The organism is Bradyrhizobium sp. SZCCT0153, assembly GCF_018129995.1.
Classification (GTDB): Bacteria; Pseudomonadota; Alphaproteobacteria; order Rhizobiales; family Xanthobacteraceae; genus Bradyrhizobium; species Bradyrhizobium japonicum_G.
On record NZ_JAFCKS010000006.1, the window covers coordinates 1 to 432,640 of the forward strand.

Annotated in this window: 431 protein-coding genes, 4 tRNA genes and 2 pseudogenes; 230 read left to right on the forward strand and 207 right to left on the reverse strand. The window is 64.8% G+C overall.

What is annotated here, in order from left to right; translation table 11 throughout:
* Positions 1-180: 180 nt before the first annotated feature.
* From JQ572_RS24455 to JQ572_RS24480, 6 genes are all read left to right on the forward strand, one after another.
* Positions 181-765: an NnrU family protein gene (locus JQ572_RS24455; protein WP_211385393.1), complete on the forward strand. Its 585-nt coding sequence runs from the start codon at positions 181-183 to the stop codon at positions 763-765.
* 74 nt (positions 766-839) lie between these two features.
* The gene (locus tag JQ572_RS24460; RefSeq protein WP_211385394.1) at positions 840-2,432 is read left to right on the forward strand and encodes a class I adenylate-forming enzyme family protein; all 1,593 of its coding nucleotides are present in this window, start codon (positions 840-842) and stop codon (positions 2,430-2,432) included.
* 169 nt (positions 2,433-2,601) lie between these two features.
* A complete protein-coding gene (locus JQ572_RS24465) occupies positions 2,602-3,255 on the forward strand; it encodes a tetratricopeptide repeat protein (RefSeq protein WP_211385395.1) in 654 nt (217 codons plus the stop codon).
* A 43-nt stretch (positions 3,256-3,298) separates the two neighbouring features.
* On the forward strand, positions 3,299-3,850 hold the full coding sequence (locus JQ572_RS24470; protein ID WP_211385396.1) for a hypothetical protein: 552 nt from the start codon (positions 3,299-3,301) through the stop codon (positions 3,848-3,850).
* Between the two features lie 149 nt (positions 3,851-3,999).
* Positions 4,000-5,385, forward strand: a complete 1,386-nt coding sequence (der, locus tag JQ572_RS24475; RefSeq protein WP_211385397.1) for a ribosome biogenesis GTPase Der — start codon at positions 4,000-4,002, stop codon at positions 5,383-5,385.
* The gene (locus tag JQ572_RS24480; protein ID WP_211385398.1) at positions 5,382-6,638 is read left to right on the forward strand and encodes a TCR/Tet family MFS transporter; all 1,257 of its coding nucleotides are present in this window, start codon (positions 5,382-5,384) and stop codon (positions 6,636-6,638) included. Before der ends, JQ572_RS24480 begins: the two co-directional genes overlap by 4 nt.
* 99 nt (positions 6,639-6,737) lie before the next feature.
* Here the strand turns inward: JQ572_RS24480 and JQ572_RS24485 are convergent, their stop codons facing one another.
* The 6 genes from JQ572_RS24485 to radA form a co-directional block, all read right to left on the reverse strand.
* On the reverse strand, positions 6,738-7,964 hold the full coding sequence (locus JQ572_RS24485) for an ABC transporter substrate-binding protein (RefSeq protein ID WP_211385399.1): 1,227 nt from the start codon (positions 7,962-7,964) through the stop codon (positions 6,738-6,740).
* A 167-nt stretch (positions 7,965-8,131) separates the two neighbouring features.
* Positions 8,132-9,280: an NHL repeat-containing protein gene (locus tag JQ572_RS24490; RefSeq protein ID WP_211385400.1), complete on the reverse strand. Its 1,149-nt coding sequence runs from the start codon at positions 9,278-9,280 to the stop codon at positions 8,132-8,134.
* 78 nt (positions 9,281-9,358) lie between these two features.
* Positions 9,359-10,099, reverse strand: a complete 741-nt coding sequence (locus JQ572_RS24495) for an SDR family NAD(P)-dependent oxidoreductase (RefSeq protein WP_211385401.1) — start codon at positions 10,097-10,099, stop codon at positions 9,359-9,361.
* Positions 10,100-10,336: 237 nt separating this feature from the next.
* The gene (purF, locus tag JQ572_RS24500) at positions 10,337-11,842 is read right to left on the reverse strand and encodes an amidophosphoribosyltransferase (protein ID WP_211385402.1); all 1,506 of its coding nucleotides are present in this window, start codon (positions 11,840-11,842) and stop codon (positions 10,337-10,339) included.
* 28 nt (positions 11,843-11,870) lie between these two features.
* Entirely contained in the window at positions 11,871-12,500 is a 630-nt protein-coding gene (locus tag JQ572_RS24505) for a CvpA family protein (protein ID WP_211385797.1), read from the reverse strand.
* Positions 12,501-12,666: 166 nt separating this feature from the next.
* Positions 12,667-14,112, reverse strand: coding sequence for a DNA repair protein RadA (gene radA, locus JQ572_RS24510; RefSeq protein ID WP_211385403.1), 1,446 nt, complete (start codon positions 14,110-14,112; stop codon positions 12,667-12,669).
* A 220-nt stretch (positions 14,113-14,332) separates the two neighbouring features.
* Here radA and JQ572_RS24515 point away from each other — a divergent pair, with 220 nt between their 5' ends.
* A complete protein-coding gene (locus tag JQ572_RS24515; RefSeq protein ID WP_249129304.1) occupies positions 14,333-15,490 on the forward strand; it encodes an ABC transporter substrate-binding protein in 1,158 nt (385 codons plus the stop codon).
* Positions 15,490-17,556, forward strand: a complete 2,067-nt coding sequence (locus JQ572_RS24520) for a putative bifunctional diguanylate cyclase/phosphodiesterase (protein WP_211385405.1) — start codon at positions 15,490-15,492, stop codon at positions 17,554-17,556. The genes JQ572_RS24515 and JQ572_RS24520 overlap by 1 nt, the downstream gene beginning before the upstream one ends.
* Before the next feature lie 11 nt (positions 17,557-17,567).
* On the opposite strand, the gene JQ572_RS24525 is transcribed toward JQ572_RS24520, so the two are convergent.
* The 9 genes from JQ572_RS24525 to JQ572_RS24565 all read right to left on the reverse strand — a co-directional run bounded on the left by JQ572_RS24525 (position 17,568) and on the right by JQ572_RS24565 (position 24,423).
* Positions 17,568-18,293, reverse strand: coding sequence for a sulfite exporter TauE/SafE family protein (locus JQ572_RS24525; protein WP_211385406.1), 726 nt, complete (start codon positions 18,291-18,293; stop codon positions 17,568-17,570).
* A gap of 39 nt (positions 18,294-18,332) precedes the next feature.
* Entirely contained in the window at positions 18,333-19,286 is a 954-nt protein-coding gene (locus JQ572_RS24530) for a ribokinase (protein WP_315986394.1), read from the reverse strand.
* Positions 19,265-19,729, reverse strand: coding sequence for a ribose 5-phosphate isomerase B (rpiB, locus tag JQ572_RS24535; protein ID WP_211385407.1), 465 nt, complete (start codon positions 19,727-19,729; stop codon positions 19,265-19,267). Before rpiB ends, JQ572_RS24530 begins: the two co-directional genes overlap by 22 nt.
* A gap of 66 nt (positions 19,730-19,795) precedes the next feature.
* Entirely contained in the window at positions 19,796-20,590 is a 795-nt protein-coding gene (locus tag JQ572_RS24540; RefSeq protein ID WP_211385408.1) for a transporter substrate-binding domain-containing protein, read from the reverse strand.
* Positions 20,591-20,609: 19 nt separating this feature from the next.
* Positions 20,610-21,368, reverse strand: coding sequence for an amino acid ABC transporter ATP-binding protein (locus tag JQ572_RS24545; RefSeq protein WP_211385409.1), 759 nt, complete (start codon positions 21,366-21,368; stop codon positions 20,610-20,612).
* Between the two features lies 1 nt (position 21,369).
* Positions 21,370-22,038 (reverse strand): amino acid ABC transporter permease, encoded by a 669-nt coding sequence (locus JQ572_RS24550; protein ID WP_211385410.1) that lies wholly within the window; start codon positions 22,036-22,038, stop codon positions 21,370-21,372.
* Positions 22,039-22,045: 7 nt separating this feature from the next.
* Positions 22,046-22,729: an amino acid ABC transporter permease gene (locus JQ572_RS24555; protein WP_211385411.1), complete on the reverse strand. Its 684-nt coding sequence runs from the start codon at positions 22,727-22,729 to the stop codon at positions 22,046-22,048.
* 10 nt (positions 22,730-22,739) lie between these two features.
* Positions 22,740-23,639 carry an NAD(P)-dependent oxidoreductase gene (locus JQ572_RS24560; protein ID WP_211385412.1) on the reverse strand — a complete coding sequence of 300 codons (900 nt, stop codon included), beginning with the start codon at positions 23,637-23,639 and terminating at the stop codon, positions 22,740-22,742.
* A gap of 31 nt (positions 23,640-23,670) precedes the next feature.
* On the reverse strand, positions 23,671-24,423 hold the full coding sequence (locus JQ572_RS24565) for a FadR/GntR family transcriptional regulator (protein WP_211385413.1): 753 nt from the start codon (positions 24,421-24,423) through the stop codon (positions 23,671-23,673).
* 179 nt (positions 24,424-24,602) lie between these two features.
* Here JQ572_RS24565 and JQ572_RS24570 point away from each other — a divergent pair, with 179 nt between their 5' ends.
* Together JQ572_RS24570 and JQ572_RS24575 are read left to right on the forward strand one after the other, a co-directional pair.
* Positions 24,603-24,920: a hypothetical protein gene (locus JQ572_RS24570; protein WP_211385414.1), complete on the forward strand. Its 318-nt coding sequence runs from the start codon at positions 24,603-24,605 to the stop codon at positions 24,918-24,920.
* A gap of 76 nt (positions 24,921-24,996) precedes the next feature.
* Positions 24,997-25,365: a GFA family protein gene (locus JQ572_RS24575; RefSeq protein WP_211385415.1), complete on the forward strand. Its 369-nt coding sequence runs from the start codon at positions 24,997-24,999 to the stop codon at positions 25,363-25,365.
* 20 nt (positions 25,366-25,385) lie between these two features.
* On the opposite strand, the gene JQ572_RS24580 is transcribed toward JQ572_RS24575, so the two are convergent.
* Complete coding sequence (locus JQ572_RS24580; protein ID WP_211385416.1) at positions 25,386-26,156, reverse strand: exodeoxyribonuclease III; 771 nt, start codon at positions 26,154-26,156, stop codon at positions 25,386-25,388.
* Positions 26,157-26,196: 40 nt separating this feature from the next.
* Between JQ572_RS24580 and JQ572_RS24585 the strand changes: the two genes are divergently transcribed.
* Entirely contained in the window at positions 26,197-26,415 is a 219-nt protein-coding gene (locus JQ572_RS24585; protein WP_211385417.1) for a hypothetical protein, read from the forward strand.
* Positions 26,416-26,427: 12 nt separating this feature from the next.
* On the opposite strand, the gene alr is transcribed toward JQ572_RS24585, so the two are convergent.
* Both alr and JQ572_RS24595 read right to left on the reverse strand, forming a co-directional pair.
* Entirely contained in the window at positions 26,428-27,702 is a 1,275-nt protein-coding gene (gene alr / locus JQ572_RS24590) for an alanine racemase (RefSeq protein ID WP_211385799.1), read from the reverse strand.
* A 46-nt stretch (positions 27,703-27,748) separates the two neighbouring features.
* Positions 27,749-29,254, reverse strand: a complete 1,506-nt coding sequence (locus JQ572_RS24595; RefSeq protein WP_211385418.1) for a replicative DNA helicase — start codon at positions 29,252-29,254, stop codon at positions 27,749-27,751.
* Positions 29,255-29,804: 550 nt separating this feature from the next.
* On the opposite strand from JQ572_RS24595, the gene JQ572_RS24600 reads away from it, so the two are divergent.
* The 4 genes from JQ572_RS24600 to JQ572_RS24615 all read left to right on the forward strand — a co-directional run bounded on the left by JQ572_RS24600 (position 29,805) and on the right by JQ572_RS24615 (position 32,494).
* The gene (locus tag JQ572_RS24600; RefSeq protein WP_211385419.1) at positions 29,805-30,011 is read left to right on the forward strand and encodes a transcriptional regulator; all 207 of its coding nucleotides are present in this window, start codon (positions 29,805-29,807) and stop codon (positions 30,009-30,011) included.
* A 270-nt stretch (positions 30,012-30,281) separates the two neighbouring features.
* Complete coding sequence (locus JQ572_RS24605) at positions 30,282-31,310, forward strand: hypothetical protein (protein WP_211385420.1); 1,029 nt, start codon at positions 30,282-30,284, stop codon at positions 31,308-31,310.
* Positions 31,311-31,419: 109 nt separating this feature from the next.
* The gene (locus tag JQ572_RS24610) at positions 31,420-32,016 is read left to right on the forward strand and encodes a TetR/AcrR family transcriptional regulator (protein WP_211385421.1); all 597 of its coding nucleotides are present in this window, start codon (positions 31,420-31,422) and stop codon (positions 32,014-32,016) included.
* 10 nt (positions 32,017-32,026) lie between these two features.
* Entirely contained in the window at positions 32,027-32,494 is a 468-nt protein-coding gene (locus JQ572_RS24615) for a PaaI family thioesterase (protein WP_211385422.1), read from the forward strand.
* A 113-nt stretch (positions 32,495-32,607) separates the two neighbouring features.
* On the opposite strand, the gene rplI is transcribed toward JQ572_RS24615, so the two are convergent.
* The 4 genes from rplI to rpsF all read right to left on the reverse strand — a co-directional run bounded on the left by rplI (position 32,608) and on the right by rpsF (position 35,204).
* Complete coding sequence (rplI, locus tag JQ572_RS24620) at positions 32,608-33,210, reverse strand: 50S ribosomal protein L9 (protein ID WP_211385423.1); 603 nt, start codon at positions 33,208-33,210, stop codon at positions 32,608-32,610.
* A 49-nt stretch (positions 33,211-33,259) separates the two neighbouring features.
* Positions 33,260-34,237: a DUF2232 domain-containing protein gene (locus JQ572_RS24625; protein WP_211385424.1), complete on the reverse strand. Its 978-nt coding sequence runs from the start codon at positions 34,235-34,237 to the stop codon at positions 33,260-33,262.
* Positions 34,238-34,452: 215 nt separating this feature from the next.
* Complete coding sequence (gene rpsR / locus JQ572_RS24630) at positions 34,453-34,692, reverse strand: 30S ribosomal protein S18 (protein ID WP_007592020.1); 240 nt, start codon at positions 34,690-34,692, stop codon at positions 34,453-34,455.
* A gap of 5 nt (positions 34,693-34,697) precedes the next feature.
* The gene (rpsF, locus tag JQ572_RS24635; RefSeq protein ID WP_211385425.1) at positions 34,698-35,204 is read right to left on the reverse strand and encodes a 30S ribosomal protein S6; all 507 of its coding nucleotides are present in this window, start codon (positions 35,202-35,204) and stop codon (positions 34,698-34,700) included.
* A 343-nt stretch (positions 35,205-35,547) separates the two neighbouring features.
* On the opposite strand from rpsF, the gene JQ572_RS24640 reads away from it, so the two are divergent.
* The 9 genes from JQ572_RS24640 to gmk all read left to right on the forward strand — a co-directional run bounded on the left by JQ572_RS24640 (position 35,548) and on the right by gmk (position 44,263).
* Positions 35,548-36,258, forward strand: a complete 711-nt coding sequence (locus JQ572_RS24640) for a TetR/AcrR family transcriptional regulator C-terminal domain-containing protein (protein WP_211385426.1) — start codon at positions 35,548-35,550, stop codon at positions 36,256-36,258.
* On the forward strand, positions 36,255-37,280 hold the full coding sequence (locus JQ572_RS24645) for a fatty acid desaturase family protein (RefSeq protein ID WP_211385427.1): 1,026 nt from the start codon (positions 36,255-36,257) through the stop codon (positions 37,278-37,280). The genes JQ572_RS24640 and JQ572_RS24645 overlap by 4 nt, the downstream gene beginning before the upstream one ends.
* Positions 37,281-37,453: 173 nt before the next feature.
* On the forward strand, positions 37,454-38,413 hold the full coding sequence (gene fabD / locus JQ572_RS24650; protein ID WP_211385428.1) for an ACP S-malonyltransferase: 960 nt from the start codon (positions 37,454-37,456) through the stop codon (positions 38,411-38,413).
* Between the two features lie 103 nt (positions 38,414-38,516).
* On the forward strand, positions 38,517-39,254 hold the full coding sequence (gene fabG, locus JQ572_RS24655; protein ID WP_211385429.1) for a 3-oxoacyl-[acyl-carrier-protein] reductase: 738 nt from the start codon (positions 38,517-38,519) through the stop codon (positions 39,252-39,254).
* Positions 39,255-39,577: 323 nt separating this feature from the next.
* The gene (locus tag JQ572_RS24660; protein ID WP_008130699.1) at positions 39,578-39,817 is read left to right on the forward strand and encodes an acyl carrier protein; all 240 of its coding nucleotides are present in this window, start codon (positions 39,578-39,580) and stop codon (positions 39,815-39,817) included.
* 108 nt (positions 39,818-39,925) lie between these two features.
* Positions 39,926-41,191, forward strand: a complete 1,266-nt coding sequence (gene fabF / locus JQ572_RS24665) for a beta-ketoacyl-ACP synthase II (protein ID WP_211385430.1) — start codon at positions 39,926-39,928, stop codon at positions 41,189-41,191.
* A gap of 125 nt (positions 41,192-41,316) precedes the next feature.
* Positions 41,317-42,582, forward strand: coding sequence for an endolytic transglycosylase MltG (gene mltG / locus JQ572_RS24670; protein WP_211385431.1), 1,266 nt, complete (start codon positions 41,317-41,319; stop codon positions 42,580-42,582).
* A gap of 130 nt (positions 42,583-42,712) precedes the next feature.
* The gene (locus JQ572_RS24675) at positions 42,713-43,600 is read left to right on the forward strand and encodes a YicC/YloC family endoribonuclease (protein ID WP_211385432.1); all 888 of its coding nucleotides are present in this window, start codon (positions 42,713-42,715) and stop codon (positions 43,598-43,600) included.
* Between the two features lie 3 nt (positions 43,601-43,603).
* A complete protein-coding gene (gmk, locus tag JQ572_RS24680; RefSeq protein WP_211385433.1) occupies positions 43,604-44,263 on the forward strand; it encodes a guanylate kinase in 660 nt (219 codons plus the stop codon).
* On the opposite strand, the gene JQ572_RS24685 is transcribed toward gmk, so the two are convergent.
* From JQ572_RS24685 to lptF, 13 genes are all read right to left on the reverse strand, one after another.
* A complete protein-coding gene (locus JQ572_RS24685; protein WP_249129307.1) occupies positions 44,196-45,461 on the reverse strand; it encodes a hypothetical protein in 1,266 nt (421 codons plus the stop codon). The two genes, gmk and JQ572_RS24685, sit on opposite strands and share 68 nt — an antisense overlap.
* Before the next feature lie 129 nt (positions 45,462-45,590).
* Positions 45,591-46,085 (reverse strand): hypothetical protein, encoded by a 495-nt coding sequence (locus JQ572_RS24690; RefSeq protein ID WP_211385434.1) that lies wholly within the window; start codon positions 46,083-46,085, stop codon positions 45,591-45,593.
* Between the two features lie 27 nt (positions 46,086-46,112).
* Positions 46,113-47,459: a caspase family protein gene (locus tag JQ572_RS24695; protein ID WP_211385435.1), complete on the reverse strand. Its 1,347-nt coding sequence runs from the start codon at positions 47,457-47,459 to the stop codon at positions 46,113-46,115.
* A gap of 477 nt (positions 47,460-47,936) precedes the next feature.
* The gene (locus JQ572_RS24700) at positions 47,937-48,689 is read right to left on the reverse strand and encodes a Crp/Fnr family transcriptional regulator (protein ID WP_211385436.1); all 753 of its coding nucleotides are present in this window, start codon (positions 48,687-48,689) and stop codon (positions 47,937-47,939) included.
* A 338-nt stretch (positions 48,690-49,027) separates the two neighbouring features.
* The gene (locus JQ572_RS24705; RefSeq protein ID WP_211385437.1) at positions 49,028-49,264 is read right to left on the reverse strand and encodes a hypothetical protein; all 237 of its coding nucleotides are present in this window, start codon (positions 49,262-49,264) and stop codon (positions 49,028-49,030) included.
* A 72-nt stretch (positions 49,265-49,336) separates the two neighbouring features.
* A complete protein-coding gene (locus JQ572_RS24710) occupies positions 49,337-49,510 on the reverse strand; it encodes a Flp family type IVb pilin (protein ID WP_249129309.1) in 174 nt (57 codons plus the stop codon).
* Between the two features lie 154 nt (positions 49,511-49,664).
* Positions 49,665-50,723 (reverse strand): alcohol dehydrogenase, encoded by a 1,059-nt coding sequence (locus JQ572_RS24715; RefSeq protein ID WP_211385438.1) that lies wholly within the window; start codon positions 50,721-50,723, stop codon positions 49,665-49,667.
* A 25-nt stretch (positions 50,724-50,748) separates the two neighbouring features.
* Entirely contained in the window at positions 50,749-51,603 is an 855-nt protein-coding gene (rsmA, locus tag JQ572_RS24720) for a 16S rRNA (adenine(1518)-N(6)/adenine(1519)-N(6))-dimethyltransferase RsmA (RefSeq protein ID WP_211385439.1), read from the reverse strand.
* Complete coding sequence (gene pdxA / locus JQ572_RS24725) at positions 51,600-52,616, reverse strand: 4-hydroxythreonine-4-phosphate dehydrogenase PdxA (protein ID WP_211385440.1); 1,017 nt, start codon at positions 52,614-52,616, stop codon at positions 51,600-51,602. Before pdxA ends, rsmA begins: the two co-directional genes overlap by 4 nt.
* The gene (locus JQ572_RS24730) at positions 52,616-53,542 is read right to left on the reverse strand and encodes a SurA N-terminal domain-containing protein (protein WP_211385441.1); all 927 of its coding nucleotides are present in this window, start codon (positions 53,540-53,542) and stop codon (positions 52,616-52,618) included. The genes pdxA and JQ572_RS24730 overlap by 1 nt, the downstream gene beginning before the upstream one ends.
* Before the next feature lie 70 nt (positions 53,543-53,612).
* Complete coding sequence (locus JQ572_RS24735) at positions 53,613-56,069, reverse strand: LPS-assembly protein LptD (RefSeq protein ID WP_249129344.1); 2,457 nt, start codon at positions 56,067-56,069, stop codon at positions 53,613-53,615.
* A 32-nt stretch (positions 56,070-56,101) separates the two neighbouring features.
* Positions 56,102-57,199 carry an LPS export ABC transporter permease LptG gene (lptG, locus tag JQ572_RS24740; protein ID WP_211385443.1) on the reverse strand — a complete coding sequence of 366 codons (1,098 nt, stop codon included), beginning with the start codon at positions 57,197-57,199 and terminating at the stop codon, positions 56,102-56,104.
* On the reverse strand, positions 57,196-58,365 hold the full coding sequence (gene lptF, locus JQ572_RS24745) for an LPS export ABC transporter permease LptF (RefSeq protein WP_211385444.1): 1,170 nt from the start codon (positions 58,363-58,365) through the stop codon (positions 57,196-57,198). Before lptF ends, lptG begins: the two co-directional genes overlap by 4 nt.
* A gap of 341 nt (positions 58,366-58,706) precedes the next feature.
* Between lptF and JQ572_RS24750 the strand changes: the two genes are divergently transcribed.
* The 3 genes from JQ572_RS24750 to JQ572_RS24760 all read left to right on the forward strand — a co-directional run bounded on the left by JQ572_RS24750 (position 58,707) and on the right by JQ572_RS24760 (position 61,326).
* Positions 58,707-60,206 carry a leucyl aminopeptidase gene (locus JQ572_RS24750; protein ID WP_211385445.1) on the forward strand — a complete coding sequence of 500 codons (1,500 nt, stop codon included), beginning with the start codon at positions 58,707-58,709 and terminating at the stop codon, positions 60,204-60,206.
* A gap of 6 nt (positions 60,207-60,212) precedes the next feature.
* Positions 60,213-60,665 carry a DNA polymerase III subunit chi gene (locus JQ572_RS24755; protein ID WP_211385446.1) on the forward strand — a complete coding sequence of 151 codons (453 nt, stop codon included), beginning with the start codon at positions 60,213-60,215 and terminating at the stop codon, positions 60,663-60,665.
* A gap of 127 nt (positions 60,666-60,792) precedes the next feature.
* Entirely contained in the window at positions 60,793-61,326 is a 534-nt protein-coding gene (locus JQ572_RS24760; protein WP_211385447.1) for a hypothetical protein, read from the forward strand.
* Between the two features lie 69 nt (positions 61,327-61,395).
* Here JQ572_RS24760 and JQ572_RS24765 read toward each other — a convergent pair whose 3' ends face one another.
* On the reverse strand, positions 61,396-62,184 hold the full coding sequence (locus JQ572_RS24765; RefSeq protein ID WP_211385448.1) for a class I SAM-dependent methyltransferase: 789 nt from the start codon (positions 62,182-62,184) through the stop codon (positions 61,396-61,398).
* Positions 62,185-62,628: 444 nt separating this feature from the next.
* On the opposite strand from JQ572_RS24765, the gene JQ572_RS24770 reads away from it, so the two are divergent.
* The 4 genes from JQ572_RS24770 to JQ572_RS24785 all read left to right on the forward strand — a co-directional run bounded on the left by JQ572_RS24770 (position 62,629) and on the right by JQ572_RS24785 (position 70,474).
* Positions 62,629-65,475 (forward strand): beta strand repeat-containing protein, encoded by a 2,847-nt coding sequence (locus JQ572_RS24770; protein ID WP_211385449.1) that lies wholly within the window; start codon positions 62,629-62,631, stop codon positions 65,473-65,475.
* A gap of 235 nt (positions 65,476-65,710) precedes the next feature.
* A complete protein-coding gene (locus JQ572_RS24775) occupies positions 65,711-67,843 on the forward strand; it encodes a type I secretion system permease/ATPase (protein ID WP_211385450.1) in 2,133 nt (710 codons plus the stop codon).
* The gene (locus JQ572_RS24780; protein ID WP_211385451.1) at positions 67,830-69,281 is read left to right on the forward strand and encodes an HlyD family type I secretion periplasmic adaptor subunit; all 1,452 of its coding nucleotides are present in this window, start codon (positions 67,830-67,832) and stop codon (positions 69,279-69,281) included. Before JQ572_RS24775 ends, JQ572_RS24780 begins: the two co-directional genes overlap by 14 nt.
* Before the next feature lie 227 nt (positions 69,282-69,508).
* Positions 69,509-70,474 (forward strand): tripartite tricarboxylate transporter substrate-binding protein, encoded by a 966-nt coding sequence (locus JQ572_RS24785; protein ID WP_211385452.1) that lies wholly within the window; start codon positions 69,509-69,511, stop codon positions 70,472-70,474.
* A 146-nt stretch (positions 70,475-70,620) separates the two neighbouring features.
* Here JQ572_RS24785 and JQ572_RS24790 read toward each other — a convergent pair whose 3' ends face one another.
* The 3 genes from JQ572_RS24790 to JQ572_RS24800 form a co-directional block, all read right to left on the reverse strand.
* On the reverse strand, positions 70,621-72,483 hold the full coding sequence (locus JQ572_RS24790) for an ABC-F family ATP-binding cassette domain-containing protein (RefSeq protein ID WP_211385453.1): 1,863 nt from the start codon (positions 72,481-72,483) through the stop codon (positions 70,621-70,623).
* A gap of 55 nt (positions 72,484-72,538) precedes the next feature.
* Positions 72,539-72,712, reverse strand: a complete 174-nt coding sequence (locus JQ572_RS24795; RefSeq protein WP_211385454.1) for a hypothetical protein — start codon at positions 72,710-72,712, stop codon at positions 72,539-72,541.
* 213 nt (positions 72,713-72,925) lie between these two features.
* On the reverse strand, positions 72,926-73,174 hold the full coding sequence (locus JQ572_RS24800; RefSeq protein WP_211385455.1) for a sulfur globule protein precursor: 249 nt from the start codon (positions 73,172-73,174) through the stop codon (positions 72,926-72,928).
* Positions 73,175-73,487: 313 nt separating this feature from the next.
* On the opposite strand from JQ572_RS24800, the gene ndk reads away from it, so the two are divergent.
* Together ndk and JQ572_RS24810 are read left to right on the forward strand one after the other, a co-directional pair.
* Positions 73,488-73,910 (forward strand): nucleoside-diphosphate kinase, encoded by a 423-nt coding sequence (ndk, locus tag JQ572_RS24805; protein WP_027535388.1) that lies wholly within the window; start codon positions 73,488-73,490, stop codon positions 73,908-73,910.
* Positions 73,911-73,951: 41 nt separating this feature from the next.
* Positions 73,952-74,812: a TerC family protein gene (locus tag JQ572_RS24810; RefSeq protein ID WP_211385456.1), complete on the forward strand. Its 861-nt coding sequence runs from the start codon at positions 73,952-73,954 to the stop codon at positions 74,810-74,812.
* Between the two features lie 3 nt (positions 74,813-74,815).
* Here JQ572_RS24810 and ppx read toward each other — a convergent pair whose 3' ends face one another.
* The 4 genes from ppx to JQ572_RS24830 all read right to left on the reverse strand — a co-directional run bounded on the left by ppx (position 74,816) and on the right by JQ572_RS24830 (position 80,026).
* Positions 74,816-76,318 (reverse strand): exopolyphosphatase, encoded by a 1,503-nt coding sequence (gene ppx, locus JQ572_RS24815; RefSeq protein WP_211385457.1) that lies wholly within the window; start codon positions 76,316-76,318, stop codon positions 74,816-74,818.
* 15 nt (positions 76,319-76,333) lie between these two features.
* Positions 76,334-78,526 (reverse strand): RNA degradosome polyphosphate kinase, encoded by a 2,193-nt coding sequence (locus JQ572_RS24820; RefSeq protein ID WP_211385802.1) that lies wholly within the window; start codon positions 78,524-78,526, stop codon positions 76,334-76,336.
* 167 nt (positions 78,527-78,693) lie between these two features.
* Positions 78,694-79,371 (reverse strand): P-loop NTPase family protein, encoded by a 678-nt coding sequence (locus tag JQ572_RS24825; RefSeq protein WP_211385458.1) that lies wholly within the window; start codon positions 79,369-79,371, stop codon positions 78,694-78,696.
* Between the two features lie 112 nt (positions 79,372-79,483).
* On the reverse strand, positions 79,484-80,026 hold the full coding sequence (locus tag JQ572_RS24830; RefSeq protein ID WP_211385459.1) for a CDP-alcohol phosphatidyltransferase family protein: 543 nt from the start codon (positions 80,024-80,026) through the stop codon (positions 79,484-79,486).
* A gap of 154 nt (positions 80,027-80,180) precedes the next feature.
* Here JQ572_RS24830 and purM point away from each other — a divergent pair, with 154 nt between their 5' ends.
* Positions 80,181-81,254, forward strand: a complete 1,074-nt coding sequence (gene purM / locus JQ572_RS24835) for a phosphoribosylformylglycinamidine cyclo-ligase (protein WP_211385460.1) — start codon at positions 80,181-80,183, stop codon at positions 81,252-81,254.
* Positions 81,254-81,910: a phosphoribosylglycinamide formyltransferase gene (purN, locus tag JQ572_RS24840; protein ID WP_211385461.1), complete on the forward strand. Its 657-nt coding sequence runs from the start codon at positions 81,254-81,256 to the stop codon at positions 81,908-81,910. The genes purM and purN overlap by 1 nt, the downstream gene beginning before the upstream one ends.
* A gap of 98 nt (positions 81,911-82,008) precedes the next feature.
* On the opposite strand, the gene JQ572_RS24845 is transcribed toward purN, so the two are convergent.
* The gene (locus JQ572_RS24845) at positions 82,009-82,215 is read right to left on the reverse strand and encodes a cold-shock protein (protein ID WP_007591938.1); all 207 of its coding nucleotides are present in this window, start codon (positions 82,213-82,215) and stop codon (positions 82,009-82,011) included.
* 378 nt (positions 82,216-82,593) lie between these two features.
* On the opposite strand from JQ572_RS24845, the gene JQ572_RS24850 reads away from it, so the two are divergent.
* Positions 82,594-83,718 carry an autotransporter outer membrane beta-barrel domain-containing protein gene (locus JQ572_RS24850; protein WP_211385462.1) on the forward strand — a complete coding sequence of 375 codons (1,125 nt, stop codon included), beginning with the start codon at positions 82,594-82,596 and terminating at the stop codon, positions 83,716-83,718.
* Positions 83,719-83,739: 21 nt separating this feature from the next.
* On the opposite strand, the gene JQ572_RS24855 is transcribed toward JQ572_RS24850, so the two are convergent.
* Complete coding sequence (locus JQ572_RS24855) at positions 83,740-84,780, reverse strand: LysR family transcriptional regulator (RefSeq protein ID WP_211385463.1); 1,041 nt, start codon at positions 84,778-84,780, stop codon at positions 83,740-83,742.
* Positions 84,781-84,854: 74 nt separating this feature from the next.
* Between JQ572_RS24855 and JQ572_RS24860 the strand changes: the two genes are divergently transcribed.
* From JQ572_RS24860 to JQ572_RS24880, 5 genes are all read left to right on the forward strand, one after another.
* Positions 84,855-85,466 (forward strand): hypothetical protein, encoded by a 612-nt coding sequence (locus JQ572_RS24860; protein ID WP_211385464.1) that lies wholly within the window; start codon positions 84,855-84,857, stop codon positions 85,464-85,466.
* Positions 85,453-86,073: a GNAT family N-acetyltransferase gene (locus tag JQ572_RS24865; RefSeq protein WP_211385465.1), complete on the forward strand. Its 621-nt coding sequence runs from the start codon at positions 85,453-85,455 to the stop codon at positions 86,071-86,073. The genes JQ572_RS24860 and JQ572_RS24865 overlap by 14 nt, the downstream gene beginning before the upstream one ends.
* Before the next feature lie 24 nt (positions 86,074-86,097).
* Positions 86,098-86,661: an isochorismatase family protein gene (locus JQ572_RS24870; RefSeq protein ID WP_211385466.1), complete on the forward strand. Its 564-nt coding sequence runs from the start codon at positions 86,098-86,100 to the stop codon at positions 86,659-86,661.
* 30 nt (positions 86,662-86,691) lie between these two features.
* A complete protein-coding gene (locus tag JQ572_RS24875) occupies positions 86,692-86,862 on the forward strand; it encodes a hypothetical protein (RefSeq protein WP_211385467.1) in 171 nt (56 codons plus the stop codon).
* Positions 86,863-87,020: 158 nt separating this feature from the next.
* Positions 87,021-88,403 (forward strand): aspartate aminotransferase family protein, encoded by a 1,383-nt coding sequence (locus JQ572_RS24880; RefSeq protein WP_211385468.1) that lies wholly within the window; start codon positions 87,021-87,023, stop codon positions 88,401-88,403.
* 184 nt (positions 88,404-88,587) lie between these two features.
* Here JQ572_RS24880 and rnd read toward each other — a convergent pair whose 3' ends face one another.
* The 6 genes from rnd to JQ572_RS24910 form a co-directional block, all read right to left on the reverse strand.
* Positions 88,588-89,739, reverse strand: a complete 1,152-nt coding sequence (rnd, locus tag JQ572_RS24885) for a ribonuclease D (protein WP_211385469.1) — start codon at positions 89,737-89,739, stop codon at positions 88,588-88,590.
* Positions 89,740-90,152: 413 nt separating this feature from the next.
* Entirely contained in the window at positions 90,153-91,487 is a 1,335-nt protein-coding gene (locus tag JQ572_RS24890; RefSeq protein ID WP_211385470.1) for an ABC transporter substrate-binding protein, read from the reverse strand.
* Positions 91,488-91,498: 11 nt separating this feature from the next.
* Entirely contained in the window at positions 91,499-92,368 is an 870-nt protein-coding gene (locus JQ572_RS24895; RefSeq protein WP_211385471.1) for a carbohydrate ABC transporter permease, read from the reverse strand.
* The gene (locus JQ572_RS24900; protein WP_211385472.1) at positions 92,365-93,315 is read right to left on the reverse strand and encodes a carbohydrate ABC transporter permease; all 951 of its coding nucleotides are present in this window, start codon (positions 93,313-93,315) and stop codon (positions 92,365-92,367) included. The genes JQ572_RS24895 and JQ572_RS24900 overlap by 4 nt, the downstream gene beginning before the upstream one ends.
* 1 nt (position 93,316) lies before the next feature.
* Positions 93,317-94,168, reverse strand: a complete 852-nt coding sequence (locus JQ572_RS24905; protein ID WP_211385473.1) for a phosphodiesterase — start codon at positions 94,166-94,168, stop codon at positions 93,317-93,319.
* 348 nt (positions 94,169-94,516) lie between these two features.
* Positions 94,517-95,992, reverse strand: a complete 1,476-nt coding sequence (locus JQ572_RS24910) for a protein adenylyltransferase SelO (protein WP_211385474.1) — start codon at positions 95,990-95,992, stop codon at positions 94,517-94,519.
* A gap of 193 nt (positions 95,993-96,185) precedes the next feature.
* Between JQ572_RS24910 and aspS the strand changes: the two genes are divergently transcribed.
* Positions 96,186-97,961, forward strand: coding sequence for an aspartate--tRNA ligase (gene aspS / locus JQ572_RS24915; RefSeq protein WP_211385475.1), 1,776 nt, complete (start codon positions 96,186-96,188; stop codon positions 97,959-97,961).
* A 116-nt stretch (positions 97,962-98,077) separates the two neighbouring features.
* Here aspS and JQ572_RS24920 read toward each other — a convergent pair whose 3' ends face one another.
* Positions 98,078-100,051: a hypothetical protein gene (locus JQ572_RS24920; RefSeq protein ID WP_211385476.1), complete on the reverse strand. Its 1,974-nt coding sequence runs from the start codon at positions 100,049-100,051 to the stop codon at positions 98,078-98,080.
* A 248-nt stretch (positions 100,052-100,299) separates the two neighbouring features.
* Here JQ572_RS24920 and JQ572_RS24925 point away from each other — a divergent pair, with 248 nt between their 5' ends.
* Together JQ572_RS24925 and JQ572_RS24930 are read left to right on the forward strand one after the other, a co-directional pair.
* Complete coding sequence (locus JQ572_RS24925) at positions 100,300-102,609, forward strand: NADP-dependent malic enzyme (RefSeq protein WP_211385477.1); 2,310 nt, start codon at positions 100,300-100,302, stop codon at positions 102,607-102,609.
* Positions 102,610-102,795: 186 nt separating this feature from the next.
* Positions 102,796-103,248, forward strand: coding sequence for a DoxX family membrane protein (locus tag JQ572_RS24930; protein WP_211385478.1), 453 nt, complete (start codon positions 102,796-102,798; stop codon positions 103,246-103,248).
* A 21-nt stretch (positions 103,249-103,269) separates the two neighbouring features.
* Here the strand turns inward: JQ572_RS24930 and JQ572_RS24935 are convergent, their stop codons facing one another.
* The 4 genes from JQ572_RS24935 to JQ572_RS24950 all read right to left on the reverse strand — a co-directional run bounded on the left by JQ572_RS24935 (position 103,270) and on the right by JQ572_RS24950 (position 107,346).
* Positions 103,270-103,830, reverse strand: coding sequence for a dihydrofolate reductase family protein (locus JQ572_RS24935; protein ID WP_211385479.1), 561 nt, complete (start codon positions 103,828-103,830; stop codon positions 103,270-103,272).
* A gap of 7 nt (positions 103,831-103,837) precedes the next feature.
* Positions 103,838-104,860, reverse strand: a complete 1,023-nt coding sequence (locus JQ572_RS24940; protein WP_211385480.1) for a polysaccharide deacetylase family protein — start codon at positions 104,858-104,860, stop codon at positions 103,838-103,840.
* A 167-nt stretch (positions 104,861-105,027) separates the two neighbouring features.
* The gene (locus tag JQ572_RS24945; protein ID WP_211385481.1) at positions 105,028-105,594 is read right to left on the reverse strand and encodes a glutathione peroxidase; all 567 of its coding nucleotides are present in this window, start codon (positions 105,592-105,594) and stop codon (positions 105,028-105,030) included.
* Positions 105,595-105,687: 93 nt separating this feature from the next.
* Complete coding sequence (locus JQ572_RS24950; protein ID WP_211385482.1) at positions 105,688-107,346, reverse strand: L,D-transpeptidase; 1,659 nt, start codon at positions 107,344-107,346, stop codon at positions 105,688-105,690.
* 208 nt (positions 107,347-107,554) lie between these two features.
* Here JQ572_RS24950 and JQ572_RS24955 point away from each other — a divergent pair, with 208 nt between their 5' ends.
* The 3 genes from JQ572_RS24955 (at position 107,555) to JQ572_RS24965 (ending at position 109,286) form a co-directional block, all read left to right on the forward strand.
* Positions 107,555-108,106: a CreA family protein gene (locus JQ572_RS24955; RefSeq protein ID WP_211385483.1), complete on the forward strand. Its 552-nt coding sequence runs from the start codon at positions 107,555-107,557 to the stop codon at positions 108,104-108,106.
* Positions 108,107-108,722: 616 nt separating this feature from the next.
* Positions 108,723-108,887, forward strand: a complete 165-nt coding sequence (locus tag JQ572_RS24960) for a hypothetical protein (protein WP_211385484.1) — start codon at positions 108,723-108,725, stop codon at positions 108,885-108,887.
* Between the two features lie 33 nt (positions 108,888-108,920).
* The gene (locus tag JQ572_RS24965) at positions 108,921-109,286 is read left to right on the forward strand and encodes a hypothetical protein (protein WP_211385485.1); all 366 of its coding nucleotides are present in this window, start codon (positions 108,921-108,923) and stop codon (positions 109,284-109,286) included.
* 3 nt (positions 109,287-109,289) lie between these two features.
* Here JQ572_RS24965 and JQ572_RS24970 read toward each other — a convergent pair whose 3' ends face one another.
* Positions 109,290-109,535 carry a DUF6719 family protein gene (locus JQ572_RS24970; RefSeq protein ID WP_211385486.1) on the reverse strand — a complete coding sequence of 82 codons (246 nt, stop codon included), beginning with the start codon at positions 109,533-109,535 and terminating at the stop codon, positions 109,290-109,292.
* Between the two features lie 66 nt (positions 109,536-109,601).
* Positions 109,602-111,074, reverse strand: a complete 1,473-nt coding sequence (gene pdxR / locus JQ572_RS24975; protein ID WP_211385487.1) for a MocR-like pyridoxine biosynthesis transcription factor PdxR — start codon at positions 111,072-111,074, stop codon at positions 109,602-109,604.
* Between the two features lie 75 nt (positions 111,075-111,149).
* Here pdxR and JQ572_RS24980 point away from each other — a divergent pair, with 75 nt between their 5' ends.
* The 5 genes from JQ572_RS24980 (at position 111,150) to kynU (ending at position 116,304) form a co-directional block, all read left to right on the forward strand.
* Complete coding sequence (locus tag JQ572_RS24980) at positions 111,150-111,875, forward strand: pyridoxamine 5'-phosphate oxidase family protein (protein WP_211385488.1); 726 nt, start codon at positions 111,150-111,152, stop codon at positions 111,873-111,875.
* 54 nt (positions 111,876-111,929) lie between these two features.
* The gene (locus tag JQ572_RS24985) at positions 111,930-113,207 is read left to right on the forward strand and encodes an ArgE/DapE family deacylase (protein WP_211385489.1); all 1,278 of its coding nucleotides are present in this window, start codon (positions 111,930-111,932) and stop codon (positions 113,205-113,207) included.
* 203 nt (positions 113,208-113,410) lie between these two features.
* Positions 113,411-114,220 carry an alpha/beta hydrolase gene (locus JQ572_RS24990; protein ID WP_211385490.1) on the forward strand — a complete coding sequence of 270 codons (810 nt, stop codon included), beginning with the start codon at positions 113,411-113,413 and terminating at the stop codon, positions 114,218-114,220.
* 33 nt (positions 114,221-114,253) lie between these two features.
* Positions 114,254-115,093, forward strand: a complete 840-nt coding sequence (kynA, locus tag JQ572_RS24995; RefSeq protein WP_211385491.1) for a tryptophan 2,3-dioxygenase — start codon at positions 114,254-114,256, stop codon at positions 115,091-115,093.
* A gap of 8 nt (positions 115,094-115,101) precedes the next feature.
* Positions 115,102-116,304, forward strand: coding sequence for a kynureninase (gene kynU / locus JQ572_RS25000; protein WP_211385492.1), 1,203 nt, complete (start codon positions 115,102-115,104; stop codon positions 116,302-116,304).
* A 110-nt stretch (positions 116,305-116,414) separates the two neighbouring features.
* On the opposite strand, the gene JQ572_RS25005 is transcribed toward kynU, so the two are convergent.
* Positions 116,415-117,203: a cobalamin-binding protein gene (locus JQ572_RS25005; protein ID WP_211385493.1), complete on the reverse strand. Its 789-nt coding sequence runs from the start codon at positions 117,201-117,203 to the stop codon at positions 116,415-116,417.
* A 119-nt stretch (positions 117,204-117,322) separates the two neighbouring features.
* Here JQ572_RS25005 and JQ572_RS25010 point away from each other — a divergent pair, with 119 nt between their 5' ends.
* Positions 117,323-117,724: a PaaI family thioesterase gene (locus JQ572_RS25010; protein WP_211385494.1), complete on the forward strand. Its 402-nt coding sequence runs from the start codon at positions 117,323-117,325 to the stop codon at positions 117,722-117,724.
* Positions 117,725-117,874: 150 nt separating this feature from the next.
* A complete protein-coding gene (locus JQ572_RS25015; RefSeq protein ID WP_433996204.1) occupies positions 117,875-118,504 on the forward strand; it encodes a GNAT family N-acetyltransferase in 630 nt (209 codons plus the stop codon).
* A gap of 72 nt (positions 118,505-118,576) precedes the next feature.
* Here the strand turns inward: JQ572_RS25015 and JQ572_RS25020 are convergent, their stop codons facing one another.
* The 4 genes from JQ572_RS25020 to JQ572_RS25035 all read right to left on the reverse strand — a co-directional run bounded on the left by JQ572_RS25020 (position 118,577) and on the right by JQ572_RS25035 (position 121,245).
* Positions 118,577-118,882, reverse strand: a complete 306-nt coding sequence (locus JQ572_RS25020) for a hypothetical protein (RefSeq protein WP_211385495.1) — start codon at positions 118,880-118,882, stop codon at positions 118,577-118,579.
* Positions 118,883-118,977: 95 nt separating this feature from the next.
* Complete coding sequence (locus JQ572_RS25025; RefSeq protein WP_211385496.1) at positions 118,978-119,664, reverse strand: DUF2161 domain-containing phosphodiesterase; 687 nt, start codon at positions 119,662-119,664, stop codon at positions 118,978-118,980.
* A gap of 133 nt (positions 119,665-119,797) precedes the next feature.
* Positions 119,798-120,478, reverse strand: a complete 681-nt coding sequence (locus tag JQ572_RS25030) for an SDR family oxidoreductase (protein WP_211385497.1) — start codon at positions 120,476-120,478, stop codon at positions 119,798-119,800.
* A 23-nt stretch (positions 120,479-120,501) separates the two neighbouring features.
* Positions 120,502-121,245, reverse strand: a complete 744-nt coding sequence (locus tag JQ572_RS25035; RefSeq protein ID WP_211385498.1) for a tyrosine-protein phosphatase — start codon at positions 121,243-121,245, stop codon at positions 120,502-120,504.
* Positions 121,246-121,317: 72 nt separating this feature from the next.
* On the opposite strand from JQ572_RS25035, the gene JQ572_RS25040 reads away from it, so the two are divergent.
* Positions 121,318-121,644, forward strand: coding sequence for an MliC family protein (locus tag JQ572_RS25040; RefSeq protein ID WP_211385499.1), 327 nt, complete (start codon positions 121,318-121,320; stop codon positions 121,642-121,644).
* A 111-nt stretch (positions 121,645-121,755) separates the two neighbouring features.
* Here JQ572_RS25040 and JQ572_RS25045 read toward each other — a convergent pair whose 3' ends face one another.
* Complete coding sequence (locus JQ572_RS25045; protein WP_211385500.1) at positions 121,756-121,959, reverse strand: DUF2735 domain-containing protein; 204 nt, start codon at positions 121,957-121,959, stop codon at positions 121,756-121,758.
* 538 nt (positions 121,960-122,497) lie between these two features.
* Here JQ572_RS25045 and JQ572_RS25050 point away from each other — a divergent pair.
* From JQ572_RS25050 to JQ572_RS25065, 4 genes are all read left to right on the forward strand, one after another.
* On the forward strand, positions 122,498-123,532 hold the full coding sequence (locus JQ572_RS25050) for a glutamine synthetase beta-grasp domain-containing protein (RefSeq protein WP_148740899.1): 1,035 nt from the start codon (positions 122,498-122,500) through the stop codon (positions 123,530-123,532).
* Between the two features lie 189 nt (positions 123,533-123,721).
* Positions 123,722-124,423 (forward strand): GrlR family regulatory protein, encoded by a 702-nt coding sequence (locus tag JQ572_RS25055; RefSeq protein WP_211385804.1) that lies wholly within the window; start codon positions 123,722-123,724, stop codon positions 124,421-124,423.
* Positions 124,424-124,441: 18 nt separating this feature from the next.
* On the forward strand, positions 124,442-125,125 hold the full coding sequence (locus JQ572_RS25060; RefSeq protein WP_211385501.1) for a substrate-binding domain-containing protein: 684 nt from the start codon (positions 124,442-124,444) through the stop codon (positions 125,123-125,125).
* 32 nt (positions 125,126-125,157) lie between these two features.
* Positions 125,158-125,976 carry a tetratricopeptide repeat protein gene (locus tag JQ572_RS25065; RefSeq protein WP_211385805.1) on the forward strand — a complete coding sequence of 273 codons (819 nt, stop codon included), beginning with the start codon at positions 125,158-125,160 and terminating at the stop codon, positions 125,974-125,976.
* A 48-nt stretch (positions 125,977-126,024) separates the two neighbouring features.
* Here the strand turns inward: JQ572_RS25065 and JQ572_RS25070 are convergent, their stop codons facing one another.
* The gene (locus tag JQ572_RS25070) at positions 126,025-126,483 is read right to left on the reverse strand and encodes a hypothetical protein (RefSeq protein WP_249129313.1); all 459 of its coding nucleotides are present in this window, start codon (positions 126,481-126,483) and stop codon (positions 126,025-126,027) included.
* 130 nt (positions 126,484-126,613) lie between these two features.
* Here JQ572_RS25070 and JQ572_RS25075 point away from each other — a divergent pair, with 130 nt between their 5' ends.
* The 3 genes from JQ572_RS25075 to JQ572_RS25085 all read left to right on the forward strand — a co-directional run bounded on the left by JQ572_RS25075 (position 126,614) and on the right by JQ572_RS25085 (position 128,253).
* Positions 126,614-127,081, forward strand: coding sequence for a hypothetical protein (locus tag JQ572_RS25075; RefSeq protein WP_211385503.1), 468 nt, complete (start codon positions 126,614-126,616; stop codon positions 127,079-127,081).
* A gap of 58 nt (positions 127,082-127,139) precedes the next feature.
* Positions 127,140-127,289 (forward strand): hypothetical protein, encoded by a 150-nt coding sequence (locus tag JQ572_RS25080; protein ID WP_007591825.1) that lies wholly within the window; start codon positions 127,140-127,142, stop codon positions 127,287-127,289.
* Between the two features lie 253 nt (positions 127,290-127,542).
* Complete coding sequence (locus JQ572_RS25085; RefSeq protein ID WP_211385504.1) at positions 127,543-128,253, forward strand: hypothetical protein; 711 nt, start codon at positions 127,543-127,545, stop codon at positions 128,251-128,253.
* A 53-nt stretch (positions 128,254-128,306) separates the two neighbouring features.
* On the opposite strand, the gene JQ572_RS25090 is transcribed toward JQ572_RS25085, so the two are convergent.
* Entirely contained in the window at positions 128,307-129,221 is a 915-nt protein-coding gene (locus JQ572_RS25090) for a LysR family transcriptional regulator (protein WP_349643111.1), read from the reverse strand.
* Positions 129,222-129,296: 75 nt separating this feature from the next.
* On the opposite strand from JQ572_RS25090, the gene JQ572_RS25095 reads away from it, so the two are divergent.
* The 3 genes from JQ572_RS25095 (at position 129,297) to JQ572_RS25105 (ending at position 132,492) form a co-directional block, all read left to right on the forward strand.
* Complete coding sequence (locus tag JQ572_RS25095) at positions 129,297-129,758, forward strand: GlcG/HbpS family heme-binding protein (protein WP_211385505.1); 462 nt, start codon at positions 129,297-129,299, stop codon at positions 129,756-129,758.
* A 166-nt stretch (positions 129,759-129,924) separates the two neighbouring features.
* Positions 129,925-131,547, forward strand: a complete 1,623-nt coding sequence (locus JQ572_RS25100; RefSeq protein ID WP_211385506.1) for an ABC-F family ATP-binding cassette domain-containing protein — start codon at positions 129,925-129,927, stop codon at positions 131,545-131,547.
* Between the two features lie 69 nt (positions 131,548-131,616).
* Complete coding sequence (locus JQ572_RS25105; RefSeq protein WP_211385507.1) at positions 131,617-132,492, forward strand: MBL fold metallo-hydrolase; 876 nt, start codon at positions 131,617-131,619, stop codon at positions 132,490-132,492.
* Between the two features lie 394 nt (positions 132,493-132,886).
* Here the strand turns inward: JQ572_RS25105 and JQ572_RS25110 are convergent, their stop codons facing one another.
* Complete coding sequence (locus JQ572_RS25110; RefSeq protein WP_106950964.1) at positions 132,887-133,135, reverse strand: hypothetical protein; 249 nt, start codon at positions 133,133-133,135, stop codon at positions 132,887-132,889.
* Positions 133,136-133,145: 10 nt separating this feature from the next.
* Positions 133,146-133,355 carry a hypothetical protein gene (locus JQ572_RS25115; RefSeq protein WP_211385508.1) on the reverse strand — a complete coding sequence of 70 codons (210 nt, stop codon included), beginning with the start codon at positions 133,353-133,355 and terminating at the stop codon, positions 133,146-133,148.
* Here JQ572_RS25115 and JQ572_RS25120 point away from each other — a divergent pair.
* Entirely contained in the window at positions 133,345-133,806 is a 462-nt protein-coding gene (locus JQ572_RS25120) for a cupin domain-containing protein (RefSeq protein ID WP_211385509.1), read from the forward strand. The two genes, JQ572_RS25115 and JQ572_RS25120, sit on opposite strands and share 11 nt — an antisense overlap.
* Positions 133,807-133,862: 56 nt before the next feature.
* On the opposite strand, the gene JQ572_RS25125 is transcribed toward JQ572_RS25120, so the two are convergent.
* The gene (locus JQ572_RS25125) at positions 133,863-134,822 is read right to left on the reverse strand and encodes an alpha/beta hydrolase (RefSeq protein WP_211385510.1); all 960 of its coding nucleotides are present in this window, start codon (positions 134,820-134,822) and stop codon (positions 133,863-133,865) included.
* Between the two features lie 117 nt (positions 134,823-134,939).
* On the opposite strand from JQ572_RS25125, the gene JQ572_RS25130 reads away from it, so the two are divergent.
* Both JQ572_RS25130 and JQ572_RS25135 read left to right on the forward strand, forming a co-directional pair.
* Complete coding sequence (locus JQ572_RS25130) at positions 134,940-135,617, forward strand: nitroreductase (protein ID WP_211385511.1); 678 nt, start codon at positions 134,940-134,942, stop codon at positions 135,615-135,617.
* 131 nt (positions 135,618-135,748) lie between these two features.
* Positions 135,749-135,952, forward strand: coding sequence for a hypothetical protein (locus JQ572_RS25135; protein WP_211385512.1), 204 nt, complete (start codon positions 135,749-135,751; stop codon positions 135,950-135,952).
* A 97-nt stretch (positions 135,953-136,049) separates the two neighbouring features.
* Here the strand turns inward: JQ572_RS25135 and JQ572_RS25140 are convergent, their stop codons facing one another.
* From JQ572_RS25140 to JQ572_RS25150, 3 genes are read right to left on the reverse strand one after another with little or no spacing between them, the layout of a single operon-like run.
* Complete coding sequence (locus tag JQ572_RS25140; protein ID WP_211385513.1) at positions 136,050-137,171, reverse strand: HD-GYP domain-containing protein; 1,122 nt, start codon at positions 137,169-137,171, stop codon at positions 136,050-136,052.
* A 51-nt stretch (positions 137,172-137,222) separates the two neighbouring features.
* A complete protein-coding gene (locus JQ572_RS25145; protein WP_211385514.1) occupies positions 137,223-137,555 on the reverse strand; it encodes a PilZ domain-containing protein in 333 nt (110 codons plus the stop codon).
* Positions 137,552-138,658 carry a DUF2336 domain-containing protein gene (locus JQ572_RS25150; RefSeq protein WP_211385515.1) on the reverse strand — a complete coding sequence of 369 codons (1,107 nt, stop codon included), beginning with the start codon at positions 138,656-138,658 and terminating at the stop codon, positions 137,552-137,554. Before JQ572_RS25150 ends, JQ572_RS25145 begins: the two co-directional genes overlap by 4 nt.
* A gap of 302 nt (positions 138,659-138,960) precedes the next feature.
* Between JQ572_RS25150 and JQ572_RS25155 the strand changes: the two genes are divergently transcribed.
* Together JQ572_RS25155 and JQ572_RS25160 are read left to right on the forward strand one after the other, a co-directional pair.
* A complete protein-coding gene (locus JQ572_RS25155; RefSeq protein WP_211385516.1) occupies positions 138,961-139,908 on the forward strand; it encodes an AraC family transcriptional regulator in 948 nt (315 codons plus the stop codon).
* A 49-nt stretch (positions 139,909-139,957) separates the two neighbouring features.
* Positions 139,958-140,548, forward strand: coding sequence for an NADPH-dependent FMN reductase (locus tag JQ572_RS25160; RefSeq protein ID WP_211385517.1), 591 nt, complete (start codon positions 139,958-139,960; stop codon positions 140,546-140,548).
* Positions 140,549-140,553: 5 nt separating this feature from the next.
* Here JQ572_RS25160 and JQ572_RS25165 read toward each other — a convergent pair whose 3' ends face one another.
* Positions 140,554-142,635: a methyl-accepting chemotaxis protein gene (locus JQ572_RS25165; protein ID WP_211385518.1), complete on the reverse strand. Its 2,082-nt coding sequence runs from the start codon at positions 142,633-142,635 to the stop codon at positions 140,554-140,556.
* Positions 142,636-142,734: 99 nt separating this feature from the next.
* Positions 142,735-143,175 (reverse strand): DUF1810 domain-containing protein, encoded by a 441-nt coding sequence (locus JQ572_RS25170; RefSeq protein WP_211385519.1) that lies wholly within the window; start codon positions 143,173-143,175, stop codon positions 142,735-142,737.
* Between the two features lie 241 nt (positions 143,176-143,416).
* Between JQ572_RS25170 and JQ572_RS25175 the strand changes: the two genes are divergently transcribed.
* A complete protein-coding gene (locus JQ572_RS25175; RefSeq protein WP_211385807.1) occupies positions 143,417-144,367 on the forward strand; it encodes a DUF2778 domain-containing protein in 951 nt (316 codons plus the stop codon).
* An 80-nt stretch (positions 144,368-144,447) separates the two neighbouring features.
* Entirely contained in the window at positions 144,448-144,705 is a 258-nt protein-coding gene (locus JQ572_RS25180; protein WP_211385520.1) for a hypothetical protein, read from the forward strand.
* A gap of 105 nt (positions 144,706-144,810) precedes the next feature.
* Here JQ572_RS25180 and JQ572_RS25185 read toward each other — a convergent pair whose 3' ends face one another.
* Positions 144,811-146,667: a tannase/feruloyl esterase family alpha/beta hydrolase gene (locus JQ572_RS25185; protein WP_211385521.1), complete on the reverse strand. Its 1,857-nt coding sequence runs from the start codon at positions 146,665-146,667 to the stop codon at positions 144,811-144,813.
* Positions 146,668-147,152: 485 nt separating this feature from the next.
* Between JQ572_RS25185 and JQ572_RS25190 the strand changes: the two genes are divergently transcribed.
* From JQ572_RS25190 to JQ572_RS25210, 5 genes are all read left to right on the forward strand, one after another.
* Entirely contained in the window at positions 147,153-147,707 is a 555-nt protein-coding gene (locus JQ572_RS25190) for a MarR family winged helix-turn-helix transcriptional regulator (protein ID WP_211385522.1), read from the forward strand.
* Between the two features lie 285 nt (positions 147,708-147,992).
* Entirely contained in the window at positions 147,993-148,691 is a 699-nt protein-coding gene (minC, locus tag JQ572_RS25195) for a septum site-determining protein MinC (RefSeq protein ID WP_211385523.1), read from the forward strand.
* 19 nt (positions 148,692-148,710) lie between these two features.
* Entirely contained in the window at positions 148,711-149,526 is an 816-nt protein-coding gene (gene minD / locus JQ572_RS25200; RefSeq protein ID WP_211385524.1) for a septum site-determining protein MinD, read from the forward strand.
* Positions 149,523-149,804 carry a cell division topological specificity factor MinE gene (gene minE / locus JQ572_RS25205; protein WP_211385525.1) on the forward strand — a complete coding sequence of 94 codons (282 nt, stop codon included), beginning with the start codon at positions 149,523-149,525 and terminating at the stop codon, positions 149,802-149,804. The genes minD and minE overlap by 4 nt, the downstream gene beginning before the upstream one ends.
* 210 nt (positions 149,805-150,014) lie before the next feature.
* Positions 150,015-150,200 carry a hypothetical protein gene (locus JQ572_RS25210; RefSeq protein WP_211385526.1) on the forward strand — a complete coding sequence of 62 codons (186 nt, stop codon included), beginning with the start codon at positions 150,015-150,017 and terminating at the stop codon, positions 150,198-150,200.
* A 6-nt stretch (positions 150,201-150,206) separates the two neighbouring features.
* On the opposite strand, the gene JQ572_RS25215 is transcribed toward JQ572_RS25210, so the two are convergent.
* The 5 genes from JQ572_RS25215 to JQ572_RS25235 all read right to left on the reverse strand — a co-directional run bounded on the left by JQ572_RS25215 (position 150,207) and on the right by JQ572_RS25235 (position 154,994).
* The gene (locus JQ572_RS25215) at positions 150,207-152,318 is read right to left on the reverse strand and encodes an ATP-binding protein (protein WP_211385527.1); all 2,112 of its coding nucleotides are present in this window, start codon (positions 152,316-152,318) and stop codon (positions 150,207-150,209) included.
* Positions 152,319-152,451: 133 nt separating this feature from the next.
* Complete coding sequence (locus JQ572_RS25220) at positions 152,452-152,703, reverse strand: hypothetical protein (RefSeq protein ID WP_211385528.1); 252 nt, start codon at positions 152,701-152,703, stop codon at positions 152,452-152,454.
* A gap of 105 nt (positions 152,704-152,808) precedes the next feature.
* The gene (locus JQ572_RS25225) at positions 152,809-153,198 is read right to left on the reverse strand and encodes a hypothetical protein (RefSeq protein WP_211385529.1); all 390 of its coding nucleotides are present in this window, start codon (positions 153,196-153,198) and stop codon (positions 152,809-152,811) included.
* 160 nt (positions 153,199-153,358) lie between these two features.
* On the reverse strand, positions 153,359-153,589 hold the full coding sequence (locus tag JQ572_RS25230) for a DUF6894 family protein (RefSeq protein WP_211385530.1): 231 nt from the start codon (positions 153,587-153,589) through the stop codon (positions 153,359-153,361).
* 379 nt (positions 153,590-153,968) lie between these two features.
* Entirely contained in the window at positions 153,969-154,994 is a 1,026-nt protein-coding gene (locus JQ572_RS25235) for a hypothetical protein (protein ID WP_211385531.1), read from the reverse strand.
* Between the two features lie 290 nt (positions 154,995-155,284).
* On the opposite strand from JQ572_RS25235, the gene JQ572_RS25240 reads away from it, so the two are divergent.
* Positions 155,285-155,938: a L,D-transpeptidase gene (locus JQ572_RS25240; RefSeq protein ID WP_211385532.1), complete on the forward strand. Its 654-nt coding sequence runs from the start codon at positions 155,285-155,287 to the stop codon at positions 155,936-155,938.
* An 18-nt stretch (positions 155,939-155,956) separates the two neighbouring features.
* Here JQ572_RS25240 and JQ572_RS25245 read toward each other — a convergent pair whose 3' ends face one another.
* A complete protein-coding gene (locus tag JQ572_RS25245) occupies positions 155,957-156,391 on the reverse strand; it encodes a COG4315 family predicted lipoprotein (protein ID WP_211385533.1) in 435 nt (144 codons plus the stop codon).
* Between the two features lie 136 nt (positions 156,392-156,527).
* Positions 156,528-156,992 carry a MarR family winged helix-turn-helix transcriptional regulator gene (locus tag JQ572_RS25250; RefSeq protein ID WP_211385534.1) on the reverse strand — a complete coding sequence of 155 codons (465 nt, stop codon included), beginning with the start codon at positions 156,990-156,992 and terminating at the stop codon, positions 156,528-156,530.
* Positions 156,993-157,095: 103 nt separating this feature from the next.
* On the opposite strand from JQ572_RS25250, the gene JQ572_RS25255 reads away from it, so the two are divergent.
* From JQ572_RS25255 to JQ572_RS25275, 5 genes are all read left to right on the forward strand, one after another.
* Positions 157,096-159,018, forward strand: coding sequence for an FAD-binding monooxygenase (locus tag JQ572_RS25255; RefSeq protein WP_211385535.1), 1,923 nt, complete (start codon positions 157,096-157,098; stop codon positions 159,016-159,018).
* A gap of 160 nt (positions 159,019-159,178) precedes the next feature.
* Entirely contained in the window at positions 159,179-160,207 is a 1,029-nt protein-coding gene (locus JQ572_RS25260; RefSeq protein ID WP_211385536.1) for an SH3 domain-containing protein, read from the forward strand.
* A gap of 181 nt (positions 160,208-160,388) precedes the next feature.
* A complete protein-coding gene (locus tag JQ572_RS25265) occupies positions 160,389-160,667 on the forward strand; it encodes a hypothetical protein (protein WP_211385537.1) in 279 nt (92 codons plus the stop codon).
* Between the two features lie 286 nt (positions 160,668-160,953).
* Positions 160,954-161,160 carry a hypothetical protein gene (locus JQ572_RS25270; RefSeq protein ID WP_211385538.1) on the forward strand — a complete coding sequence of 69 codons (207 nt, stop codon included), beginning with the start codon at positions 160,954-160,956 and terminating at the stop codon, positions 161,158-161,160.
* Positions 161,161-161,286: 126 nt separating this feature from the next.
* Positions 161,287-161,664 carry a hypothetical protein gene (locus tag JQ572_RS25275; RefSeq protein ID WP_211385539.1) on the forward strand — a complete coding sequence of 126 codons (378 nt, stop codon included), beginning with the start codon at positions 161,287-161,289 and terminating at the stop codon, positions 161,662-161,664.
* 47 nt (positions 161,665-161,711) lie between these two features.
* On the opposite strand, the gene JQ572_RS25280 is transcribed toward JQ572_RS25275, so the two are convergent.
* Together JQ572_RS25280 and JQ572_RS25285 are read right to left on the reverse strand one after the other, a co-directional pair.
* Positions 161,712-162,281, reverse strand: a complete 570-nt coding sequence (locus JQ572_RS25280; protein ID WP_211385808.1) for a TetR/AcrR family transcriptional regulator — start codon at positions 162,279-162,281, stop codon at positions 161,712-161,714.
* On the reverse strand, positions 162,281-162,625 hold the full coding sequence (locus JQ572_RS25285) for a DMT family transporter (protein WP_211385540.1): 345 nt from the start codon (positions 162,623-162,625) through the stop codon (positions 162,281-162,283). Before JQ572_RS25285 ends, JQ572_RS25280 begins: the two co-directional genes overlap by 1 nt.
* Positions 162,626-162,901: 276 nt before the next feature.
* Between JQ572_RS25285 and JQ572_RS25290 the strand changes: the two are divergent.
* From JQ572_RS25290 to pdxY, 3 genes and pseudogenes are all read left to right on the forward strand, one after another.
* Positions 162,902-163,024, forward strand: a pseudogene (locus tag JQ572_RS25290) (TetR/AcrR family transcriptional regulator); the annotation flags it as partial.
* A 91-nt stretch (positions 163,025-163,115) separates the two neighbouring features.
* Positions 163,116-163,757, forward strand: a complete 642-nt coding sequence (locus JQ572_RS25295) for an FMN-binding negative transcriptional regulator (RefSeq protein WP_211385541.1) — start codon at positions 163,116-163,118, stop codon at positions 163,755-163,757.
* A 47-nt stretch (positions 163,758-163,804) separates the two neighbouring features.
* Positions 163,805-164,617, forward strand: a complete 813-nt coding sequence (gene pdxY, locus JQ572_RS25300) for a pyridoxal kinase (RefSeq protein ID WP_211385542.1) — start codon at positions 163,805-163,807, stop codon at positions 164,615-164,617.
* A gap of 12 nt (positions 164,618-164,629) precedes the next feature.
* Here pdxY and JQ572_RS25305 read toward each other — a convergent pair whose 3' ends face one another.
* A complete protein-coding gene (locus tag JQ572_RS25305) occupies positions 164,630-165,940 on the reverse strand; it encodes a M15 family metallopeptidase domain-containing protein (protein WP_211385543.1) in 1,311 nt (436 codons plus the stop codon).
* 357 nt (positions 165,941-166,297) lie between these two features.
* Here JQ572_RS25305 and JQ572_RS25310 point away from each other — a divergent pair, with 357 nt between their 5' ends.
* Positions 166,298-166,462, forward strand: a complete 165-nt coding sequence (locus tag JQ572_RS25310; RefSeq protein WP_211385809.1) for a Flp family type IVb pilin — start codon at positions 166,298-166,300, stop codon at positions 166,460-166,462.
* Positions 166,463-166,901: 439 nt separating this feature from the next.
* The gene (locus JQ572_RS25315) at positions 166,902-167,156 is read left to right on the forward strand and encodes a hypothetical protein (RefSeq protein WP_211385544.1); all 255 of its coding nucleotides are present in this window, start codon (positions 166,902-166,904) and stop codon (positions 167,154-167,156) included.
* Between the two features lie 381 nt (positions 167,157-167,537).
* On the opposite strand, the gene JQ572_RS25320 is transcribed toward JQ572_RS25315, so the two are convergent.
* A complete protein-coding gene (locus JQ572_RS25320) occupies positions 167,538-167,864 on the reverse strand; it encodes a helix-turn-helix domain-containing protein (RefSeq protein ID WP_211385545.1) in 327 nt (108 codons plus the stop codon).
* Between the two features lie 15 nt (positions 167,865-167,879).
* Here JQ572_RS25320 and JQ572_RS25325 point away from each other — a divergent pair, with 15 nt between their 5' ends.
* Together JQ572_RS25325 and JQ572_RS25330 are read left to right on the forward strand one after the other, a co-directional pair.
* Positions 167,880-168,044 carry a nuclear transport factor 2 family protein gene (locus JQ572_RS25325; protein WP_249129319.1) on the forward strand — a complete coding sequence of 55 codons (165 nt, stop codon included), beginning with the start codon at positions 167,880-167,882 and terminating at the stop codon, positions 168,042-168,044.
* Positions 168,045-168,124: 80 nt separating this feature from the next.
* On the forward strand, positions 168,125-169,048 hold the full coding sequence (locus tag JQ572_RS25330) for a DMT family transporter (RefSeq protein ID WP_211385546.1): 924 nt from the start codon (positions 168,125-168,127) through the stop codon (positions 169,046-169,048).
* 16 nt (positions 169,049-169,064) lie between these two features.
* On the opposite strand, the gene JQ572_RS25335 is transcribed toward JQ572_RS25330, so the two are convergent.
* The 3 genes from JQ572_RS25335 to JQ572_RS25345 all read right to left on the reverse strand — a co-directional run bounded on the left by JQ572_RS25335 (position 169,065) and on the right by JQ572_RS25345 (position 170,034).
* Complete coding sequence (locus tag JQ572_RS25335) at positions 169,065-169,220, reverse strand: hypothetical protein (RefSeq protein WP_249129321.1); 156 nt, start codon at positions 169,218-169,220, stop codon at positions 169,065-169,067.
* 180 nt (positions 169,221-169,400) lie between these two features.
* Positions 169,401-169,751: a zinc ribbon domain-containing protein YjdM gene (locus JQ572_RS25340; protein WP_211385547.1), complete on the reverse strand. Its 351-nt coding sequence runs from the start codon at positions 169,749-169,751 to the stop codon at positions 169,401-169,403.
* Positions 169,752-169,860: 109 nt separating this feature from the next.
* Positions 169,861-170,034, reverse strand: coding sequence for a hypothetical protein (locus JQ572_RS25345; protein WP_211385548.1), 174 nt, complete (start codon positions 170,032-170,034; stop codon positions 169,861-169,863).
* 195 nt (positions 170,035-170,229) lie between these two features.
* Here JQ572_RS25345 and JQ572_RS25350 point away from each other — a divergent pair, with 195 nt between their 5' ends.
* From JQ572_RS25350 to JQ572_RS25365, 4 genes are all read left to right on the forward strand, one after another.
* On the forward strand, positions 170,230-170,589 hold the full coding sequence (locus JQ572_RS25350; protein ID WP_211385549.1) for a c-type cytochrome: 360 nt from the start codon (positions 170,230-170,232) through the stop codon (positions 170,587-170,589).
* A gap of 389 nt (positions 170,590-170,978) precedes the next feature.
* Positions 170,979-171,656: a cell envelope biogenesis protein TolA gene (locus JQ572_RS25355; RefSeq protein ID WP_211385550.1), complete on the forward strand. Its 678-nt coding sequence runs from the start codon at positions 170,979-170,981 to the stop codon at positions 171,654-171,656.
* A 217-nt stretch (positions 171,657-171,873) separates the two neighbouring features.
* Entirely contained in the window at positions 171,874-172,155 is a 282-nt protein-coding gene (locus JQ572_RS25360) for a hypothetical protein (RefSeq protein WP_211385551.1), read from the forward strand.
* Between the two features lie 465 nt (positions 172,156-172,620).
* The gene (locus JQ572_RS25365) at positions 172,621-173,625 is read left to right on the forward strand and encodes an acyl-CoA desaturase (RefSeq protein WP_211385552.1); all 1,005 of its coding nucleotides are present in this window, start codon (positions 172,621-172,623) and stop codon (positions 173,623-173,625) included.
* 68 nt (positions 173,626-173,693) lie between these two features.
* Here the strand turns inward: JQ572_RS25365 and JQ572_RS25370 are convergent, their stop codons facing one another.
* From JQ572_RS25370 to JQ572_RS25385, 4 genes are all read right to left on the reverse strand, one after another.
* Positions 173,694-174,428 (reverse strand): transglycosylase SLT domain-containing protein, encoded by a 735-nt coding sequence (locus JQ572_RS25370; RefSeq protein WP_372703277.1) that lies wholly within the window; start codon positions 174,426-174,428, stop codon positions 173,694-173,696.
* A 140-nt stretch (positions 174,429-174,568) separates the two neighbouring features.
* Entirely contained in the window at positions 174,569-175,084 is a 516-nt protein-coding gene (locus tag JQ572_RS25375; protein ID WP_211385554.1) for a ParB N-terminal domain-containing protein, read from the reverse strand.
* Between the two features lie 199 nt (positions 175,085-175,283).
* Complete coding sequence (locus tag JQ572_RS25380) at positions 175,284-176,372, reverse strand: hypothetical protein (protein WP_349643108.1); 1,089 nt, start codon at positions 176,370-176,372, stop codon at positions 175,284-175,286.
* A 1,171-nt stretch (positions 176,373-177,543) separates the two neighbouring features.
* Positions 177,544-181,305 carry a vitamin B12-dependent ribonucleotide reductase gene (locus tag JQ572_RS25385; protein ID WP_211385555.1) on the reverse strand — a complete coding sequence of 1,254 codons (3,762 nt, stop codon included), beginning with the start codon at positions 181,303-181,305 and terminating at the stop codon, positions 177,544-177,546.
* A gap of 763 nt (positions 181,306-182,068) precedes the next feature.
* Between JQ572_RS25385 and JQ572_RS25390 the strand changes: the two genes are divergently transcribed.
* Entirely contained in the window at positions 182,069-182,965 is an 897-nt protein-coding gene (locus JQ572_RS25390; RefSeq protein ID WP_211385556.1) for a DMT family transporter, read from the forward strand.
* Here the strand turns inward: JQ572_RS25390 and JQ572_RS25395 are convergent.
* The 3 genes from JQ572_RS25395 to JQ572_RS25405 all read right to left on the reverse strand — a co-directional run bounded on the left by JQ572_RS25395 (position 182,962) and on the right by JQ572_RS25405 (position 185,036).
* Positions 182,962-183,588, reverse strand: coding sequence for an invasion associated locus B family protein (locus tag JQ572_RS25395; protein ID WP_211385557.1), 627 nt, complete (start codon positions 183,586-183,588; stop codon positions 182,962-182,964). The two genes, JQ572_RS25390 and JQ572_RS25395, sit on opposite strands and share 4 nt — an antisense overlap.
* A 20-nt stretch (positions 183,589-183,608) precedes the next feature.
* Complete coding sequence (locus JQ572_RS25400) at positions 183,609-184,487, reverse strand: dienelactone hydrolase family protein (protein WP_211385558.1); 879 nt, start codon at positions 184,485-184,487, stop codon at positions 183,609-183,611.
* A 78-nt stretch (positions 184,488-184,565) separates the two neighbouring features.
* Positions 184,566-185,036 carry a hypothetical protein gene (locus tag JQ572_RS25405; protein WP_211385559.1) on the reverse strand — a complete coding sequence of 157 codons (471 nt, stop codon included), beginning with the start codon at positions 185,034-185,036 and terminating at the stop codon, positions 184,566-184,568.
* A gap of 434 nt (positions 185,037-185,470) precedes the next feature.
* Between JQ572_RS25405 and JQ572_RS25410 the strand changes: the two genes are divergently transcribed.
* Positions 185,471-187,387 carry a DUF3604 domain-containing protein gene (locus JQ572_RS25410; RefSeq protein ID WP_211385560.1) on the forward strand — a complete coding sequence of 639 codons (1,917 nt, stop codon included), beginning with the start codon at positions 185,471-185,473 and terminating at the stop codon, positions 187,385-187,387.
* A gap of 26 nt (positions 187,388-187,413) precedes the next feature.
* On the opposite strand, the gene JQ572_RS25415 is transcribed toward JQ572_RS25410, so the two are convergent.
* The 7 genes from JQ572_RS25415 to JQ572_RS25445 form a co-directional block, all read right to left on the reverse strand.
* Positions 187,414-187,839: a hypothetical protein gene (locus tag JQ572_RS25415; protein WP_211385561.1), complete on the reverse strand. Its 426-nt coding sequence runs from the start codon at positions 187,837-187,839 to the stop codon at positions 187,414-187,416.
* A gap of 16 nt (positions 187,840-187,855) precedes the next feature.
* The gene (locus tag JQ572_RS25420; RefSeq protein ID WP_211385562.1) at positions 187,856-188,995 is read right to left on the reverse strand and encodes an HlyD family secretion protein; all 1,140 of its coding nucleotides are present in this window, start codon (positions 188,993-188,995) and stop codon (positions 187,856-187,858) included.
* Positions 188,992-189,183 (reverse strand): hypothetical protein, encoded by a 192-nt coding sequence (locus JQ572_RS25425; RefSeq protein ID WP_211385563.1) that lies wholly within the window; start codon positions 189,181-189,183, stop codon positions 188,992-188,994. The genes JQ572_RS25420 and JQ572_RS25425 overlap by 4 nt, the downstream gene beginning before the upstream one ends.
* A 2-nt stretch (positions 189,184-189,185) precedes the next feature.
* Positions 189,186-189,554, reverse strand: coding sequence for a DUF3302 domain-containing protein (locus JQ572_RS25430; protein WP_211385564.1), 369 nt, complete (start codon positions 189,552-189,554; stop codon positions 189,186-189,188).
* Between the two features lie 386 nt (positions 189,555-189,940).
* Positions 189,941-190,936, reverse strand: coding sequence for a HupE/UreJ family protein (locus tag JQ572_RS25435; RefSeq protein ID WP_211385565.1), 996 nt, complete (start codon positions 190,934-190,936; stop codon positions 189,941-189,943).
* The gene (locus JQ572_RS25440) at positions 190,933-191,799 is read right to left on the reverse strand and encodes a peptidyl-prolyl cis-trans isomerase (protein WP_211385566.1); all 867 of its coding nucleotides are present in this window, start codon (positions 191,797-191,799) and stop codon (positions 190,933-190,935) included. The genes JQ572_RS25435 and JQ572_RS25440 overlap by 4 nt, the downstream gene beginning before the upstream one ends.
* 15 nt (positions 191,800-191,814) lie before the next feature.
* Entirely contained in the window at positions 191,815-193,827 is a 2,013-nt protein-coding gene (locus tag JQ572_RS25445; RefSeq protein WP_249129322.1) for a DUF3604 domain-containing protein, read from the reverse strand.
* A 254-nt stretch (positions 193,828-194,081) separates the two neighbouring features.
* Between JQ572_RS25445 and JQ572_RS25450 the strand changes: the two genes are divergently transcribed.
* On the forward strand, positions 194,082-194,777 hold the full coding sequence (locus JQ572_RS25450) for a Crp/Fnr family transcriptional regulator (protein WP_211385567.1): 696 nt from the start codon (positions 194,082-194,084) through the stop codon (positions 194,775-194,777).
* A 9-nt stretch (positions 194,778-194,786) separates the two neighbouring features.
* On the opposite strand, the gene JQ572_RS25455 is transcribed toward JQ572_RS25450, so the two are convergent.
* From JQ572_RS25455 to JQ572_RS25465, 3 genes are all read right to left on the reverse strand, one after another.
* Complete coding sequence (locus JQ572_RS25455) at positions 194,787-197,042, reverse strand: CHASE3 domain-containing protein (protein WP_211385568.1); 2,256 nt, start codon at positions 197,040-197,042, stop codon at positions 194,787-194,789.
* Positions 197,039-197,461 (reverse strand): response regulator, encoded by a 423-nt coding sequence (locus tag JQ572_RS25460; RefSeq protein WP_211385569.1) that lies wholly within the window; start codon positions 197,459-197,461, stop codon positions 197,039-197,041. Before JQ572_RS25460 ends, JQ572_RS25455 begins: the two co-directional genes overlap by 4 nt.
* A gap of 235 nt (positions 197,462-197,696) precedes the next feature.
* Entirely contained in the window at positions 197,697-198,320 is a 624-nt protein-coding gene (locus JQ572_RS25465) for a BA14K family protein (RefSeq protein WP_211385570.1), read from the reverse strand.
* Positions 198,321-198,568: 248 nt separating this feature from the next.
* Here JQ572_RS25465 and JQ572_RS25470 point away from each other — a divergent pair, with 248 nt between their 5' ends.
* On the forward strand, positions 198,569-198,976 hold the full coding sequence (locus JQ572_RS25470) for an NADH:ubiquinone oxidoreductase subunit NDUFA12 (RefSeq protein WP_211385571.1): 408 nt from the start codon (positions 198,569-198,571) through the stop codon (positions 198,974-198,976).
* 341 nt (positions 198,977-199,317) lie between these two features.
* Here the strand turns inward: JQ572_RS25470 and JQ572_RS25475 are convergent, their stop codons facing one another.
* Complete coding sequence (locus JQ572_RS25475) at positions 199,318-200,004, reverse strand: DJ-1/PfpI family protein (protein ID WP_211385572.1); 687 nt, start codon at positions 200,002-200,004, stop codon at positions 199,318-199,320.
* A gap of 91 nt (positions 200,005-200,095) precedes the next feature.
* On the opposite strand from JQ572_RS25475, the gene JQ572_RS25480 reads away from it, so the two are divergent.
* The gene (locus tag JQ572_RS25480) at positions 200,096-201,037 is read left to right on the forward strand and encodes a GlxA family transcriptional regulator (RefSeq protein ID WP_211385573.1); all 942 of its coding nucleotides are present in this window, start codon (positions 200,096-200,098) and stop codon (positions 201,035-201,037) included.
* Between the two features lie 12 nt (positions 201,038-201,049).
* Positions 201,050-201,232 (forward strand): hypothetical protein, encoded by a 183-nt coding sequence (locus JQ572_RS25485; protein ID WP_211385574.1) that lies wholly within the window; start codon positions 201,050-201,052, stop codon positions 201,230-201,232.
* Between the two features lie 6 nt (positions 201,233-201,238).
* Here JQ572_RS25485 and JQ572_RS25490 read toward each other — a convergent pair whose 3' ends face one another.
* On the reverse strand, positions 201,239-202,249 hold the full coding sequence (locus JQ572_RS25490) for a Na+-dependent transporter (RefSeq protein ID WP_211385813.1): 1,011 nt from the start codon (positions 202,247-202,249) through the stop codon (positions 201,239-201,241).
* Between the two features lie 14 nt (positions 202,250-202,263).
* Positions 202,264-203,211 carry an alpha/beta hydrolase gene (locus JQ572_RS25495; RefSeq protein WP_211385575.1) on the reverse strand — a complete coding sequence of 316 codons (948 nt, stop codon included), beginning with the start codon at positions 203,209-203,211 and terminating at the stop codon, positions 202,264-202,266.
* Between the two features lie 201 nt (positions 203,212-203,412).
* On the opposite strand from JQ572_RS25495, the gene JQ572_RS25500 reads away from it, so the two are divergent.
* Positions 203,413-204,453: a DUF2155 domain-containing protein gene (locus JQ572_RS25500; protein ID WP_211385576.1), complete on the forward strand. Its 1,041-nt coding sequence runs from the start codon at positions 203,413-203,415 to the stop codon at positions 204,451-204,453.
* Positions 204,454-204,591: 138 nt separating this feature from the next.
* Here the strand turns inward: JQ572_RS25500 and aat are convergent, their stop codons facing one another.
* From aat to JQ572_RS25550, 10 genes are all read right to left on the reverse strand, one after another.
* Positions 204,592-205,272 carry a leucyl/phenylalanyl-tRNA--protein transferase gene (aat, locus tag JQ572_RS25505; protein WP_211385577.1) on the reverse strand — a complete coding sequence of 227 codons (681 nt, stop codon included), beginning with the start codon at positions 205,270-205,272 and terminating at the stop codon, positions 204,592-204,594.
* Between the two features lie 50 nt (positions 205,273-205,322).
* Entirely contained in the window at positions 205,323-206,426 is a 1,104-nt protein-coding gene (locus JQ572_RS25510; RefSeq protein WP_211385578.1) for a sensor histidine kinase, read from the reverse strand.
* Positions 206,423-206,863: a response regulator gene (locus JQ572_RS25515; RefSeq protein ID WP_211385579.1), complete on the reverse strand. Its 441-nt coding sequence runs from the start codon at positions 206,861-206,863 to the stop codon at positions 206,423-206,425. The genes JQ572_RS25510 and JQ572_RS25515 overlap by 4 nt, the downstream gene beginning before the upstream one ends.
* Positions 206,860-208,377 carry a sensor histidine kinase gene (locus tag JQ572_RS25520; protein ID WP_211385580.1) on the reverse strand — a complete coding sequence of 506 codons (1,518 nt, stop codon included), beginning with the start codon at positions 208,375-208,377 and terminating at the stop codon, positions 206,860-206,862. The genes JQ572_RS25515 and JQ572_RS25520 overlap by 4 nt, the downstream gene beginning before the upstream one ends.
* Before the next feature lie 106 nt (positions 208,378-208,483).
* On the reverse strand, positions 208,484-209,842 hold the full coding sequence (accC, locus tag JQ572_RS25525; RefSeq protein WP_211385581.1) for an acetyl-CoA carboxylase biotin carboxylase subunit: 1,359 nt from the start codon (positions 209,840-209,842) through the stop codon (positions 208,484-208,486).
* Positions 209,843-209,914: 72 nt separating this feature from the next.
* Positions 209,915-210,406 carry an acetyl-CoA carboxylase biotin carboxyl carrier protein gene (gene accB / locus JQ572_RS25530; protein ID WP_211385582.1) on the reverse strand — a complete coding sequence of 164 codons (492 nt, stop codon included), beginning with the start codon at positions 210,404-210,406 and terminating at the stop codon, positions 209,915-209,917.
* 36 nt (positions 210,407-210,442) lie between these two features.
* Complete coding sequence (aroQ, locus tag JQ572_RS25535) at positions 210,443-210,910, reverse strand: type II 3-dehydroquinate dehydratase (protein WP_211385583.1); 468 nt, start codon at positions 210,908-210,910, stop codon at positions 210,443-210,445.
* A 262-nt stretch (positions 210,911-211,172) separates the two neighbouring features.
* A complete protein-coding gene (locus JQ572_RS25540) occupies positions 211,173-211,985 on the reverse strand; it encodes a DUF1236 domain-containing protein (protein WP_211385584.1) in 813 nt (270 codons plus the stop codon).
* A gap of 237 nt (positions 211,986-212,222) precedes the next feature.
* Positions 212,223-212,990, reverse strand: coding sequence for a DsbA family protein (locus JQ572_RS25545; RefSeq protein WP_211385585.1), 768 nt, complete (start codon positions 212,988-212,990; stop codon positions 212,223-212,225).
* Positions 212,991-213,104: 114 nt separating this feature from the next.
* Positions 213,105-214,499, reverse strand: a complete 1,395-nt coding sequence (locus JQ572_RS25550; RefSeq protein WP_211385586.1) for a M48 family metalloprotease — start codon at positions 214,497-214,499, stop codon at positions 213,105-213,107.
* 221 nt (positions 214,500-214,720) lie between these two features.
* On the opposite strand from JQ572_RS25550, the gene JQ572_RS25555 reads away from it, so the two are divergent.
* The 3 genes from JQ572_RS25555 (at position 214,721) to JQ572_RS25565 (ending at position 218,004) form a co-directional block, all read left to right on the forward strand.
* Positions 214,721-215,908 (forward strand): pyridoxal phosphate-dependent aminotransferase, encoded by a 1,188-nt coding sequence (locus JQ572_RS25555; RefSeq protein WP_211385587.1) that lies wholly within the window; start codon positions 214,721-214,723, stop codon positions 215,906-215,908.
* A gap of 122 nt (positions 215,909-216,030) precedes the next feature.
* The gene (locus JQ572_RS25560) at positions 216,031-216,585 is read left to right on the forward strand and encodes a biotin transporter BioY (protein ID WP_211385814.1); all 555 of its coding nucleotides are present in this window, start codon (positions 216,031-216,033) and stop codon (positions 216,583-216,585) included.
* Positions 216,586-216,669: 84 nt separating this feature from the next.
* Positions 216,670-218,004, forward strand: a complete 1,335-nt coding sequence (locus JQ572_RS25565; protein ID WP_211385588.1) for a dicarboxylate/amino acid:cation symporter — start codon at positions 216,670-216,672, stop codon at positions 218,002-218,004.
* 33 nt (positions 218,005-218,037) lie between these two features.
* Here JQ572_RS25565 and JQ572_RS25570 read toward each other — a convergent pair.
* Positions 218,038-218,472, reverse strand: a pseudogene (locus tag JQ572_RS25570) (Rossmann-fold NAD(P)-binding domain-containing protein); the annotation flags it as partial.
* Positions 218,473-218,646: 174 nt separating this feature from the next.
* Here JQ572_RS25570 and JQ572_RS25575 point away from each other — a divergent pair.
* A complete protein-coding gene (locus tag JQ572_RS25575; RefSeq protein WP_211385589.1) occupies positions 218,647-220,731 on the forward strand; it encodes a tetratricopeptide repeat protein in 2,085 nt (694 codons plus the stop codon).
* On the opposite strand, the gene JQ572_RS25580 is transcribed toward JQ572_RS25575, so the two are convergent.
* From JQ572_RS25580 to JQ572_RS25590, 3 genes are all read right to left on the reverse strand, one after another.
* A complete protein-coding gene (locus JQ572_RS25580; RefSeq protein WP_211385590.1) occupies positions 220,728-221,960 on the reverse strand; it encodes an NAD(P)/FAD-dependent oxidoreductase in 1,233 nt (410 codons plus the stop codon). The genes JQ572_RS25575 and JQ572_RS25580 overlap by 4 nt on opposite strands.
* 16 nt (positions 221,961-221,976) lie before the next feature.
* Positions 221,977-223,200, reverse strand: coding sequence for an MFS transporter (locus tag JQ572_RS25585; protein ID WP_211385591.1), 1,224 nt, complete (start codon positions 223,198-223,200; stop codon positions 221,977-221,979).
* 62 nt (positions 223,201-223,262) lie between these two features.
* Positions 223,263-224,759, reverse strand: coding sequence for an amidase (locus tag JQ572_RS25590; RefSeq protein WP_211385592.1), 1,497 nt, complete (start codon positions 224,757-224,759; stop codon positions 223,263-223,265).
* A gap of 209 nt (positions 224,760-224,968) precedes the next feature.
* Between JQ572_RS25590 and JQ572_RS25595 the strand changes: the two genes are divergently transcribed.
* On the forward strand, positions 224,969-225,643 hold the full coding sequence (locus JQ572_RS25595; RefSeq protein ID WP_211385593.1) for a helix-turn-helix domain-containing protein: 675 nt from the start codon (positions 224,969-224,971) through the stop codon (positions 225,641-225,643).
* A gap of 91 nt (positions 225,644-225,734) precedes the next feature.
* Here JQ572_RS25595 and JQ572_RS25600 read toward each other — a convergent pair whose 3' ends face one another.
* Positions 225,735-228,845, reverse strand: a complete 3,111-nt coding sequence (locus JQ572_RS25600) for an Rne/Rng family ribonuclease (protein WP_211385594.1) — start codon at positions 228,843-228,845, stop codon at positions 225,735-225,737.
* 703 nt (positions 228,846-229,548) lie between these two features.
* Between JQ572_RS25600 and JQ572_RS25605 the strand changes: the two genes are divergently transcribed.
* The 6 genes from JQ572_RS25605 (at position 229,549) to JQ572_RS25630 (ending at position 238,067) form a co-directional block, all read left to right on the forward strand.
* A complete protein-coding gene (locus tag JQ572_RS25605) occupies positions 229,549-230,859 on the forward strand; it encodes an N-acetylmuramoyl-L-alanine amidase (protein ID WP_211385595.1) in 1,311 nt (436 codons plus the stop codon).
* Between the two features lie 237 nt (positions 230,860-231,096).
* Positions 231,097-233,598, forward strand: coding sequence for a penicillin-binding protein 1A (locus JQ572_RS25610; protein WP_211385596.1), 2,502 nt, complete (start codon positions 231,097-231,099; stop codon positions 233,596-233,598).
* 112 nt (positions 233,599-233,710) lie between these two features.
* Positions 233,711-234,842 (forward strand): peptide chain release factor 2 gene (gene prfB / locus JQ572_RS25615; protein ID WP_211385597.1). Its coding sequence is split into 2 segments (ribosomal slippage): positions 233,711-233,779 and positions 233,781-234,842, totalling 1,131 coding nucleotides; the frame shifts between segments, so codons are not numbered across the junction.
* A 2-nt stretch (positions 234,843-234,844) separates the two neighbouring features.
* A complete protein-coding gene (locus JQ572_RS25620) occupies positions 234,845-235,726 on the forward strand; it encodes an NAD(P)-dependent oxidoreductase (RefSeq protein ID WP_211385598.1) in 882 nt (293 codons plus the stop codon).
* A gap of 85 nt (positions 235,727-235,811) precedes the next feature.
* Complete coding sequence (locus JQ572_RS25625) at positions 235,812-236,723, forward strand: DMT family transporter (protein WP_211385599.1); 912 nt, start codon at positions 235,812-235,814, stop codon at positions 236,721-236,723.
* A gap of 108 nt (positions 236,724-236,831) precedes the next feature.
* Positions 236,832-238,067 (forward strand): ABC transporter substrate-binding protein, encoded by a 1,236-nt coding sequence (locus tag JQ572_RS25630; protein WP_211385600.1) that lies wholly within the window; start codon positions 236,832-236,834, stop codon positions 238,065-238,067.
* Here the strand turns inward: JQ572_RS25630 and JQ572_RS25635 are convergent, their stop codons facing one another.
* From JQ572_RS25635 to JQ572_RS25655, 5 genes are read right to left on the reverse strand one after another with little or no spacing between them, the layout of a single operon-like run.
* The gene (locus JQ572_RS25635; protein ID WP_211385601.1) at positions 238,068-239,348 is read right to left on the reverse strand and encodes an O-antigen ligase family protein; all 1,281 of its coding nucleotides are present in this window, start codon (positions 239,346-239,348) and stop codon (positions 238,068-238,070) included.
* Positions 239,349-239,350: 2 nt separating this feature from the next.
* The gene (locus JQ572_RS25640; protein WP_211385602.1) at positions 239,351-240,739 is read right to left on the reverse strand and encodes a glycosyltransferase family 4 protein; all 1,389 of its coding nucleotides are present in this window, start codon (positions 240,737-240,739) and stop codon (positions 239,351-239,353) included.
* A complete protein-coding gene (locus JQ572_RS25645; protein ID WP_211385603.1) occupies positions 240,736-241,476 on the reverse strand; it encodes an ABC transporter ATP-binding protein in 741 nt (246 codons plus the stop codon). Before JQ572_RS25645 ends, JQ572_RS25640 begins: the two co-directional genes overlap by 4 nt.
* Positions 241,477-241,479: 3 nt before the next feature.
* Complete coding sequence (locus JQ572_RS25650) at positions 241,480-243,408, reverse strand: glycosyltransferase (RefSeq protein ID WP_211385604.1); 1,929 nt, start codon at positions 243,406-243,408, stop codon at positions 241,480-241,482.
* Positions 243,409-243,415: 7 nt separating this feature from the next.
* The gene (locus tag JQ572_RS25655) at positions 243,416-243,577 is read right to left on the reverse strand and encodes a hypothetical protein (protein ID WP_211385605.1); all 162 of its coding nucleotides are present in this window, start codon (positions 243,575-243,577) and stop codon (positions 243,416-243,418) included.
* A 127-nt stretch (positions 243,578-243,704) separates the two neighbouring features.
* Between JQ572_RS25655 and JQ572_RS25660 the strand changes: the two genes are divergently transcribed.
* The gene (locus tag JQ572_RS25660; RefSeq protein WP_211385606.1) at positions 243,705-244,595 is read left to right on the forward strand and encodes a DUF6502 family protein; all 891 of its coding nucleotides are present in this window, start codon (positions 243,705-243,707) and stop codon (positions 244,593-244,595) included.
* The gene (locus JQ572_RS25665; protein WP_211385607.1) at positions 244,592-245,773 is read left to right on the forward strand and encodes a DUF5666 domain-containing protein; all 1,182 of its coding nucleotides are present in this window, start codon (positions 244,592-244,594) and stop codon (positions 245,771-245,773) included. Before JQ572_RS25660 ends, JQ572_RS25665 begins: the two co-directional genes overlap by 4 nt.
* A gap of 38 nt (positions 245,774-245,811) precedes the next feature.
* Here JQ572_RS25665 and JQ572_RS25670 read toward each other — a convergent pair whose 3' ends face one another.
* Positions 245,812-247,176, reverse strand: coding sequence for a M23 family metallopeptidase (locus JQ572_RS25670; RefSeq protein ID WP_211385608.1), 1,365 nt, complete (start codon positions 247,174-247,176; stop codon positions 245,812-245,814).
* Between the two features lie 111 nt (positions 247,177-247,287).
* Entirely contained in the window at positions 247,288-247,980 is a 693-nt protein-coding gene (locus JQ572_RS25675) for a peroxiredoxin (protein WP_211385609.1), read from the reverse strand.
* 204 nt (positions 247,981-248,184) lie between these two features.
* Here JQ572_RS25675 and JQ572_RS25680 point away from each other — a divergent pair, with 204 nt between their 5' ends.
* Positions 248,185-252,009 carry a YhdP family protein gene (locus JQ572_RS25680; RefSeq protein ID WP_211385815.1) on the forward strand — a complete coding sequence of 1,275 codons (3,825 nt, stop codon included), beginning with the start codon at positions 248,185-248,187 and terminating at the stop codon, positions 252,007-252,009.
* A 118-nt stretch (positions 252,010-252,127) separates the two neighbouring features.
* Here the strand turns inward: JQ572_RS25680 and JQ572_RS25685 are convergent, their stop codons facing one another.
* Positions 252,128-253,819 (reverse strand): methyl-accepting chemotaxis protein, encoded by a 1,692-nt coding sequence (locus JQ572_RS25685; protein ID WP_211385610.1) that lies wholly within the window; start codon positions 253,817-253,819, stop codon positions 252,128-252,130.
* On the opposite strand from JQ572_RS25685, the gene JQ572_RS25690 reads away from it, so the two are divergent.
* Entirely contained in the window at positions 253,802-254,125 is a 324-nt protein-coding gene (locus tag JQ572_RS25690; RefSeq protein WP_211385611.1) for a hypothetical protein, read from the forward strand. The two genes, JQ572_RS25685 and JQ572_RS25690, sit on opposite strands and share 18 nt — an antisense overlap.
* Before the next feature lie 79 nt (positions 254,126-254,204).
* Here the strand turns inward: JQ572_RS25690 and JQ572_RS25695 are convergent, their stop codons facing one another.
* The 3 genes from JQ572_RS25695 to tyrS all read right to left on the reverse strand — a co-directional run bounded on the left by JQ572_RS25695 (position 254,205) and on the right by tyrS (position 257,412).
* Entirely contained in the window at positions 254,205-254,609 is a 405-nt protein-coding gene (locus JQ572_RS25695; protein ID WP_211385612.1) for a DoxX family protein, read from the reverse strand.
* A gap of 220 nt (positions 254,610-254,829) precedes the next feature.
* A complete protein-coding gene (locus JQ572_RS25700; RefSeq protein ID WP_211385613.1) occupies positions 254,830-256,101 on the reverse strand; it encodes an MFS transporter in 1,272 nt (423 codons plus the stop codon).
* A 57-nt stretch (positions 256,102-256,158) separates the two neighbouring features.
* Positions 256,159-257,412, reverse strand: a complete 1,254-nt coding sequence (gene tyrS, locus JQ572_RS25705; protein ID WP_211385614.1) for a tyrosine--tRNA ligase — start codon at positions 257,410-257,412, stop codon at positions 256,159-256,161.
* Positions 257,413-257,576: 164 nt separating this feature from the next.
* Between tyrS and JQ572_RS25710 the strand changes: the two genes are divergently transcribed.
* Positions 257,577-258,680, forward strand: coding sequence for an anhydro-N-acetylmuramic acid kinase (locus JQ572_RS25710; RefSeq protein WP_211385615.1), 1,104 nt, complete (start codon positions 257,577-257,579; stop codon positions 258,678-258,680).
* 94 nt (positions 258,681-258,774) lie between these two features.
* Positions 258,775-259,452, forward strand: coding sequence for a glutathione S-transferase family protein (locus JQ572_RS25715; RefSeq protein ID WP_211385616.1), 678 nt, complete (start codon positions 258,775-258,777; stop codon positions 259,450-259,452).
* 32 nt (positions 259,453-259,484) lie between these two features.
* Here the strand turns inward: JQ572_RS25715 and JQ572_RS25720 are convergent, their stop codons facing one another.
* The 3 genes from JQ572_RS25720 to JQ572_RS25730 form a co-directional block, all read right to left on the reverse strand.
* On the reverse strand, positions 259,485-259,775 hold the full coding sequence (locus JQ572_RS25720; RefSeq protein ID WP_211385617.1) for a DUF1330 domain-containing protein: 291 nt from the start codon (positions 259,773-259,775) through the stop codon (positions 259,485-259,487).
* A gap of 62 nt (positions 259,776-259,837) precedes the next feature.
* On the reverse strand, positions 259,838-260,485 hold the full coding sequence (locus JQ572_RS25725) for an alpha/beta hydrolase (protein WP_007591562.1): 648 nt from the start codon (positions 260,483-260,485) through the stop codon (positions 259,838-259,840).
* 377 nt (positions 260,486-260,862) lie between these two features.
* A complete protein-coding gene (locus JQ572_RS25730) occupies positions 260,863-261,810 on the reverse strand; it encodes a LytTR family DNA-binding domain-containing protein (protein ID WP_211385618.1) in 948 nt (315 codons plus the stop codon).
* A 44-nt stretch (positions 261,811-261,854) separates the two neighbouring features.
* Here JQ572_RS25730 and JQ572_RS25735 point away from each other — a divergent pair, with 44 nt between their 5' ends.
* The 9 genes from JQ572_RS25735 to JQ572_RS25775 all read left to right on the forward strand — a co-directional run bounded on the left by JQ572_RS25735 (position 261,855) and on the right by JQ572_RS25775 (position 270,668).
* On the forward strand, positions 261,855-263,051 hold the full coding sequence (locus tag JQ572_RS25735) for an acyltransferase family protein (RefSeq protein WP_211385619.1): 1,197 nt from the start codon (positions 261,855-261,857) through the stop codon (positions 263,049-263,051).
* Positions 263,052-263,099: 48 nt separating this feature from the next.
* A complete protein-coding gene (locus tag JQ572_RS25740) occupies positions 263,100-264,239 on the forward strand; it encodes a cysteine desulfurase family protein (RefSeq protein ID WP_211385620.1) in 1,140 nt (379 codons plus the stop codon).
* Between the two features lie 113 nt (positions 264,240-264,352).
* Positions 264,353-265,849 carry a Fe-S cluster assembly protein SufB gene (gene sufB / locus JQ572_RS25745; protein WP_211385621.1) on the forward strand — a complete coding sequence of 499 codons (1,497 nt, stop codon included), beginning with the start codon at positions 264,353-264,355 and terminating at the stop codon, positions 265,847-265,849.
* A gap of 62 nt (positions 265,850-265,911) precedes the next feature.
* Entirely contained in the window at positions 265,912-266,664 is a 753-nt protein-coding gene (sufC, locus tag JQ572_RS25750) for a Fe-S cluster assembly ATPase SufC (RefSeq protein WP_211385622.1), read from the forward strand.
* 11 nt (positions 266,665-266,675) lie between these two features.
* Positions 266,676-267,980, forward strand: coding sequence for a Fe-S cluster assembly protein SufD (gene sufD / locus JQ572_RS25755; RefSeq protein ID WP_211385623.1), 1,305 nt, complete (start codon positions 266,676-266,678; stop codon positions 267,978-267,980).
* Complete coding sequence (locus tag JQ572_RS25760) at positions 267,977-269,224, forward strand: cysteine desulfurase (RefSeq protein ID WP_211385624.1); 1,248 nt, start codon at positions 267,977-267,979, stop codon at positions 269,222-269,224. Before sufD ends, JQ572_RS25760 begins: the two co-directional genes overlap by 4 nt.
* Positions 269,221-269,592, forward strand: coding sequence for an SUF system Fe-S cluster assembly protein (locus JQ572_RS25765; protein WP_007609827.1), 372 nt, complete (start codon positions 269,221-269,223; stop codon positions 269,590-269,592). The genes JQ572_RS25760 and JQ572_RS25765 overlap by 4 nt, the downstream gene beginning before the upstream one ends.
* A 63-nt stretch (positions 269,593-269,655) precedes the next feature.
* Positions 269,656-270,066, forward strand: coding sequence for a HesB/IscA family protein (locus tag JQ572_RS25770; RefSeq protein ID WP_211385625.1), 411 nt, complete (start codon positions 269,656-269,658; stop codon positions 270,064-270,066).
* 167 nt (positions 270,067-270,233) lie between these two features.
* On the forward strand, positions 270,234-270,668 hold the full coding sequence (locus tag JQ572_RS25775) for a TfoX/Sxy family protein (RefSeq protein ID WP_211385626.1): 435 nt from the start codon (positions 270,234-270,236) through the stop codon (positions 270,666-270,668).
* Positions 270,669-270,776: 108 nt separating this feature from the next.
* Here JQ572_RS25775 and JQ572_RS25780 read toward each other — a convergent pair whose 3' ends face one another.
* The 3 genes from JQ572_RS25780 to JQ572_RS25790 form a co-directional block, all read right to left on the reverse strand.
* The gene (locus JQ572_RS25780) at positions 270,777-271,844 is read right to left on the reverse strand and encodes a GGDEF domain-containing protein (RefSeq protein WP_211385627.1); all 1,068 of its coding nucleotides are present in this window, start codon (positions 271,842-271,844) and stop codon (positions 270,777-270,779) included.
* Positions 271,845-272,009: 165 nt separating this feature from the next.
* Entirely contained in the window at positions 272,010-273,563 is a 1,554-nt protein-coding gene (locus JQ572_RS25785; protein ID WP_211385628.1) for a DEAD/DEAH box helicase, read from the reverse strand.
* A 299-nt stretch (positions 273,564-273,862) separates the two neighbouring features.
* On the reverse strand, positions 273,863-274,858 hold the full coding sequence (locus tag JQ572_RS25790) for a helix-turn-helix transcriptional regulator (RefSeq protein ID WP_211385816.1): 996 nt from the start codon (positions 274,856-274,858) through the stop codon (positions 273,863-273,865).
* 223 nt (positions 274,859-275,081) lie between these two features.
* Here JQ572_RS25790 and JQ572_RS25795 point away from each other — a divergent pair, with 223 nt between their 5' ends.
* Positions 275,082-276,602 carry a caspase family protein gene (locus JQ572_RS25795; protein ID WP_211385629.1) on the forward strand — a complete coding sequence of 507 codons (1,521 nt, stop codon included), beginning with the start codon at positions 275,082-275,084 and terminating at the stop codon, positions 276,600-276,602.
* 26 nt (positions 276,603-276,628) lie between these two features.
* On the opposite strand, the gene JQ572_RS25800 is transcribed toward JQ572_RS25795, so the two are convergent.
* Positions 276,629-276,907: a hypothetical protein gene (locus tag JQ572_RS25800; RefSeq protein WP_211385630.1), complete on the reverse strand. Its 279-nt coding sequence runs from the start codon at positions 276,905-276,907 to the stop codon at positions 276,629-276,631.
* Positions 276,908-277,027: 120 nt separating this feature from the next.
* On the opposite strand from JQ572_RS25800, the gene JQ572_RS25805 reads away from it, so the two are divergent.
* Positions 277,028-278,284 carry an FAD-dependent oxidoreductase gene (locus JQ572_RS25805; protein WP_211385631.1) on the forward strand — a complete coding sequence of 419 codons (1,257 nt, stop codon included), beginning with the start codon at positions 277,028-277,030 and terminating at the stop codon, positions 278,282-278,284.
* 179 nt (positions 278,285-278,463) lie between these two features.
* Positions 278,464-279,231: an outer membrane protein gene (locus JQ572_RS25810; protein WP_211385632.1), complete on the forward strand. Its 768-nt coding sequence runs from the start codon at positions 278,464-278,466 to the stop codon at positions 279,229-279,231.
* A gap of 202 nt (positions 279,232-279,433) precedes the next feature.
* Here the strand turns inward: JQ572_RS25810 and JQ572_RS25815 are convergent, their stop codons facing one another.
* The 4 genes from JQ572_RS25815 to parE form a co-directional block, all read right to left on the reverse strand.
* Complete coding sequence (locus JQ572_RS25815) at positions 279,434-280,204, reverse strand: SDR family NAD(P)-dependent oxidoreductase (RefSeq protein ID WP_211385633.1); 771 nt, start codon at positions 280,202-280,204, stop codon at positions 279,434-279,436.
* Between the two features lie 21 nt (positions 280,205-280,225).
* On the reverse strand, positions 280,226-280,411 hold the full coding sequence (locus JQ572_RS25820; RefSeq protein ID WP_007609848.1) for a hypothetical protein: 186 nt from the start codon (positions 280,409-280,411) through the stop codon (positions 280,226-280,228).
* Between the two features lie 227 nt (positions 280,412-280,638).
* Entirely contained in the window at positions 280,639-281,421 is a 783-nt protein-coding gene (locus JQ572_RS25825) for an outer membrane protein (protein ID WP_211385635.1), read from the reverse strand.
* 430 nt (positions 281,422-281,851) lie between these two features.
* The gene (gene parE, locus JQ572_RS25830; protein ID WP_211385636.1) at positions 281,852-283,897 is read right to left on the reverse strand and encodes a DNA topoisomerase IV subunit B; all 2,046 of its coding nucleotides are present in this window, start codon (positions 283,895-283,897) and stop codon (positions 281,852-281,854) included.
* Positions 283,898-284,171: 274 nt separating this feature from the next.
* On the opposite strand from parE, the gene JQ572_RS25835 reads away from it, so the two are divergent.
* On the forward strand, positions 284,172-284,702 hold the full coding sequence (locus tag JQ572_RS25835) for a DedA family protein (RefSeq protein ID WP_211385637.1): 531 nt from the start codon (positions 284,172-284,174) through the stop codon (positions 284,700-284,702).
* Between the two features lie 39 nt (positions 284,703-284,741).
* Here JQ572_RS25835 and JQ572_RS25840 read toward each other — a convergent pair whose 3' ends face one another.
* A complete protein-coding gene (locus JQ572_RS25840) occupies positions 284,742-285,737 on the reverse strand; it encodes an MBL fold metallo-hydrolase (RefSeq protein ID WP_211385639.1) in 996 nt (331 codons plus the stop codon).
* Here JQ572_RS25840 and JQ572_RS25845 point away from each other — a divergent pair.
* Genes JQ572_RS25845 through argC form a run of 3 tightly spaced genes read left to right on the forward strand, consistent with a single transcriptional unit; the run spans position 285,736 to position 287,767 of the window.
* Positions 285,736-286,080: a hypothetical protein gene (locus JQ572_RS25845; protein ID WP_211385640.1), complete on the forward strand. Its 345-nt coding sequence runs from the start codon at positions 285,736-285,738 to the stop codon at positions 286,078-286,080. The two genes, JQ572_RS25840 and JQ572_RS25845, sit on opposite strands and share 2 nt — an antisense overlap.
* 38 nt (positions 286,081-286,118) lie before the next feature.
* A complete protein-coding gene (locus tag JQ572_RS25850; RefSeq protein ID WP_211385641.1) occupies positions 286,119-286,787 on the forward strand; it encodes an FMN-binding negative transcriptional regulator in 669 nt (222 codons plus the stop codon).
* Positions 286,784-287,767 (forward strand): N-acetyl-gamma-glutamyl-phosphate reductase, encoded by a 984-nt coding sequence (gene argC, locus JQ572_RS25855; protein ID WP_211385643.1) that lies wholly within the window; start codon positions 286,784-286,786, stop codon positions 287,765-287,767. Before JQ572_RS25850 ends, argC begins: the two co-directional genes overlap by 4 nt.
* A 144-nt stretch (positions 287,768-287,911) precedes the next feature.
* Here argC and JQ572_RS25860 read toward each other — a convergent pair whose 3' ends face one another.
* Positions 287,912-288,679: an outer membrane protein gene (locus tag JQ572_RS25860; RefSeq protein ID WP_211385644.1), complete on the reverse strand. Its 768-nt coding sequence runs from the start codon at positions 288,677-288,679 to the stop codon at positions 287,912-287,914.
* Between JQ572_RS25860 and JQ572_RS25865 the strand changes: the two genes are divergently transcribed.
* The gene (locus JQ572_RS25865) at positions 288,678-288,875 is read left to right on the forward strand and encodes a hypothetical protein (protein ID WP_211385645.1); all 198 of its coding nucleotides are present in this window, start codon (positions 288,678-288,680) and stop codon (positions 288,873-288,875) included. The two genes, JQ572_RS25860 and JQ572_RS25865, sit on opposite strands and share 2 nt — an antisense overlap.
* Positions 288,876-288,991: 116 nt before the next feature.
* Here the strand turns inward: JQ572_RS25865 and JQ572_RS25870 are convergent, their stop codons facing one another.
* The gene (locus JQ572_RS25870; RefSeq protein WP_211385647.1) at positions 288,992-289,390 is read right to left on the reverse strand and encodes an MAPEG family protein; all 399 of its coding nucleotides are present in this window, start codon (positions 289,388-289,390) and stop codon (positions 288,992-288,994) included.
* 62 nt (positions 289,391-289,452) lie between these two features.
* Positions 289,453-291,261: a PHA/PHB synthase family protein gene (locus JQ572_RS25875; protein WP_211385649.1), complete on the reverse strand. Its 1,809-nt coding sequence runs from the start codon at positions 291,259-291,261 to the stop codon at positions 289,453-289,455.
* 253 nt (positions 291,262-291,514) lie between these two features.
* On the opposite strand from JQ572_RS25875, the gene JQ572_RS25880 reads away from it, so the two are divergent.
* The 6 genes from JQ572_RS25880 to JQ572_RS25905 all read left to right on the forward strand — a co-directional run bounded on the left by JQ572_RS25880 (position 291,515) and on the right by JQ572_RS25905 (position 297,134).
* Positions 291,515-291,790 carry a hypothetical protein gene (locus JQ572_RS25880; RefSeq protein ID WP_211385817.1) on the forward strand — a complete coding sequence of 92 codons (276 nt, stop codon included), beginning with the start codon at positions 291,515-291,517 and terminating at the stop codon, positions 291,788-291,790.
* 214 nt (positions 291,791-292,004) lie between these two features.
* Positions 292,005-293,225 (forward strand): LL-diaminopimelate aminotransferase, encoded by a 1,221-nt coding sequence (locus JQ572_RS25885; protein WP_211385650.1) that lies wholly within the window; start codon positions 292,005-292,007, stop codon positions 293,223-293,225.
* A gap of 29 nt (positions 293,226-293,254) precedes the next feature.
* Positions 293,255-294,571: a homoserine dehydrogenase gene (locus JQ572_RS25890; protein WP_211385652.1), complete on the forward strand. Its 1,317-nt coding sequence runs from the start codon at positions 293,255-293,257 to the stop codon at positions 294,569-294,571.
* A 137-nt stretch (positions 294,572-294,708) separates the two neighbouring features.
* Positions 294,709-295,710, forward strand: coding sequence for a class II fructose-bisphosphatase (glpX, locus tag JQ572_RS25895; RefSeq protein ID WP_211385654.1), 1,002 nt, complete (start codon positions 294,709-294,711; stop codon positions 295,708-295,710).
* 87 nt (positions 295,711-295,797) lie between these two features.
* The gene (locus tag JQ572_RS25900) at positions 295,798-296,517 is read left to right on the forward strand and encodes a haloacid dehalogenase type II (RefSeq protein ID WP_211385656.1); all 720 of its coding nucleotides are present in this window, start codon (positions 295,798-295,800) and stop codon (positions 296,515-296,517) included.
* A gap of 71 nt (positions 296,518-296,588) precedes the next feature.
* Positions 296,589-297,134 (forward strand): hypothetical protein, encoded by a 546-nt coding sequence (locus tag JQ572_RS25905; RefSeq protein WP_211385657.1) that lies wholly within the window; start codon positions 296,589-296,591, stop codon positions 297,132-297,134.
* A 110-nt stretch (positions 297,135-297,244) separates the two neighbouring features.
* Here JQ572_RS25905 and JQ572_RS25910 read toward each other — a convergent pair whose 3' ends face one another.
* The 3 genes from JQ572_RS25910 to JQ572_RS25920 are packed head-to-tail and all read right to left on the reverse strand — an operon-like array spanning position 297,245 to position 299,229.
* A complete protein-coding gene (locus JQ572_RS25910; RefSeq protein ID WP_211385659.1) occupies positions 297,245-298,216 on the reverse strand; it encodes an MBL fold metallo-hydrolase in 972 nt (323 codons plus the stop codon).
* On the reverse strand, positions 298,213-298,521 hold the full coding sequence (locus JQ572_RS25915; RefSeq protein WP_211385660.1) for a hypothetical protein: 309 nt from the start codon (positions 298,519-298,521) through the stop codon (positions 298,213-298,215). Before JQ572_RS25915 ends, JQ572_RS25910 begins: the two co-directional genes overlap by 4 nt.
* Before the next feature lie 42 nt (positions 298,522-298,563).
* Positions 298,564-299,229: a GntR family transcriptional regulator gene (locus JQ572_RS25920; protein WP_249129333.1), complete on the reverse strand. Its 666-nt coding sequence runs from the start codon at positions 299,227-299,229 to the stop codon at positions 298,564-298,566.
* A 117-nt stretch (positions 299,230-299,346) separates the two neighbouring features.
* On the opposite strand from JQ572_RS25920, the gene JQ572_RS25925 reads away from it, so the two are divergent.
* Genes JQ572_RS25925 through JQ572_RS25950 form a run of 6 tightly spaced genes read left to right on the forward strand, consistent with a single transcriptional unit; the run spans position 299,347 to position 305,558 of the window.
* Positions 299,347-300,141 carry an enoyl-CoA hydratase/isomerase family protein gene (locus JQ572_RS25925; RefSeq protein ID WP_211385663.1) on the forward strand — a complete coding sequence of 265 codons (795 nt, stop codon included), beginning with the start codon at positions 299,347-299,349 and terminating at the stop codon, positions 300,139-300,141.
* A 9-nt stretch (positions 300,142-300,150) separates the two neighbouring features.
* Positions 300,151-301,410 carry a CaiB/BaiF CoA transferase family protein gene (locus tag JQ572_RS25930; protein ID WP_211385665.1) on the forward strand — a complete coding sequence of 420 codons (1,260 nt, stop codon included), beginning with the start codon at positions 300,151-300,153 and terminating at the stop codon, positions 301,408-301,410.
* A gap of 54 nt (positions 301,411-301,464) precedes the next feature.
* Entirely contained in the window at positions 301,465-302,457 is a 993-nt protein-coding gene (locus JQ572_RS25935) for a tripartite tricarboxylate transporter substrate binding protein (RefSeq protein WP_211385667.1), read from the forward strand.
* Between the two features lie 55 nt (positions 302,458-302,512).
* Positions 302,513-302,995: a tripartite tricarboxylate transporter TctB family protein gene (locus JQ572_RS25940; RefSeq protein ID WP_211385669.1), complete on the forward strand. Its 483-nt coding sequence runs from the start codon at positions 302,513-302,515 to the stop codon at positions 302,993-302,995.
* Between the two features lie 11 nt (positions 302,996-303,006).
* A complete protein-coding gene (locus tag JQ572_RS25945; protein ID WP_211385671.1) occupies positions 303,007-304,557 on the forward strand; it encodes a tripartite tricarboxylate transporter permease in 1,551 nt (516 codons plus the stop codon).
* Positions 304,554-305,558 carry a 4-hydroxythreonine-4-phosphate dehydrogenase PdxA gene (locus JQ572_RS25950; protein WP_211385672.1) on the forward strand — a complete coding sequence of 335 codons (1,005 nt, stop codon included), beginning with the start codon at positions 304,554-304,556 and terminating at the stop codon, positions 305,556-305,558. The genes JQ572_RS25945 and JQ572_RS25950 overlap by 4 nt, the downstream gene beginning before the upstream one ends.
* A 7-nt stretch (positions 305,559-305,565) precedes the next feature.
* On the opposite strand, the gene JQ572_RS25955 is transcribed toward JQ572_RS25950, so the two are convergent.
* From JQ572_RS25955 to JQ572_RS25995, 9 genes are all read right to left on the reverse strand, one after another.
* A complete protein-coding gene (locus JQ572_RS25955; protein ID WP_211385673.1) occupies positions 305,566-305,982 on the reverse strand; it encodes a cupin domain-containing protein in 417 nt (138 codons plus the stop codon).
* Between the two features lie 13 nt (positions 305,983-305,995).
* On the reverse strand, positions 305,996-306,739 hold the full coding sequence (locus JQ572_RS25960) for an SDR family oxidoreductase (RefSeq protein WP_211385674.1): 744 nt from the start codon (positions 306,737-306,739) through the stop codon (positions 305,996-305,998).
* Positions 306,740-306,863: 124 nt separating this feature from the next.
* Positions 306,864-307,868, reverse strand: a complete 1,005-nt coding sequence (locus tag JQ572_RS25965; RefSeq protein ID WP_211385675.1) for an ABC transporter substrate-binding protein — start codon at positions 307,866-307,868, stop codon at positions 306,864-306,866.
* Positions 307,865-309,970 carry an adenylate/guanylate cyclase domain-containing protein gene (locus tag JQ572_RS25970; protein WP_211385676.1) on the reverse strand — a complete coding sequence of 702 codons (2,106 nt, stop codon included), beginning with the start codon at positions 309,968-309,970 and terminating at the stop codon, positions 307,865-307,867. Before JQ572_RS25970 ends, JQ572_RS25965 begins: the two co-directional genes overlap by 4 nt.
* A gap of 22 nt (positions 309,971-309,992) precedes the next feature.
* Positions 309,993-311,009, reverse strand: coding sequence for a SphA family protein (locus tag JQ572_RS25975; protein WP_211385677.1), 1,017 nt, complete (start codon positions 311,007-311,009; stop codon positions 309,993-309,995).
* A 27-nt stretch (positions 311,010-311,036) separates the two neighbouring features.
* Positions 311,037-311,546, reverse strand: coding sequence for a hypothetical protein (locus tag JQ572_RS25980; RefSeq protein ID WP_211385678.1), 510 nt, complete (start codon positions 311,544-311,546; stop codon positions 311,037-311,039).
* Between the two features lie 59 nt (positions 311,547-311,605).
* Positions 311,606-312,574: an HAD family hydrolase gene (locus tag JQ572_RS25985; protein WP_249129335.1), complete on the reverse strand. Its 969-nt coding sequence runs from the start codon at positions 312,572-312,574 to the stop codon at positions 311,606-311,608.
* Positions 312,575-312,739: 165 nt separating this feature from the next.
* Entirely contained in the window at positions 312,740-314,422 is a 1,683-nt protein-coding gene (locus JQ572_RS25990) for an arylsulfatase (RefSeq protein WP_211385680.1), read from the reverse strand.
* Positions 314,423-314,432: 10 nt separating this feature from the next.
* Positions 314,433-315,446 carry a formylglycine-generating enzyme family protein gene (locus JQ572_RS25995; protein ID WP_211385681.1) on the reverse strand — a complete coding sequence of 338 codons (1,014 nt, stop codon included), beginning with the start codon at positions 315,444-315,446 and terminating at the stop codon, positions 314,433-314,435.
* Positions 315,447-315,952: 506 nt separating this feature from the next.
* Between JQ572_RS25995 and JQ572_RS26000 the strand changes: the two genes are divergently transcribed.
* Complete coding sequence (locus JQ572_RS26000) at positions 315,953-316,939, forward strand: helix-turn-helix domain-containing protein (RefSeq protein WP_211385682.1); 987 nt, start codon at positions 315,953-315,955, stop codon at positions 316,937-316,939.
* Between the two features lie 157 nt (positions 316,940-317,096).
* Here JQ572_RS26000 and JQ572_RS26005 read toward each other — a convergent pair whose 3' ends face one another.
* Positions 317,097-318,173 carry a methyl-accepting chemotaxis protein gene (locus tag JQ572_RS26005; protein WP_211385683.1) on the reverse strand — a complete coding sequence of 359 codons (1,077 nt, stop codon included), beginning with the start codon at positions 318,171-318,173 and terminating at the stop codon, positions 317,097-317,099.
* A gap of 288 nt (positions 318,174-318,461) precedes the next feature.
* On the opposite strand from JQ572_RS26005, the gene recJ reads away from it, so the two are divergent.
* The 3 genes from recJ to JQ572_RS26020 all read left to right on the forward strand — a co-directional run bounded on the left by recJ (position 318,462) and on the right by JQ572_RS26020 (position 322,049).
* Positions 318,462-320,303 carry a single-stranded-DNA-specific exonuclease RecJ gene (gene recJ, locus JQ572_RS26010; protein ID WP_211385684.1) on the forward strand — a complete coding sequence of 614 codons (1,842 nt, stop codon included), beginning with the start codon at positions 318,462-318,464 and terminating at the stop codon, positions 320,301-320,303.
* A 30-nt stretch (positions 320,304-320,333) separates the two neighbouring features.
* Complete coding sequence (locus tag JQ572_RS26015) at positions 320,334-321,143, forward strand: SDR family NAD(P)-dependent oxidoreductase (RefSeq protein WP_211385685.1); 810 nt, start codon at positions 320,334-320,336, stop codon at positions 321,141-321,143.
* A 108-nt stretch (positions 321,144-321,251) separates the two neighbouring features.
* The gene (locus JQ572_RS26020) at positions 321,252-322,049 is read left to right on the forward strand and encodes an aldolase (RefSeq protein ID WP_211385686.1); all 798 of its coding nucleotides are present in this window, start codon (positions 321,252-321,254) and stop codon (positions 322,047-322,049) included.
* Between the two features lie 6 nt (positions 322,050-322,055).
* On the opposite strand, the gene JQ572_RS26025 is transcribed toward JQ572_RS26020, so the two are convergent.
* The gene (locus JQ572_RS26025) at positions 322,056-323,285 is read right to left on the reverse strand and encodes a lytic murein transglycosylase (protein WP_211385687.1); all 1,230 of its coding nucleotides are present in this window, start codon (positions 323,283-323,285) and stop codon (positions 322,056-322,058) included.
* A gap of 133 nt (positions 323,286-323,418) precedes the next feature.
* Between JQ572_RS26025 and JQ572_RS26030 the strand changes: the two genes are divergently transcribed.
* The 3 genes from JQ572_RS26030 (at position 323,419) to JQ572_RS26040 (ending at position 324,273) form a co-directional block, all read left to right on the forward strand.
* Positions 323,419-323,673 (forward strand): hypothetical protein, encoded by a 255-nt coding sequence (locus JQ572_RS26030; RefSeq protein ID WP_027557921.1) that lies wholly within the window; start codon positions 323,419-323,421, stop codon positions 323,671-323,673.
* A gap of 74 nt (positions 323,674-323,747) precedes the next feature.
* Positions 323,748-323,999: a hypothetical protein gene (locus tag JQ572_RS26035; RefSeq protein WP_211385688.1), complete on the forward strand. Its 252-nt coding sequence runs from the start codon at positions 323,748-323,750 to the stop codon at positions 323,997-323,999.
* 88 nt (positions 324,000-324,087) lie between these two features.
* Positions 324,088-324,273, forward strand: a complete 186-nt coding sequence (locus tag JQ572_RS26040; protein WP_211385689.1) for a hypothetical protein — start codon at positions 324,088-324,090, stop codon at positions 324,271-324,273.
* A 34-nt stretch (positions 324,274-324,307) separates the two neighbouring features.
* Here the strand turns inward: JQ572_RS26040 and JQ572_RS26045 are convergent, their stop codons facing one another.
* Positions 324,308-324,838 (reverse strand): MarR family winged helix-turn-helix transcriptional regulator, encoded by a 531-nt coding sequence (locus JQ572_RS26045; RefSeq protein ID WP_211385690.1) that lies wholly within the window; start codon positions 324,836-324,838, stop codon positions 324,308-324,310.
* A 54-nt stretch (positions 324,839-324,892) separates the two neighbouring features.
* Between JQ572_RS26045 and JQ572_RS26050 the strand changes: the two genes are divergently transcribed.
* Both JQ572_RS26050 and JQ572_RS26055 read left to right on the forward strand, forming a co-directional pair.
* Positions 324,893-325,372 carry a carboxymuconolactone decarboxylase family protein gene (locus JQ572_RS26050; protein ID WP_211385691.1) on the forward strand — a complete coding sequence of 160 codons (480 nt, stop codon included), beginning with the start codon at positions 324,893-324,895 and terminating at the stop codon, positions 325,370-325,372.
* Positions 325,373-325,393: 21 nt separating this feature from the next.
* Positions 325,394-325,897 carry a cupin domain-containing protein gene (locus JQ572_RS26055; protein ID WP_211385692.1) on the forward strand — a complete coding sequence of 168 codons (504 nt, stop codon included), beginning with the start codon at positions 325,394-325,396 and terminating at the stop codon, positions 325,895-325,897.
* Between the two features lie 30 nt (positions 325,898-325,927).
* On the opposite strand, the gene JQ572_RS26060 is transcribed toward JQ572_RS26055, so the two are convergent.
* The 3 genes from JQ572_RS26060 to efp form a co-directional block, all read right to left on the reverse strand.
* Entirely contained in the window at positions 325,928-326,914 is a 987-nt protein-coding gene (locus JQ572_RS26060) for a DUF808 domain-containing protein (RefSeq protein ID WP_211385693.1), read from the reverse strand.
* A gap of 83 nt (positions 326,915-326,997) precedes the next feature.
* Positions 326,998-328,599, reverse strand: coding sequence for a M23 family peptidase (locus tag JQ572_RS26065; RefSeq protein WP_211385694.1), 1,602 nt, complete (start codon positions 328,597-328,599; stop codon positions 326,998-327,000).
* Between the two features lie 46 nt (positions 328,600-328,645).
* Positions 328,646-329,212: an elongation factor P gene (gene efp / locus JQ572_RS26070; protein WP_028151018.1), complete on the reverse strand. Its 567-nt coding sequence runs from the start codon at positions 329,210-329,212 to the stop codon at positions 328,646-328,648.
* A gap of 162 nt (positions 329,213-329,374) precedes the next feature.
* Here efp and epmA point away from each other — a divergent pair, with 162 nt between their 5' ends.
* Genes epmA through JQ572_RS26085 form a run of 3 tightly spaced genes read left to right on the forward strand, consistent with a single transcriptional unit; the run spans position 329,375 to position 331,827 of the window.
* Positions 329,375-330,439 (forward strand): EF-P lysine aminoacylase EpmA, encoded by a 1,065-nt coding sequence (epmA, locus tag JQ572_RS26075; RefSeq protein WP_211385695.1) that lies wholly within the window; start codon positions 329,375-329,377, stop codon positions 330,437-330,439.
* A complete protein-coding gene (locus tag JQ572_RS26080) occupies positions 330,436-331,530 on the forward strand; it encodes a lysine-2,3-aminomutase-like protein (RefSeq protein ID WP_211385696.1) in 1,095 nt (364 codons plus the stop codon). The genes epmA and JQ572_RS26080 overlap by 4 nt, the downstream gene beginning before the upstream one ends.
* A gap of 45 nt (positions 331,531-331,575) precedes the next feature.
* The gene (locus JQ572_RS26085; protein WP_211385697.1) at positions 331,576-331,827 is read left to right on the forward strand and encodes a hypothetical protein; all 252 of its coding nucleotides are present in this window, start codon (positions 331,576-331,578) and stop codon (positions 331,825-331,827) included.
* A 49-nt stretch (positions 331,828-331,876) separates the two neighbouring features.
* Here the strand turns inward: JQ572_RS26085 and JQ572_RS26090 are convergent, their stop codons facing one another.
* The 6 genes from JQ572_RS26090 to JQ572_RS26115 all read right to left on the reverse strand — a co-directional run bounded on the left by JQ572_RS26090 (position 331,877) and on the right by JQ572_RS26115 (position 337,282).
* Positions 331,877-332,962 carry a 3-deoxy-7-phosphoheptulonate synthase gene (locus JQ572_RS26090; RefSeq protein WP_211385698.1) on the reverse strand — a complete coding sequence of 362 codons (1,086 nt, stop codon included), beginning with the start codon at positions 332,960-332,962 and terminating at the stop codon, positions 331,877-331,879.
* A 235-nt stretch (positions 332,963-333,197) separates the two neighbouring features.
* Positions 333,198-333,776: an HdeD family acid-resistance protein gene (locus tag JQ572_RS26095; RefSeq protein WP_211385699.1), complete on the reverse strand. Its 579-nt coding sequence runs from the start codon at positions 333,774-333,776 to the stop codon at positions 333,198-333,200.
* 69 nt (positions 333,777-333,845) lie between these two features.
* Positions 333,846-334,886, reverse strand: coding sequence for a PrsW family glutamic-type intramembrane protease (locus JQ572_RS26100; RefSeq protein ID WP_211385700.1), 1,041 nt, complete (start codon positions 334,884-334,886; stop codon positions 333,846-333,848).
* Positions 334,887-335,474: 588 nt separating this feature from the next.
* Positions 335,475-335,732, reverse strand: coding sequence for a hypothetical protein (locus tag JQ572_RS26105; protein WP_211385818.1), 258 nt, complete (start codon positions 335,730-335,732; stop codon positions 335,475-335,477).
* A 119-nt stretch (positions 335,733-335,851) separates the two neighbouring features.
* Positions 335,852-336,481 carry a PilZ domain-containing protein gene (locus JQ572_RS26110; protein WP_211385701.1) on the reverse strand — a complete coding sequence of 210 codons (630 nt, stop codon included), beginning with the start codon at positions 336,479-336,481 and terminating at the stop codon, positions 335,852-335,854.
* A 141-nt stretch (positions 336,482-336,622) separates the two neighbouring features.
* The gene (locus tag JQ572_RS26115) at positions 336,623-337,282 is read right to left on the reverse strand and encodes a hypothetical protein (RefSeq protein WP_211385702.1); all 660 of its coding nucleotides are present in this window, start codon (positions 337,280-337,282) and stop codon (positions 336,623-336,625) included.
* Positions 337,283-337,579: 297 nt separating this feature from the next.
* On the opposite strand from JQ572_RS26115, the gene JQ572_RS26120 reads away from it, so the two are divergent.
* The 13 genes from JQ572_RS26120 to JQ572_RS26180 all read left to right on the forward strand — a co-directional run bounded on the left by JQ572_RS26120 (position 337,580) and on the right by JQ572_RS26180 (position 346,389).
* The gene (locus JQ572_RS26120) at positions 337,580-338,848 is read left to right on the forward strand and encodes a tyrosine-type recombinase/integrase (RefSeq protein WP_211385703.1); all 1,269 of its coding nucleotides are present in this window, start codon (positions 337,580-337,582) and stop codon (positions 338,846-338,848) included.
* Between the two features lie 251 nt (positions 338,849-339,099).
* Positions 339,100-339,309 carry a DNA-binding protein gene (locus tag JQ572_RS26125; RefSeq protein WP_211385704.1) on the forward strand — a complete coding sequence of 70 codons (210 nt, stop codon included), beginning with the start codon at positions 339,100-339,102 and terminating at the stop codon, positions 339,307-339,309.
* Entirely contained in the window at positions 339,309-339,680 is a 372-nt protein-coding gene (locus JQ572_RS26130) for a transcriptional coactivator p15/PC4 family protein (protein WP_211385705.1), read from the forward strand. The genes JQ572_RS26125 and JQ572_RS26130 overlap by 1 nt, the downstream gene beginning before the upstream one ends.
* The gene (locus JQ572_RS26135) at positions 339,677-340,168 is read left to right on the forward strand and encodes a hypothetical protein (RefSeq protein ID WP_349643110.1); all 492 of its coding nucleotides are present in this window, start codon (positions 339,677-339,679) and stop codon (positions 340,166-340,168) included. The genes JQ572_RS26130 and JQ572_RS26135 overlap by 4 nt, the downstream gene beginning before the upstream one ends.
* The gene (locus tag JQ572_RS26140; RefSeq protein ID WP_211385706.1) at positions 340,155-341,441 is read left to right on the forward strand and encodes an AAA family ATPase; all 1,287 of its coding nucleotides are present in this window, start codon (positions 340,155-340,157) and stop codon (positions 341,439-341,441) included. The genes JQ572_RS26135 and JQ572_RS26140 overlap by 14 nt, the downstream gene beginning before the upstream one ends.
* 983 nt (positions 341,442-342,424) lie before the next feature.
* Entirely contained in the window at positions 342,425-342,646 is a 222-nt protein-coding gene (locus tag JQ572_RS26145; RefSeq protein ID WP_211385707.1) for a hypothetical protein, read from the forward strand.
* 59 nt (positions 342,647-342,705) lie between these two features.
* A complete protein-coding gene (locus tag JQ572_RS26150; protein WP_211385708.1) occupies positions 342,706-343,035 on the forward strand; it encodes a hypothetical protein in 330 nt (109 codons plus the stop codon).
* A 12-nt stretch (positions 343,036-343,047) separates the two neighbouring features.
* Positions 343,048-343,581 carry a hypothetical protein gene (locus JQ572_RS26155; RefSeq protein WP_211385709.1) on the forward strand — a complete coding sequence of 178 codons (534 nt, stop codon included), beginning with the start codon at positions 343,048-343,050 and terminating at the stop codon, positions 343,579-343,581.
* Positions 343,582-343,593: 12 nt separating this feature from the next.
* On the forward strand, positions 343,594-344,022 hold the full coding sequence (locus JQ572_RS26160) for a hypothetical protein (protein ID WP_211385710.1): 429 nt from the start codon (positions 343,594-343,596) through the stop codon (positions 344,020-344,022).
* Positions 344,015-344,434 (forward strand): hypothetical protein, encoded by a 420-nt coding sequence (locus tag JQ572_RS26165; RefSeq protein WP_211385711.1) that lies wholly within the window; start codon positions 344,015-344,017, stop codon positions 344,432-344,434. The genes JQ572_RS26160 and JQ572_RS26165 overlap by 8 nt, the downstream gene beginning before the upstream one ends.
* Entirely contained in the window at positions 344,427-344,852 is a 426-nt protein-coding gene (locus tag JQ572_RS26170; protein ID WP_211385712.1) for a hypothetical protein, read from the forward strand. Before JQ572_RS26165 ends, JQ572_RS26170 begins: the two co-directional genes overlap by 8 nt.
* A 257-nt stretch (positions 344,853-345,109) precedes the next feature.
* Complete coding sequence (locus JQ572_RS26175; protein ID WP_211385713.1) at positions 345,110-345,538, forward strand: hypothetical protein; 429 nt, start codon at positions 345,110-345,112, stop codon at positions 345,536-345,538.
* Positions 345,535-346,389, forward strand: coding sequence for an Ntn hydrolase family protein (locus JQ572_RS26180; RefSeq protein WP_211385714.1), 855 nt, complete (start codon positions 345,535-345,537; stop codon positions 346,387-346,389). Before JQ572_RS26175 ends, JQ572_RS26180 begins: the two co-directional genes overlap by 4 nt.
* On the opposite strand, the gene JQ572_RS26185 is transcribed toward JQ572_RS26180, so the two are convergent.
* Entirely contained in the window at positions 346,386-346,922 is a 537-nt protein-coding gene (locus JQ572_RS26185) for a hypothetical protein (RefSeq protein ID WP_211385715.1), read from the reverse strand. The genes JQ572_RS26180 and JQ572_RS26185 overlap by 4 nt on opposite strands.
* Before the next feature lie 381 nt (positions 346,923-347,303).
* A complete protein-coding gene (locus tag JQ572_RS26190) occupies positions 347,304-348,494 on the reverse strand; it encodes a PIN domain-containing protein (protein WP_211385716.1) in 1,191 nt (396 codons plus the stop codon).
* A gap of 199 nt (positions 348,495-348,693) precedes the next feature.
* Between JQ572_RS26190 and JQ572_RS26195 the strand changes: the two genes are divergently transcribed.
* Both JQ572_RS26195 and JQ572_RS26200 read left to right on the forward strand, forming a co-directional pair.
* Positions 348,694-349,209, forward strand: coding sequence for a hypothetical protein (locus JQ572_RS26195; protein ID WP_211385717.1), 516 nt, complete (start codon positions 348,694-348,696; stop codon positions 349,207-349,209).
* Complete coding sequence (locus JQ572_RS26200; RefSeq protein WP_211385718.1) at positions 349,206-349,808, forward strand: hypothetical protein; 603 nt, start codon at positions 349,206-349,208, stop codon at positions 349,806-349,808. Before JQ572_RS26195 ends, JQ572_RS26200 begins: the two co-directional genes overlap by 4 nt.
* 788 nt (positions 349,809-350,596) lie before the next feature.
* Here JQ572_RS26200 and JQ572_RS26205 read toward each other — a convergent pair.
* Both JQ572_RS26205 and JQ572_RS26210 read right to left on the reverse strand, forming a co-directional pair.
* Positions 350,597-350,887: a hypothetical protein gene (locus JQ572_RS26205; RefSeq protein ID WP_349643112.1), complete on the reverse strand. Its 291-nt coding sequence runs from the start codon at positions 350,885-350,887 to the stop codon at positions 350,597-350,599.
* Positions 350,887-351,066, reverse strand: coding sequence for a hypothetical protein (locus JQ572_RS26210; RefSeq protein WP_211385720.1), 180 nt, complete (start codon positions 351,064-351,066; stop codon positions 350,887-350,889). Before JQ572_RS26210 ends, JQ572_RS26205 begins: the two co-directional genes overlap by 1 nt.
* A gap of 887 nt (positions 351,067-351,953) precedes the next feature.
* Here JQ572_RS26210 and JQ572_RS26215 point away from each other — a divergent pair.
* Entirely contained in the window at positions 351,954-352,157 is a 204-nt protein-coding gene (locus tag JQ572_RS26215) for a hypothetical protein (RefSeq protein WP_211385721.1), read from the forward strand.
* A gap of 335 nt (positions 352,158-352,492) precedes the next feature.
* Here the strand turns inward: JQ572_RS26215 and JQ572_RS35550 are convergent, their stop codons facing one another.
* The 4 genes from JQ572_RS35550 to JQ572_RS26235 all read right to left on the reverse strand — a co-directional run bounded on the left by JQ572_RS35550 (position 352,493) and on the right by JQ572_RS26235 (position 353,572).
* Positions 352,493-352,849, reverse strand: a complete 357-nt coding sequence (locus JQ572_RS35550; RefSeq protein ID WP_433996205.1) for a Rap1a/Tai family immunity protein — start codon at positions 352,847-352,849, stop codon at positions 352,493-352,495.
* A 27-nt stretch (positions 352,850-352,876) separates the two neighbouring features.
* Entirely contained in the window at positions 352,877-353,122 is a 246-nt protein-coding gene (locus JQ572_RS26225) for a hypothetical protein (protein ID WP_211385723.1), read from the reverse strand.
* Between the two features lie 143 nt (positions 353,123-353,265).
* Positions 353,266-353,451, reverse strand: coding sequence for a hypothetical protein (locus JQ572_RS26230; protein WP_211385724.1), 186 nt, complete (start codon positions 353,449-353,451; stop codon positions 353,266-353,268).
* Between the two features lie 46 nt (positions 353,452-353,497).
* A tRNA-Glu gene (locus tag JQ572_RS26235) sits at positions 353,498-353,572 on the reverse strand.
* 224 nt (positions 353,573-353,796) lie between these two features.
* On the opposite strand from JQ572_RS26235, the gene JQ572_RS26240 reads away from it, so the two are divergent.
* From JQ572_RS26240 to JQ572_RS26250, 3 genes are read left to right on the forward strand one after another with little or no spacing between them, the layout of a single operon-like run.
* Positions 353,797-354,051, forward strand: a complete 255-nt coding sequence (locus JQ572_RS26240; RefSeq protein ID WP_211385725.1) for a PilZ domain-containing protein — start codon at positions 353,797-353,799, stop codon at positions 354,049-354,051.
* A 57-nt stretch (positions 354,052-354,108) separates the two neighbouring features.
* Positions 354,109-354,354 (forward strand): hypothetical protein, encoded by a 246-nt coding sequence (locus JQ572_RS26245; RefSeq protein ID WP_211385726.1) that lies wholly within the window; start codon positions 354,109-354,111, stop codon positions 354,352-354,354.
* A gap of 5 nt (positions 354,355-354,359) precedes the next feature.
* Entirely contained in the window at positions 354,360-354,527 is a 168-nt protein-coding gene (locus JQ572_RS26250; protein ID WP_211385727.1) for a hypothetical protein, read from the forward strand.
* Between the two features lie 118 nt (positions 354,528-354,645).
* On the opposite strand, the gene JQ572_RS26255 is transcribed toward JQ572_RS26250, so the two are convergent.
* The gene (locus JQ572_RS26255) at positions 354,646-355,284 is read right to left on the reverse strand and encodes a glutathione S-transferase family protein (RefSeq protein ID WP_211385728.1); all 639 of its coding nucleotides are present in this window, start codon (positions 355,282-355,284) and stop codon (positions 354,646-354,648) included.
* Positions 355,285-355,572: 288 nt separating this feature from the next.
* Positions 355,573-356,025: a VOC family protein gene (locus JQ572_RS26260; RefSeq protein ID WP_211385729.1), complete on the reverse strand. Its 453-nt coding sequence runs from the start codon at positions 356,023-356,025 to the stop codon at positions 355,573-355,575.
* Between the two features lie 1,070 nt (positions 356,026-357,095).
* Between JQ572_RS26260 and JQ572_RS26265 the strand changes: the two genes are divergently transcribed.
* Entirely contained in the window at positions 357,096-357,296 is a 201-nt protein-coding gene (locus JQ572_RS26265) for a hypothetical protein (RefSeq protein ID WP_211385730.1), read from the forward strand.
* Positions 357,296-357,574 (forward strand): hypothetical protein, encoded by a 279-nt coding sequence (locus tag JQ572_RS26270; RefSeq protein WP_211385731.1) that lies wholly within the window; start codon positions 357,296-357,298, stop codon positions 357,572-357,574. Before JQ572_RS26265 ends, JQ572_RS26270 begins: the two co-directional genes overlap by 1 nt.
* 214 nt (positions 357,575-357,788) lie before the next feature.
* On the opposite strand, the gene JQ572_RS26275 is transcribed toward JQ572_RS26270, so the two are convergent.
* The 3 genes from JQ572_RS26275 to JQ572_RS26285 all read right to left on the reverse strand — a co-directional run bounded on the left by JQ572_RS26275 (position 357,789) and on the right by JQ572_RS26285 (position 358,730).
* A complete protein-coding gene (locus JQ572_RS26275; RefSeq protein WP_211385732.1) occupies positions 357,789-357,965 on the reverse strand; it encodes a hypothetical protein in 177 nt (58 codons plus the stop codon).
* Positions 357,966-358,102: 137 nt separating this feature from the next.
* Positions 358,103-358,405 carry a hypothetical protein gene (locus JQ572_RS26280; RefSeq protein WP_211385733.1) on the reverse strand — a complete coding sequence of 101 codons (303 nt, stop codon included), beginning with the start codon at positions 358,403-358,405 and terminating at the stop codon, positions 358,103-358,105.
* 154 nt (positions 358,406-358,559) lie between these two features.
* Positions 358,560-358,730, reverse strand: a complete 171-nt coding sequence (locus JQ572_RS26285) for a hypothetical protein (protein ID WP_256808108.1) — start codon at positions 358,728-358,730, stop codon at positions 358,560-358,562.
* Positions 358,731-359,179: 449 nt separating this feature from the next.
* On the opposite strand from JQ572_RS26285, the gene JQ572_RS26290 reads away from it, so the two are divergent.
* Positions 359,180-359,476, forward strand: a complete 297-nt coding sequence (locus JQ572_RS26290) for an HU family DNA-binding protein (protein WP_007591377.1) — start codon at positions 359,180-359,182, stop codon at positions 359,474-359,476.
* Between the two features lie 128 nt (positions 359,477-359,604).
* The gene (locus JQ572_RS26295) at positions 359,605-359,793 is read left to right on the forward strand and encodes a DUF2934 domain-containing protein (protein ID WP_372703278.1); all 189 of its coding nucleotides are present in this window, start codon (positions 359,605-359,607) and stop codon (positions 359,791-359,793) included.
* 255 nt (positions 359,794-360,048) lie between these two features.
* Here JQ572_RS26295 and JQ572_RS26300 read toward each other — a convergent pair whose 3' ends face one another.
* A complete protein-coding gene (locus JQ572_RS26300) occupies positions 360,049-360,267 on the reverse strand; it encodes a hypothetical protein (RefSeq protein ID WP_211385735.1) in 219 nt (72 codons plus the stop codon).
* 383 nt (positions 360,268-360,650) lie between these two features.
* Here JQ572_RS26300 and JQ572_RS26305 point away from each other — a divergent pair, with 383 nt between their 5' ends.
* Positions 360,651-360,806 carry a hypothetical protein gene (locus JQ572_RS26305; protein WP_211385736.1) on the forward strand — a complete coding sequence of 52 codons (156 nt, stop codon included), beginning with the start codon at positions 360,651-360,653 and terminating at the stop codon, positions 360,804-360,806.
* A gap of 813 nt (positions 360,807-361,619) precedes the next feature.
* The gene (locus tag JQ572_RS26310; RefSeq protein WP_211385737.1) at positions 361,620-361,817 is read left to right on the forward strand and encodes a hypothetical protein; all 198 of its coding nucleotides are present in this window, start codon (positions 361,620-361,622) and stop codon (positions 361,815-361,817) included.
* 97 nt (positions 361,818-361,914) lie between these two features.
* Here JQ572_RS26310 and JQ572_RS26315 read toward each other — a convergent pair whose 3' ends face one another.
* Positions 361,915-362,052 carry a hypothetical protein gene (locus JQ572_RS26315; RefSeq protein WP_211385738.1) on the reverse strand — a complete coding sequence of 46 codons (138 nt, stop codon included), beginning with the start codon at positions 362,050-362,052 and terminating at the stop codon, positions 361,915-361,917.
* A gap of 86 nt (positions 362,053-362,138) precedes the next feature.
* Positions 362,139-362,369, reverse strand: coding sequence for a hypothetical protein (locus JQ572_RS26320; RefSeq protein WP_211385739.1), 231 nt, complete (start codon positions 362,367-362,369; stop codon positions 362,139-362,141).
* 285 nt (positions 362,370-362,654) lie between these two features.
* Here JQ572_RS26320 and JQ572_RS26325 point away from each other — a divergent pair, with 285 nt between their 5' ends.
* Positions 362,655-362,948 carry a hypothetical protein gene (locus tag JQ572_RS26325; RefSeq protein WP_211385820.1) on the forward strand — a complete coding sequence of 98 codons (294 nt, stop codon included), beginning with the start codon at positions 362,655-362,657 and terminating at the stop codon, positions 362,946-362,948.
* Between the two features lie 81 nt (positions 362,949-363,029).
* On the opposite strand, the gene JQ572_RS26330 is transcribed toward JQ572_RS26325, so the two are convergent.
* The gene (locus JQ572_RS26330; RefSeq protein WP_007610153.1) at positions 363,030-363,194 is read right to left on the reverse strand and encodes a hypothetical protein; all 165 of its coding nucleotides are present in this window, start codon (positions 363,192-363,194) and stop codon (positions 363,030-363,032) included.
* Between the two features lie 255 nt (positions 363,195-363,449).
* Here JQ572_RS26330 and JQ572_RS26335 point away from each other — a divergent pair, with 255 nt between their 5' ends.
* The 4 genes from JQ572_RS26335 to JQ572_RS26350 all read left to right on the forward strand — a co-directional run bounded on the left by JQ572_RS26335 (position 363,450) and on the right by JQ572_RS26350 (position 365,808).
* Positions 363,450-364,211, forward strand: coding sequence for a Sir2 family NAD-dependent protein deacetylase (locus JQ572_RS26335; RefSeq protein ID WP_211385740.1), 762 nt, complete (start codon positions 363,450-363,452; stop codon positions 364,209-364,211).
* 209 nt (positions 364,212-364,420) lie between these two features.
* Positions 364,421-365,050 (forward strand): cold-shock protein, encoded by a 630-nt coding sequence (locus JQ572_RS26340; RefSeq protein WP_211385741.1) that lies wholly within the window; start codon positions 364,421-364,423, stop codon positions 365,048-365,050.
* 113 nt (positions 365,051-365,163) lie between these two features.
* Positions 365,164-365,637: a DUF192 domain-containing protein gene (locus JQ572_RS26345; protein WP_211385742.1), complete on the forward strand. Its 474-nt coding sequence runs from the start codon at positions 365,164-365,166 to the stop codon at positions 365,635-365,637.
* Positions 365,638-365,731: 94 nt separating this feature from the next.
* A tRNA-Pro gene (locus JQ572_RS26350) sits at positions 365,732-365,808 on the forward strand.
* A gap of 34 nt (positions 365,809-365,842) precedes the next feature.
* On the opposite strand, the gene JQ572_RS26355 is transcribed toward JQ572_RS26350, so the two are convergent.
* Entirely contained in the window at positions 365,843-366,004 is a 162-nt protein-coding gene (locus JQ572_RS26355; RefSeq protein WP_249129338.1) for an RNA-binding protein, read from the reverse strand.
* A 326-nt stretch (positions 366,005-366,330) separates the two neighbouring features.
* Here JQ572_RS26355 and JQ572_RS26360 point away from each other — a divergent pair, with 326 nt between their 5' ends.
* On the forward strand, positions 366,331-366,699 hold the full coding sequence (locus JQ572_RS26360; protein WP_211385744.1) for a hypothetical protein: 369 nt from the start codon (positions 366,331-366,333) through the stop codon (positions 366,697-366,699).
* 380 nt (positions 366,700-367,079) lie between these two features.
* On the opposite strand, the gene JQ572_RS26365 is transcribed toward JQ572_RS26360, so the two are convergent.
* The gene (locus JQ572_RS26365) at positions 367,080-367,226 is read right to left on the reverse strand and encodes a hypothetical protein (RefSeq protein WP_211385745.1); all 147 of its coding nucleotides are present in this window, start codon (positions 367,224-367,226) and stop codon (positions 367,080-367,082) included.
* A 310-nt stretch (positions 367,227-367,536) separates the two neighbouring features.
* On the opposite strand from JQ572_RS26365, the gene JQ572_RS26370 reads away from it, so the two are divergent.
* Entirely contained in the window at positions 367,537-367,728 is a 192-nt protein-coding gene (locus JQ572_RS26370; RefSeq protein WP_211385746.1) for a hypothetical protein, read from the forward strand.
* Positions 367,729-367,750: 22 nt separating this feature from the next.
* Here JQ572_RS26370 and JQ572_RS26375 read toward each other — a convergent pair whose 3' ends face one another.
* Both JQ572_RS26375 and JQ572_RS26380 read right to left on the reverse strand, forming a co-directional pair.
* Positions 367,751-368,149 (reverse strand): translational machinery protein, encoded by a 399-nt coding sequence (locus JQ572_RS26375; RefSeq protein ID WP_211385747.1) that lies wholly within the window; start codon positions 368,147-368,149, stop codon positions 367,751-367,753.
* Between the two features lie 166 nt (positions 368,150-368,315).
* Positions 368,316-369,485, reverse strand: coding sequence for an OpgC domain-containing protein (locus tag JQ572_RS26380; protein WP_211385748.1), 1,170 nt, complete (start codon positions 369,483-369,485; stop codon positions 368,316-368,318).
* A gap of 254 nt (positions 369,486-369,739) precedes the next feature.
* Between JQ572_RS26380 and JQ572_RS26385 the strand changes: the two genes are divergently transcribed.
* Positions 369,740-370,045, forward strand: a complete 306-nt coding sequence (locus JQ572_RS26385) for an ETC complex I subunit (RefSeq protein ID WP_211385749.1) — start codon at positions 369,740-369,742, stop codon at positions 370,043-370,045.
* A 290-nt stretch (positions 370,046-370,335) separates the two neighbouring features.
* Positions 370,336-370,827 carry an Lrp/AsnC family transcriptional regulator gene (locus JQ572_RS26390; RefSeq protein WP_211385750.1) on the forward strand — a complete coding sequence of 164 codons (492 nt, stop codon included), beginning with the start codon at positions 370,336-370,338 and terminating at the stop codon, positions 370,825-370,827.
* A 17-nt stretch (positions 370,828-370,844) separates the two neighbouring features.
* Here the strand turns inward: JQ572_RS26390 and JQ572_RS26395 are convergent, their stop codons facing one another.
* Positions 370,845-371,873, reverse strand: a complete 1,029-nt coding sequence (locus JQ572_RS26395) for an AraC family transcriptional regulator (protein WP_211385751.1) — start codon at positions 371,871-371,873, stop codon at positions 370,845-370,847.
* Between the two features lie 157 nt (positions 371,874-372,030).
* Here JQ572_RS26395 and JQ572_RS26400 point away from each other — a divergent pair, with 157 nt between their 5' ends.
* From JQ572_RS26400 to JQ572_RS26415, 4 genes are all read left to right on the forward strand, one after another.
* Positions 372,031-373,158 carry an isovaleryl-CoA dehydrogenase gene (locus tag JQ572_RS26400; protein ID WP_249129382.1) on the forward strand — a complete coding sequence of 376 codons (1,128 nt, stop codon included), beginning with the start codon at positions 372,031-372,033 and terminating at the stop codon, positions 373,156-373,158.
* Positions 373,159-373,241: 83 nt separating this feature from the next.
* A complete protein-coding gene (locus JQ572_RS26405) occupies positions 373,242-374,846 on the forward strand; it encodes a carboxyl transferase domain-containing protein (RefSeq protein ID WP_211385753.1) in 1,605 nt (534 codons plus the stop codon).
* Between the two features lie 4 nt (positions 374,847-374,850).
* Positions 374,851-376,854 carry an acetyl/propionyl/methylcrotonyl-CoA carboxylase subunit alpha gene (locus JQ572_RS26410; protein WP_211385754.1) on the forward strand — a complete coding sequence of 668 codons (2,004 nt, stop codon included), beginning with the start codon at positions 374,851-374,853 and terminating at the stop codon, positions 376,852-376,854.
* A 1-nt stretch (position 376,855) separates the two neighbouring features.
* Positions 376,856-377,788, forward strand: a complete 933-nt coding sequence (locus tag JQ572_RS26415) for a hydroxymethylglutaryl-CoA lyase (protein WP_211385755.1) — start codon at positions 376,856-376,858, stop codon at positions 377,786-377,788.
* 76 nt (positions 377,789-377,864) lie between these two features.
* Here JQ572_RS26415 and JQ572_RS26420 read toward each other — a convergent pair whose 3' ends face one another.
* The 3 genes from JQ572_RS26420 to JQ572_RS26430 are packed head-to-tail and all read right to left on the reverse strand — an operon-like array spanning position 377,865 to position 380,793.
* Complete coding sequence (locus JQ572_RS26420) at positions 377,865-379,223, reverse strand: TRAP transporter large permease (protein ID WP_211385756.1); 1,359 nt, start codon at positions 379,221-379,223, stop codon at positions 377,865-377,867.
* Complete coding sequence (locus tag JQ572_RS26425; RefSeq protein ID WP_211385757.1) at positions 379,220-379,774, reverse strand: TRAP transporter small permease; 555 nt, start codon at positions 379,772-379,774, stop codon at positions 379,220-379,222. Before JQ572_RS26425 ends, JQ572_RS26420 begins: the two co-directional genes overlap by 4 nt.
* Positions 379,771-380,793 carry a TRAP transporter substrate-binding protein gene (locus JQ572_RS26430; protein ID WP_211385758.1) on the reverse strand — a complete coding sequence of 341 codons (1,023 nt, stop codon included), beginning with the start codon at positions 380,791-380,793 and terminating at the stop codon, positions 379,771-379,773. The genes JQ572_RS26425 and JQ572_RS26430 overlap by 4 nt, the downstream gene beginning before the upstream one ends.
* A gap of 321 nt (positions 380,794-381,114) precedes the next feature.
* On the opposite strand from JQ572_RS26430, the gene JQ572_RS26435 reads away from it, so the two are divergent.
* Complete coding sequence (locus tag JQ572_RS26435; RefSeq protein ID WP_211385759.1) at positions 381,115-381,357, forward strand: pentapeptide MXKDX repeat protein; 243 nt, start codon at positions 381,115-381,117, stop codon at positions 381,355-381,357.
* A gap of 127 nt (positions 381,358-381,484) precedes the next feature.
* On the opposite strand, the gene JQ572_RS26440 is transcribed toward JQ572_RS26435, so the two are convergent.
* Positions 381,485-381,832 (reverse strand): DUF6481 family protein, encoded by a 348-nt coding sequence (locus tag JQ572_RS26440; RefSeq protein ID WP_211385760.1) that lies wholly within the window; start codon positions 381,830-381,832, stop codon positions 381,485-381,487.
* Between the two features lie 266 nt (positions 381,833-382,098).
* Here JQ572_RS26440 and JQ572_RS26445 point away from each other — a divergent pair, with 266 nt between their 5' ends.
* The 3 genes from JQ572_RS26445 to JQ572_RS26455 all read left to right on the forward strand — a co-directional run bounded on the left by JQ572_RS26445 (position 382,099) and on the right by JQ572_RS26455 (position 383,636).
* Positions 382,099-382,335 (forward strand): hypothetical protein, encoded by a 237-nt coding sequence (locus JQ572_RS26445; RefSeq protein WP_211385761.1) that lies wholly within the window; start codon positions 382,099-382,101, stop codon positions 382,333-382,335.
* A gap of 76 nt (positions 382,336-382,411) precedes the next feature.
* A complete protein-coding gene (locus JQ572_RS26450) occupies positions 382,412-382,660 on the forward strand; it encodes a hypothetical protein (protein ID WP_211385762.1) in 249 nt (82 codons plus the stop codon).
* A gap of 184 nt (positions 382,661-382,844) precedes the next feature.
* Entirely contained in the window at positions 382,845-383,636 is a 792-nt protein-coding gene (locus tag JQ572_RS26455; protein WP_211385763.1) for a hypothetical protein, read from the forward strand.
* A gap of 113 nt (positions 383,637-383,749) precedes the next feature.
* Here JQ572_RS26455 and JQ572_RS26460 read toward each other — a convergent pair whose 3' ends face one another.
* On the reverse strand, positions 383,750-383,911 hold the full coding sequence (locus JQ572_RS26460) for a hypothetical protein (protein ID WP_211385764.1): 162 nt from the start codon (positions 383,909-383,911) through the stop codon (positions 383,750-383,752).
* Between the two features lie 353 nt (positions 383,912-384,264).
* Between JQ572_RS26460 and JQ572_RS26465 the strand changes: the two genes are divergently transcribed.
* Complete coding sequence (locus JQ572_RS26465) at positions 384,265-384,414, forward strand: hypothetical protein (protein ID WP_211385765.1); 150 nt, start codon at positions 384,265-384,267, stop codon at positions 384,412-384,414.
* Between the two features lie 242 nt (positions 384,415-384,656).
* Entirely contained in the window at positions 384,657-384,875 is a 219-nt protein-coding gene (locus JQ572_RS26470; protein WP_211385766.1) for a hypothetical protein, read from the forward strand.
* 342 nt (positions 384,876-385,217) lie between these two features.
* On the opposite strand, the gene JQ572_RS26475 is transcribed toward JQ572_RS26470, so the two are convergent.
* Positions 385,218-385,294, reverse strand: a tRNA-Arg gene (locus JQ572_RS26475).
* A 407-nt stretch (positions 385,295-385,701) separates the two neighbouring features.
* On the opposite strand from JQ572_RS26475, the gene JQ572_RS26480 reads away from it, so the two are divergent.
* The 6 genes from JQ572_RS26480 (at position 385,702) to JQ572_RS26505 (ending at position 396,814) form a co-directional block, all read left to right on the forward strand.
* The gene (locus JQ572_RS26480) at positions 385,702-390,906 is read left to right on the forward strand and encodes an alpha-2-macroglobulin family protein (protein ID WP_211385767.1); all 5,205 of its coding nucleotides are present in this window, start codon (positions 385,702-385,704) and stop codon (positions 390,904-390,906) included.
* An 11-nt stretch (positions 390,907-390,917) separates the two neighbouring features.
* A complete protein-coding gene (gene pbpC / locus JQ572_RS26485; RefSeq protein WP_211385768.1) occupies positions 390,918-393,023 on the forward strand; it encodes a penicillin-binding protein 1C in 2,106 nt (701 codons plus the stop codon).
* A 50-nt stretch (positions 393,024-393,073) separates the two neighbouring features.
* Entirely contained in the window at positions 393,074-394,816 is a 1,743-nt protein-coding gene (locus tag JQ572_RS26490) for an ArnT family glycosyltransferase (RefSeq protein ID WP_211385769.1), read from the forward strand.
* A gap of 1 nt (position 394,817) precedes the next feature.
* Positions 394,818-395,663, forward strand: a complete 846-nt coding sequence (locus JQ572_RS26495) for a phosphatase PAP2 family protein (protein ID WP_211385770.1) — start codon at positions 394,818-394,820, stop codon at positions 395,661-395,663.
* Between the two features lie 66 nt (positions 395,664-395,729).
* Positions 395,730-396,479 (forward strand): glycosyltransferase family 2 protein, encoded by a 750-nt coding sequence (locus JQ572_RS26500; RefSeq protein ID WP_211385771.1) that lies wholly within the window; start codon positions 395,730-395,732, stop codon positions 396,477-396,479.
* Entirely contained in the window at positions 396,476-396,814 is a 339-nt protein-coding gene (locus JQ572_RS26505; RefSeq protein ID WP_211385772.1) for a lipid-A-disaccharide synthase N-terminal domain-containing protein, read from the forward strand. Before JQ572_RS26500 ends, JQ572_RS26505 begins: the two co-directional genes overlap by 4 nt.
* A gap of 9 nt (positions 396,815-396,823) precedes the next feature.
* Here JQ572_RS26505 and JQ572_RS26510 read toward each other — a convergent pair whose 3' ends face one another.
* Positions 396,824-398,515 (reverse strand): Na/Pi cotransporter family protein, encoded by a 1,692-nt coding sequence (locus JQ572_RS26510; protein ID WP_211385773.1) that lies wholly within the window; start codon positions 398,513-398,515, stop codon positions 396,824-396,826.
* A gap of 154 nt (positions 398,516-398,669) precedes the next feature.
* Entirely contained in the window at positions 398,670-399,854 is a 1,185-nt protein-coding gene (metC, locus tag JQ572_RS26515) for a cystathionine beta-lyase (protein ID WP_211385774.1), read from the reverse strand.
* Positions 399,855-400,251: 397 nt separating this feature from the next.
* On the opposite strand from metC, the gene JQ572_RS26520 reads away from it, so the two are divergent.
* From JQ572_RS26520 to JQ572_RS26555, 8 genes are all read left to right on the forward strand, one after another.
* Positions 400,252-401,268: an amino acid ABC transporter substrate-binding protein gene (locus JQ572_RS26520; RefSeq protein WP_211385775.1), complete on the forward strand. Its 1,017-nt coding sequence runs from the start codon at positions 400,252-400,254 to the stop codon at positions 401,266-401,268.
* An 18-nt stretch (positions 401,269-401,286) separates the two neighbouring features.
* Entirely contained in the window at positions 401,287-402,492 is a 1,206-nt protein-coding gene (locus JQ572_RS26525; protein ID WP_211385776.1) for an amino acid ABC transporter permease, read from the forward strand.
* Positions 402,489-404,009: an amino acid ABC transporter permease gene (locus JQ572_RS26530; protein WP_211385777.1), complete on the forward strand. Its 1,521-nt coding sequence runs from the start codon at positions 402,489-402,491 to the stop codon at positions 404,007-404,009. The genes JQ572_RS26525 and JQ572_RS26530 overlap by 4 nt, the downstream gene beginning before the upstream one ends.
* 11 nt (positions 404,010-404,020) lie before the next feature.
* Positions 404,021-404,758 (forward strand): amino acid ABC transporter ATP-binding protein, encoded by a 738-nt coding sequence (locus tag JQ572_RS26535; protein WP_211385778.1) that lies wholly within the window; start codon positions 404,021-404,023, stop codon positions 404,756-404,758.
* Between the two features lie 100 nt (positions 404,759-404,858).
* The gene (locus JQ572_RS26540) at positions 404,859-407,099 is read left to right on the forward strand and encodes an O-linked N-acetylglucosamine transferase family protein (protein WP_211385779.1); all 2,241 of its coding nucleotides are present in this window, start codon (positions 404,859-404,861) and stop codon (positions 407,097-407,099) included.
* Between the two features lie 135 nt (positions 407,100-407,234).
* Complete coding sequence (locus tag JQ572_RS26545) at positions 407,235-409,475, forward strand: O-linked N-acetylglucosamine transferase, SPINDLY family protein (protein ID WP_211385780.1); 2,241 nt, start codon at positions 407,235-407,237, stop codon at positions 409,473-409,475.
* Positions 409,476-409,587: 112 nt separating this feature from the next.
* Positions 409,588-411,807: an O-linked N-acetylglucosamine transferase family protein gene (locus JQ572_RS26550; RefSeq protein WP_211385781.1), complete on the forward strand. Its 2,220-nt coding sequence runs from the start codon at positions 409,588-409,590 to the stop codon at positions 411,805-411,807.
* 25 nt (positions 411,808-411,832) lie between these two features.
* Positions 411,833-412,174, forward strand: coding sequence for a hypothetical protein (locus JQ572_RS26555; protein WP_249129339.1), 342 nt, complete (start codon positions 411,833-411,835; stop codon positions 412,172-412,174).
* Here the strand turns inward: JQ572_RS26555 and JQ572_RS26560 are convergent.
* Positions 412,171-413,205, reverse strand: coding sequence for a cysteine synthase A (locus JQ572_RS26560; RefSeq protein WP_211385782.1), 1,035 nt, complete (start codon positions 413,203-413,205; stop codon positions 412,171-412,173). The two genes, JQ572_RS26555 and JQ572_RS26560, sit on opposite strands and share 4 nt — an antisense overlap.
* Before the next feature lie 742 nt (positions 413,206-413,947).
* Between JQ572_RS26560 and JQ572_RS26565 the strand changes: the two genes are divergently transcribed.
* The 7 genes from JQ572_RS26565 (at position 413,948) to JQ572_RS26595 (ending at position 424,453) form a co-directional block, all read left to right on the forward strand.
* On the forward strand, positions 413,948-415,399 hold the full coding sequence (locus tag JQ572_RS26565; protein WP_211385783.1) for an efflux transporter outer membrane subunit: 1,452 nt from the start codon (positions 413,948-413,950) through the stop codon (positions 415,397-415,399).
* Positions 415,389-416,795, forward strand: coding sequence for an efflux RND transporter periplasmic adaptor subunit (locus JQ572_RS26570; protein ID WP_211385784.1), 1,407 nt, complete (start codon positions 415,389-415,391; stop codon positions 416,793-416,795). The genes JQ572_RS26565 and JQ572_RS26570 overlap by 11 nt, the downstream gene beginning before the upstream one ends.
* 36 nt (positions 416,796-416,831) lie before the next feature.
* The gene (locus JQ572_RS26575; protein WP_211385785.1) at positions 416,832-419,981 is read left to right on the forward strand and encodes an efflux RND transporter permease subunit; all 3,150 of its coding nucleotides are present in this window, start codon (positions 416,832-416,834) and stop codon (positions 419,979-419,981) included.
* A complete protein-coding gene (locus JQ572_RS26580) occupies positions 419,981-423,085 on the forward strand; it encodes an efflux RND transporter permease subunit (protein WP_211385786.1) in 3,105 nt (1,034 codons plus the stop codon). Before JQ572_RS26575 ends, JQ572_RS26580 begins: the two co-directional genes overlap by 1 nt.
* A gap of 41 nt (positions 423,086-423,126) precedes the next feature.
* Positions 423,127-423,861: a tRNA-uridine aminocarboxypropyltransferase gene (locus tag JQ572_RS26585; protein WP_211385787.1), complete on the forward strand. Its 735-nt coding sequence runs from the start codon at positions 423,127-423,129 to the stop codon at positions 423,859-423,861.
* Positions 423,862-424,031: 170 nt separating this feature from the next.
* Positions 424,032-424,105 (forward strand) — tRNA-Cys (locus JQ572_RS26590).
* Positions 424,106-424,306: 201 nt separating this feature from the next.
* Positions 424,307-424,453: a hypothetical protein gene (locus JQ572_RS26595; RefSeq protein WP_211385788.1), complete on the forward strand. Its 147-nt coding sequence runs from the start codon at positions 424,307-424,309 to the stop codon at positions 424,451-424,453.
* 80 nt (positions 424,454-424,533) lie between these two features.
* On the opposite strand, the gene JQ572_RS26600 is transcribed toward JQ572_RS26595, so the two are convergent.
* On the reverse strand, positions 424,534-424,728 hold the full coding sequence (locus JQ572_RS26600) for a hypothetical protein (RefSeq protein ID WP_211385789.1): 195 nt from the start codon (positions 424,726-424,728) through the stop codon (positions 424,534-424,536).
* 259 nt (positions 424,729-424,987) lie between these two features.
* Between JQ572_RS26600 and JQ572_RS26605 the strand changes: the two genes are divergently transcribed.
* The 6 genes from JQ572_RS26605 (at position 424,988) to JQ572_RS26630 (ending at position 432,435) form a co-directional block, all read left to right on the forward strand.
* Positions 424,988-425,251 (forward strand): hypothetical protein, encoded by a 264-nt coding sequence (locus JQ572_RS26605; protein ID WP_211385790.1) that lies wholly within the window; start codon positions 424,988-424,990, stop codon positions 425,249-425,251.
* 440 nt (positions 425,252-425,691) lie between these two features.
* Positions 425,692-426,612 (forward strand): ABC transporter substrate-binding protein, encoded by a 921-nt coding sequence (locus tag JQ572_RS26610; protein ID WP_211385791.1) that lies wholly within the window; start codon positions 425,692-425,694, stop codon positions 426,610-426,612.
* Positions 426,612-428,237 (forward strand): amino acid ABC transporter permease/ATP-binding protein, encoded by a 1,626-nt coding sequence (locus tag JQ572_RS26615; RefSeq protein ID WP_211385792.1) that lies wholly within the window; start codon positions 426,612-426,614, stop codon positions 428,235-428,237. The genes JQ572_RS26610 and JQ572_RS26615 overlap by 1 nt, the downstream gene beginning before the upstream one ends.
* Before the next feature lie 88 nt (positions 428,238-428,325).
* Complete coding sequence (locus JQ572_RS26620; protein ID WP_211385793.1) at positions 428,326-429,567, forward strand: acetamidase/formamidase family protein; 1,242 nt, start codon at positions 428,326-428,328, stop codon at positions 429,565-429,567.
* Between the two features lie 134 nt (positions 429,568-429,701).
* On the forward strand, positions 429,702-432,035 hold the full coding sequence (locus JQ572_RS26625; RefSeq protein WP_211385794.1) for an acetamidase/formamidase family protein: 2,334 nt from the start codon (positions 429,702-429,704) through the stop codon (positions 432,033-432,035).
* Between the two features lie 16 nt (positions 432,036-432,051).
* Positions 432,052-432,435, forward strand: coding sequence for a RidA family protein (locus JQ572_RS26630; RefSeq protein ID WP_211385795.1), 384 nt, complete (start codon positions 432,052-432,054; stop codon positions 432,433-432,435).
* Between the two features lie 8 nt (positions 432,436-432,443).
* On the opposite strand, the gene JQ572_RS26635 is transcribed toward JQ572_RS26630, so the two are convergent.
* Positions 432,444-432,640, reverse strand: a 197-nt coding sequence (locus JQ572_RS26635) for a hypothetical protein (protein ID WP_211385796.1), incomplete at its 5' end; no start/stop codon positions are given.

Below are 432,640 nucleotides of genomic sequence, written 5' to 3' on the forward strand. Positions count from 1 at the left end.
CTCGCCAGAAACTTCCTCGCTGCCGTTCTGCTGGCATCAACTAGACTTTGGCTCAGAGCTTATGAGTCCACGACCTAGGGCCGTCCTCTTGCCGGGATGGCGGCGCTCCGCGTGATGCATTGCGCTTCTCGGGGCGAAGATGCTACCTGAAGACGTGCGGCTTTGCGAAAGAGGGACGTCGTGGGTTTGCTGGTGATGATCCTGGGGTTAGCGCTGTTTTTCGCAGCCCATCTCTTCACGACGAAACGAGACGCGCGCGCGGAGGCGATCGCGAGGCTGGGCGAGGGTACCTACAAGATCGTCTATTCGCTCGCCTCGCTCGCGGGGCTCGCGTTGATCATCTGGGGTTTTGCGCATTACCGTGCGACCGGCTGGATCGACGTCTGGTACCCGCCGAAGGCGCTGAAGCACATCACGCTCGCGCTGATGCTGCCCGCGGTCATCCTGGTGGTCGCGTCCTATCTGCGTGGCCGCATCTACGCGACGCTGAAGCATCCGATGCTGGCCGGTATCAAGCTGTGGGCTGCGGCGCATCTTTTGGCCAATGGCGATCTCGGCTCCATCATCCTGTTCGGCTCGTTCCTGGCCTGGGCAGTGTATGATCGCATTACGCTGAAGCGTCGCACCGATGGCGGCGGGCCGCCGATCCCGGTGGGCGGCGTCAGCAACGATCTGATCGCGGTTGCGGTCGGAATCGTCGCTTATCTGGCGCTCGCCTTTGCATTCCATCCGGTCGTGATCGGCGTTCCCGTAGTGGGGGTCTAGCCGGTCAGCACAAGACGGAACCCTGATGCCCGTGCGCGGAAGGTAACAAGAGCAACAAGCTTTAAGGCGTTCCGATGAACTGGTCGCAATCTCAGATCCCGCCGATGCGGCTCGAAGCGCGCTTTGGCGATCGGGTGGTGCCCGCCTTTAGCGACCGGCCGGCGAGCTTGTGGGCGATGATTGCCGACGCGTGCGCCGGCAATGTCGACGGCGATGCCTTGATCTGCGGGGATGTCCGCCTGAGCTGGCGGCAGGCTGCGGAGCAGGCCGCGCGGATCGCGGCAGGCTTTCGCAAGCTAGGCCTGCGGCGTGGCGATCGCGTCGCGATCCTGCTCGGCAACCGGATCGAATTTCCGCTGCTGCTGTTTGCCGCCGCGCATGAGGGGCTGGTCACGGTGCTGCTCGGCACGCGCCAGCAGAAGCCGGAAATCGCCTATGTTCTGAGCGATTGCGGCGCCAAGATCCTGATCTATGAAGCGGGGCTGGCCGAGCGTTTGCCTGATGCGCGCGACATTCCAGACGTGATCCACCACATCGCGATCGATGCCGACCCGCAGCGGTCGCGTTTCGCGATGCTCGCAAACAACGCGCCGGCGCCGGCGCCGGTCGATGTCGGCGAGGAAGAAACCGCGATGATCCTCTACACCTCGGGCACGACGGGCAGACCGAAGGGCGCGATGCTGGCTCATTGCAACATCGTGCACTCCTCGATGGTCTTCGTGTCCTGCCTGCAATTGACGGCGGCGGACCGCTCGATCGCGGCTGTGCCGCTCGGCCATGTCACCGGCGTCGTCGCCAACATCACGACGATGATTCGCTGCGGCGGCGCGCTGATCATCATGCCGGAGTTCAAGGCCGCCGATTATCTCAAGCTCGCCGCCCGCGAGCGCGTCACCTACACGGTAATGGTGCCGGCGATGTACAATCTCTGCCTGCTCCAGCCCGATTTCGACGGCTACGATCTGTCGAGCTGGCGCATCGGCGGCTTCGGCGGCGCGCCGATGCCGGTCGCAACCATCGAGAAGCTCAAGGCGACAATTCCCGGCCTGCAGCTGATGAACTGCTACGGCGCGACCGAGACGACGTCGCCGTCGACGATCATGCCGGGCGAGTTGACGGCAAGCCATATCGACAGCGTCGGCCTGCCGTGTCCGGGTGCGCGTATAGTGGCGATGGGGGCGGACGGGCGCGAGCTGCCGCATGGCGAGATCGGCGAGCTCTGGATCCAGAGCGCATCCGTCATCAAGGGCTACTGGAACAATGCGACGGCGACGTCAGAGAGCTTCACCAGCGGATTCTGGCATTCCGGCGATCTCGGCTCGGTCGATGGGGAGGGGTTTGTCCGCGTCTTCGACCGGCAGAAGGACATGATCAATCGCGGCGGCCTGAAGATCTATTCGGCCGAGGTCGAATCCGTGCTGGCCGGCCACCCCGCGGTGGTGGAGAGCGCTATCATCGCCAAATCATGCCCCGTTCTCGGCGAGCGCGTCCACGCCGTGGTGGTGACGCGCGCGCCCGTGGCGGGCGAGGTCCTGCGCGCCTGGTGCGCCGAGCGGCTGTCGGACTACAAGGTCCCTGAAACCATGGTGATCACGGCCGAGCCGCTGCCGCGCAATGCCAATGGCAAGGTGCTGAAGCGGCAGTTGCGGGAACTCCTAGGAGCCTGAGCCGGGCCGGCGGGCATTCCTGGGCGTTCCCGGGTGGTTAACGCCTTGATCGGGCTCGCTTTGCCTTGCCACCGCCATATCGATAGGGTATCGCCGCCGCGACGCGGGGACGGGTTTTTGACGCGGACGATCTGGCGCGCATTCCTGACCGGGTATGGGGTTATCTTAAGTGTCTGAATTATTTGACGAAGTCGACGAGGAAGTACGTCGCGAACAGCTCAAGAAGCTGTGGGACAAGTATTCGATCTATTTCATCGCGCTGATGGTGCTGATCGTGGCCGCCGTCGGCGGTTGGCGCGGCTACCAGTATCTGGAGGCCAAGAAGGCCGCCGAGGCCGGCGCGGCGTTCGAGAAGGCTGTCGAGCTGTCCGAGCAGGACAAGCACGCGGAGGCCGAGGCGGCCTTCACCGAGCTCGCCACCAAGGCTCCGTCGGGCTATCGCACCCTGGCGCGACTGCGTGCGGCGGCCGAGGCGGCGGCCCGCGATCCCAAGGCGGCCGCCAAGCTGTATGACGACATTGCCGCCGACCGCGGCGTGGGCGGCGAGTGGCAGGATCTGGCGAAGATCCGAGCGGCCGGCCTCCTGCTCGACAGCGCCGGCTATGCCGACATGCAGCAGCGGCTGGAAGCTTCCGCCGCACCCAAATCGACCTTCCGTCACAGCGCCCGCGAGATGCTGGCGCTGTCGGCGTGGCGCAACAACGACATGACTGCGGCCCGCAAATGGCTCGACGCGATCGCCGAGGACGGCGAAACGCCGCCGGGCCTGCGCTCACGCGCCGAGGCGCTGCAAGCCCTGCTGCCGCCCGTCGCCAAAAGCTGACCACGCGCCGACGGCCCCGAGAGCTGAGACGAGATAAATCGATATGCGCCGCACGCCCCGCTTGATCGCAGCCGCCGTCCTGATCGCCTTCACGGGCGTCCTGGGCGGTTGCTCGAGCTTCGATCCGACCGACATGCTCGATTTCCTCGATACCAAGAAGAAGCTGCCCGGCGACCGCAAGCCGGTGTTTCCGGAGGGCGTACCGGGGCTCGAGCAGGGCGTCCCGAGGGATTTGTACAAGGGCGCGCAGCAACAGTCCGATCCGAACGTGCCCGCCGTTGCGGCCTTGCCCGCGGAGCCTGCGCCCGAGCCGGCCAAGCCGGCGAAGGGTGCCAAGGCGAAAAAGACCAGGCAGCCGGCCGCCGCCGCAGTCGCACCGGCCGAAGCGCCGGCTGGCGAAGTCGATGGCGAGGCTCAGCCGGAGGCCGCGCCGCCCGCGGCCGCTCCGCCGCCCAAGCAGAAGATCGTGCGCAAGCGCACCACCGCGCCGCCGCCCGATCAGCCCGTCCAGCAGGCGCAACCGAGCCAGACCACCCAGCAGCAATCGCAGGGCGCCTTCCCGGCGCCGCTGCCGAGCGGCAGCTTCTCGCGCTGAAGCATGATCCGGAAAAGTGCGAAGCGTTTTCCGAAAAGATCATGCTTAAACAACAACCTAAAGCGCGGTGAGGATGCATTCCAGCCTCATCGCGCTTTAATCGTTTCATTTCATTGACAGGCGCGGCCCCGGCAGCGCACGAATGACCAATGTCCTTCACAATCGCCATCATCGGCCGGCCCAATGTCGGCAAATCGACGCTGTTCAACCGCCTGGTTGGACAGAAGCTCGCGCTCGTCGATGACCTGCCGGGCGTCACCCGCGACCGTCGCGAGGGCGAGGCGAGGCTCGGCGATCTGGAATTCACGATCATCGATACCGCCGGCCTCGACGAGGGCGCCAAGGGCTCGCTGACCGCGCGCATGCAGGAGCAGACGGAGGCCGCGATCGCACAGGCCGACGCGCTGTTCTTCGTGATCGATGCCCGCATCGGCCTCACGCCGACGGATCGCGCCTTCGCCGATTTCGCCCGCAAGGCCAACAAGCCGGTGCTGCTGGTCGCCAACAAGAGCGAGGGCAAGCACGGCGATGCCGGTGCGATGGAGGCCTTCGCGCTCGGCCTCGGCGATCCCATCCAGATCTCGGCGGAGCACGGCGAGGGCATGGGCGAGCTTTACGATGCGCTAGCCAAGCTGATGCCGGAGCCCGTCGACGAAGAGGAAGACGACGAGGACGACGCGCCGCTCTCGGAGGAAGAGGCCGCGACGCGCCCGATCCGGGTCGCCATCGTCGGGCGGCCCAATGCCGGCAAGTCGACACTGATCAACCATCTGCTCGGCGAGGAGCGCCTGCTGACAAGCCCGGAGGCCGGCACCACGCGCGATTCCATCGCGGTCGAGATCAACTGGAAGGGCCGCGAGTTTCGCGTGTTCGATACCGCGGGCCTGCGCCGGCGCTCGCGCATCGAGGAGAAGCTGGAAAAGCTCTCGGTCGCCGATGCGCTCCGCGCGGTGCGCTTTGCCGAAGTCGTCGTGATGACGATGGATGCGCAGAACCGCTTCGAGGAGCAGGATTTGCGCATCGCCGACCTGATCGAGCGCGAAGGCCGCGCGATGGTGCTCGCCGTCAACAAATGGGATCTGATGGAGAGCAAGGGGGGCGGCGCCATCTCCGGCCTTCGTCGTGATGCCGACCATCTGCTGCCGCAGGTCAAGGGCGTGCCGATCATCGCCATCTCCGGCTTGATGGGCGAGGGCATCGATCGCCTGATGCAGGCGATCCAGGACGCCTACGCGCTCTGGAACAGGCGCGTATCGACCGCGGCCTTGAACCGCTGGTTCGAGGAGGCGGTCCAGGCCAATCCTCCGCCGGCGGTGTCCGGTCGGCGGCTCAAGCTCAACTACATCACCCAGACGAAGGCGCGTCCGCCGAGCTTCGTGCTGTTCTGCTCGCGCGCGGACGCGGTGCCGCAGTCATATTTGCGCTATCTCACCAATTCGCTGCGTGAGGCCTTCGAGCTGCCGGGCACGCCGGTGCGCATCACCTTGCGCGAGAAGGCCAATCCGTTCGCCCACAAGCGCAAGCGGCCGTCGTGAGCGGCGATGCCGGCGAGGCGATGGCGCAAAGCGCAGCGCCGGTCCGGCGCGGCGCGGTCGCTTTCATCTTCGTGACCATCCTGCTCGACATGCTCGCGCTCGGCGTGATCATGCCGATCCTGCCGAAGCTGATCGAGAGCTTCGTCGACAACGACACCGCGCACGCGGCCCGTATCTTCGGCCTGTTCGGCACCGCCTGGGCGCTGATGCAATTTGTGTTCTCGCCGGTGCTTGGCGCCCTGTCGGATCGCTTCGGACGGCGGCCGGTGGTGCTGCTGTCGAATTTCGGGCTCGCCGCCGACTATGTGTTGATGGCGCTGGCGCCTTCACTCGCGTGGCTGTTCATCGGCCGCGTGATCTCCGGCATCACCTCGGCCAGCATCTCGACCGCCTTTGCCTATATCGCCGATATCACGCCGCCGGAACGGCGTGCGGCAGTCTTCGGCAGGATTGGAGCTGCCTTCGGCGCCGGCTTCATTCTGGGCCCGGCGCTCGGCGGCCTGCTCGGCGATATCGATCCGCGCCTGCCGTTCTGGGCCTCGGCTGCCCTGAGCTTTGCCAATGCGCTGTACGGGCTCTTCGTCCTGCCGGAATCGCTGGCGCTTGAGAAGCGTGCGCCGTTCCGCTGGGCGAGCGCCAATCCGATCGGAGCGCTGCACCTGCTCCGTTCCAACGCGGCGCTGGCCGCGTTGTCGGTCGTCAATTTCATCGCCCAGGTCGCGCATGTCGTGCTGCCGTCGACTTTCGTGCTCTATGCGACCTATCGCTATGGCTGGGATTCCAAGACGGTCGGCCTGACGCTGGCCATGGTCGGCATCTGCGCCATGGTGGTGCAGGGGCTCGCAATCGGCCCGATCGTGCGCGTGCTCGGGGAGCGGAACGCGCTGGTGCTCGGCCTGTGTTGTGGCGCGATCGGCTTCGTTATCTTCGGCGCGGCGCCGACCGGACCGCTGTTCTGGATCGGCATTCCCGTGATGTCGCTGTGGGGCATCTCGGGCGCCGCCATGCAGTCGCTGATGACGCGGCTGGTCGCGCCCGATCAGCAGGGTCAATTGCAGGGGGCCACCGCGAGCGTGCAGAGCGTGTCGCAGCTCGTCGGCCCGTTCCTGTTCACGCTGACGTTTTCGTATTTCATCGGCACCAGCGCGCCGTGGCATCTGCCCGGCGCGCCGTTCCTGCTCGCGGCGCTGTTGATGGCGGCGTGCGTTGCGATTGCGATGCGAACGCTGGCGACCACGAAGACGGTTGCTTAGGGTGGGCAAAGGCGCTCTTGCGCCGTGCCCACCATCTCTCTACGACCTGAAGAAATGGTGGGCACGCTTCGCGTTGCCCACCCTACGGCAGCTATGCCCTTACTTCTTCACCAGCGGGCACTCGCTGTCCTTGAGCGGCTTGGCCGCATCTTCCGCCGGAATGGTCGCGAGCAGCTTGTAATAGTCCCACGGTCCCTTCGATTCTTCCGGCTTCTTCACCTCGAAAAGAAAGGCAGGAATGATACGGCGGCCGTCCTCGCGCAGCGGGCCCTTGCCGAACAGCGGATCGTCGGTCGGAAGCTCCTTCATCTTGGCGACGACCTTGGCACCGTCGTGCGGATTGCCGCCGAGGGCGTCCATCGCCTTCAGAAGATGCAGCACGGAGGCGTAATTGCCGGCCTGCGTCATCGAGGGCATCGCCTTGTTGGCGACCTTGGCCTGGAAGCGCTTCGAGAAGGCGCGCGTGCCCTCGTTGAGGTCCCAGTAGAAGGATTCGGTGAAGGTGAGGCCGTGCGCGGTCTTCAGGCCGAGCGAGTGGACGTCGTTGATGAACAGCAACAGCGCGGCGAGCTTCTGGCCGCCCTCGACGATGCCGAACTCGGCCGCCTGCTTGATCGAGTTGGTGGTGTCGCCGCCGGCATTGGCAAGACCGATGATCTTCGCCTTCGAGTTCTGCGCCTGGAGCAGGAAGGAGGAGAAGTCCGACGTGTTGAGCGGATGCTTGACGCCACCGAGCACCTTGCCGCCATTCGCTGTGACGACCGCACTGGTGTCACGCTCGAGCGCGGCGCCGAAGGCGTAGTCGGCGGTCAGGAAGAACCAGCTGTCGCCGCCGGCCTTGGTCAGCGCCTTGCCGGTGCCGTTGGCGAGCATGTAGGTGTCGTAGGTGTAGGAGATGGTGTTGGCGTTGCAGGCCTTGCCGGTGAGGTCGGCGCTGGCGCCGCCGTTGTTGAGCAGGACCGCGTTCTTCTCCTTGACGACGTTGCTGACGGCGAGCGCCACGCCGGAATTCGGCGTATCGGCGATCACGTCGACCTTCTGGGTGTCGATCCACTGCCGGGCGATGTTGACGCCGACGTCAGGCTTGTTCTGGTGGTCGCCGCTGATGACCTCGATCTTCCAGCCCTTGGCGCGGAGACCGGAGTCCTCCACCGCCATGTTGATGGCCGCCACGGCGCCGGGGCCGCCGATGTCGGCGTAGAGACTGGACATGTCGTTGAGCACGCCGATCGTGACGGTCTTGTCCTGGGCGTAGGCGGATGTGGCAAAACCGAAAGCGGCGCAGGCCAGAAAGGCCGCGGAGCGGCGTGAGAACGTCGTCGTCATGAAAGAATTCCTCCATTGTCAAATATGCGGACGGCTCTCTTGCGAAGCCCTGTTCCGGCTGATGGCTCTACCGTGTCCGACGGTCGTCGGCAATGCGCCTAAAGCCGGATGACGCTGCGTCCTGGCGTCATCCGTCGGTTAACTTTTGGGCAAAATGCGTTGAGACGCTATTTGAGCGCGTCGGATGTGAGCTTGAATTTCTGGATCCGCTTTCCGGTGTCGACCTCGGCGGTATAGACGTTACCCTTGGCGTCGATCGCCATGGCATGAACCCAGTGAAATTGCCCGGCATTGCGGCCGTTGTGGCCGAAGCTGCCGACCACGCTGCCGTCGTCGCGCCGGATGACCCTGATCTCGTTGTTCTCGCCATCTGCGCTGAGCAGCCAGGTCTGCTTCGGATCGGGCCAGATCGCGATGTCCCACACCGCGCCGTTGCCGAGCGTGTTCTTCTCGAAGAAGAACTCCTTCACGAAGGTGCCGTCCTTCCTGAACACCTGGATGCGGTTGTTGATGCGGTCGCAGACGTAGACGAGACCGTCATTGGCGAGCTTCACGCAGTGGACCGGATTGCCGAACTGCTGCGCAACCGGGGCCTTGGGATCGTAAGGCGCCTGCTTGGCGTCATCGGGCTTGTTGCCGTAGGCGCCCCAGTGCCGCTTGTAGGCGAGCGTGGTTGCGTCGAACACGATGACGCGGCGGTTGCCGTAGCCGTCGGCGACGTAGATTTCGTTGGCGTCCTTGTCGATCGCGGTTTCGGCGGGCTTGCCGAGCTGGGTCGTGTCGTTGCTGCCGAGGCTCGGCGCGATCTTGCCGATCTGGGCGACGAACTTGCCGTCGAGCGTGAACTTCAGGATGGCGTTGTCATTGTCGGCATTGCCGCCGACCCAGACGAAGCCGCGTTCGTCGACCTCGATGCCGTGCTCGCGGCCGACCCATTCATGGCCTTGGCCCGGACCGCCCCATGAGCGCAGCAGGTTCCCGTCGGCATCGAATTCGAGCACGGGCGGCGCCGACACGCAGCACTTCGAGCGCGGCGGGTTGAGGCTCGCGCCTTTCTCGTCGTCAGTGAGCGAGCGCGGGCGATGGATCACCCAGATATGGCCCTGCCAGTCGACGGTGATGCCGCCGACCTGGCCGAGGATCCAGTTGTTCGGCAGCTGTTTTGGCCAGGAGGCATCGACCGCGAATGTCGGCACGTCGCCGGCGGTCGCCACCTGCGGAAGCACAAGCGCGACGGCCGCGATCAGGATGGAGAAGGCGTGAGAGACATTTGCGAGCGCACGCGTAAAGCCTGCGCGATTCCGCCACGGCGCCATGGCGACCTCCCTTTTTTGGCTTGCGGCTTGCTGCCGCTTGAGCGCGGGCAGTCAATCGCGGGGAGGCCTTCAAGTCAATCAGGCCGGCGAGCGGAAGCTCATCAGGCTGCGCGTCTTGTAGTCGTAGAACTTGCCGGTCTCGGTCCAGCCGGGGGTGCACATCGGCACGATGAATTCGGCGACCTGCTCGGCTGTGTCGAGTGTCGCCGGATCCTCGCCCGGCATCAGGGTCGCGCGCATGCGGGTGCGGACCGGGCCCGGGTTGAACAGGTTGACGCGCAGCTTCGTGTTCGCGGTCTCCTGCGCCCAGGCGCGGGCCAGCGTTTCCAGCGCGGCCTTCGAGGCGGCGTACGGGCTGACATAGGCCGTCGCCTTGTTGGCGGCGCCGGAGGTGATGAACACGGCGCGGCCGGCGTCGGACTGCTTGAGCAGCGGCTCCATGCAGCGGATCAGCTGGAAGTTCGCGGAAACGTTGACCGCCATCACGTCGGTGAAGGCCTTCAGCTCGATATGGCCGATCGGCGAGGAGGGGCCGAGCACGCCGGCATTGCCGACGAGGATGTCGAGCTTGCCGTAGCGCTCGTGCAGGCCGGCGCCGAGCCGCGCGATGCCGTCGGAATCGGTGAGGTTGAGCGGCACCAGCGTGGTGCTGCCGCCGTCCTTCCGGATCTCGTCGTCGAGTTCCTCGAGCCCGCCCTGCGTGCGCGCGACCGCAACGATATGCGCGCCGGACTTTGCCAGGGCCTTGGCGGTGGCAAAACCGATGCCGCGCGAGGCGCCGGTGACGAGAGCGATGCGGTCAGCGAGGGGCTTTGTCATGGCGGGGTTTTACAGGCGTGGATGGCCGGGACAAGCCCGGCCACGACGGAATTTTGCCATGGGCTTCAGCTACCGCCGCCCTACTGAATGTTATTGCTGAATGTTATTGCTATTGGGTCCGTTTCCCGAGCTATCGGGCGTCACCTTCATGCCCGGCCTGTAAGCGAAGACGATGAAGCCGACCAACAGCCCTCCGCAGAGAATGGCGATGGTCAGCTGCATCGTCGCGGCCTTGCGTCAGCTCGCCTCCGCCAGCAGCGACAATTGCCGCGGCTGCTGCTCGGTCTGGGTCTGGTCGGTGAGGTGGGTCGGATACGCCCCGGTGAAGCAGTGATCCGAGAATTTCGGATTGGCGGGGTCGCGGCCGGGCTCGCCCATGGCGCGGTACATGCCGTCGATCGACAGGAAGGCCAGCGAGTCGGCGCCGATGATCTCGCGCATTTCCTCCAGCGAGTGCGTCGCTGCAAGAAGACCGCCGCGATCGGGCAGGTCGATGCCGTAATAGTCGGGATAGAGGATCGGAGGCGAGGCGAGGCGGAAATGCACTTCCTTGGCGCCGGCATCGCGCATCATGCGCACGATCTTCTTCGAGGTCGTGCCGCGCACCAGCGAATCGTCGATCAGGATGATGCGCTTGCCTTCGATCGCGGCGCGGTTGGCCGAGTGCTTCATGCGCACGCCCGATTCGCGGATCGCCTGCGTCGGCTGGATGAAGGTGCGGCCGACATAATGGTTGCGGATGATGCCGAGTTCGAACGGCACGCCGGAATGCTGGCTGTAGCCGACCGCGGCGGGCACGCCGGAATCCGGCACCGGGACCACGACGTCGACCGGCACATGGCTCTCGATGGCGAGCTGCGCGCCGAAGGCCTTGCGCACCTCGTAGACCGAGCGGCCGTGGACGATGGAATCTGGTCGGGAGAAGTAGATGTATTCGAAGATGCAGGGCCGCGGCGCGATCGGCGGGAATGGCTTGTGGATGTCCTGGCCGTTCTCGTCGAACACGATGACTTCGCCGGCCTCGATGTCGCGGATGAAGCGCGCGCCGATGATGTCGAGCGCGCAGGTCTCCGAGGTCAGGATCGGGCAGCCGTCGAGCTCGCCGAGCACCAGGGGGCGGATGCCGCGCGGATCGCGCGCGCCGACCAGCTTCTTGTTGGTCAGCGAGACCAGCGCATAGGCGCCCTCGATCTCGCGCAGCGCGTCGATATAGCGCTCGATGAAGCGGCTGCGCCTGGAGCGCGCGACCAGATGCAGGATCACCTCGGTGTCGGTGGTCGACTGCATCATCGCGCCGTTCCTCACCAGCTCGCGGCGCAGCGTCAGGCCGTTGGTGAGGTTCCCGTTGTGGGCGACTGCAAGGCCGCCAGCATTCAGCTCGGCGAACAGCGGCTGCACGTTGCGCAGGATGGTGGCGCCGGTGGTGGAGTAGCGGACATGGCCGACCGCCATGTTGCCGGGCAGGCGGTCGATCACCTCGCGGCGGGAGAAGGTGTCGCCGACGAGGCCGAGGCGGCGTTCGGAATGAAAGCGGCTGCCGTCATAGGAGACGATGCCGGCGGCTTCCTGACCGCGATGCTGAAGGGCATGGAGGCCAAGCGCCGTGATGGCGGCGGCGTCGGGGTGGCCGTAGATGCCGAATACGCCGCACTCTTCGCGCAGCGTATCCCCTTCCAGATCATCCTGCAGCTCTAGCGCGGCCGGGCCGTGGTCACGTTGGGCGTCCTGGTCAGGGTGTCGCATCTCGTCCACGCCTCTCTTTGGGCCTAAATCAACGCGCTGCAGGTTTCTCGATCAGCTTTTTCAGGCTGTCACGAGCCGGTTTGCTGTATCCGTCGCCACTGCCCGAAGGCTGCTGCTCGGTATCAGCTTGATCATCATCTGGTTTGTTTTTCTTGAATCTCTTCAAGATGGTGTTCTCGGGGTCGTCAGGCAAGAGGGCCATCAGCCAATCGCCGGTTCCCTGCAGCACCACGCGGGATTTCGCCCCGGTGACCCAGTCCGGGCGCTGCTTGTCCGGCACCAGCCAGGTGAAGAACAGAAAGGCGACCACGACGATCAAAAGCCCGCGAGCCAGCCCGAACAGGAAGCCGAGGGTGCGGTCGAGCGCGCCGATGCGCGAATCGAGGATCATGTCGGAGATCCGGACCGTGATCACGGAGACCACGACCAGGGTGCCAACGAACACGCCGGCGACGACGACGACGCTCGCGACGGTATCGTTGTTGAAATAGGTCTTTGCAGTCGGCAGCAGCTTCGAGAACGAATAAAGGGTTACGATTGCCGCCGTGCCCCAGGCCGCGATCGACAGGATTTCGCGCATGAAGCCGCGGACCATGGCGAGCAGGCCCGAAATCAGCATCACACCGAGCAGGATCAGGTCGAGGAGTGTTACAGGCATCGGCTGGTCTGGTCCGCTCGTACGTCGAAGGTGCTCAGCGAATCGGTGCTTGGCCGCCGCCCTAAGTGAGGGCCAGACGACGTTCCCGGCAAGGCCGCAACCACGCAATCCCATGCTGCTTTTGTGACGGCTGTATAGCTGTGGGGGCGGGGGACGTCACCTCCACCTAACCCTCTCCACGGCGGAATCTTGCCGGTGTGGCATTTTTCTCTGCCGGTGCGCTCTGCTCGCCCCGGCGGGAGCCGCGGGCGGCGATTTCGGCGACCAATGTCGTCAGGCTGTTGATCGCGTTCAGCGACAGTCCGGCATCGCCGCCGGCTTCGCCCCGGGCCGATTCGGGCAGCACGGCGCGCTGGAAGCCGAGTTTTGCCGCTTCCTTGAGCCGGGCAGGGGTCTGCGCCACCGGGCGCACCACGCCGGACAGCGAGATTTCGCCGAAATAGACCGCATCGCTGGGTAACTGCGCGTTAACCAGGGACGACACCAGCGCCGCCGCGGCGGCAAGGTCAGCCGCCGGCTCGTGGATGCGCAGGCCGCCCGCGACGTTCAGATAGACGTCGTGGCCGGACAGCTTGACCCCGCAATGGGCCTCCAGCACCGCCAGCACCATCGACAGCCGGCTCGGATCCCAGCCGACCACGGCCCGGCGCGGGGTGCCGAGCGAGGTGGGAGCCACCAGCGCCTGCAATTCGACCAGGACGGGCCTTGTGCCCTCGATGCCCGCGAAGACTGCGGTACCGGGCGTGCCGAGATCGCGCTCGGACAGGAACAGCTCCGAAGGGTTGGTGACCTCTCGAAGCCCGAGGCCCGTCATCTCGAACACGCCGATCTCGTCGGTCGGCCCGAAACGATTCTTCACGGCCCGCAGGATGCGGAATTGCTGCGAGCCTTCGCCCTCGAACGACAGCACGGCATCGACCATGTGCTCGACCACGCGAGGGCCAGCGATCTGGCCGTCCTTGGTGACATGGCCGACCAGGATGATGGCAGCACCCGTCTTCTTGGCGAAACGGATCAGCGCCTGCGCCGAGGCGCGCACCTGCGTCACCGTGCCGGGCGCCGATTCCACCGTGTCGGTCCACATCGTCTGGATCGAATCGATCACGATCAGCCGGGGCACCGCGCCTTCCGACAGCGTCGAGACGATGTCCTCGACCGACGTCTCCGCTGCGAGCTGCACCGGCGCATCCGACAACCCGAGCCGCTCGGCGCGCAGCCGAACCTGCGCGACCGCCTCTTCGCCGGAAATGTAGACGACGCGATGCCCGGCGCGCGCGAGCAGGCTGGTGGCCTGCGTCAGCAGCGTCGACTTGCCGATGCCGGGATCGCCGCCGACGAGCAGCACGGAGCCGCGGACGAAGCCGCCGCCGGTGACGCGGTCGAGCTCGGTCATGCCCGAGGACAGGCGAGGAGCGTCCTGGGTTTTTCCCGACAGGCTCTCCAGCGCGAATGTCCGTCCCTTGCGCTTGGAGCGGATCGAGACCGGGACGCTTCCGGTCGTGTCCTCCTCGGCCAGCGTATTCCACTCGCCGCAGGACTCGCACTTGCCCTGCCAGCGGTTATAGGCCGCGCCGCAGTTCTGGCAGACGAAGGAAAGCGTGTTCTTGGCCATGGGGACCGCGAGCCTTGGGGACAGCGAGTCGAGGGTTTCAGGTTTGCTGATAGCACGGAATGACGGGCCGAGAGAGCGAGCCGGGCCGCAGCCCGAATATCGCAATTCAGCTCGCCCGATACACCCTTTGTTAGCTCTAAGCCGCCGCAACCGGCCGGACTTTGCCAAATGTTAGCGGACGCGGGTCCAGTTTCGGAACCAATACGGGATGGCGAAGCGAATGACGGGACTCTTGCGGATATTGCTCGCTGTGGGCATGGCCTGCGGCATTCTTGTGCCGCCTGATGGCGCTGTTGCGGCCGATGCCAAGCGTCTCAACATCGTCTTCGTGAACCCGGGCAAGACCGGTGAAGTTTATTGGGACATGGTCGCGCAGACCATGCAGGCCGCCGGCCGCAAGCTCGACGCGCATGTCGAGGTGCTGAACAGCGAGCGCAATTACCGCACCATGCAGGAGCTCGGGCTCGGCGTGGTCGCACGTGGCGACAAGCCCGACTTTCTCATTCTCTCGAACGAGGAATCCGCCGCCGTCCCGATCCTGGAGGCGGCCGAGGCCGCCGGGGTCAGGACGCTGCTGCTCTCCAACACGCTGATCGGTGACGACGCGGCGCGTCTTGGACCGCCGCGCCAAAAGCTCAGGACCTGGCTCGGCGACATCACGACTGATCTCCAGACCGCGGGCGCGCGGATGGCCAATGCCCTGATCGGCGCGGCGCGCGCCGAGAAATGGCAGAGCCCGGACGGCAAGATCCACATTCTCGGCATCGGCGGGGACGAGATCACGCCGGCCTCGATCGCCCGCAATGCCGGTCTCCAGCTTGCGGTAGCGGCCGCACCCGACGTGGTGGTGGACCGGATGCTGTTCGCCAACTGGACGCAGTCGGAGGCCGAGCAGGTCACCACGAATTACCTGAGCTGGGCCGCGCGCAAGCAGATCCGGCCTGCCGGCATCTGGGCCGGAAACGATCCGATGGCGCTCGGCGCGCTCCGTGCGGTCACTGCTGCCGGCCTCACGCCCGGCGGGGACATCCAATTGGTCGGCCTCAACTGGTCGGAGGACGCGCTGCGCGAGATCAAGGCAGGCCGTCTGCTGCTGACCGATGGCGGGCACTTCCTGCTCGGCGGCTGGTCGATCGTCCTGCTGCGCGATTATGCCGACGGCTGCGATTTTGCGGCAACATCGCCTCGCGTCGAGGTCAAGACGTCTGCGATCACGCGCGACAACCTCGCGGCGGTCGGCGACCTGATCAAGACGCGCGCCTTCGACCGGATCGATTTCACGCGTTTCAGGGCAAGGGCAGGCCGCTGCGGTCAGTACGACTTCTCCATCGATGCGCTCATCTCGTCGCTGACGCCTCTGGAAGGCACGGCTGACTGATGCAAAACCGTGACGACATGACCGATCGGGATGGCAAGCAGGCGGCGCGGCCCCGCTTGCGCTCGGTCGTCCGCGCGATGATCTGGGCCACGGTACCCGTGCTGCTGCTGGTGCAATTGCTCGCCTCCGCCGGCGTCGAAGCTTCGAGCTTCTGGTCGCAGATCAGGCAGCTCGACGCCCGCATCGCCCGCGTCGCCGAGAGCCGGGCCGAACTGATCGCCGAACCGCTCTGGAAGATGCGTTACGACCAGGTCACGGGCGTGCTCAACGAGATCATGCACGACGAGACCATCGCCGCGGCGGCCGTCTACGACGATACCGGTACGGCGATTGCCCGCGTGGTGGCGCGTCCGGCAGGGCAGGCGGTCGCGGAGGTCTCGCGTCCGATCAACTACAGCAACGGCAATATGTCGGTTCAGGCCGGCCGCATCGCGATCGCCTATTCGTACGCGACGCTCTATTCGGACACGGGCAGCCGGCTGGCGCTGCTGCTGGTCGTCGGCCTGCTCGCAACATTCGCGACCCTGATCGCAATGCGGATCTCCGCCAACATCTTCATCGGCAAGCCGCTGGCGGCGATGATGTCGGCGATCCAGCGCAGCAAGCAGGACGGCCGCGCCTATCCGGCGGAGGTCAGATCCTCCAACGAGTTCGGTCAGCTCGCACATGCCTTCAACGCCATGCAGCACACGACGTCGGGCGCGCTCGACCGGCTCGGGCACATGGCCGCGCACGATCCGCTCACGGGGCTGCCCAATCGCCGCTCCCTGTCCGAGCACCTGATGACCCTGAGCAACGATGCCGGCTCGCCGGACTCCCTGATCGCGTTCTGCTTCATCGATCTGGACGACTTCAAGGGCATCAACGACACCTTCGGCCATGATGCCGGCGACAAGTTCCTGGTGCATATCTCCGAACGCCTTCGTGATGCGGTCGAGCCGCAAGACTGGGTGGCCCGGCTCGGCGGCGATGAATTCGTCGTCATCCGTCCCGAGGTCAGCAATGAAGCGACCGCACAGAGGTTTGCGCGCCAATTGCTGGATGCGATTTCCGAGCCGATCCGGCTCCACGACAAGCAGGTCGTGCCGCGCGCCAGCATCGGCCTTGCCGTGCGCCGTGCCGGCGATCCCGAGCTTTCGCACCTGCCGGCGCTCGCCGACATCGCGCTCTACCATGCCAAGAGCAAGGCGCCCGGCACGGTCGCCGTGCTCGACGAAACGCTCCAGCGCGACTATCGCCGCCGCCGGGATCTCGAACTCGCCATCCCGACGGGCTTCGCCGAGGGGCAGTTCGAGGTCTGGTATCAGAGCCAGGTCGATCTCGTAAGCCACGACGTCGTCGGCCTGGAAGCGCTGATCCGTTGGCGCCATCCGGAACATGGCGTGATCGGCCCCGGCGAATTCTTGCCGCTGATCGAGCGCAGTGGCAACAATGCGCAGCTGACACGCTACGTGCTGACCGATGCCTGCCGCGCGCTGAAGCGGCTGGCCGCCGCCGGCAGGCCGCAGATGCGGATCGCGATCAACCTGCCGCCGTCCGAGCTCGCCGACCATTCGCTTGCCGCCGAGCTGCGCGCGACCTGCGCGCGCTTCGATGTTGCGGCATCATTGCTGGAGCTCGAGATCACCGAGGGATCTCTGATCAACAACATCGCCAGCGCGTCCGAGACGCTGCACCGCCTGCGGCGCCTGGGGGCGACCATCGCGCTCGACGATTTCGGCACGGGCTACAGCTCGCTCGCCCATCTCAGGCGGTTTCCGCTCGACAAGGTCAAGATCGACAAGGCGTTCATCAGCGAGATACCTGACAGCGCCGAAGACAAGGCGATCGTTGGCGTCATCGCGTCGCTCGCCGGCACGCTGGGGCTCACCCTGGTGGCCGAAGGCATCGAGCGCGCCGAGCAGGCCGAGGCCATGCGCGAGATGGGTGTGATGCTCGGGCAGGGTTTTCTCTATCATCGGCCGCAGCCGCTGGAAGCCGTGCTGGAATGGCTCAAGGAACAGCCGGCACGCGAGAGCCGCGTCCTCGCGGATAGCCCGCCGATCGCGCCCGAATTTGCCGCCTGAGCGCAGCGCGGCTACGGCTGCGCCGCGTTCCAGAGCATGGAGAGACCAGCCGCGATCATGATCGCGTCCATCACCAGGCGGAAGATTTCGGGCTTGAGCTGCAGGACGAAACGCTTGGCAATGAAGGCGCCGGCCATCAATGAAGATCCCGCGACCAGGCCTTTGAGGAACACGTCGCCGGTCAGCGCGCCGAAGCGTTCGAAGGTCACGGATTTCGCGAAGTAGAGGCCGAGCGAAGAAGCCGCCTCGGTGGCGAGGAAGGCGCCCCTGGACAGGCCATAGAACAAGAACAGCGGGACGCTGAGCGGGCCGGTCGAGACGACGATGCCGGTGAGATAGCCGATGACGGCCCCGCCGATCGCCAGGTGCCAGAGGTTGGCCTTGAGATCGTGCCGGGCCAGCCAGTGCCGCACCGGCACCATCGCGATCAGGAAGACGCCGATGGCGAGATCGACGGCGTGTGCGGGCAGCGCCAGCAGCGTGCGCGCGCCGAGCACTGCAGCCGGAATTCCCGTGACCGAATAGGCCGCGCAGGCGCGCCAGTCGACTTCGCGCCACCAGGCCAAGATCCGCGAAAAATTCGCCATCACAGCGGCCACTGCCATGATCGGGACGGCCTCCTTCGGCCCATAGGCATAGACCAGCACCGGCATCAGCATGATCGACGATCCCGTGCCGACGATGCCGGAGATGGTACCGGCGATGAGGCCGACGCTGAGGACGAAGAGAAAGGCCAAGGCGGTCTCCACGAATCGGGAGAGTTTAGCCGCGGACCGTCACGGCGGCGATCCGTCCCAGGCCATGGAACCTATTGCACTCCGCATCGGCATGCCGGTCTGGGCGCCGGGCTTGAGACACTTCAATGCAGCGGCCTCGCAGCTTATCCCGAGTGCGCGTTGCAGCGAGGCGCCCTCATGCAGCATGGCTGCAAACGCGCCGGCAAAAGTGTCGCCGGCGCCGGTGGTGTCAACGGGTGTGATGCGCGGAGCAGGTGCTCTGATGCGGACACCGTCGGCGGTGACTGCCAGCGCGCCTTGCGCACCCGCAGTGACGATGCAGGTGAGGTCGCCGGTTCTCGCGAGATCCTCGGCTGCGGCCCCGTAGTCCGACGCGACGAGGCCGATTGCTGCCGCGGCGTCGAGCGCCTCGTGCTCGTTGACGAGAAGATAGTCGGTCACGGTGAGAAGCTCCGTGACCATCTGCCCCGTCATCTTCTCCGGGACGGGTGCGAGGTTCCAGACGACGGTGCCGGAGGCCGACGTCATCCGGCGCGCGGCCTCGAGCGCCTCCGCAAACGGCACTTCCATCTGAAGCACCAGCACGGTGTCCGGGCCAAAGAGCGAGCCGGGCAGGTCAAGGGCGCCCGCGGCCAAGTTGGCTCCGCTCGCCACCGTGATCGCATTCTCGCTGGCCTGATCGACCGTGATGAAGGCGCAGCCGGTCGGCTCATCCGATCTGATGACGAGACTGGTATCGACACAGTTTGCCGCGAGGTTGTCGATCGCGCGGTCGCCAAATCCGTCCTGGCCGACGCGGCCTGCCATCTGGACCTGTCCTGCTCCTGCGATCCGTGCCGCGGCCACGGCCTGGTTGGCGCCCTTGCCGCCGAAATGCGTCTGGTAGGACGGCGCCAGCACGGTGCGGCCGGGGCCGGGAATGACCGGAACCTGCGCGACCAAATCGATGTTGAGTGACCCGAACACCAGGATCATGGCAGGCGGGACCGCCAACCTTGCTCGTCCATGACACGAAGCTTTTCAACGCGGCGGCGGAAATCCTCGTCGGTGGAGAATTCGGCGGAGAGATAAGACGAGACGAGATCCACGGCGAGCCAGGCTCCGACGATCTGCGCGCCGATGCACATGACGTTGACGTCGTCGTGCTCGACGCTTTGATGGGCCGAATGAACGTCGTGGCAGACCGCGGCGCGAATGCCCCTCATCTTGTTGGCGGCGATTGAGGCGCCGACGCCGGTGCCGCATACCATGATGCCGCGTGCGGCTTCGCCCGAGGTCACCTTCTGCGCAACGGCGCGTGCGATGTCGGGGAAGTCCACCGGCTTGTCGTCATGGGAGCCGACGTCGATAACGTCGTGGCCGAGCTTGCGGATATGGTCGATGACGGTCTGCTTGAGCGGCCAGCCGGCGTGGTCGGATCCGATGACGAGACGCATGTGATGTCCTTTTCGATTGTCCTGTGGCCGTGACGACCGTGGATGGTCGTCACGGCCCGGTGCGGTTCAACCACGCATATCGGGCGGCAGCTCGACCCCGTGGAACTTCTTGTAGATGGCGTTCAGCTTGCCGTTCTTGACGTTCTGGTCGACCCAGGCATTCAATTTTTCCAGCAGCTTTGGTTCTCCCTTTTTCACGCCGATAGCTAGATCGAAGGTCGTGATCGGAATCTTGGCTTCGAAGATGCGCTCCGGATTTTTCTTGCCGATCTGGGCGATGATCGGCAGCGAGGTGCCGATGCAATCGATCTGACCGGAGACGGCCGCGGTCACGTCAGTGGCGTCGTCCTCATATCGCGCGATGTTGAATTCCTTGTCCTTCATGTTCGTCAGGGTAGTGTCCTGGGTCGTGCCACGCGTGACGCCGACCGTCTTGCCCTTCAGATCAGGCCAATCCTTCACATTCATCGACTTCAGGCAACCGACATCGGATTCGAGCGTCGCATAACGCTTAGAGAAATCGATCACCTTGGCGCGGTCGGGGGTGACGGACAGCGTCGAGATGATGACGTCTGCTTTTCCGGTCATGACGTTGGGGATGCGGGTCGCGCCAGTCGTCTGGATGAATTCGAGCTCCAGACCCCAATCCTTGGCGAGCAATTGTGCGACCTCGACGTCGGAGCCGGTCGGCTTCATGTTGGCGTCCATCATGCCATCAGGCGGAATCGCAAGATCCGTCGAGACCCGGATCTTCTTCGCCTTCATGATGTCGTCGAGCAGATCGGCCGACGCGGGCGTGGCCGCAATCATGATGAGGCCGCACAACGCGGCGGCGGTGCCCAGCAAGGTCTTGTTTGTCATCTTGGTCTTCCTCTCCCTGTTATGATTTTAGGTTTCCCGTCCCCACGAATTGCGTGAGTTCGGGCGTGGTCGGCGACGTCAGGATCGAGGCAGGTCCGGTCTCGTGGACCCTGCCGCGATGCATGAAGACAATCCGGTCGGCGATGCCCTTGGCAAAACCCATCTCGTGGGTGACCATCACCATGGTCATGCCGTCGGCCGCGAGCTGCTCGATCACCTTCAGCACCTCGCCTGTGAGCTCGGGATCGAGCGCCGAGGTGACCTCGTCGAACAGCATGACTTTCGGCTGCATCGCCAGCGAGCGGGCGATTGCGGCGCGCTGCTGCTGTCCGCCCGACAGCTGCTCGGGATAGGCGTGCAGCTTCTCTTCGAGCCCGACCTGCGCCAGCACCTTTCGCGCCAGGTCCTTGGCCTGCGACGTCGCCATGCCCTTCACCGTGCAGGGCGCGAGCGTGATGTTCTGCTCGATCGTGAGATGCGGAAACAGATTGTAGCTCTGGAAGACGATGCCGACGTCCTGGCGCAGCGCGCGCAAGTTCACGTCGGGACGGTCGACCCGATGTCCGCAGACGACGATCTCGCCGGCATCGACCTTCTCGAAGCGGTCGATGCAGCGCAGCGCCGTGCTCTTGCCGGAGCCGGAGCGGCCGATCAGGGCGATCACCTCGCCGCGTGCGACGGCAAAGGAGACGCCGTCGAGCACCCGGAGCGGGCCAAAGCTCTTCTGCACGTCGCGGAGCGACACGATCGGTTCGGCGGAGGGAGCGTTTTGCTGCATGTCAGGCTGGCGCGAGGTTGGACCGGCCACGCCCCATCCGCCGTTCCAGCTTCTGGCTGAACAGTGACAGGGGATAGCACATGGCGAAATAGACGACGGCGATGATGGCGTAGATGGCGAACGGCTCGAACAGCGAGTTGTTGACGATCTGGCCCGAGCGCATCAGCTCGACGAAGCCGACGACGGAGGCGAGCGAGGTGTTCTTGATGATCTGGACCATGAAGCCGACGGTCGGCGGCGTCGCGATGCGGATCGCCTGAGGCAGGATCACCTTCATCATGCGCTGGGTCCGGCTCAGCGCCAGGCCGTCGGCGGCCTCCCATTGCGGCTTCGGCACCGACTCGATGCAGCCGCGCCAGATCTCGCCGAGATAGGCGGCGACGTAGAGCGTCAGCGAAGCACCGGCGGCCGCAAGCGGCGAGACCTTGAGGCCGATCGCGGCAAGGCCGAAATAGCCGAGGAACAGGATGACGAGCAGCGGCGTGCCCTGGACGAGCTGGACATAGACGGCGCTGCCGATCCGCACCGATTTGAGTGGCGAGATCCGCGCGAGCGCGATCACGAAGCCGACGATGCCGCCGCCGATCAGCGCGATCACGGACAGCCCTATAGTCCACAGCGCGCCCTGGCCGAGGAACATCAGATGGTTGATGTTGAGATGTCCGCCCATGGTCATCTCACAGTGGCGTGCCGAGCCGGCGCCGGCGCGGAAACAGCACGAGGCCGAGGCCCCAGAAGCCCGCGCGCATCACCAGCGACAGGATGACGTAGAGCACGGCGACGATGATGTAGGTCTCGAACGCCCGATAGGTGTCCGACTGGATGTAGTTTGCGACCGCGGTGAGTTCCTCGGCCGAGATCTGCGAACAGACGGAGGAAGCCAGCATCAACAGCACGAACTGGCTGGTGAGCGCGGGATAGACCTTCTCGATCGCCGGCAGCAGGATGATGTGCCAGTAGATCTGCAGGCGCGACAGCGCCAGCCCTTCGGCGGCCTCGATCTGCCCGCGCGGGATCGCCTCGAAACCGGCACGCATGATCTCGGCGGTGTAGGCCCCGACATTGATCGTAAGCGCGGCCACCGCCACGGTGAAGGCCGAGAGTTTCAGCCCCAGACTGGCGAGGCCGAAATAGACCAGGAAGATCTGCACGAGCAGTGGCGTGTTGCGGATCGCCTCGACATAGATTTTGCAGGCTCCCGCGATCAGCGGGCTTCGCGAGCCGCGGCCGATGGCTGCGAGCGTGCCGATCAGGGCGCCGAGCACAGTCGCGAAGCACGCCAACTCCAGCGTCAGCACGGCGCCGCCGAGAAGGCTCGGCCAACGCTCCAGCACTGCGGGAAAGTCGAGTTGGATGCTCATCGTAACAGGGTCAGCCGGTCGTCTGGTTGGTCATGCGGTCGTAGACGCGGAACAGCGCCTGGTTGCCGTTGGCGCCTTCGCCATGTGCGCGGGCGTCGACATACTGGCTGGTGACGAGCGCGGTGCCGGGCAGGGGCACGCTCAGCGATTGCGCATGCTCCTGCACCAGGCGGAGGTCCTTCAGCATGAGGTCGATGCGGAAGCCGGCCGCCGCGTCGCCGGCGATCATGGCGGGGCCGAGCTTGTCCAGCATCCAGGAGGCGGCGGAACCGCCGAGCAGCATCCGGCGCAGCAGATCGAGATCCACGCCCGAGGCGCGCCCGAGCGCAAGTGCCTCGCAGATCGCCTGGATGTTGATGCCGCAGATGAGCTGATTGCAGAGTTTCACGGTCTGGCCAGCGCCGCTGGCGCCGGCATGGGTGATGGTCGTGCCCATCGCGCGGAAGAACGGCTCGGCCTTGGCGAAGGCGTCCGCCTCGCCGCCGGCCATGATCGACAGCGCGGCGTTCTTTGCGCCCAGTGGTCCGCCCGAGACCGGCGCGTCGATGAAGCTGACCCCGGCCTTTTGCAGGTCGGCATGGATGCGGCGGACGGCGACCGGCGAGATCGTGCTCATATCGACGATGAGCTTGCCGGGCGGGGGCGACTCCAGGAGGCCATGCTCGCCGTAAATGGTTGCTTCCACATGGGGCGTGTCCGGCAGCATGGTGATGACGATGTCGGCGCCTTGCGCGGCAACGGCAGGGCTGTTGGCGCGAGCCGCGCCTTCCTTGACGATCTCGGTCAGAGCCGCCTCGTTGAGGTCGAACGCGCGCACCGCGTGCCCGGCCTTGAGGAGGTTGCGCACCATCTCCAGGCCCATCGTGCCGATGCCGATGAAGCCGACGTTGCCCTTGTCGTTCCGTCCCATGTTGTCAGTCCGCTTCTTGGTTCGCCCGCGATCAGCGCGAGGCGCTGGTCTTGTCGCTGGTCTTGTCGATGTCGCCGACGACGGCCCGCCTGCGGTATTCGTCGCCGATGGCAAAATGCTTGCGCAGCGTTGCGTCCGCCCGCTCCGGATCGCGCGCGATGATGGTGTCGAAGATGCGCCGGTGGTCGTCGATCAGATAGGTCTTCATCGACGGGAAGGCCTGCACCAGCTCACGGCGACTACGATGCGAATGCGTCAGCAGGCCCGCCATCGAGCTATGCAGCACGGTAAGCGTCTCCGAATGCGATGCCACGACGATGGCGCGATGGAATTCGAAGTCGGCCATGCCGCCGGCATCAGCCTCGTCGATCGTCTCGCCGATCTTTGCGAGCGTCCGCTGGAGGCGCTCGAAATCGGCGATGTTGGCGCGTTCGCAGGCGAGGCGGATCGCCTGACATTCGATCGCGACGCGCGCCTGCATGACGTCGTCGAGCATGTCGGCCTGCTGGGCCAGCGCGAAGGTGAAGAAGTCGTTCAGGACCGACACATCCGGCCGGGTCACGACGGTGCCGATGCGGTCGCGGATCTCGACGATGCCGAGCACGGTCAGGGCGCGCAGCGCCTCGCGAACGATCGGCCGGCTGACGCCAAGCAGGGTCGCCAGCTCGCGCTCGGAAATCAGGCGGTCGCCGGGCTTGAGCGAGCCCGCAAGCAGGCGCTCCCGCAAGAAGGCGAACACCTTCTCGAACCCTTTTTCGCCCTCGGCGGCCCGCTTCAGCTCCATCCCGGTCTCTTTTGGTCTGATCTTGGTCAGACCAGTATGCTAACCAGAGTGCCCGCGTCAAGGGCTCTGGTTAATCGGCGGTGTCTCGGGCGCCGCCAATCCGCTCCACTTGCCGGCCTGATCCTTCAAATTTGACGCGTATTGATCGGAGCGTTCGCTCAAAGAACTTGAGGTGCGTGATGCCCGACCATGAGTCCTTCTCCGCGCTCGACCGCCATGCGGTACTCGGCGGATCCGACGACGGTTTTCCCTGGTATGCCGGCGCGATGCTCGCGGTCGAAGCGAGCGAGGTCGTGCGGCTGCGCTATGAGAAGCTCAGCCACGGTGATGAGGCCGCCGGGCAGGAGGCCGTGCTGATGGTCAGCGAGAAGATCGCCGCGGCCTTCGAGGCCGCCGCGAGCCTGCTTGCCGGCGTAACGCCGGGGACCATCGTCCGGCGCTATCGCGAGCATGTGGCTGCGAACGCCGAGCGGCTGTCGGCGAACGAGACGTCCTGACGGAATGGTGCTGCTGACAGCATGTTGGCAGCAGGGACCGGCTACGACCACCTCCTGACAAAACGGAGAGTGGGTCATGCCGATCGAGGCAAGCTGTCATTGCGGTGAAACGGTGTTCGAGGTGGCGGAGGCGCCCTCGGGCGTGACTCGCTGCACCTGTTCGCTTTGCGCCAAGCGCGGCGCGCTTTGGGCCTATTACACGCCGGCGCAGTTTCGGCTGCTGTCGCCGCCGGAGAACGTTGCGACCTATCTCTGGGGCAGCCGCACGGTCAAACATCATTTCTGCGCGAACTGCGGCTGCGGCACCTATTCGGAATCGCCGGACTGGTCGACCGGCAAGCCCGATTTCGACAATCCCAAGGTCGGCGTCAACGCGCGCCTGTTCGACGATTTCGATCTGGAGGCCGTGCCGGTCAACCTGATCGACGGCAAGAATTTGTGGTGAGCAGTATAGGTTCGTACAATCTATCTCAGCATGATCCACGCCGGCGCGTGATCGCTCGCGCCGTCCTCGCCGCGGACCTCCTTGTCGACGCCCGCTTTGGCCAGGCGTGAGACGAGGACGGGGCTAACCAGGAGGTGATCGAGCCGCAAGCCCGCATCGCGCGGCCAGCGGTTCCGCTTGTAGTCCCAGAAGGTGTAGATGCGCTTGTCCGGATGCAGCTCACGGATCGCGTCGCACCAGCCCTGTGAGACGAGCGAGGCAAAGGCCGCGCGGCTCTTCGGCTGGATCAGGGCATCCTTGTCCCACGATCGTGTCGGATAGATGTCGATCTTCGTCGGCGCGACGTTGTAATCGCCGGCGAGCACCACCGGCAGATCCTGCTTGATGAAGGTCCTGGCGTGGCGCTTGAGACGCGCGAACCAGTCGAGCTTGTAATCGAATTTCGGTCCCGGTTGCGGATTGCCGTTTGGCAGGTAGATGCTGGTGACGATGATTCCGCGCACCGCAGCTTCGATGTAACGGGCTTCGTGATCATCAGGCTTTCCCGGCAAGCGATCGCGCGTGAGAACCGGCTCGGCATTGCGGGCGAGAATGGCGACGCCGTTCCACGTCTTCTGTCCACACCACACTGCGCCGTAACCGGCCTTTTCGATGGCGGCCGCCGGAAATTCGCCATCACTTGCCTTCAACTCCTGAAGCGCGACGACGTCAGGCTTCGCCGTTCGCATCCACGCCAACAGATTGGGCAGGCGGCGATTGACGTTGTTGATGTTGAATGTCGCGATCTTCATGTAGAGCTACCGGCTCCTGCCTTCCGTCACCGGAGATACAATGTCCAGATTGAGCTTTGTCGCCATCGTCGTCACCGCTGCCTTCTCCGCAGCGGCTTCGGCACAATCGGCCGATCCGCGCGGCGCATGCAAGGCGGACTATGATAAATTCTGCGCCGGCCTCGCACCCGGAGGCGGGATCGTCGCCTGCCTCAATGGCAAACGCGACCAGCTCAGCGCGACCTGCAAGGCGGCCCTGGACAGCAGGAAAAAGAAGTAAGCGGCGAACAGCTCAGCTCAGCAGCGGCGGCGGCGGGCTCGCCGGCTGCTCGATCGGCGGCGTGGCGGGCGTCTGCTCGGCCACCGGCGCCGGACGTCCCAGCGGCTCGACCGCGTTGCCGCCCTTGTAGATACGGGCGTAGCGATGGCCGAGGCTGGTCAGCACCTCATAGCCGATCGTGCCGAAATGATGGGCGAGCTCGTCGACGGTGATGCCTTCGCCGAGCAGTGTCACCATGTGGCCGCGCCGCGCCGCGTTCGGGGGCAAATCGGTGATGTCGATCGCGATCAAGTCCATCGAGACGCGGCCCGCGACCGGGCAGCGCTTGCCGGCGACGATGACCTCGGCGCCGCGGGTGCCGTCATTGGAGCTGGCGGCGCGGAAATAGCCGTCGGCATAGCCGACCGCGATGATCGCGAGCTTGGTCGGCCGCCGCGCGGTCCAGGTGCCGCCATAGCCGACGCTCTCACCGCGCTCGACATTGCGGATCTGCACGATGCGCGCCTTCAGATCGACCACCGGCTGCATCGGATTGTCGGCCTCCGGCGTCGGATTGACGCCGTAGAGCGCTGCGCCCGGCCGCACCAGATCGAACTGGAAGGGCGCGCCGAGGAAGATTCCGGAGGAATTGGCGAGCGCCGCGGGCACGCCGGAGAATTCGCTGGCGATGCTGCGGAAGGCTGCGAGCTGCTTGGCATTGACGGGGCTGTTGAGCTGCTCGGCCGAGACCAGATGGCTCATCACCAGCGTGATGCCGTGATCGCCGGCATTGATGCGGGGGATGATGGCCTGCGCTTCCGCCAGCGTCAGCCCGAGCCGGTTCATGCCCGTATCGATGTGGATGGCGGCGCCGCCGGTCCAGCCGGTGCGGCGGCAGAACACGTCCCATTCGGCGAGCTCGTTGAGATCGCCGATCACGGGGCGGCAATTGATCTGGGCGTAGTGCTCGCCGGTGTTCTGGAAATGGCCGCCGAGCACGTAGATCGCCGGCTCGGGGACCGCGGCGCGCACCTTGCGCGCTTCCTCGATGGTCGCGACGAAAAAGGTCTTGCAGCCGGCCTTGTTCAGTGCGCGCGCGACCTGCTCGGCGCCGCAGCCATAGGCGTCGGCCTTGATCACCGCCGAGCATTCGGCCGGGACCGCCGTCTTCTCGAGCTTGCGCCAGTTGGCGATGATGGCGTCGAGATCGACGGTGAGCACGCCGCCGAAGCCAGCGAGTGCGGCTGCCTGATTGGCCTCCGCCGAGAGAAGGCCGGATTGAGGGATCATTTTCGGGTCGGACGCCATTGTCATGGCGCCGTTTTACGCAAGAGGCCGGTCCGGTTCAAGGAACTCAGTACTCGCTGCGATCCGGAATCTGGCCGTCATGCGCGAGGTCGCCGAAGCGCGTGACCGATGCGTCGAAGTGCAGCTCGACGGTGCCGGTCGGGCCATGGCGCTGCTTGCCGATGATGACTTCGGCGCGCCCCGCCGTGCGTTCCATGTCGGACTGCCATTTGGCGTGTTCCTCCGTGCCGGGGCGCGGCTCCTTCATGGCGAGGTAATATTCCTCGCGGAACACGAACAGCACGACGTCGGCGTCCTGCTCGATCGAGCCGGATTCGCGCAAGTCCGAGAGCTGTGGCCGTTTGTCCTCGCGCGATTCCACCTGACGCGAGAGCTGCGACAGCGCAATCACGGGGACGTTGAGCTCCTTCGCCAGCGCCTTCAGACTGGTCGTGATTTCCGTGATTTCCTGAACGCGGCTGTCGCTGGCGCGCTTGCCCGAGCCGGACAGAAGCTGGATGTAGTCGATCACGAGGAGATCGAGGCCCTTCTGGCGCTTCAGCCGGCGCGCACGCGCCATCAGCTGCGCGATCGACAGGCCGCCGGTTGCGTCCACATAGAACGGCAGCGACTGCAGCTCGATCGAGACCTGGCGGATCTTCTCGAAATCGGCCTCCGAGATGCCGCCGCGGCGGATGTGGGAGGAGGGGATGCCGGTGCGCTCGGCCACGATACGCGTGGCGAGCTGGTCGGCCGACATTTCGCAGGAGAAGAAGCCGATGACGCCGCCGTTGGCGGCCTTCATGGTGCCGTCGGCCTGTAGTTCCGGAACGTAGGCCTGCGCGACGTTGTAGGCGATGTTGGTCGCCAGCGACGTCTTGCCCATGCCGGGACGTCCCGCGACGATGATGAGGTCGGAGTGCTGCAAGCCGCCCATCTTGGTGTCGAGATCGCGCAGGCCCGTGGAGATGCCCGACAGCTTTCCGTCGCGCTGGAACGCCTTGGCAGCGAGATCGACCGCGACTGTCAGCGCCTGCGAGAATTTCTGGAAGCCGCCGTCGTAGCGGCCGGATTCCGCGAGCTCGTAGAGGCGGCGTTCGGCGTCCTCGATCTGCGCCCGCGGCGCAAAGTCGACCGGGGCGTCATAGGCGACATTGACCATGTCCTCGCCGATGCCGATCAGGTCGCGGCGCAATGCCAGATCGTAGATGGTGCGCCCATAATCCTGCGCATTGATGATGGTGGTCGCTTCGGCCGCGAGCCGCGCCAGATATTGCCCGATGGTCATGCCGCCGACATCGGTGTCGGCGGGCAGGAACGTCTTCAATGTCACCGGCGTGGCGATCTTGCCCATCCGGATCAGGCTGCCGGCGGTCTCGTAGATGGTCTGGTGCAAGGGCTCGAAATAATGCTTCGGCTCCAGGAAATCGGAGACGCGGTAGAAGGCGTCGTTGTTGACCAGGATCGCGCCCAGAAGGCTCTGTTCCGCCTCGATATTATGCGGCGCGCTCCGATAAGCGGGAGTTCCGGCTTCGGGCGCGAGTTTGAGAACGTTCGAATCAGTCAGGGCCATGGTCGAGCGATAGCAATTTTCTGGGGCGGATGCGGGGCCGGGATAAAGCGCCGCCTCGGCCCAAAGCGGAAGTGAAAGCTGGCTGCTATCAACCGATCATTAAAATGGTGGATGATTGGTCGCCGCAGCCCGCGCCGCGCTTGACGGGTTTTCGCGGAACTCGGGGCGCGGCCTGGAAGCGGCCGCAGCGGCGCCACGGAAAACTCCGGATGAAGTGAACCTAATGGATTGGCGGGCAGACGTATCGAGATGCGCGCGAAATGACGCACGCTGGGAGCTTTCGCCTCGCCTTCAGACCAGCAGGAGGTAGACCAGCGCAACCACGGCCGCCCCGACGCCGGTAACGATCAGGGCGTAATCGGTGCGGAGGTCGTCCTGCATGTCGAATGAGGTTTGGGTCTCTTTGCTCATGGCGACGGTCTAAGCCAGGCCCGACGAGACTTATGTGAAGCAGATCACATCTCCCCGGATTCTTTCGGGGGTAGTGCCGGAACAGGCAGGCGGGCAGGGAATTATCCCGTGATCCGCCAACGGCGAGACGAGGCAGGCGATGCGGCCAGAACGGCAGCCCCAGAATTGGCGGAGCGAGGCAGGCAGCCGGCTTTGGCTGTCGGGCCTGATCGCGGCCATGGAGCACGCCGAACGTCCCGAAATCCGGCGCCAGCCGGTCGCACCCGAGGTCATCGTGGAATTGCGCGCGCAACTGGCGTTAACAGCCTCTTTCCCCCTCTCCCAGATATCGACCCTGCGCCACTAGGCCATCATTCATCTGCGACCTTTCGTCTGAGCAGCCTCATGTGCGCCATGGCGTCGCGGGTGGAGCAGAAATCAGTTCACCATCGGGGCACTGGCGAGCCGTCATTGCGGTCTGCTATTGCGCTGTGATCACAGCCGATATTCCAAAAGCGCTTAATCACATCCTTGCGTGTGGAGCCTGCTTCCATTCGCGGCTCAATCCGCTAAAAGGTGACCCGCCGCCGCGCCTTCTGCCGGCCGGACCTCTCGGAATTCAATGGAGATGATGGGAATGTCGAGCCGAGCGCTCAGCCTCGCGACGGTGTTGCTTCTGATCGGCTTCGGTGCGACCGATGCCGCGCTTGCGCAGGCGACGAACCTCGAGGCCGGCAAAAGCCCGTCCCAGATTTTTGCGCAGACCTGCACTGCCTGCCACAAGAGCCCGCGCGGACTTCTGAAGTCCGTGGCGCCGGGTTCGCTGCCGGGATTCCTGCGCCAGCACTACACCACGAGCTCGGACATGGCGGGCGTCCTCGCCTCCTACCTCGTCTCCAACGGTGCCACCGACACCCGCTACCAGGCCAAGGACGGCGGCAAGGACGGCAAGGACAAGAAGGACGGCGCCAAGGAGAAGGAAGCGAGCACCAATCCTGCGCAGTCGCCTGAGCATCATGGCCGTCGCCAGCGCTCCCAGGAGGCCGCCAAGCCGGAAGGCGAGGCTGCTGTCGCCCCGGCGGCCGAGGGCGCGCGCCAGAAGCGTGCTGCGCGACCGAGCGAGGAGGGTGCCAAGGAAGCTGCAAAACCCGAGGGGCAAGCCACGCCGGAGGGCCGCAAGGCCAAGCGTCTCAGCAAGCGCGGCAAGCCCGAGACCGAAGAGGCGCCGAAGGCCGATGCCGCCACGCCGGCCACCGACGACAAGAAGGCCGACGACAAGAAGAACGAGTCCAAGCCCGAGACCGTCAAGCCCGAGACCGCCAAGGTCGAGCCAGGTCGCGATGAGGCCAAGCCCGACAGCGGCAAGGCATCGAAGCCGGAGAGCGCCAAGGTCGAGCCGCGTGGCACTGATACGCCGGCGCTGCGGCCCGATCCGGTGCCGCAGGTGACGCCGGCGCCGCCGGCAGCGGCCACTGCCGAACCCAAGCCTGCCGAACCCAAGCCCGCTGAGCTCAAGCCGGCGGAAGAGGCGGCTCCCAAGCCGGCCGCGCCCGCCGCCAGCTCCGAACCGGCAGCCAAGCCGCCGGAGCCGGCGCCGCCCGCGACTGCTGCGGCCCCGCCGCCGGCGGAATCTTCCGGACCGCCGGCGCCGCCGATCTCGCGGTAGGCCGCACCCCATTTTTATTCGACAAACGGAAGCCGCGCTCATCGCGGCCTCCGCATCATCTTGACCATGACTAGAGCACTGCTCTAGAGTAATGCTCCAGGAGGCGCCGATGACGGCGAGCGTGCGCGACGATCTGCTGGCGGCGGGGCTTTTCGTCTTCGACCGCGTCGGCTTCGAGGCTGCCACGGTGGCTGCGATCCGCGCCCGGGCGCGCGCCTCCAACGGCAGCTTCTTCCACGTCTTCGGCTCGAAGAAGGAGCTTGCCGGTGCGCTGTTCCTGGACGTGCTGCGGCAGTATCACGCCGCGATGCTGGCCGCGCTCGATCCTCTGCCTGACGCCGGGCAGGGCATCGATGGCCTGATCCGGGCGCATCTCGACTGGGTCGTCACCAGCCGGCGCCAGGCGCGCTATCTGTTCGATATCTCGCGCAGCGAATGGGGCGAGGACGTTCGCGACGCCCAGCGCGCGCAGAATGCGCGCCTTGCCGAAGGCATCGAGCGCTGGCGCGGGCCGCTGGTGGGGCGCGGAGAGCTTTTGCCGATGACGCCGGCGATGTTCGTCAGCCAGCTCATCGGTCCGGCGCAGATTTTTTGCCGCGCCTTCCTGTCGGGACGCGACCGCACCGATCCGCGCGCCGAGGCCGAGACGTTGATCGCCTGCGCCAGCCGTGCGCTGCGGCCACTCGATCGTATCAACACGCCGTGAGGAGAGGCCCATGCCAGCCGAAGCAGATCCCGAATTCGCGGCGGTAGCCGAGCGCATCCACGCCAATGTCGGCCGGCAGGGCTTTATGAACCTGGTCGGCGCCGAGCTGTCCGAATTGTCGCGCGGCACCTGCACGATCGCGGTCGAACGCCGGCCGGAGCTGCTGCAGCAGCACGGCTTCTTCCATGGCGGCGTCACCGCCTTCCTGGTCGACAACGCGACCACGATCGCGGCGGCCACTTCGCGCGGCCAGCCGGCACTGACGGCGGAATACAAGCTCAATCTGCTCTCGCCTGCGGTCGGCGAGAAGCTGATCTGCCGGGCAAGGGTGATCAAGCCGGGCCGTCAGGTCGCGGTGGTCGCCGCCGACGTGTACTGCGTCAGCGGCGGTGTCGAGAAGCACACGGCCACTGCGCTTGCCTCGATCGCGATGCTGAGCGAGGAGGCCGCCGCCAAAACGATCAGCCCGGCCGCCTGAGGCGGCCGGGCTGATCCATTTTCCGTCGTCATTGCCGGGCTTGACCCCAATCCATCTTCTTGAGCAAGGCTCTTTTGATGGATGCGCGGGTCAAGCCAGCGCATGAGGCGTATTTACTTCTCGGTCTCTGCCGCCGGAGCCGGCTCGACGTCGTCGTGCTCGGCTTCCGGATCGAAGAACTCGCCTGCGGCGGCGATCGCTTCGGCAGCCGCGTCGCGGTCTTCGTTGCGGGTCGAGATGTCCTCGCCGCGGTTGATGCGCTCGGCCTCGTCCTGGCTGCGCGCGACGGTGACACTGATCTCGACCTCGACCTCGGGGTGGACCGCAACCGTGATGGTGTGCTTGCCGATGGTCTTGATCGGCGCGTCGAGCTGAACCTGCGGGCGGGACAGCGAAACGCCGTCGGCTTCGAACGCCACGACGATGTCACGCACGTTGACCGAGCCGAACAGCTGGCCGGCTTCCGAGGCCTGCCGGATCACGATGATGTTCTTGCCCTGGATCTTCTCGGCGACCTTGGACGCCTCGCCCTTGGACTGGAGGTTGCGAGCCTCGAGCTCGGCCTTCATGCCGTCGTACCTGGCACGGTTGTCGGCGGTGGCGCGCAGGGCCTTGCCGCGCTTGAGCAGGAAATTGCGGGCATAACCGTCGCGAACCTTCACGACTTCGCCCATCTGACCGAGCTTGTTGACGCGTTCCAGCAAAATGACTTCCATATTCGTTCTCCTTTGAAGTGTTGAGTGAGTTGGATTTTCGGACTTGAACTCAGGGGGTCGGCAGCGGCGGTGGCTGGCGCATACGCAGGAAGCGCTCGCGGAAGCCGAACACGGCATCCGCAAGGCCGAGGATGACCATTGCAATGACGGGCCAGCCGAAAAAGACGACGACGGCGTAGGTCGAGCCGAGCCAGAAGGTGCGGCTTTTCAGTGCCAGCGTCAGCGTATGCAGCACGGCAAAGCCGGTCAGCGCATACCCCATCATCAGCGCCGCCGTGGTGATCTGCGCGACGATCGCGAGCAGTCCGCCGGTGAAGCAGAGGGCGATCGCGATGCAGAGCGCGACGAGCGTCATCGGCGGCAGCTCCGCCGTCATCAGGTCCGGCCAGGGACGTCGCAGCCGCCCCGACGTCGCGGTCACCTTGGCGCTGAGCCAGAGATTGAGTGTCAGCGTCATCATCGCGACGATGGTGGCCGCGGCCGGTGCGATATTTACCAGCGCGTCGACGAACTGGCCGGCTTCGCCGGAGGCCTGCGGGTCGGCGGTACGGAGGAGGCGCATCAGGCCACGTCGCAGCGCGCCGGTGATGGTCTCGGCGTCGGTACCGAGCGTGAGCAGGGCGGCGATCGTGGTCAGCGTGGCGAAGCCCGCAATCCAAAGCAGGATGCGGCCAACCGGATACCACTCGAGCTCGGGTTCGGCCGGCGGCGCGGCGTCGGCGGCGGGCGCTGCGCCCGGCACCAGCCGGCTGAGCAGGACGAGATGGCCGAGCCACCAGGCCGGCAGTGCGACGGTGACGGCGAAGGCGATGCAGTAGGGCAGTCCGAACAGGGCGCCGAGACCGAGCGCGGCAGCGATGCCGCCGAGCGTCGCGCAAAGCGGTCCCCAGCCGATCGAGGCGACCATCAGCGGCAGCGGTGCGAGATAGAACAGGACGAGCGAGACCAGCGCGCCCGAAATGATCGAGGCGAACATCAGGGCCGACGCAGCGCCGGCGATCAGGGCTATCAGTCCAAAGGCCATCATCAGCTGTCCCGCTCCCTTCGAGCGGTTAGAGGCGTCTTGCCCCAACCATCGGCGACCGGACGACCCGGAAGCCTTATGAAACTCAAGCATGATCCGGAAAAGTGTGCAGCGGTTTTCCGAAAAGATCATGCTCAAACGACAACCCAAAGCGCGATGATGATTCATCGCGTTTTGGAGTGCGGCCGGCGGCGATGTCGTCGCCGGCCGGGTTCGTCTTAGCGAATGACGTAGGGCAGCAGGCCCAGGAAGCGCGCGCGCTTGATCGCACGGGCGAGCTCACGCTGCTTCTTCGCGGACACCGCGGTGATGCGGCTCGGCACGATCTTGCCGCGCTCGGAGACGTAACGCATCAACAGCTTGGAGTCCTTGTAGTCGATCTTCGGAGCGTTCGCGCCCGTGAAAGGGCAGCTCTTGCGACGACGGAAAAACGGACGGCGTGCACCAGCTTCAGCCATTGATCTTACTCCGCATCCGGCGTTGAGGTTTCAGCTTCGTCGCGCGGACGGCGCGGACCGCGGTCACCGCGGAAGCCACCACCGTCGCGATCGCCGCCACGGAAACCGCCTTCGCGGTCGCCACGGAAGCCACCGCCTTCGCGATCACCCCGGAAGCCGCCGCCACGGTCGTCACGCTCGCGGTCGCGGTCGGCCTTGCGCATCATCGCGGACGGGCCTTCCTCGAGTTCTTCGACGCGGACGCTGAGATAGCGGATCACGTCCTCGCTGATGCGCTCCTGGCGCTCGATCTCGGCGATCGCGGCGGACGGCGCGTCGATGTTGAGCAGCACGAAGTGCGCCTTGCGGTTCTTGTTCATGCGGTAGGTGAGGGAGCGCACGCCCCAGTTCTCGGTCTTGGTGACCTTGCCGCCGAGACCCTCGACGATGCCGGTCATCTGCGCAGTCAGCTCTTCGACCTGCTGCGTGCTCGCGTCCTGACGCGCGAGAAAAACATGCTCATAGAGAGCCATGGTGGTCCTTTCCTCATGTTGGCGCATCGCCCGGCGTCAAGCCCTTAAGAGGCCTTCGGAAAGGACTCTGGGATTAAGCTCAGAAGGCGGAAACACGGGACGACGGGCCGACTGGCCCTGCCACACCAAAATCACGAATGATTTGCTGAGACCGTCCGTTCAGCTCCCGGCCGGGGTCTGCGGTTGCGCGCCTTATACGGATTTTGGCCGACTTGGCAAGGATGCAGGCGGCTATTCGCCCGGACGGTTCCCGTCCAACGGCATTGGGCCGGTCCTTTCATACCACAATCCAGCTTGATCTATTTGTTTGTATGTCATACAAATAAACGAGCAAGAGGGCTCCATGGCGGAAAAGTCGGTTCATGAGCCGTTTGAGGCGGCTGGCGACCCCAAGCATACCGCGCGCGCCACGCGCTCGGCAGGCCGCAAGATGCGGTCGCTGCTGCTGGATGCCGCGAGCCCGATGTTCCGGGAGCGGGGGCTGTCGGGCACCGCGATCACCGACATCGCGGCCGCTGCAGACGCCTTCCCGAGCCAGATCACCTATTACTTCCGCACCAAGGAGGCGCTGTTCGTCGAATGCGCCTGCCGCGAGCTGCTGTATCTGGCGCGAAAGACGGAGCAGGCGGCGCTGAAGGCGCGCACGCCACGGGAATACACCCATGCGCTGGCCGAGACCGTAACGGCGAGCGATTCTGTCGCTTTCTTCGCCGAAGCCCTGACATTGACACGGCGGCGCCAGGATCTCGCACCGCTGGTCGAGCGCACCATCGAGCGTCTGCACAGCGAGGGCGCGCGGGCCTATGCCAGTCAGGTGGAGCGGCACGGCTGGCGCTCCCTGCGTGCGCCCGACGAAAGCTCCCGGCGGTTCTGGGCCGTCGCCATCGGCATCATCCTCGAGGGTTACGCCATGGGCCGTTCGCCCGAGGAGCTCTGTGCCGAGATGCTCCGCGTGCTCGGCGAGCAGGCGAAATCCGTCGGCGACGCCGCGCGCCTGCGCCTCGTCGACGCGCACACTGCATCAAGCAATTCGAACGAGGAGGGTAGGCCATGACCGCGCTTCGCATGCGTGCCCGTGATTTCCTGACCGACGATCAGCTCGCCGACGTGCGCCGGCGCGTGACGTGGAAAGGTGTCGCACTGATCGCCCACGCATGGGCATTGATCATCGGTGCGATCGCACTGGTCGCGTGGTGGCCAAATCCGGTCACCTATGTTCTCGCCGTCGCCATCATCGGCTCGCGCCAGCTTGGGCTCGCGATCCTGATGCATGACGGTGCGCATGGTTGCCTGTCCGCCGACGAGAAGACCAATCTGGCCCTGAGCCAGTGGTTTTGCGCCTATCCACTCTTCGCGGAGACGCGAAGCTACCGGCGCTATCACCTTCAGCATCATGCGCGCACCCAGCAGGAGGACGATCCTGATCTCGTGCTGTCGGCGCCGTTTCCGATCACGAAGCTGAGCTACCGCCGCAAGTTCATTCGGGACATCACCGGGCAGACCGGCTACCAGCAGCGAAAGGCGCAACTGCTCAATGCGCTCGGTCCGAAGGACTGGTCGTGGCGGCAGCGCGCGGCGCATTTCCGGGAGCAGCTCGGGCCGCAATGCCTCGTCAATGCGGCGATGTTCGCAGCGCTTGCGGCGGCCGGTGTGTGGTGGGCCTATCCGCTGCTATGGCTGGTGCCGCTGCTCACATGGATGATGGTCATCACCCGCATCCGCAACATCGCCGAGCACGCCGTCGTCCCCGACAGCAGCGATCCCCTGCGCAACACCCGCACCACTTACGCCAATTTTCTCGAGCGCCTGTTCATCGCGCCGTATTGCGTGAACTATCACCTCGAGCATCATCTCTTGTTCTACGTGCCCTGCTACAATCTGCCGAAGGTGCATCGCCTGCTGAGCGCGAGCCGGCACGCCGGCCGCATGGAGGTGCAGCCGGGCTATGCGGCCGTGCTGCGGCTTGCGACGGCGAAGCCGAACCGCGACGACCGGCCGGGTCAACTGGTGAACAGCGCACGCCGCGCGCAGGCCGGGTCGGAGGTCGATGCCAACCAGACCGCCGGCGGATTTTAAGGGGTCGCGTTCCCGGTTGAATGCCGGTCGAAGTTCCCATCTTGGCTTGACAGTCCGACCCCGGACAGTGTCTACGGCCCCCTTTGGAGCATGATCCGGAACCATGGCCTAAGGCCGTGCGTAATCGGCTGCCGGTTCTCGCAGAGATCACGCCCGACAAGCAGGGAGCGCCGATGACGGCTGCATTCACATTTCCAGGGCAGGGTTCCCAGGCGGTTGGCATGGGCAAGGCTCTCGCCGACTCATTTCCGGTGGCGCGCGCCGTGTTCGACGAGGTCGATGCCGCGCTTGGGGAGAGGCTGACGGCGACCATCTGGGAAGGCCCGGCCGAAACCCTTCAGCTCACCGAAAACGCCCAGCCGGCCCTGATGGCGGTGTCTGTTGCCACATTGCGTGTGCTTGAGGCTGAAGCCGGTTTTTCCGTGGGGCGGGACGCGACCTTCGTCGCTGGCCACTCGCTCGGTGAATACTCGGCGCTGGCTGCGGCCGGCAGCCTGACGATTTCCGACACCGCGCGGCTGCTTCGCACTCGCGGTCTCGCAATGCAAAAAGCGGTGCCGGTCGGCGCCGGCGCGATGGCCGCTCTGCTCGGCCTCGACTACGAGGCCGCCATGGAGGTCGCGCACGAGGCGGCGCAGGGGCAGGTCTGCCAGGCCGCCAACGACAATGGCGGCGGGCAGGTGGTCGTCTCCGGCGACAAGGCCGCGGTCGATCGCGCCGTCGAGATCGCCAAGACCAAGGGTGCCAAGCGCGCGATGTTGCTGCCGGTGTCCGCGCCGTTCCATTGCAAGCTGATGCAGCCGGCTGCGGACGCGATGGCCGAGGCGCTGGCCAAGGTTACGATCAGGGCGCCGGCGGCGCCGCTGGTGTCGAACGTGCTGGCGCGCGCGATTACCGATCCCGACGAGATCCGCCGCCGTCTGGTCGAGCAGGTCACCGGCACTGTGCGCTGGCGCGAGTCGGTCGCCTACATGGCGGGGCAGGGCGTCACCCGTTTCTTCGAGATCGGCGCCGGCAAGGTGCTGACGGGACTCGTCAAGCGCATTGCGGACGGTGCCGTCGGGGTTGCGGTCGGCGGGCCGAACGACATTGCCGCCGCCAGGGATGCATTGGCCGCTGCGAAGCAGGGCTAACGCGCGATGGTTCGTCATCGCGCTTCAGTTCTTTAAGTTTGCGCACGATCTTTCCGGACAACTTCTGCACGCTTTTCCGGATCGTGCTTTGAAGGAGTTATCGATGTTCGATCTGACTGGCAAAAAGGCGCTCGTCACCGGCGCAACTGGCGGCATCGGCGGCGCGATCGCGCAGGCGCTGCACGCGCAGGGCGCCACCGTAGCGATTTCGGGCACGCGGAAGGAAGTGCTGGATGAGCTTGCCGGCAAGCTCGGCGAGCGTAGCCATGTGCTGCCCTGCAATCTCTCCAAGGCGGACGAGGTCGAGGCGCTGGTGCCCGCCGCGGAAGCTGCGATGGGACAGGTCGACATCCTCATCGCCAATGCCGGCATCACCCGCGACAACCTCTTCGTGCAGCTCCGTGACGAGGACTGGGATGAGGTCATCAACGTCAATCTGACTGCGACCTTCCGCCTCGCGCGCGCCGCGACCAAACTGATGATGCGCAAGCGCTTCGGCCGCATCATCGCCATCACCTCGGTGGTCGGCGTCACCGGCAATCCCGGGCAAGGTAATTATACGGCCTCGAAGGCGGGCCTGATCGGGATGATCAAGACGCTGGGTGCCGAGTACGCCAAGCGCGGCGTCACCGCGAACTGCATCGCGCCCGGCTTCATCAAGACGCCGATGACCGATGCGCTCAACGACAAGCAGCGCGAAATGATTCTGACCAAGGTTCCGGCTGCCCGCCTGGGGACGCCTGAGGACATTGCGGCGGCCGCCGTCTACCTGAGTTCGAACGAAGCTGCCTACGTCACCGGCCAAACCATCCATGTCAACGGCGGCATGGCCATGATCTGACCCATGATCTGACGCCTCGCTCCGCGCCGCCCCTCGGGGCGGGCCGGATGCGGCAAACGGCCGTTTCCGGAGCGAAATGAGGCTTGTAGTCAAGGCAATTGAAGTATGATAACCGGACCTTCAACGGATGGGCAAAGAACGCCATTGCAGGTTTTTGAAACCCTGTATATTGGCGATGCTGAGCCTTGGCCGTCGTTCGCCGGGCCCTGCATCGGTTAGGATGGGGCCAAATCAAAGTTCGTAAGCGAAGGCAGTCAAACGACCACGACGGCTCGTATCGTCCCGGGGGGTCGGGTCTACAGGGAACAACACGAGGTTAAGCAATGAGTGACATTGGCGAGCGGGTTAAGAAGATCGTGGTCGAACACCTTGGTGTTGAACCCGAGAAGGTTGTCGACGCTGCGAGCTTCATCGACGACCTCGGCGCCGACAGTCTGGACACCGTCGAACTGGTGATGGCGTTCGAAGAAGAATTCGGTTGCGAGATTCCGGACGACGCCGCGGAGACGATTCTCACCGTCGGCGACGCGACGAAGTTTCTCGAGAAGAACGCGAAGAGCTAAGGCTCTTCAATTTCGCGGGGACAACATTGAAACCGGACGGGCCGCTTCCCAGCGGTCAGCCGGTTTCTTGTTATTGGCCGCGAATCTTTCGATACGGAGTTTTCAGATATGAGGCGGGTTGTCGTCACGGGTCTCGGCATGGTGTCGCCACTCGGCTGTGGCGTCGAACCGACCTGGAAACGCATCCTCAACGGCGAAAGCGGTGCGCGCAGGATCGAGAGCTTCGACGTCTCCGATCTGCAGACCAAGATCGCCTGCACGGTCGTGCGTGGTGACGGAACGAACGACACCTTCAATCCCGACAAGTGGATGGAGCCGAAGGACCAGCGCAAGGTCGACGACTTCATCATCTTCGGCATGGCTGCGGCCGGCCAGGCGCTCGACGATGCCAACTGGCATCCCGAGACCGAAGAGGACAAGTGCGCCACCGGCACCATGATCGGGTCCGGCATCGGCGGCCTCAACGGCATTGCCGACACCGCGATCCTCCTGAAGGAGCGCGGACCGCGCCGGGTCTCACCGTTCTTCATCCCGGGCCGCCTGATCAATCTCGCTTCCGGCTACGTCTCGATCGCGCACGGGCTGAAGGGGCCGAACCATTCGGTGGTTACGGCCTGCTCGACCGGCGCACATGCCGTCGGCGATGCCGCCCGGCTGATCGCGCTCGGCGATGCCGACGTGATGGTCGCCGGCGGCGCTGAATCGCCGATCGGCCGCATCGGCATTGCCGGCTTCAACGCCGCGCGTGCGCTCTCCACCGGCTTCAACGACACGCCCGAGAAGGCCTCGCGTCCTTACGACAAGGACCGTGACGGCTTCGTGATGGGCGAGGGCGCCGGCGTCCTCGTCCTGGAAGAACTCGAGCACGCCCGGCGCCGCGGCGCGAAGATCTATGCGGAGGTGGTCGGCTACGGCCTCTCGGGCGATGCCTATCACATCACCTCGCCGGCACCCGATGGCGATGGCGGCTTCCGCAGCATGGCCGCCGCGCTCAAGCGCGCCGGCATCACGGCGTCCGATCTCGACTACATCAACGCCCACGGCACCTCGACACCGCTCGGTGACGAGATCGAACTCGGGGCTGTCGAACGTCTGCTCGGCAATGCAGCATCCAAGGTCGCGATGTCCTCGACCAAGTCGTCGACCGGACATCTGCTCGGTGCAGCCGGCGCGATCGAGGCGATCTTCGCCGTTCTGGCGATTCGCGATAATGTCGTGCCGCCGACCATCAACCTGGACAATCCGTCGGTCGAAACTGCGATCGATCTCGTGCCGCGCACGGCGAAGAAGCGTGAAGTCAACATCGCGTTGTCGAATTCTTTCGGTTTTGGCGGTACCAACGCGTCGGTGATCGTCCGGCGTCTGGACCATTAGTTTGTTGTTGCGACGAATCCACCGTTTTGCCGCATTCGGCGATAGTCATGGAAGTGGGCGCGTGCATCTGGCTCGGCAAGCGATCGTCGGGCCGCGATTGAACCGGCAGGATTCAGGTTGCATCGATGAGTGAAAGGCCGCCCATTTCGCCGCGGAGTCCGCGGGCAGCGCTCGAGCCCGAGCAGGTCCCGCCGCCGCCGAAGCGATCGGACCGCGCGCGCAATCCTTTCGTGATCGTCGGCAACGCCATCATCACCCTGCTGCTGATCGCGATGATCGGCGCCGGCGGCGTCTATTATTACGGCCGGCAGGTGCTCGAGGCGCCAGGGCCGCTGAAGGACGACAAGATCGTCAACATTCCGCAGCGTGCGGGCAAGCGCGACATCGCCGAGACGCTGAACCGGGAAGGCGTGACCGACGTCAACCCGTGGGTGTTCATCGCCAGCGTTGCTGCGTTGAAGGCGAGTTCGGATCTCAAGCCCGGCGAGTACTCGTTCCAGAAGAACGCATCCTTGCGCGACGTCATCGCCACCATCGTCGAGGGCAAGGTGGTGCAGCATGCCGTCACGATCCCGGAGGGCCTGACCTCCGAGCAGATCGTGGCGCGGCTGTCCGACAACGACATCTTCACCGGCAGCGTGCGTGAGCTGCCGCGCGAGGGCACGCTGTTGCCGGAAACCTACAAGTTCCCGCGCGGGACCCCGCGTGACCAGGTGGTCCAGCGCATGCAGCAGGCGCACAAGCGCGTGCTGTCCGAGATCTGGGAGCGCCGCAGCCAGGACATCCCGGTCAAAACTCCTGAGCAACTGGTGACGCTGGCCTCGATCGTCGAGAAGGAAACCGGCAAGCCGGACGAGCGCAGCCGCGTCGCCGCGGTGTTCGTCAACCGCCTGAAGCAGAGGATCAAGCTGCAGTCCGATCCCACGATCATCTATGGCCTCGTCGGCGGCAAGGGCACGCTCGGCCGTCCGATCAAGCGCAGCGAGATCACGCAGCCTTCGCCCTACAACACCTATGTGATCGAGGGACTGCCGCCGGGGCCGATCTCCAATCCCGGCCGCGCCTCGCTCGAGGCCGCCGCCAACCCGGCCCGCACCCGCGACCTCTATTTCGTCGCCGACGGCACCGGCGGGCATGCCTTCACCGAGACCTACGACGCGCACCAGAAGAACGTCGCCAAGCTCCGCGCGATGGAGAAGCAGATCCAGAACGACACGGTCGAGCCGGCCGAGGACGCGCCGCCGCCGGCCGCCGCCGCGCCCAGCGCCGCCGACACGCCGACCGCGACCACGCCGGCGCGGCCCAGCCAGCAGAAGAAGCCGCCTGCGGCGCGCCCCGCGCCCGCCCGGCAGGGCGCGGTGCAGACCTCGCCCCCGGTGGTCCAGCGCTAACCCGGCGCAGACCTGTCAACCGCAGACCTGCCTGCGGGACTTTGCGGATTCCACTTTCCTGCAAAATAGTCTTAAGATTCGCGTGCCTTGATGGGCCCGCGAATCCCGTGTTTCTGGAGAAATTGACCTGATGGCGTTGTCGTCCATGACGGGCTTTGCCCGAAGCCACGGCGCTAGCGGGCCGTATACGTTCGAATGGGAATTGAAGTCGGTCAACGCCAAGGGCTTTGACTTGCGCGTGCGGCTGCCGCAGGGGTTCGACGAGCTCGAGGCTCATGCCAAGAAGCGCGCCGCCGAGCTGTTGTCGCGCGGCACCGTCTACGCCAATCTGACCGTCAAGCGCGCCAATGCCGCGGCGTCCGTCCGTGTCAACGAGGATGTCCTCAACGCCGTCCTGAAGGCCGCAGCCGTGATCGCCGGCAAGGTCGACGCGGTCGCGCCGAGCGTCGACGGACTTTTGGCCATCAAGGGTGTCATTGAGGTCGCCGAGCCCGAGGGCGACGAGGAGGAGGACAAGGCCGCGCGCACTGCTGCAGCCGACGCCTTCGACCAGGCACTCGCCGATCTCGTCGAGATGCGCAAGCGCGAGGGCACCTCGCTCGGGCAGATCCTGACGCTGCGGGTGGACGAGGTCGAGCAGCTGGCGAAGAAGGCCGAGGCTGCGCCCGGCCGCAAGCCCGAGGCGATCAAGGCCAGGCTCGCCGAACAGATCGCCAGCCTCCTCGACACCTCCGACCGTTTCGATTCCGACCGCCTGATGCAGGAGGCGTTCCTGATCGCGACCAGGGCCGACATCCGCGAGGAGCTCGACCGCATCGCCTCGCATATCGCGCAGGCACGCGAGCTGATCGGCAAGGGCGGCCCGATCGGCCGCAAGCTCGACTTCCTGGCGCAGGAGTTTCACCGCGAGGTCAACACCTGCTGCTCGAAGTCTAACGACATCGAGCTGACCAATACGGGGCTCGCCATGAAGAACGTGGTCGAGCAATTCCGCGAGCAGGTCCAGAATCTGGAGTGATCGATGACGACGGGCGGTCACGGAACTGACGGTGTCGAGCGGCGCGGATTGATGTTCGTGCTGTCTTCGCCCTCGGGCGCGGGCAAGACGACGCTGTCGCGTCTGCTGATCGAGCGGATGCCCGGCCTGCGAATGTCGGTGTCTGCCACCACGCGGCCGATGCGGCCCGGCGAGGTCGACGGCCGCGACTATCTGTTCGTCGACAAGCCCCGCTTCGATGCGATGGTGAAGGGCGACGAGCTGCTGGAATGGGCGACCGTGTTCGACAACAGCTACGGCACGCCGCGCGCGCCGGTCGAGGCGGCGCTGTCGGCGGGGCAGGACGTGCTGTTCGACATCGACTGGCAGGGCACGCAGCAATTGCGCGAGAAGGCGCGCGCCGACGTCGTCAGCGTCTTCATCCTGCCGCCCTCGGCGGCCGATCTCGAGAAGCGGCTGCACTCGCGCGCGCAGGATTCCGACGAGGTGATCCGCAAGCGCATGAGCCGCGCCAGCCACGAGATGAGCCACTGGGCCGAGTACGACTACATCGTCATCAACCACAACGTCGATGACGCCTTTTCCGAGGTGCAATCCATCCTGAAGGCCGAGCGCCTCAAGCGCGAGCGGCGGACTGGCCTCGTGGGTTTCGTGCGCGGTCTGCAAGGCCAGCTTCAAGGCTAGGCTGCGACAGGCGCGGCCCGTCCTGCGCCAGCCGTTCCAGCATCGCCGTGATCACGTCGACGTCGACGGCGTCATCAATTGCCTCAGCCTCATCGCGATCGGCCGGCTCTTCGTCATGAGCCTCGTTGGCCGCGAGCCGGGGCGCAGACGCCTCGATCTCGAACTCTCCGCTGAACACATCGGCCTCGTCGAGTTCTGCGGCCGCGTTGCGGGCCGGCGGCTCACGCGCGTCGATCACTTCGATCTCACGATCAATCGCGGCCAGCTGCAAGGGTTTGGGCTCCAAGGGTTTGGGCTGCAAGGCTTCGGGCGCCAAGGCTTTGAGCTGCGAGAGTGGGGGGCGTACAGCATCGAAATCGATCGGGCGCGGCTGCTGCGCGCGCGGTGCGATGTCGGTTGCGTTGAGCCAGGGCGCACGGCCGTCGCCGTGATCGTGCGGTTCAAAATTGTCCCAGTTGACGCGGCGATGGTCGGCGGCCTGGACGCGGATGCGTCCGCGGGCGGCGAAGCGGTAGACGATGCTGGCGAGGATGCCGGCAAGCGCCAGGGCGCCGCCGATCACGAGCAGCAGCATCTGGAGCGAGCCGGCCGGCTTGTCGGCGGTGCTGTCTGCCGCGGCCAGAGCCATCGGAGCAGGGGATTTCGACGGCTTTGCACTCGGCTGTGCCGTCGTCGTGACAGGAGCGGGCGCCGGCTGCGGTGCGGGCGACGTGGACGCATCGGGCCAACGCGTCGCAACGGCAGGCTGCTGCGCGCTGTCGTCGGCGGCGGGGCTCGCAGCTTGTTGCGTCGGCGCCGCCGGTGCGGGCACCTTCGGCGCTGCGGGGCTCTGCGGCGTCAGATATTCGGCGCGGGCATCCTGCACCGAGTGCGGCTGCGGCGCTGCTGAATCGGCTGTCGGCGCGTCGGGCGCAGCCTGCGCGGTCTGTACGGTTTTTGCATTGTCCTTGCCGCCTTCGGCACGCAGATACCAGCATTGCCGCTTGGTGGCGCGCTCGAGGCGATAATGCCAGTGCTGGCCCTGCGGCGCAGCGCCCTTTGGCGAGGCAAGGCAGTCGCTCGCGGCATTTGCCGTGCTCGTTGCCGTGGGCGCAGTCTGCGACACGGCGGCCAGCGGCGCACCTGCAATGATGCTGCCCGCAAGCGCGGATATGAACTTTGCGGTGCGGTTGCCCATCCTGGTCTCCCGGTTACGCATGACGCAACTCTTAACCAGCCCTTTCTCGTCAAAGACTTGGGTGGCAATGAGCCGCAAATCCGGAGAGGATGTGGCCTGAATTGGGCCTGCGCGCCGTTCGTTCCGCCCCGCAGCCAGGCTTTTTTGCTGTTATTGCTTGGTCGAGGTCCAGGTTCCGCCGCAGCCGTCGGAGCGTCGGAAGGTGCCGGAACCGCTGCGCGCTCCGAGGCGGCCGGCGCCCGTGAATGTCACACCCTCGCCTTGGCCGAACGTGCTGACCGATCCGCTTGGGCTGACGGTGCCGGTGACGCCCTGGCCGATGACCTTGCCCGAGGAGACCACGACCGCGCCGGACGTGGTGCCGCCGCAGCCGACGCTGACGACCATCCAGGCGCCGTCAAAACCGCCACCGCCGCCACCCCCACCGCCGCTTCGCCGCGACGACGCGCGTGGCTCCTCGGCCGGCTTGCTGCGTCGCGCCGAAGGCGCCGGTTCGGCCGAACGGTCAGAGCGCGAGCCGGACAGCGACTTCTCGTCATTGCCGATCGAGCCGCCGGCGCTGCCGGACTGCGCGAGCGCGGACGATGAGGCGGAGGCGGTGAGCAGGAAGGCGAAAGCGAACGTCCGGGTGGCGGCATTGGGCATGAGCAAAAATCCAAAATGAAAATCGTATCAGCGGCCGGAGCCGTCGGCGCAGACGGATCCGATAATGCGGCAAGCTTTGCCAGCCTTTCCGCATTCGTCAAGCGCGGCGTCCCTGGCGCGCTGGACGCTGTCGCGCTGGACCAGCGACCAGGACTTGTCCGATATCGCGAAGGCGCCGCAGCTCTTGCCGTAAAAGGAAAGCTCGATCGGACATTTGGCGTCGGCGCAATTGCCGCGCGCGTCCGCCACCGCCGCGCGCCGCGAGGCGTGATTCCACGATATCCCCCATTTGCTGTCGTCGGGCCCGTAGACGATCGAGCCCCACGGCTTCAGATCCTCCATCTTGCGCATCCGCAGCAGCAGGCCTTCGGTCGGCTCACCCGTGGGCGCCATGGAAATCCGCTGCTGGAGTTTCGTGATCGCGCGGGTGAGTCCGTCGGCCGTGTCCGGGTCGAAATTGAGCTCGTAGAGCCGCTCGCTGAGCTCGCTCAGCAGGGCGGCATCACGCAAGGGGACGCGGTCGGGGTCGGCGCGCAGCCGCTCTGCCGGAAGCGGATCGGGCTGCATTGCGGCCACCTGCGGCGGTGCGGTTTGCGTCGGGGCCACGAAATAGAAGGTGCCGTCGATCGGCGAGGACGACACCCAGGGCTGCTGCGCGCCTGACGTGGCGCGCTTCACGGCGAGGCCGACCTGGTTGAAGGTCTGGAAGACGTCGAGACCCGCGGTCCGGACCGTCGCGGCCAGCGCCTTGGTGTAGGGGCTGTGGCCGTCGCTGCCGTCCTGCGCGACGTTGCCGGGCTGGGTCGCATAGGAGATCAGCGTGCCCTCGGGCGCGCGCATCTGCGCAAGGCCGCCATCTGACGACCGCAGGCCGCGTGAACCAAAGGGGTTGTTGCGGCAGGCGTCGAGGATCACGAGGTTGAGGCGCGTGCCCGATCCCTGCATCTGGCGCAGCACGAGGTTGACGTCGGTCATCTGGAAATCGACGTCGGCCTCGCGCGTCGGATTGGCACCGACCGGCACGAGATAGTTCGAGCCCGCGACCTGCACGCCGTGGCCGGCATAATAGAACAGCGCGACATCGGCACCTTGCACCTGCCGCCCGAAGCTCTGCACCGCGAGGTCCATCGCGCCCTTGTCGAGATCGAGCTGGGCGCGGCCACCGACCAGCGCGAAGCCGAGCAGTCCAAGCGTCTCCGCCATCAGGCTCGCGTCCCTGGACGGGTTGTCCAGCGGCGTGATGTTCTTGTAGGCGGAGTTGCCGACGACCAGCGCGACACGCTTCTCGGCCGATGCCGCTGCAACCGTGGCAACGAGCAGGGCCGCGGCCAGCATTGTCACCGTCAGGACGCGATTGAAAAAGCTCGCGCGCATCAAAATTCCCCAAAGCCAAATTCTTCAGAGTAATCGCGTCAATCTACCAGCTTGAGGCGCGGGCGAAAAGCGGTGCGACGTCCTGTACGGGGAGGGCCTGGGCGTATCAGCAGGGCTATGGCAGATGACAGCGGGAGGTTTCCGAAAGAGCTCGGCCTGCATGGTTCGAGACGCCCGCTTTGGCGGGCTCATCACCATGAGGGTCTGATGTCTCACCGCAAAACGCGACCTCATCCTGAGGGCCCGCCGTAGGCGGGCGTCTCGAAGGATGGGCCGCAGGCAAGCTGCCCGCCACGCTTTTCTTCATATGCGATAGCCCTGGGCCTATCAGGGTGTGAAGCGAGCATGACTTCGCCGTCCCCGCGACCTCAGGCGGAGCGGGACCATGGACCTGCGCGAGGGCGAGCTGATCGGCATGAAATGGCGCGAATTGCAGCGCGTCGCGGACTTCAGCCCGGCCCATCTGCGCCTGAAGCGTCAATCGCCGCCGCGAGCGCGAGGCGCCGAAATGCCGGGGCTCGACCGATGCCGCCGGCCCATCACTTCGTCAAAGTGCTTCTTCACCCAATCATTGCAACAGCAGGCTCTGGCTTCGAGCGCCGGCGCATCGAGGATCAAAATGGCGCCGCGGCGGGTCGCGAGGATCCGTCTTGCCTTGAACATCTGGATGACGCGGCTGGCGTAGCTGCGGGACACGCCGAGCAGGCCGGCGAGCTGCTCGTGGGTCAGAGGGATCTCGGGGCCGCCGATATGCTCGCGCGCGAGGATGATCCACTTGGCGGCGCGCTGCTCGATCGAATGCGCGGCGTTGCAGGCCGCGCTCTGGAGCAGTTGCGCGAACTGGCAGTCGGCATAGTGCAAGAAGACCTGCTGGAGCGTGGCCGACCGCTGCTGCGCCTGCTCGAGCGCGCGCAGCGGCAACCGGACCAGGGTGCCGCCCAGCTTCACGACGATGCGCGAATAAGCGGGCGAGGCGCTGCCGCCGAAGGCAATGCCCACGGCGCCCTCGCGCCCCACCAGCAGGCTTTCGACCTCGCGATCGTCCTCGACCGGCACGGCGAACGACACGAGCGTGGGGCCGCAGGGAAAATGAGCCGCCGCCACCTCGTCGCCGGCGTGATGCAGGATATCGCTCGCCTCCAGTTCGACAGGCTGGAGGTGAGGGCCGAGCAGTTCGAAATCCGCGTGGCTGAGCTGCTGGAGAAGATCGTTTTGGGGCCGGCCGGTCACGTGTCTTGCTCTGGCCGGGAATCGGCGCGAGCCGGAACCCTACGTTTCCGCGACGAAGGCGACGGTTCCAAAGTGCACACAAGGCGGCTTCGTGCGTTGAAAACTTGCAGGTCCGGCTTACGGAATTCCGGAAGTCACCGTGGTCAGGCCGCAGGGAACGCCGGACCCGCGGTATTTCGTGTCACGAACTCTGTGCAGCAGTGCACATATAAGGCGCGCGGGTCGGCATAGCATCGTCCTCGCCGGGCGCCGTACCCCGTGCGCTCTGCCCGACGGACCGCCGGCCTGTACCTCGAACGCCGCCGGGCCGGCGGGCCCGAGGGCGACGGGAAGGATCATCACCCGAAGCGCGCTTCGCAGTCATGCGCAGGCCGGCTTTTTTCCACGTGCGCGCGATAGGCGTCGATCGCCCTGTTGGCGAGCATCAACTGCCGGCGTTCGCCGGTCCTGAGCTGGGCTTCGATGGCATCGAGCAGGAGGTTCGCGGTCTCGTCCGGAGGGCCGAGCTCTCCGCTCAGCTCGAGACAGCTCCAGGCGATGAAGAATGCGCTTTCGACGGTGCAGCGAATGGACATGGCTGCCAACGCGGCGCGGCCGTTGCCGTTCCGAGCTTGGTGTCGCGTCACTGGGCGAAAGTGCGGGCGGCGCTACTTGAGCGAGGTGCTGATCGAGCTGAACTTCTTGTTCAGCGTCGAGCCGAGGTTGTTGACGACGGCGATGATTGCGAGCGCGATGCCGGCGGCGATCAGGCCGTACTCGATCGCGGTGGCGCCGGATTCGTCGGCAAGAAATCGGCGAATGGAGCAGCGGATGGTCTGCATGGTCTCACCAGAATTCCAGGAAGGAAGCTGGAGAGATATATAGTGTGCTGGTCGCCGGTTCCCCTATTCGGAACCGGGCCTTGCGTCAATTCCGAGTTAATTTTGCCGAGGAAAAGCGCGGCGGCGAATGAAGCTCCTCCGCCGCCACAGAAACTCAGTTCTTCAGCACGATGCGGCCGACGACCTTGCCGGCGCGCAAGCTGTCGATCCATTTCTGGACGTCGCCCATCGGTTCCTCGCGCATCGGCGTCGGCTTGATCTTGCCGGCACGGGCGAGCGCCATCAGTTCGCGGGCCTCCGCGAGCGTGCCGACCATGAAGCCCTCGATGGTCATGCGCTTGTAGACCCACTGCACCATCGGCAGCGTGAACTGGCCGCCCATCAGGCCGGAGACCACGATCTTGCCGCCGCGCGCGGCAACGGCGACGGCGAAGGCCATGGACTTCTCGTTGCCGGCGAAATCGACGATCTCGTCGAAACCGCCGTCGGTCTCCTTGAGAATGCGCTTGATCACGTCGGGCTCGGCCGGATCGTAGGCAACCGCCGCGCCGTTCTTCAGCGCGGTGTCGCGCGCAGCGGCGCTGAGGTCGGCGACCGCGATCGGCTGCTTGAACATGGCCTCTGCAAAGGAAAGGCCCATCATGCCGACGCCGCCGAGACCGATCAGCAGCAAATTGCGCTGGCGCGGACGATCGACGAGGCGCTTGAGCGCGCCGTAAGCGGTGACACCGGAGCACATCAGCGTCGCGGCCTGGTTGACGGGCAGGGGATCGTAATCGAGCAGGTATTTTGCGTCGGGCACCAGCACGTGGGTGGCGAAGCCGCCGTCGATCGAGACGCCGAGGAAGCGCTGCTTGGCGCAGAGATTCTCGTCGCCATTGGCGCAGTCGCGGCACTGGCCGCAGCCGATCCACGGAAACACCGCCTTCTTCGCGCCGACAAGGCCGGCGGCGACGTCGGGGCCGACTTCGTCGACCACGCCGGCGATCTCGTGGCCGAGCGTGAAGGGCAGCGTCATGCCGCGCGTGGTATCGAGCTTCTTGCCGCCGCCGAGATCGGCATAGCCGTCCTGGATGTGCAGATCGGAGTGGCAAAGGCCGCAGCGCTCGATACGCACCAGGACCTCGCGCCCTTGCGGCTTTGGCGTGTCGACGATGGTCTCGCACAACGGCGCATCGAACTTGACCAGGGACTGCCGACGCATCAACGCCATTTTCTTTCCTCCGGAATTTCCGTTATCAGCCTTCGCTGCGTATATCGGCCAATTCATGCGCCATGGCAACAAAGCCGGAGATCGGAATGGTCTCCGCGCGCCGCGTCGCATCGACGCCGGCGGCTTGCGCAAGGCGTGCGGGATCGACGCCCAGAGACTTCAGGCTCTGGCGCAGCATCTTGCGACGCTGGCCGAAGGCGGCAGCCGCGACCTGTTCGAGCAGTTTGCGATCGCAAGGCAGAGGCTTTTCGCGCGGCACCAGGCGCACGACCGAGGAGGTGACCTTCGGCGGCGGCACGAAGGCGGACGGCGAAATGTCGAACAGGATCTTGGTCTCGCAGCGCCAGTTGGCGAGCACGCCGAGCCGGCCATAGGCTTCATCGTCCTCGCGCGCGACGATGCGCTCGCCGACCTCGCGCTGGAACATCAGCACCATCGTCTCGTACCAGGGCGGCCATGGCTCGGTGGTGAGCCAGCCGATCAGGAGCTGGGTCGCGATGTTGTAGGGCAGGTTGGCGACGATTTTTGCTCTTTCGCCATCGAGCAGCGGACGCGGGTCGAAGGTCATGGCATCGCCATGCACGATCTCGAGCCGGCCGGGATAGCGCACGGAAATATCCTGCAACGCCGGGATCGCGCGCTCGTCATGCTCGATCGCGATGACGCGCCTGGCGCCGAGCGCAAGCAGTGCGCGGGTCAGTCCGCCCGGGCCGGGGCCGATCTCGACGATGGTGGAGTCGTCCAGCGGCGCCGCCGCGCGCGCGATGCGCGCGGTGAGATTGAGGTCGAGCAGGAAATTCTGACCGAGCGATTTGCGGGCCGAAAGCGCGTGCTGGCGGATGACCTCGCGAAGCGGCGGGAGGTCGTCGATCGCGCTCATCGGATTGTCGCAGCCGCCATGCGGCTCGCAAGCCTCAAGGCGGCGATCAGGCTCGCCGGGTTGGCCTTGCCTCTGCCGGCAATGTCGAAGGCGGTGCCGTGATCGGGCGAGGTGCGGATGAAGGGCAGGCCGAGCGTGACGTTGACCGCGTCGTCGAACGCCACCGTCTTGATCGGGATCAGCGCCTGGTCGTGGTACATGCAGACGGCGCAATCATAGCTGTTTCGCGCGGCTTCGTGAAACATGGTGTCGGCAGGAAGCGGTCCCTTCGCCTCGATGCCGTCGCTGCGCAGCGCCTTGAGGGCCGGCGCGATCACGGTCTGCTCCTCGTGGCCGAGCGAGCCGTCCTCGCCTGCATGCGGGTTGAGGCCGGAGACCGCGATGCGCGGCCTATCGATGCCGAAGCGGGATTTGAGCTCGGCTGCGACGATGCGCACGGTCGAGACGATCAGCTCGCTGGTCAGCTGGGCCAGCGCATCGCGCAAGGAGACGTGGATGGTCACGGGCACCACGGCGAGCCGAGGCGACCACAGCATCATCACCGGCTGGGGCACGCGGCCGTGCTCAGCGGCGAGCTCGGCGAGGAATTCGGTGTGGCCGGGATGGCGGAAGCCAGCGCGATAGAGCACGCTCTTGGCGATCGGATTGGTGACGACGGCGCCGGCGCGGCCCTCGCGGACGTCGGTGACCGCCTGCCGGATCGAGGCGAGCGCGGAAGGGGCGCTGGATGCGTCGGGCTTGCCGGGCTCGGCCGTCGCGCGCGTGCCGGTCGCAACCACGGGCAGGGCCTCGGCGAAGGCAGCTTCGGCCTCGCCGGGGCTCACTTCGGCGATCCCGATGTCGGCTCCGAGCGCTTTCGCGCGGCGGGCGATCAGCGCAGGGTCACCGAGGAGATAGAAGGCGGGCAGGCCCAGTTCGCGGCGCCCGAGCCAGGCTGCGATGGTGATGTCGGGACCGATGCCGGCGGGCTCTCCCAGGGTCAGGGCGAGGGGCTTGGCAGGGGGCTTGGCCATCAGCGGTTGCGATATTCGATCATCGCCGCCTTGCGGAGGTCTTCGAGATAGGCCTTCTGGGTCTTCTCGTATTTCTCCTGATACATCTTGTCGCGAACCTCGCGCTTTTTCGGCGTGTCGATCGTGGTCGGCTTGCGCGAGCACAGCACCACCATCTCGATGCCCGACTTGGTCACCTCGGGCGCGGTCAGGTGGCCGATCGCCGTGTCGTCGAGCACCTTGCGCAGCGCCTCGGGCAGGTCCGCGGTGGTCTTGGTGACGGCATCGCGGATGGTGGCGTTGGGCGTCGAGCGGAACAGCGAATTGGCTTCCTCGCAGCTTCCGACGCGCGAGCGATATTGCTCGGCTTCCTTCATCCGTGTCTCCTGGAAGGCCGCAGACGAGCCGCGCGGCACGATCAGCACGATCGGCTGCATCTTGTATTCGGTGCCCTCGATCTGGAGCTTGTCGCCGGTCTGGGCCTGCACGGCCTCCGCGACGTCGCGCTCGCCGACCATCAGCTTCTCCTTGAAGCGGCCGCGCACGAGGCTGGTCCAGACCATCTCGGCCTTCATGCGCGCCTTCAATGTTTCAGGGCGAACGCCTTTAACATCGAGCGATTTGGTGAGCATCTCCGGCGAGATGCGCATGCGCTGCGCCATGTTCTCGTAGGATTGGTTGATGTCGGAGACCCCGGGATCGACGCCGTATTTCTTGCCCTCCTTCAACTTCACCTTCTCGTCGATAAGCTCGTTGATGACCACCTGCCGGGCGGGGGTCTTCTGCGTGGTCAGCTGGATGAGCTTGGCGCGCTGCTCGATGTCGAAATCGGTGATCGGATCGCCGTTGACCATGACGACGATGTTCTGCGCCCGCACCGGCGCGCCGAGCAGGAACAGGGCGGCGAGGACGAGGAGGAGGCGGAGGACAGGCAATGGAGTCGTCATATTTTTTTCGCTCGCATGTCAGCCGCGGTGAGCCTGCGATGGTGCAAACGCGGCCGTCACTTCAAACCGTTCACTGGAAGCCGGAGGTCCCGGAACCGCTGGTCGCCGACGAGGTCGCCAGCGTGCGCAGGCCGATCTGGAACATGAACGCGTGGCTCAGCACGGGCGGCGTCGAGCCCGCGGAATAGCTATACGAAGTTACATAGTTCGCCGCCAGCACGAAGCAATCGTCGACATAGCCGGCGCCGAGCACATACTGGTTGATCTTGTTGGCTTCCAGGTCCCAACGCGCCGAGCCCGTCACCACCCAATTGGTCGCGACCTTGATCGAGCCCGAGGTCAGGATGCCCTCGCGGCGCGTCAGATAGCCGAGTTCCGGTTGCGGCGCGTAATTGCCGTAGATCATCGCGACCGACCAGCGATCGAAGTTGGCGCGGCCCTCCGCCTCGAAGCGCTGGACGTTCCAGGTCTGCTCGTCCATGCGAGAGCGAACGCTGAACGTATAGGTGCGGTTGGGCGAGTAGCTGGCGCTCGCGACGTAATCGGAACGCGGCTTGTCGAGGCCGGAATCCAGGCCGGTGTTGATGGAGTCCTGGACCGCGTAGGAGTTCATGCCGAACAGCTGGTAGGACTGTCCGAACAGCACCTTGACGGCGCCTCCCTTGTCGAACTGCGTGGTGGACTGCACGCCGACATTGGCGCGGCCGCCGCCCTCGACGCGGTCGTAGCCGGAGAACTTGTCGACGCTGAACAGGTTCGAGGCGTCGAACACCATGCTCTGGGCGTCCTCGTTGGGGAACTTGCCGGCATAGGTCTCGTTCGGCCGGATGATGACCTGCGCGATCGGCTCGATGGTGGTCGAGCCCCAGGGCTGAACGTTGATGAAGGGGTAGCGGTATTCGAGGCCCACGGTCGGCATCAGGCGGAACGCCTGGGTGTCGCCGACGGGAAGGTAGTTCGACACGCCCGGCTGGTTCGAGATCGACGAGTTGATCGCATCGGCGCGAAGGATGGCGAACGGCGTCCAGATTTCACCGAACGGATCGGTGTAGGACTTGCGCCACTGCGCTTCGGCCGTCAGGCGGGTGTAGGTGCCGGGAAAGCCGCGCAGCAGGCACTGCGAGGGCGTGCGCGCGAGCGGGTCGGCCGACGTCGTCGTGCACAGGCTGCTGGTGTTGGCGAGCGTCGTGATCGGATCGAACACCGCGTCATTGCGCGACAGGTTCACGAAATTGGTCTTGTAGCTGAACTCGCCGCCGAACACTGGATAGTTGAGCACGTTCGAGTAGTCGATCACGGGGTAGACGACCGGCACCTGGCCCTGGTTGCCCGAGAAGCTCAGCCAGTACATCGTGCGCGCGTCGAAGAAGCTGCGATTGCCGACGCCGGTCAGATAGAGCTGCGAGATCGCGTCCGTCGGCAGGTTCAGGAACGATCCGAGCGGATCGCGGTACGCCGCCAGGCGGTAATCGGACATGAAATAGTAGTCGGAGAGCAGGACGCCGTCCCAGCCCCAGACCCATTTGTCGTTGAGCGCGAACTGTCCCTTGGTCTCGACGCCGCCGCGGAACTGGCGGTCGCCGGGCTGCCCTGCGAACTGGTCGCGGTCGAGCTGGTCGATGCCGTAGACGCGGATCTGATAGGCGCCGTCCATCAGGCGCTGGCGGAACTCGGCCTGGAACAGCACGCCCTGCTTGGACGTGATGCGCGGGTTGAAGGTCGCGTCCATGTCGGGCGCGATCGCCCAGTAGAACGGGATTTCGACGCCGTAGCCGAACGGGGTGTACGACGTGAAGCCCGGCATCAGGAAGCCGGTCTTGCGCTTCACCGTCGGGTCGGGCGTCGAGAAATAGGGCATGTAGGCGAGCGGCACGCCGAAGAATTCGATCTGCGCCGTCTCGAAATACAGCATCTTCTCCTGCTGGTCGTGGATGATGCGCGCACCCTTGACCTGCCACAGCGGCGGCTTCTTCGGGTCGTCCTTGCACGGCGCGCAGGCCGTGTAGACGCCGTTCTCGAACACCGTGTAGTTGCCGCTGGAGCGGTCGGCGCGGCTCGCGGCCATGCGGGTCTGGTCGGCGGTGTCCACGCGCAGCGAATCGACGAAACCGTCGCGGTAGTCGTCGGACAGATCCATGATCTCGGCATAGGTGATCTTGCCGTCGGCATCCGTCATGCGGATGTTGCCCTCGGCATGGAGCCGCTTGGTCTTCTGGTCGTAGACGACCCGATCCGCCTCGACGCTGGTGCCGTTGTAGAACAGCTGGACGTTGCCGACCGCGGAGACGCGCGAATTGTTGTAGTCGTAGTCGACCTCGGTCGCCTGGACCAGCATCTGGTTGTCGTTGGCGACCTTTGGCGGCTTCGGACGCGGCGGCAGCGGATTATAGCTGAACTGGGCGGAGGCGGGCGCCACGGCGGCGACGTCGATCAGCCCGCCGAGCGAGGCGGCCGTGACGACGGCGAGCAGGAGCCTGCGGATGGACAAGCCGCGCCCGTTCGCGCGCACCACGATGCGCTGCGTCAAACGAGACACGAGCCTTCGGTGGACGGCCGTCACTATCCGTCCTCCTGATAGAGCAAGGCCAAAAAGCCGGTGAGGCCGCCCACCACCACGGGCAACCACGCCGCAGCGATCGGATGCATCAACTCAGCCTTGCTCAAATCTTCAGTCACTTTCGACAGAACGTAGAGCAGAAAGCCTGCGCCCACGCCACTCAAAACCATCTTCTGCACGCCGCCCATCCGGAAGAAGCGCAACGACACGGAGGCCGCGAGCATCACCATGGCCGCAAGCAAAAACGGCTGCGCCAGCAGCTTCTGATACTGGAGTCGGTATCCGGCTGTCGCGAAGCCCGAGCTTTCGGAGGAGCGGATGTAGCCCGGTAGTTGCCAAAAGGACACAGTCTCGGGGGTGGAAAAGCTGTTGCGGACCTGCGCCTCGGTCAGTGTCGTCGGAATCGCCAAAACGGCCTGCTCGGTCGGCGCCGCGTTGAGCGAGAAGCGACGGACGTCCCTGAATATCCATTGTCCGGTTTCGAGTTCCGCCTCGCGCGCCTCGACGCGTTCCTTGAAGTGCTGCTCTGTGTCGAACCGAAACAGCGTGAGCCCGGTGAGCCGGATACCCTGCTGCTCGCTGCGCGCCGCATTGATGATCGTCTGGCCGTCGCTGGTGACCTGATTGAGCCAGAAGCCGGAGGCATCCTGGATGCCGCCGCCGGGCGCCGAGCCGAACAGCTCGGCCTCCATGCGCTTGGAGAGCTCGCGCAGATTGGCCGACAACGGATTGTAGGCGACGGTGGCGATCACCCCGATCAGCAGCGCGCTGCCGAGCGCAGGCGAGATGAACTGCCAGGCCGAGATGCCGGCGGCGCGCGCCACCACCAGCTCGAGCCGGCGGGAGAGGGCGAGATAGCAGGTCATGGCGCCGATCAGCATGCAGAACGGCGTCAACTTCTCCAGAAGCTGCGGCACCCGGAACAGCGAGGTCTCGGCCACCATGATCGCCGAGGCGGAAACCAGCCCCGAGGTCTTGCGCACCATCTCGATGTAGTCGACCAGCACCAGCAGCAGGAAAATGCCGGCGAACACGCCCAGCGCCGCGACCACGAAGCGGCCGGCGAAATAGCGCCCGAGTGTGTTGGTGAGCATGCTCATGCGATGGCCGGCCGTCCGAACAGCCGCGCGATGCGCGCGTTCGACCTGTTGATGGCCTCCATGAGGCGGGGAGGCGGTTCGACCACGATGCCGCCGATGATCATCCACAGCCCGACGCCGATGGAGCCCAGCACCATCGCGTATTGAACCAGCACGGCGCCCGGCGACTTCACCGCCATTACCGAGCAGGCGAAGCCTGCCATGCGCAGGCCGAACACGGCGATCACTGAACCGCCGATCGAGAAGTTGCGGCTCTGGCGGGTGGTGCGCGGCGCGCCTAGGAAGGCGAAGGTCAGCACCGCGAAGGCGAAGGGATAGATCGGCGCCAGCAGGCTGTCATGCAGCGCCGAGCGGAACTGCCCCGGGATCTGCTTGTAGACCGGATCGTCCTCGGACGGCGAGAACAGCTCCCAGAGGTAACGCTCGCGGATGCCGAGCGTGACGTCGCGGCCCTGGCCCGAGAACTTCGACATGTCGAAGCCGTAGCGGTCGAACGCCACCAGCGCGGGATCGCGCTTGCCCGCTTCGAAGCGCTGCAGGTTGCCGGTCTCCAGCACCAGGAAAGATCCGGTCTCGTTCTTCACGACTTCGCCGTGCTCGGCGACGATCGAGACGCGCTCGTTCGGATCGCGGCGGTCGTCGATGAAGATGCCGGCGAGGATGCCGCCGGGCTGGCGTTCGCGAATCCGGATCGTCAGGTTCTTGTCGAGCTGGGCGAAGCGGCCGGGCTGGAGGATGTTGGTGAGCACGTCGGCGGTGATCTCGGCGTCCCACTGCTTGATCCGTCGCATGCCGTCGGGGGCGAGATAGGCCGCGATGAAGGCGACCAGCAGCGCCACAACGCAGGTGGCGTAGAAGAATGGATAGAACAGCCGGAACGGCGAGAAGCCGGCCGCATTCATCACGATGATCTCGGAATCGGTCGCGAGCTTGTTCAGCGTGTGCGAGACCGCGATCATCAGCGCGATCGGCGAGATGATCAGGACCAGGGCCGGCACGACGAGGCTGGTGATGCCGAGGAAGGTGAGGATGGTCTGCCCCTGGCTCGTCATCAGGTCGATGCCGCGCAACGCCTGCGTAATCCAGATCACGCCCGTGAGGCTGACCAGGACCAGCGCAAACGACGCGAGCGTCGTGCGGAATATATACCTATCGATCGACCCCATGCGCGACCGTACGATTCCCACCAAGTCCCCGATGCCGGCCGGCATTCCGGCTGTCCAACCAATCCCCGATCAGGAGATCCCCAAGGTCGGCCAGCCATCTCTTCCGACAGCTCACTCTCTCACTACCATCCCTTTGATCCGTCAACAAAATGGCTGCCCCGTGGCACCCTCAATATAAGGTTAATATTTCCCTCGTTGTGGCCGCTCGGCCACGCCGGGCGCTTGGCATCTGCCGCGCCGGTGGCCCATAGTGGGGAAAGTCCAGTGAATCGCCGTTCAGCTCCGGCCCGTGGCCGGGACCGCCGAACGACGGAAAGCCCGGTGTTTTGAAGGAGTTACACATGTCCGATGCCATCAAGGTCGGCTTTGTCCCGTTGTCCGCTGCCGCCCGTGGCATCCTCGTCGTGTTCTGCGACGACAGTCTGAAGCTCGGCCCGGCGACCGCCAAGGCGCTCGGCGGGGCCACCGACCTCGTGAAGCGGGCGGCCTCCGCGGCCGCCTTCAAAGGCAAAAGCGGGGCTGCGCTGGACATCCTGGCGCCGGAGGGGGTGAAGGCCACCCGGCTGATCGTGGTCGGCGCCGGCAAGGCGGCCGGCCTGAAGGCGAATGACTTCCTCAAGTTCGGCGGCGTGGCGGCAAGCAAGCTTTCCGCCGGCGCCACGGCCATGACCATCATGGCGGAACTGCCCGACGGCGCCATGACCAGCGAGCAGGCGGTCGCGATCGCCGCAGGCCTGCGGCTGCGCACCTACAAGTTCGATCGCTACAAGACCAGGAAGAAGGACGGCGAGGAGGGCGGCTTGCGCGCCGACGTCTCGCTTGCGGTCGGCGATGTCGCCGCGGCCAAGAAGGCGTTCGCCTCGGCCGGCCACGTCGTCGACGGCGTGATCATCGCGCGCGACCTCGTCAACGAGCCGCCGAACGTGCTTTTTCCTGAAGAATTCGCGCGCCGCGCCAGTCAGCTCCGCAAGCTCGGCGTCAAGGTCGAGGTGCTCGACGTCAAGGCGATGGACAAGCTCGGCATGGGCGCGCTGCTCGGCGTCGGTCAGGGCTCGGCGCGGCCGAGCCGCACCGTGATCATGCGCTGGGACGGCGGCAAGAAAGGCGAGGCGCCGGTCAGCTTCGTCGGCAAGGGCGTCTGCTTCGACACCGGCGGCATCTCGATCAAGCCGGCCGGCAGCATGGAGGACATGAAGGGCGACATGGGAGGCGCTGCCTGCGTCGTCGGCCTGATGCATGCGCTCGCGGCGCGCAAGGCCAAGGCCAACGTGGTCGGCGCCATCGGCCTCGTCGAGAACATGCCCGACGGCAATGCGCAGCGCCCGGGCGACATCGTCACCTCGATGTCGGGGCAGACCATCGAGATCATCAACACCGACGCGGAAGGCCGCCTCGTGCTGGCCGACGTGCTCTGGTACGTCGCCAAGAAGGTGAAGCCGAAATTCATGGTGGATCTGGCGACCCTGACCGGCGCGATCGTGGTCGCGCTCGGCACCGAGCATGCCGGCATGTTCTCCAACAATGACGAGCTCGCCGACCGGCTGCTGACGGCCGGCATCGAGAGCGGCGAGAAGGTCTGGCGCCTGCCGCTCGGCCCCGAATACGACAAGCTGATCGATTCTCAGTTCGCCGACATGAAGAACACCGGCGGCCGTCACGGCGGCTCGATCACCGCGGCGCAGTTCCTGCAGCGTTTCGTCGACGGCACGCCGTGGGCCCATCTCGACATCGCCGGCACCGCCATGGGCGCGCCGAAGACCGACATCAACCAGAGCTGGGGAAGCGGCTACGGCGTCCGCCTGCTGGACCGTCTGGTGGCAGATCATTACGAGCGCAAATGACCCAAGATGACTGAAGTGCTGTTCTACCATCTGCAAAACATGACGGTGGAGAACGTGTTGCCGCCGCTTCTCGAGAAATCGCTCGAGCGCGGCTGGCGCGTCGTGGTGCAGTCGACTTCGCCCGAGCGCGCCGATGCGCTCGACGCTCACTTGTGGACCTATCGCGACGATTCCTTCCTGCCGCACGCGACATGGCGCGTGAACGACGCCGCCGATCAGCCGATCGTGCTGGCGATCGAGGAGGACAATCCGAACGGCGCCAATGTCCGCTTCCTGATCGACAATGCCGCGCTGCCGCAGGACGGGCAGGGCTATGAGCGCATGGTTCTGCTGTTCAACGGCGACGATCCCGACGCGCTTGCGTTCGCCCGCAGCGCCTGGACGGATTGCAAGGCGAAGGGATTTGATGTCACCTATTGGCAGGCCGACGAGCGGGGCCGGTGGCAGCGTCGGAATTAGCGGCCGATCGCAATTAATGATAATTTGCACTTTTCGGGCGATGATGGTTTCGGTCACCTTCGTGCCGCAAAGTGATGTTGGGACAATCGCTTAAGGCTGGTCCTTCACGCGGGGAATTTGGTTTATCGTGCGACATCAAAAGCTTCCCAGCTCGCTCATAGTTGCGTTAGCCGCCATAGCACCGCTGGTCGCGGGCTGCTCTGGCGCGACCGATCTGCTGTCCAAGGACGCGCAATGGTTCAACACGCCGAGCCGCCTGTTCATCAAGAGCATCTCGATTGAATCGCCGCCGCTGACCCCCGACAAGCCGGTGACGGCCGAGGATCTGGTCAGTGCCGACGGCGCCTGTCCCGGCATGGCGCCGCCCCCCGGGCCGGCCGACGCCAACGCTTCGACCACGGCACCGGCGCCCATGGGCGGCACGGTCGCGCTCGGCCACACCGAATGCGACGTGGTGCGCGGCATCGGCGCGCCCTCGAACGTCAACCTCTCCGGCGATGCCGCCGGCCGCCGCGTCGCCGTGCTCACCTGGACCGCCGGTCCGCGCGCCGGCATTTACACCTTCACGTCCGGCCGCCTGTCCTCGATCGAGGGCACGCCGGAAGCGCCGGTGATGCCGAAGGCGACCAAGCCGAAGCCGAAGAAGAAGGCTGCGACGTAACACGGCCTTCTGCCCTGAAATTGGTTGCGGCTGTCAAATGCGATCAGCCGCGCATGCTCGTCCCGATCGTCAAGCGGCTTTGCATCCCTTGATCGCGGTGGCCGAGGCGTGAACCGTGATCTCCCCGTTCGCGCTCGCCGGCAATCTTGCCTGTAGCCGGCGTTTGAGTTCCGCGCTCTCCGTCTCCGACAGCCTTCCCAATACGCCGGCCGGGCTGCTGACGACCATCGACAGCCAGTAGTCGTCGAAATTCGCAAACGTTCGCTCGACAACCAGTTCGCGAGTTTCGACATCGCGGATGCCGAGCTTCGCCCAAAGCGCTTTCAGTGCCTCGAACCGCGATACATCCGCACTCGGTGGGCGTTGCGCAGGTTTGCCGAGAGCGTCCATCTCCTCCCACAAAGGCTGCGTAGGCGAGCCGCCCCGCGAGATGTCCCAGGTGTAGGATGCGACCATGCCGCCGGGCTTGGTGACGCGGACCATTTCCGATGCACCTTTCTGCGCGTCGGGGACGAAGAACAGCACCAGCGCCATCACCGCGGCGTCGAAGCGGTTGGCGTCGTAGGGAAGCGCCATCGCATCGCCAATCGAAAACTCGACCGGCTTTGCCGATAGCTTCTGGCGTGCGGTAGCAATCTGTGCGTCGGAGGGATCGATCGCGCAAACGGACGAAGGGGCGGACTTCGCAACAAGGAGCTCAGTGAACGCGCCGTTGCCGCAACCGATATCCACCCAGGCCAATCCGGTGCGTGACGCCAGCCAATCGAGGAACAGAGTGCCGGCCGATCGGCTCCAGGGCGACATGAAGCGTTCGTAAGCTGCACCGTCGGTGAATCTGATAGGTTCCGGTGACGACATGTGAGATCTCCCTCAAATATTCCTTGTCTGGATATCCATCGAACCGGAAATGCCGGTCGCTCAACTATTGAGCGGGATCGTTCGTTATCGCTGGCGCCAATTCCGTCGCCGAGCTTAGTACCAAATGCATCGAGCCCACAGGTGCAATTTTCGTTCGGCTCGGCGTGCGCGTCGTTAGCTGCCCCGCAGCCTCGTCAAGCTGCGCGCTTGTCTCGAGCCGCGGTTCTTCCACGCGTTTGAAAATCACGGGGTCGTTACGCGTGATCCGTGATCAGCGACTCGTGATGAGAGCGCCTCCGCATCCGCTGTCGAATACTGCCCCGAAGCAAAACTGGAGGAAATCTCCAGAATAATCACGCGCGTCTCAAGCAGCGGCTCAAGAATGTCATGTGTGCGGCTGCTACGCATCGAAGGGAGGGGCTAGATCGATCGAAGGATATTTGGATGTCTACTACCTCTGTCTTTTCCCCGGTTACGGGGCAGCTCACCATTTTCGGCGACAACGCGAATAACGGCCTCGTGATCAGCCGCGACGAGGCAGGCCGCATCCTGGTCAATAACGGACACGTGAAAACGATCGGTGGCGAACCGACCGTCGACAACACCACCGCGATCGACATTTTCGGTCAAGGCGGTGATGACACGATCACCGTCAACGAATGCCACGGACCGATGCCTGCGGTGCACATTTTCGGCGGTGACGGCAACGACAGGATCACGGGCGGCTCGGGTGCGGACCTGCTGTTCGGGCAGGCCGGTGACGACGTGATCAAGGGCGGCGGCGGCAACGATCTGCTGTTCGGCGGTGCGGATAACGACGTCCTGGATGGCGGCAGCGGCGACAACCAGCTGTTCGGCGAGGCGGGCGACGATCTCATGATCTGGAATCCGGGCGGCGGCACCAATCTGTTCGAGGGCGGCGACGGCAGCGACACCGCGCGGGTCAACGGCAGCAACGACGCCGAGACGTTCACGATCACGGCGAACGGCACGCGCGTGCGGCTCGACGGCATCGGCGCCGCGCCGTTTTCGCTCGACATCGGCACCACGGAAAATCTCGTGCTGCACGCCGGTGGCGGCGATGACGTCATCACCGCGGGCAACGGGCTCGGCAGCCTGATCTCGCTGACGCTCGACGGCGGCGCCGGCAACGACAGGATCATTGGCGGCGACGGTAACGACCTCGTCATCGGCGGCAGCGGCGACGACATCGTCAATGGCGGACGCGGCAACGACGTCGCCCAGCTCGGATCGGGCGACGACACCTTCATCTGGAATCCCGGTGACGGCAGCGACACGGTCGAGGGCGGCGCGGGCACCGACAAGCTTCTGTTCAACGGTGCCAACATCAACGAGACCATCAATATCTCGGCCAATGGCGGCCGGGTGCGCTTCACCCGCGACGTCGCCAACATCACGATGGACCTCAACAGCGTCGAGCAGATCGAATTCGATGCGCGCAGCGGCGCCGACAACATCGTTGTCGGCGATCTCACCGGGACCGGCGTCAAGCAGGTGCTGGTCGATCTCGGAGCCGTTCCCGGCGAGACGCAAGGCGACGGCGCGGCGGATATTGTGACCGTCAATGCTGCCGGCGGCAATCAGCACATCGAGGTCACGGCTGAGGGCACCACCGTGACGGTGACGGGTCTGCCGGAAGTCGTGACGATCGTAAATGCGGAGGCTGCCAACGACCGGCTGGTGATCCAGGCGCTCGGCGGCAACGACGTCATTGATGCATCCCTGCTCGCCGCGGCGATCGGGCTGACCATCGACGGCGGCGCGGGCAACGACACAATCATCGGGAGCCAGGGGGCTGACACCCTGATCGGCGACGACGGCAACGACAAGGTCGTCGGCGGCCGCGGCAACGACGTCGCTCTTCTCGGCGCGGGCGATGATCTCTTCACGTGGAATCCCGGCGACGGCAGTGACACCGTCGAGGGCGGCACGGGAATGGATACGCTGGTGTTCAACGGCTCCAATGTGGCCGAAAATATGTCGATCTCTGCGAACGGCGGTCGTGCACTTCTCACCCGCGACGTCGGCGCCATCACCATGGATCTCAATGGCATCGAGCGGGTGCAGATCGCCGCTGCCGGCGGGGCCGACAACATCTCCGTCAACGATCTCTCGGGGACCGGAGTCACGCAGGTCGCGATCGACCTCAGCGCCGGCCCCGGCAGCCAGAGCGGCGACGGTGCGGCCGACCGCGTGACGGTGAACGGCAGCGCCGGTGACGACAACATCGCGGTGACGACCGCCGGCGGATCGATCGTGGTCAACGGGCTTGCGGCGCAGGTGACCATCGCTCACGCCGACGCCGGTGACGTGCTGACCGTCAACGGCGGAGGCGGCAACGATGTCATCGATTCGTCCGCGATCAAGGCGGGACAGCTGTTCAGCCTCAACATCAATGGCGGCGACGGCAACGACACCATCACCGGCAGCGCCGGCAACGACATCGTGATCGGCGGACGCGGCAACGATTTCGCCAATCTCGGAGCCGGCGACGACACCTTCATCTGGAACCCCGGCGACGGCAGCGACACCGTCGAAGGCGGCAAGGGCACCGACACGCTGGCGTTCAACGGCGCCAATATCAACGAGACCATCAACATCTCGGCCAATGGCGGCCGGGTGCTGTTCACCCGCGACGTTGCCGCCATCGCGATGGACCTGAACGGCGTCGAGCATGTCGACTTCAACGCCCTCGGCGGTGCCGACAACATCACGGTCGGTGATCTCTCGGGCACCGGCGTGAACCAGGTCGACCTCGACCTCGGTGCCAATGACGGCGCCGCCGATACCGTGACCATCAACGCAACCGGCGGGAACGACGTCATCACGGTGACCGAGCACGACGGCATCATCACGGTGTCGGGGCTTGGCCAGGACATCAACATCAGCGATGCCGGTGCGGGCGACAGGATCGTCATCAACGGACTCGATGGCGATGACGTCATCACGGCTTCCGGCTTGCACGGCGGCATCCAGCTCGTCGCCAACGGCGGCAATGGCGACGATATCCTGATCGGCGGACCCGGCAACGACACACTGGCCGGTGGAGCAGGTGACGACGTGCTGATCGGCGGCGGCGGCCTCGATATCCTCGATGGCGGTACCGGCAACAACGTCGTCATCCAGGGCGCCGCCTTCGCCGCAGCGATGATGCTCAACCAGGCCATGGCAGGCAGCTTCGTTCCGGCAGGTGACGGCCACGGCGAGATGCCGCTGGCCGATCCGCACACGGCACAGACCCAGACGCTTGCTCCGCCGCAGCACGCCTGAGTTTGATGAAAGCTGCTGTTGCAACGACGGAGGTGCACTCCCTCTCCCGCTTGCGGGGGAGGGCTGGGGTGGGTGTGCCTCCGCAATCGAGAACCCCGAAGAGGAAGAAGCCCTCACCCCGCCGCCATAGCCGATGCGAAGCATCGGCGTCCAACAGAACGGTGGCCACGGGCCGCCTATGGCGACCTCTCCCGCAAGCGGGAGAGGTTGAACGAGCCCGGCCCGGAGAACGCCCATGACGACGAATACGGTCTCGACCGATACGGGTCTCGACGCGCTGCTCACCCTGCTGCATTTGCAGGGTGTTGCGGCCGATCGTGATCAGCTCAGGCACCGGCTGGGCGCGGCAAGATTCGGCGCAGCTGACATCGTCCGCTGCGCCAGGTCTCTCGGACTGAAGGCACGAACCTATCGAACGCAGTGGAGCCGTCTGTCGGGCAGCCCGCTGCCGGCGATCGCGATGCTGCGTGACGGCAGCTTCATGGTCATTGCAAAAGCCTCGGCCGACAAGGTGCTGGTGCAGTCGCCGCAGGCGCAGCGCCCGGTGCTGATGGAGCGCGACGAGCTGTGTGCGATCTGGGACGGCGGATTGATCCTGATGGCCCGGCGCGCCGGGCTCTCCAACCTCGGGCGGCAATTCGACATCACATGGTTCATCGCGGCGATCGGCAAGTACCGGCGGCTGTTCGGCGAGGTGCTGGCCGCCTCGTTCTTCCTCCAGCTGTTTGCATTGGTCTCGCCGCTGTTCTTCCAGGTCGTCATCGACAAGGTGCTGGTGCACCGCTCGCTGTCCACGCTCGACGTTCTCGTCATCGGCCTCGTCATCGTCTCGCTGTTCGACACCGTGCTGGGTATCCTGCGCAATTATCTGTTCGCGCACACGACCAACCGTATCGACGTGGAGCTGGGGGCGCGGCTGTTCCATCATCTGCTGGCGCTGCCGATGGCGTGGTTTCAGGCCCGGCGCGTCGGCGATTCCGTGGCGCGGGTTCGCGAGCTCGAGAACATCCGCAATTTCATCACCAGCTCGTCGCTGACGCTGCTCATCGACCTGGTCTTCACCTCGGTGTTCCTGGTCGTGATGTTCGCCTATTCGCCGCTGATGAGCTTCATCGTGCTGGCCTCGTTCCCGTTCTACATCGGGATCTCGGCGGTGGCGACGCCGCTGTTTCGGCGCAGGCTGGATGAGAAATTCCGCCGTGGCGCCGAGAACCAGGCGTTCCTGGTCGAGAGCGTTAGCGGCATCGAGACGCTGAAGGCGATGGCGGTCGAGCCGCAGATGCAGCGCCGCTGGGAAGAGCAGCTCGCCGGCTATGTCTCGGCGAGTTTTGGCGTCACCAGCCTCGGCAACACCGCAAGCCAGCTCGTGCTGTTCGTCAGCAAAATCGTCACCGCTGCCATTCTTTATGTCGGCGCGCGGCTCGTGATCGGCGATGCGCTGACCGTCGGCGAACTCGTGGCCTTCAACATTTTTGCAGGGCGCGTTTCGGCGCCGGTGCTGCGGCTGGCGCAGGTCTGGCAGGATTTTCATCAAGCGCGCCTGTCGATCGCGCGGCTTGGCGACATCCTCAACAGCGCGGCGGAGCCGGCTTACTCCGCGGGCCGCGCTGGGCTGCCGCCGCTTCGGGGCAACATCCGCTTCGAGCATGTCGCTTTTCGCTATCGGCTCGACGGGCCGGAGATCCTGCATGACGTCTCGTTCGATATTCCGGCGGGCCAAACCGTCGGCATCGTCGGCTCGTCGGGCTCGGGCAAGAGCACCTTCGCGAAACTGGTACAGCGGCTCTACGTGCCGCAATCCGGCCGCGTGCTGATCGACGGCATGGATCTCGTCATGACCGACCCGGCCTGGCTGCGCCGGCAGATCGGTGTCGTGCTGCAGGAGAACATGCTGTTCAATCGTTCGGTGCGCGACAACATTGCACTGGCCGATCCGACCCTGCCGATGGACCGCATCATGGATGCGGCCAAGCTCGCGGGCGCGCATGATTTCATTCTGGAGCTTCCCGAAGGCTATGACACCGTCGTTGGCGAGCGCGGCTCGACGCTCTCGGGCGGGCAGCGCCAGCGCATCGCGATCGCCCGCGCGCTGGTGACCAATCCCCGGATCCTGATCTTCGACGAGGCGACCAGCGCACTCGACTATGAGAGCGAGCGGATCATCCATGACAACATGAAGGAGATTGCGAGGGGCCGCACGGTCCTGATCATCGCGCATCGTCTCTCCACCGTCCGCGGCGCCGATCGCATCTTCACACTGGAGCGCGGCCGTCTGGTCGAGGACGGCACGCATGATGCGCTGATCAAGACCGGCGGCCGCTACGCCGCCCTGCATCGTCTTCAGGGAGGGATCTATGAAGTCGGCTAGCGCCGTCCCGGCCTCAAGGCCCGAGCACACCGTCGTTCCCTTCCGGAATGCGAAGAGCCGGCGCGCCGAGGAGGCCGCTTTTCTGCCTGCCGCGCTGGAGATCACGGAAACACCGCCGTCGCCGACCGGCCGCGCCATCGCAATGGCCCTGATGCTCCTTGTCTGCGCGGCGCTGGCGTGGTCGGCCTGGGGTACGATCGACATTGTCGCGTCCGCAGCCGGGAAGGTCGTGTCGAGCGGGCGAAGCAAGGTGGTCCAGCCGTTCGAGACCGGCGTGGTGCGCGCCATCCACGTCCAGGACGGGCAATCGGTCAAAGCCGGCGACCTGCTGATCGAGCTCGATCCGACCGTGAACGCCGCAGAGCGCGATCGTCTGCACGACGATCTCATGGCCGAACGGCTCAATGTCGCGCGGCTGCGTGCGGCCCTTGCAAGCGGCGAGGCGGCATCCGCCGATCTGGTCGTGCCCGCGGATGCCGATCCCTTGCTGGTCGCGACGCAGCGGCAGCTTCTCGCCAATCAGGTCAGCGAGCACAGGGCCAAGTTGGCTGCGCTCGCGCGCCAGGAAGCCCAGAAGGAGGCCGAATATCAGACCATTGCGGCGACGATCCACAAATTGGATGCGTTGCTGCCGGTGACCCAGCAACGCGTCGATATCCGCAAGACGCTGATGGAAAAGGAGATCGGCTCGAAGCTGACCTATTACGAGACGCTCCAGCTCCAGATCGAGCAGCAGGAGGAGCTTCGCGTTCAAGGCAGCCGCCTCAAGGAAGCCGAGTCAGCCGTCGCCGCGATCGCCGAGACCCGCAACCAGGCCGTGGCCGAGTACAGGAAGAGCCTGTCCGACGAGCTTGCCAAGAGCGAGCAGAAGGCAAATGGCGTCGCGCGCGACCTGATCAAGGCTCGCCAGAGGACAAGCCTGCAGCAACTGACGTCACCCGTCGATGGCGTCGTGCAGCAGCTCGCGGTCCACACCGTGGGAGGTGTGGTCACGCCGGCGCAGTCGCTGCTCGTGATCGTGCCGACAGATACGCGGCTCGAGATCGAGGCGATGATTTCCAACCGCGATATCGGATTTGTCGAGGCCGGGCAGGGCGCCGCCATCAAGATCGACACCTTCAACTTCACCCGTTACGGCCTTCTCGAAGGCCGGGTCCTGAGCGTCTCGCAGGACGCCATCATCCGCGATCGTCCGCCGGAGCGCGGCGACCGCGCGCTCGGGCAGCAGCACGACAGCAGCGAGCCCAACGGGCAGGAGTTGAGCTACAGCGCGCGCATCTCGCTCGATCGCAGCCAGATGCAGGTGGACGACCGCCTCGTCAGCCTGTCGCCGGGAATGGCGGTCACCGTCGAGATCAGGACCGGCTCGCGCACCATCATGAGCTACCTGTTGTCACCGCTGCAGCGCTACCGGCATGAGATCATGCGGGAACGCTGATTCCGACCTGCTGCCGCCGACCGACCTTCGGCGGGAACATTTGGATTTGGATCGGGCTCGTGTCATTCGGGTCCGCCCGCTGAGACAATATCGCCGAGCTGAGGGTCGATCAGGTTTCCCGGTAGCTACGCCATGCCGCGGGGCGACACGCCTGATGACGTCGTTTCGTGATGGTCGCGCGGCCATGAATGGGTACATATGGCGCGAGCAAAAATTTGGAGGAAAGTATGCGGTTCATTGCCCTCGTATCGGCTCTGCTCTTGCCGTTTGGCGCGGCGCTCGCCCAGGACTATCCGGTCAGGCCCGTCACGATGCTGGTGCCATTCGCCGCCGGCGGCCCCACGGACACCATTGCTCGCCTGACCGCGGCTGGCATGTCGAAATCGCTCGGCCAACAGATCGTCGTCGAGAACGCTCCCGGCGCCGGTGGCACCATCGCCACGACCCGCGCCTCGCGAGCCCAGCCCGACGGGTACACGCTGCTGATCCATCATGTCGGCCTGTCGACCGCCGCTACGCTGTACCGCAACCTCAGCTATGACACGAAGACGGCCTTTGCGCCGATCGGGCTTGTGACCAATGCGCCGATGACCATCATCGCGCGTCCGGATTTCCCGGCCGACACGCTGAAGGAATTGATCGCCTACGCCCAGCAGCAGGGCGACAAATTGACCTATGCCAATGCCGGGCTCGGAGCGGCGTCGCACCTCTGCGGCATGCTGTTCATGACGGCGATCCAGAAGCAGCTCACCGCGGTGCCCTACAAGGGCAATGGCCCCATCATGAACGATCTTCTCGGCAGGCAGATCGATCTCACCTGCGACCAGGCGACGAACACGACCGGCCCGATCCTGTCGAAGCAGGTCAAGGCCTATGCGATCACCACCAAGGAGCGGCTGAAGAGCCTGCCCGATCTGCCGACGGCCGACGAGGCCGGCCTCAACGGGTTCGAGCTCGGTGTCTGGCACGGCATCTATGCCCCCAAGGGCACGCCGCCGGTGGTCGTTCAGAAGCTGACGGCGGCGCTCCAGTCCGCACTCAAGGATCCCACGCTGATCGCTCGGTTCAACGACATCAACACGGAGCCTGCCCCGCAGGAGAAAGCGACGCCGGAGGCGCTCGCCGCCATGCTCGCGAGTGAAGTCGACCGCTGGGCGCCGATGATCAAGGCAGCCGGCCAGTTCGCGGATTGAACCACTCCGGCGCAATTTGCGCCGGCATCGCCGCCTGGGTGGCTCTAATCGCCACGGCTAAAGAACGTCCCATTCAATGGGTAATCGCCAGGTAATAAAATACCGGTACTTTGCATGGGGTTGTTTTTCACATTTTGATGGGGAGCCTAGCCCGCCGCCTCATCGAACTGCGTGCTCGCCTCGAGCCACTGCTCCTCCGCGCGCGCCAGCGCCTCTGATGCATTGGCGCGCGCCTTGGACAGTTGCGCGGCCTGCTTGGGGTCGCGGCTGAAGATGTCGGGCAGCGCCAGTGCCGTGTCGATCTTGGTGATGATCTCGGTGACCCGTGCAATCTCGCTCTCGGCTTCCGCGATGCGCTTCTTCAGCGAGCCGCGATTGTCCGACTTCGGACGCGGCGGCTTCTCGCTCACGGCGCTGCGCTCGCGCGGGGCGGGTTCGCCGTTGCGCGACGACAGCACCAGGCGGCGATATTCGTCGAGGTCGCCGTCGTAATTGGTCACGGTGCGGTCGGCGACGATCCAGAGCCGGTCGGCGCAGGCCTCGATCAGATAGCGGTCGTGCGAGACCATGATGACGGCGCCGGGGAATTCGTTGATGGCTTCGGCAAGCGCGGCGCGGCTGTCGATGTCGAGATGGTTGGTCGGTTCGTCCAGGATGATCATGTTGGGGCCGAAGAAGGTCGCAAGGCCCAGCAGCAGCCGCGCCTTCTCGCCGCCCGACAATTTTGCAACCTTGGTGTCGGCCGCCTTGCCGGAGAAACCGATCGCGCCGGCGCGTGCGCGCACCTTGGCTTCCGGCGCATCGCCCATCAGCTTGCGGACGTGGTCGTAGGTCGAGGCGTCCTCGTTCAGCTCGTCGAGCTGGTGCTGCGCGAAATAGGCGATCGACAGCTTGTCCGCGCGCGTCACCTTGCCCGAGAAGGGGGCAAGGCGCCCGGCGAGCAGTTTGACCAGCGTCGACTTGCCGTTGCCGTTGGCCCCGAGCAGCGCGATGCGGTCGTCATTGTCGATGCGCAAGGTGACCCGGCCGAGCACGGGGCTGGCCGGATCGTAGCCGACCGCGGCGTTGTCGACGGCGATGATCGGCGGCGACAGGATCTTCTCCGGCGCGGGAAAGCTGATCTCGCGCACGTCCGCGGTCACCAGTGCCGTGATCGGCTTCAGCCGCTCGAGCATCTTCACGCGCGACTGCGCCTGGCGCGCCTTCGAGGCCTTGGCCTTGAAGCGGTCGACGAAGGCCTGCAGGCGCGCGCGTTCGGCCTCCTGGCGCTTGACCGCCTTGGCATCGAGCAACTCGCGCGCGGCGCGCTGCTCCTCGAAGGAGGAGTAGGTGCCTTTGTAGAGTGTGAGCTTGCCGCGCTCCAGATGCAGGATCTGGTCGACCGAGCTTTCCAGCAGATCGCGGTCATGGCTGATCACGATCACCGTGCGCGGATAATGCGCGAGGTGGTCCTCCAGCCACAGCGTGCCTTCGAGGTCGAGATAGTTGGTGGGCTCGTCGAGCAGCAGCAGGTCAGGGGCGGCGAACAGCGTTGCGGCAAGCGCGACGCGCATGCGCCAGCCGCCGGAGAATTCAGCGCAGGGGCGAAGCTGATCGGCGGCGGAGAAGCCAAGGCCGGAGAGGATCGCAGCCGCGCGGCTTGGCGCCGAATGCGCGTCGATGTCGACGAGGCGGGTCTGGATCTCGGCGATCCGGTGCGGATCGGTGGCGCTCTCGGCTTCATGCAGCAGCGCGTCGCGTTCGAGGTCGGCCTTGAGCACGACGGAGATCAGGCTTTCGGGGCCGTTCGGGGCTTCCTGCGCAAGGCTGCCCACGCGCCAGCGCGGCGGCAGCGTCACAGTGCCGTGCTCGGCCGACAGTTCGCCGCGGATCACCTTGAACAGGGTCGACTTGCCGGTGCCGTTGCGCCCGACCATGCCGACCCGTGATCCGGGCGTGATCTGCACGGAACTCTGGTCAATCAGAAGGCGTCCGGCGAGGCGGATGGAAAGGTCGGTGATGGACAGCATGCGGCCTTGTCACCGCAGGCGGGCGCAAACGCAACCCGTTTTTCCGGATTTGCCGTCAGTGCGAATCGCTGTCGCGCTGCTTCAGCTCGTTGAGGAGTTGCTCGAGATGCGTCGGGAGCCTGGCTTCGGGACGCAGGCTCTGCTGAAGCCGTTCGCCAACGGCATCGCAGATCGAGCGGCTGGTGCGCAGGTCGATTTGTTCGCTGTCATCGGCAAGAAGGCCAGCCATGGCGGGGTTCCGTGTTCTCGAATGAGCGTCACGGTACCAAGTCCTTGACCCCCGAATGGTTTCGCCACTCGCGGAGATTGCCGGGCCTTCTAGTAAAAATTGTGGGAAGTCCTCGCATCTGCTCAAATACTAAGCCCCGGCGCAGGGGAACGCCGGGGCTTCGCTTGGAAGGTACCTTGGGGGGCGGGTACCCTTGGAAAGGTGCTGTCGGGCTCAGTAGCAGCGGTTGATCATCCGCCAGCGGGGTCCCCAGGGGGTCGGGACCAGCCGGCGCGTATAGCAGCCGCCATAACCGTAGGAGACGACGGGGCCGCGGGCATAAAAGCGCGGGCCGCCGTAGCCGTGGCCCCAGCCGCCGCCATGCCAGCCGCCGCCGTGCCAGTGCGCGGAGGCGGAGGTCGGCGCCAGCGCGGCACCCAGCGCGACCGCAGCGACGGCGGCAAGCGAAAGTTTCCTCAACATGGTGATCTCCTCAAGACTGCCGGCGCGGGGCTATCGCGTCGATGCAAAGGCCGCCGAAACGGTCCGCCTGATGATCAGGCTTCGGTTTCGATGGGGCCGACCTTACGCCTGCGAAGCTGAACCGAACCCTGACGGAGGTTTCAGATTGGGTTCATCGGGGTGAAATTGTTGTAATCCATATTGGAATCAGGGGCCGGTGCCTGCGGCGAAGCGCCTGTGAGGGTCGTTCCGGCGGTCGCTTGCCGTCCGGCGGCAGCGCCGATATAAGCCCCCGCAACTCCGAACCCTCCGCTTTCTCCTCAAGGACAAGATCATGGCCATCGAACGCACGTTCTCGATCATCAAGCCCGACGCCACCGCGCGTAACCTGACCGGTGCGGTTAACGCCGTGATCGAGAAGGCGGGCCTGCGCATCGTCGCGCAGAAGCGCATCCGCATGACCAAGGAGCAGGCCGAGACCTTCTATGCCGTCCACAAGGCGCGTCCGTTCTTCGGCGAACTCGTCGAGTTCATGACCTCGGGCCCCGTCGTCGTCCAGGTGCTGGAAGCCGAGGGCGCCATCGCCAAGTACCGCGACGCCATGGGCGCGACCGATCCGTCGAAGGCGGCCGACGGCACCATCCGCAAGCTCTACGCAAAGTCGATCGGCGAGAACTCCGCGCACGGTTCGGATGCGCCGGAGACCGCCGCGATCGAGATCGCGCAGTTCTTCTCGGGCAACGAGATCGTCGGCTGATCCAGCCGATGAGTTAAGCCGACGGGACGAAAGGACGTATTGTGAACTGGCTCTGGCAGATCTTCGATCCCGCTACGATCGGGGCCTTCTTCACCCAGTTCCGCAACGAGATGGCCGAACCGACCTTCTGGGTCGCGGTCGGCAAGATCATCTGGATCAACATCCTTCTGTCCGGCGACAATGCTCTGGTGATCGCGCTCGCCTGCCGTGGCCTCAAGCCGCGGCATCGTCTCTGGGGCATGATCCTGGGCGCCGGCGCGGCGGTGCTGCTGCGGATCATCTTCACCGGCATCGTTGCGAGCCTGATGGAGCTGCCGTACCTGAAGCTGGTCGGCGGTCTCGCGTTGATCGTGATTGCCGCGAAGCTGCTCGTCCCGGAAAACGAGGACGAGGACGGCGTCGAGTCGGCCTCGCATCTGTGGCAGGCCGTCCAGATCGTCGTCGTCGCTGACATCGTCATGAGCCTCGACAACGTCATTGCGGTGGCCGCCGCCGCCAATGGCAGCGTGCCCCTGCTGGTGCTCGGTCTTGCCATCAGCGTACCGCTGATCGTCGCCGGTGCGGCGCTGATCATGGCGTTGCTGGCAAAGCTGCCGGTTCTGGTGTGGGCCGGCGCGGCGCTGCTCGGCTGGATCGCGGGCGAGGTGATTGCGACCGATCCCGGCATTGCCCCGAGGCTGCACACGCTGTTCGACGGCCCGTTCGGCGCCTCGCTGGACAACATGCTCGGCGCCTTGCGCATCCCGGCGCAATTCGGCCATGGCGGCGGAGGCGGCGAATATCTCTGCGCTGCACTCGGCGTCGTCGTCGTGCTGGTCGTCGGCACCATCTGGCGGAGGCGCAGCCTCAGTGCGGCCGCGCTGGGATCCTCCGAGCGCCACGCCAAGGTTTCTGCCGAATAACTTCTAGCGTCTGACGATCGAGCCGGCGCGGTTGATCAGCCGCGCGAGAGCGCGGAAACGGCTGCCGACGCGGTCGGCGACGAGATCGCCGAGGCGGTGCTCGAACACCAGCATCAGCTTGCGGCCCTGGCTACGGAAATGCGTGGCGGGCAGGACGCCCGGACGCGCCGCCGAGATCAGATGCGCGACGCGAAAGGCCGCGCCGAGCAGGCGGGCGCGTTCGAGCTGGGCCGGCGTCAGCAGCTCCTGCATGTTGACCGGCGGCTGGTTCTCCTCGCTCAGGCCCGCATACCGATAAAACACGGACAGGCCGACGAAGGCGCGCTCGGTGTGGGTGATCGCGCCGAAATTGCCGTTGACGACGAGGCTGAGCGTCTGCTCGCCGCGGTGATCAGGATGCACGCGCCAGCCGATGTCGGAGAGCAGGCAGGCCGCGTGGCGCAACCGGCGGTCCTCCGCGGTTTCGCGCAGCTTCACCACGCGCGCGAGGCGATCGGTCCAGGCGATCAGCTCACGGGCGTGCCTGGCCGAACGCGACAGCAACTGGTTCAGCTCCTCGGCCGCGCAGATCAGCCCGTCCTTGTTGCGCTCGGACTCCGGCAGCTTCTCGTGCAAGAGGCCCTCGCGCACGCCGAAGGTCGAGAACACGATGGTCTTGGGCTTCGCCACGCGGATGATGTGCTCGAGCACCAGCGCGGCATAGGTGAGGAGAGGGCGGCGCGCATCGGCGACGATCTCGATGTCGGCAAGCGTGCCGGTGGCCACCAGACGGCGAAGGCGGCGCGAGAAGTCGAGCGCTTCGGCCGCGGAAATGGAGTAGCCGTGCATCACCTGGAGCGGATAGCCGCTCTGGATGATGTGGATGCGCGCGAGCGCGCGCCAGGTGCCGCCGACGGCGTAGAAGGTGCGGCCGCGGCCCGCCGCGAGCTGCGGCACCTCGTCGAGCTCCTCGCGGACGATGCGGTCGGCACGCTTGAGCGATTTGTGCGCGAGGTCTTGGAGCGCGAGCCCGCCGAGCGGCAGTGTCACGCCGCTGCGCGCGCTGTTCTTGCGCACGTCGATCAGCTCGAGCGAGCCGCCGCCGAGATCGCCGACGATGCCGTCGGGGTGATGGATGCCGGAGATCACGCCGAGCGCCGACAACCGCGCCTCGCGCGGCCCCGACAGGATCTCGATCTTCACGGCGCAGATGCGCTCGGCTTTCGCGATGAAGTCGGCGCCGTTGGAGGCATCGCGGCAGGCGGCAGTCGCGATCGCAAACACCCGTCCGACCTGCATCACCCGGCACAGCGCACGAAAGCGCTTCAGCGAGGTCAGCGCCTTGTCGACGGCGTCGGGCGCAAGCAGGCCGGTGCTCTGCACCTCGCGCCCGAGGCCGCACAGCGTCTTCTCGTTGAAGATCGGAATGAGGCTCCGCGTCAGTCCCTCGTAGACGACGAGACGGACCGAATTGGAACCGATATCGATGACAGCGACGCTCGAGCCGCGCTTGCGCGGCCGCTTCACGTCAGCGATCCCGGATCAGGATTGATGGCGTTCATTACGGCGCGTGAGGCGGCGCGGCGAGGATTCCTTGAGCGACTTTCCACGGCCAGACAGACTCGGATTTGTCATGAAGTAGTTGTGGACGTTGAAAGGCTCCTCGCCCTTCGCGGTCTTCATACGCGTTGACGACCCGTCCGGCAACAATTGCCAGCTCTGCTCATTGTCCTTGAGGTTCGCGACCATGATCTGTTCTAGAACCTGCTGATGCACCGTGGGATTTTGCAGCGGACACAGCACCTCGACGCGGCGGTCGAGGTTGCGCGGCATCATGTCGGCCGAGGAGATATACACAGCCGCTTTCGCGCTCGGCAGGCCCTGGCCCATGCCAAAGCAGTAGATTCGGCCGTGTTCCAGGAAGCGCCCGATGATCGATTTGACGCGGATGTTCTCCGATAGGCCGGGAATGCCGGGCCGCAGGCAGCAGATGCCGCGCACCACGAGCTCGACCTGCACGCCGGCCTGCGAGGCCTCGTAGAGCGCGTCGATGATGTCGGGGTCGACCAGTGCATTCATCTTCATCCAGACCGCGCCGGTCCGACCGTGCCGCGCATGCGCGGTCTCGCCCTGGATGTGCTCGATGATGCGCTTGCGCAAGGTCAGCGGCGACACCGCCATCTTTTCGAGATCGCTCGGCGCCGCATACCCCGTGATGAAGTTGAACACGCGCGCGGCATCGCGGCCGATGGTCGGATCCGAGGTGAAGTAGGAGAGGTCGGTGTAGATGCGCGCGGTGACGGGGTGATAATTGCCGGTGCCGGTATGGACGTAGGTCGTGAGGCTGCCGCCCTCACGGCGCACCACCATTGAGAGCTTCGCGTGCGTCTTGAGCTCGAGGAAGCCGTAGACGACCTGCACGCCGGCGCGTTCGAGGTCGCGTGCCCAGCGGATGTTGGCCTCCTCGTCGAACCGCGCCTTCAGCTCGATCAGCGCGGTGACGGACTTGCCGGCCTCGGCGGCTTCGGCAAGTGCGCGCACGATCGGCGAGTTGTTGGAGGTGCGGTAGAGCGTCTGCTTGATGGCGACGACGTCGGGGTCGCGCGTCGCCTGCTGGAGGAACTGCACCACGACGTCGAAGGATTCGTAAGGATGATGGACGACGAGGTCCTTCTGCCGGATCGCGGCAAAGATGTCGCCGCCATGCTCGCGCACGCGCTCGGGATGGCGCGGCACGTAAGGGGTGAATTCGAGATCGGGCCGGTCGAGGCGGGTGAGCTGCGAGAGCTCGTTCATGGCCAGCACACCGTCGACCAGGAACACCTCGTCGTCGGCTGCCGACAGCGCATGCTGTACGAAGTTGCGCAGCTCCTCCGGCATCTTGGCGTCGATCTCGAGCCGGATCACGGACCCGCGGCGGCGTCGCTTGAGTGCCGTCTCGAACAGGCGGACGAGATCCTCGGCCTCTTCCTCGATTTCCAGCTCGGAGTCTCGGATGATGCGGAAGGCGCCCTGGCCGTGCAGATTGTAGCCGGGGAACAGGCGGTTGATGAAGAGACCGGTCGCCTGCTCCAGCGAGATCAGGCGCACCACCTTGCCCTCGGTCGGCAGGCGGATGAAGCGGTCGATCTTGCCGGGCATGCGGATCAGCGCGTTCATCTGCTTGCCATCGGCGGCGCGCGTCAGTTGCAGCGCCATGGTGAAGCCGAGGCTCGGGATGAACGGGAAGGGGTGGGCCGGATCGATCGCCAGCGGCGTCAGCAGCGGGAACACGTTGCTGAGGAAATAGTCCTCGATCCAGGTCCGCTCCGCCTTGGTGACCTCCTTGCCGTCGACCAGCGCGATGCCGACGCCGGCGAGCGTGCCGCGCAGGTCGGCCCAGATCGCCTGCTGGTCGGAGGCAAGCTGCGAGACGGTCTGGTTGATGAGAATGAGCTGCTCGGACGGCGTCAGGCCATCGGGGCTGCGCTCGGCAATGCCCTCGCGCACCTGGGCCTTGATGCCGGCGACGCGGACCATGAAGAACTCGTCGAGGTTATTCGCTGAAATCGACAGGAATCGCACCCGCTCCAGCACGGGATGGTTGGGATTGACCGATTCCTCCAGGACCCGGCGGTTGAAATGCAGCCAGGACAGCTCGCGATTGATGAACCGCTCGGGGCTTGATGCGATCACCGGCAGGCCCTCGGCTTCTGGGGCTTTTTCTTTAACTTCAGCAGCTTGCGCAGAGTCCATCAGAAGTCGGTCCATCCAGTTCGCCCCAATTTGCGACTACGCGCAAAACCGGCGGGAGCATGTGTTAGTGCGATGACGTTTCGATGACATTGATGTTCCGCTGCCGCGCCGCGTCAAGCCGCCTTGGTGTCGGAAGGACTTGGCGTCGGGGGTTTTCGCGTCGGAAGTCAGACATCCCGGAGCAGTTCGGCGGCCAAGGCCCGGGTGACCGGGCGACCGAGCCGCAAGGCCTCACTGTCGAGCAGTTCCACGGCCTGCCGGGCGGCGGCCGAAGACCGCTCCAGGCGGGTGGCGAGATAGCTCACCACGCTCTCGTCCACCGCGAGCTGGCGGTCGGCGCAGAACTTGACGATCAGGCCGCGGAAGAGCTGGTCATCGGGCGGCAGCAGCGAGACGACCGGCACGGCGCGCAGGCGCGAGCGCAAGTCGCGGAGCTCGATCTGGAGCGACGCCGGCACCTCGCGTCCAGTGAAGAGGACGTAGGCGCCGTCCTCGCGGGCGAGGTTCATGAGGTGGAACATGGCCCGCTCGTCGAATTCCTTTTCCTTGAGATCCTGGACCACCAGCGCACCGGTGGCGAGCGCCCCCGGAACGGCTTCGGCGGTCAGCCCATTGGCCGCGGTCGAGCGGGCGCCGGCCTCCTCGGCCCATATCGCGGCTAGATGGCTCTTGCCGCTTCCTTCCGGACCGGCCAGCCACATGATCCGGTTCGGCCATTCCGGCCAGGCATCGATAAGGGCAAGACCGGCTTCGTTGGCGGGGCCTTCAAGGAAATTGTCCCGGCTCAGGCTCTCCGCATGCGGAAGCGAAAACGCCAATTGTCGGGGATGAACGCGGCCTGCCACGCTTGCTTTGCTCCGTGCCGGCGCGCCGGCTTCGTTTGAAGAGAATCGACGTAATCGAGCCGGAGTTGGCCTTTTGCGGGGCCGCATCCCGGCTCATCTGGCTTCGATCGTGCTACTTGGCCTCGATCGTGCTCATGTGCCGCAGCCACTCGACGAGGTACAGCGACACCGAGGAGAGCGTGAAGACCGTGACCAGGCCCATCAGGATTATATCATAGGGGCCGGGCTTGAAGCCAAAGGCGAGGGAAGCCAGCACCAACGCAGCGTACGCGACCTGGGCCGCCGTGTTGAGCTTCGACACCTTCGACGGCCTCATCTCGACCGGCTTGTCGAACAGCCAGGAGACGATCACCGCAGTGACGATCATGATGTCGCGCGAGACCACCAGGATCACGATCCAGCGCGGAATGTCGCCCCAGATCCCGAGCGACAGGTAGATTGAGACCAGCAATGCCTTGTCGGCGAGCGGGTCGAGCAGGGCGCCGAGTTCGCTCGTCATGTTGAAGCGCTTGGCAAGGAAGCCGTCGACCGCATCGCTGATACCAGCGATCAGGAAGACGGCGAATGCCACCTCCCTTTGGCTCGACACGATGGCCCATACGATGATCGGGACCAGCATGATGCGGCCCAGGGTAATGATGTTCGGAATACTCACGCGGCGCTTCCCGGCACCCGGCCTGACCTCGAATCCAGCCCTTTAGAAGGCTGAACCCGTTGATATCTACATAGTATCGCGCTGGGCGCCATGCGAGCCATTGCGCGTCCCCTGAATTCGACGTAACCAGCCGCAAACCCACTGGAAATCGGGCATGACCGACCGCAAAAACGGCCTCACCTACGCCGATTCAGGCGTCGATATCGATGCGGGCAACCGCCTGGTCGACCTGATCAAGCCGATGGTGCGCGCCACCGCACGGCCCGGCGCCGATGCCGAAATCGGTGGATTTGGCGGCCTGTTCGACCTCAAGGCGGCCGGTTTCAAGGACCCGGTCCTGGTCGCCGCCACCGACGGCGTCGGCACCAAGGTCAAGATCGCGATCGAGACCGGCCTGCATGGCGGCATCGGCATCGACCTCGTCGCCATGAGCGTCAACGACCTCGTGGTGCAGGGCGCCGAACCGCTGTTCTTCCTGGACTATTTTGCCTGCGGCAAACTCGATCCGGAGGCGACCGCGTCGATCGTCGCCGGCGTCGCCGAAGGCTGCCGCGAATCCGGCTGTGCCCTGATCGGCGGCGAGACCGCCGAGATGCCCGGCCTCTACAAGGACGGCGACTACGACCTCGGCGGCTTTGCCGTCGGCGCGGCGGAGCGCGGCACGCTGCTGCCGCGCAAGGACATCGCCGCGGGCGATGCCGTGATCGGCCTCGCATCGTCGGGCGTGCACTCCAACGGCTTCTCACTGGTGCGCAAGATCGTGGAACAGTCCGGCCTCGGCTTCGCGGCGCAGGCGCCGTTCGCCCCGGTCATGACGCTCGGCGGCGCGCTGCTGACGCCGACGCGGCTCTACGTCAAATCCTGCCTGCGCGCGATCCGCGAGACCGGCGCGGTGAAGGGGCTTGCCCATATCACCGGCGGCGGGTTCACCGACAACATTCCGCGCGTGCTGCCGCAGCACCTCGGCGTCGGCATCGATCTCGCGCGCCTGCCGGTGCTGCCGGTGTTCAAATGGCTGGCCGCGCAGGCCGGTATCGCCGAGCTCGAAATGCTGCGCACATTCAACTGCGGCATCGGCATGATCGCGATCGTCGAGCCCGACAAGGTCGACGAGGTGATGCAGGTCTTCACCGATGCGGGCGAGACGGTCGTGCAACTCGGCACCGTGATTCCGGCCGAGGGCGAGCACCGCGTCGTCTATAACGGCCATCTCGATCTGGCGCTGTGATGAAGCGCCGCGTCGCCATCCTGATCTCCGGTCGCGGCTCCAACATGGCCGCGCTGATCAAGGGCGCGGCCGCGCCGGATTTCCCGGCCGAGATTTCGCTGGTGATCTCGAACAAGGCCGACGCACTCGGGCTCGAAAGGGCAAAGGCGAGCGGTGTCAAGACGCTGGTGATCGAGAGCAAGCCGTTCGGCAAGGACCGTGCAGGCTTCGAGGCGGTGCTGCAGGCGGCGCTCGACCAGCACGGCATCGAGCTGATCTGTCTCGGCGGCTTCATGCGCCTGTTTACGGCTGAGTTCACCAGGGCCTGGTACGGGCGGATGCTCAACATCCATCCCTCGCTGCTGCCGTCGTTCCCTGGCCTCGACCCGCACGGCCAGGCCTTGCGCGCCGGTGTCAAACTGTCCGGCGCGACAGTGCATTTCGTGATCCCCGAGACCGACGCCGGCCCGATCGTGATGCAGGGGGCGGTGCCTGTGAGCGACAACGATACCGGGGCCACGCTGTCGGAGCGGATCCTCGAAGTCGAGCACCGCATCTATCCCGAAGCGCTGCGGCTGCTCGCAACCGGAAAGGTCCGGATCGAAGGCGACGTCTGCAAGACAACCGGGAGCGGGCCGTCGGAGAATTTTTTGATCGCGCCCGCCGTGACGAGCTGAAGCGCCGCACCAGACGCCTGGCTTTGTCGCCGAAAATAAAAATCCCCCGGCAGAGCCGGGGGCAACGTCATGATCTCTCGCGTCTGGCCTGAGAGAAATCAGGAGACCTTGAGGTTCTCCGCGGATGCCTTGCCGCGGTTCTCCACGAGGTCGTATTCAACCACCTGGTTCTCGTTGAGGGTGGAGAGTCCGGCGCGCTCGACGGCGGAGATGTGGACGAAGACGTCCTTGTCACTGCCGTTCGGCTTGATGAACCCATAGCCCTTGGTCGGGTTGAACCATTTGACGGTGCCCTTTTGCGGCATCCTCAGTCTCCTCCGCTAGATACAAAAACGACGCGGCCGCTTTTCGCGTGCCACGCCACAAACGGGCTTCCGGAAGTCTGTTCGAGTCTTGAGTCTCAATGTCACGAAACGCACAGTCGAGCGGCCAATTCCGATTGTGTCCGATATTGCAACATGAAAATCGCCCGTTAGCAAGCCGCGCGCGAATTTCAAGTCCAGGCCGGCAGTCTCCTTCTGCAATTTGTGACCTGTGGCAGCGGAACCACAATCGAGGCAATAGCCTCGGCCATAGCGCGCCAACCGGTTGACCCTTCGTGGCAGTTCGGCACAAATCGCCGCACCTGCCGCGGATCGTGTTGCATTTTTGCGGGCCGCCATTTTGCTTCGGGATTTGTCGTCATGAGCTGCCAATCGCGGTCCTCCGGGACACGGCAGGCGACCGGGTTGGACCGCGTCCGGCGGGTTGCGATTGCGATGGCCGTTGCGTTCGTCGCGATGATGTCGGCGGCCACGTCAGGCTTTGCTCAGAGCCCGACGCCCACGCCGACGCCCACGCCAATTCCGTCGCCGACTCCCATTCCGGTGCCGACTACCGCCACGCTCGATCTCGGCTCGAATTTCCTCGAGCGGCTCGGCAACCAGTCATCTGGCGGCGTCAACCGGGCGTTTCGCACCAATCCCGGCGGCGGTGGTGCGTCGGCGAGCACGGAAGACCCGCGCTACCGCACCTGGTTCGAGGGCTACGGCATCTCGGTCCGGACGGATGCGGAAGGAGACTTCGTCGGCGACAAGCGCAAGACGTTCGGCGGCGTCGCCGGGTTTGGTGCGCGGGTCGCGCCGGGTGTCAATCTCGGCTTCTCGATCGATCAGAGCCATACCGACATCGACGTGCCGCTGGCGCTCCAGTCGGCGACGCTCGACCTGACGCAACTCGGTTTCAGCGGCTCGGTCGACAAGGGCCCGTGGACCTGGGCCTTCGCGGTGGTGCACGGTTTCGGCAAGGTCCGTTCGAGCCGGGACACCGGCTTTGGCCTCGCAACCGCGGGCTATCGCGCCGCAGTCGACGGCGCGCTGACCGAGATCAGCTATTACTGGACCAAGGACCAGATGCGAATCGTGCCCAAGGGCGCTCTAGAATATGTCCACGCCACCGGCGCGGCGTTCCAGGAGGCCGGTGGCCTCGATCCCCTCAATGTCGGCTCAACCGCGCTCTCGCGTGCGCGCGTCATGATCGGGGCAGAGATCGGACGCTACTTTATCTTCGACCAGAAGATCCTCGACCTGTCCGCCTACGGCAAGTTCGTCGACAATTTCTACCAGAACCTGGGATCGGTGCAGGTCAGCCTCGGCACCCAGAGCATCGTCGTGCCCGGCATCGGCGAGAGCCGCTACGGCATGGATGCCGGGGCCTCGGCCTCGCTCAGCCTGACCAACACTGCGCGGCTCTACGTCAATTACGACGTCAAGTTCCGCAACGAGCTGACGTCGCACCAGGGCACGGTCGGATTCGAATATCGGTGGTGAGGGGCGACCCGCTCTCGTCCCCTAGGTCGGCGTTGCCGCGATGTAGCCCGTCAATCCAAAACCCTCGCGCGCGGCCGTCATCATCGGCACCAGCGCGTTCGGATGGATGAACTCGTCGCGGAAGCAGGGATGGGTCCTGGGATCGAAGATCTTCTTCAGCCAATCGACCACGATCTTGTGGCGCTCGGAGGCGCGGAACTCCTTGTGGTAGGTGAGCCAGAGATCGGCGTGATGACTGACGCCGAGATCGACGGCGACAAGCGGGGCGCCGAGCGCGATCGAGACGGTCGGCAGAAAGCCGATACCGGCGCCGCGCTCCACTGCATAGAGCACGCCGACCGAGGAGTTGGTCTTGATCCCGACGATGCCCTCGAGCGATTTCAGCCCGAGCACGCGGGCGTAGGCGCCGTCGTCGACCTGCGGCGCGCTCTGCTTGATGATGCGGTGATTCTTCAGCTCGGCCAGGCTCGTCGGCACGCCGTAGAGGTCTTCGTACTCCTTGGAGGCGAAGGGATAGATGTGCAGACGGCCGAGCTTGGTAACGATCAGGTCGGGATTGGTCGGCGGCTCGAGCTGGATCGCGATATCGGATTCGAGCCGTGCGACGTCGGCCTGCTCCATCGCGCAGCGCAGGTCGACAGTGATCTTGCGATAGGTCTTCTGGAAGTCGATCAGTCGCGGCAGGATCCAGAAATTGCCGGGACCTTCGGTGACCGCCACGCGCACGGTGCCCGACGTATCGTTCGACGATCGCGAGGCGCGCCGGAAGACGTTGAAGGCATGACGCTCCATGTGCGCGACGTCGGCAATCATCGCGCTGCCTTCGTCACTGAGTGTGAGCCCGCTCTGGTCGCGCAGGAACAGCTTGCAGTCGATGCTCTCCTCGAGCCGGTCGATCCTGCGCATCAGGGTGGTGGAGGTGAGCCCGAGCTCCTCGGCGGCGTTACGGAAGCTTTTATATTTTGCGCAAGCTAAAAACAATTTCAAATCGTCCCAGGACGCATCCAGGGTTTCTTCACGGTGCTGCATCATAGCAGCACCCCGGTGCAATAACTGCTGCATACGCCAAATCCCCAGCCGCTAAGCTCTACATAGCGGGGTACGAAAGCCGCGAACGATAGAGGGGCGATCTGGGTATGGAAAGGGGCTCGTTTGCCGCAAGGCATGATTTCGACGCGTTGCCGCTCAGTCCGGATGTCGATGTCCGCGGCGCACAATTTTCCGAAATTGCGGAGCTTTCCGAGATGGCGCGCCGGCTGGTGCCCGGCGTGCAGATCGGGACGGCGGAGCTTGCAAGATACTTCACCTTTGATCCTCAGAGCATCCTGGCTTTCAGCCGGAACGGCCGTCTGCTCGGCGGCATGGCCTTCCTCTTTCTCAACGACCGCGGCCACGACGCGCTGCTGCTCGACGAGATCTGCCTCACCGCACCCGAGACGCACTATCTCGCCTCTGCCGGCGAGGAGGTTTCCGCCATCTACATCTGGGCGATCGCCGCGACGGGGCGCGGTATCGCCGGTCTCGGCAAGGCCGCGGCTCATCTGCGACAGCTAAGATTTCGCAACGCGGATTGCTATGCGCAGCCGTCAACCGTGGCCGGACGTGACATCATGAGGGCGACCGGTTTCGAGCCTGTTCCGAGCTTCCAGCCCGACCTCTGGTGCTACGAGCGGCCCTGGCATCGACAGCCGATGCGCATGCCCGGCGCGATCATCCAAGCAGGGAGTTTTGCAGATGCACGGTACTAGAATTCCTCTCGCGAAGCCCGATTCCCGCGCCATCACCATCCGCCTCGCGCGCGATCTCAGCGATCTCATGCTGGTCACCTCAATCCGCTCAGCGGTCTATCTCGCCGAGCAGGATTGCCCGTTCGACGAGGAGTTCGACGGCAACGACATGGTCGCCGCGCATTTCATCGGCTATGTCGGCAACGAGCCTGCGGGCTGCCTGCGGGTGCGGTTCTTCGGCGATTTCGCCAAGGTGGAGCGGCTCGCGGTGCGGCACCAATATCGGCGCTCGCGCGTCTCGTTCAAGCTGGTGCAGGCGAGCGTCGACTATGTGAAGCGCAAGGGCTTTCGCAAGATCTACGGCCAGGCGCAGGACCGGCTGGTCGATTTCTGGGCTCATTTCGGCGCCAAGCCGCTGGGCCATAACCGAAAGATCACATTCTCCGACTTCTCCTACACGGAGATGCTGCTGGAGATCGAACCGGGACCGGACGCCATCACGCTGGACAGCGATCCCTACGTGATCATCCGTCCCGAGGGCGATTGGGACCGGCCCGGCGTGCTCGACGCCTCGGCAGGGCGGGTGGTGACCTCGCCGCTGCGAGACCTCGCGCTCGCCGACCGCTGAAACCGTGCAGCTGCGCGCAAGACCATGCTGGCTTCCATCTCCGACGATCCGCCGATCCTGGTCTGCGCGGATCTCCAGGTCGAATATCTGACCCCTGGGCGTCGCCACGTCATTCTCGACGGCGATGCCGCCACGGCGCGTTGCGTGGAACTGCTGACGCTGTGGCGCGACAATCTCTGGCCGGTGATGCATCTGAAGCGCATCGCGCAGGCGGCCTGGTTCAATCCGGCATCCAGGCTGACCGATTGGATCGCGGAGGCGAAGCCGCGGCCGGGAGAAATGACGTTCGAGCACCCGCTGCCGTCGGCCTACAGTTCGGCAAGGTTTGTGGACTACATGTCCAATATCCGCAATGTCCGCTGCGTGCTCGCGGGCTTTTCCCTGGACGAGACCATCCTGGCCACTGCCATTGACGGGTTTCATCGCAGCCATCGCTACCAGATGGTCGCCGATGCCGTGGCCTGCCGGCAGCCGGGGACGGCCGATGCGGCCGCCTACAAGCATGCGGTAGTGAATGTCATCGGGAATTTTGCTACAATCCAGTCCAGCGCCGAACTGATCAGAACCAGCGGCGCCGTTGCGGTGTAGGCGGCCGCGATCGGCGGATAGGATGAGGCATTGTCACGGGGAGACGAGCTCAAAGAGCTGACGAGCGAGCTGTCGCATGCCGCCGAGACGGCGCAGCGGCTTGGTCTGCCCACGACGCTGTATCTGCTTTCGATGGCTCTGGTGGAGGTGCGGGAGGCCACTGCCGCCGACCGCGACGGAGACGATGACGGCGCGGCGTGACAGCTGCCCGATGCGCGGCTTTGTGCAACGCTGCTGAGCGCTTGCTGCCGACGAATTGGCGTTGCAAGTTCTGCGCTGTCGCAATAGCCAAGGAGTCTGATCATCGAGTGATGACGCTGGCCGGGCCGGCGACGTGACGCTTTCAAGGATTCCCGCAAATGTCCATGCTGCCCAATTCGCAAGAGGCCCGGGATGTGGCCTATCAGCTCCATCCCTACACGAACGCGCGCGCGCATCAGCAGGCCGGTCCCCTAGTGATCGAACGCGGCGAAGGCCCTTACGTGTTCGACGCCTCGGGCAAGCGTTATTTCGAGGCGATGGCGGGCCTGTGGAGCGTCGGGCTCGGCTTCAACGAGAAGCGTCTCGTCGAGGCCGCGCACAAGCAGATGCAGGCACTGCCGTTCTATCACACGTTTTCCGCCAAATCGCACGGGCCCTCGATCGACCTCGCCGAGAAGCTGGTCGCACTCGCGCCGGTGCCGATGAGCAAGGTGTTCTTCACCAATTCCGGCTCGGAAGCCAACGACACCGTCCTGAAGCTGATCGCCTACCGCTCCAACGCGCTCGGCCAGCCGCAGCGCAAGAAGGTGATCAGCCGGATGCGCGCCTATCACGGTGTCACCATCGCGTCCGCCAGCCTCACCGGCCTGCCGAACAACCACCGCTCGTTCGACCTGCCGCTGCCGAACATCCTGCATACGGGCTCGCCGCATTTCTACAAGGACGGCGCGCCGGGCGAGAGCGAGGAAGCTTTTGCAACGCGCCGGGCCGAGGAGCTCGATGCGCTGATCCAGAAGGAAGGGCCGGATACGATCGCGGCGTTCTTCGGCGAGCCGGTGATGGGTGCGGGCGGCGTCATCGTGCCGCCGGCGACCTATTGGGACAAGATCCAGAAGGTCCTGAACAAGTACGACATCCTGCTGGTCGCCGACGAGGTGATCTGCGGCTTCGGCCGCACTGGCAAGATGTTCGGCTGCGAGACCTATGGCATCAAGCCCGATGCGATCGTGGTCTCCAAGCAGATCACCTCGAGCTATTTCCCGCTGTCGGCGATCATCATGAACGACCGCATGTTCGAGCCGATCGCGGACGAGAGCAACAAGATCGGCGTGCTCGGCCATGGCTTCACCGCGGGCGGCCATCCGGTCGGCTCGGCGATTGCGCTCGAGAATTTGAAGATCATCGAGGAGCGCGGCCTGGTCGCGCATGCCGCCGAACTCGGCGGCTACATGCAGGGCAAACTGCGCGAGCTCACCAGCCATCCGCTGGTCGGCGAGGTCCGCGGCGTCGGCATGATCGCGGCGCTCGAGCTGGTGCTCGACAAGCAACGCAAGACCGCCGCGGCAACGCCAGGCGCCGTCGGCGGCATGGCGAGCCGCATGCTGCAGGAGCGGGGCGTGATCTCGCGCAACATGCTCGATGCCATCGCCATCTGCCCCCCGCTGATCGTGACCAAGGCCCAGGTCGACGAGCTGATCGCCGCGATCGCAGGTGTGCTGGATGACATGAAGGGCGAGGTGGCGAAGCTGCCGCCGGCTTAAAGCGGGTCCAACTCCATCACCGTCACCCTGAGGTGCTCGCTTCTTCGGCGATCCTCGAAGGGTGACGGCCCGACTGTAGCAGAGGGGGGCGTTCACCCTTCGAGGCTCGCCGTGCGACGCTTCGCACGCCTCGCACCTCAGGATGACGGTGTGGCAGTTATTCCGCGTCGATAGTTAGCGAGGCCTATTCCGCCCGCTGCACCCCGACCACACGGCCCTTTTCGATCGCCAGCGCCAGCTCGCCGCGCTTCAGCTTCAGCGCGGCGTCACCGAACAGCTCACGGCGCCAGCCGCGTAGCGCCGGCACGTCGGCCTCGTCATCGGCCGCGATCTCCTCGAGATCGTCGACTGTGGCGATCACCTTGCTGGCGACCGCATGGCGCTCCGCGGTCATGCGCAGCAAGACCTTCAAGAGCTCGACGATCGCGGCGCCGTTGTTGTTGTTGCGCGGCTTTTCCAGCTTCGGCAGCGTGGCGTGATCCCGCGCCAAGCCGCGCTCGACCGCAGCGACGATGTCCGCGCCCCATTTGGATTTCTCAAAACCCTTCGGCACCGAGCGCAGATGGGCGAGTTTCTCCAGCGTGTTCGGCGCGTGGGTCGCGATGTCGCTGATGGCCTCGTCCCGAAGCACGCGGCCGCGCGGCACGTCGCGGCTCTGCGCTTCCTGCTCGCGCCAGGCGGCGACCTCCATCAGGACCGCGAGGTCCTTGGGCTTGCGCACCCGCGTCTTGAGCCGTTCCCAGGCGCGCTCGGGGTGGAAGTCGTAGGTCTTGGGCGAGGTCAGGACCTCCATCTCGATCGAGACCCATTCGCTGCGGCGGCGCTTCTTGAGGTCGGCATCGAGCGCCGCGAACACGTCGCGCAAATGCGTGACGTCGGACACTGCGTAATGCATCTGCTCCTTGGTCAGCGGCCGGCGCGACCAGTCGGTGAAACGGTGGGTCTTGTCCGGGCGGTGGCCGGTGACCTTCTCGACCAGCGCGTCATAGGCGATGCTGTCGCCGTAGCCGAGCACCATGGCCGCGACCTGGGTGTCGAACACCGGATGCGGGATGATGCTCGCCTGGTGCCAGATGATCTCGATGTCCTGCCGGGCGGCGTGAAACACCTTCAGCACGCTCTCGTTGCCCATCAGCTCGAAGAACGGTTTGAGGTCGATGCCCTCGGCGAGGGTGTCGATGACGATGGCTTCCTCGGCGCTGGCCATCTGCACCACGCACAGCAGCGGGTAGTAGGTGGTCTCGCGCAGGAACTCGGTATCGACGGTAATGACGGGGTGCTTGGCCAGCCGGCTGCAGGCAGCCGCAAGGTCAGCGGTGGTGGTAATCAAATCCATGAACGGCCCATGACACGTACATCAGCCGTTCTGCCGAAAGCGCTGTGATGTCAAGGGGGTTGGAGCGAATTCGAGCCTTGCATTTGGGACGGAATCGCTCGGATCGGCAAAATTCCTACTCGTAACGCACTCGCTGCGAGGATTTGCGGGCGCAGGGCAGCGCCACCACGAGCACGCACATGGCGACCAGAGCCAGTCCCAGGAACTCGAAAACCAACAGATCCACGGCAAAAATCCCCCAGAAACATTGCTAAACTTGTCTGGCGCGAATTGAGGGTCTGTTAATTCTCGTGGTTACCGGCGGTGCGCCGGGCCGGATGGTGGACGCGGGGTTAACGCGCCCGGGCTACTCAAAACGAATTCGGCGCCCCGCATGACGGAGCGCCGATGTTCGTTTGCCGTTGGAGGCGGCCTTACGGCAGCTTCAGCGACGTCTCCGCGTTGTACGGCTTCAGCGTCTCTTCAGCGGCCTTCTGGGCGGCGACGAGGGCCTCCTTCGGCTGTTTCTTGCCGTTGAGAACCAGCATGACCTCGTCTTCGAGGTTCTTGCGCACCGGGACGGTCTTGTAGGTCGCGAACCAGGGTTTTGCGACGTCGAGCTGCTCGACGGCGGTCTTGGCGTCCGGGTTCTTGCTCAGGAACTCGACCATGTCGGGCGTCTTGTAGGCAGCCATGTTGGGCGCGAAATAGCCGGTGGCGCGGCTCCACCAGGCGCTCTTCTCGGGCGAGGTCATCCACTTGATCAGCGTCCAGGCCGCCTTCTGCTTGTCGGCCTCGAGCCCTGCCGGAATGATCAGCGAAGCGCCGCCGATCGGCACGGCGTTGCGGACGTTGCGCGGGATGAACGCGACCTTGTAGTTGAACTTGGCGTTGTCGCGCACATAGGTCAGCGAGCCCGTGGAGAGCATCATCATCGCGGCATTGCCGGAGATGAAGGAGGTGCTGACGGCCGGGCCGGGGGTGGCGCCGGGCGGGTGGACCTTGTGCTTGTAGACGAGGTCGTTCCACCAGGAGAGCGCGCCAAGCATCGAGGGCGTGTCGTAATAGACCTCGCCGCCGAATTCCTCGTTGTAGTAGCGCCCGCCATTGGACATGGTGAGCGTTTCCATCATCCAGCCGCAATAGTCGTAGGCGCAGGGGATCGCGATGCCCCAGCGGGTCACCTTGTCGCCCTCGCGCTTGGTGAGCTTCTTGGCCCAGTCGGTGAGCTCGGCCCAGGTTTGCGGCGGCTTGTTCGGGTCGAGGCCGACTTCCTTGGCCTGGTCGGCATTGATGTAGAGCAGCGGCGTCGAGTTCTGGAAGGGCACGCCGTAGACGGAGCGATTGATCACCGCGTTGCCCTGGAGCGCGGGAAAGAACTGGCCGAGGAACTGGTCCTTGGTGGTGCCGTCGGCCTTGATGAGGGGATCGAGATTGGTGAGCTCGTTCTCGATCTGCATGTCGAGCAGGAAGTTCGCCGACATGATCACGGCAGCCGGCGGCTTGCCGGCCTTGATCGAGGCGCGCGTCTTGATCAACGTGTCGTCATAGGAGCCGGTGTAGACGGCGGTCGCCTTGATGTCGGGATGACCCTCGTTGAACTCCTTGATCAAGGTGCCCATGTCGCGGGCGAGCTTGCCGTCGACGGGGACGGGGAAGAACAAATCGATCTCGGTCGGACCTTCGCCGGCGAGTGCTGGGAAGGAGAGGGCGCCTGCCATAGTGCCTGCGATGGCGAGGCCGAGCATGAGCCTGCGGGAAAACAGCATCGGATAATCTCCTATTTGATGCCTGAGGTGACGAAAGAGCTGATGAAACGCTTCTGGAAGATCAGGAAAGTGACGAGCAGCGGCGCGATCACCATCAGCGTGCCGGCGGCGATGGTGCCCCAGGCCTGCGTGCCTTCGGCGGTCGCGGTGAAGACCGACAGGCCGACCGTGAGCGGCCGCTTGTCCGGCGAATTGATCACCATCAGCGGCCACAGGAAGTCGTTCCAGTGGCTGGTGACCGAGATGATGGCGAACGCCGAGAAGCTCGGCATCGACAACGGCACGTAGATGTGGCGGATGCGCTGGAGCAGGCTGGCGCCGTCGATCAGGGCCGCATCTTCCAGCTCGGTCGGAATAGCCTCGAAGGCCTGGCGCATCAGGAAGGTGCCGAAGGCCGAGGCGAAGAACGGCATCATCACGCCGATCAGCGTGTCGTAAAGTCCGAGCTGTGCCACCAGGCTCAAGTTCGGCACGATCAGCAGCACCGGCACCAACATGAGCTGCATCAGGAACAGGTAGAAGATCAGCGACTTCCCGGCGAAGTCGAGCCGCGCGAACGCAAAGCCCGCCAGCGTGATCGTGACGAATTGCACCGACAGGATGCCGGTGCAAATGATCGTGGTATTGAGGGCGTATCGCGGGAAATCGCCGATCTCCCAGGCGTCCCTGATGTTGTCGAGCGTTGGCTTCAGGCTCGGCATCAGCTCGGCCATGGCGTTGATGCCATCGGAGGGCGGGCGCAGCGTCGCCACGCCCATCCACAGGAACGGGATCAGCCAGACGATCGCGAGCAGCACCGTCAGCGCAAAACCCAGCTTCGGCGTGATCTCGCGGCGGGTGGCGAGCGGGGTGTCCTTGAACAGGCGGTCGATCAGCGTCATGCCCCGCCCTCGCGGTTCGCCATCGTCCGGAACGAAAGCGCGGTGAGGCCCATCAGCGCGGCGAGCGTCAGCAGCGTTGCCGCCGAGGCCTTGCCGATGTCGTAGTGCTCCACCGCCTGCTCGTAGATGTAGAACAGCACGAGACTGGTCGAGTTCGACGGCCCGCCCTTGGTCATGACGAAGACGTGGTCGACCTGCGTCACCGCATTGAGGGTGGCGATCACGATGACGAACAGGAAGGTGGGCTTAAGCTCCGGCAGGATGATGTGGCGCAGGCGCTGGTACGGGCCGGCGCCGTCGAGATGAGCGGCTTCCATGACGTCCTCGGGCACCGCCTGGAGGCCGGCGAGGAAGAACAGCATGTAGTAGCCGGCGTTCTTCCAGATCGTGATGACCATGATCGCGTAAAGCGCGATGTCGGAATCGCCGAGCCAGTTCGGCAGCACCGGAAGGAAGCGGCCGATGTAGTAATCGAGCAGCCCGACATTGGGCAGGAAGATGAACAGGAACAGCGCGGACGCCGCGACCATCGGAATCAGCACGGGCAGGAACAGCGCGGCCCGCAGCGCACTGGTCACGGCGTTGGTGCGCGACAGCGCCAGCGCGAACAATAGCGCGAGGGCGATGCTCGGGATCGCGGTGCCGACGGCATAGATCAGGTTGTTGACGACAGCGCCGGTGAAGGCTGGGTCGGCGAGCACCGCGTTGATGTTGTCGAGCCCGACGAAGCGGAGCGGCGCCTTCGGCGTGGCGCGCTGGTAGAGCGCATCGACGAACACGCGGCCCATCGCGCCATAGGTGAACAGCGCGAGGAAGATCAGCGACGGAAGCAGCAGCAGATAGGCCGGCAGCGAGGCTTTGAACCGGTGCGAAAACCGATTCAGGATATGCAGACGCGCCGGCGCCGAGGCCGCGACGGGGAGAGCCGCGGGTTCAGCCAGGCTCATCTCACCGCGCCGCGAACTTGAGTGCATAGTCGCGGCCGTCCATTCCCGCCGGTGGCTCGAAGGGGAAACGCAGACTGGTGTCGAGGAAGTCGTGGCTGTGCACGACCAGGTTCTCCCCGTCGATCAGCACCACGCCGTAGGCCGGCGGCTCATGGCTGGCGAGATGCTCGGTCGCGGCAGCGTCAAGCTCGAACCAGACCTGGTGGTTGGTCCCGCGGAGCGTCGAGAACGGTATCTTGCCGTAGCTGCCGAAGATCGGCCGGTGCACATGGCCGAAGAAGAGGTGGCGGATGCGCGAACGATAGGGCGCGATCACCTCGGCGAACTCCGCGCTCTGTGCCAGCGAGATTTCGTCCATCGCGTGGACGCCGACCGGGAACGGCGGATGATGCATGAACACGACGAACGGCATGTCGGCGGGCGCCGCGGCCAGCGTGCTTGCGAGCCAGCTGAGGCGCTTGGCGCACATCTCGCCGGCATGGCTGGTCTCGTCCAGCGTATCGAGGAACACGAACAGGCCGTGCTCGGTGGTGCGGGTGCCCTGCACGAAGCCGTCGGGATCGCGCGGCGCGGCCTTCAGGCCATCGAGGCAGGCCACGCGCTTGTCGTGATTGCCGACCATGGCGATGTACGGGATTTTCAGCGCAGCCATCGCGTCTGCGAAATTGGCGTAGGAGTCAGGCTCGCCCCAATGGGTGAGGTCGCCGGTCACGACCGCGAACGCAGCGTCGGACTGGTGCTTGTTGATGTCGGCAATCGCAGTGTCTAGCCGGGCGCGTGGATCGAGGCCATAGAGCTTCAGCCCCGGGTTCGCCAGATGCGTGTCGGTGATGTGGATGAATTTAAAGGGCATGCGCGCTTGTCAGGACTGTTGGAGGATGGACGCCTCCGGCAAGACGACCCTGACAGGCGGTTAGAGCGCGTGTGTTTCAGTTTGATGACAGCGGTTCCGCGGCGCTCGGAATCCACAGGACGCGCCGGCGAGGGCGCTGGGTCGCATGCCGCACAAAAATCTTGAAAACAACCCCATGCACAGTAGCCGAGGTTGCCGGGACAATGGCTTACGCGCCTCTCGACGCACGTTGACACGTCGGGCAAAACAGGGGCATGATGCCATCATCGGAAAATCCGCAGAGCGCGCCGTGGCCGGCCCGGCGATGGGCGGCTCGATGGAAGGGCTGCCTGCGAAGCCCGGCTCGCCTTACGTTCCGCAGAACGTCTGCAGCACCCGTTCATCCGGCAGGGGCGGATCGGCGTAGGCCGCATACTCAGGCTGATCCTGGTAGGGCTTGGCCAGTACCTTCACCAGCTCCTCGAAGGGCGCATAGTCGTCATTGTTCACGGCGGCCTGGATCACGGCCTCGACGCGGTGGTTGCGCGGGATGAAGATCGGATTGATGGCGTGCATGGCGGCCTGCCGTTCGGCCGCTGTCTGCGGCTCCCAAGCCGTGCGCTCGTGCCAGCGCCTGGCCCAGTCGTCGAAGTCTGCGGGGTCCATGAACTCTGCGCGCGCGTCGTCCGCGGCCGGATCGCCTGCAGCATCGCCCAGCTTGCGGAAGGTGAGGGTGAAATCCGCCTGGTTCTTCGCCATGGTGTCGAGCAGGTCCTGGATCAGGGCCTCGTCGCCGTCGCGCTCCGTGAACAAGCCGACCTTCCTGCGCAGGCCCGCTTGATAGGCCTTGCTGAACGTCTCAGGGAATGCGCCGAGAATTTCCTGCGCCTGCTCGACCGCCTTCTCCTGCTCCTCGCCGAACAACTGCAACAGGCATTCGGCCAGCCGCGTCAGATTCCACAGTGCGATGCGCGGCTGGTTGGCATAGGCGTAGCGGCCCATCTCGTCGATCGAGGAAAACACCTGCGCGGGATTGTAGGCATCCATGAACGCGCAGGGGCCGTAGTCGATGGTTTCGCCCGAGATCGAGCTGTTGTCGGTGTTCATCACGCCATGGATGAAGCCGACCAGCAGCCATCGCGCGACGAGATCGGCCTGCCGTGCGACGACGCCGGCGAGGAGTGCGTGATAGGGCCGCTCGGTGCCTGATAGCTCCGGATAGTGGCGGGCGATGACGTGATCGGCGAGCCGGCGGACCGCCTCGGTGTCGCGGCGGGCGGCAAAGAACTGAAAGGTACCAACGCGGATGTGGCTGGAGGCGACGCGGGTCAGCACGGCGCCGGGCAGCGCGGTCTCGCGGATGACGTGCTCGCCGGTGACCACCGCGGCGAGCGAACGCGTCGTCGGGATGCCGAGCGCGAACATCGCCTCGCTGACGATGTATTCGCGCAGCACCGGCCCGAGCGCGGCGCGGCCGTCGCCGCGGCGGGAGAACGGGGTGGGGCCCGAGCCCTTGAGCTGGATGTCGCGGCGGACGCCGTCCTTGTCGATGACTTCGCCGAGCAGGATCGCCCGTCCGTCGCCAAGCTGGGGCACGAAATTTCCGAACTGATGGCCGGCATAGGCCATCGCGATGGGATCGGCGCCGGCGGGAACCGTTTTGCCGGCCAGGATTTCGGCGCCCTCCGGGGTCTCCAGGACATCGGGATCGAGGCCGAGCTGGACCGCCAGCGGCCGGTTCAGCTTGATCAGCCGGGGGGCCGCGACCGGGGTCGGCGCGACGCGGGCGAAGAAGCTGTCCGGCAGCGCCGAGTAGGAGTTCTGGAAGGGGAAATGGACTGTCATGGGCTCAAGATAGGCAGGGAACGCCGATCGGCAAAGGCTCTGGCCTTGGCTGGCCAAAAATGGGCGGTTCGGCCCCAAAACAGCGCGTTCCCTCGGTTGCCGCCCCGGGTCTCGTCGGGTAAACCCTGCCGCAACTCTGGACCGGCCGTTTCGGCCGTCCGATTCGATCCTCAGACATCATTTTGGGACGACCATGCATCGCTACCGGTCACATACATGCGGCGCGCTCCGCGAGGGCAACATCGGCGAGACGGTCCGCCTTTCAGGCTGGGTCCATCGCGTTCGCGACCATGGCGGCGTGCTGTTCATCGACCTGCGCGACCATTACGGCCTGACCCAGTGCGTAGTCGATCCGGACTCGCCGGCGTTCTCGCAGGCCGAAAAGCTGCGCTCGGAATTCGTGGTGCGGATGGACGGCAAGGCCCGCCGCCGCCCCGAGGGCACCGACAATGACGATTTGCCGACCGGCAAGATCGAGATCTATGTCACTGAGATCGAGGTGCTGGGACCGGCCGGCGACCTGCCGCTGCCGGTGTTCGGCGACCAGGAATATCCCGAGGACATCCGCCTCAAGTATCGCTTCCTGGACCTGCGCCGCGAGAAGCTGCACCAGAACATCATGACCCGCATCGACATCATCAAGTCGATGCGCCGGCGCATGGAGGGGCAGGGCTTTTTCGAGTTCAATACCCCGATCCTGACCGCGTCCTCGCCGGAAGGCGCGCGCGACTTCCTGGTGCCCTCGCGCATCCATCCGGGAAAATTCTACGCGCTGCCGCAGGCGCCGCAGCAGTACAAGCAGCTCTTGATGATGTCGGGTTTCGACCGCTATTTCCAGATCGCGCCCTGTTTCCGCGACGAGGACCCGCGCGCCGACCGTCTGCCGGGCGAGTTCTATCAGCTCGACGTCGAGATGAGCTTCGTCACGCAGGAAGACGTGTTCGCGGCGATGGAGCCCGTCATCACCGGCGTGTTCGAGGAGTTCGCCAAGGGCAAGCCGGTGAGCAAGAACTGGCGCCGCATCCCGTTCGCCGAAGCGCTGCGCAAATACGGCAGCGACAAGCCGGACCTGCGCAACCCGATCGAGATGCAGGACGTCTCCGAGCATTTCCGCGGCTCCGGCTTCAAGGTGTTCGCGCGCATGCTCGAAGACCCCAAGAACCAGGTCTGGGCGATTCCGGCACCGGGCGGCGGCAGCCGCGCCTTCTGCGACCGCATGAATTCGTGGGCGCAAGGCGAGGGCCAGCCCGGCCTCGGCTACATCATGTGGCGCGAGGGCGGAGAGGGCGCAGGTCCGCTCGCGAACAACATTGGTCCCGAGCGCACCGCTGCGATCCGCGCGCAGATTGGTGTCAAGGAAGGCGATGCCGCCTTCTTCGTCGCCGGGGATCCCGACAAGTTCTGGAAGTTCTCGGGCCTTGCCCGCAACAAGGTCGGCGAGGAATTGAACCTCACCGACAAGGAGCGCTTCGAGCTCGCCTGGATCGTCGACTTCCCGATGTACGAGTACAACGAGGACGACAAGAAGGTCGACTTCTCGCACAACCCGTTCTCGATGCCGCAGGGCGGCCTCGATGCGCTCAAGGGCCAGGACCCGCTGACCATCAAGGCGTTCCAGTACGACATCACCTGCAACGGCTACGAGATCGCCTCGGGCGGCATCCGTAACCACGTGCCGGAAGCGATGGTGAAGGCGTTCGAGATCGCAGGCTACGGCGAGCAGGAAGTCGTCGATCGCTTCGGCGGCATGTACCGCGCCTTCCAGTATGGCGCTCCGCCGCATGGCGGCATGGCCGCCGGCGTCGACCGCATCGTGATGCTGCTCTGCGGCACCAACAATCTGCGCGAGATCTCGCTGTTCCCGATGAATCAACAAGCCATGGATTTGCTGATGGGGGCGCCGTCGGAACCCAGCACCAAGCAGCTTCGCGAGCTGCATGTGAAGGTGAACCTGCCGCAGAAGGGCTAATTCCGGCTGAGGGGGACTCTCCGCGAGTCCAACTCTCATCGTGATTGTGGAAGCAGCCTCTCACCCCAACCCTCCCCCCGCAAGAACGGGGCGAGGGAGCGCTCCGCCGTTCTGGCTTACAGCCCCGTCGACGCGTCGATCCGGAATTGCGCCAGCGCGCTTTCCGGGTCGGCCTGGATGAGCTGCATCAATTGCATCAACGGCACCTTGGCGCGGGGCGTGACCTTGATGACGAGCGTCTGGCCCGGCGTCTCGACAAAGCTTGCGATCGCATCCACGGCCGTGCCCGCATCCGGATTAGCGGCGGCGACGTCCGCGCGGTACCCCCTGACGCGGTCGACGAGCGCCTGGCGCGCGGCGTCGCGGCTGACGTTTCGCCCTCGCGCATTCTGCGTCACGGCGGAATCGACGAAACCGTTGTCCCGCACTGAGAATTCGAGCGAGCCGGCTTCAATCCGGGCCGCCTGACCGATAAGCTGGGCAGGATCGGCCGAAAACACGTCGCGTGGCACGTTGCTGAGCGCGATACGCAATTGCGCTTTTGCGATCCCTGCGATGTCGAGGGTTGCCGGCGTCAGAACGAAGCTGTTGGACGACTCTGTCCACGCCGCGCCGAGATCGAGGTCGATCGCGAACTTGTCGATCCCGCTGAGGATCAATGTGAGCTGCTTCGGGTCGGATGGATCGGTGGGCGCGACAAATTTGGCAACCACATGCGCCTTGCTCGGGATCGACCCGACCAGCTGCCCCCAGTCCAGGCTCAGCGTGTCAATCGTGACCAGCTTTTTGGTGTTCTTGTAAGGCGCCACCACTCCCCGGATCTCGGCGCCTTCGAGCACCCGGAACAGGCCCAGCATCTGGTCCGGCGAGGGCCGCTGGCCGGGATCGGTGAAGCCTGCCGTCCAACGCAGCAAGTTTGGTACGCTGAAGGCCTTGAGCGTGAAGCGCTCCATCTTGATCTGGCCTTGCGGCGTGGGCGCATCGAGGCCTTCGAGGGCGAATTCGCCCTCTCGGTATCTGATCGCCTTCAGCGTCGGCGTCCCCTGCGGGGTCGTCATCGACAGATTGCCGATATCGACCCTGCCGACGCGAACGCCCTCATAGAGTCCCGCGAGCTTCTCCATCATCTCGCGCGATTGCGCTGGCGTCGGACGTGACGAGCCGTCGCTGGCCGGCGACAAGGCGAGGACCTCGGCCAACCGGAATTTCGACGGCTGGATAGCAATATCGTCGATGGCGATCCCATCGATCTGCATACGCATGCCCAGCGTCGACGTCGCCACATATGGTCCGGTCGAGATTTGCCCGTAGGCCCGGTGATAGCTGCTGTCATCCGCCTTCTGCGGATCGAGTGCGGCAGTGATCGCGGTCACGTCGATATCGTTGACCGCGATGGTGGAGATTTCGCCGGTCACCTTGTCCGCCTTGCCCGATCCCTGCACGTTGATCGTGAAGTTGACCCGGTCCGCCGTCATGGCGTCGATCTTGCCGCGCTTCAGATTCCGGATCGTCAGCCCGGAATAGGAGATGTCGCCGCTGCCGGCGGCACCGCCGCCTCCATCGAACGTGAAAGCCAGGGTCGGGGCCGTCACCGAAGATGCCGTCACACTCGCATATTGTTCGAGTGCATAGCGGTACATGTCGATCTGTGTACCGCCCGCCGGCGCGTTCATCGCGCGGAGGGGGCCGGCATAGTCCCGCATGGTCAGCTGCTGAATCTTGTACGAGCCTTTCAGCTTCGCCGGGCCGATTTCGCCCAGCGCGAGTTCGAGCCCCGCGATGTCGATGCTATCGGCCGAAAAGCGCGTCTCGTCGAGGAGGCGGACGCCCGTGCCCTTGATGCCGGCGATCTTGATCTGCGCCTGCGACGCGCTGCCGGGCGTGATCGCGATGTCCTCGACCGTCAGCGTCCGGCTCATCAGATCGAACCCGATCTTGCCATGGCTTGCCTTGCCGCCACTCGCACGAACCTGGTCGAACGCTGCCTCGACCTCGGCGGTGGCGCGGTGCTGGATGTAGAGATTGAAGCCGAACCACCCACCTGCGGCGAGTACGACGAGTGCGCTCAGGCCGATCAGGATTCGCTTCATTCCCAGCTCCAGTTGCTCGTTTTGCACTGCGCAACCTGCCATATTCGCGAAATGCCATGCGGTCCAGGGAAAGCTAACGCTATCAGATATTTGACCGCGCGCCCTGTTGATGGGGGCGTAATCGGATGTTGCCACCGGGGCGCCGGGCGTGCTTCATCCCGTTTCCACGGCCCGGAAATATCGCCGTCCACTAGGACGGTCGCTCCGGATTGTGCATTTTGAGGCCGGTAACGCGAGGCAGAGACCGCATGTCGTCCTATTCTGATGATCTCCACCAGGCGGCGCTGGCCTATCATCGGCTGCCGCGCCCCGGAAAGCTCGAGATCCAGGCAAGCAAGCCGCTTGCCAATCAACGCGATCTCGCGCTGGCCTATTCGCCGGGCGTTGCCGCCGCCTGCACCGAGATCGCCAAGAACCCGGCCGAGGCCGCCACGCTCACCACCCGCGCCAACCTGGTCGCGGTGGTCTCCAACGGCACTGCGGTACTCGGCCTCGGCAATATCGGCCCGCTGGCCTCCAAGCCGGTGATGGAGGGCAAGGCGGTCCTGTTCAAGAAATTCGCGGGCATCGATGTGTTCGACATCGAGATCGCAGTCGACACGATCGAACGTGTGGTCGAGACCGTGGCTGCGCTGGAGCCAACCTTCGGCGGCATCAATCTCGAGGACATCCGCGGACCCGAATGTTTCGAGATCGAGGCGCAGCTCAAGGAGCGCATGAAGATCCCGGTCTTCCATGACGACCAGCACGGCACCGCCATCATCGTCGCCGCCGCCGTCACCAACGCCCTGCGGCTCAACGGCAAGAAGCTATCCGACGTGAAGATCGTGGCATCGGGGGCAGGGGCCGCGGCGATCGCGACGCTGAACCTGCTGGTGTCGATGGGCGCGCAACGCAAGAACATCTGGGTCTGCGACATCGACGGCCTCGTGCACGAGGGCCGCAACACCACGATGGATCGCTGGAAGGCGGTCTACGCGCAGAAGACCGACAAGCGTACGCTCGCCGACGTCATCGGCGGCGCCGACATCTTCATCGGCCTCTCGGCGCCGGGCGTGCTCAAGCCGGAGATGGCCAAGGCGATGGGCGAAAAGCCCCTCATCATGGCGCTCGCCAACCCGACCCCGGAGATCATGCCGGAGGAGGCGCGCAAGGCCCGCCCCGACGCCATGATCTGCACCGGGCGCTCCGACTATCCGAACCAGGTCAACAACGTTCTCTGCTTTCCCTTCATCTTCCGCGGCGCGCTCGATGTCGGCGCCACCGCGATCAACGAGGAGATGAAGCATGCCGCGGTCGAGGCCATCGCGCAGCTCGCGCGCGAGGCGCCGTCGGATGCGGTAGCGCAGGGCTTTGACACCGGCGAGACGCAAGGCTTCGGTCCGGGCTCGCTGATCCCGAGCCCCTTTGATCCACGGTTGATCCTGCGCATCTCGCCGGCCGTGGCCAAGGCCGCGATGGAATCGGGCGTCGCGACGCGCCCCATCACCAATTTTGACGAGTACACCGCGCTGCTCGAGCGCTTCGCCTTCCGCTCCGGCCTCGTTATGAAGCCGATGTTCGCCAAGGCCAAGACTCAGCCGGTGCGCGTGATCTACGCCGAAGGCGAGGACGAGCGCGTGCTGCGCGCCACGCAGGTGGTGCTGGAGGAGAAGCTGGCGACGCCGATCCTGGTCGGCCGTCCGTCGGTGGTGGAGGCGCGCATCCAGCGCTTCGGTCTGTCGATCAAGGCCGGCAAGGATTTCGACCTCGTCAATCCCGAGGACGATCCGCGCTATCGATCCTATGTGCAGTCGTATGTCGAGGTCGCCGGCCGCCGCGGCGTGACGCCGGATGCGGCGCGCACGGTAGTGCGCACCAACAATACGGTCATCGCCGCGCTCGCGGTGACGCGCGGGGAGGCGGATGCGATGCTCTGCGGCGTCGAGGGGCGCTACATGAGCCATCTGCGTCATGTCCGCGAGATCGTCGGCTTCTCGGCAGGGATCAGCGATTATGCGGCGCTGGCGCTGCTGATCACCAGCAAGGGCGCCTTCTTCATCGCCGACACCCAGGTGCGACCCAATCCGAGTGCCGAAGAGCTTGCCGAGATCGCCTCGCTCGCGGCGGTTCATGTCCAGCGTTTCAACATCAAGCCGAAGATCGCCTTCGTCTCGCATTCGGATTTCGGCAGCTACGACACCGAGTCCTCGCGCAAGATGCGGCGGGCAACCCAGCTCCTGAAGGAGAAGCATCCGGAGATCGAGGCCGACGGCGAGATGCAGGGCGACACCGCACTTTCGGCTGCTGCGCGGAAAATGGTGCTGCCGCACTCCAAGCTCGAGGGCGAGGCCAACATCATGATCATGCCGACCCTCGATACCGCCAACGTCGCCTATCAGATGATCAAGTCGCTCGCGGATGCGCTGCCCGTCGGCCCGATCCTGATCGGCCCGGCGCGCCCCGCGCACATCCTCACCCCCTCGGTGACGGCGCGCGGCATCCTCAATATGACGGCAGTTGCGGTGGTCGAAGCGCAGGAGCGCGCGGCGCGGCAGCAGCCGACGTTGTTTACGTAGAGGCGTCGGGGCGTTACCTCTCCCCGCAGGCGGGGCGAGGGGGCGCACCTTCGGCGCGTCGGCGGTTCAATCTTTTCAAATCGATTTCGCGATTTCCGCGTTTGTAAACCGGCGAATGACTCATCATAATCGCCTGGTGCTTTCGCCAAATTCCGGTTTCAGAAAGCCTGAGCCAAGAGGCCGATCATGCCAGCGTTCGTGACTTTCGGGCGAATACTGTTCGCCGTGCTGTTCATCTACTCGGGCGCGACCAAGCTCATTGCCATCCAGGCGACGGCCGATTTCATCGCCACCAAGGTCGTGGTGCCCGACATGGTCGCGCCCTATGCCAAGCAGCTCGAGACCGCGACGGCGATGTCCACACCGCAGTTGCTGGCGATCGCGGTCGGGGCGCTCGAGGTCATTGCCGGCCTGATGATCGCGCTGAATTTCGGCGCGCGCTTCTTCGCCATGCTGCTGATCATCTATGTCGCGGTCGCAACCGTGTTGTTTTACGACTTCTGGAACATGGCGGCGCCCGACAACGCCAAGATGCTGGTCGACGCGCTCAAGAACCTGTCGATCATCGGTGCGCTCTGCATGATCATCGGCTATGGCCGCACCACCCGCCCGGCCGAGGCGGCGTACGGGGACGTATGAGGTTCCGCGAGTTGGGTGGCGCTATCGCGCCGCCGCCCGACGCCACGGCGTGACGGTGACGTCATGCGCCGCGTCGAGCATGTAAGGCGTGCCCGGCCTCATCCCGTGGGAAGCCAGCACCTCGTGCGGCGTCCGCTCCGGGACACCGACAAAGCAGCCTTCGCCGCCGGGCAGGCGCAAATGCGGGGCTTCAGATAGCCAGAACGTGTCGTAGCGGTCCATGAACATGTCGAACACGACGGGGCCGCCGATGATCGCAACGGTGCCCGAGGCGACGTCGGCGAAGGCGCAGGCGTCCTCGAAGCTCGAATGGTCCGGATTCCACAGCGTCGCGTTCGGCATCTCCGGGTCGACAGTGAGGGTCTTGATCCTGCGGGTCGTGATCAGCCGCTTGCGCTTCGGCGAGTTCGGCTGCTGCTCGTGCGAATGCCGGCCGTGCACGATCAGCGCTGCACGGTCGAGCGCCTGTTCGAAGAACAGCTTGTCGCCTTCGAACTTCAGACTGTCGGGCATGACATGCGCAGCATCCGCGAGCATGCCGTCCGCGGAGACGATGACGTAGCCTTCGAAACGGAAAGACAATGGCCTTTTATTCCGAGACCGTCGTCACGACGCTGTTGACCGGCCGGGTGCTCACCGTCGGCAGCTTGACGTCCTTGAGCAGCTCCTGGTCGTATTCGGGCAGCGTCGAGGCCGGGAACTTGGCGCGCATCGCCACCACCTTGTAGCCGCCAGCCTTCAGGCGCTTGAGCAACTCGGGCAGGGCCTCGGCGGTGTGCTTCTGGAAGTCGTGCATCAGGATGATGCCCTTGCCCTTGCTGTCGAGCTTCTTCATCACGGTCTCGATCACCTTCTCGGGCTTGGACGCCTTGAAGTCGAAGGAGTCGATGTCGCAGGAGAAGATCGCGGTGTTGCGGTTGCCGAGATAGGTGACCATCTCCGGCGGATGCTGGAGCGCCGGGAAGCGGAAGAACGGCGACGGCGAAATGCCGCCGAGCGCCCACTTCACCGCGGACAGGCCCTTCTCGATCTCTTCCTTGCGCTGCGCTTCGGTGAGCTTCTTGTTGTTGAGATTGGCGTGCGACCAGGTGTGGGTGCCGACCGTGTGGCCGGCGGCATAGACCTGCTTCAGGATCTCCGGCTCGTAGGTGGCGTGCTTGCCGATCGAGAAGAAGATGCCGGTGGTGCATTCGTCGGCGAGTGCCTTCAGGACCGCGGGCGTGTTCTTGGGCCAGGGACCGTCGTCGAAGGTCAGCACCACCTCCTTGTCGCGCAGGAAGTCGAGCTCCTTGAAATGCTCGAAGCCGAAGCCGGGACCGCCCGTGGTGTCGATCTCGACGGTGCGGGCGACGCCGAGCGCGCCCGGTGTGTTGCAGGCGGCGCGGGCGGGCTGCGGCGCCTGTTGCGGCGGCGGCGGATTGACGAAGCCCGCGGGCTGAGCGACGGCTGGAGTGGCTGCCGGAGCCGCAGCGGGCACTGCCGCGGCCGGCGTTGCCGCCGGCGCGGCTTGCGTCGCGGCTGCGGGCTTTGCGGCGGCGGTCTGCGACCATGCCGCGCCCGTCATGCCTAAAGACATCGCGCTTGCCAAAATCAGTCCTGCCGCCACACGCATGGTGTTGTCCTCGAGATTGATCCCGTTGTTCCGCCGTGGCTTTTCGCCTCCGGCAAAACCATCCTGCCCCAAACGATCCTAGCCTAGATGGTGGGCCCTCGCCATTGCAACGGCTGTTTGGCGCGCCGTCACAATTGTGCCCAACCGGATAGGGCGTTTGCGTCAAGTCAAGTCTCAGCCAGTGCCTTGGCGATGGCCGTCTTGATTCGCGTATCGGCCGGTTCGACCGCGGACGAAAATACCGCGGCGATATAGCCGTCTCGGCCTATGAGATATTTGTGGAAGTTCCATTTCGGGACCTCCCTCGGCCGGGCCTCTGCTGCCCATTTGTAGAACGGATGCGCTTTCGCCCCAACCACGACAGCCTTGGCCGCAATCGGGAAGGTCACGCCATATTGGTGATGGGCGGTCTCCGAGATCTCACTGGTGCCGCCGGGCTCCTGTCCGCCGAAATCATTTGAGGGGACGCCGATCACGGCGAGCCCGCGCTCGCGAAACTCGGTCCAGAGGTCTTGCAGGCCGGCATATTGCGGCGTGTAACCGCAGAGCGAGGCGGTGTTGACCACCAGCAGCGGTCGGCCGGTGAACGCCGCAAGGCGGATATCTTCGCCTGACAAGGCCGGGAAAGTGAAGGCGTAGGCCGAGATCCGGCTCATGCCGCTATCGGCTCGCGCGCGTGCAACAGACGAGGTTGTCGCGACAAGCGCGGCGAGCATGGTCCTGCGGTTCAGCATGACGACGTCCCCCGACGTGATCCTGGGCCTGACATTACTCCACCGGCACGAGGCGCCTGCTCAATACCGCGTTATCTGACGCGCCGAAGCACGCTAGTACAGGCGGACGATGAAGTCGGTGCCTTCTCCGGTCTCGCCCTGATTGATGCCCTGGTCGGAGACGATGATCGAGCCGCCCGAGGTCAGCATCTCGTTGATCTTCGTCATCGTATCGGCGGGGATCGAGATGCGGCTGAGAGCCTCGGCCGGGCTGTCGGGCGTGATCACGGGCTTCGCGGCGACCGGGATCACGGCCGCGCCGCGCTGACGGCGCGCCAGGCGGCTGTCGTCCTCGCGCGCGGCGGAACGGGCGGACACCGGCAAGGACACCACCGACCAATGCAGCGAATTGGAGTCGGTCTTGTCGACCTCGGCAGTGAAGACATGCGTGCCGAGCGGCCGGTCGCTCGCGGCGATCGTGATGGGCACCTCGAACAGCGGTGCAAAATTCTGCCGCACGTAGAGCTTGGAATCCTTGCGGCTGATGAAGACTGCGATCTGGCCGGCGCGCCGGGGCGCTTCCAGCTTCGCCGATGGAGCGGGATCGGCGATGCGGGTCTGGTCCCTTTTCGCGTCCGGCGAAGCGGCCTGCTCGGGCGTCGTCTCAGATTTGGCCGTTTCGGACTTCAAGGCTGCCGTCTTCGGGATTTCAGCCTGCTCGCGCCTGGCTGCGTCGGCCTTTTCAGCGGACTTGTCATCGGCGGTCGTCGCCTTGGGCGCTTCGGCAGCCTCAAAGGGCTTCGCTTCGCTGTTCGCGGTGTCGGCCGGCCTGGTGGCCTCTGCGGGTTGAGGCTTCGCCGCCTCAGCGGTTTCGATCTTGGTCTCGGCCTTGTCTTCACTCTTGTCTTCAGTCTTGGCCGCCTCGTCGCGGGCCGGCGCGTTGCCGGTCGTCGCATCCGACATCACGGCGTGGCCGACCGTCGACCGCAGTTCGAGCACGGCGTCTGCGCTGGCCGTCTTTGTCTCGACCGGCTTCGCTTCGGTGACCTTGGGATCGACCGCGCCCTTGTCTGCCTTGTCGCCGACCGTCGTCGGCGGCACGACGCTGGCGGCGGGTTGCGGCGGCACGCGCACGGAGGCGAGCAGCGGATGCGAGAAGTTCTGCGGCGACATCTGGCCGGGCGAGACGATCACGCGCGCACCCATCCTGGTCCAGTTCCACATCTTCACCGCGAACGCCGTCGGCATGCGGATGCAGCCATGCGAAGCCGGATAGCCGGGCAGGACGCCGGCATGCATGGCGACACCTGACCAGGTGATCCGCTGCATGTACGGCATCGGCGCGCCGCTATAGATGTTGGAATGGTGGAATTTGTGTTTCTGGATGACGCTGAACACGCCCATCGGCGTCGAATGGCCCTTCATGCCTGTCGACACCGGTGATTCCGCGAATACGCCGTTGGTGTCGTAGACGGTGACCTTCTGCCGGTCGATCGAGACGACGATGACGAGAGGACCTTGCGGCTTCGTGCCGGCTTCCTTCTCGGCGAAGCTTTCTTTCTTGCCCACCGCACCGCGCTTGTGCGGCTTTTGGCGCGGGACTTCGAGGTGGCGCTCCTGGCGCCCGTAGGATCCGTCGGAATAATCCGTCCAGTAATAGAATGCTGCGTCCGCCTGGCTTGCCGTACCGATTGCACCTGCGGCCGTCAAAATGGCCACCTGCCACAGCCGCGTCGGCTTGGCAGAAACACCGGACACGCACACGCTATTCATCCTCGAATCCATAATCCAAATCAGACGTTAGTCTCTCAGAGGGGATACGCGTTCACCAGCACGGCAGTTCTGCCATCAGCTACATTTGTCCAAACCGTAGCAAAAAAGCCTCACGGAGCGGTAAACGGCGGCTGTATCGGCCCGCGGGTCACCTTCCTGACAGGCCGCCCGATGCCTACATTGTTGGGACTTGTTACTGGAGAACTTCATGTCATCTCGTTTCCCCGGTCTTTCCAGCATCCGCTTGAAAGGCCTCGCTTTATTCCTCCTGGCTCTGGTCGTGCCGGCGGCGTCCGCATCCGCTGCCGACGAGCCGGATCTGATTTTCCGCCGCTCGACCGTGTTCAAATGGATGAGCCCGAACGACAAGCTCGCGACCTATGGCCTCGACGACCCCGAGGTCGAGGGCGTCGCCTGTCATTTCACGGTGCCGGAGAAGGGCGGCTTCAAGGGCTGGCTCGGCCTTGCCGAGGAGGTCTCGGACATCTCGCTCGCCTGCCGCCAGATCGGCCCGATCAAGTTCAAGGCCAGCAAGATGGAGCAGGGCGACGACATGTTCCGCCAGCGCCGCTCGCTTTTCTTCAAGAAGATGCAGATCGTTCGCGGCTGTGATGCCAAGCGCAACGTGCTGGTCTACATGGTCTATTCGGACAGGCTGATCGAGGGCTCGCCGAAGAACTCGACCTCGACCGTGCCGATCATGCCGTGGGGACCGGCGGACGCAAACGTCCAGAAATGCGGCGAGTTCTTCACCCAGTGACGGGTTCGCGGCTGGCCCGCGGTTTTGCAAGATGCGAGCCGGTCAGCCGCACGAACATCTGCGGCGCGGCTTCGAAGCCGCGCCTCGATTGCTGCGCCATTGCGCCAGGCGACGTGGTGCTGCTGCGGCCAGGGCGTTGGTCTCCGCGGTCCGTCGGTTGGTCCGCATCGCGCGCCGTTGCGCGATCTTGCGCCATCATGATGGCCATTCCTCAAATGAACGCGCCCGGTGATTCCGGGCGTCTGGGTCTCGATGGCTTGGGTCGCAGCCGAATCTTCCCCGGTTCGACAGGCCCAGCCCTCGTTTGGCTTCTCTTCAGCAGAAAAACGTAAAACGCATGTGAAGCGTGTGAGGCGGAAGCATGACGGCGGCCTGCGTCCGGCCCGCGTCCAAGCTCGCAGGGGGACTTATCAGACCACTTCGGGCAGCGGCACGACCGTCTGAAAAGATTGGGATTTTCCGCCGAATGTTTCGTCGCTTTGAACGGGACGAAACAATTCTCACGAACATGAAACCATTTTCCGCTTTTGGCGCATCACGCGCGAAACCGCCCATGGTTATCAACCTTGCAACGAGACGGCGGAACCCGCCGGCCACGGAACCTGGAGACAAGTCCATGCGCGCGCTCAGCTTCATCCTTGCTTTCGGTTTCGTGCTCGCGGGCTCCTCGTTCGCGGGCGCGCCGGACGGCAGCCTTCCCGGTATCGGCACCTTCCAGTACAGCGGCTCGCCGGTCACGGTCACGGCGCCGCAGCCGATCGTGGTCGCCGCGCGCTTCTGATCGCCAACAAGAAATCAGCCGATAAAGGCCATCATGATTGTTCGTCTCTGCGCTGCGGCGTTCGTCTCACTTCTGACCATCGCTGCCGCTCAAGCGCAGGTGCGCGCGCCCTCCAGACTGCCGGATCCGCGTAGCGAATTCGTGCGTCAGTGCGCTCCGCGCATGCTCGGGCGCTGGGAGCATCCGGAGGAGGTCTGCGGCTGTCTGCACGACCATGCTGCCGCGGTCGTCGAGGATCGTGATTTGCGCGAGGCCCTGCTGCGCGGCATCAGCGAGACCGGCGTGCCAACCATCGAGACCGATTGGGTGCCGACGTCGAAGCAGGGTGAGATCGGCCCGACCTTTACCAAGATCGCCAAACCGACCCTTCAGTGCATGTTCGATCCGGCCAAATCGTAGCCGTCATCTCAATTTCGGACCGTAGCGCGGCACGCAGGAGCTGGTCCGCGCCACGCCCTTGTCGGTCATCCTGGCGCCGCGCACCTCCTTGACCTGCCCGGCGGGGCAGGTTCCGTCATCCACCTGCACGCGTTGGCCGAGCTTGAGATCGACGATGTCCTGCTCGCGTCCGACCGTGCCTGCGCGCGCCGCCGCGGCAAGCGTGATGGAGATCAGGAGCGAGAGGAAGATCGCACGGTGCAGCAGCATGATGTGAGGTCCCGGCACAATCCCGCAATGTAGGGAGCGGCAGCCGATTCTCATAGTGAACGTTGGTCAGGCCCGCCGGGCCGATTTGCGCCGCACACCCAGGGCCGCGCGCGATTCCCGCGCGAGCCGATCGGCGGATGCCACCAGCTTCGGAACCGCGTGGCCGGAAAATCCCAGCACGAAACCGGGCAGGGCGCGCGCGCGCGTGTAGGTGTCGGCCAGCAGCCAGCCTTCCGCGCCGGCCGCCTGTTTTGCATGCGCTGCCACCGCCGGATCGACCGAAGGATCGAACCGGGCAACGAGGTGCAGACCCTGCGACGGGACCGGCACCGACAGCACGCCGTCGGAGCCGGCTTCCAGTGTCTCGGCCAGCGCATCGCGCGCCTCGCGATAGAGCTTTCGTACCCGTTTCAGGTTCGCGGCGAACGCGCCGGAATTGAGCATGTCGGCCACCGCGCCTTCCATCAGCGTGCCTGGAAAGCGGTCGAGGGCTGCGCGCGCCGCGGTGACGTCCGCGATCAGACGCTCGGGCAGGGCGCAATAGCCGATGCGCAGGCCCGGAAACAACGTCTTGGCGAACGTGCCCATGTAGATCACGCGCTGGAGGTGATCGATGCCGGCAAGCGACATCAGCGGCGCGCCGTCATAGCGGAACTCACTGTCGTAGTCGTCTTCCAGCACGAAGGCGCCGGCCTGCCTCGCCCAGTCCAGCAGCTCGAGCCGCCGCGGCATCGACATCTGCACGCCCAGCGGAAACTGGTGCGACGGCGTCACATAGGCCGCGCGCGCGTTGGGCGCCGCAGCGCGGCCTTTGGCGATGCGCATGCCGTGTTCGTCGACGGGAACGGGCGCAGCGCGATAGCCGCAATGCGCGATGGTCTTGCGCGCCGCGGGGTAGCCCGGGTCTTCGCACCAGACCTGGTCGCCCGGCTTCAGGATCGCGCTCAGCACGATGCGAAGCGCGTGCAGCGTGCCCGACGTCAGCATGATCTGGTCGGGATCGCAGCGCAGGCCCCGCGCGGAGAGCAGATGATCGGCGATCGCCGCGCGCAGTTCGCGGCTGCCGCGCGGGTCGCCATAGTGCAGATGCTCGGACCCGAAGGCGCGCATGCGCCGGCCGACGAAGGCGCGGAAGCGCTGCACCGCCCGCTCATCGATATGGGTACAGCCCAGGGAGAACGCGCCTTGTCCGGGCGTTTCGACCACCGCCTTCGGTTTCTTCGGCTCCGCCGCGCGCGCCGGGATGCGCGCGGCGACGAACGTTCCGGAACCCACAATTGCGTCGGCAAAGCCATCGGCGATCAGGCGCTCATAGGCGGTGACGACGGCGTTGCGCCGAAAGCCGGTCTGTTTCGCCAGCGTGCGCGACGGTGGCAGCGGCTCGCGGGGTTTCACCAGGCCGGAAACGATCATCTCGCAGAGTGCCTGGTAAAGCCGGTGCGCCGACGAGGCGCCCGCCGTGATGTGCGGACCGGTGAGGTTGAGCGGCAGTTCGGCCTTGGCTGGCGAGGCGGCGAAATTGGTCGGAATTTTTTGCATGGAATTGGTACTATCACAGACCAAATCGGCCGCTACAACCATCCTGGAATTGTTCAAAGCCCGACAGGAGCGGCCGTGAGCCAGACTGAAAGCCAGAATTCCTACCCGACGTCGGCGCGCAACCAGGTGAAGCGCCGTCACGACCGCGGCTTCTACGATCACGACACCGTTCATCGCATCCTGGACTCCTCGATGCTCTGCCACGTCTCCTATGCGATCGACGGCCAGCCCTATTGCACGCCGACTTTCTTCTGGCGCGAGGGGACGAAACTGTACTGGCACGGCTCGAGCGCCAGCCGCATGCTGCGCAACCAGACCAAGGGCGAGCGCGTCTGCCTGACGGTCGCCCATCTCGATAGCCTGGTGCTGGCGCGCTGCGGCTTCAACCACTCCGCAGATTACCGGGCCGTGATGGCATTCGGTACGGCCTATCTCGTTACCGATTCCGAGGAGAAGAAGCGGGCGGTGACCGCCATGGTCGATCGCTTTTTCCCCGAGCGCACGGCGAGCCTGCGGGCAAGCAACACACAGGAGATCAAGGCGACCTCCTTCATCGCGATGGAGATCGAGGAGGCCTCGGCGAAAATCCGCGCCAAGGGTGTCGCCGACGATGATGAGGACTATGAGTTGCCGATCTATGCCGAGCGCATTCCGGTACGCACCGTGCTCGGCGCGCCCGAGCCGTGCCCGCGCCTGCTCGACGGCGTGACGCGCCCCGCCACGCTCGATGGCTATTCGGAAGGCCGACTGCTCGAAGATGCATTGCGGGATGCCTATTTTGCAGAGTACCCGAACGGCTGAAATCGGCTAGCTTGCGCTCCATCGATGATCTGAATGCCCGATTGGAGTTGCCTGATGAATGCCGAGACGCAGCAGAGGATTCTTGACGCCGTCGATGCCGGCTTCGAAGCCCAGCTTGCGACCACAAGCGATTTCGTCGCGATCCCTTCGACGCGCGGAGCGGAAGGGCCGTGCCAGGACATGATCGGCGACCTCCTGCGCGAGCGTGGCTACGAGGTCGACGATTGGCATATCAATGTCGACGATCTCAAGGATCTGCGCGGCTTCGGCCCGATCGAGCATGATTTCTCCAGGGCGCGCTCGGTAGTCGGCACTTATCGCCCCAAGACCGAGGCCGGCAAGTCGCTGATCCTGCAGGGCCACTGCGACGTGGTGCCGGCAGGGCCGCTGGAATTGTGGGACACCCCGCCGTTCTCGCCCGTCATCAAGGACGGCAAGATGTTCGGCCGCGGCGCCTGCGACATGAAGTCGGGCACCATTGGCGCGCTTTACGCGCTGGATGCCATCAAGGCCGCGGGCCTCAAGCCGACGGCACGGATCCACTTCCAGTCGGTGATCGAGGAAGAGAGCACCGGCGTCGGCGCACTCTCGACATTGCAGCGCGGCTATCGCGCGGACGCCTGCTTCATTCCTGAGCCGACCGGGGGCAAGATGGTGCGCTCGCAGGTCGGCGTGATCTGGTTTCGCCTGCGCGTGAAGGGCCATCCGACCCATGTCGCCTTTGCCGGCTCCGGCGCCAACGCCATCATGGCGGCCTATCATTTGATCCAGGCGCTGCAAAAACTCGAAATCGAATGGAACGAGCGCGCAAAGGCGGATCGGCACTTCAAGACGCTGAACCATCCCATCAACTTCAACCCAGGCATCATCAAGGGCGGCGACTGGGCCTCGAGCGTGCCGGCCTGGTGCGACGTCGATTGCCGGATTGCGGTGCTGCCTGGCTGGTCGATCGCCGATCACCAGAGGGAGATCGCGGCCTGCGTTGCGGCTGCCGCGCGCAACCACCGCTTCCTCGCCAACAATCCGCCTGAGATCGAATGGTCGGGCTTCCTTTCGGAGGGGTATGAACTGACCAACGCCGCCGCGCCCGAGGCCGCGTTCGGCAAGGCCTTCAACACCGTCTATGGCGGCGCCGTCGAAGACCTCGTCTTCACCGCGCTCACCGATACGCGCTTCTACGGGCTCAATCACGGCATCCCGAGCCTGTGCTTCGGCGCCAGCGGCGGCGAGATGCACGGTTTCAACGAATATGTCGATCTGGATTCGCTGAAGAAGACGACCAAGGCGATGGCGCTGTTCATCGCGGATTGGTGCGGGGTGGAGAAGGCGTAGCGGCGAACTGTGCTTTCTCCAATCCAGGCTACCGCCGCGGAAAAACTCTGGGTTGCTTCGCTGCGCTCGGGTCGTCGCGAGCGGCGCCTGCCCAATCCACCGGCTCTCCCAGATGCTTTAAGCTTAAAATAAAGACTAGGATGGCGGCCGCCTCGATGGCAGACTGGCGCCTGGTCACGGGGCCTGAGTCCTTGGGAGCAACAATGCGCGATTGGGATGACGCTTATGCCAATTCGGCCCACATCCCGGGCTCGGACAAGATGCCGGCACAGTGGGCGGAACGAGCGGCGGCTTACCGCGCCGGGCTGAAGGATTTTCGCGCCGACATCGCCTACGGTCCGGGCGAGCGCCAGCGCTTCGACCTGATCCTGCCCGAGGGCGACAGCAAGGGCCTCGTCGTGTTCGTTCACGGCGGCTACTGGATGCGCTTCGACAAATCGACCTGGACCGATCTGGCCGAGGGCGCGCGGCTTCATGGCTGGACCGTGGCGCTGCCGAGCTACACGCTGGCGCCGGCCGCGCGCATCTCCGACATCACGGCGGAAATCACCACCGCGATTGCGAAAGCGGCTTCGCTCGTCGCAGGGCCAATCCGGCTCGCCGGCCATTCCGCCGGCGGCCATCTCGTCACGCGGATGCTGTGCGACGACAGCCGGCTGGAGCCCGCCGTCTACAACCGCATTGCCGGCACGCTCTCGATCAGCGGCCTGCATGATCTGCGACCGCTGCTCAAGACTGGGATGAACGAGACGCTGCGCATGACGATGGAAGAGGCGACGCTGGAAAGCGCCGCGCTGCATCTGCCGCGTGGACACTCGCCTGTGACCGCCTGGGTCGGCGGCGGCGAGCGACCCGAATTCATCCGCCAGTCCGATCTGATGGCCAATGTCTGGACTGGATTCGACGTGCCGACGCGCCTCGTCGTCGATCCCGGGCTCAACCATTTTACCGTGATCGATGCCTTGAAAGATCCGTCGTCGCCAATCACCGCGCGCCTGATCGGCCTCGACTGACGAGGCCTGCAAGATCGATCGAAAGGGCCTGTCATGACGTCCAGCGATTACGATCCCTCAAGCGAAGGCGCCGAGACCGATTTCGCCCGGCGCATGTCCTATGGCAACTATCTGGCGCTGGACGCGATCCTCGGCGCGCAGCATCCGCTTTCGGAAGCGCATGACGAGATGCTGTTCATCATCCAGCATCAGACCACCGAACTGTGGATGCGCCTCGCCATCCATGAGCTCAGCGCCGCTCGCCGTGCGATCGCGAAGGATGAGGTGCAGCCCGCGATGAAGATGCTGGCACGGATGTCGCGCATCTTCGAACAGCTCAATGGTGCCTGGGACGTGCTGCGCACCATGACGCCGAGCGAGTATACGCGCTTCCGCTCCCAGCTTGGCCAGTCCTCGGGTTTCCAGTCGCGGCAATACCGGCTGATCGAATTTCTGCTCGGCAACCGCAACCACGCGATGCTGAAGCCGCACGCGCACGATGTGGAAACGACCGAGCTGCTCGAAACCGAACTCGCGACGCCAAGTCTCTATGACGAAGTGCTGCGGCTCGCCGACCGCAACGGGCTCAAGATGCCGGCGGCCGTGCTGGCGCGCGATGTTCGCGAGACCCATAGCTTCAACGAGGGCGTGCTGCAGGCCTGGCGTGTCGTCTACGAGGCGCCTGAGACGCATTGGATGCTTTACGAGCTTGCCGAGAAGCTGGTCGACTTCGAGGATTATTTCCGCCGCTGGCGCTTCAACCACGTGACGACGGTCGAGCGCGTCATCGGATTCAAGCGCGGCACGGGCGGCACCGGCGGTGTCAGCTACCTCAAGCGCATGCTGGAGGTCGAGCTGTTCCCCGAACTCTGGCGCGTGCGTACGATATTGTAGAGATGTCCATGACCAGGCTTCGCGTCTATGACGACACCAAAGCACTGTTCTATCTGCCTGACGGGGTGATCTACCTCGACGGCAATTCGCTCGGCGCGCTGCCGCTCGGCGTTGCCGAGCGCGTCAACCGCGTCATCACGGCGGAATGGGGCAACGAGTTGATCCGCGCCTGGAACACCGCGGGCTGGTATGTGCAGCCGCGCCATGTCGGCGATCGCATCGCGCGGCTGATCGGCGCAGAGGCCGGCTCCGTGATGGTTGGAGACACGCTGTCGCTCAAGGTCTATCAGGCCCTTGCCGCCGCGCTAGACATGAACTCGTCGCGCAAGGTCGTCCTGTCGGACACCGGTAATTTCCCGACCGACCTCTACATGGCCGAGGGGCTGATCGCGACGCTCGGGCGCGGCCATCAATTGCGCCTGGCTGCGCCGGAGGAAATCGAGGATTCGTTGTCCGAGGAGATCGCGGTGCTCTACATCACCGAGGTCGATTATCGCACCGGACGCCGCCACGACATGGCGAGGCTGACGGCGAAGGCGCATGCGCTCGGCATCGTCACCGTCTGGGATCTCGCGCATTCGGCTGGTGCGCTGCCGGTCGATCTCGCGGGCAGCGGCGCCGATTTCGCTGCGGGGTGTACCTACAAATACATCAACGCCGGCCCCGGCGCGCCGGCGTTCCTCTACGTCGCGCCGCGACACGCCGACAGCGTCCGCGCCGCGTTGTCGGGTTGGATGGGGCATGCAAAGCCGTTTGCGTTCGAACTGGCCTATGCGGCTGCCGGTGGCGTCGAGCGGATGCGTGTCGGCACGCCGCCGGTGCTTGCAATGGCGGCGCTGGAAGCCTCGCTCGACATCTGGGACCGCGTCGACATCCGGGAGGTCCGCGCATGTTCGCTGGCGCTCGGCGATCTCCTGATTGCCGAGGTCGAACGCCGATGTCCGTCCTTGAAGCTCGTCACCCCACGCACGCAAGAGCGCCGGGGCTCGCAGGTCTCATTCGCCTTCGACGGCGGTTACGCCGCCATGCAGGCCCTGATCGCCCGCGGTGTCATCGGCGATTTCCGCGCGCCCGACATCATGCGGTTCGGCATCACGCCGCTGTACATCGGCGAAGGCGAGATCGTTCGGGCGGCCGAGATCATCGAGGACGTGATCGCAGGCGAGGTGTGGCGGCAGCCGGAATATCAGGTCGTGAACGCGGTGACGTGAGATACGAAGGCTGCCTCAACCGTCAAAGCGAGCGCAGCGAAGCAATCCAGAAATGTATCCGCGGAAAGATTCTGGATTGCTTCGCTGCGCTCGCAATGACGGCAGAGAGGTCAAGAGCACGTCCCCCACAACGCCTTCACGATCGCATCGAGCCCATCCGTCAGCGCGGCAGGCCCCGGTTGCAGTATGATCGGTGACTTGATCTCGACGATGCGGTTGTCGCGCACGGCGGGAATCTCGCTCCATCCATCGCGCTGCTTGATGCGGGCCGGCACGACCTTCTTGCCGCACCAAGATGCAAGGATCACCTGGGGCGCGGCCTCGCGTACCGCGTCCGCCGAAACGATCCGATCCTTCGCGGCCTGCTGATGCCGCAGCTCCGGAAACGCATCCGCGCCGCCCGCGATCTCGATCAGTTCGGACACCCAGCCGATGCCCGAGATCAGCGGATCGTCCCACTCCTCGAAATAGACCTTTGGCCGTGGCAGACGGCGGGGCGTCTCGGCGATCGCAGCGAGGCGCTTTTCGAAACTTCGCGCGAGTTCCTCGGCGCGCTCGGCCGCGCCGACCAGCGCGCCGAGGGTGCGGAGCATTGTCAGGATCCCGGCGACGTCGCGCTGGTTGAAGACGTGGACGTCGACGCCGGCGCGGACGAGATCGGCAACGATGCCGGCCTGAAGATCGGAGAACGCCAGCACGAGGTCCGGTTCCAGCGCCAGGACCTTCGGGATGTCCGCCGAGACGAAGGCCGACACCCGTGGCTTCTCGCGCCGCACCTGCGGCGGCCGGACGGCGTAGCCGGAGACGCCGACAATGCGATCCTGCTCGCCCAGCAGATAGAGCGTTTCGACCGTCTCTTCGGTCAGGCAGACGATACGGCGGGGAGGGAAGTGGCGCATGGGAAGAGCATATGCGCAAATGCGGGCGCAGATGTCAGCACGGCGATTACCTCTGACGTCATTGCTTTGCCGCGCGAAGCCATTCACGCTGGGACAACAATGAATTGGGAGGATATCCGATGACGCCGCTCGAGAAACTCAAAGCGATGAAGATGCCGTTCGCCGAGCTCAAGGGCGTCGAGTTCGTCGAAGCCGAGAAGGACCGTGTGGTAGCGCGGATGACGGTGAGGCCCGATCTCTGCACGCTTCATCACACCATTCACGGCGGCGCGGTGATGGCGCTGGCCGATTCCGTCGGTGCGGCGGCGACCGTGATCAATCTGCCTGACGATGCCAAGGGCACGACCACGCTGGAGAGCAAGACCAACTTCATCGGCGGGGCCAAGCAGGGAACCACGGTCATCGCGACCGCGACCCCGATCCACAGGGGGCGGCGGACCCAGGTCTGGACCACCCGGCTGGAAACCGAGGACGGCAAGCTGGTCGCCGTCGTCACCCAGACTCAGCTCGTCCTCGTATGAATACGGGGGCTTGATTCTGTTAACGAATTAGTCGTCTCCGATGCCTGAAACTTGAGCAGGTTCCCGTCTTGAAAATTATGCTGCGACGCACAATATTGGGGGCCTAGGGATTCGAACGCCTCCTCGAGGGACACCAAGAGGAGTTTTGACTTGTCACTCGAAGCAGATCTGGAACATGAAGAAACCAACCGCGCCAAGTCCGTTCCGGGCTATGTGCGGACCTTGAGCCAACAGGAAGAATTGCCGCTTCTGCGCGATCACCTGCTCAGGCTGGATGCCGAAAGCCGGCACGACCGTTTCAACGGTTTTCTCGACGACAGTTTTATCGAGCGTTACGCCGCCCGCTGTGCCGAGGATGGCACCGTGATCGTCGCCTACATCGTCGACGGCGTGGTGCGCGGTGCGGCCGAGCTGCATCCGCCGGAGGATGATTCGCTGCCCGAGGTCGCCTTCAGCGTGGAAGGCTCCGCACGGCGCCAGAACGTCGGCACCATCTTGTTCAGCCGCCTGATCGCGGAAGCGCGCTGGAAGGGCTACAAGCGACTGCGCATCACCACGGGCGCCGAGAATCATGCGATGCGGGCGCTCGCCAGGAAGTTCGGAGCAAATCTGCAATTCCGCTACGGCGAATCGACCGGTACGATCGACCTCGCCAAGTCGCCCGAGGACGAACTGGCTGATCTCGCAGCCTCGCCATTTGCCGCTGGGCGCGCTCTTCTCAGCTTCAACTCGACCTGCTGGAAGATCATCTCCAGCATGTATGGCAATCGCGCCGCCTGAGCTGAAAAGGCAGCTGAATCAAAAAGCGGACCGGCAAAACCGGTCCGCTTCTTTATTGAGGGGACTAAGCGCTCAGGTGCCGGTGCGCTTGTCGTTGCCGAAACGGCGCACGACGCGGCGCTCGACCACCACTGAACGCTGCGCGCCCTGTTCGCCGGCGATCACGCGCGTTGCCGTGATGCGGCCGTTGGTGCGGGCCTGCTTCTTCACCTCGGCCTGAACGACATCGAGCGGCATACCCATCAACGCAGCGGCGATCTCGGCCTGCTGCTCATGATCGTCGGTGATGCCGACGGCGGCGAAGATCGCCTCGTCCAGGGTCGGCGGATCGTGGCGCACGCGCCGCGTGCCATATTTGGTATTCCAGTCTGCGCTCATAACGGCCTCGTTTCGATGCCGGGATACCTAGTGCCGGTGATGTTGCATTGCAATATGAAATCGGTGTGGCATCTCAGCTATGCACCGGTCGGGTGTCATGGCGGTGACGCGGCGCCGGCGCCGATCTCAACCTTTTGTTGCGGCCAGCGCTTCAGCGCCGCATGGCCCGCTTCCGTGAGTCCGTAGATTCCCCGGTCCGCGCGTTCGAACCAGCCATACACATTGTTAAGCAAGATCTTGCCGGCGTCGGGGCAGCGTTCGCGCAATTCGCTCACGCGCCGCGGGCCGGCCGCTAGCTCGGAGGCGCAGGCCAGCGCCTGCTGGCGATACGCCGTCATGATCGGCGCGCGCGTGCTGCCGCCGAGCACGGGATCGCCCTGGCGGCGCTGATGCTCTGCGACGAGGCGAGAGCGCGTCTTCGGCTCGCGGCGCGGCGCCGCGGTCGGTGGCTTCACCAGCACCTCGACCTCGCCGCGCTCGGTTACCCCGAGCATACCGAAGCCGAGGCGGCGGCAGAGATTGCGATAGCGCGCGTCGCTCTCGCGGCCCTTGCCGCGCATGGACATCCTGGCGGCGATCCAGACCTCATCGCCAGCGGGCGCGCGGTCGACCGCCTGAAGGATCAGCTCGAGATTGAAGGCGAGCTTCAGCTCGCCGATCACCACGACAGGCGGATCGCCGGCGCTGAGACCGACGAGGTCGCAGCCGCCGATCTCGCCCTTGACCGTGAAGCCGAGCTCTTCGAGGAAGCGTTTGACGGGCAGGTAGAGCGCGGTTTCCAAAGATAGCGTCCGAGTCTTGCGTTCCGATCGGAGAATCAGTTGCGGCCAGTCTAGCCCGGATCGGATTCGCGGCTCTGCGCCATTTGATCGGGAACCGATGCTGCGGTGATCCTGCGGCCGGAATAGTGCCGGATCAGACCCGCCCGGCCACCGGGATCAGCGCGCCGGTGATGCCGTTTGCGGCGTCGCTGGCGAGGAACAGGATGACTTCGGCGAGTTCCTGCGGCGTCACCCATTTGGAAAAATCCGCTTTCGGCATGTCGGCGCGGTTGGTTTTGGTGTCGATGATCGAGGGCAGCACCGCGTTCACCGTGACCTTGCCTTTCCACTCGCTCGCAAGCGCTTCGGTGAGGCGATGCACGCCGGCTTTCGACGCCGCATAGGGGCCCATGCCGGAGCCGGCCTGAAGCGCGCCCATGGCGCCGATGTTGACGATGCGGCCGGCATTGGACGCGGCGAGACGCGGCAGTGCCGCGTGCGAGGTGTTGAGGGCGGTCAGCACGTTGAGGGCATACATGCGCTGCCACGTCTTGATGTCGCCGTCGCCGACGGTCTCGAAGGCGAAACCGCCGGCGATGTTGATCAGCGCATCGAGCCTGCCGAAGTGCTTTGCCGCCGCCTCCACCGCCGCCTTCGCTTGGCCTGCATCGGACAGATCGACACCGCCGATCTCGATGCGTTCAGGGGCTGCGGGGATCTGCGAAGGCGCATGATCGATGGCCGCAACGCGCGCGCCACGCGACTGCGCGGTCTCGGCGACGACTTTTCCGAGTGCGCCGAGTGCGCCGGTTACGATCAGAACTTTGCCATGCATCGTCGTTCTCCCGGCGCGGCCGCCTACGATTGCAGATAACGCGCCTTCAGCGCGGACCGCTCCGATGTGCCGAGCTTGAGCCCGTCGCGCAAGTAGGTTTCGAGATCGCCGTAGTCGCGGCCGACGGCCTCGAATGCAGCAGCGAGATACGAGACCTCGACGCTTCCGATCGCGTCGAGAACGTCGGCGGGAAGATCGGAGGCGTTTGATGGATCACGCCTGTAGTGCCTGTTGGTCAGGAGGTAATCCTCGGCAATGATTTCGTCGGCCACACCGAGCGCATGCAGGATCAGCGCGCTTGCAAAGCCGGTGCGGTCCTTGCCGGCGGTGCAGTGGATCACCAGCGGCGCGCGATCCTCCAGGAGATGGCTGAACAGGCTGCGGAAGCTGGCCGTGTTGTGGCGGACATAGTTGCGATAGGATTCGCGCATGAGCTCGAGCGCGACCGGCGCGGTCAGGCTGCCCCGGGCGAGCTCGGTGCGCAGCGCGGCCACGACCGTCGGCTCGATCGGCAGCGAATGCACCGTGATCTCGTTCACCACGCAGACGCCGGCCGCGCGCTCCTCCAGCCCACGAAAGTCGAACGCATGGCGCACACCGAGCGCGCGGACGATCTCGATATCGGCGGCGGTGAGCTGGCCGAGATGATTGGAGCGGAAGATGTGCCGCCAGCGCGTGGTTCGGCCGTCTGCGGTTGGATAGCCGCCAAGGTCGCGGAAATTGCTGGCGCCTTGCAAGGCGAGATGACGGGCGGGGGACTCTGGCATGGGATCAGCTTTGGGTTATGTTTCCACTGGACGCACGACAGGCGTCCTTGGGGTCTATTACAGGGGGCGATCATGGGCCGGCACAATGCCATACTTTTGGCGGTCACCATGCTGACGGGCGGAATCACCGGTGCACGCCAGGCCGATGCGCAGACGTTCCGGACCTATCACTGCGCCGATGGTACGCAGTTCATCGTGGGGTTTTATGACTACGACAAGCGCGCGTTCGTCCAGATCGACGGCGAGCCGGTCACGCTTGCCAAGCGGCTGACGGTTTCCGGCGCACGCTATTCGGGGGCGGGGATCACGCTGAGGATTCCCAAGAGCGGAGCCACCACGGTCAAGCATCTGAAGCGGCCGGTCACGGCCTGTGCGGTGATCGAAAAGTCTGAGCTCTAGCCGGGAGTCCGCCCGGAATCAAAAAGGGCCGAAACCTCGTTGTTTCGACCCTTTTTCAAACTGCCGCCGGAAGCTTGCGAGAGCGCGGCGGTATCAAACCGACGATAGGCATCAGCGTTCCCATTTGGGCTTTGCTTCGTCGACCGCGTCCTGGTGGTACCAGCTATCGCTGCAGATCGAGGCGTTCGCGGGAAGCGAAGCATGATCGGCGGGAAAGCGGGTGTCGCCATAGCGGCGCCCGGCGAGAGCCGCGCGGCCCCCGATGGGGAATTGGTAGATCGTTGCAGATCCGTGACTCAGACCATTGTTCATCATTTCGATTTGCTCCTCAGTCGAAGCGCCTTGGCCTCCATGGTGCGCCCGACTCGTTTGATTGTGGTTACCGGACTCCCCATATCGGCCCCGCACCACGAATTGGAAAGTGCTGAAAAGGAAATCAGCCGTAGCCCATTTTCTAGGCACGAAGCCTTCTGCATCCCCAAAGGCACCTTGTGTGTGACCAACGCTTGAGCCATTCCAAAGGTTGCGGGTGAGGGCCGGTGCCTTCGCGAAAATTGCTGGACGTTGATGCCAGTTTGATCGGCAACCTCCGGCACGGGGGCGCCTGCTTCAGAATCAGGCGATTTCCGCTGGATTTTTGCAGTGCAGCTTCACGCAAAGGTGCGCCGCTATGACGCACGCCGTTGTGGTCGGTTTGCCGTCGGCAGAGAGCCCCCGGCCCGGGTGCAGAACCTTCCGCGCTGCGGCCTTTTGGCACGTTAAATGCTTGTAAACGGTCGGCCGATGATGGCCGGGTACAAACGTGCAGGGGCCTCCGGGCCCCCGCCTTTCGCATCATCAACAGAGAGGCTCAATGACCAAGTATAAGCTCGAGTACATCTGGCTCGACGGATATACGCCGACTCCGAACTTGCGCGGCAAAACACAGATCAAGGAATTCGCGTCGTTCCCGACGCTCGAGCAGCTTCCGCTCTGGGGCTTCGATGGCTCCTCCACCCAGCAGGCCGAAGGCCACAGCTCCGATTGCGTGCTGAAGCCGGTCGCGGTGTTCCCGGACGGCGCCCGCACCAACGGCGTGCTCGTGATGTGCGAAGTCATGATGCCCGATGGCAAGACCCCGCACTCGACCAACAAGCGCGCCACCATCCTCGACGACGAGGGCGCCTGGTTCGGCTTCGAGCAGGAGTACTTCTTCTACAAGGACGGCCGTCCGCTCGGCTTCCCGGCCTCCGGCTATCCGGCGCCGCAGGGCCCGTACTACACCGGCGTCGGCTATTCGAACGTCGGCGACATCGCCCGCAAGATGGTCGAAGAGCATCTCGACCTCTGCCTGGCTGCCGGCATCAACCACGAAGGCATCAATGCGGAAGTCGCCAAGGGCCAGTGGGAATTCCAGATCTTCGGCAAAGGCTCCAAGAAGGCCGCTGACGAAATGTGGATGGCCCGCTACCTGATGCTGCGCCTGACCGAAAAGTACGGCGTCGACATCGAATTCCACTGCAAGCCGCTCGGCGACACCGACTGGAACGGCTCCGGCATGCACGCCAACTTCTCCACCGAGTACATGCGTACGGTCGGCGGCAAGGAGTACTTCGAGGCGCTGATGGCGGCCTTCGACAAGAACCTGATGGACCACATCGCCGTCTACGGCCCGGACAACGACAAGCGTCTGACCGGCAAGCACGAGACCGCGCCGTGGAACAAGTTCAGCTACGGCGTTGCCGATCGTGGCGCCTCGATCCGCGTTCCGCACTCCTTCGTCAACAACGGCTACAAGGGCTATCTGGAAGACCGCCGTCCGAACTCGCAGGGCGACCCATACCAGATCGCTTCGCAGATCCTGAAGACGATCGCGTCCGTCCCGGCTGACAAGAAGGCCGCGGCCTGAGATCCTCCCGGCCCGGGCTGGGGGCTGGCCCGGGTTGGACTTCAATCCGCCGGTGTCGAAAGACACCGGCGGATTTTTACATTCTGATGAAAAGCCGTTGTTGTGCGTCTGCCGGCCTGACGTCTGTCCATCGCCGGCGAAACCGGGCTAGAATGTCCCTGGATGCGCGCGGGGCCGGGGACACGGCTGGTGTTTGAAGGCTTCTACAAGGTGCGATTTCAGCTCGGCGACGGCGTCGGCCGGAGCGTGATGCATGCCGGCAACGGCAAGATGCTCGGCGGCAATTCGGCCTTCGCCCATATCGGCAGCTACGAGAAGACCGGCGGCGGCGTCGACATCGTCATCAAGACCGTCCGCCACAATCCAGACCCGAACTATCGCGCCATGGCCGGCACCGACGATGCGACCCTGCTGGCGAAGGGCTGGGCCGAAGGCGACCTCTATCGCTTCAAGGGCGAGCTGAAGGAGCTGCCCGGCGTGCCGTTCCAGTCGTTGATGACGCCGATCACCGAAGACGAGGTGCCGATCGCCGGTGGCGTCGGCGAGGCCGGAATCGCCGACGGGCTCTACTCGGTCCATCTGCGCATGCTCGACGGCGTCGATGGTGGCCTGACCGGCGTGATGCTGCTCAACAAGGGCCGCATCCTCGGCGGCGATGCATCGTTCTACTATCTCGGCAGCTACACCGCCGCCAACGGTCGCTGGAAGGGCCAGATCCTCAACCAGGAGCACACGCCCGCCAAGGACGATCCGATCTTCGGCGGCCACGAGGTCGGCATCGGTTTTTCCGGCACCTATGACGCGGAGCAGGCGGTGCTGGAGGCAACGGCGCTCGCCGGCAAGCGCAGCCTGCGCCTCACCGCTGCGCTCAAGCTGATGCACCGCGCCTGATCGCGACAGGGATTGCTCATGGAAAATATCCGCATGCTCTCGACGCTCGGCCTGATGGGCGCGATGCGCAGCCTGTCCTCCGCCTTCGAGGCCGCCAGCGGCATCCATGTCGACGCCGATTTCGCGCCGACCCTGGCGCTGCTCAAGCGCCTGCGCGACGGCGAGGCCGCCGATCTCGTGATCCTCACGCGTGAGGGGCTCGACGAGATGATCGGCGAGGGCCGCGTGGTCGCGGGCGGCGCGGCAGATCTGGCGCGCTCCTTCGTCGGCATCGCGGTGCGGGCAGGGCAGGCGCATCCGGACATCGCCACCGAAGCTGCGCTGCGCGAGACGCTGCTCGCGGCGCGGTCCGTCGCCTATTCGCGGCTCGGCGCGAGCGGGGTCTACTTCGCCCAACTGATCGTGCGGATGGGGATCGCGGCGGAGATCAACGCCACGGCGACCATCGTCGAGCAGGGCTTTACCGCGGAGCGGCTCGTCAGCGGCGAGGCCGAGCTGGCCGTCCAGCAGATCAGCGAGCTGAAGCAGGTTGGCGGCATCGAGGTGATCGGCCCGATCCCGCATGATCTGCAGACACCGGCCGTGTTTTCGGCCGGCCGCATGGTGAGCGCGAAGCATGCCGGCGCTGCGGACCGGCTGCTGCGCTACCTGGCATCGCCGGAGGTCGTCCCGGTGCTGCGCCAATCGGGACTCGAGCCTTGAATTTTCCGGGGCGGCACCGCAACCTGACGTTCATGCGGACTTTCCTCGTTGCCATCCTCCTCACGCTTGCGGCGCCGTTTTCGGCGCATGCGCAATCCGCCGATCTCGTCCTGTGCGACCGGGTCGCCGCCGATCCCGGCGATCCCGACAAACCGGCCGATGTGAGAGGCGTGACGGAGATCGCGGCGTCCGACGTCGCGACCGCCATCAAATTCTGCAAGCAGGCCGCGCCGTCATCGCGCCGCGCGATGTTCGCGCTTGGCCGCGCCTATGCGGCCAATCGGCAAACGGCGGACGCGATGGCCGCCTGGCGCAAGGCCGCAGACAAGGGATCGAGCGCCGCGATGGTCGAACTCGGCGTCGCCTACGGCACCGGCACGGGTGTCGCCAAGGACGAAGCGCAGGCGCGCAAGTTATTCGAGAAGGCGGCGCAGGCGGGCAATCCCCGCGGCATCAGCAATCTCGCCGCACTCGGCAGTACCGGCGGCGCGCCCGCCGATCCCGCGCAGGCGCGCGCACTGCTCGGCAAGGCCGCCGAGACCAACGCCGAAGCGCAGTACCAGCTCGGCCTGATGCTGTCCGAAGGAGCGGGCGGTGCGAAGGACGACGTCGCTGCGCGCGCGTTGTTCGAGAAGGCGGCGGCGCAGAACCATCCCGGCGCGCTGGAGCGGATGGGCGCCTTCGCCCAGGACGGCCGCGGCGGGCCAAAGGACAAGGATGCCGCGAAAGCCTATTACGAGCGCGCAGCTGCCCTCGGCGACGACGATGCGAAGAAGGCGCTGGAGCGGCTGCGCTGTCCCTATGCGATCAAGGACAAGCAGGGCAAGCTCGTCACGACGCTGTGCTTCTAAAGCGCGGCGAGAAAAACCGCTGCACGCTTTTCCGGGTCGTGCTCTCGCTCACTTCATGTAGTAGGCGAGATTGTTGCGGGCGTCGCGATAGGTGGTCTCGAGGAAATCAGGATATTCCGCGGCAGCCCGCGCGACCGCGCGGACGACGCACTCCCAGAAATCGCCGTCCCATTTGAATTGCGCCTCGGCTGCGCCCTCGAAATTGACGGCGGTGATGATGGCCTGCCTGATCGCATCGTCGCTGGCTCGCGGATGGGCGCGTTTCACATAACCGAACATCGGGCCCTCATGGGCGTGGTCGCGAGCGTAGCGATAGTTTTCGCTGATCTGCTGCGGCGAGAGGGTACGATTGATGCGGACCTCTTCGTCGGTCGGCCGACCCTCGATCGAGTCGAGACGATAGCGCCAGCGCCAGAGCTCGAACGCGGCATCGAGCAGCGGCTGCTTCGCCGCGCTGGCGATCAAGGCCGCGATCTGCGCCTCGGCTGATGGTTCGAACCGTTCCATGCCGCTTCGTCGCGCGCCTTTACCCGCGGGTTCGAAGCCGGCCTTGATCGAGCGCAAGGCCGCAGGCCGCCGCGTCGTCCTACACTTTTGCCTCACAGGAACTTGGGCCGCACGGGAATGGAGATCTGCGATGAAGCTTCGGGGTTGGATGCTGGCGCTGGCCGGCCTGGGAGCGGCGACCGCCGTGGCTGCGCAGGACCTCAGATCGCCGTCCGCGGACCAGTACGTGCCCCGGCTCGGCGACATCATGAGCGCCGCGCAGACACGCCATCAGAAGCTTTGGCTGGCCGGCAAGGCGCAGAACTGGGAGCTTTCCGCCTACGAGCTGCACCAGCTGAGGGCGAACCTGGTCGAGGCCGCAGTGCTCTATTCGGGCATTCCCGTCAGCAACGTCACGACGCTGGAGCCGTCGCTGCAATCGCTGTCGGACGCGATCGCGGCGAAGGACGGGCGCAAATTCGCAAAGGCCCTGGGCGGGCTGACCGAAGGCTGCAATGCCTGCCACCGTTCGATGGGACGAAGCTTCGTCGTCATGAAGGTTCCCTCCGATCCGCAGCCGTTCGCCAACCAGCAGTTCGCGCCGCAAGCCAAGCCGTGAAGGAACGGACCTTGTGCGAAGAGGGTTGATCCCGAAAGGCACGACGGAAGGCGCCACCATGATACGCAAGCTCGCATCCGGCGAATATCGCCTCTATTCGCGCAAGGTGAATCCCAAGACCGGCAAGCGCCGCAACCTCGGCACGTTCAGGAGCCGCGCGGCGGCTGAGAAGCACGAACGCGAGGTGCAGTATTTCAAGCGCCACTAGCCCAGCGATGAGCGCCGGACCGGACAAACAAAAAAACTGGAAAACAACCCCATGCACAGTAGCCAAGGTGCTGAAACGAACAAATAGTTCTGATTTGGCGAAATGTATTTGACCCGTCGGGCAAAACAGGGGCATGATGTCATCATGGCACGATGGGCTCCGCGAGCGGCCCTGCGCGGAAAAGCCGGATGGCCTCAGCGCGGCGGCGGTGCTAGGTAGCCTCGATTCCTTTTGATTTTGCGGGTCTATTGCGTTGCTGGACGGGCTCTACAAGGTTGAATACGGCATCCACGATGCCTTCGGACGCAGCATCATGTGCCTGCATGACGGCAAGATGCTGGGCGGCAATTCGGCGTTCGCCCATCTTGGAACGTATCAGGAGCGCGACGACGGCGAGATCGTCGCCGAGGTCATCACCGAACGGCATAACGAGGATCCCAATTACAAGCCGCTGATGGGGGCCGATGTCGCTTCGATCGGCGCGCGCGGCCGGCTGATCGGCAACCAGATCCGTCTGGAGGGCAGCGCGGACACGATGCCGGGCGGTCGTTTCTGGGCCAATCTCACCCGGCTCGACGATGATGGAGCGCTGCCGCCACGCGGCACGATCGGAGAGGGCGGCATCGTCAACGGTCTCTACGGAGTCAGCCTGCGCGCGCTCGACGGCGTCGAGGCCGGGCTCTCCGGCGTCATGCTGCTGATGGATGGCCGCATCCTCGGGGGCGATGCGTTCTTCTACTATCTCGGCGCCTACTCGTCGGCGAATGGCCGCTGGAAGGGCGAGATGCTGAACCAGGAGCACACGCCGGCGAAGGGTGAAAATCCCGTGTTCGGCGGCTACGAGGTCGGGATCGGCTTCTCCGGCACCTGCACAGCGGATAGCGGCGAGCTCGAAGGCATCGCGCTCGCCGGCAAGCGCAGCCTGCGCCTTGCGGCCTCGCTCAAGCTGATGCGTCGGGCGTGAACGTCAATTCGTTCGATCATGCCTGACGACGTCGGCGCATCGGAGACAGCAAGTCATATCCGCAGAGCGGAAAGCCGGGCCACGAGGAATTCGATGGCAGCGCGGACTCGCCGAGGCATCGCACCGGCTCCCCGCTTGGGCCAGACAATCTGGAGCGGGATGGGCGGCGGCTCGTGGCCGACAAGGATTTGCTCGACGATCCCCTGATCGATGAGCCTGCGGACCTGCCAGAGCGGAGCGAGCCCGATACCAAAGCCGGACGCGACGGTCGCATTGCGTGCCGCGGCACTCTCTGACCGGAAGCGACCATGCACTTCGATACGCTTATTGTTGCCCCCGAATGCCCATCTGTCGTCATCGCTCGCTCGCAACACGCATTCATGACGGGATAATTCCTGCGGATGCTCGGGACGACCATGGGCGGCGAGATAGGCCGGCGAAGCGAACACTGCCCAGCTTAGTCCACCGATCCGGCGAGTCCGCAAATTCGAGTCCGGCAGGTTGCCGATGCGAATGGCAAAATCGAGCTTCTCGGCGACGAGATCGACATGCTCATCGGACAGGACGAGCTCAAGGTTGATTTCCGGATTCCGCGCCAGGAATTGGCTCAGGATGGGAGTGACGTATTCGGGGCCGAAAAGGCTCGAAGTCCCGATGCGGATGGCGCCGGCAAGCCGCCGGTCGCTGGCGAGCAGATCCTCGCGGGCGGCGTCGATGGTCGTGAGGGCGATGCGGATGCGGCCGGCGAATTCGAGGCCTGCAGGTGTGGGGTGCAGGCGGCGCGTCGTCCGCGATACGAGCTGCACGCCAAGATCGTCCTCGAGCCGCGCAAGCGAACGGCTCACCGACTGTAGCGATCTGCCGAGACGCGTTGCCGCGAACGTCAGGCTACCCTCGTCAATCACGGCCAGAAACGTCGCAAAATCCGCAAGCGAGGTCAGCGTTACTCTCCCGATAAGTGAGATAATATGTCTGTGCGGCCGGCTATTATCATCAGAAGTGTGATGTGTTGTGAATGGGCTCCCAATGACCTGGAGCTTCCCATGACAAAACCAGATGCCTGCGCGGCAAAAGCCCCCCTGGCGGCCCTGACGCCTCTCTATGGTGTCCCGATCACTCTTGATGAGGCGACGCTCGTGGCCGATGCGGCGCGGGCCGAAGCGCAACGTCATGGCTGGCCCATGGTGGTCGTCATTACCGACAGCGGCGGCCATCTCGTTCTGTTGTACCGTCTCGATCAGGCGCAGCACGGCAGCGTGCTTGTTGCGCAGCAGAAGGCGAAGACAGCCGTCGATTTCAGGCGGCCGACGGGGGCGTTCGAATCCGCGTTGGCGGACGGCGGCCTTCACTTGCGGCTGCTGGGCATGACCAACCTGACGCCTCTGGAGGGCGGCCTTCCGATCCTGCGAGACGGCAGGGTGATCGGGGGGATCGGCGTATCGGGTATGCAGTCAACCCAGGATGCGCAGGTTGCCGCGGCAGGTCTTGCGGCCTTCGGTGCCTGACGCCTCCAAAGGGCGTATGAGCCACTGCCCCATAGCCATTAAGTCTCGGGGCGGATTGCGGGAATTTGGCGGCTGGCGAGGGCGGAATCCGGGTCCAGCCGGGCTTCCCCTGGCGGCCCGCATGGCCTAAGACGCTGCAACGCAAAAATCCCCCCAAAAAGACCCCATGATCCGCCTCGACAACGTCAGCAAGCAAGCCGGCCACCAGATCCTGTTCATCGAAGCCTCGGCCGCCCTCAACAAGGGCGAGAAGATCGGCCTCGTAGGCCCGAACGGGGCCGGCAAGACCACGCTATTCCGGATGATCGCCGGTGAGGAACTGCCCGACGAAGGGCAGGTCTCGACCGATCGCGGCATCACCATCGGCTATTTCAGCCAGGATGTCGGCGAGATGAGTGGCCGCAGCGCGGTCGCCGAGGTCATGGACGGGGCGGGTCCGGTCAGCGAGGTCGCAAGCGAGCTGCGCGAGCTCGAAGCCGCGATGGCCGATCCTGACAAGGCCGACCAGATGGACGAGATCATCGCTCGCTACGGAGAGGTGCAGCACCGTTTCGAGGAGCTCGACGGCTACGCGCTCGATGGCCGGGCGCGCGAGGCGCTCAACGGTCTCGGCTTCAGCCAGGAGATGATGGAGGGCGACGTCGGCAAGCTCTCCGGCGGCTGGAAGATGCGCGTGGCGCTGGCCCGCATCCTCCTGATGCGGCCCGACGTCATGCTGCTCGACGAGCCGAGCAACCATCTCGATATCGAGAGCCTGATCTGGCTGGAAAAATTCCTGCACGATTACGAAGGCACGCTCTTGATGACCTCGCACGACCGCGAGTTCATCAACCGCGTGATCTCGAAAGTGATCGAGATCGATAGCGGCTCGCTCACCACCTACACCGGCGATTACGAGTTCTACGAGCAGCAGCGCGCGCAGAACGAGAAGCAACAGCAGGCCCAGTTCGAGCGCCAGCAGGCGATGCTCGCCAAGGAGATCAAGTTCATCGAGCGCTTCAAGGCGCGCGCCTCGCACGCGGCCCAGGTGCAGAGCCGGGTCAAGAAGCTCGACAAGATCGAGCGGGTCGAGCCGCCGCGCCGCCGCCAGACGGTGGCCTTCGACTTCCCGCCGGCGCCGCGCTCCGGCGAGGACGTCGTCGCGCTCAAGAACGTCTACAAGGGTTACGGCAGCAAGCGCATCTATGACGGTCTCGATTTCATGATCCGCCGCAGGGAGCGCTGGGCGGTGATGGGCGTCAACGGCGCCGGCAAGTCGACGCTGCTCAAGCTCATCGCCGGTGCGAGCGAGCCGGACGAGGGCACGGTCGCAGTCGGCGGCAGTGTGAAGATGGGCTATTTCGCCCAGCATGCGATGGACCTGCTCGACGGCGAGCAGACGGTGTTTCAATCACTCGAATACGCGTTTCCGACCGCGGGGCAGGGGAGCTTGCGCGCGCTCGCCGGCTGCTTCGGCTTCTCCGGCGACGATGTCGAGAAGCGCTGCCGCGTGCTCTCGGGCGGCGAGAAGGCGCGACTTGTGATGGCCAAGATGCTGTTCGATCCGCCGAACTTCCTGGTGCTGGACGAGCCGACCAACCATCTCGACCTCGCCACCAAGGAGATGCTGATCACGGCGCTGTCGGATTTCGAGGGCACCATGCTGTTCGTCTCGCATGACCGGCATTTTCTTGCGACGCTTTCGAACCGGGTGCTGGAGTTGACGCCGGAGGGCATCCACCAGTTCGGCGGCGGCTACACCGAATACGTCGCGCGGACCGGACAAGAGGCGCCGGGGTTGCGGAGCTAGCGTTTCGCGGCGTGCCTTGACGCGCTGACGCCACCCGTTACGCTCCTTCAAAAAGGGAGCGAAACAACCATGAAGCAACTGCGGATCGGCGACATCACCATCGATGCGGTGATCGAGCGGGAAGGGCCGTGGCGGCGGCCGCAAGACTTTTTCCCGGCTTATGACGACGGTGTGTTCAAGCACCATCTACCGACGATGGAGCCGGAGGTGTTCGACGCCGCGCGCGGCATGATGGTCATCACCTACCAGACCTTCGTGGTGCGCACGCCGCGCTACACCATCCTGGTCGACACCTGCACCGGCGAGGACAAGGGCCATCCGCCGCCGTTCGACTTTCCCGGCAAGGAGCGCTGGCGCAACGAGCTGTTCGCGCTCGGCATCGGCTTCGAGCAGATCGACTATGTCTTCTGCACCCATCTGCACATCGACCACACCGGCTGGAATACAACGTTGCGCGACGGCCGCTGGGTGCCGACGTTTCCGAACGCGAAATACGTCTTCCACAAGGGCGAGTATGCGGCCTGGGAGGCCGAGAACGCTGAAGGTAACAACCCGCCCGGCACCGTCTTCCGCGACAACTGCCTGCCGATCGTCGAGGCAGGCCAGGCGCTATTGGTCGACGACGATTATGCGTTGGACGATACGGTCACGTTGACGCCGACGCCGGGGCATTCGCCCTGTCATTGCTGCGTGAACATCTTTTCGAAGGGGCAGCGCGCCGTGGTCGCGGGCGACCTCATGCATCACCAGATCCAGTGCCGCGAGCCGGATTGGTCGGCCAAGCCTGACTGGGATGCAAAGCAGTCAGCGGTGTCGCGGCGAAAGTTCTTCGCTTCCGTCGCCGACACCGACACGCTGATCCTGCCGATCCATTTTCCGACGCCGACGGTGGGCCTCATCAAGCCGCTCGGCGCCGCGTTCGACTACCGGTTCAGGCGGGAGTGAGGTGCTTCACCTCGCCCCGCTTGCGGGGAGAGGTCGAATTTGCGCAAAGCGCAAATTCGGGTGAGGGGCAGGGCTATCGCATATGAAGAAAAGCGTGGCGGGCAGCTTGCCTGCGGCCCATCCTTCGAGACGCCCGCCTACGGCGGGCCCTCAGGATGAGGTCGCGTTTTGCAGTGAGATATCAGACCCTCATGGTGAGGAGCCTGCCAAAAGCGGGCGTATCGAACCATGCAGGCCGAGTTCATTCGGCAACCTCCCGCTGTCATATGCGATAGCCCTGGAGTGATGGGGGACTCTCCGCGAGTCCAACTCTCACAGTGATCGCGGAAGCGGCCCCTCACCCCGACCCTCTCCCCGCAAGGGCGGGGCGAGGGAGCAAGGCAACGTGGCCCCCTTACGCGCCCATCTCGCACTTCTTCATGAAGCTGTTCTTGGCGGCGCCGGCGAGCGGCTTGCCATCGGCGCTGACCGCCTTGGGCGTGCAGGCGTCCGCCTTGCATTTCTTCATGAACGACGTCTTCGCCGCGCCCGCGAGCGCCTTGCCGTCCTTGCCGACCGCCTTGCTCTCGCAAGTGTCGTCCGCAAAAGCCGAGCCCGCTGCAAAGGTGGCAACGATCGCCGCCAGGAAAATCCGCTTCATCATGGGTGTCTCCCTAAACCAAAAATATGGCGGATGGATTGGAGCCGTGAATCGTGGCGCAATCAAGCAGGATGAGCGCCTGCCCATCTGCTCCGTTGCAGATTTTTGAGTGCCCGGTCGACAAAAATCCCTCTGCTTGCTGCACCGCGCGCAGACCGGGCTGCGCAATCCTGCTAGCGTCGGCCCAGCCGAGCTGGAAACGGAGCATCGTGATGGACGCCATGACCCTGAACGTGCCGGAGACCGCCGATCAGCATTCCCACCTCGTGCAGCCTCAGACCATGGCGTGGCAGAAGACGCGCTTCCCGGGCTGCGAAGCTAAGACGCTGCTGTTTGATCGCGGCACCGGATTGATGACAGCCCTGATGCGGTTTGCGCCGGGCGCGGTGCTGCCCGATCACGAGCATGTCGGTATCGAGCAGAGCTATGTGCTGGAAGGCGCGCTGGTTGACAAGGAAGGTCCGGCCAAGGGCCTTGCCTGCAAGGCCGGCGAGTTCATCTGGCGCGACGCGGGCAGCCGCCACGCCGCCTGGTGTCCGGAGGGGGCCTTGATCCTTGCGGTCTTCCAGGTGCCGAACAAGTTCTTTGAAGCCGATGGCCGCGTCGTCGATGCCGCCGGTCAGGATTGGGACGAGGCCTGGGGGCACACCGGGGCGCAGCGGGCCAAGACTTAACAACAAGACTTAACAACAAGACTTAACAACAAGACGTAACAAGAGGTAAGCCGGTTCTAGGCCCCCCGTGCGAGCAGCGCCTTGAAGTCGGCGCGCGCACGCTGCGCCTCGGCGCGCGCCACTTCCGATGCATCGCCAAGGCCGAAATAGCCATGGATCAGGCCGGGGCCTTCATGGTGCTTGACGCGGACGCCGGCCGCCTCCAGCGCCCTTGCGTAGGCGGCGCCCTCGTCGCGCAGCGGATCGAACCAGGCGGTGGTCAGAATCGCGGGCGCGACGCCGGCGAGCTCGGCGCGCAGCGGCGAGACCCGCCAGTCGGTGGCGTGAGCGGGATCGGCGAGATAGTGTCCGCAAAACCATTCCATCGTGGCACGCGTGAGAAAGTAACCGTCGGCATTCTCGCTGCGTGACGGAAAGCGGGCATTCTGGCCCGCGTCCGCATAGCTGCCGACAGCGTCGGTCACGGGATAGACCAGGAGTTGTGCGGCAAGCCTGATGCCGGCGTCGCGGCAGGCGATCGCGGTGGTGGCTGCGAGATTACCGCCGGCGCTGTCGCCGGCAACGCCGAGGCGCTTTGCATCGCCGCCAAATTCCGCGACGCGGTTGAAGATGTCTTTCGTTGCGGCAAAGGCGTCCTCGAAGGCGCCGGGAAAGGGTGTCTCCGGCGGACGGCGATAGTCGACGGAGACGACGACGGCGCCGGTCTCAATCGCGAGGTTGCGGGCCTGCCGGTCGTGGGTTTCGAGATCGCCCGCGACCCAGCCGCCGCCATGGAAGAACACCACGGTCGGCGCGGGCGTGGTGCCGATCCGGTAGACGCGCGCATCGAGCGGCCCGGCGCCGCCTTTCACCTTGATGTCCGCGACGGTGTCGACGGGGGGCGGCGCTATGGCCGCGCGCGCGGCAGCCAGTGCGCGCAAGGAATCGCGCGCGCTCTGTGGCGTCATCGCCGCGGGATCACGCAGCGGCAGCAGCGGAATGATCTGGGCGATGACGGGATCGAGCGGTGCGGCCATGATTGGCTCCTCACGGGGTTCTTGGTCTTGCTTGCGGGTTAGCATAGATTTTGCGCGTCGCATCGGCAACCGCTCGCGTGTTGCCATGCCGGACGAAAGGGCAGGGAGGTCGAACAGGTGGAATTCGAGACGCTGGTGCAGTCGCGCCGCAGTGTGCGCGGTTTCAGGAACGAGCCGGTACCGCGCGCGGTGATCGAGGCGATCATCGAGAGCGCCAAGCGTGCGCCCTCGTCGATGAACACCCAGCCCTGGCACGTCCATGTGCTCACGGGCAGCCCGCTGGAACAGCTGCGCCGCCGCAACATGGAGGAGATGATCGGCGGGGCCAAGGTCAAGCGCGACATCGTCAGCCACGGCGAATACCAGGGCGTGCACCGGACGCGGCAGGTCGACATCGCCAAGAAACTGTTCGGCGCGATGGGGATCGCGCGCGACGACAAGCCGATGCGGCAGGACTGGGTGCTGCGCGGCTTCCGCCAGTTCGACGCACCGGTCTCCCTGGTGCTGACCTATGACCGCGTGCTCGATCCCGGCGCGGTCTGCCATTTCGATCTCGGCGCGCTTTGCTACGGCATCGTGCTCGCGGCCTGGGACCGCGGTCTCGGTTCGGTGATCAACGGGCAGGGCATCATGCGTTCCGACATCGTGCGCGAGGTCGCCGGTATTCCGGAGGAGGAGGTGATCATGACCTGCGTCGCGATGGGCTATCCCGACGACGGCTTTGCCGCGAACGCCGTCCGCTCGGATCGCGAGGGCAACGACGATTTCGTTCGCTACGTCGGCTTTGCCGATTAGCACGACGCGAAGCAGATTATTCTCTCAACGATATTTTTGCTGCGGACTCCTCACACCCTCTTGCAATCTCGATCGTGCGGGAGGAACAATATGCAGACTGAGAGGTTTGTTGCTGGCGCGAGGGAATTGACATGCGGCGGCTGGCTAGCCTGGTGCGACGGTTCTTCGGTCCGCGAGTGCGGCACCCGATCGATGATGATCCAAGTCTTCCGTTCACGGCCGAAGAGTTGAGCAGGCTCATCCGCAGCGGCAGACGCGAGGACATGAAGCTGCTTGCGGAAGGGCTGGCCTGCCGCTCCATTCCGCACCGCGCCAAATACCGGGCCACGCACTAGGTTCGTGCTTCGACGCGTTTTTCTTACGCGAACCGGTATCCGCTTCTTCCGCCTCGCTCGAAAACGCCATGAGCCATTAGCGACAGGTTTGATGGGCTCACCGCGTGAGCGCGACCTGCTTGAACGAGGCGACCAGAGCCTTCTCCAGCTTTCCATTCATTCCGCAGAGAATGTTGTAGGCCTCCGGGCGCGGCATCGTCGGCTTGTAATGCCTGTGCTCGATCAGGGCCGCGAAGATGTCCGAGATCGTCAGGATGCGCACGATATCGCCGATGCTGTCGGCGCACAGCGCATCCGGATACCCGCTGCCGTCGAGAAATTCGTGATGATGCCGCACGGCGTCGAGGATCTCCGGCGAGATATTGTCGTGGCCTTTCAGAAAATCGTAACCCGCCGCCGGGTGAGTCGCGATGATGGCACGTTCCTCCGGCTCGAGACGGCCGGGCTTGTCGAGGATGGCAAGCGGGATCCGGGCCTTGCCGATGTCGTGGAACATGGCCGCCGTATACAAGCGCTCCAGATCGAGCCTGCCGACGCCGAGGCTCAAGCCGAAGTCGATGGCGACGCCGGTGACGAGCAGGCAATGCTGATAGGTTCCCTCGTGATGGCGCCGCACCGTCGCGAGCCATTCCGACAGGCCATGCTGGGTGATGCGATCGGCGATCTGGCGGCCGGCTTTCCTGGCGCCGTCGACGTCGACCGGCTGCCCCAACGTCACCGAGGTGAACATCGAGGCGATGGCGGTCGCCGCGGTCTCGACGGCGTTGTCTGATTGCGCGCCCTCGCTTTGCGAGGCGGACGCCGGATCTGCCCGATCGGACAGCGCCGCCAGCAATTTGCCGCGGTTGACCGGCCCGGGAAGGACGAGTGTCGCGCCGAGGGCGTAGGCCTGCGAAATGCTGATGTGAGAGGTGTGGTCGAGCAGGAAGATGCGCTTCTTCGCCTTTGCCAGCTTGCCGGCCCGCTTCTTGATGGCTGCGATAGTGTCGACGTCGCGCAGCTCTGCGCGGATGACGATGGCGAACGGCACTTGTGACAGCCTGGGATCGGCGTCCAGCCGTTCGCCCGCAACGGTGAATTTCTCTTCGACGATCGAGCACACGCCCGCCAGCTTGTCGGACGTGTCGGCCAGCACATGAACGAATGGGCGGGCCGCTTCCCGGTCTCGGATGCCGGCGTCGCGCTTGACTGGGCTTGGGAGGGTTCGCGCGTTCTGCACGGTTCGACCTGGACTTTCCTGGAGTTCAATTCGTGGGAGGAATTCCCCAGCCTATTTGCTCTGAACCGAGCTTTGCGCTGCCGCCGCCGGTCCCCCTGCCGGTTTCTTCCTGTCGTCCGCGGTGATGAAGCGCACGCCGGCCGTGGTGCCGTCGATCCAGACCAGTTCGCAGCGCCGGTAGGCGAGCCCGGTCGACGACAGCAGCAGGAAGAATTCCTTGGCCTGGAGCACGTCGAGCGTGCCCTCGACCTCGACCTTGGCGCCGCTTTGCGAGATGTCGAGCAGAACGCAAGCGCGTCGCCACGTGCCGTCCGAGCCCATCAGATTGACGGGCTGCTTGTGGTCCATTTTCACGCGCAGCGCTTTGCGGCCATCGAACCTCATCGGCTAGCTCCCATTTTCGCGCGGCGATTTCCCGGATCGCTCGTGTTGGCGCTTGCTGCGATTTCGCCCCATCGCACCGTCCATTGGCTGGTGGATAGAAGCAGCGTCTCGAAGATCAGTTGCGCGCGTTCGCGCTGGGCATAGGAGAGCCTTGCCCCGCTGCGGTTGCTCAGGATGGCAAGCGTGGTCTGCCAGTTCAGCCGCGAGGCCCGGCAGGCCATGACCAGGCCCTCGCAATCGTCGTCGGCCATGACGTGCTCGACGATTTCGAGCGGCGCCCCCGAAAGTACCGACAGCGCCGTGAACAAATTGGCCGTCTCGCCGCGGATCGCAAACCGGTTCACCGTGGAATCGTTCAGCTTGCCGATGCGGTTGAGGGCGACGATCTCGGGCCTTGCGCTGGCGTAGTCGGCCCGGCAAGGCTGCTTCGGCGGAGCCGGCTCGGCGTCCTGCGCCGGCGACGCGGAGGATGGGTTGGGCGTGGCCGGGGCCTTGCGGCCTGGCGAGGCGGAGAGCAGCTTGCGTACGACCGGGTCGGGCGTGCCGGGCCGGAGCGCCAGCGCCTTCGCGATCTCGCCATCCTGGTCGGCCCTGGCAATCAGCGCGGCATAGGCTGCCTCGGAGAATTGGGTCCCCGGGTTTCTGATCAGGTCAAGGCAGATCGGGCCGCCGTGCCTGATCAGCGCCTCGGTCACGGCCGGCGCGATGTCGCTGCGCGCGGCGATCGCACGTCGATGCCGCTCGCCGCAGCCGTCGGCCACAGCCTCGAGATCGGCTGCGGAAAGTGCCTGCGATTTCAGCAGCACGGGGCATGCGACGTCGGGATCGTCGTGCAAGGCGAGGCGCCGCAATGTTTCCGGAGGTGCCACAGTAAGCTCGGCGAGCGCCGTGCTGAGCCGCACCAGTGCGCTGGCCTCGACCCGCTCGGTCAATCGGAGCAGAACACCGTCGATCACGTTGGCGAGCAATTCCCGGGATTGGTCGCGGCTGCCAGTGAGCAACTGCACCATGCCGGAGAGTATGCGTCCGCAACGGTCCGGCGGGCAGGTTGCGACCGCCTTTTCCAGGTCAGCGAGAATATCAGCAGGCGAATTTGCCATCATGGCAGGGGGCCTGACTTATAATTAATTTGGACTATCGAACAGCGCCTATTCCACCCAACAGACATTAATTTGAAATTTGGATTGTGCTGGTCCGGGTATAAAATCACCGGTGGCACGCGGGAAACGCTATCGAAATTTGGCGAGATTTGACGCGCCGCCTTGTCCTCGGACTTCGAGGCTCGCCAACTGGTCGGTACGGGTTAAAGTGATTCCTTCGGTTTCAGGGGACACCGCAGAGGGGGAAACCGGACCGGCATCGTCGCCGGACGTGCGTTTTTTGCGACGCGAAGTTTCACATTGCCATGAACAGAAGTGATGACGCGCCAGCGTTGGCGCCAAAGGTATTTCGTTTCTCCGACGTCGATGAATTTCGAAATGCCATACGGGGCCTGGATTTCGAGTTCACCCCGTTCGTGCGGAAGATTTCGGCAGAGCAGACCATTCTGTCGTTGCCCGGCTGCGACGTGAATTTGACGCGGGCATTTCCGCGGGTCGTCGATGCACAGCTGGTCGAGAATTGCACCGCGATCGGATTCACGATGGACGACCTCGACGTGCCGGTCCGGTTCAACGGTACGCAGCGTGCGCGGCCCGTCGTCGTCATCGGCAGCGGCGGCGCCGCTTACACCACCATCGAGGAAGTGCAACGGCAAATCGCCTCGGTGGTGTTCAGGCCGGAAGTGACCGATCGCGGCTGGCCACGGGCGGCCCTCAGCTTCAAGATCTTCGAAACGACCGCCGCGGGCTTGAACCGGCTCCGTGGTGTGGTTCGGGAGGTGCTGGCCGCCGCGTCGGAGCCGGTCGACGGGCCAGACGTGCCGTTGAAGGCGGCCGCCATGAAGGAGACCCTGCTCGGCGCCGTCGACGACATTTTTCAAAGCGTCGTGCCCGCGCGATGGACCCTGCGCCCCAATGACGAGCGGAACTTCAAGATCTTTCAGGACATCCGCGCGCTTCTCTCCGACGACCTCTCGCAGCCCATCTACAGCGAGGAGATCGCGCGCAAGCTCGGCCTGTCCGTCCGCACCTTGCATGACGTCGTCCGGCGCTATCGCGGCATGAGCCTGCACCGTTACTTGCGCCTGCGCCGGCTGTGGCTGGTGCGCCGGCGGCTGCTCGCCGGTGCCGACAGCGTCAAGGCCGTCGCGCTGGCGTTCGGTTTCTGGCATCTCAGCGACTTCTCCGGAAGCTATCGCGACCAGTTCGGCGAGACACCGTCGCAAACGCTCGAGCGCGGACGGCGAGCTTAGCGCGTCAAAACGTCGAGTCCGGTTTCCTGACTCGTGCTAGACTGCCGCCATGAGCAATCGCATCCTCGTCCTCTACGGTTCCTACCGTTCCGACCGCATGGGCATTCGCCTTGCGAATTTCGTCATCGATCGCCTGCGCCAGCGCGGCGAGGATGTCGAGTTCATCGACGCCAAGGCGATCGGCCTGCCGATGCTCGACCGCATGTACAAGGAATATCCCAAGGGGGCCGCGCCCGAGTCGCTGGAGAAGCTGGCCGGACAGATCCGCGGCGCGGACGGGTTCGTCTTCGTCACCGGCGAGTACAATTGGGGCATCCAGCCCGGCCTGAAGAACCTCACCGATCATTTCCTGGAGGAGTGGTTCTGGCGGCCGGCCGCGATCGTCAGCTACTCGGCCGGCCGGCTGTCCGGCGCGCGCGCTTCGACCGCCTGGCACGGCACGTTGTCGGAGATGGGCATGGTGGTGGTGTCGAGCACGATCGGCGTCGGCCCGATCGCGCAGACATTGTCGGAAGCGAGCGAGCCGATCGGCGAGGGCGGCAAGGCGCTCGAGCGCTCGTTCCCGCGCTTTGCCGATGATCTTGCGTGGTGGATCGAGGCCGCCAAGGCCCAGCGGGCGCGCAAGGCGCCGCCGTACTGACCCGCCTAAGCCGCCCTGACTTCGCCGAGGAAGCGGTCGAACTGGCCGGCGAGGTCGCGCGATTGGGTCGAGAGCTGCTCGGCCGCGCCCAGCACCTCCCGCGCGGCAGCTCCCGTGTCGTCGGCGGCGCGCTGCACCCCCGATATGTTGGTGTTGACCTCCTGGGTGCCGCGCGCGGCCTCCTGGACGCTGCGTGAAATCTCCTTGGTCGCCGAGCCCTGTTGCTCGATCGCAGCCGCGATCGCGGTGCCGATCTGGTCGATCTCGCCGATGACGTCGGCGACGTTGCGGATCGCGGTCACGGTCTCGTCGCTCGCGGCCTGGATCGCCGAAATCTGCTCGGATATCTCGGTGGTGGCCTTGGCGGTCTGGCCCGCCAGCGACTTCACTTCGGAAGCAACCACCGCAAAGCCGCGGCCAGCGTCGCCTGCGCGGGCGGCTTCGATCGTGGCATTGAGAGCGAGAAGATTGGTCTGCTCGGCAATGCTCTGGATCAGCGTGACGACGTCGCCGATCCTCTGCGCGCCCTCGGCGAGCGCGCGCGCGGTGTCGCCGGTGCGGCGGGCATTGTCGACGGCGCGGGCCGCGATTTCTGTGCTTTGTGCGACCTGACGGCCGATCTCGGAGATCGAGGAGGTCAGCTCCTCGGTGGCGCTGGCGACGGTCTGCACGTTGGTCGAGGTCTGCTCGGAGGCGGCCGCGACGATTGCGGCCTGGCTGTTGGTCTGGGCCGCCGTCGTCGTCATCGACTGCGCCGTGCTCTCCATCGTGGAGGAGGCTTGCGACAGTCCGCCGACGAGTTCGGTGACCTTGGCTTCGAACGCGCGGGTGAGCCCGTCGAGGGCCTGGGCGCGCCGCATCTTGCCGTCGTTCTCGGCCTGCTTCTCGGCCGCGAGACGGTCGGCCCGGATCATGTTGTCCTTGAACACCTGGACGGCCGCGGCCATCGCGCCGATCTCGTCGGAGCGCTCGGCGCCGGGGATCGTTTCGGCAACCTCGCCATCGGCCAGCCGCGACATCCGGGTCGTCAGGCTGACGATCGGGGCGCAGACGCGGCGGCGGACCATCATGATGAGGCCGGCGCTGGCGATCAGCACGGCGAGCAGACCCGCGAGTGCGATCGTGAAGCTGGTGTGGGCGGCCGAGGAGGCGCCGGCGAGGACAAGCTCGGCATTGTCGTAGAATGCGTCGCGGACCTCGATGATGGTGCTGAGGCCGCGCTGCGTGGCGGCGTAATAGGTGTCCATGTCGTGTTCGTACTTGCCGCTGACCGCACCGTCCTTCACCAGCTTGAGCTCGCGGCCGAACTCCTCGATATAGATCGCGTTGAACTTCTCCAGTGCAGCGGCGACGTTCGCCGGCGTTGTGGAGTTGCCGCGCAACTCCAGCAGCGCCATCACGATCTGATCGTTGCGGCCCTGCGAGCGGCTGATCTCGGCCTTCTCGGTGTCAGTCGCCGGTTTCTTGCCCCCGACCAGATTCTTGTGCAGGCTTGAGTTGAAGCCGCCCACGTCGCGCAACGTCATCGCGATGTTGGCGTAGCTGGCCTGCCGGTAGGCATCGCCGTTGAGGATCGCCATGCGGCGGACCTGCTCGTTGAGCAGCGCGGTCACGCTAGCGTTGAGCACGGCGTTGTCGCCGACGATCTTCTTGACCGCGTCCTTGCGCGCCTCCACGGGTCCCGCCATCGCCTTGTCGATGGCCTCGCGCAGCGCGGTGAACTTCGAATTGATGGCGTCGATGTTGGCGCCGATGGCGTTGCCGTCGTCGAACGGGCCGGGCAGGTCCTTGCGCAGCGCATTCATCCTGTCGCGCGCGCCGTCGGTCTGCTTGCGCAGCTTGTCATGCTCGGCGAGCTGCGCCGGGTCGGCCGTCGCGGGGCCATAGAGGATGTTGGTGGCAAAGCCGCGCTCGGGGTTGAGGTAGCGCGGGATGTCGCTGGCGGCGCGGACGATCGCGAGCCGCCCCTGGGCTTCGGTGATCCGCTCCATCGTCTGGTATTTCGTCACGGCGACGTAGACGGCGAGGCCTCCGCCCACGGTCGAGAGCGAGACGATGGCGGTGGTCAGGAGCGTACCGATTTTCATGATCTGTCCGGCAATTGGCGCGGGGAGAATTATTTTGCTCGGACGATAGGCAGGCGATGTTAATCCCGGGTTTACGCTGGTGGCCGTCGGCGGCTGCGATCACTTGGCCTTTCGGTCAAGGGCAGCGAGGAGATCGAGCGTTGCTTGGTCGGGCTCGCCCGAAAAATATCGGGCGAGCGCCTCGTCGAAAACGGGCTGATCGGACACCGCGCCGAACAGCGTCATCGAGGAGCGGAATTTGGCGTCATCGGGCGCGCCGAGGATCGCGTTGATGGTCCGGCCCTCGACGGCGAGCACGAGGCGGGTGCATTCGATCAGGCGCGGACCGAGCACGGGGTGGGCGAGGTAGGCCTTGGCTTCGGCGCGGGAGGCGATGGCGTAGCGCTGCGACATGGCGCTGAAGCCGAGGCCGGCGAGCTGCGGGAAGACGAACCACATCCAGTGGCTCTGCTTCCGGCCCCGGGTCAGCTCGCCCTGGACATCGCGATAGACCGGGTCCTGGGCCCGGACAAAGCGTTTGAGATCGAAAGCATCGGTCATTAGATACCTTGCGGGATGCGTTGGGACGCTTGGGATGCCTTGAGATGGCTTGGAATGCCTTTGGGCTGCCGTTTCGGCCGCGATTATGCCTAACTTTTGGCTCCCAATGTGGTAGCTGGTATAGAGTCTCCGGGTGGGGGTGGGTCCCCCGGGGGTCGATTTTGGGGATCTGATGGTTTCCGACGCCGCACAAGCCGAGAGGCTGTTGTCGCGCCGCCGTATCGGGCGGGCCGAGACGATTTTGCTGTCTCTGGCCGCTGTTGCGCTGGCGCTGGGCGCGGCTGCCTGGTTCGCGGATATCGGCGATTCGACCCCGCTCGTCTCTGCCGCGCTGCCGCCGACCAATGCTCCCTCGTTCGAGGACCGTTTCGCCTCCGCATCCGGCGGCCCGCCGGCTCGCGAGTTCGGCCTGCGGACGCTGGAGCGCTCCGCTCTGAGCGCGGTCCAGCTCAAGCTGCGCGATGCCAAGGCGATGCTGGCCCAGAAACTCCAGGGCGACGACTGGCGCTCGACCCTGACCGATGGTGACCGGTCCGCAGTTGACGAGAGGCGACCGTCGCAACACGCCGACGCCGTCCCGATGCCGCGCTCGCGCCCGGCCCAGGCGGACATCTCCGCCCAGATCGCCTCCAGCCAGGCTTATGCGGAGACCAATCCCAGGGTCGACAACCGCAACTTCTTCGAAAAATTCACCGACAAGATCAGGCTGGCCTCGCTGACGCCCGACAGCGGCCTGTTCGGCAAGGCGCCGGATCTCGCCGCCCTCGGCTACGATTCGCGCACGGCGGTCTACGACATCAAGGCGAAGGCGCTCTACCTGCCGAGCGGCATCGCGCTGGAAGCGCATTCGGGCATGGGCGCGCTGATGGACGACCCCGAGCATGTCGACCAGCGCATGGTCGGTGCGACCCCGCCCGCGACCTACGACCTCAAGCCGCGCGAAAAGCTGTTCCACGGCATTCGCGCACTGCGCCTGACGCCGACCGAGGGCACCAGCGCGCTCGGCCGCGTCGGCCTGCTCACCCACAATTACATGCTGGGGCCGCGCGGCGATTCCAATGGCTGCGTCTCGATCAAGGACTATGATCGCTTCCTCAAGTCCTGGGACAATGGCGAGTTCAATCGCCTGGTCGTGGTGCCGAGCCTGAGCGGATCGGCGACCGCCTCGCAGCGCGCGAGCACCGACTCCTGACATTGGCTCCTGATATCTGCCTGCCACGGCGGGGGCTGCCGTTTTCCCTTCGTTAAGCCGTCATCGTCCAGAAGCAGCCCATGAGTGATCCCCAAAGTTCAGAGACCCCGCTGCGTACCACGTTCAAGATCAAGCTGAACGGCGACACGCTGGCGATCGCGACCGTCGGCCAGGCCTATCAATTCCTCACCAACTTCAAGTCGGTCGAGTGGATGGAATTCCGCTCTTTGCATGAAGACGCGGTCGCTGCGCTGGAAGGCGCTGCAGATAACGCCATTCTCGTGGTGCAGGCGACCAACGCCGTGCGTGCGCTGTTCGTGAGCGCCAAGCTGCTCTGAGCGGCCCGCCCTTTCCATCTCGTTCTCGATGCGCTTGCGCATGCGGCGCGCGGCAGAACCGCGCGCCGTGCTTGATGTTGGGCTCGTCAGCGAGCCTGCACGCAATTAGTGCCTGTCGTCTCCGCGGCCGTCGTCATCGTCATGGAAGTTGTGGTCGCCGCCCGGCTTGAAGCCGGGGTCGATGCAGGCAAAGTTGCCGGCGTCGTTGGTCATGCCGCTGCCCTTGTAGGCGGCGATCTTCGGATAGACGCACAGCGGCCGAGTGCCGCCGGTCGGGAAGTTCGTGGCGATCCGCGGATCGAAAATTCCGCCGGCCGGATAAGGCGATGCAGCGTTGGTGTTGGTCGCCACGATGCGTTCCGGGGCGATGTCTTTCTCGACCCAGTCCGTGATGGCCTTGAGCTCGTTCCCGGCGAAGCTCGTGGTGGCCGCGCCGCCGCCGCAATGGGCCATGTTCGGCACCATGAACAGCCGTGCGAAATCGGTCGCGCGCCCGCTCATGTGCCTGTCCATGTTGCGGTACCAGCGGGCGATGGCGGCACCGGAGAAGATGCCGTCATTGACGGAGGAGGAGATGATCAGCTTGCCGCCGTGCGCCCTGAACGGACGCAGGTCGGTCGACACCGCAGCCATGAAGTCCATCGCGCTTTCGGGGTAGGCCGCCGTCCTGGTGAAGATCTTCGGCGCATCGGTGTCGAAGTTGAAGCGGAACACGAAGGCCTCCTGGCCGTTCGGCCCGTTGACCGGCGTCACCACGGGCGGCGTCTGGAAGATCATCGGGATCGCGCCTGCGCCGAGCGTCAGGTTGATCGCGGTGTTGACGCCCGGCACCGGTGCGGTGACGACGTTCCAGAATCCCCAGCCCGCGCCGGGTGCGGTAGGCGGCGTCCAGATTCCGGCATCCCAGAACCAGTTCGAATAGAGCCGCTGTCCCTTCGAGTTGACCGGCCCGGCATAGATCTTCTTCAGCGCGTCGACTTGCGCGCCGGTCAGGCAGGTGCCGCCATGCGGCGTGCTGCCGTGCGAGCCGGTGCCGCAGGTGTAACTGGCGAGCGCCGGATACACCTTTCTGGCGGTGCAGGCGTGATAATTGTCGATGATCCCGTCAACGAGTCCATCGAGTGCGTCGCAGGCGCTCAGGATCGCGGCCGAGGCCACCTGGAGATCCTGCTGCGGAAACGTGTCGGGAATGAACGGCTGTCCGTTGATGTCGGTGCTGGTTGACAGCTTGCCGAGCACCTGCTCGTTCCAGGCCTCCGCCAGCCCGGCCTGCGGCAGGTTGAAGCCGGGATTTTGCGAAATCACGCCGTCGAACAGCCAGGGCGATCGCTGCGAGGCGACCATCGCATCACGACCGCCGTTCGAGCATCCCATGATGTAGGAATGGACGGTCTCGAAGCCGTAGAAATAGGCGATGATCTGCTTCGAGATCGTGGCGGTCTTCTCGATGCCGTTGTAGCCGTAGTCCCTGCGCGCCTGGGCGTCGATCGCGAAATGTGCCGAGCCGCCGGCATTGGCATCGTCGTCCTGATGGCCGCCGACGACGTTGTTGGCGCTGTCTTCGTGACCGCCGTCATCGGCCGCGACGGCCCAGCCCTGGCCGAGCTCGATGCCGGCGGCGCCTTGCGGGTCCGCCTGGAGGCTGCCATCGGTGCCGCCGCCGCCCATCATCTCGAAACGGCCGTGCCAGGTATTGGGCAGATTGAGCGCGAAGCCGATCCCGTAGGTGAAGTGGTCGGGGTCCTGGGTGGAGACTCGCTTGTTGATGATGCCGATCACGTTGCAATAACCCGATTTCTGGGTCGCGCTCAGGATCTGCGTGTTCGGCAATGTGAGGCCGGTCAGGGCCGTGCAGGACGAGCGCGGGGCCACGCCGCCCGGCGGCAGTCCGTGCGCGATTGCCTGCGGGCCAAGCGCCGTCCAACCGGCCACGATCGTCGAGGCGAGAAGTAATCGTTTCATGCAGTGCCCTCCCAGTTTGATGATGTTGAACTGCGCTCGTCCACGCGGCATCGCGCGGCGCCAGCCCTGAAGGCGGGCCTCGCCGCGGCTGCAAGCGATGTCGCTGTCGATTGAGATGTCGGGATCGTCGAAAGGTCGCGGAACGCCGCCATGCGGTGCAAAAGGCAACGCGCGGGCAAGGCGGCCTCTCGCCGCGATGCGCCACGGCATCCGGATCGTTGCCCATCCCTGATGCGGCACGGACGTTGCTCCCCTTGAAGCCTGCTCGAGCGATGGCAGGTTTTCCGGATCCTTAAGCGAGCGATGTTGTCGTGTCAACATGACGCAGCACGCGAGTTCGCCGTGCAACCTGTCGTAGAAGCTGTAACGCCAAGGCCGATGCCGCCCTGCTTTCCGAGCCGGGACGACTGGGCTAGACTCGTCCATCGAATCCCGGGACATCCTGGGCGGATGCCGCTGCGCCGGCGTGTGAAAGACGGTCGTCGATGGAGCGGGAAAAGGCTGGCGTCAGGAAGCGATCCGCCAAGGCAGCGCAACGCAGGGCAGCTGTCGTCAAGCCGTCGCGATCCGCGCCGCGTTCTGCCGCGCCGGCAAAGCCGGGCCGGCCAAGGCTGCTGGCGTCGGCCGATCTGTCCAATTCGCTCGGCTATCGCATCCGGCGGGCCCAGCTCTGGGTGTTCAAGGATGTCAGCCGGCGGCTCGCCGCCTTCGACATCAGTCCGGCGCAGTTCTCAGTGTTGTCGGTGATCGAGGCCAATCCGGGCGTCAACCAGCTCGCCATCGCGCAATCGCTGTCGATCGAGCGGGCGGGGCTCGGGCGGCTGGTCGATCATCTGGAGCGGCGCGGCCTGGTGCAGCGTTCGGCCTCCGCCATCAACCGTCGCTACTATGTGCTGTACCTGACGGAGAGCGGCGCCGCGCTTCTCGGCCGGCTGCGGCCCGAGATCGCCGAAAGCGAGAAGGCCCTCGCGGCCAAGATCGGGCTTGGCGCATTCAAGCAATTGCAGCGGGCGCTGTCGATCTTCCTTCAGGATGCCTGAGCCATCGTCGGCGTCCGCCGCGATCCCGTGATGTCCCTCGCAGCTTGAACTCGGCTCCAGGAACGGCGAGCTCGTCCCCGGTTTGCAGGCGCTCGATGCCGTCAGCGCGGCCTCCGTCAGCGCTTCTTCGGCTCTGCGCAGCAACGCTGGCGCGTTGCAGCGCGTCCGGGACACGAGCGGCACCAACCAGCCCACCCCCACGTAACGCCGTGGAGAAATTAACCGGCCATTAACCATATCGGCGGCATCGTTAACCATTCAATAACAGGGAACGAGTCGGCCGCTATGGAGGCTGCAGCAAAAATCCAACGCCAGATGGTGCGCCTGCGGGGGCGCTCCTATGTGGCCTTCGTGTTCGTGCCGACGGTTCCGATCCAGGACTGGCTTGCGGAAATCGACGCCACCATCGCACGCTCGCCTGGCTTCTTCGTCGGCCGGCCCGTGGTGATCGACCTGTCCTCGGTCGATCTCAGCCAGTCCGGTATCGGCCATCTGCTTACCAGCCTGCAGGACCGCAACATCCGCGTGCTCGGCATCGAGGGCGTGGAGGAGGGCCGGCTGACCCCGATGATGCCGCCGCTGCTCTCCGGCGGACGGAGCTGCGTCGTGGAACCGGCCGCGCCCAAGAAGGCTGAGGCCAAGACGGACGCCAAGCCGACCTCGCTCCTGCTCGAGAACCCCGTGCGCTCGGGCCAGACCGTGATCTTTCCGGAAGGCGACGTCACCATTCTCGGCTCCGTCGGCTCCGGCGCCGAGGTCGTCGCCGGCGGCTCCATTCACATCTACGGCGCGTTGCGCGGCCGCGCCATGGCGGGCGTGAACGGTCACACGAGCGCACGCATCTATTGCCAGAAGATCGAGGCCGAACTGCTTGCAATCGATGGGTTTTACCAGACCGCCGACGACATCGACGCCGCCCTGCGCGGCCGCCCTGCCCAGGCCTGGCTGCAGGGCAACACCATGCGAATTACCGCGCTGAACTGACCAGAAGGAGATATTCGAGATGGCCAAGGTACTGGTCGTGACATCAGGCAAGGGCGGGGTCGGCAAGACCACGACGACCGCCGCGCTGGGAGCTGCGCTGGCGCAACGCGGCGACAAGGTGGTCGTCGTCGATTTCGACGTGGGCTTGCGCAACCTCGACCTCGTGATGGGCGCCGAACGCCGTGTCGTGTTCGACCTCATCAATGTGGTTCAGGGCGTTGCAAAGCTCCCGCAGGCGCTGATCAAGGACAAGCGGCTGGAGAACCTCTGGCTGCTGCCGGCCTCGCAAACCCGCGACAAGGACGCGCTGACGGAAGAGGGCGTCGGCAAGGTCATCGCCGATCTGCGCAGCCGTTTCGACTGGGTGATCTGCGACAGCCCGGCCGGCATCGAGCGCGGCGCCTCCATGGCGATGCGCTTTGCCGACGAGGCCGTGATCGTCACCAATCCCGAGGTCTCCTCGGTGCGCGATTCCGACCGCATCATCGGCATGCTCGATTCCAAGACCGTGCGGGCCGAGAAGGGCGAGCGCGTCGAGAAGCACATTCTCATCACGCGCTACGATCCCTCGCGCGCCGCGCGCGGCGAGATGCTGACCATCGAGGACATCCTCGAAATCCTGGCAACGCCTCTGCTCGGCATCATCCCGGAGAGCCAGGACGTGCTGCGCGCCTCCAACGTCGGCACGCCGGTGACGCTGTCGAACGCGGAAGGCGCGCCGGCGCGGGCCTATATCGACGCGGCGCGGCGGCTGTGCGGCGACACCGTGCCGATGCAGGTCCCGACCGAACGCAAGGGCTTCATGGATCGCCTGCTGCGACGGAGGGCAGCATGAGCATGGGTCTGCTTCGGCTTCTCCGCGGCAACAAGGCCTCTGCACCCGTCGCACGTGAACGGCTGCAGATCCTGCTTGCCCATGAACGCGGATTGCGCGGCCAGCCCGACCTGCTCGGCGTGCTGCGTGAGGAAATTCTCGCGGTCGTCTCCAGGCACGTCACGCTGGACCCGACCAAGGTCATCGTCCGGCTCGATCGCGGCGACGAGGTCTCGACCCTCGAGGTCGATATCGAGGTCCCCAACGATTTCGAGCGCAAGCGCGCGGCGGTCGGGTAGGGGATCCGGCCGGCGCCGTCAGATTTGGGGTGGGTGAGAGGGCGGTCCGCTGGGCATAGCGGGCCGCCTTCGTCGTTTGAGCGGTTCGAGTTGCCGAGGACTGCGGATGTGATCGGCACCGGGCGGAACGGGGACAACGGCGAAATCGTTGTCAGAGAGCAGCGGAGCGCCGAGCCGGGCGCCGCGGTTTCCTCAAACGGGAGAGCGCTCATGATGTCCGAGGTCCAGGTCCACACCGTCGCGCGGCAGATGCTGGAACAGCATGGTTTTGCAGCGATCGCGAAGGCCGCCGAGCAGGCGAGAGCCTGCGAGGACCGCGGCGAGGCCGATGAGGCCAAGGAGTGGCGTCACATTGCCGACGCCATGAAGATCATGCGCGGCCCTGCCCAAAGCTGATCGGGATCAGCTCCGTCCGGTCCCATCCTTGAGCATGTCGAGGACGCGGCTTGCCAGCGCCTCGACCACGAAGGGCTTTGTCAGCACCTGCATGTCCGGGGCGAGCTGACCGTTGCCGATGATAGCGTTCTCGGCATAGCCGGTGATGAACAGTACTTTAAGCGCGGGCCGCGTCGTGCGCGCGGCATCCGCGAGCTGGCGGCCGTTCATGCCTCCAGGCAGACCGACATCGGTGATGAGCAGATCGATGGTGGCGCCCGACTGCAGGATGTTCAGGCCGGCCGGGCCGTCATGCGCCTCGAGCACGTTGAAGCCGATCTCCTCCATCGCATCCGTCAGCAGCATGCGGATCGCCGGCTCGTCGTCGACGATCAGGATAGTGTGGCCTGCTTGCGGGCGCGCCGTGATTCTGGCGGCCAGCTGCGGCGGCTTGTCGGACTCCTTGCCATAATGCCGCGGCAGATAGAGGCACATGGTCGTGCCCTGGCCGACTTCGGAATAGATCCGGACCTGGCCTCCTGATTGGCGTACGAAACCGTAGACCATGGACAGCCCGAGGCCGGTGCCCCGGCCGATCGGCTTGGTCGTGAAGAACGGATCGAAGGCGCGCGCGATGACATCAGGCGTCATGCCCGTTCCGGTATCGGTGACGCAGAGCGAGATGTACTGACCGGGCTCCAGATCGCGTTCGCCGGCGCTGTGGTCGTCGAGCCAGCGGTTGGCGGTCTCGATCGTGAGCCGGCCGCCCCCCGGCATCGCGTCGCGGGCGTTGATGCAGAGGTTGAGGAGGGCGTTTTCGAGCTGAGACGCGTCGATCAGCGTCGGCCACAAACCGCCGGCGGTGACGACCTCCACCGCGATCTCCGGGCCGGCCGTGCGGCGGATCAGCTCTTCCATGCCCATCACGAGGCGGTTCAAATCCGTCGGCGTGGGATCGAGCGTCTGCCGCCGCGAGAAGGCCAGCAGCCGGTGCGTCAGCGCGGCGGCGCGCTTGGCGGCGCCTTGCGCCACCGTCACATAGCGGTCGATATCCTTGACCCGGCCCTGGCCGAGCCGGGTCTGCAACAATTCCAGCGAGCCGATGATCCCTGTGAGGAGATTGTTGAAGTCGTGGGCGATGCCGCCGGTGAGCTGGCCCACCGCCTCCATTTTCTGCGACTGCCGCAGCGCTTCCTCGGCTTCGCGAAGGCGCTCCTGCTCCTTCAGGCGATCGGTGACGTCATAGGAGAACTGGTAGGCGCCAAGCAGCCGGCCGTTGCCGTCGCGCAGGCAATTGAACCGCATCTCGTAGAAGCGGCGGGTCCGCCCGGGCTTGCCGAACGCGGCGATCTCGATGAATGCCTCTCCCCCGAGGGCTCTCGCCCAGACGGCGCGAGCCGCGTCGCGATGCTCGGGTTGACCTTCAAGCAGCTCCAGCATGTTGTCACCAACCTTCGGCAAGATGCCGTAGATGCGGTGAAATTCCCGGGCAGACGCGCCGTTGATGGCTAGCCAGCGGAAGGCGGGATCAACAACCTGGACGAAGGCATCGGTGCCCTCGACGAGGTCGGCCATCAGCTTGCGCTCGGCGAGCGCCGCGACCACGCGCGCTTCCAGCGTCTCGTTGAGCTGCTGCAAGTCCCGCTCGGCGCGCTTGCGGGCCGTGATGTCCTGGAACAGCACGGCGACCTGCTTGCGGCTGGCTGGCTCGACACGAAAGGCCGCCAGTTCGAGGTAGCGGCCGGTGGCGATAAGCTCCCGTTCGAAGCGGATCGGCTGGCCGGTCCTCAGCACGCCCCCGTAGAGCTCGATCCAGCCGTCGGCCTCGCCGGGGACCATCTCGCGGACCTTCTGGCCGACCACGTCGGGAATGCCGGCGTGCTTGGTGTAGGCGGGGTTGGCCTCGACGTGGACGTAGTCGCTGAGCGGGCCGTGGGGACCATCGAAGAACTCGATGATGCAAAAACCTTCGTCGATCGAGTTGAACAACGTCCAGTAACGCCCCTCGCTCTCGGCCAGCGCGGATTCCGCCTTGCGACGCCCGGTCTGGTCGGCCACCCCGAGCGCCCTGAGGCGTGCGTTTTCGTCCTCGAGCGCCTTGAGACGGCGTTGCAGGTCTTCCAGTTCGGTCGAAGCCACAGACGCTTGCAGGGTTTGGTTTTCCAGGGGCCGCTCCTTGGCCCTGCCCACGGTATTTTAGCGGGCACTCCCACCGCAGCAAGCCGCCGGCTCAACGCGATTGGAACCCGGAAGTTCCGCCTCCATGGGTGGCTCAGCGCTCGCCCTGATCAGAGCTTTGCGTGCCGGACTTGTGCTGCGTCTGCGGCTGGCCGCGCTCACCCGTCTCCTGGCAGGGGAGCTGCTCCCACGAGCCGTCCGGCGCCTGCTGATAGGCGCTGCACGATGACGATGACGTCGATTTGTCCTCGCCCTTCTGGGCGTTGGAATTCTTCGCCACGGCCGGAGCAGTCAGCGCGGCGCTGGTCGCGAGAGCACCGGCGAAAACAAGATAGGCAATCCGCATGGGGGTCTCCTGTTCAACGAGAAACGCATGCTGGCGAGGATTGTGACCATTGTTTGCCGCAGCTTCGGTGTCGTCGCGGCGTGCTTAATGCGGCGAAAGCGGGCGCTAGCCGCCCTTGCTGCGGATCAGGCCGGCGAGGTTGGTCTTCTGGGCCTCGCACCAGCTTGGCATGCCAAGGCGGCGTTGGTTGAGGTCGGTCGCCTGGGTGGCCACCGCGACCTCAGCCATCAAATCGTCGTCCTGCTTCTCGCCCATCTTGCCGCCGGTGTGCATCCAGGCGATCGCCTTGCGCACCTTCTCGGTGGTGCCGTCGGGCAGGTGCATCTGCTCCGCCTTCTGAACCAGATCCTGGTAGACGACATCCTTGCCGGGACATTCGACCTTGGCGGCGAAGGCCTGCAAGACCAACGTGACATAGGTCGAACGTGGATGATCGGCCGCTTGGGCCGGCGCCGCCAGCAGCAACAGGGCCGTCATCAGAAAACCGGTGCGCATCCTTGGTACCTCCCCAGATTTTTGGGAAAGCTAGCGGCTGGCGCGCGGCTCCGCAATGGGGATGGCGTGCAGCTGCGAAGGCGGCCCGGCAACCTGGCGCATGATCGGTTCTGAAGCGTTTTCTTCACGCGAACCGGTATACACTTCGCTCGAAAACGCTCTAGCGTTGCCAGGCCGGCACGGGATCGAGCGGCGTGCGATAGACCTCGTTCTGATCGCGATCGGTAACGCGCACCGCGCAACCCTTCCGTTGCAGCTCGGGCTTCACCTGAGACAGCTCGGTGGCCAGTTGAACGGCACGATCGGAGGCGACCTCGATGTCCTCGAGGATGATACCGCCCTGATTCTTGAACTCTTCACCAACCACGAGATCGAAGGAGTAGTAGGGCATCCGATTTCCCCCGGTGTGACGAGTTGAGCTTCGGCGGAAGTCTCAACACATGTCGGATGGTACCACTGAGTCGATATCTATCGAATGAACGGATCGCGCAATCTCTGTGCTTATGGCGCAGAAATGATGTGCAGCATTCGAGTGCGTTAAGTTTTTATTAAATATGTCGGCGTGATCATGAGGCATGGAATTGCAGCAGAACCGGGCTCCGGGAACCGGCAGCTGCAAGAGAAGGCCGCCGGCATAGATCCCGACGGCCTTTTCTCTTGATGGAAGACGATCGAAGCATCGCCTCCCGTAGTCACCCGGACTCCACGCATCACATCGAGTCGGACAGCTTGCGCGATGTCGCGACAGCGACGCTGCGGAGGCGCTTGCTCTAGCGCAGCGGCATCGGCGGGCGCACGACAGGTCCGTCGTCATCGGCAACGGCCTGTGTCGTGGCAACGGGAGCGGCCGGCGGCGGGACTGCGGCAGCCTGTGAAGGCGGTGGCGGAGCTGCGGGCGGCGCGGGCGAATGAGCCGGCATGTAGGTTTGCGACACGACCGGCTTCGGTTTGCGAACCGCAGGCCGCGGCGGCAGCGCGGATACGCGCGCATGCGGATCGACCGGCGGCTTCGCCTCGGCCATCGGCTTCGGCACTGGCTTTGCCAACTCGCGCGCCATCTGCTCCTGTCCGGCCTTCAGCTCGGCGATGTTGGCCTTGAGGGCTTCGATCTGCTGCGCCATCGCGGCAAGATCCCGCGTCATCGATTGCACCGACTGCGTGGCATCGCCCTGTGTCGCAGCAGGCGCGGCTGCCGCAAGCTGAGCCGCAGGTGGGCTCGCAGATTGATCGGTCGCTTGATCCGTTGCGGCTTGCTCGGTCGGGGGTGCGGCCTGAGCGGCGGCGACGGGCGCCGTCTGCGATGTCGCAGGCAGCAGCGAGGCCAATGCCGGCGTCCATTCGGCGAGCATCTGCTTTGCGGTATCGCCGTGTTTCTCCCAGGCCACGGTGGCGGCCGCGCTGCCGCCTGCGAACAGAAACGTGACGAACGCGCCGCGCAGCCATTTTCGGGCGGAGGATCGCTTCTGCCGGCTGTGACCATCACTGGCCGCGGCGCGCATTGCGGTGTCGACCGAGGGCACCGCCGCGCGCGGTTCCGCGGCGGAGCTGAACTTCGGCTCCGGATGAAGTATGGGCTCCGGTGCGAATTTGAGATCGATCCTGGGATCAATCTTGGGACCGATCCTTGGCTCCGGACGGACCGCGATGTCAGGCGCGAGCGCGGGCGCGGCGCCGATGGTGCGCGAGGCCAGCACCATGTCGGGCGATATCTGAACCGCGTCGTGCGGGTCGTTGTCCTTGACCGTGTCCTTCACGATCTCATCGACGATTTGCCTGGAGTTCAGCGTCGCGAGCATCGCAGCTCCTTGGTTTTGAAGTCCTGGTCGTCCGCATTGGCGCGAGCCGATCTGTTGAGGTGAGCCCATCCGAACCTGATGAGCCTGGCGCGATGTCGCACGAGTCCAGCCGGGTTTGACCAAAGCAAGGCGAGGGGATGGAGATGATGCGACGCTCTTCCGCGGTTTGTGGTGATGGAACCCGGCCTGCCGAACACGCGCAATTGTTCCCCAGTGCCTTGTTTTCAGCACGATTTTGGCAGCAACTGGTGATGCTGGGGGCGCTGCTATCCGCTATCGGGGGGCCGGCGGTGCCAAGATTTCTACTCGCTTTGTTCGTCGTCGCCTTGCTGCCGCTGGGCGGCTGCATGCAGACGACGCTTTCGCCATCGACCGACGCGAGCATGACGGCGCGCGACCGGCAGTTGCTGGCGCACACGCCTTACGCGCAGGCGAATGTGCCCGAGCAATATCTCCGCCATATCGTCGATTATCCGCGCAAGGAACAGCCGGGCACGATCCTGGTCGATACCGATGCGCGCTACCTCTATTTCGTGCTTCCCGATGGCAAGGCGATCCGTTATGGCGTCGCGGTTGGCGAGGAAGCCATGGCCTTCTCCGGGGTCGCGCGGGTCGGCCGTCTGGCTGAATGGCCGGACTGGGTTCCGACGGCGGACATCCAGGCGCGGCTCGGACCCTATCCGGCGCGCGTCGCCGGAGGTCCCGCCAATCCGCTGGGCGCGCGGGGCATCTATCTCTATACCGGCAACAAGGACACGCTCTACCGCATCCACGGCACCAACCAGCCGGAATATATCGGGCAGGCGATTTCGTCCGGGTGCATCCGGATGCGCAACGAGGACGTGATCGACCTCTATGACCGGGTGAAGCTCAATTCGACCGTCGTGGTGTTGCCGCCCGGACAGAACGCGCAGGTCGAGGCGAGACCCAGCTGGCGCGGGTAAGCGTAGTGGAGTCGCGCCCTAATTCTCAGGACGTGCGATGCGCCACTGAAGCGTCGTGGCGTTGCCGTTGGCCTCGCCCGGCGCCTTGTCGGCCGGGGAGGTGTAGAGCGGGCGATAGCGGTAGGCCCACATCTTGCTGCCGTCGTTGCGGCTGATCACGGTGAAGTCGCCGATGGCCTTGGCGTCGGCCGTTGCGGGCAGCGGCACCCAGCTCTCGACGCACTTGCCGTTGCAGTTCGACGTCTTGCCGGTAGTGTCGCGCTCGTAATAGTAGAGCGTCATGCCCTTGAGGTCGACGAGCGTGGGACCCTGCTTGGTCAGGACGACCTTCGCCGGGGCGGTCGTTGCCTCGGGCTTCGGCGGAGGAGGGGCATCGCCGCCGCCATGGCCGTTCGCGAGCGCAGGAACGGTCGAGAGCGCGATGGCCGCCGCCGCAATGAGGAACCTGAACATCCATTACTCCCGAACGGCAAAGTTAATCGCGCGTTAAACGCAAAATTTGGCCGACCGTAGCAGCAGAAGGTTAGTTCCAGGTTTCGCGGGCCTGCGACAATTACGGATGGCAAGGCCTGGATGATCAAGGCTTGGATTATGCCTGCATCTCGCGCAGCGGGGCGCGGCTGAGCTCGTTGCCGGCAGCGATGGCCTTGCGCAACAGCCGCATCAGCTCCTCGCCTTCCTTCGCGCTGAGGCCGCGCAGCATGACGCGTTGCGCGGATTCGACGGCCGGCGTGATCCTGCGCAGGGTGCGTTTGCCCTCGTCGGTGATCTCGAGCGCGCGGGCACGGCGGTCGCGGCTTGAGGCGCGGCGCTCCGCGAGCCCCTTCTGCACGAGGCGGTCGATCACGCCGGTGATCGTGGTGCGGTCGTAGGCGATCAGGCCCGCCAGCGTCACCTGGTCGAGCCCCGGATTGGCCTTGATGGTCGCGAGCGCGGCGTATTGCACCGGCGTGAGGTCGAAACCGGCATCTCCGACCTCGGCCAGGAAGACCGCCACCGCGATCTGCTGAAACCGGCGCGCCAGATGCCCGGGCATGTCGTTGGGGTCGCTCACCGAATTCTCCTCGAGGCAGGGAGGGGGCGTCATTATTGACAAGTATACTGATAGTCAGCATACTGAGCAATATCAAGGCAAGACGCTAATGGGAGAGGTGCTGATGCAATTCCATCTCAATGGATTTCAGCCGGGCGATCCTGAAATCGCCGATCCCGCCGCGCGCGTTCCGGACTCGGGCGCAGCGGGCGCCGTGCCTGAAGAGGTCGATGTCCTCATCGTCGGCTGCGGCCCTGCGGGCCTGACGCTCGCTGCGCAGCTTGCGCAATTCCCCGAGATCAAGACCTGCATCGTCGAGCAGAAGCCGGGACGCCTGCTGGTCGGGCAGGCCGACGGCGTCGCCTGCCGCACCATGGAGATGTTCCACGCCTATGGCTTCAGCGAGCGCGTGCTGAAGGAGGCTTGCTGGGTCAACGAGACGACGTTCTGGAAGCCCGACGAGCGCACGCCGGAAAACATCGTCCGCAGTGGCCGGGTGCAGGACGTCGAGGACGGGCTGTCGGAATTCCCGCACGTCATTCTCAACCAGGCGCGCATTCATGACGGTTTTCTCGACACCATGCGCAAATCGCCGGCCGGGCTCGAACCCCATTACAGTCGCCGCCTGCTCGACCTCGAGGTCGATCCGGCCGCGGGGCCTGCCGATCATGCCGTGACGGTGCGGCTCGAACGGATCGATGCCGGAAACGAGGGCAAGATCGAGACGGTCAAGGCGCGCTATGTCGTCGGCTGTGACGGCGCACGCAGCACGGTGCGCAAATCGATCGGCCGCGAGCTGCACGGCGATTCCGCCAACCACGCCTGGGGCGTGATGGACGTGCTGGCGGTGACCGATTTCCCGGACATCCGCTTCAAGGCCCTGATCCAGTCGGCGAAGGACGGCAGCCTGCTGATCATTCCGCGCGAAGGCGGCTACATGGTCCGCATCTATGTCGAGCTTGCAAAACTCGAGGTCGGCGAGCGCGTCGCCAACCGCAACATCACCGCCGACGACGTGATTGCGAAAGCGCAACGGATATTGAAGCCGCATACGCTGGAGGTGAAGGAAATCGCTTGGTGGTCGGTCTACGAGATCGGCCAGCGCCTGACCGACAAGTTCGACGACGTGCCGGAGGCCGAGATCGCGACGCGTCTGCCGCGCATCTTCATCGCCGGCGATGCCTGCCATACCCACAGCCCGAAGGCGGGGCAGGGCATGAACGTCTCGATGCAGGACGCGTTCAATCTCGGCTGGAAGCTCGCTGCCGTCCTCCGCAAGCAGTGTGCACCGGGTCTCTTGCACTCCTACTCGGCGGAGCGCCAGGCGGTTGCGAAGGAGCTGATCGATTTCGACCGCGAATGGGCGGGAATCCTTGCGTCCGCCGCCAAGGCCGGCGGCGCCGATGCCGCCAGGACCCAGGACTATTTCGTCAGGCACGGTCGCTACACCGCGGGCACGGCGACGCATTATCGCGCGTCGGCTCTCACCGGCGCGACGTCCCACCAGCATCTGGCGCACGGCTACGTCATCGGAACGCGCTTCCATTCCGCGCCGGTGATCCGGCTTGCCGACGCCAAGCCGGTGCATCTCGGTCACGCAGCGCAGGCCGATGGTCGCTTCCGCATCTACGCGTTTTCGCCCGCGGAAAATCCGGCAGCACCGGGCTCGGCCATTCGTGCCTTGTGCGACTTCCTCAGCGACGCCGGGCAATCGCCGGTGAAGCGCTATACGCCCGTTGGCGCCGACGTCGACAGCGTGATCGACCTGCGCGCGGTCTTCCAGCAGGATCATCGCGAACTCGCCGTCGAGGCGATGCCGTCGCTGCTGCTGCCGCGCAAAGGCCGCTACGGCTTGATCGACTACGAGAAGATGTTCTGCCCGGATATCAAGAATGGTCACGACGTTTTCGCCATGCGTGGCATCGACCGCAAGGCGGGTTGCGTGGTCGTGGTGCGGCCGGATCAGTATGTCGCGAGCGTGTTGCCGCTCGACGATTTTGCTGCACTTGCTGCGTACTTCGACGGGTTCATGCGGCAGGTGGACTGACAGCGGTCCTTGCGCGCTGTCTTGCGCGCCGCGCCGATGAACGGCGAATGAATATTGAACCGCGCGCGGCCTCCGTTTCGATCTTTCGACGGATAAGTCCATCCCCGGCGGAACGCCTGTTCCGCTGGCGCGTTCCGACTCCAAAGAGGAGGACTTCGCCATGAGATTGAGAAGCGTGTTGCTTGCCGCATTGCTGCTCGCCCCGACGGCCGCACTGGCCGCCCCGGGCGTCGTTACCGTCTCGACCGGCCTGCGTGCCGGGCCGGGTTCGGGCTTTCCCCTGGTCGATCGCATCCCGGAGGGCGCCCGCGTCAACATCCATGGCTGCCTGCGCGGCAATGCCTGGTGCGACGTGAGCTTCTCGGATGACCGCGGCTGGGTATCGTCGCAATATCTCGAATATCTCTATCGCAATCACTACGTCTATCTGCCCGACTATGTCGACGAGATCGACGTGCCCGTCGTTCCCTTCATGCTGACCTCGTACTGGTCGAGCTATTACGAGGGACGGCCCTGGTATCGGCGCCATGCCTATTGGAATAACTACTGGAGTTCGCATCAACGCTTCGCGACGCGACTGACGATCGATCCGCATGCGGCCCGCATCGGCCGCGCGGCAACGCGCGATGCGGCGATCGCACTCGGACGCGACGGTGCCAAGGCTGACGGTGCCAAGTCGGACGGTGCAAAGGCCAGGGGCGCCGCCGCGGTCTCCGGCCGTGATGCCGCAACGGCACGGCACGACGCCGCCATCGCCAGGCGCGATGCTGCGGTAGCGACCGACCGGACGCGCGCTGGACGAAGCGAGCGCATCGCTCATGAGCGGACCAGCGTGCAGAGCCGCAATCCGCGCGATGCACAGGCCCGCGTCATTCACGAGCAGGCCGCACAGCGCGCCGCGGTGCGTGCGCAACCGATGGCGCGCGCGCACGACGTGGCGCGCGCACATGGGGCGCCGCGAGTATCAGCCGCGCCTGCGAGCCGGCCCGCGATGCCGCATGTCGCCCAGCCGAATGTGAGCCACGGCCCGCCGATGAACGCGCATGCCCAGATGCCGGCGCCGCGCGCGGCCGCACCTGCGATGCCGCATGTCGGCGGCGGCGGTGGTGGTGCCCCTCACATGAACGCGGCGCCGCGCGGCGGCGGTGCGCCGGCCGGCGGCCCCGGTGGCGGCCACCAGAAGCACTAGAAAACGCTCCGATGTTTGCAAGGAAAGCCCGGCCCTCGCGCCGGGCTTTCTGTTTGATCCGGACCGGTTCCCTGCGCGTACAATTTAAGAAAGTTCTTCGCGGGCAGATTTCATCGATCGTAATAGGTCTACTCAAAGCTGTAAGCATCCACTCGGGGCAGCGGGGCACGGGAGGATGACGATGAGACAGAACCAGGCGGAGAGCCGCCGCCAAAGTGTCGCGAAGCGGTCGATGACCAAGGAAGCCAAGCAGCTGTCCGGCCTGATTGCCGGATTGCGCGAATCCCTCGACGGGATTCACAAGGAGCGAACGAGCACAAAACTCTCCGGCGCCGAGATGGGCATGCTGGACGAGCGTCGCAACAATCTGCTGCTCACCATCGCAGCCCTCGACGACCGCCTCTCGGCGGTGCAGGGGCTGATCGATCTCGGCCGCCCCCATATCATCCGCGTCCACTGATCGGAGCGCGGACCCGATGCTATCGGCTTCGTCGCGGCGGCGACGGAACCGGGCTCGGCTGCCGACTCTGGGTGGCAGGCGCGGATCGAGATCTGCACCGCTGCGGGTGCTGCGCCCAGCAGGTCCTCACCGGGCAAGCCCGCGACAAGCAGAATCGCATTCATGATGCGGCGCACGATCAAGCTCCTCGCTTGGCGGGAGCCAGGCACAATGCTGCCGCGGATGGCACCAAATTGCCACGCTCCCGGCGAATTGCGGCCAAAGCCCGCTGCCACGAGAAGAGCGGGTGCGGGGCAACGCAAGGGGATGCGCATTGGCCTACAAGATGGTCGCAGAACGCGACAACGAGAAGTGCAGTTTTGCTCGCGAGAGCCGGTTGGTCATCGTGGCGAAGGCAAGGGTTTGGGCGAGCGAGGGATGGAAGGTCGTAATCACCGACCAGGACGGCAAGGCCTACGCGCCGCCCGAATTCGATCAGCTATTGGCGGCCTGACCGCAAGGCGGGGTTGAAGCGCGATGAGATTGGGATGCATTGTCGTCACGCTTCAGGCTATTGTTTGCGCATGATCGCCTCGGAAGACAGCGGCGCACTTTTCCGGATCGTGCTGGGGGACGACGCTTGACATCACTGTTTCGACCGGGGCGCGACCTGATCGCGCTCCTGATTGTTCTTGCAGCCGCCGCCGTCCTGACGGCGACGGTTGCCGTCGCGCAGAATCTGGATGCCGGAAAGTCGCCGGAAAAGCTCTTCGCCGATGGTTGCGCGACCTGCCATCGCAGCCCGCGCGGCCTTGCCAAGGGGCGCTTCAGCCTGACGCTGTCCTGGTTCCTGAAGGACCATTACGTCGCCGGTTCGGACACGGCGAAGGCGCTCGCCGCCTATCTGGTGTCGGTCGATACGCCGCCGCCGCGCGCTGCGGCCAAGCCGGGCGCCAAGCCGGGTGCCAAGCCGTCCAAATCCGCGCCGCGTCCGCCCAAACCTACACAAAGCCAGTAGCCTGCGTTCGCTCCATCCCGGGCTATGGGGGGCGGTGAGCGGAGCAGCTACGCGCGCCGATGCGTCTGTGCGATCAGCCGGTCGTGCACGGCGCGTAGTTCGGCGCTCATGCGCGTCTGTCCCGTCGTGACATAGGACAGCCAGGCGCCGTCGGCGGCGAGGCGGACGACGTGGAGCTCCGGCGTGCCGTCTGTCGTACGGTGGCGCTTCAGTCGCGCCTTGATCCAGTCGTTCCAGAGCCGGCGCAGCGGCGGATCGGTGACGACGACCATGCTCAGCGCCGCCCAGGGCGTCGCGAAGCCGAAGGCCTTTCCGGTGAACACCGCATTGACGTAGGCGCGCGTAAAACTGCCGCCCGGCCTGGAATCGGACTCGATTGCGGCGTCGATCTCGGCATCGACGCGGGCAAGCAGATCGGCGAACAGGCCCTCGATCAGTGCCTGCTTGCTGCCGAAGTGATGAAACAGCCCGCCTTTGGTGACCCCGGCCGCCGCCGCCACCGCCTGCACGGTGACGCCGGCGACGCCATGGTCCATTGCGATGGCTGCGGCGCAGTCGAGCAGGGCGCGCCGGACCTGCTCCGGTTGCTTGGCTCGGGTATAGGCGCTTGGCGGCATCAATGCACCGTGGTCTCCGAGAACAGGTTGATCACCACGACCCCGGACACGATCAGCGCGATGCCGACGAACGCCGCGGCGTCCAGCATCTGGCGGAACAGCACGAAGGAAACGGTGGCAGTCAGGATGATGCCGACCCCGCCCCAGATCGCGTAGGCGATGCTCAAGGGGATGACCCGGATCGCGATCGACAGCGCGTAGAACGAGGCGACATAGAACAGCACCATGGCCAGCGTCGGCCACGGCCGCGTGAACTGCGCCGATTGCTGCAGGAAGGCGGACGCGGTGACCTCGAGGACGATGGCGAGGGCAAGCATGGCGTAGGCATTGAAGGTGGAGGTCATGGCAAGCTCGAACGTAGCGCAGCAAAGATACCGCGCGGTAGGTATGTTTGACACGTGGAATGTGGCCCTTGCCAGGGGCTGCTATCACGTGTGAGTGACGAGCCTGCGACACGGACAGTACGCGGCCTGGCCGTAATGTTCCACGATCGGTCACCGACAAACACGAAGCCGCCGCAGGATGAATTTAGCGGCGGCTTCGAAGTAGCATGGCAGATGTGGTGTCAGTTGATCCGTACGGAGAGTTCGACGTCCTCGGCAAGGTCGGTGGATAGATAGGTCGGCAAGCGATTCTCGGAGACGCCGCGCAGCGGGGCGGAGATCGCGCGCCATGCCGACGGGATGGCGGACATGTTCTGCGCCTATCTAAGCGAACTGGCCCGGCGCCGAGATCATTCCTGACATCTGCGTTCACGGCCCAATATCGTTTCGGATTTGGCCTGATCATGGGTTAGCCTCGCGCCATCCTCGTCCAGCCATCGAGCGCCGCGCCATGCATCTCCTCCGTCCCCAATTCCGCATCGAGGAGCAGCGCGCGCTGGAATTCGCAAGCCAGCGCGGCTTTGGCGTGATCGTGGCGGCGGATGAGCGTGGTCCGCGGGCCTCGCACGTGCCGTTCGTGCTGGATCGGCATGACGGTCAGGCCATCGTGCAGATTCATCTCACCGCAAGAAATCCGCTCGTTCCGCTCGCGGACGGCACGAGACGTTTGCTGCTGATCGTTGCCGGCGACGATGCCTACATCTCCAACGACTGGTATTCTTCGCGCGACAACGTCTCGACCTGGCTCTACGAGGCGGTGCACCTGTCGGGTGTGGCGCATTTGCGCGGGCTGGACGAGAACCGCGGGCACGGCGATGCGCTGCTGGCAGTCGCCGAGGCGCGGTTACCGAAGCAGCCCTGGGACCTCGCGCGGATGGAGCCGGACAAGCGCGAGAGCATGCTGGCTGCGATCCGCGTCATCGACCTCGTGGTGGACGAGGTCGAGGGGCAGGCCAAGCTCAACCAGCACAAGGGCGATACGGATCATGTCGCGGTCGCCGATCGGCTGGCGCGGTCGGAGGAGACGGGGCATCGGCGGCTGGCGCGGAAGATGCAGGCGCTGCGGCCGGGGCTTGGGTATGATCTTTCGTGATCCGGGCTATCTTGCGCCGCCTTACTTTTAATCCTACGGACCTCCACATGCTCGTCATCTCCATTCAGAGCCAGGTGGTCCACGGCCATGTCGGCAACAGCGCAGCCGCCTATGCCATGCAGGCGGAGGGCGTGAACGTCGCGGCGGTGCCGACGACGCTGCTGTCGAACCACCCGCGCTATCCGAGCCTGCGGGGCCGGGTGCTGGAGACAGAGCTCGTCGCAGATCTGCTGCAGGGCCTCGAGGAGCGCGATCTCGTCGACGAGGCCGTGGTGCTCGTCACAGGTTATCTCGGCTCGCCCGGCAATGCTGCCGTCGTCGCCGATTTCGTCGAACGGGCGCTGCTCCGCAATTCGAAGCTCGTCTATCTCTGCGACCCCGTGATCGGGGATGACGGCCGCGTCTATGTCGCCGACGGCATCCTGGACGTGGTTCGGCATCGTCTGCTGCCGGCCGCGAACCTGACCACGCCGAACCAGTTCGAGCTCGGGCTGCTCGCAGGCCTCGCGGTCGCGGACGCCCAGGACCTGCGAACGGCGTGCGCCGCGCTGGCCGGGACCGGCCGCATCGACGTCGTCGCCACCGGCTGCACGCTCGCCGACACGGTCGAAGGGCAGGTGGAGACCATTCTGTGTGTTGATGGTCAGTTGTCGCGCTTTGCGACGCCGCGCCTGCCGATCCGGCCCTATGGCACCGGCGATCTCCTCACCGGGCTGATCGCGGCGCATCTGGCCAAGGGCAAAGCAACCGAGGCGGCGGTGCGGCTCGCGGTCGAGACCATCTTCGCGGTGCTGGTGCGCACGCAGCAGGCCGGCACCGCAGAGATGCGGCTGGTGCCGCTGCCGACGTCGGGCCAGTAAGCCATAACGGCTTCAGGTCGCGCGCTTGCCGGCCGATTGCGCCGATTTCTGCGGCTTGGCCGGGCTCTTCTGCTCGCGCGCGGCCTGTGCCTTGGGCGGCCTGGCGCTGGCTACCGCCCGCGTCTTCTTCGGCCTGGCGTTGGCCGCTTCCTTGCGGTCTGCCGTGCCCCGCTTCGAGACGTATTCCTGACCATCGATCGGGCCGACATGCGGCGGATCGCGGCCGAGATAGGGCCGGCCGATGCCGAGTGCCTTGCCGTTGGCATCGACCCATTTCCACAGGATCTCGGTCGAGACCCAGCGCTGTGCGCGATTGTCGCCCTTGGTGCTGACGATGTCGGCCGCCATGCCGTGGCCGTAGCCGCCGCGCGTGCTGCCGCCGTGATAGGAGCGGTCGGAGGCGGCCTTCAGGCCGCTTGCGATCGACTGGCGGTAGTCGTCGCGGAACGCGCTGGTGATGCCCGGCGAGAGGCCGGCGGCTTCAGCGGCGAGCAGCGTGCGAAACAGTTTTCGCTTGAAGCTCTTGTCCATGCCGCCGATGACGTAATCCGTCATCGACATGTTCGCGTGCTCGGCCGCCTTCGGATCCTTCCAGCCGAAGTCCTCGTCGACGAGCCTGGTGAAGCTGCGCATCACCGTGACCATCCTGCCCTTGCGCTTGACGGTGACGGCGCGGCGATCCTCGACCTTGATGGAGTCCTCCTTGGGCGTGCGCTGGTAGAGCGCCCAGAGGTAGCGGTCGATGCAGGCGTCCATGACGAAGCATTCGTCGAGCACGGCGACGGTATCCGCAGACGGTGAGGCCTTGCTCGCTGCGGCAGTGGGTCCGCTCGCGATCGCCGCGGGGGACAGCGCGTCAGTCGTCACGATCTCGGAGGGATCGGCGGACGCGAGTTTGATCGCGGGCTCCTGTGCCGGAGCCGGAGCAGCCTCGCTGACGACCGGTGCCGGGTCAGGCGCAAGCTGCGGCGCGGAGGGCGGCTCGCTCGGCAAGATCAGCGCCGGATCGGCCGAGGCGAGCTTGATGGAGGGAGCTGGCGCCTCCTCGGGCGTTGCCGCTTCAGTAGCCGTCGGTTCAGGTTCTGCAGCGACTGCGGCCGCGATGTCGGCAGTCAAGGCAACGCCATCCTCGATGACTGCAGCGCGCGGGATGTCAGCGAGGTCGAGCCGGCTAAGATCCTTTGCGCGCGAGACGGCGGCAGCATTGGCGCCACTATTTTCGATGAGGGCAGGCGCATAGGCGGACAAAGAGAGCGCCAGCCAGCCGGCGAGAACCGCCGAAGGGCAGGAGACCGCCACCAGAAGAGACCGCCGATCATTCATGATCCCTGCCTCCAAACGGGTCTGTTGGGACCTCTCTTGTCCGAACAGTCTTGATGCCAACAGTCCTGAACGGACAGTCTTGCACGAAAAGGCACGTCGCGCGTCGATTGTTCGGAGGACGGTGTGGCGGCGCAATGGCGCAATTCGGCGAAAACGGGCTTTTCGGCGAGGTGTTGCGCGGGCGCAACGCGGGTTCCATCGCGGGTTCCATGGGGGCCACGGCGTGACATAGCCGGCAAATGGAGCACGCATTGGCGTCAACTTGAAGCAGTTGAGTTTACTCAATCTTGGATTGTGATGAGGCATTTTTCGCGCGCCGGCAATTGCGGTGAAGTTGGGAAGGATAGGATCGTGAAATTGAAATGCCTGTTGGCCGAATTTGCCGCCGATGAATCCGGCGCGACCGCGATCGAATACGGCCTGATCGCAGCCGGCATCGCGCTCGCCATCATCGAGATCATCTATGCGCTTGGCACCAATCTCGTCGCAAAGCTGCAATCGCTGGCAACGGCGTTGAAATAAGCTGCGTGGCGTGGCCCCAGGTCACTGCATCAACATCGTCATTTGGAGCAGAGCGAAGCGATCAACGGTCGCTTCGCGTAGCTCCGCTGGGCTTGCCATGACGCCGGGCGGGCTGATGCTTTTGCGGCAACCTTGCCGCGGCCGGCGCATCGGTCGGCGATGACGCATTCCTCGTTTCGTCTGATGGACGCCTTCGACCCCACCGAGCCCGCGATGCTGCACGATCGGCTCTCCGACACGACGGCTGGGGCAATGTGCTCGGCGTCTGAGGACCGCTCACAAAAGCGTCATGTCGCGCCCGGCGTGATTCGGCCAAGGCTTTGTGCGGATTAAACATATTGTCATGCGCCAAGCGCGATATTGCAATGCAGCAACGCATGTCGCAATGCAGCAAACCCTGCATAAATATGCTCCGACCCTTCCATCAGGAGCATCATCAATGAACAAGAAAACTCTATCGATCGCCGCCGCTATCCTGACGATCGCGGGCAGCACCGCGGCGTTTGCCGCCGAGCTGCCGACCTTTGAGGCCAACGGTTTTCCGGTCTCCCCCCTGCAGGTGCGTGTGCTCGGTGCCGCCGATGTCGAGCAGCAGGCAACCGCGCCGACCACCGTCGCTTCGGTCCACCAGATCCGCGTGCTGACGCCGCGCAAGGTCAAGACTGCCGGCGTCACGACGGGCACCGCTCGCTGATCTGAGTTCGCCCGAAGACAATTGATTGAGGCTCGTCTCCTCCCGAGACTGCTTGGACCGCGTTCCCTTCGGGGAGCGCGGTCTTTTTTTGCGGATTGAGAAAATTGCGGCAAGAAAAAGCGCGCCCATGTGCCGGTTGTGTACGGCCGTTCAAGGCGAGTGTGATCTCCTTAATAGTTGCTTTGCGGATCGGGGCGCCTGATGCGGGTGCCGAATATTGAGCGGCCAAGAATCATTTTCATAATGGAGCCGTAATGCCCGTTGTACAGAAAGCCGTTATTGCAAGCGCCTCGCCGCGCGCATTTATCCTCAAGCATCTCGCCTTGTTCGCAGCCGCTGCGCTGTTCGTGTTCGTTCTGAGCCTGAGTTACGGGCTCGATCTCAGCCCCGGTTTTTTTTAGCGCGCAAGCTCGACGGCGCGCGGCCGTAGAACTCGGCGAACGCGGCGTTGAATCTCCGCAGGCTGCCGAAGCCGGCCTGGAACGCGATGTCGGTCATGGTGCGGCCGCCGGCATCGAGCAGGCGTTTTGCGCGCTGGACCCGCAGCGTCTTCGCAAGCTGCCGCGGCGTGGCGCCGACGTAGCGCTCGAATAATCGCGCCAGATGGCGCGAGGAGATGCCGAGCCGCATCGCGAGAGACACCACCGATTCCGCGTCGAGCGCGCCGTCGTTGATCAGCTTCACCGCGCGCGCGACCGCGCCGTCCATGCCGGCGGCGATGTCGTGATCGTCGAGGAGCGGATGCGCGCCACGCTTGCCGGCGGCAGGCCGTACGAGAACGATTATTGTTTCGTGTTCACGGTGGCCGGCGACAAGATCCGAAAGGTCAGGGAATACACGGACACGCGCAAGGGATGGCGGATGGTGTTCGGCGAGGAGGCACGATGAGCAGGCGCGCCTGCCGCTGCGTGCCAGCCCTGCAGCCGCGTGGGTTGAGCCGGCTCGCGCGCTGACATAAGGCTTGCGCCATGGATCAGCGAACGAGCGGCGCTGACGCTCTCACCCAGAAGAACGATGCGGCGCCGGCACTGATCGGCGTCGTCTGCGGCCTGTCCGCGGCGGTGTTCTGGGCGCTCGGCTTTGCCGGCACGCGGCACGGCCTGAAGGTCGGATTCACGCCGGTCGATCTGCTCGTGCATCGCTACGTCTGGAGCGGCATCGCCTTCCTGCCGCTGGTGCTCCGCGCCGGCATCTCCGATCTCTGCGGCATCGGCTGGGGCAGGGGCCTTGTGCTGATGGTGCTCGGCGGCCCCGTGATGTCGCTGATCTCCTACACCGGCTTCCTGTTCGTGCCGCTCGGCCACGGCAGCGTGATCCAGCCCTCCTGCGCCACGCTCGGGGGACTGCTGCTCGCCGCGTTGTTTCTCAAGGAGAAGGTCTCCGTCTCGCGCTTTGCCGGCGCCTTCGTCATCGTCGGCGGTCTCGGTGTGATCGGCGCGGAATCGATCGGCCATATCGGCGCCGACGGCGTGCTGGGCGATCTGACCTTCGTGCTGACAGGATTGATGTTCGCCGGCTTCGGCACGCTGTTGCGCCACTGGCGTGTCTCGGCGGTGTCGGCAGCCCTCGTCATCAACGTGCTGTCGCTGCTGCTGCTGCCGATCTACATCGCGACCGTCGGTCTCGCGCATGTCGCGGCCATCGGCGTCAGGGAGAACGCCATCCAGGCGCTGGCGCAGGGCGTGCTCGCCGGCCCCGCCGCGCTCTATCTGTTCGCCGTCTCGGTGCAGCGCCTCGGTGTCGCCCGCGCCGCCGTGGTGCCCGCCTGCGTGCCGGCGCTGACGGTGCTCACCGGCTGGCTGCTGCTCGGTGAGCCGCCGACGATGTTGCAGACGGCGGGATTGGTGACGGTGCTGTGCGGGTTCTACCTGGCGCAGCGGCAGCGCTCCTGAAATTGCCTTTGCAGGCTCACCAGTCGATCGCGGCGAACTTCAGGCCGCGCTCGTCGAGCTCCTGCCTGAGCTGCTCGGCGCGCTGCCTGGCGGAGGTGCCGAGCAGCCGGTATCTGCTTCCCAGCGCCTTGTCGGCTGCGACCTGATGCCGGATGTTGTCGTACAGCCTCAAAACGGCTTGATCGCTCAGACTTTCGAATTTGCACTCGGGCTGGTTCAGCGGACGGTCCTCCCGCAACTGGCTGATTGCGTCTTCGCCAGTTGCTGCCGACTGGGATACCGGGCCGCGGCGCGGGCGTATGTCCACTTTTGAACATACGGCCCATCGCGTGCGGAACAGGACGGCGGGTTGCTATGCCTTTTTGACGAACTCCGACTTCAAGTTCATCGCGCCGATGCCGTCGATCTTGCAAGCGATGTTGTGGCCGTCGCTGGCGTCCTGCAGGCGGATGTTGCGGACCTTGGTGCCGCCCTTGACCACCGAGGACGAGCCCTTGACCTTGAGGTCCTTCATCACGATGACGCTGTCGCCGTCGACGAGCGCATTGCCGTGGGCATCGCGCACGCTGGCTTCCTGCGGCGCATCCGTGGCCGCATCGGCCGCGGTGCTCCACTCATGGGCGCATTCCGGGCAGATCCAGAGATCGCGATCCTGATAGGCATGCTCCGAATTGCATTTCGGGCATTTCACGGCGTCAGTCATGGTTGGTGTTGTCTCCGGTCGCGTGCGCGGCGCACCGTAGGGGCGGGGAACGGGAATGCAAGGGAAAGCTGCGGGCTGCCTGCGCCCGTCGTCGCCTGCCGGTGCGATATCACCGAAACAGCGCGACGAAGATCACGTAGAGCCAGCCCAGGATGCCGTGGATGATCGCCCACAGGATCGAATGGTTGTTGGTGTAGGAGATCGCGATCGCCAGCGCCGAGCCGAAGCCGAAGCCGTATTTCGCGCCCTCGACGCGGACGCCGTAATAGCGGTTGCCGTTCATGGTGATCCTCCTGATCGTGGATGGGCCTCAGCGTAAGCGATGTCCGTCATTTTCGCGATGGGCATCCGCGCCACCCATCGTGTCGCCCCGTCATTCGGGCAATGCCGGCCGTCGCCGATCTCTTGATGCAGGTCAACCTGGTCTGCCCGCATCGACCTACGCTCTCGAGCTACGCAGCAATGGCGAGGTGAGACCATGTCGCGCAGCGTTCGAATTTACGTCGGCCTCGGCATCCTGATCGCGTTGTCGCTGCTGTTTCTCTTCAGCGTCGTCCACACGGCCGGCGGCGCATCCAGGCCCGCCTCACGCTCGGCAGCGGAGGGACATCGTCTTGCGCTGGCATGGTGTCAGCCGTGCCACGCGGTCGAGCCGCGCATGGCCGGGCTGTTCGACGAGGCCCCGAGTTTCCAGGCGGTCGCAAACCGGAGCGGCACCACCGCGCTGTCGCTCAAGGTGTTCTGGAGGACCAGCCATCAGAACATGCCGAATCTGGTGATCTCGCCGGAGCAGGCCGATGCGCTGTCGAACTATATTCTGAGCTTGAGAAGCAATTAGCCGCAGCCGGTGATTCCGGATCACGCATCGTCGATGACGCGTGCCGCGGCTACCAGCTCATGCACATCGCGGATCTCTTGATGGTCAGCCTCGACGGGCTCGTGGCGGGCCCCAAGCCCGAGGATGCCGACGCGGCGTAGGGGTGGACCTGTGCCGGACAAGCAAAAAGTTCGAAAACAACCCCATGCACAGTAGAAATCCTGAAGGGTTTCAGGCTGCTGTGATTCCGAAAATGTCGGACCGCGCGGGGCCTCCTGCGGGCCAAGCGGTGACTTCGGCGATACCGAAAATCGTTTGACCCGTCGGGCAAAACAGGGGCATGATGGCATCGTGGCGAAGGTTGCGACGGCCAGGGTGCTTGTGCCTCGCCGCGCCGGCCGTGGGGCGAGATGCCGAAGACACCGCAAAGAAAACTCAAGACCTACCAGACCTCGCTCGGCTTCTACGACCAGGCGGTCGCCGCGCCCTCGATGAAGGCGGCGCTGGAGGCCTGGGGCGCCAGCTCCAACCTGTTCCATCAGGGCGTCGCGAAGGAGACCGACGACCCCGACATCGTCGCCGCGACCATGGCCAGCCCCGGCATCGTGCTCAGGCGCCCGGTCGGATCGGACGGCGCATTCAGCGAGAACGCCGCGCTGCCGACCGATCTTGCGGACGGCGAGGCCGGGCCGAAGCGCAAAGCCAGGTCTGAGGCTAAGTCCAAGGCCAGGTCCAAGGCCAAGTCCAGATCAGACAAGCGCGCGGCCAGGAGCGCAGGCAAACCGTCCCGCAAAATCGACGACCGGCAAGCGCAAAAGGCCGCCGCGGCGTTCGAGAAGGAAGAGCGGCGCCGGGACGCCGAGCGCCGCAAGGAGGAGGCGGCCCGCGCCAGGCAGCGCGCGCGGCGTGACAAGGCGGTGGCGACTGCGCAGGCCGCATTGGACGAGGCCAGGCGCGAGCACGAGGTTCGAGCCGAGGCGATCGAAGCCGAGCGCGCCGCGCTGGATCAGCGCGCCGAGGCGGAGCAGGCCCGGTGGGACAAGCAGAGGGTGAAGCTGGCGGAGGCGGTGCGCCGGGCGCGGGAGTAGGGGGCGTGCGGCGGAAGCTATCACGGAGGAGCATTTGGCCCGGACGTGCCGTCACATTCTCCGTCATTGCGAGCGAAGCGAAGCAATCCAGAATCCCTCCGCCGAGGCAGGCTGGATTGCTTCGTCGCAAGGGCTCCTCGCAATGACGGTCGCCGGCAGCGAATTCAGCTTGCCTTGCTCGGCGTCCTTTTGCACTCTGGCGGGAAGGAGACAACGCATGAAGATAAACACCGCCGCGTGTGCGTTCGGAACGGCCCTGGTCCTGTGCAGCCTGGGCACGTCAGGTGCTGAAGCCCGGGCGCGAAAGGCCTATGTCGTTCGCGAGCCGCAGCAGAGGCTTGTCGTCACGGCGCCCGTGCTCAGGCCGACGCCGTGGGATTACAACATTGTTCCGCGGTATCGTTATCGCCCTGAAGACGACCGCGTCGATCCCTACGGCCCGCCGCTGGTGCCGTCATATGTGCGCTATGAGGGATGGCGCTGGCCGTATTGGTGGTGAAGGCCACCGACGGACGCGGAATGGAATGAATAAAGCGTCGGGTGGGTGGGTTTGACCGCGTCAACTCCGCTCCTCTCCTCATCCCGAGGAGCGCGGAACGCGCGTCTCGAAGGATGGCTCCGGGCGAGATCCGGGCCTTCATGGTTCGAGACGCGCTTCGCGCTCCTCACCATGAGGGTCTCATGACGCCGCAAGCCGCAGAAATTGCCGCTTCATCGCGTTGACCCTTGGCTTGCGACGGGTGATCGCCGCAGCGCTCGCCGTCGGCATTGTGGGGTTCGGATTGCGCAGACTGTGCGCTTGGTTAACGCGCGAGCGTTGAAATCTCGCCTGTTTTTCCTCTGATCGCGTCTTTTCAGGTCCGGACTCCGTGCTCCTACGGCCGCCCGGGTCCTTGCGAGAAACAACATGCGTCTATAGGTTGCGCTGCAGTAGCGTTAATTTTCCGTAAATGGACTGGCTGAAATGACCGTAATCGAAAGCGTGGCGTCGGAAGCAGATGCGGACCCCAAAATGCCGCCGGGCGTGCTGTTCGAAGGTCCGGTGGTCGACGCCAAGTTTCTCGATTCCTATATCGCGTTCGGCTTCATGATCGGCGGTTCGATCGCCGCGCTGGTCTGGGCGGTCTGGCAGGGCATCGGCCGTGTCGAGGTTTCGGTCTTCGTCGGCATGTTCGTGCTGACCACGATCGGGATCGGCTTCATGCATCGCTACTTCGTGCACCGGAGCTTTCGGTGCAATCCGGTCATGCGCACGATCTTCGCCGCGATCGCCACGCTGGCGGTGCAGGGCTCGATCCTGAAGTGGGTGAGCAACCATCGCCGGCACCATCTTCACTCCGACAAGCCCGGCGACGTCCACAGCCCTTACTATGACGGCAGCGGCAACCGCTATCTCAGCTTCGTCAAGGGATTCATGCATGCGCAAGGCGGCTGGGTGTGGGACCAGGCCACGACCGACGGCGAATACTACGCCAAGGATATCCTGGCCGACCCGATCTCGATGTTCTTCACCAGGACGCGCTGGTACTGGTACGCGATCTCGGCGGTGATCATTCCGGGCGCGATCGGCTACGCGTTCGGCGGCGTGCACACGATGATCGGCTGCGTGTTGTTCTCCGGCCTGTTCCGCAGCTATCTCATGACCATGGCGACCTCGCTCGTGAACTCGGTCTGCCACAGCGAGGGCCACTACGGCTACCGCCGCTTCAAGACCGACGACGGCACCACCAACGAGCTGGTGACAACGATCCTCACCTTCGGCGAGGGGCTGCACAACAACCATCACCGCTTTCCGCGCGACGCCTATCTGTCGCACGCCTGGTACGAGATCGACATCAACGGCCTGATCATTCTGGGATTGGGCAAGCTCGGCCTCGTGCACGATATCTTCATGGCCGGAAGCCGGGCTGCGCGCGCAGGTGCGGAGGGCGGGAAGGCTTCGGTGCCGGATACGGAAGCGGCGGTCTGAAGCACGAATAGCCGCCGCCGTGGAATGATGGGTTTCGCAAGTGCTCTCCCCATCCTGCGGACCGTGCGCTAATTATCGTCATCCGCCGCAAGCCGCAAAAACTGCCGCTTCATCGCGTTGACCCTGGCGACATAGCCCGCGACGAGATGATCGCCGCAGCGCTCGCCGGGCAGCATCTGAAACTTGCGGCGCGCATAGGCCGTGGCGGGACCTGCGCCGCAGAGATGGATGAAGGCGGCCAGATCCTGCTTCTGCTGCGCGCTTGGCTTCCCATCGCCCGCGAGGGAAAGAACCAGCGCGACATTGCGGTCCAGATACACCGAGGCCAGCTCGATGGCGTGGCTCGGGATCGCGCGGGTGTAGAGGAAGGCAGAACCGCAGCCGGTGTCCGTGACCGCATTGCCGTGGACACAGAACCGCGCAGCCTCCGAGAAGGCCGGATCGGTCATCTGGAAGAGGCCGACGGCGCTGGAGGCGGGCCGGTAGATCGCGAGCGGATTGAAACTCCATCGCCAGCGCCAGTAGGTGCGCGCCACCGGATTGCCTGAACTCTCGACCTGCGCAAGGGCTGCCAGCAATTCGGGCGTGATCGTCGCGGTGGAATAGGTGCGGAAGAGCGGACCGTATTGCCGCCAGGTCTCGGCGGCCTCCTTGTCGAGGGTGTTGCCGACGAGGGCGAAGAGTTCGGTTGGTTTGCGGATGATTTGATAGGCGATGTTGAGGAGGGCGAGGGCCGCAAGCAAGACTGCCACGCTGAGCGCGATCCGGACGATCCGCGGTGCGTGGGCGAACGCCTTGCGCATCCGCCGAGCGCCTCTTCGGAGGTTGCGAAAGCGAGGGACGAAGTGGCTGCGTTTTCCTGGCATTGCGCTTGCGCAGCACTGTCACCGCAATTCGAGCTGTGATCTCAAGACGCTGTGATCTCAAGATCTGGAGCCGGCCATCAATAGCGGCCGCCGCTGCCCTTTTGCTGCGTGATCCAGTCCGACAATGTTTTCGGTGTCGATTTCGCAGTCCGGCCTGGGGATGCCTTCGGATTATCACGGACGCCTTTCGTCGGACGGGTGCGCGGTGCTTCCGTTGCGCCAGCGCCCTTCAAGGCAGCCGTCGATGCCTCTGCGGCTTCCTTCTCGAGGCGCAGCTTTTTCAATCGCGCCATCTTGATGCGCTCTGCGTCGACTTCGGGACTTTCGGACAGCAGCGGCCTGTGTTGAGCAAGCTCCGCCGGGACGATGACACCGATAACGGTTGTCTCGCCGAGCGCCTTGCAGGCTTCGAGCCGATGCAGCCCCTCAACCAGAACGAGGCGGTCTCCGTCGGGCCGAACGACAATGGGGGCCTGTTGTCCGATGTCCAGAATGCTTTCCGCGATCTCCCCGACGATCTCGGGCTTGATGGCCTTCTTCATTTTCGTGGGAACGAAAATCTTCTCGATCGGGAAGCTCTCCGGTGTGGGCATAACTCGACTCCGCTTCTACCGGGCCCGTCGGAACCCATGCCGGTGGTGTCTGGAGTTTAGGAGGGATGGGCGCGACGGCAAAGGCAATTTCGGCGGCAGGGTCTTGTGCATGGCACGGAGACTTGTGGCCTTGAACGCGGATGCGGGGAAGCCGATCGAGGACGGCGCTCTGCGCCGTCGGCTCATCCGCCCTGCGGGCCTACCAATACGGATCGCCGTAGGGGGCGCCCATATAGGGCGGGGGCATCCAGGGTCCTCGCGGCGGCGGCCTGGGCCGCCGGGGTGCGGCCGCTTGCACGTGCGGCCGTGTAGGCGCAGCATTATCGTTGTTCACCACGCTCCGCACGACGGGTTTCGCGGATGAAGATGCGGACGAAGCCGTCGGTTGCGTTTGCAGCGCCTGGACCTGCGCGGCGAGGCGCGCATTGTCCGCCGCAGCCTTCTCCTGCGCCGTCTTGAGCTGCTGAATGGTGTCGGCCTGCTCGCGCAGCGTCTGCTCGCTGCGGCTTTTCAGTTGCTCGAGCTTTCCGTTGATGCTCGCAAGCTCGCTCGTGATGGTCTTGAGCGCTTGCGCGAGATCAGACGATGATGGGTCGGGCGCTGTGGCGCCAGTTCTTGGAGTGTCAGGTCTTGGAGTGTCAGGTCTTGGAGCGCTTTCCGTTTCCTTGCTGAGCGTCGGCTCCTTGCTGGGCGGCGGCGCGGGCACCGGACCAGGCTGATCCACAGCAGCCAGTTGCAGTGCCGGCGGCTGCGCCGGAGTGTCAACCGCGGACGCTTGCGGGGGCTCGCTGGCGGCCGGCGGAGCCCATCGCGCCATGATCGACTTGCCCATAGACCTGGCGTCATCGCGATATTGCGAAGCGAAGGCGGCACCGAGGACGCCGATCACCAGTACGAGGCCAACCACAGCGCGCAGCATGGGCCGACCTTGCTTCAGGCCTTGATCGCGAATTTTGCTGTCCGGCGCCGGCGCCTTGGGAGTCTTGTCCTCGGAAGTCTTGTGCTCAGGAGTCTTGTTCTCAGGAGTCTTGTCCTCAAGAGTCCTGGCTGCCTCCGCACCGGCGCTTGGTTGCGAGATCCGCGGGCCTTCGCTGCCGCGTTCCATTCCGGAAACCAGCCGGTCCAGCCGCGCCAGGTCCTGCTCTGCGCTCTTGATCTGGTCATAGGCCCGCGCCAGCCCGCCATCGGCGCGCACCGCGTCCGGCTTGGGCGCGTCAGGCTTCTGGCTATCAGGCTTCTGGCTATCAGGCTTTTGGTTGTCAGGTTTGGGGTCGTCCGCGTCAGGCACCGATGCGCTCTCCAACCAGTCTGGCGTCAATGGGAGTTCGGCAGTCCGATCGCTGGAAGCATAGGTCCCGCCACTGTCCAACACAACGCGCGTGCGAAGGAGAAATTATGGCGGGCTCGGGGGGGCGGGGCGGATCGTAGCCCGGCACTGAACTCGCAATTGGGCGTTGCCGAACCGACATGCGTCGCGTACGTCAGGTCCATGGCCGAAATCGGTGTTGTTCCGCTGATGCCGATGCAGGTAAGCGTGACAGCTTCACTGTCCCGTCGTGAACCCGGCGGCCGGATCGCAACGGCCCGCATTGTTCTAAATCAACATACCCGCTCATCGGCGAATTACGCTGACGAACCGTTCCAGTCCAGGAAGGAGAGTGGCCATGTCGCGCCGAACCATCGTTTCACTTACCGCATCCGCTGTCATTGGCATAGCCTGCATCGTGACTGTTTCGACTGACGCCTTCGCGTATCGAAGAGGCGCCGTTGGGGTTGGTCGGGTTGGTGTTCATCACGGCGGTGTCTATCGCGGTGGCGTCTATCGTGGTGCAGCCGTGCGCCGCGGAGTTGCCGTGGGCGTCGGAGCAGCTGCAGTTGGTGCTGCTGCTTACGGGGCTTACGGAGCCTACGGAGGCTATCGCCGTTGCGGCTACGAACCTTATCCTCCTTGCTACTAGCTGGTCTCGTAGCCTGTCTTGGCGCAGCGGCCACCGAGTAACCGGTTGAGCCGGGCTTGGTGGCCGACTGTCCGAGGCGCAACGGTCACCGCGATTGCGGTGGGCGGTTAAGTGCACTGGCACGGTAATCTCTTATGTAAGGCCCGTTACCGGCGCAGGCATTGTCCTTGCAAATTCATTTAGATCACGAAGAACATCGACTAAGTCGCCTACGTCGCTTTGCTCCAAATGTTTGATAACTTGGTTTGACGTGATCGAAAGACCAAACTTTTCCTGAAGCTGCCCATTATAGTCCCTCAAGGACTTGAAATTGCGAAATCGAATGGATTTGAACATTGTTGGTCCAGTTTGACTTTCGCTCGCTAATCGATTGCACGCGAAAGTTGTCACAAGCCTAGTTTTTATCAAAGAAGCAAAAAGGGGATGGCGAACGCCACCCCCTTATTTTTCGTGGGGCCGGGCTCCAAGCCCAGGCCCTAGATAGCCTCGTTCGCTACCCCCTCACGAACACCCCGTCGTGCTTCCGCAAGTATCGCACTTCATGCAGGTCCCATTCCGCACCAGCGTGAAGTTGCCGCACTCGCTGCACATCTCGCCTTCGTAGCCTTTTGCTTTCGCTTCCGCGCGGCGCTCGGCCTTTGAGGGCACCAGGGTCTGCGCGGTGCCGGACTTGCTCCACTGCAGGGCTTCGAGCTTCTCGGTGGGCGAGAGGTCGTGGGCCACTTCCTGCTTCAGCGCGACCGCGCCTTCCAGGACGTCGCCGGCACGGCCTGCGCCGTGCGAGGCGAGGGCGGTGACCTTGGAGCCGCCGGTCGGGGCGCTGTCGTTGCCCGAGACGACCGCGGCCGAGCCGCCGCGCATCACGACGAGGTTGTCGGTGCGGGAGCGGGTGAGGCCGCGCGACACAAGCTTGTTGGCGTGGTGGCCATCGCCCGGCTCCTTGCCTTCCTCGACGCCCTTGCCGAGCGCGTCGAAGTTCGACTCGGTCGGATCGACATGGGCGAGATCGAAGCGCGACATGTAGCTCACCGCCAGCTCGCGGAAGACGTAGTCGAGGATCGAGGTCGCGTACTTGATGCTGTCGTTGCCCTGCACGGGACCCGCCGGCTCGAAGCGGGTGAAGGTGAAGGCATCGACATATTCGTCGAGCGGCACGCCGTATTGCAGGCCCAGCGACACCGCGATGGCGAAGTTGTTGATGAAGGAGCGCAGTGCCGCGCCTTCCTTGTGCATGTCGATGAAGATCTCGCCGAGACGGCCATCGTCATACTCGCCGGTGCGCAAGTAGACCTTGTGCCCGCCGACGACCGCCTTCTGGGTGTAGCCCTTGCGGCGGTCCGGCATCTTCTCGCGCTCGCGCATCACGATGATGCGCTCGACCAGCTTCTCGACGACCTTCTCGGCCACCTGCGCGGTGCGCGCCGCCATCGGCTTGTCGTGGAAGGCCTCGACCGCATCGTCGTCCTCCTCATCGTCGGAGATGAGCTGCGAGTTGAGCGGCTGGCTGAGCTTCGAGCCGTCGCGATAGAGCGCGTTGGCCTTCAAGGCGAGTTTCCACGACAGCATGTAGGCGGACTTGCAGTCCTCCACCGTGGCGTCGTTCGGCATGTTGATGGTCTTGGAGATCGCGCCCGAGATGAAGGGCTGCGCCGCCGACATCATGCGGATGTGGCTCTCGACCGACAGGTAGCGCTTGCCGATCTTGCCGCAGGGGTTGGCGCAGTCGAACACCGGATAATGCTCGGCCTTCAGGTGCGGGGCACCTTCCACCGTCATCGCGCCGCAGATGTGGACGTTGGCCGCCTCGATCTCGCGTTTTGTAAATCCGACGGCCTGGAGGAGGTCGAAGCCCGGTGCGGCAATGGCTTCGGCACCAATGCCCAACTGGTCGCGGATGAAATCCTCGCCAAAGGTCCACTTGTTGAAGGCGAACTTGATGTCGAAGGCGGTCGGCAGGGCCTTCTCGACCTTGGCGATGGCCTCATCCGTGAAGCCCTTGGCCTTCAGCGTCGAGGCGTTGATGCCGGGCGCGTTGGAGAGCGAGCCGTGGCCGACGGCGTAGGCCTCGATCTCGGCGATATCGCTCTCGCGATAGCCGAGCGCGCGCAGCGCCGCGGGCACCGCGCGGTTGATGATCTTGAAGTAGCCGCCGCCGGCGAGCTTCTTGAACTTCACCAGCGCGAAGTCTGGCTCGATGCCGGTGGTGTCGCAATCCATGACGAGGCCGATCGTGCCGGTCGGCGCGATCACCGTGGTCTGGGCGTTGCGATAGCCGTGCTTCTCGCCGAGCTCGAGCGCCGCATCCCAGGCCGCCTGCGCATGCGCGACCAGGTCGACCTGCGGGCAGGAGACGAGGTCCATCGGCACCGGGTTGACCGAGAGCGCTTCGTAGCCGTTGGACTGGCCATGGGCGGCGCGGCGGTGGTTGCGGATCACGCGCAGCATGTGCGCGGCGTTCTTCTTGTAGCCGGGGAAGGTGCCGAGCTCGGACGCCATCTCCGCCGAGGTCTTGTAGGTGATGCCGGTCATGATCGCGGTCAGAGCGCCGGCGATCGCACGGCCTTCCTTGCTGTCATAGGGCAGGCCCATGGTCATCAGCAGGCCGCCGATATTGGCATAGCCGAGGCCGAGGGTGCGGAACTCGTAGGAGAGCTCGGCGATCGCCTTGGACGGGAACTGCGCCATCATCACGGAGATTTCGAGCACGATGGTCCAGAGCCGGCAGAGATGCTCGTAGCCGTCGACGTCGAAGTGCTTGGTGGTGGTGTCGTAGAACGTCAGCAGATTGGCGGAGGCGAGGTTGCACGCCGTGTCGTCCAGGAACATGTATTCCGAGCACGGATTGGATGCGCGGATGTCGCCGGACGCCTTGCAGGTGTGCCAGTCGTTCATGGTGGTGTTGAAGTGCAGGCCCGGATCGGCCGACGCCCAGGCGGCGTAGCCGATTTTTTCCCAGAGGTCGCGCGCCTTCAGCGTCTTGGTGATCTTCTTGGTGGTGCGTCCGACGAGATTCCAGTCGCCGTCGGTTTCCACCGCGCGCAGGAAGTCGTCCCGCAGCGAGACCGAGTTGTTGGAGTTCTGCCCCGAGACGGTGAGATAGGCTTCCGAATCCCAGTCGGTGTCGTAGACGTCGAACTGGATGTCCTTGTAGCCCTGCTTGGCGAACTGGATGACGCGCTTGATGTAATTGTCGGGCACGAGGCTGCGGCGCGCGAGCTTGATCTCGCGGCGGAGCGCCGGGTTCTTCTCGGGGTCGAAGCAATCGTCGCCCGAGCCCTCGCAATTGACGCAGGCCTTCAGCACCGCCTTGAGGTGCTTCTGGTTGATCTTGGAGCCGGTGACGAGAGCGGCGACCTTCTGCTCCTCCTTCACCTTCCAGTCGATATAGGTCTCGATGTCGGGGTGATCGACGTCGACGACGACCATCTTGGCGGCGCGGCGGGTGGTGCCGCCGCTCTTGATCGCGCCGGCGGCGCGGTCGCCGATCTTGAGGAAGCTCATCAGGCCGGACGAGCGGCCGCCGCCGGAGAGCTTTTCGCCTTCGCCGCGCAGGCGCGAGAAGTTGGAGCCGGTGCCGGAGCCGTACTTGAACAGGCGGGCCTCGCGGACCCAGAGGTCCATGATGCCGCCCTCGTTGACGAGGTCGTCACCGACGCCCTGGATGAAGCAGGCGTGCGGCTGCGGGTGCTCGTAGGCCGATTTGGACTTGGTCAGCTTGCCGCTGAAGGGGTCGACGTAAAAATGGCCCTGGCCGGGGCCGTCGATGCCATAGGCCCAGTGCAGGCCGGTGTTGAACCATTGCGGCGAGTTCGGCGCGACCATCTGCATGGTCAGCATGTAGCGCAGCTCGTCGTAGAAGGTCTGGGCGTCCTCGTCGGAGGTGAAGTAACCGCCCTTCCAGCCCCAATAGGTCCAGCAGCCGGCGAGGCGGTCGAACACCTGCTTGGCGCTGAGCTCGCTGACATAGCGCTCCTTCTCGGGGAGAGCAGCGAGGGCCTCGGTGTCGGGCACCGAGCGCCACAGGAAGGAGGGGACGGATTCCTCCTCGACCTTCTTCAGGCGCGCGGCAACGCCCGCCTTGCGGAAATATTTCTGGGCCAGCACGTCCGAGGCGACCTGCGACCATTCGGTCGGAACTTCGACGTTCTCAAGCTTGAACACGACCGAGCCGTCGGGATTCCTGATCTCCGACGTGGTCAGCCGGAAATCGATCCCGGCATAAGGTGACTGTCCCGAAGTGGTGTGGCGCCGCTCAATCCGCATGGTCTTGCCCCGTCCTTATTTTTAGCCGGACTGCCTCCGCAAGGCACCCGGGTCGACATTTCGGTTCGCGAATCCTCAAGGGCCACTTCGGGCTCAAAGGCTTCGCAGTTCAGCCGGTGGACCCGGCCCTTGTTCTCCCGGCGACGGCGAGGTGCGAGCACCTTTCCTCCGACGGCATGTCCAGACCCATCCGCCCCCAAGGCAATGCGTCCGACATACGTTCAACGCCCCACAACATCACAACTTCAACCATTGCCATTCGAGCCTATTTCCAGCCCGTTCCGGCGCCCGAAAGATCCGCTTTCGCGGGGCAGACAAGCCCTCTTTCCGCTGCCTTCGTCTGGCGGGGCGGAGTGCAGTTTTGCGGACCCTTTGGGGGAGTGCCGGCGGGACGCAAACTCACTCGCGCCGAACGGACCGAAAGCTAGGACTCTCCGTTGCGCCCGTCAAGAACTAGTGCGAGTTCCTGAATCAAATACTAAATATGGTGGATTGCGGGGGATAACAGGGGGCAAGCCCGCGCCTGTTGTGGAGCCAAGTATCGGTGAGTCCTGAAGGATTCCCAACCGAAAAAATTTGTCTCCCGCAGTGTTCGGGACCCTTCATCCCGCTGTTCACAGGGCAGGTATATTTTTGGGCAACGGGGTTGCGCAAAGGGGACTCACGTAGGGCTACGGAAGGTGAGGGCAGGCATGCCCGCCGGGGTGGTGGTGGGAGCAGCGAATCCGGGCCAAGCTGAGCCACCTTTTGCCGGACTGCCCACATGCTCGATTCGACCCGCCGGGATGCGCGACCGCGCATCGCCCCGGCCGGCCTGATGTTCCTTGCCATCACCTCGGTGGGCTGGGGCTTCAACTGGCCGGTGACGAAGTTCCTGCTCGGCGAGTTGCCGCCGCTGACCCTGCGCGGGGTTACCGGCGTGCTCGGCGCGGTGCTGCTGGCGGCGCTCGCTTTGGTCCGCGGCGACAGCCTCAAGGTCGCGCGCGAGATCTGGCCGCGGCTGTTCACCGCCGCCATGCTCAACGTCACCGGCTGGATGGTGCTGATGGGCCTGGCGCTGCTCTGGCTGCCGGCGAGCGAAGCGGCGCTGATCGCCTACACCATGCCGGTCTGGGCCTCGATCATCGCCTGGCCGGTGCTGGGCGAGCGGCCGACCTTGCTGCGCACGCTGGCGCTGGTGATGGCCTTTGTCGGGCTCGGCTCGATCATGGGCGGCAACGGCATTGCCGCCAGCGCGGAAAAGCTGCCGGGCATCATCATGGCGCTGTTCGGCGCGATCGGTTTTGCGCTGGGCACGGTGTTCTCGAAGAAATACCCGATCCGTCTGCCGCCGATCACCGCCGCGGCCTGGCAGATCGGGATCGGCTGCCTGCCGATCTCGATCATCGGCCTGCTGGTGGAGACTTCGCATCTGGACAAGGTGACGCCGGTCGGCTGGTGGCTGCTGGTCTATTCGACCGTGGTGCAGTTCTGCATCGCCTATGTCAGCTGGTTCGCCGCGCTGTCGCGCCTGCCGGCCTCGGTGGCCGCGATCGGCACCATGGCCGTGCCTGTCATCGGCGTGGTCGCCTCCGCGATCGCGCTTGGCGAGCCGCTGGGGCCAGGCCAGATCGCCGCGCTGATCTTCACGCTCGCCGCCGTGCTGCTGGCGACGCGCTAGGGCGTGCCGCGCGAAGGCGAGGGCTCCAGGCTTCGGCCGAACATGAGGTTCGGTGCTCCCTGATTGACCGACGCGAACTGATCGAGCGGCACCGATGTCATGACGGTCGAAATGCGGGAATCGACGACTTTCAGAGTTACGTCCCGCCCGGTCTTCATCCGCCGAATGAAGGCCGCATCCACGGCGCGCGCCGCGACGCATGTGTTGGAGAAGCACCAGGCAAAGGGGACGTCGACGGCATTGCCTTTGTCAATGATGACCCTGACGCCAGCCTCCAGGAACAACATCGGAGGCACGAAGATCTGCAACCGCCCGCCCGTGCCGGCTGCGCCTTCGATCAAATCGACCCGCAGCATCTCCTGGCCCGCCTCGGTCGCGCCGGCGATGCTCGTCCGGCAGATCATGGCCTCGGCGGGCTGGAAACACAGTTTGCGCCAGCCGGAGAACCTGAGCTGCCTGAGCTGACGCTCGCCGCGGGCTTCGATCATCGCTTCGGGAGATTTCGAAGCGGCGCCCCTGGTTGCCGGATTGGACTCCTGTCCGCTGGCGCTTCCTCCCGCTCCCGCTCCCGCTGCGAGGACGATAACCGCCAAAGCCAACAATGAGGACGCGGTCCGCGCCATGATTCATCTCCGCGGAGCGATTAAGGATGCTGATCCAGGAAGCGGCTGACGATCGGCGACCAGATCGGGATGGCATCGGCCGAATGGAAGAAGAAATGGCCCTCTTTGCCAAAATCCGGCAGCAGATGATATTCAGCATCGCCGCCGGCGGCCCGGTAGGCGTCCAGGACCTGTTTCGACAATTCGGGTCCAAAATAGGAATCGTTGTGGACGTAGATGGACAGCATCGGGATGTTGGCGGTGCGGCCAAACTCGCCGCCCGCCGCAATGAGCCTGTCCGGTGCGCAATTGTTGTTGGGCTTGCCGTCAACATGACCGCCGCGGCCGGCCGCGAAGGTGACGATGGCCCGGATCGAGGCCGACTTCAGGCTTGAGAGCGCGATGGCTCCCCAGCCTCCGCCCGACTGCCCGACGACGATGACGCCTTTCGGCAGCACTTCGTGTTGAGCGATCATGTGGTCGATCACCCACTGGTTAATGGTTGCAACGGCGATCCCCGGGTCGCGGAAATTCACCGCCGAACACATGCCGACATCACCGAAATACAGGCCGTACAGCCCGCGTTCGGGAAGATCGATCGCGGTGCGCGCGAAGCCGGGCCGGATCGGAACGACGACCAGATTGCCTTGCCGGGCAAACCAGAAGGCGGCGTCGCGGAATTCGACCAGCGGGAAGAAGCTGCGCTCGGTGGCATCCAGCGACTCGCCGTGGTTCATAACGACTAGCGGGAGGGGGCCCGCGATGACGGGGCGAAATTCGTAGGCGAGGAGGGGAATGGGCGTCGAGAGCAGTACCAGCTTCTCTTCGACGCGCACCTGATCGCCAGCGCTGGCTGAACCGGCGGCATCGGCAGCGCTGACCAGCAGGCACAAAACAAGCAGCCAGATCCGATAAAGCATCCAGATATCCAGGTTTCCCTCCGGCGATCACGGCACCGCGAAAACGCCCCGGGCTTGCGGCGGCTCTGCGAGGGACGTCTATTGGCAATAATCCCAATATCCGCCCGTCATGGCAGGATCGCTCCAGTACCAACAAAGCGTTGGCGACGGAGCGGGCGGCACCGCGCCCGCGGCCGAGACAACGATCATCGTTCCGAGCGCAACGCCGGCGACCACGGTTCCGTAATAGGGGCGAGGAGCCCAGACACGGACGGGACGACGAACGTTGACGTTGACGTTCGCGCTCCTGTTGACGTTGGCGTTCCTGTTGACGTTGACGTTGGCATTCTTACTGACGTTCGTATTCCGGTTCACGTTGGTGTTGCGATTCACGTTCTTGTTGCGATTGGCGTCCGCACCCCGCGCGCGGACCAACAGAACTGAATCCGGAAGATCCTGCGTCAATGTCGCGCCGCTGATGAGCGCCGGCCAAGCCGCGGCCGGATTGATCGCACCCGCCAGCAGTCCGACGCCAAGAAAGATCCCCGAGATATTCTTGTATCGCTTCATTGTTCGTCTCAACGTCAAAAGCTCGGCGCAACCGGTGGCGACCGGCTTATTCCCTCGTGTCCATGAGGACAGCGTTGGTGGCGCAAATGACTTTCTCGTCGCGATCCTGCTTGACGATCTTCACTCGCAAAATTCCATTGATCGAACTCGCTAACATGGAATCCCCGGGCAGATTGTTCGTGGACAAGCAATCCGCTCGAGAAATGCACGATCGATACCGCATCTCGCGGTGTCACATCATCGCGGTTGCCGGCAAAGACGATTGGCGAGAGGCCACCCGACAACGGCTGCGGCGATGCGTGTCAGCGCGATCCCGTCTACGGAAAATGCATTCTCCAATTGATCGCCCGGCATCAATGTCGGTCGTCTGTCGTGGTATCCTCAAAGCGCTGCGGCAGATCGAGGCGTGGCCGTGAGCGAATGCGGGGGGCGACATGAAGAAGATTGCTCGCGAGATCTCCAAAATCGGACAAGGCGCCGGCTTGCTGGCGGCCGCGTCCTTGCTCGCAGTCTCGGCACGTGCGGACGACTTGAAGCTCATGGCCGCAAGTCCCGCGATTCAGAAGGAGCAGGCTCGCATCGTGGCCGCGGAAGCCAAGGCGCCGTCAAATCCGCAGCGCGAGGCCTATTTCGGCGAAACGCACGTCCACACCGCCTATTCGCTGGACGCCTATCTCGGCGGTGCGCGGCTTACGCCGGATGGGGCGTATCGCTTTGCGCAGGGCGAAAAAATGACGGTCAATGGGCAGCTGCATCGCATCGTCGAGCCGCTCGATTTCGCAGCAGTGACCGATCACGCCGAATATCTCGGCGAGATGTATTCGACCATGGTCGCGGGCGCGCCGGGAAATGATCAGGACAAGCTGAAGGAACTGCGGTCGATGACCTCGATCGAGGACCGCGAAACCTGGTTCCTGAACTATGTCGTAAAGAGCAACCGCTCGGATACGCCGCAGCACCCACCCTTCTTCGCGGGCCCGCAGACGACGAAGAGCGCGTGGGTCATCGAGCTCGAGGCCGCCGAGCGCAACTATCAGCCCGGCAAGTTCACGACGATACCGGCGTTCGAATGGAGCGCCGCGCCGAAGGGCGGCAATCTGCACCGCAACGTGTTTTTCCGGGACATCCGCGTGCCCGAGATACCGATGAGCTACATCGAGATCAACCGCGAGGACGCGCTTTGGGCCTGGATGGGCGGCCTTGAAAAAATCGGCGCATCGGTGATTGCGGTCCCGCACAATTCGAACGCCAGCAAGGGCATGATGTTCGACCCGCTCGATCCGCAGGGCAAGCCGATCGATGCCGCCTATGCACGGACGCGCGCCCATTTCGAGCCGCTGATCGAGATGATGCAGGTGAAGGGCAATTCGGAGGTTCACCGGAATTTCTGGGCTGCCGATGAATTCGCAAACTTCGAGAACGCGGACTCGATGGCGAACTACAGCGGGCGCGTGGCCAAGAAGGAGAATTTCGTCCGCTACGGGCTTGTCAAAGGCCTCGAGTATGAGCGATCGCTAGGTGCCAATCCCTACAAATACGGCATCGTCGGCGGAACGGACAGTCACAACGGCACGCCGGCCGATACGGACGAAGGCAATTTCAAGGTTGGCAGCCATGGCGCCGCTGACGGTACCATCGAGCGACGCCGGACCGCGGAGGTCGGCGGCTGGATCGGCGGCATCGACCTGAACCCCGGCGCGCTCACGGGCGTCTGGGCAACCAGCAACACACGCGGCGCCATCTGGGACGCGATGAAGGCAAAGGAGACCTTTGCCACCAGCGGCGTCCGCATCAAGGTCCGCATGTTCGCCGGCTTCGATCTTCCGGGACCGGACGCCAATCCGAAAGCCACGGTCGAGAACGGCTACCGGCTCGGCGTGCCGATGGGGGCCACCTTGCCGGCGGTTGCCGCCGGCGAGAAGCGCCCGTTGCGTTTCAACGTGATGGCGCTCAAGGGTCCGAAGGACGCCAGTCTCGATCGCATCCAGATCATCAAGGGCTGGATCGGCGCGGATGGCACGCCGCAGGAGAAAATCGTCAATATCGCATGGTCGGGCGACCGCAAGATCGGACCGGACGGCAAGCTGCCGCCTGTGGCCAATACGGTTGATTTGAAGACGGCCACCTACAGCAATGCAACCGGCAGTTCGCAACTGACCGGGACCTGGGTGGACGACGAATTCGAGCCTACCCAGCACGCGCTGTACTACGCCCGCGTGCTGCAGATTCCGACACCGCGCTGGAGTACCTATGATGCCGTGCGCGCCAGGCTGCCGTTGCTAGATGGCGTGGCGGCCACGGTGCAGGAGCGGGCGTGGACGTCGCCGATCTGGTACACGGCTGCCAAGTAGGTCTCGCCGGATCGCGAAAACTCGAGTTACTGGCGGCAGACTCGGACCGGCGTGCCTATCTCTTTGTATCGAAGAGTCTCGTCACTTCGGCGATCATGCTCCGGCATCTCTCCGTCGGCGAGCAGCAGGCGAAGGGTGGTTCGGAAGGCAATGCTCCGATTGCCGAGCAGCGCGGTGTTGGCGCTTTCCGCGCCGAGGTCTGTATAGGTTCCGCTAAAGCCGATCGTGGCGACCTTTCGCGCGAAGGGGCGTGTTGCCAGACCCTGCGTGTGCTCTTGGGAGATGACCTCGCCTTTCCACTTGTGCCCGCTGCAGACGTAGCTGCCGGTGAAGTAGAAGAACGAGTCGCCGCCGCGGATCGTGCCGTCGCGCAGCACCAAGACACCATTGCCCCCGCCTTGAACGCCGTCTTGCAACTCGACGGTTAGCGCGTACAGCCCGTTTCTGATCACGACGGCGCCCTCCGGTTCACGACGTGAAGTAGAGGTAGTTGGTCCAGCTTGTCATCCGCATCAGCGCCATTCGAATGATCCCGGCGATCTGCACGTTGCCGCTGTAAATTGCGGCGTCGCCCTGGGTGCCTGCGGGCAATCTCAATTGTTCCGCATCGTCCAGTCGGATGCGAACGGCAAATCGCGCATTGCCGGGGTTGCCGACGCCCGGAAACAGACCGCTTGCGGTCAGTTGTCCTTCGCTGGCCATGTCGATGGTCGTGATCACCTTGCCGGGAAACACGCGGCCGGGGTACATCGGGAACACGACCTCCGCATACTCTCCGGGCTTGATCTGCAGGTAGGGGCCCTGCATGAAGGTTGCGACCACGACGCCGAGGTTGCTTTCGTCGCGGTCGCAGACGAATGGCAGTACGGAAGCGGCGGCACTGACGACCGCACCCGGCACAAGCTGCAGATTGACCGCATGGCCGTCGCACGGCGCGCGAACGACCGACTCATCGAGATTGTACTTTGCCGCCGCCAGCTGTTGGCGCACCTGTGCCACGGCGGTGTTGTCGTTGCCGATGTTGGATTGATAGGCGAGCCGCGCGCGGTCCTCGGCCGCTCTGGCTTCGGCAACCACTTGCCCCGCGGTTTCGGCGTTGCGCTGGGCGCGATCGAGAGCCGCCTGCGCGACCACCTGCTTGGTGAACAGGTCCTGTTGCCGCTGCAAATCGGCCTTCGCGAGGTCAAACTGTGCCGTGGCCTTTTCGACCCCCGCGGACGCCTGGTCGAGCGAAGACTTCAACTGCGGGACGTTTTGCTGGGCGGCGGCCAGGGCCGCCTGGAGCCGTTCGACCTCGAACTGAAAGGACTGTGGGTCGATCCGGAAAATGACGTCGCCTTTCCTGATTGGTGTATTCGGCTGCGCGAGGATCTCCTGGACCCGTCCTGGCGTCGTGATGTGCGGAATGATCTGAACGATGCGCTGGAACACCCGCGCGTCCGTCGATGACGGGTGATAGTTGTTCATCGACACGAGAATGAAGAAGGCAAAGAGAGGGCCGACCGCAGCCAGGGTGATAGCGATGGGGAGGGTCAGGCGGATCAATTTGAACTTGGCGAAGATCAGCCAAATGATCAGCATGTAGAGACCGAAAATGGCAGCCATCATGGCGTGGTCTCCCGCGCTTTGCTGCCGGTGAGGTTCTCGATGGCCGCAATCCGGCCGAGAAGCCTTGTCAACTCGTCCTCGATCGCGTCGGCCGACGCCACGACATCAGCCTCATTCTGCCCGGAAGGCGCGTTGAGCGTACGGTAGAGGTAGATCACGAAGACGGAACTGACGGTTGCCCAGAGCATGGCTAGGCTCCTCGCCCGGCAGGCGCCTTGGGCAAGCTTGCCTCGATCGCCGCGAGCCGCTGCGAAGCCTGCTTCAGCTTGCCCATTTGCGACGGTGTAGCTTGTGCCGAACCGGGACCTTCGGCTGCCGCGACCGGCAGGTCGAGATGCGCCCACACCATCGCAATGGGCCACCACACGAGCGTAATGATACCCATCCAGCCGCAAACGCTGATGGCATCCGCTTGCGGATGGTGGCGCGCCCTGGCGATGTCGCCGGGAAGGCGTCCCAGCCTGAAGATCAGCAGCCCCAGAACCACAGGCATCACAAAGAGGATGCCGAGCGTGAGCCAATGCAGGAATGGGCCGAACCCTTGTAGCGTAAACTGCACGTTGACCTCCTAGCTCTGTCCAGACTTAGGCGCACCCACGCGGAGAAGACCGAGTGTTCCCTGGTCCTTGTCGGCGTCGCCCAAATGAGGTTGCGCAAGTTTTCGGCCGACGTTCATAGGGCTATAGGCGCCGACGTTCGCGCCTGGCTCGATCTCAATCAGCATAAGGAGGAATGCCAGGAGTCCGCAGCTCAGAGCGCCTGATGCTTTCATGTTCGTTCCAATCCACTTGCAGAACGCGCGGTCGGATTTGAAACGTCCGGCCGTGCAAGCCATGGTATTCGTCGTGTTAGATCAAAGGCCACCGAAGCGTAACAGGCCGCGGGAATTGACATTGATCACGAGCTACCAATTGAAGGCCGAAAGCGGTCCGAGCGATCTCCAGATCAGATCGCGAAACTACCGACCCGCGTCACGAACCAGACCATCGATATGGTGCCGATCAGATAGGCCGCGGTGAGGCGAGCCGGCATGACCGGAAAAGTGACGAGCGCTGTCGCCGCTCTGACCACGAGCAGGATCGTCGCAACGAACAGGAGCTGGCCGGCCTCGACGCCCACGTTGAACATCAGCAGAGCCACCGGGATATCCAGCTGCGGCAATCCGGTCTCCTTGAGCGCGCCGGCAAAGCCGAAGCCGTGAAGCAATCCGAAGGCGAACGCCACCACCCATGGATGGGCTTGCGAAAGCCGACGTTCGCCTGGCCTTATCTTGATGAGTTCGCTTGCCACGAAGGCGATGCTGAGCGCGATGGCGGCTTCGACCGGTTTTTGCGGCAGGTTGAAATAGCCGAGTGTGGCGCCTGCCAGCGTGACGCTGTGCGCGATCGTAAAGGCAGTGATGGTCTTCGCCAGAGTCCAGAAGTCGCGGATCAGCAGCATCAGCGCAAGCACGAACATCAGATGATCGAAGCCGGTGAGGATATGGTCGATCCCCAGCAACAGATAGGTCTTGGCCACCTCCAGCCTGCTCTGAGCGCCGGCCACGAGGATCGTCGAGGAGTCCGGGGTGATCCGCGCGACTTCCGTGGTGCCGTCGCGGTACTCGATCCGCGCCAGCGCATCTGTGACACCCGACCTCAGGCCATCGACGGAAATCTCGCGACCCTTCAATCCACCGGCGCAGACCACGCTCGATCGTTCGAAGAAGGACCCCGCCTGAATGGTCCTGACCGGCTCCGCTTTTGGTTGGCAAGACGCGGGCAGGCGAACATAGATGCCCAGACGCAAATCGCCGAGCGCCGGCACCTTCCACACCACCGCGAATTCGTCTGCTGCAGTTTCGCGGATGTCGAGATAGGCCGGCCGGAGTTCATCGGCCGCGGCGAGATTTGCGGCGAACAATTGCGCGAGAAGGAGAAGAATGCTGGCCAGACGGATCATGGGCCATTCACCGGTCTGGGACGGGCCTGCGGCTTCTCCTCCATGGTGACCCGGTAGCTCGTCAGCAGTGCGGCGAAGCGTTGTCCCTCGATCGCCTTTCGTTTGTCATTGCCCCATTCGCGCTCGACGGCGGCGCGAACTTCGGCTAGCGCGGGCATGCGTCCCGGTTGATGCTCCGTGACCCGGATCAGATGCAATCCGAAGTCCGACTCGACCGGGCCGGTCCACTGCCCGGGCGCGATCCTGTCGATAGCCTCGGCGAAAGCCGGTCCGAATGTCTGGCTGATCGAGGCCTTGCTGGTGAGCTCCAGCGTCTGCGGCAGCAGCGTAGCGTCCCCGAATTCACCCGGATCGATCGATGATTTGGTGCGCAGGATCTGAAGGGCCGACGCTGCGTCCCGATCGAGCCTGTCGCCATGCCGGTCCGGACTCAACAGCACCTGCACGAAGGCATACGCGGGATCGATTTCGAACTTGCCGGCATGGTCCTTCAGATAGATTTCGAGCTCGGCATCGGTTGGCGACAGGGTCGCAGTCTCGGCGCTGTTCAGAAACTCCATCTTGAGACGGAGGCGACGACGAATGATCGTGTCGTCCCGGTCGAGACCCAGCGCAAGCGCCTCGCGCACGAAAATCTCCTCCTTGACGTAGTCGTCGATCAAATTCTTCAGTTCGACGCTTGCCGGCGGCCGCTGCCAGATCGCTGTAAACTGAGTGGCAAGGCGCTCGACCCGGGACTCCGTGATGATGATCTCGTCAGGCTTGCCCGCATCAAAGCGATTGAGGAGGCCGTAAGCGGCGAAGACAGCGACCGCCAGCGCCAGGAAATGCAGCAGCGGCTCTTCGAGCAGACGTTTGATCATGGTTCCGGCCGCGGCTTATGATGGCGTGTACCAGACCGGCGAGGTCCAGGCGCGCTCCTGATGCTTCATCGGCACCTCCGGCGGCATCTTGATCCCGAAGCGGAATGCGTCATAGGCGGTCCAGCGCGGCGTCGGGATCTCGATGACACGAGCATAGTAGAACGCCCGCACGGATCGATCGAAGTCCGGATCCTTCCAGACTCCGACGAGTTCGGAAGCGCCGATGCTGTTGGTCCAACTGGCATGCGCCACGTCGACGGTGTCGCCGACCGGCGGCAACTTGCCGTCCTTGCCGGGCCTGCGGCGCTGCGCATCGCTCCACACCACGTTGTAGATATTCTCCTGCGGCTTGCCGGCCTTGTCGAGCCAGCCCTTGACGATCTGGATACGGTCGAGGTTGCCGCCCAGCGCATCCTTCATCGCCGCGATCAGGAAGGTCGGGGCCTTGCCCGCCGCCGGAGGCTTCGGCAGATCCGCGCCCATCGGCACACCCTTGGCGTAGCCGGTCTCGGCGACGTAGCGCGAACGCGCGTCATCGACCGTGAAGTCCCAGCCGGCGAACAGACGAACCGTCATGCGGGTGCCCGAGGTCGCGTAGACCTCCTTGCGCTTCATCGCGTCCCAGAGCGCTTCGCGGGTGTTCTCGGTCGCCCACACCGCCGCGTAGCCGGCGGCGGTATACTGCCACGTGTATCGCGTCTTGCCGAAGCCTTGCTTGGAGACGTGCTCCCAGCGGTTTGGACGCGGCTCCTGGTTGACATGCTTGCCGTAGAAATTGTCCTCCTCGATCGAGGTCAGCGAGTTGTGCACGTCGGTGCCGCCGATGAAGCCGAATTTGAACGGATTGATGCCGAGTTTCTGCTCCTGCATGAGGCCCTGCAACAATCCCCAGCGGAGATAGTTGGTCGGCATCATTTCCCGCGACAGCGGCTTGTCCTCGAGCGTCAGGTTGCCATATTCCCAGCCGGCGATGCCGAAGTCCGCGAATTCGTCGTTCGGCGACAGTGCAGGATGCGTCTCGCTGGCGCCTTTTGTCTGCATCATTTCCTGCAGCACTTCCCAGCGCGCGCGTCGCTCGGCGTAGTCCTTCGAGAGCGGCTTGCCGGCGAAATCCACCAGTTCGAACATACGGCCATTGGAAAGGTTGGCGTTATGCGGGATGGCGAGCAGCTTGCCGCCGGTTTTCTGCTCGTATTTCTCCATCCACGCCCAGAGTTTCTCCGGGTCTTCGCTCTGCCAGGCCGAGAACGGCAATATCTGGTCGGCCTTGTCCTTGTTGTCGCGGAACAGCACGTTGCGATGCAGATTGTTGCCGCCGGGAACCGACGTCCATTCGAAGCCGATCATCGCGGTGAAGCGTCCGGGCTCGTTGAACTTCTCCGCTGTCGAGGTGTAGTCCTGCCAGACCGATTTCATGATGGGAGCGACGACCTTGGGGTCCTTGATCGGCGCGGGCAAAGTGCCTTGGGCCTGCGCCGACACGAGCTCGTTCATGGCATCCTGTTGCGCTTTGCCGCCGGTCTTCAGCGCCTTGCCCCAGCGCACGAGAGTGGAATCCGAAGCAAATGCCGGGTTGCCGTCGGCGACCTGAAACATGAGGCCGAGCCCCTCGGCGTGATCCGACACCACGAGGAAGTCGAGCGGGCGCGAGAGCTTTGCCGGTACGCCGGATGAGGACACAACCTCTTCGCCGCGCGCGAAACGGTAGGCCTGCTCCGGGCTGAGCTTGTTGCCGCCCATGAACGCATCGCCGGAATTGGCGGTGTGGTGATGCGTGTCGCCGAAGAACACGCGGGTCGGATATTTGCGTCCGGCATAGGGCGAATAGCGCTTTTTTGCCTCGACGGCTGCGGTCGTCTCCGGTGTGCTTTCGCGGCTGACGCCGTCGTCGGGATCGAACGCGCCCTTGACCGAGACATCATCGCTGGCGATTCCAGCCGCTGCGGATTGGGCTTGAGTGTTTTCGGGAAGGGCGACCGCAAGCCCAAATCCGGCAATCACGATCGCGATCGAGCGTCGGGCCATCATTTTGTTCATCCTTCATTGGCACGTCTGTGAGACGGCCGACGCAACAAGTCGGACTTGGTTCAACCTTGATGAGCTAAAGAACACGCTGCTGACATTGTGGGCTCGAGCCCAGCTTACAATTTGCGCGGGTAGACCGTCGCATTCGGCCAAGCGCGCCGCTGCACAAGTTGAGATGGATCAAAAAAGCGAACTGCCCACCAGAGTATCAGGAGATGGGATCGACGAATGTTCACGGGTGGTCAATTGGAGGTCTGATGTTGCACCGCAATGAGGCGTGCAGAACGGTCCTCAAGCAAGGCTGGCTGAGCCAGACGCCTGCATCGTTTCAGGGCGAAGTCCTGGCTCGATGCCTGCTCCAGCGGTTCAAGCAGGGCGCGTCTGTCTACTCGATCGGCGACAAGCCCGGCGGCATGTTCGGTCTTGTGGCCGGGGGTCTCGGTGTCACGATGGCACCACAGGAAGAGGGGCCCTATGTCGCGCATTTTGCGATGCCCGGTACGTGGTTTGGAGAGGCTGCCGCCTTCACGCGTCAGCCTCGGATGATCGGCCTCACGGCCACCCGAGATAGTGAATTGTTTCACCTGCCGCTCTCAGCCGTCGACGAGATCGTCAAGCGTGATCCTTCTGCGTGGCGATATCTGGGTCTGGTAACGCTTGATCATCTACGCCTGTCTCTGGGAGCAGCCGACGACCTCATGATACGCAACCACGTCAAACGGTTCGTCGCCGTTCTGCTTCGTACCGCGGGTTGCAGGCTCACAACCCCCCCAAGCCAGTGCCCGATTGAGATCGACATCAATCATGAGGATCTCGCGCGCATGACCAATGTTGCGCGCACGACTGCCGGCGCGATCTTGCGTACGCTGGAAGCCGATGGATGCGTGGCGCTGTCGTATCGCCGCATCGAGATGCTTGCGCCGGACCGGCTGAGGAGAATGCTGCGCGAATGACTTGGCGCGTCAGCCCGTCGCCGTCCCGCCGTTCAGCGCCTTCCTGATCATCTCGGCGAGCTGGTTGCGGCGGTAGGGTTTGGTCAGCAGCATCACGCCGTCGTCGAGCTTGCCGTGGTGGACGATGGCGTTGTCGGTGTAGCCGGAGGTGTAGAGCACCTTCAGGCCGGGACGGCGCCTGGCCACCTCCTCGGCGAGCTCGCGCCCGCTCAAGCCGCCGGGGATGACGACGTCGGTGAACAGCAGGTCGAACGGCTGGCCGGCCTCGATCAGCTCCAGCGCGGCGCGGCCGTCGGGCGCGGCGACCGTGTTGTAGCCGAGGCTCTGGAGCTGCGCGGTGACGAAGTTGCGCACGAGGTTGTCGTCCTCGACGACGAAAATGGTCTCGGCGCCGCCTTCGGCCTGCGGCGTCGTGGCAGCGGCCACGTCCGTCATGCCTTCGCCCGGCGGCAGATAGAGCTTGATCGTGGTGCCGTGGCCTTCCTCGCTGTAGATCTTGATGTGGCCGCCGGACTGCTTGACGAAGCCATAGACCATGGAGAGGCCGAGGCCCGAACCCTTGCCGACCTCCTTGGTGGTGAAGAACGGCTCGAACGCCTTCTGCTGGACCTCGGCCGGCATGCCGGTGCCGGTGTCGCTGACGGCGAGCATCACGTAGGGGCCGGGCCGCACATCGGGATTGTTCTGCGCATAGGCCTCGTCGAGCACGACCCGGTGGGCCTCGAACAGCAGCTTGCCGCCGTTCGGCATGGCATCGCGGGCGTTGATCGCCATGTTGAGCACGGCATTGGTAAGCCGGGACGGATCGATGTGCGCGGTCATCGGCCCCTGTTCCAGCACGGTCTCGATCTGGATCTGCTCGCCGAGGGTGGGGCGCAGCAGTTTGGCGATGTCCGCGACCGCGGCGTTGATCTCGACGTTGCGCGGCTGCAGCGGCTGCCTGCGCGCAAAGGCGAGCAGGTGCTGGATCAGCTCGGCGCAGCGCTCGGCGGCATCGTCGATCAGCCGCGCCACGCGCTGCAGCTCGGGCTGCTGCTTCAGGCTCGCGACCAGCGTCTCGGTATTGCCGGAGATGACGGTCAGCATGTTGTTGAAGTCGTGCGCGACGCCGCCGGTCAGCTTGCCGATGGCGTCCAGCTTCTGCGACTGGTGCAGCTGCCGCTCGGTCTCGCGCGAAACGGTCGCGTCGTGATAGACCAGCACTGCGCCGGAGACGTTGCCTTGCCCGTCAAGCATCGGCCGGCCGCTGACCATGAGGTGACGGGGCTGATTGCCGCTGTGGGGGCGGACGATCATCTCCAGATTCTCGAACGGCTCGCCGCGCAGCACGCGCACGGAAGGCAGCTCCGCGGGCTTCATCGGCATGACGCCGTCGCCATGAAAGACGTCCGACAGCATCCGCAGATCGCGCAGATTCATGCCGGCGCGGTGCAACAGCATGCGCTCCGCGGCCGGATTGGACAGAAGAACGTTGCCCTCGACGTCGATGACCAGCACCGCCTCCGCCATGCTGCGAAAGGTGCTCTGCAGAACGTTGACCGACAGGCGCAGCTCGTCATGCGCGGTGACCAGATGCTCGGTGCGCTCTGCCACCGCCGCCTCGAGCACTTGCTTGGCGGCCGTGGTCTCCAGCAGCGTGCTCTTGAGCGCCACCTCGGTGCGGCGGCTCTCGCGCATCACCATCACGACCAGCAGCAGGATCACCAGCGCACCGGCGACGTCGATGCCGAGCAGCACGATGCCGGTGCGGCGCGAATCCCGGGAGCGCGCGGCGAGCACGCGCTCTTCCTCTGCGCCCAGACGATCGAGGTTGCCCATCACCGTTTCCATCAGGCCGCGGCCCTCGCCCTTGCCCTGGAGCGCGGCAATGCCGTCCTGATCGTTGCCGGCGCGCAGGCGCATGGCCTCGGCGGCGATCTCGATCCGTCGCAGCGCCAGCGGCTCGGTGCCCTCCAGCAGCGCGACCTGGTCGGGATTGTCGCGCACGCCGCGCTTGAGGTCGGCGAGTGCCGGCGCGATCTGGGCGTGGACTGCCTGGAACTCCTCGCTGAAGCCCGGGCTGCGGTAGATCTCGTAGCCGCGTGCGGCGCTCTCGGCGCGGCGCATCAGGCCGCGCAGATCGGAGATCTTCTTCAGCACCTGGACGGTATGACTGACGTGGGCCGCATCGGACCGCGACTTGACGTCGAGACCGATCGAGGCGGCGGTGATGATCAGGAGGATGGCAAGTCCAGCACCGAGAATGACGCGCTGCGTTGGGATCAAGGGACTTCTTTCTTGTCCTTCGGCCGTGTGCCGTCGCCCGGCCCGGCGAGGCATTCCCGGATCGTGGTCAGCAGCGCGTCCGGCGTGAACGGCTTGCGCAGGCAGCGTGTCGCGCCGAGCTCCAGCGCCATGCGGAGGAAGTCGGGAGAGGGCGAGGCCGATGATGCGAAGGCGTAGCCGGACATCGCGATCAGCGGGACCGCCGGCGCGCGCTCGTGGAAGATGCGGATCGACTCGAAGCCGCGCATATGCGGCATGAAGATGTCGACCAGCATCACCTCGAAGGCCTGTGCTTCCAGCGCAGCCAGTCCCGTTTCGCCGCCGTCGGCCAGCGTGACGTCGAAGCCCTGACGTTGGAGGAGGACCTCGATGGTCGCGCCGACCATCGGATCGTCATCAACCACGAGCACACGCGGCATGACATTTCCCAGTAATCGAAGTCCCCACGATCATCGGTGATATAGGCGAATCGTGCGGCGGGTCAATTTGGGATTGGATAGGGATAGGTATGCACGGTGAAGTGAATACAGGTCCGCTTGCATAGCATTGTCCGAAATGTCTCCGATAACGAGCACGATGCGCGCCAACACCTGAGGCGCGAAAAAAGGCGCCGCATCGCTGCGACGCCTTCTTCTTCAAGCGTTGTCGGTCGGCTTACGGGCAGGGATGACGCAGGCCATCGTAACCGAGATAGGTTCCCGAGGCCGGGTCGTAGGACCGGTAGCGCTGGGCGCAATAGCCTGCGGAATCGCCGCCGCTGTCGGGCACGACCGCCACTGACGGTTCGTCATAATAGCTGTCGTCGCCGTAGTAGTAGGGATCGTTGTAGTACCCGCCGCCGTAATAGGCGTACGAGCCGAGGCCGCCGATCGCAGCGCCTGCCGCGACGCCGGGCCAGAAGCCGCCGCCGTGATAGCGCCCGCCGCCGCCGTGCCAATGACGGCCGCCGCCGTTCCAGTTGTTGCCTGCGGCTGCTGCGAAGCTGCGGCCACCGCCGCCGCCGATGACAGCTCCGCTACGTGAAGCTGCGCTTGCCGCGAAGCTGGCGCCGCCGCCGCCAACACGTGCCGCACCGAAATTGCCGCCGCCCATGCGGGCGCCGCCACCCCCAAAATGGGCACCACCACCGCCACCGCCGATGTGTGCACCGCCGCCTCCGCCGAAGTGGCCACCGCCACCACCGCCATGGCCACCGCGGCCCTGGGCGAAGCTCGGTGTCGCCAACGGAAGAACCAACGCCACTGCTGCAGCGGCACTCAAGACTTTAAGGCTTCTCATGGTCAAACTCCTTTTCCCGGAAGCAAACCCCGCGAAAGGGCCATAGTTCCTGGGATCGCGACGGTTTGCGCGGGTGCAGTCAGCGTCTCATCGGGCCGCTGTATCCAGCATGAACGGATCGCGTCCGATTTGGGGCACTGTCCGTGCCGGGAAGACCCCATCGGCAGCGCGGCACCGCCGCAGCCGCCGAACTGGACATTTCGCCGTCCGGATGGCATCAGGACCCGACGAAGCAGGGCCCTTGCCGCATGAAACAATTCTTCCTCAAGTTCTTCACCTGGTGGAGTGGCCAGACCTTTGGCACCCAGCTCTGGACCAGGCGCTACGGCGAGCTGGTCGGCCAGGACGAGCAGGGCAATCTCTATTATCGCACCCGCGGCGGGGCGATCGACCCGACGCTCGGCTTCGAACGGCGCTGGGTGATCTATAACGGCTATGCGGAAGCGAGCCGTATCCCGCCGTCCTGGCACGGCTGGATGCATCACACCGTCGATGTGCCGCCAACGCAGGAGAACTACCAGCCGCGCGAGTGGGAAAAGCCGCACCAGCCCAATCTCACCGGCACGGCCAACGCCTACCGTCCCTCGGGCTCGACGCTCGCCAGCGGCAAGCGGCCGAAGGCCACCGGCGACTACCAGCCCTGGACGCCTGGCTAGCCTTCGGCCCAACGCGAATCTTCATCGCCGGATTGGATGCACGCGCATCCGCCTCACCCTGCTGTGGACAACGGGAACAGCGGGGATGATTCCTGCTCGGGCGTTGCAGCCACGCGAGCGATGCGGCTCAATAGTCCCATCTTGCGGAGATGGGAGACCATCGCGTTCGGTTCGGGCAACAGTTCGCGACTGTCCCGAGATGCAGCGGCCGCCGACCAGGACTCGATCGGGAGATAGGCCCCCGGTCTGGAAGTTCCGAAATCGCCCGATGAAATGTGCAGCCGCCGTAAGACAGGAAAGGCCGCTCGGGAAACCGGGCGGCCTTTTTCTGTTTCTGGTTCCTACATCAGCCGCGCGGCGGCGCGCTTCACCGCATCGATCCGGCGCGCCTGGCCCTGCGCGCCACGTTCCCTGAGCAGCGCCACCACCTCGGCGGGTGCGGTGTCGGGCGAGCCTGCATTGAACGGCGGTGCCGGATTGTATTCGAGCTGAAGCTGGATCGCCTCCGCGGTGATGCGGTCGACCATGATCGACACCAGCGTCAGCGCGAAATCGATTCCAGCGGTGACGCCGCCGCCGGTGACGCGGTTGCGGTCGACGCAGACGCGCGTTTTGGTCGGTGTCGCGCCGAACTGGCCGAGCATCTCCATCGCGCTCCAATGCGTGGCGGCGCGGTAGCCCTTCAGCAGGCCGGCAGCGCCGAGCGCCAGCGATCCCGTGCAGACCGAGGTGACATACTTCGCGCCTTCGGCCTGCTTGCGCAGGAAATCCAGCACCTCTTCGTCATTGAGCAGATCGTTGGTGCCGCCGCCGCCGGGCACGCAGATCACGTCGAGCTGCGGGCAGTCGGCGAATGTCGTGGTCGGCGTCAGCATCAGCACGGAGTCGCTCGGCACAGGCTCGATCCGTTTCCAGATCAGATGCAGCTTTGCGCCGGGCACGGAGGAGAACACCTGCAGGGGACCCGTGAAGTCGAGCTGGGTGACGCGCGGAAACACCAGGAGTCCGATCTGGAGCGGTGACGACATGAGAGCCTCCAATTATGTGCTTGACGGAAGCAGCCTCTCATGATGCCCTTCCGTCCAAAATGGCGTATTTCCCTCGCTTTCGGACATGACCATGATCGGCATTCTGATCTTCCCGGACTTCCAGTTGCTCGATGCGGCCGGCCCGATCTCGGTGTTCGAGATCGCGGCGCGCTGCACCGGCAAGACGACGACCGGGATCCGCGTGCTGGCGTTGAACGCGGGGCCCGTGCGCAGCTCGTCCGGCGTGGAGATGATGGCGCGCGACTTCAAGTCGGCGAATGCGATCACCACGCTGGTCATTGCGGGAGGCGCGGGCGTGACGGATGCCGCGCGCTGCGAGGTCACGCGCGCCTTCGTGCAGCGGCTGGCACGGCGCGGCGTGCGGGTCGCCAGCGTCTGCTCGGGCGCCTATGTGCTGGCCGAGGCCGGCCTGCTCGATGGCCGCCGCGCCACCACGCATTGGGGACGCACGCGGGATTTCGTCGCGCGCTATCCCAAGGTGAAGTTCGAGCCCGACCAGATTTTCACGCGCGACGGTCATGTGTGGACGTCCGCAGGCATCACCGCGGGCATCGACCTTGCGCTCGCGATGGTGACGGAGGATCACGGTGAGCAGATCGCGCAGGACACTGCGCGGCAGCTTGTGCTGTATCATCGCCGCAGCGGCGGCCAGTCGCAATTTTCGTCGCTTTTGGAATTGAAGACGCCGAACGGTCGCTTCGGCGCGCTGCTGTCCTGGGCGCGCGAAAACCTCGACGCCCGCTTGACCGTGGAAGATCTCGCCGATCGCGCCGGCATGAGCGCGCGGCATTTTGCCCGCGCCTTTGCCGCCGAGACCGGCACGACACCGTCGAAAGCGATCGAGCGCTTGCGCATCGAGGTCGCCCGCGAACGCGTGCAGTCCTCGCGCGAGGCGATCGAGCTGGTCGCGGAAGCGACCGGCTTCGGCGATCCAGAGCGCATGCGCCGCGCCTTCATCCGCGCCTTCGGCCAGCCCCCGCAAGCGCTGCGGCGCGCGGCACGGGCGGGGTAGAAGCATCGGATCATGTGGACGAAATCAATCGGCCAGCTCTTGTTCGTCAACCTCGCGATGATCGCATTTTGCCTCGGGCAGCTGGCGAGACGGCGCTTTCCAAAAACGTACACCGCTGTCGATCAAGCCCTGTCCGGCATCGAACTCGTGTTTACGGCTGTCGTGTTTTTTGGACCGTTTTATTTCACCGGCTGAAGAAGGTTACGGTTCAGCCGCCAGCTTTCCCGCCGCCGCGGATGTTTGCGCCCGCGCCGTCAGCCGCCGCGCGATCGGCGTCAGCATGTAGGGCGCAAGGTGGATCGGAAACTGCGTCATCGCGAAATAGAGCCAGGTGGTGGGCGGCAGCGCGCCGGCGGTGGCCGCCAGTATCACGCCCAGATTGCGCTGTGACACCATCAGGCCGAGCGCCAGCGCGCGCTCATAGCCGATGCGGCGGAACAGCAGCGTGGTCACGGCGAGCAGCGTGAAATAGATCGCGAAGGCGAGAGCTGCAAAGCCGATGGTGAAGATCGGCCGGGCGACGAGATCGCTCGCGACATCGCCCATGATCGCGGTCGCGAACACCAGCAGGATGATGATGTTGAAGCCGTCGATCGGCTGCCTGTGGCGCTGGATCGCGGCCGCGCCGAAGACCCATCGGATCACGGTCGCGGCCAGCAGCGATGCTGCGAGGATGCCGAGCAACTTCAGGCCGAGCGCAAGCGGAGAGATGCTGAGCATGTCGCCGAGGAACAGGCTCGCGAACAGCGATGCCGTGAACGGCACCAGCGCGGTCGCGGTCACCAGCGTGACCAGCACGAGCGTGGCGTCGAGGCCCATCAGCGCGGCCAGCGCCGGCGCGGCCATCATCGGCGAGGCGATGCTCTGGAGCATCAATGCCAGGGCAAGGCCGGGCGAGCGCGCCGCGAGCCCGCTGGCATGGACGATCAGCCCGACGATCAGCGGCACGCCGATCATGGTCCAGGCGGTCGCGGTCGCGACCAGCGCGGGCCGGCGCAAATGGCCGTAGAGCGCGGCCAGATCGACCCGCATGAAGGAGATGCAGAGCAGAACGAAGATCGCCTCGGTCACATAGGGGCGCAGCAGCGCCCCGAGCGGCGGCACCGCGACCGCGACGAACACGACGGCGGCCACCGCGCGGGTGCCCTGGCCGCCGAGCCATGTCAGCCCGCGCAGGGGGAGGGCGAAGAGGTTTTGAAAGACGGATGGCATGCGGGACGTCGGAATCAGCCCAACCCTTTCAGCCATTCGCCGATCTCGCTGACGGCGACATTGGCCTGGCGCAACAATTTTCCCATCGTGAAGAAGCCGTGGAACTGGCCGGGATAATGCCTGTAAGCCACGGGCACGCCGGCCTGCTTCAGACGCTCGGCATATTCGTCGCCTTCGTCGCGCAGGGGATCGGCGCCGGCGGTGAGCACATAGGCCGGCGGCAGGCCGGCAAGGCTTTTCGCGCGCGCGGGCGATGCGCGCCAGTCGTGGGGGTCGGCGGTGCCGTTGAGGTAATGGTCGCGAAACCAGCGGATCACCGAATGGGTCAGCAGCACGCTGGTCTCGGGCTCGCTGTGGGAGCCGTGTGTCATGGCGAAATCGACGGCGGGGTAAATCAGGAGCTGGCCCGCAATCGCAGGACCGTTGCCGTCGCGCGCGGCAAGCGCGACGACGGCGGCGAGATTGCCGCCGGCGCTGTCGCCGCCGATCGAAATGCGCGAGGCGTCGATGCCGAGCTCGCCCGCGTTCGCGGCGACCCATTGGGTCGCGGCGATGGCATCGTCGGTCGCGGCGGGAAACTTGTGCTCGGGCGCGAGGCGGTAATCGACCGAGATCACGATCAGGGCGCCCGCGACGGCGAGCTGGCGGCAGACGACGTCGTGGGAGTCGAGATCGCCGATCACCCAGCCGCCGCCATGGAAGAACACCAGCGCGGGGGACAAGCCGCCGTGCCGGCGCGGCTGTTTCGGAACGTAGATACGCCCGGGTATCGCGCCGTGGGGCGCCGGGATCGACAGCGCCGTGACGCGGGCGAGTTCCGGCGGCTCGGGGTTGGTGGCAACACGGGCCTGCAAGTAATAGGCGCGCGCTTCCGGTGCGGTCAGGGTCTCGTAGGCGGGGCGGCCGGCCTCCTGGAAGGCCTTGTAGACGGCGGCAGCATCGGGATCGAGCGCAACGGGCATGGAGGCGACCTGGCGGTTTCTGGTTGGTTGGACGTCGGCTATCAGGGAAAGCCCGCTTTGGCCCCGGGGAGAGGCGTATCGACTATCCCATCCGGGGGCCGATCTGGCCAGACCGGGCCGGGAAGGGCTGGGATGCCGCCCTTCCCCCGCCGTATTCGCCGTGTTAACCGGATGGCCTGCGAGCGGCGGTACCCCTCTAGAATGTCCAGCAAACCCGATTCGCTGTTGAAGCCGCGCGAGATGTTTCGAACCTTTACCCTGACAGGTCTTGCGGCGCTTTTGGCCGCCACAGCGCTGACGGTTGCGACGCCGGCTCAGGCGCAGATCGGCACGATCTTCTCCGATCCCCCGCCGCTGCGGCCGCCCGGGAGCATTCCGCGCGGCCAGCCCCAGCCGCAGCCAACTCCCGAAGACGACGAGGAGGTGCCGGAGTTGCCGCCGCAGGGCCGCGTGCTGCCGTCGCGCCCGATGCCGCCGCCGGGCCGGCAGGGCAATGTGATGCCGGGGCCGGTCGAGATCCAGCCCTTGGCGCCGCCGCCGGGCTCCAGCGCCGCGCCGCCCAACCAGCTACCCTCCGCGGCGATCGCTCCGCCCAGTCCGCAAGGCGCTCCGGGTGCGCCCGGTCAGCGCCAGCCGCAGCAGAAGGGCGGACCGGGAGGCGCCGTGCCGCAGGCGCCCGCGAGCCTGCAGCCGGGCGACGAGGTCGTCACCGAACCGCCGGCCCAGAAGATCGTGAACAAGAAGGCGACCTTCTCCGGTCTCGACAAGATCACCGGACGCATCATCAATTTCGACGAGGAGATCGGCGAGACCGTCCAGTTCGGCGCGCTGCGCGTCAAGACCGACGCCTGCTACACGCGGCCGGCCACGGAAGCCGCCAACACCGACGCGTTCGTCGAGGTGGACGAGATCACCTTGCAAGGCGAGGTGAAGCGCATCTTCTCGGGCTGGATGTATGCGGCAAGCCCGGGCCTGCACGGCGTCGAGCACCCGATCTACGACATCTGGCTGACCGACTGCAAAGAGCCGCAGCAGACGATTGCGACCGCGGCACCGGATCCCGGCACCAAGCCGGCGACGCCACCGCCGCCGCCCGCGCAGAAGAAGGCCGCGCCCAAGCAGGTGCAGCAGCGTCCGCCGCAGCCGTTGCCGCCGATCCAGCAGCAGCAACCCGCACCGCCGCCACCTCCGCCGCCCGAGCAGCGACCGGGTCTGTTCGGCATCCCGGGGTTTGGCCGCTAAAGCGCGATGAGATTGGGATGAATCGTCATCGCGCTTCAGGTTTTTGTTTGAGCATGATCTTTTCGGAAAACCGCTTCGCACTTTTCCGGATCATGCTCTAGGCCAAATCCCCCCGGATCCGGCCGCTAATTTCCTTGATTATTGCCGCGCGGCGATGATCTCGAGCGCGCGTGCGCCCGGGATGGATTCGCCGCCAGACAGCCTCAGGAAATCGCCGGGCTCGCCCGCGAGCGCCTTGTCGAGCAGCGCCGTGTAACGCCGCCGCGAAATCTCGGCCGCGCCAAAACTCTTCAGGTGCTCGGTGACGTATTGCGTGTCGAGCAGCTCGAAGCCGCCATGGATCAGCCGCGCGACCAGATGCACCAGCGCGACCTTCGAGGCGTCGCGCGCGGTGTGAAACATGCTCTCGCCGAAGAAGGCGCGGCCCAGGCTCACGCCGTAAAGTCCGCCGACGAGGTCCTCACCCTGCCAGGCCTCGACGCTGTGGCAATGGCCGAGCTCGTACAGGCCGCCATAGAGGTCGCGGATGCGCTTGTTGATCCAGGTGTCCTCGCGTCCGGCCTGCGGCGCGGCGCAGCCGGCGATCGTCGCCTTGAAGGCGGTGTTGACGGTGACGCGAAACGCATTCGAGCGCACGGTGCGCGCGAGCCGCGAGGCCACGCGAAATCCGTTGAGCGGGATCACCCCGCGCAGTTCCGGCTCGACCCAGAACAGGGTCGGGTCGGCGGCGCTTTCGGCCATCGGAAAGATGCCGCAGGCATAGGCGCGCAGCAGCACGGCCGGCGTGATTTCAGACGAGGCGGAGTCGCGCGAAGTCATGGTTCACGATCATAGCAGGATCGTCACGCGGTTGCGATGGGTGGTGCGGCTCAGCTCGCCGCGGCGGTATTGGTCTTGCCGGGGGCATCCGGCACACGGCGGAACCGCAGGATGATGCGGGTCCCGGAATGCGCGGGGTCGCGCTCGACCGAGGCGTCGAGCTTGAGGGCCATCGCCGCGACGATGCGCTGGCCCATGCCGGTGGAGCGCGGATCGGCCTTGACGTTGTCGCCCACGCCGTCGTCGGTGATCGACAGCAGCAGATCGTCTCCTTTCGAGCTCAGCTCGACGTGGATCGGGCCGGCGCCGTCAGGATAGGCGTATTTCACCGCGTTCATCACCAGCTCGTTGACGATGATGCCGACGGCGACCGCACGGTCCGGATCGATCTCGATCGGTTCGGCCTTCAACGTCAGGCGCGACATCCGGTTGCCCTCGGCCGAGCGTCTGAGATCCTCGAGCAGCGAGTCCAGATACTGGTTCAGGACCACGCTCTTGAGGTCCTGCGAGGTGTAGAGGCGGCGGTGCACCTGCGCGACCGCGGCGACGCGGCCCATCGCATTGGTCAGCGCCGCCTTGACCTCGTCCTGCGCGGCCGAACTCGCCTGAAGATGCAGCAGCGAGGCGATGATCTGGAGCGAGTTGCCGACGCGGTGGTTGACCTCGCGCAGCAGCATTTCGCGTTCGGCGGCAAGGGCCGCGTAGCGGTCGCGCGAGGCGTGGATCTCGGCTTCGGCTTCCTCGCGCGCCTTCTGCAATTCGGCCTGGCGCAGCGCGCCGTCGGCGGCGACGTGAAGCAGGGGGATGAAATCGCCCTTGACGTCCTTGACGAGATAATCGGCCGCGCCGGCCTTGAGCGCGGTCACCGCGATGCTGGAATCCTGCGAGGCGGTGACGAAAACCACCGGCGGCGCGCCCGGTATCGCCATGATCTGCTCGAGCGTCTCCAGCCCGTCGAGGCCGGGCATGTACTGATCGAGCGCCACGACGTCGATGCCGCCGGCCGTCCCCGCGCGGCGGATGAGATCGAGGCCTTCCTCGCCGCTTGCGGCATGCACGACCTTGTAGCCGCGCCGCGTCAGGCCGCGATCGACCAGGCGCGCCAGCGCGTCGTCGTCGTCGATGTAGAGCAGTGTCGGCGTGTGCTGGTTCATGGGGTGGCGGGCGGGACCTGGATGACCGAGAAGAACAGGCCGAGCTGCCGGATGGCATTGGCGAAATTCTCGTAGTTGACGGGCTTGGTGATGTAGACGTTGCAGCCGAGCTCGTAGCAGCGCTTGATTTCCTGGGAGTCGTCGGTGGTGGTCAGCACCACCACGGGCGAGGCCTTCAGATATTTGTTCTCCTTGATCTGCTTCAGGATGTCGATCCCGGTCATGTCGGGGAGGTTGAGATCGAGCAGGATCAGGAGCGCATTGCCCTTCTGCACGAGCCCGCTGCCGTCGGCCCCGAACAGGTGCTTCACCGCGTCAGTGCCGTTGGCGAAGGAGATGATCTCGTTGTTGACGCCGGACCTTCGGATGTTGCGCTCGATCAGGCGCGCGTGTCCCTCGTCGTCCTCGATCATGATGATGCTGACGGGCTGAGTCATTGGTCGGCGTTCCGGTTGCTGGTGTTCCAGGTGATGGGCAGCGTGATGGTGAAGGTGCTGCCCGTATTCAGTTCCGATGATACCGACATGGTGCCGCCGAGGCGGCGCACAAGTGCACGCACATGCGCAAGCCCGATGCCCTGACCGGGCTTGTCCTGGGTTCCCGCGCGGCGAAACAGGTCGAATATCCGCTGGTGATCCTTCGGATCAATCCCCCGCCCATTGTCGCTGATCTCGAAGATAGCGTAGCCGAGCTTGGTGCGCCCGCGAATTCTGATCTCCCCGGGAGTGCCGGGCTTCAGATACTTAACGGCGTTGTCGATCAGATTGGAGAAGATCTGCTCCAGCGCGAGGCGGTCGCTGACGAGATCGGGCAGGGGAGCGATGTGGATCTCCGCCTGCGCCTCGGCGGCCTGATGCGCCAGGGTCGACACGATCGCTTCGATCAGCTCGCTTGTGTCGATCTTTTCCGGCTGGAACTCGCGCCGGCCCTCGCGGGTGAGATTGAGGATCGCCGAGATCAGGCGGTCCATCTTGGCGATCGACGACTTGATGAAGCCGAGCGCTTCGGAAAAATCCGCTGAAAGCTGCTTGTCGGGGCCTTCGAGCGCGATCTCGCCGGTCGAAGGCGGCGGCCCGTCGGCCGGGACATGGGTGAGGCCGCCGATACGGCGGAAGATGTCGCCGCCAAGCTCTTCCAGTTCGCTGGTGAAGCCCATGATATTGACGAGTGGCGAGCGGAGATCGTGGCTGACGATATAGGCAAAGCGCTGGATCTCGTTGTTGGCCTCACGCAGGTCTGCCGTGCGTTCATCGACCACGGCCTCCAGATTGACGTTGGCATCGCGCAGCCGCGCTTCGGCCTCGTCACGGGCGCCCGCGGAGCGCCGCACCAGCCAGGTCGAGATCAGGGCCAGCAGCACGACGAGGCCCGAACCGATGCCGGTCATCGATGCCGCGAGCGTCTGGCTGCGGTCGGAATTCACGGTTCGGAGCCGGAACAGGCGCTCCTCCTCCTGGATCATGACGGCCGCGACCTTGCCGATCTCGGCCGTGGTGTCGGCGGAGGCGGCCTCGCGGACCAGCGCGGTGGCCTTGTCGAGCTGTCCCTGCTGGACGAAATCCACCTCTCGCGCGAACTGGCCGAGCCGGGTTTCGATCGCCGCGCTCAGCTTCTCGATGCTCTCGCGCTGCGCAGGATTGTCGCCGGTCAGGCGCGTGAGCCTGTCCAGGGCAGGTATGATCGCGGCCACGGCCTTGTCGTGGTCGGCCTTGAAATCCGCCCCTTGCGTCAGGAGATAGCCGCGGGTGGCACTCTCGGCACGCCGGATTTCCAGGAGCAGGGCGTTGATCTGGTTCTCGGCCTCGATGGTGTGAACCACCCATTTGCTGTCGTCTCTGGCCTTGTTGACCAGATAGACGGAGCCGGCGCTGATCACCGTCAACACCAGAAGACCCGCTGCGATCAGCAGGATCTGCCAAAATGCACGCCGTCGCTGCCACTCGGCTGTCACGACGGCCTCACCTGATCAGGTTTAACGGAATTCAAAACGCCCCCTCGGAACTGTCCCCAAGGTCCAGAACGTGATTGGGGCCAACGGGTTCCAGAGGGAGAGAAGATTATTTCGGAGCCGGTTCCGTCTTGCCGGCGAGGTACTGTTCCAGCCAATGGATGTGGTAGTCGCCGTTGATGATGTCGTCCTGGCGCACCAGATCGCGGAACAGCGGCAGGGTGGTCTCGATGCCTTCCACCACCATCTCGTCCAGCGCCCGGCGCAGCCGCATCAGGCATTCGGCGCGGGTCTTGCCGTGTACGATCAGCTTGCCGACCAGCGAGTCGTAATAGGGCGGGATCGTGTAGCCCTGATAGACGGCGGAATCGATCCGCACGCCGAGCCCGCCGGGCGGGTGATATTGCGTGATGCGGCCCGGCGAGGGCCGGAAGGTCTGCGGGTTCTCGGCGTTGATGCGGCATTCGATGGCATGGCCGATGATCTGAATCTCATTCTGCCTCGCCGGCAATTCGCCGCCGGCGGCGATGCGGATCTGCTCCAGCACGAGGTCGATGTCGGTGATGCTCTCGGTCACGGGATGCTCGACCTGGATGCGGGTGTTCATCTCGATGAAGTAGAACTCGCCGTCCTCGAACAGGAACTCGATGGTGCCGACGCCGAGATATTTCATCTCGCGCATCGCCTTGGCGCAGGTCTCGCCGATCTTCGCGCGGGCGGCCGCGGCCAGCACCGGCGAGGGGCCTTCCTCCCAGACCTTCTGGTGACGCCGTTGCAGCGAGCAGTCGCGTTCGCCGAGATGGATCGCGCCGCCGCGGCCGTCGCCGAGGATCTGGATCTCGATGTGGCGCGGTTTCTGGAGATATTTTTCGAGGTAGACCGACGCGTCGCCGAAGGCGGACTTGGCCTCGTTGGCGGCGGTCTGCAGCGCCACCGCCAGATCAGCCTCGCTTTGCGCGACCTTCATGCCGCGGCCGCCGCCGCCTGCCGCCGCCTTCACCAGCACGGGAAAGCCGATCTCCTTGGCGATCGCCATCGCGTCGTCCTCGGGGCCGACGCCGCCGTCGGAGCCGGGCACGACCGGAATGCCGAGGCGCTTCGCGGTCTTCTTGGCCTCGATCTTGTCGCCCATCAGGCGGATATGCTCGGCCTTGGGGCCGATGAAATGCAGATTGTGCTCGGCGAGGATTTCCGCGAAGCGCGCGTTCTCCGACAGGAAGCCGTAGCCGGGATGCACGGCATCGGCGCCCGTGATCTCGCACGCCGCCAGCAGCGCGGGCACGTTGAGGTAGCTGTCCTTGGAAGCCGGCGGCCCGATGCACACGCTCTCGTCCGACAGGCGTACATGCATGGCATCCGCGTCGGCGGTGGAGTGCACGGCGACGGTCGCGATCCCGAGCTCCTTGCAGGCTCTGAGGATGCGAAGGGCGATCTCGCCGCGATTGGCTATGAGGATCTTGTCGAACATGGTGTCCTTAAGGGACTGGCGCGCGGGACGCGGCGAGGGCGGAGGGCCACCCCAAGCCTTTGCTGAATGCCGTCACTCGATGATGACGAGCGGCTCGCCGTACTCGACCGGCTGGCCGTCCTCGACCAGGATCTGCGTCACCGTGCCGGCGCGCGGCGAGGGGATCTGGTTCATGGTCTTCATGGCTTCGATGATCAGCAGCGTCTGGCCGACCGAGACCTTGCTGCCGACCTCGATGAACGGCTTGGCACCGGGCTCCGGCGCCCAATAGGCGGTGCCCACCATCGGCGAGGTCACGGCGCCTGGATGCTTCGACAGGTCGGCTGCGGCAGCGGCCGGCGCGGCAGCCGCGGTTGCCGGCAGGGCGGCGGGAGCGGCTGCCATCTGCATCGGCATGGTCGCGGCGACGCTGACGTTGCGGGCGACGCGCAGGCGCACGCCGGCGCGTTCGATCTCGATCTCGGTGAGGCTGGTCTCATCGAGCAGCAAAGCGAGCTCGCGGACGAGCGCGGAATCCTCGCTGGAAAACTTTGCGGCTGCTTTGTCGTCTGGCTGGCGCGCCATGTTGTTTGATCCGAATGTTCTGTGTGAAGGGGAGCGTCAGGCTTGGGGCTTGATGCCGAGCTTGGCGGCAAGGCCCTGGATGGCGAGGCGGTAGCCCTCGATGCCGAAACCGCAGAGCGAGGCGAAGGCCGCGCGCGCGGTATAGGAGTGGTGACGAAAACTCTCGCGGGCGTGGATGTTGGTCACGTGCACTTCGACCGTCGGAATCTGCACCGCGAGCAGCGCGTCGTGCAGCGCGATCGAGGTGTGCGAATAGCCGCCGGCATTGATGATGATGCCCCTCATCTTGCGGGCGTGGGCCTCGTGGATGAAGTCGATCAGCTCGCCTTCGCGGTTGGACTGCCGGCAGTCGGCTTTGAGGCCGTACGTCGCGGCGGTATCCCGGCACAGCGCCTCGACGTCGGCCAGCGTCGCATGGCCATACTTCTCGGGTTCGCGCGTCCCCAGCATGTTGAGGTTCGGCCCGTTCAGAACGAGGATCGTGTCGGTTGCAGGTTCAGCCATTCCCATCCCGGAAGAGGTGCTTCAGCGTGGCGGGGGTTATAGGTAACAAAGCGTCCTAGGGGAAGCCTTGAAGGGCCTCCCGGAGACGTCGAGGCACCTCATCCGGGGTGCAAAAACCTGTGCGGAAGCCACGGAAATTGCTTGTTAACCAGTCGGAAGCATGGCTGTCGGAGCGGAACAGGCGAGCGGTCCGCCGATAGGCCGAAAGCCCCCGCCGATCTCTCGGCAGGGGCTCGTTGGGACGATCAGTCAGCGATGCGGCTTAGCCTTCGATGATGTACACGATCTCGCGCGTCTGCGGACGAACGATGACGTACTGGCCGTGCACGAAGATCACCTCGTAGCCGCGCCACTCCGGATAGATCTCGACAATCCGGGGCGGGAGCGGATGGAAACGAACGCTCGCCGGGATCGCCGTGCCGACCGCGATGTTGAAGTTGACGTTCGTGGTCTCTTCGATCTTGGTCGACTTGATCGCCGTTGAGATCTGGGTCCGCTTCTCGGGAGGCGGTGCTGAAGCGGTCGCGGACGCGGTGCCTGTGGTGGTCTGCGACTTGGTCTCGGCACCCTTGGTGGTCTCGGCGCCCTTGGTCTGAGCGTTCATGTTGCCGCTCTTGGTGTCGGTCTCCGTGCTCTTGGACTTGTCCATCTGGGACTTGTCCATCGTGCTCTTCGACTTGTCCTGCGCGGATTTGTCCTGCGCGCCCTGGGCGTGCTCAACCTTCGCCGCGCCGGCCTTCTCGTCAGCCGCGTTCTTGTGCATCGCGCCGGACTTTTCCATCCCGCCGGATTTCTCCATTGCGCCAGACGACTTCTCCTCGGCGGCCGCGCCGGGCTTCATGGTGCTGGCGCCGCCAGCCTGACCCACTGTGCCCTTCGTGCCCTTCTCGGGAGCCGCGGATTCCTTGCCCATCGAGCCGCGCTCGGCCGCGCCGCCCGACGGTTGCGAATGCTGCGTCGGCTGCGCGCCTGCGCCGCCGCCGCTGTCGCGGTTCATGGTGCCCTGTGCGTTCGCCAGACCGGTACCGGCGACGAGCGCGAGCGCGGCAACCGAGATCATAAAGCGGTTAGACATTGAATTTCTCCTCACGTGTTTCGTGTTTATTGCGTCATTGCCCGCGCCAACAACGAAAGGAGGTATCACTAGTTCCGGAACATCCAGGGTTCCGCGGCATTTGTTTATTGAACGCCAGATGAACGCGCGCGCCGCATCTGCGACACGTCCATGGTGGCAGCAGCGCAAAAAGAGCCAAAAGAAAAAGCCGGCTTTTCAGCCGGCCTTTGCTTCGTGCGTGATGCTGAAGTCAGGGGATCAGCAGGTCGCCTTGCCGCAGCGTGCGATACCGATCTTCTCCCTGAGACCGTCGACGCCGACGGCGCCGACCACGATCTGCTTGCCGATCACGTAGCTCGGCGTGCCGTTCATGCCCATCGCTTCGGCAAGCTTGAAGTTCTCCTCGATGGTGGCGCGCACCTCGGGGCTGGCGAGGTCCTTCTCGATTCTGGCGGTGTCGAGGCCGGCTTCCTTGGCCGCCTGAAGCGCGCGGGCCTTGTCGGCCGCGCCGCGGCCGCCGAGCAGCTTCTGGTGGAAGTCGAGATATTTCTTGCCGGTGGGATCCTGCATGCGCACGGCGACCGCGACCTGCGCGGCTTCGACCGAACCCTGGCTCAGCACCGGAAACTCCTTCAGCACCACCTTCAGCTTCGGGTCGGCCTTCATGAGGTCGAGCATGTCGCCCATCGCGCGCTTGCAGTAGCCGCAATTGTAGTCGAAGAACTCGACGAAGGTGACGTCGCCATCCTTGTTGCCGAGCACGACCTGGCGCGGCGAATTGAAGATCGCCTCGGAGTTCTGCGCGATGCTGGCCTCGTGCTTCTGCGTCTCGGCCGCGGCCTGGCGCTTGGTGAGCTCGGTCATCGCTTCCTCGAGCACCTCGGGATGGCTGACGAGGTAGTTCTTGATGATCGCTTCGATGTCGGTGCGCTGGGAATCGGAGAAGCTGTCGGCCGACGCGGGCGCGGCCACGCCGAACATGGCGAGCGCAAACAGCGCGGGAGCAAGCAGGCGCAGCGAAGGCATAGGCAAATCCTCTTATCCAAAGCAGGTTTCGGAAAACGTCCCGGCGGACTTGAAGCCCGGTGGCGTGACGTCGTGGTGTCGGGCGTCGTCTGGTCGATCTAGTTACGCGGCGGCCTAGTTACGCGGCGATTTGGTCGCCACGATGTCGTCGGCCTTGACCCATCCGGGCGTGCCGACGGCGAAACGGGTCTTCGCGCGCGTCGCAAGCTCGCGGGCGGTCTTGTTGTCGCCGCGCAGATAAGCGGCCTGGGCCGACGCCAGATCCGCCTCGGCATAGTCTCCCTTCCGGCCATAGGCCATCGCGAGCTGCATGAAGCCGAGCGGCGCCTCGGGCTCCCGCGCCACGGCGGCACGGAGAATCCTGATGGCGTCGTCCGTGTAGGCCTTATTATCGGTTCCAACCAGAGCCTGCCCAAGTAACATCTCGATGAGGGGCGCGTTGTTCGACAGCTGCACCGCCTTGCGCAGGGCCGGGATCGCCTCGGCCGGCTTGCCGCCTTCCAGCAAGGCCTGGCCGCGCACCTCGTAAAAATACGGATTGTTCGGCTGTACCTGGATCAGGGCGTCGATCTGGGCGAGCGCGCTGCGCAGATCGCCGTGCAGATAGGTGCTGATGGCGCGGGCATAGCGCGCCGGCATGCTGTCGTTGGTCTGCGGATAGCGCCGGTACACCGTCTCCTGCCGTTCCATGAAGGCGGAGATCTTGGCGCGCACCATGTCGTGGCGGAGCTGGAGCGCGGGATCGTCCTTCTTGTCCCAATACGGGCTGGTGCTGGCGAACTCCTGGAGCGCCGCGACGCGCTCGGCGGGCATCGGGTGCGACTGGAGATAGGGATCGGCGCCGCGTGCCGCGAACAGGCTCTCGCTGGTGAAGCGCTTGAAGGTCTCGTACATGCCTTTCGGCGACTGGTGGGTCGCAGTCAGGAATTTCACGCCGGCGCGGTCGGCGTTCTCCTCCTGCTGGCGCTGGTATGACAGCAGCGAGCGGCGGATCATCTCCTGCGGGCCGGCGATCGCGGCCGCACCGGCATTGGCGAGCCCGTTGTTGCCGGCGCCGCGTGTGGTGCCGGCGACCATCGCACCCGCACCCAGCAGCATGGCAATGATCATCTGGGTCTGGGCGTTGGCGAGCTGCTCGCGCAGCTTGGACAGATGGCCGCCGGCCAGATGTCCGGTCTCGTGCGCGAGCACGCCGATGATCTGGTTCGGGGTCTCCGACTGGAGGATCGCGCCGTAATTGACGAAGATACGGCGGCCATCGGCGACGAACGCATTGAAGTTGCCGTCGTTGAGGATCACCATCTGGATGTTCTGCTTCTCCAGACCGGCCGCGCGCAGGATCGGGCGCGTGTATTCGCGCAGCAGCTGCTCGGTCTCGGTGTCGCGCAGCACCGGCAGCCCGTTCTGCTGCGCCTGCGCCGCCGGGAACGGCAGTATCGCGATCGCAGCCGCCGTGACGAGGGCGGTGAGAGCGGTGGCCTTCTTGCGCAATGTGATCTGGAGCAACATCAAGCGGTCTGGGTCAAACGGGCTTGGCATACGGTCTTGGCAAGCAGTCTTGGTCGAGAGCAGTTTGTGGATTGGTTTTGGCGATTGGCGGCGGACCGGATACGCGATATGCCCTTGTGAGCCGTCCCCCTTATGAGCCGTACAATGCGGCCAGTCTGGGGCGCAAGCGCCCCGTTTCCCGGACCGGACGGACCGGTCCGCCAGCGAATTAGCAGAAACCGATGCACGATGCGACATTGAGGAACCGGTTGGGGCAGTGGCTCGAGCCCTCCCGCCGCAGCGACGTTCCCCCGTTCATGGTGATGGACGTCATGGCCGCCGCGGCCCGAATCGAGGCGGCCGGCGGCCATGTCATCCACATGGAGGTCGGCCAGCCCGCCGCCGGCGCGCCGAAAACGGCGATCGCGGCCGCCCGTGCGGCGCTGGAGGCCGGGCGGATCGATTATACCTCCGCGCTCGGCATCCCGAGCCTGCGCGAGCGGATCGCACGCCACTATCGCGATGCGTATGGCTGTGACGTCAGCCCGGAACGGATCGTGGTGACCACCGGCTCCTCCGGCGGGTTCATCCTGGCCTTCCTGTCGATGTTCGAACCCGGCGACCGCGTCGCCGTGACGGTGCCGGGCTATCCGCCATACCGTCATATCCTCACCGCGCTCGGCTGCGAGCCGGTGCTGATCGAGACCACCAACGAGACGCGCCATGCGCTCACCGGCGAAGCGCTGCTGGCGGCCCATCGCAAGGCGCCGCTCAAGGGCGTGCTGGTCGGCAGCCCCGCCAATCCGACGGGGACGATGATGTCCCGCGAGGCGCTCGCGGGCCTCATCGCGGCGGCGGAAGATGCCGGCATCCGCTTCATCTCGGACGAGATCTACCACGGCCTCGACTACGCGTTTCCCGCGGTGACGGCGGCGGCGCTGTCGGACCGCGCGCTCGTGATCAATTCGTTCTCGAAGTATTTCTGCATGACGGGGTGGCGCGTCGGCTGGATGGTGGTGCCTGATGTGCTGGTGCGGCCGATCGAGCGCCTGCAGCAGAACCTGTCGATCTCGGTGCCGTCGCTGTCGCAGATCGCAGCAGAGGCTGCCTTCGACGGTGCGGCCGAGATGGAGGAGATCAAGCACGGCTATCAGGAAAACCGGCGCATCCTGATCAAGGGATTGCCCAAGGCAGGCCTCAGCAAGTTTCTGCCGGCCGACGGCGCCTTCTATCTCTATGCCGACGTCTCCGACTTCACCTCCGACAGTTTCGAGTTCGCCAAGCAGATGCTGGAGCAGGCACACGTTGCGGCGACACCGGGCGTCGATTTCGATCCCGTCCATGGCCGTTCCTTCATACGGTTCTCTTATGCGCGTTCGGCCGCGGAGATGCGGGAAGCAGTTGACCGGATCGCTCACTGGCTTAAATAGCCGCCAGTTTTCGACAGCCGTTTCGAAAACAGCCTTGTTTCGAAAACAGCCTTGCGGAGTTCAACTTGTCTGACCGTTCCCTCGCGCCCACTGCTGCGCCGCATTCTCCTCTTGCCGCCTTGATGTGGCCCGCCCGGCCGGGTGAAACCGTCGGCGCCTTGCGCGCCATCGTGCTGATTGCGCTCGGCACCGCCTTGATGGCGCTGTCAGCCAAGGTGAACCTGCCGCTGCCTTACGTGCCCATGACATTGCAGACGCTGGTCGTGCTGATGATCGGCGCGGCGTATGGCTGGCGCCTTGGCAGCGCAACCATGATCGCCTACCTCGCCGAGGGCGCGATGGGCCTGCCGGTGTTCGCCGGTCCCGTGGGCGGAATTGCACCGCTGGTCGGCCCGACCGCGGGCTACCTGTTCGGCTTCATCGGCGCCGCCTTTGTCACCGGCTGGCTCGCCGAGCGCGGCTGGGATCGCAGCGTAGTGCTGCTGTTTGCGGCCATGGCGGCCGGCCACATCCTCATTCTGGCCGCGGGCTTCGGCTGGCTGGCCTGCGGCGTTGGCCTTGGCGCTGCGAAGGCGTGGCAGGTCGGCCTTGCGCCGTTCATTGCGGCCTCGCTGGTCAAGAACGCGCTGGGCGCGACGCTGATGCCGGCGGCACGCCGGATCGTCGATCGCAGCTAAAGCGCGCAATGAAGAGCAGTTCCAATTGACAGGGCCGGCCAAGTTGATCTTGGCTGGCCCGGCGTTTTGAGGGGGAGTGAAACAATGACAACGACAACGATGGCGGGGGCGCCGGTCGCGCCGGCTGCCGCCAAGCCGTGGTACAAGGTTCTCTACGTCCAGGTGCTGATCGCCATCATGCTCGGCGCCATCGTCGGCTGGCTCTGGCCGACGGTTGCCACCAACGACTGGATCAAGGCGCTCGGCGACGGGTTCATCAAGCTGATCAAGATGGTGATCGCCCCGATCATCTTCTGCACCGTCGTCTCGGGCATCGCCCACATCCAGGACGCCAAGAAGGTCGGGCGCATCGGCGTCAAGGCGCTGGTCTATTTCGAGGTCGTCTCGACCTTCGCGCTGTTGATCGGCCTAGTCATCGGCAATGTGGTGAAGCCGGGCGCAGGCTTCGGCAATGCGGCGGCAAACGAGGCGGCCGTTGCGAATTACGCCAAGCAGGCTGCCGGTCAGAAGTCGGTCGACTTCGTGCTGCACATCATTCCGGATACCGTGGTCGGCGCCTTTGCCCAAGGCGAGATCCTGCAAGTGCTGCTGTTCTCGGTGCTGTTCGGCTTCGCGATCATGAGTCTCGGCGAGCGCGGCCACACGATCCGCTCGTTCATCGATGATGCCGCGCATGCGGTGTTCGGCGTCATCTCCATCGTGATGCGCGCGGCGCCGATCGGCGCGTTCGGCGCGATGGCCTTCACCATCGGCAAGTTCGGCACCGGAGCGATCCTCAATTTGATCGGGCTGATCGCGACGTTCTACGTCACGGCCGCGCTGTTCGTGTTCGTCGTGCTCGGCATCATCGCGCGGCTTGCCGGATTCTCGATCTTTCGTTTCCTCGCCTACATCAAGGACGAACTCCTGATCGTGCTCGGCACCTCGTCCTCGGAAAGCGCGCTGCCGTCCCTGATGGAGAAGCTGGAACGGCTCGGCTGCTCCAAGTCGGTGGTCGGCCTCGTGGTGCCCACGGGCTACTCGTTCAATCTGGACGGTACCAACATCTACATGACGCTGGCGACGCTGTTCATCGCGCAGGCACTCGGCTTCGATCTCTCCTTCGGTCAGCAGCTCACGATCCTGGTCGTGGCGATGCTGACGTCGAAGGGGGCCTCGGGCATTACGGGAGCGGGCTTCATCACGCTCGCCGCGACTCTCGCCGTGGTCGATCCGCGCCTCGTGCCGGGCATGGCGATCGTGCTCGGCATCGACAAGTTCATGAGCGAGTGCCGTGCGCTGACCAATCTCTGCGGCAACGGCGTCGCGTGCGTGATCGTCGCCTGGTGGGAGGGTGAGCTCGACCGCGACAAGCTCAACGCCAACCTCTCCAAGCAGATCGACCCGACGGACATGGAAACGGCGATCACGACGGACTGATCTGTCAATTGACTGCGGCGGCGCAAAGCGCCGTCAGGTCCTGAAGTAACAGGGCTGGTCGAGATCCTCGATCAGCCCTTTTTCTTGCGGCGCCCAGTCGAGCAAGGCGCGCGTCTTTGCGCTCGATGCCGGAACGTCGACGCCGGCGAACTGCGCGAACCAGCCGAAATGCGCGGGTGCTTCATCCACCGACTTCGAGACCACGGGCACGCCGAGCCGCCGGCCGATCATCTCCGCAATCGCCTTGAACGGCACGCCTTCCTCGGCGATCGCATGATACTGCCTTGCGGTCGCGCCTTGTTCCGACACGCGCGGAAAGTGGTGCGCCGCGTCGTCGTCCTCGGTGGCGCGCCGTCCGGGCGCGAGCAGGGCGACGCCGGAGGTGACGATGAGCGGGCGGTCGGGTCCCCTGAGCGCCTCGCCGATGGCCAGGATTGCGCGGCGGTCCAGCTCGCAATTGTCCAGAAATTAATTCGAGCTTCAATGTCGAGGGCCGCTCCGATCTCAGCATGATCGTCTACAACCCGGCGACGCCCGAGGATGCCGCGCGGATCAAAAAACTGCTTCGCCGCGCCAACCGACTGACGGAATTCGCGCCCTCGTGCGTTTAACCCGCATCTGACGTTGAAGGGGCGGGGCATCGTGGGCAAGGCGAGGGTCGATCAGATTGTGCTGCAGGCGGCAGAGCATTTTGCGGCAGGTCGCCATGACCAGGCCGACGCGCTCTGTGCGGAGGTGCTGAGGGCGGAGCCGGATCACGTGCCGGCGCTGCATCTTGCCGCGGTCGCGGCTTTCGTCACCGACCGCGCAGCCGACGGTGCCGCGCTGCTTGGCCGCGTGTTCAACATCGATCCGGAGCACGCGCCGGCCCTCGTCACGCTTGGCGACGCGCTCGCGGTGAAGGGCGAGCGCGAGGGCGCGGTGGCGGCGTTCCGGCGCGCGCTGGTCCGGAGGCCGGACGATGCGGGCCTGCACAACAAGCTCGGCGTGGCGCTCGGCGAGCTCGCGCGCTTCGACGAGGCGGAACTTGCCTATCGCCGCGCGCTCGCGCTCGACGCGCATCTGACCCGCGCCTGTTTCAATCTTGCGGTGGTGCTCGCGGAGCAGGGGCGGCTGACTGAAGCCGAGGAGGCTTATCGCGCGGTCATCGCGCGGGAGCCGGCCTATCGCGGCGCCTGGCTCAATCTCGGCAACCTCCTCATGGACCAGCTGAAGCTCGGCGAGGCGGAGGTCGCCTATCGCCGCGCACTCGACGGCGATCCCGACGATCCCGGGGTGCTCTGCAATCTCGGCGCCGTGCTCTATCGGCAAGGCTTGCTCGAAGATGCCATCGTCCAGTACCGCCGCGCCATCGCGCTCATACCGGACAATGCTCCGGCGCTGCGCCTGCTGGGTCTCGTCCTGCACGAAGCCGGTCACTTGCCCGAGGCCGCCGGTGCTTACAGGCAGACCGTCGCGCGCGATCCGTCGGATCATGTGATCGCAAGCAATCTCGGCGCCTGTCTGACCGAGCTCGGCGCGCTGAACGAGGCGGTTGCCGCTTGCGAGCAGGCGCTGCTGCTCAAGCCCGATCACGCCGCGGCCTGGACCAATCTCGGCATCATCTTCGAGAAGCAGGAACGCGTGGAGCGTGCAATCGCCGCGCATCGCTGCGCGGTCGTGGCCGATCCCGCCTATGCCAAGGGCCACGCCAATCTCGCGGTCGCGCTGCGCAATGCCGGCGAGATCGACGCCGCGCTCGCCGCCTCGCATCGCGCGATCGCGCTCGATCCGGAGCAGCCGCTCGCGCAGTACAACCACGCGCATTTCCTGCTGATGAACGGTGAGTTCGCCGACGGGTTCGAAGCCTATCGGTGGCGGCGCAAATGCAAGACGCTGTCGGATGGCGATCCCTCGTTCACCGAGCCGGAATGGCAGGGCGAGACTCTGGACGGCCGCACCTTGCTGCTGTTCGCCGAATACGGACTCGGCGATGCCCTGCATTTCGTGCGCTATGTGCCGATGGCGGCGGCGAGGGGCGGCAGGATCGTCCTGCAGGTGCAGCTCGCCCTGGCCTCGCTGTTGAGGCAACTGCCCGACGTCGCCGTGATTCCGCGCGGCGAGAAGCTGCCGCCGTTCGATCTGCAATTGCCGCTGATGAGCTTGACGCGGGTTTTTGGCACCACGCTCGACAATATTCCAGCGGCCGTGCCGTATCTGCAGCCGGATCCCGAAAGACTCTTGCGCTGGCGGGCCGCACTGGGGCGCGAGAGGCGGCTCAAGGTCGGGGTGGTCTGGGCCGGCAATGCCAAACACAAGGGCGACCAGCAGCGCTCGCTGTCGGCGAAGGCCGTGCTGCCCCGTCTCGTGATGCCCGGAGTGCAGCTCTACAGCCTGCAAAAGGAGCCGCGCGCCGGGGATGGCGAGGTGCTGGCGGCGCTCGGCAAGGACATCATCGATCTTGCGCCGGCGCTCGGCGATTTCGCTGATACCGCGGCAGCCGTGGCCGCACTCGATCTCGTCGTCGCGGTCGACACGTCGGTTGCCCATCTCGCCGGTGCGCTCGGCCGTCCGGTGTGGATGCTCACGCCTTACGCACTGGACTGGCGCTGGCTGCGCGAGCGCGAGGACAGTCCGTGGTATCCGACCATGCGGCTGTTCCGCCAGCGCGCCCCGCGCGAATGGGACGACCCGCTGCTGCGCCTGTCGGCCGCGCTCGCGCTGCTCGCCGCGAGTGCCGAAGGCTAGAAACGCTCCGGCCGGTATGGCGCCGGGTCGATCGCAGGCGTCTCGCCGCTCATCATTTCGGCGAGCAGGCGGCCGGTCGCGGGTCCCAGCGTAAAACCCTGGTGGCCGTGGCCGAAGTTCATCCAGAGACCCGGATGGCGCGGGGCGGCGCCGAGCACCGGCAGCATGTCGGGCGTGCAGGGGCGGGTGCCGAACCATGGGGCGGGCTCGACGCGCTTGCCGAGGTCGATCAGCTCGCGCGCGGAGGCTTCCGCGCTGGCGAGTTGCACCGGCGTGGCGAGCGCGTCCATGCCGGTCAATTCCGCGCCGGTGGTGATGCGGATTCCCTTCGCCATCGGTCCCATGGCGTAACCGCCGGCCTTGTCGACCAGCGGCAGATCGAGCGACGCGCCGCCGGCGTAATGCATGTGGTAGCCGCGCTTGCGCACCAGCGGAATGCGATAGCCGAATTTGTGCAGCAGATCGGGCGACCACGGTCCGAGCGTCACGACGGCATGCGGGGCGTCGATACGTCCCGTGTCGGTGGCGACCGACCAGCCGGTCGCCGTCTGCTGCAAGCTCTGGGCATCGCCAAGCACGATGGTGCCGCCGAGGCGCTCGAACAGCTCGGCATAGGCCGTGACCAGCGCGCCGGGATCGGACACGGTCCAGGTGTCGAGCCAATGGATCGCACCGGGCAGGTCGTCGCGAAGGATCGGTTCGGCTTTGGCGAGCTCGGCCCCCGACAGCGCGCGAAACCTGACGCCGAATTCGCGCTGGTCTTCATCCGCAGCCTTGACGGCGAGATCGAAGGAAGCTGCGTCGCGATGCAGATGCCGGTAGCCCGCGCGGCGGATCAGATTGTCGGCATGGGCCTCGCGAATGAGGATGTCGTGCTCGGCCGTCGCGTAGGCGATCAGCCGCGCCCAGGCGTCGATCGCCTCGCGATGCCGCTTCGGCGCCGAATGCCACCAGTAGCGGAGCAGGGGCTCGATATGGAGATGAAGCGACGACAGGCTGTAACGCACGTCGTTGGTGCGGCCGGTCGCGATCTTCAGGAGCGTGGCGATGTCGCGCGGCATCGGATAGGGGCGGACCGCCTCCGCCTGGATCATCCCGGCATTGCCGTAGCTGGTCTCGCGGCCCGGCTCCCTGCGGTCGACCAGCGTCACGGACCAGCCGCGCTGCTGGAGGTGCAGCGCCGCGCTCACGCCGATCATGCCGCCGCCGAGAACGATCGCGCTTTGCATCGGCAGAATTCTCCTGTCAGGCCGGCTGCGGGGCGAGCTTCGGCTGCGCCGTGTTGATGGTTGCGGCGACCACGACGGACAACGCCGTCATCGCCACGAGGAAGCCGAAGGCGGCATCGAACGATCCGGTGCCGGTCACGATGAAGCCGATGGCGACGGGTGCGACGAAGCCCGCGCTCTGGCCGCCGAGATTGACCATGCCGATCCCCGATCCGATCTGGTCGTCGCGGAGCAGCTTGGTCGGAAGCGCGATCACCGAGGCCAGCACGAAAGACTTGAAGAAGTACACCAGCGACTGGAACACGATCAGCATCGTGATCGTCTCCGCCTTGTACATGGCGTAGAGGAAGATGCCGGTCAATGCGGAGCTGCCGATCAGCAGATATTTTTCGCGCTCGGCAAAGAACGTCGTCATCACCCAGCCGCCGCTCGCGGTCGCGATCGTCGCCATCACGAACGGGATCGGCGCCACCACGCCGACGGTCTTGAGGTCGAGCCCGCGCTGCTGGAGCAAATAGAGCGGCATCCAGGAATCCAGCCCCTTGTTGACGCAGCTGAGACCGAACCACACCACCATCAGCTGCCACAGCAGCGGATTCTTCATGAGTTCGCGCATCGGCGCACGGTTCTCGGCCTTCGTCGATGTGTCCTTGTCGCTCGCGTCCGGACGTCCCAGATAGGGGACGAAGACGAAATAGACCACCGCGAAGACGATGCCGGCAATGCCGATCGCGTTGAAGGCATGGCGCCAGCCGAGCGCGAGGATCAGCGGCGCCATGATCAGCGGCGCGACCATGCTGCCGGCATAGTTGGAAGACAGCAGCAGTGCCGACATCTTCGGCCGGCTGTCCTTCTTGAAGACTTCCGCGATGGCGCGGATGCTCGCCGGCGGGAAGCCGCCCTCGGCGATGCCGAAGATGAAGCGGATCGCGATCAGCGAGGTGAGCGACCAGGCAAGACTCGTGAACGCCGTGAACAGCGACCACATCACGATGGTGATGATCACCACATATTTCGATCCGAAGCGGTCGGAGAGCCATCCGCCCGGCACCTGCATCGCGGCGTAACCGAGGAAGAACGCGCTGATGACGATGCCGAGATCCGCGGCCTGGAGGTTGAAGTCCTTGCCGATCTGCGCCAGCGCCAGCGAGATCGCCGCGCGGTCGACATAGGAGATGCAGTAGGCGATGTAGAGCAGGACGAATGCGACGACGCTGGTCTTCCTCGGCAGTTCCGTCATGCTCGTCTCCGTTGCGCCGGCGCTGCAGCCGGGGCTGGTTTCGGGTCATTCCCAGGTTCTGGTCATTCCCAGGTGAGGAAACCGGGCGCGGCCGACAATGGCGGCGCTGCGGCGAGCCGCGCCAGGTCGGGCACCGGCCGGCACAATTGCGCATCGCCCGCGAACGCGGCCTCGATGCTCGCGGCGACCGAGAGCACGATGGCGTCGCCGCCGCGCGGGCCGACGATCTGAAGGCCGAACGGCAGGCCGGCTTCATCGAGGCCGAGCGGGATGCTGATTGCGGGATGGCCGGGGAGCGTGACGGCATAAGCGAGCGCGAGCCAGTGGAAATAGGATCTGGTCGGCACGCCGTCGATCTCGGCAGGATAGAGCTCCGACCAGGGGCGCGGGCTGAGCGTAATGGTCGGGCTGATCAGCACGTCGCAAGATTCAAAGAAGGTCTGGTAGGCGCGATAGATTCGCGTCTGCGTCGTCGTGGCGCGCGCGTGGTCCTCGAGCGTGTAGCCGAGGCCTTCCTCGACATTGGCGCGGACATTGGGGCCGAGCATGTCGGGCCGCTCTTTGTAGTTCTTGCCGTGCGTCGCCAGGAACAGGCCTGCGCGCAGCACCGCGAAGGCGTCGTCAGCGCCGGCGCAATCCGGCGTCGCTTCGCGGCAATCGGCGAAGAGCGGCGCAAGCTCGTCCACGCGGTGACGGAACACGCGCCGGACCGCCTGCTCGGTCGGGGCGAAACCGAAATCCTCGGTGAAGGCGAGGCGCAGCTTGCCGAGGTCGGCGGGGCGCGGAGCGGCCCAGCGCTCGGCGCGCGCGCGCACTTGCTCGCCGGGCAGCGTATAGGCGAGCGGATCGCGGACATCGTCGCTCGCCATCACCGACAGCATCAACGCGGTGTCGGCGACATTGCGCGCCATCGGCCCGTCGGTCGACAAATTGGACCAGCCGAACGCGCGCTTCTCGCTCGCCACGAGCCCGTAGGATGGCCGCATGCCGACGATGCCGGCGAAGCCGGCGGGATTGCGCAAGGAGCCGCCGGTGTCGGAGCCCGAGGCGAGCGGGGCCATGCCGCAGGCGAGCGCCACCGCCGAGCCGCCGGAGGAGCCGGCCGCCGAACGCATCGGATCGAACGGATTGCCGGTCGCGCCGAACACGGGATTGCGGGTGTTGCCGCCGGCCGCCCATTCCGGCGTGTTGGTCTTGCCGAAGATGATGGCGCCGGCCGCACGCAGCCGTGCGACCGAGCCCTGGTCGGAGGCCGGAACGTTGTCCTGCAGCAGCGGGCTGCCATAGGTGGTGCGCAGCCCGGCGGTGTCCTGGGTGTCCTTGATGAGAACGGGGAGCCCCTGCAGGGCGCCGCGATCCTCGCCGCGCAGGATGGCAGCCTCGGCCTGCCTGGCCGCGGCGCGTGCGGCTGCCTCGTCCAGGGTCACGACGGCGTTGACGGCAGGATTGATGGTGGCGATCCGCGACAGGCAGGAATCCAGCAGCTCGACGGGCGAGATCGCCCGGGCGGCCAGCAGACGGCGCAGCTCAACGGCGCTGGAATCGCAAAGTCCGGACAATGCCAATCCCCTTTCAAATTGTGAAAACGATTTAGCATATCGGAAAGTCAACGAGGCGCACCAATATTTGTCAGATGGAGCCATTTCTTGCACAAATACTGGCACGGCTGCCTAAAACGGGAACTTTAGGCCTCTGGAGGCCTTGCGTCCGTCCAAAAGATTAGATGGATCGGTCAACAATTTTTCTGCCGCCGTGGTAGCCTCACGGCATGAGCGAGATCACGACGACGCCGGAGGGCGCCAATTCCCAGCTCGGCCAATGCCTCAAGGCGGCCCGCCAGGCGCGTGGGCTGACGCTCAAGCAGGTGGCGGAGCGGACCGGAATGGCGCTCTCGACCCTGTCCAAGGTCGAGAACGGCCTGATGTCGCTGACCTACGACAAGCTTCTCCAGCTCACCTCGGGCCTGAAGATGGAGATCGCCGAGCTGTTCAATCCGGCGTCTCCGCGCCCCGTGCAGGACCGGCCGGTCACGGCGCGGCGGAGCATCAGCCGCGCCGGGCAGGGCCAGGTGATCACGACCGGGTTCTACACCTACACGTATCAATGCACCGACCTGATCGGCAAACGTATGGTGCCGATCCTGGCCGAGGTGCGCGCACGCTCGCTGAGCGAGTTCGGCCCGCTGCTGCGTCATGCCGGCGAGGAGTATTTTCTGGTGACGAGCGGACGCGTCGCCGTCCACACCGAGTTCTATGCGCCGGAGATCCTGGACGAGGGCGACGGCATCTATCTCGACAGCACCATGGGCCACGCCTACCTCAACGCCGGCGACGGGCCTGCCGCCAAGGGCGTCTGTCTCTGCACCAGCGAGGGCCCCGATCTCTATGATCAGCTCCGCCAGATCGCATCGCGCGATGTTGCGGACGATCCGCCGTCGCTCTGAAGTCGGCAAAGGCAGCGCGAAGCCAAGCGAGCGCGAAACGGAAAACGCCCGGCCAAGGCCGGGCGCTCTTGTTTTGGTGCTCGTCTTATTCTTATTCGCCGCCGCCGAAGCGGCGCGACCACCAGCCGGCGCGACGCGGTGCGGCCGATGTTTCGCTTGTCGCTTGCGGCGCGGGCTCCGGAGCCGGCGCGGGCGGGGCAACCGGTTCAGTGGCCTGCGCAGCCGGTGTTGCCGGTTCGCTCGGGCTGCTCGACAGGAAGCTCACCTTTTCCCGGACCGTGGAGCGGCGCCGCGCGGCCTTGTCGTCGGCGGGCTCTTCTTCCGCGGCGGCAGGAGCCGGCTCGTGCCGGGCCGGCGCTTCGAACGGGACTTCAGCACGCGGCTCAGGCTGGGTGACCTGAGGCTCGGCGGTGGGTTCGGCCTGCGCGATCGAGGGCGCAGCCTCGCCGCCAAAGCCGTCGAAATCAGCGACTGCGTCGGTCGCCTCCGGCGGCGCACTGGCCCCGAGCTCGTCGCCGATGGAGCCGGCGAGACCTTCCTCGTTGCCACCGCGCCGGCGGCGTCCGCCACGGCGACCGCGCCGGCGGCGGCGGTCGGCGTTGGCCTGCTGCTCGCCACGGGCTGCCTGCTCCTCGCCGTCCTCGGCGCCATCCTGCTCGGACTCGGCCTCCTCTTCGCCTTCGCCGGCCGCGATAGCCGGTTCGGGAAGGGTGGGCGGGCTGTCTTCGCGAAGCTCGCCGTCGCGCGGGCCACCACGGCCGCGACGACGCCGGCGGCGCTTGCGACCGCGCTGGCCGTCCTGCTCGGTCGCTGCATCACCGGCAGCCTGCTCTTCGGCGAGACCTTCGGTCTCCTCGGTCTCGACCTCGGATTCGGTCTCCAGATCGAACTCTTCGTCCTCGTAGGCTTCTTCGACCAGGGGCGGCGGGCTCGCTGCCGCCTGCGCCACGAGCAGCGCCTTGGCGGCTTCCAGCGTATGCACCTGCTCGCCGCGATCGATGAGATAGGCCTGCGGTCCGCTGACGCTGGGATCTGCGATGACCGCCAGCGTGACCTTGAAGCCGTTCTCGAGATCACGCAGATGGCCGCGCTTGTGGTTCAGCACGTAGAGCGCGACGTCGGTGCGGGTGCGGACCACGAGATTGTGGGTCGCGCCCTTCATCAGGATTTCTTCGAGGCCGCGCAGCAGCTGCAGCGCCACCGAGGATACCGAGCGGACATGGCCGGTGCCGCCGCAATGCGGGCAGGGATCGGTCGAGGATTCCAGCACGCTGGCGCGGATGCGCTGGCGCGACATCTCGAGCAGGCCGAAATGCGAGATGCGTCCGACCTGGATGCGCGCGCGGTCCTGCCTCAGGCAATCGGACAGCTTGCGCTCGACCGCACGGTTGTTGCGCTTCTCGTCCATGTCGATGAAGTCGATGACGATCAGGCCGGCGAGGTCGCGCAGGCGAAGCTGGCGGGCGACCTCTTCGGACGCCTCCAGATTGGTCTTGAGCGCGGTGTCCTCGATATGGTGCTCGCGGGTCGAGCGTCCGGAGTTGACGTCGATCGAGACCAGCGCCTCGGTCTGGTTGATCACGATGTAGCCGCCGGAGCGCAGCTGCACGGTCGGCGAGAACATCGCATCCAGCTGACTCTCGACGCCCATGCGTGAGAACAGCGGCTGGCCGTCGCGATACTGCTTCACCGCGCCGACATTGGCGGGCATCAGCATCTTCATAAAGTCGCGCGCCTCGCGGTAGCCGGAGTCGCCGGCAACCGAGATCTCGTCGATCTCCTTGTTGTAGAGGTCGCGCAGCGAGCGCTTGATCAGCGAGCCTTCCTCGTAGACGAGGGTCGGGGCCTGCGACTTCAGCGTGAGGTCGCGCACCGTCTCCCACATCCGGATCAGATATTCGAAGTCGCGTTTGATCTCGGGCTTGGTGCGGGCGGCGCCTGCCGTGCGCAGGATGATGCCCATGCCCTCGGGCACGTCGAGATCCTGCACCACTTCCTTGAGGCGCGAGCGATCCTGCGCGCTGGTGATCTTGCGGCTGATGCCGCCGCCACGCGCGGTGTTGGGCATCAACACGGCATAGCGGCCGGCGAGCGACAGATAGGTCGTCAGCGCCGCGCCCTTGTTGCCGCGCTCTTCCTTGACGACCTGCACCAGCATCACCTGGCGGCGCTTGATGACTTCCTGGATCTTGTACTGGCGGCGCGGACGGAAGGTGCGCTCCGGAACTTCCTCGAGCACGTCGTCACCACCGACGGATTCGACGACTTCATCTTCGGCTTCCTCGCCGTCCTCGTCCTCGTCGTCTTCGTCCTCCTCGGACTCCTGATGACGAGCCTCGGTGATTTCGCCGGCGGCGTACACGGCGTCGGCCGGTTCAGCGGCTGACGTCACGGCTTCGGCGAGAGCCTCGGCGTGCGCCTCGGAAGCGTGAGCTTCGAAGGCTTGAGCTTGGAAGGTTTGAGATTCCTGGGGCTCGGCAGCGGTCTCGGTCGCGAACGCGGGCTCGGCGCCGATTGCCGCGACAGGCGCGGGCGTCTCGGCGGCATGATCATGGTCGTGATGATCGTGCTCGCCGTCATGACCATGGTCGTGATGATCGTGAGCGTGATGGTGATCGTCATCATGGGCATGATGATCGTCGTGATCATGGTCTCCATGATCGTGGTCGTGATGATCGTGGCCTTCGTGCTCGCCATGATGTTCCGCGTCGGCGTGCAGATGCTCGCCTTCGTGCGAAACGCCCTCGGCGTGCTCCGGCAGCGCCCCGCCCTCGACCGGCTGCGCCGCGGCATCGGCGCCTTCGACGATTTCGCTGCGGACGCGTTCGCTCTGACCGCGGCGGCGGGCGTTGCGGTGGCGCGAGCGGCGGCGGCCGTGGGAGCGGTTCTCGGTCTCTTCCTCGGCCTCGCGATGGGCCTGTTCTTCGGCCTCGATCAGCGCCTGCCGGTCGGCAACCGGGATCTGGTAGTAGTCGGGGTGGATTTCGCTGAAGGCGAGGAAGCCGTGGCGGTTGCCGCCATATTCGACGAAAGCGGCCTGGAGCGAGGGTTCGACCCTGGTGACCTTGGCGAGGTAGATGTTCCCGCGCAGTTGCTTGCGTTGCGCGGTCTCGAAATCAAACTCTTCGACGCGATTGCCGCGGACCACGACGACCCGGGTCTCTTCCGGGTGGGTGGCATCGATCAACATCTTGTTGGGCATGTCTTAACTCTTGGCGGCGGCGGGCGCGATCGACCGTGGGCGCCAAGAGCGCTGCCGGGTGACGCGACGGTCCACCTGATTCGGGGGTGAGGGGAAGGCCGAAACACCGTCTCTCGCACCTTGCCGAACCGGAAGCTTCAGGACCAAAGCGGCGCGCGGGATTTTCACTCCGCAGCGTCGCGAATGGTCCTTCAGATTTCGTCGGCACAGTCTGGCGCATCAAGCGTCGGCCCGTATGAAACACTGGGCGGCGAGGCCGCCCTTCAATCAGTTGCTGCTGGCCAGGCATGGCGCGAGCGCGCTCGCCTTGGGATTACGAACCGCTCCCCTGGGATTAAGGGACCGGGTAACGGGTCACGCCGCTGTCAGAACCGTCCCGGAAACACAGCGGTATCCGGAGACCGTCCGCCGCCGGTACTTGCCCCGCTCCACCTCGCTGCCGCGCACCGCGCTGGTCTTAGAGGAGAGCGGAAAAACGCTGGAATTCCCGAACCTTGGGATTTCCGGCGCTGCACCGGGGGCTGAATGCGACACAACCGGAAATATCGGCCGTCAGCATTCCGTACATACGTGGAATGGGGCAACCGTGCAAGGGAGCGTCGCACGGCGGTCACAGTCAGCGAGTTTCGCGCGTCTGCCATTAAGGATCGTTTAACCCTGTGGTTCTATTGCGTTAAAAAGGCTGCTCGGAGGCACGGAATCGGTGGCGAGCCGCGCAAATCAAAGGGTGTTGCTGGGATGTGCGCTGCTGTGCGCCGCGGCATTGCCGTGTGCTGATTCCACGCGTCTGAAGGCCGCGGAGAGCCCGCCGCAACCCTCTGTTGCAGCAGCGAATTTTCCAGTCGCCTCGGCCGCCCGGCTGGCCGGTGACGGCAAGCAGACCCGCTTCATCCTCGACATCGACCAGGCCGTGACCTTCCGCGCCGTCACGTTGGCCGACCCGTATCGGGTGGTGGTCGACGTCCCCCAAGTCAGTTTTCAACTCCCCGCCGGCACGGGTTCCGGAGGACGGGGACTGGTGAAGGCCTTCCGCTACGGGCTGGTGATGCCCGGCGGCTCCCGAATCGTGTTCGACCTGACCGGCCCGGCCAAGATCGCCAATTCCTACGTGCTGGAGGCCGCCAACGGCCAGCCGGCCCGGCTCGTGCTCGAGCTGGAAGAGGTCGACCGCGCGGCCTTCGTGCCGTCGCTCACTCCGGAAAACCGCCCTGAACTGCGGCCCGCGATCGCCGATCCGCCGCCTGCAACAACGGTTCCGGCATCCGCGGCCCCTGACGCAGGGCAGCAGAAGGCCGATGGCCGCGCGGTGGTCGTGATCGACCCCGGCCATGGCGGCATCGACAACGGCACGCAGTCGGGCGGCGAGAGCGAGAAGAACCTGGTGCTGGCCTTCGGCCTGGCGCTGCGCGACCGGCTGGAAAAGACCGGCAAGTACCGCGTGGTGATGACACGGGACGACGACACTTTCATCCCGCTCAACGACCGGGTCAAAGTCGCGCGCGGTCTCAAGGCGGCGTTGTTCGTCTCGATCCACGCCGACGCGCTGCCGCGCGCCGAGGGAGACGCGCAGGGCGCCACCATCTACACGCTGTCCGACAAGGCCTCCGACGCCGAGGCGCAGCGACTGGCGGATGCGGAAAATCGCGCGGACGCGATCGCAGGCTTTAACCTTGCGGAGGAGCCGACGGATGTCGCCGACATCCTGATCGACCTCACCCAGCGGGAAACCCGCACCTTTTCAAGCCGTTTTGCACGGCTGTTGATGGGCGAAATGAAGTCGACGGTGCGCATGCACAAGCATCCCCTGAAGTCGGCCGGCTTCCGCGTCCTGAAGGCGCCCGATGTGCCCTCGGTGCTGGTCGAGATCGGCTACGTCTCCAACAAGGGGGACCTCGAGCACCTGGTCTCGGAGGGCTGGCGGTCGCGTGCCGTGGGTTCGATGGCGCAGGCCATTGACGGCTTCCTGGCCAAGCGGATGGCCACAGCAGGGCCTTCGACAGGGCCTTCGAATTGAAAGGGTTTTTCCGTTCCGCCGCAAAAGCCCTAGTTTGGCCACAGCGGGCGCTTTATAAAAACGCCGCAGGGGGTTCCGGAATCGGCGAGAATCCCGTTCGGCAAGCGTCTTAAGTCCGGCACTGATATGATTGCGTAGGCCGGTGAGTTCGCGACGTGACATGGACGCCGGTTTTGCGTCCAGGCTGATCTTGATGTGATCTTGGGCTGATCCAGGGATTGAACGGATAAACAGATAATGCGCTTGCTTGTGCGGTTCATGGGCTTCCTGTTCGCTGCGGGAACAGTGGTGTTCCTTGTTGGTGTCGGGGCCGTGGCAGGCCTGATCTGGCATTTCTCCAAGGACTTGCCGGACTACTCTCAGCTTCAGGATTACGAGCCGCCGGTGATGACCCGCGTGCACGCGGTCGACGGCTCGCTGCTCGGCGAATACGCCAAGGAGCGGCGGCTTTACCTACCGATCCAGGCGGTGCCGAAGCTCGTGATCAACGCGTTCCTCGCAGCCGAAGACAAGAATTTCTACGAGCATGGCGGCATCGACTACACCGGCATGGCGCGCGCCGGCCTGGTCTATCTCCAGAACTACGGCTCCAACCGCCGTCCGCAGGGTGCTTCGACGATCACCCAGCAGGTCGCCAAGAATTTTCTCCTGACCAATGAGGTCTCCTTCGCCCGCAAGATCAAGGAAGCCTTGCTGGCGATGCGCATCGAGAAGACCTACTCGAAGGACAAGATCCTCGAGCTGTATCTGAATGAAATCTATCTGGGCCTTGGCGCCTACGGCATCGCGGCCGCGTCGCTGGTTTATTTCGACAAGTCCGTGAACGAGCTGACCGTCGCCGAAGCGTCCTATCTCGCGGCGCTGCCGAAGATGCCCGCGACGCTGCATCCGGTCCGCAACCGCGACCGCGCCATCGAGCGCCGCAACTACGTGATCGACCGCCTGCTGGAGAACGGCTGGATCAAGCAGGCCGACGCCGATAAGGCGCGCAAGGAGCCGCTGGTCGTCACCAGCCGTTCCAACGGCGCTCACACCTTCGCCGGCGAGTATTTCGCCGAGGAAGTGCGCCGCGACATCTTCGAGCGCTACGGCGAGAAGAAGCTTTACGAGGGCGGTCTCTCTGTCCGCACCACGCTCGATCCGAAGATCCAGGTCATGGCGCGCAAGACCATGGTCGCCGGCCTCGTCAATTATGACGAGCAGCAGGGCTATCGCGGCGCCATGAGCAAGCTCGATATTTCGGGCGATTGGGGCGTGAAGCTCGCCGAGATCAAGTCGCTGTCCGACATCTCGCCATGGCGCATGGCGGTGGTGCTGGAGACCAGCGACCAGTCGGCGCGCATCGGCTTCCAGCCGAGCCGCGAGCTCGGCGGCGCCGTGAGCAAGCAGCGCGAGACCGGCCTCATCACGCTCGACGGCATCAAATGGGCAAAGGCGGCCTCGGGGGCCACGAAGGGCAGGGCGGCGAGTGCGGTGTCGCAGGTGCTCCAGCCCGGCGACGTGATCTATGCCGATCCGCTTTACAAGGACGGTCAGCCCGTCGAGGGCCAGTACCGGCTGCGTCAGATTCCCGAAGTGTCCGGCGCGATGGTGGTGATGGACCCCTGGACCGGCCGCGTGCTCGCGATGGTCGGCGGCTTCTCGTTCGACCAGAGCCAGTTCAACCGCGCCACGCAGGCCTATCGGCAACCCGGTTCGTCGTTCAAGCCGATCGTCTATTCGGCCGCGCTCGACAACGGCTATACGCCCTCGACGGTCGTGCTCGACGCGCCGATCGAAATCGACCAGGGCCAGGGCGCCGGCGTGTGGCGGCCCGAAAACTTCTCTTCCGGCAAGTTCCAGGGGCCGGTGACGCTGCGCAACGCGCTGCGGCAGTCGCTCAACACCGTGACGGTGCGCCTCGCGCAGGACATCGGCATGCCGCTGATCGGCGAATATGCCCGCCGCTTCGGCGTCTATGACGAGCTGCCGAACTACCTGTCGTACGCGCTCGGCGCCGGCGAGACCACGGCGATGCGCATGGTCACGGCCTATTCGATGCTCGCCAATGGCGGCCGCCGCGTGAAGCCGACCCTGATCGACCGCATCCAGGACCGTTACGGCCACACCATCTTCAAGCACGACCAGCGCGAATGCCGTGGCTGCGACGCGCCCGGCGGCTGGAAGAACCAGCCTGAGCCGCAGCTGATCGACCGCCGCGAGCAGGTGCTGGATTCGATGACGGCCTATCAGATCACCGAGCTGATGGAGGGCGTGGTCCAGGCCGGTACCGCGACCGTGGTCAAAGCGGTCGGCAAGCCGATCGCCGGCAAGACCGGCACCACCAACGAGGCCAAGGACGCCTGGTTCGTCGGCTTCTCGCCCGACATCGCCGTCGCCATCTACATGGGCTACGACAAGCCGCGTCCGCTCGGCAAAGGTAACGCCGCGACCGGCGGCCATCTCGCGGCCCCCATCGCGCGCGACTTCCTTCAGCTCGCGCTCGCCGACAAGCCCGCGGTTCCGTTCAAGGTGCCGGCGGGCATCAAGCTGGTTCGCGTCGTCGCCAAGACTGGCATGCGCGCCGGACCGGGCGAGACCGGCGGAACCATCCTCGAGGCCTTCAAGCCGGGCACGGCGCCGCCGGATAATTACTCAGTCATCGGCGTTGCCGATGCCGACGGCCGCATGCCGGCATCGCAGCAGCAGCAGCCCGATTCCGGCTTCTTCATGCGGCCGGGCACCGGCGGCTTGTACTAAGGCCTGGGACAAGAGGGGCCTTCTTCGCCGCGGCGGTTGCGCTTTGCAGCCGCCGCCGCTACATCCCGTTGCAATCAGACGCGGAAACATTTCCGTGAGACCAGAGAACGACATGCGCGCCGAAATCGAACGGTTGGTAGAAGAGATCAAGCAGTCTGTCGGGCTGCTGAGGAGGCATCTTTGACGTCGAGAAATCGACGGCGCGCCTCGCTGAGCTGAACAAGCTCGCAGAAGATCCCAACCTCTGGAACGATCCCCAGAAAGCCCAGAAGCTGATGCAGGAGCGCACCTCGCTCGAGGATTCGCTCTCCGGCATCGGCAAGGTCGAGCAGGAGCTCGAAGACGACATCGGCATGATCGAGCTCGGCGAGGCCGAGGGCGATACGGGGGTCGTTGCTGAAGCCGAGGCTGCACTCAAGAACCTGAAGAAGGAAGTGGCGCGGCGCGAGCTCGAGGCGCTGCTGTCGGGCGAAGCCGACCGCTTCGATTCCTATCTGGAAGTCCATGCCGGCGCCGGCGGCACCGAGAGCCAGGACTGGGCGCAGATGCTGCTGCGCATGTACACGCGCTGGGCCGAGACCCACGGGTTCAAGGTCGAGTTCCTCGAAGAGTCCGAGGGCGAAGAGGCCGGCATCAAGTCGGCGACGATCCAGGTCTCCGGCCACAATGCCTATGGCTGGCTGAAGACGGAAGCCGGCGTGCATCGCCTCGTGCGCATCTCGCCGTTCGATTCCAACGCGCGGCGGCACACGTCTTTCTCCAGTGTGCAGGTGTTCCCCGTCATCGACGACAGCATCAAGATCGACATCAAGGAATCCGACGTTCGTACCGACACCATGCGCTCCGGCGGTGCCGGCGGTCAGCACGTCAACAAGACCGAATCCGCGGTGCGTCTGACCCATATCCCGACCGGTGTCGCGGTGGTCTGTCAGGCCGGCCGCTCCCAGCACAAGAACAAGGCGCAGGCCTGGGACATGCTGCGCGCGCGTCTCTATGAAATCGAGCTCAAGAAGCGCGAGGAGAAGGCCGCTGCCGACCAGGCCGCCAAGACCGATATCGGCTGGGGCCACCAGATCCGCTCGTACGTGCTGCAGCCCTACCAGATGGTGAAGGATCTGCGCACGGGCGTGCAGACCTCCGACACGTCGGGCGTGCTCAATGGCGAGCTCGACGACTTCATGGCCGCGACGCTGGCGCAGCGCGCCTTCGGCACCACGACCGGCGACATCGAGGACGTGGACTGATCATGCCCCGTGTCGCCTTCATCGGATTGGGGCGCATGGGTCATGGCATGGCCGGCCGCTATCTCGATGCCGGCTTCACGGTGACGCTGTGGAATCGCAGCAAGGCCAAGGCCGAGGATTTGATCGCGCGTGGTGCGCATTGGGCGACATCACCTGAAGATGCCGCGATCGACGCCGACGCCGTCGTGACCATGGTTGCCGATGACGAAGCCTCGCGCGCGGTCTGGCTGGGGCCGAAGGGCGCGGCCAAGACGGCCAAGGCCGGTACCATCGCGATCGAATGCTCCACAGTCTCCTATGATCATGCCCGCGAGATGGGCCGCGAGCTCAACGCGCGCGGGCTGATCTACATCGACTGCCCCGTGACGGGATTGCCGGATGCGGCAGCGAGCGGAAAGCTGACGCTGCTGGTCGGCGCCAACGCGGCTGACCTCGATCGCGCGCGGCCCTATCTCGAGCCAATCGGCTCGACCATCCGCCATTTCGGACCAGTTGGCGCCGGCACGGTCTACAAGCTGATCAACAATCTGATGGGAGCGATCCAGATCGCAGGCCTGGCCGAGGGCCTTGCGATCGCCGAGCAGGCCGGCCTCGACATGAACCTCGTGCTGGAATCGATCCAGGCAGGCGTCGCCGCAAGCCCGCAGGTTCAGCGTCATTCCAAGCGCATGGCTGCCCGCGATTTTTCCGGTGCAACGTTCACGGCGGCGCTGCGGCACAAGGATGCCGCCTATGCCGTGAAGCTCGCAGAGAGCCTGCTGGCAGCCAAGCCGCTGGTCTCCCGCGCCGCAGTGGAGGCCTACGCGCAAGCGAAGGCCGCGATGCCCGACGACGACGAAGGCAAGATGATCGAGCTGGTGTCGCGGCCGAAGAAGCCGTCCTAGCGCGGACCTCCCAAATCCCCGGAAATCGGGTGGCGACTCCCGACGCGCTGTTCTAGGCCGGAGGTCTGACCGGAATTTGGACGCCATGCTCCCGAACGACAACCGGATCGATGCGCGCGACGGGTCGCTGCTCGCCGTGCTCTCGGTGCTCTGGGGCGGGTCGTTCTTCTTCAACGGCGCGGCGCTGCGGGAATTGTCGCCGCTGACGCTCGTGTTTGCTCGCGTTGCGCTGGGTGCGGTCATTCTCCTGCCGCTGCTTCGCATGCAGGGGATCGGCTTTCCCAAGGACATGAAGAGCTGGACAGCGTTTGCCACGATCGGGTTGTTCAACAACGTCGTCCCGTTCTCGCTGATCGTGATCGGGCAGACTTTCATTCCGAGCGGGCTGGCGTCGGTTTTGAATGCGACCACGCCGCTGTTCACGGTGATGGTGATGGCCGCGGCGGGTGAGGAGGCCTTGCAGATGCGGCGCGTCGCCGGCGTGGCGCTGGGCCTCGCCGGCGTGATCGTTCTGCGGGGGTGGGGCATCGAGACGAGGCCGGGGCAGGGGCTCGGCATCCTGCTCTGCCTGGGCGGCGCCCTCAGCTACGGCTTTGCAGCGCTGGCGGCGCGGCGGCTGTTGAAGGATTCGCCACCGCTTGGGACGGCGACGTTTCAGCTGATGGCGTCGACGGTGATGATGGCGGTTGTCGCCGGCGCAATGGAGCAGCCGTGGCGCCTTCCGATGCCGGGCATAGCGACATGGTTCGCCGTGCTTGGCCTTGCCGGCCTGTCGACGGCGCTCGCCTATATCGTCTTCTTTCAGATCCTGCGGCGCTCGGGCGCAACCAATGTCATGCTGGTGACGCTGCTCATTCCCGTCACCGCCATTCTGCTGGGATGGCTGGTGCTGGGCGAGCCGATCTCGATTCGTGAGATCGCGGGCGCGATCGTCATCGGCAGCGCGCTGCTCGTGATCGACGGGCGCGTTCTGAACCTGCTGCGGCGCGGCGCGTAGGTTCCGGAGTCGCGTTTCACCTCGCGGAAAATCGCGGCGCTTGCCAGCCGCAGGCGAGCTTGCGACACTCTCCGCAAAACAAGACGATAAAACACAGGGGAGAGAACGATGCCGGGTCGTCGCGAAAACCTTGCTGCCCTCGCCATGCTTGCTGCCGGCGTGCTCGTCACGACACCGGCCTCGGCGCAGAAGAAGTACGACCCCGGAGCCACCGATACCGACATCAAGATCGGCAACATCATGCCCTATAGCGGGCCGGCGTCGTCCTATGGCGTGATCGGAAAGACCGAGGCCGCCTTCTTCAAGATGATCAACGACCAGGGCGGCATCAACGGGCGCAAGATCAATTTCATCAGCTATGACGATGCCTATTCCCCGCCGAAGGCGATCGAGCAGGCGCGCAAGCTGGTCGAGAGTGACGAAGTCCTCTTGATATTCCAGCCGCTCGGCACGCCCTCGAATTCGGCGATCATGAAATACATGAACGCCAAGAAGGTGCCGCAGCTCTTCGTCGCCTCCGGCGGCACCAAGTTCGGCGACCCCAAGAACTTTCCCTGGACCATGGGATTCCAGCCGAACTATCAGAGCGAGGGCCGGATCTACGCAAAATACATCCGCGACAATTTTCCAAACGGCAAGATCGCGGTGTTCTGGCAGAACGACGATGCCGGCAAGGACCAGTTCAAGGGCCTGAAGGACGGGCTCGGCGACAAGGCCGGCATGATCATCGCCGACAAATCCTACGAGGTCAGCGACCCCTCGATCGACTCGCAGATCGTCGCCCTGCACGATTCCGGCGCCGACATCTTCTTCTCATGGGCTGCGCCGAAAGGTTCGGCGCAGGCGATCCGGAAAGTCGGCGAGCTCGGCTGGAAACCAAAATTCTTCCTGGCCAACACCGCGACCTCGGTCGCCTCGGTGCTCAAACCGGCCGGGCTCGACTATTCCAAGGACATCATCTCGACCGTTTATCTCAAGGACCCGACCGATCCGACCTGGGACAAGGATCCGGCGGTGGTCAAATGGCGCGAATTCATGGACAAATATTACCCTGACGGCGACAAGGCCAATTCCAACAATGTTTACGGCTATGTGCAGGCCGAGGCGATGGCGCAGGTGTTGAAGCAGTGCGGCGACAACCTCACCCGCGAGAACGTCATGAAGCAGGCCGCGAACCTGAAGGACTTTCACACCGACCTGATGCTGCCCGGTGTCATGGTCAACACCTCGCCCGACGACTACTTCCCGATCGAGCAGATGCAGCTGATGCGCTTCAACGGGCAGGCCTGGGAGCTGTTCGGCGACGTCATCACCGGCGAGGTCGGCCACGAGCGCGGCCAGTAGTCAGGACTGGGCCCTGGCTTTCACCTTCAGTGCCATACCGCCGGCCACGCCGACGCCCAGCACATACATCCAGCCCTCGTGGAAATCGAACAGATGCGAGTTCAGCAGTGAGCTCGCGATGTTCTGCACAACGACCACGAGGCCGATCCAGGCCGCAATTCCGTCGCCAGTGAACAGGCGAAAATGTGCGATCCACATCGCGTAGAGCAGAACCACGCCGAGGAGGCCCCACTGGACGGCGACGTTGAGGGCCTGGTTATGCGGATTGCTGACGATTTCGGTATCGAGGGCGTTGTCGCCGACAGCCGCACGTTCGAACTGCCGCTTGATCGATCCCGTGCCGTGTCCCACCAGAGGTGCCTCGGCAAAGGCATGAAGCGACTTGCGCCAATAGGTCAGCCGCTGGGCCGTTGAGGCGCGGTTGATGTCTTCGTGGCCGTGGCGGTATTCGACGGCGATGTCCGTGATGCGCTGGCGCAGATAGGGCGACGCCGTCCAGGCCAGCGCGCTCGCGGCGACCGTGCCCGCGAGCAGCACCAGCGCCGCGCGCCGGCCCAGATGCCTCCACGCGAACAGGGCGAGCAGCACCGCGATGCAGAGCAGCGCCGTGCGGGCGGCGGCGACGAACGCCATGTTGGTGACGAACAGCAGGATCAGCGCCAGACAGGCGGCGGTCGCGGCCGGCTTGCTGCGGCGCCAGTAATTCAGCGCGGGCAGCGCCAGCGCAGACGCGCAAAGCGTGAATTCCTGGCTCTGGTCGATGTAGTTCTTGACGGGAACGCCTGATGATGCCGTCGCGGTGAGCTTCCAGGCGGGATCGAGCAGCACGATCCTGGAGTAGACCGCGAGCAGCGCGCAGGAGGCGAGAAAGGCGAGACCCACCCGGAAGCCGCGTTCCGATCGGCTGAAATGGTAGAGCAGGGGAGGAACGAGCGCGAGCTTTGCGACCGGCTTGATCGCATGCAGCCGGTCGGCCCACGCACCGTCCGACCAAAGCGTGCCGAGAAGCGCGAGCAGCATCAGGGCGAAGGGCAAGGCCAGCGCTGGCTGCACGAGCTTGCGCGCATAGTCGCGCCAGTCGATGGTCGGCGTCACCGCAAGCAGCCAGAGCCCGACGAAGATCGAAGGCGCCGTGGTGGACCATGGCAGCGACGCCGCGATCAGGACGGCCAGCATATCGGCGGCCCGGATCAGCGTGGCCGGGTTGCGCCAGGTCTGCCACCGACTGTGCCCGCCGTGCCGATCGGCAGGACCGGGCCACATCGCGGTTTCGGCGGTCATCTCTATGACGCGAGCTGCTCGGCGACGAGGCTCTCGGCGGCCGCCTGATGCCCGAGGAAGTCGCGGGCCTGGGTCTCGTAGCCGTAACGCTCGGCAAGCTCGTGCCACCGCGCCCGGATCCTGCCGCGGCACTCATCCTGCCGCGTCAGCACGCGGGTGACGGAGGCCGCGATGGAGTCGGTCGAGAACGGGTCGAAATAATCGGCGAGCTCGCCTGCGACCTCGCGGAAGACGGCGATGTCAGAGCACAGCACCGGCGTGTTCGCGGCCAGCGCCTCGATGATCGGCACGCCAAAGCCTTCGGCGAAGCTCGGCATGATCAGCCCGTGCGCCTCCGCGATCAAAACCGCTTTTTCCTGCTCGTCGACATAGCCGGCGAAGCGGACGTTTTGCGGCAGATTGCGCATCCGGCTGATCTGGCCGGCATGGCCGATCACGACGAGATCGGCCTGGGGCACGCCACGGAAGGCACGGATGACGGTAGCGACGTTCTTGCGCGGCTCGTTCGACACAATGACGACGAAGCTCGGCCGCCCCGGACGCCCCGACGGGGCTGGGAGGTGCAGGACATCCGGGGCGTCGAACCGGGTGCGGGGATACACGACCCGCGCCGGTAGGTGCGCAAATTGCGGCAACAGTTCCCTGAACCGCATCATGCTGTAGTTTGAAACGAAGGCGAGCTCGTCGGCCTGCCGCAGGCTGGTGAGGAGCCGCGACAGGAACAGCCGCGTCGCGACGTCGCTGAGCTTGAGGTCGGTGAGCGGCAGCAAATCGTGGACGACGCAGATCACCTTGGCGTTCGGCCTACGCTTGATCGCCACCCGGGTCGGAGTGTCCACGACGATGACGTCGTAGTCGCGGGCGTCGACGCGCGGCGGCGGCAGCAGGAAGAAGGCCGAGGAATCTTGATAGCTGTAGAAGCCGGGCTCGAGCTGGAACTCGTCGAATAGCTCGAGATGGCGCAGGTCCGGAGGGACGTATTCGAGCGCCGCGGTCTTGTTCTCGATCAGCCGCGCATTGAGCCCACGCAGCCCGATTGCGCGCAGGAAGCAGAGGACATAGTCCCACGACACCGACATGGAGGCCCTGTGGCGCAGCCAATCGAGTGTGCGCCGCAGGCCATTGCGCGCCCGCGGCTCACCCATGTTGATCTCGTCGAGGTAGCGGTACAGGACGAGCAATTCGATGTTGCGTGACTGGGCCGAAAACAGCTTCGTGCGCCGCTCGCGCCGGCGGAGCTTGCGATAGCGCCGGCTGGTCTCCACCAGCAGCGTCAGCTCATGGCCTTCGGCCGCGAGCGAGCGCATCAATTCGCGCGTGAAGTGGAAGATGCCGCGCTTGTGGTTGGGCTCGCCCAGCGCTTCGGAGACGACAAGGATGTTCTGTTTCATGCGCGTTTCTCGCAAAGCTCGAAGGTGTGCGTGGCCGGCGGCTCGACCGTCACGGTCGAGGCGATGCGGCCGTGATCGAGATTGATGATGCTGGTGCAGGTGCGGCGCAGCAGCGGCTGGTCGTGCGAGGCGATGATCACGATCGCCGCCTGCGACACGAGGTTCAACAGCCGCTCCTGTGCCTTCTCCGCAAAATGCTCGTCGACGACGCTGAGCCATTCGTCCAGCAGCAGGATGTCGGCCGGAAATGCGGTGGCGGTCGCGAACAGCACCCGCATCAGCATGCCCGAGGAGAACATTCGCAGCGGCAACCGCTGCATGCGCGCCTCGAGCTCGGTGAATGCCCAGATATCGTCGATGACGCTGCGGGTCGGCTTGCGGCCGCTGATACGCAGCAGCAGCGCGATATTGTCCTCCGCCACGAAATCCAGGTTGACGCCGGCGTTGAGGCCGAGCAGGGGCACGACGTTGCCCTGGACCGCGATGCTGCCGCTGCTCGGCGGATAGACGCCGGCGATCAGGCGCAGCAGCGTCGACTTGCCGGAGCCGTTGGGCCCGGCAAGCCCGATGCGGGCGCCGGCTTCGGCCTCGATCGTGACGTTGTCGACGGCGCGGATGATCCGCATCTCGCCCGGCTCGCGGATGATGTGCCCGAGCAGCCGCCGCTTCAGCGAGAAGTCGTAGGCGCCGTAGAGTGGATAGTCGAGACAGATGTTGCGAAGGCTGATCGAGACCATGCGTCAGATCCAGAATGCGGCTTTGCGCAGGTGGACCAGCGTCAGGACGCTCGCAACGATCAGCAGCGCCAGCGCGACGAGGACGTAGACGATGCTGGTGGGATCGATATGTCCGCCCGCGAGCGGCTCGCGCCACACCGCGAACAGATGCGTCAGCGGATTGAGCCGCATCACGGTCGAGCGGTGGTTGATCATGTCCGACGACCAGATGATCGGCGAGGCGAGAAAGGCCAGCATCAAGGTGGATTCGATGATCGGCTTGAGGTCGCGGTAGCGCGTCGCCATGGCGCCGAGGACGAGGCTGAGAGCGAAGGTGCACGCCACGAACAGCAGGAGGCCGGGCAGCGCCGCCAGTGCGTGAGAGAGATCGTGCGGCGACAGGATCAGCCACAGCGCCAGCGGCACGCAGGCGTTATGCAGCGCGAACAGCGCCTGGCGGAACGTGCATTGCAGGAGGAAGATGACCGGCGGCAGCGCCCGGTCGCGGATCAGGCTCGCGGAGTTCTGGAGCGCCGTGGTCGCATCGAGCACCACGCTGTTGAGGAAGGTCCAGGCCGTCATCGACAGTGCCAGCATCGGCAGGCGTGCCAGCATGTTGGCGTTCGACATCTGCCCGATCACCGAGCCCAGCACCGCGACCACGATCGCCATCTGGAGCGACATCCAGAACGGGCCGAGCAGCGAGCGCACGTAGCGGTGGCGCATGTCGGACCAGGCCAGCGCCGCCGCGATCCGGACGGTGTCCAGCCAGCCGGTCGCCTGCGGCGGCTCTGCGATTGCCGATCGCTCCTCGCTCGGGGCGGCGACGGCGTCGCGGTAGACGGCTTCCATGCCCTGCCTGAAGGCCGTGGCCGAATAGCGGGTGAGGGCGCGCGTCCGCGCCGAAAGGCCCATGCAGCGGCGGCGCTCGGGGTCGCGGATCAGGGTGTCGATGGCCTCACCCAGCTTCTCGGCATCGCCGGGCGGCACGGTGATCGCCTCCATGCCGTGGCGGGCGACGCGCGGCACCGCGGTGTCGAGCGCCGTGTTCACGACCGGACGGCCGGCGGCCATGGCCTCGAGCTGGGCGAGGCCGAAGGTCTCTGCATTGGTGACCGACGGCATCACGAAAACGTCGGCGAGGCACATCAGCTTGATGCGTTCGCAATCGTTGACCGAGCCGAGCAGGCGGACACGGTCGCCGAGGCCGAGATCCAGGATCAACTGCTGGAGCCGCGACCGCTCGGCGCCCTCGCCGATGATCCAGACCTCGAAACTGTGCGCGGCAGCGGCGCGGATCAGTACGTCGAAACCCTTGTAGGGCACGAGCCGGCCGCAGGCGAGCACCAGCCGGCCGCGATCGTTGACATGGTGCGGCTCGATCTTCGGCCAGTCGTAACCTGAGGTGTCGATGCCGAACGGCACGACGTGGCATTTGTCCTCGAACTCGCGCAGCGACGGCGTGTTGTCGACCAGCACGTGGTCCGAGACGATGATCGCCTTGGCGCGGCGCAGCGTCCGCCGCATCAGGGGTTCGATGAACCAGCGCAGGCCGGCATGGGTGACGATGTCGGCGTGCCAGTGCACCACCAGCGGCCGGTTGCGACCGAACCCGAAGGCGAAGACGAGCTCGGCTAGCGGGAAGGGGGCGTGGAGCGCGAGCAGGTCGTGCTCGGCGATCTTGCGCCACAGCCGCCAGGGATAGGTGGGCGCGGCCGGAAGCGACAACAGATTGCCGAACGAGCGGACGCGCTCGACCTGCACGCCGTTGACGACGATGTCGCGCGGAGCTGCCGACCGGGAGCAGACCAGCACGGCTGAGGCGAAGGCGTCCTTCAGGCTCGCGCAGATGTCGCGGATCACCGTGAGCGTGCCGCCGAACAGGTCGGGATAGTAGATCTTGAAGATGTGCAGCACCGACGGACGGCGCGGGGTTTCGCTGGTGTGATGCATGATGGCGTCAGCCTGCGAGAAGGGCTGCGACGAACGGTGCGGCCAGCACCGATAAGAAGATCACGCCGCGCAGCAGCGCCGGCAGCATCGGCTCGATAGCGCCATGTCGCCGTCCGGGAACCGGCACGGCATGCAGCGAACTGGAAATGCGGACCAAGCGGTCAGCCATGGGTGTGAGTCCCTTTACGTCGCGCCCCTCAGTGGCGTCTGGTATATGTGGGAAAAGTTACCACGTCAATCGCGAAGTAGAAAAAAGTGGGATTGTGTCCCACGCGGGGCTTCGATACAATTCAGACATGAATGCCAAGCCCGGGTCCAAAGCAGCGGCTCCACAGCCGAATGCCGCCGCGAAGCTGCACGCGCCGCTGGCGCGGCTGCTGCGCCCGCTCGTGCGGCTCTGCATTCGCAGCGGCATGACGTTTCCGGCGCTGGCGCAATTGCTCCGCGAGCTGTTCGTCAACGTCGCCGAGCACGATTTCGCCCTGGAGGAGAAAGAGCAGACCGACAGCCGTGTCAGCCTGCTCACCGGAATCCACCGCAAAGAGGTGGCGCGGCTGCGCGGCGCCGGCGCGCCCGTGCACGAGGCACCGGCCGCATTGTCGCTTACGAGCGCGGTGATCGCGCGCTGGATCGCCGCACCCGAATTCACCGATGCGAAGGGCGAGCCGCTGGCGCTGCCGCGCACGGCCGAGGGCGACGCGCCGTCGTTCGAGCAGCTGGTCGCTTCCGTCACCAAGGACGTACGGCCGCGCGCGGTGCTGGACGAATGGATCGACCGCAAGCTGGTCACCATCAACGCCGCTGACGAGATCGAGCTGGTCGAGGCAGCTTTCGTTCCGAGCGGCGAGGACGACAGCAAATGGCACTATCTCGGCCGCAATCTGCACGACCATATCGCCGCGGCCGCGCAGAACGTCTCGGGCGCAGCGCCGCGCTTCCTCGAACGCGCGGTGCACTACAACAACATCTCGCCGAAGCTGGCGCGGCGCCTCGAGGCACGCTCGCGCGAGCTTGCGATGGACGCGCTGAAGACCGCCAACCGCGAAGCCAACCGCGCGCTCGCCAAGGACAAGGGCGGTGACGCCCGCTGGAATTTCGGCATCTACATCTACAGCGAAGATGCGGATGAGCAGGCAGAGGCCAAGGAAAGTGGCAAGGAAGGTGGCAAGCAAGGTGGCTCGTCATGAGGCGGCCGCCGCTGATCTCCCGCCGCCTGCTGCTGACAGGGTTTTGGCTCGCCGGCACGGCGTTGGCCCATGCGCAGACCAGGCGCGGCACCGATCAGGGCATCGGCGGCACCGGACTCACGCGCGGTGACGACCACGGCATCGGCGGCACCGGCATCGTCGGCGTGATCCAGCGGTTCGGCAGCATCTACGTCAACGGCGAGCGCATCGCTTACGCGAGCGACGTGCCGGTCCGGATCGACGGCGAGGCGGCAAGCCCCAAGGCTCTGCGCATCGGCCAGCTCGCGCGCGTGGTCGCGACCCGTCAGGCCGACGGCACGCTCGTCACGCGCAACATCACGATTGCGAGCGAGGTCTCCGGTCCGGTGGAAGCCGTGAAAGGCAACGAGCTGACGGTGCTCGGTCAGAAGATCGTCGCAAGCGACAAGGAGCGCAAGCTTCGCGCGGGCATGCAGGTGGCCGTCTACGGCCTGCGCCGAACCGACGGCGTGATCGTCGCAAGCCTGGTCGAGCCGCGGCGCGATGCGGCGGCGCGCGTTACCGGTCTCGTCGAGCGCGGGCCCGACGGTCTGCGTATTGGCGGGCTGAAGCTGAACAACGTCGATCCGCTGCTGGTCGGCCAGCGCGTCCAGATCGAGGGCAGCGCGAGCGAGGGCGCGATGCAGGCCGCGCGCACCCGGATCGACGATTTCTCGGATCTCGTCGGCGCAAGCCGTCTTTCGATCGAGGCTTATGTGCAGCGCGCGGGATCGAACCTGCAGCTTGGCTCCGGGCTCATCGCCCATGACGGCTCGCGCTTCGGCCCGGCGGCCGGCGAAGCCCGCATGGTGGTCAACGGCGCGTTCGATCGCTCGCGCGGGCTCCAGGTGGATTCGTCTCAGGCGATCGGCCAGGGGCCGGGAGCACCTCCGTCCGGCGGCGGCAATCCCAATCGGCCGTCCGGCGGTTCGATCCTGCATCCCAATCGCGGCGCGCCGACTCCGGGCGGTGGTCAGCCCGGGACTCCGACGCCGGGAGCGAGCCCCGGTTCAACACCCGGCGCGGCGCCATCAGGACCGACCGGCCCGTCAGGCCCCGGCGGTCTGGGTGCGCCCGGTGGGCCCATGGGTCCCGGTAGCGGAATGGGGGGCGGCGGCTTCGGTGGTCCCGGAGGCGGGATGGGCGGAGGCCGGCGCTAAGTGCCGCTTGAGCCGAAAGGGAGCAGCGCGAGTCTGGTCTAGCCCGCGCTCAGGCGCACACCGGCGCGCAGGAATTTCTGCGGATCGACAGCTTCGCCGTCGATGCGGGTTTCATAATGCAGATGCGGACCGGTCGAACGTCCCGTCGAGCCGACGAGTCCAATCACCTGGCCGATCTTCACGACCTCGCCGACCCTGACGTTGATCTCGGAGAGGTGGCCGTAGCGAGTCGAAAGTCCATTGCCGTGATCGACCTCGATCATGCGGCCGTAGCCGCCGGACCAGCCGGCGGAGACCACCTTGCCATAGGCGGTGACGCGGACGGGATCGCCGCTCGCGGCGCGGAAGTCGAGCCCGGTATGCATCGCGGGCCGGCCCAGGAACGGATCGCTGCGTATGCCGAAACCGGAGGTGAATTCGACCTCGCCGATCACAGGCTTGCGGTAGGGCACCAGCGCCAGCGTGCGGTTGAGACGGTCCATCTCGGCGCGGGTGGTGTTGATGCGATAGAGCTGCTTCTCGAAGGCCCCGGCATTGGCCGTCAGCTTGACGGGGACGAAAGGCCCGCCCATCGCGGCGCGCGGCACGGCGGCCTCGAGATTGGCGAGGTTCAGGCCGAGATCGCTGACCACGCCGCGCATCCGGCGCATGCGCGAATCCATGCCTTCCTCGACGGCGCTGAGCGCCGCCATCTGGCGCCGCTCGACCTGGTCGAGCGAGGTCGAAAGACGGACCAGGACGTTGTCGAAACCCTGGTTTCTGGCGAATTGATTGGTCGGCGGGGCGATGACGGTCGGGGCGCGCGATTCGAGCCGGGCTTCACGATCCGGCGGCGCCACGAAGATCACGGTATCGCTGATCGGCGAGGGCTTTGGAGTACCCTGCGTCGCGCCCTGGTTCGCATCGCCGCGTTGTGGAGCCGAACGGGGGATCGATCCGGTCACATCGGGCATGGCCCCGAGCGCCGTGGCCCGGGACTCCAGCGCCGTCTGGCGCTTCATGATCTGGTCGAGCTTCTGGTCGAACTGCTCCTGGTCGAGCAGCTGCCGGCTGGTGGTGCGGTCGACCTTGGCGCGCAGCTCGGCGATGCGGTCCTCATAGGCGTATTGCATCTCGGCCTGGCGGGCGATCAGCCGCGTGAGGACGTCGTCGCGGAAGGCAAAATAGGTCGCGGTGGCGGCCGACCACAGCCCGAGCAACACGACGGTGCCGACCACGATCCAGAACACCACCGGCCCCAGGCGAACCTGCTTGCCGTGATGCACGATAGTGTAGGCGTCGTCGGTGTCGGGAAGGGGAAGCGCTGTTGCCACCGCGGCGGCAGGGCGCCGATGGAAAGCCCGTCCGTGGTCGTGGGGGTGATGTTGGGGGTACTGCGAGAATTGGGCAGAACTTTTCGACATCGGCACTCCCGCGCCGGTCGGATGAGTCCGTACGGCCTAAATTGCCGCAGCAATCTGGGCCGGTCATGGTTAATTTTCCGGAAACGGAACCGCTCGAATTTAAAGAATTGGTTAAAGGCGTCTTGCCGCTTCCAGCACCTCGTCGGCGTGGCCGTCGACCCGGACATTGCGCCAGACCTTGGCGACCCTGCCGTCGGCGCCAAGCAGTATCGTGGTGCGAAGAATTCCGAGGAAGCGCTTGCCGTACATGGATTTTTCGCCCCAGGCCCCGTAGGCCTCCAGCATCTCGTGTGTCTCATCCGAGATCAGGGGGACGCCGAGGCTGTGCTTGTCGCGGAACTTCTCCTGGGCCTTCAACGGATCGGCGGAGATGCCGAGCACGGCCGTACCGGCAGCAGTGAATGCGTCGGCCAGCCGGGTGAAGTCGATGGCCTCCCTGGTGCAGCCGGGCGTGTCGGCGCGGGGATAGAAGAACAGGACGAGCTTCTGGCCGGCATAGTCCGACAGCGCAACGACACGGCCGCCGTCGCGGGGCAGGCGGAAGGCGGGCGCCTTCTGACCCTCGGCCAGACCAGCCTTCGCCGCCGGTCCGGGCGCGGCGGCCGATTTGGAAGAAATTAACTGTTTCGATGCGGCCCCATGCGATGCTGTCTTTGCTATGGTCCCGGTTGATTTGCTCACCGGTGTCCGCTGTGTTTTGGCGGACTTTGTTTGAGTCGCTGCCCGCGTTTTCAGGGGCTTCTTTTTAGCCGTCGGACTGCCGGAGGGCGTTTTGGACGATTTCTTTCGGGATTTCTTGGACATACGCCTTCCTTTCGTCGCTTTCGACGGGTCAATCGAAGCGGTATTGCAGCCCTCGTCCGGTGTGCCGGAATCGTGCCCTTGGCTGGGCGAGTCTGACGACGCCGGAGTATGGTTACAAGGAATTCCACGCACCACCCCACTGCTCGTTGAACGCGCTCCCGGGGCGAAATGACGAACAGCAGGAACAGTCGAGGTATGGCGGCAATGCCGGCGCGGGGTGCTTCGCTTCCCGCGGACGGCTGCGGTCCCGGCGGCGCTCAATCCTACGACGGGCGCCTGTATCGAGAGGCAATGGCAAGGAATACGTCGCCCCAGGATTACAATCGGGATTTGAATCGGCGCGCCGGCCAACCAGAGCCGCAGGATTGGGACGACGCCGATTGGGACCCGGATCAGGAAGCGGCGGCGGGCCATCGGGCGCGCCGGCTGTTGGCGCGTTCCAGTTCGGGCTTCCATCGCATCGGTGACGGGTTTGGGACGTTGCGCCGCTGGCTGGGCGGCGGCCGCTGGCTGAAGCGCCTCGCCGTGGTCGTCGGGGCTCTGATCGTCATCTTCGTCGGCTGTTTCGGTGCGCTGTGGTGGCGGCTCGGCGCCGGCCCAATCAATCTCGACATCGCGACCCCTTGGCTGGCCGCGGCGATCGAGGACAATATCGGCCACGGCAACACGGTCGAGGTCGGCGGCACCCAGATCGAGCGGGCCGGGCGAATCCGCATCGCCGTACGCATCCGCGACATCGTCGTGCGCGACCACGATCGTGCCATCGTCGCCAGCGCGCCGAAGGCTGAAGTGAAATTGTCCGGCGCGGGCCTGCTGATGGGGCATCTGCGCGCGGAAAGCCTCAACCTCGTCGATGCCGAGCTCGCGATCCGCATCGCGCCCGACGGCACCGTCACGGTGTCGGCCGGCGACACCGCAAAACCGCTCGCAACCGGCGTCGCCTCCAAGAAGGATGCGGGCCTGCCGCCGACATTCCCCCGCAACGGCGTCTCGCCGCCGCCATCCGCCACCGCGCCCGCGGGCCAAGACCCATCGCAAGCCGCATCTCAAGCCGCATCGCAGGCCGCGCCGCAAGCGACCCCCCAGAGCGGAATCCTTCAGGGCCTCGACTGGCTCGACAGCTTGAGCATGACCGGACTCGACGGCCAGAACCTCAACGAGATCGGTCTGAAGAACGGTAACCTGATCGTCGACGATCAGCAGCGCGGCAGCAAATGGACGTTTGAGAACATCACGCTCAGCCTGCGCCGGCCGAGTCGCGGCGGCGTCGCTCTGAGCCTCGGTGAGGAGGGCGCGCATCCGTGGTCGCTGCGTGCCACGATCGGCCCCGCCGAGAATGGCGTGCGTTCGGTCGACATCCGCGCCGACAAGGTCTCGACCGCCAACATCCTGCTGGCGCTGCGGGTGAAGGATCTCACCTACACCGCCGACCTGCCGCTGACCGGCGAGCTCAAGGGCGAACTCGGCCGCGACGGCGTGCCGACCTTCTTCCGCGGCAAGATCGCGATCGGTGCCGGCAACATCATCGACACAGATACGCCGGACTATCCGATGGCGATCGACTCGGCCGAGATCAACATCGAGTGGGATTCGAACCGGCGGGTGCTGGTCGCACCGTTCAAGATCCTGTCGGGTGCGAACCGCCTGACGCTGCTGGCCCATCTCGAGCCTCCCAACGGCACCACCAACGACTGGCAGCTCGGATTCAGCGGCGGCTCGATCCTGCTCGGCGGCATCGACAACGAGCCGCCGCTGGTCTTCAACCGCATCGCGATCGGCTTCCGCTTCGACACCGACCACAAGCGGCTGTTGTTGACGCAGGCCGATATCTCCAACGGGGAGATAGGCGTCGCCGGCACCGGCGCCATCGACTATTCGGGCGAGCCGCGGTTGACGCTGGGTTTTGCGGGAACGCCAATGTCGGCCTCCGCACTCAAGCGGATGTGGCCGACGCTCGTCGTTCCCGAGTTGCGGGAATGGGTGATCGAGCGGATCGAGCGCGGGACACTCCAGCGCATCGAGATCGGCGTCAATTCGCCGACGAGGAATCTTCCGCGCAAGGGCCCGCCCATTCCAGACGACGGCCTGTCGGTCAACATCGTGGCGAGCGGCGTCGCGGTTCGCCCCGTGGATGGCATGCCTGTCGTGCACGACGCCGATTTGAAGGCGCACGTGACCGGACGCACGGCGACCGTGAATATCGGGCAGGGCATCGCCGATACGCCTGCCGGCCGCAAGGTCACGATCTCCGACTTCGTCTTCGAGGTGCCTGACATGGCGCCCAAGCCGTCGCCGTCGCGGACCAGATTCCGTGTCGATGGCCCGGTGCCGGCTGCGGCCGAAATGCTTTCCAATGATCGGTTGAGCGATTTGTCGTCGACCGTCGTCGATCCCAACACCAGCAAGGGGACGTTCACGGCGAACATCCAGCTCGGCCTCCCGGTCAAGGGCGAACTGACCAAGGCCGACACGACCTATGCCGTCACCGCCGATCTCAACGGCTTTGCCGCCGACAAGCTGGTGATGAACCAGAAGCTGGAGGCCAACAACCTCAAGATCGTCGCGAGCAACCAGGGCTATCAGGTCAAGGGCGACGTCAAGATCAACGGGCAGGCGGCCTCGCTCGACTACCGCAAGCCGGCCGAGGGCGATGCGGACGTCAAATTGACGACCACGCTGGACGATGCCAGCCGCGCGCGCCTGGGATTCGATCTCAGCCCCGCCGTCAGCGGATCGCTGCCGATCAAGCTGTCGGGCAAGATCGCCGGCGGGCCCGAGCAGACGACGAAGCTTGGCGTCGAAGCCGACCTGACCTCGGTCAAGCTCGACAACATCCTGCCCGGCTGGGTCAAGCTGCCGGGCAAGTCGGCCAAGGCCAGCTTCAAGGTGGTGCCGACGGCGCAATCGACGCGTCTGGAGGACATCGTCATCGAAGGCGGCGGTGCCTCGATCAAGGGCTCGCTGGAGGTCGATCCGAACGGCGACCTCATGAACGCGAATTTCCCGACCTATGCGCCGTCCGACGGCGACAAGGCGTCGCTGAGGGTGGAGCGCGGCCAGGACGGCGTGGTCAAGGGCACGATGCGTGGCGACGTGTTCGACGGCCGCGGCTTCCTGAAGTCGGCGATCTCGGGCAATGCCAAGGACGATGCCAAGAACAAGATGAAGAACGTCGATTTCGACATCGACCTGAAGCTCGGCGCCGTCATGGGCTTCAACGGCGAGGCGATGCGCAGCGTCGATGCCAAGATGTCGAAGCGGAACGGCGCCATCAAGGCCTTCACCCTCAGCGGCAAGATCGGCAACGATACGCCGGTTGCGGCTGACTTGCGCGGAGGTCGCGCGCAGGGCAGCCGCGAGGTGATCTATCTCCAGACCAACAACGCCGGTGCGCTGCTGCGCTTCACCGACACCTACACCAAGGCCTCCGGTGGCCAGCTGGTGGTGGCGATGGAGCCGCCGTCGTCCGAGCCCAACGCCTCGCGCGAGGGTCTCATCAACGTGCGCGACTTCACGGTCAAGGGCGAGGCGCAGCTCGAACGCGTTGCCGCCGGCGCGCCGAACGGCACCGGCAACGGCGTCTCCTTCAGCGCGCTGCGCGCCGAGTTCACCCGGCAGAACGGCTCGCTGACGATCCGCGATGGCGTCGTCAAGGGCCCGATGATCGGCGCCACCATCGAGGGCTCGATCGACTATCCCGGCAACCAGGTGTGCATGAGCGGCACCTTCGTGCCGATGTATGGCGTCAACAACATCTTCGGCCAGATCCCGCTGTTCGGCATCTTCCTCGGCGGTGGCAACAATGAAGGCTTGATCGGCGTGACCTATGAGGTCGTCGGCACGCCGGCCGCGCCCGTGATGCGCGTCAATCCGATCTCGGCGATGGCGCCCGGCCTGTTCCGCAAGATCTTCGAATTCAACACCGGCAAGCAAAATTCGCCGTTCGAGGAATTCCCGTCGCAGTCGAGCGATGGCTCGACCGGCTCGACACGCCAGCTATCGAGCGGCTGCAGTCTCACGCGGCGATAGCGGCAAACCGGCTTTCATTTGCGTCCGCCGTAGCGGAATCGAGCGTAACCTCCGAGACGCGAATGCCCGGGGCGAGCCCCGGGCATGACGACGATAATTCAGGAGAGTTTTGTGCGGCCTACGCCGCGCGCACGCCGGCGAGGAACGTGCCGACTTCACCCGAGAGCTGCTCGGCTTGCTTGGAGAGGTTCGAGGCTGCGGCGAGCACCATGCCCGCGGCATTGCCGGTCTCGTTCGCCGCGGTGCTGACGCCGCCGATATTGGTCGTGACTTCCCTGGTCGCTTCCGCGGTCTGCGAGACGCTGCGGGCAATCTCTGCGGTGGCGGCGCCTTGCTCCTCGATGGCCGCGCCGATCGAGGTCGCGATCCGGCTGACTTCCTCGATGGTGGCGGTGATGCCGCCGATGGCGTCCACGGCCTCCTTGGTCGCGCCCTGGATCTGGGCGATCTTGTCGCCGATCTCGCGGGTCGCTTCGGCGGTCTGGCTCGCGAGCGACTTCACCTCGGAGGCGACGACGGCGAAGCCGCGGCCGGCCTCACCGGCACGCGCGGCCTCGATGGTGGCGTTGAGTGCGAGCAGATTGGTCTGCGCCGCGATGCTGGAGATCAGTTCGGCGACGTGCTCGATCTGCTGGGCGCCGTCGGAGAGCGCGCGCACGATGCTGTCGGTGCGCCGTGCACTGTCCACCGCGCGCCCCGTGACTTCCGCGGATTGGGCGACCTGGCGGCTGATTTCGGTGATGGAGGAGGAGAGCTCTTCGGCGGCGGCCGCGACCGTCTGGACGCGCTGGCTGGCTTCGGTGGCGGCGGAGCCGACCACGGCGGCGCGGCGGTTGGTGCCCTCGGCGGTCGACGACATCGACTTGGCGGTGGTCTCGAGCTCGCCGGAGCCGGAGGCCATCAGGCCGACGAGCTGGCCGACGGAAGCATCAAAGCGGTCGGCGAGCGAGATCAGCGCGTCACGCTTCTCCTGCTCGTTGCGTGTCTTGGTCGCGACCTGCTCGGCCTCCAGGTTACGCGCCGTCAAAGCGGTCTGCCTGAGCACTTCCAGCGTCTCGGCCATGCGGCCGATCTCGTCGCCGCGGCCGGTCTCCTCGACCGGCTTGTCGATGGCACCGTCGGCGATCTCCTGCATGCGGGTCTTCTGGCGGTCGAGCGCGCCGAGCACGTCGCGGGCGATCAGCCAGGACAGCGTCGCCATCAGCAGCACCAGCCCGAGACCGACCGCGGCGAGCTCCAGCGTCAAGGCGCGCACGTCGGCATCGATGTCGTCGACATAGAGGCCGTAGCTGATCGTCGCGTTCCAGGGCGCGAATTGGCGGGCGAACACGGTTTTGCGTACGGGCTCGGTCTGGCCCGGGCGGGGATAGAGGTACGAGGCCACGCCGCCGCCATTTTGGCTGCCGGCCTTGATGATCGCGTCGGCGATCAGGACGCCATTGGAATCGGTCGCGCCGGTGATCCTGCCTTCGAGCTGCTGGTTGGCGCCGTTGATGAGGATCGAAGTGTCGGCGTTGTAGACGACGGGATAGCCCTGGCCGCCGTTGAAGCTCATGCGCCGTCCGCGGATGTGGAACTGGGCCTTGGCATCGGCCTGCGTCAGCTTGCCGGCGGTAACGTCGTCCTGGACCGATTGGGCGAGGGTGTAGAGCAGATCGACCGCGGTCTTCATCTGCTGGACCCGGTCCTCCATCATGCGGCTCTTGCTGAGGAAGGCCGATACCGCGATGATGGCCGTGACTGTGAGAGCCGCAAGACAGACCATGCTGGCAAGCTTGGTGCGGATCTTCAGATGGCTCAGCAGCTTCATCACAGCCCCTACGGAATGGTTGTTATTGTCAACATCACTAGCATGAAGTTCTTACCAATCATGAACCCTAGCCATGCGCCGGCCGGCCGCGCGCATGACCGTTCGCAGCCTTATGCGCAAGCGTGCAGGCAAACGGACATGTGCGGGCGCATCTTTGCGCGCATGCTGGAGAAGATCGATCTCAGGCTTTGGTGGTCGTCGAGCCCTGCCGGAGCGGCCATGAACCGATTCGTTCACCGCCTCATCATGTCCGTGCTGCTCGCAGCGGCCCTGGTTCTCATCTGGAACGTGCTGGGCTCGCGGTAGATGACACCGGCAAGTTGGCCGATGCCATCTGCTACTCGTGCGTCAATTGCGCGCGCGTCAGCGCCGCGCGAATGCGCCGCTAGTCCTTGCCCATCGCCGCATCGGCGCTGACCGAGCCGCCACCGGCAGCCGAGAGGTAGAGGCAGGCGAAGCAGAACAGGATCGGCGCGGTGCCGCCATTGAGCAGCGGCAGGAACACCGGCGTCTCGCCCTTCAACATGTGGCCCATGAAATAGGCGAAGGCCATCTCACCCGAGAGGATGAACGCCGCGAGGCGGGTGAACAGGCCGAGCATCAGGAGCGCGCCGAGCACCAGCTCGAGCGCACCGGCCGCATAGATGATCGGCGGAATGTTCGCGAAGTACGGCAGCACCGGAAACTTGAACAGTTTCGCGACGCCGTACTGGAACAGCAGCAGCCCGGTCATGAAGCGAAACAGGCTCAAGAGAACCGGTTGAAAGCGAGTGAGATAGGGAAAGTTCATTGGTTCGTGCTCTCCATCCAATGCCGCGACTTGGACCGCATTCAGTTTCACCCTGCAAGCCGCCCAAGCTCAATTCGCGCTGACATTTTTGTCATGTCGGACAAAACACCGCAGACAGGACTTTCAGCCGCGCGCGATCCGCATTTTTTGCGGCTGTTCGCGTCACGCCCCTCCGTAATTTCCCGGTGACACGCATGCGCTCAGGTTACCTGCGGGAGACCTAGCGTCGCAAAGCGGGCACGATCAGGAACGGGATCATTCCGAGGATCACGCTCACCAATGCGAAGATGAGCAGCGCATTGTAGCCGTGAGTCGCGTCGTGGATCAGACCGCCGCTCCATGAGCCGAACGCCGAGCCGAGACCGCTGCCGATCGAGATGGTGCCGTAGATGGTGCCGACGCGCTTGCCCCGAAAAATCTTCATCGCGGTTGCCGTGATCAGCGGGCCGCGCGAGCCCATCATGCTGCCGAAGCAGACCACGAAGCCGGTCAGCAGGATGATGTTCGCGGAGTATTGCAGCAGCCACAGCAGGAAGATCCCGATGATCGAGATCGCGTAGCTCAGCAGCACCGAGGGCCTGCGCCCGATCAGCCCGTCGAGCGCGGAGACGCCCAACATGCCGAACACCAGCACCACCCCGGAAAAGCCCCAGGCGGTCGCGGCCTGGAGCGGCGGAAAGCCCGCATCGATCAGATAGGCCACGATCTGCGCGGCGATCGCATACATGCCGACCGCCGTAAAAAAGAACGTCGAGAACAACGCCCAGAAGGCGTGATGGCGCATCGCGCTCGGAAGCGTCCAGCCATCGTCGACGAAATCGGGATCGGTCCTCTTGGCGATATGCGGCGAGCCGGAGGCGAACAATCGCCATGGCAGCAGCATGAGCGGCACCAGCAGGCCCAATGCGGCGAAGCCGAACAGCTGGTAGGTTTCACGCCAGCCGAGATGGTCGATCAGGAGCTGCGAGGCCGGCAGCAGCGCCAGCACGCCGCCGCCCATCGCCGAATAGACCACCGCCATCGCAGTCGGCAGCCGCGGCCCGAACCAGCGACCGAGCAGGATCGAGTTCGGCACGTTGCCGATGAAGGCGACACCGATGCCGACGCAGAATCCGATTGAGAGCTGGAATTGCCAGAGCGACTGTGCGTGCGCCGCAATGAGGAAGGCCGAGCCGAGCAGGAACAGTCCGGTTGCGTAGACGATGCGCGGTCCGGAATGGTCGAACAGGCGCCCGACCAGCGGTGCGGTCAGTCCGCTGACGAGCCAGGTCAGCGAATAGATCGAGACGACCTGCGCACGGTCCCAGCCAAAATTTTCGGAGATCGGCTTGAGGAAAACCGTGAAGCTTTCGCTGAGGCCTCGGCCGAGCACGGCGAGCGTGAAGCACAACGCGAGCACCACGAGCGCGGTGCGCACGACGCCCTGCGATGTCGCCGTTGCGCGATCCTTGGTCGCTTGCTTGGACTGTTCCCTGGGCGTGTTCTGGTCCATTGCCGATCAGGGAGCGCGCTTCGGCGCACCCTGACAAGCAGCGAAAAGCTCATACGCCTATGCAGGCCTGATGAGGATGTGCTTCTTCTTGCCGAACGACAGCTTGATGACACCCTCTGGCGTCAGATTGGTGCCGGACAGCGCCATCTTCTCGTCGGTGACCGGCTCGTCGTTGACGCGCAGGCCGCCGCCCTTGATCTGGCGCCGTGCCTCTCCATTGGAGGCGACGAGGCCCGCCTTGACGAAGGCGTTGAGCACGCCGAGGCCGGCGTCGAGTTCGCCGCGCGGAATTTCCACCGTCGGCAGGCTTTCAGCCAGGGCGCCTTCCTCGAAGGTGCGGCGCGCGGTCTCGGCAGCCTCATTGGCGGCATCGCGGCCGTGCAGAAGCGCGGTCGCCTCGGTCGCGAGCACCTTCTTGGCTTCGTTGATCTCGGAGCCGCCGAGCGCCTCAAGCTTCCTGATCTCGCTCATCGGCAGCGTCGTGAACAGTTTCAGGAACTTGCCGACGTCGGCATCCTCGGTGTTGCGCCAATACTGCCAGAAATCGTACGGCGAGAACTGGTCGGCATTGAGCCAGACGGCGCCCTGCGCGGTCTTGCCCATCTTGGCGCCCGACGCCGTCGTCAGCAGCGGCGTCGTCAGCGCGAACAGCTGATGGGTGCCCATGCGGCGGCCGAGATCGACGCCCATGATGATGTTGCCCCACTGGTCCGAGCCGCCCATCTGCAAGCTGCAGCCGGTGCGCCTGGCGAGCTCGACGAAGTCGTAGGCCTGGCAGACCATGTAGTTGAACTCGATGAAGCTCATCTCGTGCTCGCGCTCGAGGCGCAGCCGCACGGAATCCATGGTCAGCATGCGGTTGACCGAGAAGTGCCGGCCGACGTCGCGCAGCATCTCGATCCAGTTGAGCTTGGTCAGCCACTCCGCGTTGTCGAGCATGATGGCGTCGCTCTTGGCCTCGCCATAGCGCAGCACTTTTGCGAACACGCCGCGGATCGAGGCCTTGTTCGCCTCGATCTCGGCGACGGTGCGGATCGCACGCGTCTCGTCCTTGCCGGAGGGATCGCCGACCATGGTGGTGCCGCCGCCCATCAGCGTGATCGGCTTGTTGCCGGACTCCTGGAGCCAGTGCAGCATCATCATGGTAAGGTAGTTGCCGATGTGCAGCGAGCGGGCGGTGCAATCGTAGCCGACATAGGCGGTCGCATCGCCCTTGGCGGCGAGCGCGTCCAGCCCCTCGAAATCGGAGCACTGGTGGATGAATCCACGTTCCTGCAGGGTATTGAGGAAATCCGATTTAAATGCAGTCATCTGTCGGCGTGCCTGACAATTCTTGGTTTACTGTTTTGGGAGCAATTTAAGGGTCTTGCTCGGGAACTCGATTGCTTCCCGCCATTTGGCGCTGTGGGATTATAAGATGTGCCCCTCTGGCACAAGATCGGCATGCCGGAGTGGGGTCTTGAGGACGCTGGTCCATGATGTTGACGGCACTCGGTTTGATGAGCGGCACCTCGCTGGACGGGGTGGACGTTGCGCTGATCGAAACCGATGGAAAGCAGGTGAAAGCCTTCGGACCATCCGGGTACCGGGCCTACAGCCCGGCCGAGCGCAACCTGCTGCGCCAGGCCCTGACCGAAGCCGTGCATCTGCTGCAACGTGACGCCCGGCCGGGGATTCTGGCCGAGGCCGAGCGTGCGGTGACGCTGGCGCACGCCGAGGCGGTGGCCGCCTTCGTCGCCCATCACCGCATGAGGCCTGAGGACATCGACATCGTCGGTTTCCACGGCCAGACCGTGCTGCACCGCCCCGAGAAGCGGCTGACGGTGCAGATCGGTGATGCGCCGGCGCTCGCCAGGGCGATCCATATCCCCGTGATGCATGATTTCCGCGCCGCCGATGTCGAGGCCGGCGGGCAGGGCGCGCCCCTCGTGCCGGTCTACCACCGGGCGCTCGTCCAGTCGCTGGAGCGCGAGGGGCCGATCGTCGTGGTCAATATCGGTGGCGTCTCCAACATCACCTATATCGACGGCAACGACACGTTGATCGCCTGCGACACCGGGCCCGGCAACGCGCTGCTCGACGATTTCATGTACCGCACCATGAACCAGGCGTTCGACACGGAGGGAAAATTCGCAGCCCTCGGCAAGGTCGACGAGGCCTGGATCGCGCGGGCGCTGGAACTGCCGTTCTTCGCAAGCCCACCGCCGAAATCGCTCGACCGCAACGATTTTGCCGCGCTGAAGCTCGGCGATGTCCAGCCGGCCGACGGCGCCGCGACGCTGACCGCCTTTACCGCGGCGGCCATCGCCCGCATCATCCCCCTATTGCCGCGGCGGCCACGGAGCTGGATCGTCTGTGGCGGCGGGGCGCGCAACCTCACCATGCTGCGCATGCTGCGCGAGCGGGTGGGATCGGCCACCGTCGAGGCCGCCGAGGCGCTCGGCTGGGCCTCCGACGCCATCGAGGCGCAGGCCTTCGGCTTCCTCGCCGCGCGCGGCCTGAAGGGCCTGCCGCTCTCCTATCCGGCTACCACGGGCGTGCCGATGCCGATGACGGGCGGGGTGATCGTGCGGCCCTGACCTCACTGTCAGTTGATGCAGGTGCATGGATCTTGACGGTGCATGCAAGTGCATCTATAGTGCATGCAGTTGCATTAAAGCGCCGGGATTGGCCATGACCACTTCGCTCAAACTGATCAGCCACAAGCTTTGCCCTTACGTGCAACGCGCGGTCATCGCGCTCGAGGAGAAGGGCGTGCCGTTCGAGCGGGTCGACATCGATCTCGCCAACAAGCCCGACTGGTTCCTGAAACTCTCGCCGCTCGGCAAGGTGCCGGTGCTGGTGGTGACGACCGACAAGGGTGAGGTCGCTCTGTTCGAAAGCAACGTGATCTGCGAGTACATCGAGGAGACGCAAGGCGGCACAAGACTGCATCCGCTGGATGCGCTGAAGCGGGCCGAGCATCGTGCCTGGATGGAATTCGGCTCGGCGATCCTGGGCGATCTCTGGGGCCTGGAGACGACGACGGATCCGGCGACGTTCGAGAGCAAGCGTCAGGCGCTTGTCGCGAAATTCGCGCGTGTGGAAGCCGCGCTCGGCGCAGGGCCCTATTTCGCAGGCGAGGCGTTCAGCCTGGTCGACGCGGTGTTCGCGCCGATCTTTCGTTATTTCGATCTGTTCGACAAACTGACCGAGCACGGCATCTTCAGGGATCTGCCGAAGGTCCGCGCATGGCGCGTCGAGCTGGCGAAGCGTCCGAGCGTGCGCGCTGCGGCCGGCGCGGACTATCCACAATTGCTGCGCGCCTTCCTCGTGCGGCACGACGCGCATCTCCTCAAGCTTGCGGCTTGAGCGCAGGCGCGCCGTCATGGACCTAGCGGCGCTCAGGTGCAGCCGTCGGCAAGCAGCAGCTTACTCGTCGTCGTGGCGTGGCGCAGCTTGAACAGATCTTGAGCGTCGGGATCGTTCAGGAAAGCTTGCGCCTTCTCGCGTCCCGGGAATTCGATGATGACGAGGCGCTCGGGCGCCCAATCGCCTTCGATCGTGGTCGGCTGCACGCCGCTAACGATGTACCGCCCGGAATGCCTGGCGATGAAGGCGGGAATTTCAGCGATGTATGGCTTGAAGCCGGCGAAATCGTTCACCGACAGGTCGAGCACCAGATAGGCCTTCATGGCTTGATCCCCGTCATTGACGGTTCGCAGCCATGCCACGAACCCGTCAACGCGGGAAGGTCTCAGCGCACGTTGGCGAGGCGCATGTCGAGATAGGCGGTGATGGTTTCCATCAGCGGCTCGAGCTTGGCGTCGAAGAAATGGTTGGCGCCGGGGATGACCTGCTGGTCGATCACGATGCCCTTCTGCGTCTTCAGCTTCTCGACCAGCGTGTTGACGTCCTTGGGTGGCACCACCGCGTCCTTCTCGCCATGCACGATCAGGCCCGAGGAGGGGCAGGGCGCGAGGAACGAGAAGTCGTAGAGGTTGGCCGGCGGCGCGATCGAGATGAAGCCTTCGACCTCGGGACGGCGCATCAGCAGCTGCATTCCGATCCATGCGCCGAAGGAGAAGCCGGCGACCCAGCAGGCGCGCGCTTCGGGATTGATGGTCTGCGCCCAGTCGAGCGCGGCGGCCGCGTCCGACAGCTCGCCGGTGCCGTGGTCGAACGAGCCCTGGCTGCGGCCGACGCCGCGGAAATTGAAACGCAGCACCGAGAAGCCGCGATGCGCAAAGGCGTAGTAGCACTGGTAGATGATCTGATGATTCATCGTGCCGTGGAACTGCGGATGCGGATGCAGGACCATCGCGATCGGCGCGTTCTTCTGCTTGGCCGGGTGATAGCGGCCTTCGAGACGGCCGGCGGGGCCAGTGAAAATAACTTCAGGCATGATGATCTCTTGATTGATCCCTTGAAGACGCTCTTCAACAATCAACCGATTGTGCGGACTTCACCGGCTGCTGCGCCGATCAAGCCGCGAATGGAAGGGTGGGCCGGCGCCCTCGGATGATGCGCGAGCGGCGCGCGGTGAACTGACGCGGGCGTTCTAACATGAGGCGAGGGTCAAAAAGCAAGCATCTTGAACATACGGCAATGACCTCAAGAGGTTAGGTGGTCATCGCGGCATCATGGTCGCGGCCTGCTGCGGTTTTTCCGTCGCAGTCGGCCGCTGACGTGGGGGCGACCGGGCTTGCAAAATCCAAATGTGGCTCGCCAACTTATTGAAAACACGCCGATTTATCGGTGCTTGCTCGATTCTATCGGCAATCACGCGGGCGTCGCGGGATGATCCAGCGAGCCGATCGAGAATCGGTAGCGCCGGCTCCCTTGCAGCGTCTGCCCGGTGTCGAACGTGAGTTCGAAATCGCCGGACGGCTTGAGGTCCACCCCGGCCACCCGATCCAGATTGGCGAGCTTCGTGCGGTGAATCCGAACGATGCGGAAACGCGCCAGCTCGGCTTCGGCCGCCGCCAGCGTCCCCCGGATCAGGTGCTGGGTGCCGTCGGCAAGACTGTATTCGATGTAGTTGCCGGCGGAGGCGATCCAAAGGATCTCGCGCGGCGCAACGCGAACCCGGCTTGTACCATCGCGCAGCCAGATCAGCTCGGGAAGCGGCTGTTGCGGGGTGGAGAGGCGCGCGCCGGCCGCCGCAGCCTGCCTCAACTCGCGGCGGCTATCGAACAACCAGATCACGCCCGCAATCAGGACGGAGGTCAGGACGTCCTTGCGGAATTCGTAGAGCAGTGTCGCGACGGACAAGTTGAAATCGTAGGAACTGCCGGCAAGCCACAGCACGAATTTTCGGATCCCCACCATCCCGGCGACATGAAGGACTGAGAACCCGACCAGCGCCATCGCGCCAATGCCGGCCTGGCCGACGAGGCCAGCCGTATGCCGCATCCGCCGGACTGCCGCCATCAAAAGCGGAACCAGGAGCAGGATGACGACGATGCTCGACAACTCCCAGAATAGACGACGGCCGACATCGTAGCTGCCGTTACGCCAGGCAGAATCCTGCGCGCCCGACAGCGCGTTCACGATTCCCGTGGCCATCGAGATGGCTGCGATCGCGCCAAACATCGCCCAGTCGCCGCCGCTGATCCCGAGAATTCCGCCACTCGTCCCGACCGGCTGCATCTCGTCCCGGGCGGTCCGATCTTGATCCCGCGGCGGCTCGACATGGTCCCGTTCGCGGGCATTTTCGGCGTCAGCCATGACCTGAGAACCGTGCTTGGGGTCCCTTGAAGGAGCAGACCATCATGTCAAAACCAGAGATATTTCCGACGCCGGAACGGCGCATCGACCTCGACTGGGTGCGGATTGGCGCCTTCGGTCTTTTGATCTTCTACCATGTCGGCATGCTCTACGTGTCCTGGGGGTTCCACATCAAGAGCGAGCACAGGCTGACCTGGCTCGAGCCGTTGATGCTGGTGCTCAACCCCTGGCGGCTGTCGTTGCTGTTCCTGGTGTCGGGCGTGGCCACCCGGTTCATGCTCGACAAGTTCACGCTGCCGGCGTTCGCCGGCGCGCGGACGGCAAGGCTGCTTGTGCCCTTGATATTCGGCATGCTCGTGATCGTGCCCCCTCAATCCTACGACCAGATCCGCGAGAGCCTTGGTTATCCGGCGGGCTTTCTGGATTTCTACGTCCGGCACTATCTCGCGTTCGGTTCGGAGTTTTGCCCGCAGCCCTGCATCGTGCTGCCGACCTGGAATCATCTTTGGTTCGTGGTCTATCTGTGGGTCTACACGATGGCGCTGGCCGTCGTGCTCTGGCTCTGGCCGGCCGCTGCCGACCGGTTGGGATCGAAGCTTGCGACGGCCCTTGCAGGTCCTGGAATTCTGGTCCTGCCCTGCGTCCTGTTCGTCAGCTGGCGCGTTTTTCTGTTCCCGGCTTTTCCGTCGACCCACGCGCTGTTCGGCGACTGGTACAACCATGCGGACTACGCGACGGCCTTTCTGATCGGACTTCTGCTGGCGAAGCAGCCGCGCGTCTGGAGCGAGTTGGAGCGTCAACGCTGGTTGGCCTTCGCGGCTGCGATCGGCTTGTTTGCGACTTTCATGCTGTTTCGCGGCGGCTTCGGCGTCGCGTCCTGGCTGCCGCCGAAGTGGAGCGTCAGCGCTGCCTATGGTTGCTATCAATGGCTCGCCATGGCCGCGGTCCTCGGGCACGCCAGGCGCTGGCTCACGGCCGATGGACCGTTGCGGCGCTACCTTACGGAAGCGATTTTCCCCTACTACATCGTGCATCAGACCACGATCATCATGATTGCGCACGCGCTGCGGGATCGCGGCCTTCCCGCGGGGGTCGAGGCCTCCATCGTGATCGGCGGCACCGTGCTCACCTGCGCGGCGACCTATGAAATTGTCCGGCGGATCAACCTGCTGCGGCCGTTGTTCGGGTTGCGTATGGCCCGCGGTGGAACGGCGCGAGCGGCCCGGCAGCAGCCGGCCTGATGCCGCCGGTGGCGACTTGTCTCGCCGCAAAAGCTGCTAAGAGAGCCTATGCCGAGCCGCGTCTACCTCGACTGGAATGCGACCACGCCGCTCCGCGCGCAGGCGCGGGATGCGATGCTCGCCGCCTGGGAACTGGTCGGCAATCCGTCCTCGGTCCATGCCGAGGGGCGGGAGGCGCGGCGGCTCGTCGAGGGGGCCCGGTCGACGCTTGCCGAAGCGGTCGGGGCGCTGCCGCGGAACGTCGTCTTCACCTCCGCGGGAACCGAGGCCAACACGCTGGCGCTGTCGCCCGGCCTGCGGGGCCCGTCCGGCAAGCCTGTCGAACGGCTCCTGGTTTCGGCCGTCGAGCATGCCTCGGTGCTGGCCGGCGGCCGGTTTCCGGCGGACAGGATAGGTTTGATCCCGGTGACGCGCTCCGGTGTGATCGATCTCGCCCAGCTGAAGGCAATGCTTGGCGATGGCCCACCGGCGCTGGTCTCCATCATGGCCGCCAATAACGAGACGGGCGCGCTGCAGCCGGTCGCGGAAGCCGCCCGCATGGTTCACGAGGCCGGCGGCCTCCTGCATGTCGATGCGATCCAGTCGCTTGGAAAAATCCAGTTCGATATCAAGTCGGTGCGCGCTGACCTTGCGACCTTTTCCGCACACAAGATCGGCGGCCCCAAGGGCGTCGGCGCGCTGGTCGTCGCGGACGGGATTGCCGGATTGGAACCGGTGCTGCGGGGCGGGGGGCAGGAGCTGAACCGGCGCGCGGGAACCGAGAACGTCGCCGGCATCGCCGGCTTCGGCGCGGCGATCAAGGCGGCGCTTCAGGCTCTGCCGGAGGATGCGGAGCGGATGGCAACCCTCAGGCATCATTTGGAAAATGGCATTCGCGCCATTGCCGGCGCGACGATCTTCGCGGACGACGTGAAGCGGTTGCCAAATACCGTCTTGTTCACCGCGCCCGGCCTGAAGGCTGAGACCGCGGTGATTGGCTTCGACCTCGAAGGCGTGGCCGTGTCCTCAGGCTCGGCCTGTTCCTCCGGCAAGGTGCAGCCCTCTCACGTCCTGTCCGCGATGGGGTATGATGCCACCGTTGCCCAGGGAGCGGTGCGCCTCAGTCTGGGCTGGTCCACGGAGCCGCATGACATCAATAGGGCGTTAGAGGCTTGGCGAAAGCTCGGTAATACCCTACTTAGAGTCTAAGCGATGAAACACGGGTTGAACGGTTCTAAGCCCGTGCTTTCCGCCAAAAAACATCGTAATACTCGACCGAGTTTGATCCACCGCGGTCCTTGAAACCGCGAGCGGAGGATAGAATGCCAGCCGTGCAAGAGACGGTCGAGCGCGTGAAGCGCATCGACGTCGACCAGTATCGTTATGGGTTTGAGACCCTGATCGAGTCCGACAAGGCCCCCAAGGGGCTGTCGGAAGAGACCGTCAAGTTCATCTCCGAGAAGAAGAACGAGCCCGCCTGGATGCTCCAGTGGCGCCTCGAAGCCTATCGGCGCTGGCTGACCATGACCGAGCCGACCTGGGCCCGCGTCGACTACCCGAAGATCGACTTCCAGGACCTTTATTACTATTCGGCGCCGAAGCCGAAGAAGACGATCACCTCGCTCGACGAGATCGATCCGGAGATCCTGAAGACCTACGAGAAGCTCGGCATTCCCTTGCGCGAAGTCGCCATGCTCGAAGGCGTCGAGCCCAAGCCCGGCGAGGAAGACCCGGCCCGCCGCAAGATCGCGGTCGATGCCGTGTTCGATTCGGTCTCGGTCGCGACCACCTTCAAGGCGGAGCTGAAGAAGGCCGGCGTGATCTTCATGCCGATCTCGGAGGCAATCCGCGAGCATCCCGAACTGGTGCAGAAATATCTGGGCTCGGTGGTTCCGACCTCGGACAATTTCTACGCGACGCTGAACTCTGCTGTGTTCTCCGACGGCTCGTTCGTCTACGTGCCGCCGGGCGTGCGCTGCCCGATGGAGCTGTCGACCTATTTCCGCATCAACGAGCGCAACACCGGCCAGTTCGAGCGCACCCTGATCATCGCCGACAAGGGCTCCTACGTCTCCTATCTCGAAGGCTGCACCGCGCCGCAGCGTGACGAGAACCAGTTGCATGCCGCCGTGGTCGAGCTCGTCGCGCATGACGACGCCGAGATCAAATATTCGACGGTGCAGAACTGGTATCCCGGCAATTCGGAAGGCAAGGGCGGCATCTACAATTTCGTCACCAAGCGTGGCGACTGCCGCGGCAACAATTCCAAGATCTCCTGGACCCAGGTCGAGACCGGTTCGGCGATCACCTGGAAATATCCGAGCTGCATTCTGCGCGGCGATAATTCTCGCGGCGAGTTCTATTCGATCGCGATCTCGAACGGCTATCAGCAGGTCGACAGCGGCACCAAGATGATCCATCTCGGCAAGAACACGTCGAGCCGGATCATCTCCAAGGGCATCGCGGCCGGCAAGTCGCAGAACACCTATCGCGGCCTCGTCACCGCCCATCGCAAGGCGACCGGCGCGCGCAACTTCACCGCCTGTGATTCGCTGCTGATCGGCGACAAATGCGGCGCGCACACCGTGCCGTACATCGAGGCCAAGAACTCGTCGGCGACGTTCGAGCACGAGGCGACGACCTCGAAGATCTCCGAGGACGTGCTGTTCTACTGCATCCAGCGCGGCCTCACGCAGGAGGAGGCGGTCGGCCTCGTCGTCAACGGCTTCGTCAAGGACGTGCTTCAGCAGCTCCCGATGGAGTTCGCGGTGGAAGCGCAGAAGCTGATCTCGATCTCGCTCGAAGGGTCGGTCGGCTGATTGCCGACCCTCGCGGTGCGCTTGGACGCACCATGCATCAATTGAATAAACTGGATACCAAGATGGCTTTGCTTGAAGTGAAAGACCTGAAGGTTCGTGTCGAGGAACGTGAGATCCTCCACGGGCTGACGTTGACCGTGAACGAGGGCGAGATCCACGCCATCATGGGGCCGAACGGCTCCGGCAAGTCGACGCTCTCCCACGTCATCGCCGGCAAGCCCGGCTATGAGGTCACCGACGGCCAGATCCTGTTCAAGGGCGAAGACCTGCTCGAGATGGCCCCCGAGGAGCGTGCCGCCAAGGGCGTCTTCCTGGCGTTCCAGTATCCGGTCGAGATTCCCGGCGTCGCCACCATGACCTTCCTGCGCACCGCGCTGAACGCGCAGCGCAAGGCGCGCGGCGAAAGCGAATATTCGACGCCGGACTTCCTCAAGAAGGTCCGCGAGGTCTCGAAGTCGCTGAACATCCCGCAGGACATGCTCAAGCGCGGCGTCAATGTCGGCTTCTCCGGCGGCGAGAAGAAGCGCAACGAGGTGCTGCAGATGGCGCTGTTCGAACCGAGCCTGTGCATCCTCGACGAGATGGATTCCGGCCTCGACATCGACGCGCTGCGCATCGCAGCCGACGGCGTCAACGCGCTGCACTCGCCCAAGCGTGCGATGGTCGTCATCACCCACTATCAGCGGCTGCTCAACTACATCGTGCCCGATATCGTGCACGTGATGTCGAAGGGCCGTGTCGTGAAGAGCGGCGGCAAGGAACTGGCGCTAGAGCTGGAGGCGTCCGGCTACGCCCAGTTCGAGGACGCTGCGTAAGGAATTTTGCGATGAACGTTGCTGTGGCAAAGACCGGAAAGGGCCGCGCGGTGAGCGATCTCTTCACCAGCGCCGAAGGCCGGCTGCCGGGTTCGCCTTCCGTGATCGCGGTACGCCGCGAGGCGTTCGAGACCTATGAGCGTCTCGGCCTGCCGCACCGCCGGATCGAGGAGTGGAAATACACCGACCTGCGCGCGCTGGTCGGCGAGGTGCTGCCGCTCGCAGCCAGCCCCGATGCGGCTGCCCTGAAGCGAGCTGCGGATGCGGTGCAGGCCAATGCGATCGCAGGCGCGCGCAAGCTGGTGCTGGTCGATGGCGTGTTCGTCCCCGATCTCTCCGACGTCAAGGCGCTCGCCTCCGAGGCGGGCTTCAGGACGTCGCGTGAGACGCTGGAGACGGATGCCGGTCTCCTGAAGACCGCGTCCAACGATGCCGTGATCGCGCTGAATGCCGCGATGGCGACCGACGGCGTGGTGCTGTCGATCGCCGATGGCGCGCAGCTGTCCGCACCGATCCAGATCATCCACGTCGCGATCGCGCCTTCCGCCTCGGCCTTCACCCGTTCAGAGGTGGTGGTCGGGAAGGGGGCTCGCGCCACCATCATCGAAAGCTTCGTCGCGGCCGGTGCCAAGGCCTACCAGGTCAGCGATGCCGTGATCGTCACGATCGGCGACAACGCCGACGTCGCTTATATCCGCCTGATGGACGATGCGCCCGACGCGGTGAACATCACCTCGCAGTTCGTCACGGTCGGCGCGAACACCAAGCTGAATATCTTCAACATGACCACGGGCGCTGCCGTGAGCCGCCTGCAGGGCTTCATCACGCTGGCCGGCGAGGGCAGCGAGCTCGGGGTCAACGGCGTGAACCTGTTGCAGAAGACCGAGCATGGCGACACCACGCTGGTGGTCGATCATGCCGTGCCGAACTGCGTCAGCCGCGAGATCTTCCGCGCCGTGATCGACGACCGCGCCCATTCGGTGTTCCAGGGCCGCATCATCGTCCGTCCGGACGCGCAGAAGACCGACGGCAAGATGATGATTCGCGCGCTGCTGCTCTCGGACGAAGCCGAAGCCGACAACAAGCCCGAGCTCGAGATCTTCGCCGACGACGTCTCCTGCGGCCACGGTGCCACCGCCGGCGCGCTGGACGACAACCTGCTGTTCTACCTGAAGGCGCGCGGCCTGCCCGAGAAGCAGGCCCAGGCGCTGCTGATCCAGGCCTTCGTCGGTGAAGCCATCGAGCAGATCGCCGATGACGGCTTGCGCGAGCACGTGATCGGCATTGCCGAGCGCTGGCTGGAGCGTCGCCAATGAGCACGCATCCCGCAGTCAAGAACGGGTCCTACGACGTTGCGCGGGTGCGCCAGGACTTCCCTGCGCTCGCCATGCAGGTCTACGGCAAGCCGCTGGTCTATCTCGACAACGCAGCGTCTGCGCAGAAGCCGCAGGCCGTGCTCGATCGCATGACGCAGGCCTATACGTCCGAATACGCCAACGTGCATCGTGGCCTGCACTACCTCGCCAACGCCGCGACCGAGGCCTATGAGGGCGGCCGCACCAAGGTGGCGCAGTTCATCAACGCGCCGCGCACAGAGGAAGTGATCTTCACCCGCAACGCCACCGAAGCGATCAACCTGGTCGCCTCGTCCTGGGGCGGGCCGAATATGAAGGAGGGCGACGAGATCGTCCTCTCGATCATGGAGCACCACTCCAACATCGTGCCCTGGCATTTCCTCAGGGAGCGCCAGGGTGCCGTGATCAAATGGGCGCCGGTCGACGACGAAGGCAATTTCCTCATCGACGAGTTCGAGAAGCTCCTGACTGCCAGGACCAAGCTGGTCGCGATCACGCAGATGTCGAACGCGCTCGGCACCATCGTGCCGATCAAGGACGTGGTGAAGATCGCCCATGCCCGCGGCATTCCCGTGCTGGTCGACGGCAGCCAGGGCGCGGTGCATCTGCCGGTCGACGTCCAGGACCTCGGCTGCGACTTCTACGTCTTCACCGGCCACAAGGTCTACGGTCCGACCGGCATCGGCGTGCTCTGGGCCAAGTACGACCACCTCGTCGCGATGCGTCCGTACAATGGCGGCGGCGAGATGATCCGCGAGGTCTCGCGTGACGTGGTCACATACGGCGATCCGCCGCACAAGTTCGAGGCCGGCACGCCCCCGATCGTCGAGGCGGTCGGCCTTGGCGCGGCCATCGACTACGTCAATTCGATCGGCAAGGAGCGCATCGCTGCCCACGAGCACGATCTCGTCACCTACGCCCAGGACAAGCTGCGCGAGATCAACTCGCTGAGGCTGATCGGCACGGCGCGGGGCAAGGGCCCTGTCATCTCCTTCGAGCTCAAGGGCGCGCATGCCCACGACGTCGCCACCGTGATCGACCGCCAGGGCATTGCAGTGCGCGCCGGCACCCATTGCGTGATGCCGCTTTTAGAGCGGTTCAACGTCACGGCGACGTGCCGGGCCTCTTTCGGCATGTATAATACGCGGGAAGAAGTCGATCATCTGGCACAGGCGCTGTTGAAGGCGCGGGATTTGTTCGCATGAGTGACACGGCCGAAATCAAAGCCAATCCGATGGAAACCCGATCGGCGCTGCCGCCGGAGGAAACCGAGCGTCTTACCACCGAGATCATCGCCGGGCTCAAGACCGTGTTCGATCCGGAGATTCCGGCCGACATCTACGAGCTCGGCCTGATCTACAAGGTCGAGATCAAGGACGACCGTTCCGTCGACGTCCAGATGACGCTGACGACGCCGAACTGCCCGGCTGCCGGCGAGTTGCCGACCATGGTCGAGAACGCGGTCGCCAGCGTCCCCGGCGTCGGCGTGGTCGACGTGAAGGTGGTCTGGGAGCCGGCCTGGACGCCGGAGCGCATGAGCGACGAGGCGCGCCTCGTGCTCAACATGTGGTGACGCGTACGTTCTGCTTTTCATTCCTGGCATTGAATTCGCCCCGCAACGGACCACATCACTGACATGACACAGATATCGTCCGGCTCAACACCAGCATCCCCTCCGAAGCCGCGGCGGCCTCGCCCGCAGGTGATGCGGCTGACGGATGCTGCCGCCCAGCGCATCAGCGAGCTGACGAGCCGCGCCGATTCCGAGATCGTCGGCCTGCGCGTCGGCGTGAAGAACGGCGGCTGCGCCGGCCAGTCCTACACGGTGGAATACGCCCATGATGTCCGTCCGACCGACGAGGTCGTCGAGGACAAGGGCGTCAAGATCCTGATCGATCCCAAGGCCGTGCTGTTCCTGCTCGGCACCGAGATGGACTACAAGGCCGACAAGATGCAGGCCCAGTTCGTCTTCAACAACCCCAACCAGATCTCGGCCTGCGGCTGCGGCGAGTCGGTCGAGCTACGGCCGGCAAAGATCGACGGGTAGTTCTCCCAGTCATTGCGAGGAGCCCGCGACAAAATTGCGAAGCAATCTTGCGCTGGTGCGACGAAGCATTCCGGACTGTCTGCGCGGGGACAGCCTGGCTTGCTTCGCTTCGCTCGCAATGACGGCGGTGGTATGAAGGCTGACCTGCTCGCTCCGGGAAGCCCTCGATGGACCGCGAATTCCTGATCGACCTGTTCGCCGATTTCGGCCCCGTCACCATCCGAAAGATGTTCTCCGGCTACGGCATCTCCGCCGACGGCATCAACTTCGCGCTCGCCCTGCGCGCCGGCCTGTTCCTGCGCGCCGACGAGGTCACCATCCCGGATTTCGAAGCGGAAGGTTCAAAGCCGTTCCAGTATTCGACGCGCGCCAAGACCGTGGTGGTGAACTCCTACTGGGAGCTGCCGGCGCGCCTGTTCGACGATTCCGGGGAGCTCGCGCAATGGGCGAGGGCGGCGCTCGCCGCCGCCCAGCGCGCCAAGGTGAAGAAGCGGCCGAAGAAAAAGACTGCGAAGAAGATTTCGACGAAGCCGCCGGCGAAGAAACGAACAGCCAAGAAGGCGGTTCGTAGGGTGAGCAAAGCGAAGCGTGCCCACCGTTGAGATCCCGGCAAAGATGGTGGGGACCAACTCTCATGTCCTTGGCCGTGAAGACGCAGGTGCCGTCGGCACAGAATGTCAAGCGCGGGCGGTGGTGCGCGAGCTTGCGCGTCACGCCACCCGGTTGTGCGTCTCGACCGCGAATTCCGGATCGGCTTCGCAGATCACCCGGTTGCGGCCGTTGCGCTTGGCCGCGTAGAGGCAGGCATCCGCCCGTTCGATCAGCGCGTCGGGGTCGTCGCCCTGCGTCAGCATGGAGACGCCGACGGAGATGGTGACGCGGCCGAGAATCTCGCCGGTGGACTTCTTCTTCAATTCCTTCGCCATCACCGCGCGGCGGATGTGATCGGCCACGGTGAGGGCCTGACGCAGCGCGGTGTTGGGGAGCACGACCGCAAATTCCTCGCCGCCATAGCGCGCGGTGATGTCCTGGCCCTTGATGGTCTGCTTCAGGGACAGGCCGACGAGCCGCAGCACCTGGTCGCCGGTGAGGTGGCCGTAGGAATCGTTGAACGACTTGAAGTGATCGATGTCGACCAGCAACAGCGACAGCGGCTCGCCGGAGGCGAGCGCATTCTGCACGGCCATGTCGATCATGCGGTCGAAATATTTGCGGTTGCCGAGGCCGGTCAGCGGATCGGTCAGGCTCTCGGCGCGGATTGCCTCCAGGCTCTGCTGGAGATTGCTGATCTCGTTCTTCGACAGCGTCAGCCGGTCTTCGAGCGCCTTGTTGGTCTCGCGCATCTCGCTGGTCGAACGCAGCAGCGTCTCGACAATCGACTTGATCTGCTCGCGGCTCCTGGCCGCCGACAGCTTTTCGGTCGCGCCCGACAGGCTGGCATCGTAGGAGCCGGACATTCCGAGTGCGTCGCCGAGGACCTTCATGACGTCGTCGATCTCGCCGATGACGCGCGCGCCGACCTTGTCGATGCGGTCGGTGGTCTTGATGTGGGAGAGATAGGTCTCGTAGATCTGCTCGAGATCGGCTTCGGTCAGCTTGCCGCTAAGCGCAAGCGTCTCGTTGATGATCTTGTTGAGCGGGGCGTTGTAGCCGGTCGCGTAGACGTACCAGATCTCGTAATTGCGAGGAATTGCGGTCTGTCGAAGCGATCGGATCTGACCGAGCGCTACTTCGGCGAACGCCATCGTGCGTTCGTGTTCGTCAAGCACCTTGACCACGGAACATACCCCACAGCGGTCGGTGCGCCCGCGACCGCAGCAATGCTTAAATTATGTTCGCAGGCTAACGGACGATCGTGAACGACCCGTAAATCTACGTTCCCGAATCCATCCAAAAAAGTGCAGGCCGAATCTGTTCAACCAAGGCCTGGAGCGCAACGCGCTTCAGGCGCCGGCGGGGGAGCGAACCGGCCGCAGCAGAAATGCCGGCAGATGCGAGTGATCGCCCGGTTCGCTGTCGGCCTCGCGCTGGCGGCGCGGCTCAGGACGGCCGATCGACGGCACATGCGAATTGTTGGCGTGCTGGCGCGCGCCGTGCCGCGGTTCGGATGACGGCTTGGCTTCGCGCGGCGGCCTGGCCTCGCGCGCAGGCCTTGGTTCGCGTTCAGGCCTTGCTTCGCGCTCAGGTCTTGCTTCGCGCTCAGGCCTTGTCTCAGAAGCGTGCCTTGCCTCGCCACGCGGTTCGCGCGGCTCGTGGCTGCGCTCACGGTCGCGGCCACCGCGCTGCGGCTTGCCGCGTCCGCCGCGTGAACGTTCGCGGCCGCGCGGCTCGCGCGGGCGCTCGCTTCCATCGCCGGCCTCTGCGTTGACTTCGTAATCGCCCTCGGCGCGCGGAATGCTCTGGCCGATCAGCTTCTCGATCGCCACCATCGACTTCTGGTCGAGCGGCGTTACGAGAGAGATCGCCATGCCGGACCGGCCGGCGCGGCCGGTGCGGCCGACGCGATGGACGTAGTCGTCGGGATGATGGGGGACGTCGAAGTTGAAGACGTGGCTGACCTCGGGGATGTCGAGGCCGCGGGCGGCGACGTCAGAGGCTACCAGCAGCGGCAGCTCGCCCTTGCGGAACTGCTCGAGCGCCGCAGTACGGGCCGACTGGTCCATGTCGCCGTGCAGGGCGCCGACGCTGAAGCCGTGCTTCTGCAGCGATTTGTGAACGACGGCGACCTCACGCTTGCGATTGCAGAAGATGATCGCGTTCTGGAGATCCTTGGCCTCGCGCAGCAGGCGGCGCAGCAGCTCGCGCTTCTCATGCGCCTCGCGCCCGGCGGGCACCTGGCACTGCGTAACGGTGACGGCGGTGGTGGCGGGCTTGGAAACCTCGATTTTCTGCGGGTTGTGCAGGAAGGTTTCGGTGATGCGCCGGATCTCCGGAGGCATCGTCGCCGTGAAGAACAGGGTCTGCCGCGTGAACGGGACGAGCTTGCAGACGCGCTCGATGTCGGGGATGAAGCCCATGTCCAGCATGCGGTCGGCTTCGTCGATGACGAGCAGCTCGACGCCGGTGAGCAGCAGGCCGCCGCGCTCGGTGTGATCGAGCAGGCGGCCGGGCGTGGCGATCAGCACGTCGACGCCGCGCGTCAGCTTGGCATCCTGGTCGCCGAACGAAACGCCGCCGATCAGGAGCGCAACGTTGAGCTTCTGGCCGGCGCCGTAGCGGTCGAAGTTTTCCTTCACCTGCGCCGCGAGCTCGCGGGTCGGCTCAAGGATCAGGGTCCGCGGCATCCGCGCGCGTGCGCGACCCTTTTCGAGGATGGTGAGCATCGGCAGCACGAAGGCCGCGGTCTTGCCGGTGCCGGTCTGGGCGATGCCAAGCACGTCCTTGCGTGCGAGGACGTGGGGGATCGCCTGTTCCTGAATGGGGGTGGGGGTGGTGTAACCGGTGGCCGCCACTGCGGCGAGGACTTTTTCGGATAGTCCGAGATTGGTGAAAGACATTGAGCCTCTGGTCGAAACCGCCGTTCGGAATCGAGGGTAATAAGGCTGTCGCGTTCCACCCCGAAACGGCGCGCTCTCAAAGAAGCTGGGGGTGCTGACTCACGCGAACAAAGCGCCAGGCTCAGGAATCGGTCTTCGATCTGAGCCGCGTCGCCTCGGAACATAGGCGGGAATCGGCCAAAGTCAATGGAGCAGGCGCGGGAAGGTCCTAAAAAACCTGAGGTTTTTGCGCAAATAGCGGGCGCGGCTGCGGTTTTCCGTCAAATCCAGTGATCCGTCGGCATCTGCCCAAACGGCAGTTAACGCCCTTCCTGACCCCGGGCGCGGAAGTCGCCGGGGGCCATTCCGTAGGCGGCGTTGAAGACCCGATAATAGGTCGCCAGGCTGTCGAAGCCGCAGGAGGTTGCGATGTCAGCGATCAGCCGGTCCGGGGCTTCGCGCATCAGGTGGCGGCTCTGTTTCAGGCGTTCGTCCGTGACGGTCTGCGAAAAGCTCCTCGCCGCGCTCTCGAACAGCATGTGCAGGTGACGCACCGATACGCCGAGCAGGTCGGCTACCATCGCCGGCGCCAGATTCGGGTCTTGCAGGTGGCGCCCGATCAGGCGCCGGGCCTGCGAAAGCCGGGCGGTCCGCAGCGCGGCCTGCCCGAGGCGGCTGCCGGGCCGCAGGATGCCGCGCTCGATCAGCGCCAGATGGGCGAGGGCTTGAACCAAGGAGGCTTGAACCAAGGAGGCCTGGCCGAGGGAGGTCGCATCGGCGGCGCCGTCATCACCTGCGGCGGCCTCACCGAGATCGGCGAAGCAAGCGCCGAGCAGGGGCGCCAGGCCGGGATCGTCGAACGTCCGCGGCGCAAGCTCGCGCATGCGCTTGTCTTGCACGGAAAGGCCGCTCAGGGGGATCTTCAGGATCCGCAGGTGGAAGCCGCCCGCGCCCAGCGGCGCGGTGCGATAGGGCAGGTCGGTATGGCTGGTGGCGAAGCCGCCATTGGCGATCGCGAAGTCGCTTCCGCGCATGCCGCCGAACCAGCCCCCACTGCCGAGCTGCTGGTAGACGCAGATGCTGTCACCGGGCGCGCGGGCGATGTCGGTCGTGCTGCGCTCGACCGTGTAGTGCGAGGCCTTCAGCTCGACGAGACTGCCGCCCCCGAGCTGGCGCAGGGAGAATTCGCCGAAGAAGTCCGCCCGCCGTTCGCGCTCGAGTTCGGCGGTGACGCCGAACAGCCCCTTGGCGCGCACCTCGCGCCAATAGTCGAAGCGATCGTGCGGCTCCACCTCGTCGGTACACCAGCGATACACGGCAGCCCCCGTTTGCAACGCAATTGTCCAAGAAATCGCCCGAGAAATCGTTCAAGAAAAAGCAGATTCCAGAGGAATCTGCCATAGGCCAAATGATGGAACCGAGACGCGAAGCCGTTGAACCGTCCATATGGCTCGGCCGACTATCACATCAACGGCGGAGCGCTCCAATGAACTGTTCGAGGGGATCGGCGGCGGGCCGCTCTGCAACGGGAAGCTTTCGATGACGCGTCGGCTCTTCAGAATTCTGGCGGCGCTTGGCCTCGCGGCAAGCCTGAGCGGTTTCGCGCTCCCGGCCCGTGCCGACAAGCGCGTCGCGCTCGTGGTCGGCAACAACGACTACAGGAACGTCCCGAAACTGCTCAAGGCGGTCAACGACGCCCGCACTATGGGCGATACGCTGAAGCAGCTTGGCTTCTCGGTGATGGTGGCCGAGAACCAGAGCCGGCAGCAATTCTCCGAGACGCTGCTCGCCTTCGACAAGGCGATCGAGCCCGGCGACACCGCGTTCTTCTTTTATGCCGGCCACGGCTTCGAGATCGCCGGCCAGAACTATCTGCTGCCGACCGACGTGCCGGCGGCCACGGAAGGACAGGAAGAGCTGGTGCGCGACGCCTCCATCCTGGCCGACCGCATCGTCGAGCGCCTCCAGAACAAGAAGGCGCGAACCTCGATCCTGGTGTTCGACGCGTGCCGCAACAATCCGTTCGAGCGCAAGGGCACCCGCGCGGTGGCCGGCGGCGGCGGGCTCGCGCCCATGGTGCAGCTGCCCGAAGGCGTATTCTCGGTGTTCTCCGCAGGTCCCCGCCAGACCGCGCTCGATCGCCTCTCCAACGACGACGCCAATCCCAATTCGGTGTTCACGCGCACCTTCGCCAAGGAGCTGCTCCAGCCCGGCGAGAACCTCGTGCAGGTCGCGCAGCGCACCCGCCGTCTCGTGAGCGAGATGGCCGATACCGTCAAGCACAGGCAGGTGCCGGTCTATTTCGATCAGATGGTCGACGACGTCTTCTTGAGCGGCACGGCGAAGGATGGCGCTGCCGCAGCGCGCCCGGTCGATCCGCCCGCGCAGAAGCTCGCGGCCCTGCCGCCGGTGTCGGTTCCGCGCCTGCCGAAAGAGGAAACCACCAACGCGCCGATCGCGAGCTTCTCGCGCCACAATGGCGGCTGGAGCGTGGTGTTCTCGTTCGCCGACCCGACGCTCGGTATCTCCTGGCGGATGGCCGGCAACGGCGATTTCCGCGAGACCGGCTTCATCGACACGCTCGATCCGCGCACACGCAAGCGGATGCCGAACCCGTCGATCGAATTGCCGCCGGACGCGCAAGCCGGCACCATCGAGGTTCGCTATGTCGATCAATCCGGCGACATGCAGGGACCGTTCCCGATCAGGTTCGATCCCGAAGCCGCGCTGATACGCGATCAGCGCAAGATCCTCGACATGACCGCGACGAGCTGGCTGTCGTTCCGCGAATTCAACGGGCTGCTCGTCTACTACACCCACCTCGTGTCCTACCGCTGCGCCATCCGCGAGGTACGCATCGGCATCGACACCGCCGTTCCGAACCAGGTGCTGAAGATGCCGGGCTGCGACATGCGCGACCCCAGCGCGATCAGCGCCGGCATGCCGCTCTACATGAAGCTCGCGCCGGCGACGCAATTCGTTTCGGTGGAATTGACCTATCGCGACGGCAGCGTGTCGGAGATCAAGAGCTTTCGAACAGTGAACCGCAGCAACAATTGACGACGCGGGCGGAGGCTACGCGTCCGCTATCCGCGCCGCTTGCTGATGAAGCGCTTGACCGACTCGACGGCCTCGATCAAGGGCGGAGCCAGCGAGAAGAATGCGCCCATCGCGATCGAGATGATGACGTGGCGGAGCAGGAGCTTCTCCTGCTCCTCGAACGGATAGCCATTCTGATCGATCGACACGGGTGCGAGCGCGCCCGTTTGCCGCGGCCTCCGCGGCTTGCGCGGCGGGATCATGACCACGACGAAGAGCACGTTGATCAGGAGCCAGGCGCCGAGCAGTATAAGGATAGTCCGCACTGCAATTTCCTGAAATCAATCGTATTTCAAGACGACGCTAACGGTCATTCGCCATTGCGGCAAATGAATCCTGTTTGCTGCACCGCACAGAAAACTTAAGTCGTAAATGAGGATCGCGCTGTGAAACCAGATGCGTCGCAGCCTTCGCAAGGTCTCACCGTAAAAGCCCGGTGTTGCATCGTTGGCGGCGGGCCGGCTGGCATGATGCTCGGCTACCTCCTGGGACGTGCCGGCATCGATGTCGTGGTGCTGGAGAAGCACGCGGATTTCTTCCGCGACTTTCGCGGCGACACGGTGCATCCCTCGACGCTCGAGGTGATGGACGAGCTCGGCCTCATCGACGAATTCCTGAAGCTGCCGCATCAGCGCCTGCAGAAGATGGACGGCCTGTTCGGCGGCACGCCGGTGCGCATCGCCGACCTCGGCCGCCTCCACACCAAATACCCTTTCATCGCCTTCATGCCGCAATGGGACTTCCTCAATTTCCTGCGGGAGTCCGGCCGGCGCTTTGCTTCGCTCAAGGTGATGATGACTACGGAGGCCGTCGATCTGATCCGCCGCGGCGAGACCATCGCCGGCGTGCGGGCGAAGACGCCGGAGGGGCTGATCGACATCGAGGCCGATCTCACCGTCGCCTGCGACGGCCGGCATTCGACCGTGCGCGAACGCGCGGGTATCGAGGTCGAGGAGATCGGCGCGCCGATGGACGTGCTGTGGTTCCGCGCCGGCCGCAATGCCGACGAGACGGAAAACGTGTTCGCGCGTGTCGAACCCGGCAAGATGATGATCACCTTCGATCGCGGCGAGTATTGGCAATGCGCCTATGTCATCGCCAAGGAACAATTCGAGGCGGTGAAGGCGAGGGGATTGCAGGCGCTGCTCGAAGACGTCGTGCGCATGGCGCCGATCCTGAAGAGCGGCATTGCCGAGGTGAAGAGCTTTGACGACGTCAAGCTGCTCACGGTCGCGATCAACCGCCTGAAGCGCTGGACGCGGCCGGGCCTGCTTCTCATCGGCGATGCCGCGCATGCGATGTCGCCGGTCGGCGGCGTCGGCGTCAATCTCGCCGTGCAGGATGCGGTCGCCACCGCCAACCTGCTGGCGGACAAGATGCAGCACGGCTGCCCGTCGGAGAACGAGCTCGATGCCGTGCGCCGTCGCCGCGAGTTCCCGGTGAAGATGACGCAAGCGATGCAGGTGATCGTGCAGAACAACATCATCAGCGGCGCCTTGCAGGGCGGCGGTCGGCCGCTGAAGGTGCCGCTGATCGTGCGCCTCATTACCGCGGTGCCATGGCTCCAGGGCATTCCGGCGCGCCTGCTCGCGCTCGGCGTGCGGCCCGAGCACGTGCATTCGAAGGACGTCGCGGCATCGTAGCGCAGGAATTCGGTAGGGATAACGCGGCGTTAAATCGCGCGCGGCGCGTTGCCTGCGTGCAACAGCGCAAACGGATTCAGGGCGCGTTGCCCGGCAATCCCGCGTCTTAACTTTCTTGATTCAAATTTGAGTAAGAACTGCGTGTGAGCGTGCACCCATCAAAGGATACGGGGTGTACCATGCGTAACAAATTGATTGCCGCCTTCGCCTGCACGACCGCTCTGGTTTCGACCGGCGCTGCGTCCGCCGCCGATCTCGGCGCGCGCTACACGAAGGCGCCGGCCTATGTCGAGCCGATGTTCAACTGGACCGGTTTCTACGTCGGCGGCCACATCGGCGGCGCATGGACCAACGAGCAGTTCATCAACAGCGGGGCCGGCGCGCCGTTCGGCGATCTCGTCCCGGGCCAGGGTTATCGTCAGCGCAACTCCGGCATCATGGGCGGCGCCCAGATCGGCTACAACTGGCAGGCCAACAACTACGTGTTCGGCATGGAAGGCACGATCTCAGGCCTCGACAACAAGGGCTCGTTCACCAACACCGCGTTCGGCGCGGGCGACGACGTGTTCTCCTGGCGCGCCAACGTGCTCGCGACCGTCGTCGGCCGTGCGGGCTTCGCCGTGCAGAACAACCTGTTCTACTTCAAGGGCGGCTATGCCGGCGTGAACAACCGCCTGTCGGTCACCGATACGGTTGGCCCGGTGACCGGTTCTGGCGGTCAGACCCACTGGGCCAACGGCTGGACCGTCGGCGCCGGCTGGGAATACGGCGTCACCCGCAACTGGATCGTCGGCCTCGAGTACAATTACGCGGCCTTCGGCAGCCAGACCTATCAGCTCGGCGGCACCTCGGGTACCTACACCTTCGATGCCAAGCCGCGCGACATCCAGTGGGCCGTCGTCCGCGCGAGCTACAAGTTCGACGCGCCGGTCATCGCGCGTTACTAGAGCATGATCCGGAAAAGCGCGAAGCGGTTTTCCGAAAAGATCATGCTCAAACAAGAACCTAAAGCGCGATGACGATTCATCCCAATCTCATCGCGTTTTAAGGGCGTCAACGAACGATCAAGCACCTAAAAGAAAATCGCGACCAAGAATTAAAAAGCCCCGGCTTCGTCCGGGGCTTCTTTTTCTGCGTGTGGGGCAGGGCTCAGGCCATCACCGAGAACCCGCCGTCGACGGGGATCGCGGTGCCCGTGACGAAATTCGAGGCGGCCGAGGCGAGGAACACGGCGATGCCGGCGAAGTCGTCGATGTCGCCCCAGCGACCCGCAGGCGTGCGTGCCAGCACCCGCTCGTGCAATCCCGAGACCTGCTGCCGTGCGCCGCGGGTCAGGTCGGTGTCGATCCAGCCCGGCAGGATGGCGTTGACCTGGATGTTGTCGGGCGCCCACGCATTGGCGCAGGCGCGCGTGTACTGCACGATGCCGCCCTTGCTCGCCGCATAGGCGGTCGCGAAGCTCGCGCCGAAGATCGACATCATCGAGCCGATGTTGATCACCTTGCCGTTGCCGGACGCCTTCAGCGCCGGATAGGCCAGCTTCGAGCACAGGAAGGCGCTGGTGAGGTTGGTGTTGATCACCTTGTTCCACTCGTCGAGCTCGAGCTCGTGCGGCGGCTTGCGGATGCTCATCCCGGCATTGTTGATGAGGATGTCGATGCGGCCGAGATCCTTGACGACACGCTCGACCATCGCGGCGATCGCCGCCTTGTCGGTCACGTCGGTGGTGACGGCGATCGCCTTCACGCCGCGCTGCCTGAGATCGGCGACGGCGGCCGCGGACTTGGTTTCGTTGCGTCCGACCACGGCGATGTCGGCGCCGGCATCGGCCAGACCGTGGGCGAGGCCGAGCCCGATGCCGCCATTGCCTCCCGTGACAATCGCGACCTTGCCGCGCAGATCGAACCGATTGGATGTCATGCTGCTATTCCCTGGTTTCTTCTATTGGTTGCTCTGCCAGATCAGCACCAGCCCAAAGCCCGCCATGGCTGCGCCATAGCCGGCCCATTGCAGCTGGTTGACCATGAAGCTCGATCGCGGCCACGCGACGGTGCCCGTGCCCTGTCCGATCCAGAGCAACCCGACGGCGAGGGCAAACAGGCCTGCGATCAGCAGAAATCTGCGCATGCATTCCTCCCCATCGATCTGCTTCTGTCGTGGCCCCCGCGATGAACGATCATCGCAGGCCGCGAGAACTTGGGAAGCAGACTAGCCGCAGCTTCGGCTCGGGTACAATGGCCGTTACCGCATACGGCCGGGCAGCAGGCGCAGCGTAGGACCCCGCCAACGAAAAAGCCCCGGCCGAGGCCGGGGCTTGACGTCTGATCGGGATATCAGATCAGGACTTGTTCAGCTCAGTACTTCGCGACGACCGGACCGGTCCAGTTGAAGCGGTAGACCAGCGAGGTCGAGATCGTCTGGTTCCAGGTGTTGGCGCGGATGCTGTTGCCGACCGGCACGTTGCCGACGTCGGTCAACTCGTCCTGAGTCTTGGCGTTGTAGAAGGCCGAGCGGTATTCGGTCTTCATGAACCAGCCGGGCGACTGGATGCCGAAGATGTTCAGGTTGTTCTCGACGCCGCCGCCGACGAACCAGCCGTTACGGTTATAGCTGTTGAGGTGGGTACCGTTCGGAACGCCAGCCAGCGTCATGAAGTTGGTCTGGCCGAAGTGGGCGCCCGAGTAACCGCCGTTGACGTAGGAGAGAACGTTCGGAGCAACCAGCCAGCCGAGGCGCACACCAGCGGCCCAGGAGTCTTCCAGCTTCTGGTTGCCAGTGATGCCGAGTGTCGGATCCTGAACGGTAGCGCGGATGCTGCCGAACTGACCGTCGGCGAACACACCGGCGACCCAGGTGCTGTTGAACTGCCAGTCGTAGCCGAGACCGACGGTGCCGAACCAGCCCGAGCCACCCTGGCGCTGGTCGATCGTCAGCGGAATTGCGCCGACAGTGGTCTGCACGTGCTGGTCGGAAGCAGAAAGCCCGCCGCCGGCGCCGCCGAAGATGTAGAAGCCGGTCCAGTTGGCGACGGGGGCCGCCATCGGAGCCTTCACGTAGGGGCGGGCACCCAGGTCAGCCGCCGAGGCCGAGCCGGTCATCGCGGCAACCGCGGTCAGTGCGAGCAAAATCTTCTTCATTTTAAAATCCCCAAGCTTTGGTCTGTCCGGCAGGCGCGAGCGCACTGAAGTCCTCTGATCTGATGCCCGGACTATAGCCGCTTCTCGCCGAAATGCTGTTGCAGGGCAGGCACAGTCGCCGGAAAACGCGGTTCGGCGGGGATTCGGGGCGCAAGCGCCTAAGTCATGAATAATGACATAATTTCAATGCGTTGAGGCGATTTTTGAGATGTCGAATTCAGGTAACTTCTGGTTAGGGAATTGGGCTTTGTCCGAAATGGCGGCAGCCCTGCCTCAGCCGTGGCTCGGTGAGTCGTTGGCCGAGTCGCCAGGCGAGGAAGCAGGGAATCACCGAAGCCGAGGCGGGCAATTGGTATTGTCCGCAAAATAAAACAGCCCCGGCTTGATGCCGGGGCTCTTGATGGACGCGGCGCCGGGATGCCCTGCGGCTTCAGACGTCGAGCAACTCTTCGTTGGCAAATTCGGCCTTGTCCGAGATGAACGCGAAGCGTGCCTCGGCCTTGGTGCCCATCAGGCGCTCCACCGAGTCCGCCGTGGTGTCGCGGTCGTCGGCGAGCAGCACCACCTTGAGCAGCGTTCGCCTGGCCGGATCCATGGTGGTTTCCTTGAGCTGCGCCGGCATCATCTCGCCGAGGCCTTTGAAGCGGTTCACCTCGACCTTGGCGTTGGTGTTGAACTCGCTCTTGATCAGCGCCTCCTTGTGCGCGTCGTCGCGTGCGTAGATCGACTTCGTGCCGACTGTCAGCTTGTAGAGCGGCGGCACCGCGAGGAAGAGATGCCCTTCGTCGATCAGCCGCGGCATCTGCCGGTAGAAGAAGGTAATCAGCAGCGAAGCGATGTGGGCGCCGTCGACGTCGGCGTCGGTCATGATGATGATGCGCTGATAGCGCAGATCCTCTTCGCGATATTGCGCGAGCATGCCGCAGCCGATCGCCTGCACGAGGTCGGCGAGCTGCGTGTTCGCCGTCAGCTTGTCCTTGCCGGCGGAGGCGACGTTGAGGATCTTGCCACGCAGCGGGAGCACGGCCTGGTTCTTGCGGTCGCGCGCCTGCTTGGCGCTGCCGCCTGCCGAGTCGCCCTCGACGATGAAGAGTTCCGAGCCATCCAGACCGGCATCGGTGCAATCGGCGAGCTTGCCGGGCAGGCGCAGCTTCTTGCCCGCGGTCTTGCGCGCGGTCTCCTTTTCCTGGCGGCGGCGCAGCCGTTCCTCGGCGCGGTCGACCACGAAGTCGAGCAGCCTGTTGGCCTGGTTCGGATTGCCCGAGAGCCAATGGTCGAACGGATCCTTCATCGCCTGTTCGACGATGCGCTGCGCTTCGGCGGTGGCGAGACGATCCTTGGTCTGGCCCTGGAATTCAGGCTCGCGCACGAACACCGAGAGCATCACGGCGGCACCCACCATCACGTCTTCCGACGTAATGGACGAGGCGCGCTTGCCCTGGCCGACACGTTCGGCGTGATCCTTCAGGCCGCGCAAGAGCGCGCTGCGCAAGCCCGATTCATGCGTGCCGCCATCCGGCGTCGGCACCGTGTTGGTGTAGGACGACAGGAAGCCGTCGGCATCCGCGGTCCAGGCCACGGCCCATTCGCAGGCGCCATGCGCGCCGTTGCGGCCCGATTTGCCGGAGAAGATGTCGGGATGCACCAGCGTGTCGGCGTGGATCGCGGCGGCGAGGTAATCCTTGAGGCCGCCGGGGAAGTGGAACGTCGCTTCCGCCGGCACGTCCTCGACGCCCTTGAGCAGCTCGGGCGCGCAGTTCCAGCGGATCTCGACGCCGCCGAATAGATACGCCTTCGAGCGCGTCATCTTGAACAGGCGCTGCGGCTTGAACGCGGCCTTGGCACCGAAGATGTCAGTGTCGGGCTTGAAGCGCACGCGGGTGCCGCGGCGGTTGTTGACCTTGCCGAGGTCCTCGAGCTTGCCCTTCGGGTGTCCGCGCTCGAACCTCATGCGATAGAGCTTCTGGCTGCGTGCGACCTCGACCTCGAGCAGCGAGGAGAGGGCGTTCACAACGGAGATGCCGACGCCGTGCAGGCCGCCCGAGGTCTCGTAGACCTTGGAGTCGAACTTGCCGCCGGAATGCAGCGTGCACATGATGACTTCGAGCGCCGACTTCTTCGGGAATTTCGGATGCGGATCGATCGGAATGCCGCGGCCGTTGTCGATGACGGTCAAAAAGCCGTCCGCGCTCAGATCGACTCCGATGAAGGTCGCATGCCCCGCGAGCGCCTCGTCCATCGAGTTGTCGATGACCTCGGCGAACAGGTGATGCAGGGCCTTCTCGTCGGTGCCGCCGATATACATGCCGGGCCTGCGCCGCACCGGTTCCAGGCCTTCGAGCACCTCGATGTCGGCCGCGGTGTAGTCGGCCTCGCCGCCGCTTCCACGGGACGCTGCCTTGACCGGCGCGCGCGACTTCGGCTCTTCGCCGCCGAAGAAATCGTCTTTTGCTTTGGGTTTCAATTGCTTGGACATATATCTTGATACGCTTTCGGGGCCGCGGAAGCGGCGAATCGGTTCAGGCGACTATGCCACTTCTGACCTGGAAAGGTTACCGCAGGGGCGGGCCGGCGGCGTCGTTGGGAGCCAATCCTGGCGATTTTACGCCGCAGCCCCTCCAATTCCCGGCAATTTGACGTCCCGGTCCAGTCTGGATCTGACTTTATGACTTGATGTCACACAAGTCCTTGGCTTACCAGTCCTTTTCATCGAGCAGCACCTTGCGGCAGGGCGGAAGGCAATTTTTTGAATGGAGCAGTTTGCGCACGCCTTGGCCGATTTCGTGCGCGCCCACGAGATGTGGGCAGCTCCGATCGTGTTCCTGCTCGCCTTCGGGGAGTCGCTCGCCTTCATCTCGCTGCTGATCCCGGCCTGGGGAGCGCTGGTGGCGATCGGCGCGCTGATCGGCGCGAGCGGCATCAGCTTCTATCCGGTCTGGATCGCCGGCGGCCTCGGCGCGGCGCTGGGCGACTGGGTCTCCTACTGGTTCGGCTACCGTTACAAGGAGAAGGTCGCGCAGATGTGGCCGCTGTCGCGCTATCCGGAACTGCTGCCCAGGGGCGAGGCCTTCGTGCGGAGTTGGGGCGTGCCGAGCATCTTCATCGGCAGGTTCTTCGGCCCGTTGCGCGCCTCGGTGCCGCTAGCAGCCGGCATCTTCGAGATGCCTTATTGGAGTTTTCAGTCCGCCAATTTCATCTCGGCGCTGATCTGGTCGGCGGCATTGCTTCTGTTCGGGGACGTGATCGCCAAGTTGATGGAATGGATCTGGCGGGTGATCTGACCGGGCGGCAACGCCGCCCGGCTGTGCGCACGGCGAGACCTAGAGCGAGGCGTTCCAGATCGACGGAATCCAGCGATAGCCCGCGCCGTCCTTCTCGACCCGGACCAGACCCGGGAAGGCGGCGTGGAAGGCCTGGATCGGCATCTTCTCGGCAATCGCCATGTCGTAGAGCTTGCGCCGCGTCTCCTGAGCCAGAGGTTTGTCGACGTCGGAGGCGATGTTCCACTCGGGATGCCTGACGAACAGGAACGCTGCGCCGGCGGTGATATCGACCTGCACCAGCACCTGCTCCGCGCCGGAGGCGACGATAAAGGAGCTGTGGCCCGGCGTGTGGCCGGGGCTCGCGACCGCGGTGATGCCGGGCGCGACCTCCTTGCCGGAATCATAGGGTGTCACCTTGCGACCGAGTGCATCGAACACGCGGCGGATGTTCTTGAAATTGCTCTCGAGGATGGGATTGCCCATTCCCTTGCTCATCTCGCCGTCGTCCATCCAGAATTTCCATTCCACTGCCGGCACCATGATCTCGGCATTGGCGAAAGCCGGCTTGTTCTCGGCCGCGAGGAGGCCGTTGATGTGGTCGCCGTGGAAATGCGAGATGATGACGGTGTCGACCGCGGCGCGGTCGATGCTGGCAGCGGCAAGGTTGTTGTGGAACTGCCCGACCTTGCCCTTGGTCTGCGTGAACTGGTCGGGACCGAGACCGGTGTCGATCACGACAAGCTTCGACCCGGTGTTGACCACCACGGGGTTGAAAGTGTGGGTGACCTTGTCGGTCGGCAGATGGTTCTCGGCGAAGATCTTGTTGATGTCGTCCTTGCTGGCGCCGGCCGCGTAATTGTCGGGCAGGTTGACGGTGGTGACGCCGTCGCAGACCACCGTGACCTGGTGGGTGCCTACATTGTATCGGTAGAAGCTCGCATTCTGTGTTGCGGCGGGCGGCGCTGCGGCGCTCGCGGGCGACGTCTTCATGAATGGCAGGAGCGTTGCGGCGGCGGCGCCGGCCAGTGTTGCGCGACGAGTAATCCCGGTCATGGCGATCTCCTGGGCTGGATTGCGACTGACCGGCGGGGCGTGGCGCGTCGGTCTTTGTCGGGAACCCCTGTTGCTGGTGGAAATTCCGCCGCGCCACGATGACATCAGTGCGGCATCCTGCCGTCACGAGGTGCGGCATCCTGCCGTCACGCCCGCCGATTTGGACTTGACCCTGGAACCCGCTGGCCTTATAGCCCCGCGCCATGATCAACGCCGCGACCATTTTGTTCGCCCGTCGCCGCCGCCGCAGTCTTGCGGTTTGGGCGGTCGATCGCGTTTGAGATCATCGTCTTTGCCGCTGGATCCGATCCGCGGCATTCTCTCTCCTGTCAGCGCGATCTGATCCGGCGGCTCCCCGAGGAGGCCCAGCAGGAGACCACGATGTACACGCCACCCTTTTTCAAGCAGGACCGCGCCGCGAGCCTGAAATTCGCCGAAGAGCGCGGCTTCGGCACAATGTGCGCCTTCGACGGTCACAAGCCGGTCGCCTCGCCGCTGCCGTTCTACCTGACCTATGCCGCCGACGGCACGCCGCAGGCCGCCTTTCATGTCGCCCGTCACAATCCGCTGCTAAAGTTGGCTAACGGTTCGGGGGCATGGTTGCTCACGGTCAACGGGCCCGATGCCTATGTGTCGCCCGACTGGTACGTCTCGCCGGATCAGGTGCCGACCTGGCTCTACCAGTCGGTGCATCTGGCCGGGCCGGTGCGGCTGTTGTCGGACGACGAGCTGTCGGTGCAGATCGACACGCTCAGCGACAAGTTCGAGAAATGGCTGTTGCCGAAGAAGCCATGGACGTCGGGTAAGATGACGGCCGGGCGGCTCGAGGCGATGAAGAAGGCGATCGTGGGTCTGGTCATGACGGTTGAAGAGGTCGAGGGCAGCTTCAAGCTCAACCAGCACAAGTCCGACGCCGACTATACGGCGATTGCCAATGCGCTCGGCGCGCAGCCCGCCGCCGACGCCAGGAAGATATCGCAACTGATGCAGGACGTGAGGCCGGACGCCTTCGCCGACGAAACCAACAAGCTCGAAAGGAGCGTGCCATGAGTCTCGCTGAAACCACGAAAGCCCCGACCACCGGCGCTGCCAGGAAGCCCGCCACCGTCTTCGTTGATGGCGGCTCCGGCACCACCGGCCTCGGCATCAACGAGCGGCTCAAGCTCCAGAGCGACGTCGTGGTGAAGACCATCGCCGACGACAAGCGCAAGGACCCGGCGGCCAAGAAGGCGCTGATGCAGGATGTCGATCTCGTCATCCTCTGCCTGCCCGACGATGCCGCGAAGGAAACGGTCGCGCTGATCGATAGCATGGGGCCGTCGGGTCCGAAGGTGCTGGACGCCTCGACCGCGTACCGGGTCGCGCCCGACTGGGCCTATGGCTTTCCGGAACTGACGCCGGACCAGGCCGGCAAGATCAAGGCTGCGAAGAAGGTCTCCAATCCCGGCTGCTATCCGACCGGCGCGATCGCGCTGCTGCGGCCGATCGTCGACGCCGGCCTGCTGCCGCAGGACTATCCCGTCACCGTCAATGCGGTGAGCGGCTATTCCGGTGGCGGCAAGTCGATGATCGCGAGCTTCGAAGACGGCAGCGCGCCGTCCTTCGAGCTCTACGGCCTCGGCTTCGAGCACAAGCACCTGCCGGAGATGCAGCTCTATTCGAACCTGACGCGACGTCCGATCTTCATCCCGTCGGTCGCCAACTACAGGCAGGGCATGCTGGTCTCGGTCCCGCTCCAGCTCGACACGCTCCCGGGCAAGCCCAGCGGCGCCGATCTCCAGGCCGCACTGGCAAAACGCTACGCCGGATCAAAGTACGTCTCGGTGATGCCGCTTCAGAACGAGACGACCAAGGGCGGCAAGCTCGAGCCCGAGGCGCTCAACGAAACCAACATGCTCGAGCTCTACGTCTTTGCCAGCGACAAATATCATCAGGCCGTGCTGGTCGCGCGGCTGGACAATCTGGGCAAGGGCGCCTCGGGTGCAGCCGTGCAGAACATGCGGCTGATGCTGGGCCTGCCGGAGGCGTAGGACTCCGTGCCCCGGACGCAGCGCAGCGCTTCTTCAGCGGTGCGCTGCAGTGCCGCGGCCCATGCTTGGCTTGCTTCGCGTATGGCTCTCCGGATCGCGGCTCCGCGCCGCGACGCAGATGCGTTGCGGCGCGGACATGGGCCCTCAGTATTTCGCGATGACCGGGCCGCCGAACCGGTAGTTGATGCGGGCGGTGATCAGGTCGACATCCTGACCGATGCGATCGGTGCGCGAGAACGTGCCGACAGGCGCCAGCGCGCCGTTGGCCGTGAGGGTGACGTCGTGGTGACCCATGAACATGTGGTCGTATTCGAGGCCGACCGACCAGTTCGGGGCAAAGCCGTATTCGAGGCCGACGCCGATCGTGCCGCCCCAGCGGGTCTCGTTGGCACCGTCGAACTCGGCCCCGGCCAGACCGCCCGTACCGATGCCGCGGTAACGATCGCTGGTGACGGCCGCGCCCCCCTTCACGTAGAGCAGCGCATTGTTCCAGGCGTAGCCGACCTGGCCGGTGAACAGGCCGAAGGCATCGACGTGGGTGCGGTTAGCGACGCCGAGCACGGTGCTGGCATTCCGGCCGTCGAGGTCCGCCCAGTCGCCCTGCGCTTCGAGACCGAACACGAAGGCGCTGCTCTGCCAGCGATAGCCGATCTGGCCGCCGGCGACAGCGCCCGTCGCATCATGGCATCCTTCCGCAACGCCGGGCGCGAAGCCGACAGTCTGGTCCCAGCACTTGCGCGACGAACCATAGCCGCCGTTGGCGCCGATATAGAAACCGCTCCAATCATAGATCGCGGCGATCATCGGCGGCGCCTTGGTGTAGGGACGGGCGGCGAGATCGGCGGCACCGGCCTGGGTCGCGACGGTTGCCAGCGACAGGGCGCCGAGCGCGGATACAATCTTCCAATTCATGGTCTGCCCCGAATCAATCAATTGCGATGGCCAAATATACCTGTGGATGCGCGACACTTCGTATCAGCCCAAGGTCGGCATCGCTGTTTTTGTTGCACTGTCATTCTTTGGCAACACCGGCAGCGCGGCCGGCCTTCGCGTGGTTCAACCTTTCGGCGGCATGGCCCGGTCGGTCCACGCTGACGCCGGCACCTGAGCACGCCCCATGATGGAGCGGATCGTGTCCGCGTCCAGGTCTTCGTGTCAGGTCCTGGAACTGGAGGAAGTCCCGGTTGGGTTCGTGATGCATCGCCACGCGTCCGGGACGCGCGATCAGAGCGCCTTGAAGATCGCGAGCGCCAGCACGGCCTGCGCGAGGAAGCCGACGGAGAAGGCCAGCGTGCGGAACACCGGGATGCCCATCGCATAGACGATGAGATGCGCGACGCGCGACCAGAAATAGACGGCGCAGGCGAGCACCGTCCATTTCGAGGAATAATCGATCGCGTTCAGGATCAGCACCAACGGCGCGAACAGCACCAGGTTCTCGACGGCGTTGTCATGCGCGAACATCAGGCGGTTCGCCCACTCCGATTGCGGCTTGTCGCCGCGCGAAGGATTGGCCATCGCGCCGCCAAGACCGCGAATCTGGCAGCGGTTGATAGTGTAGGGAATCCAGAGGATTCCAGTCAGGATCACCGTCAGTGTCAGCCAGAACAATTCGCGCGTCATAGTCCGGTCCCCTCTGTCATCTCTGTCTTGAGAGCGAGCTTATACAAGCGCGCAAGATTGCGCTATGCGCGGACCCTGACATAGCTGCCGGGCGCGTCCTCGATCGGGGGCAGGGCCTCGCTGCCGACGCTGCGCGCCGGAACTTCTTCCGGATCGAGTGTACCGAGCCATTCGCGCCAGTCCGGCCACCACGAGCCCTTGTGCTCGACCGCGCCCTTCATCCACTCGGCGACGTTGACGTCCTTGATGTTGTCGTTGGTCCAGTACTGGTACTTGTTGGAGGCGGGCGGATTGACGACGCCGGCGATGTGGCCCGAGCCGGACAGCACGTATTTCACCGGACCGCCGAAGAATTGCGAGCCGTACAGCACTGATTCCGCCGGCGCGATGTGGTCCTCGCGGGTGGCGAGGTTGTAGACGGGCACCTTGACCTTGGACAGGTCGAGCAGCGTGTTGTCGAGCACCATCGTGCCGGTGGAGAGCCGGTTCTCCAGGTAGCAATTGCGCAAGTAGTAGGAATGGTTCGATGCCGTCATGCGCGTCGCATCCGAATTCCAGTGCAGCAGGTCGAACGCGCTCGGCTGCTGGCCCTTGAGGTAGTTGCTGACGACGTAGGACCAGATCAGATCGTTGGAACGCAGCATGTTGAAGGCCATCGCCATCTTGGAGCCTTCGAGCACACCGGCCGCCTTCATGTCCTGCTCGAGAGCGGCGACCTGCTCTTCGTCCACGAACACCAGCAGATCGCCGGCGTGGGTGAAGTCGACCTGTGCCGCGAAGAACGTCGCGGAGGACACACGCTGGCGGCGCTTTTCGGCGAGCCAGGCCAGCGTCGTCGCGAGCATGGTGCCGCCGACGCAATAGCCGGCGGTATGCACCTTCATCTCGCCGGTGATCTTCTCGATCACGTCCATCGCCGTGAGCGGGCCTTGCTTCATGTAGTCTTCCCAACTCTTGGCTCCGAGCCGCTTGTCCGGGTTGACCCATGAGATCACGAACACGGTGATGCCCTGGTCGACGCACCACTTGATGTAGGATTTCTCCGGCTTGAGATCGAGGATGTAGAACTTGTTGATCCAGGGCGGCACGATCAGGAGCGGCGTGCGCAGCACGTTCTCCGTGGTCGGCGAATACTGGATCAGCTGCATCATCTCGTTCTGGTAGATCACCTTGCCCGGCGTCGTCGCCATGTTGACGCCGACGACGAGATTGTCCGGGTTGGACTGGCGGATCTTCAGCATGCCCTTGCCGGCTGCGATGTCCTCGGCCAGCATCTTCAGGCCGCGCGCGAGATTCTCGCCGCTGCTCGCCACCGTCTCGCGCAGCACCTCCGGATTGGTCAGCACGAAGTTGGATGGCGACAGCGCGTTGGTGACCTGCTGGATGTAGAACTCCGCCTTGCGGCGGGTCGGCGCATCGAGCCCGTCGGCGTCGCGCACAAGCTCGTGTGCCCATTTGGTCGTGAGCAGATAGAGCTGCATCACGAAGTCGAAGAACTGGTTCGACTTCCATTCCGGATCGGCAAAGCGCTTGTCGCGCGGTGAGGGCGCGATCGCGGGAGCAGCGTCCTGTCCGGCCATGCGGCGGGCCGCCGAACCCCAGAGGTCGAGATAATCCTTGGCGAGCTTGGTCTGGAGATCCGATGCGCGGGTCGTATCCGACAGCCAGTATTCGGCGACCGTCGTGAAGGTCTTGACGACCTCGGTCAGTTCGGCCGGCGGGCGGTCCTGCACCTCGCCGCTCTCGCGCGGCTTGAGGTAGGCAGCGAGCGCCTTGCCGCCGCTCTCCATCGCCCGCGCGACATTCATCGCGAAGGCTTCCGCATTAAACTTCGTCTCGGGTTTGGGCGTGTCGGTCGTGGCCATGCTCATGAGCAGAACAGTAACGATTCATTCCGTATTCGTCACCGCGAAGCTCGCATGTTTGGCGTTAAACACTCTCGAAGATGTGTTGCAGTGCGACAAATCTTCTTGGTTCCGTCACAATCGAGCCGCACCGCTCGGCTTGGTAGTGCCGGGCTGTTTTCTCGCTCGCACCATTTGGGCAGCAATGGTTTGAGCTTGGGCGCGGACTTGGGTAAGGTTGCCCGGGGCCGTGCTTTGGGACGAGGTGGGGATTTCCCAAGTGTTGGCGTTGAGGGACCTGCAAAAGTCGCTGCTGATTTGCGGCACGCTCCTGAGCGTGGCCTTTGTGCTGGGCGGCTGTTCGAGCCAACTCGCGGATATGACGCCCGCGGATGCACAGGCGCATCCCAGGGAGCCGAGTAGCTATCTGCCGGTGCATGACCTGCCGCCGGATCGCGATCAGGCGGTCATCCCGCCGGACCAGCGCGCCAAGATCGAGGCCGAGCTTGCCGCCGCGCGCGACCGCCAGGCTGTTGCCGCCAAGGACGCGAAATAGGCGCCGCAAGGTAATCGCTGGCGCCTCCGTCTTGCCGTGCTAAAAGACCTCAGTTCAGCCGAGAGTCAGGGCGAACGACTTCAGCCGCCGTCGGCGATGACTGCTCTAAGTGTCTGATCTTGAGCAATTTTCGCGAAGGTAGCGAGCGCCTTTCCGAATGGCCGTCATGGCCTGTCGATTCTGTCCAGACCGGTTGCCCGGAGCCCAGAGAGCCATGGAAGAATTTTACCGCATCCGCCGCCTTCCGCCTTACGTGTTCGAACAGGTCAACCGGGCCAAGGCGGCCGCGCGGAATGCCGGCGCCGATATCATCGACCTCGGCATGGGCAATCCGGACCTGCCGGCACCGCCGCATGTACTGGAGAAGCTCAAGGAAACGCTCGGCAAGCCGCGCACCGACCGCTACTCGGCCTCCCGCGGCATCCCCGGCCTGCGCCGGGCCCAGGCCGGCTACTATGCCCGCCGCTTCGGGGTGAAGCTCAACCCCGACACCCAGATCGTGGCAACGCTGGGCTCGAAGGAGGGCTTTGCCAATGTGGCCCAGGCCATCACCGCGCCGGGCGATGTCATCCTGTGCCCGAACCCGAGCTATCCGATTCACGCCTTCGGCTTTTTGATGGCGGGCGGCGTGATCCGCTCGGTGCCGTCCGAGCCGACGCCGCAATTCTTCGAGGCCGTCGAGCGGGCGATCGTGCATTCGATCCCGAAGCCGCTCGCGCTCGTCGTCTGCTACCCGTCGAACCCGACCGCCTATGTCGCGAGCCTCGACTTCTACAAGGACCTCGTCGCATTCGCGAAGAAGCACGAGATCCTGATCCTGTCCGATCTTGCCTATGCCGAGGTCTATTTCGACGAGAACAACCCGCCGCCCTCGGTGCTGCAGGTGCCCGGCGCGATCGACGTCACCGTCGAGTTCACCTCGATGTCGAAGACCTATTCGATGGCCGGCTGGCGCATGGGCTTTGCGGTCGGCAACGAGCGCGTGATCGCGGCCCTGGCCCGCGTCAAATCCTATCTCGACTACGGCGCCTTCACGCCGGTGCAGGTCGCCGCGACCGCCGCGCTGAACGGCCCGGACGATTGCATCAAGGAGATGCGTGACACCTACCGCAAGCGCCGCGACGCGCTGGTGGAATCGTTCGGTCGTGCCGGCTGGGAGATCCCGCCGCCGGAGGCCTCGATGTTCGCCTGGGTGCCGCTGCCGGAGGCCTTCCGCAGCGTCGGCAGCATGCAGTTCGCGACCCTGATGGTGGAGAAATCCGGCGTCGCGGTCTCGCCCGGCGTCGGCTTCGGCGAGCATGGCGAAGGATATGTCCGCATCGCGATGGTGGAAAACGAGCAACGGATCAGGCAGGCCGCGCGCGGCGTGCGACGCTTCCTTGAAAGCGGGATCGAAACGTTGCACAACGTCGTTCCGCTCGCCAACCGGCGCTAATTCTCTTCGACAGGTTTTCGAAAAGCATCATGGTCGCACCCCTGAAAGTGGGCATAGCGGGGCTCGGCACCGTGGGCGCCGAAGTTGTCCGTATGATTGAAACGCAAGCCCGCGTGCTTGCCGGCCGCAGCGGCCGCGGCATCCGCGTCGTCGCCGTCACCGCGCGCTCGAAGGTGAAGAAGCGCGGCATCGACCTGCGCGGCGTCGAATGGGTCAAGGATCCGATCGCGCTCGCCACCCATCCCGGCATCGACTGCTTCGTCGAGCTGATGGGCGGCGCCGGCGATCCCGCGCTGTCCGCGGTGGAGGCCGCGCTGAATGCCGGCAAGTCCGTCGTGACCGCGAACAAGGCGCTGCTCGCCAAGCACGGCCTCAAGCTCGCCAGGGCGGCTGAAAAGCACGGCGGTGCGCTGAATTTCGAGGCAGCGGTCGGCGCCGCGATCCCCGTCATCAAGACGTTACGCGAGGGTCTTGCCGGAACCGGCATCAATCGCGTCTACGGCATCCTCAACGGCACCTGCAATTACATCCTGACCCGGATGGAGCAGGAGGGCCTGTCCTTCGCCGAATGCCTCAAGGATGCGCAGCGGCTCGGCTATGCCGAGGCCAATCCGTCCTTCGACGTCGACGGCCATGATACCGCGCAAAAACTCGCCATTCTCGCCAGCCTCGCATTCGGCACGAAAGTTGCTCAAAGCGCGGTGTATGTCGAAGGTATCTCATCCATCGCGCCGGAAGATCTCCGTGCGGCTGACGATCTCGGTTACCGGCTCAAGCTGCTCGGCGTTGCGGTGCGCACCGCCAAGGGCATCGAGCAGCGTGTGCATCCGACCATGGTTCCAAAATCCTCCTCGATCGCGCAGGTGATGGGTGTCACCAACGCGGTCACGATCGATGGCGAGGGCATCCCGCCGATCACGCTGGTCGGCCCCGGCGCGGGCGGTGCTGCGACCGCATCCGCCGTCGTCGCCGACATCGCCGATGTCGCGCGCGGCATCCGCGCCAATCCGTTCGGCCGGCCGATCTCGCATTTGCGCGACACCAAGAAGGCGCCGATGGAGCGCCACGAGGGCGGCTACTACATCCGCCTTCTGGCACGCGATTTCCCGGGCACCGCGGCGGCGATCGCGACCCGGCTCGCGGAACAGAAGATTTCGATCGAGTCGATCGTGCAACGCCATCCCAATGGCGGCGCTGCGCCCACCGATGGCAAGGCGGTGCCCGTGCCCGTCATCCTGATCACCTATGCTACGCATGAGGACGCCGTGCGCCGCGCGCTGGCGGCCGTGCAGAAGGACAAGGTGATCAGCGGACGGCCGCAGGTGATCCGGATCGAGAAGAACTGAGCATGCTCCGGAAAAGTGCGAAGCGGTTTTCCGGAAAGAGCATGCTCGAACTATGAGGCGGTTCGAACGAACCGTGGGCGTTGTGAGTTGATGCGGGCGGAAATATCCGTCCAAAACTGTTTCGAAGGAGTTAGCCGATGTCGACCCATATTTCAGTCCCGCCGCAAGCGTTGCTCGAGCGCATTCTCACGCTGGAGATCGTGCGCGTGACGGAGCGGGCGGCAGTGTCTTCGGCGCGGCTGCGCGGGCACGGCAACGAGAAGGCGGCCGACCAGGCCGCCGTCGACGCCATGCGGCGCGAGCTCAACAAGCTGCCGATCGAGGGCACCATCGTGATCGGCGAGGGCGAGCGCGACGAGGCGCCGATGCTGTTCATCGGCGAGAAGGTCGGCATGAACGCCGGCCCGCAGGTCGACATCGCGGTCGACCCGCTCGAAGGCACCACGCTGTGCGCCAAGGCCATGCCGGGCTCTATCGCCACGATGGCGATGGCCGATGGCGGCACGCTCCTGCACGCGCCCGACGTCTACATGCAGAAGCTCGCGATCGGTCCCGGCTACGCCAAGGGCGTCGTCGAGCTCGATGCGACACCGGCCGAGAACGTCCGCCGCCTCGCCAAGGCCAAGGGCGTCCAGCCGGACGGGATCACCGTTCTCGTGCTCGACCGTCCGCGCCATGCCAGCATCATCGAGAGCGTGCGCTCGACCGGCGCCGCCGTGCGCCTGATCACCGACGGCGACGTCGCCGGCGTGATCCACTGCGCCGACCCCGACAACACCGGCGTCGACATGTATCTCGGCACCGGTGGCGCGCCGGAAGGCGTGCTCGCGGCGGTGGCGCTGCGCTGCATCGGCGGCCAGATGCAGTGCCGTCTCATCCTCGACTCCGACGAGAAGCGCGAGCGCGCCGCCAAGATGGGCGTCAACGATCCCAAGATGATCTACGGCATCGAGGACATGGCGCGCGGCGACTGCCTGTTCGCCGCCACCGGCGTCACCACCGGCTCGCTGCTGTCGGGCGTCAAATTCCGCAAGGACGGCGTGATCGAGACCGAGACGGTGGTGATGCGCTCCGTTACCGGCACGGTGCGCTACATCAAGGCCGAGCACCGCGAGCTCGCGAAGTTCCATCTGGACTAAGCCACGACATGCTGCCGTCATTCCGGGCCTGCGCCTCGTGGTGCATCCCGGGATGACCAAGAACAAGTAACGTACGGGAAAGCGCCCATGTCCGATCTCTCCGCCGTCAAAGCCCTGGTCTTCGACGTGTTCGGCACGGTCGTGGACTGGCGCACCAGCCTGATCACCGACTTCATGTGGTGGGCGAAGGGGCGCGGCATCAGCGCCGACTGGACCGCACTCGTCGACGGCTGGCGCGGCATGTACATGGCCTCGATGGACGACGTGCGCAAGCATCCAGAGCGCGGCTATGTCATGCTCGACGATCTGCATCGCCGCTCGCTGGACAAGCTGGTCGAGCAATTTTCGATCAAGGGCCTGACCGAGGCTGATCTCGATTACCTCACCAAGGGCTGGCACCGCCTGCAACCCTGGCCCGACAGCGTCGCCGGCCTGACCCGGCTGAAGACGAAATTCGTGATCTCGCCGCTGTCGAACGGCAACGTCGCGCTGCTCACCAACATGGCGAAGTTCGCGGGCCTGCCGTGGGACCTCGTCATGTCGGCCGAGCTGTTCGAGCACTACAAGCCTGATCCCGAGACCTATCTCGGCGCCGCGCGCCTGCTCGGCCTCAAGCCGGAGCAGGTGATGATGGTCGCCGCCCACAACGGCGATCTCGCCGCCGCGCAGAAGAACGGCCTGAAGACCGCGTTCGTGGCGCGGCCGACCGAGTACGGTCCGCTCCAGAAGGTCGATTTCGAAGCCACCGGCAACTGGGACATCGTCGCCAGGGATTTTGGCGGCATCGCCGACAGGCTCGGCTGCTGACAGCGCCGTAGACGATCCGCCGCGAGCCGGCAGGCAACAGCGAGCCAGCAGGCAAGAGCAAGAGGTGCTCGTTGGCCTTCTCATTATTGGCCCTGCAAGTCCTGGTCACGGTGGGGACGACCGCTGGGACGATTGCGCTGATCTTTTGGCTGCTTCTGCGGGTCAGGCCGAGCGTGCTCAGCGAGACCGCGGGCGCAATCGAGCCGGAGAAAAGCATCGCCTGGTTCACCGTCATCGGCGGTTGCATTATGTCGCTGGCCGGCTTGTACGGGGTCCTGTTTCAGGACGTCGGCTGGGGAGGGGTGGTGGTCGCACTCCTGGGTCTCGGTGCCGCCGGCTTCATGTCGCCATCGCTCACGTCCGTCCACAAGGTGACGTGGGACCAGGAGTCGATTGAAGGTCCATCGAACCTGTTTGGTCCCACGCTGGGGCTGCGAAGAACCAGACTATCGTGGGACGATATTTCGAGAACCGGAACGACTGTGACCGGCTACTGGTTCGTCGAGAGCCATGACGGCAGGCGGGTCTATTGGAGCTTTCTCTACAAGGGCCACGGCGCTCTCGCCGCTTTTCTTCACGCGAAGCGGCCTGATTTGGAGCGTCCAGTATCTGAATGACGGCCGGCGCGGACTGACGCTGCCACCTCGAAGCCGCTCGCGGCCGCGGAGCCCGCGGAATAGATCACTGATCCGGGCGGCACGTGCGCCGCCCGGATCAGATCCGGCGATTACAACGTCATCTGCATCGGTTCGGGATAATAGTGGAAGCCGTCGCCGACCTTGGCGACGTGGCCGTAGCCCGGCCAGGCGAAGTGATAGGACATCACGGGGGTCTTGTTGGCCGCAAGCATGGTCAGCAGCTTGACGCGCGATTCAGCCGCCTGCTTCGGGTCTGTGTCATAGGAGAATTCCATCCGCGGCCGCTCGAGCAGCAGCACCGAATGATGCGAGAGGTCGCCGAGGAAGGCGAAGGACTTGCCGGCCGACGAGACCAGGAAGATGTGGTGGCCGACGGTGTGGCCGGGCGCGGCGATCGCCTGGACGCCCGGCAGGAATTCCTGGCCGTCCTTGAAAAACACGATGCGGTCGCGAACCGGCAGCAGGTTCTTGCGGGCGTGGACGATGAAGTCCTTGACCGGGCTGCCGAGCTTGCCCTCGTCGGTCCAGAAATCGAAATCGGTCTGCGAGATATAGATCTGCGCGTTCGGAAACAGCGGCTTGCCGCCCTCGTCCACGATGCCCCCGATGTGATCGATATGGGCATGCGAACAGACCACGGCATCGATATCCCCCGGCTTGATGCCGGCCTCGGTCATGCTCTTCTGCTGCCGGCCGGTGGTGGGGCCGAACAGCTTGGAGCTGCCCATGCCGGTATCGAACAGGATGAGCTTGTCGCCGGTGTTCACGATCGGCGAGTTCTGCTCGAGCACGACATTGTCCGGCGACAGGAAATTGTCGGCCAGCATCTTCTTCACGTCCTCCTTGGGAACGCCGGTGAATGTCCCGGAGGGATCGCCGAGCGGCAGTGGTCCGTCGGAGACGACGGTGATCTCGGCATCGCCGAGAACGAAGCGGTGCCAGTACGGCGTCTGGGTGCCGAGCTTGGGAGCGCGCGCAATTGCGGTGGTGCCGAGCATTGCACTGGCACCGAGGCCGGCGCCGAGCGAGAGCAGGGATCGACGTGAGACGTTGAGTGTCATTCGCTTCCTCCACTTTTTCTTTTGAGCTGCGCGAATTTGTCGCGCGCCATGTTCGGCCTGAGGCCAGCCATGATGCTGCGCCGGTTCAGACAAACCAGCAAGTGGAATTGGTTTGCGGATGATCGCGGCTTGTCAAAGTTGCACGTGCAATTCCGGCGCACGACAAAGACGCCATTGCCGACGTTGTTCACGGCGTCACGATCGACCAGCGTTGCTGCAACGCAATCAAGGATTGTGTCGCGATTGTGTCTGCCGGCGCGCCCGATACGGCGGGATGGCAGGAATATTCTGGCAGCTGGAATCATTTTACGTCACGGTGGCGCGCGCGTCCGCGCGGCAACTTCGCCTTACGCGATCCGGAGCGTCAGGTCGTTGCCTTCCGCTTCGGCAAAGCCCGCTTGCAGGACTTCTTCGCGCTTGTGGCGCAGATGCGCGCGCAGGATATGCGCGAGCCCGACGCCGTCGCGCCTCTGGAGCGCGTTCAGGATTGCATCATGCTCCTTCACGGCGAGCGCCCAGCGCTGCGGCGTCATCGGCGTGACGTAACGCGCGCGGCGGATGCGCGCGGTCACGGACGCATACAGCCCCGCGAGCGCGGGGTTTCCGGCTGCAGTGACGATGGCTTCGTGAATGGCGCGGTTGCCGCGGTAGTACTGGATCAGGTCACGCTCGCGATAATGCTGCACCATGGCCGCGTGCGCGGCGGCGATCTCGTCGATCCCGGCGTCGGTGATCCGTTCGCAGGCGAGCTCCCCGGCGAGGGCCTCGAGGCCCTGGCAGACCTCGAACAGGTCGCGCATGTCCTTGTCGGTCAGCTTCGCCGCGCGCGAGCCCCGATGCGGCAGCAGCTGCACGAGGCCCTCGGCGGCGAGCACCTTGAGCGCCTCGCGCAGCGGCGTGCGCGAGATCTGCAGCCGCTCGCACAGTTCGCGCTCTGGAATTCGCGCCCCCGGCGGAATTTCGCCGTCGAGCAGGATGGCCCGGATACGGCCGACAACTTCCTCGTGAAGCATGGGTCGGAGGTCCATTTGCATTCAAAACTGAGATTATATGTGAAAGATTGCAAGTTCCAGCTTGAAAAATGATAATTTTGCATTCAAAAATGTAAAAAAGCAGAAAGGCGTGAGGAAATGGACCAGCAGGTGGGGGCGGAAGACCTCGTTTTCGAGCGCCGGGACGGCATTGGTCGGATCACCTTCAACCGCCCGCAGGCCCGCAATGCCTTCACTTTCGCGATGTACGAGCGGCTCGCCGCGATCTGCGCGGAGGCCAACGACGATCATGCGATCAAGGTGCTGGTGCTGCGCGGAGCCGGCGACAAGGCTTTCGCCTCGGGCACCGACATCAACCAGTTCCGCGAATTCAGGACGCCGCAGGATGCGATCGACTACGAGAACCGCATCGATCGGGTGCTGAGCACGCTCGAGCAGTGCCGGGTGCCGACGATCGCGGCGATCAACGGGTTCTGCACCGGCGGCGGCGCCGGCATCGCCGCTGCCTGTGACCTCCGTATCGGCACAAGAAGCGCGAAAATCGGATTTCCCGTCGCCCGGACGCTCGGCAATTGCCTGTCGATGTCCAATGTCAGCCGTCTCACGGCGCTGATCGGCGCCGCACGCGTCAAGGACCTGATCTTCACCGCGCGTCTCATTGACGCCACCGAGGCTGCAAGCGTCGGGCTGCTCGGCGAGGTCGTCGAGGATGACGCGGCGCTCGAGCGCCGTGCCGACGAAGTCGCGCGGCTGCTCGCCAGCCACGCGCCGCTGACGCTGAACGCGACCAAGCAGGCGGTGGCCCGCCTGCAAAGGCGGCTGACGCGGGACGAGGGCGAAGACCTCATCCTGATGTGTTACACGAGCCAGGATTTTCGCGAAGGGCTCGATGCTTTCCTCACCAAGCGCGCGCCGCAATGGCGCGGTGAATAGGACGGGCCGATGCAGAGCGATCGTTCGCAATCGAACTCCGGCCGTTCGGGGCCGCTGGCCGGCCTCAAGGTCATCGATCTCACCCATGTCATGGCAGGGCCGACCTGCACCTTGATGCTCGCGGACATGGGCGCCGATGTCATCAAGATCGAGAAATGGCCGAATGGCGACGACACCCGCCATTCAGTGCCGCCGAAGATCGGCGACGAGGCGGCCTCCTTCCTGATGATGAACCGCAACAAGCGCGGCATTGTGCTCGATCTCAAGACCGAGGGCGGCAAACAGGTGCTGCGGCGGCTGATCGCGGGCGCCGACGTGCTGGTCGAGAACTTTGCGCCGGGCGCGATGGAGCGCCTCGGCTTCGGCTACGAGGCGCTGCACGCAAAATTCCCGGCGCTGATCTACTGCTCGCTGTCGGGCTTTGGCCGCACTGGTCCCTACAAGCACCGCCGGGGATTCGATCTCGTCGCCCAGGCCATGAGCGGTATCATGAGCTTTACCGGCGAGCGTCCTGACGGCCCGCCCGTCAAATGCGGCCCGCCGCTGTCCGACATCACTGCCGGGCTGCTCGCGAGCATGGGCATCCTCGCTGCCTACACGCATCGTCTCAAGACCGGCGAAGGGCAGTGGGTCGAGACCTCGCTTTTTGAAGCAGCTCTGGTGCAGACCTACTGGCAGTCGACCATCGCGTTGGCCGCGGGCACCGCGCCGCGCGCGATGGGCTCGGCTCATCCGCTCAACGCGCCTTATCAGGCCTTCGAGGCCTCCGATGGCTGGCTCGTGGTCGGCGGCGCCAACAAGAAGCACTGGCTGTTGATGCTGGAAGCACTCGGTGCGAGCGAGCTTGCATCCGATCCGCGCTTCGTCACCGGCGCCGACCGCATGGCGAACCTGAAGGAGCTCGATGCGGTTTTGAGCGAGCGCTTCCGCACGAAGTCGCGGGCGCATTGGCTTGCGGCGCTGGACGAGAAGGGCGTGCCCTGCGGCCCCGTCCACGACATGCTGGAGGCGCTGAGCGATCCGCAGACGCTGGCACGCGAGATGGTCGTCGAGGTCGAGCACTCCACGCTCGGCCCGGTGAAGACCATCGGACTGCCCGTCAAATTTTCGGAGACCCCAGGCAAAGTGCGCATCGGCGCGCCGCTCTACGGTGAGCATACAGGCGAGGTGCTGACCGAATACGGGTTCGACCAGACGCAGATCGATGCTCTCGCAAAAGAAGGCGCAATCGTTCTGGCCCCAGACCGGCGCGAGGAACGCGTCGCCTGACCGGACATCGCTACGACAAAGACAAGACAAAACATAAAAAAGCTGGAGGAAATCATGGGTCGGACGTCAACACTTCTACTCTCCGCGGCCGCAGCGATGCTCGCCGGCACGATGCCGGCGCTCTCGGCCTGGCAGCCGCAAAAGCCGATCGAGTTCGTGGCCACTGCCGGGCCGGGCGGCGGCACCGACAATATCGCCCGCGCCGTGCAGAACATCATCACCAAGTACAAGCTGACGGAGCAGCCCATCGTCGTCGTCAACAAGGGCGGCGGCAGCGGCGCCGAAGGCTATGTCTACGGCAAGGCGTCCGCCGGCGATCCCTACAAGGTGATCTTCGGAACGTCGAACGCCTGGCAGCAACCGCTCGTCTCCAAGGTCGCCTTCAATTACACCGATCTCACCCCGGTCGCGGCGATGGCGCAGGACGAGTTCCTGCTCTGGGTCAAGCAGGATGCCCCCTACAAGACGGCAGGGGATTATCTGAAGGCGGCCGCATCGGGCGAATTCAAGATGGGCGGGGCACAGTCAAAGGACACCGATGAGGTCCTGACCCGCATGATCGAAAAGACCGGTCACGTGAAGCTGACCTACATCCCCTTCAAGAGCGGCGCCGAGACCGCCGTGCAGCTTGCCGGCGGACATCTCGACTCCCACGTCAATAATCCGAGCGAAAGCCTCGGGCAATGGCGCGGCGGCACGCAGCGACCGCTTTGCGTTTTCAGCCCGAAGCGGCTGCCGAAGGGTCCCAAGATCACCGCGACCGAAGGCTGGAGCGACGTTCCGACCTGTGCCGAGCAGGGGCTCGATATCAAGCAATATGAGCAGCCGCGCACGGTGTGGCTGCCCGGCAAGGTCACGCCGGACCAGGCCGCGTTCTATGTCGATCTCATGAAGAAGGTGCAGGCGACGCCGGAATGGAAGGACTACATCGAGAAGACTTCGCAGGTCGATACGTTCCTGACCGGCGCTGAGCTCGACAAGTTCATCAAGGACGATCTCGAGCACCTCAAGCAGGTTGCGGCCGAGCAGGGTTGGCTCATCAAGTGAGCCGGCCCTGCCAGGCCATGAGATCCCGTCATCTCGCGTTAGGTTGGAGCCGCTGATGATATCGCGCCGCGCTCTCGAACTGGCGACCGCCGTTCTCACCGGCGGCTTCGGTGTCGCTGTCGTCGTGCAGAGTCTCGACAACGGTATCGGCTGGTCGAGTGCGGGCGTCGATTCCGGCACGTTCCCGTTCCTGACCGGGATCATCATCGTTGTCGGCAGTCTCTACAATCTGGTGCGGGGCATGCTGCCGGTCGCGACATTGGCGCATGTTCCGATCGCGATCACGCCGATCGAGTTGCGCCGGATTGCCGGCCTGTTCGTACCGGCCGCGATCTTCGTTGCGGCGATCCCGCTGGCCGGGATGTACGTCGCCTCCGCCCTCTATGTCTTCGCGGTGCTGGCAATCCCCAGGCACCAATCCGTACCCCGTGCGCTGGCTATGGCGGCGGCGACGGCGCTCGCGCTCTACGTCGTGTTCGAGCGCATGTTTCAGGTGTCGTTGCCGCACGGCGCGCTCGCCGCCGCGTTCGGGTACTGACGGAGCGCGCGATGGACAATCTCGGGGAACTTCTGCACGGCTTCACCATCGCGGTCACGCTGCCGCATCTGGCGCTGATGGTGGTCGGCGTGCTGCTCGGCATCCTCGTCGGCGTGCTGCCGGGGCTGGGTGCGCCGAACGGAGTGTCACTGCTGCTGCCGCTGACCTTCGGCATGCAGCCGGTGTCGGCGATCATCCTGCTCTCCTGCATGTACTGGGGCGCGCTGTTCGGCGGCTCTGTCACCTCAATCCTGTTCAATATTCCCGGCGAGCCGTCCTCCGTCGCGACCACCTTCGACGGCTACCCGATGGCCCGCGACGGCCGGCCGACGACGGCGCTCGCCACCGCGTTCGGCTCGGCGGCGTTCGGCGCGCTGGTTGGCGTCATCCTGATCACCTTCCTCGCATCCTGGGTGGCGCAGGTCGCGCTTGCCTTCGGGCCGGCGGAGTATTTTGCCGTCTATTTCCTGGCCTTTGCGAGCTTTGTCGGCATGGGCGGCGGCGCGCCGATCAAGACCGTCGTGGCGCTGGCGATCGGCTTTGCCATCGCAGCGATCGGCATCGACACCGTGTCCGGCAGCGTTCGTCTCACCATGGGCGTCGATGAACTGGTCAAGGGCGTGAACTTCGTCGTCGCCGTGATGGGCCTGTTCGGCATCGGCGAGCTGCTGGTTGCTGTCGAGGAGGAGTTTCACGCCCGCGCGGTCTCCTCGAAGATCGATTGGCGCGAGGTGTTTCGCGCGGTCGGCCGCCTGCCGCGGCACAGCATTGCCTTGCTGCGCAGCGCCGCGATCGGGTGCTGGATGGGGATCACGCCGGGCGGCCCGACCGCCGCGTCCTTCATGAGCTACGGCATCGCCCGCCGCTTCTCGCGCCGCGGCCGCTATTTCGGCACCGGAGAGGTCGAGGGCATCATCTCGCCCGAGACCGCCGATCATGCCGCCGGCACCAGCGCATTGCTGCCGATGCTCTCGCTCGGCATTCCCGGCTCGGCAACTGCGGCTGTCATGATGGGCGGGCTGATGATCTGGGGCCTCAATCCCGGGCCGATGCTGTTCGTCGACCAGAAGGACTTCGTCTGGGGCCTGATCGCCTCGATGTATGTCGGCAACATCGTCGCGGTGGCGCTGGTGCTGCTCACCGTGCCGGTCTTTGCCGCCCTGATGCGGATTCCGTTCGTGATCATCGCGCCCCTGATCGTGATCATCTGCGTCGTCGGCGCCTATTCGGTGTCGAACTCTTATCTCGACGTCGTCATGATGCTCGGCTTCGGGATCGTCGGCTATCTCTTCAAGAAGCTGTTCTATCCGCTGGCGCCGCTCGTGCTCGCGATCGTCATCGGCGACAAGGCCGAGGACGCCTTCCGGCAATCGATGCTGATGTCCAGGGGGTCGCTCGGGATCTTCTTTGCGAACAAGCTGGTGACGTGCCTGGTGGTGGCCGGGATCGCGCTGTTGCTGCTTCCGCTGGTGCTGCAGCTTGCGCATCTGTTTCGCAAGCCCGCGCCGTCCACCGATGAGACGACAACCCAAGCGACAGCTCGGCAGAAGGTGACCATATGACCGCAAAGCCGCTCATTGCACTGGCGATGGGAGACCCCGCCGGCATCAGCCCGGAGCTGACCGCGAAGCTGGTGGTGCAGGACGATATTCGTGCCCGCTGCCGGATCGTCGTGATCGGTGACCGCCGGATCTTCGACGAAGGCGCGCGCGTCGCCGGCGTCAAGCCGGAGCTGACCATGGTGGAGCAGGGGGCCGACCTTCGGGCGGCGAGGGCGGAGGCGTTGTTCGTCGATCTCGGTCATCTCGATGCCGGGGACGTCGAACCGAAAGCTGCGACCCTTGCCGGTGGACAATTCGCCATGGCCAATTACAAGCACGCGCTCGAGCTTGGTCGCGACGGACGCGCCGATGCGGTCTGCTTCACGCCGTTCAACAAGCAGGCGATGCGGCTCGCCCGCGCCGGCTATGACGACGAGATTGCGTTCTCCGCGGAGGTGGCCGGATTGAAGACCCCCGCAAGCGAATTCAACGTGCTCGGCGATCTCTGGAATGCGCGTGTCACCTCGCACATTCCGCTGAGGGATGTCGCCGCAAAGCTGTCCGGCGAGCGCATCCTCCGTGCGCTCAAGCTGACGGACGCCTGCATGCGCAACGCCGGTTTCGCGCGGCCGCGGATCGCGGTCGCCGGGCTCAATCCGCACGCCGGCGATGGCGGTAATTTCGGCCGCGAAGAGATCGACATCATCGCGCCGGTGGTCGTGGCCGGCCAGCGCGAGGACATCGCCGTCGAGGGACCGTTTCCCGCCGACACGGTGTTCCTGCGTGCCAAGGGCGGCGCCTTCGATGCGGTGCTGACGATGTATCACGACCAGGGCCAGATCGCGATGAAGCTGATGGGCTTCGATCGCGGCGTGACCTTGCTCGGCGGCTTCCCGTTCCCGATCTGCACGCCCGCGCACGGCACCGCCTACGACATCGCAGGCCAGGGCATCGCGTCGATCGGCGCCAGCCGCGCCGCGGTGTTGCTCGCGGCGGGAATGGCGGCGCGTCGCGCCACGTAATCTGGCGCTACTTCGGGAGAGGCATCGTCAGCTCCTTGTCGGCGGTATCCACCACGAACACGGCCAGCAGCTTCGCAGGCTCGGTATCGCTGGCATTGGCGCTGACGGCATGGCGATCGCCCGGCCGTTCGGAAAAGTTCTCTCCCTTGCGAAAGACCTTGGCAGGACCGTCATTGACCTGGCTGCGGATCGCGCCTTCCAGCACCGTGGCATAGATGAAGGCCGAGGGTGCATGAATGTGGGCCGGCGAGGAGCCTCCAGGACCATACTCGACCAGCACGCCCTTCATGCTCTTGCCCGGGACATTGGGCAGCGGCTGGTCGAATACGACCGACACCTTTGCCAAAGGGGCTGCCGGCTCGGCCGCATGGGCGGCCAGGACAGAGGCGGCATAGACAGCCGTTGCGATCATCAATCTACGCATGGGGATGTCCTCCTCAGAGGTTCGCGAGCCAGGTGGCGAGCGGGATTTTCCCGAGCCGCGCCTCGCCGAGCGGGTTCAGCGAGGTGTCGTCAATGAGCGCGCCGTAATAGGGCGCGTTCGGATCGCCCACCACCGGGCGGGCGTCGCCGGAGGCCATCAGGCGGCGTGCGATAAATTCGTTAAAGGGCGCCTTCTCGGGCCCCGCGATATCGATCGTGCCGTTGAGGGGCTGGTCCGTTGCGACCTCCGCGAGGCGCTCGGCGACGTCCTCGGCCGCGATCGGCTGGAACAGTGCCGACGGGACGACGATCCTGCTGCCGCTCAACCCCGTCTCCGCAATGGCGCCGAGGAATTCGAAGAACTGGGTGGCGCGGACGATCGAGTAGGGGACCGGAGACGACTTGATGATGGTCTCCTGCGCCAGCTTGGCGCGAAAATAGGAATTGTCTGGCGACCGTTCGGTCCCGACGATCGACAGCGCCACGTGATGCTTCACGGCCGCTGCCGCCTCGGCCGCGGCGAGATTGTTGCTCGAACGCTGGAAGAAATCGAGCACCGCGGCAGGCTCCCAGGACGGGGCGTTGGCAACGTCGACGACAACGTCGGCGCCCTTCAGCGCTGCTGCCAGGCCTTCGCCGGTGACGGCGTTCACGCCCGATTTCGGCGAGGCGGCCACGGCCTCGTGGCCCCGCTGCTTGAGCTTCGTCACGAGCTTGGATCCGATCAAGCCGGTTCCGCCGATTACGACAATCTTCATGGCCTATCTCCTCGGCACGTTGCAAAAGTGATGCGGCGCCACTCTTACCCGAGCAATGGGGCAGGCTCTTGCCTGTAACCGGCCTGTCTTGCCTAAAAATGCACAAGACGGCATGGGGCGGCCTTCATCCGACGGCCGAAAGATAAAGCTGCGTGTCGAAATAGTCCGACGCGCGGAGCGCGCCGCTGACACCGGCGTCCGCCATGAAGAAGTCGCTGACCTGCTGTAGCCATTTTACGACGGTGCCGTCCGCATAGAGCCGTCGCCATTCGCGCGCGGAGTAGAGTTTTTGCGCCTTGAAGGCCTCCGCGATGTCGGCTGGACGCGACGACCTGTAGTGAGACCGGAGCGCCTCCGCTGCCGCGGCCGGGTTGCGCACCATGTGGTCATTGGCATCAATCCAGCCACGGATGATCCGGCTCAGGACCTCGCTGTTGCCGGCATGATAATCCATTCGCGCCGCCCAGCCGCCGAGCACGGCCGATTGCGGATAGAACGCGGAGGCATCGACCAGCTTCACCGCGTCCGGAAGCGCCTCGCGCACGACGACATTGAACGGCACCCAGAGCGCGACGGCCGGCACCTCGCCGGCGATGAAGGCCTTGACCGCGTCCGGCATGCTGGCGTTGACGATCTCCACCTCTGCCGGGCTTATGTTGTTGGCGCGTAACGCCCGGTCGAGGAAGATATGCGCTGTGGTCTTCATGGTCGTCGCGATCCGCTTGCCCCTGAGATCGGCAAGTCGGTTCACCCCGAGCGTCGGCCGGACCCAGAGCTGCGCGGTCGCAACCTCGATGTCGTTGATGAGAAAGCCCCGGCCGTGGCCGAGCGCCAGATGGTTTGAGATGACGCCGCCCGTCGAAGCGACGTCGAGCTCTCCCCGCATCATCGCCTCGAACACCTCGGGGCCGGTGTGGAATTCGTGCAGATCGAAGTCGATCCCCTCGCGGTTGAACGAGCCGCGATCCAGTCCGGTCCAGATTTGTCCGTCCACGGCGACCACATGGAGATAGCCGAGCCGGACCTTGGTGCGGGCCTGCGCGATTGCAGGCATGCCGAGCATCGCGGTGGTCGCGAGCGCTGCGCCGTGGTGAAGCAATCGCCGGCGGCTGACGGGGCGGGCGCTCATGCCGCTGCCCCGGTATTCTGGGCCGCGGCGCGAAAACGCTGGGCGTGAAACGCCGCGATGCCGTCCTTGGGATAGTCGAGCAGGAATCCGGAGAGCCGGACCAGGGTGGTATCCGCCGCGCCGTCTTGCGCGATCGAGGCGAAAACCTCGTCCCAGCGCCGGCACATGGTGATGTCGGCCTCGTTCGCCAGCGCAAGCTCGCCGCGCAGCTCGCTGACCTCGATCGGCTCGGCAAATCCCTTCGGCCGGATCTTGTCGATGCTGCGGAACAGGAATGCATCGCCAACGCGCGCACGAACGGCCGCGCTGACCAGCACGCGCGTGCCATAGTTCTTGTTGAGTCCTTCGAGCCGTGACGCCAGGTTTACGGTGGCGCCGAGCGCCGTGTAGTTCATCCGGTCGCTGGAGCCGATATTGCCGACCACGGCGTCGCCCACATGCAGGCCGAAACGCGTATCGTATGGCGGCCAGCCCTCGCGCCGAAAATCCTCGTTGAGGGCCTCGTTCGCTGCCAGACACGCAAGAACGGCGCGGCAGGCGTTGACGGCGTGATCGGGATCATCCGAAGGCGCGTTCCAGAGCGCCATCACGGCATCGCCGATGTATTTGTCGACCGTGCCCTGATGCCGCATGATCTCGTCCGAGAGCGCCGCGAAATAGCGCGACGTGTAGATCATGACCTGGGACGGATCGGCCAGCTCGGTTTTTGCGGTGAAGTCGGCCACGTCGGTGAACAGCACCGTGACCTCGCGCCTCGTGCCGCCGAGGCCGAGCGACGAGCCGGTCTCGATCAGCTGACGCACGATCGGACGCGGAATGAAGCTTGCAAAGCTGCGCACCACGCTACGCATGGTGAACACCGAGCGGCCGAGTTCCTCGATCTCGGCGATGGCGGAATGGATGCGCGGCCGTTCCGCGATCTCGAAGCGCTGGATCTCGTCGGTCTGTTGCACGATCTTGCGCAGCGGCCGTGCCATCAGCGATCCCAGCCAGAACGCGAATGGGAGCGTGGCACCGACGAAGGCGAGCGCAAGCGCAAACAGCGTGCGGCGCTCGTCGATGATCCGGGCATAGAATTCGTCGAGCGGCGCGATCATCGCGAGGCGGACGTTGGCCGAGCCGGCCGTATCGAGCCGGTGGACCGCCGCGACATAGGTCCGGCCCGAGACGTCGGCGAAGAATTGCTGGGCGGGACCATCGCTCCGCCAGGACCGGATGACCGGCAGCAGAGCAGGCAGTTTGAGCGCACCCAGTTGCGGCAAGTCGTCCTGCCTCTCGGGGATCTCCGCCATCAGCCGATCCATCTCGGGATGGGCGACGATGCGTTCGGCATCGTTGAACAGGAAGGCGAGCCCCGATGGCCCCAATTTCTGCTGCGCCAGCATGTCCTCGAACCGATTGAGCAGCACGTCACCTGCGACGACGCCGCGCCGGCCCTCCCTGAGCGGTATCCGCAGCGTGTAGCCGGGCTCGCCGGTGGCGTAGAAGACATAGGGGCCGGTCAGCAGGGTCTTGTCGGTCTTGAACGCCTCGACATACCAGGGCCGCTGCCGCGGGTCGTAGCCGGTGGGGCCGGGAACCTCCGCGACCTGAATGAGGTTCTCGGAGAGAAATTGCGTGACCGGTGCGGCGCCCCCCGTGCGAGAGATCAAAACCAGCCGGAAGGTGGCATCCTGATCGACCTTCAGGCTTGCCCTGAATGCCGGCTTGGCGCGGTCGATCACGTCCATCTCGATGAACGAGCCGTCCTCATAGCCGACATAGAGATTGAAGAGCTGCGGGTTGTTGCGAAGCATCGCCGCCATCAAGCTGTACAGCCGCGAATTCTCGGCGATATCGGCTTCCTGGATCGGTGGCAGACCGGACAGGATATCGAGATTGTCGCGGACGTTCTTGAACTGCTCGTCGACGTGGTCGGCGCCAAGCTGCGCCACTTTCTCGATGAAGCCGGAGGCCGCTGCTTTCGTGATGACAGTCACGCGCTCGAAGCTGAGATAGACCAGAGTCAGGCCCACAAGCAGAACGACGCCAACAAACACCGTGATGATCGATGTCTGGAAGCCGATGCGAAATTCGCGCTTGCCGGTCCGGTCTCCGGTCATTGCAGTTGCTTTGACGGCTGCTTCAGTACTTGCGAACGACAGGTTTGGTCGCGGCCGGCGCGGGTGCCGCTGGCGACACCGAGAAGGTGACCCAGGTCGACCAGCTCTTCGGTCGATTCTCGACCTCCAGGTCCTTGTAGCCGCGGACATTGAGATAGCCCTGGTAGCCATCGGACATCGGGATCATGAACCCTATCTGCGGACCGATTCCGACCGACTGCCCCCTGAACCCGCCGAGCTTGGCGCCCGGACCGCTATCGTCTGTGAGCTGCTGGAAGAAGTAGCCGGCGATGCCGATATGGACGTTCTTGCTCACGAACTGCGAGGCGGCCCAGTCGACATGGAAGTCGATGCCGTTCTGGTACTGAAGGGCTCCGTTCATGAAACTGTAGGTGAGCCCGCCGACGATCGAGAATTCATGCCCGGTCTTCGGGTCGAGATAGGTGTAGCCGGCGCCGGCGTCGACCGCGGGGAAGCCGAAACTCAGATTCGCGAGCCGGGTGGGATCATAGGTGCCGCTCGGGATGTTGCCGGTGATGTAGACCAACTCGTTGTGGACGCCCTGATTCCATTTCAGCGTGCCCTGGTAGAAGACGTCGGTCAGCGTGGTGCGGTTGTCGGTGGCTGTCCCGGAGATCGTGTTGCCGCGGGGACCGGTCAGCGTTGCGTCGATGCCGACGCCGATATTGCCGGGCGCGGTGAGCAGCGTGAAGGCGGCCTGACCGCCAAGCACGGGCATCGGCGAGGTGTAGGTGATGCCCATGACCAGCGCATCGGCATGTGCGTTGAGGCCGGCGGTCACGGAGCCGGGTATGCCGCCGCTGGTGACGAAGTTCTGGCCGCCGCCGGCTTTCTCCTGCAGATGGAGATAGATCGTCGAATAGGCCCATCCCGGCGTCACCGGCACGGCCGCAAGGCTACCGAAGATGCCCGGAAGCCAGAAGCTGACACCGCCGGAATCGGCAAGGGCAGGCTGAGCGGTGAGGCTCGCCACAGCCAGCGCAGTCGCGAGTCCGGCCTTGCGAATGTGTCCCGCCATGTGGCGTCTCCCATTTTCATCGCGTCGTTACGGGCAGTAGTCCCAAAAGCCCTGTGTCCGGGATGGGTCGGTGTAGTACCAGCACATGCCTGGGGCCGGTGCCGCACCCGCCCAACTGGCGGCTGTTGCGGCGGCGACGAATCCGATCGCCGCACCGGCGGCGATCGCACCGCCTCTCGGCCAGTAGTAATGGCCGGGCCGCGCCCATGCGCCGCGCCCTGCCACAGCGGTGGTTCGGCGAACCGCGACGTTGCCGCGCGGTCCGACCACTGCGGTGCCGCCGCGATAGGCGGCGCCACGCGGGCCGACCACGGCGCCGCCGCGATGGACCACGGCACCGCCGCGCGGACCCACGACGGCGCCGCCACGGCGACCGGCCGCGCGCACTTCGATGAGGCCGGATGATCCGATCGCGCTCTGCTGAATGGCCGCCGGCAGCAGCGGCGCCGCTGAAACCGTCTCGATCGAAAGGAACGCGCCGGTTGCCAGCGCCAGCCAGCAGCTCGTCAGCCGAAACGAGCGAATATCTCTAGACATCTTTGATCCTCGTATTGTTCTTGTTTCGTCGATGAAGTCGCCCGGCACGATCCTCCTCGTCATCGCGACGCTCCCGTGCTGCCGCGTTCGAACGCGAACACCGTCTTCCAGTCCTTCGCCATGTCGACGACCGTCCAGCCGCGCCGCACCGCTTCGTCCCAGGCTTTGTCGAGCTTTCCGATCTTCGACTGGCGGTCGTAGGCATATTCGCGGACAGCGTCGGTGTGATGGACGATGCCGAGGAAGCGCGGGCCGGGTCCGGCCGCGGTCCATTGCAGCATCTGGTGGTCGCCGTCGGAGTTGCCGAAAGCGAGAATAGGGCGGCGGCCGATGAAGCGATTGATGCCCGACGGCTTGCCTGGGCCATCGTCAATGAACTCGACTTTCGGCAGCTTCATCAGGACGGGCTTGCCATCGTCTCCGATCTTGAATTGCGTGACTCCGGACGAGCCGACGACCTGCTCGGGGGGAATGCCGTAAGCTTTATCGGCCCACACCCGCATGAACTCGACGCCGCCGCCGGACACGATGAACGTCTTGAAGCCGTTGGCGCGCAGGTAAGCGAGCAGCTCCACCATCGGCTGATAGACGAGCTCGTTGTAGGGACGATTGAAGCGCGGATGCTGCGCGCGGGCCAGCCAGTCGGCGACCGAGGACGCGTAGGCGTCCGTCGTCATGCCGCTATGGGCGGTCGCGACGAGTGATAGCAGGGCCTGCTGTCCTTGTGCGGCGAGCGCATGTCTATCGCCGGAGAGGAAAGCCTTGAATGGTTGTTGCTGCTTCCATTCTGGATGTGTGGCCGCCATCGCCTTGACGCTGTCCAGACCGAAGGCGAACTGAAAATAGATCGGCTGCTCGCACCACAGCGTGCCGTCGTTGTCGAACACGGCGATGCGCTCGGCGGGCGGGACGAAGTCCGGCCCGCCGTCTTTGATCACTCCCGCGACGAAGCCCGTGATCGCCTTCCTCGCCGCGCCATCGTTCCAGGATGGCAGTGGATCCGACTGGCCACGGGTGGTTCGGCTCATTGCACCGCAAAGCGATCCCGCAATGAGCAAGGTCAGCACACAACGATGGAGAAGCTGATACATTTCCTTTCGCATCCCGAAACTCTGCGTGCCGGGTGTGGGGCCCGGCAGCTCGCCAAGGCGGAACGCAGGCCGGCATGATGTCGGCCGGCGGCGATGTCGGAGCTACTTCTCTATGCCGCGATCCCTGAAGGACTTGTCGATCGCCTTGTTGACCTCCTTGCGAACGCCCTCGACGTTGAAGCTGGCTGGGCGCTGACTCGGCGGATATTCGGCGAAGGTTTGCAGAAAGGCCGCAGCCTTCAGCTGTCCTTTCACCATCATGTAGTCGTTCTTGGCGAGGAAATCGTAATATTGGTCGGAGACGATGTCCGCGCGCTCGTACGGATCCATCCGGAGATTGAATATCTTCGGCACCCGCAAAGTCGTGAAGGGATTCGCCCACACCACCATTCCGCCCGGCCGGCGTTGCTCGGCGAAGACGATCTTCCAATCGTCGTAGCGCATGGCCACCAGATCTCCGTCGTCGTTGAAGTAGTAAAACTCGGAGCGTGCGCTCTTGGGCGATTTTCCGGTCAGGTAGTCCAGTTGGTTGTAGCCGTCGAGATGGTTCCTGAAAGTGGTCGGATTGCCGGCTGGCTGCCATCCCTTGAGCAGCCTTTCCTTGACATCGGTATCGCCGGCGGCGGCGAGGAGCGTCGGGAACCAATCGAGGCCGGAGACGATCTGGTTTGAGACCTCGCCTGCCTTGATCTTCCCTGGCCAGCGCACCATCGCGGGTACACGGAAGGCGCCTTCCCAATTGGTGTCCTTTTCGCTTCGAAAGGGCGTCGTGGCGGCATCCGGCCACGACCATTGATTGGGGCCGTTGTCGGTGGTGTAGATGACGATGGTGTCGTCGGCGATGCCGAGCTCGTCGAGCGCTGTCAGGAGTTTGCCGACATCTCCGTCATGCTCCAGCATGCCATCCGCATATTCGTTGCCGACCATGCCGCTCTGTCCGCGCATCGACTCGCGCACATGCGTGAAGGCATGCATGCGCGTCGCATTCATCCAGGTGAAGAAGGGCTTGTTGGCCTGCACCTGCCGTCTCATGAAATCGATCGCGGCGGCAGTGGTCTCGTCGTCGATCGTTTCCATCCGATTCCTGTTCAGCGGCCCGGTGTCCTCGATCTTGCCGCCGGCAACACTACGGATGACGCCGCGGGGATGATAGGCCTTGAGAAACGCTTGATCATCCTTCGGCCAGAAAGGTTGCTCCGGCTCTTCTTCGGCGTTGAGATGATACAGATTGCCGAAGAACTCATCGAAACCATGATTGGTCGGCAGATACTCGTCGAGATCGCCGAGGTGGTTCTTGCCGAACTGCCCCGTCGCATAACCCAGCGGCTTGAGCGCTTCGGCAATGGTGATGTCGACCTTTTGGAGGCCAACGGGAGCGCCGGGCGCACCGACCTTGGAAAGACCGGTGCGCAAGCAGGCCTGACCGGTGATGAACGTCGAACGGCCCGCGGTGCAGCTGTTCTCGGCATAATAGTCCGTGAACATCATGCCTTCCCGGGCGATACGATCGATGTTCGGCGTCTTGTACCCCACCACGCCGAACGAGTAGGCGCTGATGTTTGTCTGCCCGATGTCATCGCCGAAGATGACCAGGATGTTCGGCTTGCGGCCTGGGGGCGTCGAGGTCGCGGCAGGTGCGGGCGCAGCCTTCTGCGCTTGAGCCATGGCTTTTGAAGTGAACGTCGCCGCAGCGACAATGGATGACGTACCCAACAGGAGATTTCTGCGATTGATCGTCTTATCTGTCCGCGACTGGTTGTTGTTGTTCTCAAACTCGCTACTCATTCCATGCTCCCTAGGTTCCTGGAAGTCCTTCTCGTTGGGGTTCGTTTGGAAGGGGTGACCGCACCACGCAGCGGAATCCGACATGGCTGGTCGAGGTATCCACCGGTTCGGCATGGCGCGCGGCGGGGCGATAACGGCGGCAATAGTTCGGCGCGCAGAGATGCGAGCCGCCCTTGAGGACCTTGCGGGGAATCCGGACGTCGGGCAGGGCAGGGTCGTAGCTTGCGCTCTCGCGCCCGCCGCGAGGGTTCTTCGGGATGCAGCAGGGCTTCGCAGTGTCGACCTGATGCCTCGCCGACCACCAGTCGGAGGTCCATTCCCAGACATTGCCGATCATGTCGTAGAGGCCGTAAGCGTTCGGCGGGAAGGCCATGACCGGCGAGGTACGCTCATACCCATCCTCGCCGAGATTCTGGACGGGAAAGTTTCCCTGCCAGATATTGGCCATGTGCTTGCCACCCGGCATCAGCACGTCGCCCCAGGCGAACTCCTCCGCCTCCAGGCCGCCGCGCGCGGCGAACTCCCATTCCGCCTCCGTCGGCAGGTCCTTGCCGGCCCAGCGCGCATACGCTGCCGCATCGCTGAAGGAGACGTGGACGACGGGATGGTCGTCGAGGTCCTTGATGTTGCTGCCGGGACCATAGGGATGGCGCCAGTTGGCGCCGCGCAGGAAAGTCCACCACTGGCTCCAGTCGGCGAGATCGGTGATGCGCGGCAGCGGCGAGAACACCAGCGATCCCGCGTACAGCATCTCCTTCAGTGCGCCGGGGTAGTCCCTGGGATCGGGAACGATTTGCGCCTCGGTCACATGACCGGTCGCGTTGACGAACTGCTTGAACTGCCGGTTGGTGATGGGCGTACGGTCGATCCAGAAGCCGTCGACAGCGACGCGATGACTCGGCGCCTCCTCGGGATAATGATGGTCGGATCCCATGCGAAAGGTTCCGCCGGGAATGAAGACCATTTCGCCGGTCTTCACGTCATCCGGCAACCATTCGCAGTGATCCAGATCCGCCCGCAGCATGGTGGAAACTCCGATACTCGCGTTTCCACCTGACGCTACGGCGTAGATTTTGGCAGAGGCTGGAGACGGCCCATTGCCCGGTATGTTGGACGCATTGTCTGGTCCCCTCTTTTTTGGCGCTCGGAGGAGAGCACGACGCTTCATTGCGTCAGTGTCTCTTTCCTATCGCGAGCACGAGTTTGTGCACGCGGCAAATCCCTGCCGCGTGCACTCCGCCATCCGCAGAGCGCTTTCGATCGATCTCGCTGAGGTTGAAAACGGTATCGGAAGATTGGCCGGTTGTGATGTGCAGTTTGTGCCAGTACGCAGGGGCAATGGGTGAGACTTAACGACCCATCGCCAAAAACCCACGGAATTGCGATGCAATGCAGTGAATTTTACCTGCCGGATTTCGACAGTGTTTGCCTCGAAATGCGAAGTCAGCTTGTCGTACCCGCTTCGCGTTGTGGTGGTATTTGGCTGCCGCCTGCCGCAGAATTGTCGCGCTTCAGTAACAGGGTACAGCCATGGGGCAATTCCTTCTGGTTGATTCGCGCAAGCTGGACGGTTTCGAAGGACTTCACCAGGCCGTCCACGGCTCGCATGTCGACGTGATGCAGCTCGGCCGCGGTCGGCTGCGCGGGACGTTGTCCCATGTCGGCATCGGCGATTTCTCGCTCAGCATCGGCGCCTTCAACGTCGGCATGCGCACGCAGCGCGTCGCCAGCGACGACAAGCTGATCGTCGGGATGCTGCTCGCCGCCGAAGAGCGCGTCGCCCATTGGTCGTTCGACATGAAGCTCAACGATGTGCTCGTGATTCCGCCGCTGCTCGAGCATGACGGTGTCTTTCACGGCCCATCCGCTTACGCCGCGATGCGCTTCGACCTCACGGAGGTCGCATCCCTGTTCGGTGGCGAAGCGAGGCTGAGCGATCCCGACAGCTGGCGCAGCCGCGGTCATTTCCGGGCGGACCTCGAGACCGGCGCGATCGCCTCGCGCCGGCTGGTCCGGATCATGTCGCATCTGCGCGAAAACAAATACGGACTGACGCCGTCGAGCGCCGACTTCTGGAAGCGATCGATTGTCGAGTGCATGGCGGCCAACGTCATGTCGTCACTGCCGCCCGACGATGGCGGCTGGCTGCCCTCGGCAAGGCGGCTGATCCGCCGGGTTGAGGAGTATCTGGACGAGGCGGGCACGCGACCGGTACATGTGTCGGAGATCTGTGCGGCATTGGGCGTATCGCGGCGCACCTTGCATCGCGCCTTTCAAGAGGTGTTCGGCCTCGGCCCGGTCAGCTTCCTCAGGCACAAGCGGCTATGCGCCGTTCATTCGATCCTGCACGAGAGCGCTCCTGGCTCGACGACCGTGGCGGCGGTCGCGATGCAGCAGGGCTTCTACGAGCTCGGACGGTTCTCGCAATACTACCTTGCGATGTTCGGGGAGCGTCCGTCGCAGACGCTCGGAATTGCGACACTGCAAGCAGCTGGAAACGACCTCGCCAGAGCCTAGCGCTCTCGGTTGCGAACGACGCCATGACGGCAGGAGGCCGCTGTCTTGCCCGACGCGCCAAATGGCGAACGAAAAACGTCGGGAAAACAACCCTGTAGCTACTGTGCATGGGGTTGTTTTCACGGTTTTGTCTTGGACAGGCCGGCTGGCCCCAGTCTCACGCCCCGCAGACGATCACGCCGTACCAGCCCAGGCCCCGATAGGTCTCGTAGCCCGGCGTCGCATGGAAGGCGACCAGCGTGCCGGAACGGTCCTGGTAGAAGCCGGAGCGCTGGCCGTCCAGCGCGAGCGAGATGCGCTCGCTGAGGATGCCTTGGCCGTCGGAGGCTGCGATCACGCGAAAATTCGAGTCGACCAGCAGCACGCGGGCCTTGTCGCTGTCGCCGACGCGCACGCCTTGCACGATGGCGCGGGCCTGCGCCTCCCAGTCGAAATGGATGGCGAGCACGCCGATCGGCGCGCCGTTGGCCTGGCCGCCGGCGCGGACGCTGGCGCAATAGGTCGCGACCTGCGCATTGCCGAGGAGCGGCTGGTTCTCGACGTCGCCGGCGACATAGTCGTCGCCGGAGCGCAGGGCCTTCGCCTCGCGAAACCATTTGGTATGGGCGACGTTCTGGCCGACGGCGCGAAAGCGGTCGGCGCGGCCGTTGGCGATGACGTTGCCGTCGAGGTCGCAGAGCCAGAGGTCGAGATAGACGGTGTAGGCCGCGAGGATCACGCCGAGACGCTGCGAGGCATGGGAGACGGCGGCCGCGCTCGGCGAGGCCGCGCAATCGACCACGGCGGAATCGGTCGCCCACCAGCGCACGTCGCAGGTGCGTTCATAGAGGTTGCGGTCGATCAGCTCGATGGCGTTGAGCGACAGGTCGACCATGCGCTCGCCGCGCGAGCGCTGGCTCATGCGGTCGATCGAGGCGACGAGATCGCCGGTGCGTTTGGTCAGCTGGGTTTCGAGCTCGCGTGCGATGGTCTCGACCTGCTGGCCGACGCCGCGCACCTCCTGCGCCACCACCGCAAAGCCCGCGCCTTGGGCGCCGGCGCGCGAGCTTTCGATCAGCGCATTGAGCGCCAGCATCTTCATCTGGTTGGTGATCTGCTGGATCGACTTGGTCTTGTCGACCGCGATCTGGTTGACCTCCGCGGTGAGGCGGTTGATCAGAGCCGAGATATCGGAATCGTCATCAGCGGGTTCGGTAGTGATCGGCTTGGCTTTCAGACCCAGCGCAGCAGACATCGGGGGACTTCCCTTGGCAATGAGGCCTGATCTGCAATGAACCCGGAACAATCGCTTACAGATCGAATACGATTCTTTTTCGAAGATTCCGCCTAACGCCTGCTTAATTTGCTATTCGGCGGAATGCCTAAATGATAGTCACTCCGGCCTGCCGGCCGGCCATCCACCGCTTTGTGTCCCCGGGCCGTTGCAAATGGCGGGGGTTTCCCGGCCAATCCTCCTAAGCCAGTGACCGGGCGCCTAGCGTGATCGCCCAAGCCTCGAGTTTTCAACAGATTGCCGCCCGTCATGACTCCGCCCGCCACCGCCTTGCCCGTCGAAGCGCCCCAGGCGTTCCTGGGGGTCGCGCGTTCGCTCACCGACAAGCTCTGGCGCGACCGGCTCGATGCGCGCGGCGCGGCCAAGGCGCTCGCCATCGTGCAGCGGCACCAGCTGCCCGAACTGCTGGCGCGGGTGCTGGCGGGCCGTGGTGTCGATATCGACGCCGTCGCCGATTTCCTCGATCCCACCATCCGCAAGCTGCTGCCGGACCCGTTCACGGTGACGGAGATGGAAGCTGCCGCCAAGCGGATCGCGGATGCAGCAGCCAACGGCGAGAAGGTCGCAATCTTCGGCGATTACGATGTCGACGGCGCCACCTCGGCCGCGCTGCTGGCCTGGCATCTGCGCCATTGCGGGCTCGATCCGCTGATCCACATCCCCGATCGCATCTTCGAGGGTTATGGCCCGAATAGCGAAGCCGTGCGTGGCCTGGCCGCGAAGGGCGCCACGCTGCTCGTCACCGTCGATTGCGGCACCACCAGCATAGATCCGCTCGCTGAGGCCAAGCGGATCGGCATGTCCGTCGTCGTGATCGACCACCATCAGGCCGGCACGGAGCTGCCGGAGGTCGACGCGCTGGTCAATCCGAACCGGCTCGACGATCTCTCGGGCCTCGGCCATCTCGCCGCCGTCGGCCTCGTGCTGGTGACCCTGGTCGCGGTCAATCGTGAATTGCGCCAGCGCGGCTTCTGGAATGCGCAGATGCCTGAGCCCGATCTGCTCGGCATGCTGCATCACGTCGCGCTCGGCACCGTCGCCGACGTCGCGCCGCTGATCGGACTCAACCGCGCCTTCGTGGCCAAGGGGCTGATCGCGATGCGGCGGCGCGACCATGTCGGCCACACCGCGCTAATGGACGTGGCGCGGCTCAATGGCCCGCCGGAGGCCTGGCATCTCGGCTTCATGCTGGGGCCGCGCGTCAATGCCGGCGGCCGCATCGGCCGCGCCGACCTCGGCGTGCGGCTGCTGCTCGAAGGCGACAGCGTCGAAGCGGCGCGGATCGCCGCCGAACTCGACCGGCTCAACAGCGAGCGCCGCGTCATCGAGCAGGCGGCCGAAGCACAGGCCGAAGCCGAGGCGCTGGCCTCGATCGGGCTGGAGGACAAGCTCAGCGTCATCGTCACGGCCTCCGAAGGCTGGCACCCCGGCGTGGTCGGCCTCGTCGCCTCTCGCCTGAAGGAGAAGTTTTCGCGACCCGCGTTTGCCATCGCGCTCGAACCCGGCGGCATCGGCACCGGCTCGGGCCGCTCGATCGCGGGCGTCGATATCGGCAAGGCGGTGCGGCAGGCGGTCACCGACGGTATTCTGCTCAAGGGCGGCGGCCACGCGATGGCTGCGGGCGTGACGCTGCGGAAGGAAAAGCTCGCCGAGTTTCGCGCCTATCTCGAAAATGCACTGGCCCGCGACGTCGCCGAGGCACGCCACGTCAACGAGCTCTACATCGACGGCGCGGTCTCCGCGCGCGCGGTGACGACGGAGCTGGCGACCACGCTCAATCGCGCCGGTCCCTTCGGCAGCGGCAATCCGGAAGCCGTGCTGGCGCTGCCGGCGCATCAGCTCGTCTACGCCGACGAAGTGGGCCAGGCGCATCTGCGCCTGCGTTTCAAGTCGGGCGACGGCGCCGTCGTCAACGGCATCGCGTTCCGCTCGGTCGGCCAGAAGCTCGGCAATGCGCTCGTGGCCAATCGCGGCCAGCAATTGCATGTCGCGGGATCGCTGTCGGTCGATCGCTACCAGGGTGCCGAGCGGGTACAATTCCGCGTCATCGACGTCGCGCTACCCGACCAGGGACCATCCATGATTAGATAGGCCCGGTAAAAAACAAAAAAGGGAGTGAACATGGCAGGGCAGGTTGAGGGGAAAGTGGCGCTGGTGACCGGCGGCGCCTCGGGCATCGGCGAGGCCATCGTCGAGCTGTTCGCGCGCGAGGGCGCCACCGTCATTGCCACCGACATCGACGAGCTGCGCGGTCCCGAGCTCGCCAGGCGCATCACCAAGGCCGGCGGCAAGGCGATCTTCCTGGAGCAGGACGTCACCAGCGAGGAGCGCTGGATCGAGGTCACGGCCGAGATCGCGAAGCGCTACGGCCGGCTCGACATCATGGTCTCCAATGCCGGCATCGGCATTGCCGTGCCTTCGATCGTCGACATGACGCTCTCTGACTGGCGCAAGCAGAACGCGATCAACCTCGACGGCGTGTTTCTCTCCGTCAAGCATTGCCTGCCATTGATGCGCAAGAGCGGCGGCGGGTCGATCGTCATGATGTCCTCGCTGGCGGGCCTGCGCGGCGCGGCAGGGCTGTCAGCGTATTCGGCCACCAAGGGGGGCGTGCGGCTGTTCGCCAAATCGATCGCGATGGAGTGCGCCGCCGCGGGCGACGGCATCCGCGTCAACTCCGTGCATCCCGGCATCATCGACACGCCGATCTGGGGCAAGATCCCGACCGGCGCGACCGGCGCGGGCCAGAACGCGCCGATCGATCCGGAGGAGCGAGCCAAGGTCGCAACGCCGCTCGGCCGTGCCGGCCAGGCTGGGGAGATCGCCAGTGGCGTCCTGTATCTGGCCTCCGATGCCTCGCGCTACGTTACCGGCAGCGAGCTCGTCATCGACGGCGGCATGAACGCCGGCGCCGTGCCACGGCGGCAATGAGCCGCTGCGCAGGTCGCGAAGGGCAGGGTGGCGCCCGCAGGGGCTGACGCGCAGGCGTCGGCCCTGTACAACGCGCGCAGCTCCCGACCGACAAAGGTGTCCTTCGCCATGGCGCACAGCCTTCACTCTTCATCATCCACACCGACTCCGTTTCGCTCGAACCGGCCGGACCTCGCCACCGATGCGATCCGCAGCGCGCGTGAGGATCTCGCCGCCTGCTTCCGCATGGCTGCGCGCAACGGGTTTGAAGAGGGCATCTGCAACCACTTCTCGGCCGTGGTGCCGGGCCATGACGATCTCTTCCTGGTCAATCCCTACGGCTATGCGTTCCGCGAGCTGACGGCGTCAAAGCTGCTGATCTGCGACTTCCACGGCAACGTGCTCGACGGCGAGGGCGTGCCCGAGGCAACCGCGTTCTACATCCACGCCGAGATGCACAAGCGGCTGCCGCGCGCCAGGGTCGCCTTCCACACCCACATGCCCCATGCGACGGCGCTGTCGATGACCGAGGGCGATCCGCTGATCTGGGCTGGCCAGACCGCGCTGAAGTTCTATGGCCGCACGGTGCTGGACCGCGACTATAACGGTCTGGCGCTCGACAACCGCGAGGGCGCGCGCATCGCCTCGGCCGTTGGCGATGCCGACATCGTCTTCATGAAGCATCACGGCGTCATGGTGCTGGCGCCGACCATCGCGGAGGCCTGGGACGATCTCTACTACCTCGAGCGCGCCGCCGAGGTGCAGGTGCTGGCGATGTCGACGGGACGAAAGGTGCTGCCGGTCGATCCTGCAATTGCGGCCGAAACCTACAGGCAGATGCGCGAAGGCGATTCCGAATCCGCGCGGCTGCATCTTGCCGCGATCCGCCGCCAGCTCGACGCGGAGGAGCCGCAGTACCGGCACTGAGGCGAGTTACGACCCCTGCCGCAGCTTCGCGAGCACCTTCAGCCCGCCATAACCGTCGGCGGGCGCGATGCCGGCGCGATGCTGAAAATCCTTGATCGCCTTCATGGTGTCGTTGCCGACGCGGCCGTCGGTGCCGCCGGTGTCGAATCCGGCCTTGGTCAGACGCGTCTGCATCTCCTGCACCTCCGCGAGCGTCAGCGCGCGCTCGGAGCCGGGGAAGGGCTGGATGAAGGGCGGCGCGCCCAGGCAACGGTCGCCGAGATGGCAGATCGCCAGCGCGTAGTTCATCGAGGGATTGTAGCTCTTCACTGCATTGAAATTCGGTCCCAGCAGGAAGGACGGCCCGCCCGCAACAGGTGTCCACAGCTGCGCGGATGCGTTTGGTTGCGGAAACGGCTGGCCGTCGGAGCGGGTGACGCCGGCCGCCTGCCATGCCGCATAGGTCCGGCTGCCGCTCGTCTCGCCGGAGGCGCGTACCTCATAGCCCCAGTGCTCGCCGCGGTGCCATTTGCCGCGGTTGACGAGATATTTTGCGGTCGATCCCAGCGCATCGTCCGGCTTGCCGAACGGCGACACCTTGCCGTCGCCGTCATAGTCGATGCCGACATTGAGCCAGACCTCGGGCATCCATTGCGAATGCCCCATCGCGCCGGCCCAGGATCCCTGCATCTGCTCCGGCGTGCTCCAGCCCTTGTCGACGATGCGCAGCGCGTTGATCAGCTCGGTCTCCCAATAGGCCTTGCGGCGCGGCTCATTCCAGGCCAGCGCGGCGAGCGAGGGAAACACCGGCGTCATGTGGTTCTGCTGCACCAGCGGATCGCCATAGGCGGATTCGACGCCCCACAGCGCCAGCAGCGTGCCACGCTCGACGCCGAAATCGCGTTCGATCCGCGCGAGCAGCGCCTCGTTGTTCTTCAGCGCGATCTTGCCGTTGATGATGCGCCAGTCGGAGACGCGGCGATTGATGTATTGCCAGACCTGCTCGTGGAATTCCGGCTGGTTGCGCATCTGCTTGAAGACGCTCATGTCGGGTTCGACACGCGCCATCGCGCGCTGCCAGGTCGCGGCCGAAATGCCCTTCGCCATGGCGCGTGCGCGAAAGCCCTCGCGCCATTCATCGAAGCCCGGAGGGGCGGCGAGGATGCGCGTCGGGAGCGCGATGAGTGCGGCTGCGCCGAGTGACGATCGAAGCAGGGCGCGGCGGCTGCGATGGGATGAGGAATCAGCTTGTTTCATGGAGGCATCCTAGCGGGAAACATGGCGCCTGTGAGCCGGTTCCTGGAACTGGGAACAGGAGGCATCCGTGCTCATCGGCAGGAACAAAGTGTCGCAGTCCGGCATTCCCTCCGCACACACTGGAGGACGAGACATGAGAAAATATCTGTTTGCCGCCGCCATGGTCACGGCCATTGCCGCGCCTGCGTTCGCCGATGAAGTCGGCGTTCACGTCGGCCCGGTCGGCGCCGGCGTGACCGTCGGGCAGTCCCACGAATACCGCGATCGCGATCGCGACCGTACCACCGTCATCAAGGAGCGGGCGCCTGCCGACCGCACCACGGTGATCAAGAAGGAAGACGAATTCGGCAATCGCAGCAAGACCGTGATTCATCACGACAACGACTGATGTAGCGAGGGCCCCGGCCGTGGCGCCGGGGCCCGTCTTCCGCCGCAGTCTGGTCACCGAGCATTCGGGGTGGAATGAAGATACGTGCGCATGCGGAGAGCCATGTCGTCGAACTCGACGACGGATCGCAGTGGCAGATTTTTCCCGGTGATATCGCGACCACGCTGAGCTGGAAGCCCGAAACCGATCTGCATTTGAGGCAGAGCAGCGAAGAGATCTGTTCGCATGTGCTGGTGAATGCCGCCGATCAAACCCGCGTGCGGGTGATCGCGGCGGGCGATAACTGGCCCGACGGCGCGGTTAAGAAAGCGTTGGAAGAGGGGTAGGTCGTCCTTGCACATGGCCGGATATCCCCAAAAAATTTAGGCCTGTCACTTTACGGTCGGTTCGCTTCCGTCTGCGCAGAATACGCGTATGCGGGAGCTGTTCGACATCATCCGTGCCAATCCCTGGCCGTTCGGGGCCGGGCTTTTCGTCGTGATCCTGATGATCCTCGTCGAGAACTATGGCCGGGGCATCAACGGTGACGGTGGCGCGGGCGGCGACTTCTCGGATGCCGGCGGATGCGATGGCGGCGGGGACGGAGGAGGCGGCGACTGAGCGGCGAGCAATGCTCCGTTCGTCTTGCTGCCCGTTAGTCCTCCTGCAGGTCGGCCGCAATGCCTGCGAGCCAGCGCCGGATCGCGGTCTCCGCCTTCGTGTCCAGGCCCTTCACGAGGCGCTTCTCCAGCACCATCACCCGTTCCCGGCACGCCTTCAACAGCGTCGTGCCGTGCGGCGTTAGCGTCCATTGCTGGATGCGGCCGTGGACGGGATGAGGCGTCATCAGAATCGCGCCGTCGCGTTCGAGATTTCGTATGATGACGCCGACGGTCTGCGGCGTCAGGAAGGTGAGGCGGGCGACGTCCGCCCCCGACAGGCCGGGATAGGCATTCAGCATCGTCAGCACGGCGAATTGCGGCGACGTCACGCCGAGATCGGCGAGCGTCCGCTCGGTCGTCAGGCGGACCGCGGCATGGGACTGTCGCAGCAGATAGCCGAGATAACCCTGCTCGCCGCGCTTGCCTTCGCCGGGAGCGGGGATGTGCACCGCTCCGTTGGCGGCAGGTGCGGGCCTCTTCCGCACGGCTTGCGATTTTGTGATGTCGGTTGACTTGCGGGGCATGTAAGGGCTCTTATACAATATAAGTGCTATTACATTAAGACGAGGTCGACGGCAATGCCACACGCCCGCAGCGAATACGAGGATTTCAGGAAGATCGCGCCCGATGCGTATGAGCTGGTGCTGGCGCTCGGTCAGGTGGCGGCCAAGGCAGGCCTCGACAAGCAGCTCATCGAGCTCGTCAAGCTGCGTGCCTCGCAGATCAATGGCTGCGCCTTTTGCCTGCAGCATCACATCCTGCTGTCGGAGCGGACCGGAGTGCCCGCGGACAAGCTCAATCTGGTCGCGGTCTGGCGCGAGGCGCCGGTCTTTTCCGTGCGCGAGCGCGCTGCGCTGGCCTGGGCCGAGGCGCTCACTTTGCTTCCCGACGGCGTCAGCGATGAGGTTTACGCTGAAGCGAGCCGCGAATTCTCCGAGGCGGAGCTGATGTACCTGACCTCGGCAGTTGCCTCGATCAACGTCTGGAACCGTTTTGGCGCGGCGTATCGCTGGACCCCGGCGAAGCGGCCTGTCGCAACGAATGCCGCGGCATCCTGATCGCGGCGAGGGGAGGTCGTCATGACAACAATGAGTTTGAGCACCACGCAACGCCTGGTGCGATCGCGCTCGATGGCTCTGGCCGTCGCCGGCGGGCTCGCCTGCGCGCTTGCGACCGGCAAGGTGTTGCCGGTGACGATGGACGCCGTATCCGGCGCGCTCGCGCCGCTGTGCGCGACGGCCGCCGAGAGTTCGCCGCTCGACAAGGTCGAGCCGATCGGCTCCTACGCATTGCCGAACGTGCCGGGCAAGCGCGTCACAATCGTGCGTGTCTTCTATGGTCCCGGCGGCTTTTCGCGGCCGCATCGTCACGCCGGCTCGGTGACCGCCTACGTCACCAAGGGCGAGATCCGCTCCCAACTCGGCGGCGGCCCGGTCGAGACGTTCGGCGTCGGCCAGTCCTTCTTCGAGCCGCCGGGCGCGACGCATCTGGTCTCGGCCAATGCCAGCGCCACGGAGCCGGCAGAATTGATCGCGGTGTTCGTGGCGGACGAGGGCGCGCAGCTGACGACGTATCTGGAGTAGCTGGCACTCGCAATCCGAACCCGCCGTTATTCAGGTCGGCCGCGATGGCTTCAACCGTTGCCATAGTGGTGAAAGACCGTATTCGACGACCGGAATCACGACTGCGCCGACAATGAGTCCAACGACGCCTGAGATGGCTGCCTCGACCAACCATTCGGCGATGCCGGCAATGGAGGGAAGGACATGCGCGGCAGCCTCGGTCGCGGTATGGACCGTGTGGCCGACCACGGTTGGGCCGTATTGTTCGATGCCGTGCAGGATGATGCCGCCGCCGACCCAGATCATGGCGGCCGTGCCGATGGTGCTCAGCACCGCCAGGAGGGTGGGCATGCCGCTGACGAGCACACGTCCAAGCAAGCGGATTGCGCTGCCAATGAACGAGGCGCCGCCATACCGCGCAAGCGCTACGCCGACATCGTCCGCCTTCACGATCAGGGCGACCACGCCGTAGACTCCAACTGTGATGAAAATGGCGACGAGCGCCAGCACGAGCGCCTGCGTCCAGATGCTGCCCGCCGGGATGGCCGCCAGCGTGATCGCCATGATCTCCGCCGACAGGATGAAATCCGTCTTGATGGCGCTCGCGACCTTCTCGTCCTCGACCGACCGCGCATTCAACGCGGTCGGCTGGAGCTGAGCTTCGCGGTGGCGCGCATGATGCGGCATCACGGCTTCGAGCACCTTCTCAGCAGCCTCGTAGCAGAGAAAGGCCCCGCCCAGCATAAGTAGCGGCGTGACCGCGGCGGGGAGCAAATAACCAAGCAAGAGGGCAATGGGTAGCAGGATCAGCAATTTATTGCGCAACGACCCAACCGCAATCTTACCCACGATCGGCAGTTCGCGTTTCGAGGCAAAGCCGATCACGTAGTTCGGCGTGACGGCTGTGTCATCGATGACCACGCCAGCCGCCTTTGTTCCCGCCTTGGCCGCCTGGCTCGCTACATCGTCGAGCGAGGCTGCTGCCACCTTTGCAATCGCCGCGATATCGTCGAGGAGACCAATCAGTCCGACACTCATCAAACCTGTTCCTTATGCCTTCGAGCCGGCGGTGTGTGCGACAACACGCTTTGGCACTGCCCGGCATTGGAACGCACAAGCCGTCAATTCTCCTCGGCGCCCGATCCTTCGCGCAGATCCGGCTTGATCACGTCCTCCGGCAGCGCATGTGCGACCGGCTGCGGAGCCCCCGCGATCTCCGGGCCGATCTCGCGGCCGCGGCCGCGGATCAGGCGCTCGTAGGCCGAGACCAGAGTCACGTAGGGACTGACCCAGATCCAGCCGTCGCGGGTGAACACCTGCACGTCGAAATGCAGGTGCATCGAGGTGCCGGCGGGATGGTCGAGATAGTTCGAGACCACGCCGATCTTCTCGCCTTCCCATACGATGCGGCCGTTGAGCAGGCCGTCGGCGTTCATCGCCTGCGGGTTCATGTGCATGTAGCGGAAGCGAATGTGCTCGGTCCGGCTGTTGACTTGAAGCGTCGCGGCCTGGTCCTTCAAGGCGCGAATGACCCTCGCGTCGCGCACGGCGACGACGGCACGCTGCTTGGGATCGCAGGCCTCGCGGCCTTCACCGGGTGCCGGGCACTCGGCGGCGCGGATGTCCTCGCCCTGATGGCCGTAGCCGCCGCCGCATTGCCAGACCTCGAAACTGCGGGATTCGCAGAAATTGTCGCGCCAGGGATAGGCGGTCGTGCTCTCCATCTTGTCGCGCTTGGCGTAGGATTGCGAGCGAACGAACGCAGGCGCCTTCTCGAGCGGAAAGCGGATCTGGGCATAGGCCATCACGTCGGGATGACCGCCCTGCTTGCGATAGCCGGTGTTCGGGATGATGTCGCCGCTCGGCCGGTAGGTGAAGTCCGCCGAACGCGCCGCAGGACGATCGAGAATGCTGGAAGCGATGTCCGTCAGCGACCGCATGCGCTGGCCGCCCGCCATGCGCAGTGCCTTCAGGAAGCGCTCGGCGACCGGATAGGCTTCCTTGCAGGCGAGCCGGCGCGGCTTGGCGACGCTGTCGAGGCATTGGATCGACACCACATAGGCCACGCCGAACCGGGTGAAAGCGTAGCGCACATAACCTTCCCGGATGAACTTGCGCAGGTCCGGGTAAAGCGCTGCGAGCGGTTTGACCAGCTCGCCCTTGCCGCCCGAGGGATCGGCTATGTCGTAGACGAGCGCCGATCCGGTGATCTGTACCTCGACCGGCCTGGCGAACACCCGGCTCGGCATGCCGTCGCCGGCACCGGGTTCGAACGAGAAAGTCGCGCTGTAGCCGGCAGGGCCGGCATCGAACATGTCGACGGGATTGAAGTCAGCCTGGTAGCGCGACAACGTAGGGGTCGCGGGCGCGCCGCTGCGTTGCGCCTCGAGATACGCGGCGGCGTCGAACGGCAGCAGCACCGGCACGGAGCTGCTGGCGATGCCGGTGAAGAATTGGGAGGAGACCGCGTTGAGCTGCACCAGCGCAGGCGTCGCCCGCGGATCGTAGCGCGGCACCGAACGGCGGGGCGCGAAGATGAAATCGGCCGCGACCCCGCGATGGCCGTTGATTTCGCTGCGAAGCTGGTCAAGCGCCGCGCGCCAGTCGACGCGCAGGGCCGTGAGCGAGGGGCTGCGAAATTCATCCGCAGCAAGTCGAGTGGTGCCGAGGAGCGAAAGCGACGCCAGGGCCAGCAAGACGAAGCGGAAACCCTTCCCAACCACTTGTCTCGCCCCCCGGCGCCGCCCGTTGTGATCGCGCTTTTCCCCGTCAGTCCTTGGCGCGTTCGGAGTAGGAGCCGTCTTCGGTCATCACCACGATGCGGGTGCCGACCGCGATGTGCGGCGGCACGGTGGTGCGGATACCATTGGAGAGCACCGCGGGCTTGTACGACGACGAGGCGGTCTGGCCCTTGGTCACCGGCTCGGTCTCGACCACTTCCAGTGTCACGCGCTGCGGCAGCGCGAGCGAGACGACGTTGACGTCGTGGGTCGACAGCTTGACGGTCATGTCCGGTTGAAGATAGGAGGCCGCGTCGCCGACCACGTCCTTGGAGACCTGGACCTGGTCGTAGGTCTCCGGGTTCATGAAGTGGTAGCCGTCACCGTCTTCATAGAGGAAGGTGAAGTTGCGCTCTTCGATCGTGGCCTTTTCGACCTGGTCGGTGGTCTTGTAGCGCTCGGAGATCTTTACCCCGTCCGAGATTCGGCGCATTTCGATCTGGCTGACCGGGGTGCCCTTGCCGGGATGGATGTTCTCGGCGCTCACGACGACATAAAGCTTGCCGTCTTGCTCGATCACGTTGCCCTTGCGAATAGAACTGGCGATGACTCTCAAAGCTATATTTCCTGCTTGCTTGGCCCGGCTCCGGCCAGGACGTGGTCAAATCGATGGGGGACTCGGGGTCTCAAATCGGACCTCGGTGCCCGTTTCGGGCCGCAACATACTGATTTTGCCGATGGAAGCCAGCACTTTGCTGTCCCACGGAGAGGTCGGTTAATGGCTGGGGACAAGCCGATCTCGCCATTCTGGTCGCCCGGGCGCCACCTCGACCGGCGGCCTTTTCTGCAGGCACGAGGGGCCATTACCGGGGCTCTACGGGGCTTTTTCGCTGAGCAGGGCTTCATCGAGGTCGAAACCTCCGTCCTCCAGGTCTCTCCGGGCAACGAGACCCACCTGCACGCCCCCCGGACGGAGATCATGCGGCCCGATGGCAGTCGCGCCCGCCGCTATTTGAGGACCTCGCCCGAATTTGCCTGCAAGAAGCTGCTGGCAGCCGGGGAGGAGCGGATTTTCGAGTTTGCCCGGGTGTTCCGCGACCGTGAGCGCGGCGACCTGCACCTGCCCGAGTTCACCATGCTGGAATGGTACCGGGCCGGCGCCCCCTATGACGCCATCATGGCCGACTGCGTCGTCGTCATCGCCCGTGCCGCGCAGGCGACCGGCATCGGCACCTTCGATTTCCGCGGCCGGACGGCCGATCCCTTCGCCGAGCCGGAGCTTGTGACTGTCGCAGGCGCCTTCGAGCAGTTCGCCGGGATCGACCTGCTTGCGACGATTTCCGGCGGCGAGGGCGACCGCACCGCGCTTGCCCAGGCGGCCGCCGGCAAGGTCCGCGTGGCCGCGGACGACACCTGGTCGGACATTTTCAGCAAGGTCCTGGTCGAGCATGTCGAGCCGCATCTGGGGCAGGGCCGTTTGACTATCCTGTTCGAATACCCATCTCCGGAGGCGGCGCTGGCGCGGGTGAAGGCCGGCGATCCCCGCGTTGCCGAGCGGTTTGAGATCTATGCCTGCGGCGTCGAGCTCGCCAACGGCTTTGGCGAGCTGACCGACGCCGAGGAGCAGCGCAAGCGCTTCACCGAATCCATGGCGGAGAAGCAGCGTCGCTACGGCGAAGCCTATCCGCTGGACGAGGACTTTCTTGCCGCGGTCGCGGCAATGCCGGACGCAAGCGGAGTCGCGCTCGGCTTCGACCGGCTGGTGATGCTGGCGAGCGGCGCATCGCGAATTGATCAGGTGGTCTGGACGCCGCCTTCAAATGAAACGTTAAGTGAGACATGACGAAGACCAATCTTGCACGCACCTTGCGCGAGCCGGCCGAACTCGTAGCCGCGCAACTGGCGCCCGCCACGGCGCTGCCGGCACTCGAGCGCGTTGCCGCGCGCTATGCGGTGGCGATCACGCCGGCGCTGGCCGATTTGATCGATACGTCCGATCCCGACGATCCCATCGCGCGGCAGTTCGTTCCGACGGCCGCGGAGCTGGAGATGCAGGCCGGCGAGAACGCCGATCCGATCGGCGATCGTCCGTACTCGCCCGTTCCCGGCATCGTGCATCGCTATCCCGACCGCGTTCTGTTCAAGCTCGTTCATGTCTGCGCAGTCTATTGCCGCTTCTGCTTCCGCCGCGAGATGGTCGGACCCGGCAAGGAGAATGCGCTCTCGGACAGCGCCTATCGCGCCGCGATCGACTACATCCGCGCGCACAGCGAGATCTGGGAGGTGATCCTGACCGGCGGCGACCCCTTGATGCTGTCGCCGCGGAGGATGAGCGAGATCATGGCCGATCTTGCCGCGATCGATCATGTCAAGATCATCCGCCTTCACACCCGCGTACCTGTGGCCGATCCCGCGCGCATCAGCGACGAAATGGTCGCGGCATTGAAGGTCGAGGGTGCGACCACCTGGGTGGCGCTGCATGCCAACCATGCGCGCGAGCTGACGGGGCCAGCGCGCGCCGCGTGCGCGCGGCTGGTCGACGCCGGAATTCCCATGGTGAGCCAGTCCGTGCTTTTGCGCGGCGTCAATGACAGCGTCGCCGCCTTGTCGGATTTGATGCGAGCTTTCGTCGAATCCCGGATCAAGCCCTATTATCTGCATCATGGCGATCTTGCGCCGGGCACTGCGCATCTGCGAACGACGCTCGCCGAGGGGCAGGACTTGATGCGGCAGCTGCGCGGACGGGTGTCAGGACTGTGTCAGCCCGACTATGTCATCGACATTCCCGGCGGGGCCGGCAAATCGCCGGTCGGGCCGAATTACGTGTTGCCGGTGCAAAATACCGCACTTGATGCGGGTGATGCGGCATCGGAAACGCGCTATCGTATCGTGGATTATTGCGGCGACGTTCATCTCTATCCGCCCGAGACCTGAGCGGTTGGATTGGAAGGACGCCGGTTTGAGGAATGGAGGAGCAAAATGAGAAGCATCATCCTGGCACTGTCGCTCGTGGTGGTGTTCGGCGGCGCGGGCTTCGCGCAGACCGGCAGCAAGGGATCGAACACGTCGGGACAGTCGGCAGGTTCACCGCCGCCTGCACCGGTCGGACATCGTCAGCCGCGGGCCGGCGACGTGCCAAGTGAGAAGAACCTGAGCGACCCCAACGATCCCCTCAGCAAGGAAAACCAGGCGCTCGACAAGAAGATCAAGAGCATCTGCCGCGGCTGCTAGACACCAGCGGGCAGGGCGCGACAGCTCGCCCCGCCCGCGTCTAGCAGGCTTACGCCGTGCGCTCGTGCAGCCCCGCGCGCTGCGCGTTGCGCCGGACCTCGACCGCGTCGGCGAGTTGCTCGAGCACGGTTGCCGTTGTCGCCCAGTCGATGCATCCGTCCGTGATGCTCTGGCCGTAGGTGAGCGGCTTGCCCGGCACGACGTCCTGGCGGCCGGCGACGAGATTGCTCTCGATCATCACGCCCATGATGCGGTTCTCGCCGCCGGCGATCTGCCCGGCGATGTCGGCCGTCACAAGCGGCTGGTTTTCCGGCTTCTTGCTCGAATTGGCGTGGCTCGCATCCACCATCACCAGCGGCGCGACACCGGCTTTCGCCAGCTCGTTGCAGGCTGCCGCGACGCTTGCCGCGTCATAGTTCGGCTGGCCGCCGCCGCGCAGGATGATGTGGCAATCCTCGTTGCCCGCGGTCGAGGCGATCGCCGAGCGTCCCAGCTTGGTCACCGCCATGAAATGATGCGGATGCGAGGCCGACTTCACCGCGTCCGCCGCAATCCGCACATTGCCGTCGGTGCCGTTCTTGAAGCCGACCGGGCAGGACAGCCCCGAGGCCAGTTCGCGATGGATCTGGCTCTCGGTCGTGCGCGCGCCGATCGCGGCCCAGGACACGAGGTCGGCGATGTATTGCGGCGTGGTCATGTCGAGGAACTCGGTGCCGGCGGGCAGGCCGAGATTGTTGACCGCCGAAAGCACGTTGCGCGCCAGCCGCAGGCCCTTGTTGATGTCGAAGCTGCCGTCGAGATCGGGGTCGTTGATCAGGCCCTTCCAGCCGACCGTGGTGCGCGGCTTCTCGAAATAAACCCGCATCACGATCTCGAGCTGGTCGGCGAGCTCTTCGCGCAAGCTCGCGAGGCGCTCGGCATATTCGAGCGCGGCCTTGGGATCATGCACCGAGCAGGGACCGACGACGACCAGAAGCCGGTCGTCCTGGCCGTTGAGGATGGCGTGGATGGCGTTGCGCGCCGCCATCACCACGCGCGTCGCGGTGAGTGTGCGCGGGACTTCCCGCATCACCTCATCCGGCGTGCTCAGCTCTTTCAGTTCGCGGATACGAAGATCGTCGGTCGTGCTCAGCACGGCGGGCTCCTGTCTTTGTGAGAACCTGCCGGCCAATAAAAAAGCCGCCAGGTCTGGCGGCTTGTTCGGACGTTTGCTGCAATGTTTCAGATTGAGCGCGATCCTCCTGCCGCCAGCGAGCTGTCGTAGCTAAAGTACCAAAAATAGCTGGTGACGAGGGTGATCATGCAACGCCATATAGCGCGCCATTGGCGGGTTGTCACCCCCCAATACGCGAACGGCGCCGCAAGGCCCCTCAGGTGTTGCTGTTGCGTGCCGCCAGCGCCATGCCGATCAGCGTGGCGCCGCCGAACAGCAGGTTGATACCGACGAGGACGCCGATCGCCCATTCCGCCGAGCTCGGCAGGCCCGTGATCACCATGAACGAGATCGCGATGTCGACGAGGCCAGAGATCAGCAGCCATGACCAGCGGCCGCTCAGCTCGCGGCGGTGCTCCAGCGCATACATGATGGTCGTGACGCCCTCGGCGAGGAAGTAGGCGCCGAGCACGATGGTCAGGGTCAGCACGGCCTGCATCGGCCGCGCCAGCAGCAGCATGCCGGCGAGCACGGCCAGCGCGGCCGAGATCAGCGACCACCAGAAGCCCGGCGTGCTGCGCGCCCAATAGGTGACGATCAATCCGCCGATGCCGCTGATCAGGAACATCCAGCCGAGGAAGATCGCGATGGCGAGACTTGCGAGCGGCGGCAGGATCAGTGCGGCAACGCCGAGCACGACAAGCAGGATACCTTCGAACAGGAAGGCTTTCCAATGCGCTTTCACCGTTTGACTCATGGCGGATTGCAGCCGTGAAAGATCCTCGGGCGATGTCATCGCTAAGCTCCAGTTCGAATGGCGTGTGCTCAATCTAGTGCGTGCGCGGCACGCTTGCCATCCCGCGGCTCAACCGCCGCCGTGCGCTGACGAAAAACCTTCGCCGCTGGTGCGAACGCGGTTACGGCCGAGAATATAGATCGCAATCGTGACGATCAGAAGGGCGAGGCCGAGCAGGATCGAGACCAAGCCGATCGGGATCAGGGCCAGCGTCAGGTTGCGCTCGGGGTTGATCAGCCAATGATGAATCGAGGTCAGCACGAAGGCGAGTCCGAGAAAACCGACGCCGCCGCCGGCGAGCAGCAGTGCCCACATCCGGCGCAATTGGCTGAGCCGCTCCCGCGCGACATCGGTCCGGGGCGCGTGATGGCGGGCAACGCGCCGCACCAGACGGATGGCGAAGGCGATCGAGCTGAAGCCGATCAGCAGGCTCGCGCCGCCCAGCCACATCCGCAAGCTGGGATCGAGGTCGGGCATCCGCTGCAGGGTGAGCAGAGGGAAGTCGAAGGCCGAATGCAGCGCGAGCGGGCCTGCGAAGATCAGCAGCCGGCTGGACAGGCGGGCCCAGTCGCGATGATGACGGTTCGCGCCCAGCGCCGTGCCGGCCCGTGCGATCGTCAGATAAGCGCCGGCGATGATGCCGAGCGCGCCGTGGAATGGCACGGTCAGCACGCTGCGCAAGGCGGCCAGCGAACGCCACATTTCGGCATGCTGCACCAGATAGGCGAGGTTCTCGTAGGCGGCGAAGCCGAGGCCGACGGCGGCGCCATAGACCACGGTGTCCATCGGATTGGCAAAGGTCCGCCGCTTGGTCGAGGCGACCAGCACGATGGCGATCACCTTGACCGCTTCCTCCGGCAGCGCGACCCCGAAGATCGAATGCATGGCCAGCGCCGCCCATGGATCGTCGGGGGCTGCAACCATCTTGGCGAAGGGGGCGCGGGCGAGACCCAGCAGCGAAATGCTGGCCGCGCCCAGCAGGAAGGCAGTCCAGACCTGGGCCGGCGGCCCCGGGCGCTCCTCGGCGGCAATGACAAGCCACAGCATCAGCAGCGCCGGGGCGATGGCGGCCGTTCCGATGACGGTGGGCAACGCTTCAATCAGGTACATCGGCGCCGAAAATAGGTTCCCTTGATCTGCTTATCTACGTTTCCCGATGCGACCATGTGTCATGCGCTCGCTGTCGTCTCGCTTAACAGGCGTGACAGCCTGCGTTCATATGCGTCGCCGGCGAGGCGTGGAATACCGAACGCAATCAATTGCATGACAAACCCTGTTCGTCATCCATGGCAACGGGTCGCGCGCCGGATGTCACATCGTGATTGTTGAGGCGGATCAAGCAAATGCGCAGGTTTCTTCGATTCAAGATGCATGGGTCCCTGCGGCAAGTCCAGAGCCGGGACTTCCTCTCTCCGCACCGCGCGTGGCCGGGCGGACCGGCCTGAATTAGTCTCGCTTCGTCGCGCGTCCGCGGGGCGATGACGCGATCCGGCGGGACCGTACCTGCTCAAGCTCCCAGAAGGCGCGTACGAGGCACGTCCCCAGGCAGAGGACGATCAGCAGCAGCAGGAAGGCCTGGTCGACGGCTGGAATGTGTATCATGGCAGAGATAAAGCAACGCCCATGCCATGCGTTCCCGCGGCGACCCGCACCATGCGCAGCGGCTCCCGATCCGAAGGCCGCCGCCTTTGACTGCTTTCAGTGCGTGGTGAACGGCGGCGGTGCGTCGGGCGCGACGTCGAAGGCGCCGAGATGGAATTCCTCGCCGATGGATTCGTCCGGCTCGGAATGTTGCGCCATCAGCGTGAACGCGGCTTGCGGGTATTGCTTCCAGATCTCGAGATCGCCGGCGGTGATGGTGAGCCAGCCGAACGTGTACATGTAGCGTCCGGGCTCGGTGACCCGGCCGACCCTGTCCCAGGTGATCTTATCAACCCTGATCTTATCAACCGTGATCTTGTCGACTGCCATTCGGTCCCCCGATCGCAGGTCTGCAAATGACGTCCGGCACGAGGCGCGGCCCCCTGAAAAACTGATCCCGGAATGGGGCCGCGATAGGGCGGCGAGGCTGAGGATCAGGCCGATCGCAGCAGCAAGGGCGTCCGCACGACCAGCCGCACGAGGTCGTCCCGCTGCTGCTTCTCGGCGAAATTGACTGCAAAACCGTTGTCGAATTTGCGAATGACGCGCCCGACGCAGGCGCCGACCGCAAGCGGGGTTCCGACCGGCGGGTCGTATTCGCAGGAGACCGCGACGCCGGCCGTGGAGACGTCGATGATGAAGCAGGCATGGCTGCTGCCGTCGGCGAGCGTCAGGAAGGTTTGCGCGACCTGGGGTACGAACCGAGCGTCATTGCGCAGCTCCTGGATGCTGTCGTCCTTCTGCTTCTTCTCGAGCCAGGTCAGCTTTTCCGACATCCAGGCGCGCCTCGCCCGCGTCATGTCGAGCTCCATCAGGAAGCCCGATTTCAGCGTCGCGCTGATGGTGCACTGGAATTCGCCGAAATCCTGGAAGTAGGAGGTCACGCGTTCGCCGACCTTTCCGACCACGGGCACGTCGACCATCATCCGGAACGGGGAGACGCGGCTGGTGCGGCAGGCGAAGGTGCGGAGCTTGCCCTCGCAATCGTACCACCGTGGCAGCGAGTAGCTCCCGCTCACGGTGACTTGCACGGCACGCTGCCTGAGGAACTCTGCGACGGACATGGGCGCCAATCGTGTTGCGGAGTGTTTCCGTAATTCCACGGTAGGGATCATATTCTAAGCAAATGATACCGGCGCTCAGGAGCAGGGGTAAATTTCCGGTTAACGGGCGCGGCGTCTCACGACATCGTCAATGCGCGCCGCTCAGAGGGAGCCGAGCAGCACCAGCAGGGCCAACAGGCCGACGGCCATCAGGAGCTTGATCGCCGTCGCGGTCAGGCTGCCGGATCTGATCCGGAATCCGAACCACGGCAATGCGTGCCGCATCGCGAGCGCCGCGAATGCTTCGACGACGGCGAACACGACGGCGATGCCGGCAATGGTGGACCAGGATGTGTCCGGCGGCATCCATGCCGCGAGCCAGGCGGGGACGGCGTTTCTCGACGACGCCAGCAGCGCGAACCATCCGAACAGCGATACGAAGCCCTTGACGATGTCGGGGCCGATCGTATCGGGCTCGAACCGGATACCGATCGTCGCGAGCGCGGCTTCGATGCGCGCGCCGTCGGTCAGGAACAGAAACGCGCCGAGATAGAGCGGAATGCGCGACTGGACGAGCAGGGCGATGATGCCGAACAGAACCATGTAACCGAAGGCATCGCCGAGAATGTCCTTGCCGTTCTTGCGCAATGGCTCGGGCACGGTTGCGGCCTGGGGCTGCGGGACCGACCTGGCGCGCGCCATGTGCGCCAGCATTCCGGCACGGCGCTCCGGCGCAGATGGCGTCGTGCGGTGCATCCATTGCGGCGGCGCCGGCGCGGCTGTGCCGGACGGACCGCCCGAAGGGGGTTTGAGCTGCGCCATGGGGCCTGCACCGGTTGCGTCAGGCATTGGTCGGCGGTCAGGGGCGGGGAGGTTCATGCGGGGGCGCGGAATTCCGCCCGCGAGTTGTCGCGGATGGCGCTCCCTAGCGGAATCGAACCGCTCTCTCCACCGTGAAAGAGATGAGAACGGGTCCATGGGCATCCATCTCCATCCAAATAGCCGAATTTAATCAACAGATACTGCTACATAGGACCACCCCAGTCCATTGACGTCCAGCCATGGATATTGGACAAGTGTTGGACACGACGCGTTTTCAACCTTGCCAAGGTGGCGATGATGGCCCGCACAGTCCGCGATGCAAACCTCGAAAAGAGAGAAGCCCGCCGGCGGCTCCTGGCCCGCGGCAAGCCCTATTACCGAGTGATGGAGGAGGGCGTTCACCTCGGCTACAGGCGGCTCAAGACCGGTGCCGGCAACTGGGTGGTGCGCAGCTACGTGGGCGATCAGAGATACGAGGTCGAGACGATCGGCCCTGCCGACGATCTCTCCGACGCCGACGGCGTCAAGATCCTGAGCTTCTCACAGGCGCAGGGGAAGGCGCGGGAGCTCATGGTGGAGCGCGCCAACAAGGCGGCCGGCAAGGCAGGTCCGCTCACCGTCAAGGCAGCCGTCGACGCCTACATCGAGTTCCTGGAGGCTAAACGGAAGTCGGCCGATTTCAGCCGGTATGCTGCCGACGCGTTCATCCTGCCGGTGCTTGGCGAGACCGAAGTCGAGGACCTGACCAAGGACCAGATCGAGAGCTGGCACCATGACCTTGCCAAGGCTGGCGCGCGCATCCGCGTGAACAAGGGCGAGGAGCAACGGTTCAAGGAGATCGCCGACCCCGAGGAACACCAACGCCGGCGCAAGTCGTCCGCCAACCGCATTTTAACGGTGCTCAAGGGCGCGCTGAACAGGGTATGGCATGACAGGAAGGTGTCGACCGACACAGCCTGGCGGGCCGTGGAGCCATTCAAGGGCGTTGATGCCGCGCGCGTGCGGTATCTCGAGCTCGCCGAAGCGACTCGGCTGCTCAATACCTCCGACCAAGACTTCCGTCGGCTCGCGCGCGGCGCCCTTGAGACGGGGGCCCGGTATGGTGAGCTGACCCGGCTCAAGGTTGTCGACTTCAGCCACAACTCGGGAACGGTCTCGATCCGGAAATCGAAGTCGAGCAAGTCACGCCATATCCACCTGACCGAGGACGGCGTCGCGTTTTTCCGATCGATCACCGCCGGCCGGGCAGGCACCGCCTTCCTGTTCCTCAAGGACAACGGTGAACCCTGGAAGAAGGATCACCAGAAGGCCCCCATGCGCGAGGCTTGCGAGCGGGCGAAGATCGAGCCGCCGATGGGCTTCCACGGATTGCGTCACACCTGGGCTTCCCATGCCGTCATGAACGCGGTGCCGTTGATGGTGGTGGCCAAGAACATGGGCCATGGCGACACCAGGATGGTGGAAAAGCACTACGGGCATCTGGCGCCCAGCTATGTGGCGGATGCGATCAGGGCAGGGGCGCCTCGGTTTACGCAGGTAGACGACAGCAACGTCCGATCACTATGAACCTTACGAAATAAGGCCTTTCTGATCTGTGCCAGCCCGGCTGGCTGACCCATCTTGCCCGGCTAGCTCGCACGATAGAGCCTATAAAAGGCGACGTTTCCGGTAACTCCGCGATCATCTGTTTTCGAACCGAAATTCAAGAAGTGCCTGTCATTGGCCCACTTCTTTGATTTACTGCGCGAGTGCGTTGCCGCTTCGTCTGACTGGTCCATGCTCGTCCAAGGACAAACAAGTCACCTTGGATGGAAAATATGGACACCACCGTTCACGCCGGCCTGAAGCGTTCCTTTCGCGTCGACGAGTTTGCCGCGCGCAATTCGATCTCGCGGGCTCAGGTCTACGTCGAGATGAAGGAAGGCCGTCTCAACGCGCGGAAGGTCGGCAGCGCCACGCTGATCACGATCGAGGACGAAACTGCTTGGTTGGCCGCTCTGCCGGCGATGAAGCCGAGTGCCGCATAATGAAGGCCGCCCGGTTCAACACCAGGCGGCCTCGGCAGGCGATCTCGGAAGGTAGTCTCGGCAGACACCTCGATATCGCGGTCGATCCAGCCTTCGCAACGCACGCCGGCGATCCTCTCGCCGAGGAAATCGTGGTGGCCCAATTTTGGAAGGGGCGCCAACGGAGCAACCATATCCGCATCTGCCTCAAGCGGTTCGAAGGACGCGCCATCGTCGACGTGCGGCAGTTCTTCGTCACCGGCGCGGGCCGCAGCCAGCCGACCATGCGTGGGGTTGCGCTCAGCATCGAGAAGCTCCCCGATCTGCTGAAGGCCATCGAGAAGGCCTACACCAAGGCGCTCGAGCTCGACTTGATCGAGGTGGCGTCGTGAACGCGCCGCTCCGATGTCCGGCCCCCGCGCTCGGGGATCTCGACGACTTCGTCGAGTGCTGCGCCGATCATGCGTGGTATCATGCCGAGGGCTGGATCTCGCTCCAGTTCGCCGCGGACAATCTGCAGGCGCTGGCCGAGCGTTGGGGGCTCGTCGACGAGCACGGCCAGGACGAGGTGCAGCGTTGCATGAGCGAAGCGTTCATGCCGTTGCCCGAGCTGCCGTCGGACTATGCCGCGCAGCTGGTGCGCCAGTGGGAGCTCGACGACCCGCGCGATCGCTGGCGATGGACTGGCGAAATGCAGCCAGCGCCCCAGGCCGAGCCGAAGCAGGTCCGCGCCTACAAGCCTGCAGACAGCACCATCGACGCTTTTGCCTACGTCGTCCGGCTCGGAGATCCTGCGTATCTCGCCACATGGCTGGCGTCTCACCCGGCCGACGCGCCGCATCTCATGAGATTGTACGAGGCAAAGCATGCTCTCGCCTGAACAGGTTAGGCAGGCCTACGCTGATGCAGGTTTTACGCAGGGCGAGCCGCCGCCAGACGATGCCCCCCCGCACGAGTCCTATCCCGACGCCGCCGAGGGTGAACCGGTGCTCGACATCCAGCAGCCGCGGGCCGCAGTTCTCGGTGAGTGGGACGCTGGGGACTTCACCGATATGCCGCTGCCGCGGGAATGGCTGCTCGGCAACCAGTTCTGCCGTCGCTTTCTGTCCGGCCTGCTGGCGCCCGGCGCCACCGGCAAGACGGCCCTGCGGACGCTCCAGTACCTCGCGCTGGCCACCGGCCGGCCGCTGACCGGGCAGCACGTATTCAAGCGCTGCCGGGTGTTGCTGCTCAGCATGGAGGACGACGACAACGAGCTTCGCCGCCGGCTGGCCGCCGCGCGCATTCATCACGGCATATCGCCCGACGACCTGAAGGGCTGGCTTTTCTGCGCCACTCCGAAGGGCATCAGGCTCGCCGACATGAAGGAGGGCGGGATGGTCCGCGGTCCGCTCGAGGCCATGCTGCGCCAGGTTATCTCTGAGCGGCAGATCGACCTCGTGGGGCTCGACCCGTTCGTTAAACTCCACGGCATGGACGAGAACAGCAACAGCGCCATGAACTTCGTCAGCGAGATCCTCGTGAAACTGGCCATCGACCTGAACATCGCGGTCGACGTTCCCCACCACACGAAGAAGGGGCTGCAGACCGCCGGCGATGCCGACGCCGGCCGTGGCGCCAGCGCCGCCCGAGACGCGGGGCGGCTGATGTACACGCTGACCCGGATGAGTGATCAGGAGGGCGAGACGTTCGGCATCGCAGCCGAGGAGCGCCGCCTGTTCGTCCGCCTGGACAGCTCCAAGGTGAACATCGCGCCGCCGTCGGGCGAGGCCACATGGTTCAAGCTGGTCGGTGTCCGGCTCGAGAACGGCACCCCGGACTATCCACAGGGTGACGAGGTGCAGACCGTGATCCCATGGCACCCGCCGAAGACGTGGGACGGCATCAGCGCCGCCCAGCTCAACGCCGCCCTGGACGAGATTGAGGCCGGCCTGCCGAACGGCCAGCGCTATTCCACCGCCCCCAGGGCCGGCGACCGCTCAGCGTGGCCGGTGGTGCAGAAGCATTGTCCGGACCGCACGGAGGGCCAGTGCAGAGCCATTTTGAGCACCTGGACGAAGAACGGTGTGATCTACGCCGAGGAGTACGACGACGCCGTCGAACGCAAGCCTCGCAAGGGCCTTCGCGTGTGTCACGGAAAGCGCCCGTCATAACATGCGCCATCACCCCGTTTTCAATGGAGCATCAATGGAGCAAACTCATCTGCTCCACCATTGGAATTTCCCTAGGGCTAGGGCTGGCGCAAAACCGCGCGCCATTGCCACACTGCGCTGTGGCGCACTGATGGCGCGGCAGGCCTCGCGCGCATCCCCCAGCAACCCGCTCTGCGCCACCGGCGCTCTGCCTTCGGCGACGCTTGGAGGCGCACGCTGGACAGCATGCCAAGCAGGTCACGAAAAGGGGTGTGGCAGGTGTCGTGAGCCCGCAAGAGGCAATGCAGAAGTTTGCAGGGCCGCGGCTGCAAACCGTCGCGACGGGGCAGGGTGTGTGCTCGCGTCATTGGACACCGGCCTGGCGCCGTCGAAACGTCGAGTGAGCACGATCGCCACCGACACAAGGTGGAGAGCATGGACGCGCTTGGACGCATAAAGACGTAAATTGCAGGCCTATTTGCAATCGACGAGCAAATCAGGTCCAACATCTGGCCAATAAGCGGCCTCGTCGGAAGGGTTTTCGCGCGCGATGCTAACCACATCTTCAGCTCTGGACCGATCAGTTGGAGCGCTGGCGACTGTGCGCCATGCCACCGCCTGCCCTCGCTATTGCAGGCCCCGCCGGCGGGGCGGTGGCAGGGAAAATCTGCGTCCGCCGAATAGCAGTGGTCTTCGCCACTCTCGCTTTCGTTCTCAATCACCCGACGCCAAGCCGATTTTTTATTCCGCCTGAAATGCCGACCGCGAACTCAGGAGCGCACCATGCCGAAATCGTCTGGTGAGTCGATGAAAGTCACCCGCCATCCCGACCCGCCGGCACCGAAGTCTCGGCCGATCATGAAGTTTGCGTGTCCGCAGCCCGGACCGCACCATGAGCCGGCAAGCGCAACGCCTCCCAAGGCCTCGAACGAACTGGCTGCCGAGGCGGTTCGCAAAGCCTCGAGCCCGGGCCGCATAGACCCTCGTCAGATGCGGTCCTGACCATGGCGAAGATCGTGATTGATCTGGATCTGCCGGCGAGCGAGACGCGCGCGATTGAGCTGCACCATGCCGAGACAGCGATGCGCTTGGCGATACAGGAAATGAAATCAGCTGGCGGCCACAAGCACGGCAAGCTCGTCGACATCACCGTTCCGAGCTCATGCCCAGGAGGCGATCGCGTGTTGCTTGGGACTTGGCGTTACGAACCTTCAGCGGAGAGGTGACGATGGCCAATTTGAGCAGACTAGTTTCCGCCCTAGCGCTCTGCGCAGCCTGCCCAGCGATGGCGCAGACCCCGCCATACACCTATCCGCTGACCATCGGGACTTCGTCGACTTCGATCCTGATTGCCAATCCAACACGAAAGCGGGTGATTTTCCACAACCCGAACGACACCGCCAAGGTCGCGGTCTGCCCCGTGGGTCCTTCGCGCAGCAACGGCGCTGCGGTCACTGCGGCGATCAACGGACCGGGCTGCATTACCATCCTGCCTTACGACCGCGTGGACGTCCCGGGCCCATCCACCGGCGGCGCACAGCTCGCGATGCCGTCGGCATGGATCGGCATCGCCAGCGCGGGCGGCTCGGCGCTCACAATTTTCGAGTTTGAATAGGGAAACCGCAAAATGACCAGCACTGCCACGATCTACAGCCCCACCGGCGAATGCCGTACATTGGAAGCCAATGCTGCGGCGAGCGAGGTGCGGAAGGATCCGCGCGAGTGGAGTTTCACGAAGCCCGCGCCGGTTGGGTGGGATCGTGAGACGCCGCGCTACCGCGTCACCATTCAGGGCGGCGTCTACCCATCGCCGAACAGCCGCTTTCGCTTTGAGCCGCCGTTTGCAAGCTGCTCGGACAACAGCGTTTGGCAATATGCGGCCCGTCCGCACAATCAGGGGGAGATCATCGAAACCCGCGAGTGGCCGCACGCCTCGTTTTGCGCGCTCAATTATGCGGCCGAGAAGGTGCTCGACTATTTCAGAAACCACTCCAAGTCGCGATTGCCGCGGTCGCCATGGCAGGACGGTCGCGTCCGGCTCAGTGACGGCCTGAGTGGATCGGGTATCCAGCCGATCGAGGTGAGGCCCGAGAAGTTCGACGCACGGCCGTCAGCCGTCGCCACCGGCTTTCAGCCGAGCCGGAAAATCTCGGCCGCTTGAGGATCGCTTTCGATGAGCGTTGCGCGCCCAGTCGATGGGTATCAGGGTTTGGTCGAGGCCTGCCGCGCGCGGGCACTGGAGCTGGAAATCAGCCGCATCGAGATTGATCGATTGGGCGGCTTGACGCCTGGCTATGCCGGCAAGCTCCTCGGAAATGGACACAGCAAGAGGATCTGGCCAGTAGGCTTTGAAACGCTATTGGAAGTCCTGGGGATGCAGGTGCTGCTTATTGAGAATCCAGCCACCACTGCGAAGACGCTCGCTCGTCGTGAACCGGTCAATCGCGCACAGCAGCGCTTCGCCAACAACAGCAATTCCCCGAAGCAAATCGCTGCACGAAAGCCGACCGCCGCAACCCACCAAAACAAGACGCCTCCGGAATCACACGCCCATCTCCGCGTGGTCCAGATGAAGCGTCGAGGAGGCAAGTGTAGTGGCTGAACTCGCGACGACCAATCGGCCCAAGCCGATCTCGCTCAAGGTACGTGAGGCGATTGCCAGCATGGTGACCGGCGATACCAAGAACATCACGGCCGCCGCGGCGAAAGTTGGGCTGAGCCGCGAACACCTCAGCCGCGAGCTGAGCAAGCCGCATATCGCCGAATATTTGAACCAGAAGGTGCGCCGTCATCTAGCGGTGGCGACAACGCGGGCCGGCGCCGTCAAGGCCGAGTTGCTCGACTCCGATAACGCGATGGTCCAGGACCGTGCTTCGACCTTCATCCTGGGGCTGGCCGGGATCCAGCCGGCCAGCCAGCCCAGCGTCAACCTCAACATCGAGGTGAAGGCCGGGTACGTCATCGACCTCCGTGATGACAACGAAATCCCGGCTAAGGTCATCGACCATGTCTGAAAAGCCCAAGCCCATCTCGGCGAAGGTCCGGGCCGCCATCGACGCCATGGTGGCGGGCGATGCAAGGACCATCACCGACGCGGCGGCCGTGGCCGGGGTCAGCCGCGAGTACCTGTCCCGCGAGCTCTCCAAGCCACATATTACCGAGCACCTGCGCCAGAAGATCAGGCGCTCGCTCGCCGTCGGCGCCGCCCGGGCCGGCGCAACGAAACTGGCGCTGCTCGACAGCCCAAACGAGATGGTCCGCGACCGCGCCTCGAGCTTCGTCCTGGGCCTGATCGGCGTCGTGCCCGAGGCGGCATCAGCAGCACCTCCCGGCACCGCGTCGCTAGGCGTGGTCATCCAGATCATTAGTCATGATCCAAGGCCGCCCGTGATCGACGCCTCGCCCGCGCAGATCGAGATCATCAGACCGTAAGCTGGCTGGGGCTGGCCGGCCCCGGAGCCGGTGCAGCAGATCGAGCGCGAACCGATCGAGGCCGTGACGCAGAAGGGGGCGCCGCATGACGGGCCATTGGCCCGGGCTATTGCGCCAGTCCCCTCCGTCACGCAGATGAAACAGGGCGCGCTGGCGCGGATCAATGTCTCGCGCAAGGCGTTAATTCCGTGTTAACTTGCAATCTTGTGTCGTAGAAGCGGCGAGGATGCCCCGATTCGCTCTCACGGAGCTCAATGATGACCAGAAGTGAGATTCTGCTAGCGGGCCTCGCGGCAGGTGGCGAGAACGCCACGTACACGCCTGTCCAAGTCCAGAAGCTATTTTTTCTTTTGGACCGCGAGGCATCTGCAGCGTTAGGCGGTCCACATTTCAAGTTTGTACCCTACGACTATGGTCCATTCGATCAGTCCGTTTATGCCGGCTTGGACGATCTTGCTCGACGGGATTTGGCCCTCGTGCAGAACACGGGTCGTTATCGGGTCTATGGACTGACCCAAGCCGGGCAAGCTGAGGGACGTCGTGCGTTGGAAGCGCTGGCGCCGGCCGCCAGAGACTACGTTGCGAACGTGGCTCGCTGGGTTAGGCAGTTGTCTTTCCAGCAGCTCGTCGCGTCGATCTACAATAAGTACCCCGACATGAAGGCAAATAGCGTCTTTCGGGGATGACCGTCATCGTTGCATTCCATTGTTCGGATGGCGTTGTGATCGCTGCCGACAGCATGCTCACGCCGAGCATGGGCAGTATTGCAGTCGGTCATCATCACGGCCGAAAGATCAGCGTGCTCGCCGGCCCCCAGCTATTTGCCTTTGCAGGCGACCAGGGCCAGAGTGCTCGCTTTAAGATTATCGCAGAGACCTCTCACGCCCAGATTCCGGCGCAGGCCCATGCTATCAACCATCCACTGTGGTTAAGCGCGACAGTAATTCAGCAATTCCAATCTACCGGAATCGGCGGTGCGATAAATGTGAATACCGTGCTTGCCTACGGTCACGGAGGCGAATCCCAATGTTGCATTTTTGAAGGCCCGCTGCAGCCCCGCTTACTCGACGAGCATCATTACTACGCTGCGCTCGGATCCGGCAAACTGTCAGCTGATCCGTTCCTTCGCTTTCTAGCAGATACCTTCTGTCAAAACGGTCGACCAACGCTGCGCGAGGCGATCTTCCTAGCAGCTTGGACTGTTCAGCACGTAATCAACACTAACCCGGGCGGGGTGGCTGGTCCGATTAGAATTGCAACCCTTCAGGTCGATGATGGCGGGAACATCGACGCGAGAGAATTGCCCGATGATGAAATATCCGAACATCAGCAAGCTATAGACAGTGCGGCCGATGCGCTGCGCGCGTGGCGCGACGGAATCCAGTCCGGTGGCGCAGCGGATGACGCGCCTGAGCCGCCAGTACCTCCTGAACCGTCTGGGCCGCCGAAGCAGGGTCTTCCGTCGAAAACGTTGAGCTTGAAACCCGAGAGCAAGTATTTCGTGAGTCCGCGTCCGGACGGCGAGTGCAAGGCCTAGGTGGGCTCCGTCATCCATGCGCCCACCTTTTGGTGAGCTTTAATGTACGGACCGAACAGCGTTTTGGCAGTCGCGTAGAACTCGGAGAGTTCCTGCATACGCCGCGTGCGGCCCCTAATCCGATCATTGCGATCGGGATTTCGATCGTCTGCAATGGTCGAGGCGTCGAGTTGAAGGTCAATAATTAGAAGCCGTACCTTCTCGATATACTCTTCCACCTCGGGGCCAAAATAATACGGGACCTTATCGATCGCTGCGACATACTTGAAGTACACCTCGTCGTTCGGCTGTCCAGTTCTAAGGGTCTCGCTCACAACCGCTCGGATCCCTTCAAAAATCGCAATTCGGCGTTCGAAGAGCTCCAGTACAACGCGTTCGTTTTGAGTTCTCCAATTTCGCTTTGCGACCTGGGCCTGAATGCGGGCTGAGTCCGCTTGAGATTTGCCTAGGCGATACGCGACGAAGCCAGCGGCGCCTGCAGCTATGACGGTAGCGACTGGGCCAGAAAAATCCTTCAGCAGGTCGTAAAGCATTCAGCGCGCCTCTGTTCGGTCCAAACCGTTCAACAACCGAAGAGCGAACGCAAGGGCTCAGTTGCTCCGTTCCGACCTCCAGCCGGTTTCCCGATGTGAAATGGTAGCGGTGATATCGACGTCTCTGCTCGCCGACTGGCGCCAGGCCGCCACCCCGAAGCAGAGGGTCAGCGTCAATGCAGTTGCTAGCAGCAGCACAGACAAGAACTGGCTCACGCGGGCCTCGCAATTGGGAACACCGCGCGACAGCGAGCACAGCCGCCCGATTCGGAAAATGCAGCCGCGCTGACGTAAGCCGGGTTTTCCTCAGGTTGTAGAACGGTGGGTTGACACCTTCGACCTTGGCTTCGTCGGCGACCATCCTCTGGTCGCGGAGCGGGGTCACCCCCAATGCTGTCCTACTAGGAAATGTAGCTTACCCGAGACCGGCTCAATATTTTCAACGCAAGTGACGAAGTATGTGCATGAAAAATTCTTGATCGCGGTTGCATCGAGAAATCGAACCCACATCATTTCCGATTCGAACCGGCGCCGGTGCACTAAATCGGGAACTTGAAAGGAAACGACATTGCTGTCTTCATAGTGAGGTCCATCAGAGCCATGAAATAATGGCCGCGGGAAAGTACCTCCTCCTAATCTTGGATACTCAGGCGGATCTCCTCGTTCGAAAACCTCGATGAAGTCTGGAAAGCCTGTCAATTCGATTTGGACATTTTTGGCAATCGCGGTTCCGACATTCTCGAGACGAATAGCAAACGGCGTTGCCAACAGCGCCTTCTCTTTCCATTTCTCGAAATTGTCGATGTAGTCATTGTACAGGAATCCAGCAGTCATGAAGTCCGAAGCGTAAGGAAATTCTTGCTCGATCTGCTTCTTCAAGCAAAGCAGCTCTAACGTTGCATTGCCGTCGAAGAAGGTTAAACGGAGATCCGGCTGACGATTTGCGAAGCGCGCCGCCGCCGCTCTCAACCGTGCATTTTCCCTCTCTACTTCGTCCGGTTCTTCCGGCAGCAGCAACTCGTCAGGCGGCACTATCGCAGGGATGTCGTGGGCGGGCAGCTTGATGCGAAGGCCCGCGTCGGCCGTAAGCAAGGCGACGTTGCAGCCATGTTCGAGCCGATATTCGATGGCTGCCGCTATGAGTTCGTCGTCATTGATTTCGCGAGACAGTCGGTGATCGGCGAATTTGATCAGTGGGGAATGGCGAATGAATGCCATTACCACCCCAGGCCTTATTTCTTCCAGCTTGAGAGAATCAAACATTGGCGCAAGCCAAGAAATTGCTTGTTTCGCCCGTTCCCTCAGCTTCCGAGATGGATTCTTGACTTTCTGCTCTTCCAGCTCACGCAAAAGCACGGGAGTAATCAGCAAAGCAACTGACTTGCTCTTCAAAATGTCGGGCCAATCAACCTGATCCGGCCTCTTAAAGTGCATTAGATAATTCGCATCAATGATCAAATGCGCCGTTTCGTTGGTCATGCGGTCTAGCTTCTTTTGGATTTCAAACCGATCTCGACCAGCCTGCGGATGGCTTCGGAACGAGAAGGCGCGTCGGCCTGCGCGCTTGCCCATTTGTCGACTGCAGCGCCGACCTCGGGCGCCAGTCGAACCGCTGAGACCGGATAGACCCCGCCTGCCTTCTTCGGCCGCCCACGCGATTTTGTGTTTACGGAAATTGATTTCTTCATATTTTCAGTTTACAGAAAATCGAGCCGAAACGGAAGTTGCAATTCCGCTCGGCTCTAACCTCGATCACAGAAGGGTATTCAAGATGACCGAAGCTAACAGCGTGCATAGCACGCCACCCCTAAACACGTCTGTACGTCCGTTGAGCGGGCTGGCTGACCAACGGCGGCGATTCCTCCTGCAAGCCGCTGGCGTGGCCGTTGGTAGCGCCGCGCTCGGCCCTGCGCTGCCCCTGCCGGCCCCTGCGATCGGGGCGGCTGCCGATCCCGTCTTCGCGGCGATCGAGCGCTATAACGTGCTTTCCTCCGAATACACTGTCGCCGTGGATAGGCGGGCCCCTTTGGAGCAGGACGATCCCGACCTTTGGGAAACTGAGGCGGAAACCGCACGGACGTGTTCCGCGCTGTTTGAGCAAATGGACCTCCTTTTCAGCTACCGGCCGACAACGATTGCCGGCGTGGCGGCCTTGCTGAAATACATTTCGACGTTGGAAGAATGGCAGATGCCTCCAGGGCTGGAAGATGGTGATGGCAAGAAGGCCGCCCAAAGGCTTTGCACCTGCCTTGCCGCGGCGCTCGAGCAAAGCGGAGCGGCGGCATGAGCAACATCATTGACTTGTCGGCGATGCGAGCCTCGCGCGTGCTGCCTCCCCAAATCGTGGCCGAAGTCGAGATGCCGCCCAAGCTGATGCGACAACAATTGCGCTGGCAGCAAGAGCCGCCGCAGACCGAGACCGCCAAAAACACGCGTTTGCGGCATCAGCGCCGCGACGCTTGGTATGCAGCCGAGGCGCGGACGCGGTATTGGTCTGCCCGGATGAAGCTGCACAGCGCGATCGAGAGCGCAAGCCGATGGGAAGCCTTTCCTAAGGGCGCGCTGGAAGAGCAGGACTACGATAGGGACGGTTGGATATTGTTGGTCCGGACCTTCAGGTCCGCGCTTGCGAAACAGCTGCTGACCCCAGCTTGGCGAGCAGCCGACGTCACATGGAAGCAAAAGGTGCTGGCAGCCGGCCAGCACAAATACACAGACGTCACGGACGACCAGATCGAAAGCGCGATCCAGCGGGAATCGAGTTTTTGGCCGCTCATCCTAGGCGCCGCAAGCGCGAGGAGGCATCGGTATGAAGCGCCGGCGCCGAATGACAGGAAGCGCGACCGGCAGCGACTGATGACGCACCGACGGCGACTGAGACGGTGACAGCAAAAGGCCCGCCGGTCATCTGGCGGGCCTAGCACTCCCCACCGCCCTGATCCGCAATTGGATCGGCAGCCGGGAGCATTGGGGGCTGGAAGAGCGAGCTGTGCCATGTTCGGCCGTTAATGACAACGAATGGAACATCGGACTCTAGTAGTTATACGGAGTCCTTATTCGGAACGGGGTGTTCTACTGTGAGAACACCGGCGAGATTTAAGCAGCAATCAATTTCAAGTTGCCCGGGATGGGCCGCAGTGGGGCTGGAACCGCGCTGCGGCTTTTCCCGTTGCGCCAAGCGGCTGGCTGCTTCCTCCAGCGTTGGCCTCTTTACGACCTCAGTGGACTAGTTTGATTTGGCTCAAGGCAACCGACGCGGCGTTTTGAGACGCTGGCTCTAATGACGAAGCCCAACGAACAGAACGGCGAGAAGGAAGCTAAGCCCTCAAGGGGGCAAGAAGCGCTGCGGCTTATGGAGGAGTACGCCGAGGAACTGCGAGAGTTTATCAGGAAACTCCGACGCAAGATGAACCAGGCCCTTGGAACAAATGTTCACTTTGGAACTTATGTACTCACCTCTGGCAGGTGAGTACGATGAATTATTTCAGCGGCGACAAATTTTCTGGCTCTAGAACCCGCGAAGATCGGCGATGCAAATGCGGGGCTCAACCCAAGCTCGCGCACCGTATGATGGACCCTACACGCGGCCTCACCGTCCGCATGTTCGAGTGCCGGTGCGGCGAACGCACGTGGACCGAGGACAAGGACTAAGGCCGCCTAGTTGGCGGCCTCTTTCATTGGTCCCGCTTCAGCTTGCGCCGGCCCCAGTGCGGCTCTTTGCCCCTCGGGTTGAATTCTGGGACGTGATGCCGATTCAGAGCGCGCACGATGCCGATCCGCGCCAACATCGTCGGGCCGCCGCCTTCCGCCACTAGGATCAGCGCCTCCATTGCGGCCTGCCATTCGGGCGCGCTGTGCTCTTTCTTGGGCAGCGCAGCGATATACTCGCCGGCGTCGAGCAGCGTCACCAGAGCGCGTTCGCCAATCCTGACCGGATCCCCGAAAGGTCGCCGCCAGCCCGTCATCATCCGGTGCGCGCACTGTCCGCGATTGCGCGTTCAACTTCTGTGGCGAGAACCGACAGGTGATCGGCTAGCCTCGTGAACAGCTCTCGTTTCTTCGGGTCGGTCGCCAGGTCGCGGATGAGGGCACACTCGGCCGCGTCTGTACGGAGCTTTTCCAACTGAGTCTGCATGTCTATCATTGCAGCTACTCCGTTCCCTAAGGGGAACTGTATAGCCAAGGTGCGGAAGCGAACAGAGCTGATTCCCGAATTTTCCTAGCGCCGGATCACCCAAGGTCCGAGCACCTCCAGCGGCCCCGGCCCCACGCCCCTTGGCGCCCCCCACGGCTGGGGCCATCCTTTAAGTGGCTAAGTGCTAGGAACCAGGAAACACGTCGCGACATTAAATTAGTGCCGGTCATTGATTTAATGGAGTACGCATGATTACGACCGCCAGATGCAAGGAACTCGCAAATTACTACAAAGCCCTTTGTTCAAATCCCCACATTTCCGAAGACCGAGCCTTCCTATTGAGAAACATCGCCAGGAGCCTTGCTGGGGTTGCCGGTCAGTTGGAAAGATTGGACGCGGTGACGAAAGAGGAGGGGGCTGTTAGGAAGCAGACTGCCGGTCCCCTTGCGGTTCGATAGCCCACTGGCGTTCTAGTTGAAGTCGGGCCGCACCTCCGCTCCGCGCCTGCCGCAGGCCGAACAAACAAACCGGGCTCAATATCCGACAGTCGCATCATCGGGCCAGCGATCGGCGCTGAGGGCTATGGAGTGGCCGCACCGATAGTCGGAGCAATAGACCAGCACCCTCCGGAGACCCATTTCGCGCATCGCGCCGAAGGTGATCTTGAGCGGTCGACCGTCGGCTTGTGTGGGCGTGTGGCGGACAGGGCGGGGCATGCCACCATCGAAGCGGCATCCTAAGTACCTTGCAAATTATCGATTCCTAGTAGGTCCAGGCACTCGCGAGATACTGCGCGTGGGTGTGAATCGAACGGCCCGACGGCGGGCCCTTTTTGAAGACCCTTTTTGTCAGCCCTTCTTACCCGGTTCTGGCTGGGATTATGACTGGAAACAGACTTGCTCCAGGTGCATATTTGGCAAATGCAACTGCGGTGCCCCAAATGCAAAGTGATCGTCGCCATTGGCACCACCAAGTGGTTCTTTGACGGCGGTGAATGCTGGGAGCTTCGCGGTACAGTTGCCGGCGATGCTAAGGAATACGAAAAGTGCCCGGTGCTGATCGAAGCGGTGTCCAATGCCGGGAAGAATACCACTACCTGATTTGCGGCCTAAACTATAAGAATAAGCAGGCCTTCCTGTGCCCACAGTTGAGCTGAATCAAACACTACAATTAGTTTGCGAGTACATGCTCGGTCATGCTCGCAAGGTTTGAACTGTTTCGTTGCTATGCCCGTCTCTGCGAAGAAAGATCACATAAAGCTTCTAACCCCCGCTCAATGATGGAATGGGGAGAAGCGGCCGTGGAGTGGCATCGTTTGGCGATTGCTGCCGCAGAGGAAGATCGGGACGAGGCTACCGCATAAGGGCTGGAGCCCCGGAACGCGCGCGGGCTACTGCGCATTGTGGGTGTGGAAAGGTGGCGGCTCGGTCCACGCTCATTTTCTCACACACGGAAATGCTTCCGTGAGAGCATCAAGGATTAGGATCGACGCGTACTGATGCAATTTTTCCGGATGCGTCGCCATATATCGTTCGCCCACGGCGCGAGCCTGGTTCGCACTCGCACCGGGTGGAAAGCAAATGCCATTCTGCTGAGCGGCCTGCGCAGCCAACAGACTTTCCGTGAAGGCCAAGAAGTAGATCTGGCAAATAAGCTCGCCGACGTTCGACTGCTTGCCGCTGCACTTCATCTGAAGGTCAATTGAAGTCTGCTGACCGAACGCAGGTTGCGCGCAAGCCATCGTTCCGAGTATGAGGACGATTCCAGCGCGCAACATGTGCGTCGCATTCATGCGCTGCGTGGCGCTTGAGGCCTGTGGCTAATACCGTGGACGGTGCGTGCCGGCTGATCCGGTGGAGGGGTTGACGTTGCCCGTGGCTGAGAAGTTGTCCCGCTGAGTGCTGTTCGGATTGGTTGCCACATAGGGCTGCACGTAAGTGCCGTGGGTGTTGGTGTAGCCCGACGACGTGTGCGTGCTTGGGTTCGAACCGGTGCCGCTGAGATATTGCGCCTGGGCAGCGGTTGCGAACAGTGAAAGAGCCGCGACGAAAATCAAATGCTTCATTCAAATCTCTCCCCAAAAAGTTTTACAAGACTATTCACGCAACCATGGCGCGATAGGGGAGTCCAGTGGCAATGTATCCGGTTAACTACTGCTCTTGACGGTTGCCCGCGGGCGGGAGTCTGATCGGCCGCCATGGGGCGACATCAGCACGACATCGCCGAGCTCGCGATCGCGTCCGCCGCGGCGCGGTAGTTCGCCGCCAGCGCGCTCAATCCCTCGCGCGCGAGAACGAGATCCGCGTCGTCCGCCCACTCCAGGCAAAGCCGCTCCAACTCCCGCATCTCGGCCTGCTGCCGCCGGCTTCGAGTCCACACGCGTTTATTGGCCATGTGTTGGACACGGCAGCGGAGAAGGGCGCTAAGTGATTGATTTTGATGGCGCTCCCTAGCGGAATCGAACCGCTCTCTCCACCGTGAAAGGGTGGCGTCCTAACCGATAGACGAAGGGAGCAAACGCAGGCCCCGCCGCTTGTCGCGGCACGGCCGCTGGCCGCCCGAACAGGGCCCGGGGGCTTGCAGTGGGCGAGTGTATAGTGGCCTTTGGGGCCTTGGGCAAGCCGTTCGGGACCGTCTTTTGGGGCCGGTGGATAGCCTCCGGCCCGGGATTATTCGGTGGCGAATTCAACGGTTTCTTAGGTTCCCTGCGCTAGCGCTGGACGGGGAGAATTTGAGCCTATGCCACAGCCCAAGAAGCGCGCGGCCCGCAAGTCGCTGTCGCAGCACGCCTGGATCACGCTCGCCGGCGGATTCGCGGCACGGCATTGCCTGGTTCAGGACATCTCCGCCACCGGCGCCAAGATCACGCTGGACGAGGATGCAAGCCAGCTCCCGGGCGTGATCCGGATGGCGTTCGCGCGCGATGCGCGGACCGGGCGGAGCTGCCAGGTGGTCTGGCGCCGCGGCAAGTCGGCCGGCGTCAAGTTCATCTGATTGCCGCAACGACGCGCCCGATGGCGCGTGGCGCCTGTCCGGGCTAGAACGGGGCGCATGCGTGCGCCGCTTCTCATGCTCGTCTCGTTGCTCGCCAATTCTGCGGCCGCTGCCGAGCCCTTGCGCCTGCCGCATGCGGAGCGGCCACAGGCGGGCAAGGCGCTGCCGCTGAAGGGCGCGGGCGGGACGGCGAAAGCGGGCGCCTGCGCCGCCTACGGGCCGCGCTTCGTCATGGTCGAGGGCACCGGCACCTGCGTGGAGATCGGCGGCTCGATCAGCGCCGGGACCACGGTCGGGCGCTGACCCCGATGCCGCCGGATCTGATGCGGCCCGACATCATCGTCCCCGTCGTGATGTATTGCGCGCTGCTCTGGTGGGTCGGCCGCGGCTTGAGCCGAACGGCGAAGCTCGCCACCGCCGCCGTGACGCTGGTGCTGATCGTCTGCGTGCTGCTGGTCGAGCGCGGCTGGCGCTAGGGCCTCCAACAAAAACTGCGAAAACAACCCCATGCACAGTAGCCGTCAAGACGCAGCGAGGGCGCGGCGGAATGGCGATTCACCGAGGCGTGACCGGCGCTTGCGCCGCGCCTCCGGCTCACGACATCGGCGGCGCGACATGCTCGGCAAAACCGGGCCGTTTGCCGAGCTCGGCGAGCCAGCGCGTCAGATGCGGCTGGGCCGGGCGGGTGATGCCTTCGACGCCGAGCCAGCGCCGCGCATAGGCGCCGATCGCGATGTCGGCCAGCGTGAACGCATCGCCGTCCATGAAGCGGCGCGACGAGAGCAGGCGGTCGGCAATCGCCCAGACCTCGGCGGCGGCATCGGCATCGCGCTGCACCTGGATCATGTCGCGCTCGGCGGGCGGCGTGCGCACGATGCCCCAGAACACCGGGCGGTCGACCGGCTGCACCGTCGACAGCGTCCAGTCGAGCCAGCGGTCGACCGAAGCGCGCAGCTTCGCTGCCTCGGGATAGATCGGCGTGCCGCTTCCATGCGCGAGGCAGAGATAGCGCATGATGGAGTTGGATTCCCACAGCACGAAATCGCCCTCGACCAGGGTCGGGATCCGCGCATTGGGATTCATCGCGAGATAGTCGGCCTCGCGGGTCTTGCCAAAGCTCATGCCGGCATCGATGCGCTCATAGGGCAGGCTGAGCTCGGCGAGGCACCACAGCACCTTGTGCACGTTGACCGAATTGGCGCGGCCCCAGATCGTCAGCTTGGTGTCCGGCATGAAGCCCCTCCCGCGGCGTTTCGGTTGTGCGGGTGATAGCGGAATTTGCTGTGCCGGACGACCGCGATTGCGGCCAGCCCCTCATGCAAAAAGCTCCGCCATGGGCAGAGCTTTCCTTGCAGGTTGAACCTGGTGCTCAGTGGCCGAAGAACAGCCACAGCAGAAGGATCACCGGGATCGGCACGCCCAGCATCCACAACAACAGTCCTCGTCCCATTGCGTCCTCCTCCAATCACATTGTCGAAGAGAGAACGCCCGGGACGGAGGCTGGTTCCTGCGGAAAAGGCCCTACCAGTGGCCGGTATTGGGCATCGACGACCACGGCTCCTGCGGCGGCTTCGGCTCGCCCTTCTGCAGGATCTCGATCGAGTGCAGATCGGGCGAGCGGACGAAGGCCATGTTGCCGTCGCGCGGCGGCCGGTTGATGGTGACGCCGGCCTTCATTAGCTTGTCGCAGGTGGCGTAGATGTCGTCGACCTCATAGGCGAGATGGCCGAAGAAGCGGTCCTCGCCATAGGTCTCCTCGTCCCAATTGTAGGTAAGCTCGACCAGCGGCGCGCCGCGTGTCTGCGGCTGCTTCTTCAGCGCCTCGAGATCGTCCGACGAGCACAGGAAGACGAGCGTGAACCGCCCCTTGTCGTTCTCGATCCGCCGCACCTCCTTCAGCCCGAACGCATCAACATAGAATTTCATCGCAACATCGAGGTTGCGCACGCGCAGCATGGTGTGGAGGTATCGCATGGTTTTTATCTCCTTGAGAGCGTTCCAGGACTTTGCGCCCTTGGTGGCACTAGGTAGCGCAAAATAGCAGTAAAATCCGCGGCGGGGCACTACCATACGTGCGGATTACGTGCTGCTTCACCTTCGTTTGTTCTTGGCGTGGGGTACCGCAGCATCTAGCCCGATCTACGTTCTCTCCATCGCCACTGTCTTTAGCCCTAAGCCTCTTTGACGCCCATAGGGCGGGTGGCGTGGGGTCTAAGGTCCGAAGGACGGCGTCCAATAAATACCGAGCCGCTCATCGACGGCCGAATACCTACCATCGGCGGCGTTGGCGAATGCTGCTGGTTATTTGTCGGAGCGTTTGCAGCTTAATGGTGCTCGTGGTGGTGATGATTGCGATGGTCGTTGTGGTGACTATGTTGATTGTCAACAGATTTGAGTGCGAAGATTGTATCGGGTGAAAATCCACCCACAGCTTAGGACATTCTGTCCTTTGAGCTTTCTGAGTTATCCACAAAAGACCTGCAATATTCCCCAGGGAATAAGGGGGATAACCGAGGCGAAATCCGAAACGCCGCTGTCCGGGCGTACGAGTCACAGATAAAAATGGCGCCGGTCGATGTTGGAAGCATCGGCCAGCGCCTGGGTGGGGAATCCCAAAGGACTCTCCGCCTGACAACGTAGGTTCTCGCTCCACCCAGGCTTTCTGTCAATCGCATAGCGCGCGGAGAAACCCGCTCCGCGTGACGGAGAAGCTTGGCCATGTCGGATAAACTGTCGGTGCACTTCTGGTTGCTGAGTGCGAACGCGGAAGGGAATTGGGCGATCGCAGCCCTCATTGTTTTGGTGGTAGTGCTCGCCATTATCATGACGTGGCGGCGTAGGGTCTGAGGTCCGCGAAGCGGACGGCACTACGGTGACAGTGCACTCAATTGACGGTGTCCGCGATGCGTTGACCAAGTCCCAGAGCTAATAGGGTGGTGATGGCGAGGGAATTGAGTGCACCGTCAACGGTGATCCCGCAGTTCGTGGTCCTTAGCGGTCCTTAGCCCAATTGAACCCCGCCGGAGGTGTGGCGACTAAACGCCATGGCCGCTGTCTTCGCAGAATTTCTGTTTTACCTCGCCGGAAGTCTCGTCGGTGAGGGCCTGAGACGGGCTGCGTTGCTCGTATGCTCGTGGCTCGATACGAAGATCCATGGCCGCACAGCGAGGTTCGTCGTGGGCGGTCTTCTCGGGCTCGCCGCCTATTTGCTCATTCCTGTCTTCGCCGAGCTGCTGGGTTTCTGATGCTCTCCCTGAAGGCAAACCTCATCATCGCATTGGCCATCGGGGCGCTCATCTCGGCTGTGCTGCTTGCCCTGGAGCCGCTCACTGACTTTGCTTTGCTGTCGTGGGAGTGGCCTGGCATTTCCGCAGCGTATTTGTTCTGGGGGGCGGCCGGGGGCTCCGCCTTCGCCGGGATTGCCATTTGCTGGGTCGTGAATGCGTTCACTTATGGTCTTTGTGCTTTCGCCATTCTCATCGCTTTCAGCGCTTGGAGGCGGCTCGCCAAGTCAAATACTTGAGACGCGCGGCTTCCTCTTGGCGCTCATGAAGCCAATCGGACAAGCGAGGCGGAGATACAGCCCATGTTGAGGCGGCATGAAGCGCTGGTCAGCTTCGGCACCGTCGCATCGCCCGGTGTTGCCTGCGACCCTGCTGACGACAGATTCAAAACGCCGCCATGCCGAGGTGAAAAAACGCCCCTGGCATGGCCAGGGGCGGTTTTCAAGAATCTGGTTAGTGACCGGTGCCGGGCTTCGTCGTCTTCGGCGGCTTGCCGTCTTCGACGCGGCCTTCGTTCCTGAGGTCGCGACCCTCCTGGGCCTTCTTCTGGCTGTCGGGGGACTTGCCGTGCTCGTACAGCTCTTCCTTGACGTAGCCGGCCGCTTCCTTCGCCTTACCTTCAACGCTCATGACATTCTCCTTCGCTGGAGATTGTCAACGCGCGTCAAAACTGACCGTTCCTGCGTGACCGTCTTTGTGATGCACGCGCAAGATGACCACGCCGGCTTGCGGGAAGCGGCGCGGGCGATCAGGGCGCCGTCTGCAATCTACGCTGCAATCCGTTGCTCGACGGGGGCCGTCAGCATCTTGAGCACTTCCGCATGCTCGAGATCGGGAACCGCGATGGCCGTGTGGCTGTACATCACATGGGTCCGCGATCCTGCAATCCTGTCCAGGATCTCGCGGCCCTTGATGACGTGGAGGCCCATGCCTTCGTTGGCCGGGAAGATCGCCAGCACGACGTCGTAAGCCGCGATGACGGCGCGAAGCGCTTCGGCCTTGTCTTCGGCGATGTCGACGAAAACCCGAACATCGGCCGCGAGTTCACGCAGCTCGTCAAAATCCAGCACTGTCAGGTACTCCAACGCAACGATACTGAAGAGAGCTTGGCGGCGTTGGGTTACTGAAGTCTCAACAATGGGAGGCCGAGCCACAAGTTTCACGACGAGGTGAGTCACTTGGGCGGGATCAACGGGTCACTCGGCGCGATTCACTTGACGCGATTCACTTGGCGTAGCCCTGGGAGCGGAGCCAAGCGATCTTGCGGTCGCCGTTGATCCAGTCGTCGGCATCTGCCTTGCTGGTGAAGCCCTTGATTTCGCGTGCTTCGCTGTCCGGATAATCCGCCACGATTTTCCACTCGCCGTCTGCGATCCGGACGGTTTTGAAGGTCACTTTTGTTTTTGCCATGCTGCATTATGGGGGAGATGGCGTGAAAAGAGAACCGCCTTGTGGTGGTCCTTATCCAGGCGGCCCGGCACTGACCTTTTGTCACGCCTGATCGGACGTGCCGCCGGCCCCGGCAAAGGCGAAAGCCCCGCCTGGGGAAAGCGGGGCTCTCTGATGGGGTGAAGCTTGGGGACTTCAAAGAGTTAGACGCCCCAGAGCGAAAATGGTTCAACAGGAAAACGGCCCAGGAGTTCAACAAGAAAACGGCCCAAGAAGAGGCCTTTTTCGGACGATCCTCCGGCTCCCCCGCATAACCCCTGCTTGCGTTTTAGGCCTCGATGGGTTCTAAGCCCCGCACTTCATGACAGTTGGCATGAATCAGAAGCGCGCCTCCGCGGTCCGGCCGCGTCCTCAGCGGAGCATGCTCGCGCGCACCAATTCAAAGGAATTCAGACATGGCGAAGATGACGAAGACCCAATTGATCGATGCTATTGCCGAAGGCACGCAGCTGTCGAAGAACGACGTGAAGTCGGTGATCGAGTACATGGCGACGGTCGGCTACAAGGAGCTCAACGAGTCCGGCGAGTTCGTCATTCCCGGCTTCGTGAAGATGTCGGTGGTGAACAAGCCTGCGACCGAAGCCCGCATGGGCGTCAATCCCTTCACCAAGGAGCCGATGCAGTTCGCGGCGAAGCCGGCGAGCAAGTCGGTGAAGGCCTCGCCGCTCAAGGTGGCCAAGGACTCCGTCTAAGCCGCCAGCGTTTTCGTTGCGGCGGCTTCCTTGCGGGAAGCGCCGCAGCGAGTGCCGGCCGATGCTGAAGAGGGGGGACAGGGAACTCCCGGGCGTTGTAGGCTTTGCTTCCGAAAGGGAGAAAGCACATGGCCGATTTAAGCGAAGAGGACATCCGCAACCGCGCCTATCACCTCTGGACTGCAGCCGGTGAGCCCCCGGGGCGGATGGACACTTTCTGGTACCAGGCCGAGAAGGAGCTTCTCGCCGAGCGGACCGAGCGGGGCCGAGGTGCCGCCGGGGATGACCGACAATCTGCCGGTCTGACGACCCCGTAGCAACCGCCCCCCTGCCATCGCTTCAGCAGCTGAAGAAGGGATGGTGCTCGGCGATCGCAATGCCGAACGTCGTCACGACGCCCCGGCACAAGCCACGGAAAACCCGGCCGCGCCTCCAAGAAGACCCGCAAAAGAAAAACCCCGCTTTGACCGCGGGGTTCTTCAAGCCGATCGGCCGCGTCGCACAGCCGCCGGCACCACTTCATTCGGCCGGACAACGCAAGACGGAAGAGTTCGTTCCCGCCGCTGCTCCGGCTACACCGACACGTCGATGATCGCGGGCGGGTCGACCTGGCGTTCGCGCCAGACGACGAAATCGCATTTGGGATTGAGCCACTGATATTCGGAGCCGCGCGCTTTCAAATGTGCGAGCGCGGCATCATGTGCAGTGGCCTCGTCCGGCGCTTCGACCATGATCTCCACGGTCTCCTCGATCTGACGCACCACCTCGACGGCGTAGTATTTTTTGGCCACGGTCCCTCGCTCCGGAGGAAGTAACGGGCAGGGCGGCGGTGCGTTCCCGCAAATGCGCGCTCGCTTAGGCGGCCGACGTTCGCAGCAGGCAAGACCGCGAAAAAGAAAAACCCCGCGCTTGCGCACGGGGCTCTTCCAGCTGGCAGCGTTGGGATTTCAGCGCCTGGCCGCCAGCGGTACCCCGAACTTAAGGTTGAAAATCCAAAAAGCAACCGCATCGCCGGGACTGAGCATGTGCGCCAGGTGGGGCGGCCATGTGACCGGGCGCTGAAATTCCCGGCATCGAAAAGCGCCGCGGTGATGCGCCGGTGGATTTTCGCAGGAGGGACTGGACTTTTTGTTCCCATTTTGTTCTAGTCTGGTCATCTCTTGTGGAGGTGACCATGACCGTCGAGAAACAACGCGAAGTCATCAGGCTCTGGAATCAACTCAGGAAGGTCGAAGGCCCCGCCGCCGAAGAGCTGCGCATCCAGATCCTCGAATGCTTTTCGGAGAAGGATTTTTCGGAGAAGGATACGGCGGCGAAACAGGCGGCGTGATCGGGCCTCGCTGGATCTCGACGGCAATCGGCAAGCGTGTCGCAGTCCAGATAGCAGGGACGCGGCGCCGCGCTTTCACCGATCGTTAGGAATCACGCTCCGCTGATTTTTCGACTCCGATTCGTTCTTCGCGAACGAAATGGAGTCGGATGCAGAACAAGCCGTGGCTTCTGTCTCGATGCGGGACGCTTGCTCCAAACCTGCACCGTGATGCTTCGCACGGTCCCGTCCTCTCGTCCTCGTTACGCAATGAGGCCAGGCAAGCGGGACTTGAAGAGCAAGAACGGAGAGCGAGATGGATCCGTGCTGGTTTCTCGTCGAGATCGCAAAAGTGTTCTGGTACGACAGGCATCCGCGCCTTCGCAAAGCCAGACCGTCGGTGCCGCAAGTGCCGCAGCCATCACCGCGGCCCAGCGACACGGAGTAATCGCCGGTTTGTCGCGACGCCAGGTGCTTTGCGGCGTTCGCCGGCAGCATTCGTTTGCAGGCGAACGAATTGTTAAGCGTTGCGTCGGGCCGATTTCCTGGATTCCGATTCGTTCTTTGAGAACGAAATGCAGGCGAAGCTGGAACAAACCCGGCCGATGGCGGCCACCGACCTTCGGCGCGACGTTGCTGCGGCTCGCGTGAGGATCTGCGACGCCTTGCCCAGCTCCTAACGGAAGCTTGCCGGGAAGCCGATAACCCTATTCGGTTAGGTTAAAAGCCCAATCGCGTTGCACCTGGCGCGGGTTGGGATAGGTGTGTCTGGCAAGAGACTAAACGATTTTGCCAAGAAGACAATTTGCCAAGAAAACTTTCAAGACAGCTTTCATGACACCTTTTTCAGAACCGTCGTTTTATCAGGGTCACCGCCACACCTACCGGCGCGTCGCCGTCGTCGGCACGCTGTTCTGTCTCGCTTTCGTGGTGATCAGCTTTTCGCTGCGGCCGCAGCTCGAGGACACCCGCGTCGCGGTCAAGGCCGACAGGCTGGTGCGCACGGCAGGCCAGGCGCCGCACGCAAATTAAAGCGTGATGAGATTGGGATGAATCGTCATCGCGCTTGAGGTTCTTGTTTGAGCATGATCTTTTCGGAAAACCGCTTCGCACTTTTCCGGATCGTGCTCTAGCGTTCGTCGCCGTGAATGCGATTGTGGATACGATTGTCTGCGGAGGTCTCGCAGCACGCGGTGCCGTGGGTCGCGAGCGCGACGAAGCCGGCATAGCCGGACAGATTGACCAAAATTTCGAGCCAAACGGGCATGTCGCGCCTCTTGTCGTGATGGCAAGCTCAACGCGCGCCGGCTGCGCACGTTCCCCGAACGACGCAAGGGCGCCTCCAAAGGCCGCCTAAAGCGGAGATGAGGGGTCGAGCTTCCGGCCCAGGGTGGCGACGGATTTGCTGGACGGCTGCTCTTTCAGGAACTCGGCGATGGCCCGCGCCAGTTCGCCGTCGCTCATCGGCATCGGCGGCGGCCGCAACGCGCCGACACCGAAATTGCGGACGATCTCGTCGTAATGTTGGTCGCGCGATTTTGGAACGAGCCTGCGGATACGGGCCAGCAACGCGGATATCGGCAATGTCTCCTCCTCGGCATCGGCCCCATCTGGCAGCAATGGTCGGCGGCTGCCATTGCTTCACCGTGAAACCAAAAACCCCGCCAGCACCGCGGAGATGCTGACGGGGTCTTCGTGCTGTTGCCTCAACCGGATGGCGGAGGCTTCCGCACTTGAAGATGCAATTTGCCGAACGCGCTTTCGTTCCCCGTGTTTCGACATTTTTTCGACGGCCCGGGTTCCGGGCCGCGCAACCATCGCAGTCAGGGCGCGTTGTCCCTGCGAGATGCGAAGGAGGAGAGTTTCATGATGAAGAAGACACTGGCAGTTCTGGCTACCGTTGCAGCCGTCGGCGTGACCGCGGTTGCGGCCCCTGCGCCGGCCGAGGCGCGCGGTCGCGGCATCGGTCCGGGCCTTGCGTTCGGCCTCGCCGCCGGCGCGATCACCGCGGGCGCGGTTGCAGCGTCCCATCCTTATGGCTATGGCTACGGCCCGGGATACGGCTATTACGGCCGTCCCGCCTACGCTTACGGCCCCGGCCCGTACGCCTATTACGGCGACGGACCGTACTATCGCCGCCACCACTATTACCGTCACTGGTAACGGCCGAAGAGTAACGGCGGAACAAATGAAAAGCCCGGAGCAACGCTCCGGGCTTTTTTCACGCGTATTGATCCCGGTGGATTACGGCCAGAGCGAGGGCCGCTCCACCTTGCGCGCATTGTCGAGCGTCGAGACGAAATACTCGTCGCGCTCGCGCTTGAATTTTTCCTGCGTGGCACGAAAGGCGGCGACACGGGCGGCGATCTCTTCGCGTTCGCGGATCTTGCGTTGTTCGTCTTCGGTCATGTCAAATCCCCTCTACACGTGAGTATGTGCACTGCTGAACTCAAGCACTGCCGCCGCAATCACGTTGAGTCGCGTCAACACATGCATTGGCGCTTCTGATTGGGGCGTCAATGGGGAGGCGGCATTGCAGGATTGTGATAAGCGAAGGTCGGAAAAAATTGCCGACCACGTCTTGCGCCGCGGTGGATAAGAGCGTCAACAATCTTGTCACTTGCGCGCATTGCAGCTAGCGCACGAACACATCGGGAGGCCGCGTTGATTGCTTCGGATCTTCGCAGCGGCGTTGAACGGCTCGGCGACATGATCGCCGAAGCGAAACGGATCGTGCCGTTCACCGGCGCCGGTATCTCGACCGAATGCGGCATCCCCGACTTCCGCTCGCCCGGCGGAATTTGGACACGCAACCGCCCGATCCCGTTCGACGAATTCGTCGCCAGCCAGTCAGCACGCGACGAATCCTGGCGCCGGCGCTTCGCGATGGAGGAGGTGTTTGCGGCGGCGAGGCCCGGACGCGGCCATCGCGCGCTGGCTTCGCTCTACCGCGCCGGCAAGGTTCCCGGCATCATCACCCAGAACATCGACAATCTGCACCAGGCTTCGGGCATTGCGGGCGACCACGTGATCGAGCTCCACGGCAACACCACTCATGCGCGCTGCATCGGATGCGGGCAGGGCTATCCGCTCGACTGGGTCAAGCGCCGTTTCGACGATGAGGGTGCTGCGCCCAACTGTACCGCGTGCGACGAGCCGGTGAAGACCGCGACGATCTCGTTCGGCCAGATGATGCCCGAGGATGAAATGCTGCGTGCGACCGCGCTGTCGCAGGCCTGCGACCTCTTCATCGCGATCGGTTCCTCGCTGGTGGTATGGCCGGCGGCGGGCTTTCCGATGATGGCGAAGAACTCAGGTGCACGTCTGGTGATCATCAACCGCGAGCCGACCGAGCAGGACGACATCGCCGACCTCGTGATCCGCCACGACATTGGCGAAACGCTCGGGCCCTTTGTCGGAAATTGAGGCATCAATTTGATTCGCGGCTGTGCAAGCTGTTCATAGGTTCCGGCGAATCTCTTTTTTATCTATGCCTCGCAACCGGGAGTGTTATCTTTTGAGTCGAAAGATTCGCGTCGCGTCGAGTTGGGAAGACATTCTCAAGATTCTCCAAAGACGCGTGATTCGACGCCGCCATTCAGGCGGGTTGCATGGAATGTGTGGGGTCCGGGGTTATGGGGTCGTCGGACGGATTTGAGTCCAAGAAGGTCGGAGTTCCCGCGGTGGGCGATCATGGCGGTGGTCGCGACAGCGCGCTCAGTCCCTTCACCGGGCTTGGCGAGGGCAGCGCCAACCTCGTCGAGGTTCACGGCGTCATCAAATGGTTCGACGCCTCGAAGGGTTACGGCTTCATCGTTCCGGACAATGGCTGGCCGGACGTCCTCCTGCACGTTACCGTGCTTAGGCGCGACGGCTTCCAGACCGCCTACGAGGGCGCCCGCATCGTCGTCGAGTGCATCCAGCGCGCCAAGGGCTACCAGGCCTTCCGGGTGGTCTCGATGGACGAATCGACCGCGATCCATCCGGCGCAGATGCTGCCGCCGCGCACCCATGTCACGGTCACCGCGACCAGCGGGCTGGAGCGGGCCCAGGTGAAATGGTTCAACCGGCTGCGCGGTTTCGGCTTCCTGACCTGCGGCGAGGGGACACCCGACATCTTCGTGCACATGGAGACGCTGCGCCGCTTCGGCATGACCGAACTGCGGCCTGGCCAGTATGTCCTGGTCCGCTTCGGGCCCGGCTCCAAGGGCATGATGGCGGCCGAGATCCATCCCGAGACGGGATCGCCGGTTTCCTCCCACTAGCTCGCCAATTCCCGCAATCGTGAGCAGAGGCGCGCTGGCCGGCCGGCGCGCCTCTGGCTTTTCCGGCGACCGCCACGTATGGACTGGTCAGTCCCACGCCTCGAGAGCTATCCATGAATTTCGATCGAAAGGCCGCCTTCGCCATTGCGAAGGGCTGGCTTGCCGTCATCCTGGTCATCGCCGGCACGGCCGTCGCCGGCGCCGCCAGCTTCCAGCCGCTCGAGATCGTCACCAGGAACGGTGTGCAGGTGTTCTCGGTCGAGATGGCGACGACGGAGGAGGAGAAGCAGACCGGCCTGATGTACCGCAAGGAACTGGCGGACGGCAAAGGCATGCTGTTCGACTTCAATCCCGAGCAGGAAGTGTCGATGTGGATGAAGAACACCTATGTCTCGCTCGACATGATCTTCATCCGCGCCGACGGCCGCATCCTGCGCATCGCCGAAAGCACCGAGCCGTTGTCGACCAAGATCATCTCGTCCCGGGGGCCCGCGCGGGCCGTGCTGGAGGTGGTGGCGGGGACGGCGCAGAAATACGGCATCCGCGTCGGCGACCGCGTCGGCCACCCGCTATTCGGCGGCAAATAGGGCCGGCGGCGAGGGCGCTGCGAGCCTTGCTGGCGCGTTTAGGAAGCTTGCTGGCGCTTTGGGAAGCGTGTATCGACGGGGCTCGCCGGACATTCGGGGTATAGCGCAGCCTGGTAGCGCGGCAGTTTTGGGTACTGCAGGTCGTTGGTTCGAATCCAGCTGCCCCGACCAGTCCCGACCTGATGCTTCGGGCCTTTGGGACGCCTCAGAACCACAGCCAACCGGCGAGGCGCCAGGCGACCCAGGCGAGGGCGCAGATCCAGCCCAGCATGACGATCCCGGCGACGCCGAGCCCGCAGAGTGCGAACAGCGAGCTTCCGGCGTCCGGCACCTCGGAGAGTTTCTCGGTCGTATCAATCTGGCTCACAGCGTCCCCCTGCCTTGCGGCCTGCTCTTCGTTGGTCTCTGCGCATTCGCTAAAATTCACTGGCCGCGCTCCAGCTCACACGGACGTGAGACGGTTGGCTGTCCCTGCAGGCGCGCATGCGTTGATGGAGCATGCCTTCGGATGCACGGACAGGTGGGAAAAAGCTGCAACACGCTGCGCAGTAAAAGGTTGCCGGCGGGTCGGCCGGAAATGCGCAGCAAAGGAATTTTTCGCGTCTCCTGCGCCTGCCTGGCGGGCCCGCTGCGTTGAAAGAGGACAAGGCGCGCCATCGCGCTGCGCCCGTGTTTCCCCCGAGCGAGGTCTCGATGTCGGTCAGTGCCATTGCTTCAACCAGTGCGTCGGTGACGACGGCCCCGTCGACCGCGGCGACGACGTCCACCGCGGCTTCATCGACATCGGCGAGGTCGTCCGCGCAATCGGCGAGCGGAAGCTCGGGATCGGGAGGCGGTGGCGGCTCGGCCAAGAGCATCGTCAGCGAGGTCTCCACCACCGTAGCCGGCATCACCACCACGACGATCACCTATTCGGACGGCACGACCGAGGTCCAGACCTCGACCAGCGCGCAAGGCAGTCAGGATCAGCAGGCGGGGCAGACCTACAACGCCCAGGGCACGATCGGCGCCAGCGCCCAGGCTGCGTCCAGCGCCAGCTCCGGCGCAAACACGGACGTCTGAGCGAAGCTGAGCGCCGGCCAGGGCACGCGGCTTGCTGCGCTTCCAGGAACTCCGGCAAACCGATGCCCGAAGCTTCCAAAGCGTCGACGCTCATCCTCTGCACAGCGCTACTTCTGCGCGATTTTTCAAGGCATTGGGGCGGAGCGGCCGGCGCAGAATTCGAAAACTTCATCGAACCTTTGGGCGTCGCCATAGACAAATGAGTGTTGGGGATTTCAGCGCCCAATGCCTAAACGGACGCCGCCAAGCGATGATATTACGCTTGCGCGGCGTTGCGCTTTTCAAGCGAGGCGAAGAGCGGTTCGCGTCGACAAGACGCTTCAAGCCAAAAATCCAGTGCTTCGGCTCCGATGCAATCAGATCCGATCATGCTCCGGCAATCAGTTCGTGGCGTACCAGCCGAATGGAAACGGCAGGAACGGCCAGACCAATTGATTGTCGTTGGCGGCCTTCGGCGGCGTCTTTGCGAGCGGCGCATGCGGGGTCGATCGCAGCGCCAGGCGCAGACATGCACATTGCAAATACATTGTGGTCGCCCCAGCCCGTCAATATTTTTCAAAAATTCGTGTCGGCTAAAAAATCACCGCGCGCCCTCAAAACGGCGCGCTCATTCTCAAATCGTGCATCCAGTGTAGAAAAATTGGCGCCGGCTTACAACCGGTCTCGCCGCTCGGCCACAACAAGTAAGGTTGATCGGTTAGGTTAAGGGCGAGCGGTTGTTGCGGCCGCTTTGGCGGCTGCTATCAGATCGTTCCGGCTCGCGATGGGCTGCCTGAAATCTGTGCTCACACGAGATCACGGTTCGTCGCGGCGCTCGTATCTTGTGAGTTCTGCATCATGTCTTTCGATCGCAACGTCCGAACCGTCGGCCAGCAGTCGAGCTGGACCGAGATCTGGCACCTCTGGACCGTGATCGTGCCGCGCCGCTCGATCAACGGGCAGCTCGTGGTCGGCAAGGTCTGGCGCCGCCACGACGGCCGCGACTGGATCTACAAGAAGTTTACCGAGTACGACAGCGAAGCCGCCTGAAGGAAAGATCGTCATCCCGCTTTCAGGTTGGTGCCTGCACGCGCGGCAGCGGCACTTTGAAGTGACGTTTCGCGTAGGCGATGATTTCGTTGTCGGAGGGATGATCGGCCGCTTCCACTGCGGCAATCCGCTTGGCGACATCGGGAGCATGGGCGCGAATGTGACTGGCAAGTTCGGTCTTCGCGCTCGCCGGGCCGATGATCAGGACTTCGCCGGCATCGGCGAGGGCTTTGGTCACATCAGCGTAGAACGTCTTGTCGGGTGCGGCATGGCCGCTGCCGGTCACATTGGCCTTGTGATGGAGATGACGCGTCGCCAGTTGCGGATGCAGCGTGATTTCGTCGGAGCCGCTCAGGCCGAGATGGAAGATCCGGGCTTGCGAGTGGTCGATCCACACCACGGCGTGAAAATGAGAGGGCATGTGCTTTGGCCTTGTCCGAGGAAGCCGCCGACATCGGTGCGGCGATACGAGTCGCAGCAACACTAGGTCGGCCGGTGCCGGCTTTGGTTGACGCAGGTCAACCCGATCTCGGATGAACGGCCGAACCGACAGGGGCATCGAAACGGCACGCCCGGACGTTCCCGGTTCAGGCGGCCTTCGCGGCAACCGGCTTGGGCGGCGGCGGTTTCAGCGGCTTGTCCTGCTTCTTCGACCACGAGATGTAATAGGCCACCGTCGTCATGATCGCGATGCCGGCGACGCTGACGAAGATCTGCGCGAACAGCGAGCCCGAGCTCATCGACAGCTCGAAATGCCCGACGAAGGACAGGAACACGCCGACGCAGAACACGGCGAGCGACTGCTGGCCGCACACGATCACCGGATCGAATATCCTCCACTCCAGGCCCGGCCAATCCTTGGGCAGGAAGCGGATCACCAGGATCACGATCACGACGAAGTGGATGAAGCGGTAGGGCGCCAGGTTGGTCTTGTCGTTCGGGTTGAAGGCCGAGAACAGCCATTCCGGGAACATGCCGCCGAGGGTCGGGAAGCGGCCGGCCATGGTCATGAGCAGCGCGAAGGCGAGATAGCCAAGGCAAAGCCACAGCGTGATCGGCGAGTTGATCACCGCCCCTGACCGCTGCGCACCGCCCATGGCGCACCAGGCGCCGAACACGAACAGCACCTGCCAGCAATACGGATTGAAGTACCACTGGCCGGCCGGGTAGGCGTTCAGATTCCAGCCGAAGTGGCGCGCAGAGAGCCACAGCACGATCGACAGCGCCATCGTTAAATCGGGCTTGCGCAGCATGAACCACAGCACCGGCGGAAACAGGCCCATCAGCACGATGTAGAGCGGCAGCACGTCGAGATTGAGCGGCTTGAAGCGCAGGAACAGGCCCTGGCGCAGCGTCTCGGTGGCGTTGTCGACGAGGCCGGCGACATTGAACTCGTTGATCATCTCGGAATCGCCGAAGCGCAGCGCCAGATAGCTGATCGAGGCGATGTAGATCACGAACAGGATGATGTGGGCGACATAGAGCTGCCAGACCCGCTTGGTCAGCCTCGTGGCGCCGACGAGAAAGCCGCGCTCCAGCATCATCCGCGCATAGACGAAGGTGGCGGTGTAGCCGGAGATGAAGACGAACAGGTCGGCGGCGTCGGAAAAGCCGTAATTGCGGGTGGTGATCCAGTTCACCACGTTGTCCGGGATATGGTCGAGGAAGATCGCCCAGTTTGCGACGCCGCGAAACAGGTCGAGCCTGAGGTCACGGCCCTTTTCCGGGAGCGTGGCGTTGATGTTCAGGAAGGACATGCGACGGAAGCTTTCGGAGGGGACGGATACGCTGATGTCGGCGAGGCAGGTCCGCCGGGCGGGATCCCGGCGCGGAAGGCGGGTACGCAATTGTCACGGTGCAGCATAATGACTATACCCATAAGCAGGGCGCCCGGGAGCCGGAATCACTGAACAGTTCCTGAAAGGCGTCTCTATACTATGCCCGCGGTTTCCACCAACTGCCACCGTGACGCATCGAAATCGAACGAAAAGACGAAGAGGCCCGGACGACCATGACCGCACGCATTTTCAAGCCCGCCAAGAACGCGATGCAATCCGGCCGGTCCAAGACCAAGGAATGGCAGCTCGACTACGAGCCCGAGCAGCCGCGTGCGGTCGAGCCGCTGATGGGCTGGACCTCGTCCGGCGACATGAAGCAGCAGATCACGCTGCGCTTCCACAGCAAGGACGAGGCTGTCGCCTATTGCGAACGCAAGGGCATCGCCTACCAGGTGATCGAGCCGCAGGAATCGGTGCGACGCCCGGCCGCCTATGCCGACAATTTCTCGTTCCGTCGCGGCGAGCCCTGGACGCATTGAGGGGCGGCACATTCTGTCGGCACGTCATGCCCGGGCTTGTCCCGGGTATTCGCGTTTTGGGAGCGGTGCTCCTGACAGCGAAAGGTTGACGGACCAGCGCGGCCTGCATGGTTCGAGACGCCCGCTTTGGCGGGCTCCTCACCATGAGGGTCAGAAATCTCGCTGCGCAACGCGACCTTATCCTGAGGGCCCGGCCCCGCTATTCCAGCCCTGTGCGCGCCCAAGGTGGTTGGCACGAATTCCGCCGCGTGCTTCGCTGCCCGCCCTCAAGGGCTATGACGAGGTGGGCTATGGCGGGGCGTGACCAGCTCGACGGTGTCGATCTGAAGATACTCTCCGAGCTTCAGCAGGACGGGCGGGTTCGCAACAACGAGCTGGCGCTTCGCGTCGGTGTGTCCGGGCCCAACTGCGTGCGGCGGCTGAAATCGCTGTTCAGCCGCGGCGTGATCCGGGCGGTGCGCGCGGTCATCGACGAGCGGCTGCTCGGCTATGAGGTGGTGTCGTTCGTCTCGATCCAGCTCGGCAGCCAGGCCCAGCCGGTGCTGGAGGCGTTCGAGAACTCGATCGCAGCGATCCCGCGCATCCAGCAGTGCTGGCGGATTTCGGGCGACACCGACTACCTCCTGAAATGCGTGGCGCCGAGCGTCGAGAGCATGCGCCAGCAGCTGCTGCATTTCGCCGCGATGCCGAACGTCAAGAACGTTCGCAGCTTCCCTGTGCTGGGGGTGGCGAAAGATGTGCCGCTGCCGTTGCAGGGCATCATGGCGGCGTCGGCAGGATAGCGGCGCGCTCGCTCGCCTCACCGATACCTGCCGCGAAACTCGCTCGGCGAGGTGCCGGTCCAGGTGCGGAAGGCGCGGGAAAAGCTCTTTTCGTTGCGGAAGCCGGCGATCTCCGCGATCCGCTTGATCGGGGTGCGGCCGCGCATCAATTCCTGTTTGGCGAGCTCGAACTTTGCCTCCTCCTTGAGACCGCGCAGCGATGTCGCTTCCTCGCGCAGGCGCCGGTGCATGGTGCGGGTGGAGAGGGCCAGCTCGCTCGCGACGTCCTCGGCGCCGAGGCTGCGTCCGCGCGCATTGCGCAGCACGCGGCGGACGCGCTCGACCAGCAGCCGGTCGCGGCGGTAGGGCAGCACGGTCAACCGCAACGCGCCCTTGAGCATGTTGTCGAGATCGGCCGCGCTGCGGGTGAGCGGCAGCGAGAGATAATGCTTGTCGAAGACGATGCGGGCGCGGTCCGCATCGAAGCTCAGGTTCCTGCAAAAGATGGTCGGATAGACCGAGACATGGCCGGGCTCGGCATGCGGGAATTCCGCCGTGCGAAGCGCGATCCTGGAATCGACCGCCCAGCAGGAGAAGCCGAGCACGTAGCGGAGCAGGGTGACCAGGCAGAACTCGCGTAGAGGCCCGAGGTCGCGCAGCTCCCTGATCGACACGACCGCGGTTTCCTCGTCGATCGAAAGATCGAGCAGCACGTCCTCCGTCAGCAGGCGATGATGCCGGCACCAGCGCCTGAGCGCGACTTCCAGCGTTGGCGCCGTGATCGAGGCGCGGCACAGCATGCCGTAGGTGCCGAAGGGCAGCCGGCGCGAGAACCAGCCGAGCGCCTCGTCGTCGAGCTCGCGCATGGCATGGCCCGCCAGCGCCTCGAACTGGGCCGCCGTGACCCGCCCATCCGGAGAATTGACAAGGTCTGGCGTTACCTGGCCCCGGCTCAGCGCCTCCGCGGGATCGCGGCCATATCGCTCATAGGCGGCAACCACGCCGCGCACGAAGGCGGCGGGGGTCACGGCGCGGCGCGGGATTGCGGTGGCGGCTTGAAAAGGCATCGAAACTCCCCAGGGAAAATCCTCGCCAAGTTTGGCGGAAAATGCAACCTTTTCGACCGCAAGAGGGCCAAGACCCCGCTAGGTTCGGTGACCAAAATACGGAGGAATCGCCGTGAACATCCCGAGCATCGATTTCGATCTGGGCGAAGACGTCAGCATGCTGCGCGACACGTTGCGCGCCTTCGTGGAGGCGGAGATCGCCCCGCGCGCCGCCGAGATCGAGAAGGCCAATCTGTTCCCGGCCGACCTCTGGAAGCGCCTTGGCGACCTTGGCCTGCTCGGCATGACCGCGCCGGAGCAATATGGCGGCTCGAACATGGGCTATCTCGCTCATATCGTCGCCATGGAGGAGATTTCACGCGGCTCCGCGGCCGTGGGGCTGTCCTACGGCGCCCATTCCAACCTCTGCGTCAACCAGATCCGCCGCAACGGCAACGACGCGCAGCGCGAGCGCTATCTGCCAAAGCTGATTTCCGGTGATTACGTCGGCGCGCTGGCGATGTCCGAGCCGGGCGCCGGCTCCGACGTCGTCTCGATGAAGCTGCGCGCCGACAAGCGCGGCGACCGCTACGTGCTCAACGGCTCCAAGATGTGGATTACCAATGGCGGCGATGCCGACGTGCTGGTCGTCTATGCCAAGACCGATCCGGCGGCGGGACCGCGCGGCATGACCGCCTTCCTCATCGAGAAGGGTTTCAAGGGGTTCACCCACGGCCAGCATCTCGACAAGCTCGGCATGCGCGGCTCCAACACCTATCCCTTGTTCTTCGACGAATGCGAGGTGCCGGAGGAGAACGTGCTCGGCAAGGTGGGGGAGGGCGTCAAGGTGCTGATGTCGGGCCTCGACTACGAGCGCACAGTCCTGTCGGGTGGCCCGCTCGGGATCATGGCGGCCTGCATGGACGCGGTGGTGCCCTACATGCACGAGCGCAAGCAGTTCGGCCAGCCGATCGGCGACTTCCAGCTCATGCAGGGCAAGCTTGCCGACATGTACGCGACGTGGCAGGCCACGCGCGCCTATGTCTACGCGGTGGGAAAGGCCTGCGACCGCTCCAACCATGCGCGGACGCTGCGCAAGGACGCTGCGGCTGCGATCCTCTATTCCGCGGAGAAGGCGACGTGGATGGCGGGCGAGGCGATCCAGGCGCTCGGCGGCGTCGGCTATACGTCCGAATTTCCGGTCGGACGTCTCTGGCGCGACGCCAAGCTCTACGAGATCGGCGCCGGCACCTCGGAGGTGCGCCGCATGCTGATCGGCCGCGAACTGATGGCCGAGACGGCTTAAGCCTTCACGCAATTGGAATTGCCGCGAAATGGGTCCAACCTGTTCGCGGCCCTCACCAGATCACCAGAAAACGCGGGACCTCCATGCCGCTCCATTCCAGCATCGACACGTCTTCATCGGACTTTGCGCGCAATTCCGAGGCCATGCGCACCCTTGTCGCGGACCTGCGCGAAAAATTGAGCCAGGTCGCCGGTGGCGGCGGCGAGACTTCGCGCAACCGCCACACCTCGCGCGGCAAGATGCTGGCGCGCGAGCGGGTCGACCTGCTGGTCGATCCCGGGACCTCGTTCCTGGAGCTGTCGCCGCTCGCGGCCTATGGCCTCTATGGCGGCGACGTGCATTCGGCGAGCGTCGTCACCGGAGTGGGGCGCATCTCGGGCCGCGAATGCGTGATCGTCGCCAACGACGCCACCATTAAGGGCGGCACCTATTATCCCATGACGGTGAAGAAGCATCTGCGTGCGCAGGATATCGCGCGGCAGAACAACCTTCCTTGCGTCTACATGGTCGATTCCGGCGGCGCCTTCCTGCCGCTGCAGGACGAGATCTTTCCTGACGAGCGCCATTTCGGCCGGATCTTCTACAATCAGGCGCAGATGTCTTCGCAGGGCATTCCGCAGATCGCGATCGTGATGGGCTCCTGCACGGCCGGCGGCGCCTATGTCCCCGCGATGTCGGACGAGAGCATCATCGTGCGCAATCAAGGCACCATCTTCCTAGGCGGCCCGCCGCTGGTGAAGGCTGCAACCGGCGAGGTCGTCACCGCGGAAGAGCTCGGCGGCGCCGACGTGCATTCGCGCCAGTCGGGCGTGACCGATCACTACGCCCAGAACGACGCCCATGCGATCGGCATCGCCCGGCGCATCGTGGGTACGCTCAAGCCGTCGACGCGGCCAAACCTCAACATGCATCCGACGCGCGATCCGCTGTTTGCGGCGGAGGAGATCTATGGCGTGGTGCCCGTTGACGGCAGAAAACCGTTCGACGTGCGCGACATCATCGCACGGCTCGTCGACGGCTCCGAGTTCGACGAGTTCAAGAAGCTCTACGGCACGACGCTGGTCTGCGGCTTCGCCCACATCTGGGGCTACCCGGTCGGCATCATCGCCAACAACGGCATTCTGTTCAGCGAGAGCTCGCTGAAGGGCGCGCATTTCATCGAGCTGTGCTGCCAGCGCGGCATTCCGCTGGTGTTCCTGCAGAACATCACCGGCTTCATGGTCGGCAAGAAATACGAGGCCGGCGGCATCGCGCGCGACGGAGCGAAACTCGTGACGGCGGTCGCGACCGCCTCGGTGCCGAAATTCACCGTCGTGATCGGCGGCTCTTATGGCGCCGGCAATTACGGCATGTGCGGCCGCGCCTATTCACCGCGTTTCCTGTGGATGTGGCCGAACGCGCGCATCTCGGTGATGGGCGGCGAGCAGGCCTCGATGGTGCTGAGCCAGGTCCGCCGCGACAATATCGAGGCCAAGGGCGATAGCTGGTCGAAGGAAGACGAAGAGACGTTCCGCAGCCCGATCCGCGCGCAATACGAGAGCCAGGGGCATCCGTATTATGCGACCGCGCGGCTGTGGGACGATGGCGTGATCGACCCGGCCGACACCCGCCTCGTGCTCGGCCTTGGCCTCTCGGCGGCGTCGAATGCGCCGATCGAGCCGACGACATTCGGCCTGTTCAGGATGTGATGCGATGGACCGCTCAAAGCTCTACCGCCGTTTTCGCACGCTCCTGATCGCCAATCGCGGCGAGATCGCCTGCCGCGTCATCCGCACCGCCCGCGCCATGGGCCTGCGCACCGTCGCGGTCTATTCCGAGGCCGACCGCGACGCGATGCATGTCGCGCTCGCGGATGAGGCCGTGCTGCTCGGGCCCGCGCGGGCCCGTGACAGCTATCTCAATGTCGAGCGGCTGATCGACGCCGCGAAGAAGACCGGCGCGGAGGCCGTGCACCCCGGCTACGGCTTCCTGTCCGAGAATGCGGAGTTTGCGCAAGGCTGCTTCGATGCGGGCCTGGTCTTCGTCGGCCCGACCGCCGGGATGATGAATGCGATGGGCTCGAAGTCCGGCTCCAAGGCCCTGATGGAAAAGGCGGGCGTGCCGCTGGTGCCCGGCTATCACGGCGAGGCCCAGGACGAGGCGACGCTGGCAAAGGCGGCCGAGAAGGCCGGCTTCCCCGTACTCGTGAAGGCGTCGGCCGGCGGCGGCGGCCGCGGCATGCGGATCGTGCGGTCGGCCGATGAGCTTGCGCCTGCGATCGTCAGCGCCAAGCGCGAGGCCAAGGCCGCGTTCGGCGACGACCGCATGCTGATCGAGAAATATGTCGACAATCCCCGGCATATCGAGGTGCAGGTGATCGGCGACAGCCACGGCAATCTGTTGTCGCTGTTCGAGCGCGAATGCACGCTGCAGCGCCGGCACCAGAAGGTGATCGAGGAGGCGCCGTCGCCGACGCTCAATGCTGCCCAGCGCGAGGCCGTCTGCGCCGCCGCGCGAAAAGCGGCGGGCGCCGTGAATTATGTCGGCGCCGGCACCATCGAGTTCGTCTCCGACGGCAAGGACGTGTTCTTCATCGAGATGAACACCCGCCTCCAGGTCGAGCATCCCGTGACCGAGCTGATCACCGGGATCGATCTCGTCGAATGGCAGTTGCGCGTCGCCTTCGGCGAGGCGTTGCCGCTGAAGCAGGACGAGATCAGGCTCAACGGCCATGCCGTCGAGGCGCGCGTCTACGCTGAGAACCCAACGAAGAACTTCATGCCTTCGGTCGGAAAAATCTCGACCTGGCGCTTGCCGGCGGAAGGCGGTGGCCTGCGCATCGACGCTGGTTATGGCGAGGGCGATGCCGTCTCGCCTTACTACGACGCCATGCTGGCAAAGATGATCGCGTGGGCGCCGACGCGGGACGTCGCGATCGAGCGGCTGAACCGCGGGCTGGAAGAGTCCGACGTCCGCGGCATCGTCACCAACATCCCGTTCCTGTCCGCGCTGATGACGCATCCGAAGGTGAGGGCGAACGCGATCGACACCGGCTTCATCGAGCGCGAGCTGGCGGTCCTGACACAGGCCTCGCCGGCGCCTGGCGAGCTCGAGTTCTGCGCCGCGGTGGCCGCCGTCATCAACGACGAGCGGCAGGCCGCTCAAGGCGACGCGGATTCGCCGTGGCAGACCTTTGGCTGGATGCCGGTCGGCCGCCGCCAGCGCAGCTTTTCCTTTCGTGTCGGGCATGGACCCGAACAGAGGGTTGCGCTGAACTACGGCAGCGGACCGTCGACGCTGGTGATCGGTGAACGGGAGCTTGCCTTTGCAATCGTGCCCAAGGATGGCGGCTTCGACCTGACGCTCGACGGCGTCAGATCGTCGGTCACAGCCGTGATCGACGGCCATGAGCTCTATCTGCGCACGCGCAACGGCCGGTTCGACCTGCATTGGGTCGACCCGTTCGGCGGCGAGAGCGAGGAGCATGTCGGCGAAGACAAGATCGCAGCGCCTTTGCCGGGCACGGTCGTCGCCGTGCTGGCCGAGGAGGGCGCCAGGCTCGACAAGGGTGCGCCGATCCTCACCCTGGAAGTGATGAAGATGGAGCAGACGCTGCGGGCGCCCTATGCCGGCGTGCTGAAGTCCATCAAGTGCAAGGTCGGCGATATCGTGCAGGAGGGTGTCGAGCTCGCCGTGGTCGAGCCTTCCGGAGAGTGACATGAGCGATCCCGTCCGCATCATCGAAATGGGGCCGCGCGACGGCCTCCAGAACGAGAAGACGCCCGTCAGCGTCGAGGCCCGCATCGCCTTCATCGAGGCGCTGGTTGCGGCCGGGCTTGACACGGTCGAGGTCGGAGCCTTCGTCTCGCCGAAGGCGATCCTGCAGATGGCGAGCTCGGATGCCGTGCTGCGCGGCGTTGCCCACGTGAAGGGCGCCGAATTCCACGTGCTGGTGCCGAACGAGAAGGGCTACGACGCCGCGCGCGCCGCGGGCGCGAAAGTGGTCTCCGTGTTCGCTGCGGCCTCGGAGGGCTTTTCGCGGGCCAACATCAATTGCACGGTCGCCGAATCCATCGAGCGGTTCAAGCCGCTGCTCGCGCGCGCCAGGGCCGATGGCGTGCCGGTCCGCGGCTATATCTCCTGCGTGCTGGGCTGCCCGTTCGACGGCGAGATCAAACCGAAGGCGGTGGCCGATCTCGCGATGACCCTGTGGGAGCTCGGCTGCTACGAGATCTCGCTCGGCGACACCATCGGCGTCGGCACGCCGACCAGGGCCAAGGAGATGCTGCGCGCGGTTGCCTCCAACATCCCCGCCGCCAAGCTCGCGATGCATTTCCACGACACCTACGGCCAGGCCCTCGCCAATCTCTACGCCGGCCTGGAGGAGGGCGTCCGCGTCATCGACGCCGCCGCCGGCGGCCTCGGCGGGTGCCCCTACGCACCGGGCGCAACCGGCAATGTCGCCACCGAGGACGTCGTCTACATGCTCGAAGGCATGGGCGTCAGGACCCGCGTGGACATGGACCGGCTGCTGGCGGCGACCAACGAGATCAGCGGCGTGCTGGGCAAACCGCCCGTGAGCCGCGTCGCGTCCGCACTGAATGCGAAGCGGAAACGGGCCGTTTCCCAGCCCTCGTCATTGCGAGCGTAGCGAAGCAATCCAGAATCCCACTGTAGAAAGAACCCTGGATTGCTTCGCCACGCTCGCAATGGCGGCGGAGATGGCGTCACCTGCTCCCGTCCGGCCCCATCACCAGATCCGGCAGCGCGGTCGAGATTCCCGGCACGAAGCACAGCAGCAGCACCGCGAGCATCATCAGCAGGACGAACGGCAGCGTGCCCCAGATCACCTCGCTCAGCGGGATGTCGGGCGCGACGTTGCGGATGACGAAGATGTTGAGGCCGACGGGCGGATGGATCAGGCCCATCTCCATCACGATGGTCATGACCACGCCGAACCAGATGATGTCGAAATTGGCGGCGCGCAGCGGCGGCAGGATGATCGGCGCGGTCATGAGAATGATCGAGACCGGCGGCAGGAAGAACCCGAGCACGACGACCATGACGAGGATCGCGAACAGCAACTCCCAGCGCGGCAGGTGCATCGCGACGATGGATTCGGCGACCGATTGCGAGATGTGCAGATAGCTCATCACGTAGGAATAGAGCAGCGACATGCCGATGATCATCATCAGCATGGTCGATTCCCGGATCGTCGATTTCATGATCGGGGCGAGGTCGCTCGGCCGCCACACGCTGTAGATGGCGGCGATCAGCGCCAGCGCGAGCAGGCCGCCGAGGCCGGCGGTCTCCGACGGCGTGGCGTAGCCGCCATAGAGCGCGATCATGACGCCGGTCAGCAGCAGCACGAAGGGTATCACGCGCGGCAGCACGCTGAAGCGTTCGGCCAGAGTGTACTCGTCGCGGGCAAGGATCGCAGCCTCCGGTCCGCCGTTCTTGTAGATCGCTTCGGCCGCGGCATATTCGCGGCGGAAGCGGATCACGGCATAGGCGCCGAACAGGGAGACCAGCAGCAGGCCGGGGCCGATGCCGGCGAGGAAGAGCCGCCCGAGCGATTTTTCCGCCGCGACCGCAAACAGGATCATGGTGATCGACGGCGGCAGCAGGATGCCGAGCGTGCCGCCGGCGGCGATGATGCCGGCAGCAAAGCCGCCGGAATAACCGCGCTTGCGCATCTCGGGGATGCCGGCCGAGCCGATTGCCGAGCAAGTCGCGGGCGAGGAGCCGGCCATCGCGGCAAACAGCGCGCAGGCGAATACGTTGGCGACGCCGAGCCCACCGGGCACGCGATGCAGCCAGGCGTGCAGCGCCGAATAGAGATCCTGGCCAGCGCGCGACTTGCCGATCGCCGCGCCCTTCAGGATGAAGAGCGGGATCGACAGCAGCGTGATCGAGGCCATCTCCTCGTAGACGTTCTGCGTCACCGTATCGAGAGAGGCTGATGGCATGTAGATGCCCATGAACACGACCGCGACCGCGCCGAGTGCGAACGCGATCGGCATGCCCGAAAACATCGCGACCAGCGTCGCAATCCCGTAAGCGAGGCCGATACCGAAAACGCTCATGAACGCCGGGCTCCTGCGAACGGCAGCGCAAGCTGCACGAGGATCTGAACGCAGAGCAGGCTCATGCCGAGCGCCATCAACGAATAGGGGATGGCCAGCGGCGGCGACCACATCGAGTTCGAGACCTGGCCGTCGACATAGGCTTCATGCGCCAGCGTCCAGGACTTCCAGGCAAAGAAGGCGCAGAACAGGAACGTTACGGCATCGACCAGCCAGAGCCTGATCCGGTTCGCCAGCGGCGAGAGCAGACCGACAAAGGCCTCGATGCCGATATGGCCGCGGTTCTGCTGCACATAGGCGGCCGTCATGAAGGTGGCGCCGACCAGGAGAAACACCGCGGCCTCGTCCTGCCAGTAATTGGCGGCCTTGAACAAGGCGCGGCTGAGCACGCTGTAGCTCAGGATGGCGCAGGCCCCGACCAGCGCGATCGCGGCGAACACGACGATGATGCTGTTGAGGATGGCGAGACCGCGATCGACCGCCGCCGCAAGGCCTGTCCTTGCGGCAGCGTTCGCGTGTACGTCACGATCCGGAAGCGGACCGTGGCTCATGCCGCGACGTCGATGGCGAGCTTGAGCAGGTTCGCCGCGGTCGCGGTCTTGGCGCCGTAGTCCTTCCACGCCGTGTCGCGGGCGATGTCGCGCCACTTGCCGACGGTCGCGGCATCGAGCGCCGAGACCTTGGCGCCGGCCTTCTCGTAGACCTTGGCGACCTCGATGTCGTCGTCCTGTGCGCCCTTGCGGCCGAAGGCTTCGAGCTCGGTGCCGACCGCGAGCAGGATGTCCTGCTGGTTCTTCGGCAGCTTGTCGAAGATCGCCTTCGACATCATCAGCGGCTCGAGCATGAACCAGTAGGATGCGCCGGCCCCTGAGGTCAGCGACTTCGCGACCTCTTCCAGCCGGAACGAGATCAGGCTGGTCGAGGAGGTGATGCCGGCATCACAGGCGCCGGTCTGCATCGCCGCGTAGATTTCGTTCGAGGGCACCGACAGCACCGAGGCGCCGGCGGTCTGCAGCACCATGTCCATCTCGCGCGAGCCGCCACGTACCTTGAGGCCCTTGGCGTCTTCCGGCGCGACGATCGGCTTGGAGCGGCTGGCGACGCCACCGGCCTGCCACACCCAGGTGAGCAGGATGATGCCCTTGTCGGCGAGGAAGTCGGTCAGCGCCTTGCCGACCGGTTCCTTCTTCCAGCGCATGCCCTGGTCGTAGGTGGTCACGAGGCCCGGCATCAGGCCGATATTGGTCTCCGGCAATTCGCCGCCGGCGTAGGGCATCGGATAGAGGCTGATGTCGAGCGCGCCTTTGCGCATCGCGGAGAACTGCGCGTTGGTCTTGATCAGCGAGGAGTTCGGATAGATCTCTGCAGCGAGATCGCCATTGCTCCGCTTGGCGATCTCGGCGGCGAACATCCGGCAGAGCCGGTCGCGGAAATCGCCCTTGTCGATCGTGCCGCCTGGAAACTGGTGCGATATTTTCAGCGTGGTCGCGGCATGCGCGGTGCCGGTGCCGAAGCGGAGAATGGCGGGTGCGGCGACGGCGGTCGCGATCAGGTGACGGCGCGTGAGCATGGTGTGATCCCCTTGGACGGTTTTTTTGTTGGATGTTGATTTGAATAGGTCATGAGACCGGCGCAGAGGCCTATCCTAGCCGGTCTTTCACCCGAACTTCTCTCATCTGATAGTTCGAGACCGAATGCCGCGGCAAGTCCCGGCCTTGCTGCGCTGCACACGTCTGATCGCGTCGGAAACACGAAACTCCTCCGATCGATGGACGGCAGCCGGCAAGCAGAAATTCATCGGCGACGGCGTAACAACGCCGCGTGTCGATCCGTCGAGTCTGGATAGCGGCGTCCGTCGCTGACAAACATCATCTCGAAGGGAAGATCACTCATGACCATTCGCACCCGCATCGCGCTCGGCGTCTCGGCTGTCGCTCTCTCGCTTGGCCTCGCGCTGTCGCCGGCCGCCTTTGCTCAGGACAAGATGGGCAAGGACGACGGCATGATGAAGAAGGACACCATGTCCAAGGACGGCATGAAGAAGGACACCATGTCCAAGGACGACGGCATGAAGAAGGACCACATGTCGAAGGACGGGATGAAGAAGGACGACGGGATGATGAAGAAGAACTGATCTTCTACCATCCTCGAGGCCGTCTGCGAGAGGCAGACGCGCGTTCGCGAAGCTCCGGAGGCGGTCGCGTGGACCGCCCCGAAGTGATGTCTCAGTTCAAATTCAATTGAACATTACTTGCTGAACGTTACTTGCGCTTGGCCTTGCGGGCAGCGTAACGGGCGTCGCGCTTGGCCTTTTGCTCGGCCTCCATCGCGGCCGCCTTGGCTTCGGCTTCCTCGGCCTCGCGCGCGATGCGTGCAGCTTCCTCGGCCTTGGCTTCTTCCTCGCGACGCTTCTGCTCGGCCTTTTCAGCCTCGCGCGCAGCCTTCGCCTCGGCGCGCTTGGCCGCGAGGGCCTCGCGCTCGGCACGCTTCGCCGCGACCAGAGGATCGTCGACCCCGGGCTGCGACTTGAATTTGTTCAAAAGATTTTTGCGCGCGTCTTGCGCCGCCTTTTGCCGGTCTGCGAAACCGGGTTCCCTGAATCCACTCATCGACGAGCCTTGTCTTCCTCGCTTCCGATCCTACATCACTGCGGTTGGTACGTCGGCTGGGCATAGCAGGCGCCACGCGACGCTCAAGCGTGTACATCGATGCGCGTCGCAACGCCACCCATAATCGCAGCCGATCAGGTAGACGAAAAATCGCTCCCCCGACGATCTCTCGTAGCCCCGAAAAACTGCCGAATTGTGATGTCCCTCATAAGGGGCACACGGAGCGGCGCCTAGCGTCCGCTCGCTACGAGACGCGGAGCACGGGTATGACGATCTCCAGACTGAGCCTGAAGGCGCTCGCAATCGCCGTCGCGGTGGCAGCAATGGCCGGCACCGCGCTGCTGCTCGCCGGTCCGCAGCCGATCGAAAGTGCCGTCCTGGGAGCCGATTGGGAGTGCACCCAGACCGCGTTCGTGCTCACGACCTGCGCGCCGCGGGTGCGCGAGGCGATCCCCGCGGTCGAAACCTCGCGCAAGGATGCGATCCGGCAGACCCGAGGCTGAACGGGAGGGGCTGAGCGGGATGTGACCCCACGCCGCAGAGGTGATAGAGCCCGCTCGCCCCTGTGATCGGTCAGCCATGTCCAAGCCGGACTCCAAGCCCGTCTCCAATCTCAAACCCAAGCCCGAAGCGGGCGATAAGCCCAAATCCCCTGCAAAACCTCAATCCGGTGACAACCGTCGCGGCGCGATCGCCGGCTTGATCATCACGATCGTGATTCTGGGCGTCGGCTGGTGGCTGGCCCGGGACCTCACCGCTGCCAGCAAGATGCAGGACTGCCTGGCGTCCGGGCGGAGCAATTGCAACGTGATCGAGCCGGCCCGTTAGGACCGCTCCGACGTTGCCCTCTGCAGGCCTTGGGCCGAAAGAATGCCGTGATCTTAATCATTTGTAACGGGACTTAACCGATCAAGGCAGGTCAGTTATGTCCGCCGGCATCAGGCCAGCGCGAGCCGAATCGCATATCGCGCCTGGGACCACGGCAATCGCGAGAGTAGGGGGTCAAGCACGCATGAGTGCGTCCAGCCGCATGAAGATCATCATTCCCTTGGTTTCGGCCATGTCCTTGCTCGCCGTCTCGGCGCAGGCTCAGGATTCAGGGCCGCCAAGGCGCGACGGCCAGCCGCCGCAAGGTCAGGGCGCAGGCGCGCCACCCCAGAACAATCCGAACATGCGCAAGGGCCCGCCGCCGCAGCAGGCGGCCCGGCCTGCGCTACAGCCCGGCGGCCAGCCGCGTGCCGGCGGCCCCGGTCATGCAGGTCCTGGCCCGCACAACGCAGGCGGTCCGCCGCCCGGACGCAATTACGCCAGGGGGCCCGCACCGGCACGCGACTGGGGCGGCCACGCCTATCGCGGCAATCTCGCCTGGGACGGCGGACGCTGGCGCCACGAGGTCCACAACGGCCGCTCCGGCTGGTGGTGGGATGTTGGCGGTGTGCGGTACTATTATCCGCAACGGATGGAGGGCCCGCCAGCCTACATCTCGGAAGATTATTACGACGACGTGCCGATGGCCTATGCCCCGGCGCCGCCTCCGGTCGCCTACGAACCGCCGCCGCCTCCGCCACCGGCTGATCCCGGCGCGAGCGCGCTTGGCGGAGCCATCGTCGGCGGCTTGCTGGGCGGCCTGATCTCTGGCAACGCCACGGGCGCGGCCGCGGGTGCCGTGATCGGCGGTGCCACCGGCGCCATTGCCGGCGCCACGGCGGCCTCGCGCCCCGGCTACTATCTGGCCCAGGGCAATTGTTACTACCGCTATCCGAGCGGCCAGTATGTGCAGGCCGATCCCCGCGCGTGTTACTGACGTATCAGGCAGCACCTGAAACGAAGAGGAGGCGGGCGAAAGGCCCGCCTCTTTTTCGTTTTGGCGCCGGTCGTCGGCTGGCCATCAATTGAATGGACTGATCGCCCCGCGCGTCAGGACACCAGCCAGCTGAAGAACGCCATCGCGGCCCAGACCAGGCCTGCGATCCCGGCCAGCATCACGATACCGATGGTCGCAAGACACGCGATGCCGAGCAGGTCGGACCTTTCTCGTTGCGTGCGGACGTCAACATCGGCCGCGGCTTCTCGTGTCATGACGGGATATACCTCCCATGCCTTCTCGCTCTCCTGGGGAGCGTCGAGGGACTGTTTAGCGGAGCGGCGGGGCGCCGGCTGTGACGCACTTCACAGATCGCCCCCAATGCGGCCCGGCCTCACCGCTTCCTGCGGAAAATATCCGGAAACGATCGCGCCGTTCGCGGCTTCCCCGCTTCCGTTTTCGCGCAAGGGAAAACCCGAATTTGCGCGACGATCATCGCGCAGGTTCTTTGGCATCTGCGCAAGATGGGATCGCGCGTGCAACTCGGCCCGTGCAGGGCATTGACCCCGCATTCATACGGGCGAAATTGCCATGCGCTTGTCCAGATCGGACGGCTAGAATCAGGCTCATGTGTACCGAGTACGACCCACAGAAGGAAGCCGAGTCGGCGATGAAGCGCGCCGTGGCAGCCGAAGGCCCCGACAGGCAACGTCTCATCCAACTGGCCCTGGCCTGGCATCAACTCGCCCGCGACCGGCGCGAGGAACGGGCGGACTGAGCGCACGCGCTTGGGAGACAGGCCGTGCTCACGAGAAAACCCGTGCTCGGGGGACAAGCACGGGGTTCTCAGCGCCGACCGGGGCTGGCAGATCGGCACCACTAAATTCCGCCATCCAACGCGCTGACCGCGGGTTCGTTCCGCGTCTTTCAATCGCGTTGTCGACATTATTGAAGAGGGCCGGGAGAGGCATCGGCGGCCCGCACGTAGGAACGTCCGTTCATCGCCGACGTTGAGCGGCCATGACCGACCCCGAGTTACGCGCACAATCCTTCGAGATCGCCTGGAAATATCTCGACCAATCCGGCCTGCTCACCGGTGAGAACAGGGGCGCGGCCCGGTTCATCCTGAACAGGATCGACCGCATGATGCTGCGTGGAGAAAGGCGAAGGCTGCTGCTGTCAAACGCCGCGATCGATGCCTACCGGCTGCGGCCGATGCTCGTAACGCTGGATGCATGATCGACCCGCGGCCGAACGGCGATTCTGGTCGCTGCCGCCCGCCAGCGACCGAACGGCGAAAGCCAGTTGGTGCTGGCTCGCCGCGACATTCATAATCGACGCTTGCGCCACTTCGAGGCGTCTTGCGATCCCGCCGGAATCGACGGTCGCGTCGATCGCCAGAAAAGACATTGCGGCGACGGCAACTCCGGCTGTGATGGCCATTCTCGTCCAATCCGATAGCGGCATCACAAGACCCTTCGACGGCTCTTTTGCATGCCGAATAGGTAGGACGCTCACGTCTTCCGGATAGGCCTGCGCACGCGTTCTTGAAGTGCGACAGATTCGTAAGGCATTGGGGGGTGGCGATCCCAGCAGGACTCGAACCTGCAACCCGCGGAGTAGAAATCCGCTACTCTATCCAGTTGAGCTATGGGACCGTCGCTGGGCCGGCCTCGGCTACCGCCTGCCGGTCTTCTATCACGCCAAATATGAAAAATCTGACGTTTCGCCAAGCCTGAACCGAACCGTTTTGCTCAGAGCCGCGACAAAGCGGAACGGTGGCGTGTCAGGGTGCCGGGTTGAGCGGCAGCGTACTGGACGATGGATCACATCGCCGGGGGCGCTGGTCAGCTTCCGGGACACGGCCGCCGGTCGACTGGTCGGGTGTTGCTGCGCCATCAGGACGGCGTGCGCGGTGGTATCTTGATCGGTCTCCTCTGGGCTTGGCTTGCCATGGCGCATGCGACGTTTTGCTATCCTGGTTCCATCGCCTTGAGTCCGTCACCTTTCCGCGCATTTCATTGCCTGACGCGGCGTTCGTCCGCGCTTCCTGGAGTTTTCCGTCATGATCGGTCTGGTTCGCGCCGTCACAATCTGCGCAACGCTTTGCCTTGGGCTGGTTTCAGCGCAGGCTGCTGACAAGGCGTTCAAGCGCGACGACCTCGCCGATTCCGCGATCAAGCTGGAGGCCCAGATCAAGAGCGAGGCGGGCCCCGTCGCAAAGACCAACGCGACACTGCGTACGGATGCCGACGCCGCATTCCGGCGCAGTGATTTCCGGACCGGCTTGTCGGTGCTCGGCCAGATCGCAGCCACCACGCCTGAAGATACCGGCAACTGGCTGCGGCTCGCCAAGGTCATTTTCCAGATCTCGCCGAAAAGCTCGAGCGAGCAGACGTTCCTCCTGGAGCGTGCCTCGACCGCCGCCTACATCGCCTATCAGCGCGCCGGCAACGCGAGCGAGGAGGCCGACGCGCTCGCGGTGCTCGGCAAGTCGCTGGCGGAGCGCAAGCTGTGGCGGCCGGCGCTGGATGCGCTGCGGCTGTCGCTCGACATGCGCGAGGTCGCCGACGTCCGCGGCCAATATGAGAAGATGCGCGACGAGCACGGCTTCCGCCTGCTCGACTATACCGTGGACTCGGACTCGGCCAGCCCGCGCGCCTGCTTCCAGTTCTCGGAAGAACTCGCAAAGCGGACGGATTTCGCGCCGTATCTCGCCCTGGCGGGCCAGGACAAGCCGGCGCTGTCAGCCGAGGGCAAGCAGCTCTGCGTCGATGGGCTGAAGCACGGCGAGCGCTACAACATCAATTTGCGCGCAGGACTGCCATCCACGGTGAAGGAGGGGCTGCCGAAATCGGCCGAGTTCAACGTCTATGTGCGCGACCGCAAGCCTTTCGTGCGCTTCACCAGCCGCGCCTATGTGCTGCCGCGGACCGGCCAGCGCGGCATTCCCGTGGTCAGCGTCAACACGCCCGCGGTCAACATCAACGTGTTCCGGATCGGCGACCGCAATCTGATCAACACGGTGGTCGACAGCGACTTCCAGAAGACGCTGTCGAAATATCAGCTCAGCGATCTCGGCGGCGAGCGCGGCGTCAAGGTCTGGACCGGCGAGCTTGCGACCGCGATGACGCTGAACCAGGACGTCACCACCGCATTCCCCGTCGACCAGGCGCTCGGCGAGCTCCAGCCCGGCGTGTACGTGATGACGGCCGCCGCGAAGGGCCCGGGCTCGGACGACGATTATCAGCTCGCCACCCAATGGTTCATCGTCTCCGATCTCGGGGTCACAGCCTATTCCGGCAATGACGGCATCCACGTTTTCGTCAATTCGCTGGCTTCGACCGATCCGGTCGGCAAGGCCGAGGTTCGGCTGCTCACCCGCAACAACGAGATCCTGGCCACCCGCAAGACCGACGACTCTGGCCACGTGCTGTTCGAGGCGGGGCTCGCGCGCGGCGAGGGCGGCTTGTCGCCTGCGATGCTCACGGTCACGGGCGAGAAGGCCGACTACGCCTTCCTCAGCCTCAGGACCTCCGCCTTCGATCTGTCCGACCGCGGTGTTTCGGGCCGCGCGGTGCCTGTGGGCGCCGATGCGTTCGTCTATGCCGAGCGCGGCGTCTACCGCTCCAGCGAGACCGTCTATCTCACCGCGCTGCTGCGCGACGGGCAGGGCAATGCCGTCACCGGCGGGCCGCTGACCCTCGTGATCGAGCGCCCCGACGGCGTCGAATTCCGCCGTGCCGTGCTGTCCGACCAGGGCGCCGGCGGCCGCACACTGTCCGTGCCGCTCAACTCGGCCGTGCCGACCGGGACCTGGCGGGTGCGCGCCTTCACCGACCCGAAGGGCTCGTCGGTTGGCGAGACCACCTTCATGGTCGAGGATTACGTCCCCGATCGGATCGAATTCGACTTGTCCGCCAAGGACAAGCTGATCAAAGCTAACGCTCCTGTAGAGCTTAAGGCCGACGGTCATTTCCTCTATGGCGCGCCGGCCTCGGGCCTCCAGCTTGAAGGCGACATGCTGGTCGCGCCCGCGAGCGAGCGTCCGGGTTTTGCCGGCTACCAGTTCGGCGTCGCCGACGAGGAGACCACCTCGAACGAGCGCACGCCGCTGGAGAACCTGCCCGAGTCCGACGCCAACGGCGTTGCCACCTTCCCGGTGATGCTGGACAAGCAGCCGGCCTCGACGCGTCCGCAGGAGGCGCAGATCTTCGTCCGCATGGTCGAGACGGGGGGGCGCGCCGTCGAGCGCAAGATCGTGCTGCCGGTCGCGCCCGCGACCGCCATGATCGGCATCAAGCCGCTGTTCGGCGACAAGAACGTCGCCGAGGGTGACAAGGCCGAATTTGACGTCGTGTTCGTCTCGCCCGAGGGCCAGACGCTTCGCCGTGACGGCCTGCGCTACGAGCTCCTGAAGATGGAGTCGCGCTACCAGTGGTACCGCCAGAACAATTACTGGGAATACGAGCCGGTCAAGTCGACCTCGCGCGTCTCTGATGGCGAGGTCACGATTGCCGCCGACAAGCCGTCGCGCGTTTCTCTCAATCCTCAGCCCGGCCGCTACCGGCTTGACGTGAAGTCGAACGACGCCGACGGCCCGGTGACCTCGGTGCAGTTCGACGTCGGCTGGTATTCCGACGGCAGCGCCGATACGCCGGACCTGCTGGAGACCTCGATCGACAAGCCGCAATATGCCTCGGGCGACACCATGACCGTGTCGGTCAACGTCCGCAGCGCCGGCAAGCTCACCGTCAACGTGCTCGGCGACCGTTTGCTGACGACGCAGACCATCGACGTCAAGGAAGGCACCGCGCAGGTCAAGCTTCCGGTCGGCAAGGACTGGGGCACCGGCGCCTATGTGGTGGCGACGCTGCGCCGACCGCTCGATGCGGCTGCGCAACGCATGCCGGGCCGGGCGATCGGGCTGAAATGGTTCGGCATCGACAAGCAGACCCGCACGTTGCAGGTGAAGCTGACGCCGCCGGCGCTGATCCGGCCGAACGCGATGCTGAAGATCCCGGTCAAGCTCGACGGGCTCAATCCGGGCGAGGACGCCAAGATCGTCATCGCCGCGGTCGACGTCGGCATCCTCAATCTCACCGGCTACAAGCCGCCTGCGCCGGACGACTATTATCTCGGGCAGCGCCGCCTGAGCGCGGAGATCCGCGACCTCTACGGGCAGCTCATTGACGGCATGTCCGGCACGCGCGGACAGATCAAGTCCGGCGGCGATGCCGGCGCTGGCGAATTGCAGGGCTCGCCGCCCGCGCAAAAGCCGCTCGCGCTCTATTCGGGCATCGTGACCGTCGCCGCCGACGGCACCGCGGAGGTAGCCTTCGACATTCCGGAGTTCGCCGGAACCGCGCGCGTGATGGCGGTGGCGTGGACCGCGACCAAGGTTGGCCGCGCCAACACCGATGTCGTGATCCGCGATCCCGTGGTGCTGACCACGACCCTGCCGCGCTTCCTGCTCAACGGCGACCACGGCACGGTCAATCTCGAGATCGACAATGTCGAGGGGCAAGCCGGCGACTACGTCATCAACGTGAAGGCGGGCGGCCCGGTGAAGATGACCGGCAATCCCGCGACCACGGTCAAGCTCGCCGCCAAGCAGCGCAATTCGTTTGCGCTCGCCATCGATGCGACCGCGGCGGGGCAGGCGACGCTCGACGTCGACATCAAGGGACCGAATGGCCTGGCACTGGCGCGGCACTATGCGCTCGACGTCAAGGCGGCGACGCAGGTTCTGGCGCGGCGCTCGATCCGGACCCTGGCCAAGGGCGAGAGCCTGACGCTGACGTCGGACATGTTCGGCGACCTCGTCCCGGGCACCGGCAGCGTCTCGGTCTCGGCGAGCCTGTCGACCGCGCTCGATGCGGCGACGATCCTGAAAGCGCTCGACCGCTATCCGTATGGCTGCTCGGAGCAGATCACCAGCCGCGCCATGCCGCTGCTCTATGTCAACGACCTCGCGGCCGGCGCGCATCTGGCCATGGACACCGAAGTCGACCAGCGCATCCGCGATGCGATCGAGCGGCTGCTGGCGCGCCAGGGCTCGAACGGTTCGTTCGGCCTGTGGTCGGCCGGCGGCGACGATGCCTGGCTGGATGCGTATGTCACGGACTTCCTGACCCGCGCCCGTGAAAAGGGCTTTGTGGTGCCGGACGTGCTGTTCAAGAACGCGCTGGATCGTATCCGCAACTCGGTGGTCAACGGCAACGAGCCGGAGAAGGACGGCGGCCGCGACCTCGCCTATGGCCTCTACGTGCTCGCGCGCAATGGCGCGGCGCCGATCGGCGATCTCCGCTATCTCGCCGACACCAAGCTCTCCAACCTCGCGACGCCGATCGCGAAGTCGCAGCTTGCGGCGGCGCTGGCGCTGGTCGGCGACCGCAACCGTGCGGAGCGGGTCTATGGCGCGGCACTCGACTCGCTCGCGCCAAAGCCGGTGCTCGAATTCGGCCGCACCGACTACGGCTCGCAGCTTCGCGATGCGGCGGCACTGGTCTCGCTGGCCAGCGAAGGCAACGCGCCGAAGGCGACGCTGACGCAGGCGGTGTCGCGGGTCGAGACCGCGCGCGGGCTGACGCCCTACACCTCCACGCAGGAGAATGCGTGGCTGGTGCTGGCGGCGCGCGCGCTGGCCAAGGAAAACCTCTCGATCGAGGTCGACGGCCAGCCGGTCAAGACCGCGCTCTACCGCAGCTACAAGGCAGCGACCCTGGACGGCAAGCCGCTGAAGATCACCAACACCGGCGACGCGCCGGTGCAGGCGGTGGTCTCGGTGTCGGGCTCGCCCGTGACGCCGGAGCCGGCGGCGTCGAACGGCTTCAAGATCGAGCGCAGCTACTTCACGCTCGGAGGCAAGCCCGCCGACATCAGCAAGGTCAAGCAGAACGACCGCTTCGCCGTGGTGCTGAAGATCACCGAGGCCAAGCCGGAGTACGGCCACATCATGGTGTCCGACTATCTGCCGGCGGGCCTCGAGATCGACAATCCGAAGCTGGTGTCGTCGGGTGACAGCGGCACGCTGGACTGGATCGAGGACGGCGAGGAGCCTGAGGATACCGAGTTCCGCGACGATCGCTTCACCGCGGCGGTGGACCGTGCCTCGGATTCCAAGGCGGTCTTCACCGTCGCCTATGTCGTGCGCGTTGTCTCGCCCGGCAAATACGTGCTGCCGCAGGCCTATGTCGAGGACATGTACAACCCCTCGCGTTACGGCCGCACCGGAACGGGCACTGTCGAGGTGCGGGCTGCGAAGTGAGTGATGGCACGATGAGTGAGGTAGACAAGGGCGGCTGCGGAGCAGGGCGCGGTGTTATGCGTGCCCTCTCGGCCGCCGCGCTGACGTTCGTCCTCACCATCGGCGCCTTCGTCGGCTGGGTCTACTCCCTCGGCCCGCTGCCGCTCGACGAAGCGCGCCAGGTGTCCACCACAATCGTCGACCGCAACGGCAAGCTGCTGCGCGCCTACGCCATGGCCGACGGCCGCTGGCGGCTGCCGGTCGAGGCCAAGACCAACGTCGATCCGACCTATTTGAAACTGCTGCTTGCCTATGAGGACCAGCGCTTTTACGCGCATAACGGTCTCGACCCGCTGGCGCTGGGGCGCGCCGCGTTGCAGCTCGCGACACGCGGTCACATCGTGTCGGGCGGCTCGACCATCACCATGCAGCTTGCGCGCCTAATGGAGCCGCGGCGGCAGCGTTCGCTCTATGCGAAGCTGCGGCAGATGGTCCGTGCGATCGAGATCGAGCGAACGCTGAACAAGGACGAAATTCTCGATCTCTACCTCGCGCTGGCGCCCTACGGGGGCAATCTCGAGGGCATTCGCGCCGCCTCGATCGCCTATCTCGGCAAGGAGCCGAAGCGACTGTCGCTGGCCGAGGCCGCGCTGCTGGTGGCGTTGCCGCAATCGCCGGAGACACGCCGGCTCGATCGCCATCCCGAGGCCGCGCATAAAGCCCGTGACCGCGTGCTCGATCGCATGGTCGAGGAACACCAGATCAGCCTCGATGATGCGAACCAGGCCAGGCTCGTACCGGTGCCGAAGCTGCGCAAACCGATGCCGATCCTGGCGCCGCATGCCTCCGATGCGGCGCTTGCGACGGTCAAGGACGCGCCAATCATCAAGCTGACGCTGGACGCGAACTTGCAGAAGGTGCTGGAGCCGCTCGCGCACGACCGCGCCCTTGCGTTGGGTACGAACATCTCGGTCGGCATCATCGTCGTCGACAACGAGAGCGGCGACGTGCTCGCGCATGTCGGCTCGGCCGACTATTTCGACGAGAGCCGGGCAGGGCAGGTCGACATGACCCGCGCGATCCGCTCGCCGGGCTCGACGCTGAAACCGTTCATCTATGGGCTCGCCTTCGAGGACGGCTTTGTTCATCCCGACAGTTTGATCGACGACCGGCCGGTCCGCTTCGGCTCCTACGCGCCGGAAAATTTCGACATGACGTTCCAGGGCACCGTGCCGGTGAAGAGGGCGCTGCAGATGTCGTTGAACGTTCCGGCGATCGTGCTGCTCGACCGCGTCGGCGCGAGCCGGCTGGCGTCGCGGCTCCGACAGGCCGGCGGCAATCTGGTGCTGCCCAAGGACGAGGCGCCGGGGCTTGCCATGGGCCTTGGCGGCGTCGGCGTGACACTCCAGGATCTCGCCCAACTCTATGCGGGCTTCGCCCGGCTCGGCACCACCAGGCCACTGCGCGAAATCATGACCGGCAGGGACGACCGCGAGCCGCTGCGGCTACTCGACCAGGTCGCGGCCTGGCAGGTCGGCAACGTCCTTCTCGGCACCCCGCCGCCGGAGAATGCCGCCCACAACCGCATCGCCTTCAAGACCGGTACGTCCTATGGCTACCGCGACGCCTGGTCGGTCGGGTTCGACGGGCGCATGACCATCGGCGTCTGGGTCGGCCGTCCCGACGGCGCGCCGGTTCCCGGCCTGATCGGACGCGTCGCTGCAGCGCCGATCCTGTTCGACGCCTTCGCCCGGACCGGCAAGACGCTGACCCCGCTGCCGAAGCCGCCCAGGGGAACGCTGGTTGCCAGCAACGCCAAGCTGCCGCTGCCGCTGAAACGGTTCCGTCCGGTCGGGGACCTGGTGCGGACTGGCAGCGAGCAGGCGCTGCACATCCAGTTCCCGCTGAACGGCTCGCGGATCGACGTCGATCGCTCCGGCGGCGAGGGGAGCGCAGCCATGCCCGTGAAGGTCGCGGGCGGCGTCCTGCCCATGACCGTCATGGTTAACGGAACGGCGCTCGGCGAGATCGACGGACGCCGCCAGCGGCTGATCGATCCACCCGGTCCCGGCTTTGCGCGGCTGACCGTGATTGATGCCACTGGCGCCGCGGACACAGTTGTCATTCGAATTCAATGACGCTGCCTTAAGCGGTTGTGGCGATGGCGGTTTCAGCGTAAGCGGAACCAATGGCCGAGACCTATCCCAGCCCTCGTTTTGGAGCGCCCCGCGAGCCGAAATCGCCCGTCAATCCGGGCAGCCGGCTCGTGTCCATGCTCGACATCGTCACGGCCAGCCATGCCCGCGCCGTCGGCTTCATGCTGCTGTGCGCGCTGCTGCTGTTCCTGCCCGGCTTCTTCACGATTCCACCTGTCGATCGCGACGAGGCGCGCTTTGCCCAGGCGACCAAGCAGATGGTCGAGAGCGGCGACTATGTCGACATCCGCTTCCAGGAGGACGTCCGCTACAAGAAGCCGGTCGGCATCTACTGGTTGCAATCGGCTGCGGTTGAAGCCGCCTCGGCGCTCAAGCTACCGAAGGCCGAGTTGCGCATCTGGGTCTATCGGCTGCCGTCGTTGATCGGTGCGATCGGCGCCGTGCTGATGACCTATTGGGCGGCGCTCGGCTTCGTCACGCGGCGCGCCGCGGTGCTGGCCGCGCTCCTGATGTGCGCCTCCGTGCTGCTCGGCGTCGAGGCGCGGCTTGCGAAGACCGACGCGATGCTGCTGTTGTGCGTGACTGCCGCGATGGGAGCGATGGCGCGGGCCTATCTGTCGTGGCAGCGCGCCGAGGACGAGACCCATCCGCCGTGGAGCTGGCCCGCGATTTTCTGGACCGCGCTCGCCGTCGGCATCCTGATCAAGGGCCCGCTGATCCTGATGTTCGCAGGGCTCACCATCGTCGCGCTCGCGATCCAGGACCGCGATGCCTCCTGGCTGTGGAAGCTGCGCCCGCTCTGGGGCCTGATGTGGATGCTGGTGCTGGTGCTGCCCTGGTTCGTCGCGATCTTCTGGCGCGCGGGCGATGCCTTCTTCGCCGATTCCGTCGGCGGCGACATGCTGAGCAAGTTAGGGGCCCAGGAATCCCACGGCGCGCCGCCCGGCCTTTACCTCGTGCTGTTCTGGGTCACGTTCTGGCCCGGCGCGCCGCTCGCGGCGATGGCGGCGCCGGCGGTCTGGCGTGCACGGCGCGAGCCGGGCGCGCAGTTCTTGCTGGCCTGGCTGGTTCCGTCCTGGATCGTGTTCGAGGCGGTGCTGACCAAGCTGCCGCATTACGTGCTGCCGCTGTACCCGGCGATCGCGATCCTCACCGTCGGCGCGATGGAGCGGAGCGTGCTGTCGCGATCCTGGTTGATGCGCGGCTCGGCCTGGTGGTTTGCGATCCCGGCGCTCGGCTCGATCATCGCCGTGGTCGGCGCGGTCGTGCTGACGCGGCAGCCGGCCTTCGTCGCCTGGCCGTTCATCGCGGCCTCGCTGATCTTCGGTCTGTTCGCCTGGTGGCTCTACGACAACAACCGCGCGGAACGCTCGGTCCTCAACGCGCTGGTCGCAGCCCTGATGCTGGCGGTCGTGGTCTACGGCATCGTACTGCCGTCGCTGACGCCGCTGTTTCCGAGCATCGAGGTCGCGCGCGCCCTTCGCAACGTCACCTGTGTCGGGCCGAAGGCCGCCGCCGCCGGCTATCACGAGCCGAGCCTCGTGTTCCTCACGGGCACGCCGACGCTGCTCACCGACGGCTCGGGCGCGGCGGATTTCCTGCGGCAGGGAAGTTGCCGTTTTGCGCTGATCGAGCAGCGTTCGGAACGCAGCTTCGCGCAGCGCGCCGAGGCGATCGGGCTGCGCTACAAGGTCGGCACGCGCATCGACGGCTATAATTTCTCGCAGGGACGCGCGATCTCGATCTCGATCTTCCGCTCGGAAGGCACCGAGTAGGATGCCCGGTACGACCGACATCGCGCAGCGCCCGGGCTATCCCGCGCAACTGCTCGCCGTGGCGGGGCGTGCGCTTGCGCAGCTTGTCCGCTCGCCCTCGCATTCGCGCCGCGCCGAAGCCGCGCGAAAGCTGGCGCGGCATTCATTGTGGCTCAGCGCGGCAGGCGCGGCCCTGATCGTCGCGCTGATGCTCGCGTTCGACCAGACCGAGATCCAGCTGATGCCGGCGCGCGGGACGCCCTCTCTGTGGCCGATCCGCATCCTCACCGATTTCGGCAAGGATGAGAATGTGCTCATCGTGCTCGGGATTGCGCTTGTGACCGTTGCGCTCGTTGCGGCCGGGCTGCACGGCACCCGCCGCACGCTGCTGCTCGGCCTCGGCACGCGGCTCCAGTTCATGTTTCTGTCTGTTGCCCTGTCCGTGTTCGTCGCCGAGATACTGAAATATCTCATCGGCCGCGGACGTCCGTTAGTCGGCGGCAAGCCCAATCCGTTCAACTTCATCCCGTTCGAGGGAACGGGGGCTTATGCCAGCCTGCCGTCGGGCCACGCCGTGACGGCGTTCGCCTTGGCGTTTGCAGTCTCGGCACTGTGGCCGCGCCTGCGCGTGTTCATGTTCACTTACGCAATCGTGATCCTGCTGACGCGGCTGGTGCTGCTCGCGCATCATCCCAGCGACGTCGTGGCCGGCGCCCTGGTCGGCATGGTCGGCGCCATGGCGGTACGCTACTGGTTCGCGGCCCGGAGGCTCGGCTTTGCGATCCGTGCCGACGGCACCATTGTGCCTCTTGCAGGGGCGGTCTCGGGCGGCCTCAAAAGGGTTGCCCACGGGCCATCCGCCCCATAAAAGCGGCTGCCTGCCGGGGCGCCCGGTTCCCCAGGGGCAGGCCAATTCCAACCACGAGCTTTCGATTTGTCGTCGTCCCAGCCTTCGGTTTCCCAGCCTGCGGTTTCCATCGTCGTTCCCGTGCGCAACGAAGCCGACAACATCGCTCCCCTGATCGCGGAGATCGGCGCGGCGCTCGACGGCCGCTGGGCCTATGAAATCATCTACGTCAATGACGGTTCGACCGACGCGACCGGCGAACGGCTCGGCGCGATCATGAAGCAGCGGGACAATCTGCGCCAGCTTCGCCATGCCAGGTCAGGCGGTCAGTCGGCGGCGGTGCGCAGCGGCGTGCGTGCGGCGCGCGGGGCGATCGTGGCGACGCTCGACGGCGACGGACAGAACAATCCGGCCTTCCTGCCCGACCTGATTGCGGCGGTGGAGAAGGGCGCCCATGTCGGTCTCGCCGCGGGCCAGCGGGTCGGGCGCAAGGACACCGGCTTCAAGAAATTCCAGTCGCGCGTGGCGAACAAGGTCCGCAATGCGATCCTGAACGATGGCACACGCGACACGGGTTGCGGACTGAAGGCGTTCCGTCGCGACGTCTTTCTGGCGCTGCCCTATTTCGACGGCCTGCATCGCTTCCTGCCGGCGCTGGTCCGCCGGGAAGGCCACGAGATCGCCTATGTCGACGTGATCGACCGGCCGCGCCACTCCGGCGTGTCGAATTACGGTTTCTTCGACCGATTGTGGATCGGCATCATGGATCTCGCCGGCGTGTGGTGGCTGATCCGCCGCAAGAAGCCGACACCGGATGTGACTGAGGTGACGGCATGATCATCCAATACGGTCAGGCGCTGAGCAATTATTTCTACGACGTCTTCGTCGCCAAGTTCGATTTCTGGTTGGCATTCGGCCTCGTCGCGCAGCTGTTCTTCACCGCGCGCTTCCTGGTGCAGTGGATCGCGAGCGAGCGGGCCGGCAACAGCGTGGTGCCGGTGGCGTTCTGGTTCTGCTCGATGGGCGGCGGGCTGATGACGCTGGTCTACGGCGTCGTGAAGCGCGAGCCAGTGATCATCCTCGGACAGTCGCTCGCGACCATCATCTACGTCCGCAACATCATGCTGATCTGGAAGAACCGCGGCCGCACGTCGAAAACGCTGGAGCGCTGACCAGGAACCTTAGCGCGGCAGCGCCGACGCCGCGCCCGATGCGGGCAGGGCGGCGGTCTCCGTCTCAGTCCTGCGATACGGCTCGCCCGCGGCATCCAGCACGGGATAGGCGACCGAGCAGATGTGCGAATGGATCCGGCGCAGGTCGCGCAGCACGTCGAGGTGCAGCGACGTGGTCTCGATGGTTTCGGGGCGGCCCTCGCGCAGGCGGTCGAGATGGTGCTCGACGGCGGCGAGCTCGGCGTTCTTCAGCGTGGTCTTCTCCACCAGCAGCTTGCCTGCCTCGTTGGCATCGCCCGACATGAAGACGCCGAAGGCGATCCGCAACGATTCCATCGTTCGCTTGTGGAAGGCGGCGAGTTCGTCGGCGCCCTCGGCCGAGAACTGGAAACGGCGCTTGATCTTCTTGGTCGCAAGCTCGCTCAGACTCTTGTCGATGATGTCGCCGATATGCTCGAGATTGATGGCGAAGGAGATGATCTCCATCGCGCGCCGTCCCTCGCTCTCGTCGAGGCTGCCGCGCATAAGTTTCGTCACGTAGAGCTTGATGGCTTCATCCAGGCCGTCGACCACATTGTCCATCTTCGTGACCTGGTCGACCAAGGTGCGGTCGCCCGTCATCATCGCGGCCATGACCTTGCGCAGCATCACCTCGACGAAGTCGCCCATCCGCAGCGTCTCGCGGGCGGCATCGGCGAGCGCCAGTGACGGCGTCTCCAGTGCGCTCTCGTCGAGATAGCGCGGCCGGGCCGGATCGTCTTCCTGGACCCGATCGGGCAGCAGCCGGGTCAGGAGCCGGGACATGGTGTCGAGCAGCCCGATGAAGATGACGGCGGTGCCGACGTTGAAGGCGATGTGGAAGGCTGCCGTCATCCTGGCGAGATCCGGCTGCCATGCGTGCATGTGCGCTGCGATCCCGTTCAGGAACGGCAGAACCAGCGCAATCCCGACCACGCGGTTGACGAGATTGCCGAGCGGCAGGCGATAGCTGGCGGGATCGTCGCGCCTGGCGCCCTCGAACACGGGATTGATGGCGCTGCCGAGATTGGCGCCGAGCACGAGGGCCAGCGCTGCATAGGGCGTGATGAACTGCGAATAGGCCAGCGACATGATCAAGAGCACGCTGGCGACACTCGAATGGACGGCCCAGGTGATGAGTGCGGCGATCACGATGCACAGAATGGGATCGCCGGTGATGGCCGACATGATGACGCGGACGCCGGGCGCGTTCTCGGCCGGAGCCAGCGTGTCGAGCAGGATGTGCAGCGACAGCAGCATCAGGCCGAGGCCGATGAGGACGCGGCCAATGTCCTTGATGCGCGAGCGCGGACCGGAGCGGAAGGCGACCAGCCCGAGCACGAACAGGACAGGCGCGATGGCTGCGATGTTGAACGACAGCACCTGCACGATCAGCGTCGTGCCGACATTGGCCCCCAGCATGATGGCGAGTGCGGCGGCGAGGCTGACGAGTCCTTCTGCTGCGAACGAACTGGTGATCAGCGCGGTCGCGGTGCTGCTCTGGAGCAGCGCGGTCAGCCCGAGGCCGGCGGCGAACGCGTTGAAGCGGTTGCCGAGCGCCCTGCCGAGCAGCCGCCGCAAATCCGGGCCGAAGGCGCGCAGAATTCCGCTGTGGACCATGTGCAGGCCCCACAGCAACAGCGCCACGCCGCCCATCAGATCGAGCAGAACCAACGTTCCCATGCTCCGTGTCCGGATTGGAGTCGATTGGTGAGGCTAGCGCCAAATTTCAGCGGATCAACCCTTTGTTGGCGCGTGGGCGTCAACGCCCTTGGGCGGCTGCGCGTTCCCCGGGACGCGGTGCCGCGTCCTCAGGCGGAATGCCTTGTGAGCAGGCTCACATTGCCGCTTTGAGGGCAGCGAAACCGCGGTCGAGATCGGCCTTGAGGTCGTCGGTGCTCTCGAGCCCGATGTGGAGACGCAGGGTAGGGCCGCCCGGCGCCCACTTGGTCGCGGTGCGATAGCCGTCGCAGTCGAAGGGAATCGCAAGACTCTCGAAGCCGCCCCAGGAGAAGCCCATGCCGAACAGCTTGAGCGTGTTCAGCATGGTGTCGACGGCCTCCCGTGGCGCCGGCTTCAGCACGATGCTGAACAGGCCCGAGGCGCCCGTGAAGTCGCGCTTCCAGATCGCGTGCCCCGGATCGGTTTCGAGTGCCGGATGCAGCACGCGCGCGACCTCGGGCCTGGCTGCGAGCCAGCGCGCCATGTCGAGCCCGGACCGATGATGCTGCGCGAGCCGTACCGACAGGGTGCGCAGGCCGCGCAGCGCCAGGAAGACGTCGTCCGGACCGGCGCAGACACCGAGCAGGCGGATGCCTTCGGCCACCATCGGCCACGCCTTGGCGTTGGCCGAGACGGTGCCGAACATGATGTCGGAATGGCCGCCGATATATTTGGTCGCGGCCTGCATGCTGATGTCGACGCCCTGCTCGAGCGAGCGGTGGTAGAGCGGCGTCGCCCAGGTGTTGTCGTCGATGACGAGCGCGCCGCGCGCATGCGCGATCTCGGCGATGGCGCGGATATCAGGCATCTCGAACGATTGCGAGCCCGGCGCCTCCACCAGCACCGCACGGGTGTTCGGCTTGAACAGCCTGTCGATGCCGGCGCCGATCATCGGATCGAAATAGGTGGTCTCGATTCCGAGGCGGGCGAGCATGGCGTTGCAGAAATTGCGCGAGGGCCGGTAGACGTTGTCGCAGACCAGGAGATGATCGCCGGTCTTCAGCACCGAGAGCAGGGTGGTGGAGATCGCCGACAGGCCCGACGGCACGATGCCGACGCCGGCGCATTGCGGCCCCTCCAGCGCCATCAGCGTCTCCTGGAAAGCCTTGGTGGTGGGGGAGCCGTGGCGGCCATAGGTGAACTCGCCGCGATGGGCATGGAGGTCCTCGGCGGTCGGATAGAGCACGGTCGAGCCGTGGAACACCGGCGGATTGACGAACCCCTTCTGCGCCTTGGTGTCGCGGCCGGAGGTGACCAGCCGGGTCTCGGCCTGCTGCTCGGTGGGGTGCGAGGAATCCATGCGTCTGCTTTCAAAACCGCGTTTCCGCTTGGCGCGAGGCGACCTTGCGGGCCGGCCGGAGGCCGTCCTCGTTAATAACAGATCACAGAAGAGTCCCGTCAACCCCTTGACCCGGCTCGCCAGTCGTTCTGTGATGCGCAGGTGCTATTCAGTCGCCGCATGTTGAGGGGCCTGCTGCGACCTTCGATCCATCGCCTGACCGGACCTTGCGCCATAGCCATAAGCGGCGGGCGCCTCTCGGCGGGGATTAAGGTGTGGCCTCCCTGGATCGGCGGGTGTTCGGCAAGGTTTCCAGCATGACTCTTGCAAGGCTGGTCTTGATACGGCTAGCCCTGGCAGAGACGATCCCAAAGATAACGTTCCTGACCTTGAGACGACTTTGAAAGGCCCAAAGCCCATGAAACGCGTAACCCTGGCTCTCACTCTTGCTCTCGCCGCCGGCCTCTCCGCCCAAGCCGCCGATGCCCAAACGCTCAAGACCATCAAGGACCGCGGCATGCTGGCCTGCGGTGTCAGCCAGGGCCTCCCTGGTTTCTCCTCGCCCGACGACAAGGGCAACTGGACCGGCCTCGACGTCGACGTCTGCCGCGCGATCGCGGGCGCGATCTTCAACGATCCGACCAAGGTCAAGTACGTGCCGCTGTCCGCCAAGGACCGCTTCACGGCGCTGCAATCCGGCGAAGTGGACGTGCTGTCGCGCAACACCACCTGGACCCTCTCGCGCGATACCTCGCTCGGCGCCAACTTCACCGGCGTGACCTATTATGACGGGCAGGGCTTCATGGTGAAGAAGTCGCTGAAGGTGAATTCGGCGCTCGAGCTCAACAGCGCCTCGGTCTGCGTCCAGACCGGAACCACCACAGAGCAGAACCTCGCCGACTACTTCAAGGCCAACAACATGAAGTACGAGGTGATCGCGTTCGGCACCAACGACGAAACCGTGAAGGCTTATGAGGCCGGGCGCTGCGACGTCTTCACCACCGACCAGTCGGGCCTGTACGCCAACCGCCTCAAGCTCGCCAACCCCGGCGATCACATGGTGCTGCCGGAAATCATCTCGAAGGAACCGCTCGGGCCGATGGTTCGCCACGGCGACGACCAGTGGTTCGACATCGTGAAATGGACGCTGTTCGCAATGATCACCACCGAAGAGCTCGGCGTGACCTCGAAGAACGTCGACGAGAAGGCGAAGCAGGAAAACCCGGAGCTGAAGCGCGTGCTCGGCACCGACGGCAATTTCGGCGAACAGCTCGGACTGACCAAGGACTGGGTGGTGCGCATCGTGAAAGCCGTCGGCAATTATGGCGAGGTGTTCGACCGTAACGTCGGCGCCGGCTCGCCGCTCGCCATCAATCGCGGCCTCAACAATCTCTGGAACAAGGGCGGTCTCCAGTACGCGCCGCCGATCCGCTGATCCCGCCTGATAGCGGCGATGAGCACCGAGGCCCGAAAACCGCCGACCCAGATCGCGCTGAAGATCAGGCGCGTGCTGGGCGGCAAGACAGGCTGGAACGGCATCGCCGTCCAGTTTGTCTTCGCTGCGGTCCTCGGCTGGATTGCCTATGAAATCGTCTCCAATGCCCGCGCCAACCTCGAGAACCAGCACATAGCCGCAGGGTTTGGCTTCCTCAGGAACAATGCCGGCTTCGACGTCAACCAGACCCTGATCTCCTATACCGGCTCGGACACGTTCCTGCGCGTGTTCGTGGTCGGGCTCCTCAACACGCTCGTGGTCTCGGTGGTGGGCATCTTCTTTGCCACCGTGATCGGATTCATCGTCGCGCTGTGCCGGCTGTCGCCCAACTGGCTGCTGTCGCGCATCGGCGAGCTCTATGTCGAGATCATTCGCAACCTGCCGCTGCTGTTCCAGATCCTGTTCTGGTACCTGGCGGTGCTCGCGGCCTTGCCCAATCCGCGGCAAAGCATTTCGCTGTTCGGGCTTGCCTTCGTCAGCAATCGCGGTCTCGTCATCCCGCGCCCGATCGGCGAGAGCGGCTTCGAGGCGTTTGTTGTGGTGCTGGCGCTCGGCATCGTGGCTTCGCTGGCGCTCCGCGTCCATGCACGCCGGGCGCTGTTCCAGCGGGGCCAGGTGATCCGCATCTGGCCCTACGTGCTGGGCCTTCTGTTCGGCCTTCCGCTCGTCACCATGCTGATTTTCGGTCTGCCCTTCAGCTTCGAGCTGCCGCAGCTCAAGGGCTTCAATTTTGCCGGCGGCTCGCGGATCATCCCGGAGTTCGTGGCACTGACGCTGGCCTTGTCGACCTACACGGCCTCCTTCATCGCCGAGATCGTGCGCGCGGGCATCCTCTCCGTCCACAGCGGCCAGATGGAGGCCGGATCCTCGCTGGGCCTGAGCCGCGGCACCACGCTCCGCCTGATCGTCGTGCCGCAGGCGATGCGCGTGATCGTTCCGCCGTTGACCAACCAGTATCTCAACCTGACCAAGAACTCCTCCCTGGCGGTCGCGATCGGCTATCCCGACCTCGTCTCCGTGTTCGCCGGCACGTCGCTGAGCCAGACCGGGCAGGCGATCGAGATCATCGCCATGACGATGGGCGTCTATCTCCTGATCTCGCTGCTCACCAGCGCCGTCATGAGCGTCTACGGTTGGCGCGTCAGCCGGAGCCTCGGCGCATGAGCGATATCACCTCGTCCAGTTTCGTCCGCCAGGACCTTCTCAATGAGCGTCCCGCGCCGGTGAAGACCACGGGCTTCATCGGCCTCGTGCGCACGCGCCTGTTCAACTCGCCGACCAATATCCTGCTCACGATCGTCGGCGCCCTGCTGCTGTGGTTCACCATCATTCCCAGCGTCAAGTTCCTGATGGTCGATGCGGTCTGGACCGGTCATGATCGCACGGCATGCCTGACCGAGACCGCCGGCTTTGCCGTCGGTGCCTGCTGGCCCTACATCCAGGCCAAGCTGCCGCAACTGATCTACGGTTTCTATCCCGAGGCCGAACGCTGGCGGGTCAACCTCACGCTCGTCCTGGCGGCGGTTCTGCTGTTGCCGTTGCTGATTCCGCGCCTGCCGTCGAAAGGACTGAACGCCGGCCTGTTTTTCTTCGCTTTTCCGGTGGTTGCATTCTTTCTGCTGTACGGCGGCGGCATCACCGGCTTCGGCCTGAGCTGGACGGCCGGCCTGCTGCAATTGTTCGACGACAGTATCATCGGCGCGGGGCGGGCCGTGCTCGCTCTCAGCAAGAGCTCGGCCATCGGGCCGCTGCTGTGGGTGGCCGGCAATCTGATCGTGCTGGTCGGTACCGCGATCTACTGGCTGATCTTTCCGCTGACCTGGCTCCGCGACCAGCTCCAGGGGACGGGACAGTCGGTCTGGGCCGATTTCGCCATCACGGCCGCGATCGTGTCCCTGATCGCCTTCGTTCTCGGCGGCGGCGTTCGCACCGGCGGGCGGGCGCTGACATCCAGCATCGCCACCTTCGTCGCCATTGCGATCGTGATCAAACTGATGGGTCTCGACCACGGCGGATTGCCGGTCGTCTCGACAAATCTGTGGGGCGGCCTGCTGGTGACGCTAGTGGTCTCCGTCACCGGCATCGTCACCTCGCTGCCGATCGGCATCGCGCTGGCGCTCGGCCGTCGCTCGACCATTCCGCTGATCCGGATCTTCTCGATCGCCTTCATCGAGTTCTGGCGCGGCGTGCCGCTGATCACCGTGCTGTTCTTCGCGACCTACATGCTGCCTCTGTTCCTGCCCGGCAATTTCACGATCGACGGATTGGTGCGCGCGCTGATCGGCATCGCGCTGTTCACCGGCGCGTATCAGGCCGAGAACGTCCGCGGCGGGCTGGCTGCGATCCCGCGCGGGCAGGGCGAGGCCGCGGCGGCCCTCGGGCTGTCCTGGTGGAAGACGACCTCGCTGATCGTGCTGCCGCAGGCGCTGCGTCACGTCATTCCGAACCTCGTCAACAGCTTCATCTCGCTGTTCAAGGACACCTCGCTGGTCTCGATCGTGGCTCTGTTCGACCTGCTGGGCTCGCTCCGGGCGTCGTTCTCGGACCCGAAATGGTCGACGCCGTCGACCGCGTTCACCGGTTTCGCCTTCGCAGGCATCATCTACTTCATCTTCTGCTTTGGAATGTCGCGCTACTCGCTTTTTGTCGAGCACCGCCTCAATGCTCACCGCCGCAACTGATCGAGCTCACCATGTCCGACCCCATCGTCAAGATTTCCGGCCTGAACAAATGGTACGGCGAGTTTCACGTGCTGCGCGACATCGACCTCGATGTCCACAAGGGCGAGCGCATCGTGATCTGCGGCCCCTCGGGCTCGGGCAAGTCGACCTTGATCCGCTGCATCAACGCGCTCGAGGAGTTTCAGGAAGGCGAGATCGTCGTTGACGGCATCGAGCTCGGGCCGAACCTCAAGCATGTCGATGCCGTGCGCCGCGAAGTCGGCATGGTGTTCCAGAGCTTCAACCTGTTCCCGCATCTGACCGTGCTGGACAATTGCACGCTGGCGCCGATCTGGGTACGCAACATCCCCAAGAAGGACGCCGAGGCGGCCGCAATGAAATTCCTGGAGCGGGTCAAGATTCCGCACCAGGCCAACAAGTTTCCGGGGCAGATGTCCGGCGGCCAGCAGCAGCGCGTCGCGATCGCGCGCGCCCTGACCATGAACCCGAAGGTGATGCTGTTCGACGAGCCGACGTCGGCCCTCGACCCCGAGATGGTCAAGGAGGTGCTGGACACCATGGTCGACCTCGCCGAGGAGGGCATGACGATGCTGGTCGTGACCCACGAGATGGGCTTTGCCCGCGAGGTCGCCAACCGCGTCGTGTTCATGGATGCCGGCCAGATCATCGAGGCCAACACCCCGCACGAATTCTTTGCCAGCCCGCAACACGCCCGCACAAAACTGTTCCTGAGCCAGATTTTGCGGTGAGCACCGGCTATTCGCTGGAATCGCCGGTCTAACTGACCGGTCAGCTTGGCACCATGCGAATCAGCCAGTCTCTCTTCGGGCCATACTCCGGAGAGAGACCTTGCAGGGTAGTGTCGGCGCGCGCGCATACCAGAACGCGCGCTTGGAAAAGAAGCTGAGGAAGCAGGCGGACGCCGTTATGGCCGTCGCGATTCAGGCGCTCGGGCAGGGCAGGTACGCGGAGGCCGAGACACTCTGCCGCCAGATTGTGCAGGAAGTTCCGGATCACTTCCACGCCACGCACCTGCTCGGCCTGCGCGCGTACGACGGCCGGCGGCTGGAGGAGGCGCGACAACTGCTGGAGCGCGCGATTGCGCTCGATCCGCGCTCGCCCGACGCCCATGGGAATCTCGGGATCGTCTATTTCGATCTTCAGAAATTTGAGGCCGCCCGCGCAAGCCAGGAGAAGGCCATCGCGCTCAAGCCGAATTGTCCGATCACCCTGACCAATCTCGGCAATACGCTGCTGCACATGGGCCTCGGCGAGCAGGCGATCGGACTGCACGACCGCGCCATTCATCTGAGGCCGGACTATGCCGATGCATTTTGTAATCGTGGCATGGCGGAGCTGACGATGGGTCAGTTCGAGCGCGCCGAGGCGAGTTTCGATCGCGCCCTGTTGTTTCAGCCGCGTCATGCCGAAGCGATCGCCGGCAAGGGAATGGTGTGCATCGAGCTCCGGCACTACGAAGAGGCGGCGGCCGCCCTCGCGGCAGCGCTCGCGATCAAGCCAGGTTCACCGAGGATTCTGGTGCAGCGCGGACGGCTCAATTTGATCCTGTCCCGGCACGAGCAGGCGGCAGCGGACTTCGATGCGGCGCTGGCGCAATCGCCGAGGCTTGACCTCGCGCTGCGCTGGAAGGCGCAAGTCAACATTCTCCTGGGAAACACGGCGCAGGCGATTGCGGCGGTCAAGACCATGCTCGAGGAAAATCCGCGATCCGACATCGGAATGACGCTTCTGGCTTCCTGCTACGTGAACCAGGGAGACATCGCGACGGCGCTCGCGCACGTCGACGCGGCGCTGGAAATCTCGCCGGACTATCCGGATGCCATCGGATACAAGATCTTCCTGCTGGATTATCTGCCGGAGGCCGATTTCGTGGTCCAGCAGGCGGTGCGAAGATCCTGGGGCGATGCGATCGGCGCCAAACTGAAGCAACGGGCGTTGTCGCCCCGCAAGCTCGATCCGGACAAACGGATCGTGATTGGATATGTCGCTTCCGAATTCAGGAACCACTCGGCCGCGTTCGCTCTGTTCCCGGTGCTGCGCCATCATGATCATGCCAGGTTCGAGATCGTCTGCTATTCCTGCTGGCCGTTGCAGGATGAGGTTACCGAGAGATTCAAGTCTCTCGCAGACGTCTGGGTCGATGCCGGGCAGCTTTCGGACGACGAACTGGCCGATCGTATTCAGTCCGACGGGATCGATATTCTGATCGACGTGTCCGGGCATACGACCGGCAACAGGCTTCCTGTTTTCGCCTGCAAGCCGGCCCCCATCCAGGTCACGGGTTTTGGACACGCCACAGGGACCGGCCTTCAGACCATGGACTACGTGCTCGCCGATCCAATCTTCATTCCGGAATCGGCGCGCCATCTGCTTGCCGAAAAGGTCCATGATCTGCCGTGCCTGATCACGATCGAGCCGATTATGGATATGCCCCCATCGGAGCTTCCCATGGTCCGCAACGGCCATGTGACCTTCGGCGTGTTCAACCGCATCTACAAGATTTCGGACGAGGCCATCCGCGTCTGGTCGAAAGTGATGCGAGAGGTGACCGGATCGAAGATCGTCATCAAGCACGGGCTGCTTGACGATGCATTGCTGCGCGACAGGCTGATCGCGCGGTTCGCGGCCGAGGGCATTGCCGAGGAGAACGTCATCTGCCTGGGCTCGACCTCGCGCCGCGAGCATCTGCTGGCGTTTGCGAATGTCGACATCTCACTCGATACTTTCCCGCAAAACGGCGGCATCAGCACCTGGGAATCCCTTTATGCTGGTGTTCCGGTCGTCGCCAAGCTCGGCAACGGTTCCTCGTCGCGCGCCAGCGGCTCCATCGTGGCCGCCGTCGGCCTCGACGACTGGGTCGCCGGGGATGACGAGGGCTATGCTGCAATCGCCTGCAAATACGCAGCGCAGCCTGACCATCTGGCGAAGTTACGCGCGGAGTTGCCGGCTCGGATCGCAGCTTCGCCCGCCGGCAACGTCGAACGCTACACGCGCGAGGTCGAAGCGGGTTATCGCAAGTTCTGGCGCGACTATTGTGCCGCGGCCCCGGAAGGCGGAGATGCTGTGTAGGCCGGTCGGCTGTTCCAGAGCCAGATCCTGCACTGAGCACCGGGAAATTCCGGGGGTGCCGCCGGTTCTGCCGACCGGCCGGGAAGGCTTGCGAATCAGTTAGACTCATCCCGGGTCACCCTTCGGAGAGCAACCTTGCAGAGCAGCGCCGGCGCGCGCGCGTTCCAGAACGCGCGATTGCAGAAGAAGTTGAAGAAGCAGGTGGATGCCGTCCTCTCCGCCGCGGCAAGCGCCTATGGCCAGGGTAAATATGCGGAGACCGAGGCGCTCTGCCGTGAGATCCTGAAAGCGCTTCCAGATCATGTCGACGCCATGCACCTGCTCGGCATGTGCGCGCATGACGGCCGGCGACTGGAGGAGGCGCAAGAGCTGCTCGAGCGCGTGATTGCACTCGATCCGCGCCTGCATGATGCCCACAACAACCTCGCTACCGTGCATTTCGACCTCGGCAATTACGAAGAGGCGCGGCGGTGCCAGGAGAGAGCCATCGCGCTGAAGCCGAATTTCGCGGTCGCGCTGACCAATCTTGGCAACACGCTGATGCATCTGGGGCTGTATGGGCAGGCCCTCGAGCTGCACGAACGCGCCATCAAGTTGAAGCCGGACTATGCCGATGCGTTCTGCAATCGGGGCATGATCGAGATCCTGCTTGGACAAGTCGAGCGCGCGAGGGAAAGTTTCGAGCGCGCCCTGCTGTTTCAGCCGCGCCATGCCGAGGCAATCGTCGGCAACAGCATGGTCAGCATGGAACTCCGGCACCACGACGATGCGGCAGCCAAGCTTGCCATGGCGCTCGCGATCAAGCCCGGCTCGCCGCGAATCCTGGCTCAGCGTGGGCGGCTTAGCTACGAATTGCAGCGCGTGGAGCAGGCACTTGCGGATTTCGAGGCGGCACTTGCGATCTCGCCCAAGCTCGAACTAGCCCTCCGGGGCAAGGCGCAGGCCTGCCTCGTCGTCGGAAAGACCGCGCAGGCGATCGCGGCCGCAACGACCTTGATCGAGCGAAATCCGCGCTCCGAAATTGGGTTGGCGTTGATGGGCTTCGCGTATTCGAACCAGGGAGAGATGGACACCGCAATCGAATATCTCGATCGCGCGCTGGCGATAAGGCCCGACTATGGCGATGCGATCAGGGGAAAAATCTTCCTGCAGGACTACCGCGAGGAAGCCGATTTCGTGGTCCAGCAGGCGGTGCGACGAGACTGGTGGGACCTGATCGGCTCCAAGCTGCCGCGGCGGACGCTGCCGAAGCGGCCGCTCGATCCGGAAAAGCGGATTGTTGTCGGCTATGTCGCTGCCGAATTCCGGCAGCACTCGGCGGGGCTCTCTCTGCTGCCGGTGTTGCGCCATCACGATCACACGAAATTTGAAATCATCTGCTATTACACTTGGCCGGGAGCGGACGAGTATACCGCCATGTTCAAGCCAATGGCGGACGTCTGGGTTGACGCCTGGGGGCTTTCGGACGACGAGCTCGCCGATCGCATTCAGGCCGACAATGTCGACATCCTCATCGACGTATCGGGCCACACGACCGGTAACAGGCTGCAGACTTTCGCGCGGAAGCCGGCTCCGATCCAGGCCACCGGCTTCGGGCACGCGACGGGCACGGGCATGCAGACCATGGACTATGTGCTCGCGGATCCCGTTTTCATTCCGCCATCGGTCCGGCATCTGTTTGCCGAAAAGATCCACGATCTGCCGTGTCTGATCACGATCGAGCCCGTCTCGGATCAGCAGCCTTCCGAGCTTCCGATGCTCCGCAACGGCTATGTCACTTTCGGCGTCTTCAACCGCATTTACAAGATTTCGGATCACGCGATCCGTGTGTGGTCGCGCCTGATGAGCGAACTGCCGGGATCGAAGATCATCATCAAGCATGGTTTGCTCGACGATCAATTGCTGCGCGACAGCCTGGTCGCGCGCTTCGTGGCGCAGGGCATTGCCGAGGAGAGCATCACGTGCCTCGGCACCACCTCCCGCAACGACCACCTGCTTGCCTTTGGCCAGGTTGACATATCCCTCGACACGTTCCCGCAGAATGGCGGCATCAGCACCTGGGAATCGCTCTACAAGGGCGTTCCCGTCGTGGCCAAGCTCGGCAACGGCGCGTCCTCGCGTGCCGGCGCCTCCATCGTCGCCGCCGTCGGTCTCGGCGACTGGGTCGCCGAGGATGACGACGGCTACATCGAGATCGCCCGCAAGTTTGCGACGCAGCCCGATCATCTGGCGAAGTTGCGCGCAGATTTGCCGGCCCGGATCGCGGCCTCGCCCGCAGGCAATGTCGAGATCTACACGCGTGAGCTCGAAGCGGGTTACCGCCAGTTCTGGCGCGACTATTGCGCCGATGCCTCCGAACGCTGCGACGTTGCGTAGGCGAAGCCTGCGCCGAGCACCGGCATATCCCGGAGTTTGCCGGACCGGCTGAGCAGCCGGTCCTGGCTGCGAATCAGCTAGACTCCTCCCGGGCCATCCTCCGGAGAGAACCTTGCAGAGCAGCGCCGGTGCGCGCGCATTTCAGAATGCGCGATTGCAGAAGAAGTTGAAGAAGCAGGCGGACGGTATCATTACCGCCGCGGCGAGCGCCTATGGCCAGGGCAGATATGCGGAGACCGAGGCGCTCTGCCGCCAGGTCCTGCAAGCTGTTCCGGATCATTTCGACGCCACACACCTGCTCGGCCTGTCCGTGCAGCAGGGCGGACGCCTGGAGGAGGCGCAACAACTGCTCGAGCGCGCGATCGCGATCGATCCGCGTTCGCACGAGGCCTACAACAATCTCGCGGCGGTACACTTCGGCCGTCGGAAATTTGAGGCCGCCCGGACCTGTCAGGAGAAGGCGATCGCGCTGAAGCCGAATTTTGCGCTGGCCCTGACCGGCCTCGGCAATACCTTGCTCCACATGAACCTGCCCGAGCAGGCCATCGAACTGTACGATCGCGCCATCAGGCTGAAGCCCGACCATGCGGATGCGCTTTGCAATCGTGGCTTGGCGGAGCTGGCGCTGGGCCAGTTTGAGCGCTCCAGGCAAAGTTTCGATCGCGCTTTATTGTTCCAGCCGCGTCACGCGGAAGCGCTCGTCGGCAAAGGCGTAGTCGGTATCGACCTCAAGCATTACGATGAGGCCGAAGCCGCGCTCGCGGCGGCGCTGAAGATCAGGCCCGGTTCGGCCAAGGCTCTGGCGCATCGTGGGCGGCTCAATCTCGCGCTGTCGCGCCCGCAACAGGCGGCGGCGGATTTCGATGCAGCGCTTGCGCTTTCGCCCAGGCTCGAGGTGGCCTTGCAGGGGAAGGCGCAAGTCTCGCTCAGCATGGGCAATACGGCGCAGGCGATCTTGGCCTGCAACACCTTGCTCGAGGAAAACCCGCGCTCTGCGATCGCCATGACCCTGCTGAGCGCCTGTTTCGCAAACCAGGGAGAGATCGCGTCCGCGATCCGGCATCTCGACGCGGCGCTGGCAATCGCGCCGGATAATGCGGACTTGATCGCGCGGAAGATCTTCTTTCTCGACTATCTGTCCGAGGCCGATTTCGCGGTTCAGCAGGCTGCGCGAAAACACTGGGGGCAGGTGATCGGCGCCAGGTTCCCGCGAAGGGCTCTCTTACCCCGGCAGCTCGATCCGGAGCGGCGGATCGTGATCGGTTACGTTGCTGCCGAGTTCTGGTACCATTCGGCGGCGTTCACGCTGTTGCCGGTGCTGCGCCATCACGATCACGCCAAATTCGAGATCGTCTGCTATTCCTGCTCGCCGCGACAGGACGAGATGACTGCGGAATTCAAGGCGGCGGCCGACGTCTGGGTCGACGCCTGGCAGCTTTCGGACGACGAGCTGGCCGATCGCATTCAGGCCGACGGGATCGATATCCTGATCGATGTGTCCGGGCATACGACCGGCAACAGGCTTCCTGTCTTCGCCCGCAAGCCGGCCCCCATTCAGGTCACGGGTTTCGGGCATGCGACCGGCACGGGCCTTCAGGCCATGGACCACGTGCTCGCGGATCCGGTCTTCATTCCGCAATCGGCGCGCCATCTGCTGGTCGAGAAGGTCTTTGACCTGCCGTGCCTGATCACGATCGATCCCGTTCTGGATGTGCCTGCATCGGAGCCTCCCATGCTCCGCAACGGTCATGTCACCTTCGGCGTATTCAACCGCATCTACAAGATTTCGGACGAGGCTATCCGCGTCTGGTCCAAAGTGATGCGGGAGGTGACCGGGTCGAAGATCATCGTCAAGCATACGCTGCTTGACGATCCGTTGTTGCGCGACAGCCTGATCGCGCGGTTCGTGGCGCAGGGCATTGCCGAAGCGAACGTCACGTGCCTGGGCTCGACCCCCCGCGCCGAGCATCTGCGGGCCTTTGCCAATGTCGACATCTCGCTCGACACTTTCCCGCAAAATGGCGGCATCAGCACCTGGGAATCCCTCTATGCGGGAGTCCCGGTCGTCGCCAAGCTCGGCAGCGGCTCCTCGTCGCGCGCCGGTGGCTCGATCGTGGCCGCCGTCGGTCTCAGCGACTGGGTTGCCGACGACGACGAGGGCTATGCCGCGATCGCCTGCAAATACGCAGCGCAGCCCGATCATCTGGCGAAGCTGCGCGCGGAGCTGCCGGCCCGGATCGCAGCTTCGCCCGCCGGCAATGTCGAGACGTACACGCGCAGGGTCGAGGCGGGCTATCGCGAGTTCTGGCGCGATTATTGTGCCTCGGGTTAGCTGGGCAATCATCGCTGCGATCGTCTTGTTCGGAATTGCGACCTTCACGCTGCAGTCGATGCGCATTCGCGACATCGGCTGGGATCCGGTCTGCGTGATCCCGGCCTGGTTCGCGCTCATGATCGTCGACCATCTCGTCGCAGGCCGGTTTCCGGCCTGGGCGATCGGGCAGGAGCATCAGGGAACGGCGCTCGGAGCGCTCGTCAACCTCGCGCTGATGCTGGTGCTGATTTTCTGGCCGGGCGGCGACGGCGAAGGCTCCTACGGCACTCCCCTCGAGTCGCACCGGAGCGAGGTCAAGCCCTCGCTATCGAACGCGCGTCTCGCACGGGTATCGCGGGGATCGCCGCGGCCGACCTGGAGCTAAACGAACGGCAGCTTGATGTTGCTGCGCTTCTCCAGCCATTCCGGCACGGGCAGATTCTTGGCGCGCATGAAGTCGGCGTTGAACAGCTTCGACTGGTAGCGGCTGCCGGAATCGCACAGCACGGTGACGATCGTCTTGCCGGGGCCGAGCTGCTTTGCCAACCGCATCGCGCCGGCAATGTTGATGCCGGTGGAGCCGCCGAGGCAGAGGCCCTCGTGCTGGAGCAGTTCGTAGATCACCGAGACCGCTTCGGCGTCGGAAATGAGATAGGCGTCATCGACCTTCGCGGTCTCGACGATCGCAGTCGCGCGGTTGAGGCCGATCCCCTCGGTGATTGAGCCGCCGGGCGTCGCCTTGGCATCGCCGGTCCTGAAATATTCATACATGCCGGCGCCGTGCGGATCGGCGCAGGCGATGCGGATATCCTTGTTCTTCTCCTTGAAATAGCGGCTGGTGCCGGCAAGCGTGCCGCCGCTGCCGACCGAGCAGACGAAACCGTCGAGCTTGCCGCCGGTCTGCTGCCAGATCTCGGGGCCGGTGGACTCGTAATGCGCCTTGGCGTTGTCGAGGTTGTTCCACTGGTCGGCGAACAGCACGCCGTTGGGCTCGGTCTTGCGCAGTTCATCGGCGAGCCGGCGGCCGACATGCTGGTAGTTGTTCGGATTGGAATAGGGCAGGGCCGGCGATTCCAGCAGCTCGGCACCGCACAGCTTCAGAAAATCCTTCTTCTCCTGGCTCTGCGTCTCCGGGATCACGATCAGCGTACGGTAGCCGCGGGCACTCGCGACCACGGCAAGGCCGATGCCGGTATTGCCGGCGGTCGCTTCCACCACGAGGCCGCCGGGCTTGAGCTCGCCGCGCTTCTCGGCTTCCAGGATCATCCATTTGCCGGCGCGGTCCTTCACCGACTGGCCGGGATTCATGAACTCGGCCTTGCCCAGGATGGTGCAGCCGGTCAATTCCGATGCGCGCTTGAGCTTGATCAGCGGGGTGTTGCCGATGGCTTCGACAACGTCGTTTTTGATGGTCATGTCGGGGAAAATCACTGGCAAAGAGGTTGATCAGGTTGGCCAGAACCTAGTGCTTGGGAAGCAAAAGGGGAAGGCTTTTGCGCTGCGGCGAAACAGGCCCAAACGCCCGCCAAAGCAGCGATATTCCGGCAGGAGAGACCTGCTTGCCGCGAAGCCGATGATCAGGAGATGGATATGGCAAGCCGCCATCGGGATATGGAAGATAACTGTCGCGGCGAGCGGAGCTGATCGGCCATGTGCGCCCTCGCGGGACGCTGCAATGTCGAAGCGCATGCGAGCTCGACCAAGGAGGGGGCCTCAACGGTGTTGAGAGCGCGCGTCGAGGGTGGAAGTCCGACCTGCGAGCGGACGCGCCCCGCTTTCGGAAGCTGACGACCTCGTGAGAGTGGTCGGACGGCTCCGGTGCAGGTGTGGCGGCAATATCACATGAAATCTTGGTAAGCTTGAACGCGTTCATGGTGGCGCGGCAATGCGAAAGATTGCTGCAGGACAGGTCTATTCTGCATTTGAGTCGCGCCGATGCCGGTATGTTGGGGTGTGCGTTTCGCAGCTGCGGGACTGTCACGCTGTTGCACACCCGGCTAGTATGAAGCCCAGGTTCCGCAGAAAGCATCACCGTGGTGAACGAGCTGTCCAAAGCCCTCCGACTGCCCCGCCGCGAATCGGTTAATCCGGCTGCGCGGTGGCGGCTTTATCTGCCCGGCGGAGGGTGGATGTGACACGGGATGGTCCTGTGGTCGCCATGCGGCGATCCTTTGGGTCGGTGTTTCCAGCGCGGCATGCGGCGCGCTGGGGTGTGGTGCTGTGCCTTGCCGCGGCCTCCGGAGCCTGCGTTCTGACGCAGGATCTGCCGGATCCCGCGCTCGATGTTCCCGCGCAGTACAAATACGCCGGCAAGGCCGACGCGCCACCCACGCTGGATTGGTGGCGCGGCTTCCGCTCCGCGGAGCTGACGCAGCTGATGGAGGAGGCGCAGACCGTCAATCTCGACATCGCCGCGGCCGTCTCGCGTATCGTACAGGCGGACGCCCAGGCGCGGCAGGCGGGGGCTGCGCTGCTGCCGAGCCTGTCGGGCGGCGGCTCCGAAACCTATTCGCGCACCTCCGGCTCGTCGTCCTCGGGCCTCACCAATGGTGGCCGCGAGGTGGTCAATTATTCGGCTTCGCTGAGCGCGAGCTACCAGCTCGACTTCTGGGGCCAGAACCGGGACGCGTTGCAAACCGCCGAAGAGACAGCAAACGCCAACCGCTTCGATCGCGACGTCGTCGCGCTGACGACCCTGGCAGGGGTCGCCAACGCCTATTTCCAGGTGCTGGCTTCCCAGGATCGCATCAGGACATCACAGCGCAACATCGCCAGCGCGCAGCGCATCCTCGATGCCGTCAGGGAACGGCGCAAGGCCGGCACCGGCACCGATCTCGACGTCGCCCAGCAGGAGAGCGTGCTCGCCAACCAGAAGGCGCTGGTGCCGCCGCTGCGCCAGACGCTCGACCAGAACGTCAATGCGCTCGCGGTGCTGGTGTCGCGTCCGCCGGAGGGCGTGCGCGTGCTCGGCGGCTCGCTGAACCGGATCGCGATCCCGCGCGTGACGCCCGGCCTGCCGTCCGAGATCCTGACGCAGCGGCCGGACATCCGCCGCCAGGAGGCGCAGCTCGCCTCCGCGACCGCGAACATCGGCAACGCCCGTGCGCAGTTCTTTCCGACCATCCAGCTTACCGGCAATGGCGGCTATCAGAGCTCCGCGCTGGTGTCGCTGTTCCAGCCGCACGCGGCCTTCTTCCAGCTCGTCGGCAGCGCGACGCAGCCGATCTTCGACGGCGGCAAGATCCTCGGCAATTTCGAATATGCCAAGGCCCGGCAGGACGAATTGCTCCAGACCTATCGCAAGACCATCGTCCAGTCGTTTGCCGACGTCGACAATGCGCTGTTCTCGATCAAGCAGACCACGATCAAGCTGCAATTGCAGCGCGATGTCGTGACCGCGTCGCGTCGCGCGTTCGACCTCGCCGAGCAGCAATTGCGCGCCGGCACCGCCGACATCGTGACCGTGCTCAACACCCAACTGACCCTGTTCCAGGCGGAAGACGCGCTGTCGCAGGCCCAACTCGCACGGCTCCTCGCCATCGTCAGCCTGTATCAGGCGCTCGGCGGCGGTTGGGAGCCGAGGATGGAGAAACCGGTCAATGCTCTTTAAGCCGGATGCCAAGCAAGGCGCCAAGGAGGGGACGGCGAAAGGGTCGCGCGGCCGCGGCTTCGTGATGACCCTGATCACGTTCGCGATCCTCGGTGGTCTCGGCTATCTCGGCTGGAGCGCCATGCATCAGCAGCCTCAGGCCAACAACCGCAACCAGCGGCCCGATCTGCCGGTGCCGGTGCTGGCGGCGACGCCCCGGATCCAGGACGTTCCGGTCTATCTCGACGGCGTCGGCGCGATCCGCGCGCTCAACACCGTGACCGTGCGCTCCCAGGTCGACGGCAAGCTGATCGCGGTGAATTTTACGGAAGGCCAGGATGTCAAGAAGGGCGACGTGGTCGGCGAGATCGATCCGGCGCTGTATCAGGCGACGTACGATCAGGCCGTCGCCAAGAAGGCGCAGGACCAGGCCCAGCTCGCCAACCAGCGCATCGACCTCACGCGCTACGAGCAGCTCGCGGCGTCCAACGCCGGCTCCAAGCAGCAGGCCGACACCCAGCGCGCGCTGGTCGCGCAGACCGAGGCGCTGGTCAAGGCCGACCAGGCCGCGATCGACAACGCGGCGGCGACGCTGAGCTACACCAAGATCGTGGCGCCGATCTCGGGCCGCGCCGGCCTTCGCCAGGTCGATCAGGGCAACATCATCCACGCCTCCGACACCACCGGCCTCGTGGTGATCACGCAATTGCAGCCGATCGCGGTGTGGTTCAGCCTGCCGCAGCAGCAGATCATGCGCGTCAACGCGGCGGCATCGAAGGGCGCGCTCGCGGTCGACGTGTTCGGCAATGACGGCATCACCGTGATCGATACCGGCAAGCTCACCGGCATCGACAACCAGGTCGATCAGACCACCGGCACGCTCAGGCTCAAGGCGGAATTCCCCAACGCCAATTACCAGCTCTGGCCGGGTCAGTTCGTCAACGTCCGCCTCAAGGTCGAGACCTTGACGCAGGCGCTGGTGGTGCCGACCTCGGCCGTGCAGCGCGGCCCTATCGGGACCTTCAGCTATGTCATCGGCGAGGACAATGTCGTCGCGGCCAAGCCAGTGACGGTGACCCAGCAGAACGAGCATGACGCCGTCATCGCCAGCGGCCTGTCGCCGAAAGACAGGGTCGTCACGACGGGCTTTGCCAATCTGTCCGACGGCTCCAAGGTGGTCATCGGCCGCGACGACCAGACCCCGTCGGCCGATCTCGCGCCGCGCAAGCGCGCGCGCGCGCCGGACGGTCAGAAGAAGGATGGCGCCAAAGACGGTCCGAGGGACGGACAAGGCAAGGACGGCGAGCGCCGCGCGAAACGGAGCAGCAGCGAAGGCGACCAGAAGGGCCAGACTGGACCGGCACCGGGGCCTCCGCCGAATCCTGGGGCATCGGGAAGTGGAGCCAAGCAGCCATGATCCCGACAACAGCCGCCTGAGCGGCAGGCGCATCCCATGGGCGTCTCCGAACCCTTCATCCGACGGCCGATCGCGACCTCGCTGCTCGGCATCGCGCTCCTGATCGGCGGGCTGCTGGGCTATTTCGCGCTGCCGGTCTCGGCGCTGCCGCAGGTCGACTTCCCGACCGTGCAGGTGACGACGCAATTGCCCGGTGCGAGCCCCGACGTGATCGCCTCGCTGATCACCGCGCCGCTGGAGCGGCAGCTCGGCCAGATCCCGTCGCTCTCGGCGATGAACTCGACCAGCTCGTTCGGCGTCAGCCAGATATCGCTCCAGTTCGACCTCAACCGCGACATCGACGGCGCGACCCAGGACGTGCAGGCGGCGATCAACGCAGCGGCCGGCGTGCTGCCCAAGACGCTGCCTTATCCGCCGACTTACGCCAAGGTGAACCCGGCGGACGCGCCGGTGATGACCCTGGCGCTGCGCTCCGACACGATCTCGCTGCGGGCGATGAGCGACATCGCCGACACGCTGCTGGCGCAGCGGCTGAGCCAGATATCCGGCGTCGGTCGCGTCTCGGTGCTCGGCGGGCTGAAGCCGGCGGTACGCATCCAGGCGGATCTGGCGCGGCTCGCGGCTTACGGCATCGCGATGGAGGATCTGCGCACCGCGATCGCCAACGCCAATGTGTCCGGGCCGAAAGGCTCGCTCGACGGCGCGCAGCAATCCTACATCATCGCGGCCAACGACCAGATCGCCGCCGCCGACGCCTACAAGCCCATCATCGTCACGTACCGCAACGGCTCGCCCGTCACCATCGCCGACGTCGCGCAGATCGTCGACGGCCTCGAGAACGACCGCACCGGCGGCTGGTACCAGGGCTCGCCCGCCGTCATCATCGACATCCAGCGTCAGCCCGGCGCCAATGTGATCGACGTCGTCAGCCAGATCCGCGCCGAAATCCCGAAAGTCCAGCGCGCGATTCCGGCCGGCGTGAATCTCACCATCGTCTCCGACCGCACCGTGACCATCCGCGCCTCGGTCCGGGACGTGCAGTTCACGCTGATCCTCAGCGTCGTGCTGGTGACGCTGGTGGTGCTGCTGTTCCTGCGCTCGCTGCGAGCCACGCTGATCGCGGGCGTGGCGCTGCCGCTGTCGCTGATCACCAGCTTCGGCATCATGTATTTCGCCGGCTTCAGCCTCGACAATCTGTCGCTGATGGCGCTCACCATCGGCACCGGCTTCGTCGTCGACGACGCCATCGTCATGATCGAGAACATCGTCCGCCACATGGAGAATGGCGACAGTGCGATGGAAGCCTCGCTGAAGGGCGCCAGCGAAATCGGCTTCACCGTGATCTCGCTGACGGTGTCGCTGATCGCGGTGTTCATCCCGCTGCTGTTCATGTCGGGCCTCGTCGGCCGCATGTTCCGCGAATTCGCGCTGACGCTGACCATCGCGGTCGTGACCTCGGCCGTGGTCTCGCTGACATTGACGCCGATGATGTGCTCGCGCCTGCTCAAGCACGCGCACGAGGAGCTGGCGGTACCGGGACTGGCCGCCATCAGCCGCTTCATCGACCGGACCGTCGAGGCCTATCACCGCACGCTTCTGTGGGTGCTGGAACGCCAGCGCGCCACACTGGTCGTGACCTTCGCCACGCTGATCGCAACTCTCGTTCTCTACGTCGTGGCGCCAAAAGGCTTTCTGCCGCTCCAGGACACTGCCTCGATCACGGCGGTGACGGAGGCTGGGCCTGACGTCTCGTTCGCGGAGATGCAGAAACGGCAGGCCGCGGCGGCCGACGCCATCAAGGCCGATCCCGATGTGACCGGTGTTGTCTCGGTGATCGGGGCCGGCTCGGTCAACCCGACCACCAATGTCGGGCGCCTCGTCATGACGCTGAAACCGCGCGGCGAGCGCCGCGACGATGTCAGCGTGGTCATTACCCGGCTGAAGGAGCGGGTGGCCGGCATCCCCGGCATGACCGTGTATTTCCAGCCGGTGCAGGACGTGCAGATCTCGACCCAGTCGAGCCGCTCGCAATACCAGTACACCTTGACCGGCACCGACGCGGCGCTGGTCTCGGAATGGGCGCGCAAGCTGGTTGCGGAGATGCGGCACGACCCGCTGTTTCGTGACGTGTCCTCGGAGGCGCAGGAAGGCGGCCTGCGGGCGCAGCTCGATGTCGACCGCACCCGCGCCGGACAGCTCGGCGTCAGCCTGCAAGGCATCACCGACACGCTCAACGACGCCTTCGCGCAGCGCCAGATCTCCACGATCTACGGCCAGGCCAACCAGTATCGCGTGGTGCTGGAAGCGCTGCCGATGTACCAGCGCGATCCCTCGATCCTGTCGAAGCTGTATCTGCCGGGCGCCGCCAGCGCCACCGTCGGCGCCCCCAACGCGCAGGTACCGCTGTCCGCCGTGGCGACGCTGAAGCGCACCACGGCCCCGCTCGCGATCTCGCACCAGGCGCAATTCCCGTCGATCTCGCTCAGCTTCAACCTCGCGCCGGGCGCGGCGCTCGGCGATGCCGTCGAGGCGGTGAAGACGATCGAGACCCGGATCGAGATGCCCAACAGCATCGTCGGCGTCTACGCCGGTGACGCTGCCGAATTCGCCAAGGCGCTCGCCGGCCAGCCATGGCTGCTGCTCGCCGCCGTGATCACGATCTACATCGTGCTCGGCGTGCTCTACGAGAGCTACATCCACCCGATCACCATCCTCTCGACGCTGCCGTCGGCCGGCGTGGGCGCCATCCTGGCGCTGATGCTATGCGGCCAGGACCTCTCGGTGATCGGCCTGATCGGCATCATCCTCTTGATGGGCATCGTCAAGAAGAACGCGATCATGATGATCGACTTCGCGCTCGAGGCCGAGCGCGGGCGGGGCATGCCGGCGCATGAGGCGATCGTGCAGGCCTGCCTGCTGCGCTTCCGCCCGATCATGATGACGACGCTGGCGGCGCTGTTCGGCGCGCTGCCGCTCGCGATCGAAAGCGGCACCGGTGCCGAGCTGCGGTTTCCGCTCGGCATCTCCATCATCGGCGGGCTGCTGCTCAGCCAGTTGCTCACACTCTACACCACGCCCGTGATCTATCTCGCGCTCGACCGCATCAACCGCCGCCTCGAGCAGGCGCTGCCGCCGGTCGAGCCCGGCGGTCCGCCCGTCGCGGGCGCGACCGAGGGGATGCAGTGATGGCATCGATCTCGGAGCCCTTCATCCGCCGCCCGGTTGCGACCACGCTGCTGTCGATCGGGTTGTTCCTGCTGGGTGTCGTGGCCTACGAGTTCCTGCCCGTTGCCTCGGTCCCGAACGTCGATTTCCCCGCCGTCTTCGTCTCGGCCAGCCGTCCGGGCGCCGACCCGTCAGTGATGGCCGCGACCGTGGCTTCGCCATTGGAACGGCGGCTCGGCGAGATCTCGGGCATCAACCAGATCACCTCGACGTCGTCGCTGGGCACCACCAACATCCAGCTCCAGTTCGACATCGGTCGCAACATCGACAAGGCCGCGCGCGACGTGCAGGCGGCGATCAACGCCGCACTGGTCGACCTGCCGAGCGATCTGCCGACGCTGCCGCGCTTCCGCAAGGCCAACACCGCCGGCGCGCCCGTCTTCGTGTTGGCGCTGACCTCGAAGACCCTTGCGGCGAGCGCGATCTACGATGTCGCCGACACCGTGCTGGCCCAGCGCATCTCGCAGGTCCCCGGCGTCGGCAACGTGACGATCAGCGGTGCGGACCAGCCGGCGGTGCGGATCCAGCTCAATCCGGTCGCGCTGTCGAACGCCGGCATCGCCACCGACGACGTCCGGACCGCCATCATCAACGCCAATCCGCTCGGCCCCGTCGGCATCTTCAACGGCGAGCGCCAGAGCGAGACGCTGTCGCTGAACAAGCAAATGCGCACGGCCAAGGAATTCCGCGACATCGTCATCAAGAGCGCGAACGGCAATTTCGTGCGCCTCGCCGATGTCGCCGAGATTGAGGACGGCGTCCGCAATGCCCGTTCGATCGCATGGTTCAACAAGCAGCCTGCGGTGCTGATCCAGATCACCAAGCAGGGCGACGCCAACGTCATCGACACCGTTGACAGGGTGAAGGCGCTGATCCCGGCGCTGAAGCAGTGGATTCCGGCCGGCGTGGAGGTCTCCACCCTCGTCGACCGCACCAGCACGATCCGCGCCAGCGTGATGGATATGCAATGGACGCTGCTGGCGACCGCCATCCTGGTGATGGTCGTGGTTTTCGTGTTCCTGCGCCGTCTCACGCCGACGATCGCGGCCGGCATCTCGGTGCCGCTGGCGCTGGCCGGCACCTGCGCCGGCATGTGGGTCGCCGGCTTTTCGATCGACAATCTGTCGCTGATGGCGCTGGCGATCTCGGTCGGTTTCGTGGTCGACGACGCCATCGTCATGATCGAGAACATGTACCGCAATCTCGAGCACGGCATGCGGCCGTTCCAGGCGGCGATCGAGGGCGCCAGGCAGATCGGCTTCACCGTGGTCTCGATCAGCCTGTCGCTGATCGCGGCGTTCACGCCGCTGATCTTCATGGACGGCATCGTCGGCCGTCTGCTGCGCGAGTTTTCGCTGACGCTGACCTTCGCGATCGTGGTGTCGACGCTCGTGTCGCTGACGGTCACGCCGATGATCTGCGCCCATTACATCCGGCAGACCACGTCCGGCTCCGCGACGCTGTTCGATCGCATCATCGAGGGCTCGCTGTCGCGCATCGTCGCATTCTATGCCCGCACCCTGCGCACCGTACTGGAATTCCCGCTGCTGACGCTGCTGGTGTTCTTCGCCACGATCGGGCTGACGGTGGTGCTCTACATCAAGGTCCCCAAGGGCTATTTTCCGACCGACGATTCCGGCTTCGTCATCGGCGCGACGCGCGCCTCGGCGGATATCTCGTTCCAGTCCATGCTCAGCCTTCAGCAGCGGCTCGCCGACATCGTCATGCAGGATCCGGCGGTGGCCGGCATCGGCTCGACGGTCGGCGGCGGAGGCGGGCCGGGCGGCGCGACCTCGAACCGCGGCACCATGTTCATCAGCCTGAAGCCGCCGGAGCAGCGCGATCACGTTTCAACGCAGGTCGTGATCGATCGCCTGCGGCGCGCACTGTTTCCGGTCCCCGGCATCCGCCTCTTCATGTTCGCCGCCCAGGATGTCCGCGCCGGCGGACGGCAGAGCGATTCCGACTACCAGTACACGCTGACCAGCACCGACCTCAGTTTGCTCCAGAAGTGGGCTCCGATCGTGGCCAAGCGCATGGAGAGCGTCGACGGCATCACCGACGTCTCCAGCGACCGCGATCCCGGCGGGCTTCAGCTGACCTTGTCCATCGACCGCCAGAAGGCCTCGGCGCTCGGCGTCCGCGTCCAGGATATCGACAACGCGCTGAACAACGCGTTCTCGCAGCGGCAGATCGGGATCATCTACACCCAGCGCAACCAGTACATGACGGTGCTGGAGATCGACCCGAAATTCCAGGTCGATCCGTCCAATCTCGACCGCATCTATGTCGCCGGCGCGGGCGACGCGCAGGTGCCGCTGTCGGCCGTGGTGCATGCGACGCGTGGGCTCGCCGCGCTCGCGGTCTATCACTCGCAGTCGTTCCCCTCGACCACGGTGTCGTTCAACCTGTTGCCGGACGTTGCGCTCCAGGCCGCGACGCAGAACATCCAGCGCGCGGTCGAGGAGCTGCACATGCCGGAAGGCATCCGCGGCAGTTTTGACGGCAATGCCGGCGATTTTGCCAAGACCAGCGGGCGACAGCCGCTGCTGATCCTCGGCGCGCTGGTCGCGATGTATATCGTGCTCGGCGTGCTCTATGAGAGCCTCGCCCATCCGCTCACGATCATCTCGACGCTGCCCTCGGCCGGATTAGGCGCGCTGCTCGCCTTGCAGGTGACCAACACGCCGCTGACGGTGATCGCCTTCGTCGGCATCATCCTGTTGATCGGCATCGTCAAGAAGAACGGCATCATGATGGTGGACTTCGCGCTCGATGCCGAGCGCCAGCGCGGCCTGTCCTCCGCCGAGGCGATCTTCGAGGCCTGCCAGGCGCGCTTCCGCCCGATCCTGATGACGACCATGGCGGCGCTGTTCGCCGGCATTCCGCTGGTGGTCGCGACCGGCCCCGGCACGGAGCTGCGCCGCCCGCTCGGCATCACCATCATCGGCGGCCTGTTCGTCTCGCAGATCCTGACGCTCTACACGACGCCGGTGATCTACCTTCTGATCGACCGGCTGCGCCGGCGCTCCGAGCCGCGCCCGCTGGCCGCGCCGGCGGAATAGGCGGGTTGTTGAAGCGCCGCGCAAAGCGTATAGCGGCGACCATGTCGAACCCAGCAGCCGCCGCGCCGGCCGATCCGATCCCCGAATGCCCGCACTGCCAGAAGCCGATGCCGCTGTGCATCTGCGACAGCGTCACGCCGATTGAAAAGCGGCTCTCGCTCCTGATCCTCCAGCATCCGCAGGAGCAGGACAGGGCGCTTGGCACCGCACGGCTGCTTGCGAAGCATTTCGCCAAGGCGACGGTGCGCGTCGGCCTGTCCTGGCCGAGCCTGTCCAAGGCGCTGGGGCAGCCGGTCGAGAATGCGGCGCGCTGGGCCGTGCTCTATCTCGGCTCGGCACGCGCGGCCGCTCTCGAGGCCGAGGGCGAGATTGTCGCACTCGACCGCAAGGGCGCGATTGCGGAGAACCAGCGTGCGATCCTGGGCAAGCTCGAAGGCGTGGTGCTGCTCGACGGCACGTGGAGCCAGGCCAAGGCATTGTGGTGGCGCAACCCCTGGATGCTGAAGTGCCAGCGCGTGATCCTCAACCCGGCGCACCCCTCGCGCTACGGGCGCCTGCGCAAGGAGCCGCGCAAGGACGGACTCTCCACCATCGAGGCGGCCGCAACGATCCTGGCCAGTCTCGAGAAGCGCCCCGACATCGCGCAGACGCTGAACGCGAGTTTTGAACGGATGCTAACCCGCTATCGCGAAGTCCAGGCCGAGATGCCGGAATTGGCGCCGAAACCGGTGGTCAAGGACCGCCGGCGTGGTGTCCGGCGCGGCAAGCGGGCCTGACTCGTCCCAAGCACCTGAAACCGCGCGATCCTCCTGGAGGAGGGACGCGTCGCGACGGCCGGCGCCATCGATGAGATTCCCGGCAGATATCTCGGCAGTGCGAAGGCATGGCCGGCTCCGGTCGGGGTTGCCTAAATCCATGATCCCCTATATTGCTCCGCCCTCGTTGGGGCCACGTGGCGGAGTGGTTACGCGCCGGTCTGCAAAACCGTTTACTCGGGTTCGAGTCCCGACGTGGCCTCCATCGCAAAGCTCTGATCTTTCAGCACAAATTGATTGCGGCGCAGGTTCCGCCGCGCCTGCATGCAGATCCGGCCACGAAGGCCGCGCTGGCGCACACCGGGTTTGCCCGGGCCTGCCGGAAACCCGTGATTCAGGCCTGCTGGCATAGAGTTCGCATCAGCCAGGTGATGTATTCCCCGAGCGATCGAGCGCTGGAGAGCACGTGAGCGAAATCGTCCGATTTGTCCCGAAATCCGAGCTGGAGCGGGCTCGCCTCATTCGCGAGGCCCGAGCGATCTATGACAGCATCTTTCCGCCGACCGCGCCCGACCGGGCGCCGCAGGACGGCGAGGAGCGCATCAAGACCTGATCACGGTCGTGCCCGTGCGGCGCTGGGCCTGGCGCAAAACGCCCGCGGGCGCGCGCTGCGTTTTCGTGTTGAAATTGGCCTCAGCAGGCCGCGTACCAGCCGTCCGGAAACGGCAGGAGGGGCCAGGCGCCCTCATTGTCGTTGGCGGCCTTGGGCTTGGCGTTGAACGTCCACGAGCGCGGCACGAAATCCTCCCCCGGCGCGAACGCCGGATCTTCATGGACCATGGCGTCCTGGACGGCATCCAGCAGCAAGTTGAATTCGGCTTCGCTCATCACACCCTCCGAACCGCGGATGGCGCAATGTCGCAAAGCCGGCTTGTTACCCGATTGAACCGATCGTTCGCATTTTAACGATCCGGCGATCGGGTCCCGATTGGTTAGCGATTCATGAAAATCCCCCGGGAACCGTAAGCGCCTCCGACCGGCTGCCCGTGTGAAAGAGATCACATTCCCGGCGGTTTATTTCTCCTACCCCTTCGCAAGCCCGGCCAATGCAGGCCGGGGGTGGGCAGGGCAGACAGGAGACTTCGTCATGAAGCCAAGGTTCTTGCGGTTTGCGGGTGTGAAGAGCCGGGCGCGTCGCGCCTCGACGCTCGGATTGTTTCTGACGCTGTTTGCCTCCGCCGCACATGCGCAGCAGGGAACGCCCGAGCAGCGTCGGGCCTGCACGCCCGACGTCTACCGGCTCTGCGCCGGCGAGATCCCCAACGTCCGTGCCATCACAGCCTGCCTTCGCCGTAATCGGTCAAGCTTGAGCGAGGCTTGCCGCAGCGTGTTCGATCAGGCCGGTGGCTGACATACCAGGCCTGTGAGTTTGTGCGCAGCAAGTGGCTCGTGCGGGCTCGCGAATCCGGCATGATCGGCCTGTGGATATGCTGCGGACAGGCTGTGGACGGCGGTGATCCAGTTCGGATGCCGGCCGCAGATGGATCCATAAATCGTCGTATCTCCGCCGGTCATCGTCGTATCTCTGTCAAATAAGCTGACCGGATGATTCTCGGATCGCGCAGATCGGTACGTCATCCGGAACGATATGGTTCTCCCGAATTCGGAATCCCGCGCCGGGACACGTCGTGCCTGCGAACAGTTTTTGTGCAGTCGCTTGCCCAAATCACGGGCCACTTCCATCCAATTTTTTGTACGCCCGCGGACAAGCTTTCCGGTCCGCACTCCACCTAGGCTCGCTCCCGAGATCTGGAACATGGCCATTGCCATGACAATTCGAAGGAGCTGGAGATGGAGACACGGGTATTGCCCCAGGCGCGGCGGGGGATCGCGCGCGCATCACAGCCGTGGCGCAGGCTCGCGCTCGGCGCCGCCATCGCTATCGGCCTCGTTGCCGCTGCACCGCTGAGCGCGCAGGCCGCAGCGCCCGCCGCCTGCGCCGCGCTCCAGGCCAAATATCCGGACTGGAAGGGCAAGACGCTCGTCAACGCCATCAACCCGCACACGCCGGGCTATGAGACGATCGACCCGAAGGATCCCAGCAAATATATCGGCTTCGACATCGACCTCGGCGAAGCCATCGGCGAATGCCTCGGCTTCAAGCTGACCTACAAGCCGGTGACGTTCGCCGCACTGCTGACCACGCTCGCCGCGGGACAGGCCGATATCGTCATCTCCGATATCTATGCCACCAAGGAGCGCGCCAAGGCCGCCGACTTCATCACCTACTCGAAGGTGTTCGACGGCGTGCTGGTCGCCAAGGGCAATCCGAAGGGCATCAATGGCATCAACATGTCGATGTGCGGCGCGGCTGCCGCCGAAAACACCGGATATGTCGAGGTGCCTCTGATCCAGGCCCTGATGCCGGAGTGCAAGAAGGCCGGCAAGCCCGAGCCGACCGTCCAGCTCTACGACAACAACGCCAACTGCATCCAAGCGATCCTCGCCGGCCGGGCGGACACCTATGTCAACGACGTCAACACCGTCGACAGCGCGGTGAAGGCCTATCCGGACAAGCTGGAGAAGGCGATCGCGGTGACGATCCCGTATTCGGTCGGGATCGCAGTGCCGAAGGACAAGCCGAAATTCCGTGACGCCGTGCTCGCCGCGCTGATCGAGGTGCAGAAGGCCGGCACGCATATGGAGCTTCTGAAGAAGCATGGGCTCGACGTGAACAACTTCAAGGAGCCTGACATCCTGACGGCAGACTGATGTCGCTGTTCCTCCATTACCTGAGCATGCCGTATCTGCTCGAGGGCATCGAGCTCACCCTCGAGGTGACTGCCCTCGGGCTCGGCGGCGGATTGATCCTCGGATTGATCCTCGCCGGCATGCAGCTGTCGCGCTTCTGGCTGCTGGCGGCGATCGCCCGGGCCTACACCGTGATCTTCCGCGGGACGCCGCTGATCCTGCAGATGGTGTTCGCCTATGACGCGCTGCCGCATATCGGCATCAAGCTGCCGGCGGTGCTGGCCGCCGGCCTCGCGCTCGCCTGCAACGAGGCGCCGTTCATCGCCGAGATGCTGCGCGCCGGCGTGCTCGGCGTCGACCGCGGGCAGGTGACGGCGGGCCAGGCGCTCGGCATGACGCCCAGAATCCTGATGTGGCGGGTGATCGCGCCTCAGGCGATCCGCACCATGATCCCGGCCTTCGGCAACGAGGCCGTCAGCGCGCTGAAGAATTCCTCGCTCGCCTCCGTCGTCGCGGTCCAGGAGCTGACGCTGCGCTCGACCCAGCTTGCGTCCTCGACCTTCGACTTCTTCTCGATCTTCTTCGCCTCCGGCCTTTTGTATCTGGTGCTGACCTTTGCCATCAGCGTCATCCAGCTGTTCGTCGAATGGCTGCTCGATCTCGACCGCGCCCAAGGCCGCGAGCGCAAGCTCGCCGACTATCTGCCGTGGCGTCGCGTCGATCTCGCCACCAGGCTCGAGCTTGCCGAGGCGACCGCTGCCGATCCCGAGCCGGTAGCGGCGGAGCAGCTTGCCGAGACGCCTCCGCTGGCCTTGACGCGCGAGGAACGCACCCGGCGCGCAGCGACGATCGCGCGCAACAACATCGCGGTCGAGGCCAAGGACCTCACCAAGCGCTACGGCGCGCAAAAGGTGCTCGGCGGTCTCGATCTCACCGTTCGCGTCGGCGAGGTGGTCGCATTGCTCGGTCCCAGCGGCTCCGGCAAGAGCACGCTGCTCCGCTGCATCAATCATCTCGAAAGCTGGGACGCAGGTACCGTGCGCGTCGGCGGCCGCCGCCTCGGTTTTGACGACGACGGCAAGCTGCTGTCACCCCGGGCGATGGCCAACGAACGGGCAACGGTTGGCGTCGGCATGGTGTTCCAGCAATTCAACCTGTTTGCCCACCTGTCGGCCAGGGAGAACATCGCCGGTCCGCTGCGCTGGGTGCACGGCATGACCCGCATCGATGCCGACCGCCGCGCGGCCGAATTGCTCGAGCGCGTGGGCCTGACACATCGCGCCGATGCGCTGCCGCGGCATCTCTCCGGCGGCCAGCAGCAGCGCGTCGCCATCGCGCGCGCACTCGCACCAAACCCGAGCGTGCTGCTGCTGGACGAGCCGACCTCCGCGCTCGATCCCGAGCTCGTCAACGAGGTGCTGGAAGTGATCCGCCGTCTCGCCATCGACGACGGTCTCACCATGATCATCTCGACGCACCAGATCCGCTTCGCCGATGAAGTCGCCGACCGCGTCGCTTTCCTGAGCGGCGGGGTGATCATCGAGGAGGGGCCGGCGCATGAGGTGCTCACCAATCCCCGCAATCCGCTGACCGCGCGTTTTCTCAGCGTGATGGAAGCCGACAAGATTCCGGAGGCGGTGCGATGACCCTGCCGTCCGGCCTCGCAAGACCAGCGACCGCGTTCCCCGAAGAGGCCAAGTCACCTGAAGAGGCCAAGTCAAAAGAGATCAAGTCATGAAGCATGTCACGCTGCCGGTGTCGCCCAAGACGGTCCATTGGGGTTATTTCTCCAAAGCCGTCGCCCCGGCGTTGACGCTGCGCTCCGGCGATCGCGCCACCATCGAGACGCTGACCCATCACGCCAATGACGATTACGAGCGCATGATCGCGGGCGATCCCGGTGCCGAGAGCGTGTTCCAGTGGACGCGTGAGCACAAGGCGGTGGCGCGCCGCGGCTCAGGTCCCGTCGAAGGCCCGTTCATCCGCGGCGCAGGCGAGGGGATTGGCGTGCATCTCCTCACCGGACCGGTCGCGATCGAAGGAGCCGAGCCCGGCGATATCCTGGAGGTGCGCATCCTCGACGTCCGGCCACGACCGAGCTGCAGTGCCTGCCATGCCGGGCGCTGCTTTGGCTCCAACGTCGCGGCGAACTGGGGGTTTCATTTTCACGACCTGATCGAGGAGCCGAAGCCACGCGAGGTCGTCACCATCTTCGAGCTCGACACCTCCGGCGAGCCCTACGCCAAGGCGGTCTACAATTACGTCTGGACGCCGCAGACCGATCCCGACGGCATCGTGCACTCGATGATCGACTATCCCGGCGTGCGCGTCGATCACGCCACCATCAAGAAGCGCGAGAACATCCTGTCCAGTGTGAAGGTGCCGGCCCGTCTGCATTTCGGCACGATGGGGCTCGCGCCGTCGGAGGCCGATTTCGTCAGCTCGATCCCGCCGAGCTATACCGGCGGCAACATCGACGACTGGCGCATCGGCAAGGGTGCGCGCATGTTCTATCCGGTCGCCGTCCCCGGCGCGTATTTCTCGGTCGGCGATCCCCATGCCGCGCAGGGCGACAGCGAGCTCGGCGGCACCGCAATCGAGACCTCGCTGACCGGCGACTTCGAGTTCATCCTGCACAAGAAAGCCGACCTCGCCGGCACCAGCCTCGAAGGTCTCGACCATCCGATGCTGGAGACCGATCAGGCCTGGTCGTTCTACGGCTTCACCTATCCGAACTATCTCGCCGCGCTCGGCGCCGACGCCCAAACCGACATTGCCAATCACAGCAGTCTCGACCGTGCGATGCGCGATGCGTTCCGCAAGCTCCGACGGTTCCTGATGACCGTGCATCGCCTCAGCGAGGACGAGGCGATCTCGCTGATGTCGGTCGGCGCCGATTTCGGCGTCACCCAGGTGGTCGACGCCAATTGGGGCGTTCACGGCACGATCCGCAAGAACATCTTCCGTTGCGACTAATGCGTTGAAGCGTCGCGTGTTTCCGGGATGAGAGGATGAGCAGCGATCGTCATTTGCGGCCCGTCGCTACGACGGATGATCGCGTGCGGCTGGCACAGAGGTTGCTTCGATCAACGGCAATCTGGGTTGATCCGATGAGCTTCCGGCCGTTCACGAGCGAGTCCTACACGCAAGACGACCGCCCCGAAGCCTGGCGGGACGTGCTCGCTGCCGTCGGCCTGCAACCGGCTGGCGGCCATTGCTTTTTTGACGGACACGCAACGGCGTCGCATCGTCAGGCCGCCGGCGTCGCGATGACGCGCATGGCCGCGGGCGCGCAGAGCGTCGGACCTCTGTCTCACGCGAACGAAGAGCTTCCGATCGCCCTGATGCCGCTCGAGGATGGCATGGTGCTCAGAAGTGCCGGCGGCCACCGCATCGTTCCGGTCGGCCATCTGGTGCTGTTGCCGCGGAGCGGGGACTGGAGCATCGTGTTCCAGCGCGACATGCGCGCCATCGTGCTGTCGGTGACATCGGGCGCGCTGCACGGTCGCCTTTCGGGCAAGCCAAGGCTCGGCGAGCCCCGGGTCGTTGCGGCCAGCGGTTTCGCCGATGTGTTCGCACGTCTGCTGGATGCGACCGCGCGCACGCTCGAGACGCTGAGCGATGCCGAATGGAACGCGGTCGCGCAGTCGCTCGTCGACCTCCTCTTGACCCTTGCGCATCAACTGGCGGCCTCGACGTCCGATGCCGGATCGAGCGCGACGCAGGCCGCGCTGCTGCACCGGATCTGCCGCACCATCGAACGGCGGCTCGATGATCCCGAACTGGTGCCGGCGCGCGTCGCGCAGGCCGAGGGGATTTCCGAGCGCTATTTGCAAAAGCTGTTCGAGACGGTCGGCGACAATTTCACCCATTACGTCCGCGAGCGGCGGCTGCAGCGCGCCTGGGCCGACCTGTCCAATCTGGCTGAAGCGCATCGCTCGATCTCGGAGATCGCCTACGCCTATGGCTTCGGCGACTCCGCGCATTTCAGCCGCGCCTTCCGCCACCGCTTCGGCCTGCCGCCGCGCGAGTTCCGCCAGCAGGAGGCGGAGCGGGCGACCTTGCAGCACGGGATTACCGGTCAGCGCGGCTGGCCGCAGGAGGCGCTGGCGCAGCTGCGCGCACACCAGGCGGGAGCGGAGGCGCGCAGCAATGTTTCCCGCACCGACACCGATGAGCCGAGAACAGCCGGACGCAAGCACCATCATCTGCCGATCGAGGCCGACCGTGTTCATTGGGGCTATTTCAGCCGTTCGCTGGCGCCGCAGCTCGAGATCGCCTCGGGCGATACCATCACCATCGAGACTTTGACCCAGCACGCCTCCGACGACCCCGAACTGATGATCGCGGGCGATGCCGCCGCCGAAAGCGTGTTCGGATGGACCAAGGCCAGGAAGAACGTGGATCGCCGCGGCGCCGGTCCGATGGACGCCAGCGTGTTTGGTCGCGGCGCCGGCGAAGGCTTCGGCGTGCACATCTGCACCGGGCCCGTGGCAGTGAAGGACGCCCAGCCGGGCGACGTGCTGGAAGTGCGGATCCTCGACATCGTGCCGCGGGCGAGCCGTCATCCGAAACATGCCGGCCGCGTGTTCGGCTCCTCGGTCGCGGCCTGGTGGGGCTATCATTACGACGAGTTCCTTTCGGGACCGAAGCCCCGCGAAGCGGTGACGATCTACGAGATCCTTGACGACGCTGATGCGCCGCACGCCCGCGCGCTGTATTCCTACCGCTGGGAGCCGCAGACCGATCCGTTCGGCGTCGTGCACCCTACCTACGATTATCCCGGCATTCCCGTCGCGCCCGGTACGGTGAAACGCCGCCACGCCGTGCTCGACGGCATCCGCATTCCCCTGCGTCCGCATTTCGGCGTAATCGCGGTGGCGCCGCGCGAGGTCGATTTCATCGATTCCGTGCCGCCATCCTATTTCGGCGGCAATCTCGACAATTGGCGGCTGGGGAAGGGGGCCACGGTCTATCTTCCGGTCTCCGTCCCCGGCGCGCTGCTGTCGGTCGGCGATCCCCACGCAGCCCAGGGCGACGGTGAGTTGAGCGGCACCGCGATCGAATGCTCCATGACCGGCACGTTCGAGGTGATCCTGCACAAGAAGGCCGACCTTGCCGGCCAGCCCTTCGCCGATCTCAGCTATCCCCTGATTGAAACCGCGACCGACTGGGTGCTGACCGGCTTCAGCCATCCCAACTATCTCGCCGAGTTCGGCGCGCAGGGCCAGAGCGAGGTCTATGCAAAGTCCTCGCTCGACCTCGCCATGAAGGACGCCTTCCGCAAGATGCGGCGCTTCCTGATGAACGTGAAGGGTCTCAGCGAGGACGAGGCGATCGCCCTGATGTCAGCCGCCGTGGACTTCGGCGTCACCCAGGTCGTCGACGGCAATTGGGGCGTGCACGCGATCATCAGCAAGCGCCTGTTTCAGGACGCGCCTTGAGCCGAAGGATACCCGAGTGAAATTCCACATGATCAGCGGCGGCCCGAAGCCGGTCGCGCCCTTCAGCCACGCGGTCGAAACCGACGGCTTCGTCTTCGTCACCGGCCAGATGCCGGATACGCCGCAAACCCCGGGCGTGCTGCCAGAGGGCATCGTCGCGCAGACGAGGGCGGTGATGGAGAATTTGAAGCTGGTGCTCGCCGGTCTCGATCTCGGCCTCGAGCACGTGGTGATGGCGCGGATCTATCTCACGCGCTTCAAGGACGACTACACGGCGATGAACGAGACCTACCGCACGTACTTCGCGCCCGGCCGCCTGCCGGCGCGCACCTGCGTCGGCGTCACCGGCCTTGCCTATGATGCGCTGATCGAGATCGATCTGGTGTGCCGGCGGCCGTGAGATGCGAGCTACAAGCCGTTGCGTTGCCCGACGGGCAAAACACCCAAGCAAAGGGTCAAGCCGGCCTTGCGAAAATATTCGCCTTTACAGAAATGCGGATTTACCGCATCGTTCCTCACCTCATCCCTGTCAGAGGGGCGTATCGCGATCGTCACGAAACGCGGGATGGGTTGTGGCGGACGCTGGCAGCACTGGCGCGAAGGGC

Bases quoted from the DNA above. Each gene is read 5' to 3' on its own strand.
- JQ572_RS24460 (WP_211385394.1), top strand. From the start codon at position 840: ATGAACTGGTCGCAATCTCAGATCCCGCCGATGCGGCTCGAAGCGCGC.
- JQ572_RS24470 (WP_211385396.1), top strand. From the start codon at position 3,299: ATGCGCCGCACGCCCCGCTTGATCGCAGCCGCCGTCCTGATCGCCTTC.
- der (WP_211385397.1), top strand. From the start codon at position 4,000: ATGTCCTTCACAATCGCCATCATCGGCCGGCCCAATGTCGGCAAATCG.
- JQ572_RS24485 (WP_211385399.1), bottom strand. From the start codon at position 7,964: ATGACGACGACGTTCTCACGCCGCTCCGCGGCCTTTCTGGCCTGCGCC.
- JQ572_RS24490 (WP_211385400.1), bottom strand. From the start codon at position 9,280: ATGGCGCCGTGGCGGAATCGCGCAGGCTTTACGCGTGCGCTCGCAAAT.
- JQ572_RS24495 (WP_211385401.1), bottom strand. From the start codon at position 10,099: ATGACAAAGCCCCTCGCTGACCGCATCGCTCTCGTCACCGGCGCCTCG.
- purF (WP_211385402.1), bottom strand. From the start codon at position 11,842: ATGCGACACCCTGACCAGGACGCCCAACGTGACCACGGCCCGGCCGCG.
- JQ572_RS24505 (WP_211385797.1), bottom strand. From the start codon at position 12,500: ATGCCTGTAACACTCCTCGACCTGATCCTGCTCGGTGTGATGCTGATT.
- radA (WP_211385403.1), bottom strand. From the start codon at position 14,112: ATGGCCAAGAACACGCTTTCCTTCGTCTGCCAGAACTGCGGCGCGGCC.
- JQ572_RS24515 (WP_249129304.1), top strand. From the start codon at position 14,333: ATGACGGGACTCTTGCGGATATTGCTCGCTGTGGGCATGGCCTGCGGC.
- JQ572_RS24520 (WP_211385405.1), top strand. From the start codon at position 15,490: ATGCAAAACCGTGACGACATGACCGATCGGGATGGCAAGCAGGCGGCG.
- rpiB (WP_211385407.1), bottom strand. From the start codon at position 19,729: ATGCGTCTCGTCATCGGATCCGACCACGCCGGCTGGCCGCTCAAGCAG.
- JQ572_RS24540 (WP_211385408.1), bottom strand. From the start codon at position 20,590: ATGACAAACAAGACCTTGCTGGGCACCGCCGCCGCGTTGTGCGGCCTC.
- JQ572_RS24545 (WP_211385409.1), bottom strand. From the start codon at position 21,368: ATGCAGCAAAACGCTCCCTCCGCCGAACCGATCGTGTCGCTCCGCGAC.
- JQ572_RS24550 (WP_211385410.1), bottom strand. From the start codon at position 22,038: ATGGGCGGACATCTCAACATCAACCATCTGATGTTCCTCGGCCAGGGC.
- JQ572_RS24555 (WP_211385411.1), bottom strand. From the start codon at position 22,729: ATGAGCATCCAACTCGACTTTCCCGCAGTGCTGGAGCGTTGGCCGAGC.
- JQ572_RS24560 (WP_211385412.1), bottom strand. From the start codon at position 23,639: ATGGGACGGAACGACAAGGGCAACGTCGGCTTCATCGGCATCGGCACG.
- JQ572_RS24565 (WP_211385413.1), bottom strand. From the start codon at position 24,423: ATGGAGCTGAAGCGGGCCGCCGAGGGCGAAAAAGGGTTCGAGAAGGTG.
- JQ572_RS24570 (WP_211385414.1), top strand. From the start codon at position 24,603: ATGCCCGACCATGAGTCCTTCTCCGCGCTCGACCGCCATGCGGTACTC.
- JQ572_RS24575 (WP_211385415.1), top strand. From the start codon at position 24,997: ATGCCGATCGAGGCAAGCTGTCATTGCGGTGAAACGGTGTTCGAGGTG.
- JQ572_RS24580 (WP_211385416.1), bottom strand. From the start codon at position 26,156: ATGAAGATCGCGACATTCAACATCAACAACGTCAATCGCCGCCTGCCC.
- JQ572_RS24585 (WP_211385417.1), top strand. From the start codon at position 26,197: ATGTCCAGATTGAGCTTTGTCGCCATCGTCGTCACCGCTGCCTTCTCC.
- alr (WP_211385799.1), bottom strand. From the start codon at position 27,702: ATGGCGTCCGACCCGAAAATGATCCCTCAATCCGGCCTTCTCTCGGCG.
- JQ572_RS24595 (WP_211385418.1), bottom strand. From the start codon at position 29,254: ATGGCCCTGACTGATTCGAACGTTCTCAAACTCGCGCCCGAAGCCGGA.
- JQ572_RS24600 (WP_211385419.1), top strand. From the start codon at position 29,805: ATGCGGCCAGAACGGCAGCCCCAGAATTGGCGGAGCGAGGCAGGCAGC.
- JQ572_RS24605 (WP_211385420.1), top strand. From the start codon at position 30,282: ATGTCGAGCCGAGCGCTCAGCCTCGCGACGGTGTTGCTTCTGATCGGC.
- JQ572_RS24610 (WP_211385421.1), top strand. From the start codon at position 31,420: ATGACGGCGAGCGTGCGCGACGATCTGCTGGCGGCGGGGCTTTTCGTC.
- JQ572_RS24615 (WP_211385422.1), top strand. From the start codon at position 32,027: ATGCCAGCCGAAGCAGATCCCGAATTCGCGGCGGTAGCCGAGCGCATC.
- rplI (WP_211385423.1), bottom strand. From the start codon at position 33,210: ATGGAAGTCATTTTGCTGGAACGCGTCAACAAGCTCGGTCAGATGGGC.
- JQ572_RS24625 (WP_211385424.1), bottom strand. From the start codon at position 34,237: ATGATGGCCTTTGGACTGATAGCCCTGATCGCCGGCGCTGCGTCGGCC.
- rpsR (WP_007592020.1), bottom strand. From the start codon at position 34,692: ATGGCTGAAGCTGGTGCACGCCGTCCGTTTTTCCGTCGTCGCAAGAGC.
- rpsF (WP_211385425.1), bottom strand. From the start codon at position 35,204: ATGGCTCTCTATGAGCATGTTTTTCTCGCGCGTCAGGACGCGAGCACG.
- JQ572_RS24640 (WP_211385426.1), top strand. From the start codon at position 35,548: ATGGCGGAAAAGTCGGTTCATGAGCCGTTTGAGGCGGCTGGCGACCCC.
- JQ572_RS24645 (WP_211385427.1), top strand. From the start codon at position 36,255: ATGACCGCGCTTCGCATGCGTGCCCGTGATTTCCTGACCGACGATCAG.
- fabD (WP_211385428.1), top strand. From the start codon at position 37,454: ATGACGGCTGCATTCACATTTCCAGGGCAGGGTTCCCAGGCGGTTGGC.
- fabG (WP_211385429.1), top strand. From the start codon at position 38,517: ATGTTCGATCTGACTGGCAAAAAGGCGCTCGTCACCGGCGCAACTGGC.
- JQ572_RS24660 (WP_008130699.1), top strand. From the start codon at position 39,578: ATGAGTGACATTGGCGAGCGGGTTAAGAAGATCGTGGTCGAACACCTT.
- fabF (WP_211385430.1), top strand. From the start codon at position 39,926: ATGAGGCGGGTTGTCGTCACGGGTCTCGGCATGGTGTCGCCACTCGGC.
- mltG (WP_211385431.1), top strand. From the start codon at position 41,317: ATGAGTGAAAGGCCGCCCATTTCGCCGCGGAGTCCGCGGGCAGCGCTC.
- JQ572_RS24675 (WP_211385432.1), top strand. From the start codon at position 42,713: ATGGCGTTGTCGTCCATGACGGGCTTTGCCCGAAGCCACGGCGCTAGC.
- gmk (WP_211385433.1), top strand. From the start codon at position 43,604: ATGACGACGGGCGGTCACGGAACTGACGGTGTCGAGCGGCGCGGATTG.
- JQ572_RS24685 (WP_249129307.1), bottom strand. From the start codon at position 45,461: ATGCGTAACCGGGAGACCAGGATGGGCAACCGCACCGCAAAGTTCATA.
- JQ572_RS24690 (WP_211385434.1), bottom strand. From the start codon at position 46,085: ATGCCCAATGCCGCCACCCGGACGTTCGCTTTCGCCTTCCTGCTCACC.
- JQ572_RS24695 (WP_211385435.1), bottom strand. From the start codon at position 47,459: ATGCGCGCGAGCTTTTTCAATCGCGTCCTGACGGTGACAATGCTGGCC.
- JQ572_RS24705 (WP_211385437.1), bottom strand. From the start codon at position 49,264: ATGTCCATTCGCTGCACCGTCGAAAGCGCATTCTTCATCGCCTGGAGC.
- JQ572_RS24710 (WP_249129309.1), bottom strand. From the start codon at position 49,510: ATGCAGACCATCCGCTGCTCCATTCGCCGATTTCTTGCCGACGAATCC.
- JQ572_RS24715 (WP_211385438.1), bottom strand. From the start codon at position 50,723: ATGGCGTTGATGCGTCGGCAGTCCCTGGTCAAGTTCGATGCGCCGTTG.
- rsmA (WP_211385439.1), bottom strand. From the start codon at position 51,603: ATGAGCGCGATCGACGACCTCCCGCCGCTTCGCGAGGTCATCCGCCAG.
- pdxA (WP_211385440.1), bottom strand. From the start codon at position 52,616: ATGGCCAAGCCCCCTGCCAAGCCCCTCGCCCTGACCCTGGGAGAGCCC.
- JQ572_RS24730 (WP_211385441.1), bottom strand. From the start codon at position 53,542: ATGACGACTCCATTGCCTGTCCTCCGCCTCCTCCTCGTCCTCGCCGCC.
- lptG (WP_211385443.1), bottom strand. From the start codon at position 57,199: ATGAGCATGCTCACCAACACACTCGGGCGCTATTTCGCCGGCCGCTTC.
- lptF (WP_211385444.1), bottom strand. From the start codon at position 58,365: ATGGGGTCGATCGATAGGTATATATTCCGCACGACGCTCGCGTCGTTT.
- JQ572_RS24750 (WP_211385445.1), top strand. From the start codon at position 58,707: ATGTCCGATGCCATCAAGGTCGGCTTTGTCCCGTTGTCCGCTGCCGCC.
- JQ572_RS24755 (WP_211385446.1), top strand. From the start codon at position 60,213: ATGACTGAAGTGCTGTTCTACCATCTGCAAAACATGACGGTGGAGAAC.
- JQ572_RS24765 (WP_211385448.1), bottom strand. From the start codon at position 62,184: ATGTCGTCACCGGAACCTATCAGATTCACCGACGGTGCAGCTTACGAA.
- JQ572_RS24770 (WP_211385449.1), top strand. From the start codon at position 62,629: ATGTCTACTACCTCTGTCTTTTCCCCGGTTACGGGGCAGCTCACCATT.
- JQ572_RS24775 (WP_211385450.1), top strand. From the start codon at position 65,711: ATGACGACGAATACGGTCTCGACCGATACGGGTCTCGACGCGCTGCTC.
- JQ572_RS24780 (WP_211385451.1), top strand. From the start codon at position 67,830: ATGAAGTCGGCTAGCGCCGTCCCGGCCTCAAGGCCCGAGCACACCGTC.
- JQ572_RS24785 (WP_211385452.1), top strand. From the start codon at position 69,509: ATGCGGTTCATTGCCCTCGTATCGGCTCTGCTCTTGCCGTTTGGCGCG.
- JQ572_RS24790 (WP_211385453.1), bottom strand. From the start codon at position 72,483: ATGCTGTCCATCACCGACCTTTCCATCCGCCTCGCCGGACGCCTTCTG.
- JQ572_RS24795 (WP_211385454.1), bottom strand. From the start codon at position 72,712: ATGGCTGGCCTTCTTGCCGATGACAGCGAACAAATCGACCTGCGCACC.
- JQ572_RS24800 (WP_211385455.1), bottom strand. From the start codon at position 73,174: ATGTTGAGGAAACTTTCGCTTGCCGCCGTCGCTGCGGTCGCGCTGGGT.
- ndk (WP_027535388.1), top strand. From the start codon at position 73,488: ATGGCCATCGAACGCACGTTCTCGATCATCAAGCCCGACGCCACCGCG.
- JQ572_RS24820 (WP_211385802.1), bottom strand. From the start codon at position 78,526: ATGGACTCTGCGCAAGCTGCTGAAGTTAAAGAAAAAGCCCCAGAAGCC.
- purM (WP_211385460.1), top strand. From the start codon at position 80,181: ATGACCGACCGCAAAAACGGCCTCACCTACGCCGATTCAGGCGTCGAT.
- purN (WP_211385461.1), top strand. From the start codon at position 81,254: ATGAAGCGCCGCGTCGCCATCCTGATCTCCGGTCGCGGCTCCAACATG.
- JQ572_RS24845 (WP_007591938.1), bottom strand. From the start codon at position 82,215: ATGCCGCAAAAGGGCACCGTCAAATGGTTCAACCCGACCAAGGGCTAT.
- JQ572_RS24850 (WP_211385462.1), top strand. From the start codon at position 82,594: ATGAGCTGCCAATCGCGGTCCTCCGGGACACGGCAGGCGACCGGGTTG.
- JQ572_RS24855 (WP_211385463.1), bottom strand. From the start codon at position 84,780: ATGCAGCAGTTATTGCACCGGGGTGCTGCTATGATGCAGCACCGTGAA.
- JQ572_RS24860 (WP_211385464.1), top strand. From the start codon at position 84,855: ATGGAAAGGGGCTCGTTTGCCGCAAGGCATGATTTCGACGCGTTGCCG.
- JQ572_RS24865 (WP_211385465.1), top strand. From the start codon at position 85,453: ATGCACGGTACTAGAATTCCTCTCGCGAAGCCCGATTCCCGCGCCATC.
- JQ572_RS24870 (WP_211385466.1), top strand. From the start codon at position 86,098: ATGCTGGCTTCCATCTCCGACGATCCGCCGATCCTGGTCTGCGCGGAT.
- JQ572_RS24880 (WP_211385468.1), top strand. From the start codon at position 87,021: ATGTCCATGCTGCCCAATTCGCAAGAGGCCCGGGATGTGGCCTATCAG.
- rnd (WP_211385469.1), bottom strand. From the start codon at position 89,739: ATGGATTTGATTACCACCACCGCTGACCTTGCGGCTGCCTGCAGCCGG.
- JQ572_RS24890 (WP_211385470.1), bottom strand. From the start codon at position 91,487: ATGCTGTTTTCCCGCAGGCTCATGCTCGGCCTCGCCATCGCAGGCACT.
- JQ572_RS24895 (WP_211385471.1), bottom strand. From the start codon at position 92,368: ATGACGCTGATCGACCGCCTGTTCAAGGACACCCCGCTCGCCACCCGC.
- JQ572_RS24900 (WP_211385472.1), bottom strand. From the start codon at position 93,315: ATGAGCCTGGCTGAACCCGCGGCTCTCCCCGTCGCGGCCTCGGCGCCG.
- JQ572_RS24905 (WP_211385473.1), bottom strand. From the start codon at position 94,168: ATGCCCTTTAAATTCATCCACATCACCGACACGCATCTGGCGAACCCG.
- JQ572_RS24910 (WP_211385474.1), bottom strand. From the start codon at position 95,992: ATGACAGTCCATTTCCCCTTCCAGAACTCCTACTCGGCGCTGCCGGAC.
- aspS (WP_211385475.1), top strand. From the start codon at position 96,186: ATGCATCGCTACCGGTCACATACATGCGGCGCGCTCCGCGAGGGCAAC.
- JQ572_RS24920 (WP_211385476.1), bottom strand. From the start codon at position 100,051: ATGAAGCGAATCCTGATCGGCCTGAGCGCACTCGTCGTACTCGCCGCA.
- JQ572_RS24925 (WP_211385477.1), top strand. From the start codon at position 100,300: ATGTCGTCCTATTCTGATGATCTCCACCAGGCGGCGCTGGCCTATCAT.
- JQ572_RS24930 (WP_211385478.1), top strand. From the start codon at position 102,796: ATGCCAGCGTTCGTGACTTTCGGGCGAATACTGTTCGCCGTGCTGTTC.
- JQ572_RS24940 (WP_211385480.1), bottom strand. From the start codon at position 104,860: ATGCGTGTGGCGGCAGGACTGATTTTGGCAAGCGCGATGTCTTTAGGC.
- JQ572_RS24945 (WP_211385481.1), bottom strand. From the start codon at position 105,594: ATGCTGAACCGCAGGACCATGCTCGCCGCGCTTGTCGCGACAACCTCG.
- JQ572_RS24950 (WP_211385482.1), bottom strand. From the start codon at position 107,346: ATGAATAGCGTGTGCGTGTCCGGTGTTTCTGCCAAGCCGACGCGGCTG.
- JQ572_RS24955 (WP_211385483.1), top strand. From the start codon at position 107,555: ATGTCATCTCGTTTCCCCGGTCTTTCCAGCATCCGCTTGAAAGGCCTC.
- JQ572_RS24960 (WP_211385484.1), top strand. From the start codon at position 108,723: ATGCGCGCGCTCAGCTTCATCCTTGCTTTCGGTTTCGTGCTCGCGGGC.
- JQ572_RS24965 (WP_211385485.1), top strand. From the start codon at position 108,921: ATGATTGTTCGTCTCTGCGCTGCGGCGTTCGTCTCACTTCTGACCATC.
- JQ572_RS24970 (WP_211385486.1), bottom strand. From the start codon at position 109,535: ATGCTGCTGCACCGTGCGATCTTCCTCTCGCTCCTGATCTCCATCACG.
- pdxR (WP_211385487.1), bottom strand. From the start codon at position 111,074: ATGCAAAAAATTCCGACCAATTTCGCCGCCTCGCCAGCCAAGGCCGAA.
- JQ572_RS24985 (WP_211385489.1), top strand. From the start codon at position 111,930: ATGAATGCCGAGACGCAGCAGAGGATTCTTGACGCCGTCGATGCCGGC.
- JQ572_RS24990 (WP_211385490.1), top strand. From the start codon at position 113,411: ATGCGCGATTGGGATGACGCTTATGCCAATTCGGCCCACATCCCGGGC.
- kynA (WP_211385491.1), top strand. From the start codon at position 114,254: ATGACGTCCAGCGATTACGATCCCTCAAGCGAAGGCGCCGAGACCGAT.
- kynU (WP_211385492.1), top strand. From the start codon at position 115,102: ATGACCAGGCTTCGCGTCTATGACGACACCAAAGCACTGTTCTATCTG.
- JQ572_RS25005 (WP_211385493.1), bottom strand. From the start codon at position 117,203: ATGCGCCACTTCCCTCCCCGCCGTATCGTCTGCCTGACCGAAGAGACG.
- JQ572_RS25010 (WP_211385494.1), top strand. From the start codon at position 117,323: ATGACGCCGCTCGAGAAACTCAAAGCGATGAAGATGCCGTTCGCCGAG.
- JQ572_RS25020 (WP_211385495.1), bottom strand. From the start codon at position 118,882: ATGAGCGCAGACTGGAATACCAAATATGGCACGCGGCGCGTGCGCCAC.
- JQ572_RS25030 (WP_211385497.1), bottom strand. From the start codon at position 120,478: ATGCATGGCAAAGTTCTGATCGTAACCGGCGCACTCGGCGCACTCGGA.
- JQ572_RS25035 (WP_211385498.1), bottom strand. From the start codon at position 121,245: ATGCCAGAGTCCCCCGCCCGTCATCTCGCCTTGCAAGGCGCCAGCAAT.
- JQ572_RS25040 (WP_211385499.1), top strand. From the start codon at position 121,318: ATGGGCCGGCACAATGCCATACTTTTGGCGGTCACCATGCTGACGGGC.
- JQ572_RS25045 (WP_211385500.1), bottom strand. From the start codon at position 121,959: ATGATGAACAATGGTCTGAGTCACGGATCTGCAACGATCTACCAATTC.
- JQ572_RS25050 (WP_148740899.1), top strand. From the start codon at position 122,498: ATGACCAAGTATAAGCTCGAGTACATCTGGCTCGACGGATATACGCCG.
- JQ572_RS25060 (WP_211385501.1), top strand. From the start codon at position 124,442: ATGGAAAATATCCGCATGCTCTCGACGCTCGGCCTGATGGGCGCGATG.
- JQ572_RS25065 (WP_211385805.1), top strand. From the start codon at position 125,158: ATGCGGACTTTCCTCGTTGCCATCCTCCTCACGCTTGCGGCGCCGTTT.
- JQ572_RS25070 (WP_249129313.1), bottom strand. From the start codon at position 126,483: ATGGAACGGTTCGAACCATCAGCCGAGGCGCAGATCGCGGCCTTGATC.
- JQ572_RS25075 (WP_211385503.1), top strand. From the start codon at position 126,614: ATGAAGCTTCGGGGTTGGATGCTGGCGCTGGCCGGCCTGGGAGCGGCG.
- JQ572_RS25080 (WP_007591825.1), top strand. From the start codon at position 127,140: ATGATACGCAAGCTCGCATCCGGCGAATATCGCCTCTATTCGCGCAAG.
- JQ572_RS25095 (WP_211385505.1), top strand. From the start codon at position 129,297: ATGACAAAACCAGATGCCTGCGCGGCAAAAGCCCCCCTGGCGGCCCTG.
- JQ572_RS25100 (WP_211385506.1), top strand. From the start codon at position 129,925: ATGATCCGCCTCGACAACGTCAGCAAGCAAGCCGGCCACCAGATCCTG.
- JQ572_RS25105 (WP_211385507.1), top strand. From the start codon at position 131,617: ATGAAGCAACTGCGGATCGGCGACATCACCATCGATGCGGTGATCGAG.
- JQ572_RS25110 (WP_106950964.1), bottom strand. From the start codon at position 133,135: ATGATGAAGCGGATTTTCCTGGCGGCGATCGTTGCCACCTTTGCAGCG.
- JQ572_RS25120 (WP_211385509.1), top strand. From the start codon at position 133,345: ATGGACGCCATGACCCTGAACGTGCCGGAGACCGCCGATCAGCATTCC.
- JQ572_RS25115 (WP_211385508.1), bottom strand. From the start codon at position 133,355: ATGGCGTCCATCACGATGCTCCGTTTCCAGCTCGGCTGGGCCGACGCT.
- JQ572_RS25125 (WP_211385510.1), bottom strand. From the start codon at position 134,822: ATGGCCGCACCGCTCGATCCCGTCATCGCCCAGATCATTCCGCTGCTG.
- JQ572_RS25135 (WP_211385512.1), top strand. From the start codon at position 135,749: ATGCGGCGGCTGGCTAGCCTGGTGCGACGGTTCTTCGGTCCGCGAGTG.
- JQ572_RS25145 (WP_211385514.1), bottom strand. From the start codon at position 137,555: ATGAGGTTCGATGGCCGCAAAGCGCTGCGCGTGAAAATGGACCACAAG.
- JQ572_RS25150 (WP_211385515.1), bottom strand. From the start codon at position 138,658: ATGATGGCAAATTCGCCTGCTGATATTCTCGCTGACCTGGAAAAGGCG.
- JQ572_RS25155 (WP_211385516.1), top strand. From the start codon at position 138,961: ATGAACAGAAGTGATGACGCGCCAGCGTTGGCGCCAAAGGTATTTCGT.
- JQ572_RS25160 (WP_211385517.1), top strand. From the start codon at position 139,958: ATGAGCAATCGCATCCTCGTCCTCTACGGTTCCTACCGTTCCGACCGC.
- JQ572_RS25165 (WP_211385518.1), bottom strand. From the start codon at position 142,635: ATGAAAATCGGTACGCTCCTGACCACCGCCATCGTCTCGCTCTCGACC.
- JQ572_RS25170 (WP_211385519.1), bottom strand. From the start codon at position 143,175: ATGACCGATGCTTTCGATCTCAAACGCTTTGTCCGGGCCCAGGACCCG.
- JQ572_RS25180 (WP_211385520.1), top strand. From the start codon at position 144,448: ATGAGTGATCCCCAAAGTTCAGAGACCCCGCTGCGTACCACGTTCAAG.
- JQ572_RS25185 (WP_211385521.1), bottom strand. From the start codon at position 146,667: ATGAAACGATTACTTCTCGCCTCGACGATCGTGGCCGGTTGGACGGCG.
- JQ572_RS25190 (WP_211385522.1), top strand. From the start codon at position 147,153: ATGGAGCGGGAAAAGGCTGGCGTCAGGAAGCGATCCGCCAAGGCAGCG.
- minC (WP_211385523.1), top strand. From the start codon at position 147,993: ATGGAGGCTGCAGCAAAAATCCAACGCCAGATGGTGCGCCTGCGGGGG.
- minD (WP_211385524.1), top strand. From the start codon at position 148,711: ATGGCCAAGGTACTGGTCGTGACATCAGGCAAGGGCGGGGTCGGCAAG.
- minE (WP_211385525.1), top strand. From the start codon at position 149,523: ATGAGCATGGGTCTGCTTCGGCTTCTCCGCGGCAACAAGGCCTCTGCA.
- JQ572_RS25210 (WP_211385526.1), top strand. From the start codon at position 150,015: ATGATGTCCGAGGTCCAGGTCCACACCGTCGCGCGGCAGATGCTGGAA.
- JQ572_RS25220 (WP_211385528.1), bottom strand. From the start codon at position 152,703: ATGCGGATTGCCTATCTTGTTTTCGCCGGTGCTCTCGCGACCAGCGCC.
- JQ572_RS25225 (WP_211385529.1), bottom strand. From the start codon at position 153,198: ATGCGCACCGGTTTTCTGATGACGGCCCTGTTGCTGCTGGCGGCGCCG.
- JQ572_RS25230 (WP_211385530.1), bottom strand. From the start codon at position 153,589: ATGCCCTACTACTCCTTCGATCTCGTGGTTGGTGAAGAGTTCAAGAAT.
- JQ572_RS25235 (WP_211385531.1), bottom strand. From the start codon at position 154,994: ATGCTCGCGACGCTGAACTCCAGGCAAATCGTCGATGAGATCGTGAAG.
- JQ572_RS25245 (WP_211385533.1), bottom strand. From the start codon at position 156,391: ATGTTCAGGTTCCTCATTGCGGCGGCGGCCATCGCGCTCTCGACCGTT.
- JQ572_RS25255 (WP_211385535.1), top strand. From the start codon at position 157,096: ATGCAATTCCATCTCAATGGATTTCAGCCGGGCGATCCTGAAATCGCC.
- JQ572_RS25260 (WP_211385536.1), top strand. From the start codon at position 159,179: ATGAGATTGAGAAGCGTGTTGCTTGCCGCATTGCTGCTCGCCCCGACG.
- JQ572_RS25265 (WP_211385537.1), top strand. From the start codon at position 160,389: ATGAGACAGAACCAGGCGGAGAGCCGCCGCCAAAGTGTCGCGAAGCGG.
- JQ572_RS25280 (WP_211385808.1), bottom strand. From the start codon at position 162,281: ATGCCGCCAAGCGCCTATACCCGAGCCAAGCAACCGGAGCAGGTCCGG.
- JQ572_RS25285 (WP_211385540.1), bottom strand. From the start codon at position 162,625: ATGACCTCCACCTTCAATGCCTACGCCATGCTTGCCCTCGCCATCGTC.
- JQ572_RS25295 (WP_211385541.1), top strand. From the start codon at position 163,116: ATGCATCTCCTCCGTCCCCAATTCCGCATCGAGGAGCAGCGCGCGCTG.
- pdxY (WP_211385542.1), top strand. From the start codon at position 163,805: ATGCTCGTCATCTCCATTCAGAGCCAGGTGGTCCACGGCCATGTCGGC.
- JQ572_RS25305 (WP_211385543.1), bottom strand. From the start codon at position 165,940: ATGAATGATCGGCGGTCTCTTCTGGTGGCGGTCTCCTGCCCTTCGGCG.
- JQ572_RS25315 (WP_211385544.1), top strand. From the start codon at position 166,902: ATGAACAAGAAAACTCTATCGATCGCCGCCGCTATCCTGACGATCGCG.
- JQ572_RS25320 (WP_211385545.1), bottom strand. From the start codon at position 167,864: ATGGACGGCGCGGTCGCGCGCGCGGTGAAGCTGATCAACGACGGCGCG.
- JQ572_RS25330 (WP_211385546.1), top strand. From the start codon at position 168,125: ATGGATCAGCGAACGAGCGGCGCTGACGCTCTCACCCAGAAGAACGAT.
- JQ572_RS25340 (WP_211385547.1), bottom strand. From the start codon at position 169,751: ATGACTGACGCCGTGAAATGCCCGAAATGCAATTCGGAGCATGCCTAT.
- JQ572_RS25345 (WP_211385548.1), bottom strand. From the start codon at position 170,034: ATGAACGGCAACCGCTATTACGGCGTCCGCGTCGAGGGCGCGAAATAC.
- JQ572_RS25350 (WP_211385549.1), top strand. From the start codon at position 170,230: ATGTCGCGCAGCGTTCGAATTTACGTCGGCCTCGGCATCCTGATCGCG.
- JQ572_RS25355 (WP_211385550.1), top strand. From the start codon at position 170,979: ATGCCGAAGACACCGCAAAGAAAACTCAAGACCTACCAGACCTCGCTC.
- JQ572_RS25360 (WP_211385551.1), top strand. From the start codon at position 171,874: ATGAAGATAAACACCGCCGCGTGTGCGTTCGGAACGGCCCTGGTCCTG.
- JQ572_RS25365 (WP_211385552.1), top strand. From the start codon at position 172,621: ATGACCGTAATCGAAAGCGTGGCGTCGGAAGCAGATGCGGACCCCAAA.
- JQ572_RS25370 (WP_372703277.1), bottom strand. From the start codon at position 174,428: ATGCGCAAGGCGTTCGCCCACGCACCGCGGATCGTCCGGATCGCGCTC.
- JQ572_RS25375 (WP_211385554.1), bottom strand. From the start codon at position 175,084: ATGCCCACACCGGAGAGCTTCCCGATCGAGAAGATTTTCGTTCCCACG.
- JQ572_RS25385 (WP_211385555.1), bottom strand. From the start codon at position 181,305: ATGCGGATTGAGCGGCGCCACACCACTTCGGGACAGTCACCTTATGCC.
- JQ572_RS25390 (WP_211385556.1), top strand. From the start codon at position 182,069: ATGCTCGATTCGACCCGCCGGGATGCGCGACCGCGCATCGCCCCGGCC.
- JQ572_RS25395 (WP_211385557.1), bottom strand. From the start codon at position 183,588: ATGGCGCGGACCGCGTCCTCATTGTTGGCTTTGGCGGTTATCGTCCTC.
- JQ572_RS25400 (WP_211385558.1), bottom strand. From the start codon at position 184,487: ATGCTTTATCGGATCTGGCTGCTTGTTTTGTGCCTGCTGGTCAGCGCT.
- JQ572_RS25405 (WP_211385559.1), bottom strand. From the start codon at position 185,036: ATGAAGCGATACAAGAATATCTCGGGGATCTTTCTTGGCGTCGGACTG.
- JQ572_RS25410 (WP_211385560.1), top strand. From the start codon at position 185,471: ATGAAGAAGATTGCTCGCGAGATCTCCAAAATCGGACAAGGCGCCGGC.
- JQ572_RS25420 (WP_211385562.1), bottom strand. From the start codon at position 188,995: ATGATGGCTGCCATTTTCGGTCTCTACATGCTGATCATTTGGCTGATC.
- JQ572_RS25425 (WP_211385563.1), bottom strand. From the start codon at position 189,183: ATGCTCTGGGCAACCGTCAGTTCCGTCTTCGTGATCTACCTCTACCGT.
- JQ572_RS25435 (WP_211385565.1), bottom strand. From the start codon at position 190,936: ATGATCCGTCTGGCCAGCATTCTTCTCCTTCTCGCGCAATTGTTCGCC.
- JQ572_RS25440 (WP_211385566.1), bottom strand. From the start codon at position 191,799: ATGATCAAACGTCTGCTCGAAGAGCCGCTGCTGCATTTCCTGGCGCTG.
- JQ572_RS25445 (WP_249129322.1), bottom strand. From the start codon at position 193,827: ATGATGGCCCGACGCTCGATCGCGATCGTGATTGCCGGATTTGGGCTT.
- JQ572_RS25450 (WP_211385567.1), top strand. From the start codon at position 194,082: ATGTTGCACCGCAATGAGGCGTGCAGAACGGTCCTCAAGCAAGGCTGG.
- JQ572_RS25460 (WP_211385569.1), bottom strand. From the start codon at position 197,461: ATGCCGCGTGTGCTCGTGGTTGATGACGATCCGATGGTCGGCGCGACC.
- JQ572_RS25465 (WP_211385570.1), bottom strand. From the start codon at position 198,320: ATGAGAAGCCTTAAAGTCTTGAGTGCCGCTGCAGCAGTGGCGTTGGTT.
- JQ572_RS25470 (WP_211385571.1), top strand. From the start codon at position 198,569: ATGAAACAATTCTTCCTCAAGTTCTTCACCTGGTGGAGTGGCCAGACC.
- JQ572_RS25475 (WP_211385572.1), bottom strand. From the start codon at position 200,004: ATGTCGTCACCGCTCCAGATCGGACTCCTGGTGTTTCCGCGCGTCACC.
- JQ572_RS25480 (WP_211385573.1), top strand. From the start codon at position 200,096: ATGATCGGCATTCTGATCTTCCCGGACTTCCAGTTGCTCGATGCGGCC.
- JQ572_RS25485 (WP_211385574.1), top strand. From the start codon at position 201,050: ATGTGGACGAAATCAATCGGCCAGCTCTTGTTCGTCAACCTCGCGATG.
- JQ572_RS25490 (WP_211385813.1), bottom strand. From the start codon at position 202,249: ATGCCATCCGTCTTTCAAAACCTCTTCGCCCTCCCCCTGCGCGGGCTG.
- JQ572_RS25495 (WP_211385575.1), bottom strand. From the start codon at position 203,211: ATGCCCGTTGCGCTCGATCCCGATGCTGCCGCCGTCTACAAGGCCTTC.
- JQ572_RS25500 (WP_211385576.1), top strand. From the start codon at position 203,413: ATGTCCAGCAAACCCGATTCGCTGTTGAAGCCGCGCGAGATGTTTCGA.
- aat (WP_211385577.1), bottom strand. From the start codon at position 205,272: ATGACTTCGCGCGACTCCGCCTCGTCTGAAATCACGCCGGCCGTGCTG.
- JQ572_RS25510 (WP_211385578.1), bottom strand. From the start codon at position 206,426: ATGAACCAGCACACGCCGACACTGCTCTACATCGACGACGACGACGCG.
- JQ572_RS25515 (WP_211385579.1), bottom strand. From the start codon at position 206,863: ATGACTCAGCCCGTCAGCATCATCATGATCGAGGACGACGAGGGACAC.
- accC (WP_211385581.1), bottom strand. From the start codon at position 209,842: ATGTTCGACAAGATCCTCATAGCCAATCGCGGCGAGATCGCCCTTCGC.
- accB (WP_211385582.1), bottom strand. From the start codon at position 210,406: ATGGCGCGCCAGCCAGACGACAAAGCAGCCGCAAAGTTTTCCAGCGAG.
- aroQ (WP_211385583.1), bottom strand. From the start codon at position 210,910: ATGGCTGAACCTGCAACCGACACGATCCTCGTTCTGAACGGGCCGAAC.
- JQ572_RS25540 (WP_211385584.1), bottom strand. From the start codon at position 211,985: ATGTCTAACCGCTTTATGATCTCGGTTGCCGCGCTCGCGCTCGTCGCC.
- JQ572_RS25545 (WP_211385585.1), bottom strand. From the start codon at position 212,990: ATGCCTTCGCTGCGCCTGCTTGCTCCCGCGCTGTTTGCGCTCGCCATG.
- JQ572_RS25550 (WP_211385586.1), bottom strand. From the start codon at position 214,499: ATGTTGCTCCAGATCACATTGCGCAAGAAGGCCACCGCTCTCACCGCC.
- JQ572_RS25555 (WP_211385587.1), top strand. From the start codon at position 214,721: ATGCACGATGCGACATTGAGGAACCGGTTGGGGCAGTGGCTCGAGCCC.
- JQ572_RS25560 (WP_211385814.1), top strand. From the start codon at position 216,031: ATGTGGCCCGCCCGGCCGGGTGAAACCGTCGGCGCCTTGCGCGCCATC.
- JQ572_RS25565 (WP_211385588.1), top strand. From the start codon at position 216,670: ATGACAACGACAACGATGGCGGGGGCGCCGGTCGCGCCGGCTGCCGCC.
- JQ572_RS25580 (WP_211385590.1), bottom strand. From the start codon at position 221,960: ATGCAAAGCGCGATCGTTCTCGGCGGCGGCATGATCGGCGTGAGCGCG.
- JQ572_RS25585 (WP_211385591.1), bottom strand. From the start codon at position 223,200: ATGACGGAACTGCCGAGGAAGACCAGCGTCGTCGCATTCGTCCTGCTC.
- JQ572_RS25595 (WP_211385593.1), top strand. From the start codon at position 224,969: ATGAGCGAGATCACGACGACGCCGGAGGGCGCCAATTCCCAGCTCGGC.
- JQ572_RS25600 (WP_211385594.1), bottom strand. From the start codon at position 228,845: ATGCCCAACAAGATGTTGATCGATGCCACCCACCCGGAAGAGACCCGG.
- JQ572_RS25610 (WP_211385596.1), top strand. From the start codon at position 231,097: ATGCGCTTGCTTGTGCGGTTCATGGGCTTCCTGTTCGCTGCGGGAACA.
- JQ572_RS25620 (WP_211385598.1), top strand. From the start codon at position 234,845: ATGCCCCGTGTCGCCTTCATCGGATTGGGGCGCATGGGTCATGGCATG.
- JQ572_RS25625 (WP_211385599.1), top strand. From the start codon at position 235,812: ATGCTCCCGAACGACAACCGGATCGATGCGCGCGACGGGTCGCTGCTC.
- JQ572_RS25630 (WP_211385600.1), top strand. From the start codon at position 236,832: ATGCCGGGTCGTCGCGAAAACCTTGCTGCCCTCGCCATGCTTGCTGCC.
- JQ572_RS25635 (WP_211385601.1), bottom strand. From the start codon at position 239,348: ATGACCGCCGAAACCGCGATGTGGCCCGGTCCTGCCGATCGGCACGGC.
- JQ572_RS25640 (WP_211385602.1), bottom strand. From the start codon at position 240,739: ATGAAACAGAACATCCTTGTCGTCTCCGAAGCGCTGGGCGAGCCCAAC.
- JQ572_RS25645 (WP_211385603.1), bottom strand. From the start codon at position 241,476: ATGGTCTCGATCAGCCTTCGCAACATCTGTCTCGACTATCCACTCTAC.
- JQ572_RS25650 (WP_211385604.1), bottom strand. From the start codon at position 243,408: ATGCATCACACCAGCGAAACCCCGCGCCGTCCGTCGGTGCTGCACATC.
- JQ572_RS25655 (WP_211385605.1), bottom strand. From the start codon at position 243,577: ATGGCTGACCGCTTGGTCCGCATTTCCAGTTCGCTGCATGCCGTGCCG.
- JQ572_RS25660 (WP_211385606.1), top strand. From the start codon at position 243,705: ATGAATGCCAAGCCCGGGTCCAAAGCAGCGGCTCCACAGCCGAATGCC.
- JQ572_RS25665 (WP_211385607.1), top strand. From the start codon at position 244,592: ATGAGGCGGCCGCCGCTGATCTCCCGCCGCCTGCTGCTGACAGGGTTT.
- JQ572_RS25670 (WP_211385608.1), bottom strand. From the start codon at position 247,176: ATGTCGAAAAGTTCTGCCCAATTCTCGCAGTACCCCCAACATCACCCC.
- JQ572_RS25675 (WP_211385609.1), bottom strand. From the start codon at position 247,980: ATGTCCAAGAAATCCCGAAAGAAATCGTCCAAAACGCCCTCCGGCAGT.
- JQ572_RS25680 (WP_211385815.1), top strand. From the start codon at position 248,185: ATGCCGGCGCGGGGTGCTTCGCTTCCCGCGGACGGCTGCGGTCCCGGC.
- JQ572_RS25690 (WP_211385611.1), top strand. From the start codon at position 253,802: ATGGCTCAGCAGCTTCATCACAGCCCCTACGGAATGGTTGTTATTGTC.
- JQ572_RS25685 (WP_211385610.1), bottom strand. From the start codon at position 253,819: ATGAAGCTGCTGAGCCATCTGAAGATCCGCACCAAGCTTGCCAGCATG.
- JQ572_RS25695 (WP_211385612.1), bottom strand. From the start codon at position 254,609: ATGAACTTTCCCTATCTCACTCGCTTTCAACCGGTTCTCTTGAGCCTG.
- JQ572_RS25700 (WP_211385613.1), bottom strand. From the start codon at position 256,101: ATGGACCAGAACACGCCCAGGGAACAGTCCAAGCAAGCGACCAAGGAT.
- tyrS (WP_211385614.1), bottom strand. From the start codon at position 257,412: ATGACTGCATTTAAATCGGATTTCCTCAATACCCTGCAGGAACGTGGA.
- JQ572_RS25710 (WP_211385615.1), top strand. From the start codon at position 257,577: ATGATGTTGACGGCACTCGGTTTGATGAGCGGCACCTCGCTGGACGGG.
- JQ572_RS25715 (WP_211385616.1), top strand. From the start codon at position 258,775: ATGACCACTTCGCTCAAACTGATCAGCCACAAGCTTTGCCCTTACGTG.
- JQ572_RS25720 (WP_211385617.1), bottom strand. From the start codon at position 259,775: ATGAAGGCCTATCTGGTGCTCGACCTGTCGGTGAACGATTTCGCCGGC.
- JQ572_RS25725 (WP_007591562.1), bottom strand. From the start codon at position 260,485: ATGCCTGAAGTTATTTTCACTGGCCCCGCCGGCCGTCTCGAAGGCCGC.
- JQ572_RS25730 (WP_211385618.1), bottom strand. From the start codon at position 261,810: ATGGCTGACGCCGAAAATGCCCGCGAACGGGACCATGTCGAGCCGCCG.
- JQ572_RS25735 (WP_211385619.1), top strand. From the start codon at position 261,855: ATGTCAAAACCAGAGATATTTCCGACGCCGGAACGGCGCATCGACCTC.
- JQ572_RS25740 (WP_211385620.1), top strand. From the start codon at position 263,100: ATGCCGAGCCGCGTCTACCTCGACTGGAATGCGACCACGCCGCTCCGC.
- sufB (WP_211385621.1), top strand. From the start codon at position 264,353: ATGCCAGCCGTGCAAGAGACGGTCGAGCGCGTGAAGCGCATCGACGTC.
- sufC (WP_211385622.1), top strand. From the start codon at position 265,912: ATGGCTTTGCTTGAAGTGAAAGACCTGAAGGTTCGTGTCGAGGAACGT.
- sufD (WP_211385623.1), top strand. From the start codon at position 266,676: ATGAACGTTGCTGTGGCAAAGACCGGAAAGGGCCGCGCGGTGAGCGAT.
- JQ572_RS25760 (WP_211385624.1), top strand. From the start codon at position 267,977: ATGAGCACGCATCCCGCAGTCAAGAACGGGTCCTACGACGTTGCGCGG.
- JQ572_RS25765 (WP_007609827.1), top strand. From the start codon at position 269,221: ATGAGTGACACGGCCGAAATCAAAGCCAATCCGATGGAAACCCGATCG.
- JQ572_RS25770 (WP_211385625.1), top strand. From the start codon at position 269,656: ATGACACAGATATCGTCCGGCTCAACACCAGCATCCCCTCCGAAGCCG.
- JQ572_RS25775 (WP_211385626.1), top strand. From the start codon at position 270,234: ATGGACCGCGAATTCCTGATCGACCTGTTCGCCGATTTCGGCCCCGTC.
- JQ572_RS25785 (WP_211385628.1), bottom strand. From the start codon at position 273,563: ATGTCTTTCACCAATCTCGGACTATCCGAAAAAGTCCTCGCCGCAGTG.
- JQ572_RS25795 (WP_211385629.1), top strand. From the start codon at position 275,082: ATGACGCGTCGGCTCTTCAGAATTCTGGCGGCGCTTGGCCTCGCGGCA.
- JQ572_RS25810 (WP_211385632.1), top strand. From the start codon at position 278,464: ATGCGTAACAAATTGATTGCCGCCTTCGCCTGCACGACCGCTCTGGTT.
- JQ572_RS25815 (WP_211385633.1), bottom strand. From the start codon at position 280,204: ATGACATCCAATCGGTTCGATCTGCGCGGCAAGGTCGCGATTGTCACG.
- JQ572_RS25820 (WP_007609848.1), bottom strand. From the start codon at position 280,411: ATGCGCAGATTTCTGCTGATCGCAGGCCTGTTTGCCCTCGCCGTCGGG.
- JQ572_RS25825 (WP_211385635.1), bottom strand. From the start codon at position 281,421: ATGAAGAAGATTTTGCTCGCACTGACCGCGGTTGCCGCGATGACCGGC.
- parE (WP_211385636.1), bottom strand. From the start codon at position 283,897: ATGTCCAAGCAATTGAAACCCAAAGCAAAAGACGATTTCTTCGGCGGC.
- JQ572_RS25835 (WP_211385637.1), top strand. From the start codon at position 284,172: ATGGAGCAGTTTGCGCACGCCTTGGCCGATTTCGTGCGCGCCCACGAG.
- JQ572_RS25845 (WP_211385640.1), top strand. From the start codon at position 285,736: ATGGCGATCTCCTGGGCTGGATTGCGACTGACCGGCGGGGCGTGGCGC.
- JQ572_RS25840 (WP_211385639.1), bottom strand. From the start codon at position 285,737: ATGACCGGGATTACTCGTCGCGCAACACTGGCCGGCGCCGCCGCCGCA.
- JQ572_RS25850 (WP_211385641.1), top strand. From the start codon at position 286,119: ATGTACACGCCACCCTTTTTCAAGCAGGACCGCGCCGCGAGCCTGAAA.
- argC (WP_211385643.1), top strand. From the start codon at position 286,784: ATGAGTCTCGCTGAAACCACGAAAGCCCCGACCACCGGCGCTGCCAGG.
- JQ572_RS25865 (WP_211385645.1), top strand. From the start codon at position 288,678: ATGGTCTGCCCCGAATCAATCAATTGCGATGGCCAAATATACCTGTGG.
- JQ572_RS25860 (WP_211385644.1), bottom strand. From the start codon at position 288,679: ATGAATTGGAAGATTGTATCCGCGCTCGGCGCCCTGTCGCTGGCAACC.
- JQ572_RS25870 (WP_211385647.1), bottom strand. From the start codon at position 289,390: ATGACGCGCGAATTGTTCTGGCTGACACTGACGGTGATCCTGACTGGA.
- JQ572_RS25875 (WP_211385649.1), bottom strand. From the start codon at position 291,261: ATGAGCATGGCCACGACCGACACGCCCAAACCCGAGACGAAGTTTAAT.
- JQ572_RS25885 (WP_211385650.1), top strand. From the start codon at position 292,005: ATGGAAGAATTTTACCGCATCCGCCGCCTTCCGCCTTACGTGTTCGAA.
- JQ572_RS25890 (WP_211385652.1), top strand. From the start codon at position 293,255: ATGGTCGCACCCCTGAAAGTGGGCATAGCGGGGCTCGGCACCGTGGGC.
- glpX (WP_211385654.1), top strand. From the start codon at position 294,709: ATGTCGACCCATATTTCAGTCCCGCCGCAAGCGTTGCTCGAGCGCATT.
- JQ572_RS25900 (WP_211385656.1), top strand. From the start codon at position 295,798: ATGTCCGATCTCTCCGCCGTCAAAGCCCTGGTCTTCGACGTGTTCGGC.
- JQ572_RS25910 (WP_211385659.1), bottom strand. From the start codon at position 298,216: ATGACACTCAACGTCTCACGTCGATCCCTGCTCTCGCTCGGCGCCGGC.
- JQ572_RS25915 (WP_211385660.1), bottom strand. From the start codon at position 298,521: ATGATTCCAGCTGCCAGAATATTCCTGCCATCCCGCCGTATCGGGCGC.
- JQ572_RS25920 (WP_249129333.1), bottom strand. From the start codon at position 299,229: ATGCTTCACGAGGAAGTTGTCGGCCGTATCCGGGCCATCCTGCTCGAC.
- JQ572_RS25925 (WP_211385663.1), top strand. From the start codon at position 299,347: ATGGACCAGCAGGTGGGGGCGGAAGACCTCGTTTTCGAGCGCCGGGAC.
- JQ572_RS25930 (WP_211385665.1), top strand. From the start codon at position 300,151: ATGCAGAGCGATCGTTCGCAATCGAACTCCGGCCGTTCGGGGCCGCTG.
- JQ572_RS25935 (WP_211385667.1), top strand. From the start codon at position 301,465: ATGGGTCGGACGTCAACACTTCTACTCTCCGCGGCCGCAGCGATGCTC.
- JQ572_RS25940 (WP_211385669.1), top strand. From the start codon at position 302,513: ATGATATCGCGCCGCGCTCTCGAACTGGCGACCGCCGTTCTCACCGGC.
- JQ572_RS25945 (WP_211385671.1), top strand. From the start codon at position 303,007: ATGGACAATCTCGGGGAACTTCTGCACGGCTTCACCATCGCGGTCACG.
- JQ572_RS25950 (WP_211385672.1), top strand. From the start codon at position 304,554: ATGACCGCAAAGCCGCTCATTGCACTGGCGATGGGAGACCCCGCCGGC.
- JQ572_RS25955 (WP_211385673.1), bottom strand. From the start codon at position 305,982: ATGCGTAGATTGATGATCGCAACGGCTGTCTATGCCGCCTCTGTCCTG.
- JQ572_RS25960 (WP_211385674.1), bottom strand. From the start codon at position 306,739: ATGAAGATTGTCGTAATCGGCGGAACCGGCTTGATCGGATCCAAGCTC.
- JQ572_RS25965 (WP_211385675.1), bottom strand. From the start codon at position 307,868: ATGAGCGCCCGCCCCGTCAGCCGCCGGCGATTGCTTCACCACGGCGCA.
- JQ572_RS25970 (WP_211385676.1), bottom strand. From the start codon at position 309,970: ATGACCGGAGACCGGACCGGCAAGCGCGAATTTCGCATCGGCTTCCAG.
- JQ572_RS25975 (WP_211385677.1), bottom strand. From the start codon at position 311,009: ATGGCGGGACACATTCGCAAGGCCGGACTCGCGACTGCGCTGGCTGTG.
- JQ572_RS25980 (WP_211385678.1), bottom strand. From the start codon at position 311,546: ATGTCTAGAGATATTCGCTCGTTTCGGCTGACGAGCTGCTGGCTGGCG.
- JQ572_RS25985 (WP_249129335.1), bottom strand. From the start codon at position 312,574: ATGAGCCGAACCACCCGTGGCCAGTCGGATCCACTGCCATCCTGGAAC.
- JQ572_RS25990 (WP_211385680.1), bottom strand. From the start codon at position 314,422: ATGAGTAGCGAGTTTGAGAACAACAACAACCAGTCGCGGACAGATAAG.
- JQ572_RS25995 (WP_211385681.1), bottom strand. From the start codon at position 315,446: ATGCTGCGGGCGGATCTGGATCACTGCGAATGGTTGCCGGATGACGTG.
- JQ572_RS26000 (WP_211385682.1), top strand. From the start codon at position 315,953: ATGGGGCAATTCCTTCTGGTTGATTCGCGCAAGCTGGACGGTTTCGAA.
- JQ572_RS26005 (WP_211385683.1), bottom strand. From the start codon at position 318,173: ATGTCTGCTGCGCTGGGTCTGAAAGCCAAGCCGATCACTACCGAACCC.
- recJ (WP_211385684.1), top strand. From the start codon at position 318,462: ATGACTCCGCCCGCCACCGCCTTGCCCGTCGAAGCGCCCCAGGCGTTC.
- JQ572_RS26015 (WP_211385685.1), top strand. From the start codon at position 320,334: ATGGCAGGGCAGGTTGAGGGGAAAGTGGCGCTGGTGACCGGCGGCGCC.
- JQ572_RS26020 (WP_211385686.1), top strand. From the start codon at position 321,252: ATGGCGCACAGCCTTCACTCTTCATCATCCACACCGACTCCGTTTCGC.
- JQ572_RS26025 (WP_211385687.1), bottom strand. From the start codon at position 323,285: ATGAAACAAGCTGATTCCTCATCCCATCGCAGCCGCCGCGCCCTGCTT.
- JQ572_RS26030 (WP_027557921.1), top strand. From the start codon at position 323,419: ATGAGAAAATATCTGTTTGCCGCCGCCATGGTCACGGCCATTGCCGCG.
- JQ572_RS26035 (WP_211385688.1), top strand. From the start codon at position 323,748: ATGAAGATACGTGCGCATGCGGAGAGCCATGTCGTCGAACTCGACGAC.
- JQ572_RS26040 (WP_211385689.1), top strand. From the start codon at position 324,088: ATGCGGGAGCTGTTCGACATCATCCGTGCCAATCCCTGGCCGTTCGGG.
- JQ572_RS26045 (WP_211385690.1), bottom strand. From the start codon at position 324,838: ATGCCCCGCAAGTCAACCGACATCACAAAATCGCAAGCCGTGCGGAAG.
- JQ572_RS26050 (WP_211385691.1), top strand. From the start codon at position 324,893: ATGCCACACGCCCGCAGCGAATACGAGGATTTCAGGAAGATCGCGCCC.
- JQ572_RS26055 (WP_211385692.1), top strand. From the start codon at position 325,394: ATGACAACAATGAGTTTGAGCACCACGCAACGCCTGGTGCGATCGCGC.
- JQ572_RS26060 (WP_211385693.1), bottom strand. From the start codon at position 326,914: ATGAGTGTCGGACTGATTGGTCTCCTCGACGATATCGCGGCGATTGCA.
- epmA (WP_211385695.1), top strand. From the start codon at position 329,375: ATGGCTGGGGACAAGCCGATCTCGCCATTCTGGTCGCCCGGGCGCCAC.
- JQ572_RS26080 (WP_211385696.1), top strand. From the start codon at position 330,436: ATGACGAAGACCAATCTTGCACGCACCTTGCGCGAGCCGGCCGAACTC.
- JQ572_RS26085 (WP_211385697.1), top strand. From the start codon at position 331,576: ATGAGAAGCATCATCCTGGCACTGTCGCTCGTGGTGGTGTTCGGCGGC.
- JQ572_RS26095 (WP_211385699.1), bottom strand. From the start codon at position 333,776: ATGACATCGCCCGAGGATCTTTCACGGCTGCAATCCGCCATGAGTCAA.
- JQ572_RS26100 (WP_211385700.1), bottom strand. From the start codon at position 334,886: ATGTACCTGATTGAAGCGTTGCCCACCGTCATCGGAACGGCCGCCATC.
- JQ572_RS26110 (WP_211385701.1), bottom strand. From the start codon at position 336,481: ATGTCCGTCGCAGAGTTCCTCAGGCAGCGTGCCGTGCAAGTCACCGTG.
- JQ572_RS26115 (WP_211385702.1), bottom strand. From the start codon at position 337,282: ATGGCGCAGCTCAAACCCCCTTCGGGCGGTCCGTCCGGCACAGCCGCG.
- JQ572_RS26120 (WP_211385703.1), top strand. From the start codon at position 337,580: ATGGCCCGCACAGTCCGCGATGCAAACCTCGAAAAGAGAGAAGCCCGC.
- JQ572_RS26125 (WP_211385704.1), top strand. From the start codon at position 339,100: ATGGACACCACCGTTCACGCCGGCCTGAAGCGTTCCTTTCGCGTCGAC.
- JQ572_RS26130 (WP_211385705.1), top strand. From the start codon at position 339,309: ATGAAGGCCGCCCGGTTCAACACCAGGCGGCCTCGGCAGGCGATCTCG.
- JQ572_RS26140 (WP_211385706.1), top strand. From the start codon at position 340,155: ATGCTCTCGCCTGAACAGGTTAGGCAGGCCTACGCTGATGCAGGTTTT.
- JQ572_RS26145 (WP_211385707.1), top strand. From the start codon at position 342,425: ATGGCGAAGATCGTGATTGATCTGGATCTGCCGGCGAGCGAGACGCGC.
- JQ572_RS26150 (WP_211385708.1), top strand. From the start codon at position 342,706: ATGGCGCAGACCCCGCCATACACCTATCCGCTGACCATCGGGACTTCG.
- JQ572_RS26155 (WP_211385709.1), top strand. From the start codon at position 343,048: ATGACCAGCACTGCCACGATCTACAGCCCCACCGGCGAATGCCGTACA.
- JQ572_RS26160 (WP_211385710.1), top strand. From the start codon at position 343,594: ATGAGCGTTGCGCGCCCAGTCGATGGGTATCAGGGTTTGGTCGAGGCC.
- JQ572_RS26170 (WP_211385712.1), top strand. From the start codon at position 344,427: ATGTCTGAAAAGCCCAAGCCCATCTCGGCGAAGGTCCGGGCCGCCATC.
- JQ572_RS26175 (WP_211385713.1), top strand. From the start codon at position 345,110: ATGACCAGAAGTGAGATTCTGCTAGCGGGCCTCGCGGCAGGTGGCGAG.
- JQ572_RS26180 (WP_211385714.1), top strand. From the start codon at position 345,535: ATGACCGTCATCGTTGCATTCCATTGTTCGGATGGCGTTGTGATCGCT.
- JQ572_RS26185 (WP_211385715.1), bottom strand. From the start codon at position 346,922: ATGCTTTACGACCTGCTGAAGGATTTTTCTGGCCCAGTCGCTACCGTC.
- JQ572_RS26190 (WP_211385716.1), bottom strand. From the start codon at position 348,494: ATGGGCAAGCGCGCAGGCCGACGCGCCTTCTCGTTCCGAAGCCATCCG.
- JQ572_RS26195 (WP_211385717.1), top strand. From the start codon at position 348,694: ATGACCGAAGCTAACAGCGTGCATAGCACGCCACCCCTAAACACGTCT.
- JQ572_RS26200 (WP_211385718.1), top strand. From the start codon at position 349,206: ATGAGCAACATCATTGACTTGTCGGCGATGCGAGCCTCGCGCGTGCTG.
- JQ572_RS26205 (WP_349643112.1), bottom strand. From the start codon at position 350,887: ATGACGGGCTGGCGGCGACCTTTCGGGGATCCGGTCAGGATTGGCGAA.
- JQ572_RS26210 (WP_211385720.1), bottom strand. From the start codon at position 351,066: ATGATAGACATGCAGACTCAGTTGGAAAAGCTCCGTACAGACGCGGCC.
- JQ572_RS35550 (WP_433996205.1), bottom strand. From the start codon at position 352,849: ATGAATGCGACGCACATGTTGCGCGCTGGAATCGTCCTCATACTCGGA.
- JQ572_RS26225 (WP_211385723.1), bottom strand. From the start codon at position 353,122: ATGAAGCATTTGATTTTCGTCGCGGCTCTTTCACTGTTCGCAACCGCT.
- JQ572_RS26230 (WP_211385724.1), bottom strand. From the start codon at position 353,451: ATGGCCAATAAACGCGTGTGGACTCGAAGCCGGCGGCAGCAGGCCGAG.
- JQ572_RS26240 (WP_211385725.1), top strand. From the start codon at position 353,797: ATGCCACAGCCCAAGAAGCGCGCGGCCCGCAAGTCGCTGTCGCAGCAC.
- JQ572_RS26245 (WP_211385726.1), top strand. From the start codon at position 354,109: ATGCGTGCGCCGCTTCTCATGCTCGTCTCGTTGCTCGCCAATTCTGCG.
- JQ572_RS26250 (WP_211385727.1), top strand. From the start codon at position 354,360: ATGCCGCCGGATCTGATGCGGCCCGACATCATCGTCCCCGTCGTGATG.
- JQ572_RS26255 (WP_211385728.1), bottom strand. From the start codon at position 355,284: ATGCCGGACACCAAGCTGACGATCTGGGGCCGCGCCAATTCGGTCAAC.
- JQ572_RS26260 (WP_211385729.1), bottom strand. From the start codon at position 356,025: ATGCGATACCTCCACACCATGCTGCGCGTGCGCAACCTCGATGTTGCG.
- JQ572_RS26265 (WP_211385730.1), top strand. From the start codon at position 357,096: ATGGCCGCTGTCTTCGCAGAATTTCTGTTTTACCTCGCCGGAAGTCTC.
- JQ572_RS26270 (WP_211385731.1), top strand. From the start codon at position 357,296: ATGCTCTCCCTGAAGGCAAACCTCATCATCGCATTGGCCATCGGGGCG.
- JQ572_RS26275 (WP_211385732.1), bottom strand. From the start codon at position 357,965: ATGAGCGTTGAAGGTAAGGCGAAGGAAGCGGCCGGCTACGTCAAGGAA.
- JQ572_RS26290 (WP_007591377.1), top strand. From the start codon at position 359,180: ATGGCGAAGATGACGAAGACCCAATTGATCGATGCTATTGCCGAAGGC.
- JQ572_RS26295 (WP_372703278.1), top strand. From the start codon at position 359,605: ATGGCCGATTTAAGCGAAGAGGACATCCGCAACCGCGCCTATCACCTC.
- JQ572_RS26305 (WP_211385736.1), top strand. From the start codon at position 360,651: ATGACCGTCGAGAAACAACGCGAAGTCATCAGGCTCTGGAATCAACTC.
- JQ572_RS26310 (WP_211385737.1), top strand. From the start codon at position 361,620: ATGACACCTTTTTCAGAACCGTCGTTTTATCAGGGTCACCGCCACACC.
- JQ572_RS26315 (WP_211385738.1), bottom strand. From the start codon at position 362,052: ATGCCCGTTTGGCTCGAAATTTTGGTCAATCTGTCCGGCTATGCCGGC.
- JQ572_RS26325 (WP_211385820.1), top strand. From the start codon at position 362,655: ATGAAGAAGACACTGGCAGTTCTGGCTACCGTTGCAGCCGTCGGCGTG.
- JQ572_RS26330 (WP_007610153.1), bottom strand. From the start codon at position 363,194: ATGACCGAAGACGAACAACGCAAGATCCGCGAACGCGAAGAGATCGCC.
- JQ572_RS26340 (WP_211385741.1), top strand. From the start codon at position 364,421: ATGGGGTCGTCGGACGGATTTGAGTCCAAGAAGGTCGGAGTTCCCGCG.
- JQ572_RS26345 (WP_211385742.1), top strand. From the start codon at position 365,164: ATGAATTTCGATCGAAAGGCCGCCTTCGCCATTGCGAAGGGCTGGCTT.
- JQ572_RS26360 (WP_211385744.1), top strand. From the start codon at position 366,331: ATGTCGGTCAGTGCCATTGCTTCAACCAGTGCGTCGGTGACGACGGCC.
- JQ572_RS26365 (WP_211385745.1), bottom strand. From the start codon at position 367,226: ATGTATTTGCAATGTGCATGTCTGCGCCTGGCGCTGCGATCGACCCCG.
- JQ572_RS26370 (WP_211385746.1), top strand. From the start codon at position 367,537: ATGTCTTTCGATCGCAACGTCCGAACCGTCGGCCAGCAGTCGAGCTGG.
- JQ572_RS26375 (WP_211385747.1), bottom strand. From the start codon at position 368,149: ATGCCCTCTCATTTTCACGCCGTGGTGTGGATCGACCACTCGCAAGCC.
- JQ572_RS26380 (WP_211385748.1), bottom strand. From the start codon at position 369,485: ATGTCCTTCCTGAACATCAACGCCACGCTCCCGGAAAAGGGCCGTGAC.
- JQ572_RS26385 (WP_211385749.1), top strand. From the start codon at position 369,740: ATGACCGCACGCATTTTCAAGCCCGCCAAGAACGCGATGCAATCCGGC.
- JQ572_RS26390 (WP_211385750.1), top strand. From the start codon at position 370,336: ATGGCGGGGCGTGACCAGCTCGACGGTGTCGATCTGAAGATACTCTCC.
- JQ572_RS26395 (WP_211385751.1), bottom strand. From the start codon at position 371,873: ATGCCTTTTCAAGCCGCCACCGCAATCCCGCGCCGCGCCGTGACCCCC.
- JQ572_RS26400 (WP_249129382.1), top strand. From the start codon at position 372,031: ATGCTGCGCGACACGTTGCGCGCCTTCGTGGAGGCGGAGATCGCCCCG.
- JQ572_RS26405 (WP_211385753.1), top strand. From the start codon at position 373,242: ATGCCGCTCCATTCCAGCATCGACACGTCTTCATCGGACTTTGCGCGC.
- JQ572_RS26410 (WP_211385754.1), top strand. From the start codon at position 374,851: ATGGACCGCTCAAAGCTCTACCGCCGTTTTCGCACGCTCCTGATCGCC.
- JQ572_RS26415 (WP_211385755.1), top strand. From the start codon at position 376,856: ATGAGCGATCCCGTCCGCATCATCGAAATGGGGCCGCGCGACGGCCTC.
- JQ572_RS26420 (WP_211385756.1), bottom strand. From the start codon at position 379,223: ATGAGCGTTTTCGGTATCGGCCTCGCTTACGGGATTGCGACGCTGGTC.
- JQ572_RS26425 (WP_211385757.1), bottom strand. From the start codon at position 379,774: ATGAGCCACGGTCCGCTTCCGGATCGTGACGTACACGCGAACGCTGCC.
- JQ572_RS26430 (WP_211385758.1), bottom strand. From the start codon at position 380,793: ATGCTCACGCGCCGTCACCTGATCGCGACCGCCGTCGCCGCACCCGCC.
- JQ572_RS26435 (WP_211385759.1), top strand. From the start codon at position 381,115: ATGACCATTCGCACCCGCATCGCGCTCGGCGTCTCGGCTGTCGCTCTC.
- JQ572_RS26440 (WP_211385760.1), bottom strand. From the start codon at position 381,832: ATGAGTGGATTCAGGGAACCCGGTTTCGCAGACCGGCAAAAGGCGGCG.
- JQ572_RS26445 (WP_211385761.1), top strand. From the start codon at position 382,099: ATGACGATCTCCAGACTGAGCCTGAAGGCGCTCGCAATCGCCGTCGCG.
- JQ572_RS26450 (WP_211385762.1), top strand. From the start codon at position 382,412: ATGTCCAAGCCGGACTCCAAGCCCGTCTCCAATCTCAAACCCAAGCCC.
- JQ572_RS26455 (WP_211385763.1), top strand. From the start codon at position 382,845: ATGAGTGCGTCCAGCCGCATGAAGATCATCATTCCCTTGGTTTCGGCC.
- JQ572_RS26460 (WP_211385764.1), bottom strand. From the start codon at position 383,911: ATGACACGAGAAGCCGCGGCCGATGTTGACGTCCGCACGCAACGAGAA.
- JQ572_RS26465 (WP_211385765.1), top strand. From the start codon at position 384,265: ATGTGTACCGAGTACGACCCACAGAAGGAAGCCGAGTCGGCGATGAAG.
- JQ572_RS26470 (WP_211385766.1), top strand. From the start codon at position 384,657: ATGACCGACCCCGAGTTACGCGCACAATCCTTCGAGATCGCCTGGAAA.
- JQ572_RS26480 (WP_211385767.1), top strand. From the start codon at position 385,702: ATGATCGGTCTGGTTCGCGCCGTCACAATCTGCGCAACGCTTTGCCTT.
- pbpC (WP_211385768.1), top strand. From the start codon at position 390,918: ATGAGTGAGGTAGACAAGGGCGGCTGCGGAGCAGGGCGCGGTGTTATG.
- JQ572_RS26490 (WP_211385769.1), top strand. From the start codon at position 393,074: ATGGCCGAGACCTATCCCAGCCCTCGTTTTGGAGCGCCCCGCGAGCCG.
- JQ572_RS26495 (WP_211385770.1), top strand. From the start codon at position 394,818: ATGCCCGGTACGACCGACATCGCGCAGCGCCCGGGCTATCCCGCGCAA.
- JQ572_RS26505 (WP_211385772.1), top strand. From the start codon at position 396,476: ATGATCATCCAATACGGTCAGGCGCTGAGCAATTATTTCTACGACGTC.
- JQ572_RS26510 (WP_211385773.1), bottom strand. From the start codon at position 398,515: ATGGGAACGTTGGTTCTGCTCGATCTGATGGGCGGCGTGGCGCTGTTG.
- metC (WP_211385774.1), bottom strand. From the start codon at position 399,854: ATGGATTCCTCGCACCCCACCGAGCAGCAGGCCGAGACCCGGCTGGTC.
- JQ572_RS26520 (WP_211385775.1), top strand. From the start codon at position 400,252: ATGAAACGCGTAACCCTGGCTCTCACTCTTGCTCTCGCCGCCGGCCTC.
- JQ572_RS26525 (WP_211385776.1), top strand. From the start codon at position 401,287: ATGAGCACCGAGGCCCGAAAACCGCCGACCCAGATCGCGCTGAAGATC.
- JQ572_RS26530 (WP_211385777.1), top strand. From the start codon at position 402,489: ATGAGCGATATCACCTCGTCCAGTTTCGTCCGCCAGGACCTTCTCAAT.
- JQ572_RS26535 (WP_211385778.1), top strand. From the start codon at position 404,021: ATGTCCGACCCCATCGTCAAGATTTCCGGCCTGAACAAATGGTACGGC.
- JQ572_RS26560 (WP_211385782.1), bottom strand. From the start codon at position 413,205: ATGACCATCAAAAACGACGTTGTCGAAGCCATCGGCAACACCCCGCTG.
- JQ572_RS26565 (WP_211385783.1), top strand. From the start codon at position 413,948: ATGCGGCGATCCTTTGGGTCGGTGTTTCCAGCGCGGCATGCGGCGCGC.
- JQ572_RS26570 (WP_211385784.1), top strand. From the start codon at position 415,389: ATGCTCTTTAAGCCGGATGCCAAGCAAGGCGCCAAGGAGGGGACGGCG.
- JQ572_RS26575 (WP_211385785.1), top strand. From the start codon at position 416,832: ATGGGCGTCTCCGAACCCTTCATCCGACGGCCGATCGCGACCTCGCTG.
- JQ572_RS26580 (WP_211385786.1), top strand. From the start codon at position 419,981: ATGGCATCGATCTCGGAGCCCTTCATCCGCCGCCCGGTTGCGACCACG.
- JQ572_RS26585 (WP_211385787.1), top strand. From the start codon at position 423,127: ATGTCGAACCCAGCAGCCGCCGCGCCGGCCGATCCGATCCCCGAATGC.
- JQ572_RS26600 (WP_211385789.1), bottom strand. From the start codon at position 424,728: ATGAGCGAAGCCGAATTCAACTTGCTGCTGGATGCCGTCCAGGACGCC.
- JQ572_RS26605 (WP_211385790.1), top strand. From the start codon at position 424,988: ATGAAGCCAAGGTTCTTGCGGTTTGCGGGTGTGAAGAGCCGGGCGCGT.
- JQ572_RS26610 (WP_211385791.1), top strand. From the start codon at position 425,692: ATGGAGACACGGGTATTGCCCCAGGCGCGGCGGGGGATCGCGCGCGCA.
- JQ572_RS26615 (WP_211385792.1), top strand. From the start codon at position 426,612: ATGTCGCTGTTCCTCCATTACCTGAGCATGCCGTATCTGCTCGAGGGC.
- JQ572_RS26620 (WP_211385793.1), top strand. From the start codon at position 428,326: ATGAAGCATGTCACGCTGCCGGTGTCGCCCAAGACGGTCCATTGGGGT.
- JQ572_RS26625 (WP_211385794.1), top strand. From the start codon at position 429,702: ATGAGCTTCCGGCCGTTCACGAGCGAGTCCTACACGCAAGACGACCGC.